398 protein-coding genes, 3 tRNA genes, 1 other RNA gene and 1 pseudogene (2 of these 403 cut by a window edge) are annotated in these 461,373 nt (G+C 42.4%); 183 read left to right on the forward strand and 220 right to left on the reverse strand.

Annotation, left to right across the window (positions count from 1 at the left end; translation table 11 throughout):
* Positions 1–111, reverse strand: the 5' end (the start) of a protein-coding gene (kduI, locus tag G6N79_RS13140) for a 5-dehydro-4-deoxy-D-glucuronate isomerase (RefSeq protein WP_103905298.1). 735 nt of this gene lie to the left of the window's left edge; the window shows 111 of its 846 coding nt (coding positions 1–111); its start codon is at positions 109–111; its stop codon lies off the left edge, out of view.
* A gap of 232 nt (positions 112–343) precedes the next feature.
* On the opposite strand from kduI, the gene G6N79_RS13145 reads away from it, so the two are divergent.
* Positions 344–1,921: an MFS transporter gene (locus tag G6N79_RS13145; RefSeq protein ID WP_103905297.1), complete on the forward strand. Its 1,578-nt coding sequence runs from the start codon at positions 344–346 to the stop codon at positions 1,919–1,921.
* Here G6N79_RS13145 and G6N79_RS13150 read toward each other — a convergent pair.
* Together G6N79_RS13150 and G6N79_RS13155 are read right to left on the reverse strand one after the other, a co-directional pair.
* Positions 1,902–2,927, reverse strand: coding sequence for a LacI family DNA-binding transcriptional regulator (locus G6N79_RS13150; protein WP_103905296.1), 1,026 nt, complete (start codon positions 2,925–2,927; stop codon positions 1,902–1,904). The two genes, G6N79_RS13145 and G6N79_RS13150, sit on opposite strands and share 20 nt — an antisense overlap.
* Positions 2,928–3,021: 94 nt before the next feature.
* Positions 3,022–3,555 (reverse strand): thioredoxin family protein, encoded by a 534-nt coding sequence (locus G6N79_RS13155; protein ID WP_103905295.1) that lies wholly within the window; start codon positions 3,553–3,555, stop codon positions 3,022–3,024.
* A gap of 73 nt (positions 3,556–3,628) precedes the next feature.
* On the opposite strand from G6N79_RS13155, the gene G6N79_RS13160 reads away from it, so the two are divergent.
* Positions 3,629–4,084, forward strand: coding sequence for a hypothetical protein (locus G6N79_RS13160; protein ID WP_103905294.1), 456 nt, complete (start codon positions 3,629–3,631; stop codon positions 4,082–4,084).
* A gap of 206 nt (positions 4,085–4,290) precedes the next feature.
* Here the strand turns inward: G6N79_RS13160 and G6N79_RS13165 are convergent, their stop codons facing one another.
* The 6 genes from G6N79_RS13165 to G6N79_RS13190 form a co-directional block, all read right to left on the reverse strand.
* On the reverse strand, positions 4,291–4,722 hold the full coding sequence (locus tag G6N79_RS13165) for a hypothetical protein (protein WP_103905293.1): 432 nt from the start codon (positions 4,720–4,722) through the stop codon (positions 4,291–4,293).
* 543 nt (positions 4,723–5,265) lie between these two features.
* On the reverse strand, positions 5,266–5,697 hold the full coding sequence (locus tag G6N79_RS13170) for a hypothetical protein (RefSeq protein ID WP_146060570.1): 432 nt from the start codon (positions 5,695–5,697) through the stop codon (positions 5,266–5,268).
* Positions 5,698–5,701: 4 nt separating this feature from the next.
* Positions 5,702–7,324, reverse strand: a complete 1,623-nt coding sequence (locus tag G6N79_RS13175; RefSeq protein WP_103905291.1) for a hypothetical protein — start codon at positions 7,322–7,324, stop codon at positions 5,702–5,704.
* Positions 7,325–7,630: 306 nt separating this feature from the next.
* The gene (locus G6N79_RS13180) at positions 7,631–9,094 is read right to left on the reverse strand and encodes an efflux transporter outer membrane subunit (protein WP_103905290.1); all 1,464 of its coding nucleotides are present in this window, start codon (positions 9,092–9,094) and stop codon (positions 7,631–7,633) included.
* 7 nt (positions 9,095–9,101) lie between these two features.
* On the reverse strand, positions 9,102–12,257 hold the full coding sequence (locus tag G6N79_RS13185; RefSeq protein WP_103905289.1) for an efflux RND transporter permease subunit: 3,156 nt from the start codon (positions 12,255–12,257) through the stop codon (positions 9,102–9,104).
* A gap of 86 nt (positions 12,258–12,343) precedes the next feature.
* Positions 12,344–13,510 carry an efflux RND transporter periplasmic adaptor subunit gene (locus tag G6N79_RS13190; protein ID WP_234993155.1) on the reverse strand — a complete coding sequence of 389 codons (1,167 nt, stop codon included), beginning with the start codon at positions 13,508–13,510 and terminating at the stop codon, positions 12,344–12,346.
* A gap of 905 nt (positions 13,511–14,415) precedes the next feature.
* Here G6N79_RS13190 and mnmE point away from each other — a divergent pair.
* Positions 14,416–15,795: a tRNA uridine-5-carboxymethylaminomethyl(34) synthesis GTPase MnmE gene (gene mnmE, locus G6N79_RS13195; RefSeq protein ID WP_103905287.1), complete on the forward strand. Its 1,380-nt coding sequence runs from the start codon at positions 14,416–14,418 to the stop codon at positions 15,793–15,795.
* Positions 15,796–16,011: 216 nt separating this feature from the next.
* Here the strand turns inward: mnmE and G6N79_RS13200 are convergent, their stop codons facing one another.
* Entirely contained in the window at positions 16,012–16,983 is a 972-nt protein-coding gene (locus G6N79_RS13200; protein WP_103905286.1) for an HNH endonuclease, read from the reverse strand.
* A complete protein-coding gene (locus tag G6N79_RS13205) occupies positions 16,980–19,679 on the reverse strand; it encodes an AAA family ATPase (RefSeq protein ID WP_103905285.1) in 2,700 nt (899 codons plus the stop codon). Before G6N79_RS13205 ends, G6N79_RS13200 begins: the two co-directional genes overlap by 4 nt.
* Before the next feature lie 646 nt (positions 19,680–20,325).
* On the opposite strand from G6N79_RS13205, the gene G6N79_RS13210 reads away from it, so the two are divergent.
* The 7 genes and pseudogenes from G6N79_RS13210 to G6N79_RS13235 all read left to right on the forward strand — a co-directional run bounded on the left by G6N79_RS13210 (position 20,326) and on the right by G6N79_RS13235 (position 29,551).
* On the forward strand, positions 20,326–21,903 hold the full coding sequence (locus G6N79_RS13210) for a glycoside hydrolase family 30 protein (RefSeq protein WP_103905284.1): 1,578 nt from the start codon (positions 20,326–20,328) through the stop codon (positions 21,901–21,903).
* Positions 21,904–22,235: 332 nt separating this feature from the next.
* Positions 22,236–22,343 (forward strand): annotated as a pseudogene (locus G6N79_RS17765) (hypothetical protein); the annotation flags it as partial.
* 328 nt (positions 22,344–22,671) lie between these two features.
* Positions 22,672–23,022 (forward strand): hypothetical protein, encoded by a 351-nt coding sequence (locus G6N79_RS17645; RefSeq protein ID WP_234993154.1) that lies wholly within the window; start codon positions 22,672–22,674, stop codon positions 23,020–23,022.
* Between the two features lie 258 nt (positions 23,023–23,280).
* Complete coding sequence (locus tag G6N79_RS13220; RefSeq protein ID WP_103905282.1) at positions 23,281–23,502, forward strand: helix-turn-helix transcriptional regulator; 222 nt, start codon at positions 23,281–23,283, stop codon at positions 23,500–23,502.
* 49 nt (positions 23,503–23,551) lie between these two features.
* On the forward strand, positions 23,552–25,537 hold the full coding sequence (locus tag G6N79_RS13225; RefSeq protein ID WP_103905281.1) for a DNA methyltransferase: 1,986 nt from the start codon (positions 23,552–23,554) through the stop codon (positions 25,535–25,537).
* A gap of 4 nt (positions 25,538–25,541) precedes the next feature.
* Positions 25,542–28,094, forward strand: coding sequence for a DEAD/DEAH box helicase family protein (locus G6N79_RS13230; protein WP_103905280.1), 2,553 nt, complete (start codon positions 25,542–25,544; stop codon positions 28,092–28,094).
* Positions 28,095–28,261: 167 nt separating this feature from the next.
* Complete coding sequence (locus tag G6N79_RS13235; protein WP_160003630.1) at positions 28,262–29,551, forward strand: putative phage abortive infection protein; 1,290 nt, start codon at positions 28,262–28,264, stop codon at positions 29,549–29,551.
* Between the two features lie 172 nt (positions 29,552–29,723).
* Here the strand turns inward: G6N79_RS13235 and G6N79_RS13240 are convergent, their stop codons facing one another.
* Positions 29,724–30,425 (reverse strand): hypothetical protein, encoded by a 702-nt coding sequence (locus tag G6N79_RS13240; RefSeq protein WP_103905278.1) that lies wholly within the window; start codon positions 30,423–30,425, stop codon positions 29,724–29,726.
* Between the two features lie 206 nt (positions 30,426–30,631).
* Between G6N79_RS13240 and G6N79_RS17715 the strand changes: the two genes are divergently transcribed.
* The gene (locus G6N79_RS17715; protein ID WP_262508091.1) at positions 30,632–30,763 is read left to right on the forward strand and encodes a hypothetical protein; all 132 of its coding nucleotides are present in this window, start codon (positions 30,632–30,634) and stop codon (positions 30,761–30,763) included.
* A gap of 45 nt (positions 30,764–30,808) precedes the next feature.
* On the opposite strand, the gene G6N79_RS13245 is transcribed toward G6N79_RS17715, so the two are convergent.
* Entirely contained in the window at positions 30,809–31,279 is a 471-nt protein-coding gene (locus G6N79_RS13245; RefSeq protein WP_103905277.1) for a DinB family protein, read from the reverse strand.
* Between the two features lie 562 nt (positions 31,280–31,841).
* Here G6N79_RS13245 and G6N79_RS13250 point away from each other — a divergent pair.
* From G6N79_RS13250 to G6N79_RS13260, 3 genes are all read left to right on the forward strand, one after another.
* Positions 31,842–32,891 (forward strand): M48 family metalloprotease, encoded by a 1,050-nt coding sequence (locus tag G6N79_RS13250; protein WP_103905276.1) that lies wholly within the window; start codon positions 31,842–31,844, stop codon positions 32,889–32,891.
* 1,334 nt (positions 32,892–34,225) lie between these two features.
* Positions 34,226–34,423 (forward strand): hypothetical protein, encoded by a 198-nt coding sequence (locus G6N79_RS13255; RefSeq protein ID WP_103905274.1) that lies wholly within the window; start codon positions 34,226–34,228, stop codon positions 34,421–34,423.
* A 24-nt stretch (positions 34,424–34,447) separates the two neighbouring features.
* A complete protein-coding gene (locus G6N79_RS13260) occupies positions 34,448–36,163 on the forward strand; it encodes an FISUMP domain-containing protein (protein ID WP_103905273.1) in 1,716 nt (571 codons plus the stop codon).
* Between the two features lie 111 nt (positions 36,164–36,274).
* Here the strand turns inward: G6N79_RS13260 and G6N79_RS13265 are convergent, their stop codons facing one another.
* Complete coding sequence (locus tag G6N79_RS13265) at positions 36,275–37,549, reverse strand: DEAD/DEAH box helicase (protein ID WP_103905272.1); 1,275 nt, start codon at positions 37,547–37,549, stop codon at positions 36,275–36,277.
* 555 nt (positions 37,550–38,104) lie between these two features.
* On the opposite strand from G6N79_RS13265, the gene G6N79_RS13270 reads away from it, so the two are divergent.
* Both G6N79_RS13270 and G6N79_RS13275 read left to right on the forward strand, forming a co-directional pair.
* Complete coding sequence (locus G6N79_RS13270; RefSeq protein ID WP_103905270.1) at positions 38,105–38,623, forward strand: RNA polymerase sigma factor; 519 nt, start codon at positions 38,105–38,107, stop codon at positions 38,621–38,623.
* A 94-nt stretch (positions 38,624–38,717) separates the two neighbouring features.
* Positions 38,718–39,089, forward strand: a complete 372-nt coding sequence (locus G6N79_RS13275; protein ID WP_103905269.1) for a nuclear transport factor 2 family protein — start codon at positions 38,718–38,720, stop codon at positions 39,087–39,089.
* 578 nt (positions 39,090–39,667) lie between these two features.
* Here the strand turns inward: G6N79_RS13275 and G6N79_RS13280 are convergent.
* Entirely contained in the window at positions 39,668–40,210 is a 543-nt protein-coding gene (locus G6N79_RS13280) for a lipocalin family protein (RefSeq protein WP_103905268.1), read from the reverse strand.
* A gap of 191 nt (positions 40,211–40,401) precedes the next feature.
* Here G6N79_RS13280 and G6N79_RS13285 point away from each other — a divergent pair, with 191 nt between their 5' ends.
* On the forward strand, positions 40,402–42,582 hold the full coding sequence (locus tag G6N79_RS13285) for a GAF domain-containing sensor histidine kinase (RefSeq protein WP_103905267.1): 2,181 nt from the start codon (positions 40,402–40,404) through the stop codon (positions 42,580–42,582).
* A 128-nt stretch (positions 42,583–42,710) separates the two neighbouring features.
* Here the strand turns inward: G6N79_RS13285 and G6N79_RS13290 are convergent, their stop codons facing one another.
* From G6N79_RS13290 to G6N79_RS13315, 6 genes are all read right to left on the reverse strand, one after another.
* Positions 42,711–43,769: a hypothetical protein gene (locus G6N79_RS13290; protein WP_146060569.1), complete on the reverse strand. Its 1,059-nt coding sequence runs from the start codon at positions 43,767–43,769 to the stop codon at positions 42,711–42,713.
* A 982-nt stretch (positions 43,770–44,751) separates the two neighbouring features.
* Positions 44,752–45,144 (reverse strand): DUF1398 domain-containing protein, encoded by a 393-nt coding sequence (locus G6N79_RS13295; protein WP_103905265.1) that lies wholly within the window; start codon positions 45,142–45,144, stop codon positions 44,752–44,754.
* Positions 45,145–45,168: 24 nt separating this feature from the next.
* Positions 45,169–45,426: a hypothetical protein gene (locus G6N79_RS13300; protein WP_103905264.1), complete on the reverse strand. Its 258-nt coding sequence runs from the start codon at positions 45,424–45,426 to the stop codon at positions 45,169–45,171.
* Between the two features lie 51 nt (positions 45,427–45,477).
* Entirely contained in the window at positions 45,478–46,740 is a 1,263-nt protein-coding gene (icd, locus tag G6N79_RS13305) for an NADP-dependent isocitrate dehydrogenase (RefSeq protein WP_103905263.1), read from the reverse strand.
* A gap of 16 nt (positions 46,741–46,756) precedes the next feature.
* The gene (locus G6N79_RS13310) at positions 46,757–48,892 is read right to left on the reverse strand and encodes a cation:proton antiporter (protein ID WP_103905262.1); all 2,136 of its coding nucleotides are present in this window, start codon (positions 48,890–48,892) and stop codon (positions 46,757–46,759) included.
* Between the two features lie 105 nt (positions 48,893–48,997).
* The gene (locus G6N79_RS13315; RefSeq protein ID WP_103905261.1) at positions 48,998–50,215 is read right to left on the reverse strand and encodes an ABC transporter permease; all 1,218 of its coding nucleotides are present in this window, start codon (positions 50,213–50,215) and stop codon (positions 48,998–49,000) included.
* Between the two features lie 92 nt (positions 50,216–50,307).
* Here G6N79_RS13315 and fmt point away from each other — a divergent pair, with 92 nt between their 5' ends.
* Positions 50,308–51,240 (forward strand): methionyl-tRNA formyltransferase, encoded by a 933-nt coding sequence (fmt, locus tag G6N79_RS13320; protein WP_103905260.1) that lies wholly within the window; start codon positions 50,308–50,310, stop codon positions 51,238–51,240.
* On the opposite strand, the gene G6N79_RS13325 is transcribed toward fmt, so the two are convergent.
* A complete protein-coding gene (locus tag G6N79_RS13325; RefSeq protein ID WP_103905259.1) occupies positions 51,237–51,443 on the reverse strand; it encodes a helix-turn-helix domain-containing protein in 207 nt (68 codons plus the stop codon). The two genes, fmt and G6N79_RS13325, sit on opposite strands and share 4 nt — an antisense overlap.
* Positions 51,444–51,747: 304 nt before the next feature.
* Here G6N79_RS13325 and G6N79_RS13330 point away from each other — a divergent pair, with 304 nt between their 5' ends.
* The gene (locus G6N79_RS13330; protein ID WP_093096797.1) at positions 51,748–52,608 is read left to right on the forward strand and encodes a sigma-70 family RNA polymerase sigma factor; all 861 of its coding nucleotides are present in this window, start codon (positions 51,748–51,750) and stop codon (positions 52,606–52,608) included.
* Between the two features lie 131 nt (positions 52,609–52,739).
* Here the strand turns inward: G6N79_RS13330 and G6N79_RS13335 are convergent, their stop codons facing one another.
* The 6 genes from G6N79_RS13335 to G6N79_RS13360 form a co-directional block, all read right to left on the reverse strand.
* Entirely contained in the window at positions 52,740–53,069 is a 330-nt protein-coding gene (locus tag G6N79_RS13335; protein ID WP_093096800.1) for a helix-turn-helix domain-containing protein, read from the reverse strand.
* A 106-nt stretch (positions 53,070–53,175) separates the two neighbouring features.
* A complete protein-coding gene (locus G6N79_RS13340; RefSeq protein WP_103905258.1) occupies positions 53,176–54,546 on the reverse strand; it encodes a UDP-N-acetylmuramate--L-alanine ligase in 1,371 nt (456 codons plus the stop codon).
* Positions 54,546–55,388: a 50S ribosomal protein L11 methyltransferase gene (gene prmA / locus G6N79_RS13345; RefSeq protein ID WP_103905257.1), complete on the reverse strand. Its 843-nt coding sequence runs from the start codon at positions 55,386–55,388 to the stop codon at positions 54,546–54,548. Before prmA ends, G6N79_RS13340 begins: the two co-directional genes overlap by 1 nt.
* A gap of 3 nt (positions 55,389–55,391) precedes the next feature.
* Positions 55,392–56,159: a triose-phosphate isomerase gene (gene tpiA / locus G6N79_RS13350; protein ID WP_103905256.1), complete on the reverse strand. Its 768-nt coding sequence runs from the start codon at positions 56,157–56,159 to the stop codon at positions 55,392–55,394.
* Positions 56,160–56,178: 19 nt separating this feature from the next.
* A complete protein-coding gene (locus G6N79_RS13355; RefSeq protein WP_103905255.1) occupies positions 56,179–57,381 on the reverse strand; it encodes a putative sugar nucleotidyl transferase in 1,203 nt (400 codons plus the stop codon).
* A gap of 73 nt (positions 57,382–57,454) precedes the next feature.
* Positions 57,455–57,703, reverse strand: coding sequence for a type B 50S ribosomal protein L31 (locus tag G6N79_RS13360; protein ID WP_093096812.1), 249 nt, complete (start codon positions 57,701–57,703; stop codon positions 57,455–57,457).
* A 270-nt stretch (positions 57,704–57,973) separates the two neighbouring features.
* Here G6N79_RS13360 and lysS point away from each other — a divergent pair, with 270 nt between their 5' ends.
* Complete coding sequence (gene lysS, locus G6N79_RS13365) at positions 57,974–59,692, forward strand: lysine--tRNA ligase (protein ID WP_103905254.1); 1,719 nt, start codon at positions 57,974–57,976, stop codon at positions 59,690–59,692.
* 71 nt (positions 59,693–59,763) lie between these two features.
* Here the strand turns inward: lysS and G6N79_RS13370 are convergent, their stop codons facing one another.
* Positions 59,764–60,744, reverse strand: coding sequence for a hypothetical protein (locus G6N79_RS13370; protein WP_103905253.1), 981 nt, complete (start codon positions 60,742–60,744; stop codon positions 59,764–59,766).
* A 190-nt stretch (positions 60,745–60,934) separates the two neighbouring features.
* Here G6N79_RS13370 and G6N79_RS13375 point away from each other — a divergent pair, with 190 nt between their 5' ends.
* Entirely contained in the window at positions 60,935–61,333 is a 399-nt protein-coding gene (locus tag G6N79_RS13375; RefSeq protein WP_103905252.1) for a hypothetical protein, read from the forward strand.
* A 51-nt stretch (positions 61,334–61,384) separates the two neighbouring features.
* Here G6N79_RS13375 and G6N79_RS13380 read toward each other — a convergent pair whose 3' ends face one another.
* On the reverse strand, positions 61,385–64,276 hold the full coding sequence (locus G6N79_RS13380; protein ID WP_103905251.1) for a M16 family metallopeptidase: 2,892 nt from the start codon (positions 64,274–64,276) through the stop codon (positions 61,385–61,387).
* Positions 64,277–64,397: 121 nt separating this feature from the next.
* Between G6N79_RS13380 and xerD the strand changes: the two genes are divergently transcribed.
* A complete protein-coding gene (gene xerD / locus G6N79_RS13385) occupies positions 64,398–65,291 on the forward strand; it encodes a site-specific tyrosine recombinase XerD (protein ID WP_103905250.1) in 894 nt (297 codons plus the stop codon).
* A 99-nt stretch (positions 65,292–65,390) separates the two neighbouring features.
* Here xerD and G6N79_RS17785 read toward each other — a convergent pair whose 3' ends face one another.
* Positions 65,391–65,546 (reverse strand): hypothetical protein, encoded by a 156-nt coding sequence (locus tag G6N79_RS17785; RefSeq protein WP_160003628.1) that lies wholly within the window; start codon positions 65,544–65,546, stop codon positions 65,391–65,393.
* A 196-nt stretch (positions 65,547–65,742) separates the two neighbouring features.
* On the opposite strand from G6N79_RS17785, the gene G6N79_RS13395 reads away from it, so the two are divergent.
* The 3 genes from G6N79_RS13395 (at position 65,743) to G6N79_RS13405 (ending at position 68,858) form a co-directional block, all read left to right on the forward strand.
* A complete protein-coding gene (locus G6N79_RS13395; protein ID WP_103905249.1) occupies positions 65,743–68,049 on the forward strand; it encodes a TonB-dependent receptor in 2,307 nt (768 codons plus the stop codon).
* A 12-nt stretch (positions 68,050–68,061) separates the two neighbouring features.
* Complete coding sequence (locus G6N79_RS13400; RefSeq protein WP_103905248.1) at positions 68,062–68,700, forward strand: hypothetical protein; 639 nt, start codon at positions 68,062–68,064, stop codon at positions 68,698–68,700.
* A gap of 86 nt (positions 68,701–68,786) precedes the next feature.
* Positions 68,787–68,858 (forward strand) — tRNA-Arg (locus G6N79_RS13405).
* Positions 68,859–69,650: 792 nt separating this feature from the next.
* Here the strand turns inward: G6N79_RS13405 and rpsU are convergent.
* Both rpsU and G6N79_RS13415 read right to left on the reverse strand, forming a co-directional pair.
* Positions 69,651–69,842, reverse strand: coding sequence for a 30S ribosomal protein S21 (gene rpsU, locus G6N79_RS13410; protein ID WP_103905387.1), 192 nt, complete (start codon positions 69,840–69,842; stop codon positions 69,651–69,653).
* Between the two features lie 81 nt (positions 69,843–69,923).
* Complete coding sequence (locus G6N79_RS13415) at positions 69,924–70,556, reverse strand: HAD family hydrolase (protein ID WP_103905247.1); 633 nt, start codon at positions 70,554–70,556, stop codon at positions 69,924–69,926.
* Positions 70,557–70,641: 85 nt separating this feature from the next.
* On the opposite strand from G6N79_RS13415, the gene G6N79_RS13420 reads away from it, so the two are divergent.
* Positions 70,642–70,715 (forward strand) — tRNA-Ile (locus tag G6N79_RS13420).
* Between the two features lie 120 nt (positions 70,716–70,835).
* Here the strand turns inward: G6N79_RS13420 and G6N79_RS13425 are convergent.
* From G6N79_RS13425 to G6N79_RS13465, 9 genes are all read right to left on the reverse strand, one after another.
* Entirely contained in the window at positions 70,836–71,294 is a 459-nt protein-coding gene (locus G6N79_RS13425) for a DinB family protein (RefSeq protein ID WP_103905246.1), read from the reverse strand.
* A gap of 4 nt (positions 71,295–71,298) precedes the next feature.
* Positions 71,299–71,814: a GNAT family N-acetyltransferase gene (locus G6N79_RS13430; RefSeq protein ID WP_103905245.1), complete on the reverse strand. Its 516-nt coding sequence runs from the start codon at positions 71,812–71,814 to the stop codon at positions 71,299–71,301.
* Positions 71,811–72,596: an MBL fold metallo-hydrolase gene (locus tag G6N79_RS13435; RefSeq protein ID WP_103905244.1), complete on the reverse strand. Its 786-nt coding sequence runs from the start codon at positions 72,594–72,596 to the stop codon at positions 71,811–71,813. The genes G6N79_RS13430 and G6N79_RS13435 overlap by 4 nt, the downstream gene beginning before the upstream one ends.
* Before the next feature lie 465 nt (positions 72,597–73,061).
* Positions 73,062–75,599 carry a tetratricopeptide repeat protein gene (locus tag G6N79_RS13440; RefSeq protein WP_103905243.1) on the reverse strand — a complete coding sequence of 846 codons (2,538 nt, stop codon included), beginning with the start codon at positions 75,597–75,599 and terminating at the stop codon, positions 73,062–73,064.
* A 413-nt stretch (positions 75,600–76,012) separates the two neighbouring features.
* Positions 76,013–76,858, reverse strand: coding sequence for a mechanosensitive ion channel family protein (locus G6N79_RS13445; RefSeq protein WP_103905242.1), 846 nt, complete (start codon positions 76,856–76,858; stop codon positions 76,013–76,015).
* An 11-nt stretch (positions 76,859–76,869) separates the two neighbouring features.
* Complete coding sequence (gene ggpS, locus G6N79_RS13450) at positions 76,870–79,122, reverse strand: glucosylglycerol-phosphate synthase (RefSeq protein WP_234993153.1); 2,253 nt, start codon at positions 79,120–79,122, stop codon at positions 76,870–76,872.
* The gene (locus tag G6N79_RS13455; protein WP_103905240.1) at positions 79,119–80,108 is read right to left on the reverse strand and encodes an NAD(P)H-dependent glycerol-3-phosphate dehydrogenase; all 990 of its coding nucleotides are present in this window, start codon (positions 80,106–80,108) and stop codon (positions 79,119–79,121) included. Before G6N79_RS13455 ends, ggpS begins: the two co-directional genes overlap by 4 nt.
* Before the next feature lie 704 nt (positions 80,109–80,812).
* Positions 80,813–81,583: a TIGR03915 family putative DNA repair protein gene (locus G6N79_RS13460; RefSeq protein WP_103905239.1), complete on the reverse strand. Its 771-nt coding sequence runs from the start codon at positions 81,581–81,583 to the stop codon at positions 80,813–80,815.
* Positions 81,583–82,836, reverse strand: coding sequence for a putative DNA modification/repair radical SAM protein (locus tag G6N79_RS13465; RefSeq protein WP_103905238.1), 1,254 nt, complete (start codon positions 82,834–82,836; stop codon positions 81,583–81,585). Before G6N79_RS13465 ends, G6N79_RS13460 begins: the two co-directional genes overlap by 1 nt.
* A 477-nt stretch (positions 82,837–83,313) precedes the next feature.
* On the opposite strand from G6N79_RS13465, the gene G6N79_RS13470 reads away from it, so the two are divergent.
* The 3 genes from G6N79_RS13470 to G6N79_RS13480 all read left to right on the forward strand — a co-directional run bounded on the left by G6N79_RS13470 (position 83,314) and on the right by G6N79_RS13480 (position 86,616).
* Positions 83,314–84,318 (forward strand): ligase-associated DNA damage response exonuclease, encoded by a 1,005-nt coding sequence (locus tag G6N79_RS13470; RefSeq protein ID WP_103905237.1) that lies wholly within the window; start codon positions 83,314–83,316, stop codon positions 84,316–84,318.
* Between the two features lie 3 nt (positions 84,319–84,321).
* Positions 84,322–85,902 carry an ATP-dependent DNA ligase gene (locus G6N79_RS13475; protein WP_103905236.1) on the forward strand — a complete coding sequence of 527 codons (1,581 nt, stop codon included), beginning with the start codon at positions 84,322–84,324 and terminating at the stop codon, positions 85,900–85,902.
* A 165-nt stretch (positions 85,903–86,067) separates the two neighbouring features.
* The gene (locus G6N79_RS13480) at positions 86,068–86,616 is read left to right on the forward strand and encodes a hypothetical protein (protein WP_103905235.1); all 549 of its coding nucleotides are present in this window, start codon (positions 86,068–86,070) and stop codon (positions 86,614–86,616) included.
* A 137-nt stretch (positions 86,617–86,753) separates the two neighbouring features.
* Here G6N79_RS13480 and G6N79_RS13485 read toward each other — a convergent pair whose 3' ends face one another.
* Complete coding sequence (locus G6N79_RS13485) at positions 86,754–88,544, reverse strand: chloride channel protein (RefSeq protein WP_103905234.1); 1,791 nt, start codon at positions 88,542–88,544, stop codon at positions 86,754–86,756.
* A gap of 264 nt (positions 88,545–88,808) precedes the next feature.
* Between G6N79_RS13485 and G6N79_RS13490 the strand changes: the two genes are divergently transcribed.
* Positions 88,809–90,944: a S46 family peptidase gene (locus G6N79_RS13490; protein WP_394341696.1), complete on the forward strand. Its 2,136-nt coding sequence runs from the start codon at positions 88,809–88,811 to the stop codon at positions 90,942–90,944.
* Between the two features lie 92 nt (positions 90,945–91,036).
* Here G6N79_RS13490 and G6N79_RS17575 read toward each other — a convergent pair whose 3' ends face one another.
* From G6N79_RS17575 to pckA, 3 genes are read right to left on the reverse strand one after another with little or no spacing between them, the layout of a single operon-like run.
* Positions 91,037–91,900 carry a DUF6265 family protein gene (locus tag G6N79_RS17575; RefSeq protein WP_200818756.1) on the reverse strand — a complete coding sequence of 288 codons (864 nt, stop codon included), beginning with the start codon at positions 91,898–91,900 and terminating at the stop codon, positions 91,037–91,039.
* Positions 91,901–91,932: 32 nt separating this feature from the next.
* Positions 91,933–92,958, reverse strand: coding sequence for a class 1 fructose-bisphosphatase (gene fbp, locus G6N79_RS13500; RefSeq protein ID WP_103905231.1), 1,026 nt, complete (start codon positions 92,956–92,958; stop codon positions 91,933–91,935).
* Between the two features lie 10 nt (positions 92,959–92,968).
* Positions 92,969–94,543, reverse strand: coding sequence for a phosphoenolpyruvate carboxykinase (ATP) (pckA, locus tag G6N79_RS13505; protein ID WP_103905230.1), 1,575 nt, complete (start codon positions 94,541–94,543; stop codon positions 92,969–92,971).
* Positions 94,544–95,071: 528 nt separating this feature from the next.
* Between pckA and G6N79_RS13510 the strand changes: the two genes are divergently transcribed.
* From G6N79_RS13510 to G6N79_RS13540, 7 genes are all read left to right on the forward strand, one after another.
* Positions 95,072–96,073 (forward strand): LLM class flavin-dependent oxidoreductase, encoded by a 1,002-nt coding sequence (locus tag G6N79_RS13510; protein ID WP_103905229.1) that lies wholly within the window; start codon positions 95,072–95,074, stop codon positions 96,071–96,073.
* A 317-nt stretch (positions 96,074–96,390) separates the two neighbouring features.
* Entirely contained in the window at positions 96,391–98,211 is a 1,821-nt protein-coding gene (locus G6N79_RS13515; protein ID WP_103905228.1) for an FAD/NAD(P)-binding protein, read from the forward strand.
* Positions 98,212–98,992: 781 nt separating this feature from the next.
* Complete coding sequence (locus G6N79_RS13520) at positions 98,993–102,496, forward strand: SusC/RagA family TonB-linked outer membrane protein (protein ID WP_103905227.1); 3,504 nt, start codon at positions 98,993–98,995, stop codon at positions 102,494–102,496.
* A gap of 11 nt (positions 102,497–102,507) precedes the next feature.
* Positions 102,508–103,983: a RagB/SusD family nutrient uptake outer membrane protein gene (locus tag G6N79_RS13525; protein ID WP_160003626.1), complete on the forward strand. Its 1,476-nt coding sequence runs from the start codon at positions 102,508–102,510 to the stop codon at positions 103,981–103,983.
* 15 nt (positions 103,984–103,998) lie between these two features.
* Positions 103,999–104,847 carry a substrate import-associated zinc metallohydrolase lipoprotein gene (locus G6N79_RS13530; protein ID WP_103905225.1) on the forward strand — a complete coding sequence of 283 codons (849 nt, stop codon included), beginning with the start codon at positions 103,999–104,001 and terminating at the stop codon, positions 104,845–104,847.
* Positions 104,848–104,854: 7 nt separating this feature from the next.
* Positions 104,855–106,129: a DUF4302 domain-containing protein gene (locus G6N79_RS13535; RefSeq protein ID WP_103905224.1), complete on the forward strand. Its 1,275-nt coding sequence runs from the start codon at positions 104,855–104,857 to the stop codon at positions 106,127–106,129.
* 12 nt (positions 106,130–106,141) lie between these two features.
* Positions 106,142–107,416 carry a DUF4302 domain-containing protein gene (locus G6N79_RS13540; protein ID WP_103905223.1) on the forward strand — a complete coding sequence of 425 codons (1,275 nt, stop codon included), beginning with the start codon at positions 106,142–106,144 and terminating at the stop codon, positions 107,414–107,416.
* A 116-nt stretch (positions 107,417–107,532) separates the two neighbouring features.
* Here G6N79_RS13540 and G6N79_RS13545 read toward each other — a convergent pair whose 3' ends face one another.
* The 3 genes from G6N79_RS13545 to G6N79_RS13555 all read right to left on the reverse strand — a co-directional run bounded on the left by G6N79_RS13545 (position 107,533) and on the right by G6N79_RS13555 (position 110,887).
* Entirely contained in the window at positions 107,533–108,609 is a 1,077-nt protein-coding gene (locus G6N79_RS13545; protein WP_103905222.1) for an acyl-CoA dehydrogenase family protein, read from the reverse strand.
* On the reverse strand, positions 108,606–109,220 hold the full coding sequence (pnuC, locus tag G6N79_RS13550) for a nicotinamide riboside transporter PnuC (RefSeq protein ID WP_103905221.1): 615 nt from the start codon (positions 109,218–109,220) through the stop codon (positions 108,606–108,608). Before pnuC ends, G6N79_RS13545 begins: the two co-directional genes overlap by 4 nt.
* A 170-nt stretch (positions 109,221–109,390) precedes the next feature.
* On the reverse strand, positions 109,391–110,887 hold the full coding sequence (locus tag G6N79_RS13555) for a malate:quinone oxidoreductase (protein ID WP_103905220.1): 1,497 nt from the start codon (positions 110,885–110,887) through the stop codon (positions 109,391–109,393).
* Positions 110,888–111,122: 235 nt separating this feature from the next.
* Here G6N79_RS13555 and fabG point away from each other — a divergent pair, with 235 nt between their 5' ends.
* Together fabG and G6N79_RS13565 are read left to right on the forward strand one after the other, a co-directional pair.
* Positions 111,123–111,866 carry a 3-oxoacyl-[acyl-carrier-protein] reductase gene (gene fabG / locus G6N79_RS13560; RefSeq protein ID WP_103905219.1) on the forward strand — a complete coding sequence of 248 codons (744 nt, stop codon included), beginning with the start codon at positions 111,123–111,125 and terminating at the stop codon, positions 111,864–111,866.
* A 290-nt stretch (positions 111,867–112,156) separates the two neighbouring features.
* Positions 112,157–113,137: an acyl transferase gene (locus tag G6N79_RS13565; protein WP_103905218.1), complete on the forward strand. Its 981-nt coding sequence runs from the start codon at positions 112,157–112,159 to the stop codon at positions 113,135–113,137.
* Positions 113,138–113,145: 8 nt separating this feature from the next.
* On the opposite strand, the gene ypfJ is transcribed toward G6N79_RS13565, so the two are convergent.
* Complete coding sequence (gene ypfJ, locus G6N79_RS13570) at positions 113,146–114,009, reverse strand: KPN_02809 family neutral zinc metallopeptidase (protein WP_103905217.1); 864 nt, start codon at positions 114,007–114,009, stop codon at positions 113,146–113,148.
* A 137-nt stretch (positions 114,010–114,146) separates the two neighbouring features.
* On the opposite strand from ypfJ, the gene G6N79_RS13575 reads away from it, so the two are divergent.
* From G6N79_RS13575 to G6N79_RS13585, 3 genes are read left to right on the forward strand one after another with little or no spacing between them, the layout of a single operon-like run.
* Positions 114,147–114,722: a PhnA domain-containing protein gene (locus G6N79_RS13575; protein ID WP_103905216.1), complete on the forward strand. Its 576-nt coding sequence runs from the start codon at positions 114,147–114,149 to the stop codon at positions 114,720–114,722.
* A 31-nt stretch (positions 114,723–114,753) separates the two neighbouring features.
* A complete protein-coding gene (locus G6N79_RS13580; protein WP_103905215.1) occupies positions 114,754–115,455 on the forward strand; it encodes a thioredoxin domain-containing protein in 702 nt (233 codons plus the stop codon).
* Positions 115,456–115,475: 20 nt separating this feature from the next.
* A complete protein-coding gene (locus G6N79_RS13585) occupies positions 115,476–115,853 on the forward strand; it encodes a DUF423 domain-containing protein (RefSeq protein WP_103905214.1) in 378 nt (125 codons plus the stop codon).
* Positions 115,854–115,987: 134 nt separating this feature from the next.
* On the opposite strand, the gene G6N79_RS13590 is transcribed toward G6N79_RS13585, so the two are convergent.
* The 5 genes from G6N79_RS13590 to G6N79_RS13610 form a co-directional block, all read right to left on the reverse strand.
* Positions 115,988–116,713 carry a menaquinone biosynthetic enzyme MqnA/MqnD family protein gene (locus G6N79_RS13590; RefSeq protein WP_103905213.1) on the reverse strand — a complete coding sequence of 242 codons (726 nt, stop codon included), beginning with the start codon at positions 116,711–116,713 and terminating at the stop codon, positions 115,988–115,990.
* The gene (locus tag G6N79_RS13595) at positions 116,706–117,332 is read right to left on the reverse strand and encodes a histidine phosphatase family protein (protein WP_103905212.1); all 627 of its coding nucleotides are present in this window, start codon (positions 117,330–117,332) and stop codon (positions 116,706–116,708) included. The genes G6N79_RS13590 and G6N79_RS13595 overlap by 8 nt, the downstream gene beginning before the upstream one ends.
* Before the next feature lie 12 nt (positions 117,333–117,344).
* Entirely contained in the window at positions 117,345–118,544 is a 1,200-nt protein-coding gene (gene mqnE / locus G6N79_RS13600) for an aminofutalosine synthase MqnE (protein WP_103905211.1), read from the reverse strand.
* Between the two features lie 60 nt (positions 118,545–118,604).
* Positions 118,605–120,425 (reverse strand): ABC transporter ATP-binding protein, encoded by a 1,821-nt coding sequence (locus G6N79_RS13605; RefSeq protein ID WP_103905210.1) that lies wholly within the window; start codon positions 120,423–120,425, stop codon positions 118,605–118,607.
* A 160-nt stretch (positions 120,426–120,585) separates the two neighbouring features.
* A complete protein-coding gene (locus tag G6N79_RS13610; RefSeq protein ID WP_103905209.1) occupies positions 120,586–121,641 on the reverse strand; it encodes a LacI family DNA-binding transcriptional regulator in 1,056 nt (351 codons plus the stop codon).
* Between the two features lie 553 nt (positions 121,642–122,194).
* Between G6N79_RS13610 and G6N79_RS13615 the strand changes: the two genes are divergently transcribed.
* The 3 genes from G6N79_RS13615 (at position 122,195) to G6N79_RS13625 (ending at position 124,739) form a co-directional block, all read left to right on the forward strand.
* The gene (locus tag G6N79_RS13615; RefSeq protein WP_103905208.1) at positions 122,195–123,358 is read left to right on the forward strand and encodes a pyridoxal phosphate-dependent aminotransferase; all 1,164 of its coding nucleotides are present in this window, start codon (positions 122,195–122,197) and stop codon (positions 123,356–123,358) included.
* A 39-nt stretch (positions 123,359–123,397) separates the two neighbouring features.
* Positions 123,398–124,237 carry a prephenate dehydrogenase gene (locus G6N79_RS13620; protein ID WP_103905207.1) on the forward strand — a complete coding sequence of 280 codons (840 nt, stop codon included), beginning with the start codon at positions 123,398–123,400 and terminating at the stop codon, positions 124,235–124,237.
* Between the two features lie 79 nt (positions 124,238–124,316).
* Positions 124,317–124,739 carry a GNAT family N-acetyltransferase gene (locus G6N79_RS13625; protein ID WP_103905206.1) on the forward strand — a complete coding sequence of 141 codons (423 nt, stop codon included), beginning with the start codon at positions 124,317–124,319 and terminating at the stop codon, positions 124,737–124,739.
* Between the two features lie 50 nt (positions 124,740–124,789).
* On the opposite strand, the gene G6N79_RS13630 is transcribed toward G6N79_RS13625, so the two are convergent.
* The gene (locus G6N79_RS13630; protein WP_103905205.1) at positions 124,790–125,383 is read right to left on the reverse strand and encodes an LURP-one-related/scramblase family protein; all 594 of its coding nucleotides are present in this window, start codon (positions 125,381–125,383) and stop codon (positions 124,790–124,792) included.
* A gap of 209 nt (positions 125,384–125,592) precedes the next feature.
* On the opposite strand from G6N79_RS13630, the gene G6N79_RS13635 reads away from it, so the two are divergent.
* Positions 125,593–127,476 (forward strand): alkaline phosphatase, encoded by a 1,884-nt coding sequence (locus G6N79_RS13635; protein WP_103905204.1) that lies wholly within the window; start codon positions 125,593–125,595, stop codon positions 127,474–127,476.
* Between the two features lie 64 nt (positions 127,477–127,540).
* On the opposite strand, the gene G6N79_RS13640 is transcribed toward G6N79_RS13635, so the two are convergent.
* The 11 genes from G6N79_RS13640 to G6N79_RS13690 all read right to left on the reverse strand — a co-directional run bounded on the left by G6N79_RS13640 (position 127,541) and on the right by G6N79_RS13690 (position 142,124).
* Complete coding sequence (locus tag G6N79_RS13640) at positions 127,541–128,065, reverse strand: hypothetical protein (protein ID WP_234993152.1); 525 nt, start codon at positions 128,063–128,065, stop codon at positions 127,541–127,543.
* Between the two features lie 73 nt (positions 128,066–128,138).
* The gene (locus tag G6N79_RS13645; RefSeq protein WP_103905202.1) at positions 128,139–131,231 is read right to left on the reverse strand and encodes an efflux RND transporter permease subunit; all 3,093 of its coding nucleotides are present in this window, start codon (positions 131,229–131,231) and stop codon (positions 128,139–128,141) included.
* 5 nt (positions 131,232–131,236) lie between these two features.
* Positions 131,237–132,337 carry an efflux RND transporter periplasmic adaptor subunit gene (locus G6N79_RS13650; RefSeq protein ID WP_103905201.1) on the reverse strand — a complete coding sequence of 367 codons (1,101 nt, stop codon included), beginning with the start codon at positions 132,335–132,337 and terminating at the stop codon, positions 131,237–131,239.
* The gene (locus G6N79_RS13655) at positions 132,334–133,590 is read right to left on the reverse strand and encodes a TolC family protein (RefSeq protein ID WP_103905200.1); all 1,257 of its coding nucleotides are present in this window, start codon (positions 133,588–133,590) and stop codon (positions 132,334–132,336) included. The genes G6N79_RS13650 and G6N79_RS13655 overlap by 4 nt, the downstream gene beginning before the upstream one ends.
* Positions 133,591–133,658: 68 nt before the next feature.
* On the reverse strand, positions 133,659–134,993 hold the full coding sequence (locus G6N79_RS13660; RefSeq protein WP_200818755.1) for a sensor histidine kinase: 1,335 nt from the start codon (positions 134,991–134,993) through the stop codon (positions 133,659–133,661).
* Entirely contained in the window at positions 134,993–135,679 is a 687-nt protein-coding gene (locus tag G6N79_RS13665) for a response regulator transcription factor (protein WP_103905199.1), read from the reverse strand. Before G6N79_RS13665 ends, G6N79_RS13660 begins: the two co-directional genes overlap by 1 nt.
* A 135-nt stretch (positions 135,680–135,814) precedes the next feature.
* Positions 135,815–137,374: a ribonuclease Y gene (rny, locus tag G6N79_RS13670; RefSeq protein WP_103905198.1), complete on the reverse strand. Its 1,560-nt coding sequence runs from the start codon at positions 137,372–137,374 to the stop codon at positions 135,815–135,817.
* Between the two features lie 268 nt (positions 137,375–137,642).
* Positions 137,643–137,933 (reverse strand): cell division protein ZapA, encoded by a 291-nt coding sequence (locus tag G6N79_RS13675; RefSeq protein ID WP_103905197.1) that lies wholly within the window; start codon positions 137,931–137,933, stop codon positions 137,643–137,645.
* 49 nt (positions 137,934–137,982) lie between these two features.
* Positions 137,983–138,291, reverse strand: a complete 309-nt coding sequence (locus G6N79_RS13680) for a hypothetical protein (protein ID WP_103905196.1) — start codon at positions 138,289–138,291, stop codon at positions 137,983–137,985.
* A gap of 27 nt (positions 138,292–138,318) precedes the next feature.
* Positions 138,319–140,712, reverse strand: a complete 2,394-nt coding sequence (gene pheT, locus G6N79_RS13685; protein WP_103905195.1) for a phenylalanine--tRNA ligase subunit beta — start codon at positions 140,710–140,712, stop codon at positions 138,319–138,321.
* Between the two features lie 224 nt (positions 140,713–140,936).
* Positions 140,937–142,124, reverse strand: coding sequence for a class I SAM-dependent methyltransferase (locus G6N79_RS13690; RefSeq protein ID WP_103905194.1), 1,188 nt, complete (start codon positions 142,122–142,124; stop codon positions 140,937–140,939).
* 133 nt (positions 142,125–142,257) lie between these two features.
* On the opposite strand from G6N79_RS13690, the gene G6N79_RS13695 reads away from it, so the two are divergent.
* Together G6N79_RS13695 and G6N79_RS13700 are read left to right on the forward strand one after the other, a co-directional pair.
* Complete coding sequence (locus G6N79_RS13695) at positions 142,258–143,046, forward strand: Cof-type HAD-IIB family hydrolase (RefSeq protein ID WP_103905193.1); 789 nt, start codon at positions 142,258–142,260, stop codon at positions 143,044–143,046.
* A gap of 104 nt (positions 143,047–143,150) precedes the next feature.
* Positions 143,151–143,885, forward strand: coding sequence for a DUF3575 domain-containing protein (locus G6N79_RS13700; protein ID WP_103905192.1), 735 nt, complete (start codon positions 143,151–143,153; stop codon positions 143,883–143,885).
* Positions 143,886–144,040: 155 nt separating this feature from the next.
* Here the strand turns inward: G6N79_RS13700 and trxB are convergent, their stop codons facing one another.
* From trxB to pyrE, 4 genes are all read right to left on the reverse strand, one after another.
* Positions 144,041–145,009, reverse strand: a complete 969-nt coding sequence (gene trxB / locus G6N79_RS13705) for a thioredoxin-disulfide reductase (RefSeq protein WP_103905191.1) — start codon at positions 145,007–145,009, stop codon at positions 144,041–144,043.
* A 17-nt stretch (positions 145,010–145,026) separates the two neighbouring features.
* The gene (locus G6N79_RS13710; protein WP_103905190.1) at positions 145,027–145,971 is read right to left on the reverse strand and encodes a 3'-5' exonuclease; all 945 of its coding nucleotides are present in this window, start codon (positions 145,969–145,971) and stop codon (positions 145,027–145,029) included.
* Positions 145,972–146,655: 684 nt separating this feature from the next.
* Complete coding sequence (locus G6N79_RS13715; protein ID WP_103905189.1) at positions 146,656–147,054, reverse strand: SRPBCC family protein; 399 nt, start codon at positions 147,052–147,054, stop codon at positions 146,656–146,658.
* A 4-nt stretch (positions 147,055–147,058) separates the two neighbouring features.
* Entirely contained in the window at positions 147,059–147,706 is a 648-nt protein-coding gene (gene pyrE, locus G6N79_RS13720) for an orotate phosphoribosyltransferase (RefSeq protein ID WP_103905188.1), read from the reverse strand.
* Positions 147,707–147,770: 64 nt separating this feature from the next.
* Here pyrE and G6N79_RS13725 point away from each other — a divergent pair, with 64 nt between their 5' ends.
* On the forward strand, positions 147,771–148,316 hold the full coding sequence (locus G6N79_RS13725; protein ID WP_234993151.1) for an NUDIX hydrolase: 546 nt from the start codon (positions 147,771–147,773) through the stop codon (positions 148,314–148,316).
* 61 nt (positions 148,317–148,377) lie between these two features.
* Here the strand turns inward: G6N79_RS13725 and G6N79_RS13730 are convergent, their stop codons facing one another.
* Both G6N79_RS13730 and G6N79_RS13735 read right to left on the reverse strand, forming a co-directional pair.
* Entirely contained in the window at positions 148,378–149,706 is a 1,329-nt protein-coding gene (locus G6N79_RS13730; RefSeq protein WP_103905186.1) for a Na+/H+ antiporter NhaC family protein, read from the reverse strand.
* A 348-nt stretch (positions 149,707–150,054) separates the two neighbouring features.
* Positions 150,055–151,503 carry an alanine/glycine:cation symporter family protein gene (locus G6N79_RS13735; RefSeq protein ID WP_103905185.1) on the reverse strand — a complete coding sequence of 483 codons (1,449 nt, stop codon included), beginning with the start codon at positions 151,501–151,503 and terminating at the stop codon, positions 150,055–150,057.
* A 215-nt stretch (positions 151,504–151,718) separates the two neighbouring features.
* On the opposite strand from G6N79_RS13735, the gene G6N79_RS13740 reads away from it, so the two are divergent.
* Together G6N79_RS13740 and G6N79_RS13745 are read left to right on the forward strand one after the other, a co-directional pair.
* On the forward strand, positions 151,719–152,675 hold the full coding sequence (locus G6N79_RS13740; RefSeq protein ID WP_103905184.1) for a hypothetical protein: 957 nt from the start codon (positions 151,719–151,721) through the stop codon (positions 152,673–152,675).
* A gap of 336 nt (positions 152,676–153,011) precedes the next feature.
* The gene (locus G6N79_RS13745) at positions 153,012–154,637 is read left to right on the forward strand and encodes an ABC-F family ATP-binding cassette domain-containing protein (protein WP_103905183.1); all 1,626 of its coding nucleotides are present in this window, start codon (positions 153,012–153,014) and stop codon (positions 154,635–154,637) included.
* 74 nt (positions 154,638–154,711) lie between these two features.
* Here G6N79_RS13745 and G6N79_RS13750 read toward each other — a convergent pair whose 3' ends face one another.
* The 4 genes from G6N79_RS13750 to G6N79_RS13765 form a co-directional block, all read right to left on the reverse strand.
* Positions 154,712–155,428, reverse strand: a complete 717-nt coding sequence (locus tag G6N79_RS13750; protein WP_103905182.1) for an AAA family ATPase — start codon at positions 155,426–155,428, stop codon at positions 154,712–154,714.
* Between the two features lie 32 nt (positions 155,429–155,460).
* On the reverse strand, positions 155,461–155,886 hold the full coding sequence (locus G6N79_RS13755; RefSeq protein WP_103905181.1) for a GNAT family N-acetyltransferase: 426 nt from the start codon (positions 155,884–155,886) through the stop codon (positions 155,461–155,463).
* A 67-nt stretch (positions 155,887–155,953) separates the two neighbouring features.
* Positions 155,954–159,601, reverse strand: a complete 3,648-nt coding sequence (locus tag G6N79_RS13760) for an ABC transporter permease/M1 family aminopeptidase (RefSeq protein ID WP_103905180.1) — start codon at positions 159,599–159,601, stop codon at positions 155,954–155,956.
* Positions 159,594–160,481, reverse strand: a complete 888-nt coding sequence (locus G6N79_RS13765; protein ID WP_103905179.1) for an ABC transporter ATP-binding protein — start codon at positions 160,479–160,481, stop codon at positions 159,594–159,596. The genes G6N79_RS13760 and G6N79_RS13765 overlap by 8 nt, the downstream gene beginning before the upstream one ends.
* Positions 160,482–160,783: 302 nt before the next feature.
* Between G6N79_RS13765 and G6N79_RS13770 the strand changes: the two genes are divergently transcribed.
* Positions 160,784–161,404, forward strand: a complete 621-nt coding sequence (locus G6N79_RS13770) for a hypothetical protein (RefSeq protein WP_103905178.1) — start codon at positions 160,784–160,786, stop codon at positions 161,402–161,404.
* Positions 161,405–161,500: 96 nt separating this feature from the next.
* On the opposite strand, the gene G6N79_RS13775 is transcribed toward G6N79_RS13770, so the two are convergent.
* The 4 genes from G6N79_RS13775 to G6N79_RS13790 form a co-directional block, all read right to left on the reverse strand.
* Positions 161,501–162,301 carry a M48 family metallopeptidase gene (locus G6N79_RS13775; protein WP_103905177.1) on the reverse strand — a complete coding sequence of 267 codons (801 nt, stop codon included), beginning with the start codon at positions 162,299–162,301 and terminating at the stop codon, positions 161,501–161,503.
* Positions 162,302–162,372: 71 nt separating this feature from the next.
* Positions 162,373–163,023, reverse strand: coding sequence for a glycerol-3-phosphate 1-O-acyltransferase PlsY (gene plsY / locus G6N79_RS13780; protein WP_103905176.1), 651 nt, complete (start codon positions 163,021–163,023; stop codon positions 162,373–162,375).
* 13 nt (positions 163,024–163,036) lie between these two features.
* Complete coding sequence (nadC, locus tag G6N79_RS13785; protein WP_103905175.1) at positions 163,037–163,894, reverse strand: carboxylating nicotinate-nucleotide diphosphorylase; 858 nt, start codon at positions 163,892–163,894, stop codon at positions 163,037–163,039.
* 75 nt (positions 163,895–163,969) lie between these two features.
* Complete coding sequence (locus tag G6N79_RS13790; RefSeq protein ID WP_103905174.1) at positions 163,970–164,383, reverse strand: DUF4783 domain-containing protein; 414 nt, start codon at positions 164,381–164,383, stop codon at positions 163,970–163,972.
* Between the two features lie 191 nt (positions 164,384–164,574).
* Here G6N79_RS13790 and gpmI point away from each other — a divergent pair, with 191 nt between their 5' ends.
* Entirely contained in the window at positions 164,575–166,110 is a 1,536-nt protein-coding gene (gpmI, locus tag G6N79_RS13795; RefSeq protein WP_103905173.1) for a 2,3-bisphosphoglycerate-independent phosphoglycerate mutase, read from the forward strand.
* Positions 166,094–166,657 carry a hypothetical protein gene (locus G6N79_RS13800; RefSeq protein ID WP_103905172.1) on the forward strand — a complete coding sequence of 188 codons (564 nt, stop codon included), beginning with the start codon at positions 166,094–166,096 and terminating at the stop codon, positions 166,655–166,657. The genes gpmI and G6N79_RS13800 overlap by 17 nt, the downstream gene beginning before the upstream one ends.
* A gap of 94 nt (positions 166,658–166,751) precedes the next feature.
* On the opposite strand, the gene G6N79_RS13805 is transcribed toward G6N79_RS13800, so the two are convergent.
* Both G6N79_RS13805 and G6N79_RS13810 read right to left on the reverse strand, forming a co-directional pair.
* Positions 166,752–167,282: an adenine phosphoribosyltransferase gene (locus G6N79_RS13805; RefSeq protein ID WP_103905171.1), complete on the reverse strand. Its 531-nt coding sequence runs from the start codon at positions 167,280–167,282 to the stop codon at positions 166,752–166,754.
* A gap of 1 nt (position 167,283) precedes the next feature.
* Entirely contained in the window at positions 167,284–168,195 is a 912-nt protein-coding gene (locus G6N79_RS13810; RefSeq protein WP_103905170.1) for a ComEA family DNA-binding protein, read from the reverse strand.
* Positions 168,196–168,265: 70 nt separating this feature from the next.
* Between G6N79_RS13810 and G6N79_RS13815 the strand changes: the two genes are divergently transcribed.
* The gene (locus tag G6N79_RS13815) at positions 168,266–168,874 is read left to right on the forward strand and encodes a polysaccharide deacetylase family protein (RefSeq protein WP_103905169.1); all 609 of its coding nucleotides are present in this window, start codon (positions 168,266–168,268) and stop codon (positions 168,872–168,874) included.
* Here the strand turns inward: G6N79_RS13815 and G6N79_RS13820 are convergent.
* From G6N79_RS13820 to G6N79_RS13845, 6 genes are all read right to left on the reverse strand, one after another.
* Positions 168,839–169,666, reverse strand: coding sequence for a DUF4249 domain-containing protein (locus G6N79_RS13820; protein WP_103905168.1), 828 nt, complete (start codon positions 169,664–169,666; stop codon positions 168,839–168,841). The two genes, G6N79_RS13815 and G6N79_RS13820, sit on opposite strands and share 36 nt — an antisense overlap.
* A 3-nt stretch (positions 169,667–169,669) precedes the next feature.
* A complete protein-coding gene (locus G6N79_RS13825) occupies positions 169,670–172,024 on the reverse strand; it encodes a TonB-dependent receptor (RefSeq protein WP_234993150.1) in 2,355 nt (784 codons plus the stop codon).
* A gap of 111 nt (positions 172,025–172,135) precedes the next feature.
* Positions 172,136–172,954 carry an alpha/beta hydrolase gene (locus G6N79_RS13830; protein ID WP_103905167.1) on the reverse strand — a complete coding sequence of 273 codons (819 nt, stop codon included), beginning with the start codon at positions 172,952–172,954 and terminating at the stop codon, positions 172,136–172,138.
* Between the two features lie 7 nt (positions 172,955–172,961).
* On the reverse strand, positions 172,962–173,837 hold the full coding sequence (locus G6N79_RS13835) for a hypothetical protein (RefSeq protein ID WP_103905166.1): 876 nt from the start codon (positions 173,835–173,837) through the stop codon (positions 172,962–172,964).
* A gap of 61 nt (positions 173,838–173,898) precedes the next feature.
* The gene (locus tag G6N79_RS13840; RefSeq protein ID WP_103905165.1) at positions 173,899–174,546 is read right to left on the reverse strand and encodes a hypothetical protein; all 648 of its coding nucleotides are present in this window, start codon (positions 174,544–174,546) and stop codon (positions 173,899–173,901) included.
* A 46-nt stretch (positions 174,547–174,592) separates the two neighbouring features.
* The gene (locus G6N79_RS13845) at positions 174,593–177,517 is read right to left on the reverse strand and encodes an FAD-binding and (Fe-S)-binding domain-containing protein (protein ID WP_234993149.1); all 2,925 of its coding nucleotides are present in this window, start codon (positions 177,515–177,517) and stop codon (positions 174,593–174,595) included.
* 225 nt (positions 177,518–177,742) lie between these two features.
* On the opposite strand from G6N79_RS13845, the gene G6N79_RS13850 reads away from it, so the two are divergent.
* Together G6N79_RS13850 and G6N79_RS13855 are read left to right on the forward strand one after the other, a co-directional pair.
* Positions 177,743–178,222 (forward strand): Lrp/AsnC family transcriptional regulator, encoded by a 480-nt coding sequence (locus G6N79_RS13850; protein WP_103905163.1) that lies wholly within the window; start codon positions 177,743–177,745, stop codon positions 178,220–178,222.
* A gap of 5 nt (positions 178,223–178,227) precedes the next feature.
* A complete protein-coding gene (locus G6N79_RS13855; protein ID WP_103905162.1) occupies positions 178,228–179,358 on the forward strand; it encodes an EamA family transporter in 1,131 nt (376 codons plus the stop codon).
* 50 nt (positions 179,359–179,408) lie between these two features.
* On the opposite strand, the gene G6N79_RS13860 is transcribed toward G6N79_RS13855, so the two are convergent.
* Positions 179,409–179,852 carry a carboxymuconolactone decarboxylase family protein gene (locus tag G6N79_RS13860; protein ID WP_103905161.1) on the reverse strand — a complete coding sequence of 148 codons (444 nt, stop codon included), beginning with the start codon at positions 179,850–179,852 and terminating at the stop codon, positions 179,409–179,411.
* 241 nt (positions 179,853–180,093) lie between these two features.
* Here G6N79_RS13860 and G6N79_RS13865 point away from each other — a divergent pair, with 241 nt between their 5' ends.
* Positions 180,094–182,664 (forward strand): DUF5686 and carboxypeptidase-like regulatory domain-containing protein, encoded by a 2,571-nt coding sequence (locus G6N79_RS13865; RefSeq protein WP_103905160.1) that lies wholly within the window; start codon positions 180,094–180,096, stop codon positions 182,662–182,664.
* A gap of 1,043 nt (positions 182,665–183,707) precedes the next feature.
* On the opposite strand, the gene G6N79_RS13870 is transcribed toward G6N79_RS13865, so the two are convergent.
* Positions 183,708–184,016, reverse strand: coding sequence for a hypothetical protein (locus G6N79_RS13870; RefSeq protein ID WP_103905159.1), 309 nt, complete (start codon positions 184,014–184,016; stop codon positions 183,708–183,710).
* 317 nt (positions 184,017–184,333) lie between these two features.
* On the opposite strand from G6N79_RS13870, the gene hisG reads away from it, so the two are divergent.
* Complete coding sequence (gene hisG / locus G6N79_RS13875; RefSeq protein ID WP_103905158.1) at positions 184,334–185,185, forward strand: ATP phosphoribosyltransferase; 852 nt, start codon at positions 184,334–184,336, stop codon at positions 185,183–185,185.
* Entirely contained in the window at positions 185,185–186,477 is a 1,293-nt protein-coding gene (hisD, locus tag G6N79_RS13880; RefSeq protein ID WP_103905157.1) for a histidinol dehydrogenase, read from the forward strand. The genes hisG and hisD overlap by 1 nt, the downstream gene beginning before the upstream one ends.
* Before the next feature lie 740 nt (positions 186,478–187,217).
* Here hisD and G6N79_RS13885 read toward each other — a convergent pair.
* Positions 187,218–188,210: a hypothetical protein gene (locus G6N79_RS13885; RefSeq protein ID WP_103905156.1), complete on the reverse strand. Its 993-nt coding sequence runs from the start codon at positions 188,208–188,210 to the stop codon at positions 187,218–187,220.
* Positions 188,211–188,508: 298 nt separating this feature from the next.
* On the opposite strand from G6N79_RS13885, the gene ssrA reads away from it, so the two are divergent.
* Positions 188,509–188,876: a transfer-messenger RNA gene (gene ssrA, locus G6N79_RS13890) on the forward strand.
* Positions 188,877–188,952: 76 nt separating this feature from the next.
* On the opposite strand, the gene G6N79_RS13895 is transcribed toward ssrA, so the two are convergent.
* The 5 genes from G6N79_RS13895 to G6N79_RS13915 all read right to left on the reverse strand — a co-directional run bounded on the left by G6N79_RS13895 (position 188,953) and on the right by G6N79_RS13915 (position 196,868).
* Positions 188,953–190,659, reverse strand: a complete 1,707-nt coding sequence (locus G6N79_RS13895) for a hypothetical protein (protein ID WP_103905155.1) — start codon at positions 190,657–190,659, stop codon at positions 188,953–188,955.
* 26 nt (positions 190,660–190,685) lie between these two features.
* A complete protein-coding gene (locus tag G6N79_RS13900) occupies positions 190,686–194,741 on the reverse strand; it encodes a hypothetical protein (protein WP_103905154.1) in 4,056 nt (1,351 codons plus the stop codon).
* Positions 194,742–194,941: 200 nt separating this feature from the next.
* Entirely contained in the window at positions 194,942–195,217 is a 276-nt protein-coding gene (locus tag G6N79_RS13905) for a JAB domain-containing protein (protein ID WP_234993148.1), read from the reverse strand.
* Positions 195,190–195,399, reverse strand: coding sequence for a hypothetical protein (locus tag G6N79_RS13910; RefSeq protein WP_103905152.1), 210 nt, complete (start codon positions 195,397–195,399; stop codon positions 195,190–195,192). The genes G6N79_RS13905 and G6N79_RS13910 overlap by 28 nt, the downstream gene beginning before the upstream one ends.
* Positions 195,400–195,968: 569 nt before the next feature.
* A complete protein-coding gene (locus G6N79_RS13915; protein ID WP_103905151.1) occupies positions 195,969–196,868 on the reverse strand; it encodes a helix-turn-helix domain-containing protein in 900 nt (299 codons plus the stop codon).
* 216 nt (positions 196,869–197,084) lie between these two features.
* On the opposite strand from G6N79_RS13915, the gene G6N79_RS13920 reads away from it, so the two are divergent.
* The 7 genes from G6N79_RS13920 (at position 197,085) to G6N79_RS13950 (ending at position 202,847) form a co-directional block, all read left to right on the forward strand.
* Positions 197,085–198,068, forward strand: coding sequence for an aldo/keto reductase (locus G6N79_RS13920; RefSeq protein WP_103905150.1), 984 nt, complete (start codon positions 197,085–197,087; stop codon positions 198,066–198,068).
* A 10-nt stretch (positions 198,069–198,078) separates the two neighbouring features.
* Positions 198,079–199,167 carry an alpha/beta hydrolase gene (locus tag G6N79_RS13925; RefSeq protein ID WP_103905149.1) on the forward strand — a complete coding sequence of 363 codons (1,089 nt, stop codon included), beginning with the start codon at positions 198,079–198,081 and terminating at the stop codon, positions 199,165–199,167.
* Positions 199,168–199,271: 104 nt separating this feature from the next.
* The gene (locus G6N79_RS13930) at positions 199,272–199,901 is read left to right on the forward strand and encodes a flavodoxin (protein ID WP_234993146.1); all 630 of its coding nucleotides are present in this window, start codon (positions 199,272–199,274) and stop codon (positions 199,899–199,901) included.
* 17 nt (positions 199,902–199,918) lie between these two features.
* Positions 199,919–200,968 (forward strand): alpha/beta hydrolase, encoded by a 1,050-nt coding sequence (locus G6N79_RS13935; protein ID WP_103905147.1) that lies wholly within the window; start codon positions 199,919–199,921, stop codon positions 200,966–200,968.
* A 21-nt stretch (positions 200,969–200,989) separates the two neighbouring features.
* On the forward strand, positions 200,990–201,430 hold the full coding sequence (locus tag G6N79_RS13940) for a nuclear transport factor 2 family protein (RefSeq protein ID WP_103905146.1): 441 nt from the start codon (positions 200,990–200,992) through the stop codon (positions 201,428–201,430).
* A gap of 96 nt (positions 201,431–201,526) precedes the next feature.
* Entirely contained in the window at positions 201,527–202,258 is a 732-nt protein-coding gene (locus G6N79_RS13945) for a carboxymuconolactone decarboxylase family protein (protein ID WP_234993145.1), read from the forward strand.
* A 97-nt stretch (positions 202,259–202,355) separates the two neighbouring features.
* Positions 202,356–202,847: a cupin domain-containing protein gene (locus tag G6N79_RS13950; RefSeq protein WP_103905145.1), complete on the forward strand. Its 492-nt coding sequence runs from the start codon at positions 202,356–202,358 to the stop codon at positions 202,845–202,847.
* Positions 202,848–203,656: 809 nt separating this feature from the next.
* Here G6N79_RS13950 and G6N79_RS13955 read toward each other — a convergent pair.
* The 3 genes from G6N79_RS13955 to G6N79_RS13965 form a co-directional block, all read right to left on the reverse strand.
* Complete coding sequence (locus tag G6N79_RS13955) at positions 203,657–204,175, reverse strand: hypothetical protein (protein ID WP_103905143.1); 519 nt, start codon at positions 204,173–204,175, stop codon at positions 203,657–203,659.
* 466 nt (positions 204,176–204,641) lie between these two features.
* A complete protein-coding gene (locus tag G6N79_RS13960) occupies positions 204,642–205,223 on the reverse strand; it encodes a hypothetical protein (protein WP_103905142.1) in 582 nt (193 codons plus the stop codon).
* Between the two features lie 322 nt (positions 205,224–205,545).
* Positions 205,546–205,884, reverse strand: a complete 339-nt coding sequence (locus G6N79_RS13965) for a hypothetical protein (RefSeq protein ID WP_103905141.1) — start codon at positions 205,882–205,884, stop codon at positions 205,546–205,548.
* A gap of 732 nt (positions 205,885–206,616) precedes the next feature.
* On the opposite strand from G6N79_RS13965, the gene G6N79_RS13970 reads away from it, so the two are divergent.
* The 5 genes from G6N79_RS13970 to G6N79_RS13990 are packed head-to-tail and all read left to right on the forward strand — an operon-like array spanning position 206,617 to position 213,082.
* Positions 206,617–207,480, forward strand: a complete 864-nt coding sequence (locus G6N79_RS13970; RefSeq protein WP_103905140.1) for a DUF4007 family protein — start codon at positions 206,617–206,619, stop codon at positions 207,478–207,480.
* The gene (locus G6N79_RS13975; RefSeq protein ID WP_103905139.1) at positions 207,470–210,685 is read left to right on the forward strand and encodes a hypothetical protein; all 3,216 of its coding nucleotides are present in this window, start codon (positions 207,470–207,472) and stop codon (positions 210,683–210,685) included. Before G6N79_RS13970 ends, G6N79_RS13975 begins: the two co-directional genes overlap by 11 nt.
* 2 nt (positions 210,686–210,687) lie before the next feature.
* Positions 210,688–211,806, forward strand: a complete 1,119-nt coding sequence (locus G6N79_RS13980) for a phosphoadenosine phosphosulfate reductase family protein (protein WP_103905138.1) — start codon at positions 210,688–210,690, stop codon at positions 211,804–211,806.
* Positions 211,807–211,814: 8 nt separating this feature from the next.
* The gene (locus tag G6N79_RS13985) at positions 211,815–212,537 is read left to right on the forward strand and encodes a hypothetical protein (protein ID WP_103905137.1); all 723 of its coding nucleotides are present in this window, start codon (positions 211,815–211,817) and stop codon (positions 212,535–212,537) included.
* Positions 212,538–212,542: 5 nt separating this feature from the next.
* Positions 212,543–213,082, forward strand: a complete 540-nt coding sequence (locus G6N79_RS13990) for a 3'-5' exonuclease (protein WP_103905136.1) — start codon at positions 212,543–212,545, stop codon at positions 213,080–213,082.
* Between the two features lie 29 nt (positions 213,083–213,111).
* Here G6N79_RS13990 and G6N79_RS13995 read toward each other — a convergent pair whose 3' ends face one another.
* From G6N79_RS13995 to G6N79_RS14040, 10 genes are all read right to left on the reverse strand, one after another.
* Entirely contained in the window at positions 213,112–214,365 is a 1,254-nt protein-coding gene (locus G6N79_RS13995; protein ID WP_103905135.1) for a DNA sulfur modification protein DndB, read from the reverse strand.
* Positions 214,366–214,367: 2 nt separating this feature from the next.
* Complete coding sequence (locus G6N79_RS14000; RefSeq protein ID WP_103905134.1) at positions 214,368–214,892, reverse strand: GIY-YIG nuclease family protein; 525 nt, start codon at positions 214,890–214,892, stop codon at positions 214,368–214,370.
* A 3-nt stretch (positions 214,893–214,895) separates the two neighbouring features.
* On the reverse strand, positions 214,896–215,354 hold the full coding sequence (locus G6N79_RS14005; RefSeq protein WP_103905133.1) for a hypothetical protein: 459 nt from the start codon (positions 215,352–215,354) through the stop codon (positions 214,896–214,898).
* A complete protein-coding gene (locus tag G6N79_RS14010) occupies positions 215,354–217,480 on the reverse strand; it encodes a hypothetical protein (RefSeq protein ID WP_103905132.1) in 2,127 nt (708 codons plus the stop codon). The genes G6N79_RS14005 and G6N79_RS14010 overlap by 1 nt, the downstream gene beginning before the upstream one ends.
* The gene (locus G6N79_RS14015) at positions 217,470–217,694 is read right to left on the reverse strand and encodes a hypothetical protein (protein WP_103905131.1); all 225 of its coding nucleotides are present in this window, start codon (positions 217,692–217,694) and stop codon (positions 217,470–217,472) included. Before G6N79_RS14015 ends, G6N79_RS14010 begins: the two co-directional genes overlap by 11 nt.
* 1 nt (position 217,695) lies before the next feature.
* Positions 217,696–219,951: a DEAD/DEAH box helicase family protein gene (locus G6N79_RS14020; RefSeq protein WP_103905130.1), complete on the reverse strand. Its 2,256-nt coding sequence runs from the start codon at positions 219,949–219,951 to the stop codon at positions 217,696–217,698.
* Positions 219,944–221,071 carry a cysteine desulfurase family protein gene (locus G6N79_RS14025; protein ID WP_200818754.1) on the reverse strand — a complete coding sequence of 376 codons (1,128 nt, stop codon included), beginning with the start codon at positions 221,069–221,071 and terminating at the stop codon, positions 219,944–219,946. The genes G6N79_RS14020 and G6N79_RS14025 overlap by 8 nt, the downstream gene beginning before the upstream one ends.
* Positions 221,072–221,148: 77 nt before the next feature.
* Complete coding sequence (locus G6N79_RS14030; RefSeq protein ID WP_103905129.1) at positions 221,149–221,499, reverse strand: hypothetical protein; 351 nt, start codon at positions 221,497–221,499, stop codon at positions 221,149–221,151.
* 10 nt (positions 221,500–221,509) lie between these two features.
* On the reverse strand, positions 221,510–221,971 hold the full coding sequence (locus G6N79_RS14035; protein WP_103905128.1) for a hypothetical protein: 462 nt from the start codon (positions 221,969–221,971) through the stop codon (positions 221,510–221,512).
* A 358-nt stretch (positions 221,972–222,329) separates the two neighbouring features.
* Complete coding sequence (locus tag G6N79_RS14040; RefSeq protein WP_103905127.1) at positions 222,330–222,590, reverse strand: YciI family protein; 261 nt, start codon at positions 222,588–222,590, stop codon at positions 222,330–222,332.
* Between the two features lie 111 nt (positions 222,591–222,701).
* Between G6N79_RS14040 and G6N79_RS14045 the strand changes: the two genes are divergently transcribed.
* Positions 222,702–223,571: a S1 family peptidase gene (locus G6N79_RS14045; RefSeq protein WP_103905126.1), complete on the forward strand. Its 870-nt coding sequence runs from the start codon at positions 222,702–222,704 to the stop codon at positions 223,569–223,571.
* Positions 223,572–223,652: 81 nt separating this feature from the next.
* On the opposite strand, the gene G6N79_RS14050 is transcribed toward G6N79_RS14045, so the two are convergent.
* From G6N79_RS14050 to G6N79_RS14085, 8 genes are all read right to left on the reverse strand, one after another.
* Positions 223,653–224,792, reverse strand: coding sequence for a TlpA disulfide reductase family protein (locus tag G6N79_RS14050; protein ID WP_103905125.1), 1,140 nt, complete (start codon positions 224,790–224,792; stop codon positions 223,653–223,655).
* Positions 224,793–224,803: 11 nt separating this feature from the next.
* Complete coding sequence (locus G6N79_RS14055) at positions 224,804–226,324, reverse strand: PKD-like family lipoprotein (RefSeq protein WP_160003620.1); 1,521 nt, start codon at positions 226,322–226,324, stop codon at positions 224,804–224,806.
* 10 nt (positions 226,325–226,334) lie between these two features.
* Positions 226,335–227,135: a DUF4843 domain-containing protein gene (locus G6N79_RS14060; protein ID WP_103905123.1), complete on the reverse strand. Its 801-nt coding sequence runs from the start codon at positions 227,133–227,135 to the stop codon at positions 226,335–226,337.
* Complete coding sequence (locus G6N79_RS14065; RefSeq protein WP_160003618.1) at positions 227,113–228,543, reverse strand: RagB/SusD family nutrient uptake outer membrane protein; 1,431 nt, start codon at positions 228,541–228,543, stop codon at positions 227,113–227,115. The genes G6N79_RS14060 and G6N79_RS14065 overlap by 23 nt, the downstream gene beginning before the upstream one ends.
* A gap of 10 nt (positions 228,544–228,553) precedes the next feature.
* Positions 228,554–231,865, reverse strand: a complete 3,312-nt coding sequence (locus G6N79_RS14070) for a SusC/RagA family TonB-linked outer membrane protein (RefSeq protein ID WP_160003615.1) — start codon at positions 231,863–231,865, stop codon at positions 228,554–228,556.
* An 86-nt stretch (positions 231,866–231,951) separates the two neighbouring features.
* Positions 231,952–233,070, reverse strand: a complete 1,119-nt coding sequence (locus tag G6N79_RS14075) for a FecR family protein (protein ID WP_103905120.1) — start codon at positions 233,068–233,070, stop codon at positions 231,952–231,954.
* A 69-nt stretch (positions 233,071–233,139) separates the two neighbouring features.
* Positions 233,140–233,706, reverse strand: coding sequence for an RNA polymerase sigma factor (locus tag G6N79_RS14080; protein ID WP_103905119.1), 567 nt, complete (start codon positions 233,704–233,706; stop codon positions 233,140–233,142).
* 246 nt (positions 233,707–233,952) lie between these two features.
* Positions 233,953–234,522 (reverse strand): zeta toxin family protein, encoded by a 570-nt coding sequence (locus G6N79_RS14085; RefSeq protein ID WP_103905118.1) that lies wholly within the window; start codon positions 234,520–234,522, stop codon positions 233,953–233,955.
* Between the two features lie 292 nt (positions 234,523–234,814).
* Between G6N79_RS14085 and G6N79_RS14090 the strand changes: the two genes are divergently transcribed.
* Positions 234,815–235,393 (forward strand): hypothetical protein, encoded by a 579-nt coding sequence (locus tag G6N79_RS14090; RefSeq protein WP_103905116.1) that lies wholly within the window; start codon positions 234,815–234,817, stop codon positions 235,391–235,393.
* A gap of 75 nt (positions 235,394–235,468) precedes the next feature.
* Here G6N79_RS14090 and G6N79_RS14095 read toward each other — a convergent pair whose 3' ends face one another.
* Positions 235,469–236,023 carry a YciE/YciF ferroxidase family protein gene (locus tag G6N79_RS14095; protein ID WP_103905382.1) on the reverse strand — a complete coding sequence of 185 codons (555 nt, stop codon included), beginning with the start codon at positions 236,021–236,023 and terminating at the stop codon, positions 235,469–235,471.
* Positions 236,024–236,289: 266 nt separating this feature from the next.
* Complete coding sequence (locus tag G6N79_RS14100) at positions 236,290–237,090, reverse strand: hypothetical protein (protein WP_146060568.1); 801 nt, start codon at positions 237,088–237,090, stop codon at positions 236,290–236,292.
* A gap of 176 nt (positions 237,091–237,266) precedes the next feature.
* On the opposite strand from G6N79_RS14100, the gene G6N79_RS14105 reads away from it, so the two are divergent.
* Both G6N79_RS14105 and G6N79_RS14110 read left to right on the forward strand, forming a co-directional pair.
* On the forward strand, positions 237,267–238,031 hold the full coding sequence (locus tag G6N79_RS14105; protein ID WP_103905114.1) for a DUF3667 domain-containing protein: 765 nt from the start codon (positions 237,267–237,269) through the stop codon (positions 238,029–238,031).
* A gap of 26 nt (positions 238,032–238,057) precedes the next feature.
* Complete coding sequence (locus tag G6N79_RS14110) at positions 238,058–239,113, forward strand: alpha/beta fold hydrolase (RefSeq protein ID WP_103905113.1); 1,056 nt, start codon at positions 238,058–238,060, stop codon at positions 239,111–239,113.
* Between the two features lie 13 nt (positions 239,114–239,126).
* Here the strand turns inward: G6N79_RS14110 and G6N79_RS14115 are convergent, their stop codons facing one another.
* Together G6N79_RS14115 and G6N79_RS14120 are read right to left on the reverse strand one after the other, a co-directional pair.
* The gene (locus tag G6N79_RS14115; protein ID WP_103905112.1) at positions 239,127–240,341 is read right to left on the reverse strand and encodes an MFS transporter; all 1,215 of its coding nucleotides are present in this window, start codon (positions 240,339–240,341) and stop codon (positions 239,127–239,129) included.
* A gap of 24 nt (positions 240,342–240,365) precedes the next feature.
* Positions 240,366–241,499: an NAD(P)-binding domain-containing protein gene (locus G6N79_RS14120; RefSeq protein WP_103905381.1), complete on the reverse strand. Its 1,134-nt coding sequence runs from the start codon at positions 241,497–241,499 to the stop codon at positions 240,366–240,368.
* A gap of 775 nt (positions 241,500–242,274) precedes the next feature.
* On the opposite strand from G6N79_RS14120, the gene G6N79_RS14125 reads away from it, so the two are divergent.
* The 6 genes from G6N79_RS14125 (at position 242,275) to G6N79_RS14150 (ending at position 248,561) form a co-directional block, all read left to right on the forward strand.
* Positions 242,275–243,120, forward strand: a complete 846-nt coding sequence (locus G6N79_RS14125) for an RteC domain-containing protein (RefSeq protein ID WP_103905111.1) — start codon at positions 242,275–242,277, stop codon at positions 243,118–243,120.
* Positions 243,121–243,369: 249 nt separating this feature from the next.
* Positions 243,370–243,723: a helix-turn-helix domain-containing protein gene (locus tag G6N79_RS14130; protein WP_013632656.1), complete on the forward strand. Its 354-nt coding sequence runs from the start codon at positions 243,370–243,372 to the stop codon at positions 243,721–243,723.
* Between the two features lie 12 nt (positions 243,724–243,735).
* Entirely contained in the window at positions 243,736–244,044 is a 309-nt protein-coding gene (locus tag G6N79_RS14135) for a helix-turn-helix domain-containing protein (RefSeq protein ID WP_002978404.1), read from the forward strand.
* Positions 244,045–244,129: 85 nt separating this feature from the next.
* A complete protein-coding gene (locus G6N79_RS14140; protein ID WP_103905110.1) occupies positions 244,130–245,590 on the forward strand; it encodes a DUF3945 domain-containing protein in 1,461 nt (486 codons plus the stop codon).
* A gap of 6 nt (positions 245,591–245,596) precedes the next feature.
* Positions 245,597–247,690 (forward strand): type IA DNA topoisomerase, encoded by a 2,094-nt coding sequence (locus tag G6N79_RS14145; protein ID WP_103905109.1) that lies wholly within the window; start codon positions 245,597–245,599, stop codon positions 247,688–247,690.
* A complete protein-coding gene (locus tag G6N79_RS14150) occupies positions 247,680–248,561 on the forward strand; it encodes an ORF6N domain-containing protein (protein ID WP_024566641.1) in 882 nt (293 codons plus the stop codon). Before G6N79_RS14145 ends, G6N79_RS14150 begins: the two co-directional genes overlap by 11 nt.
* 77 nt (positions 248,562–248,638) lie before the next feature.
* Here G6N79_RS14150 and arsB read toward each other — a convergent pair whose 3' ends face one another.
* Genes arsB through G6N79_RS14170 form a run of 4 tightly spaced genes read right to left on the reverse strand, consistent with a single transcriptional unit; the run spans position 248,639 to position 251,157 of the window.
* Complete coding sequence (gene arsB, locus G6N79_RS14155; protein ID WP_024566640.1) at positions 248,639–249,667, reverse strand: ACR3 family arsenite efflux transporter; 1,029 nt, start codon at positions 249,665–249,667, stop codon at positions 248,639–248,641.
* A 6-nt stretch (positions 249,668–249,673) separates the two neighbouring features.
* Positions 249,674–250,288, reverse strand: coding sequence for a low molecular weight phosphatase family protein (locus G6N79_RS14160; protein ID WP_455430868.1), 615 nt, complete (start codon positions 250,286–250,288; stop codon positions 249,674–249,676).
* Between the two features lie 15 nt (positions 250,289–250,303).
* Positions 250,304–250,768, reverse strand: a complete 465-nt coding sequence (locus G6N79_RS14165) for a DUF6428 family protein (RefSeq protein ID WP_103905107.1) — start codon at positions 250,766–250,768, stop codon at positions 250,304–250,306.
* 59 nt (positions 250,769–250,827) lie between these two features.
* Positions 250,828–251,157 (reverse strand): ArsR/SmtB family transcription factor, encoded by a 330-nt coding sequence (locus G6N79_RS14170; RefSeq protein ID WP_103905106.1) that lies wholly within the window; start codon positions 251,155–251,157, stop codon positions 250,828–250,830.
* Between the two features lie 226 nt (positions 251,158–251,383).
* On the opposite strand from G6N79_RS14170, the gene G6N79_RS14175 reads away from it, so the two are divergent.
* The gene (locus G6N79_RS14175) at positions 251,384–251,821 is read left to right on the forward strand and encodes a DUF1896 domain-containing protein (protein WP_048499054.1); all 438 of its coding nucleotides are present in this window, start codon (positions 251,384–251,386) and stop codon (positions 251,819–251,821) included.
* A complete protein-coding gene (locus G6N79_RS14180) occupies positions 251,808–257,246 on the forward strand; it encodes an N-6 DNA methylase (RefSeq protein WP_103905105.1) in 5,439 nt (1,812 codons plus the stop codon). The genes G6N79_RS14175 and G6N79_RS14180 overlap by 14 nt, the downstream gene beginning before the upstream one ends.
* Before the next feature lie 6 nt (positions 257,247–257,252).
* Here G6N79_RS14180 and G6N79_RS14185 read toward each other — a convergent pair whose 3' ends face one another.
* From G6N79_RS14185 to mobA, 26 genes are all read right to left on the reverse strand, one after another.
* On the reverse strand, positions 257,253–258,074 hold the full coding sequence (locus tag G6N79_RS14185; RefSeq protein ID WP_091098934.1) for an RteC domain-containing protein: 822 nt from the start codon (positions 258,072–258,074) through the stop codon (positions 257,253–257,255).
* A gap of 261 nt (positions 258,075–258,335) precedes the next feature.
* Positions 258,336–260,609, reverse strand: coding sequence for a multicopper oxidase family protein (locus G6N79_RS14190; protein ID WP_091098863.1), 2,274 nt, complete (start codon positions 260,607–260,609; stop codon positions 258,336–258,338).
* Positions 260,610–260,622: 13 nt separating this feature from the next.
* Positions 260,623–261,078, reverse strand: a complete 456-nt coding sequence (locus G6N79_RS14195; protein ID WP_072885944.1) for a heme-binding domain-containing protein — start codon at positions 261,076–261,078, stop codon at positions 260,623–260,625.
* A gap of 32 nt (positions 261,079–261,110) precedes the next feature.
* Positions 261,111–261,527, reverse strand: a complete 417-nt coding sequence (locus G6N79_RS14200) for a hypothetical protein (protein ID WP_078797523.1) — start codon at positions 261,525–261,527, stop codon at positions 261,111–261,113.
* Between the two features lie 24 nt (positions 261,528–261,551).
* Entirely contained in the window at positions 261,552–262,067 is a 516-nt protein-coding gene (locus G6N79_RS14205) for a DUF305 domain-containing protein (RefSeq protein WP_234993142.1), read from the reverse strand.
* Positions 262,068–262,086: 19 nt separating this feature from the next.
* Positions 262,087–262,752, reverse strand: a complete 666-nt coding sequence (locus G6N79_RS14210; RefSeq protein WP_002993266.1) for a DUF3347 domain-containing protein — start codon at positions 262,750–262,752, stop codon at positions 262,087–262,089.
* A 6-nt stretch (positions 262,753–262,758) separates the two neighbouring features.
* Positions 262,759–264,879, reverse strand: coding sequence for a heavy metal translocating P-type ATPase (locus tag G6N79_RS14215; RefSeq protein ID WP_091098859.1), 2,121 nt, complete (start codon positions 264,877–264,879; stop codon positions 262,759–262,761).
* Between the two features lie 14 nt (positions 264,880–264,893).
* Positions 264,894–265,424, reverse strand: coding sequence for an AAA family ATPase (locus G6N79_RS14220; protein WP_091098856.1), 531 nt, complete (start codon positions 265,422–265,424; stop codon positions 264,894–264,896).
* 18 nt (positions 265,425–265,442) lie between these two features.
* Positions 265,443–265,748, reverse strand: a complete 306-nt coding sequence (locus tag G6N79_RS14225; protein WP_072885940.1) for a phosphoribosylpyrophosphate synthetase — start codon at positions 265,746–265,748, stop codon at positions 265,443–265,445.
* 14 nt (positions 265,749–265,762) lie between these two features.
* Complete coding sequence (locus tag G6N79_RS14230; protein ID WP_034735069.1) at positions 265,763–266,638, reverse strand: DUF3347 domain-containing protein; 876 nt, start codon at positions 266,636–266,638, stop codon at positions 265,763–265,765.
* 268 nt (positions 266,639–266,906) lie between these two features.
* A complete protein-coding gene (locus G6N79_RS14235) occupies positions 266,907–267,086 on the reverse strand; it encodes a hypothetical protein (RefSeq protein WP_034735070.1) in 180 nt (59 codons plus the stop codon).
* A gap of 263 nt (positions 267,087–267,349) precedes the next feature.
* Entirely contained in the window at positions 267,350–267,571 is a 222-nt protein-coding gene (locus tag G6N79_RS14240) for a heavy-metal-associated domain-containing protein (protein ID WP_002981097.1), read from the reverse strand.
* A 99-nt stretch (positions 267,572–267,670) separates the two neighbouring features.
* The gene (locus G6N79_RS14245) at positions 267,671–270,088 is read right to left on the reverse strand and encodes a heavy metal translocating P-type ATPase (protein ID WP_103905104.1); all 2,418 of its coding nucleotides are present in this window, start codon (positions 270,086–270,088) and stop codon (positions 267,671–267,673) included.
* Positions 270,089–270,176: 88 nt separating this feature from the next.
* A complete protein-coding gene (locus G6N79_RS14250; RefSeq protein WP_068599326.1) occupies positions 270,177–270,740 on the reverse strand; it encodes a helix-turn-helix domain-containing protein in 564 nt (187 codons plus the stop codon).
* 70 nt (positions 270,741–270,810) lie between these two features.
* Entirely contained in the window at positions 270,811–272,865 is a 2,055-nt protein-coding gene (locus G6N79_RS14255) for a heavy metal translocating P-type ATPase (protein WP_103905103.1), read from the reverse strand.
* A 22-nt stretch (positions 272,866–272,887) separates the two neighbouring features.
* Complete coding sequence (locus G6N79_RS14260) at positions 272,888–273,592, reverse strand: transglutaminase-like domain-containing protein (RefSeq protein ID WP_003010388.1); 705 nt, start codon at positions 273,590–273,592, stop codon at positions 272,888–272,890.
* Between the two features lie 47 nt (positions 273,593–273,639).
* Positions 273,640–274,062, reverse strand: a complete 423-nt coding sequence (locus tag G6N79_RS14265; protein WP_013597180.1) for a Fur family transcriptional regulator — start codon at positions 274,060–274,062, stop codon at positions 273,640–273,642.
* Positions 274,063–274,075: 13 nt separating this feature from the next.
* On the reverse strand, positions 274,076–275,347 hold the full coding sequence (locus G6N79_RS14270) for an efflux RND transporter periplasmic adaptor subunit (protein ID WP_103905102.1): 1,272 nt from the start codon (positions 275,345–275,347) through the stop codon (positions 274,076–274,078).
* An 8-nt stretch (positions 275,348–275,355) separates the two neighbouring features.
* A complete protein-coding gene (locus G6N79_RS14275) occupies positions 275,356–279,756 on the reverse strand; it encodes a CusA/CzcA family heavy metal efflux RND transporter (RefSeq protein WP_255539831.1) in 4,401 nt (1,466 codons plus the stop codon).
* A 90-nt stretch (positions 279,757–279,846) separates the two neighbouring features.
* Positions 279,847–280,230, reverse strand: a complete 384-nt coding sequence (locus G6N79_RS17775; RefSeq protein WP_032132266.1) for a DUF6660 family protein — start codon at positions 280,228–280,230, stop codon at positions 279,847–279,849.
* A 143-nt stretch (positions 280,231–280,373) separates the two neighbouring features.
* Positions 280,374–282,377: a conjugal transfer protein MobC gene (gene mobC / locus G6N79_RS14280; protein WP_091098840.1), complete on the reverse strand. Its 2,004-nt coding sequence runs from the start codon at positions 282,375–282,377 to the stop codon at positions 280,374–280,376.
* Positions 282,378–282,574: 197 nt separating this feature from the next.
* On the reverse strand, positions 282,575–282,781 hold the full coding sequence (locus G6N79_RS17720; RefSeq protein ID WP_103905100.1) for a GDCCVxC domain-containing (seleno)protein: 207 nt from the start codon (positions 282,779–282,781) through the stop codon (positions 282,575–282,577).
* Position 282,782: 1 nt separating this feature from the next.
* Positions 282,783–283,382 (reverse strand): mercuric transport protein MerTP, encoded by a 600-nt coding sequence (merTP, locus tag G6N79_RS14290; RefSeq protein WP_101726688.1) that lies wholly within the window; start codon positions 283,380–283,382, stop codon positions 282,783–282,785.
* Positions 283,379–283,753 carry an ArsR/SmtB family transcription factor gene (locus tag G6N79_RS14295; RefSeq protein ID WP_002978466.1) on the reverse strand — a complete coding sequence of 125 codons (375 nt, stop codon included), beginning with the start codon at positions 283,751–283,753 and terminating at the stop codon, positions 283,379–283,381. Before G6N79_RS14295 ends, merTP begins: the two co-directional genes overlap by 4 nt.
* Before the next feature lie 128 nt (positions 283,754–283,881).
* Positions 283,882–285,162, reverse strand: a complete 1,281-nt coding sequence (mobB, locus tag G6N79_RS14300) for a conjugal transfer protein MobB (protein WP_065719249.1) — start codon at positions 285,160–285,162, stop codon at positions 283,882–283,884.
* Positions 285,159–285,602: a conjugal transfer protein MobA gene (gene mobA, locus G6N79_RS14305; protein WP_103905099.1), complete on the reverse strand. Its 444-nt coding sequence runs from the start codon at positions 285,600–285,602 to the stop codon at positions 285,159–285,161. Before mobA ends, mobB begins: the two co-directional genes overlap by 4 nt.
* A gap of 358 nt (positions 285,603–285,960) precedes the next feature.
* Between mobA and G6N79_RS14310 the strand changes: the two genes are divergently transcribed.
* The 4 genes from G6N79_RS14310 to G6N79_RS14325 are packed head-to-tail and all read left to right on the forward strand — an operon-like array spanning position 285,961 to position 288,238.
* Positions 285,961–286,335: a hypothetical protein gene (locus G6N79_RS14310; RefSeq protein ID WP_041537010.1), complete on the forward strand. Its 375-nt coding sequence runs from the start codon at positions 285,961–285,963 to the stop codon at positions 286,333–286,335.
* A gap of 34 nt (positions 286,336–286,369) precedes the next feature.
* Positions 286,370–287,137 carry a ParA family protein gene (locus tag G6N79_RS14315; protein WP_013632629.1) on the forward strand — a complete coding sequence of 256 codons (768 nt, stop codon included), beginning with the start codon at positions 286,370–286,372 and terminating at the stop codon, positions 287,135–287,137.
* Between the two features lie 4 nt (positions 287,138–287,141).
* Entirely contained in the window at positions 287,142–287,591 is a 450-nt protein-coding gene (locus tag G6N79_RS14320) for a DUF3408 domain-containing protein (RefSeq protein ID WP_013632628.1), read from the forward strand.
* An 11-nt stretch (positions 287,592–287,602) separates the two neighbouring features.
* Positions 287,603–288,238, forward strand: a complete 636-nt coding sequence (locus tag G6N79_RS14325; RefSeq protein ID WP_091520351.1) for a conjugal transfer protein TraD — start codon at positions 287,603–287,605, stop codon at positions 288,236–288,238.
* Between the two features lie 26 nt (positions 288,239–288,264).
* On the opposite strand, the gene G6N79_RS14330 is transcribed toward G6N79_RS14325, so the two are convergent.
* The 7 genes from G6N79_RS14330 to G6N79_RS14360 are packed head-to-tail and all read right to left on the reverse strand — an operon-like array spanning position 288,265 to position 296,396.
* Positions 288,265–290,085: a UvrD-helicase domain-containing protein gene (locus G6N79_RS14330; protein ID WP_091520349.1), complete on the reverse strand. Its 1,821-nt coding sequence runs from the start codon at positions 290,083–290,085 to the stop codon at positions 288,265–288,267.
* Between the two features lie 3 nt (positions 290,086–290,088).
* Positions 290,089–292,230 (reverse strand): ATP-dependent nuclease, encoded by a 2,142-nt coding sequence (locus tag G6N79_RS14335; RefSeq protein ID WP_103905098.1) that lies wholly within the window; start codon positions 292,228–292,230, stop codon positions 290,089–290,091.
* Positions 292,231–292,270: 40 nt separating this feature from the next.
* Positions 292,271–293,083, reverse strand: coding sequence for an endonuclease (locus tag G6N79_RS14340; protein WP_091520343.1), 813 nt, complete (start codon positions 293,081–293,083; stop codon positions 292,271–292,273).
* Positions 293,084–294,859, reverse strand: a complete 1,776-nt coding sequence (locus G6N79_RS14345; RefSeq protein ID WP_013632623.1) for a DUF2326 domain-containing protein — start codon at positions 294,857–294,859, stop codon at positions 293,084–293,086.
* Entirely contained in the window at positions 294,849–295,139 is a 291-nt protein-coding gene (locus tag G6N79_RS14350; RefSeq protein WP_013632622.1) for a hypothetical protein, read from the reverse strand. Before G6N79_RS14350 ends, G6N79_RS14345 begins: the two co-directional genes overlap by 11 nt.
* Positions 295,136–296,032: a hypothetical protein gene (locus G6N79_RS14355; RefSeq protein ID WP_052305778.1), complete on the reverse strand. Its 897-nt coding sequence runs from the start codon at positions 296,030–296,032 to the stop codon at positions 295,136–295,138. Before G6N79_RS14355 ends, G6N79_RS14350 begins: the two co-directional genes overlap by 4 nt.
* A 7-nt stretch (positions 296,033–296,039) precedes the next feature.
* The gene (locus G6N79_RS14360; RefSeq protein WP_233878986.1) at positions 296,040–296,396 is read right to left on the reverse strand and encodes a helix-turn-helix domain-containing protein; all 357 of its coding nucleotides are present in this window, start codon (positions 296,394–296,396) and stop codon (positions 296,040–296,042) included.
* A 116-nt stretch (positions 296,397–296,512) separates the two neighbouring features.
* On the opposite strand from G6N79_RS14360, the gene G6N79_RS14365 reads away from it, so the two are divergent.
* From G6N79_RS14365 to G6N79_RS14460, 20 genes are all read left to right on the forward strand, one after another.
* Positions 296,513–296,818 carry a DUF4134 domain-containing protein gene (locus tag G6N79_RS14365; protein ID WP_103905097.1) on the forward strand — a complete coding sequence of 102 codons (306 nt, stop codon included), beginning with the start codon at positions 296,513–296,515 and terminating at the stop codon, positions 296,816–296,818.
* A gap of 11 nt (positions 296,819–296,829) precedes the next feature.
* The gene (locus G6N79_RS14370; protein ID WP_103905096.1) at positions 296,830–297,159 is read left to right on the forward strand and encodes a DUF4133 domain-containing protein; all 330 of its coding nucleotides are present in this window, start codon (positions 296,830–296,832) and stop codon (positions 297,157–297,159) included.
* Positions 297,156–299,660 (forward strand): TraG family conjugative transposon ATPase, encoded by a 2,505-nt coding sequence (locus tag G6N79_RS14375; RefSeq protein ID WP_103905095.1) that lies wholly within the window; start codon positions 297,156–297,158, stop codon positions 299,658–299,660. Before G6N79_RS14370 ends, G6N79_RS14375 begins: the two co-directional genes overlap by 4 nt.
* Before the next feature lie 28 nt (positions 299,661–299,688).
* Positions 299,689–300,321 (forward strand): DUF4141 domain-containing protein, encoded by a 633-nt coding sequence (locus G6N79_RS14380; protein WP_048499037.1) that lies wholly within the window; start codon positions 299,689–299,691, stop codon positions 300,319–300,321.
* A 3-nt stretch (positions 300,322–300,324) separates the two neighbouring features.
* Positions 300,325–301,320 (forward strand): conjugative transposon protein TraJ, encoded by a 996-nt coding sequence (gene traJ, locus G6N79_RS14385; protein ID WP_024566595.1) that lies wholly within the window; start codon positions 300,325–300,327, stop codon positions 301,318–301,320.
* 19 nt (positions 301,321–301,339) lie between these two features.
* Entirely contained in the window at positions 301,340–301,963 is a 624-nt protein-coding gene (gene traK / locus G6N79_RS14390) for a conjugative transposon protein TraK (protein ID WP_037440337.1), read from the forward strand.
* Positions 301,964–301,974: 11 nt separating this feature from the next.
* On the forward strand, positions 301,975–302,403 hold the full coding sequence (locus tag G6N79_RS14395) for a hypothetical protein (protein ID WP_091520329.1): 429 nt from the start codon (positions 301,975–301,977) through the stop codon (positions 302,401–302,403).
* Positions 302,404–302,421: 18 nt separating this feature from the next.
* On the forward strand, positions 302,422–302,706 hold the full coding sequence (locus G6N79_RS14400; RefSeq protein WP_024566592.1) for a hypothetical protein: 285 nt from the start codon (positions 302,422–302,424) through the stop codon (positions 302,704–302,706).
* Complete coding sequence (gene traM / locus G6N79_RS14405) at positions 302,693–304,033, forward strand: conjugative transposon protein TraM (protein WP_084019013.1); 1,341 nt, start codon at positions 302,693–302,695, stop codon at positions 304,031–304,033. Before G6N79_RS14400 ends, traM begins: the two co-directional genes overlap by 14 nt.
* Positions 304,034–304,057: 24 nt before the next feature.
* Positions 304,058–304,951 (forward strand): conjugative transposon protein TraN, encoded by an 894-nt coding sequence (traN, locus tag G6N79_RS14410; protein ID WP_066436433.1) that lies wholly within the window; start codon positions 304,058–304,060, stop codon positions 304,949–304,951.
* A 20-nt stretch (positions 304,952–304,971) separates the two neighbouring features.
* Entirely contained in the window at positions 304,972–305,532 is a 561-nt protein-coding gene (locus G6N79_RS14415; RefSeq protein WP_013632611.1) for a conjugal transfer protein TraO, read from the forward strand.
* A 12-nt stretch (positions 305,533–305,544) separates the two neighbouring features.
* On the forward strand, positions 305,545–305,994 hold the full coding sequence (locus G6N79_RS14420) for a DUF3872 domain-containing protein (protein ID WP_013632610.1): 450 nt from the start codon (positions 305,545–305,547) through the stop codon (positions 305,992–305,994).
* A gap of 259 nt (positions 305,995–306,253) precedes the next feature.
* On the forward strand, positions 306,254–306,526 hold the full coding sequence (locus tag G6N79_RS14425; protein WP_066436434.1) for a molybdenum ABC transporter permease: 273 nt from the start codon (positions 306,254–306,256) through the stop codon (positions 306,524–306,526).
* Positions 306,527–306,596: 70 nt separating this feature from the next.
* Positions 306,597–306,911, forward strand: a complete 315-nt coding sequence (locus G6N79_RS14430; protein ID WP_013632608.1) for a hypothetical protein — start codon at positions 306,597–306,599, stop codon at positions 306,909–306,911.
* A gap of 88 nt (positions 306,912–306,999) precedes the next feature.
* Positions 307,000–309,171, forward strand: a complete 2,172-nt coding sequence (locus G6N79_RS14435) for a TonB-dependent receptor (RefSeq protein WP_103905094.1) — start codon at positions 307,000–307,002, stop codon at positions 309,169–309,171.
* Positions 309,172–309,175: 4 nt separating this feature from the next.
* On the forward strand, positions 309,176–309,970 hold the full coding sequence (locus G6N79_RS14440; protein ID WP_013632606.1) for a cation efflux transmembrane domain-containing protein: 795 nt from the start codon (positions 309,176–309,178) through the stop codon (positions 309,968–309,970).
* Between the two features lie 158 nt (positions 309,971–310,128).
* Positions 310,129–310,440: a helix-turn-helix domain-containing protein gene (locus G6N79_RS14445; RefSeq protein WP_066436440.1), complete on the forward strand. Its 312-nt coding sequence runs from the start codon at positions 310,129–310,131 to the stop codon at positions 310,438–310,440.
* Complete coding sequence (locus tag G6N79_RS14450) at positions 310,421–310,708, forward strand: helix-turn-helix domain-containing protein (protein ID WP_066436443.1); 288 nt, start codon at positions 310,421–310,423, stop codon at positions 310,706–310,708. Before G6N79_RS14445 ends, G6N79_RS14450 begins: the two co-directional genes overlap by 20 nt.
* 278 nt (positions 310,709–310,986) lie before the next feature.
* Positions 310,987–311,274 (forward strand): hypothetical protein, encoded by a 288-nt coding sequence (locus tag G6N79_RS14455; RefSeq protein WP_091520313.1) that lies wholly within the window; start codon positions 310,987–310,989, stop codon positions 311,272–311,274.
* Positions 311,256–311,705 carry a response regulator gene (locus G6N79_RS14460; protein ID WP_103905093.1) on the forward strand — a complete coding sequence of 150 codons (450 nt, stop codon included), beginning with the start codon at positions 311,256–311,258 and terminating at the stop codon, positions 311,703–311,705. The genes G6N79_RS14455 and G6N79_RS14460 overlap by 19 nt, the downstream gene beginning before the upstream one ends.
* A gap of 240 nt (positions 311,706–311,945) precedes the next feature.
* Here the strand turns inward: G6N79_RS14460 and G6N79_RS14465 are convergent, their stop codons facing one another.
* From G6N79_RS14465 to G6N79_RS14490, 6 genes are all read right to left on the reverse strand, one after another.
* Positions 311,946–312,278: a penicillin-binding protein gene (locus tag G6N79_RS14465; protein ID WP_066436448.1), complete on the reverse strand. Its 333-nt coding sequence runs from the start codon at positions 312,276–312,278 to the stop codon at positions 311,946–311,948.
* A gap of 23 nt (positions 312,279–312,301) precedes the next feature.
* Positions 312,302–312,733, reverse strand: a complete 432-nt coding sequence (locus G6N79_RS14470; protein ID WP_066436453.1) for a hypothetical protein — start codon at positions 312,731–312,733, stop codon at positions 312,302–312,304.
* A gap of 4 nt (positions 312,734–312,737) precedes the next feature.
* On the reverse strand, positions 312,738–313,232 hold the full coding sequence (locus tag G6N79_RS14475; protein ID WP_103905092.1) for a DUF1281 family ferredoxin-like fold protein: 495 nt from the start codon (positions 313,230–313,232) through the stop codon (positions 312,738–312,740).
* A gap of 106 nt (positions 313,233–313,338) precedes the next feature.
* Positions 313,339–313,641 (reverse strand): hypothetical protein, encoded by a 303-nt coding sequence (locus G6N79_RS14480; protein ID WP_234993141.1) that lies wholly within the window; start codon positions 313,639–313,641, stop codon positions 313,339–313,341.
* Between the two features lie 51 nt (positions 313,642–313,692).
* Complete coding sequence (locus G6N79_RS14485) at positions 313,693–314,766, reverse strand: DUF932 domain-containing protein (protein WP_103905091.1); 1,074 nt, start codon at positions 314,764–314,766, stop codon at positions 313,693–313,695.
* A 576-nt stretch (positions 314,767–315,342) separates the two neighbouring features.
* Positions 315,343–316,593: a site-specific integrase gene (locus G6N79_RS14490; RefSeq protein ID WP_103905090.1), complete on the reverse strand. Its 1,251-nt coding sequence runs from the start codon at positions 316,591–316,593 to the stop codon at positions 315,343–315,345.
* Positions 316,594–317,076: 483 nt separating this feature from the next.
* Here G6N79_RS14490 and G6N79_RS14495 point away from each other — a divergent pair, with 483 nt between their 5' ends.
* The 3 genes from G6N79_RS14495 to G6N79_RS14505 all read left to right on the forward strand — a co-directional run bounded on the left by G6N79_RS14495 (position 317,077) and on the right by G6N79_RS14505 (position 319,894).
* Positions 317,077–317,706, forward strand: coding sequence for a helix-turn-helix transcriptional regulator (locus G6N79_RS14495; protein ID WP_146060567.1), 630 nt, complete (start codon positions 317,077–317,079; stop codon positions 317,704–317,706).
* 204 nt (positions 317,707–317,910) lie between these two features.
* Positions 317,911–318,090 (forward strand): hypothetical protein, encoded by a 180-nt coding sequence (locus G6N79_RS14500; RefSeq protein ID WP_103905088.1) that lies wholly within the window; start codon positions 317,911–317,913, stop codon positions 318,088–318,090.
* 10 nt (positions 318,091–318,100) lie between these two features.
* The gene (locus tag G6N79_RS14505; RefSeq protein ID WP_146060566.1) at positions 318,101–319,894 is read left to right on the forward strand and encodes a fimbrillin family protein; all 1,794 of its coding nucleotides are present in this window, start codon (positions 318,101–318,103) and stop codon (positions 319,892–319,894) included.
* A gap of 242 nt (positions 319,895–320,136) precedes the next feature.
* On the opposite strand, the gene G6N79_RS14510 is transcribed toward G6N79_RS14505, so the two are convergent.
* Positions 320,137–321,639: an acyl-CoA dehydrogenase family protein gene (locus tag G6N79_RS14510; RefSeq protein WP_103905086.1), complete on the reverse strand. Its 1,503-nt coding sequence runs from the start codon at positions 321,637–321,639 to the stop codon at positions 320,137–320,139.
* Between the two features lie 347 nt (positions 321,640–321,986).
* The gene (locus tag G6N79_RS14515; RefSeq protein WP_103905085.1) at positions 321,987–322,859 is read right to left on the reverse strand and encodes a helix-turn-helix domain-containing protein; all 873 of its coding nucleotides are present in this window, start codon (positions 322,857–322,859) and stop codon (positions 321,987–321,989) included.
* A gap of 178 nt (positions 322,860–323,037) precedes the next feature.
* Here G6N79_RS14515 and G6N79_RS17580 point away from each other — a divergent pair, with 178 nt between their 5' ends.
* Together G6N79_RS17580 and G6N79_RS14525 are read left to right on the forward strand one after the other, a co-directional pair.
* Positions 323,038–323,571: a transposase gene (locus G6N79_RS17580; RefSeq protein WP_146060690.1), complete on the forward strand. Its 534-nt coding sequence runs from the start codon at positions 323,038–323,040 to the stop codon at positions 323,569–323,571.
* 23 nt (positions 323,572–323,594) lie between these two features.
* Positions 323,595–324,476: an IS3 family transposase gene (locus tag G6N79_RS14525; protein ID WP_103908025.1), complete on the forward strand. Its 882-nt coding sequence runs from the start codon at positions 323,595–323,597 to the stop codon at positions 324,474–324,476.
* A 353-nt stretch (positions 324,477–324,829) separates the two neighbouring features.
* Here G6N79_RS14525 and G6N79_RS14530 read toward each other — a convergent pair whose 3' ends face one another.
* Entirely contained in the window at positions 324,830–325,990 is a 1,161-nt protein-coding gene (locus tag G6N79_RS14530) for an MFS transporter (RefSeq protein WP_234993181.1), read from the reverse strand.
* Between the two features lie 282 nt (positions 325,991–326,272).
* Here G6N79_RS14530 and G6N79_RS14535 point away from each other — a divergent pair, with 282 nt between their 5' ends.
* The 8 genes from G6N79_RS14535 to G6N79_RS14565 all read left to right on the forward strand — a co-directional run bounded on the left by G6N79_RS14535 (position 326,273) and on the right by G6N79_RS14565 (position 336,385).
* A complete protein-coding gene (locus G6N79_RS14535) occupies positions 326,273–326,608 on the forward strand; it encodes a DUF6660 family protein (protein ID WP_146060602.1) in 336 nt (111 codons plus the stop codon).
* A gap of 102 nt (positions 326,609–326,710) precedes the next feature.
* On the forward strand, positions 326,711–330,814 hold the full coding sequence (locus G6N79_RS14540) for a CusA/CzcA family heavy metal efflux RND transporter (protein WP_478403548.1): 4,104 nt from the start codon (positions 326,711–326,713) through the stop codon (positions 330,812–330,814).
* Between the two features lie 18 nt (positions 330,815–330,832).
* Positions 330,833–331,066: a hypothetical protein gene (locus G6N79_RS17790; protein WP_478403549.1), complete on the forward strand. Its 234-nt coding sequence runs from the start codon at positions 330,833–330,835 to the stop codon at positions 331,064–331,066.
* A 4-nt stretch (positions 331,067–331,070) separates the two neighbouring features.
* Entirely contained in the window at positions 331,071–332,378 is a 1,308-nt protein-coding gene (locus G6N79_RS14545; protein ID WP_103906174.1) for an efflux RND transporter periplasmic adaptor subunit, read from the forward strand.
* A 154-nt stretch (positions 332,379–332,532) separates the two neighbouring features.
* Positions 332,533–333,150 carry a hypothetical protein gene (locus tag G6N79_RS14550; RefSeq protein WP_103906175.1) on the forward strand — a complete coding sequence of 206 codons (618 nt, stop codon included), beginning with the start codon at positions 332,533–332,535 and terminating at the stop codon, positions 333,148–333,150.
* A gap of 17 nt (positions 333,151–333,167) precedes the next feature.
* Positions 333,168–334,190, forward strand: coding sequence for a DNA topoisomerase IB (locus G6N79_RS14555; protein ID WP_103905936.1), 1,023 nt, complete (start codon positions 333,168–333,170; stop codon positions 334,188–334,190).
* Positions 334,191–334,298: 108 nt separating this feature from the next.
* Entirely contained in the window at positions 334,299–334,754 is a 456-nt protein-coding gene (locus G6N79_RS14560) for a ferritin-like domain-containing protein (protein WP_160003692.1), read from the forward strand.
* Positions 334,755–335,287: 533 nt separating this feature from the next.
* Complete coding sequence (locus G6N79_RS14565) at positions 335,288–336,385, forward strand: sensor histidine kinase (protein WP_103905938.1); 1,098 nt, start codon at positions 335,288–335,290, stop codon at positions 336,383–336,385.
* Here the strand turns inward: G6N79_RS14565 and G6N79_RS14570 are convergent.
* Positions 336,382–337,065 (reverse strand): DUF421 domain-containing protein, encoded by a 684-nt coding sequence (locus G6N79_RS14570; protein WP_234993182.1) that lies wholly within the window; start codon positions 337,063–337,065, stop codon positions 336,382–336,384. The genes G6N79_RS14565 and G6N79_RS14570 overlap by 4 nt on opposite strands.
* A gap of 133 nt (positions 337,066–337,198) precedes the next feature.
* Here G6N79_RS14570 and G6N79_RS14575 point away from each other — a divergent pair, with 133 nt between their 5' ends.
* Complete coding sequence (locus tag G6N79_RS14575) at positions 337,199–338,089, forward strand: SDR family oxidoreductase (RefSeq protein WP_200818772.1); 891 nt, start codon at positions 337,199–337,201, stop codon at positions 338,087–338,089.
* On the opposite strand, the gene G6N79_RS14580 is transcribed toward G6N79_RS14575, so the two are convergent.
* Genes G6N79_RS14580 through G6N79_RS14590 form a run of 3 tightly spaced genes read right to left on the reverse strand, consistent with a single transcriptional unit; the run spans position 338,086 to position 340,342 of the window.
* Entirely contained in the window at positions 338,086–338,559 is a 474-nt protein-coding gene (locus tag G6N79_RS14580) for a CinA family protein (RefSeq protein ID WP_160003694.1), read from the reverse strand. The genes G6N79_RS14575 and G6N79_RS14580 overlap by 4 nt on opposite strands.
* A 42-nt stretch (positions 338,560–338,601) precedes the next feature.
* Positions 338,602–339,261: a response regulator transcription factor gene (locus tag G6N79_RS14585; protein ID WP_103905940.1), complete on the reverse strand. Its 660-nt coding sequence runs from the start codon at positions 339,259–339,261 to the stop codon at positions 338,602–338,604.
* Between the two features lie 4 nt (positions 339,262–339,265).
* Positions 339,266–340,342, reverse strand: coding sequence for a sensor histidine kinase (locus G6N79_RS14590; RefSeq protein ID WP_103905941.1), 1,077 nt, complete (start codon positions 340,340–340,342; stop codon positions 339,266–339,268).
* 754 nt (positions 340,343–341,096) lie between these two features.
* Here G6N79_RS14590 and G6N79_RS14595 point away from each other — a divergent pair.
* On the forward strand, positions 341,097–341,594 hold the full coding sequence (locus tag G6N79_RS14595; protein ID WP_103905942.1) for an RNA polymerase sigma factor: 498 nt from the start codon (positions 341,097–341,099) through the stop codon (positions 341,592–341,594).
* 66 nt (positions 341,595–341,660) lie between these two features.
* Here G6N79_RS14595 and G6N79_RS14600 read toward each other — a convergent pair whose 3' ends face one another.
* The 3 genes from G6N79_RS14600 to G6N79_RS14610 all read right to left on the reverse strand — a co-directional run bounded on the left by G6N79_RS14600 (position 341,661) and on the right by G6N79_RS14610 (position 344,808).
* Positions 341,661–342,170: a DUF892 family protein gene (locus tag G6N79_RS14600; RefSeq protein ID WP_160003696.1), complete on the reverse strand. Its 510-nt coding sequence runs from the start codon at positions 342,168–342,170 to the stop codon at positions 341,661–341,663.
* A gap of 169 nt (positions 342,171–342,339) precedes the next feature.
* Positions 342,340–342,558 carry a hypothetical protein gene (locus G6N79_RS14605; RefSeq protein WP_103905944.1) on the reverse strand — a complete coding sequence of 73 codons (219 nt, stop codon included), beginning with the start codon at positions 342,556–342,558 and terminating at the stop codon, positions 342,340–342,342.
* A gap of 246 nt (positions 342,559–342,804) precedes the next feature.
* Entirely contained in the window at positions 342,805–344,808 is a 2,004-nt protein-coding gene (locus G6N79_RS14610) for a BCCT family transporter (RefSeq protein ID WP_103905945.1), read from the reverse strand.
* 109 nt (positions 344,809–344,917) lie between these two features.
* Between G6N79_RS14610 and G6N79_RS14615 the strand changes: the two genes are divergently transcribed.
* From G6N79_RS14615 to G6N79_RS14625, 3 genes are all read left to right on the forward strand, one after another.
* A complete protein-coding gene (locus G6N79_RS14615) occupies positions 344,918–345,640 on the forward strand; it encodes a metallophosphoesterase family protein (protein ID WP_103905946.1) in 723 nt (240 codons plus the stop codon).
* A 78-nt stretch (positions 345,641–345,718) separates the two neighbouring features.
* A complete protein-coding gene (locus G6N79_RS14620) occupies positions 345,719–346,171 on the forward strand; it encodes a GNAT family N-acetyltransferase (protein WP_103905947.1) in 453 nt (150 codons plus the stop codon).
* 9 nt (positions 346,172–346,180) lie between these two features.
* The gene (locus tag G6N79_RS14625; protein ID WP_103905948.1) at positions 346,181–346,939 is read left to right on the forward strand and encodes an ankyrin repeat domain-containing protein; all 759 of its coding nucleotides are present in this window, start codon (positions 346,181–346,183) and stop codon (positions 346,937–346,939) included.
* Between the two features lie 123 nt (positions 346,940–347,062).
* Here G6N79_RS14625 and G6N79_RS14630 read toward each other — a convergent pair whose 3' ends face one another.
* The gene (locus G6N79_RS14630) at positions 347,063–347,548 is read right to left on the reverse strand and encodes a hypothetical protein (protein WP_103905949.1); all 486 of its coding nucleotides are present in this window, start codon (positions 347,546–347,548) and stop codon (positions 347,063–347,065) included.
* A 96-nt stretch (positions 347,549–347,644) separates the two neighbouring features.
* Positions 347,645–348,520 carry a DUF808 domain-containing protein gene (locus tag G6N79_RS14635; protein ID WP_103905950.1) on the reverse strand — a complete coding sequence of 292 codons (876 nt, stop codon included), beginning with the start codon at positions 348,518–348,520 and terminating at the stop codon, positions 347,645–347,647.
* 518 nt (positions 348,521–349,038) lie between these two features.
* On the opposite strand from G6N79_RS14635, the gene G6N79_RS14640 reads away from it, so the two are divergent.
* From G6N79_RS14640 to G6N79_RS14680, 9 genes are all read left to right on the forward strand, one after another.
* The gene (locus tag G6N79_RS14640; RefSeq protein ID WP_103905951.1) at positions 349,039–350,424 is read left to right on the forward strand and encodes an NAD(P)-binding domain-containing protein; all 1,386 of its coding nucleotides are present in this window, start codon (positions 349,039–349,041) and stop codon (positions 350,422–350,424) included.
* Positions 350,425–350,740: 316 nt separating this feature from the next.
* Positions 350,741–353,971, forward strand: a complete 3,231-nt coding sequence (locus tag G6N79_RS14645) for a SusC/RagA family TonB-linked outer membrane protein (RefSeq protein ID WP_103905952.1) — start codon at positions 350,741–350,743, stop codon at positions 353,969–353,971.
* Between the two features lie 9 nt (positions 353,972–353,980).
* A complete protein-coding gene (locus G6N79_RS14650; RefSeq protein ID WP_103906178.1) occupies positions 353,981–355,744 on the forward strand; it encodes a RagB/SusD family nutrient uptake outer membrane protein in 1,764 nt (587 codons plus the stop codon).
* Positions 355,745–356,606: 862 nt separating this feature from the next.
* Positions 356,607–357,545, forward strand: a complete 939-nt coding sequence (locus G6N79_RS14655) for a Dyp-type peroxidase (RefSeq protein ID WP_103905953.1) — start codon at positions 356,607–356,609, stop codon at positions 357,543–357,545.
* A 122-nt stretch (positions 357,546–357,667) separates the two neighbouring features.
* A complete protein-coding gene (locus G6N79_RS14660; protein ID WP_103905954.1) occupies positions 357,668–359,353 on the forward strand; it encodes an amino acid permease in 1,686 nt (561 codons plus the stop codon).
* A 98-nt stretch (positions 359,354–359,451) separates the two neighbouring features.
* Positions 359,452–360,813, forward strand: coding sequence for a WG repeat-containing protein (locus tag G6N79_RS14665; protein ID WP_103905955.1), 1,362 nt, complete (start codon positions 359,452–359,454; stop codon positions 360,811–360,813).
* Between the two features lie 94 nt (positions 360,814–360,907).
* Positions 360,908–363,139, forward strand: coding sequence for an ATP-binding protein (locus G6N79_RS14670; protein WP_103905956.1), 2,232 nt, complete (start codon positions 360,908–360,910; stop codon positions 363,137–363,139).
* Positions 363,136–363,759 (forward strand): response regulator, encoded by a 624-nt coding sequence (locus tag G6N79_RS14675; RefSeq protein WP_103905957.1) that lies wholly within the window; start codon positions 363,136–363,138, stop codon positions 363,757–363,759. Before G6N79_RS14670 ends, G6N79_RS14675 begins: the two co-directional genes overlap by 4 nt.
* Before the next feature lie 82 nt (positions 363,760–363,841).
* A complete protein-coding gene (locus G6N79_RS14680) occupies positions 363,842–364,033 on the forward strand; it encodes a hypothetical protein (RefSeq protein WP_103905958.1) in 192 nt (63 codons plus the stop codon).
* Positions 364,034–364,124: 91 nt separating this feature from the next.
* On the opposite strand, the gene G6N79_RS14685 is transcribed toward G6N79_RS14680, so the two are convergent.
* Genes G6N79_RS14685 through G6N79_RS14700 form a run of 4 tightly spaced genes read right to left on the reverse strand, consistent with a single transcriptional unit; the run spans position 364,125 to position 371,223 of the window.
* Positions 364,125–365,396 carry a glucose-1-phosphate adenylyltransferase gene (locus G6N79_RS14685; protein WP_103905959.1) on the reverse strand — a complete coding sequence of 424 codons (1,272 nt, stop codon included), beginning with the start codon at positions 365,394–365,396 and terminating at the stop codon, positions 364,125–364,127.
* A complete protein-coding gene (locus tag G6N79_RS14690; protein WP_103905960.1) occupies positions 365,386–366,813 on the reverse strand; it encodes a glycogen synthase in 1,428 nt (475 codons plus the stop codon). Before G6N79_RS14690 ends, G6N79_RS14685 begins: the two co-directional genes overlap by 11 nt.
* A gap of 4 nt (positions 366,814–366,817) precedes the next feature.
* Entirely contained in the window at positions 366,818–368,728 is a 1,911-nt protein-coding gene (gene glgB / locus G6N79_RS14695) for a 1,4-alpha-glucan branching protein GlgB (protein ID WP_103905961.1), read from the reverse strand.
* 35 nt (positions 368,729–368,763) lie between these two features.
* Complete coding sequence (locus G6N79_RS14700) at positions 368,764–371,223, reverse strand: glycoside hydrolase family 31 protein (protein ID WP_103905962.1); 2,460 nt, start codon at positions 371,221–371,223, stop codon at positions 368,764–368,766.
* 272 nt (positions 371,224–371,495) lie between these two features.
* Here G6N79_RS14700 and queA point away from each other — a divergent pair, with 272 nt between their 5' ends.
* Both queA and ispD read left to right on the forward strand, forming a co-directional pair.
* Positions 371,496–372,545 (forward strand): tRNA preQ1(34) S-adenosylmethionine ribosyltransferase-isomerase QueA, encoded by a 1,050-nt coding sequence (gene queA, locus G6N79_RS14705; RefSeq protein WP_103905963.1) that lies wholly within the window; start codon positions 371,496–371,498, stop codon positions 372,543–372,545.
* 147 nt (positions 372,546–372,692) lie between these two features.
* Positions 372,693–373,391, forward strand: coding sequence for a 2-C-methyl-D-erythritol 4-phosphate cytidylyltransferase (ispD, locus tag G6N79_RS14710; protein ID WP_103905964.1), 699 nt, complete (start codon positions 372,693–372,695; stop codon positions 373,389–373,391).
* A gap of 2 nt (positions 373,392–373,393) precedes the next feature.
* Here the strand turns inward: ispD and G6N79_RS14715 are convergent, their stop codons facing one another.
* From G6N79_RS14715 to G6N79_RS14755, 9 genes are all read right to left on the reverse strand, one after another.
* A complete protein-coding gene (locus G6N79_RS14715; protein ID WP_103905965.1) occupies positions 373,394–373,546 on the reverse strand; it encodes a lmo0937 family membrane protein in 153 nt (50 codons plus the stop codon).
* Between the two features lie 104 nt (positions 373,547–373,650).
* Positions 373,651–374,415 (reverse strand): MBL fold metallo-hydrolase, encoded by a 765-nt coding sequence (locus tag G6N79_RS14720; RefSeq protein WP_103905966.1) that lies wholly within the window; start codon positions 374,413–374,415, stop codon positions 373,651–373,653.
* Entirely contained in the window at positions 374,412–374,684 is a 273-nt protein-coding gene (locus G6N79_RS14725; RefSeq protein ID WP_103905967.1) for a hypothetical protein, read from the reverse strand. Before G6N79_RS14725 ends, G6N79_RS14720 begins: the two co-directional genes overlap by 4 nt.
* A gap of 45 nt (positions 374,685–374,729) precedes the next feature.
* Positions 374,730–375,737: a glycosyltransferase family 2 protein gene (locus G6N79_RS14730; RefSeq protein WP_103905968.1), complete on the reverse strand. Its 1,008-nt coding sequence runs from the start codon at positions 375,735–375,737 to the stop codon at positions 374,730–374,732.
* A gap of 1 nt (position 375,738) precedes the next feature.
* Positions 375,739–376,689, reverse strand: coding sequence for a glycosyltransferase family 2 protein (locus tag G6N79_RS14735; protein WP_103905969.1), 951 nt, complete (start codon positions 376,687–376,689; stop codon positions 375,739–375,741).
* Between the two features lie 66 nt (positions 376,690–376,755).
* The gene (locus G6N79_RS14740) at positions 376,756–377,379 is read right to left on the reverse strand and encodes a DUF4199 domain-containing protein (protein WP_103905970.1); all 624 of its coding nucleotides are present in this window, start codon (positions 377,377–377,379) and stop codon (positions 376,756–376,758) included.
* Between the two features lie 2 nt (positions 377,380–377,381).
* Entirely contained in the window at positions 377,382–378,050 is a 669-nt protein-coding gene (locus G6N79_RS14745) for a hypothetical protein (RefSeq protein ID WP_103905971.1), read from the reverse strand.
* Positions 378,051–378,055: 5 nt separating this feature from the next.
* Positions 378,056–379,321 carry a dihydroorotase gene (locus G6N79_RS14750; protein WP_103905972.1) on the reverse strand — a complete coding sequence of 422 codons (1,266 nt, stop codon included), beginning with the start codon at positions 379,319–379,321 and terminating at the stop codon, positions 378,056–378,058.
* Between the two features lie 210 nt (positions 379,322–379,531).
* Positions 379,532–380,095 (reverse strand): UbiX family flavin prenyltransferase, encoded by a 564-nt coding sequence (locus G6N79_RS14755; RefSeq protein WP_103905973.1) that lies wholly within the window; start codon positions 380,093–380,095, stop codon positions 379,532–379,534.
* 596 nt (positions 380,096–380,691) lie between these two features.
* On the opposite strand from G6N79_RS14755, the gene G6N79_RS14760 reads away from it, so the two are divergent.
* Positions 380,692–381,348, forward strand: coding sequence for an ankyrin repeat domain-containing protein (locus G6N79_RS14760; RefSeq protein WP_103905974.1), 657 nt, complete (start codon positions 380,692–380,694; stop codon positions 381,346–381,348).
* Between the two features lie 67 nt (positions 381,349–381,415).
* Here the strand turns inward: G6N79_RS14760 and G6N79_RS14765 are convergent, their stop codons facing one another.
* From G6N79_RS14765 to G6N79_RS14775, 3 genes are all read right to left on the reverse strand, one after another.
* A complete protein-coding gene (locus tag G6N79_RS14765; RefSeq protein WP_103905975.1) occupies positions 381,416–382,717 on the reverse strand; it encodes a DUF2851 family protein in 1,302 nt (433 codons plus the stop codon).
* A gap of 41 nt (positions 382,718–382,758) precedes the next feature.
* Positions 382,759–383,811, reverse strand: a complete 1,053-nt coding sequence (ribD, locus tag G6N79_RS14770) for a bifunctional diaminohydroxyphosphoribosylaminopyrimidine deaminase/5-amino-6-(5-phosphoribosylamino)uracil reductase RibD (protein ID WP_103905976.1) — start codon at positions 383,809–383,811, stop codon at positions 382,759–382,761.
* A gap of 151 nt (positions 383,812–383,962) precedes the next feature.
* Positions 383,963–384,469, reverse strand: coding sequence for a hypothetical protein (locus G6N79_RS14775; RefSeq protein WP_146060603.1), 507 nt, complete (start codon positions 384,467–384,469; stop codon positions 383,963–383,965).
* Between the two features lie 86 nt (positions 384,470–384,555).
* On the opposite strand from G6N79_RS14775, the gene G6N79_RS14780 reads away from it, so the two are divergent.
* The gene (locus G6N79_RS14780; protein ID WP_103905978.1) at positions 384,556–385,098 is read left to right on the forward strand and encodes a hypothetical protein; all 543 of its coding nucleotides are present in this window, start codon (positions 384,556–384,558) and stop codon (positions 385,096–385,098) included.
* A 110-nt stretch (positions 385,099–385,208) separates the two neighbouring features.
* Here G6N79_RS14780 and G6N79_RS14785 read toward each other — a convergent pair whose 3' ends face one another.
* The 6 genes from G6N79_RS14785 to G6N79_RS14810 form a co-directional block, all read right to left on the reverse strand.
* Positions 385,209–386,120 carry an NADP-dependent oxidoreductase gene (locus G6N79_RS14785; RefSeq protein ID WP_103905979.1) on the reverse strand — a complete coding sequence of 304 codons (912 nt, stop codon included), beginning with the start codon at positions 386,118–386,120 and terminating at the stop codon, positions 385,209–385,211.
* A 211-nt stretch (positions 386,121–386,331) separates the two neighbouring features.
* Complete coding sequence (locus G6N79_RS14790; protein WP_200818773.1) at positions 386,332–387,048, reverse strand: superoxide dismutase; 717 nt, start codon at positions 387,046–387,048, stop codon at positions 386,332–386,334.
* 449 nt (positions 387,049–387,497) lie between these two features.
* Positions 387,498–388,112 (reverse strand): arsenate-mycothiol transferase ArsC, encoded by a 615-nt coding sequence (locus G6N79_RS14795; protein WP_103905980.1) that lies wholly within the window; start codon positions 388,110–388,112, stop codon positions 387,498–387,500.
* Between the two features lie 18 nt (positions 388,113–388,130).
* On the reverse strand, positions 388,131–388,595 hold the full coding sequence (locus tag G6N79_RS14800) for a DUF6428 family protein (RefSeq protein ID WP_103905981.1): 465 nt from the start codon (positions 388,593–388,595) through the stop codon (positions 388,131–388,133).
* A gap of 105 nt (positions 388,596–388,700) precedes the next feature.
* A complete protein-coding gene (locus tag G6N79_RS14805; protein ID WP_103905982.1) occupies positions 388,701–389,033 on the reverse strand; it encodes an ArsR/SmtB family transcription factor in 333 nt (110 codons plus the stop codon).
* 156 nt (positions 389,034–389,189) lie between these two features.
* The gene (locus tag G6N79_RS14810; RefSeq protein ID WP_103905983.1) at positions 389,190–390,620 is read right to left on the reverse strand and encodes a bifunctional metallophosphatase/5'-nucleotidase; all 1,431 of its coding nucleotides are present in this window, start codon (positions 390,618–390,620) and stop codon (positions 389,190–389,192) included.
* Between the two features lie 131 nt (positions 390,621–390,751).
* On the opposite strand from G6N79_RS14810, the gene G6N79_RS14815 reads away from it, so the two are divergent.
* A complete protein-coding gene (locus G6N79_RS14815) occupies positions 390,752–391,276 on the forward strand; it encodes a DinB family protein (protein ID WP_103905984.1) in 525 nt (174 codons plus the stop codon).
* 175 nt (positions 391,277–391,451) lie between these two features.
* Positions 391,452–393,494: a polyphosphate kinase 1 gene (gene ppk1 / locus G6N79_RS14820; protein ID WP_103905985.1), complete on the forward strand. Its 2,043-nt coding sequence runs from the start codon at positions 391,452–391,454 to the stop codon at positions 393,492–393,494.
* A gap of 141 nt (positions 393,495–393,635) precedes the next feature.
* Here the strand turns inward: ppk1 and tmk are convergent, their stop codons facing one another.
* Positions 393,636–394,271, reverse strand: coding sequence for a dTMP kinase (tmk, locus tag G6N79_RS14825; RefSeq protein ID WP_103905986.1), 636 nt, complete (start codon positions 394,269–394,271; stop codon positions 393,636–393,638).
* A gap of 266 nt (positions 394,272–394,537) precedes the next feature.
* Here tmk and G6N79_RS14830 point away from each other — a divergent pair, with 266 nt between their 5' ends.
* From G6N79_RS14830 to G6N79_RS14840, 3 genes are all read left to right on the forward strand, one after another.
* Complete coding sequence (locus G6N79_RS14830) at positions 394,538–395,812, forward strand: hypothetical protein (protein WP_146060604.1); 1,275 nt, start codon at positions 394,538–394,540, stop codon at positions 395,810–395,812.
* 840 nt (positions 395,813–396,652) lie between these two features.
* Positions 396,653–396,826: a hypothetical protein gene (locus G6N79_RS14835; RefSeq protein WP_160003698.1), complete on the forward strand. Its 174-nt coding sequence runs from the start codon at positions 396,653–396,655 to the stop codon at positions 396,824–396,826.
* A gap of 4 nt (positions 396,827–396,830) precedes the next feature.
* On the forward strand, positions 396,831–398,657 hold the full coding sequence (locus tag G6N79_RS14840; RefSeq protein WP_103905988.1) for a hypothetical protein: 1,827 nt from the start codon (positions 396,831–396,833) through the stop codon (positions 398,655–398,657).
* 79 nt (positions 398,658–398,736) lie between these two features.
* Here G6N79_RS14840 and G6N79_RS14845 read toward each other — a convergent pair whose 3' ends face one another.
* Positions 398,737–399,279, reverse strand: coding sequence for a DoxX family protein (locus G6N79_RS14845; RefSeq protein WP_103905989.1), 543 nt, complete (start codon positions 399,277–399,279; stop codon positions 398,737–398,739).
* A 94-nt stretch (positions 399,280–399,373) separates the two neighbouring features.
* On the opposite strand from G6N79_RS14845, the gene G6N79_RS14850 reads away from it, so the two are divergent.
* The 5 genes from G6N79_RS14850 to G6N79_RS14870 all read left to right on the forward strand — a co-directional run bounded on the left by G6N79_RS14850 (position 399,374) and on the right by G6N79_RS14870 (position 401,803).
* Complete coding sequence (locus G6N79_RS14850; protein WP_103905990.1) at positions 399,374–399,721, forward strand: winged helix-turn-helix transcriptional regulator; 348 nt, start codon at positions 399,374–399,376, stop codon at positions 399,719–399,721.
* Positions 399,722–399,907: 186 nt separating this feature from the next.
* Positions 399,908–400,498, forward strand: coding sequence for a TetR/AcrR family transcriptional regulator (locus G6N79_RS14855; RefSeq protein WP_103905991.1), 591 nt, complete (start codon positions 399,908–399,910; stop codon positions 400,496–400,498).
* Positions 400,499–400,565: 67 nt separating this feature from the next.
* Positions 400,566–401,024 carry a hypothetical protein gene (locus tag G6N79_RS14860; RefSeq protein WP_103905992.1) on the forward strand — a complete coding sequence of 153 codons (459 nt, stop codon included), beginning with the start codon at positions 400,566–400,568 and terminating at the stop codon, positions 401,022–401,024.
* Between the two features lie 4 nt (positions 401,025–401,028).
* The gene (locus G6N79_RS14865) at positions 401,029–401,337 is read left to right on the forward strand and encodes a DUF3817 domain-containing protein (protein WP_103905993.1); all 309 of its coding nucleotides are present in this window, start codon (positions 401,029–401,031) and stop codon (positions 401,335–401,337) included.
* Position 401,338: 1 nt separating this feature from the next.
* Positions 401,339–401,803, forward strand: coding sequence for a hypothetical protein (locus G6N79_RS14870; protein ID WP_103905994.1), 465 nt, complete (start codon positions 401,339–401,341; stop codon positions 401,801–401,803).
* 130 nt (positions 401,804–401,933) lie between these two features.
* On the opposite strand, the gene G6N79_RS14875 is transcribed toward G6N79_RS14870, so the two are convergent.
* The 8 genes from G6N79_RS14875 to G6N79_RS14910 form a co-directional block, all read right to left on the reverse strand.
* On the reverse strand, positions 401,934–402,815 hold the full coding sequence (locus G6N79_RS14875) for a carboxymuconolactone decarboxylase family protein (protein ID WP_200818774.1): 882 nt from the start codon (positions 402,813–402,815) through the stop codon (positions 401,934–401,936).
* 39 nt (positions 402,816–402,854) lie between these two features.
* The gene (locus G6N79_RS14880) at positions 402,855–403,646 is read right to left on the reverse strand and encodes a helix-turn-helix domain-containing protein (RefSeq protein ID WP_103905995.1); all 792 of its coding nucleotides are present in this window, start codon (positions 403,644–403,646) and stop codon (positions 402,855–402,857) included.
* A gap of 452 nt (positions 403,647–404,098) precedes the next feature.
* Complete coding sequence (locus G6N79_RS14885) at positions 404,099–404,923, reverse strand: hypothetical protein (RefSeq protein WP_103905996.1); 825 nt, start codon at positions 404,921–404,923, stop codon at positions 404,099–404,101.
* 114 nt (positions 404,924–405,037) lie between these two features.
* On the reverse strand, positions 405,038–406,429 hold the full coding sequence (locus G6N79_RS14890) for a hypothetical protein (protein ID WP_146060605.1): 1,392 nt from the start codon (positions 406,427–406,429) through the stop codon (positions 405,038–405,040).
* A gap of 279 nt (positions 406,430–406,708) precedes the next feature.
* A complete protein-coding gene (locus G6N79_RS14895; protein ID WP_103905998.1) occupies positions 406,709–410,074 on the reverse strand; it encodes a TonB-dependent receptor in 3,366 nt (1,121 codons plus the stop codon).
* 125 nt (positions 410,075–410,199) lie between these two features.
* Positions 410,200–411,189 (reverse strand): FecR family protein, encoded by a 990-nt coding sequence (locus tag G6N79_RS14900; RefSeq protein WP_103905999.1) that lies wholly within the window; start codon positions 411,187–411,189, stop codon positions 410,200–410,202.
* A 665-nt stretch (positions 411,190–411,854) separates the two neighbouring features.
* Complete coding sequence (locus tag G6N79_RS14905; protein WP_103906000.1) at positions 411,855–412,385, reverse strand: RNA polymerase sigma factor; 531 nt, start codon at positions 412,383–412,385, stop codon at positions 411,855–411,857.
* An 84-nt stretch (positions 412,386–412,469) separates the two neighbouring features.
* On the reverse strand, positions 412,470–413,825 hold the full coding sequence (locus G6N79_RS14910) for a S41 family peptidase (RefSeq protein ID WP_103906001.1): 1,356 nt from the start codon (positions 413,823–413,825) through the stop codon (positions 412,470–412,472).
* A gap of 709 nt (positions 413,826–414,534) precedes the next feature.
* On the opposite strand from G6N79_RS14910, the gene G6N79_RS14915 reads away from it, so the two are divergent.
* Positions 414,535–415,854 (forward strand): serine hydrolase domain-containing protein, encoded by a 1,320-nt coding sequence (locus G6N79_RS14915; protein WP_103906002.1) that lies wholly within the window; start codon positions 414,535–414,537, stop codon positions 415,852–415,854.
* Between the two features lie 675 nt (positions 415,855–416,529).
* Here G6N79_RS14915 and G6N79_RS14920 read toward each other — a convergent pair.
* Both G6N79_RS14920 and prmC read right to left on the reverse strand, forming a co-directional pair.
* Positions 416,530–416,602: transfer RNA gene (locus tag G6N79_RS14920), tRNA-Lys, on the reverse strand.
* Positions 416,603–416,825: 223 nt separating this feature from the next.
* Complete coding sequence (gene prmC, locus G6N79_RS14925) at positions 416,826–417,683, reverse strand: peptide chain release factor N(5)-glutamine methyltransferase (protein ID WP_103906003.1); 858 nt, start codon at positions 417,681–417,683, stop codon at positions 416,826–416,828.
* Between the two features lie 125 nt (positions 417,684–417,808).
* Here prmC and G6N79_RS14930 point away from each other — a divergent pair, with 125 nt between their 5' ends.
* From G6N79_RS14930 to G6N79_RS14990, 13 genes are all read left to right on the forward strand, one after another.
* Complete coding sequence (locus G6N79_RS14930) at positions 417,809–418,480, forward strand: DUF6624 domain-containing protein (protein ID WP_103906004.1); 672 nt, start codon at positions 417,809–417,811, stop codon at positions 418,478–418,480.
* Positions 418,481–418,743: 263 nt separating this feature from the next.
* Positions 418,744–419,319 carry an RNA polymerase sigma factor gene (locus G6N79_RS14935; protein WP_164527217.1) on the forward strand — a complete coding sequence of 192 codons (576 nt, stop codon included), beginning with the start codon at positions 418,744–418,746 and terminating at the stop codon, positions 419,317–419,319.
* A 78-nt stretch (positions 419,320–419,397) separates the two neighbouring features.
* Positions 419,398–420,633 carry a FecR family protein gene (locus G6N79_RS14940; RefSeq protein WP_103906006.1) on the forward strand — a complete coding sequence of 412 codons (1,236 nt, stop codon included), beginning with the start codon at positions 419,398–419,400 and terminating at the stop codon, positions 420,631–420,633.
* A gap of 143 nt (positions 420,634–420,776) precedes the next feature.
* The gene (locus G6N79_RS14945) at positions 420,777–424,451 is read left to right on the forward strand and encodes a SusC/RagA family TonB-linked outer membrane protein (protein WP_103906007.1); all 3,675 of its coding nucleotides are present in this window, start codon (positions 420,777–420,779) and stop codon (positions 424,449–424,451) included.
* A gap of 12 nt (positions 424,452–424,463) precedes the next feature.
* Complete coding sequence (locus tag G6N79_RS14950) at positions 424,464–425,927, forward strand: RagB/SusD family nutrient uptake outer membrane protein (RefSeq protein WP_103906008.1); 1,464 nt, start codon at positions 424,464–424,466, stop codon at positions 425,925–425,927.
* Positions 425,928–425,941: 14 nt separating this feature from the next.
* Positions 425,942–426,841: a substrate import-associated zinc metallohydrolase lipoprotein gene (locus G6N79_RS14955; protein WP_103906009.1), complete on the forward strand. Its 900-nt coding sequence runs from the start codon at positions 425,942–425,944 to the stop codon at positions 426,839–426,841.
* A gap of 11 nt (positions 426,842–426,852) precedes the next feature.
* Entirely contained in the window at positions 426,853–428,310 is a 1,458-nt protein-coding gene (locus tag G6N79_RS14960; RefSeq protein WP_103906010.1) for a DUF4302 domain-containing protein, read from the forward strand.
* Positions 428,311–428,330: 20 nt separating this feature from the next.
* The gene (locus G6N79_RS14965) at positions 428,331–429,887 is read left to right on the forward strand and encodes a hypothetical protein (RefSeq protein ID WP_146060606.1); all 1,557 of its coding nucleotides are present in this window, start codon (positions 428,331–428,333) and stop codon (positions 429,885–429,887) included.
* A gap of 207 nt (positions 429,888–430,094) precedes the next feature.
* Complete coding sequence (locus G6N79_RS14970; protein WP_103906012.1) at positions 430,095–430,631, forward strand: hypothetical protein; 537 nt, start codon at positions 430,095–430,097, stop codon at positions 430,629–430,631.
* Between the two features lie 210 nt (positions 430,632–430,841).
* The gene (locus G6N79_RS14975) at positions 430,842–431,441 is read left to right on the forward strand and encodes an RNA polymerase sigma factor (RefSeq protein ID WP_103906013.1); all 600 of its coding nucleotides are present in this window, start codon (positions 430,842–430,844) and stop codon (positions 431,439–431,441) included.
* A gap of 91 nt (positions 431,442–431,532) precedes the next feature.
* The gene (locus G6N79_RS14980) at positions 431,533–432,756 is read left to right on the forward strand and encodes a FecR family protein (protein WP_103906014.1); all 1,224 of its coding nucleotides are present in this window, start codon (positions 431,533–431,535) and stop codon (positions 432,754–432,756) included.
* A gap of 63 nt (positions 432,757–432,819) precedes the next feature.
* On the forward strand, positions 432,820–436,308 hold the full coding sequence (locus tag G6N79_RS14985) for a TonB-dependent receptor (protein ID WP_103906015.1): 3,489 nt from the start codon (positions 432,820–432,822) through the stop codon (positions 436,306–436,308).
* Between the two features lie 20 nt (positions 436,309–436,328).
* The gene (locus G6N79_RS14990) at positions 436,329–437,837 is read left to right on the forward strand and encodes a RagB/SusD family nutrient uptake outer membrane protein (RefSeq protein WP_103906016.1); all 1,509 of its coding nucleotides are present in this window, start codon (positions 436,329–436,331) and stop codon (positions 437,835–437,837) included.
* Between the two features lie 133 nt (positions 437,838–437,970).
* Here G6N79_RS14990 and G6N79_RS14995 read toward each other — a convergent pair whose 3' ends face one another.
* The 4 genes from G6N79_RS14995 to G6N79_RS15010 are packed head-to-tail and all read right to left on the reverse strand — an operon-like array spanning position 437,971 to position 440,585.
* Positions 437,971–438,477 carry a GNAT family N-acetyltransferase gene (locus G6N79_RS14995; RefSeq protein WP_103906017.1) on the reverse strand — a complete coding sequence of 169 codons (507 nt, stop codon included), beginning with the start codon at positions 438,475–438,477 and terminating at the stop codon, positions 437,971–437,973.
* A 43-nt stretch (positions 438,478–438,520) separates the two neighbouring features.
* Positions 438,521–439,192 (reverse strand): hypothetical protein, encoded by a 672-nt coding sequence (locus G6N79_RS15000; protein WP_103906018.1) that lies wholly within the window; start codon positions 439,190–439,192, stop codon positions 438,521–438,523.
* Positions 439,173–439,982: a metallophosphoesterase family protein gene (locus G6N79_RS15005; RefSeq protein ID WP_103906019.1), complete on the reverse strand. Its 810-nt coding sequence runs from the start codon at positions 439,980–439,982 to the stop codon at positions 439,173–439,175. Before G6N79_RS15005 ends, G6N79_RS15000 begins: the two co-directional genes overlap by 20 nt.
* Positions 439,983–440,018: 36 nt before the next feature.
* Entirely contained in the window at positions 440,019–440,585 is a 567-nt protein-coding gene (locus G6N79_RS15010; protein WP_103906020.1) for an outer membrane beta-barrel protein, read from the reverse strand.
* Between the two features lie 207 nt (positions 440,586–440,792).
* Here G6N79_RS15010 and G6N79_RS17650 point away from each other — a divergent pair, with 207 nt between their 5' ends.
* Together G6N79_RS17650 and G6N79_RS15015 are read left to right on the forward strand one after the other, a co-directional pair.
* Positions 440,793–440,924 carry a GyrI-like domain-containing protein gene (locus G6N79_RS17650; protein WP_234993183.1) on the forward strand — a complete coding sequence of 44 codons (132 nt, stop codon included), beginning with the start codon at positions 440,793–440,795 and terminating at the stop codon, positions 440,922–440,924.
* 12 nt (positions 440,925–440,936) lie between these two features.
* Positions 440,937–441,254 (forward strand): GyrI-like domain-containing protein, encoded by a 318-nt coding sequence (locus G6N79_RS15015; RefSeq protein ID WP_200818775.1) that lies wholly within the window; start codon positions 440,937–440,939, stop codon positions 441,252–441,254.
* A gap of 143 nt (positions 441,255–441,397) precedes the next feature.
* Here the strand turns inward: G6N79_RS15015 and G6N79_RS15020 are convergent, their stop codons facing one another.
* Together G6N79_RS15020 and G6N79_RS15025 are read right to left on the reverse strand one after the other, a co-directional pair.
* Positions 441,398–442,720, reverse strand: a complete 1,323-nt coding sequence (locus G6N79_RS15020) for a MutS-related protein (RefSeq protein WP_103906021.1) — start codon at positions 442,718–442,720, stop codon at positions 441,398–441,400.
* 232 nt (positions 442,721–442,952) lie between these two features.
* Positions 442,953–443,699: an NYN domain-containing protein gene (locus tag G6N79_RS15025; RefSeq protein WP_103906022.1), complete on the reverse strand. Its 747-nt coding sequence runs from the start codon at positions 443,697–443,699 to the stop codon at positions 442,953–442,955.
* A 296-nt stretch (positions 443,700–443,995) separates the two neighbouring features.
* Between G6N79_RS15025 and G6N79_RS15030 the strand changes: the two genes are divergently transcribed.
* Positions 443,996–444,877: a mechanosensitive ion channel family protein gene (locus G6N79_RS15030; protein ID WP_103906023.1), complete on the forward strand. Its 882-nt coding sequence runs from the start codon at positions 443,996–443,998 to the stop codon at positions 444,875–444,877.
* A 63-nt stretch (positions 444,878–444,940) separates the two neighbouring features.
* On the opposite strand, the gene G6N79_RS15035 is transcribed toward G6N79_RS15030, so the two are convergent.
* Positions 444,941–445,840, reverse strand: coding sequence for a helix-turn-helix domain-containing protein (locus G6N79_RS15035; RefSeq protein WP_103906024.1), 900 nt, complete (start codon positions 445,838–445,840; stop codon positions 444,941–444,943).
* Between the two features lie 137 nt (positions 445,841–445,977).
* Between G6N79_RS15035 and G6N79_RS15040 the strand changes: the two genes are divergently transcribed.
* The 3 genes from G6N79_RS15040 to G6N79_RS15050 all read left to right on the forward strand — a co-directional run bounded on the left by G6N79_RS15040 (position 445,978) and on the right by G6N79_RS15050 (position 448,753).
* A complete protein-coding gene (locus G6N79_RS15040) occupies positions 445,978–446,379 on the forward strand; it encodes a GlcG/HbpS family heme-binding protein (RefSeq protein WP_103906181.1) in 402 nt (133 codons plus the stop codon).
* Positions 446,380–446,417: 38 nt separating this feature from the next.
* Positions 446,418–447,611 (forward strand): formaldehyde dehydrogenase, glutathione-independent, encoded by a 1,194-nt coding sequence (gene fdhA, locus G6N79_RS15045; RefSeq protein WP_103906025.1) that lies wholly within the window; start codon positions 446,418–446,420, stop codon positions 447,609–447,611.
* 299 nt (positions 447,612–447,910) lie between these two features.
* Entirely contained in the window at positions 447,911–448,753 is an 843-nt protein-coding gene (locus G6N79_RS15050; protein ID WP_103906026.1) for a GLPGLI family protein, read from the forward strand.
* A gap of 20 nt (positions 448,754–448,773) precedes the next feature.
* On the opposite strand, the gene G6N79_RS15055 is transcribed toward G6N79_RS15050, so the two are convergent.
* Both G6N79_RS15055 and G6N79_RS15060 read right to left on the reverse strand, forming a co-directional pair.
* Positions 448,774–449,367, reverse strand: coding sequence for a hypothetical protein (locus tag G6N79_RS15055; RefSeq protein WP_146060607.1), 594 nt, complete (start codon positions 449,365–449,367; stop codon positions 448,774–448,776).
* Between the two features lie 44 nt (positions 449,368–449,411).
* Positions 449,412–450,647, reverse strand: a complete 1,236-nt coding sequence (locus G6N79_RS15060) for an NAD(P)/FAD-dependent oxidoreductase (protein ID WP_103906028.1) — start codon at positions 450,645–450,647, stop codon at positions 449,412–449,414.
* Positions 450,648–450,748: 101 nt separating this feature from the next.
* Between G6N79_RS15060 and flxA the strand changes: the two genes are divergently transcribed.
* From flxA to G6N79_RS15125, 13 genes are all read left to right on the forward strand, one after another.
* Positions 450,749–452,269 carry a flexirubin biosynthesis tyrosine ammonia-lyase FlxA gene (gene flxA, locus G6N79_RS15065; protein ID WP_103906029.1) on the forward strand — a complete coding sequence of 507 codons (1,521 nt, stop codon included), beginning with the start codon at positions 450,749–450,751 and terminating at the stop codon, positions 452,267–452,269.
* Positions 452,269–453,387, forward strand: coding sequence for a WG repeat-containing protein (locus G6N79_RS15070; RefSeq protein ID WP_103906030.1), 1,119 nt, complete (start codon positions 452,269–452,271; stop codon positions 453,385–453,387). The genes flxA and G6N79_RS15070 overlap by 1 nt, the downstream gene beginning before the upstream one ends.
* Before the next feature lies 1 nt (position 453,388).
* Entirely contained in the window at positions 453,389–454,132 is a 744-nt protein-coding gene (flxB, locus tag G6N79_RS15075; RefSeq protein ID WP_103906031.1) for a flexirubin biosynthesis SDR family reductase FlxB, read from the forward strand.
* A 3-nt stretch (positions 454,133–454,135) separates the two neighbouring features.
* Entirely contained in the window at positions 454,136–455,362 is a 1,227-nt protein-coding gene (locus tag G6N79_RS15080; protein ID WP_103906032.1) for a beta-ketoacyl-[acyl-carrier-protein] synthase family protein, read from the forward strand.
* 5 nt (positions 455,363–455,367) lie between these two features.
* Complete coding sequence (locus G6N79_RS15085; protein WP_200818776.1) at positions 455,368–455,628, forward strand: acyl carrier protein; 261 nt, start codon at positions 455,368–455,370, stop codon at positions 455,626–455,628.
* A 2-nt stretch (positions 455,629–455,630) separates the two neighbouring features.
* Positions 455,631–456,530 carry an LpxL/LpxP family acyltransferase gene (locus G6N79_RS15090; RefSeq protein ID WP_103906033.1) on the forward strand — a complete coding sequence of 300 codons (900 nt, stop codon included), beginning with the start codon at positions 455,631–455,633 and terminating at the stop codon, positions 456,528–456,530.
* Between the two features lie 140 nt (positions 456,531–456,670).
* Entirely contained in the window at positions 456,671–457,111 is a 441-nt protein-coding gene (locus tag G6N79_RS15095) for a hotdog family protein (RefSeq protein WP_103906034.1), read from the forward strand.
* 72 nt (positions 457,112–457,183) lie between these two features.
* On the forward strand, positions 457,184–457,630 hold the full coding sequence (locus G6N79_RS15100; RefSeq protein ID WP_103906035.1) for an acyl-CoA thioesterase: 447 nt from the start codon (positions 457,184–457,186) through the stop codon (positions 457,628–457,630).
* Positions 457,627–458,733: a beta-ketoacyl synthase N-terminal-like domain-containing protein gene (locus G6N79_RS15105; protein WP_103906036.1), complete on the forward strand. Its 1,107-nt coding sequence runs from the start codon at positions 457,627–457,629 to the stop codon at positions 458,731–458,733. Before G6N79_RS15100 ends, G6N79_RS15105 begins: the two co-directional genes overlap by 4 nt.
* Position 458,734: 1 nt before the next feature.
* Positions 458,735–459,334, forward strand: coding sequence for a 3-oxoacyl-ACP synthase (locus tag G6N79_RS15110; RefSeq protein ID WP_103906037.1), 600 nt, complete (start codon positions 458,735–458,737; stop codon positions 459,332–459,334).
* Positions 459,334–459,591 (forward strand): phosphopantetheine-binding protein, encoded by a 258-nt coding sequence (locus G6N79_RS15115; RefSeq protein ID WP_103906038.1) that lies wholly within the window; start codon positions 459,334–459,336, stop codon positions 459,589–459,591. The genes G6N79_RS15110 and G6N79_RS15115 overlap by 1 nt, the downstream gene beginning before the upstream one ends.
* A 4-nt stretch (positions 459,592–459,595) precedes the next feature.
* Positions 459,596–460,789: a beta-ketoacyl-[acyl-carrier-protein] synthase family protein gene (locus G6N79_RS15120; protein ID WP_103906039.1), complete on the forward strand. Its 1,194-nt coding sequence runs from the start codon at positions 459,596–459,598 to the stop codon at positions 460,787–460,789.
* A protein-coding gene (locus G6N79_RS15125; protein ID WP_103906040.1) for a beta-ketoacyl synthase chain length factor crosses the window boundary here: on the forward strand, positions 460,789–461,373 show its 5' portion. The gene runs 465 nt beyond the window's last position; the window shows 585 of its 1,050 coding nt (coding positions 1–585); the start codon lies at positions 460,789–460,791; the stop codon falls past the right edge of the window. The genes G6N79_RS15120 and G6N79_RS15125 overlap by 1 nt, the downstream gene beginning before the upstream one ends.

Raw genomic sequence — 461,373 nt, forward strand, 5'->3', positions numbered from 1 at the left:
ATCATCCTTGAATAGCCCATCGATTAGGAAAGTCTTTCTTAGGTTTTCCGTGTCCATCTGCTTTGATTCATTTGGACCAATAGCAAATCTAGTTTCAAATGTAGGTTTCATATCCCTAAATATACCCTAGAATTCCGCAATAAGCCCATGATATGTACGAAAACGATTGCGACCGTTATGTCAATGGTTTTTTACGAAATCGATTCCGTAAGAAAAGCAGGGATTTCCATTCAAGTATTGATAACATTGGTTAATTATAAACCACAAGAACGCATACCAAATAGTTTCGCCCTGTATAACGGAAAGAACTTGGTTGCATTCCTAGCAGAGACTATACCAACACATGATGAAGAATAGCATTAGCCAGATGAGCAATTATAGATGGAAAATCTGTGCCCTATTATTCGTGGCCACCACGATCAATTATTTGGATAGACAGGTCTTGTCCTTAACCTGGAAAGACTTTATCGCACTGGAATACCACTGGACAAACAACGACTATGGGAATATTGCTGCATTATTCTCCATTTTCTATGCAGTTTCCATGTTATTCGCAGGGCGTTTCATCGATATATTGGGCACGAAGAAGGGGTTCATGTGGGCTATCGGCATCTGGTCGGTGGGTGCTATCCTTCATGCATTTTCCGGGATGTACACTTCGGGGATGCTCACTGGACAATGGTTGGTCGGTTTTTCCGAAGCCGCAGAGATCATCGGTAAAGTAAGCGATATTGCTGCCGTGGGAAGTGTGAGTGTTTCCTTCTTTATTTTTGCCCGTTTTGTTCTGGCACTCGGGGAAGCCGGAAATTTCCCTGCTGCCATTAAAGTGACGGCGGAATACTTTCCAAAGAAAGACCGTGCCTTTGCCACGTCCATATTCAATGCCGGAGCTACGATAGGAGCATTGGTCGCCCCTTTGGTCATTCCGGTTATCGCAAAACATTGGGGGTGGGAATCTTCATTCATTATCATTGGTGGGCTGGGTTTTGTTTGGATGGGATTCTGGCAGTTTATGTACGAGAAGCCTGACGCCCACCCAAAAGTGAATCGCGAAGAATTAGCGTATATCCTGCAGGATGAAGAAGTTGAAGAAAATACCGCAGCAACGGTTGAGGTAAAAAAACCTAAGGTTTCCATATTCAGCTGCTTAAAGCATAAACAGACCTGGGCATTTATTGTTGGCAAATTCATGACAGACGGTGTATGGTGGTTCTATCTGTTCTGGATGCCGGCATACCTCAGCTCGGTATATGGCATAAAATCATCCGATTTTACCGGTCAGATTGCCTTATTCGTGCTATACGCCATTACTTTATTATCGATCATTGGAGGATGGCTTCCAACCTATTTCGTCGATAAAAAAGGTATGGAACCGTATGCCGGTCGGATGCGCGCCATGCTTATATTCGCGGTCTTTGCTTTATTCGTCCTCTTAGCACAGCCATTTGGCTATATATCTTTCTGGGTACCTGTGGTGCTGATAGGCATCGGCGGGGCAGCGCATCAATCTTGGTCCGCGAATCTATTTTCGACCATTGGAGACATGTTCCCAAAATATGCTGTGGCAACTGTGACAGGCATTGGCGGGCTGGCAGGTGGAATCGGCTCCTTTCTCATCAACAAAGGCTCGGGTTCCCTATTTGATTTTGCAGAAAAGAATTGGACAACGATCAACGGAAAACCACTCTTGGAATTATTCCCGCAATTCGCTCAAGCTGATACGGCTGCTGGATTCCTGAAAAGCAACAATGTATCGACCTTGGAAGAATTTCTAAAACTACAGACTACACAAGGGCAATTGGTAGACAACGGATTGGATACCGGGTATATGATTATCTTTACCATATGTGCCCTAGCCTACCTGATTGCTTGGGTAGTGATGAAAATGTTGGTTCCTAAGATTAAGCCGGTGAAGTTCTAGTCGAATTCCGGGGGATAATGATAGGATCCATAATAACTGTTTCCTCTTTCATATCCCCTTCACGTTCCATCAGGTCAATTAGCCGGGAAACACTCTCATATCCCATTTCTACGGCAGGTTGAAATACCGTCGACAGCGATGGGTTCATGCAATCAGCATATTCGGTATTGGCAAAGCCTATGAGGCTAACCGTATCCGGGACTTGCACACCCAATTTCGCAAGAATGCCGAGGGTATGGATCGTCAAAGTATCTGTTGTACAGAGTATACCTATCGGTTCGGTATAGGTCTTCAATCGTTTGTCCAGCAGATGAGTTAGGTTCGTAATTAAATCCTCAGCAGTCTGTCCATATTCGACATACACCACATTTTCAGGCCTATTGGGCAGATAATTGGCCATCAATGCTTTCTTGTAACCCAACAATCGCTTTTGGTTGATGCCGAGATTTTTACCGGTGACCACAAGGATCTCCGTCCTTCCCGCATCGATCAAGTGCTGTGTAGCTTCGAAAGCGCCCTTCTCTGAATTGACTCCTATCTTTGGGGTTTTAATATCAAAGTCTATACGATCGACTAGAATGATAGGACATTTGCCATGGATAGCCTGTAGAAAACGCTCGTTGCTATTTGCACTGGGTGAGATTACAATTCCGCCGACCTGCTGTTGCAACAGTGCATTCAAGGCCTCTTCTTCCATTTTCGCATCTTCCCTGCTCTGCATGAATACAAGGTTATAATGCCGATCCAAGGCGGCCTGCTGTGCCCCTTCCAATATCTGGGATTGAAAAGGATTGGTGATGTACGGGATCACCAAACCAATGGTATTGCTACGACCTGTTTTAAGGCTCTTGGCCATGAGGTTGGGTCGGTACTGCAGCTCTTCAGCCAAAGCCTGAACCTTCACCTTGGTGTCCTCACTGATTTCATGACTGTCATTCAAAGCCTTGGAAACGGTGGAAACGGAAAGGTTCAGCTTCTGCGCGAGCTGTTTTAATGTGATCGACATGGAATAATACTGAAATTTAAGCTAATGGATAGACCTGAATAGCAAAAGGCACCTTACAGATATGACGATTGCCAAGCAAGGTTTTTAAACCATGCTATTTTGAATTCACCGCCTTGGCGCTGCTTTCTTTCAAAAAAGTCATCACCTTAGTCTCGTCATAACTTTTCCCATCTTCCAGATTGCCACTTTCACGCGTGGAAAGTACCTTTCCCTCGCTATCCAACACGATAAAGAAAGGATAGCCATATTCTTTACCCTTGTCTTTGGCATACCGATCAAAAACAGCTTCGTTTTTATTTTCTGGAGACCAGTTTACATGGTAATACAGGAAATTATCCTTGATATAGGCATTCACTGTTTTGTTTTCCTGAATGAATTTATTGAACCTTAGGCACCAGATACACCAATTTCCGCCAGCTTGAAGGATGATATGTTTCTTTTCCTTACCGGCAAGGACTACTAAACTGTCGATGTCCTTTTGGGCATCCGCCTCCGGATGGTAAGGTTTTTCCAAACTCGCCAATTCCGGATTCACAGGCTTGGTCTGCGCAGATGCGCCAACACCAAAACACAGTAAACCTCCCAGCAGCAATCCCGATACGACCCAATTCTTGATTCCGTTCTTCATATTTTTACGTGATAAACACACTAATTTAAAGATTCATCCTTAATTTTAGCCGTTTTACATAAAAAAGATACAATTGTACCACTATTACCTTCTTTTCCATTCCTATTTCCGTTGGGCGGCCATACTTGCCCTATTGTTTCACCTAATCTGGATTGGGTGGAATGCATTGCAGAAGAAAACATTTACAAAGCAGGATTACAACCTGATGCTGGTACTGGTGATAATCTATGATATCCAGCTGGTTCTTGGATGGTTGCTGTTCTTTGAGTCACCAATGGTTTCTGCTTTCTGGAATGATGTAGGTACGCAGGTAAAAAACCGGCAATTGCGTTTCTTTGGCCTAGAACATATGTCCATGATGACCCTTGGCATAATGCTGATCAATTTCTATTCCTTCAAGGCGATCAATATGATTGGGACGACAGCTTTCGGCTACCTATGGAAAAGATTTGTATGGATCGGACTTATTATGCTGGCCTCTATTCCATGGTCCTTCTCCCCACTTACGAGCAGACCGAATTGGCGGTAAAATGGGTAAGAAAGTAATGAATCGGACATTCTTGAATGTTGAGCTAGACATTCAAATTCATATGAAAATTTATAATATAAAGCTGCCCCACCCCTTATTATAATGAATCAGGCAATGGGATAGCTATTAGTCGATTTCATCAATTCGCTAAATAGCATTGGAAAATGAGAATCATATTTTAAAAACTACATTATATTTCAAGAATATCATTGCGCTAATTTTTGCAGTCCATCATCAAATTGATACCTTCTCCATATATTGATTTTCAATTCATGGACTTGTTCCTCACGCACATTTGAAAAATTCCCACGGTGAAATATATTATAAGTACCCCATTTTTGTTTTTCATCCCTACTCTTCATCCGTACTTTTTTCTGATCGGGGAAAATAAAATCAGCAGAATCCAGAATTGAATAATTCAAACCATTGCAATTTTTTGCACCTGAGTACCCTGTCAATTTCAGGGTATCATTGGCATTTAACTTATTTTCAGAAACATCACATCCTCGATGATATAATTTAATAATTACCTCATTATTGCTCTTATTCACTAAATAAAAAAATTCGTCATACTCTGCTAAATGATAGTCAATTATACAACTTGAGAAAAGTAATGGTAGCAAAAATAGCTTTTTCATGTTTCACAAATTTTAACTAAATATTTTAACTAAAAGTAATATTTATTATGATTTTATCACGCTGAAATTAATTTGATAACATTTGCTTAACCCAAAACTTTCCATCATTAAATAGTTTTTAATTTAAGTTTTTCTAAGATGCTCAATATTATTGTTCCTTAGAACCGCTACACCCTTCCTTTGAATCTAGCCTACAACAAAAAAAAATTCCGAGCCTATTGCTAGGCCCGACAGCTTTCGGCTACCTATGGAAAAGGTTTTTATGGATCGGACTTATTATGCTGGCCTACATTCCATGACCTTTCTCCCCACTTACCAACAGACCAAATTGGCGGTAGAGTGGGTATGGGAATAATGAATCAGATATTCTTGAATGTTCAGCTAGACATTCAAATCCATATGAAAATTTATAATATAAAGCTATCCCACCCCATCATAATGAATCAGGCAATGGGATAACTAATAGTTGATTTACATCAATTCGCTAACTAGCACTGGAAAAAGTAAATCATATTTTAAAAACTACATTATATTTCAAGGATATCATTGCGCTAATTTTTGCAATCCATCATCAAATTGATATCTACTCCATATATTGATTTTCAATTCATGAACTTGTTCCTCACGTACATCTAAAAAATTCCTACGGTTAAATATATTATAAGTACCCCACTTTTGTTTTTCATCCGTACTCTTCATCCGTACTTTTTTCTGATCGGAGAAAATAAAATCAGCAGAATCCAGTATTGTAAAATTCAAACCCTTGCAATTTTTCACACCGTCATACCCTGCCAATTTCAGGGTATCATTTGCGTTGATCTTATTCTCATAAATATCACACCCTCGATGATATAATTTAATAATTACCTCATTGTTGCTCTTATTCACTAAATAATAAAATTGGTCATACTCTGTTAAATGATAGTCAATTATACAGCTTGAGAAAAGGAATGGCAAAAAAAATAGCTTTTTCATATTCTTATAATTTACCCTGTACAGCCTCTTCATATTTTAAGAAAAGGGTATCTATTTGCAAATCAGTTACGTGGCTCGGTTTATGACTTTTAACTTCTTTTTTTAAATGTCTTAAATTTCTAACGTCCATTAAAATATTATTTAAATCGCCAATTGTATATCCATTCACCGTATCATTAGGGTATTTCTGATTTCTATCAGATTGATTATAATCATCAATTAAATCAATAAATATAGGTGAGTAAGAGAAGTTCTTAACATGAGGTGTCCAATCTTGCTTATTTAATAAATCTTTATCTTTTAAACTATAGTTTAATCGATCATATTCTTTACTGACTAAATACCATGCTACTGCACTAGCCCAACTTTCGGCAATCATCTTGCTAGTTAGTATAGCATTTCCTCGGCCTACATGAACTGCATGCGCGGAGTGAGCTAACTCATGAATCGAAGTACCGAATAGACCCCAAGTAAAATATGAGGATCCTTCATCTTTGCGTCGATATATTTGTATTTGAGAAAACAAGTCTGTACTAAGCCATGTTGCCCATGGTCTATGCAACCCATTATAAGAATTATTTGTTTTATTATAGAAACTAATTTTTTTCTTTAAAAATCCAGGTGCATAAGGTCTTTTTAAACCATCAATATCCTTAAAAAAATAGTTTACACAAGCTCGATGTATTGTCCCATAGTAAACAGATTTCCCTCCATTGATTTCTAAATGCCAGTGATTCCGCATTTTTGGGCCATTATAATATGCTTGATTAATATGTCCATCTCTAATATCCCATTTATTCTGTTCCCACACTACAGTATAATTTACTGCCTTTCTGAAACTTGGAAGGCGAACATAGCCATCTGCATTAGTATAACCAGTTCTCCATCGAACAAAATGCCTAACCCGAACTTTTGCTAATTCTATTGGAACATATGCCTTAATAGTTTCATCATAAACTTTAATTGTGGCACTTGGAGTCCACCTTCTATTAGACCTTCTCCTTCCTTGCACTAAATCATCATCATGTCCGGTAATTCGAAGTGATTCGTCCAAGATATCATCGAAATTAATGGTTAAAGTCGGAGAATGTTGAATTTCCAAATCATTTTGATCCCAGTTTTCTGCTAAGTCGGTAGGTATATATAAATCTTCAATAAATTCGGCATCCTTTAAAAGTGGATTATTTGATGATTTTTCAACTTTCGTATATAACCATCGCATTCCGTTTGCATTACCTGGAGCAACCCGAACTTCTTCTCCCTCACTAATATCTACATCAAGCGGATAATCAAAAAAGTCCATCGTAGTATCTGCCAATAGCTCTTCATAATGAAGTGAATCTTTCGGAAGAATTCGAATATAACTATGAGTTGCAGCAAGTAACATAGAATCTTTAGAAAGGTTCAATGCATTTCCTTTTTCCATGCCTACCATTCGCTCATCTTTTTCCTGTAATAAATTCAAATATGCCCTATTCATATTTTTTAGGGAATAGGGATTTTCCATTTTTTGATTGGAAATTACTGAGCTTTGTGCAATTGATTGCCTAGAATCTATTGATGTCAACAATTCTTTTTTACAGCCAAATAGACCAAAAACAAAGATTAATAATATAAATTTTTTCATATAGAATAAATATTTTAATCAAAAATAATATTTAATTTAAAATTATTCTTATTTAATTAATTTGATAATATTTATTTAATTTATAGATACAGTTATTTAATGAATTATGATTAATATGATATTATGTACTAATAATTTAATCATAATAAGTTAGTAGTTTCACTAAAAAACAATCGCTACACCCTTCCATTGAATCTAGGGTACAGCAAAAAAAATTCCGAGCCTATTTTTAGGCCCGGAATGATGGAAATGTATCTTACGATACTGTGAAGTTTGTTTGTTGTGTTATATAAATATTTTCAAATCTTATCTCCAGCCGCCTCCCAATGAACGGTACAGATCCACATAGGATTCCAGGTGTGCTTGGCGCAATTCCACGAGGTCAAGATCGGAGTTCAGGGCATTCCCCTGAGCAGTGATGACCTCCAGATACGTGGCATAACCACCTTTGAACAGCAAATTGGCATTGCGCACGGCTTTATCGGAGTTCTCTACCCGCTGGCGGGCAAAATCCAGCTGCTCACGCAATTTCTCGACCGTAACGACAGCATCGGACACTTCCGACACCGCTTCCAACACCGTCTGTTGGAAGGCGATTTCTGCCTTATCACGTTCCAACTTAGCCACTTCCCACTGGATCTTTAATTTTTTATTCTTCAAAATTGGCGCTGTCAGGTTTCCACCGATACCGCCCAATAAAGCTCCCGGAATGGAGAACCAATTTTTGGGCAACATGGAATTCACCCCGAACACCCCTTCTAGGGATAGCGAAGGATAGCGCATAGCCTGTTGGATATTGGCATTGGCATTCGCCGCAACCAAGCTCCATTCCGCACCGCGCACATCCGGTCTGTTCCGAACGATCTCCACCGGCGACCCCAATGAAATATCCTTATTCTCTGCAAACAGGTGCTCAGAACTAGTTCCGCGCTTGATCTCACCCGGCATCTGCCCGATCAAAATCCGCAACGCGTTTTCCTGCAATACAATATCTTTTTCCAATTCCGGAACAAGCGAAGCCGCCAATAAGCGCTGCGACTCCGTTTGCTGGATGGCCAATGCCGTAATTTCGCCGGCAGCATATTGCAGTTTGATCATCTGCAGCGTACTGTCGTTCAATTGGAGGTTTCGCTTCGCTACCTCAATCTTCGCATCCAACATCAGCAGGTTGAAATACCCCTTCGCCACGCTGGCGATCAGGTTAGTCTGAATGGCATTGCGCGCCTCCTGGGTGTTCAAGTATTCCGCGGTCAATTGATCCTTGGCATTGCTGATCTTGCCCCAGATATCGATCTCCCAACTGAAGCCGATCTCCGTTCCGAATTGCGAGGTATAAGTAAACATATTCTCCGGTGCCTTGGTTCCCTTACGGTCGTACCAGCGCGTCGATGGCCCTGAACCGAACTCCTTGGACCGGTATTGCTTGTTCACGCCGGCAATGGTCGCATCTACTTCAGGCAGGTAGTTGAAGCGATTCTGGCGCATCCATTTATTGGCAATGTCGATGTTCTTCATCGCCGTGCGCATGTCGTAGTTATAGGTTAACGCCGAATCGATCAGATCCTTCAGCGTAGGGTCATGGAAGAATTCCTTCCACGAGATCCGACTGATGCTGGAGGTATCCCCGAAATAGGCCAGGGTATCACCACGGAATTTCTCCGGTAAATTCAAGTCAGGCTGTTGGTACTTCTCTCCTACCTTACACCCCTGTATCAACAGGAAAGCTGCGAAAAGTCCCACTATGGCCTTGATATATGCTAATCTTTTCATGTAATTCTTATTCTTCTTCCGTCTTAATTTTATTTCTCACCTTTTCATCCAATGTCTTGAACACCACGAATAGCATCGGGATAATAAAGATACCGAACGCTACCCCGAACAGCATCCCTCCTGCTGCACTGAAGGAGATGGAATGGTTACCGATTGCTGAAGGACCAACGGTCCACATCAATGGAATCAAACCGGCCACAAAGGCTAGGGAGGTCATCAGGATCGGACGCAAGCGCAATCGGGCACCGTTGATGGCCGCATCTACAATGCTCAAGCCCTTATCGCGCTCCTGCACCGCAAACTCCACGATCAGGATCGCATTCTTGGCCAATAGACCGATCAACATGATCAACCCGACCTGCACATAAATGTTATTCTGCAGGCCTACCAAGCCAATCGTTGCGTAAACCCCGATCAAGCCGACAGGGATGGAAAGCAATACCGCCCAAGGCAGGATGTAACTTTCGTATTGTGCCGCCAATAGGAAGTAAACGAAGAGGATACTCAGCGCAAAGATCAATACGGTCTGTGAACCCGATTGGCTTTCCTCGAAACTCATACCCGTCCACTCGTAACCGATGTTGCCAGGCAGATGCTCATCGGCATAGGCCGCAATGGCATCCATAGCATCACCCGTACTGTATCCCGGTGCCGGTTCGGCATTCACGACAATCGCATTGAACAGGTTATACCGCGTAATGGTCTCCGGTCCGATGATCTTCTCCAAGGTAATGATCGTATTGATCGGTACCATCTCCCCATTGTTGTTCTTCACGAAGATGGAGTTGAAGGATTCCGGATCCGTACGGAAGTCAAAATCCGACTGCACATAGACACGGTACTGGCGACCGAATCGGCTAAAATCCGATGCCTGCACACGGGCAAAGTATAAACGGATGGTCGACATCAGGCTATTGATGCTGACACCCAAAGATTTTGCCTTTACCACATCGATATTCACTTCGTATTGTGGGAAGGTCGATTTAAAGGACGTATAGGCATTACCGATTTCCGGCAATTCATTCAGTTTGTTGATAAAGCTATCCGCCAGCACATCGAAGTCACGGATATCACCACCCAGACGATCCTGCAGGACCATCTCGATCCCGGCGAAATCACCGAAACCCTGAACGGTAGGTCTTGGGAATACCGTAAAGTTCGCCTCGTGCAACTGCGCTAGATCCGCACGGATGGTATCCATAAATTCCGTGATGTGCTTGATCTTCTCCCGCTCGGCATGTGGCTTCAGGTTGATATACCCCGCCGCAAATGCCGGGCTGGAACTCGCATCCAGGGCGTTGTAACCCGATACGGATGTCATCCCCTTAATATCTTCATGTCTTCTCAGGATGCTGTCCGCTTTCCGAAGGACTTCCGTCGTCCGCGCAAGGGATGCACCTGGAGGCATGGCAATGTTATAGGTAATGAAACCATCATCCTCTGTTGGGATAAATGATTTCGGCGATTTCATCATTAAAAATGCACCCAAGGCCGTGATAACGATCAATCCCAACCAAGCAACCTTCTTGTTGCTGATCAATTTCTTCACCCCAACGATATAGCGGTTGGTGAAATTATCAAAGGCTGTATTGAAGGCCGTAAAGAAACGGTCCTTATAGGTGTTGAATTTATTCTTCGGCTTGCCAGTTTCCTTTTCATCCTCCGGTGCTTTCAGGAGCAGGGCACACAGGGCCGGACTGAGTGTCAATGCATTCAGTGCGGAGATCAGGATGGCCGTGGCCAAGGTATAGGCAAACTGCCGATAGAAGATACCTGCAGGACCTTCCATAAAACCTACCGGAAGGAATACCGCTGCCATGACCATCGTAATGGAAAGGATGGCACCCGTAATTTCCGACATGGTGGAAAGGGTGGCCTGCCGAGGCTTCTGCCCAGTGGCATGCATCTTATGGTGAATGGCCTCGACGACGACGATCGCATCATCCACCACAATACCGATCGCGAGCACCAGGGCGAACATCGTCAGTACGTTCAGCGAGAAGCCGAACAGCTGCAGGAAGAAGAACGTACCGACCAAGGAAACCGGAATCGCAATCGCCGGGATCAACGTCGAACGGAAATCCTGCAAGAAGATGAACACAATGATAAATACGAGGATAAAGGCCTCAAATAAGGTATGTTTTACCTGCGAGATGGACTCATCGATCTGATCCCGTACGGAATACGTAATCTCATAGTCGATCCCTTTCGGGAAGTATTTCTTCTGTTCTTCCAAAACCTTCCTTACGGCCACATCGATATCATGGGCATTGGATCCGGAAGTCTGGGTCAGGTTCAGCGTAAGGCCCGGATTACCGTCGACCTTATTGTCCGAGTTCAGGTTGGTTGCACCGAACTCCACGCGCGCCACGTCCTTCAGATAGAGCACTGAACCATCGGTATTGGTTTTAATAACGATGTTCTGGAATTCCTCCGGTTGGCTGAAACGCCCTTTGTGCTTAATCACTGTTTCAAAGGCCTCATCCGAGGTCTCACCGAACTTACCCGGTGCGATCTCAAAGTTCTGATCCTTGATCGCATCGGAAATATCCTTCGGCACCAGGTTATAGAGCGCCAATTTCTCTGGATTCAACCACACCCGCATCGCGTAGTCACGCGCCCCCAATCGGGAAACCTGCGCAACACCATCCACCCGCAATAAGGGGCGCATCAGGTTAATCTGCGCAAATGCCTGCAGGAACGTTTCATCATAGACCGTGTCTTGGTGATTCGAGAAGATGTTGATCGTCATGATCACACCACTCTGCCGCGGCATGGTCGTTATACCCGCCTCATTTACCTCCGCCGGGATCGAACTGATCGCCTTGGAAATACGGGTCTGCACATTGACGGATGCCACATCGGGATTGGTACCCGTCTTAAAATAAACCGTCACACTACCCGAACCGGAGTTCGAAGCGGTGGACTTGATATAGGTCATGTTCTCCACCCCGTTAATGGCCTCCTCTATGGGAAGCAATACGGAGCTCGCTACAGTCTCGGCAGTCGCACCTGGGTAACTCAGGGAAACCACCACACTCGGCGGTGCAATTTCCGGAAAACGGGTCACTGGAAGGAGCTTCAATCCTACCAAACCCAAGATTACCAAGATGATCGAGACAACGGTAGCTAGAACGGGACGACTTACGAAGGTCTTAAGCATATATGATAGTTAGGGTTGGACCATACGCTTCCTTGCTCTTTGCTCAGCAGAGCAAGGAAGTAATGGCCAATGATTTAATTAGACAATTATTTTGCTTGTGGGATAGGTGTGATGGGTGAACCATCGGTCAATTTGTCGAAACCGCTCAGGATAACACGGTCACCAACCTGTAGACCTTCCGAGACAATGTACTTATCCTTGCTCGTTCCGGCCAATTTAATGTTGCGGCGCTGTGCCTGGTTGTTCTTGTCAACAACATACACGAACGTCTTGTCCTGCAATTCGCTGGTCGCGACCTGCGGAATCTGCAGCACGTTGCTCTTCACCTCTGAAATCTTCAGTGTACCCGTACTTCCGGAACGCAGGATATTGTTCGGATTCGGGAAAGTGGCACGAAGGGAAATGGAACCCGTTGTACGGTCAACTTGACCATTCACGGCATCCACGATACCTTTAGATGAGTATTCCTCACCATCTGCCATCATCAACGTCACTTCTGGGAAAGTTAGACGTTTCAACTTATCGTACTTGCGGCCTTCGATACTGTCCTTTTTCGCCTGTGCTTTCGAGAAGTACAGGAAGTCAGATTCGTTCATCGCAAAGTAGATATACACTTCCTGGATATCGGAAAGATTGGTCAATGGCTCCTTGTCACCCTTGCTGATCAGGTTACCGATACGCTTTGGAATACGACCGATATAGCCGCTCACTGGGGCAGTGATTACCGTAAAGTCACGGCTCAACTGTGCCGAACGCACTTCCGCAGCGGCCTGATCCAAGCCTGCTTTCGCCACTTGGTAATCGGACTCTGCAGCCGCCAATCGCACATCGGAAATAACGTCATTCTCCACCAACGGACGTAGACGGTCAACTTCCAACTTCGCATTCTTCAACTTGGCTTTCGCCACGCGCTCGTTGGCCACCATGTTATTTACGTCTTCCTGATAGAAGGAAGGGTCAATCTTAAACAGCTTCTGCCCTTTCTGTACGTAGGAACCCTCATCCACATAGATCTCTTGAAGTAAGCCTTCAACCTGCGGACGGACTTCTACGTTAACTTTACCTTCTATAGTACCCAAGTAATCTTTCACCGTGACAGCTTCCGATTTCTCAACAGTATATACAGGTAAGGCCAGTGCTTTTGTGTTGTTTTCTTTTTCTTTTGATTTGCTCTCTGAACAGCTTGCCATGATACTCACTGTCCCTAGCAATAAAAATGTTGCTTTAAATAATGATAATCTTGTTTTCTTCACAGTTTTGATACGATTATGTGTTCTCCAATAGTGTAATATTCTTATTACATTTCCATCTAATTAACGTATTATTCAACAATTATTGCCTCGTTTAACATTTGTTAACATGTTATTTTTTAGTTAATAAATCGTTAGGTCTTCACTTCCTATGTGTTAAAACACTGATTATCAACAAAAACGCCTAAAATGTAACACGATTGTTATACAAATACGTCGCACTATTTAAGGAAATATCATGCCAAAGATGCCTTCTTGGCCTAAAAAAAGGATATTCAAAATGGTTTAATGTGTTTATAACTTATTTATCAAAGCCGGGATAACAAGCTGCATGGCAACAGATTACCATAACTAATAATTAATAAATGGCGAAGAAAAATAAATGGGATTACGGGGATGTTAGACGTGACAGCTAATATTACGGAAAAGGAAAAATTTGGATGAATTGTTGGGTAAAATGGGCATTGGAAGAAAAATTGGTGGGGTTAGGATTTGTACTGAGGCACAAGAGAGCCATCGCACAGGCCAACCACACAACTCTTGCGCCAGCGTTGGGCACTTGAAATAAGAGAGAGATTTTGGGAGGGAATGGGCGCGCTCTGCGCGCCCATTCCCTCCCAAAATCTCTCCTAACCGCGTCAAATCGCAGGCTGGCGCAAGTCTTTCGATGGGGGCAGCGGGGTGGCGGACTTGTGCCTAAAAACATGCCGTAGGCACAAAATAAACAGCCTCAAAGACCTTCCGCACAACTTGTGCCTGCGTAATAGGCCGAAGGCACAAGAGAGCCACCACACATCCCCTCCGCACAACTCTTGCGCCAGCTTGTTGGGCCTTCCGCACAACTCTTGCGCCCACTTCCCACCGAAATCCGCCTTAAATATATCATTCCGAAGCCCTATCTTTGCATTATGTCTACAGCATCCCTAATTTCTCAAGATACCATTGTCGCACTGGCCACTTCGCCGGGTGCCAACGGTGCCATTGCCGTTATCCGTCTTTCCGGTGCAAAAGCCATTGCCATCACCAACGCCATCTTTAAAGGCAAGGACCTCAGCAAGCAGGCTTCGCATACCGTGCATTTCGGAACGATACGCGATGGGGAACATATTATCGACGAGGTATTGGTCACGCTATTTGTGGGTCCGAATAGTTATACCAAGGAAGATGTTGTGGAGATCTCTACCCATAATTCAGCGTATATCATCGAGCGATTGATTACACTGCTGATCAAGAAAGGTGCGCGGGCAGCGCGTGCTGGGGAATTTACCCTGCGTGCTTTCCTCAACGGTGGAATGGACCTCTCCCAGGCCGAAGCTGTAGCCGATCTGATCGCGTCCAATTCCGCAGCGTCCCACCAGGTCGCCATGCAGCAGATGCGCGGTGTATTCTCCAACCAATTGAAGAAATTGCGCGAGGACCTTGTCCACTTCGCTTCCCTGATCGAACTGGAACTGGACTTTGCCGAAGAGGATGTCGAATTTGCCAACCGCGACCAGCTGAAGGCCCTGATCGAACAGATCCACCAGGTCATCAGCAAGCTTATCCGCTCCTTCGAACAGGGCAATGTGCTGAAGAACGGTGTACCCGTGGTTATCGCCGGGAAACCCAATGTCGGCAAGTCTACCCTACTCAATGCGCTCCTGAATGAGGAACGCGCCATTGTCTCGGATATCGCTGGCACAACACGCGACACCATCGAAGATGAAATCAATATACATGGTGTCACCTTCCGCTTTATCGATACGGCTGGGATCCGCCATACCGAGGATGTCGTCGAAGCCATCGGCGTTGAACGCACGCGCGAGAAAATGAAACAGGCTCGCCTGATCATCTACCTCTTCGACCCTACCCAGGATGAAATTACCGCCGTGCAGGAACAGATCGAGGAAGTGCAGTCCCTACAGATTCCTTTCGTCACGATCATCAATAAGGCCGATCTCCTCACCGAAGAACAACGTGCGGCTTATGCCGTCCTCAACCCGCTCTATATTTCCGCCAAACAGCAGACCGGTATCGAGGAACTGAAAGATGAACTGCTCAACCAGGTCAACCTGTCCAACATCAATACCGATGATGTCATGGTCACCAATATCCGCCATGTCGAAGCCCTGCAGCTGACCCAACAATCGCTGGAGAAAGTGCTGTACGGAATCGACAATCCGATAACCTCGGATTTTCTAGCCATGGATATCCGGCAGGCGCTGCATCACCTCGGCGAGATTACAGGAACTGTGACTACCGATGATCTGCTGGAGAATATATTTAGTAAATTCTGTATTGGGAAGTAAATAATAATAAAAGATAATAAACGGTAATTACTAATGATTATAAACCGCTTAAAATAAAATGAGAATTTCAAAAAAGATTTCAAATACATTTTGAATAATTCAAAATTTTTGATTGGCTATGGAGTATTTCTGCTGTTGCTGTTCGCTATTGTGTTATATATAGTTTGGTACGCGCCACTTTCAGTTTCAGCAAATGATGTACTTTTTGCATGATAACTATTTTTTCTTAATTAAACCTACTTGTTTAGCTATATCCATTGTAAATTTAGCCATGGGGCGTTTATGATGGTCTTCGTCTGTAGAATAATTACCTATTAATAATCTATTGAATATGCCCTCATTTGTGAACAATTTAGGGAATTGTTTTTTTAAGTTTTTTTTGTATTCCTCAGTATATACTTCCGCTTTTAAAATCAGTTCTTCAGCAATGTCCTTTTGTGTTTCGTAGATTTCTTGAATTTTGAATACTTCTTGGAATGTTTTATTGGGAGCTATTACTTTAGGTTCCGAAAAAGTGTATTGTATATCTTCAAGGTCTCGGCTAGTTAAATATTTTGCAATAGAGCCATTTGCTAAAGTAAATTCAAATACACTTGGTGTAATACTACGCTCATCTAAGTAAAGATTAAAATCCACCGTATCCTTAGATTTTGCTAAATTGCAATTGGCACATACTGGATATAGATTATAAAGCGATACACTAAAGCAGGGGTATTCGGATTTTGGAAGAAAATGATCGACTTGAAATTTAGCAGTATAGTCAATCCTAATTTTTCTCTTCAATTTCACTTGTTCCTCAATGACAACAGTTAAATGTGCATTACAGTAGACACATGATTTTATGCCAATTTTATGGAAGTATTTAGGATAAAAATCAGATCTTCTATTTTCGTATTCAAGCGCAGTTAAAATTTTTTTAATAAAGCTTTTATATGACTTGCTATTTTTAATTGCAGATTTTGTAATACCATCAAATTCTTTTTTTAGTCTTTTTATCTCATCAGGTTTAGCAACTAAGATGATATCTATATTTGATTTAATACATTGAATATATAACACTTTATATTTTGTGTTTTTCCCTGCCAAAAGCTGGTTTAGGTTTACAATAATTTTGTTTTTCCTTTTCGCAAGAATAGTATTAAAATCTTTAATTACAGAATCTACAGTTTGATAGGATATTGGTCTCATTTTGTTATCCTTTCTTTTAATTTTTTCAATCGTTTTATTTCTTCATCTATTTCAGATAGGGAGAACTCTGACTCGTGTAAACCAATCTTTTCGTGATACAGGTCTAGGAGGCTATCTTTTATTAGAGGTTCACCAATTATCTGTATAAACTGATAAATTTCTCCTTTTTCATTTATTTTAGTTTTATTGTCGTCTTTTTTCCATTTATTAAGAGTATCAATCACCTGTTTTATCTTATTATTAACAAATTCACCCATATACCCTTTTTCAAGAAAAAAATCATTCGCTAATAAATCATGAATATTTGCCCCAAATGTTTCCTCTGAATTTTTGGTTTTAAAAGGTTTGCCAGATTCTAGTCTTAAAATATTGTTAGAAGGTATATCTGATAGTATAAATGGAGAATGTGTGATAAACAGAATATTGATATTATTCACATATTCTAATTGCATCTTCCTTATTTGATAAAGTAGATTCTTTATATATGTTCGTTGCATCTCTGGATGAAAATAGAGCTCTATTTCATCAAAAATAATATTTACGTTTCCATATTTAAGAGTTCCTTCCTCTTGTAAGACAGAATCTATGTTATAAATGTGATAAATAATTGTATTAATTGATAGAATTTGCTGTTTCTCTCCAGAGCTTAATTCTGTTATTTTGCCTCCGTGATCAAAATTGATTTTGACATTTAAAAATGATGGCGGGATTAATTCAATTGTTTTTAGGCTGAATTTTTCTTTTACATTGTCAATATTACTGATAACATTGAGTAAAGGAAGTGATATTTCTAAATCATATATATGATATATCAGAATATTAATTGCTTGCTTAAGTTTATTTTCTATATGACTATTTCCATTAACTAATCGATCTAAATACTCTGTTAGCTTTTTGTTATCAGTTAGCCCCCAGCTAGGCAAGTCCTTATATTTCTTCTTATAATATTTCTCAGATATATTGATTACTTTAAAGAAGATATAATTTTTTGCTTCTTTTTGTACAGAACATTGAGGATCGATTTTAAGAACAAGATATTTTATTATTTTGTTAAATAGTTTTCTGTCAATTTTTCCGTATTTGTCTTTATACTCTTTTTCTTTTTTTATGATTTTACTATTATCCAAAGTAAGTATAATGGAATTAGGAGTAGATCTTGGGACTAGTTCTGGTATTATTTTTCTATTAAAGTCTATATGGTGAGGTTCAAGTATATTTGCAAGTAATCTTGAAGTTCCTAAGTATTCTTCTCTATTTACATCTATATTCCCCTCGATTCTCATTGGGTTTAGTACTAGTGGGATCTGATAGCCATCATTTTTCCAAAAGAGAGGATTAACCCATTTTCCAGTAATATTTGAGTTTAAAGCATACAAAGAATAGTTGACAGATATAGTATAAAATAAATTTTCTAAATCAAAATCTGCAATATTAATAGCCTCTTTGTCGATCTGGTAGGTGTTGTTTTGTAGTAATTTGTACCTAAAAATTTCAATACTTTGACTAACAGATATTTTATAAATCGTGTCAAGATGAACAAATAAATCAACAAAAACTTCTTCATGGATGAGTTTTTGTTCGGGATTCAACTTTTTATGAAAAGCTATTTTATTGATGATTAAGTAAAGAATATCGGCTATTGTACTTTTTCCACTCCCATTCATACCTACAATAGCAGAAATAGATATATTTAAATTCTCATTAACACTGTATAAATCTAGGTCATTCGTTTTGTTGTAAAGGATTATTGCATCATCATCTTGAATTGTATATAAATTATAGAATTGATACAATTCTCCTTCTTTCAAATTTTTAAGATGCTTCTGTTTCTTAAAAGAATCGTTGGATAGTGGCCGAAGCGCTATTATTTTAAACCCATTAAGTCTTTCTTTTCTTATCTGTTCAACCGTAACAAATTTTTCAATATGGGAAGGAGTGTATTTATCTAATATTGTAACTGTATTCTCAGTTAAATTATATGAATCTTGTTCGAAATTAAATACTTTATATGAATCTATGACTAAATCTCTGTAAACTGTCTTTTTTAAATCATTACTATAAACCGAATCTTTAATTTCTTTACACAAATCGATATACACACCGTAGCGTTTAGGTATGTGGTCAATAACAGAAATAGATTTTAAAAAATTTACAGTATTCCTATCAACAGGCAAAAATTCCTCAGAATTAATCCAAAATAAAAACATAGTAAATGATGCGATATCAATACCTCTCCATCTTTTAATTTTCTGGAAGTGTAGAGCCTTCAAGTTTCGCATACCATCATTAGCTAACTCTCGAAATACACTCCATATTTCATTTTGTTGATTGAAACCTCTATATTGTGCTATCTGCGTAATAATGGGTGAGGGAATACCTTCGAATGATATATAGTTAACACTCTTCTCTGATCCTAGTTCAAATAATAGCGAATTTATTAATTCAATTCTTCTATTGGGGTCGATTTTAGTATAATTGAATGTTGCATATATCTGAATAGGATCAAGCCCCCATTCATCGGTTCTTGTAAGACTATCTCTAAATAACCTACCACGATTTAAGTGTGCAAACTTTGAATATTTTAGATCATTGTAAAGATCCTTTGCAGGATTATCACGATTTCCATATTTGGATATAAGTAATTTTGCAATTAATCTATATGCTTCATACCAATCGCTAATAATATTTTCATTCATATAATCTAGGTATTATTCGAGTTGTGTTTCGTGGTATAAAATCCTTATAATAACCAAATTCAATCTTATAAATCTCAATTAATAAAAGATTTATGCAAAGATGGAATTAATTATTTTTTATAAGAATAATGAATTTATATTTATTAATTCAAATAAAAAATCATCATTTCTAATTTTTAACTAATTTCTATTTTTTTTCTAAATATTGACGTTTTGTTATAAAATAATTAGTCGATTTATAGTGAGACCTTAAATAACCTCATTAATTTGAATTTTATTTATATTTATTTTTAAATAACACGTTGGTAATCAGATTTTAATATTTTTTGTATCGGGAAGTAACCCTATGACCAGAATTAACAAAACTGTATTAACTCTTAAAGAAATCACTTGATTTATTGCTTCTTCTTGGTTGTTGGGTATTAGTAGGAAATAGAAATAACCCAAAGTACACGAATAAAACCCTCATTAATTTTGCTACGTCTTAAAACCCTCGAATTGTGCTTTTGATTAAGAATAGTAAGTTTTTATGATATCTTTTTAATAAAAAGCAGCATTTGGTTATGTAACTATTTTTTTACATGCCAAATATTGTTATTTTTACACTAAGTATCACACTATTATAAACCAACTTAAACAATAAACCATGAGAACTTTAAAAGTGATTTTGCCATTGCTATTGGTAATAGCAGGGTGTAGTAGAAATGATTTAGATCAAACCAATGAAAATCTAAATGACCTCCCCAAAAAAGCCCGTGTAAATGTCCAAGCATTCGAGCAATACGGGATCTGGACCACAAATGTATCTGAAAACAGGAAATTAGAAAGAACCTTCAATGGTGATCTTTCGTTCAATTCTTCACCAAATGGCAATCCAATCATAGAGGTAGACTCTAGAGCTGGGAATAGGAGTCAATATATTGATGGATTTGGATATACCCTCACCGGAGGAAGTGCTGAACTTATTGATAATATGTCCGAAGGATCAAAAAGTGCATTGCTAAATAATCTATTTGGCTATACGCAAGCGGGGCAAAATAAAATTAACGTGATCCGTATAGCTATTGGATCAGAAGATCTAACTAGAAATGCCTATACCTTAAATGATAATCCTCCTGGCGGTATAGATCTTCCGCAAAATCATTTCAGTTTAGCGAAAGATGAGAGAAAAATTAGGGTATTGAAAAGAATCTTACAAATTAATCCGAATATCAAAATAATTGCGACCCCATGGTCTGCACCGGCATGGATGAAGGACAATACGAACCTGAAGGGTGGCCGTTTAAAAACGGATTCAAATAATGGTAACCAGATTTATTATGAATCCTATGCCACCTATTTCAGGAAATATGTGCAAGCCATGAAAGAACAACATGGGATCGAAATTTGGGCTGTTACACCCCAAAATGAACCGCAGAGTGGCAATCATTTACCTAGTATGATCATGCTTTATTATGAGCACAACAACTTTATTCAATACCATTTATACAATAAGCTAAGTTCTCTACCGAACAGACCCCATATCATAGCCTATGACCACAACCCTGGATTCGAATCTACCACAGGAATGACAGGTGTAGATTATGTGCGCAACTTACTAAACAATAACGATTTAATCAATAAAATCGAAGGGGTCGCATGGCATTTGTACACGGGTAATATCAATGATTTATCAACGATTCACAATGAATTCAAAGATAGACGGAACCCTCCTATCGGTACATTTTTTACGGAACAATGGTTAGAAAGAAAAAGTTATTTTGACAATGTAGATTTCATGTGGCACATAAACACTATAATGATTGATGCACTTAATAATTTTAGCCGAACCGCGCTGGAGTGGAATCTAGCAAGTAATCCGAACACAGATATTCGTACATCAGATTCAGCTAAAGATGCTTGTCAAATCTGTATGGGTGCTGTCACCATAAACGGCTCAAATTATTCGTTTAATGTCTCCTATTACACAATTGCGCACCTATCAAGATTTCTTGGTGATGGTGCCCAAAGATTATTCCCCAAACCGCATGGCGTAGGAAATATCAAATACGCAGCTTTTGTCAATGATAAATCTCCATATGCTCGAATTATGTTGATAGCCAATGATAATGATCAAGCAAAGAATCTAAATTTAAAATATATTGATTATGATGGGAATGTAAAGTATGCAGCTATTACTGTACCAGCTAAATCAGCTCAAACTTACGTTTGGAAACAAAATTAAAATAAGTTGAATGAAATAATATCCCAGTGAAAATTGGGATATTATTTTTTTGGAAATTTTAAATAGAGTTTAATATTGTATTACCTATTATTGAATTACAATAGAAAAATTAATCGATAGCGTCATATTCTAAAATGCTAATCATGTTTCTAGCTATTGGTGGAATGCAGGTTCTGAAATCTCTGAAAAATCAATAAATATCTTCATTATGCATCTTATTGAAAGTTTGCAACCTGTTCATGAAAAGTATACAAAGGATCTAATCAATTCTGCTTACGCTTAGAATATCACGGAAGTTTATCATATAGGCAAACCAGAAATTATATGTACACATCCATCTTCTATTGACGCGTATAGGATTTAAAGAGGGAAAGGCTTACGTCGTTTCTGATTCCAACAATTACAAGCGCAGCGAGGCGCTGTGTAGGCGGCTTGAACAAAAATACGGATTGACTGCTGTACGGTCATCCGATGAAACTCAGGAGCGTGCGCCTAACAAGGATGAATTGGAGATGGTGCAACGAACAGGAAAGCCTTCGGACAGGATGCTGATACAAGAGCGTGTAAAGTTTGCCATGACCAAATCCAACTCAATAGAAAGTTTTATAAAAAACTGTCAGGAGCAAGGAGTTTACTTGCTTTTTAACCAATCAAAAACAACAGGAAGGGTCTCCGGAATCACCTACGTTTCAGAAAACGGTTTCCTAGCGAAGGGGCAGAAGCTTGGGAATATGTATAAATGGAAAAACGTACAAAATATATTAGGATATGAACAAAGCGCAAATAGCAAAGCAATTAGCGAAGCAAACGTTAGAACAAGAGCACGATTTGCGGGCATCCTTCTTAAAGGAGACGAGCGCCATCAAGAAAGGAATAGTGACAGTGGGACAGACCCAAAATGTCATTATACAGAATCAACAAGTCATTCACGAGGCGATCAAGGCACTGGTAGAGGTGGGAACGAACCTGAATCAAGCGGAGATCCTTCAGGAACTTTCAGAAACGAAGAAAGAGTATCAGAAAATGAAAAGGCTGATCGTGATCTGTTTTCTATCGGTGTTGGTGCCACTATTAGCAGTATTAGCGGCTCTATTGGTGGTGCATCTGCTAACGACTTAGACGATGACGAACTAAAGAGAAAAAGACGACGGCGGAAGCGGTAGTTCTTAAATTTTATGCCATACCCAATATGCATCCACGACTATACAAATACATAAAAATATAATTGTATAATTATATAAATGTATATAACAGAGGGTTTTAATTTGGAGGTGTATGCCGGGCTGTTGTGATTGCGCCAAGGTCTTTACTATTCCCGGGTTTAAGTAGGCTTCCAAGAAGATAAAATACTGAATTTAGTTACTATATTTACACCAAATGCAGATTATTATCCCTAAAAAGTCGATAAATAAAATAAAGGTCGCACTTGTAGAGCAAGGAAAGACGAACAAATGGCTCGCTGAGCAACTTCATAAAAACGAGACGACTGTTTCACGTTGGTGTACGAATGAAGTTCAGCCAAGCCTCGAAACCCTCGTACAAATATCTGATTTATTGAATGTCGACGTAAGGGAACTATTGACTTCGACGCGAAAATAGTAAAATGCATTATAAGAAGATATATCGTTAATTGATTGCAGAACTATAAATGAAACTATACACAACCTTAGAACAGCAGCTAAAAAAAGAGCCCAACTTCGTGACAGATAGCGGTGAACTAAAGAAATGGGTGGTGCTGAACAAAGCTCAAAATTTCGATGAAGAACTGATCGGGCTGTTGCTTGACGACGACGAACTGAAAGAGAAATTTTTTCTAGACCTGAAAGGTGCTTTGGTTTTTAAACAAAATTTCTTTATGCAGTTTTTAGAACAGAAGAACTATCTGAATGAGAGTTATACTGTGTATAAAAACAAGGTGGGACTAAGCATTGATGGGAGATATCTGAAGCAACGAAATGAAGTTTCTTTGGTTTGGCCCTTTAAAGACTGTATCCTAGAGGGTGGGCAAAGCCGTGAAGAAGACAAAAGGGAAGAAATTTTCTTTAATGAAATTCTAGCACAAGACGAGATTACTCAGCTGTTGGAGCCAAAGGTGTTGACCAACTGTAAATATATTGATAAAAATGGCGTAAAACGTTTTGACGGATTTAGTAGAAACGAAAATGCCATAATAACCGACAACCTTCTTATTAAAGGTAACAACTTATTGGCATTGCACTCTTTAAAAGAGGAGTTCAAGGGAAAAGTTAAGCTTATCTATATAGATCCACCTTATAATACAGGGAACGACAGCTTTCAATATAACGACACCTTTAATCACTCGACTTGGCTTACGTTTATGAAAAACCGCCTTGAAGTAGCATATGAGCTTCTTAGTACTGACGGGTCAATATTTATATCAATCGACGAGGGTGAATTAGGGTATCTACAAATATTATTAAACGAAGTTTTCGGAGAGGAGAACCAAGTCAATCTTATCACTATTAAAAGGGGTTCCGTGACAGGGCACAAGGCAATTAATCCTGGTGTAGTAAATATTACAGAGTATGTCATTGTATTCTGTAAGAATAGAGCAAGCTGGAAGCCGAATAGAGTGCATCAAAAACGGGAAAGAAATGAACGATATAATACGTTCATTCTAAATAGAGATCAAGAGATAAGTGCATGGAAATTTTGTTCCCTCTTAGATGCCTTTTCCGATTACAAGGAGATTCCAAAAACTAAACTGAAACGGCAATTAGGCAACACCTTTGAAAAGGAGATATATGATTTCGTTAAGAAAAATGCTGACGCAGTTGTCCAAATAGCATATCCTGATGCTGATAAAGTGAGCAAAGAAGTCCAAGAGCTTATTAAAGAGTCAAAGAAGTCTCCCAAGCAGGTATTTCACCACCAGAGGGTGTATGAATCAGATATTTATTTAATTAATGGCCAACGTTTACTATTCTATTCAGATAGGCTAATGGAGATCGATGGTGAATTAGTTACAGGTGAGCCTTTAGGCGATTATTGGGGAGACGTACTGCCAAATGATCTTCATAATGAAGGTGGAGTGAAATTGAAGAAGGGAAAGAAGCCAGAAAAGCTTATCAAGCGAATCTTAGAAATCGGGTCGAATGAAAATGATGTGGTTTTGGACTTTCATTTAGGTAGTGGTACCACTTCTGCGGTTGCACTTAAAATGAACCGTCAGTTTATAGGTATTGAGCAGCTTGATTATGGAGAGAATGACTCTTTTAACCGACTGGTGAACACTATCAATGGCGAAAAGTCTGGCATAAGCAAAGCCGTGAATTGGAAGGGTGGCGGCTCATTTGTTTATTTTGAACTTAAGAAATATAATGAAACCTTCATTGAGCAAATTCAAGCAGCCGAAGATTCTGAGACGCTTCTGAAAATTTGGGAGCAAATGAAATCCAAAAGTTTCCTCAATTATAACGTAGATATTAAAAAAAGTGATCAACATCTTGATGAGTTCAAATCCTTAACCTTTATCGATCAGCAAAGTCATCTTTGCGAACTGCTGGACAAGAACCAGCTGTATGTTAATATCTCGTCGCTAAGCGATTCCGAATTTTCTTGCACCGAAGAGGATAAGAAAGTAACCGTAGATTTCTACCAACTAAATAAATAGACATATGGCGTTTTTATATGATACGTTATTACAGGAATTTGGTAAAAGAGCTATTGCGCAAGTTACCGTTCCTAGCCATGTCACCGACAATCTCATGTCTGGATTTGCTCAAAGGCCTTATCAAATCGAGGCTTTTCAGCGTTTTATTCTTTGCGAGTCAGAAGATTTTGAGGGTAAGCCAAAAAGACCTGTCCACCTTCTTTATAATATGGCAACAGGAAGCGGGAAGACCTTGATAATGGCAGGTCTGATGTTACACCTTTACTCTAAAGGTTATCGAAATTTTCTATTTTTCGTAAATAGTAACAATATCATCCAGAAGACGCGAGACAATTTTCTGAATCCAAATGCTTCGAAATATTTGTTCAATAGTAAAATTGTAATTGGTGCAAAACACGTTTTAATTAAAGAGGTTGATAATTTCGATGAAGCGGATGATCGAAATATAAACGTCAAGTTTACCACCATTCAACAGCTTCATATAGACTTGAGCAATACGAAAGAGAACAGTGTAACCTTTGAAGATTTTGAGGAAAAAAAGTTGGTTTTACTTGCCGACGAAGCTCATCATTTGGTAGCAGGAACTAAATCTGGGAAGTTGTTTGGAAGTTGGGAAGATACAGTGAAGAAAATACACGATGCCAATCTGGAAAATATCTTATTAGAGTTTACCGCAACAATTGATACCAATACCGCAACCTTGGTAAATCATTACCAAGACAAGGTACTTTTTAAATACAACCTTGCCGAGTTTCGTAATGACAAATATTCTAAAGAAATCAACCTTATCCGTTCTCTTTTTGATGAACAGGACAGGACAATCCAAGCACTGATTTTAAATCTTTATCGTCAGGAACTCGCAACTCTTAACAATATCAATTTGAAACCCGTAATTCTCTTCAAAGCGAAAGCAACTATCAAGGAATCGGAACGGAATAAAGAGAATTTTCACAAATTGATCGATAATTTTTCGGCTGGGTTAGTTGAAAAAGTTCGGAAGACTTCTACCGTTCCAGTTGTTCAGAAAGCTTTCCGATTTTTTGAAGCAAACGAAATATCAGCTGATGTTATTGCGAAACGCATTCAGGCGAACTTCAAATTTGAAAATTGCTTAAGTGCCAACAATGATGCAGAAGCGGAGCAGAATCAGATATTGTTAAACACGTTGGAAGATGAAAATAACCCAATTCGGGCGGTATTCGCCGTGCAAAAATTGAATGAAGGTTGGGATGTTTTGAACTTGTTCGATATTGTTCGCCTTTATGAGGGCAGAGACGGTAAAGAAGGTAAGCCAGGAAAAGCTACTCTTGCTGAAGCGCAGTTAATTGGTCGAGGTGCAAGGTACTATCCGTTTTCTTTAGATGAAGGACAGGATAGGTTTACCCGAAAATTTGATGAAGATATTTCAAACGACTTGAAAGTCTTGGAAGAATTGTATTATCACACTAAAGAAGACAGTCGGTACATTTCAGAATTGAAGAAAGCCCTGGTTGATTCTGGTATTTATGAGGATGATGAAAATTTGGTATCCAAGCAACTTACATTGAAACTAGACTTTAAGGCTACTGGTTTTTATCGTGATGGACAAGTTTTCTTCAATAAGAAAGTTCCTAAAAGTTTTGACAACATAAAATCATTTGCAGATTTGGGTGTCAAGAAAACGAACTACTTACATGTATTGTCTTCAGGAGTAGGAAGGATGTCCAGTGCATTTTTTGAAATGGAACTGACTCGGTCTAATGATGAGATAATCAAAACTAGGGACGTGAAACTGACGGAAATCCCGAGCAATATAATTCGTTTTGCTTTAAGCCAAAACCCGTTTTTTTATTTTGACAGTCTGACTCGTTATTTTCCAGGCATTAGTTCGCTTGGGACATTTGTTGAAAGCACCAATTACTTAGGAGCTTTGCAAATAACGTTTAGTGGAACAGCCAGTCGCCTAGAAGAGATTAATCATCTTGACTATCTTCAAGCTATGAATGCACTTTTGCAAAGCATTGAATCTGATATAAAGAGCAATTCTACGGAATATGAAGGTTCGGACTTTATTAAGAAGCCAGTCCATGAAGTTTTCAGGGACAAAGAAATTAAGGTATACAAAGGTAGCGAACGAGCTGACGGGCAGGAGGCCTTAGTAGCTCAAGAGCCTTGGTATGTTTACAATGCGAATTATGGAACAAGTGAAGAAAAAAAATTTGTTGAACTATTCTCCAGACGCTTTAACAGTCTCAATCAAAAGTTTGAAAATATTTACTTAATAAGAAACGAGAGAGAAGTGAAAATTTTCGACAAACTCGGCCGAGCTTTCGAGCCTGACTTTCTGCTGTTCTGCAAACAACGTAAAAAAGAACATATTACTTTCCAAGTTTTTATTGAGCCCAAAGGAACTCATCTGGTAGGCCACGATAAATGGAAGGAAGACTTTTTGAGAGAGGTGAGTGAGGAAAAGAAGACTATCAAAATCAATATGGACACTTATTTAATAACCGCTGTTCCATTCTACAACTACAGCAACGAAAATGTTTTTAGTACATCCCTGGACGACGTATTATAAAGTTGATTAGTTTGCAGTAAAAACGTTAGCGACGATTTTTAGTCGAAATTTTCCAATGATGGAGGTGCGTTTTACCGCTATACATGGAGTATAAAGAGTCAATGAGGAAATCGTATTTTAACTGATAGATACGTTCCCATGCAAAAAGAGTAATGATATATAATCCGATGGAAAAGAACCTTAAAAGATCGTTGGTATACCTTGTTTTTTTAACACTAATTGTAACAGTTGTATTTGTAATCATCGTTTGTATTAATTTTTCAATATTCGAGAAAATAGATTGGGCAGCGACTGGCCAAGTAGGTGATTTTTTTGGCGGTGTAATCGGGACGTTAGTGGGTGCAATCGGTTTTATACTTATCTATTTGAGTTTCGTTTCTCAAACCAATTCTCAAAAAGAGCAGGAGAAACAATTTCTGAAATCGCAGATTGAGAGCAGATTTTTTGAGTTAATTAAGCTGCATAAGGAGAACGTAAACGATATTATTTATAGTCCAAAAAAAACAACGGAAATACGGGGCAGGAAGGCAGTTGATTTTATTTATCAGCAAATAGAGCAGTGTTACGGTGAAATAGGTGTGTTTTTTGAGTTCGAGACTCCTGAAAGAATTTATACCAGCAAGTATTTGGAAAAAATTCGATGTTATCAAAAAGAAAGGTCAGGTATCTGTTTGTTGAACTTAGCTCAAATTGATATTGCATATTCTATTGTGTTTTTCGGTACCTCCCATACGGATTTGCAAGCGTTATACAGGCTGTTGTCAAGATATTATGATGAAGCGTTTATAAAGTTAATCTGTAGATATGTTAGATTAAAGCCCCTTTCCGAAGATTTAATGGCAAAATGGCGAATTATAGAAGAAAGAAATCTAACTGTTTTAGAGATTAAAGATGCGTTTGAAAAGCTAGACGAGAGAACTGCAAAAGAATCGTTGACTCTAGAAGAAATATCGGGTTATGAAGACCATTATATAGTTGCATTTAGAGATTTGGCGAAAATTGAAAAGCTCAATAAATACTATGGCGGACATCAATATAAATTGGGGCACTATTTTCGACACCTATTTCAAACAGTAAAATACATTGACGAGAAAACAATACTGAAATACGGCGAAAAATATGATTACATAAAAACCCTTAGAGCACAATTATCAACAATAGAGCAGTATATAGTTTTTTTTAATAGCCTTTCGTTTATGGGTAGAGCTTGGGAGTTTGATAATATTGTAGATAATACTTCTAATAAGCATAGAAATAAGTGGTTAATTACTAAATATAATTTTTTAAAGAATATCCCAGATTTGTATCCATTTGAAGGTGTTTTAGAAATAAATAAATATTATCCCGATGTGCATTTTGAATTTGGCGACAAACCAAGTACTAGAGCTAGTTTAGAAGAAGTATTTACTGCGACAGATAACTTACAAGATCAATACTGCTGTAGAGAAAAGGAATAGATTGGTATTCATTTAAAGATTGTATCTTATTTGTACCTCTCGTATTATAACAGTCTGTAAATAAGCTTAAATCATTTTTTGTATCGTAAAGCAACTACATTAAAAATATCCCACAAAAAAGCCCAACAAAACGTCAGGCTTTATTTAAATCAATAATTTATCCCACTCTCCCCTATCTCAAACTAATTTGTCCTACATCCAGCAAATTAACCTTATTATAATTCATGCTTTTAAATTCAAACTGCGGTTGAAAAGGTGAAATATGGTCATCATCCTTATAGATCCGGGATGTATTCTTAGGCATCATGATATTATCTCCATCATCGCCAAACTTATCCGTTAACACGAAACCGTATTGAAAATCCACAATACCGTCATTTGAGATTTCGCCGGTCACAACGGAAACGGTTTTGTAATCGACACCTGAACTAGTCCCTGATAACTCTGCATATAGCGTGAATTTATTGTCTGTTCCGGAAAGAAATGTAGCCAAACCTTTTGCGCTATCGGCACCCGATGATTTAAAGTCCATTTTAGCCTTATTTCCCTTTTGGTCATAGACATTGAACAAATAATCGCTTACGACTTGTCCCATCTCATACGGATCATTCTCACCAAATCTGCTGGTCAATTTCATCGGTGTTACTAAAAAAATCTTATTGAGCATAGGCGGGTTATTTCCCCTATTGATTTTCATTCCTCTTTTTTCCAGATCCAGCAGCAAATCATTGGAGATGATCTTCGTAATTTCCGGATCCAAGTAATCTTTATCGGTTTCCGAATCCCCATCCTTACTACAGGAGGTAAAGGAAACAAATGAAATTAAGGACAGGACCAAGATTAGCAGTACGTGTGTATTTTTAAGTTTCACCATGTTTATTGTAATTTTTAATAGTTTGTGAAATACAAAGTACCTGATTCATTTTCAGAATTATAATACCCGAAAACAGGTCTTTTCACTTCCTATACGCGTAATGGTGACCTTAAAAATTGTTTTCCAGTGGAATCCGCTTTGTTTTTTTTGGATGAATTGCTGAAAAATTCATAAATTGTATCAACAATCCATTAAAACCAATTACCATGGACAAAGCAATGGCATTCATCCTTCAGAACAAAACGCTGGTCATCGCGATTTTGATGATCCTTTCTGTTTTTGCGATTTACCAGTTCGGCTATATCGTTGGCAAGTTTGTCTACCTCATCACCCATTAGATTCTATTTCATTCCCAATCTACCCTATCCAATCACCGGATCTCCCTATTTCTGCAGTAGTTTCAGGTAACTGAATATGATTCCACTATGTTCCGCTTCATGAAAGATGGCGGCCTGCAGTGCCTGTAAATGGTTGCTGATATGGATTCCGATCGGCAGGCTGAAAGGTTTGTATCGAACAAATACCCCAGATTTCAGATCTTCGCGAAGCTGCTCCACGGTGAAGAGCAATGCATGTTTCACTTCATGCACATCGGGGCGGGTTATCCAGGAGCCTGGGGAAGTTCCGATTTTGAATGTTTCCATAAATTCCTGGGATATGTGCATGGGCAAACCACTGCGCATGTACATGTGCCGCTGCTGGGAGGTGATGCAATGGCCAATTTGCCAGATGATATTGTTGTTGAAATTTTCCGGAATGGTAAACAGGAGTTCATGGTTGACGGTATCAATCAATTGGGATAACCGGAGTCGGCTAGCGCGCAGAATTTCTACTTCAAACAGGTCGTGATTCATAGCAAGCACGTTTTAATTGGTTTAGTAAAGGTATTTATCCGTAGGGAGATCAGCAATAGTTCCGCATACTTTCGTACAGGAAAAAGCCACCTCAATCCTACTCCATATTGACTTGGAATAGCACCTGAACTATCGTTTTACCTACAATTTCGCCAGGTTACAAAAAATAAAATACCCGATAATTGCCGCCATAATGAATACGATTATGAGGCATATGGCTACTATCCTATTTTCCTTTTGCATCCCCTGAATTTAATAAACTTCGGTTAAACATCCAATTTTCGGTCCCCTCACCCATTGGCTTGATTCCCTCATTAAACCGTATGTTCCACTAATTCTCGATGAATCCTTCTCCGTTCCTGCCCATCTTTACGAATCACAAAAACTAACATCATGGCAAAGACACAGCAGACCATATCGGAGAAGACAGTCTCCTCCGGCATGCAAAAAATCAGGGGCAGATGTAGTCTATCTATACGGTTTCCCGTTAAAAACCTCCAAAATATCTTATATCTTCGTATTAAATTATAGAAACAAACCAAACTTCAATCTATTAACTACTATGAAATTAAACAGAAAGATTACTTTCAGTATCATCCTCTTTGCAACCACAACGCTAAATTCCTGTCAAACCAGCAATGGAAATAGTGGAGACAATACAGTAACACAAACAGAAGTTGAGACTACAAGCAATTTATTGAAAGGTTGTGGGTTCAATTCATTTGTTGAAGTGGAGAATAGTTTTCTGCCTGCAGAAGAATATGTTCAACAGATTGTCCGAAATATTGTTAAATTCGCTGGTTTACCCTCCAATTTCAGTGTTTACCAAAGTGAAAATATGAACAATGCGTTCGCGGCATTTGATGGTGTGAACCGATTAATTGTTTATGATCCAAAGTTATTTCGAAACGTTGAAGTTGGTTCTTCAACCTATTGGTCATCTGTATCAATAATTGCACATGAGATCGGTCATCATTTAAGTGGTCACACCTTTGAACAGGTTGGTGACAATCATGGAGTGGAATTACAGGCAGACAAATTTTCAGGGCACATCTTATATAAAATGGGTGCTTCAGTAGAACAGGCCATAGCAGCAATTAAATTCTTAGGATCGGTTCATGATTCTCAATCACACCCTAATAAGGATCGACGCATAAAAGCTATTATGGAAGGTTGGAATGAGGCACAGTCCCAACGCTATAATGGGGCTATTCCTGCCACTCCATCAGATAATTATTTTATTAATGAAGTGTATACGCAAAATATGTTATTAAATTCTGAACATTTTGAATATGTTGAATACCGGGAATATGGTGAAAACGATCCTTTTGAATTCGGAGTAATTACTGAGGTTGATAATGATTATTCTGAATTTAAAATTCGATTATTAAAGGATAACACGTCCTTCTATGAAGAAGATTTGACAGTATTTGTAGATGCGAATGATGGGTCAGAAATGTGCAATGCTTGTTGGCGCAATTTTCAATCGCTCTTAGTACCTGGCAGACGATTAAAATTAAAAGTTTTAGAAGGTTTACCAGGTGGAGGAACTTCAGGAATTGGCATGTTTTATTTAATTCATGCTGAACAGGTTAAAAATCCAACATTTTAAGTATAACAAATACAGCCATCCAGGCATTTAACAACCATGCAACCCCAGCGGGGTGTCACTATTTTAGCTCATGTTGCCGGGATACGAATTAACCCCAGAGGGGTGTAACTATTAGTTTATGCCTTAGGCACAAGAGATTCCCCCACGAGCCAACCGCACAACTCTTGCGCCAGCAGGTTTTGGCTTGGAGAAATGGGTGATAAAGGGGGAGAAAATGGAAGCGCTTCGCGCTTCCATTTTCTCCCCCTTTATCACTTAAACGCCCCTAAGCGCATGCTAGCGCAAGAGTTGTGCGAGGGGATTGTGCGGTGGATCTCTTGTGCTAAAAACATGCGTCAGCACCCCAAATCGTATTTGCATTTCATACAGCTGTCCAGGAATTTAATACGCCATGCAACCCCGAAGGAGTGCAAATATTTCAACAACACTGCTATACATCGTCAAGCCCCAACGCCCACATTTATGGTTTTGCTAAAGCAAACCATAAATGTGGGCGTTGGGGCTCTTTTAATCTTCGTGGCGTGAGCTAAAATAGTGACACCCCTGACGGGGTTGCAAAGTCGGCTAACCGGCAAGATGGCAAAATATGCCTTAGGCACAAGAGATCCCCCCACGAACCAACCGCACAACTCTTGCGCCAGCGGGTTTTGGCTTGAGAAATGGGTGATATAGGGGGGGAGAAAAGGGAAGCGCTTCGCGCTTCCCTTTTCTCCCCCCTATATCACTTAAACGCCATAAAAAGCACGCTAGCGCAAGAGTTGTGTGTGGGAATTGTGCGGTGGATCTCTTGTGCTAAAACATGCGTCAGCACCCCAAATCATATTTGCATTTCAAACAACCATCCAGGAATTTAATTCCCATGCAACCCCAGAGGAGTGCAAATATTTCAACAACACTGCTATACATCGTCAAGCCCCAACGCCCACATTTATGGTTTTGCTAAAGCAAACCATAAATGTGGGCGTTGGGGCTCTTTTAATCTTCGTGGCGTGAGCTAAAATAGTGACACCCCTGACGGGGTTGCAAAGTCGGCTAACCTGCAAGATGGCTAAACATGCCTTGGGCACAAGAGATCCCCCCACGAACCAACCGCACAACTCTTGCGCCAGCTTATCCCCTCTGTTACATTCTCCAACCCACACCACCTCAAAAATTACCCTTAAACCATTTTAATTACATATTAAATAATATTTATAACATTTGATTTATTTTACCCCTTAAACATGCCTATATTTGCCGAAAATTCAATGGCAAACCCATTATTAATTCGATTTGGTTAATTTTTTAATGATCTAAAAAAATTAACCAATCACCATAAAAAAGCACAATTCTCCATGAACGATAACATAGCCATCCGGTCTCAATCCGAACGTAAAAAGAAATACATTCCACCCTTGCTCCGTATGATTATCCTGGAGCTTGAAGATGGTATTGCTGCTGGATCGGCGCTGGTGCGTCCTGGTTATGAAAGCAGCATCATCGAGGAGGAATGGGAAACGGGAAATGATATCGAAGGGGAATTCGCTTGGTAGTCAGTACATCAAATCCAAACCATTATGTTACGTTTCAGCAACCTCAGTCCAACTTTCTACTCCCTTATTATTGTCCTATTTTGCTGTTCGGTTATTTCGTGTAAGGACACCGGACGCGAAGGAACAAAAAAAGGCGAAGCCTTGGTGATGGTTCGCCTGTCGGAGGCCGTCTATGCCGATGAAGGCATGCTGGGTCAGCGGTCGAGTTCACCGATCGACCCCGGTGCAGCGCGGCAGACCATTACACTCAATTCGGATTACCTTTTGCAGGCATCGCTGATTCCCATTGGGTCTATTGCCTCCAAGGGACAACCCATCAGCGCCGGCAATCCCCTGCGTGCTGCCGTGGTCAAGACGCCATTGACGCCCAATATCCGCTACAAACTGGTCGTATTCAAAAGCAATGGCGAATATGTGGCTGAACGGGATTATGTGTACACGCAAGAATCGCATACGCCGGAACTGCTCTTGGATGGTGGCACGGCCTATACCTTTATCGCCTATTCCATCAACAGCACCACGGCACTGCCGAATCTTTCCTATCGGGATGGGACCAAAAGAACGCTGGACGAGGCCATCGTTTCAACCGCTGGGTCCGAATTGGAACTGATGTACTTCCGGAAAGACATGACCGTTACGGGGAATAACCCGAACCACTTGGCGATCATCCTCCGGCACAGGGTCAGCGAGATCACCACGACCATCGATGCACAGCAGACGGGCTACAACATCACGACGCTTTTGGCCAGCCTGACGCCCCATTATCCGACGGCAAGCATGAACCTTGCCGATGGCACGATCGTGCACTCGGGCACTCCCGAAGAGCTGGACCTGACCTTCAGTGGGCTGCCGGCCATGGTTGCCACTGCGGCGCCAGTGCTTTTCAATACGGATGGCAGCAGTGCCAGCCTCACCTTGGGCAGCATCGACATCACCCACATCGCCATGAGCAATGTGAAGGCGCTGTCCGGTATGCATGTGCTCCCCGGGTTTCGGTACAACCTGAAATTGACGATCGTGCCGAACGATGGCTACCTCTCTCATGCGGATCTGCCGGCCGTGCGCATTGGCGGACAGATCTGGATGCGCCATAATGTGGGCGCGATTGCGGAAAATCCTGAACAAATCCCCATTACTTCCGAACAACATGGCAATTACCACCAATGGGGCCGGATGGTTTCCTTTGGTGATGGCACCTCGAATATTCCGGCGCGCAGTCTACGCATCCAGCCACCGCCTCCCAACTGGTCGGGCATCGCCTTCAATGTCAAGAATGCGTGGAATACAGGTACGGATACCGAACCGGAGAAGAATACCGACAATGACCCTTGCCCGACGGGCTATCGTGTCCCTACAAAAATTGAAATGAAGGAGTTATTGACCAATGTGCTGATCACCAATACCGGAACTTGGACGGAAGGTGCCTCCAATTACGACAGTGGCAAGGTGTTCACGAGCAAGCGCAAGAGCAGTGTCACCATGGTCTTTCCGGCGCAAGGGATGTACAATTCCGGCGGTACTACTACCGATGGTACCAACGCCATGAATGCCTATATCTTTGCGGGCCTGTCCAGCCGAGGATCAAACGGCCTCTATTGGCTCAGCAATTTCCGCAGCTCCAATACGGTCTCTCGCCTGAGCTTGGTCCGGGATGGAAATTTCATCGTCGATAAGGTGCCCAATAATTCCAATACCACCATCAGCTATGTCGTTCGCTGCATCGCCGAGAATCAACCTTAAAATCACCTGACATATTTGTCCCTACTTACCCTGAAAAATAAAAGGCCTAACCGATACGGTTAGGCCTTGATATCCTATAGTCTTTAAGATCGCTATTCGATGAATGCCTTGTTACTTCTTCTTGTTGCGCATGGTCATGCGTGCCTTTTCGCCACTGCCATAGTTATACGTTTTGCTGTTGCTGGCTTTCTTTTCATGGAATGCACCACCACGGCTCTTATCCTCTTCCACCTTTTCGCGCGTAATTTCCGATGGCTTATAGATATGCAGATCATCCGGTAAAGGCATAATCGGCATTTTCTTGCCCAGCTTCTGCTCGATCTTCTTCACTTCGGGAAGCTCCAGATCTGTCGCGAATGTGATGGCAATCGCCTCTGTATCGTCGGTCTTCAGGACATGCTTGATAAACTCATCCGTTGACTCAGGAATCTCAAAATGGAATATAAAAGGAATGCCCTGCAGGTCCAATTCGCCTGCGCCCTCGTTAGCTACGATCAGTAAACGTGTATTGGATGTTTGTCTGAACACCTGCACATCTTCATAGCCTTCATCTTCAAAGAACATTGGGTTTAGAATCGCCGCCTCGCCTTTCTTCAGGTGCAGTCTATTCAATAGGTTATGTGCGGTCTGTTTGCTGTTCACAAAGAGGACCACCTTATCAAACACCTCTTCATCGCGCATCAGATCGTTCAGCAGATTGATCTTGGTCGTGAAGTTCGGCACCTGGTACAGCATCAATTCATGCGTCTCGGCCACCTCTTCTGCAAGTTCCTCTACTTCGAATACCGGTGCAAAGGCCATGAAGTCGTCGATCATCAAGTGTAGTTTCTCATGTTCAACGGTACTGAACGCGAGGTATTGCACCTTGCCGCAGCTCTGCGCCAGTTCACGGACATTGGTCTGCATCCCCTGTTTTACTATTTCTTCCGCATCATCAATGATAAAGGTCTGTATGCGGTTCAGGTTGAGCCCCAGTTTCAGGTAGACCGCGCGGGCCCGCGCTGGCGTCGCCACAACGATATCCACCCCACGGACAAGGTCTTCGATTTCCTCTTCCATGCCGCCACTGGTCTTCAATCCCATAATATGCAGGTCCTTATTCTTACTGATGGTATAGAAACGGTCCACGATCTCATTGATGCGCTCCTCATTGGGAGCCAGGATCAAGAACTTCGGTGCTTCATCCTGCGTGTATTTTAGGCGCATCAAGACACCAAGCACATAGGAAGTCGTCTTGCCGGCCCCTTCCGGCGCAATACCGATCAGGCTATGCCCACCGATGATGCGCGAAATGGTTTTCAATTGGAATTCCTTCGCCGCAAAATAACCCAAGGCATTCATGTTGGCCTGTAGCCGCTTACTAAGTTTCAATTTATCTATGGACACTGCTGAATATTTAAAAGATTGTTCAGCTGCAAAGTTAGCTAAAATATGTTTACCAATAACAGCGCTTTATACCCTACAAAAAGTTAGATATGAGATTTTTTACCCAATGTTAAATATTTTGATTAAATTCAACCATAACCAATTAAATAAACAAATGAAAGGCATCTTTATTCTTGTAATAACCCTATTTACACTTTTTTTATACATTTTATCTGTTGTATCAGGTGATGAAAGGGGAAGCATTATCTCAATTTTTTTCTATACCCTTAGTTCGCTGCAATTCCTGAAAAGAAATGAAGTAATCAATTTGGACCTCTGACTTCCTCAAATGTTAAGGAAATGTTAAAATTCAATTTTTCTGTCACGTAAATTGTCCAATAATGTGAACAGAAATCGATTTATAAAGGATATATATGTTTTAAACATATAAATCAAAACGGTCTTAACGGGCTAAATTTGAACCATTTAACGATTTATTTTCTTTCAATAAAATTATATTGTTTTTCAGCATGCTTGTTGTCTATATAGGGTACACACGATTTAATTACTAACTATATGAGCAAGTTCAATTTTAACAGAGATGTAATGCAGCAGTCCAATGTATTATTAGAGTACGCGAAAAACTTCACGAAGGATCATAATGATGCAGAGGATTTATTGCAGGACACCCTGATCAAGGTCTATCGCTATATAGATAACTTTAAAGAGGGTACCAATTTGACCGGATGGATCTACACGATCATGCGCAATACGTTCATTAACAATTACCGCAAGAAATCCATCGTGAATTCCGTAGTGACTCAAAAGGAGGAATTTACACCTTCCGATCTGATCAAGTCTTCGGTAAAGAACAATGTAGAGAATGCATTCCTGAATGATGACATCCAGTATGCGCTCCAGAAACTGCCGGAAATGTACTACCGCCCGTTCGTGATGCACTTCGAAGGCTACAAATACTATGAGATTGCAGAATACCTGCAGATTCCAGATGGCACCGTTAAGACACGCATCCATATGGCGCGCAAAATGTTGCAGGGAATCCTGAAAGAATACAAGGTTTCCAGATCCGCATAACCAAATCCACCGGATTTCAGCGATCCTAATTCGAAATTCGGCAAACTGTTCTTCATCTATTCTGTTTTTAGGGTATACACCAAGAACATTCACGATGAAGAACGAAATCTTAACAATCGAACGCAAATATTGGGAGGCCATGGCCAACCACGATTTTGAAACAGTCAAGGAACTGACTTTTTTCCCATGTATCGTTGCCAGTAATCAAGGTATACGGAACATGGACGAGGATAGCTTTGCCCAAAATTTTGCCCAGGCGAAGGATATGCAGATGAACATTATCGATATCAGCCAGGAAGAGGTATCGGTGATTTCGGATGATTACGTTGTGCTGGGCTATGTCATCGAGCTGGAACATACCATGGATGGCCAAATGAAGCGATCCAAATGTGCCTGCACTTCCGCTTGGGCGCGTGTCAATGGCAGTTGGCAGTGTCCGCTGCATACCGAAACTGAATTGAGCTAAGAAAGAATTTCCCAACAACAATTAAAAATAAAGCCGATTAGCATTTCGCTAACCGGCTTTTTCAACATTAGTACTACACTATAGGTTCGTTATGGATGTTACCAAATTTTATAATTAAGAGCTCCGAAGGATCAGATTGCCGAAAAACAAAATAATCCAACAATTTCTTCCATACTATCCATTTATTGCTTACCTTGGGACCAACAAGCAACTCGCTGACCATCAATCTCTTACAAATCACATCCTTTTTAACAACTTGTTAAGGAATCCTTGATTTTATTTCGAAAAACAAACCGTTGACACGCTGTCGCATGTTGACATTTTCAATTATTTATGATAGAACTTGCAATTTTTGCAAGCCGAATTGGCAACAGAAATGCCCTTTTTGCTAGTATAGACCTTGTTCGAGGTGCTAGCGTACTGCATCCGCGGTGCTACCGAGGTGAGAGCGTGCCTATAGACACGCTCTCACCTCGCTCTCAGTACGCTCTCACCACGCTCTCACCTCAGACAAGGTCCGGAAACAACACTGGAAATCAATGCGTTACACCTAACTTATTTATCCGAAGTTTTCGAGCTTATTGTTTGGTCCAAACCAGTCTATTGAGGTCATAACCAGCATCTTTCGCCATTTTCATGAATTTATTTTTCACGGCATCCGGCATGGTTTTATTACGGGACAGGAACCAGATATAATCGGTGCTTTCACCAAATACCAGTACATTTTCATAGGCAGGATCCATAGCTACCACATTATAGCCCGAATAGAAAGGTCCGAAAAAGGAAACCTTTAGGGCACCTCTATTCGTATCTCCTACAAATTTCGCCTTACCTTCCGATTCTTTCCACTCCTGTTTTACTGTGTCAAAACCTTTGTTCAGGACATTGACGCTGCCATCTTCATTCAGGGTATATTCAGCAGTCACCTGATCCATATCCTTTTCGTGTTTAAAATCAAAGCGTGCGATTTCGTACCATTTTCCTGAATAGGATTTAATATCGAAATTCTCCACTACCTTGACGCCAGGAGGTACCTTTACGGATTTACAGGCAGCGAATATAAATGGACTCAGCAGCAATGCTGAACCTAGCGCAATTTTTAAATATTTTGAACATTTCATAGCTTGATGTTTCTTAAAGAACAAGAATTATTTAAAATAGTTAGTTATAAAGATTTATAAATTGAAATATTAATGTTACCACTTCGTATTAATACGGATTAATTAAAATATTCTACCTACCTTGCACCCGTTCCTTATTCGTGTTGGGCACGACATATCGAATAGCTTGGCATTACATTACTAACTATTTCATGGAAAAAATCAATTGTGAGGATGAACGTATTCAATTCTTAGGCCAGGTACAAGCTATCGGTTTTTTGTTGGTTACGGATTCATCCGGAAAAATATTGGCTGTAAGTGATAATTTTGACCAATTTGTCCAAGGCATTGATTTGTCAACGATAATTGACCGCAATATAGCGGAGTTGAATCTATTGGATCTCCATGGAAAAATTATTTCGGAATTTATCCATTCTACCGTCACAGAACGAAAGTCTGCACAGTTGGTTGAAGTTGCTGACCAGTCCATGCATTTCACACTCAGTCAGCTGAACGATTTGTATTACTTTGAATTTGAGCGCTGTACCAGGAAAGAAAAACTTCCCCTCTCGGTTTTCAATAACCGAATGATGGAACTGCAGTACGAAAAAGAACATGTATGGCAGTTATTGAGTAAGGTTATCTCCGAAAACTTACTGGTCGATCGGGTTATGGTCTACCAGTTCAATGAAGATAGTAGTGGTGTTGTTGTTGCTGAAACCCTGTTGTCTCCGGAATTGGACTCCTACTTGGGATTGAATTATCCTGAATTTGACATTCCGAAACAGGCTAGGGAACTCTATAAACGAAAACATGTGCGCTTTATTGCTGACGTGAACCAAACGCCGGCACGACTTATTTCCAATGCGCAGCACGATATAGATCTGTCGACGATTTCCATCCGAAGCCTCTCACCTATCCATTTGCAATACATCCGCAATGCGGGTTTCGAATCCAGCATCAGTTTTTCGATTATGATCAATGGAAAGCTTTGGGGGTTGATTTGCTGCCAGCATCGGACACCCCTGCACATCGATCGGGAGAGCAGGACGTTCGCTTTGATGCTGACCAATTTTGCGGCAAATCGTTTTCAGCAACTGAAGGATAAGAAACGCATCCAATATCTACAGGAGGTCCAGGAATTGGTACTGCTCCTAAAGGAGAAAGTCCTATTGAAGAGCAATTTCTTTCCTGAACTGAAACAATATGCCTCACATCTGCAGGAGATGCTTGGCGCAGATGGCATCGCCATTGGCTTTGACGATGGCATCCACTTGGAAGGGACAACGATCGACAAAGAAGTGTTACGTTCGGTATTGCCCCTACTACGCGAGCAAGCGAAGGATGGCTTATTTACGGACAATTCGTTAAGCAATCACCATCCGGCCATCTCTGCCGTCATCGGTAGCCAATTTCAAGGGATTGCTTTTTCCGAGATCGACGAGAACAGATCCTTTTTCATTATCTGGTTCCGGAAGGAAATTCTTCTGGATCGCAATTGGGCCGGTAAACCGGAGAAATTCTATGAATTGGATAAGGAAATCAATAAACTGAAGCCATCGCCACGCACCTCGTTCAACAGCTGGCGCGAACAGGTCAGCGGCACATCGCCGAAATGGACCAACCGCCAATTGCTGTTCATCGAACGCATCAAGCATGTCCTGCGAGAGGGTTTGATCAATAAGGCCACGGAGATCGATAACCTCAATAAGCAACTTATCGAACGGAACAACGCGCTGGATACCTATGCCTATACCATCAGTCATGACCTGAAGAATCCGTTATCGGCGATTAAGCTTTCGACGGAATTCCTACAGTTCAAGCGGGAGGTGAAGCCGGAGGCCATGGCCAAGATGACCAAGAATATTCTGGATTCCGTGGATATCATCCTGAACATGCTCGATAAGATTCATCAATTCTCCAAGGCTAGCGCATTCAATTTCGATGTGGAGACCGTTGAAACGGAGAATTTTATCCAAGAGATTGTCGATATGAGCAAGCACCGGTTCCAGGCACTACATGTTGATGTGCAATTGGGTGACTTGGTGCCTGTGAAAGGGGAAAGAACGTTGATCTATCAGCTCTTCCTGAATCTGGTTGGCAATGCGATTAAATACTCGTCAAAATCGCCAAATCCAGTCGTCCAGGTATCTTCCGCAAAAACGAACAACGGCACCATCTATACGATTCAGGATAACGGAATCGGTATGGCTGAAGAGGAACTGGAAACGGTTTTTGAGATCTTTAAGCGCATGTCCAACTCAACGAACTTTGATGGTTCCGGTGTTGGTATGGCCATCGTAAAACGGATCACCGATAAATTGGGAATCGATATCAGTATCAAGAGTAAACTGGGCGAAGGCACGACGATCCGCTTGATGTTTCAAGACTAAATTTGCCTGCATCCCTAACCGGGTTAACGGCGAGCAAATAGCTATAATACAACAAAGGCCCTGATGGATTTGAGATTCCTTAAGGGCCTTTTGCTTTACGTACTGGGTTTAAAATAGTTAGTGCATTCTTATTTTATGACAAAATCATGCAGATAGATTTTCTTGCTTTCGGCAAATAATACCTTAGGCTTTCCATTCGTCCAAAGTACACCGGTGGATTTTTGTCCGTTCTGGTAATTGCCAAGGACATAGACCTTTCCTGCGACCACCTGAATAGCAGTTGCTTCTAGATTCTGTGTATGGGAAAGTTGGTAGAGCTTGGTTTTATTTTTGTACACCACGGCGATGCGCTTCCCATTCTTCTGGATATTCGCGACAAAGTAATAGTCTTTTCCGGCCATGGTACCCAACACGTCTGTTGCAAAATCACCAAAAGGCAACCTGAATACTTCCTTGTCGTTCTTCCAGACCATGGCTGCATCGGACGATGCGCTGACTGTTTCCTTGCCCAGGACATAGATATCCGTGCCGATGGCATGGATGTAATCTGCATAGGTATTGGGACCTGCCAATGCGATGCCCATTCCGTTGACAAACATAAAGGCATTGCTCGCAAAACGGCCCGCAACCACAGGTTTACCATTCGATTCCGAAATGGAATTCAAACCGGACTGTACCAAGCAGCACCCCTTACGGGAAGCAACGCCATTGGTCCAGAGCACCAGTTTATAGGCATTCAACGTATCAACCCTACCGCCGATGTACACCTTACTACCCACCACATGGATTGCACTCCCTGTATTGTCTTTACTGGCCCCGGAAAGGTATTGGATCTTATTGTTTTTCCAATAAACTGCACGCTTGGTCCCTGCTGCAGTGACCTGATAGCCGGTCAGGTGGGCTTCTTTCGAATTGACAGCCGATATGGCAACGGCATCGGACCGCATATTCGGCGACAGCCTAACGACAGAGTCGTTGATACTGAGAATGGCCCTGCGATCGGCAGCTTTGTAATCCGTCCCGTATGAATACCCCGCAAAGAAAAAGGTAAGCGGTTTTGGTGTCGGTGGTTTCGTCGGTTCCTCAGGTTCCGGTTCAACAACTTCGATCTCTTTCTTATCACATGCGGACAGTGCCAGCATCAAGCCGAACATAACGGCTAACGTTCTAAAATTTAATCTTTTCATAATCGTGTTCTCCAGATAAAGGTGAACAAAAAAGAATCCACGAAAAGGCTTAATTATCGAGTGTAAATGATTGGTGAATAAAATAGGCTAAAATAGTATACAGAAAGGCGTTTTTGGGCGTATATACAAATTATCTACGGGTTTGGTTCGTTACGGAATTGGGGAATTTTAGGGGGAAAGATGGTGAATATGCTTTAGGCTGTACGCTGGCGCACGTCTTTTGTTGTGGGCGGTGTGGTGGCGGACTTGTGCCTATACGTGCCCCGGGCAGTGATCCCTGCACAGGCTTTCCGCACAACACTTGCGCCAGCGGGTTTTGGCTTGGAAAAATTGGTGATATGGGGGGGGGAGAAAATGGAAGCGCGAAGCGCTTCCATTTTCTCCCCCCTATATCACTTAAACGCCCTAACCGCATGCTAGCGCAAGAGTTGTGCGTGGGAATTGTGCGGTGGATCTCTTGTGCTCAAAACATGCCGTAGGCACCCCAAATCAATTTACATTTCATACAACCATCCAGGAATTTAATACCCATGCAACCCCGTAAAGGTAAAATTGCCCCAGCACCCCGTTTTTTGGTTTGCTAAAGCAAACCAAAAAACGGGGTGCTGGGGCTTTGGGATATGTATGGCGCTTGCTAAAATAGTTCAACCCCTCTGGGGTTGCGTGGCGCATAGAAATTCAATGATCGGTCGGTGAAAAAAATGCCCCTGGCACAAGTGATCCACTGGACAGTCCTCCTGCACAACACTTGCGCCAGCGGGTAAAATGCTTTAGCCTGTACGCTGGCGCACGTCATTTGTTGTGGGCGGTGCGGTGGAGGACTTGTGCCCATAATGTGCCCCGGGCACAAGTGATCCACTGCGCAGGCCTCCCGCACAACACTTGCGCCAGCGGGTAAAACAAACCACCCCCACAACACTTGCGCCAGCGGGTAACACCGGCCGCCCGTGGGGAACACTGATCGCCAGCGGGTGACAACCCTCTACCCTCTTACTTCCTCTTCCAGAATCTCCTCGCCTTTGCCATCAAAATACGTGCAGGTACCTTTCTGCAGGTCCACATGCCAATAATGGACACCCGTATTGGCACAATCCACCAGAAACTGCGGGAAATCTGTCTTTCCTTCTTGATGGTCCACCAATGCCTTGGCGAACGTCGGTAGGTCCACTTCTTCTGCTATGTCCACTGGCGGGTATTTCGCATGCGAATATACTTCATAGCCTCCTTCGCCGATATACTTTTCATTCCCGTCCTTAACGTGGAACTCAAATCCCGTGACTCCAAGCTCACGAATCTCTTGGATATACGCCGGGAAATCTGCAACGGTTTTCACCTTCGCATGGGCTTCTTCAATCTGTCTGTAGGTAAATGACATATAATATGTTGTGTGATTTTAAAATTAGAGCAAGGCCATTTTCCAGGCCTTTTCCAGCTCGCCATGCGCAAGGTATTCCTTCGCCTTCAGCAGCTGATGGGTTCTACGTGTTGTTTCATCGCCGATGAAAGCATTCAATAGTTCCTGCACCTCAGGTTCGAATTGAAAGGCATCAATTTCCTGATCCGTGGGAACCCGATCAATGCGCGCCAATTGCTCCAGGTCTTCCTGACTGAAGATACCCGCATGGATGATAAAATGTGGAATTTCTGTTATCTGCATAAAAAAAGCTGAACCTTAAAGTTCAGCTTTTTTACGTTATTTACAAAAGCATTATAGCTTTTCAATGATCTTATCTGCAAATTCCGATGTTTTCAATAGGGTTGCGCCTTCCATCAGGTTGTAGAAATCGACCGTTACAGTCTTATCCTTAATGGTCTGTGCCAAGGCTGCTACAATGGCATCGGCAGCTTCGGTCCAGCCCATATATTCCAGCATCATCACACCCGATAGGATTACTGATGAAGGATTCATCGTGTCGGTATTGGCGAAACGCGGAGCGGTTCCGTGCGTTGCTTCGAAAATGGCATGTCCGGTTTTGAAATTGATATTGGCACCAGGCGCAATACCGATTCCACCGACCATGGCCGCCAAAGCATCGGAAATATAATCACCATTCAGGTTCAACGTTGCCACGACATCATAATCATGCGGTGCGAGCAAGATCTGCTGCAGGAAATTGTCCGCGATAATATCCTTTACAATTAATCTACCTGCTTCTTCTGCTGCCTTTTGCTCGGCATTTGCAGCGTCCTGTCCGTCGCGAACTTTCGTTTGTTCCCATTGGTTCCAGGTATATACGCGATCGCCAAACTCCTTCTCCGCCACTTCATAGCCCCAGTTCTTAAAGGCACCTTCCGTATATTTCATGATGTTCCCCTTATGGACCAAGGTTACCGATTTGCGTCCCTCCGTGAGGGCAAATTCCAATGCCGCACGGATCAGGCGCTTGGATCCTTCCTCCGACACGAACTTCAGGCCTACCCCAGTCGTATTCGTGAAATTGTAATCCACATCCAGGTCCTCCTTCAGGAAGTCCTGCAATTGCTTCGCTTCAGCGGTTCCCGCTGCGAACTCAATCCCTGCGTAAATGTCTTCCGTATTCTCGCGGAAGATGACCATATCCACCTTTTCCGGATGCTTCACGGGCGAAGGCACGCCTTCATACCACTTGGTCGGCCGCTGGCACACATACAGGTCCAGTTCCTTGCGCAGGGCAACATTCAAAGAACGTATACCTCCACCGATCGGTGTGGTCAACGGACCCTTGATGCCTACTAAATATTCCTTGAAGGTTGCCAATGTTTCATCCGGCAACCAACTTCCAGTTTCGTTAAATGCTTTCTCTCCAGCCAATACTTCCTTCCAAGTAATCTTCCGCTTTCCACCGTAGCATTTCTCTACTGCGGAATCAAAAACGCGAACCGAAGCCCGCCAAATATCCGGTCCGATACCATCACCGATAATGAACGGAATGGTTACCTGATCTGGAACCTGCAACTTACCTGATTGATCGATACTTACCTTATCTGACATATAGTTTTAATTTATATTATTTTTCCTTACTGAACATATTTCCAATTTCGCGGCTGATGCGGCGGAAAATTGGTGCGGCTTGTACATCTTCATATTCGTCGATATGCTGATCTTCCAAGCGTGAAGGGAAAATTAATATTAAATTTTGATTCTTATAGTACTTCCCGACACGTTTCGCTAATCCATCTAGGGAATCGCGATAAGAAACATCGCCATACCTTGCGGATACGAAGACCAAAAGTGAATCGGCATTACTGAATGTGGAGAGTCCGTAGATATTATCCCAGTCTTCATACTGCTCAAAAACAATCGGCACACTGGATTTCAATTCTTCCATCATGTGTTCCACTGCCCTTCTGGATCGGCTGTTGCAGACAAAGGTGATCGGCAGCGACAGCTCCTGGGCAAGCTTGGTCATTTTCTCCATCCAATAATGGAACCCAACTTCAGATTCCGCTAATGGTGGAACAAAAATAATGATGGACTTGTTTGTAATAAATGGTTTTTCGATGCGGCACATCATCAGATTCGCATCGGTCCTGTTCAGGATGCTCTCGGTCTTCTCACCAACGATCTTCTCCACAAAACTGGTCGCACTCGGCCAACCCAGGATCAGACAGTCTGCGAAAGCCTCTTTCGACGCTCTGGAGATACCGTTGGCAATGTTGTAATCGACCATGGTCACCAGATCAACCTCCGTTTCGGATCCGGAAGCATATTTCGCCATCTTGTCCAGATTCTGGCGCGCCTGAGCAAGGTTTCGATCCGCCTGCTCATCATTCGGTACGACCGAGAGGATGTTCAACGGGTGTGGGGATTTCTTGGATTTAACAAGCGTTGCAAAATCCAGGATAGCCTCCATATTGTTCAGGTTGGCAATCGGGATGAGGATCTGCTCTTCATGTTCTTCCACATGCTCCATGTGTTCCTCGTGCTGCCTACCTTCCAATACGATCTTCTTGGAGGCATTTTCTGTGACAATGGAGGCAATGATACAGCTCACCAGAATCAAGAGAATGGTGCCGTTCAGGACGTGCTCATCGATAATGTTACTGTTGTAACCGACCATAATGATGGCCAGTGTAGCTGCTGCATGGGCGTTGCTCAATCCAAAGATCAGGTTTCGCTCGTTCTTGGAATATTTGAAGGCCAATTGCGTAGCCGTAGCTGCCAAGAATTTACCGACGATACCCACCAAGGTCAAGGCGCCAGCCACATAGAATACCGTTAATCCTTCACTATTGGTAAATACACCCACATCCACGATCATACCCACAGAAATCAGGAAGAACGGGATAAAGATGGCATTCCCGATGAACTCAATGCGGTTCATGAGGGCAGACGAATGGGGGATCAATTTATTCAATGCCAAACCGGCAACGAAAGCTCCGATAATAGGTTCCAGATTCGCCATTTCCGCAAGGAATGCAGCAAAGAACACCACCGTCAATACGAAGATATAGTGTCCTGTTTTTTCACTTTCCACTTTCTCGAAGAACCATTTGGCAATCTTCGGGATGATACCGAACATGATGAACAGGAAAATGGCAAAGGATACGCCGAGGGTAACCCAGAATTCGCCGTTGATATCGCCAGCCGATGCACCCTTGATCACCGCAAGGATAATCAGTACTGCTGTATCCGTCAGGATTGTACCTCCAATGGTGATGGCCACGGCCTCATTCTTGGAAATACCATAGCGATTGACTATCGGATAGGAAACAAGGGTATGCGTCGCGAACATACTGGCAATCAATATACTCGACAACAGACTATAATCCAGGATATAATAACATACAGGAAAACCGATTGAAATCGGGATGATGAAGGTAAAGAAACCAAAGAGGAAACTTTTGTGCTTGGTCTTCTTAAATTCGTTCATATCCAGCTCTAAACCAGCGATAAACATAATGTAAAGCAAACCAATGGTCGAGAACAGATCGACGGCTGCATTTTTCTCCAGCCAATTCAGTCCATGCGGACCGATGATCATCCCTGAAATAATCAAACCGATGATCCCCGGCACCTTTATGGGGCGGAGCAGAATCGGCGAGAGCAGTATAATAAAGAGTACGAGTGAAAAAATGAGTACGGGGTTCGTTAGAGGCGCCTCGAATGCATGAATTAAGTGATCAAGTATTTTATCGCTCATATAGTCAGTTTATGTTTAAATGCGTAAAATAACGCTCCGTTATTTCATGCGTAAGATAAGAAAAATAAAGAATTTAAGACAGAAACAATTAATTTCAGCCTAAGTTTACTTGAACTGAATTGTTTTAATTGGGGAGATTCTGGAGATCAACATGGAGGGGATAAAGAGGGTGATCAGGGCGATGCCAACCAACACCACATTCAACCAAAGGACTGTAAGCCAAGAGATTTCCATGGGCACGAAAGAAACGTAATAAATGCTCGGATCCAATTTGAAGAAATGGGTAGTCGTCTGGAAAAAGTAAAGCAACAATGCGATTACATTTCCCAAGATCAGCCCATACCCGATCAGATAAAGTGAATTATAGAGGAAGACGGTACGGATTTTCGTGTTGCGCATGCCCAATGCTTTCAACATCCCGATCATCGGCGACCGTTCGAGAATGGAAATCAACAGCGCAGAGATCATGTTGATCACCGCGACGATCACCATCAGAACGAAGATGATGTTGTCGTTCATATCGAGCATATTCAACCAATTGAAGATATCCTGCATCTGCATCACCACATTCGTGGCATACAGTTCTACCGGCATATTTTCGTTCAGCTGTTCTGTAGTCTCAAAAAGTTTATTGAAGTCATGGACACGAATCTCATAGCCACCCGCTTGCTGTTCTTCCAGATTGTTCAATCGGCGGATCAGCGGTAGAGAACCAATGACGTACATCTTATCCAATTCCTCGGAGTTGGTGCTGAAAATCCCTTTCACCGTAAATTTCCGCTTGCGGACAGGTTCCTGGATAAAGTACATAATGAAACTTTCACCCACTTTGAGGTTCAGTCGGTTGGCTAGGACGGAAGAGATCAGTAATTGGTTATCGGCATTTTCAGCCTTGAAATCGATGGGCTCACCCTCGAGGATGGTTTTTGCCAGAAAATCCTGATCGTAGTTTTCATCGATGCCCTTCAACAGCACACCTTCCACCTCCCCTTTCACATTCATGATCCCGGCTTTGGTTGCGAAGGGATAAACATCGGCCACATTGGGATTCTGCTTGAGTTGCGCAATCTGTTCGTTGGAAAGTTGAATGGGCGTATTAACGTAGGAGTCGTTGTGGTCATTCTTCAGCAGGATAATATCGCCAAAGAAGCCACGCTGCTTTTCGGTAATTTCACCTTTGAACCCATTCAAAATGGCCACTGCCATGATGATGGCCATAATTGCCAATGCCAGCGCACCAATGGTCACCCGTACGATCAGTTTAGAGAACGTCCGTTGTCCATTGAGGGTAATTCGCTTCGCAAGGAAATATGGAAAATTCAAGCTAAAATTAAATTTGTAACTTCGCAAAGTTAATAAAATTTGTCATCCAACAATGGCTGAGCAGGTATGCTCGGCATAAATAATAGATTTTTATGCGTATCGTATTTATGGGAACCCCAGACTTCGCTGTAGCCTCCCTACAGGCATTGCTTGAAGCTGGTGAAAATGTAGTAGCTGTGGTCACCACGCCGGATAAACCGGCAGGTAGAGGTCAGAAAATGCACTCCTCTGCCGTCAAGCAATTTGCCGAGGCGCAAGGGTTGCCCGTGCTGCAACCCACGAAACTGAAAGACCCCGAATTCATAGCGGAATTGCAATCCTACCAAGCGGATCTGCAGGTCGTCGTTGCGTTTCGGATGTTGCCGGAAATTGTATGGAATATGCCGCCCAAGGGAACCATCAATGTACATGCTTCCCTATTACCGAACTTCCGTGGCGCTGCTCCTATCAACCACGCCATTATTCAGGGTGAACGGAAATCGGGAGTGACCACCTTTTTACTGCAACATGAGATCGATACGGGAAATATCCTATTCGCCACGGAGGTAGAAATTACCGAGGAGAATACGGCCGGAGATCTGCACGACAAGTTGATGGTTGCCGGAGCTGAGCTATTGATCAAAACCGTTGAAGCGCTGAAATCGGGAAATGTAAACCCTATTCCTCAGGAATCCGTAGAAAACGCGGGCGCCTTGAAGCATGCACCAAAAATATTCAAGGAAGACTGTGAAATCGATTGGCATCAGAATACCGAGGCGATCTACAATAAAATCCGAGGCCTGAGCCCCTATCCGACCGCATTTACGCAATTGGATGGCAAAAGCTTGAAAGTATTCAAGGCGACGAAAGAAATTGTCGCGCAGACCGAAATCGCTGTTGGCGATTATTGGAGCGACGGTAAGAATGAGTTGAAATTTGCCACGTCAGACGGGTTTATCAAACTGTTGGATATCCAGATCGAAGGTAAGAAACGGATGTCCGTTCGGGATTTTCTACGTGGCTATAAACTAGAAAACAAGGGTTAATCCTCGACAAATTCAAACAGTTCGCCAGGTTGGCATTCCAGGGCCTTACATAGGGATTCCATGGTGCTCAACCGAATAGCTTTGGCTTTTTGATTCTTGATGATGGAAAGGTTCGAGAGGGTAATCCCTACGCGAGCACTCAATTCGTTGAGTGAAACTTTCTTTTTAGACATGATTTCATCCAGGTGAACAACTATAGGCATAGCTTTGTGATTAACATTTTTACGAATAACTAATTTCTTGACTAAAAAACAATTCCTATATCGAATTGTTTGATTAACTAGGAAAATGAAATAAAAATCTGCGTCACGGCGTTAAACAGTGTTAAATACGTGACAGTTGCGGATTTATCGTAAAATTGGAATGATTTTTGATGTTAGAAACACATCAGCTCAGCGCGCATAACTTACTCATAATGAGCTAATAATTTACAATTAGATTAGAATAATTTGAGATAAATTTGTTATGTTTGCACACATTTCAGAAAAGAAAGGTTTATTTATTTAGATGAGACAGCTCAAAATTACACAATCCATCACGAATCGTGAATCGCAATCACTTGATAAGTACTTACATGAAATCGGCAAGGTTGACTTAATTTCCGCGGAAGAGGAAGTTATCTTGGCTCAGCGGATCCGTGAGGGTGATCAGGTTGCATTGGAGAAATTAACGAAAACCAATCTACGCTTTGTTGTATCGGTAGCAAAACAATATCAGAATCAAGGATTGACCTTAGGGGACTTGATTAACGAAGGCAACTTAGGCTTAATAAAAGCAGCAAAACGTTTTGATGAAACCAAAGGTTTTAAGTTTATTTCGTACGCGGTTTGGTGGATCCGTCAATCTATTCTACAGGCAATTGCCGAGCAGTCTCGTATCGTTCGTTTACCATTGAACCAAGTAGGGTCATTAAGCAAAATCAGCAAGGCCTTCTCTAAATTGGAACAGGAATATGAGCGTGAACCATCACCAGAGGAATTAGCGGACATCTTGGAGACCACGGTCGACAAAGTGTCAGATACCTTGAGTAACTCTGGTCGTCACGTATCCATGGATGCTCCATTCGTGCAGGGCGAAGAGAATACCCTATTGGATGTATTGGAAAATAGCGATCCAGATACAGATAGCTCCCTAATTGATGAATCCCTTTCCGAAGAGATCAAACGTTCTTTAGCAACGCTTACCGAGCGTGAGCGCGAGATCATCGTTTTGTTCTTCGGTCTAGGTTCTAACCATCAATTGTCTTTGGAAGAGATCGGTGAGAAATTCAGCTTAACGAGAGAGCGTGTCCGCCAGATCAAGGACAAGGCGCTACAGCGCTTGAGACACACCTCCAGAAGCAAGATCCTAAAATCGTATTTAGGTTAAATCGAAATCTTCAGGAAGAAAATAGCGATGCGCAAAGTAACCTTTGCGCATTTTTTATTGCTTTTAGCGAACGAAATGAAAAACAAAAAGCCCCACCTTAAGGTAGGGCTTCAATTTCGCTAGCTTTACACTTATTTTTTGTGCAATTGTTCGTAAAGGTCGATAACTTTCTTCTGTAAGTCAATAACCTCTACTTCGCGTGCTTGTAAACGCTTCTGAAGTTCATTAACTTCATTCTGAATCTGTTTATCTTCCTCTGGGTCCGATGTTGATAACAGTTGGACCAACGACAAACCAAATAACTTGGAGATTTGATTCAATCTAGACAAATTGACATCAGTAATCCCTGTTTCAATTTTAGAAAACGCTGGAATAGAGATATCTAGCCTTTTAGCGACATCTTCTTGACTCCACCCCTTCTGGTGTCTAAGTAATCTAATTTTCTTTCCTAATGCATTCATGGGTAAAATGTAAAATATTTATTTATTAAGTAATTATCAAATTTAAACAAATAAAGTAAAATTCAAAATCTGTATATTAAAAAATTAAAAATAAATTGAAAGAATCTTAAAAATTTCTCAAAAATTTATCTGCAAAACTTGCCATATTTACTCCATTGTAGTTATTTGAACTCATAAAGAGTAAATTGTAGCCATTAGACTTAAATGATTCTAAAAAACCCTCTAAATCAGCCATTTGCGTGATAACGTGAAAAGATTGGTGATTGAAACCTTCGGTTAATCTCCAGATTAAATTGTCTAAAGCAATATTTTTTTCCTTGATTTGAGAGGTATTAACAAAAACGACAGCAAAATCTGATTCGTTCATGCTGTCCCGATACTCGGAAATCAAATCGGTGTCCAAGCTGTCGTAAGCATTCAGCTCAATGATGGTCACCAAGGCTTTATTCGGGAATTGTTCCTTTACCGCATGGATGCTGGAGCGCAACTTGCTCGGTGTATGGGCAAAATCCTGATACACCACGCTGCCGTTCTGGCTGGCCACAAATTCCAGATACCGAATCGAGCTCTTGAAATCCTGGATGGCGTGGTAGAATTCCTCACGCTTTACGCCCAACCACTCACATACCGTATAGGCACCGGCAATATTCGATAGGTTATGCTTGCCAAAGACCTTCAATGGAATCTGCTCATCACCGACCTGCAGATAGGTCACACCCTTGTTGATCGTATATTCAGGCATTTTATAACCATGTCTATTGATCTTGATGTCCATGGTGCGTTCTACGACCTCCTGCGTGTTCTTGTCGTCTTTATTGTATATAAGGGCACCCTTCGGCACGATCGTGCGAATAAAGTCCTCAAACTGCTTAAAATAGTCTTCTTTGGAGATCACCGTTTTGAAATGATCCCACTCTACCCCACTGATGAGGGCAATGTTCGGTTTATAGAGCAGGAATTTGGACTGTTTGTCCAACGGAGAGGCAAAATATTCATCACCTTCGATGATCATCAGGTTGTTCTCGGGATTCAACTGCAGGAGCTTGTCAAAGCCCTCCAGCTGCGCACCGACCAGGTAGTCGAAATTCTTACCCAATTTCTTGAGCACATGCATTACCATACTCGTGATGGTGGTCTTACCGTATGTTCCGGCGATAACCACACGCACCTTATCGGCACTCTGCTCATAAACGAATTCAGGGAATGAATAAATCTTCAGCCCCAGTTCCTTCGCCTTCTGCAATTCGGGATTGTCATCCGTGGCATGCATACCCAGGATGACGGCATCGATGTCTTCAGTGATCCGATCGGCAAACCAGCCCATTTCCTTCGGCAAGAGTCCGGCCTCGGCCAGATGTGACTTGGAAGGCTCAACGATCTGATCGTCGGAACCAGTTACCTGATGGCCCTGTTCGGCCAGATTAATGGCCAAATTATGCATGATGCTGCCCCCTATGGCAATAAAATGAATCCGCATTAGTTTGCTTTATTAAATTTTGCCGCGCACCAGTTGTCCAGTACTTTCTTTTCTACAAATTCAAACCCGAGCCTTCCTGCCTTTTCCGTCAGGATGTCCAGGTCCTCCCCGTCGTAAAATCCGGAGATGTACAGCTCCCCACCTTGTGGCAGGTCGGTAGCATAGGTTTCAAATTGATCCAACAGGATATTCCTGTTGATATTCGCTAGGATAGTCTGGAATGTACGACCTTCGATCGCTTCCTTCGATCCCAATTTCGCTTCGATGTTGGAAACGGAATTCAGGACCTTGTTTTCTTCCACGCTTTCCACGCAGATCGGATCGAAATCCACCGCCAGGATATCTTTAGCGCCACGTTTGGAAGCCAGAATGGCTAAAATTCCCGTACCACAGCCCATGTCCAATACTTCTTTTCCAGAAAAATTATTTTCAAGAATAAAAGACAGCATCATGGAGGTGGTTTGATGATGGCCAGTACCAAATGACATTTTCGGATCGATAATGATCTGATACGGGTATTCCGGGCGGTCCTCATGGAAGGTCGCCCGCACATAGCATTGGTCATCGACCAGAATAGGACTGAAATTGCTCTCCCACTCCTGGTTCCAGTTCTTGTTTTCCAATTCCTCTACCTCGTAAGCGATATCATAGTCGATTACCTCTGTTGCCAAAACCGTTTCCAGTGCTTGAATATCCAGATTCGAAGATGGGATATAAGCAATGAAACCTTGGTTCCGATCTTCAAACGTATCGAAACCAAGGTTTGCCAATTCAGCAATAAGCAAATCCTTTTGCCACTCCTCCATTGCTGAGGAGGTAAAAGCAACTGCTGTATACTTCATATATTAAGCGTTAAATACATTAATAATTTGCAAGAAATCTCTCGACTTCAGGGATGCACCGCCGATCAATCCGCCATCGATATCTGGCTGGGAGAATAGGCTCTGTGCATTGGATGGGTTGGCACTACCGCCATAAAGAATACTCGTGTTGTCTGCAACTTCAGCACCATACTGATCTGCCAAGGTCTGGCGGATAAAAGCATGTACCTCTTGCGCTTGCTCCGGTGAAGCTGTCAAGCCTGTACCAATTGCCCAAACTGGCTCATAAGCCAAGACAATATTTCCGAAAGCAGCAGCATCCAGGTGGAATAACCCTTTGCTGAGCTGCGTTTTGATCACATCAAAATAAGAACCGGATTCGCGCTCATCTTTGGTCTCGCCGATACAGAAGATCGGTTTCAAGCCATTCTTTAAGGCCACATCCACTTTGGTCGCCAACAGCTCATCCGTTTCACCGTAATAGGCACGGCGTTCCGAGTGGCCAAGGATAACATAGGCAGCACCGGTGGATTTCACCTGAGCGGCAGAAATTTCGCCGGTATAGGCTCCAGATTCGTGGTCATTGATGTTCTGTGCACCGATATGCACATTGCTAACGCCAGCGCTTAATTTAGATATAGCGGCTAAATGAATGAATGGACTACATACCACGACCTCTTGCTTCCCGATCACTTCATCTTTTACCATATTGACGATTTCGGAGAACAAGCTTACGCCCTGTTCGTATTCCATGTTCATTTTCCAGTTTCCTGCTACAATGTTTTTACGCATGTGATTATATTTTATATGTTTAATGTTGATTCGCTGTTCTCAAAAAAGCCGATTCTTCGAATATCTCCCAAAATACACCGATCATGTGATCTGCCGGTCGCATTCCGCTTGCCGAAGCTCGCCTGTCCAACATGGATTCAAATTTATCGAAATCATACACCACGCTGTCGGCATCGGTATTCCAAGTGAAATCAGGCACAAATTTGGGAATAAATTTTGACATTGCAACCTGTGCAGCAACGCCAATTACCGTACCTGTATTAAATGATGAATTAATCGCCGCCATGGCGTAATCCCCCATGAAAAGCCCACACTTCAGTACATCGGTCTCCCGGAACGTAAGTCCCTCATAGTCAAATAACCGTACAGGACTCCAATTGTTTTTTAAATTTGAATTGGAACTGCCGGCACCGATATTACAGCCCTCACCCAAAACCGAACAGCCCAGATACCCTTCATGGCCCTTGGCCGAATTCCCCCAGATAACCGTATTGTTTATCTCTCCCGCCACCGTACTTCCCGGACCGATCGTCGTGTTGGGATACAGCTTCGCGCCGATCTTTACACGTGATCCTGCACATACGGACACATATCCCCGCAGGAAAGTTCCCTCTTCGATGACCGCATTTTTACCGATATAAATCGGCCCCTCCAAACTATTGAGACTGGCCCCTTCCACCTGAGCCCCTTCTTCCACAAAAATCCATCCTCCATAAACGGTATTGCTGGAAGATAAAGGCTGGGATTGGCGGCCTTGGGTCAAAAGGTTGTAATCAAAAAGTAGTTGGGATCGGTTTTGCAGGAAGATATCCTCCAGAAAATTAAGATTGGCGATTTCCGCCGAACTGCGAAATGGCCGCAGCTGCGGGATCATTTCATCGATATTTTCTACCGGAGTGGACACCTTAAAAGCAACCCATTGATTGGCATCGAGCAATACATCGCCGACCTTTAGGTTTTGGAGCTCCTTTAACAGAGCTTCTGTCGGTAACACATTTGCCCGAATGTACAGGTATTCTTGGCTGTCGCCTTCCGGAAAGGGATAGGCTGCCTGTAAATAAGGTACCGTGGAATAGCCCACATCACAACCAAATACCTTGGACCATTTCTCCTGCAACGTCAATATTCCCACCCGAAGATGACCTACGGGTCTGCTTGAAGCAAAAGGAAAAAGACGCTTACGCCAATGGGCGTTATCGGATAATACAATGGTTAGCGACATGAACTAAAATTACATAAAAAATCCCGACAAAATAAATTTTATCGGGACCTGTACAGTGTTTTTAAGGCAAGAATTACTTCTTGTTGTAACGGCTACGGAACTTATCAATACGTCCTGCTGTATCAACCAATTTCATTTTACCAGTATAGAATGGGTGTGAAGTATGAGAAATCTCTAACTTAACCAATGGGTACTCATTACCATCTTCCCAAGTAATAGTCTCTTTAGTATCAACACAAGATTTTGTAACGAAAGCGTAGTCATTAGACATATCTTTAAATACAACTAATCTGTAGTTTGATGGATGCAAATCTTTTTTCATTTTATCTTATGATTACTATATAATTCAACAATTGAGGTGCAAAGATAATTTATTTTTCATTCAAATACAAAAAACAAATTATATTTTCCTTTCCACACCTGTTAATAAATTCCAGTTGCGATATACGGATCATTTGACCTATCCGTGTTCGCCTGCCAGAAGGACCACAAACATAAACAAATCCGCACAAATAAGCGCTTTTTTATTGTATTCTACCTTTAAATAGTTCTAATTTCATACTTTTGCAACACATTACAAGTTCTACGAAATATGAGTATCGGATTATCTGAACAAGAACAACAACGAAGGCTGAACCTAAAAGCCCTAATTGACCTAGGTATCGACCCTTTTCCGGCAGAGGAATTTAAGGTGAATGCGACTGCTGAAGACATTTTAGAAAACTACGAACGCGATAAGATCAACTATAAGAACATTACATTTGCTGGCCGTATCATGAGCCGCCGTGTGATGGGAAGTGCCTCCTTTATGGAGCTGCAAGATTCAACTGGACGGATTCAGGCGTATGTAAAGCGTGATGATATCTGTCCCGGCGAAGACAAGACCTTATATAATACGGTATTCAAGAAATTATTGGACATCGGCGATATCGTGGGCATCACGGGCTTTGTTTTCACCACACAGACTGGTGAGATCAGTATCCACGTGGAGACCCTAAAGGTATTGACGAAATCCCTTCGTCCACTACCCGTTGTGAAGGAAGCTGAAGGCAAGACATTCGATGCCTTTACAGATCCGGAACAACGCTATCGCATGCGCTATGTGGACCTGATCGTCAATGCACAGAACAGGGACATCTTTGTAAAGCGCACTAAGTTGTTCAACGCCATGCGTGAATACTTCAATAATGCAGGGTACATGGAAGTGGAAACCCCTATCCTACAGGCTATCCCTGGAGGAGCAGCGGCACGTCCATTTACTACGCACCACAATGCACTTGATATCCCGTTATACCTGCGTATTGCCAATGAATTATACCTGAAACGCCTGATCGTAGGTGGATTTGACGGTGTATATGAATTCTCCAAAAACTTCAGAAATGAAGGTATGGACCGTACGCACAACCCGGAATTTACAGCAATGGAAATCTATGTAGCCTATAAAGACTACAACTGGATGATGGAATTTACGGAGAACCTATTGGAACACTGTGCCATTGCAGTTAATGGAACAACAAAGGCACAATTTGTAGACCATGAAGTGGACTTCAAAGCACCTTATCCACGTGTCAGCATGACCGAAGCCATCAAGCAGTTCACAGGGTTTGACATCACCGGTAAAACCGAAGATGAAATCCGTGCAGCGGCAAAAGGCATGGGCATCGAGGTGAATGACACCATGGGTAAAGGGAAATTGATCGATGAGATCTTCGGTGAGAAATGTGAAGGCAACTTCATTCAGCCGACCTTTATTACGGACTACCCGATCGAGATGTCGCCATTGACCAAGAAACACCGCGACAACCCGGAATTGACCGAACGGTTTGAGCTGATGGTCTGCGGTAAGGAAATTGCCAATGCCTATTCCGAGCTGAACGACCCGATTGACCAACGCGAGCGTTTTGAGCAGCAGTTGAAACTTTCCGAGAAGGGTGATGATGAAGCCATGTTCATTGACCAGGATTTCTTACGTGCCCTGGAATACGGTATGCCGCCTACCTCTGGATTGGGTATCGGTATGGACCGTCTGATTATGTTCCTGACCAACAACCCGTCGATTCAGGAAGTATTGTTCTTCCCGCAGATGCGTCCGGAGAAAGTGGCCAAGGCAGCATCAGTTGCTGATTACGTAGCTTTGGGCATTCCTGAAGGTTGGGTGCCTGTATTGCAGAAAATGGGTTTCAATACCATTGAATCCCTAAAAGAAGCTAACCCGAACAAGGTATTCAACGACCTTGGCGGTATGCGCAAGAAAATGAAATTGGATATCGCTATGCCAACAAAAGACGACGTCTTGGCGTGGTTTGAATAACGAAAATCATCTATAGAAAATCCCCTAGAAGACCTTTCTCCTAGGGGATTTTTTTATTATCCGATAAAATCCTATTCTTCTATAACATCATATTCATAGTCGAAAGAGGTATAGAATCCCGAAAAGTCACTCAATTTGCGCAAATGATAGGAAATTGGGTAAATGTGATTCGCATACTTTTGATCTAAGAATTCAACTGTCTTATTGTAGAGCGCCAAAATCTTGTTCTTCCCCGATGCCTTTTCCATCAAAGCATCTTTCTGTGCACTCGTACGCGCATAGACGGCCAGTGAGGTCACATCCAACAGCTTGCCTTCTGCAGCACTTAGGCTCTCCCGATCAGCCAATTTTTTCAAAACTGCCCGTAACTCTTTTTCCTCCGCCTCCGATTGTACCAACATGACAGATCTTCTTCCATAATACGCCGCAGATACATAGCAGAGGTTTTCATCGTTCGCTTTCCGGATGTCCTCTTCAGAAATCAATGCATCTTTATCGGGGAGATCCATCGTGAAGTCGAAATTTTTCACCTCATTCGTGGTAGCCATGGTTGTCTTTACCGTCTTATAATCTGCCAGTAGCTTAAAAAACCGAGACCGCTCTTGTTTATCCGTAAAATACCAACTGAGGGCATGGTGATCCAACATGGCATTCCAGCCACTGAACGAAGCGGACGCATCCCCATCAAACCGCGTATTATTCAATAGGTATGTTTCAATCTTCATGAAATCGGGAATATCCTTGTAGCTCGGCTTGTCCTGGATCTTTAAAGCCGAAGAGATAATCACTGGAAGTTTTTTATAGTCGTTAAAATCTATTTTCTGGATTTCGTCACCTTCGCCTTGCATCTTCACTATTTTACCCGGATACAGCTGATCGGCATCCCGATCTACAACGGCAAAAGAAGTGATTTTATATTCAGACTTTACTTTTTTTACATTTTGTTCCGGCTCAGGCTTTGTTTTGGGAATATCGATCTTGTTTTCAGATTTGGAACAGCCAAACACACATAGGGAGAAGGCAAGAAATACATACGGAAGATATCTGGTCATGACTGTTTACATTTAGCTAGATACGTAAAATTACTACTCTAAAGTTAACAAATTATTAAATTTTAAAAAGAATTACCGAAATAATTTAAACCTATAATCAACACCAATTTATCACTTTGACTTATAAATGAGGCAGAATGGTTCCTTGGACTAATATTTGCTCCTCTTTTCGCAACCAAAAACATCCCATATGAAAAAGCTACTAGGCCTATCCCCTATACTTCTCCTGTTTGCTTGTGCAAGCACGCAGACCAATACGGATAAAGCACCAAAGATTGAGGGCAACTGGCGTTGGATCGAGACCACGGGCGGCTTTGCGGGCATCACGAAAACACCGGAGAACAGCAGCGATATCAAACACCTTCAGATCACAAAGGACAGTGTGTTCGCCTATGATCGCGGTGAATTGCAGTATGCACAAGCCTATAAATTAACCCTGGCCCAATCCCAGTTGAGCAATAAAACCGAATGGTTGCTGCATGAAGATCCCATGCGGACATTTATTTCCCGACAGGACAGTGTACTTGTATTAAAAGAAGATTGTTTTGACTGCTTTACCCATAAGTATGTTAAGATGCGTGAGAAATAAAAAAACGCCCTGAAATTCAGGGCGTTTAATTTTATCTCGAAATAATTCATCTTATTTCTTTGCTGCCGCAGCCGCTTCTGCTTTTTGCTCTGCTGCATCCGGCAATAGGATAAATTTGAATACATTATCCGTATTGAGGTACTTGTTCGCAACAGCCTTAACTGCCGCTGGAGTCACCGATTCCACATCCTTCAAATAACGTGTTACATAGGTTGGATCGGTCTGGTTCTGCCCAGCACTCACCAAACGGCTTGACCAGAAGTTGTTCTCTTTCAACTGAACTTCCAATTGACGTTTCTCTTCAATCACGAATTTATCCAGATCCACTTGTGATGGACCATCTTTTTTCAATTTGTTGATCTCATCGATTGCCGAATTGATAAGCGACTGGTATTTATCCATGCTCGTTCCAAAACCGATCATAAAGGAGAATCTTCCCGTAGGGAATTTGCTATAGTTGAAGCGAGCTCCAGTACCATAGACACCGCTCTCCTCTTCGCGCAAGCGTTCAATCAATTTGTTGGATAGGATTGTCTCCAAGGCATCAACAGCCACGTTTTCCTTTTCACTGTAGTCGTAATCACCATAAATGCTCAAACGTACCATGGCTTTCGCCTCTTTACCTTTGCGCGTGATGTTTTCTACCGCTTTTTTAGGCTCTAGAATCTTCAGATCCTTCGCTTCTTCCTTACGTCCTGTCGACGGTAAAGCCGCTAGGTAATTCTCTAGGTAAGGCTTAATCTCGTCTTCCGTAAAGGAACCAGTGATAACAAAGGTGAAGTCAGAAGCATCAGCAAAACGATCTTTATAGATTTCCAATGCTCTCGCTTGGTTCACTTGCCCTAACTCTTCCACATTATAAGGTACGCGACGGATGTTATCTCCGTACAAAGCACGTTGCATTTCATTGCTGTACACAAAGTTTGGATCATTGTGGCGGTTCGCCAACATATCTTTTTGCTTACTGATCGTTCCTTGGAAGATATCGTCCTCAATACGTGGTGCAGTGAAATAACCGTAGATCATTTCGAAAGCTGTTTTCAAACTTTCCTTATCTGTACTACCGTAGATTCCCTCCCAACGTTCAGAAATGTAAGGACTGATGTTCACTTGTTTTCCGGTCAGGTATTTCTGCAATTCGATCGTGTTCAATTGACCGATACCCGATCCGTTCACCAAGTTACCCGCGAAGTTAGCGGACATGTAGTCAGCATCCGAATACAAGGATGTACCACCCGGGCTGTACGCGGAGATCAAGATCTGATCGTTCTTGAATTTCGTTGGTTTCAACACGACTTTCACGCCATTGCTCAACACCAAATCCTTGGTTTCGATTGTCGCATTCGCTGATTCCGATTTGATGGATCCTTTCACAGGTTCTTTCGCCAACATCGGTAAGTCAGACACCTTATCATCATAAGCCTGCAACTCTTCCTTGTCGATATCCGCAAACCATGTGTTCACAGTCGCTTCGTTCGGCAGTTTATCTTTTTCACCTTCAGGTGCCAAGATGATCACATCTCTGTTTTTATCTACATAGAATTCCTTACCAACCGCTTCCACTTCTTTCAAGGTCAAAGTTGGCAATAACTGTTTTGTAATCTGATAGCGATCCTCATTGCTCAACGCTGGATTTTCTTCCAGGAAGTGCGCAAGGTACGTATTCACATAACTGTCAGACTTGCGTTTATCACGCTCGATATACGATGTTTCGTTGTTCTTTGCAATCTGGCTAACCGCACGTTTGAATTCCGTTTCGGTAAATCCAAATTTCTGGAAACGATCCAACTCACGAACAACTGCTTTGAAACCTTCCTCAAAAGCACCTGGTTTGGACACGAAGAAAGCGCCCAAGTTATCTAAGCCACCCAAGAATCCGGAAATATCCACTCCACCCTGGATGTATGGCGGGTTTGCTGATTGGCTAAGTTCGCTCAGACGAGAGTTGATCATGCTGTTGAACACATCCTTCAACAGATCGCGACGGTAATCACCGACAGTAACGATCTTTTCTTCCGGATGCTTGATCATGATCTGACCGATGGTATAGGTCATCTCTGGATCTGTTACAGCGACGAACTGGTTTTTCTCCAATAAGTCCACTTTATATTTTGTACGCGGTTGCGGCGTTTTAGGCACACGCATATCCGAGAACAGGCGTTTGATCTCATTTTCCATCTGCACTGGATCGATGTCTCCGACAACGATTAACGATTGCAGATCCGGACGGTACCACTGTGCATGGAAATTACGGATCACCTCAGGGTCAAATTTCATGACTACTTCCTCCGTACCGATCGGCAGACGATCAGCATAACGGGATCCGTTTAACATCACTTTGAAGTATTGGTCGCGCATACGTTGCATAGCACCACGGCCGCCACGCATCTCTTCCATAATAACACCACGTTCCTTATCAATTTCTTCTGTCGTCAACAAGGCATCCTGTGCCCAGTCACGCATCACCTGAAGTCCGTTTTTCAAAATCTCCGGATCATCAGATGGAATAGGTAATTGATAAACGGTTTCATCAAAGCCTGTATAGGCATTCAGATCCGATCCGAAGCGAACACCTACACGTTGCAGGTAATCCACTAGATCATTCTTCGGGAAATGCTTCAAGCCGTTGAAGTTCATGTGCTCCAGGAAGTGCGCCAAACCCAATTCCTTTTCCGTTTCTAGGATGGAACCAACCTTCACCGCTAAATACATCGTCACCCGTTTCTCAGGCTCGGTGTTCTTACGGATATAGTATTGGAATCCATTGGCCAACTTACCGGTTTTCACTTCGTTGTCAAACGGTAACTTCGCATCAAGTTTCAAGGAGTCTGTCGCGAGGATGATCTTCGCTTCAGGGGTAATACCGGTTGGTACATAAGCACTGGCTACTTCTGTCCCAAATGGCAACAAAAACGCTAGGGCTAGCGGTTTTAGAATTTTCATAATCTCAAAAAATATTTACTTGAATGGTTATTAATTTAAATTTGAGAGCCAATCTACGATAAATTATTTTATCATTAAAACAGATTGTTAAATCTTGGGATCTTTTAAATATATTTAACAAATGGATTGGGAGCTACTCAAAAAGGATTTTAAACGCTATTTATTACTGGAACGCGGCCTCAGTGACAACAGTATATTGGCCTACCTCAACGATGTACAGAAACTACAGAGTTTTGCTGAATCTCAACAAATTGCTTTAAAACAGATGCATACGAAGGATATCCAGGAATTTCTGCGTTGGGTCAATCAGTTTCCCATTTCCGAGTTCACCCAAGCACGTCTACTCTCCGGCATCAAAACTTTCTTCAATTTCTTGCAGGTTGAAAATCTATTGCCCAATAATCCTGCTGAATTGATAGAGACCCCACGGCTGGCGCGAAAGATTCCGGCGGTGCTGTCCATCCAAGAAATCGACGAGCTCATCGGAGCGATAGACCTATCGACTGCGGAAGGGATGCGCAACAAGGCTATCCTGGAAACGCTGTATGGCTGCGGCCTACGCGTTTCCGAACTCTGCAACCTCAAGATCTCCAACCTTTTTCTGGATGTGGAGTTCATCAAGGTGGAAGGCAAGGGCAATAAGGAACGTCTGATCCCCATCGGCCAGCAGGCCATAAAATACATCAAGATCTACATGGAGGAAGTTCGGGTGCATCAAACCATCAAGCATGGGCAGGAAGATTTTCTATTCCTCAACAGGCGCGGCGCACCCCTATCGCGCGTCATGATTTTCCTTATCATAAAGGACTTGGCTAGCAAGATCGGTCTGGAGAAGGAAATCAGCCCCCATACCTTTCGCCACAGCTTTGCCTCGCATTTGGTCGAAGGTGGCGCAGATTTACGGGCTATCCAGGATATGTTGGGCCATGAAAGCATCACCACTACGGAAATCTATACCCATATCGACAAAGAATATCTGCAAAGTGTCATAACACAGTACCATCCGCGATCATAAATGCAACAATGTTTACTTTAATTTGCAACGACATTGCATTTGAAGTATATTTGCACCGTGATAAGGAGTTTAAGGCCGTTTAAAAATAGTATCGTTAGTCTATGGATCAGCATTCTGGTGCTTTCCATGGGGCTTATCGTGGCTCATGACCACCATCACGAAGACCATGGCCCATCGTGCCACACCACTGAAGAATCGCATGATCAGCATGACCATCATGCCGATTGTCAATACTGCTTCTTGTATTTCCAGCAAGGCATTTCTTTACAAAATGCCTTCCATTGGGATGCAACTCCCGTGGAATTGGAAATTAAGGTCACCCTTTCGGAAGATTACAAATCACACCCCTACTTAAAACCTTTTTATTCTAAAGGCCTCCGGGCGCCGCCCATCTTACTTATACCCACACAAGCGTAATAAAAGCATTGTATACGTATAATTAAAGACATCCATGTTGAAATACATTTGGGCGCTTGCATTGGTTATATTGATGGCCAATTCCCAAGCCCAATCCACCTCCGCACCATACATTAAAGGTATTGTATTGGATGAGGAGCAAAAACCCATTTTCGGAGCGAGCATCACTGTAGTAGGCAGCAAGTCCAGTACGGTCAGCGACAGCCAAGGTCATTTCCGCATCCATAAGGATGATGGACACGAACATATGGTCCTACGGGTATCGGCATTAGGCTATGAAACCTTTGAGTACCCTATTCATGCACATGATGGGGAATTGCTGAAAGTTACCCTACGGACGTACGCGGAAAAGATCGAAGCGGTTGCTGTCCAGGGCACAAGAGAAGAGCAGAAATCAGCCATCCGATCCAGTCTTTCAAAAGAGACGATCGAAGCCAGCAAGGGCAAGTTGGCTGCTGAGGTATTTGCCAATCTTTCCGGTGTTTCCCTGCTCAATACGGGCCATTCCGTAGCAAAACCTGTTATTCACGGGCTGCACAGCAACCGCGTGCTCTTATTGAACCACGGCGTGAAACAGGAAGGACAGCAATGGGGAATGGAACATGCGCCAGAGATGGACCCTTTCACCGCGGATGAATTCGAAGTGATCAAAGGGGCGCAGGCAGTGCGCTATGGCGCCGATGCCCTGGGTGGTGTCCTGATTGCGAGATCTGAAAATATCGACCCTAATGCATTCAAAGGACGTGCAGATCTAATCGGACAATCCAATGGCAGAGGTGGCACAGCCAATCTGCAATTCTCCGGAGGCATCAACAGGATCCCACAGCTTGCTTGGAAGGCCCAAGTATCGGGCAAAAAGCTCGGTGATATCCGTACTGCAGATTATAATCTGGGAAACACCGGCGTTCAGGAGCTCAACTTTTCAGGACAGCTTCAATACCGCCGGAACAACAGTTTCATGGAAGCCTATTACAGCCGCTTCGCTACCGAATTGGGGGTATTCTATGGTGCCCATATCGGCAGCGTGGAAGACATCTATGCACGGATCGAACATGGCGAACCTTTTGAGAAATACGACTTCAGTTATGCGATCAATGCACCGAAACAACGTGTGGACCATCAACTCGGAAAACTGAAATACCAACAGCAGTTCGATTCTGGGCTGGCGTTGGAAGCGCAGTATGCCTGGCAGCAGAACCACCGCAAGGAATTCGACATGCGCCGCGCCGTTTCCGATGATGTCCCGATGTCGGACATGGTACTGACCAGTCAAGCGTTGGACCTGATCCTACGTTATAAAAACCACAGTGTAGGCCTTAATGCCGGTACACAGGTGAACAACAATGTGACCGGAACGGGCACAACGCCGATAATTCCGAATTTTGACAGCTATAATCTGGGCCTTTTCGGCATCCACCAATTCCAATGGAATACGCTGACCCTGGAAGCGGGATGGCGCTACGATTTCAAATACTTTGATGCCGCCGGATACCGCTATCGCTTCAATAAGGAGGAGGATGTGCCGGAACAATACCTGCTGGAAGACACCCGGCAGTTCCACAACTTTTCCGGATCCTTAGGTGTGGTCTATCCGATCTCCGAAAAATGGCAGTATAAATCCAGTATCGGACTCGCATGGCGAGCACCTACGGCCAACGAATTGTATAGCGATGGTGTTCACCACGCAGCAGCAATCTATGAAATCGGAAACTTGGACCTGAAGGCCGAACAGGGCGTCAAATGGGTAAATTCGATCAGTCACCGAGCAGAGACGTGGTCCCTGACAGCGGATGTCTACGGTCAGCTTATCCACAACTACATCTATGCAGCGCCCAATCCGGATTCCATTCGGCAGACCATCCGAGGTACTTTCCCCGTATTCAGCTATGCACAGGTCAATGCGCTTTTCTACGGTGCTGATCTGCAATTCGACTGGAAGGTTATTCCGTCGATCAAGTATAGCCTACAGGCATCGCTGGTGCGCGCAAAGGACCAATCTGCGGATACGTATCTGCCCTACATCCCTTCGGATAGATTGCAGCATGCAATCCAGTGGTATTTCGGAAAAACGGATGCCGCATACCTAAAGTTTGGTCATGAGTTCGTGGCCGAGCAAAAGCGCTTCGAAGCTGGGACGGACTACACCTCTCCGCCCCCGGCCTATCACCTGTTCAATGCTTTCATTACGCAGCCTCTTGCCGTGGGCAAGCAGCAATTACATATTTCCCTAGCGGTGGAAAACCTGTTCAACACCTCTTACAAAGACTATATGGACAGATTCCACTACTACGCGCACCGCCCGGGAAGAAACTTTATTCTATCCTTAAACTTTAAATTTTAACACCAAAAAATCATGAAAAAGTACATTTTAACCTTATCTATAATTGCTTCAGCATTCGCATTCCAATCTTGTTCCAAAGACGATCCGACACCGGAAATCGATCAGGAAGAAGTAGGTTCCGCAACGTTGGTATTCACGGAAGTGGAAGCGGAAGCGCATGACGACCATTTCCATTACAACGATATTGCCAATGCGGAAAAGGACAGCATCAAATTCTCCGGTGAGAAATTCCTGCCACCAGTAGGTGCACACATGCACCTGGAAGTTGGTAAGGCTTACCGCTTCGAGCTGAAGGTTACAGATTTTGCCGGCCGTCCGAGTCAATCTACATTTGTCGAGCGTGCCGACCAGCACTTTGCCTTCCTATTGAATATTCCAAAAGATGCATTGGCGGTTTCCTATGCCGATGTAAACAAAGCGGGTGATAAAGTGAAAGTCGGTGTTACAGGTTACATCCGTGTATTGAAACAAACAGAGAGCTTTAATTTCCGTTACGTTATGCGCCACCTCAACCCAGGTGTTAAAGAGAGCATCAATACCACGACGGATATCTTCAATGCCGATTTCAATAAATTCGGTGGAGCGAACGATTTAGACCTTAAATTCGAACTTCACCTGGTAGAAGGTGAACACGATGGTCATGACCATTAATTCATAGCATTCAAAATCAATAGCTTGCCGAAATATGCAAGCTATTGTTGCAGAATACCCAAAATAAATATTATTTTTGGCCTGCCGCCTCCGTAGTTCAATGGATAGAATGTCAGATTCCGGTTCTGATGATGTAGGTTCGATTCCCACCGGAGGTACTTGAAAAGCTCGTCGTAGACGAGCTTTTGTATTTAGTAGTAAGTAGTAAGTATTTAGACCTAGGGCGGGTTGCCAGACCTCTTTAGCCTTGATTAGCATTAAATTTATTGATCTTTAGACTGTGGCTGGTTCAGTGGGAACACCTCGTCGTAAACGAGCTTTTGTATTTAGTAGTAAGTAGTAAGTATTTTGACTTATGGCGGGTTGCCAGGCCTCTTTAGCCTTGATTAGCATTAAATTTATTGATCTTTAGACTATGGCTGGCATGGCTATTAGGAGCCTAGCGAAAAATGGGATTTGTCTTTCACGCTGGTGCGGAATTTTGGTGGGGCCTGGAAGGAATATGATAGATGGACCATTATAGTTATACGCTAGGCAACCCCGTCATTGTGTAACTATTTTAGCAGCTATGGTAAAAACCCACGCAACCCCGCTAGGGGTGTAACTATTTTAGCAACCATGGTAAAAACCCAGGCAACCCCGCTAGGGGTGTAACTATTTTAGCACCCATGGTAAAAACACATGCAACCCCGCTAGGGGTGAAACTATTTTAGCAACCATGGTAAAAACCCAGGCAACCCCGTCAGGGGTGTAACTATTTTAGCAGCCATGGTAAAAACCCAGGCAACCCCGCTAGGGGTGTAACTATTTTAGCAACCATGGTAAAAACCCAGGCAACCCCGTCAGGGGTGTAACTATTTTAAAAAAAATTTACAACCCGGAAATTCCCCTGGTCTATAACTTTTCCAAACGTATATATACAAAAAATGGCGCCTTGAGGCGCCATTGTATTATCCGTTATCTTGATTTAAAGATTGTTTATAAATCGCTTTCTTAACTTGGATACGACGAGCAACGGATTTTTTCTCGTAAGCTTGACGTGAACGTAATTCTCTTAAAACGCCAGTCTTCTCGAATTTCTTCTTGAAACGTTTTAATGCTCTATCTAAAGATTCTCCTTCTTTTACATTTACAATAATCATAGCTTTTTGTATACCTCCTTCCGTCGTAAAATTCTTGGTGTGCAAAGATAGCTAAACAAGAAGGATTTGGCAAGAAAAAACTTAGATTAAATTCAGCTCCTTCACCAGGACCTCCAACGGGCGCTCTTTCGTACATAATGCAGTCTGGATCCCCAGTTTTGCAGCGCCTTCCAAATGTTGGGGGCTATCATCGATAAACAGCGTTTCCTCCGCAATGAGTCCATTTTCCTGAAGCAAACGCTCAAAAATAGTTGTATCCGGTTTCCGTAGACCCTCGAGGTGGGAATAATAGGTGCGCTCAAAGAATTGCTCATTATCCGGAATACCGTACTGCTCCTGTAAACTGTTCATGCAATAGGCATAGTGCAGTTCGTTGTTATTGCTGCAGAGGAAAGTCCGATAGTTCTTCTTTAATTCCTCCAAAATTTCATGTTTCCCTTCCGGAACACCCAGCAAAAGGGAATTCCAAGCGTCATCGATCTGCTGATCGGTCAGGTCGGGTCTTTCCGCTTTCGCACGGACCCCATCGCGAAATTCAGCAACGGTGATCTCCCCCCTATCAAACGCATCAAAAAGGCTATCCTGACCGTGATGTGCGAAAAAATCATCTACGTTCTTGATACCCAAATCCATAAACGCCTGACGAACCCGAGGAAAGTCAATCATAAAAATTACATTCCCATAATCAAGAATTATATTTTTAACTTTTTGCATACAAAATTTTGTTTTCTCGTCTCAAATATCGATAATTGCATCGTCAAAAAGGCACAAATTTGCCCCTTTTTCAGACAATAAAACCGCGCCTATAGCTCAGTCGGTTAGAGTAGAAGACTCATAATCTTTTGGTCCCTGGTTCGAGCCCAGGTGGGCGCACTGGAAAAACCGTTTCAGAAGAAATTTTGAAACGGTTTTTTTATTTTGAACTGATTAAATGGCAGGACTATCACCTAGCAACATCCCTAAAATTGAAAGAATAATGTAATGCAATCACGTTTATGACATCGTGACCAATCTTCTGTGATAGTTGATCTGTCCTAAATGATAATTAAGGTGAGTTGCCAAATGAATCAAAAAAAATGAAACAGTTGTCTTTCGGTCAAATACTTCGATCGGATATTCTTTCTCTAAGTCTTTATCGGTTAAATTCTCAAGAGAACTTATCACAATTTCTTTAGTCTTTTTGATTTCGCGGAGCAGTTCAGAAACAGGGATATTTTTTAATGAAAACTCCAATGGACGGTTTCGGATATATCCCGACTTTCCAATTTCAGCCCCAATATAGGTGTTCAGGTTGCCTAAAAGATGTAAACATAAGTTTCCAGCAGAGTTTGCTATTCCTTTTTCAACACGCCAAATCGTTCGCTCATCTTGGTAAGACTCTATTTCAACTTTGAGCTTGTTAAGATCTCGCTCAAATAGTGTTTTCAACGTTATAATCAAGGATGTTGCCATATTATCATTTCAATCTTATTTCAAACAAACTGACGGTTGCATTATCATAGTGTGCTGGAAGACCTTCTGAATTTCTGAGCTTCAGCTGTCCAAGATATTCGAATCCGCATTTTCCATAATAAGCAATCAATTTTGTATTATCTCCCACGGTATCCATTCTTATAAACCTCTTGCCGTTATTAGCTGCATAGTCCTTGGCCCAATTTACAATTTCAGCCACTAGATTTTGTCCTCTGAAATCAGGATTCGTCGCTATCCGGTGAATGTAAACGGAAGGATCTGAATTCCGTTCTTCCCATATCTGCGGATCATCGAACGTCGTCGCCCATACACAAGCAATCCTGCCATCAATCTCCAGTTTCCATTGTCGTTTCTCGTTGATTTCGTTTTCCACCAACTCAAGCTCGAACTCCGGCCAGTGGACCGTAAACCTGGTTTTTTGAAAGTCTGTTGCTATCTTATAAAGCCTGAAAATCTCCTTAATATCAGCTTTTGTACTATTATTTATCCGCATCATCATCTTTTTATGTTATTGCTTTCGGTTACTTTGAATCGTTCGAATTCTCTAATGTCATGGTATCCGAAAATTTCGATTTCCGGATGGGCTTGCATCAGCTCACGGATTTTCTCCAGGGTATCGATGCGCATCTTATTATCGTCTGCCCTCATCTCCGCCAGTTCATGAACTGGATGATCAATATTAGACAATTCCTCCCGTAGATAATAAGCATCTGCTACATAAAATAGCCATCCGTCACCGTTTTTTATAGCAACCCCGCAATGGCCCAATGTATGTCCGGGAAGCGGTATCAACAATATTTCTGTGTCCAATGCAGTAATTACTTCTCTGGCTTCGAAACCGAACCACAGCTTATCTGATTTCCCATAAGTTTTAATGGTCGGATTATGTTGCAACGGAATTTTTAGGTATCTCGGATTGCCTGACATATAATTTTCATATTCCTCTTTGCCGACATGCACCGTTACATGGGGGAAATCGGGAAGTCCACCGATATGATCGTTGTCCAGATGAGAAATGATGCAATCGGTTATCTGTTCGGAGTTTAATCCAAGACCTTCAATTTGCCTAACAGCGGTTTGATTTTCATCAAATCGATATCCTGTTATTTTAATAAGTTCGTGCCCTATCCTTTCCTCGGGCTGCTGGCTATCAAGAACACCGATGCCGGTATCGATCAGTGCCATCCGATCATTTTGCTTCAAAAGCAGACAATGTCCGCAAACATTGTCAGCATACGGAGAGACGATCTTGACGCAGTTTAAGTGATAAATTTCTGTCATAACTATTCATTTTGCTATTGGATCAAAGCTACTCAGTTCATGCGTTCTTATCTCCGAGAGGTAAAATTATGAGTTTTTATGTAAAATTAGAACAATTGTTCTAATTTTACAAAATAAAGACCAGCGATAAGATATTGGCCACAGCGAAAAGCCTTTTAAGTGAAAACGTAATCCGAAATACGACAAAGAAATATATAGCCAGTTCGATGTCAATCCGTCTAGTTAATCTTTTAAAACTTCAAACATATCAAAGATATAGTGATTGCGCTTTTCCTGGAACTTACGGACTGGTATGACAGGATTATCGAATGACAACGGGAATGTGTTTCCACGATGCCCTCTGTTACCAATGAAAATCACTAAATAAAAAGCCCTCCCCACAAAAAAAGTCGCTCCGGACTTCCGGAACGACTTTTTATTTCCAAGCAATTGCACCTATGCAATCCCCCTACCCAATCTCAACAATTACTTTGCCTTCTTCAGTTTCTGCAGACGATCTTTAGCTTCTGTCAGTACATCATCATCGCCTTCATAATTCTCGATGATACTCTCCAGGGTACTTTTTGCCTGCACGGTATTTCCTTTGCGGGCATAGGTATCTGCCAACAGGATAAAACTCTTGGCAACCCAATAATCGTTGGCATCCATATTTTCGATCACATCAAAAGCGGACTTCTCGGCCTGATCGTACTGTTTATTTTTGTATTGCTGCAGGGCAACCATATAGCGCGCCTCGGCACTGGCTGCGGACTTGCTCTTCAGCGCGGCAAGGTTCAGCTCTTTCGTTGCTGAGGCTTTATCACCCTGCTTTTCGTAGGCCTTCGCAGCATACATGTGGGCGGTTGCAATTTCCTCATCCGTTGCTCCCGCATAATTCTTGAGAATTTTTATGTATCTGTTCATCTGCTCGTAATCACCGATCTCGTAATAGCAGATGATCAGATTCTTCACGGCATAGCCGTAGTTATCCTTGTAATCGGAGTTAAGCTCCAATTTCTTTAAGTGCACGATTGCCTCATTGTATTCCTTCAGGCTCAGGTAAAGCGCAGCCACCGTCAATAAGGTATTCTCGGTATACTGGCTTGTCCAGTCGTTCAGAATGATATTCAGGTCGTGCAGCGCTTCTTCCGGATGTCCAGTGTGGTATAAGCTTACGCCGCGGATATAACGGGCATGTTTCTCCTGTCTCGGTTTCGGGAATTTATCAAAGTAGGCATTGATAGCTTCCACTGCCGGTCCGTATTGTTTTCGGTCGAACAACCGACGGCTGGCCTGAAAGGCCAGGTTATCCTGCTCCCCTTCACTCAGGTTGGTCACACTTGAATTGGTCGCATATTGGATATAACTTGTCGCATCACCCTGATCCAGGTAAATATTTTCTATGGATAGCAATGCTTGCGCTGCTTCCCCAGTTTTGGAGTAATCCTTCACTACTTTCTGGAAGGTGGCCATAGCTGCTTCTGAATCATTTTTATTGTACTGTACCAGACCGATGGTCATCAATGCCCGAGGCACGTAACTACTGCGCGGGTACTGTTTGATCATCTTCTGTAATCCGGCAATCGCAACATCGTAATCCCCTTCGGTAAATGCGATGTAGGGAATCTCGAATGCAACATCATCCGCATAATTTGATTGTGGAAATTTCTCGACCACCGACCGCAGCGTATTGAGCTTCGCAGCATTATCACCCTGCAGTCCTTGGAGGATACCGCGCTGGAACAGGGCATAATCTTGGTTAGGCGCTTTGCTGTTGATCAACTGATCGTAGTAATCGCTGGCACGCCCGTAATTGCGCATGGATAGGTACGAGTCGCCCAAACGTGCGATGACATCATAGCGTACATTTTTATCCAAGGAACTCCCCTCAGCTGCCAGATAGCGCTCAAAATAGTCCGCCGCTACGCTATACCTGTTGATACGGAAAGCCGCATACGCCAGGGCATAATTCGCATAATTGTACACACTCGTTGTGCGTGCTTCAGGTAGACGAAGGAAACGCGAGAAGTTATCCACGGCCTCGCCATACTTGCGCACCTCATACATGGCCTCCGCTTTCCAATAGGTCGCCAGAGCGGCCATTTCCTTATCGTACGGGAATTTCTCCGAACGCATGAACATGGAAATACTGTTCTCGAAAGCACGTTCATTATAAAATTCCAATCCGCGGAAATACGTAATTTTCTGTAAGATCCGTTCCGCTTTTTCATCCCTGTTCGTGAAAGATTCCAACAGGTATACAGCTGACTGGAAATTGCTTGTTCCCTTCAGGATCTGCGCCATGCGCGACTCCGTGGTCTCCGATTTGTCCGTCTCCGGGCTAAGGTCCGGATATTTCATGGAAATATATTCTTTCAGCGGTTGCAGGGCAGCCTGTGCGGAGTCCAATTCATTCAGAATTTTCGCATAATTGTACAGACCGTCGGCCTTCAGATCCGGGTCGTGGTCCATTTGAGAGGCCTTGTAAAAAGCTTCCCGAGCCTTCACCTTATCCCCCGATTCTAGCGCGATATGCCCTAGACCGAGAATCGAACTCTGATAAAAAGCATCGTTCGGTTTTACCTTGCTCAGAATGGAAGCTGCTCTTTCATACTCCTTACCTCGATACGCCAGGATACCGATCCGGTTGTTGTCGATATTATCGCGTGAAGCGTTGGGATACTTCTGGTTCAATGGGCTGTGATATGGTTCACGGTATTTATTCTGCTGGAAATACATACCTGCCGCAATCAAGCGCAACTCATTCTCGAGCGACTCCCGATTGATATTCATATCCGGACTCCGGCGGATCTTGACCGCATCGGCCAGCATCGGACGGTAATCCCGAACAATCTCTATGGAATCCATAACGCGGGGCCGTGTGTCTACGCCCTCCACTGTGGATTCTCCATTCTCTTGTTGTTTTTTATCTTCTTGCGCATAACCTGCCGCAAGCAAAACGGAAAGAACACCAGTCAGCACTGGTTTCAGGTAAATATTGCCGTTCCTTTGTTTCATTATCATGTTAATCCCTATTTCTAAGCTTTACAAAACTTCCATTGCTGTGTGGGCAACAGCGTATGGCTATCAATAGCATATGTGTACTGCCCAAAACTAAACAAATCCACTATTTTTTCATTGCATTAGCAGCAAATTGTCAGCAACCATACACGACCCCTCAAATTAAAGACCAATTATCAAATATTTTGAAATATCTCCTATCCTTGTCAGCTTTTTTACACTTTATGCATAGCCAAATATCCGGCAAATAAAATCACGGATTAGGACATATCCCACGCCCCACTTCTCGGGCTACGAAAACGATCTACTATCCGGAAATGCAAAAAGTCGCCCCGAATAAACGGTGCGACTTATTTTGTTGCAGAAGACTGGTATTCATCCAGCCTGCATTACATCCGATAAACTGCGCCAGCGTATTAGTTACGCTTGATGTGAATATCCGTTTGTGGGAAAGGTATTTCGATGCCCGCCGCATCCAACGCTTCCTTACAACTGATGATCAGTTGCTCCTGCATGGTCCAGAAATGTTCATTGTTGGTGGTCACACGTACGGAAAGGTTGATGGCGCTGTCGCCAAGGCTTGTCACCACCACATCCGGAGCCGGATCTTTAAAGGCATATTCATTCTTCTGGACACAGTCCAACAGAATTTCCTTCGCTTGGCGGAGGTCCGCATCATAGGCTACACCGATATCGAACCAGGTTCTTCGTGTCCCCAATTCCGTGTAGTTTGTAATGTTGCTGTTGGATAATTCCCCATTGGGAATGACGACCAGCTGATTCTGTGGCGTCACCAATTTGGTATTGAAAATATCAATTACCTTAACCGTTCCATCCACCCCCGTCGACGACGAAATATAGTCGCCCACTCGAAAAGGCTTGAACAACAGGATCAATACCCCACCTGCAAAATTCGATAGCGACCCCTGCAGGGACATACCGATTGCCAAACCTGCAGCACCGATTACAGCGATAAATGTCGAAGTCTGCACACCCAGTTGACTGACAACAACAATAAAGAGCATGACCTTCAAAATCCAGTTGATCAAATTCCCCAAGAAAGTCCTGATACTCGGGTCGATATCCCTTTTCACGAAAATCCGGTCCACCAACTTCCGCACCATGCGGATCAGCCAGAGCCCCAGGACAAGGATCAGTCCTGCCGAGATAATGGAGCTGATCAAAATCGGGGCATACGCAATAGCGCTATCCACGAATTTCTCTATTTTTCCTTCTACGTTTTCCAATTGTTCTACTTGCATTGTCTATAGTTTTATTGTTCGATAGTTTGATTGCTATGTTCTAGTTCTTCGACAAAATCCTGCCCCCAATAATGAATATCATAGTGCTTGATCTGCTGAAAGGACCTTTTGATACGGATACTTGCTTCCTCCTCTTCCATGACCAAAGCCTGGTAGAGCGATTCGGTCATGCTCCGTCGGTCATAGGGATTTGTCGGGACACAGTATGGCAGTTCTACAGATGCGCCAGCAAATTCAGAGAGGACAAGAACACCAGCTTGATTCAGGATGCCCTGCGTGGCCACAAACTCCTTTGATACGAGGTTCAAACCATCGCGGAGTGGTGTAATCCAAGCCACATCCGCCAGCGCATATTGAACCAGGACCTCCTCAAAAGGAAGGGCCTGAAAGAAGTACTGTATGGGCGTCCAATCCAGCGTAGCATATTTTCCATTTATTTCACCAACCGCTTGATTCACCTGGTCGCGTATCTTATCGTAAATCCGCATGCCCTTGGATGGTGGTGTACAGACATTGATCAGTTCGACTTTGCCCTGAAATTCAGGGTGCTCTTTCAGAAACTCGCCGAATGCGAGTACCTTTTCCAGCGGTCCCTTCACATAATCCATCCGTTCAATGGACACGATGCGCTTTTTACCATCACCAGCAGCCGCCTTGAAATTTTCTATGCGCTTGGCTACCGAATCTTTTTTGAGCAAGCGATCGATCAATTCAAAATTTACCCCCACGGGTTGGGCGCCCAAGCGAATCTGACGCCCCTCAACCGAGATGACCTTGGTCATATGCTCCACACCCAATGCCATGCTGTAGGTCAGAAACTGATTGGATACATTTACCGTTTTGAGTTTCTTGAACGGTGTATGGCTGCGAAGGACATCGATGAAATTCTCGACATACCTAGGGATATGGAAACTGATAAAATCGCACATCAATAGGCTACCGATAATTTCTCGTCGCCAAGGAATGGTATTGAAGATATCAGCGGCCGGAAATGCTGTATGGTGAAAGAACCCGATCTTCAGATCTGGGCGCAGCATCCTGAGGAAGGAAGGCACCATCCAGAGGTTATATTCATGGATCCAGACCAGCGCTTCGGGATCTGCCTCCCGGGCGATGCGTTCCGCAAATAACTGATTTATTTTGAGGTAATGCTTCCAGTCCTTATGGTTGAATTTGGCCTTGTCCACAAAGGAGAATATCGTTGGCCAGAATGCCTCCTTGGAAAATACGCGGTAGAATTGGTCGATATCCTTTTGGGATAGCGAGATCGCAGATACATCCAGGTTGGGATAACGTGCGGGATCCACCTGTTGCCGTTCCTCTGCCGGCCCGTCTTCCATCGCAACCTCTTCCCCTATCCACACGCCAGGTCGTCCCTGTTCGAATAAGCCAAGCAACGACGGGATTATCCCATTGGGACTCTGAGGCGGTACCTGCTGTAACTTTCCGTCCACCATTTTGCGCTCATACGGCAAGCGGTGGTAAACCATAATCAATTGGCGCTCGTCCGATGCATTGAGCGCAAGAGGCGGGGCTATAGTACTTTGCACATAATCGCTGAAGCGTTCATGCCGTTCCATACTTTCTAAAATCCCGCCGGCACCGGCCTGCTTTGCGTGGTAAACGTTGGGAAGAGCTGCCGTAGCCTCCAAAAGGGCTCCTTCAGCTTCCCCGACGGCCACACCCTCAAATCCGGTTTCGAATAGGGAAAGATCATTGAGCGTATCGCCAGCAACGAGCACGCGATCTGTGGGAACATCCAAATGAGCGACCAATTTTTTCAGGGTACTTCCCTTGTTCACCCCTTTCGGTAGGATATCCAGATATTTATCCAAGGATGTAATCACGTCACAACCTTTTTCCGCTGCAATCTGACGTACCTGCGCCAAATCGGTACTGGCATCGTAAAAGTAAGAACAACGGCGCTGTTGTGGCACGCGCTGATAAACCAGTCCGGGAATATTCGCATAGGCTTCCTGCAATTCGTACACAGAAGGCCAATTGTCCTCTATTTCGTGCTGGATGGCATCGATAGCCGCTAAGGAATGACCATCACTGACGGTCCCCCCAACATCTGCGATGACATAGTCTGGCCGAGGTATGGTTGGGTCATTCAACAATGGAATGACGGATTCAATCCCCCTACCGGTAACAAAAACCAATTGTATATGTTTATTTTCCTTGATGAGCTGATAGAGCCGTAACCGATCCTCCATCTTGCCCCCCAGGAATGTTCCATCTAAATCTGTAGCTAATAGCATCATATTAAATTTTCCTCTAAAGTTTTAAACTCAGCATCCACTGAGCGATTCGTATATAGTATGTGATAGACTGTGGACAGGATAGGCAGATGCAGTTCATTTGCCTGCGCATAGGCATACAATCCTGCCGCAGCTCGATGCCCCTCGGCCACCATGCCCAGTCTTTCAATAGCTTGATCGGCAGAATCACCTTGGGCAATTAACCTCCCGAACTGGCGGTTCCGGCTTTTATCCGAATAGCCCGTCACCAATAGGTCGCCGGTGTAGGTTGAATTCAACATGGATGTTTCTTCTCCAGCCATACTGTTCAAGAGCTTATCCATTTCCTTCATCGCATTGCTGACCAATACCGCCAGGAAATTATCACCATATCCCAGGCCATCCGCCATACCACTGGCTATGCCCAATACATTCTTGTAAATTGCAGCATACCCGACTCCTGTTGGGTCACTGTTCGTGCGTACGTGGACATAGGGGCGGCGAAAAATTGGCCAAAGCATGTCTGCCAATTTATCATTGGTGCTGGATAGGGTAAGGTAAGTTGTCTTATCTGCTGCAATCTCTTCCGCATGGCAGGGCCCTGCGATGCAGGCCATTCGAGAATTTGGTATCTGAAAGAATTTTTTCAGATAAGCAGCCGCACTCCCCAAACCTTCGCCAACTGTCCCTTTCACTGCGGAAAGGACGATTTTATCCGCTAAGGCAGTCGCATCTAATTCGGCTGCCACAAGGGGAAGCGCAGCACTGGGAACGGCAAATATGATGATCTGGGATTTTGACACGACCTCTTGTAGGTCGCTGCTCGGATGGACGAATCGTGTGTCCAATTTGGTTTGTGCGAGATAATCAGGGTTGATGCCCTTTTCGCGTATTTCCTTGACCTGGTCTTTTCGTCTCAGGTACCAATGTGTTGGGTTCTCATTTTCAGTTAATATCTTTACAATAGCAGTAGCCCAACTTCCACCACCAACTACACTTACTTCAATCAATCTTTTGGGATTTTTATCGCAGAATATCGGTTTAGATTCTGCAGTTCAAGAATTAATGAGTTACAAATATAGGCAAAATTAAACTATTAAGCAAATAAATACCCCTAAAACTCTAGAATTCCCCAATCCAGAGAAGCACATAAGAAAAGCAGCACCCTATACGCGCAATATTAACACAAAAGCACCTTTTGATCCATTTTGGTTATTGGGTATCAATTTTGTCTTGCATGCCGTCAACATCCATCCTAAACGCATAAAAAAGGAAGTTTTAGGTACTGAATTTATTGCTTTTGTCCAAAAAATGGGTTTTACTAGGGTTGGACCTTGTTCGACATGAGAGCGTGGTGAGAGCGTACTGAGACCGTGGTGAGAGCGTGCCTATAGACACGTACGCAGGGCGGTTGGACCACGCTCGCACCTCGGACGCACCTCAGACAAGGTCCAGGCCATCGCCAAGCAGGATTTACCAGAATTACTGCATTACGAAATGAATACTATATTTACGAAAAGTATAAAAAGATGATAACGCCAGAGCGTGTTGGCGTTGATGAAATACGATGAAAAAGGGATTAATTTTAGGTTTTTCCTAAAATCTGTGAAATGAGGAAATTAACCTTTAAATTTGACTTAACACGCTAAATATAAGTTTTTTAACTGGAATATCAGCTAAGATTTTTCTTTTAAATCCAAAAATAATTCCATTGCTAGACAGATGCGCTCCTTTTCTCCACCAGGTATTTCCAATATCTTTTCGGCACATGCCGCAGATGGAGCTTAATGTTCTTTCGTGCTTCGATATTTGTACTCTTAAAATAGGTTTGCCACAGGTGCTGGAATTCCAATTCCCGAGGGTCCAAGTCTACCTCAAAGGCATAGGGATCCTGCACATCGCCTTCGATAGCATTGGTGACCTCAATAACCGATTTCCGATCGTAGAAAAATCCATAATTCCTGCGCAGGTCATAGATCAGCCAGGATTGATCGGCAAATCGATCCTTAAAGAACCGCGTGACCAAAGGGAGCACATTGAAATCTGGGTCAACTAATGCGGTATAGATCTGATCTGCTGATTTCACGAATCGCACGAAAGCCTTCATGCGGTGTCTTTCCCGACTGACCTTCTTAATGGTTTGGTGCATCAGCAGGACTTTTGGATCCCCATAATTCCGAACTTCCACATTTTGCTGTTGGAATAGTGCAACCAAGAGCTGGAAACCATTCAGCCAAGCTGCGGCATCATCTGCGAGGAAATTGTGGTAGAACAACGCAATATCCTTTTTACCAATTTTCTTTTCCAGCGCCTGCAGGATGCGATCGGCCTTCTGGTTGTCCGTGGCAATTTCCCTGCTCGAATAGAAGATACTGGGCCGCTGCATAGCCGACGTAATGGGTTCCGCATCAAATTCTTTTCGTTCAAAGGATTCAAACACACAGCATAAATAGCCATGAAAGCTGCCATCAAATAGGTAATACATCAGAATAAGGTTAATTGTGAAACAGAAGCGACCAACTGCGGTTTTGGATTGGGATCGACCAAAGCCTTGCGGATGTTCTCGGGATACATAAATCCGGGATTCACGAGACTGTCCTGACAGATCATAAAATATTTGGCGCGGTTGAAGGCAATCCCCAACTTGCGCAACTGAAATTCCTTAAGCCGCCCGTATTTCCGTGCTGCAATAATCTTGCGTGCCGACTGCCGACCAACTCCAGGTATGCGGATGATCCATTGGTAATCGGCCGTATTGATGTCAATGGGGAAATACTGTGGATTGCGCAATGCCCACGACAACTTTGGATCTATTTCGAGTTCCAGATGCTGATGGTTGGTATTCAAGATCTCGTGGAGCGAGAAACCATAGAACCGCAATAGCCAATCGGTTTGATAGAGTCTGTTCTCACGCACCAATGGTGGTGCCGTCCCAACCTGCGGAAGGGTACTGTCTTGGGCATTGATGGGAATATACCCCGAATAATAAACCCGTTTCAGGTTAAAGTTCTTGTAATAGTCATTCGCTGTTTCCATAATCTGCAGATCGTTCTCCGGCGTTGCGCCAATAACCATTTGCGTACTCTGTCCGGCGGGCACAAACAGCGGAACTTTTTTGAACAGCTTTTTATCACGCTGGACAGCCTTGATCTCATTCTTCACAATCGCCAACGGTTCGCGCACAGATTGATGATCCTTTTCCGGAGCCACCAATTTCAAGCCTTCCTCGGTGGGTATCTCCAAGTTGACACTCATCCGGTCCACATACAATCCGGCCTCCTTCAACAGCCCCTCGCTAGCGCCAGGAATAGCTTTGAGATGGATATACCCATTGAAGCGCTCCTCCATCCGTAATTTCTTCACCACCTGCATCAACCGCTCCATCGTATAATCTGCAGATTTAAAAATACCCGAACTCAAGAACAACCCTTCGATATAGTTTCTGCGGTAGAAATTCATCGTCAGATCCACGACCTCCTTAACAGAAAATGCAGCACGTTGCACATCATTGCTCCGTCGGCTCACACAGAAAGAGCAATCATAGATGCAATAATTTGTCATCAGGATCTTTAACAGGGAAACACATCGACCATCTTCGGTATAGGTGTGGCAGATACCACTCGCCGAAGAATCCCCTATTCCATTGGTATTCTTCCGCTTTCCCCCACTGGAGCTGCAGCTGACATCGTATTTTGCAGCATCCGCTAAAATCTTCAACTTATCATCAAATCCAAACATCTGCTCAATATTTTAGTGTGATATAGCAAAGTTACTAATTTTTTTAGTAATGAGATGTGAGATATGAGATTTGTGATAGAAAGGGGGAATTGAGGGGGATATTGGAGGGAATAAGGCGTTTGGACAATTTGTGGCACATTTGCGGAGGGTCAATTGCTGGCGCAAGAGTTGTGCAGCGGGTGGCCAATCGCTGGCGCAAGAGTTGTGCGGTGGGGTATGTGAAGTGGATCTCTTGTGCCCAAGGGCTGTACCTTGACCACCCCTAGCGCACGTGTTTTGCAGAATTGCTGGCGCAAGAGTTGTGCGGCGGGGTATGTGAAGTGGATCTCTTGTGCCCAAGGGCTGTACCCTGACCACTCCTAACGCACGTGTTTTGCAACAGGCCGCCAATCGCTGATAAAATATTTCGCACCAGCCCTCCACTCCTTCCCAACGAACTAATTCCAATTCTAGCTGTTATGTTCTTAAACGACGCCCATGCTGGAATTTAGACGTGAAGGAATATATTGCCCTCAGGGAAACTTCTACATTGACCCCTGGCTGCCTGTGGATTATGCGATTATCACGCATGCCCACTCGGATCATGCGCGGGTCGGCATGAAGAAGTACCTGTGCCAGAAACTGACTGAGCCCATTCTGCGGTTGCGGTTGGGATCGGATATTCAGGTTCAGGCGATTGAATACAACCAACCGATAACCATCAACAACGTGAAAGTTTCCTTACATCCGGCGGGCCATATTCTGGGCTCAGCACAGGTCCGCATGGAATATAAGGGTCGAATTGCAGTGGCGTCCGGTGACTATAAAATTCAGGATGATGGGCTCTGCACCCCTTTTGAACCTGTGCGCTGCCATGAGTTTATCTCCGAAAGTACGTTTGGGCTGCCCGTTTACAATTGGCTCCCTGTCTCGCAGATCAATGCCAATATGGCGAACTGGGTGCAGGATAACAAAGCGAATGGCATCACGTCCATCCTGATCGGCTATGCCTTGGGAAAAGCCCAGCGTATCATGAAGGCCTTGGAAGGTGTGGGCGATCTGTACGTGCATTACGCCATTGACCGGGTAAACCGTGCATTCACCGATTCGGGAATCCAACTCCCATCCTACCAGACTCTGGATTTCAGCAATAAACCCAAAGGCTTGGAAGGGGAAATCATTATTGTGCCGCCATCGCTATTCGGTTCCAACATGCTGAAGGGTATCCCTCGTGCCTATACAGCGATCTGTTCGGGTTGGATGCAGGTTCGCGGCGCACGGCGATGGCGTTCGGCCGATGCGGGGTTTGCTATCAGTGACCATGCCGATTGGCAGGGGCTGCTAACCGCCGTGAAGGCTTGCGAAGCAGAAAAAGTGTATGTCACGCATGGATTTAAATCGGAATTTTCCAGATATCTCAATGAATCGGGAGTTGAAGCGGAGGAAATAACCACCGCATTTGGTTCAGAGGAAGAGTTGGACGAAACCTTACCTAAAGAATAACTGATGAAAGTTTTAGCGGAATTAATCAACGCGTTGGATAGTACCAACAAGACGGGCAGCAAGATCCTGGCGATCGAACGGTTCCTGGAGGATTCGTCAGAACTTGATAAATATTGGTTCCTCCGTCTGTTTACCGGAAAGCGACCCCGTCGAACCGTGAAAACCGCACTGATGCGGCAATGGGCCATGGAGATGAGCGGTGTGCCCGACTGGCTTTTCCAGGAAAGCTATCTAGCCGTCGGTGATCTGGCCGAAACCATAGCCCTGATCATTCCGCCAGCAGACCAATCCATCGACAAAAGTCTGGATCAATGGATGCGGGAGATCATTGCCCTTCAGGAAAAATCGGAAGCCGAAACAAAAGAATTCATTGTGCATGCCTGGCAGCATCTCGGACAAACCGAGCGCTTCGTTTTCAACAAACTGCTCGGCAGTAGCTTCCGCATAGGTGTGTCTTCCAAAACATTGATCAATGCCTTTTCGAAATATTACGACCGCGATGCCAATTTGGTCGCCCATAGCCTCATGTCGGATTGGGAACCCGAGGACAGCAGCTTTGCAGACTTCGTGCGTGGAGTACACATCAACGTCAGCCTATCCAGTCCCTACCCCTTTTGCTTAGCGAATCCACTTAACCAGGATCTCGATAGTCTTGGTGACCCGGATAATTGGCAAGTAGAATATAAATGGGATGGTATCCGCGGACAGATCATCGTTCGGGATGGGGAAATCTTTATCTGGTCGCGCGGTGAGGAAATGGTGAACGAGCAGTTCCCCGAACTGCTGGAGAGTTTGGCCAATGTACGTCGGGATGTGGTCATCGATGGAGAAATTGTGCCCTATGACGGTACTGGCGTCATGAATTTCAACCAGTTGCAGCGCAGGTTGAACAGGAAGAACATCAGCAAGAAAATGATGGTCGAGGTTCCCATCCGGTTTATTGCCTTTGACCTGCTGGAGCTGGATCGCGAAGATATTCGGCACCTTCCCCTCGTCGAACGTAGGGCCATGCTCGAACGTACACTTTCGGATATCCAAGATGATCGCTTGATGCTTTCTGAAAAGATTATCTTTACCGATTGGAAGGAGCTGGTCGATACCCGCCTGAACTCCGGAGACATCAATGCCGAAGGATTGATGCTGAAGGATAAAACTTCGGCCTATCAGGTGGGCCGGAAGAAAGGATTTTGGTGGAAATGGAAAGTGGATCCCATGACCATAGATGCCGTGTTGATTTACGCACAGCGCGGGAGTGGCCGACGGAGCGGACATTATACGGATTACACTTTCGCCGTCCGGGATGGCGAACAATTGGTGACCATCGCCAAAGCCTATTCCGGATTGAACAATACAGAAATAGCCGAGGTGAGCAAGTTTGTGCGCGCCAATTCGCTGGAGAAATTCGGCCCCGTGCGCACCGTAAAACCAGAGCTGGTCTTTGAACTCGCCTTTGAGGGTATAGCGTTGAGCAATCGGCACAAATCCGGCGTCGCCCTTCGATTTCCCAGGATACTGCGCTGGCGAAGAGACAAATTACCCCATGAAATCGATTCGATAGCAGACGTCAAGAAACTGATCAAATAACCTAAAGAAATCGTTAGCAACAAGCATCCGAGACAGCCTTAAATTTTTCCATATGTTAAAATTATTAAATTTTAACACCAATACGTTAAAAGTGTTAATTAACTAAATTTACAACAACGATCGTTTTACTTTTACTGCTGAATACAATCAGTTAATTAATCGATCATGAAAATTTTTACATCCGGCATTTTATTGCTTCTCCTCGGCTCCAGTCTGACAGCTTCGGCGCAGTCCTTAGTTCCTGAGAAAAGGTCTTCCTTTGGCATTGGTCCTTCCATTGGCTATGATTATAAATTGCAGGGCTTTAGCTATGGTGCCAATATGATGTACGAATTTAGAATCAACTCTCACTGGGCAGCCTTTGCAGCACTGAATTATGAGCAAACCTTTAAAAATATCAACCACGCAGCTTATTTTAACACCGTAGGCGGCCAATGGTATCACCATGTAGCTTCCGCCAATTTGGGGATGCGGTATTACTTTGATAAATTTTACATGTCCGGCTCACTGGGTTTGGGTTATGACAATAAAAAGATCACCCTAGATGATGGTTGGAAAGTCAACGATGTTAACGGTTTTGGTCTGCATCGATCCTTTGGCTTTGGGTATCAATTCGACTTGATAAACCAAGATGCATTGGAAGTTGAGGTTGGAGTTTCCGGCACAAATGCCTCCATGAAATCCATGGCTACCTTTCGGTATCTATTCCGATAGGCTTACTGATTTACGAACTGACAATCCTTGCTGTGTGCAAAGAGGTAAATACACGTTTCCCGAAAGGCCATAAAAAATGTCACCTAAAGCAGTTCGCTATGAGATGACATTTGTATGCTGTGCGCTCTAATTTTTGATTATTCAAGATATTGCCCTTGCCGTATCAATAAGCTCCTATACTTATTGAACACCGATGATTTGGAAATAAATCCAAGGTAATGGTCATCCCCATTCACTACGGGAAGGATCCACACATCTTCCTTGTTCATTTTTGACATGACAACATCCATGTGTTCATTTTCCAGAATAATGTCATTTGGTTTCTGTGCCAACACCGCAAATGTTTTATCCCGGCCATCCTCCTCGCCCAACAAGATGGAAAATAACCGTTCGCTATAAATGATACCGACCAATTTGCCCTTCTCATCAACGATCGGAAAAATATTCCGCTTGGAATGGATGATATCCGATTGCCGATCCAATGGTGTTTCCGTAGGTCTAAGGACCACGAAATTGGTCTCCAGAACATAACGCAGCTTCATCATGCTCAAAACGGTCCGGTCCTTATCTTCATACGAGATCAAGTCGCCCGATTCGGCAAGTACCTTGGTATAGATGGAGTGTTTCATGACCCCGCGGTTAATCAGATAGGATATCGAGGACACCAGCATCAAAGGCACCATCAAGGTATATCCGCCAGTTATCTCGGCTATCAGGAAAATACTGGTCAATGGGGCGTGCATAATTCCCGCCAGAGCGCCGGCCATGCCTGCCATCACAAAATTGGGAACATTCAATTGGATAAAACCGGTCTGATTTACCCCGAAGGCAAAAGCAAAACCGATCAGACCGCCCATCACCAGACTGGGACCGAATACCCCACCGTTTCCACCACCATTGATGGTGAAAAGCGAAGCGAAGGATTTCGCGAACAGCGTAAGAACGGTATAGCACACCACCACCCAGGCGAGTTCGCGATATTCCGCAAAGAGCGAATTTTTAACGATCGCATTGAAGTGGCCATCCAACATCTGTTGGATCGTAATATATCCTTCCCCATACAATGCCGGAAAAAGAAAAATCATAATTCCCAGCGAAATACCGCTGAACCACACTTTATTATATGGATTCTTGATATTGGCGAACCAATTTTTCACCACATTACTGATCTTGGAAAAATAAACCGAATATAATCCGACCAAACCAGCCAGCAGGATATAGAAAAATATAGACTTCACCTCCCAGTCCGTTGCTGCCGTATGGAAAAGTGGTTCCGAATACAGGATCCGTGAAATTACAGCTGCCAAAGCAGAAGATATCAACAAAGGGATAAAAGCTGGAATGGAAAATTCGGTCAGCAGGATTTCAATAGCGAAGATCATGCCCGCGATGGGGCTATTGAAAGCTCCTGAGATACCCGCAGCTGCACCACAGGCGAGCAGCATGGTGACTTCCTTATAGCTCAAGCCGAACAGACGCCCGATATTTGATCCGATGGCCGATCCGCTGAACGCAATGGGTGCCTCCAGACCTGATGAACCACCCGAACCTACCGTGATGGCAGCAGTGATGATCTGCGAATAGATATTCTTGGGGCTGATGCGGCTCGATTTCCGGGAAATGGCATAGATAATGGGTGTAATACCATGTTCCATCTTTTTTCCGGGCATAAACTTACGCACATATAGTACGCTCAGGAAGATACCCACCAGTGGGAAAATAAGGTAGAGGGAATATTTAAAATGCCACTCGATGTCATCCTGAAGCAGGGCTGCAATAAAATGGGTCATGCCTTTCAAAAGTGCCGCCGCCAAACCTCCCACGATCCCCACAAGAAACGCGCAGACGATTAAAAAATTTCGATTGGAAATCTTCTGCATCCGCCACTTGTTGATCTGCTCAAGCTTTTGAATTAAACGTTCTCTCATCTTTCGTTTGCTCGGGAATTCACCTCAGAAGACCGGAAATTATCCTTTTCCAATCCTCATTTCCACAAGGAAATAATCCCCTATAAAATTGATTAATCTGTGTAACACCAAATATTGATGCAAATATAGGAAGCATTTATCAGAACGCTAAATAATTCGGCAGAAGACCTTCTGCACCGAAATTCCCCATTCCCCATAACATTTCTTATTTTTGGGGTTGAAATCAAATCTATTGTTATGATAAATCTATTGAAAGTTGGTATAATGGCTGCTTTCCTGACGACAGGAACGGTTATCATTCCAAATGCCATTCCTGATGAGGGAATGTTTCCCTTAAGTGAATTAAGTAAGGCGGGATTAAAGAAAGCAGGATTAAAAATTTCGGAGAAGGATATCTATAACCCGGGCAGCATCGGTTTAGTGGATGCATTGGTGCAGGTGAGTGGCTGTTCCGGATCCTTTGTATCTCCGAATGGACTTATTATCACCAACCACCACTGTGCATTCTCGGCCGTTCAGCTGGCCTCGACGCCGGAGCACAATTACCTGGAAAATGGATTTGTGGCAAACTCCCACGAGCAGGAGATCGAAGCCAAAGGTCTTAGTATTCGGATTACGGATTCCTATGAGGATGTTTCCAAGCAGGTCCTGGATGCTGCCGCGAACCTGACCGACCCTGCGCAGCGGATCGATGCCATCAACGCAAAGCGAATTGCCCTTGCGAAAGAAGCTGAAGCAAAAGATCCAACCATCAAGGCGGAAGTATCGGAGATGTTCATCGGTAAGACCTATGTCCTATTCAAATACAAAACCATCGAAGATGTGCGATTGGTCTATATTCCAAGACAGAACATCGGCGAATTTGGCGGAGAAACGGACAACTGGGTATGGCCTCGCCATACGGGTGACTTCTCGTTCCTGCGCGCTTATGTAGCTCCTGATGGCAAGTCTGCAAAATATGCGAAAGAGAATGTGCCCTATAAACCAAAGAAACACCTTAAGGTAAATCCGAATGGCGTCAATGAGAACGATTTTGTGTTTATTTTGGGTTATCCAGGTAGGACCTTCCGTCACCGCCCGGCACAATATATCGAGTACCAACAGAAATACCTCCTTCCCTACACCTCCGAACTGTATGATTTCCAAAATCAACAGATGGAATTGGCAGGCAAGGACGATAAAGCGATGGAGTTGGCCTTGGCCACGCGTATCAAACGCAATGCAAACGTCCTGAAAAATTACCGCGGTAAATTGAAAGGGCTTCGCAACATTGACCTGGTAAATACCAAGATCAAGGAAGATCAGGAATTGGCGCAGTTTATCGAAAAGGATGCTGCCCTAAAAGCACAGTACGGAACGTTGATGTCCGATATCGACAAGCATTATGAGCAAGTGTTCGCAGATGCCGAAAAAGAATTGTGGTACAATAACATCTACTCCGGTATCCGCAGCTTACAGTTCGCCAGTTTAACAAACAGTTTCAAAGATGCACTCTTGGCAGAGAAGAGCCCGGCAAAGCGCAAACAGCTGTTCGATGCCAACGTTGAGAACTACAAGAAACAACTTTTAGGCTTACATGAAAGTTATAATTTGGCGGTGGACAAACAGATTGCAGCGCATATGTTCGGACAGGCGGTGAATCTTCCGGCAAACAACCAATTGCCGTTGCTAAAGAAACATCAACTGTCAACTGCAGAGGCAGCAGCTGCCTATAGCAATAAGGTATTGTCGTCTTCCAAATTAACCGATTTCCCGACTTTTGCGGCCAATCAGTTGAAAGATGCATCGACTTTCCTAGCCTACAACGATGAGCTGATGGATCTTCAGAAAGAACTGGCGCAAGAAATGACCCCATTCTTGGCGACACAAAAAAGCAGAGAGGGAAACCTGAATAAGTTAATGGCCGACTATGTGGCGGTTAAGGAAAAATTCCAATCCAAAAGCTTTATTCCAGATGCCAATTCGACCTTGAGGTTAACCTTTGGAAATATCAAGGGATATAGCCCTGTTGATGCAAGCTACATGGCTCCTTTCACTACGGTAAAAGGTATCATTGAAAAAGGCAACTCCGGGCTACCGGAATTTACCTACCCGGAGTCCATCAAGCAAAATTGGCTGGACAAGAATTTTGGGAACTACCTGAAGAAAGATTTGAACGATGTGCCTGTGAACATATTGTACAATATGGATACCACAGGGGGTAACTCGGGCTCTCCTATCATGAATGCGCATGGGGAATTGATCGGGGTCAATTTTGACCGTGCCTACGATGCAACGATTAATGACTTTGCATGGAATGAAAGCTATAGCCGCTCCATTGGTGTCGATATCCGTTATGTATTATGGATTGCGGATAAAATTGACAATGCACAATTCATCATTAAGGAAATGGGTATTTAATCGATACCTATCCACATAAATAAAGGGGCTGATTCACATCGGCCCCTTTTTTATTCAACCCAATGATTGAATGGTAGAAATAAAAATTAGTATTAGAATTTGGATTTGGACACTTTTGCAGCGTTCGGAAGATACGTTGGTAAAGCAGCCGATCCATACCATTTATAAATGCTATATGACAAAATACCCGCATGAATGGCCGGATCGGACTCCAATACTTCTTTAACTTCTTCAACTGTATGCAGGTTATTCAAAATAAATAACCCTCTGTAATTATCTTCATTCTTTTGGAAAGGACCTGCAACGATCAGCTTTCCTTCTTCGACCAACCGTTTGATGTTTGCCATATGGCCCTTGAACTTTTCATTGATAATGGTCTTGTCCTGCTCCTTACTATCGCCCGTTTTCAGAACGACAAAGAAATAAGATTTCATACCATACTCATCAGCGCCAAGTTCCTTGGCCAAGGCTTCATCGTATGTGGTTAGTGCAGGGTCCAACGCTCTTGCTTGCGCAAGAGTGTTAGACCTATTATACACTAAATTATGGGCTTTCTGTTCATTCGCAATGCGCACGCGCATTTGCTTTTCGTTCAGTTGTTCATAGGCAATTTCTTTCGGGAAATCATGCTGCTCATTCCTGAACACCAATGTTTGCCCCTCCATCGCCCCAACAAACTCCACAATCTGGTTTTTATTCTGCCCGAGCACTTGCGCGGACAGCACCAACTTGCCATCTTTAAGAGCTATCTGCAGGTATTCTTGAACCTGCATCTGCCCATTGGCATCCTGTTGGTATGTAAAGCCTTTCAGCTCATTCGTATTGATATAGTCCCAGTGTTCCGTATTCTTGGATTGCTCCTGTTGCCAGTCGCCGACCAAGAACTCGGGAATTTTCACTTGCGCCGTCAGGGCATTCGCCAGACAAATCGCCACAGCGCTCAACATTAATTTCATGATCTTTATTTTTTACCAAAATAAAGAAAATGTTAAGCAAATGTTGGTTCCGCTTTTGAAAATTCACGGATATACTGCTCTACCAACTCCACCATGTTCTTGCTCCCGATGATCAGGGGCACACGCTGGTGCAATTCGGTCGGCATCACATCCAATATCGGCATGGTACCGGTTGACGCACGACCACCGGCCTGCTCAGCGATAAATGCCAACGGATTGCACTCGTACATCAAACGCAGCTTCCCATTCGGATAACTGTAGGTATCCGGATATAGGAATAACCCGCCCTGAATCATGTTCCTATGAAAATCAGCTACCAAAGATCCGATATACCGTGAGGAATATGGACGCTTCGTTTTCGGATCGATTTCTTTGCAGAACTGCAAATAGTTTTTGATCGCTTGTGAAAACTGATTGTAATTGCTTTCGTTCACGGAATACGTACGGCCATCTTCAGGGATCTGCAATTGCGGATGCGATAAGCAGAACTCACCAATGGATGGATCCAATGTAAAACCATTGACTCCTTTTCCCGTGCTGTACACCAGCATGGTAGATGACCCATAAATCACATAACCGGCCGCCACCTGGCTTCTTCCGCTCTGTTCAAAATCACGATCTTCCATCCCATCAGCAGTACTTACACGTCTGTATATGGAGAAGATAGTTCCAACCGATACATTGGAATCGATATTGGACGAACCGTCCAATGGATCGAAATAAACCATGTACTTGCCAACAGCATATTGTTTCTGTTGCGTCAGGTCCTTTCCTTCTTCATGTTCTTCAGATGCCAAGTAACAGCACTCTCCTACCTTACGGAGTGCATCCATAAAGTGGTTATCGGCAAAAACATCCAATTTTTGCTGTTCTTCTCCTTGGACATTGGTTTCTCCCTGTTTACCAAGGATATCTGCCAAGCCCGCTTTATTGACCTCGCGGTGAACGATCTTTGCGGCCAAGGAAATGGCCTGCAGCAATCGGGTAAAATCACCTTTTGCCTGCGGAAATTGCATCTGTTGAGCAGAAATAAACTGCTCTAGGGTTTGAATGCTCATCTGTATAGAATTAACCTACAACTTTTTCCAATTCAGCAACCGAATATTGCGCATAGTTCTCCTCGAACATTGCTTTCAATTTGTTCGCCATCTCTTCGTATGCTTCGGTATTTTCCCACATTTTGCGCGGGCTTAAAATATTGCTTGGTACATCCGGGCATTCGCGTGGCATCTGCAAGTCAAAAACAAGGTGTTTTTCGAAACCTGCTTCCGATAGGTGACCATCCATTGCGGAACGGATCAACTGACGGGTATAGGACAGCTGAATACGACGTCCTACGCCGTATGGACCTGCAACCCAACCTGTGTTCACCAACCATACCTGGATATTTGGATTCTGCTCCAATTTACGCTTCAACATTTCTGCGTAGCGCATTGGGTGCAAAGGCATGAAGGCAGCGCCGAAACATGCAGAGAAAGTCGCTGTAGGCGTTTTTACCCCCATCTCCGTACCGGCAACCTTAGCTGTATACCCATTGATGAAGTAGAACATGGCTTGCTCTGGAGTCAATTTGGAAATCGGAGGAAGTACACCGAACGCATCTGCACTAAGGAAGAAAATGTGTTCCGGAGAATCTCCATAACCTTTTGGATTGACATTCTCCAAAAACTCGATCGGATAAGAAGCGCGCATGTTTTCGGTAATGCTATTATCGTTATAATCTACTTCGCGCGTACCTGGTTTAAAATTCACGTTCTCCAATAGCGCACCGAAACGGATTGCATTGAAAATCTGTGGTTCATGCTGTTGCGTCAAACCAATTGTTTTTGCATAACATCCACCTTCGAAGTTAAATACTTCATTTTCTGTCCATGCGTGCTCATCATCGCCGATCAGTAAGCGTCCGTGGTCAGATGATAGCGTTGTTTTCCCTGTTCCTGATAGGCCAAAGAACAAGGCTGTATCCTTATCCTTGCCCACATTTGCGGAACAGTGCATGGTTAATACATTATGTTTGGTCGGTAAGTAATAGTTTAATGCCGAGAATATACTCTTTTTGATCTCACCGGTATAGGCTGTACCCATAATCAAGACAATATGTCTAGTTAGGTCCAAAACCACACAGTGGGAAGTCGGAAGGCCTAGGGCTTCATGATCTTCCAATTTCAATTGCGATGCCGCAAGGACGGTCCAATCGACAGACTCCTGGGTGTTGACATCGATATTGATGAACATGTTGTTCACGAAAATATCCTGACATGGATTTTCCGTTACGGTAAGAACGTTCTGCGCATAATCTTTATGATTACAAGCTTGAACTGAACGTACATACACAGGAATGTTAGACAGGTATTGGCTAACACGGGTCAATAATTGGTCAAACAATTCTGGGCTTACCGGTTTATTCACCTTCCCCCAGTTGATTTGCTCTGCAGTTTCCGCATCTTTTACCAAAAAACGGGACTCTGGTGAGCGACCGGTAAAAATACCGGTTTTAAAACATAAAGCGCCGGTCTCACTCAGCTCAGCATCTTTATTGTTGATTGCATGTTCTACCAATTCGGGAACGGGTAGCTGGAAATAAACGGGGCCTACCGGTCTTATACCTAAGGCCTCCAATTGAACACTGATTAATTTTGTCATATATAGGCTTTATTTTGCTTGCAAAGCTATATATATTTTTAGCAATAAAAAAAGAATATTTAGCATATTGTAAAATATACACAATTATAACAAATTGATTTATAGTGATTTAAATTTTAAAATTAAAATTATCATAATTTAGCAAAGAAATTAGTCATTTTGGGATTTATCAAGCAATCTGCGTTTAAATGATTTAAAGCTGGTTTTTAGCTTTTTAACACCTTAAAAGGACAATTTTTGGCGTAATGCAAAATTTTCAATCGGAAAATTCGGTTAGAATTTTAGCCTGCTAAAATTAATTACCAATATGTATTTATAAATTGACAATATATGTTTAGTTATTCAAATAAAATGTTAGGATATGCACCCTACCTTTATTTATCGAATAACATAAAATTTAGCAAGCGCATCAAATCGAATGAAAAAAGCGGATAAAAAGTGATCCCGCAAAAGTGTTCTGACAATGGAACCATAATTCCCTACATTCAGATTACAATCCTAAAGCGATTTAGGATGTATCTTTACCGAATGAATAAAATCAATTACTCTGCCTTAGAATTAGCAACCATCACCAAGAATAAAACCGCTGGCGACGCCATTGCACGCGCTACAGTTGGTGCACAATATATCGATGAATTAGGTTTCACGCGGATGTGGCTTGCCGAACATCACAATATGGAGCATATTGCGAGCTCAGCAACCTCAGTACTCATTGGCCATATCGCCGGGCATACAAAAAATATCCGCGTCGGCTCGGGTGGCATTATGCTGCCAAACCACGCCCCTTTGGTCATCGCCGAACAATTCGGAACACTCGAGGCCATCTACCCAGGTCGGATTGATTTGGGTTTGGGACGGGCACCTGGAACAGATCAGATTACTGCCATGGCTTTGCGCCGCAACAACCTGAATACCGCTTTTTACTTTAAGGACGACGTTCTTGCCCTGCAGCAGTTTTTCAGTAAGAACAATTACACGTCCAAGGTGCGTGCTTTCCCAGGCGAAGGACAGGATGTGCCGATCTGGATTTTGGGTTCCAGCACCGATAGTGCATTTTTGGCTGCAGAATTAGGCTTGCCTTACGCTTTTGCGGCACATTTTGCACCGCGCATGCTGGAAACTGCCGCTGAAATCTATCATGCACATTTCAAACCTTCGGAGCAATTGCAAGAGCCCTACTTTATGGCCTGCGTCAATATTGTCGCCGCAGATACCGATGAAGAAGCACAGCACCTGGCCACCAGTCTGTTCAATCTTTTTTCCGGAATAGTAACCAATCGCAGGATGCCGTTGGCACCGCCAACAGAAAGACCTATCTATGAAGGTATTCAAGAAATTGAACAGGCCGTTGACAACATGATGGATAGCACCCTTATCGGAACTCCGCAGACCATTGCCGAGGGATTAAAAGTGCTTATCAAGAATACAAAGGCCCAAGAAATTATGTTTACCAATTACATTTATGATGATGAGAAAAGATTGAGGGGCTTTAAATTGGCGACTGAAGCTTTTGAAATCATTAATGGATAATCGCAGTTAATTTTACCAGATCAGCGCATTTGCGCCAGGATCCCTGGTGATGAGCCATAAAATTTATCAGCTTATATAAAACAATATCCAGTTTTATTCCTTTTAAAAAATATAAGTTATTCTTTACCAAAGAATAACTTATATCACACTTACTATGTAATGTATATCACATTTATACATGTGGTATTTTTATAGCTTTGGTTAATAAATTAAGGGTCATGTATTGAACTTTGTCATCTGACGAGTTTTTTACATAATTTATGTTCCCAATGCATAAACTAGATAATAGAGTACACATTTACAGTTAATAAAATCCAATGATTTGGAATTCATCCCATATTGACCCATCTGAAGTGGACTTATGGTTAAATCATAACATCCTAGAACCTGCGGATATTTACGTGGCCGATCTTCCTATGCACTACATTGGCCTCGTTGGTGCTGGACCTAAAGGTTTATTTGCACTGATTAAGTTTGTTGAGGCTTATATGATGGCTGATTCCATTGAACATGTTGAACTTCACTGGTTCAATACCGACAAAACTTTCGGAACGGGCCCCTACTTTAGCAAAGATATTCCAACTCTATTTACCTTACATGATTGTATTGGAAACATCTCCTGCTATAGCAAAGAGACTTCCGAGCGTGGCATGTTAAAAACTGTATCCCTATTCGATTGGCTTAGCGAACATAGCCGTTCGGAAGATATGCCCAAGAGATCAGATTTTTGTTCACGCGAGTTATTTGGCCACTATCTAAAGGACCAACTCCATGCGATTATCCAACAGTGCCCCCCTAGCCTCCATATCAAGATGCTGCAGGCTACTGTGGATGATGTAGATCGTCGTGGAGATAATTTCACCCTATCAACGAACAAAGGTGCTATGCCCTTTACCTACGAATCGGTGTTGATCGCCAGCGGACATTCATTTTCCAGGGATTCCTACCGCGATGCTCAGTCCAATGGGTCCATCATCATGGAACCCTACCCATTGGAAAAATTGGATTTTATACCGGCCAGACAGGAAGTGGCCGTCCAGGGAATCGGCTTATCCTTTTCGGATGTAGCACTATATCTTACGGAAGGACGAGGTGGCATATTCTATAAACAGGACAATGAATACAAATACCTGCCTTCAGGTTTTGAGCCCAAATTATATCCATTTTCTAAGCGGAGCCTTCCGACCCTGCCGCGCGGGATCTTTTGGGAGGGCCACCAATTTGTACCCAAGATCATGGATGAGGTTTGGATGGACAGGTTACGGCAATTGGGGCGGCATTTAAATTTTAAAGAAGATATCCTGCAGGATTGGAACCTGGAATGTCAAATTGCCTTTTATGAACAGTTTCCCGATACAAACCATTTTTCGGATGTGGAGATTCTCCATCTCATCGAAAACTATGACAGGGAACAGATCTTTTCCATCAACGCGCTGATTGATCCATTGGCGTATTCCAAAGTTCCACCGGACTCCCATTACCAAGAGTTTATCGTGGATCTTTCCATGTATTGCCTACAGCATTCAAAGGGCGGCGAACTGAAAAGTCCCATGGGTGCAGCGATTGGTGCATTTAGGGAAGGCTTTTACAAAATTATCCAACTCCATGAGGAAATCGGATTTGATGAGGAATCACAGATTTTATTCCTAACGGAATGGATGAATTATTTTGGACACATTAGCTTCGGATCGACAAGAGATGTCAATGAAAAACTCTTTTGTCTAGTGAAGGACGGCTATATAAATTTCCTATTTTCTGACACGCCAAATGTGGAAATGGCTGATGACCAATTTATCATTAGCAATGACTATATCAGCAAAACATTTGATTACCTGATCGATAGTCGCCTAACAAAAGGTGACCTGAACAAGAACAACAATACCCTGCTGTCGAACCTATGTTCCAAAGGAATGATCTCCGAGCTTCGACTGAACAATTGTGCAACCGGCAAAATTGACCTGGAGAACGGGAAAGCAAGGAACGCTTATCCAAATTCGATACTTTACTTCTACGGTATTCCTGCAAATGGCAGATCACTTTTCAATGAGCACCTATCCCCAAATCTTTATGATTATGCGCGCAATTGGGCTCAAGAGTCCGTAGCAAGAATCAGCAAAAAGAAATACGTAAATGCCTGAACCCTATACAGGTGCATTTAAAAGGACTATTCAACATGTTTACAAAAACTTAACACCGATTTAATGAATCAATTAAATCCCGCTGGTATATTTGATAAACAAAAAAGATAAATGTTATGATTAAAGATGAAGAACTAACACAAGAATTGAATTCCTTTTTTAATGAATTCTTATTTGATGGTGATGATTTTAACTCAGAAGAGGATTAAAATCCACCATCAATTACCCTTCTCTCTCCACTTCACCAACTACCTTTCTTTCTACTTCCATTTGCTTTATTTGAAATTGCTTTTGAGATTTTCTCGCCAGTGCGCTATTTCTAAATGTTCTGTTTAACAGGCTTGGAATTCCTTCCCCAAAAAACCTTCTTGATTATGTTTTTGTTACCAAACTTTTGGTAAAACTTACAACACGAAAGAAAAAAATTATTATTCGGAAATTTCGTCGGTAACCTGCAAAATATACCAAAAACAACACACTAAACCTATACATCATTCAGACAATCAACACATTAACAGAATTATTGTCATATTTTTTTATCAGATTTTAATTTTAGTTCCCTAATTTTAATTTATTGTTAACAATTAGAAATGTTTGAATTAACAAATATTTCTATGAATCAACAATAAAACCAATTAAAACCATTCCCATTAGACTTATTAGGGGATTAAAACCAGTATTGATGAAACCACCGTAGACGTTATCAAGAGTTGACCATGCACCAAAATGTGCTTTACAAGAAATTAAATTAACCAATTTATCAACTTAATTATGATCATTTATGTATTTCTACCTTAACCTAAAGAGATATATGCAGCTATTGGGCCGTTTGAACCAAGAGGCGCCAAAGTCCTTAAAATGGATCTTGATTTTATTTCTGCTCCTATTGTATAGCGCGCTCTTGCAAGCAAAAAGCAAATCGCACCATAAATTCCGAACGGATGAACATCACGATCCACACACGCGTCACGGATCTGTATCGGACAGTACAAGAACGGCAACTACGCCCGTTCAACTGATCGTTAAAGGCCATGTCAAAAACAGTTCTGGGCAGCCCTTATCGGCAGCAACTGTTGTCGTCAAGGGCACACCCCGGAGTGTCTCTACCGACCGGAATGGGAATTTCGAAATTCAAGCCAGTGGAACAGAAACGCTAATCATCCGCTTTGTGGGCTTCAGGACGCAAGAGATACCCATCGGAGGGCGTTCTGAAATTACCGTAATCATGGCGCTGGAAGACAAAGCCATTGAAGCGGTAGATGTCGTAGCCACAGGATTCCAAAATATAGACAGGCGAATTTTTACGGGTGCAGCCACGCAAGTGAAAGCAGAGGATGCACAGCGATTTGGTGTACCTGACGTTTCTCGGATGCTCGAAGGTCAGGTGGCTGGGGTTTCCATGCAGAACGTATCGGGAACCTTTGGCGCTGCACCCAAAATTCGTGTGCGTGGGGCAACCTCCATCACCGGGGACAACAAACCCCTATGGGTAATCGATGGTATTATCATCGAAGATGTGGTCAATATCTCAAACGACCAATTATCAACTGGGGATGCGAACACCCTCCTCGGATCGTCCGTAGCAGGGATAAATCCAGACGACATTGAGAGCTTTGAAATCCTGAAAGATGCAGCCGCAACATCTCTATACGGTGCGAGGGCCATGAATGGGGTCATAATCATCACCACCAAGAAAGGAAAGGCCGGCACACAATCGGTTTCTTACCTAAACAACATGACCAGTTACCTTCGGCCAAGCTATACGCAATTTGATATCCTCAATTCCTATGACCAGATGTCCATCTATGCAGAGCTGGCACGGAAAGGAGCCATTGACTATGCCCTGATCCGTAACAACATGAACTCCGGAATTTTCGGCAACCTTTCCCGGGCATTAACTACTTGGCGGGAAGATGGAACACCACTCGTGCAAAATACCCATGAAGGCCGAGAGGAATTTTTGAGTCGGTATGTCCGCCAGAATACGGATTGGTTCAATACGCTTTTTAACAATTCCCTGATGCAGGAGCACTCCCTGAGTTTCTCGAACGGTACGGATAAGGTCCAAACGTATTATTCCACTTCCTTCCTGCAGGACAATGGATGGGCGAAATCCAATGGCGTCAGAAGGTACACCGCAAATATCCGAGGCAATTACAACATTTCCGATAAACTGACCTTAGGCTTATTGACGACCGGATCCATCCGTGACCAACGAGCACCGGGAACATTGGGACAGGATAGCAACCCCATCACAGGCGTTGTGTCTCGGGATTTTGACATCAACCCCTTTTCATACGCCATGAATACCTCCAGAGTCATTGCACCATACGATGAAAATGGCAACCATGAGTTCGTCACCATGAACTACGCCCCATTTAATATCCTCCATGAATTGGAAAGGAATTACATGGACCTGAAGATGTTGGACCTAAAAGTGCAGGGAGAGATCAACTATAAACTTCCAAAAAATATCCGATACAACTTCATTGGTGCCTATCGCTATGCCAGTACGGGAAATGAACATAAGATTTATGAGAATTCCAATTTGGCGAATGCCTATCGTGCCGGTACCAATTATGATGTCACGGGCAATGAAAGTGCTGTCATTGCGGATGCGAATCGATTTCTCTATCGCAACCTTAATAATCTTGAAGCACGCCCGACCACAGCCCTGCCGTATGGTGGCTTCTATATCACAAGCGAAAATGGTTTGAAGAGTTTTTACCTCCGGAACAGCTTGAATTGGGACCTCCATACCGACAAGCATTATTTTACAGCTTTTGGCATTCAGGAAATCAGGTACCTGGACCGCATGTCCAAAGAATCCATAGGCTATGGTTACCAATTTGAAAAAGGCGGGGTTCCGTTTATCGACCCCAGGATGTTTACGAGGAATGTAGAAAGCAACTTTCCTTACTTTAAAATGAACGTCTTTCAAGATCGTTTTGTGGCCTTCGCCTCGAACCTCACCTATTCCTACGACGGCCGGTATCAATTCAGCGGAACATACCGCTATGATGGATCCAATCAATTGGGACGAAGCCGAGTGGCGCGCTGGTTACCGACATGGAATCTTTCCGGTTCCTGGAACATCGATCAAGAAGCCTTCATGAAAGATCAGCAATTCTTCAACAGCTTGGCGCTCCGTGGTACCTATGGATTAACGGCCAGTATGGGACCGGCCACCAATGCGAGTTTGGTCTTGCGATCCAACTCCGTCAATCGACCTCGGTTAACCGACCAAGAGCCTGTGATCCGATTGGAATACCTCGAGAATAAAGACCTCACCTGGGAAAAGCAATATGAAACCAATATTGGTTTGGATGCGACCTTTCTCAATCGCCGCTACCAGGTGGTCCTGGATTTCTACAACCGGGAGGCCTTCGATCTAATCGGCCCACTCTTTATCTCCGGAATTGGCGGGGAGCACATGAAATTTGCCAATTATGCCAATATGCGGACCCGTGGGCTGGAAGTGCTCTTGAAAGCCTCCATCTTCGATTCGGAAAACTGGAAATGGAAGGTTCAATTGACCAATGCATTCAACAGGACCCGGATCACGGACTTAAGGAACGAACCGAATATTTGGAACTTGGTGAACTCGGTCGGTGCAGCTAAAGAAGGTTTCCCACACCGCAGCCTATTCTCCATCGATTTTGTCCGCTTGAATGATGAATTGGGCACACCATTATACGTGAATCAGAGTGGCGATGTTTCCGACAACATCTTTCTGCAGAGCATACAGACCGATTACTTGAATTATGAAGGGCCTGTAGATCCGACTATTAATGGTGGTTTCTTTAACAATTTTACCTATAAAAATTTACAGCTCGGTGTTCTGGTAACCTATAGCGCCGGTAACAAGGTCCGACTGAACCCCATCTATAGGAATTATTATTCCGAACTGGATGCCATGTCCCATGATTTCATCAATCGGTTTACCCTACCCTATGAGGCACTATCACCATCCATCCCTACAGCGAGGACCAATTCCAGGCTAACAGGCGACCAAGTGTACAATGCATACAATTACACGTCAGAACGGATTGCCGATGGTGGTTTTATCCGCATGAAACAGATTACGTTGGGTTATAACCTTCCTACAAAATTCCTACAGGGTACAGGGCTAAAGAATATATCCTTGAATCTCGTGGCCAACAACCTGTTTTTGATCTATGCGGATCCACGACTGAATGGACAGGATCCCGAATTCTATAGCTCAGGAGGGGTTGCCCTACCTATGCCACGACAATTTACATTCTCACTTAAGGTTGGACTCTAATTATGAAACTCATGAAAAGAATAACATGGTTACTATTGATGGCCATTAGCATTGGCCTCTCAGGCTGTTCCAAATTTTTAGACACGCCTCCCGATCAACGAACCGAACTAGATGCTGTTGACAAGATTGCTGAACTGTTGACTTCAGCCTACCCAGCGGCCAATTACATTCCATTTTTCGAGGCTGCATCCGATAATGCGGGCGATAAGGGGACCGGGCGAACGGAAGGCGATATCATGAATTACAACCCTTGGATCTATCGCGATGTGGATAGCCGTGACATGGATAGCCCTTCACATTATTGGTATGGTGCCTATAAAGCCATCAGCGTTGCCAATCATGCGCTCCGGGCCATCGAAAAGATGAATAAACCCAAGGAAACTGCCTCGCTCAAAGGCGAAGCCCTAGTGGCAAGAGCTTATGCGCACCACATGCTCTGCATTGCTTTTGCGGCAAACTATGACCCTAACACCGCAGCTACTACACCAGGAATACCCTATGTTACGGAGCCGGAAGATGAGGTCCTTAAAAAATACGATCGCAAGACCCTGCAATATGCATACGATCAGATTGAAAAAGATCTGCTGGAAGGGTTGCCCTTATTAGACAACAGCAGGTACAAAGCTCCAAAGTTCCATTTCACGAATACCTCTGCTCATGCTTTTGCCACCCGTTTCTTTTTATTCAAGAAAGATTACAAACGGGCAGCGGAGCATGCTGAAGCTGCGTTGGGCAGAGATATTGCCAACTATATACGCCCTATAAATAGCCCGGCCTACCGTACTATGGAATACAACACCAGGCAGCAATGGTATTCTTCCTCTGAACATCCGTTTAATTTATTGCTGGCGGAATCGCCCAGCACGTGGGGGCGAAATTATCCATTCAATCGTTTCGGGCTTACCTATCCCATCTATTATGAATTGGTTTTGCGGGGGAATATCTCCACTGGACAGATGACCTATGGCTTCTTCGGTGGCAATGCGCTGGTGATTCATATCCCGAAATTCAGGGAACAGTTTGTAACCGCGAATGTCAATGCTTCATTTGGAATTCCTTACAACCAGATCCCACTATTTACAGGAGATGAGCTCCTCCTCAATTGGGTGGAAGCACTGGCCAGGCTGCAACAATTTGATTCTGCCATAGAACTACTCAATACCTTCATCAGCAAAAAGGTGATCTACAACACGGAGGTTCGGGAATATGTACCCGCTGTCCATAACCTGAATGTCACCAAGATCAACAATTATTACGGCAACCAAAACCTGGAGGAAAACATCATTCGTACCGCGCTGCATTTCAAACGCGTTGAATTCTTATTTGAAGGCTTGCGTTGGATGGATATCCTGCGCCACAGAATTACAGTACGACATATGCTATATGATGGATCGGAAGAATATATCCTTGGCCCGAACAGTAATCTACGCATGTTCCAGATCCCTGATGAAGCAGTTATGTCAGGTGTAGAACGGAATCCACGGTAATTAAATTAGCAAACAATGAAAACAAAAACATTATTTCTGTTGCTCCTGTGCATTCTTTTAGGCTCCTGCGCCAAAGAACCTGCACTATCAGAGAAGCCTTTATTTGAACTCGGCGGTGAGCGCTGGGAACGAACGGAACTTGACAAGCTCATTTTCAATGAGTTTACAAAACCGTATAACATCGAAATTAAGTACAAATGGAACCCTTATGAGGTAAACCATAACAGAACTTTGGTACCACCTGTGGAAAATCAAATTTACCCTGTTTTAACCGCACTTAAAGAAGTATGGATGAAACCTTATGAGAAAGCTGGCGGGTCTGAATTTTTGCGCCGGTTTCCACTGACGAAATTCGTATTGGTGGGTAGCCCTGAATTTGAAAGCGATGGTTCAGAAATTATTGGTCGGGCAGAAGGTGGAACAAAAATAGTATTGTACAACGTCAATGACTTTTTGATTGACAATATCGGTTCACTGGAAGACATGTTCCGCACCATCCACCACGAGTATGCACATATTCTTCATCAAAACATCCACTATCCAGAGGAATGGCGCGGAATCAGCACCGAACATTATACCCCAACTTGGTATAACACCAATTCGGAAACAGCCAATTCTCAAGGGTTGGTCACGCCCTATGCCAAAGCTTCAGAAGCCGAGGATTTCGTGGAAACGATCGCCTATCTATTGATTGAAGGTCAAGGTAGCTACAACTGGGTAGCGGAATATTATGAAGAAGTCACCCATATATTTCGCTTAAAAGAAAGTTTGATCGTTAAATATTTCAAGGATTCCTTCAATATTGATTTTCGGGAATTGCAACGTGAAGTTCAGGATGCCATTTGGCGCTTAGCCTATAATTAATCAGCTCATGAAAAAGAATATATTATATTATCTATTTATAGTGGTCTTATTTTCCTCTTGTACAAAAGAGGAGATTAAAACTGAAAGACCCGATGAAAAGTTGTTCCGCGTACATGAAGAATATATGGATATGTTGACGGAGGCCGAAAGTGGTTGGGTTGGCTATCTATTTCCACGAGGTGGGCGTGGATTCACCTTTCGCTTTGTATTTACCGAAAACAACAGGGTAAGGACCTCGGCCAACTTAGACGAACGGTATACGGTTGAAGAAATGGAAAGCTCCTTTCGCGTGGTTGCGGATCAGACCCCATCCCTGAGCTTTGACACCTATTCCTACCTTCATTTACTTTCCGATCCGGATGAATTTGTATTTGGTGGTGCCCGGGGACAAGGGCATTATTCGGATTTTGAATTTTCTTTTATGAAGGTTTCAAAAGACACCATCCAGCTCAAAGGCAATCACAATGGCAGTACGCTGTTGCTGATCCGCGCCTCTTTGGGGCAGGATGTCAATTTCATCAGAAATAGTTATGCACTCAACAGGAAGATGGCAGAAATCAATGATTTCCCCAAATACCATAAAAAAGTAACGATCAATAATACGGATTTTACATTTACCATTTCACCCCATATCAATTCCATAGCTTTCTATCACCAAGAAGGTGGAACCTTCAAGCAGACCATGGGAATTTATACGGCAAATGATTATGGTATCCGCTTCAAGGAACCTGTTGAATTGGCTGGAGAGGTCTTCAATGAAATCACGGATTTCAAAGTCGATGCCCGAAATAATCAGGGAAGCTTTGTCATCAATAACAAGGAAATAAAAATTACTGCTCTCGATGCGCCGTTATACATCGATCGCTTGGCGCCCACCCGATTCCGTGAAATACCTAAGCAATTCCATTCCAGGCATATGTTTACCATCGATGGCGTCCATGATGCCATAGGTCTTCGTGGCTTGGAAGATTTTATCGGTGGATTCTACCTGTCCAATGTTAACCAGACTCGACATGATGCCATGTACCTGGTCTATAGGACCGGGAGTAGATATGTTGGTCCTTTGTTTTTCACCCATATTGAAGAACAAACAGGCATCATGAAACACATCAAGGATATCGAAGCATATGGCTATAATCCTGGTCCTGAAGGCATCATCATTGTGCGCAGATTCAATGACCAGTGGTTTGATGAGGCGGGATTTTATGTATTTCAGACTGGACCGACAGATTATGACCTGGTCAATGCCAAAAACGGAAATATCTGGGTTAGATTCAATTAAATCAATTGCATTATGAAAAATTTACTTATTAGTCTTCTGCTGATTTTTTGTCTGAGCAACTGTAATAAGAATGCTTTTACCGAACATGAGGTTGAAAAGGTATGGGTTCCAGCAGAGGAACAATTAGAAACCTACCAAACCCTTCTCACCGCTCACCAATCCGGTTGGGAATTTATCATGGAACGCCCGAATGACCATGGTGTCTATTATGGGTTGATTAATTTTAAAAATGAAAATGAAATCGACTTCCTGGTAGATTATGCCATCAGGTATACCAAGTACCAACCTGGAAAAATAAACTTCGCCGTTCACAACGGCAGCCCTTCTTTCAGTTTCCCAAAGTATTCCCCGTTTGCCAACTTCATAGATCATGCTGGGGGACTGGACAGCTTGTACACGTTTAATAAGATCGTGAATGACACCCTATTCCTGGATGGAAATGGTGTCGGTGTTAAACTAAAACTGTACAAATGTCCTCCGGAAAAGAATCAAGCACTTCGAAACAACAGCATGGCGAAAAACAAAGATGACCTCTTCAAGATATTTTCGATGAAAAGATTCTTCTTCTATCTCAATAAGGGCGGACAGAGTTTTGATATTGCTTTAGACACCCTGCGAAAGGAATTTGTGATCAACTATGGAACAAATGAAGATTTTAAAGCATTTACTTCAAAATATTATTTTGATCAGGACGGTATTGTCCTGCAGAAACCATTCTCCGATAGTGGTGTTGAATTTCGAAAGCTGAAACCACAATCGCAATCGGAATTTACAGCAATCTTCGATGAGGGGATTACCATCACCAATGAACCTAAGCCTAAGCGTTATAATCTGAAAATCGTCAGTGACTTCAAAGGGCATGATGCACATTTTGGCTGGGGCTCCTATGCTGGGCTCAGCACCCGAGACCAATTGGATATTGCCAATATGCGGGCGATTAATGAGGTTGAATTCTTCTCCATCTTTCCGACGTTCATCATTGAGGATGAGCCACCGGTCATCCATGGTTTAGCCGCATTTATTATGAAAAGTGGAGATATTGCTCTCGGAATGGACCGACAATTGACCAAATTTACGGATGATGGTCGCGTCTATTTTGAACGCTATATTGTAGAAGAGCATCCATCCAGTGAGGAGATAAATGCCGCCAAAGCCAAAATTACTCCATATTTCTATAATGAAAGGGGGTTTTACATCATAGGAGACAACAATGGGCTCTATTTGGTGGATGCCCGGGATGGACTGACCTGGGCACACTTCCGGTCATTGACCCGGATGCCACAATAATAGTAAAGCAGCGAAGAACACGATACCAAACTATACACTATAGCAGAAAGGGGCATCTGGTTAACAACCAGCGCCCCTTTTATTTTTTGACACGTAGATTTAAGAAACGGAACCCCTTACCGTAATAAGCTATGTTGACTAGCCGTGAACAAATTGCGAAAGACAATATTTAATTCGGATGTCCTTTGGGCTGCCCTAATCCCCAGAAAAGGAAAGAGTGCTGTTGTATCGTTTCTGATTTCTGAGACAATAGCTCTTGATTTCTGAGCGATCTCGTTGAGCAACGAGGAATCTATTGCTGGTTCCGATGCTTTCGCTTGGGTCCATAGCAACTCGGCTAACTGCAAAATATCCTTACGCGAAGCGGCATGCTTCACCTGGATTTCATCCAATTCTTTGAACCTGGATTTACTGTGTAAATCTGCCCATTTCCGATCTGTAGATTTCTCAAAATAATATTTCTCCACCAAGTCCGTAAACCTTCTGAACATGCCTATATAATTCACCAAAAGGGTCAATTCCGCAAATGGCATAAATGGTATCTGGAACAATGCGGATGTAGATTGCTTGTGCGAAGGATCCAATTGGAAGGCATATGATGCTGGAACCCACACCTGATCCAGGGAAAAAGAATGACTTGCCGTACACTCCAGCCCGAATGTATCCCAATCATAATGAACTAGAACCTGATCTCGGGGTACAAAAAACGATCGTATCAAGGGTTCACCATCTGGCTGGAAAACCTGCTGCCCGGCATCGTAAATTTCCGCATTCAATGTAAAATGGGTTAGATGGGGTGCTCCAGTGGCATAACTCCACATCCCCGATATTTCATACCCATCCCCTTTACGGACTGCCTTGCCCCCTACTTGCCCACTCCCGCCTAAACATACCTTAGGATCAGTCCAAACCTGCTTGGCCAATTCAGGATCAATAAATCCGGCAAACATATTTGCACCAGAACACAGGGTCACGGTCCAGCCAAGACCACCATCCCAATAGGCCAACTCTTCCAGTACTGCCAATCCCTGGGGAAATGACGTTTCCAGCCCATGCAAATCTTGCGGTACCCACAGGTTGAACCAATTGTTCGTATAAATCATATCCAGTTGCGCTTGGGTCAATGCTTTGTGTTGTATACCCGCCGCTTGCAACTCGCGAATTTGGATAATCTGTTCGTTCGTTAAGGTCATATTCCTTTCAATTCTTGTGATTTCATAATACGTTTCCAGTTAAAGAACCCAAAGATGGCCACGATGAACAGAAAGGTTGTCAACGCAGCAAATAAATAAAGATCTTTATGGATTAATAAAGGTATTGCAAATAGATTACTGATATTCAGGAGTATCCAATTTTCAATTTTCCGCTTGGCAAGCAGCCACATACCTGCCCAGGCTGTTGAGGTGACCCACGCATCCCAGATCGGAACATCCGAATCCGTCAATTTATTCAACAGTAAATAGAACAGCAGGAAACCTCCGAAAACAATGGAAAGGACAATCGTCCATTCCCGCCGGTTGGATGTACTGATGGGCTGTTGTGCAGCCTCTTTATTGCTGAGCCAGAAGTACCAACCATATATGCTCATGATCAAGTAATAGATGTTCAGCACGATTTCCGCATACAGGCCGGCCGAAAAGAGAACAAGCATACCACTGAGAATACTTAAGATGCCAAAGAAATAGGTGGATACTTTATTATTCTTGGAGAGCAGCACCTGAATAATTCCGCATACGACCGAAAATCGCTCCAACCAGGAGGTCTGCAGAAAACCATGCACAATATTATCGATAATTTCTTCCATAAATAGGATAGTAAACTTATGGAAGTACAGGAGGGTAATAAATCATTCCTACGCCAGCATTACCTGGATCAGGTTCCTTCCGCTCGATGCAGAATTGGGTATAATCTCAGCCTAAAAATATGTCCTGCCGTTGGGCAGGACATATCAGCACCCCATAAGTAAGGTATATATTATTTATTCAACTGCAATATTTCAGTTGTACGCGTCCGTGTGCTTTCGCACAATTCCGCATCATCGTTCAATTTTTTGCCCCAGGTCGGGATCATCTCACGTAATTTCTTACGGTAAGCTTCTGATTTGGCGCGCTCAGGGAAACATCTTTTCAAGAGGTTGATCATGATGGCCACCGAGGTTGATGCACCAGGCGAAGCGCCCAACAGTGCTGCAATGGAACCGTCGGCACTGGATACTACCTCTGTTCCGAATTCCAAAATACCACCGTGTTTCGGATCTTTTTTGATCACCTGAACACGTTGGCCTGCTTTCTCGATTTCCCAATCTTCCATTTTTGCAGTCGGCATGAATTGTTTCAGGGCATCCAATTTATCCTGAGGTTTTTTCATGACTTCCGTGATCAAGTATTTTGTCAACGGAAGGTTATCCAATCCTGCAGAAAGCATCGGGCGGATATTCGACAATTTAATGGATGCAGGCAAATCAAAATAAGAGCCTTTTTTCAGGAACTTCGTCGAGAATCCGGCGTAAGGTCCGAACAATAAAGCTTGTTTTCCATCAATATAACGGGTATCCAGGTGCGGAACGGACATTGGTGGAGCACCAACAGAAGCCTTTCCATACACTTTGGCATGATGCTGTTTGATGATTTCCTCGTTGGTACAACGTAGCCATTGCCCGCCTACCGGGAAACCACCATAACCCTTTGCCTCCGGGATTCCGGATTTTTCCAATAACAATAAGGAGTGACCACCAGCACCGATGAAAACAAACTTCGCTAGGATCTCCCGCTTCTCTCCTGTTTTCAGGTCCTTCACTTCCACTTCCCAACGGCCGTCATCTTCACGGTCGATATCTTTGACCTCTTGGTTCAGCGACAGTTTGATATTGTCCTTGCCATCCAAGTAGTTGATCAAGTCTCTGGTTAAAGCGCCAAAATTAACATCTGTACCGATATCCATTTTGGTTGCAGCAACCGCTTCATTGCCGTCACGGCCTTCCATCATCAATGGAACCCATTCCGCCAATATCGACTTGTCCTCAGTATATTCCATGCCCTTGAAAAGATTTTCCTTGGTCATGGTCTCGTATCTTGTTTTTAAGAATTTTACATCCTTCTCACCAAAAACTCCGGACATGTGGGGAACACGACGGATAAAGTGACTTGGATTTTTAATGATATTTTTCTCTACCAGGTAAGACCAGAACTGCTTTGAGATTTCATATTGCTCTGCAATATTGATTGCCTTGTCGATCTTTACACTCCCATCAGGTTGTTCAGGTGTGTAATTCAACTCACAAAGGGCTGAGTGACCCGTTCCGGCATTGTTCCAAGCATCTGAACTCTCTGCGGCAACTACATCCAAACGTTCGATTATCTCTATGTTTATGTCTGGACTTAACTCATTGATCAACGTCCCTAGCGTTGCACTCATGATACCGCCACCGATCAGAACAACGTCTACTTCCGTTTTTTTTGTTTTCTTACCCATGGTTTTTAAATGAAATACAAAATTAATATTCAGTTTATATTATAGCGAATAAATTTGTCAGAAACGTTTCAAATATTTGTGATTTTATCAATAACAGCATATTCCCTTATTCGATTCTACCAATTTTAGACTTTTTAGCCCGTTGAAAGTCCCGAATCCGCCAGTTTTTTTGTATTATGCAGTTTATTTTCCACTTTTGTGGACGCAGAATTCGTGAACATAATTAAAATACTATATGAAATTACTAGCCGGAAAAACAGCTTTAATCACTGGGGCATCAAAAGGTATAGGTCGCAAAATTGCAGAAGTCTTTGCTGAGCAAGGTGCTAATGTAGCTTTCACCTACCTTTCATCCGTTGAGAAAGGACAGGCTCTAGAAAAAGACCTTGAACAATTCGGAACAAAGGTAAAAGGTTACCGTTCAGACGCTTCCAAATTCAATGAAGCTGAACAACTTATTAATGATATTGTTGCTGATTTTGGCACTTTAGATATTGTCGTGAACAACGCCGGAATCACCAAGGACGGTCTGTTGATGCGCATGACCGAAGAGAACTGGGACGATGTGATCAATGTGAATCTGAAATCCATTTTCAATGTATCCAAAGCGGCAGCTAAGGTGATGATGAAAAACCGTAAGGGTAGCATCATCAATATGAGTTCAGTTGTGGGTGTTCAAGGAAATGCAGGCCAGGCAAATTATGCCGCATCAAAAGCAGGAATTATCGGTTTCTCAAAATCCTTAGCGAAGGAGTTGGGTTCTCGTAATATCCGTACTAACGTCGTGGCACCAGGATTTATCCGAACCGAAATGACCGATGTACTGGATCCTAAAGTCGTGGAAGGCTGGGAAGCAAATATCCCATTGAAACGCGCAGGAGAACCGGAAGACGTCGCCAATGCATGTCTATTCCTGGCATCCGACTTATCGGCCTATGTCACCGGACAGGTACTACCGGTTTGTGGCGGAATGCTCTAGCAAAAAAAATCTCCATGATATGAAATCATGGAGATTTTTTTTGCGTAGTTAGTAGGTAGTATTAAGTATTTAGACCTATGGGGGATATTGGGTGGGAAGTGGTTGTTTTTTACTTAAGAACCTTGATTATTATTTGATGAATCTCCATGATATGAAATCATGGAGATTTTTTTTTGCGTAGTAAGACCTATGGGGGATATTAGCTGGGAGGAAATAGGTGGTCGATTACTATTCGTAATCTGGTTAAAAGCGGTATCGAATTCTGAATTACAACCCCTATATTTGCAGCAATGGAAATCGCTGATCGCATCTTTACTATTCAGAACGAAGAGGAATTTAATGAAATTGCATTGCAGATCTTTCAGCAGCAGGTTCAACGGGTGCCTGTGTACAAAATGTATGTGGAGTTACTGAATATATTGCCTGAATCAGTTAAGCACTATCGTGATATTCCATTTTTACCCATCCAGTTTTTCAAGACGCAGGAAATCATTACGGAAAGTTCCTCACCAGAGGTAATCTTCACTTCTTCGGGAACTACGGGCATGGTGACCAGTCAGCACTTGGTTGCTGATAAGGCGCTCTATGAACAAAGTTTCCGGAAAGCTTTTGAACAGTTTTATGGATCGGTTGCTGACATTGCTGTGTTAGCTCTGCTACCTTCCTATTTGGAGCGTTCTGGCTCTTCCCTGATCTACATGGTCGATGATCTGATCAAGCATTCCAAACAAGCTGAAAGTGGGTATTTTCTGTACAACCATGATGAGCTCTATCATGCCCTACTCCACTTAAAAGCGAAAGGTACAAAAACGATATTGTTTGGAGTTACCTATGCCCTGTTGGATATGATCGAGAACTATCAGATTGATTTTCCGGAGTTGATCGTAATGGAGACTGGAGGCATGAAGGGCAAACGAAAGGAAATGGTCCGTGAAGAACTCCACGATCTATTGTGCAAAGGCTTTAATGTACCTGCCATCCATTCTGAATACGGAATGACGGAATTGCTATCTCAGGGTTATTCCTATGGAGAAGGGCTATTCCATACCCCAAAATGGATGAAGATATTGATCCGCGACACCAATGATCCATTGACGCTGCTGGACAACAAAAAAACAGGAGCAATAAATGTCATTGATTTAGCCAATTATCACTCCTGTTCATTTATAGCGACCCAAGATTTGGGAAAATATCATCCCGATGGGTCTTTTGAAATTCTTGGTCGATTCGACAATTCCGATATACGGGGTTGCAATCTACTCGTCCAATAGCCTGTTTCTTATTGCAAGCTCGGATCCTCGAAGGTATTTCCTTGGTTGATGTCTCCCGTTTCGTATCCTTTCTTGAACCAGTACATACGTTGTTCGGATGTACCATGGGTGAAAGATTCCGGATTGGACTGTCCGTAAGCCTGCTCTTGGATATGGTCATCCCCTACCGCTGCGGCTGCACGCATCCCTTCAACAATATCATCGTAGGTAATTTCCACATCAGTCATCGCATTCAAGTGATGTGCCCATACGCCAGCGTAGAAATCGGCCTGTAGTTCAGTCATGACCGAGATTTTGTTGTAATCACGCTCGCTCATTTTTGAACGCATGGCATTGGTCTGCGATAGCACGCCAAAGATATTTTGGATGTGATGGCCAACCTCATGGGCAATAACATACGCCAAGGCAAATTCGCCTTTAGCACCGTATTTCTGCGACAATTCCCTATTGAAACTTAGATCCAGATATACCTTTTGGTCGCCTGGACAATAGAATGGTCCGAATGCGGATTGCCCCATACCACAACCGCCAGTTTCTGTTCCCTGGGTATACACCACTAGAGCTGGCTTTGGATAGGATTTTCCATTCTGTTGGAAAATGTTGCTCCATACATCATCCGTACTAGCCAACACCACATCGGCAAAATGCATCAATTTGTCCTCTTCAGGCGTGGATTGATATTCCCCTTGTTCATTGACAGTGGCTTGCTGACCGCCCATCTGATTCAGCAATTCTCCAGGGTCTCCACCCATAAAATAACTGATCAGCAGTACGATTACACCACCAATTCCACCTAACGTTAGTTTCTGACCTCCGGACATGCCCCTGCGGTCCTCGATATTGCCGCCACGGCGGCCTCCTTGCCATTTCATAAATATATTTCTATTTTAATTTAGTTTGCTTCGGTTCTACTACAAATTCTTTGCCACAAGAATTTGTTTACGAATCTACAATACATTCCCCTCATTTAAAATCATTATCTTTGGGAACAGTAAATATTTCCAAACGTATGTTATTAGACGATTTAAAAAGTAGAAGTGAAAATCAATGTGAACTATGCCGTTCCACAGAAAATCTCGACATCTACGAAGTACCCCCAACATCAACCCCTACCTTAGACAACAGTATTTTGATCTGTTCTGTTTGCAAAGGACAGCTAGAAAAAACGGAACAGATTGATCCTGAGCACTGGAAAGTGTTAAGTGACACCATGTGGTCCGAATTTCCTGCCGTTCAGGTTGTCGCTTGGCGTATGTTAAGCCGTTTGCGCAATGAAGCTTGGGCTGCCAATAACCTGGACATCCTCTACCTTGATGATGAAACCCTGGCATGGGCCAAGAAAACCGGTGACCATGAATCTGAAGCAACGGTTGAATTCCATCAAGATAGTAATGGAACCCGCCTTTTTGAAGGTGATACAGTAGTTCTGATTAAAACCTTGGATGTAAAAGGCTCCAGTATATCCGCTAAATTAGGAACTGTTGTTAAGAATATTCGACTCGTTCCTGACAATACAGAGCAGATTGAGGGCAAGATTGAAGGGCAAACCATCGTTATATTAACGAAATACCTACGCAAGGGATAACCCTTGTACTGAAAAACTAAAGAAAGAAAACATGAAAAAATTATTCTTTACAGCCTTGATCACTGCCGCATGCTTCAATGTGCAGGCGCAGGAAAAGATCGATGCCAAGAAAATGGAGGAAATGATTGCCAAACCGCAAACGCAGATCCTTGATGTTCGAACTGCTGAAGAATACCAGGGCGGACATATCCCAAATTCCACAAATATCGATTGGAAGGAAAAAGAGGCATTTGCAAAAGCAATCGAATCCTTGGATAAGGAACAACCTGTTTATGTTTATTGCCTAGGTGGCGGACGCAGCAAACAAGCGGCCCAATACCTTACACAGCAAGGTTTTCAAGTCTTCGATTATTCCGGAGGAATGATGGATTGGCGCAATGCGGAAAAGCCGGAAATCAAACCCAATGGCGGTAAGGAAGCGGCAGGCATGAGCACAGAGGATTTTGACAAGGCGATCAACGCTGCAGATGTGGTATTGGTCAACTTTTCGGCAGCTTGGTGTGTCCCATGTCAGGAACTCAAACCCACCATTGAAAAAATAGAAAAAGAACAGGCTGCAAAGGTTAAGGTCCTCAAATTAGACGCCGACCAAAATAAGGAATTGATGAAGGTTCTGAATGTCCGCGGCATTCCGCAATTAACCCTGTACAGAAAGGGAGAAATTGCCTGGTCAAAAGCTGGCGTACCGACAGAAGCTGAAATCATGGCCGAAGTGGATAAAGCAACAAAATAATTCATCAATACATATCGCTAGTGAATCAAGCAGCATTAATTTCAGGCGCCATTTTTGGCATTTTATCCATTGTTTTAGGTGCATTCGGTGCACATGCTTTAAAGAAGGTCCTATCTGAGGAACGATTGGCATCCTTTGAAGTAGGCGTCCGTTATCAGATGTATGCAGCCATTACCTTACTAATAATTGGCTATCACGCGGATTTCAGCACAAGCTATGGAAAATGGGCTTATTATGGTCTCTTCTGGGGGACTATCCTTTTTTCGGGAAGTATTTACTTTTTGAGCCTGAAAGATGTGCTCAAAGTTAATCTTCGCTTCCTGGGTCCAATTACACCACTGGGCGGATTGCTGATGATCGTAGGATGGTTGATGTTACTGCTTTCTTATATGCAGTAAGGAAGAGCAAAAAACTTCATAAAAATAAAAGGCATCCTTTGGGATGCCTTTATGTTTTTATCAGACCAATATTCAGAAAAACACCTCTAGTTTAATTGGAAATAGTATTTGCTATGATTTTGAATACAAGCTAATTATTGCTCCAATTCGGCATACCAAGCTAGGTACTTTTCTATTGCTTGCCTTTTCTCATTCGTAAGGTGAAAATTCAAATTTTCATTTAAATATTTATGATAATCGAAATTGGGAAATACGGGAAGTCCGGGGATCACATCATCCGGTCGGGATACCCCTTCCGCTAGGGCAGCATTGAATTTTTCCTCAAAGGCATCAGGTAGTTTTTTATTGGATACCCAAACGGCAAAGGCAAAAGGCAAACCTGTCAATTCCCGCCAATAATGCCCAAGGTCATAAACGTACGGCACTTCTTCTTTCTTACCGAAGGTGCGATCTCCGATCAATACGTAGGCATCTGCCTCGCCTTCCGTAAGCACCTGCACATCTCTTTTCCAATAGTGCTTCAGTAAAATTCGAGCAAGACCATTGGATGTGCGGGATTGCTTATCCAATAAGAGAGTATCTATTTCCGAAATCGGTTTGTTGGAAAAGATAAAAACCGAATCCACATAGTCTTCTGTTCCTATGCAATAATCTCCGATAATATGGTATTCTTCGAGTTTCGTCAAAGCAGCTACGGGAATAACGCCCATATCCACTTCATCCTCGATTACTTTCCGCGCGCATTCGCTGGGATAGTCAACCGATAGCTCAATATCATTAATCACATCTGAAGCCCGTATTCCCTGTAGAAAAGGCAGGGTGTTGGTATAGGAGACAGCAGATACCTTAATTTTATTCATTCACTAAACTTTCTAGATGTTTGATGTTGTAATGATCGACAATGGAGAAGCGGCCATCTTCATATTCCAATTTGTATAGCGCCGTATTGGTATGCGGAAAATCATCCATTTTGCAAACCGGCACTTCGGTAATATGACAGAGTAAGATGCGCAGTGCACGGCCGTGCATACACACCAGAACTGTTTCCTCTCCCGGTTGATTGATCATGTAGTCAATGGCTTCCCGTTGCCGGCTGACCAACTGATTGGGTGATTCCCCCTCTTCTATGGCCAGATCCAGATCATTATTGCGCCAGGAATTGACTACCTTTTCAAAGCCTGTCAGGATATTTTCGTTCTGTTCCTGCCCTTCATAGATTCCCCAGGAAATCTCATCCAGACCAACCAATTGCTCCATCGGCACGCCATCCTTCAGAAAGGGTGCTACGGTTTGGTGGGTCCGCAACAGTGTCGAGGTGTAGATCTTATCAAATGGAACCGATTTATACGCTTCATAAAATGCTTGAGCCTGTTTGATTCCATTTTCATTCAATGGGCTGTTCACACCCCTGCCCTGCACAATACCTTTCAGATTGAGATCTGTTTGCCCATGGCGTATAAAATAAAATGTCTTCTTCACGTGTTCTCCTGCTTATGAATTCACTACCGGTAGTTTATAGTATTGTTTCTTGGGATTGGCATCCTCAAAAACTACATCTTTATAATCCGTCACCACATGGTACAACGTATCGCGTTCAATCGGGTGGCGGCCTACGTTTCTGATCAGCTCGACCAACTCCTGCGTTGTCATGGCCGGATTCTGCTCTTCGGCACCTGCCATACTGTATATTTTCGTTGTATCGTCCAATGTACCGTCGATGTCATCCACGCCAAAGCTTAGGGACATCTGTGCAGTATTCCTGGAAATCATCGCCCAGTAGGCTTTGATATGCGGGAAGTTGTCCATGTAAATCCGCGCAATGGCGTAGTTCCTTAAATCTTCAATAACCGATACTTCAGGCACATCGTGCATCTGGTTGTCTTTATTTCTGAATTTTAAGGGGATAAACGTCTGGAATCCACCCGTTTTATCCTGCAATTGGCGCAAACGCTCCATATGGTCCACGCGATGCCAAAACTCCTCAATATGCCCATATAACATGGTCGCATTGGTATGCATGCCCAATTTATGCGCTTGTTCATGGATATCCAGCCACTGATCGGCCGTACATTTATCATGCGCGATCTTCTCCCGAACTTCCGGATGGAAAATCTCTGCACCGCCTCCAGGCATGGAGTCCAAGCCACAGGATTGCAGGTATTTCATACCCTCATAATGGCTAAGCTTTGCTTTCTTGAAAATGTAATAATATTCTACTGGGGTTAGCCCCTTGATATGCAGATCTGGTTGGTGTGCCTTGCAACGCTTAAAGAATTCCGCATAGAACTCCAAATTTTGCTTTGGAACAACACCGCCTGTGATATGGACTTCCGTTACGGGTTCACCGTCATATTTCTTCACGATATCCATCATGCCATCCACATCCATCTCCCAACCTTCGTCACGCTGTTTGATCATCCGTGAATACGAACAGAATTTACAGTCGTACACACATACGTTGGTGGGTTCTATATGAAAGTTCCTGTTGAAATAAGTGATGTCACCATGTTTTCTCTCGCGGATATAGTTTGCTAGCACACCCAAATATCCCAATTCTCCATGTTCATAAAGGTAAACGCCTTCATCAAACGTAATCCTTTCAGCATCAAGCACCTTCTGTGCAATACGCTTTAACTCTGGAGATAATTTCTCATCGTTTAATAAAAACGTTAATTTTTCTGTTGATTCCATTTCTCACTCCTTACCTACAAATGTATAAAAATCAACCCACAATTGCTATAGGAAACGGTTTTACGCTTCCACAAATTGTTGCATGTCGATCAGGCGTTTATATAACCCATTCTTACCGATCAATTCGAAATGCGAGCCTGTTTCCACGATGCGTCCACCCTCCAAAACGACAATCTTATCCGCATTCTGAATGGTACTTAAACGGTGGGCAATAACAACAGTGGTCCGATTTTCCATTAGCTTATACAGCGAATCCTGAACAAGTCTTTCGGATTCCGTATCCAAGGCTGATGTTGCTTCATCCAACAGCATGATCGGTGGATTTTTCAATACGGCGCGCGCAATACAGATCCGCTGGCGCTGACCTCCGGAGAGTTTCGAACCACGGTCACCGATGTTGGTTTGGTAACCATGCTCGGTCCCCAAGATGAATTCATGGGCATTAGCAATTTTCGCGGCACGTATCACCTCTTCCTCAGTAGCAGAGGTATTCGCAAATGCGATGTTGTTGAAGATCGTATCGTTGAATAATATAGATTCTTGATTGACGACGCCAATTAGCTGCCGCAGGGATTCCTGTTGCAAATCGCGGACGTCCGTTCCGTCCATCGAAACCGACCCTGAAGTCACGTCCATAAAACGAGGGATCAGGTCTACCAACGTTGATTTACCGCCTCCAGAAGGTCCAACGAGTGCGACAGTCTGGCCCTTCTCGATCGAAAGGTCAATATCCTTTAGGACATCGGTGTCCTCATAAGCAAAATTGACATCCTTGAATGTGATAGCATCCGTAAAATCGGTCACTGGTTTCGCATCCGGTTTATCAGCCACTTCATTCTGCTCATCGATCAGTTGCAGTACACGCTCACCTGCGGCAATACCGTTATGGATGTTGCTGAATGCATCGGTCAGTGCCTTTGCAGGTCGCATGACCTGAGAAAAGATGGCGATATACGCGATAAAAGCAGAAGCTTCCAAATCACCCTGTCCACTCAACACCAAACTACCACCGTACAGCAGGATTACAGCGACCATCACTACACCGAGAAGCTCGGAAACAGGAGACCCCATTTGCTGACGGCGCACCATTCGGCGGTTAATGGTTGCATAATTGTCATTCTCTTGATCGAAACGACCTTTGATGAAATTCGCCGCATTGAAGGATTTTATAATTTTAATCCCCGATAAAGCTTCCTCGATCAGGGTGATCATATTCGCATAGATCTTTTGCCCTTCCTGCGCCTGCTGCTTGAGGGTCTTAACGATCTTGGAAATGAAGAACGCCGAAACAGGAATGACCAAAAGGGAAAATAATGTCAATTTGGTAGAGATGACAAACAACATAACCATATAGGCGATCAATTGCAATGGCTCTTTAAAGGCTACCTGCAAGGTTCCAGTAACGGAAAACTGCACCACCTGAACATCCGATGCGATCTTGGAGATAATATCCCCTTTCCGTTGATTGGAAAAATAGCCCAGATGCAGGTTCATAACATTGTTAAAAACCGATTTTCGTAGGTTCAATAGCGTATGGATCCGTAAGTTTTCCATAATCCGCTGAGACAGGTAGCGGAAAAGGTTACTGATGAATACGGAGGCGACAATGACGATACAGATATACTGCAGGGCTTTATATGGCCCCAAGCGGTCATTTAAATCATAGGCGAAATAGTTGAAATAATCCATTAGGTCAAAACCTTCCGGTTTCGCAACGGGCTCAACGGCACCTTCAGCATTAAATAGGGTGTGTAATAAGGGTGCCAACAAGGCTAGGTTCAGTGTACTGAACACGACCATAATCAATGTACAGATGATGTATGGTATAGCATATTTCTCAATAGGCTTTGCAAATGAAAGCAGTCTAAAGTATGTCCTCATGAAGATTACTAAGACTACAAATGTAGCAAAAAATGTATGTAAAGGTTTTTTTCACCTTTGCATGTATAAAATTGTTGCAAATCAATGTCAATAAAAGAAGGCGGATGAAGCATGTTTATATGCCTATTTCATCCCGCCTCTTTCTCTTTATTACCTGCATTTAATTCTCGTAATATTTATAATTTTCTTTAGTGACAATATCAATCGGCGTATATTGGGTTCGCTCCACCTTTCTTTTGGCAATAAAATGCTCATATAGGGCCAAGAAAGCTTTGTACCCTTGCTCCAACGGCTTCTGACAGATCAGGAAATCAATGTAGCCATTCTTCAGGTAGTTCAGGTTTTTGTCATGGTATCCATTACCGACCAATCGGATATGTTTAAATCCCCTATCTTCAAGGTATTTAGCAACCATATACGCCCTGGAGTTGGTCACATAGATCAATTTCACGGAATTTTCTGACAGGTAATGGTCCAGGAAGCTTGAAATTTCATCCATGCCCTTGGCATCGACATCCAATGAATCGACTTTACAATGGACATCCGATTCACTCAGGAAAGCTTCAAAACCCATTAATTTTTCCTGCAGACTTTCCTGTATATCCGGCGCTTTGGAAATATTGAGCACCAACACATCATCTCCGGGACGGAGCAGGTATTGGCACAGGTTTCCTACCACCCTACCCGCTTGGTAATAATCCTGCCCGATATAACTTAAAGGCGAAATCTGCGGAATTTCAGATTCAATAAACACAAATTGGACGCGGCGTTCCGAGCAGCGCATGGCAAAGTCTCGGGTCTCATCGATAAAAACAGGCACCACGATCACCCCATCCAACTGCATCTTCAACATGGTTTCGGTTTGGCTTTTAAAGCTATCCCGATCTTTTTTATCAAAGAAGTGGTAACTGATCTCAACGCCAAAATCCCCAAATTCTGATAGGGCTTCCTTAATTCCCGAAACAGGACCATTCCAATACTCCGCCTCCGAACATTCTTGAGGAATCAGGATACCAAACTTATAGATACGTTTGGATGCCAGACGCTTGGCCAGAATGTTGGGCTTGTAATCCATGTCCTTAATGATGGAAAGAATCTTCTCCTTGGTCTTTTGAGCAACTCCAGTACGATTATGTAGCACACGATCCACTGTAGCTATTGAAACATTAGCTCTTCGAGCAATCTCCTTTACACCTGATAATTCTACAATCTTCATAAATCTAAAACTGAATGATAAATATTAAATACGATGTTAATTTATTAGTCAAATACGATATTGTTGTTTTGAATCTAAAATTAATATTTTCCTTTGAATTAATATTAATAATTTTCAGATAGATTAATAAATTTAAATGTCAATACGGTAAAAATTAAATGTCTTAATAGAACAATTTAGAGAAAAAAGGAAATTTAAGGATAGCTAATTTCATCATAACTAGTTGAATACAATGCCATACAAGCGGAAATAGAATAGGTTGATGAATAATAAAATTCAAGGATATTTTTCTTAAAATAAATTTATTTTAGTTTTTCTTAATAGTTATTTAAACGAATAATTACACTGCGGTTCGTAACAAAGTCCGCAGCATATCCTCCCCTTGACGATCGAACAAAAACACGAAAACCAAGCTACACCCCCTAGGCTTTCATCAAACTTGGGCTATTAAAAAAGTATAAATCGATTAAATATTCAATTAGATAGTTTATTGTTTGAGAGAATTGGAATAAAACGAGGAACTTTTTATAATTTTATCGACAAATTAAAAACAATGGATATAGAAGTAGCGAAAAGGCTTCAACAGACTGAAGAATATTACTTTTCGAAGAAATTGCGTGAGATCGATGAGATGAACAGGAACGGGTCTGCAGTGATCAACCTGGGCATCGGCAGTCCGGATCTGCCACCGCATCCTGAAGTTATCCAAGTACTCCAGGAGCAGGCAGCATTAGGCACTACCCATGGTTATCAAAGCTATAAGGGCGCTCCTGCCCTTCGCCAAGCTATGGCGGATTGGTACGATCGATATTATCACGTTGCTTTAAATCCAAACACGGAAATCCTTCCATTGATCGGCTCCAAGGAGGGTATTGTGCATATCTGCATGACCTACCTTCAGGAAGGCGATGAGGCGTTGATTCCTAATCCGGGCTATCCGGCTTATTCCAGTGCGGTAACCATTACGGGTGCCACACCGGTGAGCTATGCATTGACTGCAGAAAACAATTGGCTGCCGGATTTTGAGGAGCTGGAGAAAATGGATCTTTCCCGAGTGAAGCTGATGTGGATCAATTATCCGCATATGCCGACTGGAGCTTTAGCAACGCGAGCACTATTTGAAGAAATTATCGCATTCGGATTGAGACACAACATCTTAATCTGTCACGACAATCCATATAGTTTCATTTTAAACGATAACCCGCAGAGCATCATGGAGGTTCCTGGTGCCATGGAGGTTGCCATTGAGCTGAACTCACTGAGCAAGTCGTCCAATATGGCAGGCTGGCGGATCGGTATGCTCGTTGCAAAGGAAAGCCGAATTGCGCAGATTATGCGCTTCAAAAGCAACATGGATTCAGGCATGTTCCTGCCACTGCAACTGGCAGCAGCGAAAGCATTGAGCTTAGATTCCTCTTGGTATAGCGAGCTGAATGCCGAATACAAAGAGCGTAGGGAAAAGGTGTTTGCCATTATGGATCTACTGGAATGTACCTATGACCGGAATCAAGTCGGGCTCTTCGTCTGGGCAAAAATTCCATCTTCCTACCAGGATGCTTATCAGATCTGTGATGATGTACTCTATAAGGCACATGTTTTCATCACACCGGGTGCTATCTTCGGAACGGCGGGCAGCCAATACATCCGGATCAGCCTCTGTGCAAAGCCAGCAGTTTATGAAACAGCCATCGAACGTATCAAGCAAGCCTTGAAATAAAATGTAGATGGTAATTTTTACAGTTTAGCGAATAATAAAATGAATATAGCAATTGTCGGAATTGGTTTAATCGGTGGTTCCATCGGTATCCGACTAAAAGAAACAAAATTTTGTGAGCAGGTCATCGGTGTTGAGAAAAGTGAGATCAACCAGAAGAAAGCTTTACAATTAGGCCTGGTGGATCAAATCCAGACATTGGATGAGGCGATCCAATCCTGCAAGGCCATCATCCTGACGATTCCCGTAGATAGCATCATGGTGTTGTTGCCGGAGATATTGGACAAGGTGACCGACCAGGTCATTATCGATATGGGTTCGACCAAATCAAATATCCTGAACCTTATTCAAGACCATCCCAACCGTGGCCGTTATGTAGCTGCTCACCCGATGGCCGGAACGGAATATTCTGGTCCTGAAGCTGCTATCCCTAATCTCTTTAAGGAAAAGATGATGGTGTATGTAGAAGCATTCCGTTCGGATGAAGATGCTTTTGAAGTGGCAGATGCCATTACGGAACAATTGGAAATGCAGACTTCCTTCATGACTGCCGAAGAGCACGATATGCACACCGCGTATGTCTCTCATATTTCACACCTCACATCCTTCGCCCTAGCACTTACCGTATTGGAGAAGGAAAAATCACAGGGTCGGATTTTTGAACTTGCAGGATCTGGTTTTCAATCGACCGTGCGTTTAGCGAAATCATCACCGGACATGTGGACACCTATTTTCAAACAGAACCGGACCAATGTACTTGAGGTGTTGGAGGAACATATCAAGCAGCTGCAGCATATCTATGAGAAGATCGAGCAAGAAGATTACGATGCCGTGCATAAATGGATTAAAAAATCCAATAAGATCAAACGTATAATTAAGTAAGCTATGTTGGAACGAAAAGAACTGAGCAATGACCTGGTGAAGCTTATTCCGATGGTCAAGGAAGACTACGAATGGGTCTATGCAGCAGCCGCAGATCCGGGCACAGCACCCTGATAAGATGCGCTATACACCACTGGGATTCACCAAGTATTTCCAGAAGTTAATGTCCGGAAATATTGCTTACCTGATTCTGGATGCCAAAACAGAAATGGTCATTGGTGCCACAAGCTTCTATAACTTCAATGCAACAGAAAACTCCGTAGCCATCGGTTACAGTTTTTTAAAGAAGGAATATTGGGGTGGTGAATATAACAAATCCATCAAAAAACTGATGATGGACTTTGCATTTGAGCAAGTCGATCAGGTGATTTACCATGTCGCTTCCGACAACCTTCGTTCTCAGGGGGCACTGAAAAAAATTGGGGCTGTCAAATTCCACGAGGAAGAACAAAACGGACAGTTGAAGTACTTTTATGTCATCAAGAAAGAAGACTACAAATAGCTTGAGATAAGCCTAAGAAATCCGTCCTTTTTTGAAAGGACGGATTTTTTTTATCCATTGCTGCGTTCCATAATGACCATGAGCATCAAACTCAATACAAAACGCTCATCATCTATCTCGCGCGTCGTGATTTTATGCACCGTAAATTTCCGACCGAAAAAGGAAGGTTCTTTCTTGATTTCGAACATCTCCTCGCCTACGTCATTTCGAAGTATGTAGGAAGGGTTAAAAACATATCCCGAAAGCATCCCAATTAATGGTAATTCACCGAAAAGGCCGTCAAAAAATTTCGTCCACGGATTTTTCTCCTTGATGGAGTGATCCAAGCGATCTTCCGGATCCATTAGATTAAAAGTAGAGCGCCACAGTGAGCGAATGGTTTTCCGTCTTACCTTCCCCACGACCCGCTGTTCCGCATCGTAAATCGTAAAGGTCTGTTGAAAGTCGATTAGTTTATTCGACACCAACTCATACAGCAATTCCGTTTTCTGCTGATCACGATAGACCATAATCCGGTCCCGAAAAGTGAAAATTTTCTCGCGCACGTAATAAATAGTATTTCCAGCTGCATCGACAGCGGTGAAGTCATTCGCAAAACTCGTAACCTTAAACCTGAAATGTAAAGGGTATTGAAGATCTTTCATAGTTAATAATTGATGGCACTAAAATATAAATTGAATCATCTATTTAGGTGGTGCGGAACAAAAATATGTTTATTTTTTTAACCAGCAACTAACAGCAAAGAAATATTAGGTTAACAGTTCAGATGTACATTTGCATACGGGAAAAGAGGTATACAAAGAATATTCGTTAATTTAGAGTATCCTCAACCCACAATCTAAACATTTCAGACATGATCCAAAAGTACCTAATTTACGCGGCCTTCGGTATGATGAGTGCAATCGGCGTGGTTGCAGAAGCACAGGTAAAACCTATCGCGTTTCTTCCCAATGCACATTCACACAATGATTATACCCGAAACAGCCCTTTTGACCAAGCCTATGGGCTGGGATTCGGATCTATTGAAGTCGATCTGTTCCTGAAAGATGGGGAGCTTTACGTAGCACACGACCCTCATGAGATAACGCCTGAGCGCACGTTCAAGAAATTATACCTGGAACCCATCCTGAAGGCCTTTCAGCATACCAAGGATGGTTATCTCTATCCGGAACACGGCCAACTGCAATTGCTGATCGACCCTAAAACTGCAGGCGGTCCCATATTGGAAGTCCTTACACAACAATTAAAACCCTATCGTGAACTTTTTGATAGCAAGAACAACCCGAAAGGCGTCAAATTAGTCATCAGCGGCAATCGGCCCGACGCAAAGGATTTCGCCAAATACGATGAAATATTCTTCTTCGACGGAAACCTCAAGGAAAAGTACTCTGAAAAGGAATTGGAACGAATCGGGTTGATCAGTGAATCCTTTCGATCCTTTACTAAATGGAACGGATTGGGGCGATTGACGGACGTTGATTTAAAGCGCATCCAGACGAAAGTTGATTCCGTACATACCATCGGTAAGAAAATTCGATTCTGGGCAGCACCAGACACGAAAACAACCTGGTATGAATGGCAGAAAATTGGTATAGACTACATCAATACCGACAAACCTTTTGAATTGAGTGAATTCCTCCGGAATAACCACGGTAATTATCATCAGGAAGTTGCGCCTTATCAACCTGTAACTATCCAAACCACGTTCAAGACAGGCCTAAAACCAAAAAACATCATCCTGCTGATCAGTGATGGTGCGGGACTTTCCCAGTTGTGGGCATCGGCAATGGCCAACCGCGGCAAGCTAAATGTACTACAAATGCCTTACACCGGCTATTTGATTACCCAACCGACCGACAACTACCATACCGACTCAGCTGCGGGTGGAAGCGCTATAGCAACAGGATATAAGACGAAAAACAGACACATCGGCGTAGATAGTTTAGGCAATCCTGTACAGAACATTCCTGATCGATTATCGGCTATCGGCATGCGGACTGGCATTGTTTCAAACGACGAGATCACCGGGGCAACCCCATCTGCATTTTACACGCATGTTGCCGAACGTGATCTTTCCGACCAAATTGCCAATGACATCCTGAAATCAAAACTCAATCTGCTTATAGGTGCTCCCTCACCTGTATTTGAAGATCCAGATTCGACGCTGATCAAACACTTGCAATCCCAACAATTCGCAATCCGTACATCCGTGGATGGTTTGGAAAACGTTGAAGCCAAACAGGTACTGATACTCACGGAAGATAGCGTGGACCATAAATGGAATAAATTGGACAGTGACCAGTCGGAGATCAAAACTTCCTACCGACTTATTGAACACGCATTGCAACCGGCAATTTCTTTCCTGGGAAAAGGGAAGAAAGGATTTTTCCTTATGGTGGAAGGTGCCAAAATCGATGGCGGTGGTCACAGCAACTCCCTATCCTTTTCTATTTCGGAGTATTTGAGCTTTGATCGTATGGTAGGTCAGGCGTTGACCTTCGCTGCGCAGGATAAGGAAACATTGGTCCTGGTCACCTCGGATCATGAAACCGGAGGTTTGGTCGTCCTGGATGCCGGAATGAAGGAAGGTACTGTTTTGGGGAACTTTGCAACCACCGATCATACAGGCATCCCGGTGCCGCTATTGGCCTATGGCCCAGGAGCTGAGCATTTTCAGGGATTCTTGGACAATACCGACATTGCAAAAATCATCTATAAGCTGCTGCAAGTCAAATAAAACGCTATATAACAAGAAAGAGATGCTTTCGCAGCATCTCTTTCCTTTTATCGTATATAGAAACTTAATATTTCCACTTCAACCGATCAAATACTTTCGACCACAACCACACCGGTCCAATAGTCAACAGTTTTCCGAACATACCGTTGGAAGGATTGACTTTCTTTGTGCTCAGGTACAGTCCAACCAATCCAATCAGCGCCAGAATACTACAAACCAAGATCACCGTAGGTCCGCCATCGCGCTCCACATATTCCAGTTGAACGATGAAGTAACTCATGATACCGATACAGAAAAGTACAGCATAGGATAAGGTTGGTGCTAATTTAAGGTAGCAGTAAACAACTATAGCAATAAAAAAGGAACCCCAATTCAGGAAAGTATGGGCGTTCATTTTCACGAGGAAGTCCAATTGTGGAAAAGGGATCATCCAAATGAGTCCCATAATCCCAAAAAAGGCTAAGGCAAGGAAAATCGCATACGCGGTCAGGTTTCCTGCGCCATAGGCTTGGTCAAGCTCATAAAAATGTCGTTCTACAGGCCTAGCAAACTCAGGCTTTTTGGCACTTTTAACTTCCTTTTTCTTCATGAGTGCAAAGGTAATGATTATTGCCAGCATTTAGCTCCATCAGCGTCAAATCCCGGCAATAATAATACGTCCGCTAAGCCTGCTGTTCCTTGCGATACGCGTAATAGAACAGGACTGGCAGTACCGCAAACGAGAGCACAAGGCAGATCAATAGTCCACCTACAATCATGATGGCCAACGGTTTCTGGATTTCGGAACCCATTCCGCTAGACAATGCTGCCGGCAACAGCCCCATCGAACCCATGAGGGCAATCATCACAATGGAACGAATCCTGCTTTTCACGCCCAAATCAATGGCATCTTTCAACTTCCGTTTTTTGAGTTGCTCTTTCATCACCGCGATCAGGATAATACCATTGATGGTATTGACCCCAAAGAGGATGATCAAACCGATGCCGGCGGAGATACCGAAAATGGTCCCTGTCGCCCATAGCGAAATGAAGCCACCTATAAACGCAAAAGGAATGGTAAGCGCAGCGAGCATGGTATCCTTCATATTGCCAAAATTGCTATACAGTAGAATCAAGATCAGGCATAGGGATATTGGAATAACGGTCATCAATTGTTTGCTTGCACGTTCCTTGCTCTCAAACTCCCCGGCCCATTCCATATAATTTTCCTTGGGCAGTTTCACATCTTTGGCCACCACTTCCTTTGCTTCTGCAATGGTGCTGCCCAGGTCCCGGCCGTCTATACTAAACCCAACACCAATGTATCGGCTATTTCCTTCCCTATAGATAAATGCCGGACCTGTCACATAGCCAATGGTAGCAATCTCTTTCAAAGGGATATGCTGTCCGGAAGAAGTTTGCACAAGGATATTCCCGATCTTCTCGGCGGAGTTCCGGTAATCTTCCTTAAACCGGAGGACGACGTCAAACTGCCGGTCCTTTTCATAAAATTTACTTGCTGCCTGTCCACCAATGGTCATGGCAATGACTGCCTGTACATCGGCTGTGAACAGCCCGTACTTCGCCATTTTGGAATCGTGCAGCTGAATCCGCAACTCCGGTAACCCAATATTTTTATAGACATTGATATCTGTGATCCCTTCCACCTTGCCAATGGATCGGGATACTTGGTCGGCATAATCCTCCAATTGGTAGAGGTCATCACCAAAGATCTTGATCACCAAGGAGCTCTTTACCCCAGCCACATATTCCTCCACGTTATCCTGGATCGGCTGGCTGAAGCCGAAATTTATGCCTGGATAAGCCCCGAGCCTATCCCTGAGATCCTGAATGATATCCTCCTTACTGATGGACCGCTCCCATTCCTTTTCGTCCTTCAGCTGGACATTGAATTCGATATTGAAGAACCCCGTAGGATCGGTTCCATCGTTTGGACGACCGGTCTGGGTCAAAATGAAATCGATCTCCGGACAGCTTGCCTGCATCATCGCTTTCATTTCCTTGGTCAATTTGGTGGATTCATCCAAATTGATGCTGTTGGGAAGCGTTGCACGGATGTATATCGCCCCTTCATTTAATTGCGGGAGAAATTCCGATCCGTAGTGCATAAATTTCACGGCACATAGGGTGAGTAATCCGATAAATACGGCTAGAGTTGCCCGCTTATAGCGCATAGAAATGCTGTACAGGCCATAAATACTTGTATTGAAAAACCTGGTAACGACATTTTCCTTCTCCTCGATGGCTTTCGTGAATAGGAGTTTGCACATCGCAGGAACATACGTCAGGCTGAGAATAAGGGACCCCAAAAGGGCATACCCCAAGGTAAATGCCAATGGTGTGAACATCTTCCCCTCTACTTTCTGAAAAGAGAAAATAGGCAATAAGGCCACGATCAGAATCATGAGCGCATAGAAGATATAGGATGCCACGCTACCTGCACTTTTCTTGATCACCCCCAGCTTACTCATCTTGGCAAACTTTTCGGGTCCTACCCGGTGGGAAAGGGTTGCCAGCGACACAAAAACGGTCTCCACAATGACTAAGGTACCTTCAAGCAATAAGCCAAAGTCCAGGGACCCCATCGAAATTAAATTCGCGGGCAATCCCTGAAACTTCAACATGATAATTGCAAAAAGAAATGACAAGGGTATAACGGACGCAACGATAAAGGTGGACTTCCAATTGTACAGAAAAACAAAGACAATTAAGGACACCAATAATACGCCTTCCACAATATTTTTAGATACCGTTTGCACGGTATTATTGACTAATAGCGTTCGATCAACTACAGTTTCGATCTGGATATTTTCAGGCAGGGTCCGACTGTTCAACTCTTCGATCTTGTCCTTCAGGCGTTCGATGACTTCCGAAGGGTTCTCCCCACGAAGCATAACCACGATCCCTTCCACAACATCGTCGGCATCATTTAGCCCGACCTGCCCCAACCGAGGTTTAGCGGAAACCTCAACCTCCGCCAGGTTCTTGATCAAGATCGGCGTAGAACCGTTCAACTTGACGGTAATATTGCCGATATCATCGATTTTATCTAATAAACCAACCCCACGAACCACATAAGCTTGGTCGCCTTGCTGGATGACATCGCCGCCTACGTTGATGTTCGATTTGGAAACTGCCTCATACACATCCAATGGTGTAAGGTTAAAGTTCTTCAGCTCCGTCGGGTTGATTTTTATTTCGTAGATCTTCTCCTCGCCACCAAAACTGATCACATTGGCCACCCCAGGCACGCCCAAGAGCTCACGTTCGATGACCCAATCCTGAACCGCTGACACCTCCTTTAGGGGAAGATCACTGCGCAACACATACCTGAAGATCTCGCCGGTAGCTCCTGAGGGCGGCTCAATGGAACTGTCCGTCCCTTCCGGCAGGTCAACACCGCCCAGCTTGTTGGATACATACTGTTGCGCATAGAAGTCGTCCACATCGTCCTCAAACTGAACCGTGACGACCGATAAGCCAAACAACGAAATGGATCGGATATTCGATTTCCTGGGAATACTGTTCATCTCCTTGGAAATCGGCAGGGTCACCAGTTTTTCTACCTCTTCTGCGGAACGCCCGGGCCATTGGGTAATGATCCGTGCCCGGGTATTGGTTACATCCGGAAAGGCCTCGATAGCGGTATGGCGCAACGCATAAACTCCTCCAAATAATAAAGCTATCGTCGCAAAAAGGATAAACGTACTGTTCCGCAGGGAAAAGGTAACTATATGCTGCACTAATTTCTTCATGCCTATTAATCTCTCAACTGTTCAAATACCAAAAGCGCGTTGCTGCCCATAACTTTCTCCTGAGCATCCAAACGCTCAGCGATGTAGGTATGCTCCTCATTACTGGCCAGAATGGTCACCTTGCGTACCTGCATATGGCAATCATCCCGATATACGACGATATAGTGTTCGTTATTACTGAAAATTAGCGACTGATTGGGCACACGGGTACCTTCGGTGGAAGACTGTGCTTTGTCGATAATAATGTCTGCCATCAATCCGGGCATAAGACGGAGATTTGGATTTTCCAAGATGACTCGGGCTTTCATAACGTGTTCGTTCGGATCGAAAACATTGTACATCTTATCGATCTTCCCCGAATAGACCTGATCCGGATAGGCAATGGTCCTGACCTTTACCTGATCTCCGACGTGCACATATTTCAGGTTACTTGCATAGACATTCACCATCACCCACACCTCCTGCAAATTGGAGATGGAGAACAACGGCTCACTATCCTGTGTAATAATCTGTCCGGGACTTAAATCTTTTTGAATGATATAGCCATTTTTGGGAGCCAGGATCTGGAAATACCCATCTCCCGTTGCGTGGTACAATTGCAAGGATTGATTGATCCGTTCCAATTCAATGCGTGCTGTTTCCAGGTCATGCTGTACCTCCAACATCTCCGGTTCGGATATCATCCCATCCTTGAGCAAGTCCCGCTTGGTATGCAATAGCTTCTCAAGGAGACTGATCTGGTTCTGTTGGGACTTCCGTTGCTGAAAGAGCCCTTGAATTTCTGTAGATTTTATTTTCGCCAATACCTGTCCCTTTTTCACTTGATCGCCAAGCTCAAAGGCCACCTGTTCCACCACGCCAAACAACAGACTACGGAAACTGACCAAGTCATTCTCATTGTACTCGACCTTGCCGGAGAGTGTAAGTTGTTCAACAACCGGAGCTACGGGAGCATCCAAAAGGCTACTGGATGTTTTCAGCGCCTCTGACAGGCAATAGGTCTTCGCTTGTGCATCATCAGTTTTCTGCTGTTGATGGCTGCCATTGCAGCCATAACAACAGATTAATAGTGGTAAAACTATGGGTATGATTGGGATATTCTTCATTTCAGATCTTTTCCAATGAGGTATTGAACGGTTTCAAATGCGTTGAGGTATTTTTCCTGCAGGTCCAGATAGGCTTTTTGTGCTTCCAGGTAAGCCTGTGAAAAGTCGATAAACTCCAACAAGGTCACCTGTTGCTCCTGGAGGTATTTGCTATAGTTTTCCAGCACCTGGACCTGCCGTCCGTCCTCCTGTCCTTTCCATTCCTGCAGTTGCGTTCCATAGCGTTCCAGCTCACGCATATGAAGAGAAAGGGCTTCTGTGACTTCATGCTCTTCGGCACGAAGGCGTTGATCCTGTTCGGTAAGATGCAATCGAGCAGCAGTGATATTGCCCTGGTTCCTGTTGAAAACCGGAATATCCAGCTTGACTCCAATACCGACGAAATTCCGCATCACATTCCCTCCTCTTTCGTAATTCATCACCATGCTGAGATCAGGAATTCGATTGGCAACTTCCAAGCGGACCTGTTGCTGGGCCAAATCGATCTCGTTCCGAAGCTGCATAAGTTTCGGGTGTGCCTCCAAACTCCAAGATTCCAATTCCTCGGACGATGCCGATAAAGCCGGAAGTTCCATGTTATCCAGTTGCAGATCGGCAATGGTCAGTGCTGGCAAAGCCGTCAATACACGCAGGTGTTTCATTTTATCAAGCCTTTCCGCGGTCAGATCCAGTACTTCCCGTTGTATGCCGATTAACTCGGTATGCACCCGGTAATAGTTGACCTGTGATATATGCTGTTTTTCAGCCTGTACTTTATATTGTGCATGCAGTCTTTCGAAGAGTTGCAGGACACGCAACAATTGGTGCTCTTCCTGCTTAATGCGCAGCAGACTATAATAAGTGGACCGAAGGTCTAATTTCATTTCTCGAAGGATGGCATCAAATTCAAGCTGATTGGCCTTACTTTCCAATTCCCGAAGGACAACTCTTTTCTTGCGCTTGCCTGACGTTTCTATCAATTGCTCCAACTCGGCTCCAAACTGTTGTTTTGCACCAAAAGATCCAAAAAGGGGTTCCATGGTTTCAAAGGTGGAGTTCGCCCACAGATTCACATTATCTACAGTAAGGGATGGATTGGGCCACAAGCGTTCCTGCCGGATCAACGCCTCCGCCTGCCCGATTTGATATTTCTGGGCAATCAGCTGCAGATTGTTCCTGAGAAAAGCGGTCTCCAGATCCAATAGGCTTAGCTGCTGCCCAAAGATGGCTTCCGTACTGATAAGGAATACGAGGGTTAAGAGTTGTTTCTTCACGTATAAATGTTTGATGCAAAACTAGCACCCCTACATTAAAGTGAATTTCGAAGTAAATTAGAAAATAATTAGAATGTGAGAATCACCTGGGTACCATGCTGATCGCTCTGCAGATCCAGTTCTATTTTGTGCAGGTTAAAGATGATGTTGGCCATGGATAGACCTATTCCTTTCCCATTGTAATTTTGCGTATTCTGCCCCCTGAAGAAGTTCTGCTTTACATTTTTCATATCCTGGGATGAAATACCGATTCCCTCATCACTAATGATGGCAAGAAGCTTTCCTTGGTCTTCTTTCAATTGAACCTTTACGGGTTTGTTATTGGAATATTTGATGGCATTTTCGATGATGTTATTGAAAGCGAGGGCAAGGAGCTTATCATTGCCATGCCACTTGAGCAGATTCATATTTTCAACCTCGATCATGACATTGACGTTGGCCTGGTAGTAGAGAATGGCATTCTCGATGACCTGCCAAACGATCTCATCAATGCGGAGGGACTTAAATTCAAAGTTTGTTTTGGCACCCGATAAGAGCATCATGTGTTCCAAAGTTTCCTGCAGGTCATTGGTATACTGCTTCAGCTGCCCCATAACGGCCTCATATTCTTCCACGGTCCGATCCCTTTGATTGGTCACCTCCAATGTACCCAACAGCGCTGTAATAGGCGTCCTCAGCTCATGGGAGACATAATCGATAAAGTTTTTCTGCACATTGAATGTCTGCGCAATACGGTCCACAAAGATATTATAGGTGTTGACCAGGTCCTGGATCTCAGCATACGATCGGGTCAGATGGATCGGTTTTTCAAAATTGGTGCTATTCCGCTCATTGATCTGGTCGATGATTTTCATGATCGGTTGATAGGCAATATAGCCGAGATACCTGGAAAATAAATAAATAACCACCAACCCCAGGAGGAAAGAGCCCACCAAAATCTGCAACAGGGAGGACATCTGGCCGTTGAACTCATCCTTAGCCGCGCGCGTCACGACGACGAAATCACCTTCATTATCTTCATAAAAGATTCCGTTATAGAAAAAGTGATCGGTTTTAAAATAATTATGCTTGGCTGCCCTGACGGAATTCAGGAACTCAACACTGATATCCTCCGTGTCGGCCATGTCACCCGCCTTGCGGACATCATGCGCGTCATAGACAACAATATTCCTGCGCGATAAGGTCTTGAACAATTGACGCTGTACGGCCTCATGTTCCATACTGCTCAATTCATCCTTATCCAAGTAGTAAATAGCGGCTAACACCGATTTACTTTCCAGACCCAAGCGCTCCGCTTTCTCCATCTGATAGTAGTAGGAAAAATAGATCAACACCGATATGATCAACGTGATGACGCTGAATATCAAAATAGAATATAAGGAAAGCCTGTGTCTTAGTTTCATTATTGTTCTTTGAACATATAGCCCACACCTTTTACTGTATAAATATACTTCGCACCTTCCAACTCGATCTTATTGCGGAGGTAGGAAATATACACATCCACAACATTGCTGTGGTTATCAAAAGTAATTCCCCAAACAGCATTGAGGATCTGCATCCGGCTAACGGTTTTATTTTTGTTAACGATCAGGTAGGCCAAGAGCTTATATTCCCGGGGCGATAGCTCCAGTTCTTTATCCTTGAAAAATACCTGGTACTGATCGGTGTCCACGCGGAGATTCCCAAAGGTCAGTTGCGGAACGCGAACGGGCTCCTGAAGGTGATATTGGCGGCGACGCGTCAGCGCATTGATCCTGGACAGCAATTCATCGAAATGGAAAGGCTTGGTCAGGAAATCATCTGCACCATGGTCCAGACTGGTTACCTTATCCTGCACGGAGTTCAATGCACTTAGCATTAGAATGGGCGAAAAAACTTGCTTATAGCGTAAGGTCTGCAGCAATTGAATGCCATCGATACCGGGAAGCATGATGTCTATAATGATCACATCCCACGGAACTTTCAGGAAGTCTTCCTGGAGCGCTTCTTCAGCACGCTTGCATAAAGTCACCAAAATTCCGTTCTCTTCTAGACCTTTGATCAGAAAGGAACTTATACGGTGATCATCTTCTACAACAAGAATCTGCATAATTAAATAAATATCAAAGTTAGACAATAACTACTGATAATAAGGAATATTATAAATTTCTAATCAAATTCTAATGTTCTTTTCCAAAAGAAAAGGCCCGCGAATGCGAGCCTTTTACTATATTAATCAAATTTTTTATTTTGCGTAGGAAACAGATCGTGTTTCGCGAATAACGGTCACCTTGATCTGTCCAGGATAGGTCATCTCCGTTTGGATACGGTTGGAAATATCTGCTGCAAGGATCTCTGCTTGCGCATCCGATACTTTCTCGCTTTCTACCACAACGCGAAGTTCACGTCCGGCCTGAATAGCAAATGTTTTCTCCACACCTGGATACGATAGGGCTAGGTTTTCTAGCTCTTTCAAGCGTTTGATATACGATTCAACCACTTCACGACGAGCACCCGGACGGGCACCTGAAATGGCATCACAAGCCTGTACAACAGGAGAAATCATGGACGTCATTTCGATCTCATCGTGGTGAGCACCAATGGCGTTGCACACATCTGGGTGCTCTTTGTATTTTTCAGCCAATTGCATACCCAAGATTGCGTGTGGCAATTCAGGGTTATCATCAGGCACTTTACCGATATCGTGCAATAGTCCGGCACGTTTCGCATGCTTCACGTTCAGCCCCAATTCAGCAGCCATCGTTGCGGCAAAGTTTGCCACCTCACGGGAGTGCTGCAAGAGGTTCTGACCGTATGAAGAACGATAACGCATTCTGCCGACCATACGGATCAATTCAGGATGCAGACCGTGGATACCCAAGTCGATCACGGTACGCTCACCGATCTCAACGATCTCATCTTCGATTTGATTACGCGTTTTGGAAACCACCTCCTCGATACGAGCAGGGTGGATACGGCCATCCGTTACCAAACGGTGTAGGGAAAGGCGAGCAATCTCCCGACGAACCGGATCGAATCCCGATAGGATAATTGCTTCTGGCGTATCATCAACGATGATCTCTACACCGGTTGCTGCTTCCAGGGCACGGATATTACGACCTTCACGACCAATGATACGACCTTTGATCTCGTCATTCTCGATATTGAAGATCGATACGGTATTCTCGATTGCCGCTTCTGTAGCCGTACGCTGAATGGTCTGGATAACCACTTTCTTTGCTTCTTTTGAAGCGGTCAATTTCGCTTCGTCCACGATATCCTTGATCTGGATGATCGCTTGTGAGCGTGCTTCCTCACGTAGGGAATTCACCAATTGCTCTTTCGCTTCATCTGCGGATAAACCAGCGATGCTTTCCAATTGCTTAATATGTTGCCCTTTCAACTGCTCCACTTCTTCCTTCTTCTTCTCGTTCACTTCGATCATCTGATCCAATTTCTTGGATTTGTTGTCGATATCCTGTTTGTCGCGGTTCAGGTTCTCCATTTTCTGATTCAGGGACTGCTCCTTCTGACGGATGCTGTTCTCCTTTTGGGAAATGGTGTTGTTCTTCTGGTTCACTTCTTTCTCATGCTCGGCCTTCAGCTGAAGGAATTTTTCCTTCGCTTCCAATTGGCGTTGCTTCTTCACATGCTCTGCCTGTTGTTCTGCATCTTTGATGATCTGTGCAGCTTTATCATTCGCTGACTGTTCTTGTTTCTTGAACAACATCTGCAATAGATATCGACCAATAAAAACACCAACAACCAGGGAAATTATTATTGATATAGTAGTTGATAACTCCATTTGTTATGTATTTATTTTTATATGTTAATGTAATGCTCTAAAATTTCTCAAAAAAAAACCGCAATTAAATTAATCAGGGTACCAAGTATTATTAAACTTCGATTACACATGATTTGAGCGTATGATCATGACCTAGATGGCTTTCGCAAAATGGCCTTCATCTTTGTATTGCTCGTGATATTGAAGCGTTAAGTTTAAAATAGTGACAACCCGAATTTAATTGCGGCAAATTCGTCGTTACAAGCTCTAAATTCTAAGAACGTAAACGTTATTTCTTGAAGAACTCCGTCAATAGATTATCCAACTCGTGAATCGTATCATCCAAGCCGGAATCCCGGTTTTGGCTGTTGCGTTCGGCTTTGATCATCCCCGTAGCATACTGCAGTACACACATGGACAACAAATCCTGTTTATCACGAACCGCATAATTGTCTTGCAGTTCCTTTATCTTTTCGTTTATTAGCTTCGCGGCGTATCGTATAACCTCTTCCTCCTCCGTTTCTACACGTAATGGATACACACGATCAGCGATATTTATTTTTATGGAAATTTCTCCCATTTTCTTGAGCTTAATAACGTAATAAGTCTAAACCTTTTCTCTAATCCAACTATTTCAATAGACTTATACATTTGTCTATTTCTCGCACAAAATCGTTAATTTTTCGTTTTGTGTCAAGTACTTTCTCATTTATGGCCTCCCTATCGGATTCCGTACCTTCAAAAGTCTTGGCAACGGCAAGTGCATTCAGCTTCTCATCCAATACCTTAACTTTCTCCGAACTCGTCTCAAACGCCACTTGAAGGGATTGAACTTCCAACTTCAATAAGTCATTCTCCTCCTGCAAGGCTTCACACAATTGAATTAGATTTTTCGTTTTCTCAACGATAACATTCATTTGGGAAGTTAAAGACGCCATAGTTTCTCGCAATTAATTTATGTTCTATTAGCGCACGTTAGCGCCTACTTCTTTCTCAAAGTTAATAATTAATTTTTGAATTATGCTATCAATTTGTTTGTCCGTAAGCGTTTTTTCTTCGTCCTGAAGGATAAAGCTCAGGGCATAAGACTTTTTGCCCTCCGGCAACTTATCGCCTTTGTATACATCAAAGATCTGCACATCCTTCAATAACTTCTTCTCGGTACGGGTTGCTATCAAGCGCAACTGGTCAAATGTAATCGCATCATCCAGCAATAAAGCCAAATCACGACGAACTGCAGGGAATTTAGAAACTTCCTTATACGTGATCTTGTTCTTCTTGATCACCTTGATCAACAAGTCCCAGTCAAGCTGTGCGAAGAATACAGGTCCATCAACATCGGCTTTGGCCAGATTCTTTTTCGAAACCGCACCAAAAGATACCAAGACCTTCTCCCCTTTTTTGTACGACAATCCGTAATCAAAATAGGTTCCTGCATATTCTTCCACGCGGATTCCCTCAACTTTCAGACGTGCAATCAGGGCATCAACAACCGCCTTAATGTCGTAGAAATTGACCGAACGATCCTGATTGTTCCATTGCTCACGGTCCTTTTTGCCGGCCAGTGTGATACCGAAAAGCTGACGCTCCACATATTGCTCGTTTTCCAGGTTATAGGATCTGCCATATTCGAACAGACGCAGGTCACCATTTTTACGTTTCTGGTTATAACCCACTGCAACCAATGCCGAGAACAATAAATTCTGACGCATCACATCCAAATCGCTGCTCAACGGATTCAAGATCTTTACCGCAGTATCCGGATTCTCCAGATAGTCGTCCTTCGTCAGGGAATTGGAAAGGATTTCGCGGTATCCATTACCGATAAGCATATCGGCAACCTGGTTCAGGATAACTTCACGATCCGGTTTCTCGGATGTATTGAGGGACGCTTTGATCTGCGTCTTTAATTCAATATTGTTGTAACCATAAATACGAAGCACCTCTTCGACCACGTCGATTTCGCGGGTTACATCTACTTTATACGGTGGCACCAGGACATCGAATCCTGCTGCTGTTTCATTTTTAACTTCAATGCCGAGTGCCAAGATGATATCCTTGATCGTTTCGGCTGGGATGTCCTTACCGATGACACGTTGCACATATGCATAGCTTACCGGAAACTCGAAAGGCTGAATGGCTTCTGGATAGTTGTCCACGATCGATGAGGAAACTTCACCTCCGGAAACCTCAGCAATAAGGAGAGCCGCTTTTTTAAGTGCTTCAACAGTGATATCCGGATTCGTACCGCGTTCGAAACGGAAAGAAGAATCCGTTTTTAAGGAATGACGTTTTGCTGTCTTGCGTACGGATACCGGATTGAAATAGGCAGATTCCAAGAAAATGGAGGTAGTTTCTGCAGTCACTCCTGAATTTGCTCCGCCAAATACGCCGGCGATGCACATCGGTTTTTCAGCATCCGCAATAACCAGATCTTCATCAGAAAGTGTTCGCTCAACGCCATCCAAGGTAATGAATGGTTCACCTGCTTTTGCTTTACGGACAACCACCTTATTACCAGCAATTTTATCCGCATCGAATGCATGTAATGGTTGACCTAAATCATGCAAGATATAATTCGTCACATCCACGATGTTATTGATGGACCGCACGCCGATTGCTGCCAATCTATTGCGCAACCAATCCGGCGATTCACCAACCTTGATGTTCTTGATATTGATTCCTGAATAACGTGGTGCATCTGCAGGAGATTCCACAACTACTGCAGTTCCCGCAGTCGATGTTTCCTTAAATGCAGATACATCAATAGGATGCGTCTGTTTTCTGAAATAGGCCGCTAAGTCACGTGCTACGCCTAAGTGTGATGCTGCATCCGCACGGTTCGGCGTCAACCCGATCTCATAGCAGTAGTCATCCTCCATATTGTAGTAGGATTTGACCAAGGAACCGATTTCTGCCTGTGGATCCAGCTCAACAATACCTGCATGTGAAGTCCCCAAACCAATCTCATCCTCACCACATAACATGCCTTCGGATACTTCCCCACGGATTTTAGATTTTGTGATTTTAAATGGCTCACCAGTGGTCGGGTGACAGGTTGTACCAACCTGAGCGACGATTACCTTTAACCCTTGGCGTACATTTGGTGCTCCGCATACGATATGCAGCAATTCCGGTTGCCCAACATTTACAGTCGTGACTTTTAATTTATCGGCATTGGGATGCTGCTCACAGGTGATCACCTCACCTACTACAAGCCCCGCTAACCCGCCGGGTATACTTTGTTCAACCTCCAAAGATTCCACTTCCAAACCGATATCGGTCAGGATAAGGGAAAGCTCCTCGGGAGTTTTATCTATATCAATAAAATTCTTTAACCAATTGTAAGAAATTCTCATTATATCGTTTTTTTCAAAACACAAAGATAGGACTTTGTCATGAAATGCACAGCCTTTTTTGGAGGTTTATAAGCATTTCCGAAACCGTACGAAACAACCTCGTCCACACATGGAATAAATCCCTGAATAACAAACCTATAAATGCAGAACAACCCGCAATAAATTGCGGGTTGCTCTGCGTTTATTTAAATTGAAGTAAATCACAAGATAAATTCCGTAAAAAACTATTTATCAAGACCACATAGCCTTTCCAAGTGTTGATAACCGACACCGAAATACGATTTCAACGACTGGAGTTTCGCCAATATTTCCGCCTGCTTATTTGGCTGTACATTTCGTTTGCTCGCAACTATCATGACGTTCTTTGGTGTATGCTGGTCGGCAATGAACTGCATGACTTTGGTTTCATAGCCATAATATTCCATGATTAATGCACGGATGCTATCAGTCAGCATCTCTGCATGTCTTTCGAGAAAGATGCCATGCTTTGTCATGAAGTCCAGATCATTCTTGGCTTTCACGGCTTCAAGCTCGCGTCGCACTTGTTTATGGCAGCACGGTGCCACCACGATAAGCGAGGCTTCCTGCTGGATACCCTGATAAATGGCATCATCCGTAGCGGTATCACAGGCATGCAGTGCAATCAGGACATCCATCCCTTGATCGGCCTTGAAGTCAGCTATGGTGCCTTCCACAAAATGCAATCCCGAAAAGGATGCTTTTTCTGCTACTTGATTGCAGAAGTCGACTAAATCCTTCCTGAATTCAACGCCGATTACCGAGGCATTTCTCTGGAGTACGTGCTGCAGGTAATCATAAAGCGCAAAGGTCAAATACCCCTTTCCTGCCCCCATGTCCACCACGTTCAGCTGCTCTTGCTGAGGAAGTCCTTCCAAAGCACCGCTCAACAACTCAATGTAATGGTTGATCTGTTTCCACTTATCCTGTGCATTCTTAAAGACCTGACCTTCCGCGTCGGTAAGCTTCAGATCCTGCAGATAAGATTGCTTGGAGCTCGTCAATCGACGTTCCTTTTTATGGTCATGCGTCAAGTCAGCCTGATCACGGCCGGACACCTGGGATTTGTCCAATCGCCACTCGCCTTTCTTGTTCATCTGCATAATCCAATCCGCTTCCAAAAGTTGTGCGTGCATCCTGCGGAAACCTTTGAATTGGGTTAAATCATCCAGTTCCGAAATGGCATCCTCCAGGCTATAATTCTTTGTTATATCTTTTGTAGCATAGCGATATACGAACGATAACTTAAGTTCCTGTTTAAGTAAAACAGGCTTGATATATACATTTTTCAATGTTTTATCTAACCCTTTATAATTCCCAAGAGATAGTTTGACGAGGCGCTGACTAAGAATAGCTTCCTGTAGGTCCTTAAGAAAATCCGTATATACCGACATGTCTTTCAAAATTTACGACAAAGATACGCATACCTGCTCAAGATCGATGCACACCGTGGCAAAAACCCCACCCTTAACGCACGAAATGCCTGTTTTCTTAGGGAAAGTCAGGTGATAACCTTACCTTTATCCCATGCAAAATCCTCAAATTAAGGCCGTTTTTTTTGATATCGACGGCACACTACTTAGTTTCAAGACACATGAAGTTCCGGCTTCCACGATCGAAGCCATCAATCAACTCCAACAGAAAGGCATAAAAACCATCCTTTCGACGGGAAGATCCATAAATAGCATTGATCACATTAAATTCCTTGATTTCGATGGGTTCATCACCTTCAACGGTGGATATTGCTTGACCAAGGACCTGGAAATTCTCCACAAGCAGACCATTGACAAACGCGACATCGAATCTGTATTAGACTATGCGAAGAAACAACCGCTAAGCTTTTCGTTCATGTCAGAGCAGGAGATTACCATTCACGATGTGACACCGGAAATTGCAGGGATGTATGCTCACCTTAACCTACCCGTTCCCAAATTGGTGGATATGGAAACCGTGGACACCTCCAGCATTCTACAAACCAACATCTTCTTGGGCCCTGACCAGGAAGCACAATTCATGGCGGAAGTCATGCCAAACTCCCTCGCTTCCCGTTGGACACCCCTATTTGCCGATGTAAACCCAATGGGATTGAGCAAGAAGGTAGGTATCGATATCTTCTGCAAACATTTTGGCATCGACCTGGAAAATACCATGGCCTTCGGCGATGGCGGAAACGATATCACCATGTTGAAGCACGTGCATCTTGGGGTAGCTATGGGCAATGCGAATCCGGAAGTCAAAGCGATTGCGGACTATGTTACAGATGATGTGGACAATGACGGAATCTGGAATGCCCTGAAGCAATTTCAAGTCCTTTAGCACGCTATTTTTATTGAATTTCGGATAAAATACCAAACCTTAGGTATTTAGAAACATGATGGCACAGTCTAATTTTGGTCTAACAAACCAATCAATTACACATCATGAAAACGATAGAAATTCAACAACATGGCAAGTTCATCCTTGTATTGCTCTTGGCAATTCTAGTAATGCCGGTATGGGCACAGAAAAATACGGTAAAATTCAATCTTTTACCGCTTGTCTCAAAAACATTTGCCTTCGAATATGAGCGTGAGGTGGCACCGAAGATGTCTGTCAATGTTGCGATGGGCTTCCGTGGCAAATCCAACCTCCCCTTCAAGAAATATTGGGAGGACGCCATTGAGGATGCCGACTTCCTCAATAAGGCCACTTTAGGACATTTCACGTTCACCCCTGAGTTCAGGTTTTACCTGAACAAGAATAAAGGCACACGTGGCTTCTATATCGGTCCATTTATTAAGTATGGCAAGTACAATCTCGAAACAGAGTATCCATTGGAAATGGAAGAAGGCGATGTAAAGGATATCCTGATCAAAGGAGGTATTTCCACCTGGAGTGCAGGATTTGCCATTGGCAGCCAATTCAAGCTTTCTAAATCCGTTTTCATGGATTTCAGAATCCTAGGTCCACATTATGGAACCACGAACGGTAACCTGAAAGGCATGACCCAATTGACAGCCGACGAGCAGGCGGAGCTACGGGATCAACTATCAGAGTTGGAAGATGTTGATTTCATCAAGGTCACAACTGAAGTGACGGGTGAAGGTGCAACGGTAAAGGCAAAAGGTCCTTGGGCAGGGATTCGCGCCGGCTTGTCCATTGGGTACCGTTTCTAGCGGCAGTATTGGCGTTATGCCGAACGCCTAGCCAACTCGCGCTACTCAAGATGGTATACCCAATGCGAAATCACCAACACGTAAAAAGGCCTCTGGTTTTGAAACCAGAGGCCTTTACGTATCAATATATTTTTTGAATGGTTTTCAGCAAGCGCTTACACCATAACATCTTCTTTCGCCATCAAGTAGCGTTCAGCTTCCAAAGCGGACATACAACCTGTTCCTGCAGCCGTAATTGCCTGACGGAATACGTGATCCTGAACGTCTCCACACGCGAAAACACCAGGAATGTTGGTGGCCGTGCTATCTGCTTTGGTAATCAAATAACCGGTTTCATCCATATCCAAAATGCCTTGGAACAATTCTGTATTTGGCTTGTGCCCAATTGCCACGAAGAATCCCGTTACCGCAAGGTCCTGAAGTTCTTGTGATTGGTTGTTGATTACACGCACTGCATTCACAACCTGTCCGTCCCCTAGAATTTCTACGGCTTCCGTATTGTAAAGCACCTCGATGTTCTCGGTATTCTCTACGCGGTGAACCATCGCTTTGGAAGCGCGAAACTCATCACGGCGAACAAGCATATACACTTTTCTACACAATTTGGCAAGGTAGGTCGCTTCTTCGGCAGCTGTATCTCCGGCTCCAACGATCGCAACATCCTGACCTTTATAGAAAAATCCGTCGCACACTGCACATGCAGAAACGCCGAATCCATTGTATTTCTCTTCCGAATCCAATCCCAACCATTTCGCCGTAGCGCCGGTAGCAATAATGACCGTCTCCGCTTCTACAGTTTTGATCCCATCGATCTCCACTTTATGGATCCCGCCATCAACGGAAAAATCCACTTTTGTGGCATAGCCAAAGCGAACATCTGTTCCGAAGCGCTCCGCTTGTGCACGCAGGTCTTCCATCATCACCGGACCAGTGATCCCTTTCGGATAGCCCGGAAAGTTATCCACCTCGGTTGTCTGCGTCAATTGTCCACCCGGTACCATACCAGTATACATTACAGGCTTCATATCCGCGCGTGCAGCATAGATCGCTGCCGTATATCCCGCCGGACCTGACCCAATGATCAAACAGGTCACACGTTCGATTTCTTGTTCTTTATTTATCATGTTATTCTTGGTTCTTTTTACTTTTTAAATTTATCCTGAAGGCCTTGCAGCATGGCATCCGTAATTGGCTTTCCAGGCTCCGACTTCTTCTGCGGTCTATTGGCCTGCTGTACAGGTTTAGACGGTTGAGCAGGCTGATTTGTCCTTGATTCTTTCTTTTTATTCTTGAAATCATTCCAAAGACCCTCCAAAACCTTCTTGGTGTACAATGGAAAATCTCCATTCTGCATCCACGCATAGTAGCTTGGTTCGATTTCAAAGACATCCACTACCTTCCGGCCTTTGTGCTTCCCGAAATTGATGGTCGCATCGCCATCCTCGTCATACACCATCCGCCCAGCAAAATCAACAGGCTTGCTCAGGTTGGTGAACTGGTGCAGCGCTTCCACATCGTTGACAACAGGTTTGGTGATCACCCCCTGTTTATCCTCAAATTCCACATCGGCATACTTGGCAAGCTGTGCCTTCAATACGTCATACGTTGCGCGAACATCGGCCTCGGCATTGTGGGCATTATCCAAATTGCCATCGCAGTAGAACCGGTATGCTGCCTTTAGCGTCCGTTGTTCCATTTGGTGGAAGATATTCTGTACATCCACAAATGAACGTCCATCCAAGGAGAAATCAACACCAGCACGCAGGAATTCTTCCATCAGCATCGGCACGTCGAATTTATTGGAATTGTAACCCGCCAAATCAGCATCGCCGATAAAATCGGCAACTTCTTTGGCACGCTCCTTAAAAGTCGCCAGGTCCTTTACATCCTCATCATAGATCCCATGGAAAAACGAGGATTCCGCCGGAATAGGCCGCTCCGGGTTGACACGGAAGGTCAAAGACTCCTCCTTCCCTCCCGGGCTAACTTTTAAAATTGATAATTCAACGATCTTATCCGTCGAAATATTGACACCTGTTGTCTCTAAATCAAAAAATGCCAACGGGCGCTTAAGGTTTAACTCCATTATTGCTAAATTAATAGGTTTCTGCAAATGCTACAAAAATAAGAAAACTATCCGTCACATCGTTGTATTAATCCGCTGAATAACTGTTTTGGATGTAAAATTTTTCAAATCCAAAACAATCTCCAGAATGGTGACCTGAAAGCACGATGAACGCAAATATCTAGCGGACAGATGAGCTCGAGCGCCAAAATTTACCCTACGCTACCTGAACCACCCGAAATGTATCCTATATCTTCCTGAATTAATCGTTGAAACCTTGGTCTATTTCCCAAAAGTAGATTCATATTCTTTTCCTTCCATGGGCATGGACCTTGTCTGAGGTGCGTCCGTGGTGCGTGCGGGGTTCTACCGAGGTGGAAGCGTGTCTATAGACACGCTCTCACCACGCTCTCAGTACGCTCTCACCACGCTCTCACCTCGGACAAGGTCCCGGCATGATTTTATGAAGAAACAGGTGAATATTCCTATAAAAAATTGACAATCAATTGGTTAGGTCATTTTAGGATTTATGCGTAAAAAACCTGATTACGTATGCTACATTGCAAAGTCTGAGAAAAGCGCCCAAAATGCGTATAAAGCTTTCTTTTACCAGGAAAAGTTGGTAATGAAAGTGAACGAAAAATGAAAAAATAAGCACAAAAAAAGCAGCCTAAAAAGGCTGCTCATATCTTCGGTCAGGATGGCTTATCCTAATGTTTCTTTTAGTTTATTAACTTGGAAATCAACCAATTTCTGAAGTGGGCCAGATGCCATCATCTTCATCATCATGTTCAATCCAGCTTCGATAACGAAAGTTGCTTTTGTCGACTGCTCGGAAACAGCTTCCAATTTCCAACGAAGGGTCAATGGGAAAGGTGCTTCTTCGATCGGCACGCTCACCAACTCTTGGTTTTCAAGACGCTCGCTGATCCGTAGGGATAACTTCGCCATGTTCTGGATGGTAAAACGCGCTTCATCAGCCGTTGATGTCCAGTTATAGATATTCTCTGGCATCAATTGCTCGTGGTTGTTCATATCGGCCAAGAAGGCATATACCTCCCCAACGGGTTTGTTGATTTCTATTGAATTCTGAATGACTGTCATAATGTTAAGATTCTGGTGACCAATTTGCAGGATCCTGTTTCCATTTCTCCAATAGTTCAATATCGGATTCCAAGATATAGCTGTTTGAAGCAGCAACATGGATCAATGCGTCGTAATTACATAAACTGTGGAAGGTGCATTTTGCTTCTTCAAAGTTCTGACGTGCGATTTCCAATCCATACGTAAAGATAGAAACCAAGCCAACAACATTACATCCCGCTTCACGAAGTGCCTTAACAGCCTGCAAGCTACTTTTGCCCGTGGACACAAGATCCTCGATAACAACTACACGCTGGCCACTGATTACTTCGCCCTCGATCATGTTCTGACGGCCATGATCTTTAGCACTGCTGCGAACATACGAAAATGGGAGACCCAAATCCTGGGCAACCAATACACCTTGAGGTATTCCTGCTGTTGCAACGCCGGAGATCATATCCACCGAACCAAACTCCTCTTGGATCAATTGCGCTAATTTCTGACGGATATACGTACGAATCGCAGGATGCGAAAGCGCTACCCTATTATCACAATAAATTGGCGACTTCCAACCAGAAGCCCATGTAAAAGGGTTTTTAGGTTGTAATTTTATTGCTTTAATTTGCAATAAGGATTCAGCAACTTTTTGTTCAACCTCATTTAAATAATTCATGGCACAAATTTATAAAATTTATATGAACCAATCTCTGTTAATTTTAGCAGATTTTGCCCCTCGTATGAAAGAAAACATTCAAACAATTGGTTTACAAGACATTGATTTGGAAAAACTTTTTACCGATTCTAATCAATCCACTGATCGGATCGTTTACCTTTACATACACCCAGATATCAGAAAAGTTTTCAAAAAAATCCTCTCCACCACAAAAATCATTAAAGCCGCTGGTGGACTCGTAAAAAATGGCAATGGCGAATACCTCTTTATCCACCGCTTGGGCAAATGGGACCTCCCGAAAGGAAAGGTCGAAGAGGGTGAAAAAATGAAGGAAGCAGCACTCCGAGAAGTCGAAGAAGAATGTGGAATCAAAATCGACTACCTCGGCAAAAAATTGGCAGCCACCTACCACACCTATTACATGCGCAACAGGTTTGTGCTCAAGCAAACAAAATGGTATGAAATGGGCGTAAACAAAATCCCTAAATTGACCCCGCAATTGGAGGAAGACATTGATAAAGCCGAGTGGCTCAAAGCTTCGGAACTGAAAAAAGTAAAGGATAATACCTATCCGCTGATCCTGGAAATTGTCAACGAAATCAAAAAATAAACGACATAAAAAAGCCCACTGGATGTGGGCTTTTTTATGTCGTTTTAAATAAATTCAAGACTTACAATTGCACCTCTGCGGAGTTCTTATGCTTTCTGAAAAGGATGAACAAGAAGGTCACGATTCCCATCAAGAAGGGATAATATAGGTATTGCATGATATCAATCGGGGACATCAGTTCCCTCCCCTGTTCGGAAAGAAGCATATTTGCCGCCGCCAGCGCCGCAAGAATCTGCGCCCCATAAGGCACCATGCCCTGGATAAAACAGGAAACCGTATCCAGAATACTTGCAACACGGCTGCCTTCCAGACCATTTTCATCGGAAATATCCTTCGCCAATGGACCTACGATAACGATGGTAATCGTATTGTTTGCGATGGCCATATTGACCAAGCTCACCAAGAAAGCGATACTCAGCTCCGCCTTTCTTTTGGAATTGATCCGTTTGGTCACCATTTCCAACAGGTAGTCGATTCCACCGTTATAACGGATGATCCCAACCACACCACCAATGATCAAACATAGAATGCTCAATTCGAACATCCCAGCAAACCCATCATTTATGGATTTAAGAATAGATAAGAAATCAATAGACCCCGTAAACAGACCGATACCGGCTGCACACAGGATCCCAATTCCCAATGTCCAGACCACACTTAAGCCGGATAATGCCAACCCGAAGACAATAACATAGGGCAATATTTTGATAAGATCGTAATCGCCAACCTGCAGATCGTGACTTCCGGAAAGCATGCTGTTCCCCAAGATCGCATAGATGAGCATCACCACGATGGCCACAGGAAGGACCATTTTAAAGTTCACCTTGAATTTGGCTTTCATTTCCACATGTTGCGTTCGGGTAGCAGCAATGGTCGTATCCGAAATAAACGACAGGTTATCCCCGAACATGGATCCACCGATCACCGCAGCAAGGGCAACAGCCATAATTCCGGGAATATTATCTTCCAGACCGACTGCAATTGGAGCCAGGGCTACGATCGTACCGACCGAGGTACCCAAAGACGTGGAGATAAAACAGGCGACCAGGAACAGGCCTGCGACCACAAATTGCGCCGGAACGTACGTCAGCGCGAAGTTAATGGTTGAGGATATGGCGCCAATATTTTTGGAGAGTTCCCCGAATGCACCTGCTAGGAGGAATATCAGGATCATCACCAGGATGTTCTCGTCACCGGAACCCTTCGCGAAGGCTGCCAACTTCTCCTGGAAAGGTTTCTTGGGGTATTGCAACAGCGCCACAAATAAGGCCAACACAAACACAACAAGAACAGGAAGTGCATAGAAATCGCCCAGTGCATAGGATCCCGCGAAATACACAATCACAAAAAACAGAAGTGGAAACAATGCCCAAAAGGTACCTTTACGCATATGATGAGTTAAATTTTAAAAATTAGGCAAAAGTAAGATATTCTTCACAAAATCAACTTGTTCCAACGGCTATTATAACACAATTAGCCTAAAAACTTTAACAAGAAAACCATTAAAAACTGATATACAAAGTTTTATTGTGATAATAGTTAATATATTTATGTAACTTTAATCACATTACCAAAAACAAACAATAAACGGACTGCCAATGAAAAGAACGCCTTTGACGACCTTAATTCTATTATTGTGTGTGGCTGCAATATTGCTATTTGCGACCACTTGTTTTGGGATTAGGTAAACATTAAAAAGGGGACAAATCTAGTTTTGTCCCCTTTTTAATGTGCTGCGTTAATTTTTATCGGTCCAATAATCGGCGTTTTTGATGCCAATTTCTTCGGGATTGAAATCGGGGTCTTCAATACCCTGTTTCCGTTTCTGCTTATAGTCTTTCCATACCTTCATGGCGGTCTTGCTCAGCAACAAGATCGCGATAATATTCACCCAGGCCATCAAACCCACGCCAATATCGCCGATTGCCCACGCCATATCCGCAGTGCGCACCGTCCCAAAATAAACCGTGCTCAAGAATACAATCTTAAATATGAACCCGATTATTTTCTTTGCCTTGCCATCCTTGATTAGATAGGAAATATTGGTATCTGCATAATAGAAATAAGCCATGATGGTCGTGAAGGCGAAAAAGAAGAGCGCAATGGCAATAAATTCATTTCCGAAACCTGGGAAATGGTGCGATACGGCTGCCTGTGTAAATCCGTTATAGTCCACCCCTGGTAGGTTCTCGACAATAGCCGTTGCTGGTTTGCCCGCTGCATCAACATCCGTTACATTGTACATGCCCGTAAATAGGATCATCAATGCTGTTGCCGTACAGACAAACAGCGTGTCCACATAAACCGAGAATGCCTGAACGAGTCCTTGCTGTGCCGGATGGTTTACCTCAGCCGCTGCAGCAGCGTGAGGCGCAGTACCCTGCCCTGCTTCATTGGAATAGATCCCTCGCTTCACCCCCCAGGCAATCGCCATACCGATAATACCACCAAAAGTAGCATTCAGACTGAATGCACTACTGAAGATCAATCCGAAAACCTCAGGAATTTGCTGAAAGTTCATCCCTATGATGATCAACGTCATCAGGATATAGCCGCCTGCCATAAATGGAACGACAAATTCAGCGACCGATCCCAGGCGCTTGACACCACCAAAAATGATCAGGATCAGCAAGAGTACGACAGCAATACCCGTATAATGCGTTGGAAGGTCGAATGCATTAGCGGCAGAAGAGGCAATGGCATTGCTCTGCACGCCTGGCAAAAGAAAACCTGCACTTATAATGGTCAATACGGCAAATAACACCGCATACCATTTAACGCCCAATCCCTTTTCAATATAGTATGCCGGACCTCCGCGGAATTCCGTTCCCTCTTTCTTTTTGTACAACTGTCCCAAGGTCGCTTCCACGAAAGCCGATGAGGAGCCGAGGAAGGCAATGATCCACATCCAGAATACAGCGCCGGGGCCACCGTAGAATATGGCCGTAGCCACACCAATGATATTCCCCGTCCCTACTCGACCGGAAATCGCTAAGGCAAAAGCCTGAAAGGAAGATATCCCCTCATCTGTTTTCTTCTTAGCGAACAACAGACGCAGCATATCCTTCAAATAGGTAACCTGTAAAAATCCAGTGCGAATGGAGAAATATAACCCCGTGCACAAGCAGAGGTAAATGAAAACATCTGACCACACCAGGGTGGACACCGTTGAGATAATTTTATCCATTAATTTGGTTTAAATAGTTATATTTCATTTTTATGATGACGTAAAATAAATATATTTTTTTCAATATTTCATATTAATGTCATCTGCACAGGACCAAATGTTTTGCTACACAGGAATAAATATTTTCAAAACCGACACATTTCCTTTAAATTATGACAAACACAAACCCTAGATTTGCTATTTACCCTATACACGAATTATTAACGAAACATGTCATGAGAAAATTGCTGCTGCTCTGTTCGATTGTCCTTTTGGCGTTGGGGATGACGTCCTGCCGATCGGTAAAGAACCTTGAAATCCGGGATCTGTTGCATCACAGCAACTGCAACCAGCAGAATGTGTACAGTTATACCATCGATAGCTTACCAATTCCCCTGCATGACCGGCAAATCTCACCCCTGGTACAGAACAAGCTCAGTTACAACAACCTGAACATGGCCAATGCCATTGGCATCTTGGATCTGGTGACCCGCTTTGTGGAACTCCGTCAGCATCCGAAGCCAGCAGATGATCTGGCTTATCGGCTGGAAATCCTGGAGCTAAAACAGGCGATAGACCACAAGATCAACATGTCTTCCTTAGAGATCTCAGCAATATCTTCCGAAATGGACTGTGAGGAAGAACGCACGTCCCAAGTTGCGAATTACCTGGTTGGGAAAATCCGAGCGAAGGAATCCAAATTGACGGTTGCCGCGATTGTGGTGGGTGCGTTGGGGGCTATCCTAACGGAAGGTGTAATTAAGGATGAAGGTGCAAGCCATGTTGTGGGTATCTCTACGGGTGTCGCGGAGGCCACCTTCGGTGTCATGATGCTGATGAATGACCAATCCACCGATTTCTACCATAAACGCAATGCCTTACGCGATGTATGGTACGGCTCGCCAACATCTTTGAACTTCCCTGCTGCTGTCTGGTATTACCTTAATTATGCCGATCCACAAAACGGTATCGATCAGTCTCTTCGGGAGCAGATCGTTAAAAAATGGACGAGCTTCGGACAGATAACCAAAGAATCTGAAGAGGAAATGGTGGCCTTGTACTTTGGCGAAGGCGGAAGGTACAGCAGTGAACAGCTGGAGAACCGTGCCGATATGTACGACCAGCTCGAGTCGAACATCAATCTGATGAAACAAGACCTCAAGGCGCTATCCCTAGAACTGGAGAAATTATAAATAAGCCCTGCTAAACAACCAGAAGGAACAAGGAGTCTAATTAACAGGGCTAGAAAACAGAAAACTAAATTAGAGAACGTAGAATAAAGGGAGCGAATGGTGTTGAATGATCTAAATACCCAAAAGCGACCTGTAACTAATATATACCCTAAATATCATGAACTAAGATTACCTTTCTTTTAAGGCAACATTATTTCTAAAACAACTCGGTGTTATATTCGGTAAGAACAATTCTCGGATACCTAGCCATTTAGGTCTGCAACAGGTAACGAAATAGGCCTAATTTTTAGCAAAGGCAGTGGTTTACAATCCAATTAATTACCGTATCTTTGCGGCATGATTAACGTATCGAATTTATCTCTTCGTTTTGGGAAACGCGTCCTATTCGAAGATGTCAACTTAAAATTTACTTCTGGAAACTGTTACGGTATTATTGGTGCGAATGGAGCTGGGAAATCCACATTTCTAAAGATCATCTCTGGAGAGGTTGATCCCACGACGGGTTCCGTAGCCTTCACTCCGGGAGAGCGTATGTCTGTACTGAACCAGAACCACTATGAGTTCGATGAATACCCTGTGATTGAAACTGTCATGATGGGCAACCAGGACCTATATAAGGTCATGAAAGAAAAGGATGCCATCTATTTGAAAGACCCTTTCACTGATGCCGATGGAGAACGTGCTGGTGAGCTGGAAAGCTTATTTGCGGAAATGGACGGCTGGAATGCCGAAAGCAATGCCGCTACCCTATTGAGCAACTTAGGTATCAAGGAAGATCTTCACTATAAATTGGTAAAAGAACTGGATGGTAACGAGAAAGTACGTGTCCTCTTGGCACAGGCACTTTTCGGAAAACCGGATATCTTGATTCTCGATGAGCCTACCAACGACTTGGACATCAATACGATTGCCTGGTTGGAGGATTTCTTGGCGAGTTACGAAGCTATTGTACTGGTTGTATCCCACGACCGTCACTTCTTGGATGCCGTATGTACCCATATCGTGGATATCGACTTCGGTAAAATGTCCATCTATACCGGTAACTACAGCTTCTGGTACGAGTCTTCACAATTGGCATTGAAACAGCGTGCAGATCAGAACAAGAAAATGGAAGACAAAGTGAAGGAATTGCAGGAATTTATCCGCCGTTTCTCCGCCAACGCTTCCAAATCCAAACAGGCAACTTCTCGTAAGAAAGCCTTGGATAAGATCAATATTGACGAGATCAAACCGTCCAACAGAAAATATCCGGCAATCATGTTCAACATGATGGATAGAGAACCTGGCGATCAGATCTTGACCGTCGAGAACTTGGGCAAGACCATGAATGGCGAAGTGTACTTCAAGGACATCAACTTTATGATCAATAAAGGGGATAAGATTGCCGTACTTTCCGAGAACAACTTGGTGACTTCTGCATTCTACGATATCCTGACCGGACGCGATAAAGATTATGTTGGTGAGTTCAAATGGGGGATTACCATTACGCCTGCCGATATGCCGATCGACAACGCTGCCTTCTTCGATGGCAAGGATGAGAACCTGGTAGACTGGTTGCGCGATTATACCACAAAACCAGATGCCGATGAACAATTTATCCGTGGTTTCCTAGGGAAGATGCTATTCTCTGGTGAAGAGGTCTTGAAAAAATGCAGTGTCCTTTCCGGAGGGGAAAAAATGCGTTGTATGTTCTCCAGAATGATGTTACAGGGTGCAAACTTCCTGATCTTTGATGAACCGACCAACCACTTGGACTTGGAATCCATCACCGCATTGAACAACGGTATGACTGATTTCCGTGGATCTATGCTGTTCACATCCCGTGACCACGAGTTGACACAGACAGTTGCGAACCGTATCATTGAATTGACACCGAAAGGCATCATCGACAAATTGATGAGCTACGATGAATACATCAATTCCGAAGCTGTAAAAGCACAGCGCGAAGAGATGTACAAATAAGATCCATCGAACTATACGAAAAGAGGTTGTTAGCATGAGCTAACAACCTCTTTTTCTTTATGGGTCATATGACCTTATAGCATACGGCCCTTCATGTCCAATTTCTTGATCAGGTTGGATTTGACAACGGCAAAGAGGTTATCCTTGGCTTCGGCAAATGACAATCCGTAAACCCGTTGCTGCGGGTGAAGTTCTTCCGGGAATCTGGCCAGTAAAGTATCGTAGTAAGCATCGAGCGCTTGTTGATCCGGCATGGCGTAGTGAATCCGAACCTGGAATCTGCGCATCAAGGCATGGTCAATGATCTCGACATGGTTGGTGGCACAGATCAGCAGGACATCATCAGGAAGGTAATCGATCTGTTGGATAATGGAGTTTACTAGCCTGCGCATCTCTCCAACGTCATTATCATCCTCTCCCCTTGCTTTTCCCAATTGATCGAATTCGTCCAGAAAAAGTACGGCTTTATCGCGTGCCGCCCGATCGAATACCTGCTTCACGTTCTGTGAGGTCTCCCCGATCTTGGAATTGATAACATTGCTCAGGTTGAGAATGATCAGGTTTTTATCCAGGGTATTGGCAATGGCTTTGGCCGTTGTTGTCTTTCCGCATCCGGAACTTCCGAATAGGATCACTTTATTGGTTACCGGCAAACCGTATTCCTTCAACTCGCTGACATACCGATGCTCTTTGATCAATTGTTCTATTTTCGCCCTATTCTCTTCCGACAGGAAAACATCCTGAATTGCGATCTGCTCTTTATCCTTAATGATCAGGTCCTGAATATTCATATTTCTTGTGACAACCTTTCTGTTCTAATACGCTACAAAGATAACTGTAAAATGGGATAATCCTTACCTGCGCCGTCCTTTTCCAACCGTCCGACCTGCCGAAATCCATACTTTCTGTAAAACCCCACGGCCTGCTCATTCTGTTCATTGACATCCACCTCCTGAATGCCAAGTTCGGCGATCGCAAATTGCAGGAGCTTTCCTCCATATCCCTTACCTCGGACATCTGCATGGACGAACAACATTTCCAGCGCCGTGCCTGAGACAGCAGCAAAAGCCTTGATCCCTGCATCCTCCAGGATATATATAGCCAAATTCGGCAGGTATTCATTCGGGATTGCAGCTTGGAAGAAGTTGAAGTCCTCCGGTTTTAAGAAATCATGCGTAGCGCGGACCGCGGATTCCCACACCTCCATTAACGGGGTATAATCGGTACTTACATATTGTTTTATCTCCATAGGCCTACGAAGTACGGACAATAAGTCCACAAATCAAAGAAGCCGCTCCAGTTGGAGCGGCTTCCGTTTAAATTTTAAAACGATTATCATTGGAATCGGTATCGACAAGCTTGTTGTTTGGGTCAATGCCGACCTCAACCGGCTTCTCATCAACCACCACCTTAACCTTGTTGTTGATCTTGTCAACCTTGATCCGTTTGGCATAAATAGGATGATCGATCTTGAAACCGTCTTTTTCCTTTTGTTCGCCATAGATTCCCAAATCTATATAATCCTGTAAAGGCAGGGATTGCACCGTTGATTTTCCGTTTTTGAAAGCCAATGCTGTTCCTTTGGCATCTTCATAGCTTTTCTTACCCGTTGGGTCAGTTCTGTACTTGGATACCAAGAATTCCATCTCGACTTCATATTTACCATTCGCTAAAGGCTTCACCTTTGCGGTCTTCACACTGTTATCGTATATGGTGACCGTTTCAAAAAGGTCCTTCACCAGATATTGAAGGCTATCCGGCACGCGAGGGCGCAGCATATCCACGAACTCAATCGATGTGGTATATGGTGGCTGTTGGAAAGCAACTTTCGCGGTATAATCCTTCAGGAAGGTATTGAACGCCTTCTCACCCAGGTAATCGCTCATGGCATACATCACCAACGATCCCTTGTTATAATGAATGTAAGGCTGATTCTCATTGTACATCAACGGATTTTCCCGAATAAACTCAGTAGATCTGCCCATCAGGTATTGATCCAATGCATCTTTCAAAAAGCGGCGCATTTGTCCCTTTCCATAGGTCTGCTCCAGCACTTTCAAGGAACTGTATTCCGCCAATGATTCGGACATCATGGTGGATCCCTTGGCAAAAGCACCGATCACCTGATGTGCCCACCATTGGTGCGCAAATTCATGCGAAACCACAGAGTACGGATAATCTACGGCATTCGGGTCCTTATCATCCACCTGGGCGATAAATCCGATACCTTCCGAGAATGGAACCGTATTGGCAAAGGCCTGTGCGAATGTACCATGGGTCTGCGGGAATTCGATCACGCGCATCTGGTTGAACTGATACGGACTGAAATTGGCTTCGTAATAATCCAAGGATTTCTTCATCGACGCCATCATCCGGTCCAGATTGAACTCATGTCCCTTGTGGTAATAGATTTCCAGGTTCTTGCCTTTATATTTCTCTTTCTTCACTTCGAATTTGGCAGAAATAAAGGCAAAGAAATTCAAAATCGGTGCATCCATTTTGTAATGGAAGTAGCGCTTGCCATCCTTTTCCCATTCCTTCTGCAGGTATCCCGGTGCGATCGCAATCTGATCGGTACTTGTGCTGACAATGGCTTCGAAATTGATCCAATCCGCATCCTTGGAAATGTAATTGTTCCCCAGTTTGCTGCTATCGCGAGGATCCGGCATCCGGTCTTTTTCTGGCAAGCCGTATTTCTTACGCACGCGGTTATCCTGAAGTTCACCCTGCTCCGAATAACTCAGCACCGGAATGATCATATTGTTCATGAATGTTCCGTTCCGCAACACGGGCGATCGGTCATTCAGAAACCCATTGGGTTTATTCTCTAAGGTGTAATTGATGTTTAAGGTTTCTCCCGGCATGAGCGGCTGCTCCAGCTTGTAAAGGTTCACGAAAATTTTCTTATCCTCATGGACCAATTTTGCCTTTTTACCGAAATCAGCTTTCGTAATGATATCCGGCGTGAGGTTCATGAAAATGGTATCGATTGGACGATCGGTTTTATTTTGATACGTATAATCCGCTTTCATGACAAACGTACGCTGGTCGGGATCAATATCCATCGTGACCTTGGCGTCCGTCAGGCGTGGAATAGGATTGTTCAAGAACCGGCCATATTGTTTTTCATATTCTACCGACATCTCCTCCTGCTCCAGCGAGGAGTAATGCTTGTCCTTGATGTTCGTTTCATGATAGATAGCATACCCCAACCCCAAGAATGCAACCAGGAACAATGCCAAAGGTACCAATGTCGCTGCATTGTAGCGGTGGGCCATTAAAGCCAACTTATCTTTCACTCCAGCGATTATCCCACGTCTCCATAACAATAAGGTGAGCGTGAATAGGAATAGACCGAACAGGATCCAATAAAAACGATAAGCAAAGAAGCTTTTCATATCGCCATACCCATTCATATCCGAATAGCTGAATCCAGGTCCGGCATTCGGTTTGAAAATCTGTTGCTCAACACCGATCTGCGACAAGAAAGGTACGCCGATCACAACGATTAGACATACGATAAATCCGACAAAATAGTTCTTGAAAAGATTCTGTATGAACAGAGCAAAGAAAATAAGGTAAGTATATTTCAACGTATTCAGCACAAACAGTTCATAGATGTAGTGGCCGAATTCAAAGTTGTAATATCCGCGATAGACCTGATATACGACACCATTCAATAGCGTAACTAAGCTGACGGTCCATACCATGAGGAATAAGGCAATAACCTTGGAAAATGCCAGCACCCAATTCGGAACGGCTGTTGCCTCGATCAATAGGAACATATTGGTCTGTCTGGAACGCTGCACCAACATCCCCGAAAACAACAGGATCATAATCATCAGAAAGAACCCATAGATCCCGTTCATAGAAAGCAATACCTGCCAGGTAACCGGATAGGTAATGGTGCCAAACAATTCACTGGATACCGATATAACGACCAGGACAAACAGAAACGCAATGATCAGCAGAATGATGAAGCTCCAATTCCGCAAGAGGTATTTAAAATCCACCCAGGCCAATCGTCCTGCAAGCTTGATATTCTCCAGGAAGCCATAGTTGATATCCACTTTCGGCAGCGCAATACGAATGATACTGCCAAAGTTGTTCTTGGTTGCCCGCTCACCTGATTTTGCCTTCTTGAAGGAAATACCGAGCTGTGAGAAGCTGAATTTATAATATACCAGCCCAAGGACAACGGCAGCAAGCCCCAACCAGATCAACCGGTTATAGAGCAAGACACCCGATAAAGGCAGATTATTGACGTTCTGTTCATCCACCGACCAATAGCGTGTAAAGTATAGGATCGGTTGGAATCCGAACGGATCAAACAAGGCAACCAAGTATCTGTTATCCACGTTCTGGGTTGCACTATCCAATAAGGTCTGCAATAAGAACAGAACCAGGACGAACACAAAGCCCACATAAATATTCCGGCTGAAGGTAACGAGCGCAAAGATGATACTTCCGAATAGAATGAAATTGGGAACGACCGTAATAAAAAATCCGTTCACATACGCCATCAGATTATTCGGCCCTAGCAGATCCTTGTTGATACCTGGATAGAATTGTCCCAGATAAAAGGCCAACAAGCACATGAGTGCAATAAAGGTTACGACGGTGAGGGCGCTCAGAAATTTAGCGGCCAAATAGTCCAATTTCCGTAAGGGGTATGAAAATAACAGGGTATGCACATTATACAGGTAATCTCTATACACTGCCGCGCCTATGATGGTCGGCAACAGGAAGTACAATAACGTAGAGAAACTGTTCATGAAACCCGCAATACTGATTGGGGAATTGATGTATACCGGATTGGAAGTCGTGGCCGTAATGCCATCAAAAGCACCTAAACTCGAAATGGTCGTAAAGAAGGCCAATATAAAATAGATCGCACAATACACATAGAACACCGGCTGCTTCAGCCAGCGTTTTATCTCAAAGTTGAAAATCGTACTAAACATGAACGCTATCCGACTTTAGGGTTACAAAATAGACATCTTCCAGGATAGGCGTGGCTGGTCCAAAGGATTCATGTGGCTGCTGATCCTGATAAACCCGGATATTTAGGCTATTGTCTTGATTGTAGTTCGATGAAATGATATTGTATTGTGCATTATGTGCCTCAAATTCTTCACGGCTGATTTTCTTCTTCCAAATCTTACCTTCCAGTGCGTCCGTACCGGCCTGCGATGTGCCGCGGAACAGCACCTTACCCCCGTTCAAAATCGCCAATTCATGGCAGAGCTCACGAACGTCATCCACGATGTGCGTGGAGAAGATCACGGTATGTTGTGCACCAATTTCACGGAGTACGTTCAAGAAACGATGACGCTCTGCCGGGTCCAATCCCGCTGTGGGTTCATCGACAATAATCAATTTCGGATTGTTCAATAACATCTGGGCGATCCCAAAACGTTGTTTCATCCCTCCGGAATAGCCACTCACGCTTTTATTGCGGAAATCATACAGATTGGTGATTTCCAGAACCTCCTGAACAATTTTATTGCGGTCAGACTTTTTGCTGATCCCCTTTAGATCGGCAAAATAGTGCAACAGGTCCTCGGCAGACAGATTGGGATACACGCCAAACTCCTGAGGAAGATAACCCAATACGCGGCGCAAAGCATTGTTATCCTGAAGAACATCGATGTCTCCGAATTGAATGCTGCCCGAATCTGGGCGTTGCAAGGTGGCTATCGTGCGCATCAGCGAGGATTTTCCAGCACCGTTTGGCCCAAGAAGACCAAACATGCCCGGACCAATCTCTAAATTCACGTTATCTAGCGCTTTAACGCCATTGTTATAGGTTTTAGTCAGGTTACTAATTTTAAGCTCCGTCATAGTTTATTGTATTGTTTAGTTAATGTATAAGTCGCATGCATTGGTTTTTTGTAACAAAAAATAACAAAAATTTTCCCAACAAATCCAAAAGCGACTGGAATTTAAGCATTTAAGTGTAAATTCCAGGCATCTTCTGAAGGCAAGATTTACAGGTCGAACTAGTGATCTAATTATCAGCCACAATTTTGACCAAGGCCATTTACAATAAAAACTATTTATTATATTTCGTTAAATATTCCAGGGGTAAATAATTAAAATTATTCCTTTAAGGAAAAAAACAGACCAATAATTAGATCCCGAGCATGGTTAAGAAAAGTGTATTACAGAAACTATCCGATCAGGAGTTGTTTCGTTATCTCTCGCCCACGAACAGATCCGTTCCGGAAGCCGTTCGGTATGCCTATGACATTCTTCGCGAAAGAGGCCATGGATTTACGACGGAAGAGCACGACCGCATTGAGGGCATTATTAAGGGAAAGATTGAGGCGGAACAATATGAAGCATTGCAAAGGCACAAAAATTTCGATGAAAATCTCACGTTTGATGAAGATGCCGTTGAGTTGTATCCGAATTGGGGGATCTTGGTATTCAGTATTGTATTCGGCCCCTTTTTAGCATCTTTCCTTCAGTTTTATAATTTCCTGAAAATCAAAAAGACATGGCCTGCAATCTTTTCCTTAGGTTTTGGCGCATTTTACCTGTTACCGAAACTATTGACTCCTGAATTGCTGTCCAAAATACCTTTAGTGATTAACCTGGGTGCAAGCATTATCTTTTTACCTTTTTTTGGCTTAGGTTTCATAGGGTTAATGCTGATCAATAGGGAGTTTATGCCCAAAGACATCAAGTACCGACCTAAGCCCTTGGTTTTCCCCCTATTACTCTATATCGTGATCACCATAGTAAAGCTTTATTATTTATAAGGACCGAAAACTGGACAAGCGAAAAATTTCAGCATTAAAAAAAGGTGGCCATATCATAGCCACCTTCTTCAAATGTATCTTACAAAGGTCTAAACCTTATTTTTTGTAGTATTTCATTGCTTCTGGAATCAACGCCTGCAATTGGCTGATACGACGCGCATCACTAGGGTGGGTGCTCAACCATTCAGGGTTTTTACCCGATTTACCAGCGGCCATTCTTTCCCAGAACTTCACCGACTCACGTGGATCATATCCTGCCATAGCCATTAAGATCAATCCTGCTTTATCCGCAGCAAGCTCATCTTTTCTAGAGAAACTCAATGAACCCACTTGGTAACCGATACCATACAACTGGTTGAACAGACCGGTATATTTACTGTTGCTGATCGCGCCTGCAGCACCGATCACTTGAGCGCCAAACTGTGCGGCCATTGCATTGGAATATTGTGCAACAGAGTGCTCTTCAATAGCGTGGGCAATCTCATGACCCATTACCGTAGCCAGACCTGCATCATTCTGCGCAACAGGAAGAATACCTGTATATACAGCTACCTTTCCACCTGGCATACACCATGCATTCACTTGGTCACTGTTGATCAAATTAAATTCCCAGTTGAAGTTATATTGATCCGCAACCCCCAATTGTTTTAAATATTGATTGGCAGCCATGGCAATATTGTTACCTACGCGTTTTACCTGCGTTGCTGCAGATGTACCGGTAACAACCTTGGAACCGTTCTTACTCAAGAAATCTTTATATGCTAATGAAGCCTGATCGTTGATTGTTTGTGAATCCACCAATTTCAGGTACTTGCGACCCGTAATCGCTGAGGTGGCACATCCGAATAGGGTGGCTCCCAGCAACACCATGGATGTATATTTAAAAATTCGTTTCATAAGTCTTGATTTAGTTTATCTAATACGTTTATACTATTTAAAAGTATTAAACAAAACTTGTACCCAAAAGTTTAAACTTGCGTTTTTTTCTTGAACAAATATATCTTGGACTCCTTGCCTTTCAGCAAGCGTTCGATATTTTTCTGATGGGTAACCAGAATTAGGGCACAAATGGCAATTCCGTAGAGTAGTATGGAAGGAACCGTTGTTTTAAAGATAAAGGCGATGCTAAAAGGAAAGGTAAAACCGGCCATGATGGAACTCAGGGATACATAATGGGTAATGAACAACACCAATAGAAATACCGATACGCACATCAGTGCAGCAGGCCAATGGATGGCGAGCACCATACCAAATAGCGTTGCTACCCCCTTCCCCCCTCGGAATCCCGCAAAAATGGGAAATAAATGTCCCAGTACCGCGATTACGCCCAGTGCAAGCTGCACATTGACGAACTGCGGACCATCATGCGTCCCGACGATGGAACTGTCCAGCAGATAAGGGAGATTTGTCGCTGTCCATCCTTTCAAAATATCGACGAACATCACTATAGATCCCGCTTTTTTCCCTAAAACCCGAAACGTATTGGTTGCGCCCGCGTTCCCACTTCCATACTCCCGCACGTCCACTCCATAAAACGCCTGACCAAACCAAACCGCTGTGGGGATAGATCCAAAAAGGTATGCTAAGATGACTATTCCGACCAGATATATTGATACCATTTACAGCAATTTTCTATATAAGTTTAGCTTTCAAACTCAAATCCAAGCTCTTAACGGTATGCGTTAGGGCACCAACGGAAATGTAATCTACACCTGCTTTCGCATAATCCGCAATGGTTTCCAACTTAATACCGCCCGAAGCCTCCGTTACCAATCGACCATCCACCATCGCTACAGCTTCCTGTACCTGCGCTGGCGTAAAGTTGTCAAACATGACGCGGTCGACCGTTGGCAAGGCCAACACTTCTTGAAGCTCTTCAAAATTACGTACTTCTACTTCAATCTGTATACCTAAATCATTTAGTTTTTTGTAGGCGAATGCCGCTTTTACCGCTTCAGAGATACCGCCTGCATAATCCACATGGTTATCCTTGATCAGGATCATGTCGTACAGTCCGAAGCGATGGTTTACACCACCTCCGATCTCAACGGCTTTCTTTTCCAGGAAACGCAGCAATGGTGTGGTCTTACGCGTGTCCAGCACCTTGGCTTTGGTACCAGCAACGGCAAGAACATATTTCGATGTTTGGGTGGCAATGCCGGACATACGTTGCATAATGTTGAGCACCAGGCGCTCCCCTTTTAAGATCGTATGGATATTGCCCTTTAAACGAAAAGCGATGTCGCCAGGGCGTACCGCGGAACCGTCCGAAATAAGTTGCTCGAATTCCATGTCGCTATCCAGCTGATGGAAAATCTCAGCAGCGACATCAACACCGGCTAGAATGCCAAGTTCTTTAACCAACAATTGTGCTTGTCCTAATTGGTCTTCTTTTATGGTAGATAAGGAAGTATAATCCCCTGCCCCTACATCCTCTACAAGTGCTTCTTGTACAAAATGTACTAGTTTATCTTTGAACTCTTTCTCCATTTATCGACTTAAAATTAAGCGAAGATGAATAAAAATATATTTATTTGAAAACTTAAGATAAGAAAAAATAACAGATTATTCGATACGAAGCTCTGTAATTAGTGCATCCCCACCAACTTGTGTAAATTTAACGAACACACGATAGCTGCCCTGTCCTGTGGCCATTTGGTAGACAATATAAAAGTTTGAGCTGTTCTTGCCTGTTCGTTGAACTTGCTTTACGTCGGTTGCTTTGGTGGTTCTGAAAAAGTCACCGAGAATCACTTCCGCTTGGAATTTGGAATAATATCCCGATTCATTCTTGATGGAAAGTGAAACGTTCTGGCCGAAGAAATTACCTACATTTTTGGAATTGTTGGATTTTAGGGCCGTAAGGAGCTGTGACCCTACATCGCCTTGCCAATTGGCAAAAGCAACCATAGGGAAGAGCATCACCATGATGGCGATCTGCGCAATTATTACCTTAAAACCTTTTACCTGTTGTAGCATTATTGATTCGGCTTTAGCAGTACCTGAATGAGCGTTTGCCTCTTTTCCAGGTTACTTTTTCTCTCCGCTCTTTTGCATACCAAAACTATGCCAATTTAACTTTGTAATTAACATGTTTCATTATAGTTCAAGTGCAAAACCTTACGGGGTACTTATTGTACTTTTTACAGAATATAAAGTATATTTGTGTAATGAGTTCTGAACAAAATAAAGTAGCCCTATTGATCCTGGACGGACTAGGCTACGGTAAAAAAGATAATTCAAACGCTGTTTTAGCTGCAGATACCCCATTTTTAGATGAACTGCTTGCAACCTATCCTAACTCCAAACTTGAAGCATCCGGTGAAGCTGTCGGTCTGCCTGAAGGGCAAATGGGCAACTCCGAGGTTGGCCATATGAACCTGGGCGCAGGTCGTATCGTCTATCAAGAATTGGGTCGAATCAATAAGGCTGCTCGCGATGGTGTCTTCAATGAGGATGCAACGATACAGAGCGCTTTTGACTACGCAAAAGCCAATGGTAAGAAAGTACATTTCATCGGTTTATTATCCGATGGTGGTGTCCATGCACATATCAATCACCTGAAGTCACTTTGTGATGCAGCTAAGCACGCCAACCTGACTGACGAACAAGTTTTTATACATGCCTTCCTGGACGGCCGTGATACCGATCCGAATGGTGGTGTAGGTTATGTCCAAGCGCTTGAAGAGCACCTCACCCATTCCGTAGGAACCATTGCATCGGCCATCGGCCGGTATTATGCCATGGACCGTGATAATCGTTGGGAGCGCGTGAAAGAAGCGTATGATCTCTTGACGAAAGGAATCGGTACGGCATCAAATAACCTGTTAGCTTCCATCGAACAATCCTATGCTGATGGCGTAACGGATGAATTCGTTAAACCTATTGTAATGGTAGATGCGGACGGCAAGCCAAAAGCAAAAATTGAGGATGGCGATGTGGTCATCTGTTTCAATTTCCGGACAGACCGAGGTCGTGAAATCACCTTGGCACTTACACAACAGGCTTTCCCAGATTATGATATGTACCCCTTATCGTTGTATTATGTGACGATGACGGCCTATGACGATACCTTCCAGAACATTAAAGTGATCTTCCATAAGGACAATCTTTCCCAAACTTTGGGCGAAACTCTTTCCGAACAAGGAAAATCACAGGTGCGTATTGCTGAGACAGAGAAATATCCACATGTTACCTTTTTCTTCTCCGGTGGCCGCGAAGAGCAATTCCCTGGTGAGAGAAGACTGCTGGTACCATCTCCTAAAGTGGCGACGTATGACCTGCAACCCGAAATGAGTGCATATACCATCGCAGATACCATCTGTAAAGATATGGTGGAAAATGGACCGGATTTTATCTGTTTGAACTTTGCCAATCCGGATATGGTTGGACATACGGGTGTTTTTGAGGCCGTTGTAAAAGCTGTCGAAACTGTAGATGCTTGCACAAGACGCGTGGTGGAAACGGGTATCCAAAATGGTTACTCCTTTATTATCCTTGCCGACCATGGTAATTCCGAATTTATGTTGAATGATGACGGTTCGGTCAATACCGCTCATACGACCAACTTGGTGCCGTGTATCTTGATCGACAAGGACTTCAAACACATCAAGGATGGAAAATTAGGCGATATCGCACCGACAGTATTGCAAATGCTCCATCTTCCGATCCCAACCGAAATGACAGGCAATGTATTGGTCTATTAGTCTTAAAAATATAATCCAAGGGGCAGCAGCAGTTCTTATTGCTGCTGTTTTTTCGGGTTGCCAATCAGCAGATAAGGCAAATACCGAAAAAAAGGAACATGCCCGTTATTTTGACCTGCCCTCCTATTTCCAACAGGAAATTGATTCCCTGGCTAAAGCGAATCCGAAGATCAATAAAACAGTAATGAAGGACGATAAGGAAGAAACCAAGCAGGTGCATATCAAGGATTGGACCACAGAGCTATCAAGCTTTCAATCCATCGACCTGAATAAACCCGCTTATGAAGGCCATATCAAAACCGATACTATAGATCAGGTTATTCAGTACAGTTTTACCGATCCAGAACTGGACCTCTCCTGCGTCCGCATCAAAATGGATCCTTCAGGAAAGCCCTTATTGATCTCCATTGAGAAGCACGTGAAGAACACCTTATATGGAACGACAGAATTCTTGGTGTATGAAAAAGATAGCTTCTATTTGGTGGAAAAGAATCAGGCTGTACGCGTGATGGGTGATAATTATTATAAAGTGCAGGGGGAGTTTTAACATTACCCCTTGATGAACGAGAAATTAAGCAATCCAGAAGATAGCAATAAAAAATCCCAGCATGGCTGGGATTTTTTATTGATGTATCTTTTTCCTAATCGTAATGGATCAGCGAAATGATCTTATCGGAGAATCGCGTCAATCGGCCTGCGCTCTGCAGAAAATCCAAACTGATCACAAAGGAATAGGCAGCAATTTCACCACCCAACTTCTCCACGAGCTTACTTGCCGCTACGACGGTTCCACCGGTAGCCAAGAGGTCATCGTGCATCAGTACTTTGGTACCTTCTTGGATGGCATCTTCGTGCATCTCGATGGTCGCCTGTCCATATTCCAATTTATAGGATTCCGAAATGGTATGGAAAGGAAGCTTTCCCTGCTTACGGATCGGCACAAAAGGCTTGTTCATGGCCTGCGCCAAAAGAAATCCGAACAGAAAGCCGCGACTTTCAATACCTGCGATCACATCGATCTCCACACCTTCCAATTTCTTCACGAATTCTGCCACTGCCAATTTCACCAGCTCCGGTTGCTGCAATAAGGGGGTGATATCCTTAAATACAATCCCTGGTTGTGGGAAATCCGGAATATCGCGGATGAATTTCTTTAATTGTTCCTCTATCATATCAGTTTTCAAAATCCAAATAAAGTTCAATTTTACGAAAAAATGCCGCATCCAACGAAAGAATCTTCTGTAAATCGGTCATGGACTGAAAGGGTCCGTGGTGCTGTCTGTAATTCACGATGGTCTTCGCATCCTTCAGGCGTACGTATGGGTGTTTCGCCAACTCCATGGCTGATAGTTCATTAATTTTCAGCTGTTGGATATTTTCCTCAGTTAGCATCAATTGTGGTCGGATCTGTTCCAGCGTCTCGGGTGGCAAGCCATAAACTTCCGCCAACTGATCCACAGCAACAAAACCGCCGAGTTGGCCCCTGTATTTGACGATCCTGCGCGAAAAACCAGGCCCTATCCCGCGCAACATCATCCATTCGCTAGTATCTGCTCGATTGATATCGATGATAACCTTTGTGTCTTTCTTAGGATAGGATGGAAACGATGGCTTGGTGAAGCCTTCCGGACTCGGAGGTAAATCATTGGATTTGGCGATGTCGATATAGGGCAACATGGCTTGAAAGTTTTCCGGACTGATGGTATACATTTTCGCCAGATCCTCCGGTCTGTTGAACTTGCCGCCCCGCTCCCTGTATTTAATCACCGCAGCGGCTTGCCTTTCCGATAGCCCCATCGCCACCCAGCCGGCTAACGGCAATGTATTGGGATCGAACTTGACATATTGCGGCGCCTTACGGGTCTTGGCGTTGCTTTTAAGGCCATAAGATGTAGTCTCCTTCAATTTTGCCACACTATCGACTTCATTGGCAAGCTGTACAATCTGGTAAGACATCGGTTTCGGAGGACGCAAGATCGGAAAGAGCAGATTCAGCAGAATGGAGATGCACATCAGGAACAACAAAACCATTACCCCCAACTGTTCCTTCCTATTCATTGAAAAATATGCAAACAGCTTTTTCATCTGTTATCTTGTATTGGTGGCCTATTCTTAAATTTTAATTAAATTTGTAAAAATATCTGAGGCCTGCAATATGCATTTTGTCCGACCGATTTTCTTTCTGCCCTATGTCTATAATAAGTCGATTTGGCGGAAAGAAAAGAAAAAAAATAATATATACTTAACATTCGATGATGGCCCCATTCCGGAGCTTACGCCTTGGGTATTGGATATATTGAAGGAACGAAACATAAAAGCGACCTTTTTCTGCGTGGGCGAAAATATCGTCCAGCACCCAGAAATCTTCGAACGGATCAAAAATGAAGGTCATGCCGTGGGAAACCACACCCACAACCACCTAAAAGGTTGGACGACCAGCGATGAAGCCTATCTCCAGAATGTACAAGCGTGCCAAGAGCTGACCCAGACGGATCTTTTCAGACCGCCATATGGACGCGCTGCGCAATCGCAGTTGCGAAAGCTGGCAAAAACGTACCGCATTATTATGTGGGATGTCCTGACTGGTGATTATGACTCGACCATATCACCGGACCAGGTGTACAGAAATGCTGTTGATTACGTCCGCAACGGGAGCATCATCGTTTTCCATGACAATATCAAAGCCAAGGAAAACCTTCAGTATGCCCTACCGAAAAGTCTGGATGAACTATTGGCTCGCGGATTCCGATTCGATCTCTTCTGATACCGTTTCGTCCTGGATGTCGATGGAATAATCCCGGACATTCGCTACGGAGAAATAACCCAATGCCCCATTGCTGATATTGGAAGTTGGATTGCCCGGAGCGGCACTTCCCGGATTCGTCATCATGTATTCGGACCAATAGGTGTACACCGGCTTGGTGATCGCTTGTCGGCGGACAACCAGTTTATCCCCCAATTGGATCTCATCATTGCCGCCACTACCAATTTGATGGGTGACCAACTTTCCATCATTGAACTTATCGGATGTGGCCGAATCAAACTTAAACTTCTCCTCATTCACCGATACCGTATATTTAAAATAGTTGGCCTGTCCCGGTGGGTCCTGGAACTTCAAGTTCACGAAATAATAGGTCTCGTTGAATATATTCTCTTTCGTTACGCCAATGGAATCAACCTCTACATATTCCGGCATGCTCGTTTCTGACTTATATTCCTCGCCATCTACGGTCACCGAAAGGCTATAGGTCTCTGCGATGCCCAGTTGCATATTGGTGTTCACATAGCGGCCATCACCTTGATGCAGGAACACATACACCTGCCCCGCTCCCGAACGTACCTGAACAGCGGCATTTTCCACAGGATCGCTTGGTCGATCCACGTCAAAGTTTACCGTGCGGCTTACGAAGACTTCATGCACATTTCCGGAATTATTGATATCGGCTACAATAACAATCTTCGGATCTGCACTGTTCAGATCCACATCGATCAACTCTTCACAACTGCTGAAACTGAAAACAACAGCGCATAATAGTATGATTTTGAATAATCTCATCTGCTAAAATTTAAAATTCCAGGTTACGGAAGGGATAATACCAAAAAGCGCAATCTTATAGGCTTCCGTAATGTTTGGATTCTGTTCATTCTCCCGGAAGTCTATGATATAGGCATTCTTCCTGTTGTAGGCATTGTAAATTCCAAACGCCCAGCTGGATTGAAAACGTTTCTTTTCCTTATGTGGTTCATACGTTGCGGACAGGTCCAATCGGTGGTAATCCGGCATGCGGTATCCATTGCGTTCGGTATAATAGAACATGGTTTCTCCATCCACCTGATATTTTCCGCTTGGGAAGGTAATCGCATTTCCCGTATTGTAAACGAATGTAGCGCCCAAGGCCCATTTCTTCGTCAACTGATACACACCTACAACCGATACATCGTGCGTGCGGTCCTGTCGAGCGGAGAACCAATCTCCATTGTTGATCTGGTCAAATTGGCGTTCACTGCGCGCCAAGGTATACCCCACCCATCCCGTCAGTTTACCTTTATTCTTCCGAACAAGGAATTCCACACCGTAGGAACGTCCGATTCCGTACAGGAGATCCCCTTCCAGGTACTTGTTGGCTTGTAGATCGGCCCCATTCCGGAAGTCGATCTGGTTATCCATATACTTGTAGTACGTCTCAACGGCGAGCTCATAGGTATTGTTCTGAAAATTGCGGAAATAACCCAAGGCCACTTGATCGGCAATCTGTGGCTTGATGTTCAAGCTGCTCACAACGTATTGATCCGTCGGCAGACTTGCCGTGGTGTTGGTCAGCTGGTGCAGGTTCTGCGCAATGCGGTTATAACTTGCCTTGATGCTGTTGTTATCGTTCAGGAGATAGGATAAGGAAAGTCGAGGCTCCAGGTTGAAATAATGCTTGGCCACCACGGAACCGTAATAACTCTCTTTGGTCGGTTCGCCATCCTGATCGAATTCATAGAAGGTGCCCGGCCCCATGACCATAAAGTCATTCAGGCGCAAGCCATAGATCATGGAAAGCCTTTCAAACGGTTTCCACTCATGAGAGACATAAGCAGCCGCTTCGATGCCTTGCCGGTCATCAACCGCAATGGAATTGACTTCCGATCCTTCGATTGCGTCCAAGCTGGCCGGCTTGATCTGCTGGTGCAATAGGTTCACCCCGAAACGGATCGTGCTGTTGTTGTTCGCGTAATACGAAAAATCCTGTTTTAAATTCCAATTCTGAATTTTCGACGCTATCGTAAAAGCCGAATTATCATTGTCCACATTTACATTATACGTGAAATCACTGTAGATCAACGATGTATTACTGAACAGTTTCGAATTGATCACTGAATTCCAACGCACAGTAGCGGTTGCATTTCCCCAATCAAAACTAAACAGGTCGCCATAGCCCAGGTCATCTTTCCCAAAATAGCCGGAAAGGTAAATGGTATTGCGGTCGTTCAGCTTATAGTTCATCTTCATGTTCAGATCGTAGAAATAGAGCTTACTCTTTTTTGCCGTTTCGTCATTGGAAAACTTCAGGAACATATCTGCATAGGTCCGTCTACCGCTGACCATAAAGGAACTTCTATCCTTCACGATCGGTCCTTCCAATTTCAAGCGTGAGGCAATCAATCCGATCCCGCCTTCCATCGAGAACTGCTTGCTGTTCCCATCCAACATACTGATATCCATGACGGAGGATATACGACCGCCATACTGGGCAGGAATACCACCTTTGTACAAACTGGCATCTTTGATGGCATCGGAATTAAAAGTGGAGAAAAATCCCAAGAGATGGGATGCATTATAGACAGTTGCTTCATCCAAGAGGATCAGGTTCTGGTCGCCGGCACCGCCACGGACAAAGAAACTGGAACTCCCCTCGCCTCCCGAAGCCACCCCAGGCAGCAACTGGATCGTCTTCAGCACATCCTTTTCCCCGAAGATCACCGGTATGTTCTTCATCTCCTCCATACTGAACTTGAGGTTGCCCATCTGCGCCGAACTCACGTTACCATTTTCTTTCTTTCCCGAAACCACGATCTCCTCAATGCTGTTCTCATTCGAAAGAAGCTCAAAATTCTTTCGGGTGTTCTCCGAGAGGGTCATTTCCTCGACTGCCGTACGGTATCCTTGATAGGAAACCTCTAGCTGGTAGGTTCCTGCTAGAATGGAGATGGAATAAAACCCATAATTGTTCGAGTAGGTGCTTAAATTCTGATCCTTTATGCGAAGGACCGCACCGATCAGGTTTTCTCCCGTACCGGCATCCTTGATGTACCCACTAATGGTCAGGCGTTCCTGCGCATGGGCAGGTAAAACCTGCATGGCAAGGAAGCAAGCCAAGGCAAATAAATAGCGCGAAACGGAAAAATACGCAGAAATGGAAAAGTTCATAGACAAAAATATAAAAGGACCATGCTATTCACAATGGCTTATGCTGTTTCGTAAAGATTTAATAATACACGCAATCAACAGCTCCCTGCAAACCACGGTTCCAGTACCCTGCTATGCTGCTTTGCTGGAATTGAAAAAATCATTGAAAAAAGTCAATTGATAGAGAATGGATTTCTTCCAATAGTCCCAATTATGCGCTCCAGGCATGGATAAAAACCGATGTGGAATATTCATGTAGTCCAATTTCTCGTGCAATTTACAGTTGACGTCGTAGAAGAAGTCTTCGGTTCCGCAGTCGATAAACAGCGTTAATGACTTCGGTTTGATCAAGTGGGTCATCTCCATGACGGTATGGGTATTCCAAAGGTCCGCATGTTCAGCGTATTCACCCAATCTTTTGGACATGTCCCAATTGTTGGGAAAAGGACGGATATCCACACCACCAGCGGTACTTCCCGCTGCTCCGAAAATATCCTGGTGCCGAATTGCCAAATACAGCGCTCCATGCCCACCCATGCTCAAACCTGTAATGCCGCGTTTGTTGCGATCATTGGCCACAGGATAGTTCTTGTTCACATAGGACACCAATTCCTTGGCCACAAAAGTTTCATATTGAAAGTTCTTATCATTCGGCGAATCCCAGTACCAGCTGCCAAAACCACCGTCCGGGCAAACGATCACCATCTGCATCTGGTCGGCCAAGGTCTTAACTGCAGGCACATTATTCACCCAATTGCTATAATTACCGGAATAGCCATGCAATAGGTATAAGGTAGGCAGCTCTTTAGCGGAACCTCCCTCAGGTTGAATAATCACTGTCTTTATGGACTTGCCCATTGCCGCACTGGGAATGGCCAGGGTATCGACTTTTGCCGCATGGACAAAGCTGAAAAATAAGCTTAAAAGAAAAGCACTTACGGTCGTTTTCATCAATTTCTTAAGGTTTAGTATGATAATGGTAAAGATAGGAATCCAATCCGAATGGACGCTCACTGATGGTGAAAAAACCTTCGCCTTCTCGTGAAAAGGTAATGGCCTCACCCTGCGGTTCCGGATCGTACTGGAGAGTAACACTTGGCTTCGCCAAGGCTTTAATCAAAGGTTCCTGATCACCTATCGGCCAATAAAATATAGTCGTCAGATTTTTCATGAGGACTGCCCTTCGATCCATAGCCATGTCAGCTGCCGTAATGAAGGTAAAGGGAAATTTCAGTACCTCCCGCAATTGGTAACTGGATCTTTCCTGACCAAAGATATCTGCAGTATACAAGGCGGATTGAAATTCCCGTTTGCTGACCATGTATAACTTATTGTCCAAAGGATCCACGAATAATGCCTCGGAATCCCGCGCTTTTCCGGGATACTGCAAAACCTTCGTTTCTATAGCTGCAGCACGGATGGTATCTACGGTTTTAGATTCCGCCAGCTTAGGCTCTTTGACAAGGTATAATCGGATGTCCTGGCGTCTCCCTAGGTTATCGCCGATATCGGCAAGGATAAGATAGTTTACCCCATTCCGTTGTACCCATGCGATGTCCTCCATATCGATGGCCTGTATGCCCTCGAGGTAGAAGGTCCGTTGCAACTGCGCCGTGGAGTCAATGAGAAAGAATCGAGCCTTGTCGCCGCTGTCGTTATGTACCCAAAAGGATCCGGGATTATTCATCGAAGCGACAATCCCCGAGAGTTCATCCAGTTCGGGCGCCTGAATCTTTCCATGGCTGGTCCGTGTAGTGGGCATTGGATTCTGCGCAGCAGCACCAAAACTCAGCAGAAGGGCAATAAACAGTACTAAAAAATGTGTTCTCTGCATCTAAAAAAATGAAAAAGGATCAGTACATTACTGACCCTCTAAAATACACTAAATTAAGATCTTATTTTCCTTCAAATGAAGAAATGATATTGATTCGATACGTAGAGTCCTTTTCACTCAATTCAAACGATTTCTTATAGGTATCCAATACGCCGAACATCTCCGCCTCGCGACCAGTACCGTTACGGAAGAAATATTTAAAACTATAAGTTCCCTGTGTACTTAAATCAACCGGTTTATTGTTCGAGGAAAATATCAACGGCAAAAGCGTCTTGCTGCTCATCTTTCCATCCGTAGGCAGGTTAAAGATGGTACCCAAGCTCTTTACAAAATTGTCCGAAGGAACCCCAATGGAAGAGAATTTCACGCCACCTTCCACAAAACCTTTCTCACCGTCAGGTCGCCCATCTCCGGCTACACCTGCGGGGATATTTTTCATGACTTCCACCTGAAAGCCAACGGTATCGGAATTGTATAGTGAATGTGCCGTATAAAGCACGGAAGAATCGGTCTGCCCAACCTCATTGAGATCAAAGAAGAATTTGTTGATGTCACCACTTGCGCTATTCACCAAGGGTGGCAATCCAGCAGATGTAACGGCCGTACCGGTTGAATCCGCTGTGGATGTATTGGATTGATTCGAATTTCCGCATGCACTCATCCACACCAGTGCAGATGCCAAAAGGGTATATGTTGTAATTTTTTTCATAATTATCTATTTATATTGTAAAACAATAAGATACAGAAAATGTTTGTTACTTTTTCAATAATGCCGCATAGATGATTTCTACCGGATGAAACGATTTCCGCTGCAAACCATCCTTGATCTGGTGCCTGCAGGAGGTACCCGCAGCCGCAACAAGATATTCTGGGCCTGTCTTTCTCAATGTTGGGAAAAGCACCAGCTCTGCCACCTTTTGAGAAACTTCAAAGTGTTCTTTTTCATAGCCAAAGGATCCTGCCATACCACAACAACCGGAAGGGATCACCTCCACTTCGTAATTGGAAGGGAACGAAAGCAACCGTTTGGTATAATCCACCAATTTGAATGCCTTCTGGTAGCAATGTCCATGCAACTTAATCTTCTGAGGTTCGGAAGTGAACTGCTCCGGATGGATTCTTCCCGCTTCGATTTCGCGAACCAGAAACTCATCGATCATCAAGGCATGCTGCCCCAGCTGAATGGCCTTTTCTCGTTTTGGCGCATCCACCAAGTCGGGATATTCATCCCGGAAAGTAATGATTGCCGACGGCTCAATACCCAACAATGGCGTCTCGGCGGAAATCTGATCGGCAACCAGATCCACATTTTTATTCGCCAATTCTTTTGCTTTCTTCACGAAGCCCTTCGAAAGGTACGTCCGCCCACTTTCCGACAGCTTCGGCACGTGTACTTCATACCCCAAAGCCGTCAATAATTTATATGCAGTGATCCCGATTTCTGTATCGTTATAATTGGTAAACTCATCCGAAAACAGGTAGACCTTACGTTTTTTCTGTTCAACTTTTTGTTTATTTACCCATTGTGAAAACGTTGTACCTGATACTTTTGGCAACGAACGACCCGGCGCAAAACCAACCACGCTCTTAATGACACTGGAGGTCAGTCCATTGGTGGCAAAGAAATTATAGATTGGCGCCACCATGGCCCCAAGCTTTTGGGATTGCGTAAAATTGGCAATGACCTTCGCACGGAATGGACTCCCGTTCGCATCGTAGTAATGCTGCAGAAATTCCGCTTTCATTTTCGCAATATCCACACTGGAAGGACATTCGGTTTTACAGCCCTTACAGCTCAAGCACAGATCCATCACCTCCTTGATTTCATCGTGATCAAAGCGATTGGTCTTGGTGGAGTTGGTCAGGAATTGGCGGAGCATATTGGCACGTGCTCTTGTCGTATCCTTTTCATCGCGGGTGGCCATAAAGGAAGGACACATCGTACCGCCTGTAATTTCCGTTTTCCGACAGTCGCCAGAACCCGAACATTTCTCCGCCAAACGGAGGATGCTCTCCTGTTTTGTAAAATCAAAATACGTCCCGATCTTCTTGCCATCATAGACCTGATCATACCGGAGATGCGTATCCATCGCCGGTGTATTGACAATCTTTCTCGCATTGAATACCTGATTGGGATCGAAGATATCCTTTACTTCAAGTAAGAGTTGATAAACCTTATCTCCCAACACCTTACCGATAAATTCGCCACGCAATCGTCCATCTCCATGTTCCCCACTCAGCGATCCGTTGTATTTCAATACCAGATCCGTTGTGCGTTCCAAGATCGTTCGGAACTGCTTTCTTCCAGCCTCTGTCTTCAGGTTGATAAAGGGTTCAATATGCAGCTCGCCGGCACCGGCATGTGCATAGTAGGAAGCATGCACCCCCTGCTCGGACAGCAATTGTTGCACATCGTAGACATAGGCCGGTAAATCCTCAGGGGATACGGCACAATCCTCGATCAGGTTCACGGGCTGCGAATCGCCAGGAAGATTCCTGATCAATCCCAATCCAGCTTTGCGTACATCCCAAACCAAGTTTGTCTGTTCGGTACCCGTAATCACCGGATAGGCATAGCCCAAGCCAAGTGCTTTTAATTCAGCGATCAATCCTTCGGCCTGCCGCATAATATCCGCCAGGTCATCTGCGCGGAATTCCACGATCAATAAGGCTTCCGGATCTCCTTCGATAAAGAAACGGTTGTATTGGTAGGTCGGATGGCCGACCGTAAAATCAAGAATATATTTGTCCACAAGCTCAGATGCTTCCGGACGATGTTTGAGGGCAATGACATTGCCGCGCATGCACTCCACCATATCGCTGAAATGTATGCAGACCAAACCGATCTCTTTCGGCGGTAAGGGCATCAGTTTTATTTTTGCTGAAGTCACAATACCAATGGTCCCTTCCGAACCAGCCAATAAGTTGCACATATTGAACGGATTATCGGTGTTTGACAGAAGGTCTAATGCATATCCTGTATTGCGTCGTGTAATATCCGATTTCGGGAATCCGGCATGGATGGCTTCCTGATTTTCCTTGTTCGCCAACAGGGTATTGATTCCGCGGTATATCTCGCCTTCTCTACCCGATGCTGTCAGTTTGGAAAAATAAGCCGCTTCATCCAGCGCCTCAAAGGTTACTTCCGACTCATCATCCAACAGCACTTGTGCAGCTATCAGGTTCTGGCGTGTATCGCCCCATACGATGGAATGAAGACCGGAAGAGTTATTACCGATCATACCGCCGATCATCGCTCGGGAAGCCGTGGAAGTTTCCGGACCGAACATCAATCCGTACGGTCTTAAATAAGCATTCAGATCATCGCGAATCACGCCAGGCTGTACAATTGCCCAGCCCTCTTCCGCATTGACCTCCAGGATCTGGTTGAAGGCTCGGGACACATCTACTACAATGCCATCACCTACCACCTGCCCCGCAAGGGAGGTTCCAGCCGTCCGCGGAATTAAGGTGACTCCATTCTCCCGGGCAAAACGGATCAAGATTTTCAGGTCTTCAACATTGTGCGGAATACACACTGCCAAGGGGATCTCTTGGTAAACCGATGCATCGGTGGCATACGCCATCCGCATGGTTTGATGTGACACTTGATGCTCATCGAAAAATAAATCTCCGGATAGAGATTCAGCTAAGGCTACTAATTTAATTTGTACTGACACGACTAGATAGATTGATGAACAAAATTAATCATTGTTTCATAAAAAACGCCTTTTAAACATTTATTTCGGTAATTCCCACATCCTTTGTATATTACATTACCAAACGGGATACATTCTTCCCGAAAATCAACACAACGTCGGAATAACAAAAACTTAACTGAATTTTATTCATTTTTTTACACTAAATTTTGAATATCGTTCGGAATTTACGATATTTGCCGCACTATGGCAAAATTAGAGATTTCACTCGATCAGATTGACCTTCAAATCATTAGGATCATGCAGGACAATGCCCGCACCAACAACGCGGACATTGCTCGTGAACTGGGCATGGCGCCTTCCGCTATCTTGGAACGTGTCAAGAAATTGGAACAGAAGGAAGTGATCCTGCAATACAATGCACGGATCAACCCAGCGGCGTTGGATCAGAAGATGCTTTCCTTTATTTTCATCAAGACCCAGGATATCATCGGGGTGCAGAAGGTAGGGCTGTTGCTTGCGGAGATTCCCGAAGTATTGGAAGTGCATGACATCGCAGGCGAAGACGGATACCTGATCAAGGTGAGAACCAATGATTCTGCCGGCTTGGTCGATCTGATGCGCAACTCCCTGAGTAAAATCGAGGGCATTATCTCCACGCGGACGACCATCGTATTGGAGACGGTTAAAGAAGACAATAAATTAGTAATTCCGAATAAGGACTAGCATACATGGTTAAATCAGCAAATCCAGCAGCAAGCACGGTTATTTTTGCTTACCTGGTGGTGTATATTGTTTGGGGATCCACCTTTTTCTTTATCGAGAAAGCATTGCACGCTTTCCCTCCCTTTGTCCTGGGCTCCATCCGCTTTATCATTGCCGGAACCCTGCTCATGGGCTATTGCTGGTTGAAAGGGTATAAGTTGTACATCAAGAAACCAGTACGCGATGCTGCAACAGTGGGTTTCCTCCTCCTGTTTGTGGACATGGCGGCGATTATCTGGTCTGAACAATATATTTCCAGTGCCATTGTTTCCATCCTGTCGGCTGCAACGGCCATTTGGTTCATTATCCTCGATAAACCCAAATGGAAGGAAAACTTCTCCAGCATTCCGACTTTGTTGGGATTGATCCTCGGATTCCTGGGTGTGGTCATGTTATTTGCCGAGCAGATCTTCGGAGCTGAAGCTGCAGGTGCAAATAGCGACAAAAAGTTGACCGCCATGATCGTCATGACTTTGGGTACCATTGGCTGGACAGTCGGTTCCCTGATTTCCAAATACAGCAAAAACTCGGACAAGAAAAAAGCTGAGGAAGAAACAGCCCAGCCTAAAGAAGAGGAAGACCTGAATGTGATGGTAAAGACTGCTTGGCAGATGGTTGTAGCAGGTACTACCTTTACCTTGGTGGCCCTATTGAACGGAGAATACAAAACCTTCGATTTCCAGGCAGTACCTACGGAATATTGGGGCGCCATGATCTACCTGGCATTGATGGGTTCCATCTTGGCCTTCAGTTGTTACATTTACCTGCTGCAGGTGCGGCCAGCAACAGAGGTCAGTACCTACGCTTATGTGAATCCGATCGTGGCCCTGATCTTGGTCCACTTCTTTACGGATCACATTGTGAGCCGCATGCAGATCATCGGACTGGCCGTAGTCCTGTTCTCGGTTCTCTTGATGAACTGGAATCTCTACCGCAATTCCGATCTGGTGAAAAACTACAAACGTCGCCGCAAGATCAAGAAATTGCGCGATATGGCTCCAAAATCCAGTATTCCGCGGATCGTGGAGGTTGCTGAATTTGGCAAGAAAAAAGAAAAGAAATCGAAAGAGGATAAAAATCCGGAGACGGAACAATAAATACAACAAGCGGCGATATGATCTACATATCGCCGCTTCTGTTTTTTGTATTATACGTGCTTATGTTGCATTCGGGTGGTAACCGCAATGCGATTCCAGAAATTGATCTGCCCGATGGCTACGATTAGCTGTGCCACCTGATTATCCGAGAAATATTTCTTTACCGACTGAAAGGTCTCCTCACGAACGCCTTCCTGGGAAATATGCGTCACTTCTTCCGTAAACTTGAGCACCGCCCGTTCCTCATCGCTAAACAACGGGCTCTCCTCCCATGCCGATAAGGCATAGATACGTTGCTCCGTTTCCCCCGCTTTCCGCGCATCCTTGGTATGCATCTCGAGGCAATATGCACATTTATTGATCTGCGAAACCCGGATCTTGATCAGCTCCCGCAAGGCATAGCTCACGTCCGTATTCGCTAAATAACGCTCCATGGCAAATAGGACTTCATACGCCTTGGGCTCCAGTTCCTGTACATTCATTCTTGTCGACATAAAAAATAGTTTAATGTGTTTTCAAATGTAGGGAGTTTGCCGCAACAATTCGGTCAAAAATAAACTCAAATTTTTAACGAATAAGGATAAAAATCAATTCATTGTCATAACAACTATCAAGAACTGACCATTTATCATCAAAAAGTCAAAACGTTAAATATTTACTTCCATAAATCATTATTTATATGGTTATTTGCAATACTTTTTGAATTAAACTTAGAAAAAGTCAGAAAGTCATAGTATGAAAACACCATTATTACACTGGATTTTTACGCTTGGATTGCTGTTAATCTTCCAATCATCTTACGCACAACAATACATCACCATAAAGGGGCGGGTGATCAACGCCGATAACAGCGAACCCATCCCCTATGCTTCGATCAAAGTGGTCGGTGCAGCGAAGGAAATTGGGGCAAGTTCCAACGATAAAGGAGAATATACCCTGAGCATCCCTTCCACGTACCAGAAGATCCGCATCAGCTCAGTGGGGTTTGACTCGGAAGAATACCCCGTGAGCACCGAGAAGGAACAATATATTCGTGTCATGCTCTTTCCAGCAAACAGCATCGAGGAGGTGGTGGTCAAAGCACCGAAACGCGTCAAATACTCCAACAAGAACAATCCTGCGGTGGAATTGATCCGTAAGGTAGTCGAACACCGCGACCAGAACCGACTGACAGGGCAAAAATATGCTGAATTTGATCAGTATGAAAAGATCAGCCTGGGATTGAGCAACCTGAACGATAAATTCAAGAACAGAAAAGTATTCAAAAAATATCAGTTCCTTTTCGAAGAGGCCGATTCGGTGAAAGAAGGTGGAAACTATGTGCTACCTGCTTATATGGAGGAAAAATTTTCCAAAGTGTATTACCGCAAGGATCCCAATGCCAAGAAACAGTACATCCTGGCCGAACGTAAAGCGGAATTCGATCCGAAGTTCGTCGATAACGATGGACTGAGCACGTATTTCAACCGGTTGTACGATGAAGTGGAGATCTACGATAACAACATCAATATCCTGACCAACCAGTTCTTGAGTCCGATTGCCAACTCCGCACCGACCTTCTACCGTTTCTACATTACCGATACGGTGAAGAATAAGGACGAGACATTGGTCGAATTGAGTTTCTTTCCACGGAACAAAAACGATCTTCTTTTCAAAGGGAAATTATATGTGACCCTAGACGGTAACTATGCGGTCAAAGCGGCTGAGATGACGGTTGCCGACGAGATCAACCTGAATTTCGTGCGCGACCTGGATATCCAGTTGGGATTCAGCAAGACCAATGACAACAAATATTACCTTACGAAATCGAGCTTGGGCATTGATTTTGCGCTGACCGGAAAAGGGAAAGGAATCAAGGGCAAGCGTGTCGTATTGATCGACAAATACCAGAATGGTATGGAGCGCCCGGACAGTATTTACAATGTTCCCGACCAATTTGTGGTCATCCCGGAGGAAGCACCGGAGCAGAAAGAAGAAAGCTACTGGGCAACCCTACGTCCGGAACCGCTGAGCAGATCGGAAGCCATTATCTACAACAATATCGATAGTTTGCAGAAGATGCCGTCTTTCCGCACATTCATGGATCTATCCGCTTTGATTTTATCCGGCTATAAACAGGCTGGCCCTGTAGAAATCGGTCCGGTAAATACGTTCTATTCCTACAACCCCATCGAAGGATTCCGCCTACGTGTGGGTGGCCGGACCACGGAACAGCTCAGCAAGCGTTTCTATGTGGAAGGCTATGGTGCCTACGGCTTTGAGGATAAGAAATGGAAGTATTTTGCGGCAGCAACCTATTCGCTGAACAACAAATCCATCTATAAATTCCCGCAGCATTACCTGCGTGTTTCGGCGTCGTATGACACCAAGATTCCGGGACAGAACTTGGAATTTGTACAGGAAGACAACGTCCTGTTATCTTTCAAACGTGGCGAAAACAAAAGTTACCTGTACAATGAGGTCTATCGAGTAGATTACAAGGTGGAATTCAGCAATAACCTATCCATGAATGCCGGATTAGGTATGTGGAAACAGACACCTGCCGGTGTATTGCAGTTTGCACTTCCGCAGGATGACGGTAGCTTGGTGCCTATCAACAACCTGAACAGCACGGAATTCAACGTTGGTATCCGCTATGCGCCACATGAGGAATTCTATCAGGGAAAATTATACCGGACACCAATCTTCAACAAATACCCGATCCTGAATTTCAATTATACAGCCGGGATCAAGGATCTATTTGGTGGGGAGCATAATTACCATAACTTCAGTTTGGGCGTGTTCAAGCGATTCTACCTCTCCCAACTGGGCTATGCGGATGTCAATGTGGACGGAACGTACATCGCGGGTAGCAACCTGCCCTTCCCTGTCCTCAATATCCACAGAGCGAATCAGACCTACGCCTATCAGTTGCAGTCGTACAACCTGATGAACTTTATGGAATTCATCTCCGATCACCATGCCTCCATCAATGTGCAATACTATATGAACGGATTTATCTTCAATAAGATTCCGTTATTGAATAAATTGAAGCTCCGTGAAGTTTTCAGCTTCAAGGGTGTCTATGGTGGGTTGCGGGATGAAAACAACCCGAGCTACAATCCTGATGTGTATGCTTGGCAGACGAACGGCGATGGCGACCGGATGTCCTTTACCTTCGGCAGCGAACCGTACATGGAAGCCAGTGCCGGCGTAGCCAATATCTTCAAGGTATTGCGCGTGGATGTGGTAAAGCGATTGAATTATTTGGATAACCCAAATGCGCCGGAATGGGGAATTCGTGCACGGATTAAATTTGATTTTTAATAGTTTTAGTTTTGGGAAAGGCGCATGAAAATGCGCTTTTTTTTGGGGGGGGGGCAGGTGAGCATTGATTAAAAATGTATTTCGCCTAATTGTTTCAATCTGCTTGAAATTCATTGTATTACCCATGCCAACCCCGAAGGGGTGTAACTATTTTAGAAACACCGCTAAAAACCATCATAGCCAGAACGCCCAAGATTTCGTTTGCTTTAGCAAATCGAAATCTTGGGCGTTCTGGCTATTTTTTATATGGAAATTATAGTTACACCCCTCTGGGGTTCCATGCGGACAGCGATGGCTTGCTAAAATAGTTACACCTCTAACGAGGTTGTATAGTACGTAAAATAATTAATTCACATAGCGTTTGGTTACGACATTGGGTACCAAGAACTGATGGAAAATCTCGTGACTCGGTCTAAGGCACAAAAAACATCTTACGATTCCTTTTATCACATTTCGGCAACAAGAAGAATGGGATGTAATACCACACCAAGCCAACCCCGAAGGGGTGTAACTATTTTAGAAACACCGCTAAAAACCATCAAAGCCAGAACGCCCAAGATTTCGTTTGCTTTAGCAAATCGAAATCTTGGGCGTTCTGGCAATTTTTTATATGGCGTTCATAGTTACACCCCTCTGGGGTTGCATACGGACAGCGATGGCTTGCTAAAATAGTTACACTCTAACGAGGTTGTATGGTGGATAAAATAATTAATCACCTAGCTTTTGGTTACGACATAGGGTACCAAGAACTGATGGTAAATCCCGGGACTCGATCTAAGGCACAAGAGATCCACCGCACAACCCTGCCGCACAACTCTTGCGCCAGCGGGCGTTAATAAAATGCCAAAGGCACAAGAGACCCAACCCACAGGCCCAACCGCACAACTCTTGCGCCAGCCTAAATAAACCCTACCGCTCAATCCATACTCCAGCGGGCGTTAATAAAATGCCAAAGGCACAAGAGACCCAAACCACAACCCTGCCTCACAATTCTTGCGCCAGCGTAAACTAATCCTAGCGCCCGACCCACACCCCAGCACACCTTACAGCAAACCCCACGCAAACAGATGCACCAACAGGATCTGGATGACCAGCCATATCTTTGGCCATACTCCTTTTGCACGGGCAAAATAGATGCAGGAAAAAATACCTAGGAAAATAGCGATAAATGCGAGTACGTAATAATCGAAAGGCCAAAGTTTATAGAAAGCCATTTGTGCGTCTTCGTTCTTTTCATTAGTGTAGGCAAATGGCAAACAGGAACCGATTAAAGCTAGATTTAACGCTAGTGAACCGTAAGCTACGATGGGCTTAACAATCCCCCACAGCTCGTTTTTAGATGAGTTGTTCATAATAAAAGTTCAAAAATTCTAGCGGTTACCTAAATATAGGCATAAATTTTTGATTCTTGCGAAATTAAAAAATTGGGTAAACCTCATCCCGGAAGAAACAATTTCGTAAAAAAAATGCAATTTTAGTCTTGCATCACTAAGCTATATCCCTTACTTTTGTTGCATTATTGATATGAAGATCACTTGTACACACCTTTACGTTATGCATCATCGCCATTGTGGCGATCGATACTAGTATTGGCTCTACGTGAACCAAGTTTTCCCCGGATTCTTTTTTATTAATAATTTTTTACAATCAACTTTATAAACTCCTCATTTTGAAAAATCTAAAGATTGCTATCCAAAAATCGGGTAGATTGAACGAAAAATCCGTACTCCTACTGAAAAACTGTGGTTTGGATTTTGAAAACTATAAAAGCTCCCTCATAACAACCGTCTCGAACTTTAACCTGGAAATCCTATTCCTTCGCGATGATGATATCCCTGGGTATGTGGAAGAGGGCATCGCGGACTTGGGAATCGTCGGTGAGAACGTAATCGATGAAACACAGGCGAAGGTGCAGTACCTGCAACGTTTGGGATTTGGAAGATGTACGCTGAAACTAGCAATCCCCAAAGACTCCAGCATCGACAGACTCGAAGACCTCAACGGCAAATCCATCGCCACCTCCTACCCCAACATCCTCCAGAATTTCTTGACGGAATACAAGATCAACGCCGATATCCAAACGATCTCCGGATCCGTGGAGATCGCACCGGGACTTGGCCTGAGCGATGCCATCTGTGATATTGTATCCACCGGCGGAACCTTAAAGAGCAATGGCCTGAAGCCATTCTGCGATGTGCGGAACTCCGAGGCTATCCTGATCGGTCGTGAAGGATTGGAAGAGAACCCGATCATCTGCGAATTGCTGCAGCGGATCCAATCGGTGCTACGCGCGAAGGAAACAAAGTATGTGGTGCTGAACGTGGAGAAGAAAAACCTGACCCAGATTACAGAACTATTGCACGGCGTGAAGAGCCCAACCGTGGTTCCCTTGGCTGAAGAAGGCTGGGTAGCGGTGCATACGGTCATTTCCGAAGATGATTTCTGGGATAAAATCAATAAATTGAAGGCGGCAGGCGCACAGGGTATCGTGGTCATGCCGATCGAAAAAATTATCATGTAATGTTGAACACCTATATATACGCCGATCTGACGCCGGAAAAGATGGCGGATCTGCTCGACAGAAATACAGATCCCAACCATGCCATCCAAGATACGGTACTTTCCATTATCGAGGATGTGAAGCAGCACGGCGATGCGGCGCTGAAATCCTATGCGAAGCAATTCGACAAGGTGGAGCTGGAGAAGCTGTACCTGGATAGTGACGATATCGACAACCTGGCGATGACCATCTCGCGCGATCAGATGCGCGCGCTGGAAATCGCCTTCCAGAACATCCATAAATTTCACCAGACGCAGCTGAAGCGTGAGCGTACCGTGGAGACCATGCCGGGCGTAAAGTGCTGGCGTGAAGTTCGACCAATCGAAAAGGTCGGACTCTACATCCCTGGTGGATCGGCGGTCCTGCCGAGTACCTTATTGATGCTGGGCGTACCTGCACGCATTGCCGGCTGTAAGGAAATTGTGGTCTGTTCCCCACCGCAGAACAATGGCAAGATCAATGGATTTGTGGCGTACTGCCTCAAATTGCTGAAGATCGATAAAATATACCTTGTTGGCGGCGCACAAGCCGTTGCCGCGATGGCTTTCGGTACGCAAAGCATTCCCAAGGTCAACAAGATCTTCGGCCCCGGCAATCAGTTTGTCACCAAGGCCAAAGGGATTATCCAAGGGATGACCGATGTGAGCATCGATATGCCTGCTGGCCCGTCCGAAGTCCTGGTGATTGCGGATGAAACAGCAAACCCTGCCTATGTCGCAGCGGATCTGTTGGCTCAGGCCGAACACGGCATTGACAGTCAAGCGGTATTGGTAACGACAAGTTCGCAATTGGCGGATCAAGTGAACCAAGAGCTGAAAGCCCAATTGGACGTCCTACCCCGTAAGGAATTGGCCGCGAAAGCCATCGAAAATTCATACACCGTGATTACCGAAAACATCCAGGAAGCGATGGATTTTTCCAACCGCTATGCGCCGGAACACCTGATCATCGAAAGCGACGATTGGAAACCGCTGATCAATAAGGTACAGAATGCCGGATCGGTATTCCTGGGGCATCTTACTCCGGAGAGTGCCGGCGATTACGCCTCAGGCACGAACCACACCCTACCGACTTCTGGATATGCACGATCGTATTCCGGTGTATCCGTGGACTCCTTCGTCAAAAAGATCACCTTCCAGCATATTACGGAACAGGGACTCGAACAGATCGGGTCAACCGTAGAGATCCTCGCCGAATTGGAAGGCTTACAGGCACACAAAAATGCGGTCAGCATCCGCAAAAAGAAACAATAGATAAAGCGCCCGGTTCCCCTGGGCGTTTTTATGTATTTCCCAGCAGTCTTTCCAAATCCCTTTGGAGAATATTGATTTAGGCATTGGGTATTTGCTGGCACGCACCTCAATTTCTGCACCCTAAAACTTTAACACTTTCGCCATTGACTATCCAACATAAACACCTTATATTTAACCTGTTAACCAAAACAACTTGCCTCATTTAATTTCCGGCATTTTTGTAAAATCGATACGTATTCATCCATATTTATGGAAATTACGTACCGCCAACACGCTCTCGCATTATGGATTTTTCAGTGATGCCCACAATTCCCTAACATTATCATTTTATTGAATCCCAGAAAAAGCTGCTTTAGGACGGGGTTAGACCTTGTTCGAGGTGCTCCCGAGATGCGTCCGAAGTGCAATCGAGGTGAGAGCGTGCTATAGACACGCTCTCACCTCGCTCTCAGTACGCTCTCACCACGCTCTCATGTCGGACAAGGTCCAAGCCCAAATAACGTTCGGGTTGAATAAAAAACAAAAGTCTTGAGGAGTTAAAACAGCGCTCAAAGGTATTTAAACCTAGTTTTTAACCTGCATGGAGCTGATTTTTCAATGTAAGAGTAAACTGCGCTATAAGCGTTTATTGCATAAAAAAACCTTTTGGATAAATTAGGGCATTTATCGCCACTAACCCATCCAAGAGGTTCTTGCAGACAGCGTTTGATCAGTCTTAAATTACTGATTTTTACCTATCCTTATTTTTTTCTTTTCTTTTTATCCTTATCGTCGCCGACAATCTTATTGTAGATTTCCGTAAAGGCATTCTTTAGCTTCTTCATGACCTTACTGTCTTTCTTTGCGCTCTTCTTGGCTGCTTTCGTATCCTTCACCTTCGCAACGACCTTTTTGTCATTTTTACGATCTGCTTTTCTTGCTTTTTCCTTATCCTTCTTCACTTCAGATTTGGCCTCAACAACTTTCTTTTTCGCATTTGCTTTTTTGTCGGACTTCTTGTTCTCCTTCACCGCCTTCTTATCTTCCTTCACTTTCTTCTTGGTTGGCACTTCCTCTTTGTAGGAAGCCTCTTTTTTCAATTTACTTTCTGGAGTGGATGTATTTTCCACCGATGCAGGCGCAGTCGTTTTCTGCTCCGGAGCAGTGGTTGCCTCCTGTTTAGATGCAGGTTTTGCGGCAGGCTTTGCAGCCGGTCGCGCCGCAGTCTTCGCTGCCGGTTTGCTCGCTGTCTTGGCTGCCGTTGCTGAAGGCGATTTCGTTGCCGTGGAAGCTGCCGGTTTGGCCGATGTTGATCCAGCAGTTTGTGCTCCTGTGGATGCAGTTGACTTTACCGCGGGCTTCTGCGCCGATGCTGTCGATTTATTTGCCGATGCAGCAGTGGTTGATTTCGCTGCCGTTCCGGATTTTGTTGCCGTGCTCGCCGTTCTGGCCGGAGCTTTCGCTGCCGTTGTTTTCGCTGCAGGAGTTTTCGCCGCAGCAGTTCCCGATGCTGGGGTTGATTTTGCCGTACCTGCTGCCGTCTTCGCAGCGGTACCGCTTGGGCTTGCTGACTTGCGTGCGCGAACTGGGCTCGCCGCAGCCTCTACATTGCTATCCGATCCGCTTGCTTTCGCCGCGGTAGTAGTTCGTGTTCCGGTCGCTGGCTTCTTCGCTGCAGCGGTAGTTTTGGGCGTACTGTTATCCGTTTGGTCAGTACCTGTCGTTGGTGTAGTGGATTTTGTTTCTTCAGCCATCTTTTTTATTGAATTAGAATCACTGTAATCTGTTCGTTGGTATCGTGAATTGTCGGATATAAGGGATTGATAACGCGAATAATCCGCTCGGAATGAGTAAAAGCATCCCAATCAATGGTTTAGCGTTCGCAGGACTCCTCCCATCTATCCAATTCTTCGATCAAATAGGTCATAATTTTAACCTATCTTCTTTTAAAACAGTAATATACCAATTTTGTTTATAAAATCATATCCTAATTAAACTATTTCCGGTTTTCCAAGTCATAGATTATCACTACCTTTGTAGTTCTACATAACTGGGGTCGACTGGAATTGACAGGATAGCGATGGTTATGTAAGCATGCAGTGCATTGTTAGTCTAGCACTTAAATCTGAACTTTCAACTTTATAACTGGCGAAGAAAACTACGCCTTAGCTGCTTAAGTTAGACTTAACATAGCTATTTGTCCCGTTAGATCCTGTTCTTTGGTCTAACACCCGGGGCATCGAACAATAGAACTGGTCCTTGCGAGGTTACTAAGTAAGGACGAGACACAGTAACTACGGAGAACGGTACAGGTTCGCGACTCACCTTCCCTCTCCCGACAACTAAAGAGAAGCTAAGCATGTAGAAAGCGTAAATCATACTATGTTTGGACGAGGGTTCGATTCCCTCCGGCTCCACAAAACAACCTGTAAATCAATTATTTATAGGTTTTACACCCAAAATTACACCCGATAATTTTGGGTGTTTTTTGTTATATCAATAAAACATAAATTTCCCACTTTGTTTTTCGTACAAATACTTTTCGTTTTTAAATCCCATTGTTTTACGATATTGCTCATCAAAAATATCTGCCAAATCTGGAGTAGTTGCGATTGTATCAGCATAATTTATCTGTTTTTGATTTAGCTTCTTATTCAAGAATGCTCCACAAACTTCCAATTCATCTGTACAAATTAGTTTACCGTGTAAAAGTTCTCTCATTAATAAGAACTCCACCAATTTTTCAGGTTTCTGTTTACGAGCCATCAATGTTAAAAGAAATACTTCGAGGTCATCAAGTCGAACAACCCAAGGAAAAATATCATCATCCTTTTCTAATTGAATTAGAGCAGATAAATCACATTGGATTTGACCAAATGTTTTAAGGTTCACTATAATTGAGAAGTCTTCTTCAATTTGTGTTGTATCAATTTCTTCAATAAGATTACCATTTTTATCAGTAATTTTTAGAGGTTCTTGATTAATAAATTTCTCTTCAACTCTGCGAGTTTGTTTGTAACCATAACCAATACAAGCATCAAAATCATCTTTTATCCGGACAAATGCTTTTTCAGGATTTCTAAAGGGTTCTCGAAGTGAATAACCTTTTGCCTCTATTATGAAAGCATATTTTTTCCACAGAAACAGAATGTCTTGTTCGCAACCGTCCACATAATAACCTTGATATAATTTGAAGTCAGCGCCAAAGAAATTAGAAAAGAGTTCTACTATATTTTTTTCCAATAATTTACCTTTAACATCGACATATTTGGTTTTATTTTCCGTTGTAGTAGTCGTTACTTTTTCAAGTAATATCTCAATTGCGTGTATAACTTGTTTTACCTCAAAAACTTGATACATTTTTTCATCAATTGATACTATAGGCTTTTCGTAAAGTGGATTGCCAGGTTTAGTTTCGGTATAGTATAAGAAATCTTTTTCTTCTCGTTTTGTAGATAATAAATGTAGAATCTTTTGAACTTTCTCAATGGTTAGAGTTTCAGAAACAAGTTCTTCTGGGTAAAATCTATCCATTATACCGTGGTCAGCCATAAAAGTATAAAGATGCATATCCTTTTCTCCCATTTCCCTTATAAAGTCGGGCACTCCATCAATTACTCCAACTTCTACTTTTGTATATTCTTTCCAATTAGGTCTTAATAATGCTTTATTAGTTGAGAATGCTTGAAAGTTTCGTTGATTTAGTTGGTCAATATTTTCATAAAATTGAATAAAATCTTGTGTTATTAATCCTGTATCATTTTGGAGAATATCATCCATTGGAAAAAATAGATCTTTAATCCAATTTACTACCTGTTCTTCAAAGTTTAATGGACCTTGATTAAAATAAGAAAGAAAAGATGGCATTGCAACCTGCCTCATCCTTTTCCATTCTTCGGTAATTTCTTCAGGATTTTCTGTAAAGAACAGTTTATGATATTCTGCTTCAATCTCATTTAATAAGGCAACTATCTGTTCCCATTTTTCAGGGTCATATTGAATATCAGTGCCGTTTGCAGGATTTGAACTTACATTTAAACCTGCAAGATAATATAATTGCCTAAGTGGAGATGATAATTTTCCTAATTGGTCTTGAGCCCGACCTATATTCTTCATTAAAAAAGAAATATCGCCAAGAAACCATTCTGTATTATATGTTGATACTATCTCTTTTAAAGCCTTTGATTTTGTTTCTAAACTCATAATTTAACTTTATTATCATTATATATTTATCTTGCAGAACTATCAATGCTATTAAATTTATCAATATATTTCCCATAAAGCAAGAGTATAAATATACCCCAACTCTCTGTACATATTTTTAATCGCTCAACCCATTTAGATACTATTTCCATATTCATTATCAATTGATAATCTTCTTCATCTCCTTTTGGTTCAGGAAAAATATGATCCTTAATATTTATCATTGCTTTAAAATATTCCTGCTCTTCATCGCTATTTACATAGCTGTCTTCGTCAAATGGAAACATATTTATCCATTCAACTAATGAGTCTAATACTGCTTGAAAAGATTGCTGAAGCTCTAGACCTATTCTCTGTATGTATTGCTTTAATTTCTCTTGGTCAGATTCCATGAGTTCAATTTCATCAAACAACCTCAAATCATAAAAGTGATCTGCTAACAGAAGTAATTTTCCATAAGCTTCCGTAGCTTTAGTTATATCATTAAACTCTGGATATAAATTTGACCATCCCTCTATATTCAGATTTTCAATAATTTTTACTTCAATCGGTTGTGAAATCGAATTAATGAAAGATAATTCTTCAAACAACTTATCTTTTATGTTGTATAATCTTACTTCATTCCATTGATTGTTTAGGCTTTTATTTTGAATGGTTTGGATGAAATAAAAATTCGAAAACCAAAATTGTAGCATCAAATATTTCAAACTTGTATATTCTGGATTATCTATAGTCTGTTGTATAATTTGATAAGCTTCTTTATAGCCCATCAACATCCAAAAAGGACTTACTCCATCAATTATAATAATAGGTTTATCATTCGTTGTCTTATTATTTATATACCTGATTGAAAAGGAGTTGGCTTTTGAAACCTGCTTAAAGTCTTTTATTATTTTATTTTCGAAATCTGATTTAAGCTTAAAAATCCGTTTTGCTGAACGTTCTCCCTTACTGTTATCATTCAGAAAATCTTTCCATATTGAAGCTGTAGTAAATAAGGTATTCGTTTCGATTTTTGAATGATGTTTAATATCAATATTCCCTAAGATATTATTGTATTGACTATTATAAATTTGAAGCTTTTCAATTGCATTGTAAAGATTGATTTGAGATAAACGCTCGGTATTCTCATCGTGTGTATGTGCTTCATCAGTTTTTAATTTAGCTTTTGAATATAATGTACCACCTGACTGCTGGATAAAACTTTCTATATCTCCCTTAAAATCAGAAACACTTTTAAAGAACAACTCATATTTTGATTGCAATTTTTTGTTGCGTTGCTCTCTTTCATTTTCATTGATTGTTCCTCTTTTCTTACCACCATAAATACCTAATGGCTCTGTAATAGATTTAGGTTCTTTGATACTTTCCGACCTTTCAAAAAGCATATTCTGCATAATAGGAACTACAGGCATATAGTTTACACTACCTTTAAACAATTGCTCAAACGAGATATTAAACTCGTTTATTTTTTCTTTGATGATTCCTTCCCACTGGTTTAGCTGATTTCTATATTCATTCCAATCTTCTGGTCTTAGTTGGTATTCATATAGTTTGATAATTGTGGAATTGATATTTACCCATTCTTCTAAGGGTATATTTTCAATAGGCATTGTTTTATGCGTATCATCATAATCTACTGCTAAAGTTTGTAAACGATGACCATATCCTTGGGAATTAAATTGTTTTTTGTCTGGAAGAGCTGTCCTGATAATATCTAAAACACCTACAATGAAATCATTGGTTGACCTTTCAACATCATTTTTTAAAATATCAATGATGTAATGTACATTCACTTCGTTTTCATCTACAGATAAATGGATAACATCAAATTCCTTTTTTATTTGTTCAATGAAAATATCAACATACTTTTTTCTTATTGCATCTAATTCTACTGAATAAGAATACATGCCTAACATCAATTTAGATAAGCTTTTGCTGTCCATATTTCTGAAGGCAGATTCAAATTTACTATCGTCAATTAGTGATAATTTTTCTTTTCTATTGGGTATATTTTTAAGCCAAAACAAGGCTTCGCCAAAAGATTTCCACCCAAATACAGTTGAAGGTGCTTCCTTTGGAAAGTCAATTTGATTGATAGCTTCAGTTGCTAAATTGAAAACATTTTGATTTGGTAATAATCTACGATTGATATCATTTATTTTCTCTCTCCGATCATCATCTACTTTGAGTAAATCAAGCATTCCATTTCTATCATAATTGCTTCCAAACATAAAATCCGTAAACATTGTCCATGCTCCGCCACAAATAGTTCTACATTCATCTATAACTTTACGGTTATTTTCAACATAGCTTTTACTACCCAGCCATATAAAAGACTTTAAGATCGAAGCATATGCAGACCAATTCCTTATAATAACTTTACTGTTTAAATCAGCAATAAATTGATCAGGACTCAGTATTTCAAGATGGAACATTTGTAATAAGAACAAGTACAAATTTTTCTCGTCTATCAGCGAAATACATTTATAGGCATATTCCTCTTTGTAAGTTGTAAACTCATCAAATAGTATTTCTACCAACTTCTGAGAACGAATTAGATGTAACCCCTGAATGTACTTTCTATCTAATGATTTCTTAACCAGGTATTCATTTTCTAACTTTTCGATTATAAATTGATAGTCGACATTAGAATCCAATTTTGATACATCAATCTTAGCTCCTAAAGAGTCGGCAAGGCTCACAATTCTTAAAAACTCAATCTGGGGATTACAACCTTGATCGCTTTCATTACGCAATTGCTGAATCTGTTGTTTCAGTTTATTTTGTAACGAGTTTCCCTGAGTAATAGAATATACGAATTCTAACAACGGAGCATCATCACCAATTTGAATCCAAGCCTGTTCAAAGTCTGTAAACTGTATGATTTTATTCCGTTCATTTAATTTAGTGTAAATGATTTTTGCTTCTTCCTGTGACAATGATAAGTCTATTTCTTTATGCTCAAATTCCACACCGACTGCTGATGCCTTATACCAATCCTCATTCCTAATAGCTACTAAAAACCTAATATGATTTAAATGGGCAGACTCTTTTATTATTTGCAGCCAATCTGTTGAATTGGGATTTACATTGATCACAAATATGGTTGGAACTTCCAGTTTTTTACTTATAGAAGCAATAGCTTGAATTGATTGTTGGGTTGTAACAGGATCTTGCTGTATATTCAATTCGTAGGAAAGCCAGTCATTGACATAATTATGAACATAACTATATAGCAAAGTTGTCTTTCCCTGCCCAGATGCTCCTTTCAATATGATGGTATTATTTTCTTTTAACTCATCATTTATTGTTTCGAGATGTTTTTCTCTATTAACATCAAGACCCAACAAAATGTGTTCATACCTCGTTAAAGTCGCATTGTAGAATTCTTTTTCTAAAAGCATTTGATCAGTATTCTCTGTAGAAACCTTATGTAATGGTTTTAAAACTACTCCATATTGATTGTAAATAGCAACTCGCTCCGTTATATATATCGCAAAATCCTGAATCTTGCTATAAAAATCTTTAGTAGTTATAGGCTGTTGTTTCTCTGCAATAAATTGCAACCAATTCAATAAAAATCCTATTGTAGGAATGGGATCAACTTCAGGGAAATTACTTTTAATTAGTTTTTCTATTTCGTCTGCGATCTTTTCCTCATTAATCTCGATAAATTGAGTTTTGCTTTTAACTAATTTCCATTCATCTGCCGTTATCTTATATTTTTTCAGCGTTTTTTTCTCTTTTTCGGAAATAGTATCTTTATGCTTTTCCCAATTCTTTAATTCTTGGCTTATATCACCATAAGAAACCAGTATAGGAATTGCTTCAGAATATTTAGCTAAAAACCTCTTAATAAATGAAGTCTTATGGTCTGATAGAATACCAGATAATGTAATTGGTTGTCCTAAATTCTTTAACTGTATTGAATATAAAAGTTGACCATTTTCATCCAATATATCTAAATCTTCTTCTCCTTCTAATCTAAAAATTAGATCGTTTGACAGTGAGGACAGTATATAATGTAATGAATATAAAAATTGGGTTCTGTAGCCTCGTAAGGCTGCTATTACTGACATTGGCTTTTTGGTAATAATATTGTTTATGAATATACGAAGAATCTATAAGTACTTCATTTGTCTATAGTATTTTCTTTTGGGTATAATTAGTGTTAATTATCCTGTGGTCGAAATGCATTAGAAAGGTTTAGCAATTATTGTTTAAATTAATATTCATTGGAGTGGTAATTCAGGATTTAACTAATGATTATATGGAGAGTTTAAAACTCTCCTTCATCTCTGAACGAATAGTAACTATTAGTAGTCATCACGATATGATCTAATAGCTGAATATCTAGCACTTTTCCTGCTTCAATGATTTTATTGGTTAAGGATCTATCAGAAGCACTAGGTCTCATCGTACCCGAAGGATGATTGTGCGCAACTGCAATCCTTGTTGCATTACATAATAGAACGGAGGACATTATTAAACGGATATCAACCATTACAGTATCTAATCCGCCATCGGCTATTTTACGGTATCCGATAACGTCCAATTTGTATTGAAATATAAAGCATAGAAACTTTCTCTAATTTCAAATTCTTCTAAATCCCAAATCATTCTAAAAATACGATCCATCAATTTAGAGTTGTTGATACATTTAAAATCATCGATAGATAATTTTTGATTTCTGTGGTAGCTTAGTTTCAACTCATTAGCGATAAAGTTCTTTTTCATAACGTATTATAAATTTAAGGTGAATAAAAATTGAATTAACGCTAGATGGATTACGAGTCTAGGACTGACTAAGCAAAAGAAAATAGGAGAAAAATGGCGGAGCGAAGGAGGTTCTGTTCAGTAGGAACGGATACCCATTTTTTGAACTATTTTATTGGGTGGGATTGGGGGTGAAGTGGAGAGTGTCTTACAGACTAAGTAATCTTTGCGGATAATTAATGGTTAGGAAGAAGGGCCAAAGGTTCGATTCTAATTAATTTTGAAAAACTGTTCTTTTATTACTATTGACTTTAATTTCAAAATAGATTATATGATTTCATTTCTACACTCACTCCCTGAAAAATTAGTCACAAATATATATGAATCAAATTGTTATCATCAACCCCTCTAACGTTAGAAATATTAAATAAAATTATTGGATCTTAGGTTCCCATTTAAGCGAAAAAAAAACTTTTCGGTAACAGTCTTTACCCTCATTTTTTGAGTTAAATTTCTCTTGGTGAATTACCGACTTGACATCAGTAGAACAAAGGCATTTGCTAAGTGTTTTACTATTGACCTCCTCTATTCTAATTCAAATTAACATTGCGGTACTCATTTGGGGTATACCCTACCCTGTTTTTAAATAATCGGCTAAAATGCTGCGGATACTTAAATCCAAGTTCAAATGCAATTTCATTAATGGTCTTATTCGAATCGTAGATTTTCTCCTTAGCAATTTCGATTAACTTATTCTGAATATATTCCTGGGCGGTTTTTCCGGTTTCTTTCTTCACCAGGTCACCAAAATAGTTGGCAGAAAGGAACAGTTGATCGGCAAAGTAAGCTACCGTTGGTAGTCCGTTTTGCTGAGGTTCCTCTGACTGAAAATAAGTGTTCAAGATCTCCTCGAATTTTTCCAGAATTCCCTTATTGACATTTTCGCGCGTTATAAATTGGCGGTCATAAAACCTCTGGCAATAATCCAGAAACAGTTCGATATTGGAAACAATCAGCTTTTTGGTATGCTTGTCGATACTATGGACCAGTTCATGTTTTATCTTGTTTAAACAATCCATAATGACCTTTCTTTCCTGTTCGGAAAGATGGAGTGCCTCACTGGCCGAATAAGAAAAGAATGTATAGTTGGCAATCTCCCTGGCCAGTGAAGTGCCATAAAGCAGCTCTGGATGAAAAACCAAAGCCGTTCCCTGCGGTTGGTAGAATTCGGTGCCATTCTCGCCAATGACCTGACCTGGAGCTAAAAAGATCAATGTCCCCTCTTCATAGTCGTAGTTTTTGAGGCCATAGCGGAGATCACCGCATTTTATCTCTTTAAAAAACACCGTATAGAACTCATATCTTAGTTTTGACAGTTTTCGAGGATCTGCTTTGCTCAAATCGACAACACTGACAAGCGGATGCAAAGTTTCGTTGTTATTGAAATTATTGTATTCCCGAATACTTTTAAAATTGATGATCTCTTCCATTTCTCTACAAGCTTTGAACAAATTTACAAAACTGGAATCCAATAATTTATAGCATCAGTAATATTGGTAGAACTATCCGTAATCCATCTACCAATAAGATGAACCGCAACACCGAACTTTGTTATCGTTGAATTGTATGCTACCTAACTGACATTCACTATGCATAAATCGCTGAATGAAATAAAATTTGATATAAAACGATAAATTGACACTAAAATGGAAAATAGAATATTAGGAAATAGCGGACTGGAAGTGTCCGCACTTGGATTGGGCTGTATGGGTTTGAGTTTTGGTTATGGCCCTGCTACGGACCAAAAAGAAGCGATTAAATTGATCCGCACTGCTTTTGAATCTGGAATTAGCTTTTTTGATACGGCTGAATGTTATGGCCCTTTCACAAATGAAACCTTACTGGGCGAGGCGTTAGAACCATTCAGAAATGAGGTGGTGATCGCGACTAAGTTTGGTTTCGAGGATGGAGATTCAAAAAAAGGCTTGGACAGCAGTCCCTCGAGAATCAGAAAAGTTGCCGAATCTTCTCTTCAACGCCTGCGTACGGACCGAATCGATCTGTTCTATCAGCACCGTACTGATCCCAACATTCCTATTGAGGAGGTGGCCGGAACCATCCGCGATTTGATTGCTGAAGGAAAAATAAAACACTGGGGACTCTCCGAAGCGGGAACTGAAACTATCCGGCGCGCACATGCAGAGCAGCCCTTGGCAGCATTGCAGAGCGAATACTCACTGTTTTGCCGTGAACCTGAAAAAGAGATTATCCCCACACTGGAAGAGCTCGGGATCGGATTTGTGCCCTTTAGCCCCTTGGGAAAAGGTTTTCTAACGGGAGCAATCAACGAGACCACAAAATTTGACCCGACAGATTTCCGGAACATCGTACCACGCTTCTCGGAAGAGAACCGGAAAGCGAATCAAGCACTGGTAGATCTCCTGAAAACAATAGCAAGTGAAAAAGAGGGCACTCCAGCGCAGGTCGCCCTAGCGTGGCTATTGGCACAGAAACCATGGATCGCTCCCATCCCTGGAACGACCAAACTACATCGACTCAAAGAAAATATTGGCGCGATCACCATTGAACTGGATGCAAAGGATTTACAGCAGATCAACCTGGCTGCTTCAGCGATCACCATCCACGGCGAAAGATATCCTGCTGCCTTACAGAACAGAGTCGGAAAATAAATAACAAACTATGCGATTGAACAAATTAACACAATATATTACAGCCACTGCTGCACTATTTATTTTATCGGAAACGGTGCAGGCCCAGAAAAAACAAGAACCTTTGCTTATCACAGAACAAGGTAGCTTTGCCGTTGGTGGTACAGTCAAGACTGAAGCGGGTCGATTTGAGGTAAATGATGCCCTTAATCCTCAGGGCCAAACTTTCCATGGCGATCATGCCTATGTTTTCTATCAGGTACCCGTAAAAGCACGCAAATATCCGTTGGTATTTCTGCATGGGGCGGGTCAATCAAAAAAAACATGGGAAACAACAGCGGATGGCAGAGAAGGCTTTCAGAACATTTTCCTCCGTCGGAAATTTCCGGTGTACCTGATCGACCAGCCACGACGAGGCGAAGCAGGAAAAAGTATGGTGGAAGCAAGCGTCAAGCCTACGGCTGATGAGCAGTTCTGGTTTACACAGTTTCGTTTGGGCAATTACCCCGACTATTTCACGAATGTTCAGTTTCCCAAGGACAGTATAGCATTAGAACAGTTTTATAGACAGATGACCCCCAATACGGGTGCTTTCGATGCAGTTGTGGTTACAGCAGCGGTATCCAGTCTCTTTGATAAGATAGGTGCCGGAATCTTGGTCACCCATTCCCAAGGCGGGGGTCCGGGCTGGCTGACCGCGATTAAAACGAATAAAGTGAAGGCAGTGGTCGCATACGAACCGTACAGTGGATTTGTATTTCCGGAAGGTGAACTTCCCGCGCCCGTAAAATCTTCGGGGCTGTTTGGGGAACTCAAAGGGAGCACCATCCCCCTATCCGAATTTAAAAAGCTGACCCAGATTCCCATTGTCATCTACTATGGTGATAATATTGCCAAAGAACCGACCACCATATGGAACAAAGACCACTGGCGTTCAGGACTTGAAATGGCCAGACTCTGGGCAGCAACAATCAATAAACATGGCGGAGATGCAACGGTCGTACATCTCCCCGAAGCTGGAATAATGGGAAATACCCATTTTCCTTTTTCGGACCTCAACAATTTGCAAGTTGCAGATGAATTGTCCAAATGGTTAAAGCAGAAAGGCCTGGATAAGTAATATTGGTAGTAATATCCGTAATCAGTCTACTAATAAAGAAGTCTTTATTGCGGAACCTTGTATAAATCAAAACGATACAAATGAAAATTAAATCTATATGCTGTTTGCTATCTAGCCTACTGTTCGCTATAATGTCCTGTTCTGGTGCAGTGGAAACTACATGGAGAGACAGTGATACCCCGAATACAGCTACTGACTCATTAAAGGATCAGGAAATTTTGATCGTTTACCATTCTCGGACAAAAAACACACAGGCTGTCGCAGAGATCATCCATCGGCAGGTAGGCGGTGACCTCGTTGGTCTTGAACTCGAGAAGCCTTATCCTGCCCACTATCAAACCACGGTGGACCAGGTTGCCGAAGAAAATAGAACAGGGTATCTGCCGCCGCTGAAAACGAAAATAGACAGCATGGAAAAATACGACATCGTCTTTGTGGGTTTTCCAACCTGGGGGATGCAGCTTCCTCCACCGATGAAGAGTTTTCTGAAACAGTATGATCTGGAGGGAAAGACGGTTATCCCGTTTAATACAAATGCTGGATATGGCGTAGGGAGCGGTTTTGAAACCATAAACCAATTATGTTCCAAGAGCAAAATTTTGGAGGGATATACAACTAAAGCTGGTATAGAACGAGACGGAATCCACTTTGTGATTTCAGGTGAAAAAGAAGAACAAGTAACGGCACAAGTTGACGAATTGCTCGCAAAACTTGGCTTTAATAAACAACAATAAATAGGAAACTGTAAAACATGAAACAGATAAAGTACATCATCGTCGCCATGTTTATGGCAACGGGATTCATCGCTGAGGCACAGGACAAAACGAAAAATCAATTTGGACTTGTATACGGTGATGCGATAAAGGAAAATTTAAAGGGAAAAGTGAACATTCATCCGGTTAGCTATAAATTAAACGGAATTGATATTGCAGCAAACGTATACACACCGGCTAACTATGATCCTTCAAAAAAATATCCAGCCGTAATTGTAGCGCATCCCAATGGCGGGATCAAAGAACAGACTGCCGGTCTATATGCACAGCTGCTGGCTGAAGCGGGCTACATTACGATTGCAGCAGATGCCGCCTATCAGGGAGCCAGCGGTGGTGAACCCCGCCATACTGATAAACCCCAGTTCAGAACGGAGGATATCCATGGTATGGCAGATTATATCACCGGTTACGCAGGAGTCGATCTTACCCGTGTCGGTGCACTGGGTATCTGTGGTGGCGGTGGATATACCCTCAAAGCAGCGCAGTCCGATAAACGGCTTAAAGCTGTCGCTACGTTAAGCATGTTCAATTCTGGAGAGGTGAGACGAAACGGCTTTCAAAATTCACAGTTGAATACCATTGAACAACGCTTGAAACAGGCTTCAGATGCTCGGGCACAGGAAGCTTCAGGCGGTGAAATAAAGTATTCTGGTGTAGCCAGCATAACCGATGAAGAGATAGCCAAAACTACTACTGATCTCTATCGGGAAGGGTATGAATATTACTATCGGACACACGCCCATCCGAATTCAACATTTTTATATACCACCAGCAGCTTGATGGATCTAATGACATGGGATGCGACTGATGGCATTGAACTAATCGATCAATCTTTGCTGATGTTGGCAGGAAGTAAAGCAGATACCAAATACATGACCGACGAGGCTTTTCCAAAGGCAAAAAACGCAAAAAACAAAGAGCTCTTTTTGATCGATGGTGCTACGCACATTGAAACTTACTGGAAAAAGGATTACGTGGCAAAAGCTGTAGAGAAATTGGCTGCATTTTATCAAAAGAATCTTCATTAATAAATTCAATATACTTATACTATGAAAAAATTAGTGTTCGGACTATTTTTGGTCCTATCGGGAATTCAGATCTCAGTTGCACAATCGGCAACTGACAAGGAAATCATCCAACTATCAAAAGATAAATGGCAATGGATGGCCGACAAAAATGTCGGGCTATTGGACAGTCTTTTCCATGAAAAATCCATGTTCGTGCACATGGGCGGCTCTTGGGGAAAACAAAGGGAACTGGACGTCATAAAAAGTGGAGGTATTTGGTATAAAAAGGCGGATGTCCATGAAGTGTCCGTCAATATCATGGACAACACCGCCATCCTACTCAACAGGATCGACCTACTCGCTGTCGTTGGAGGCAACGAGGTAACCAACCCCTTTATGGTGACGGAAGTCTACGTCAAGGAAAATGGCACTTGGAAACTCGGTTCACTGTCATTCACTAAACTGCTTACTCCCGGAAATTAAAAAGCTTGGCCATCGGTGATATCTTCATAAAAAAAAGGCTAACACTGATTCTCCTGCTCAAAAAGGAGAAAAAAGAAACGATTACTAAATAATATAATGATGAAGAAACAACAATTTATAATAACATTTCTACTGATCTTATTTTGCTGCTCCAACAGTTTATACGCACGCCATGCGCCTACTGGAGATTCGTTAAGTAAAAAAGAAAGCGGTCTTGTAACTATTGCGGCTACTGCCGGCATTGGTGACCTGACAAAACTAAAAGATGCAATAAACAAGGGGCTTGATGCCGGATTGACAAGTAATCAGATCAAGGAAAGCCTTATACACCTGTATGCCTATGCCGGATTTCCCCGCAGTATCCGCGGATTGCAGACCATAATGTCCGTACTTGAGGAACGAAAGGCAAAAGGCATCAATGACCCAACAGGCGCCGATGCTTCTCCTATTCAAAATGAAAAGCCCAAATATGAACGCGGCAAGGCTATTCTGGAGCAGCTTACTGGTGTACCCGAAAAGGAGCCAAAGACTGGTTATGCGGCTTTTGCGCCGACTATCGAGATATTTTTAAAAGAACATCTATTTGCGGATATTTTTGAGCGCGATATCCTCACCTACGCTGAAAGAGAACTGGTAACCATTTCGATATTGGCCAGCATTGGTGGCGTGGAACCGATGTTGAAATCGCATTTGACGATTTGCTTGAATATTGGCCTATCGGAAGAGCAATTACAGCAGTTCATAAGCACCATTGAATCTGCAGTGGGCAAAACACAAGCTGTAGAGGCACAAAAGATACTAGATGAGGTATTAGCGAATAGAAAATAATATGATTTTTGTAATCATTCAAACGACGGTAACCATAGCATAAAATCCCTGCAGTATAATTCTATGGCAATACAAATTATGTAAAAAATTTAAAAACATGAATTTAAGAAATACAGCACTACTAATTTTGACAGGCATGTTGGCTGTCTCATGTAATCAGCATACCAAACAGGAAAAGTTAGCTGCAGAACCGACGTACGATGTAGTTTTTGCTAAAGGCGAAAGGGTTACAAATGACAATTTCACAGGAAGGGTTTGGTTAAATAATCTGGTTAATGCAGACTCTGTCAATCAGAATGCTGTAGGCAGTGTAACCTTTGAACCTGGAGCGAGAACCAAATGGCATTCCCATCCGGCAGGACAGATCATCTTGGCTCTGGACGGCGTTGGATATTATCAGGAAGAAGGCAAAGAAAAAGTAATTGTTCGAAAAGGAGAAGTGGTAAAATGCCCTATTGATGTCCCCCACTGGCATGGTGCGAGTGCTGATTCTGCTTTTGTGCAAGTCGCCATTACTGGTCGGGAAAATGGAGAAACGGTATGGCTGAAACCTGTTACAGATGAGGAATATAACCAGGGGCCTAAATAAGGCTAGGTTTATGAATCAAAGCATACAATATTGGTTGAAGGAAAGGGAAAAGATAAATGGAATTATATAGGAAATCCTGTAATAATAAATGCCATTTCCAGTACAGTCCAAAGGATTGAGATTAATGCTGCTGTGGAATAATGAACGTGCGTTTAAATGGTGAATTACTTCCTTCAAAAGTCAGCCTAACCAACATTTAGTTGAAGGTATTTCTTTATCAGAAATTTCCTTCACAAGAAGTCGAATCTGACCGAAATAATCTATTCCATGGAATGATTGCAAGGAGTAATAGAAATGAGAAAAAGAATAGCCTAAAAGAGTCCTTCCTTAAACCATCTGGCTGATAGAAGTAATCATACCTATCGTTATACACTAAATATATCATTGACCCCTTAGGATACTTCAAACATTCTTGATTGGCCATTCTGACATCATAAACTTTCCCGTTATAATTGATTTGAACCAATGAACTCCCCTTAGAATATCTACAATATTGTTCAATTACAACATGTGATACTGTGTTCTCCTTTTCCAATCTGCTATTTTGGAAAAAGAAGTAAACATTATAAATTACACCTAACACCAGAAACCCAATAATAAAAGGCCGAACTTTCGAATAACTCAAATAACTCATTTTTTATAATTGTTGGTGTTCATATTTCTATAATTGGTTTTGGGTCTTGGAGAATTTCCAAATATTACTAAAAACAGATTACCCGCAACACTTCCACATGCTAACATCCGATATCTGCATCATAGCACCTTGCTCCGTCATAAGTGAAGATATTGACAGAACTACCGATTCTTTTCTAAAACCATGATTCTTCAATAAATTTAAGTCTTCCTTTCTTCTCCAGGTAGTACCTGTACAAAAAGGGTTCGTAAAATATCGAGTATGCTGAATCTTGTACCCCAAAGTCAATAGTTTGCTTCATATTCTTTTCGTTGAACAAACCGATCTCGTCAAATACAAATAATAATCGTTCCTTATTTCTGATAAATCCCTTTCTTTTAATATTATTAGTTTCTTCTAAAAAGAAACCCAAATATTCGCTATACATGGTTGAAAAATCAAAAAAAACACTATCGTGTAAATTTCTAACGTACAATATATTAATACCAGATTTGTCTACTACAGCACTAAAACTGTAATCACTATCCAGTTGGCTCAAAACCTGGTTTAAAGCAAGGCTATCGGGATATGACAACTCGGGTAGTTGAAGTTTTAATTCTGCCTTCCTTTCAGTAGCTTGATTACTATCTCTGTTTGATAGGCAACTCGATATGATACAAGGTAGGAAACATAAAATAATAATTTTAAAATTCATTGTAATGGCTTTTGATCGCAGCAAGATAGATTCTAAAATACCTAATTCGATAAAGTTTGGCTGATTAAAGTAGACCCATAAGCAGTTATTTGAAAGATTTTATTTGTTGGATAATAAGCAGAATCAAGCCAATCAATAAGGACAACAGTACTATAAATCCTACAGAATAAAAAGCCCAGGATGTATCCCAGATCTTCTCCCTAGTCAAAAAATAGAGCAGCAAATAATAATATGACAATAGAAATGAATATAAAAGAAAAGTGGTAGTATATGTCATACGTAATCTTCGCTTTACCACTACGAATAGTATAAAGCCGATTAGAGCCGGTATCAAATATGTTGCTATATTATACGACATGAAATGAATAGTTTAAAATTATTTTACATGATTTGTTAAAGCCCCCCAAATTAACCTAAGTGTTATACGTATTCTTCGCTTTACCAAAAAAAAAACGAATATTTCTATCTACTTCCATTCATTACTAAAAACAGATATCATTTCACGATTCAAATAGATTAACGATTTATTATCAAATCTGTAAAATAAAGAATAAGGATCACTATGAGTAGGAAAATTGATCAGTCCCTGTTTCTTAGCCAATCTCATTCTATTCCTTTCAATTCGTTTAGAATAGTCCTTAAAATCAATAACTTTTATATACGCATTTGTACTTTCTAGAAATTCTTCTGAGTCACCCAAAAAACCAAAGGTTTTTCCCTTGACCATTGATACACCAATCACAATGTTCCTATATAAAAATATATTTTCACAAAATTCGAATTGATCCATAAGGGCTATTTTGAATTGTTTTTTTACCCCATTATAGTTTAAAACTATATAATCCTTATTATCTTCTTTTTTGAATCGTTGTATTTCCTGAAGAACGAGGTTTGACATCAAACTTTCCTTGAATACATATTTTTTTAAACTAACATCACTTTCTTGGGCATTTGCCTTTGATAAAATGAAGCATCCGCTGAAAAATAGTAATATCGAAAAAAGAATACCTCCTATTAATTTTAACTTAATGCATTTTATTGCCATCATACCCTAGGAATTTTTATGTTCGAACTTGATTTACTTTAAAAATAGCAAAGGAAAAACAAATCTTTCAACAGCTTTTAAAAATGCAACAATTCATGATTCAGCAATTTCATTTTTGCTATTTCGGTTGCTTCCAAAAACACTCTCAAATCAACCGTTGTTTTGACTACAATATAAAATTTTATTGCTAAACTTTCCAGCCCTGATTTATCTCAATGATCAACGTTTCTTTATTCCGTTTTTCGACAATTTATGGATTGTTTGCCATATAGATACTCCGATAAAGATGGGGCGATGCTGTTTAAGTAGAGCTTTAATGTTACTCCTAATACGATGATATGTCGGAATAATCATTCCAGCCCAAATGTGAAAAAACAGATTCTACTGTACCGATTTTTGAAAATACCTGGTTAAGTATTCCATCACTTAATAGTTTCTTGATTACATTAGATATACTCTCCTGAGACAAATCATTCAGAATGAGCATATCTGTCGACCAAAAATATATTCCACTGTCACTTTCCATAATATCCTTGATATTTTGCAAGGTAAAAAGTGTTCCAAAATAAACTTCACCGTTCTCTAAAACAATATTTATATCAACGTTATCATTATAGATATCTCGCACTTGATATGGTACTGGAAACATTATTTTAAATTGCATTTTTACTTTCTTAAACTATTTTCAACCAAATAATCCTAGCCTATTGTTTTACTTAATAGCAAATCCTACTATTTATTCAATACCAATACTTCTTTTCTTAAAATAAAGAATAATGTTTCAACCGATTAGGCTTATTAATAATACAAAACTGAACTTTCAACTTTATTATTGAAGCAACCTCGTCTTAATTGCCTAAGTTACAATTAAAACAGCTATTTGTCCCGTTAGATCCTGTCCTTAGGTCTAACACCCGGGGCATCGAACAATAGAATTGATCCTTGCGAGATTACTAAGTAAGGACGAGACACAGTAACTACGGAGAACGGTATAGGTTAGCGAATCCCCTTTCCTCTCCCGACAATTAAAGAAAAGCTAAGCATGTAGAAAGTGAAAATTCATACTATGTTTGATCGAGGTTTGGACACCATCAGTAAACACAAGGTAACGAACTGCTTTTCAGCCTATTAAAGAATAAAAACACAAAATACACCACCTTTTAGATGGTGCATTTTTTTGTGATATATTTATTATTTTTGGCAAGTACACTGACTACTTATATAATTAAATTTCAGCTGACAAATTACCTGATTTAAATATCAATTATTTCAATAAATAATATTTTCAACATATTATGAGAAATGGATGAAATGCTCCATTTATTTCATATCTTCGTTTAATTTATCAATGGAGACATTTATCCATTGATAATTAATCTACTATTTTATAAAAAAAATGAGCTTACGATTTTCAGGACATGATACTTTTCATTGCAAGCAGCAGTGGTTATTGAAAGGAATTAGACTAATCGAAGAAGAAGGAAATACAGCTTTTAATAATACTTCAGATGCAATTAAAACCTTAGGAGTAGGTAAAAATATGGTTTCTTCTGTTAAATATTGGCTTGAGTCATTTAATATCACTAACAATCATAAAATATCGCAAATAGGAAAATTACTTTTAAGTCAAAATGGTTTTGACCCGTATCTAGAAGATGAAGGCACACTTTGGCTTTTACAATTTCATTTATGCCATTCTAAATATGCTAGTATTTTCAATCTTATTTTCTGCAAATACTTCAACGACAAAGTGAATTACGATTTTACAGAAGAAAAAATTTTAAACTTCTTGAAAAGGCACCTAGAAGACAACAATATTAAAGCAATGAGTTCCAATACGTTATCTAATGACTTTAAAGTTTTCACAAGATCGTATGTGTCGTCTGTTAGAGAAAGTAAAACATTAGAAGACGATTTCAATTCTCCGCTTTTAGAGCTAAATCTAATTGAGAAATCGGATAATAATACATTTAAAATAAACAAAACAAACAGGATTATTCCTCCTAATATTTTTGCGTATTCAGTATTACTGATATGTGAAAGTGAAAACTCTAGGAGTTTAAGTTTTAGATTAATACAGGAAACCATAGGAAATTATTTCTGCTTGAGTAATGATAGTCTAGAAGAACACATCCATCAACTGAATTTCATTTCCCCGCTATTTGTTTATAACGAAGATGCTGGAACAGCTAATATTCAGATTAAGGATTATGATGAAAATGATAAAGTAAACTTATTAAGAAGACATTATGAAAACTAGCAATATATCTACAAACATTTTAAGAGACGAAGATAAAGAACTCAACTATATCGTTACCAAGAATGCTGTGGAGATTTTTAATAGCATTTTTCATTCTAAAAATAAATCTTCAAAATCATTTACAATCATTGGAAATTATGGCACTGGTAAATCTACTTTCCTTTGGGCAACCGAAAAAAATCTTCGTGCTGAAAAGCCCTTTTTCTCTCCGGATATTGAAAATAAAAATGGCTATGATTTCGTAAAATTAATTGGCGAAAACACTCCTATTAGTAAAAGCTTTTCTAAGCTACTTGATACTGAAAATACGCATCAGTCCATCATTGATGCTTTGGAAGAAATATATGCTAAATCTCAAAAAAAGAACAAAAATTTAGTTTTAATCATTGATGAATTCGGCAAATTTCTTGAATATATAAATAAAACAGGAAATTCAGAAGACTTGTATCTTATTCAATTAATTGCTGAATGGGCTAATGATGAAGCAAAGAAAATCAATTTCATAATTACATTACACCAAGATTTTTCTGAGTATAGCACCAACTTAAGTAACCTTGAAAAAAGAGAATGGGAGAAAGTAAAAGGAAGATTCAAAGAACTTTTATTTAACGAACCTATTGAACAACTTATTTATTTTGCTAGTAAAACATTAGGTGAGTTAAATTTTAAAAAGCTTAGCACTAAAAATCATTCAGATTTAAGTTCTTTATTAAAAACAACAAAATTATTTTCAGTTAATAACGACATCTTTGATGATTTAGTTGATTCCATATATCCTTTAGATTGGCTATCCATCAACGTTTTAGTTAATAGTTTACAACGCTATGGTCAAAACGAAAGATCCTTATTCTCTTTCTTGTCTGATTTAGAGGGCAATGGTTTAATAGCTGAAAAAAATTATTCCGTTGACCAGGTTTTCGATTATATCGTAAAAAATCTCTCAAGCGAAATCAACAACTACAAAAACCCACATCGTGTCCAATGGCAAATTACTTTTAGGGCATTTGATCGTGCCGAATTAATTTTCGATGATAAAGAAAAGTATACAATAGCTTCAAAAGTCATCAAATGTATCTGTTTACTAACTATTTTTGGAAAACCAGATTCTGTTCTAGATGAAAAACTTTTAAGTCAATATCTAAGTCTAACCTACCATTACTCAATTAAAGACATTAGTAATGTAATTGAACAGTTATCGAGTGCAGGTATTATTCGTTTTTACAGGCACAGCCAGAAATTAAATTTTCTAGAAGGAACCGATTTAGATATTGATCAAGAATTAGCTAATGTTTCTAAGGAAATCAATTTAGATTTTAGTATTGAGGAAGAAGTTAATAAATTGATAAAATTCCCTATCCTCTCTGCAAAAAGGTATTCTTACGAAAAAGGAACCCCTAGATATTTCGAGTTTAGAATCCTAAACGAGATAAATGACATTAGAACAGCTACAAGCTCTATCGATGGATATATTAATTTGATCTTTGATGAAAAAATAAACGCCCAAAAAACCAAGCTCGTTTCCAAAAATACTGGAGCTAACTTATTTGTTCTTTATAAGAATACACACAATATTCATCAAACGATATTCAACATTCATAAATTAAAACACATATTTGAGACAAGAAAAGATGATGAAGTGGCTAAGAAAATTATCGACAATGAAATTAAGTATTATGAAAGGCAATTAGAACATTATATTCTGCATGATTTATTTATTGAGAACAATGAAAATCAGTGGATTTTCAATGGGGAGGAAATAGAAATTTGTTCTAAAAAGCAGTTAAATGTGCAGTTATCTCATGTATGCGAAATTATATATAAAAACGAACCTACTTATAAAAATGAGTTGGTAAATAGAGAATTTATTAGCTCTCAAATTTCCACTGCTCGGAAAAGATTATTTACACAGCTTTTACACCACAATTCAGAAGCCAGTCTAGGTTTTGAAAATGACAAATTTCCGCCAGAAAAAGCAATTTATATTTCCCTATTTGAGGATAAGGGAATACATCGATACAATGAAAAATTAGGATATTATGAATTTGGAGCCCCTAAAGAAGCAACTTGGCTACCATTATGGAATGAATGTGAGGAATTTTTAAATAGCTCTGTTTCTTCAAAAAGAAAACTCTCAGAATTATATACGATCTTAGGAGAAGCTCCATATAAACTTAAGAAAGGGTTTTTAGATCTTTGGGTGTTAGCATATTTAATCATAAAAAAGGAAGATTATGCATTATTCCATGAAGTAAATGGCTTCATTCCTTATATTGATGAAGATGTTTTGGATTTAATCTATAAAAATCCAAATCATTATTCAATAAAAAGCTACAGAATCGAAGGTTTAAAACTCAATCTTTTAGAGAGTTACAAAGAGCTTGTTCAAGTAAATAACGAACCTTTAGGATTAAAATCCTCTTTCTTGACAGTTTATGGAAACTTCTTACGTTTTTATAATTCGCTAAATGAATATAGCAAAAAAACGAAATCTATTAGTGGTAAATCAATAAACTTTAGAGAGGCAATTCAAACTGCTAAGGATCCTGAAGATGCTTTATTCATCTTGTTTCCAAATGCATTAGGATTCAATAATATTGACATAAAACAAAACGAAGACGATTTTAATACTTACATATTTCACATCCAAGATGCTATTAGAGAAATCAGAACAGCTTACGATCAACTTTTAATTCGCATTGAAGACCAAATCTTAAATAGTCTTGAATGTGAGAACACAGAATTTAAATTATACAAATTAGAAATAGTCGAGAGATTACATTCTATTAAACCGGAACTATTAGCTAAAGAAAATGCTATCTTTTATAGAAGATTAATATCCCCTATTGATGACAGGGATTCTTGGTTAAAATCTGTTGCAGATATTGCATTGGGAAGACCCATCGATAAAATGCTAGATAGTGAAGAAATTATCCTTATGAATAATGTCTCAACATATTCCAGGAAACTATTTGAAGTTTCCGAACTCCATGAATTCAAATCCGATTTAAATCGAAAAATGGTTTCATTAACTTATCTTGACATCAATGGTGAGCAGAAAGAAAATAAGATCATTTTAGATGACACATTGGATAATGAAATATTTAAACCCAAAAATGAGGTGTTAAATATCATTACTAAATTAGAAGGAAAACAACGCAAACAATTGTTATTTCAATTGCTTAATGAAGAATTAATAAACAATTAGAGATGTCAGAAGTAAAACATGTTTTAGGAATTTCTGGAGGGAAAGATAGCGCAGCTTTGGCAATCTATATGAGCCAAAAACATCCTGAAATTAGCATAGACTATTATACTTGTGATACAGGAAAAGAGCTTACTGAAACCTATGATTTAATCAGTAAGTTAAATTCTGTTTTGGGAAAGGACATTAGTCTATATAAATCAATAGATGAACTAAATTCACCAATGAAAAACCCATTTGATCATTTTTTAGCAACGTATGGTGGGTATTTGCCTTCGGCTACTGCAAGGTGGTGCACTAACAAGATGAAGTTGGAACCTTTTGAACAACATATTGGCGATGATCCTACAATTTCGTATGTAGGTATTAGAGGTGATGAAAATCGTGATGGCTACATTTCAAAACGCGAGAATATCCAAACTATTTTTCCATTTAGAAAAAACATCTGGAGTGAGGATGTAATAAAAAAATTTCTAAATAACGCTAACATTGATTTTATCAAGAAAGAATATTCAAAATTGAATCCCCAAAATTTAGATTTAATCTTGAACTATGTTGATCAACCAATCTCAATGAGATATACACAAAAGCAAAAGCACAATGCCTTATTAGATTCTAACGTAAAGTTATTTAATAAAGTTGTTTTTGAATGGTTGAAAGGAACAGATTATCCTGTAGGAAAATTAGAATCTTTTTCTCTAATAGATAATGATGACAATCTTGTTATTGATGATATCTTTCAATTGCTTGAAGATTCTGGTGTTGGAATCCCTGCTTATTACAAACCAATTGAATACAGTGTAGAAATTGATGGTGAGATTAAGAAAGGAACCTATTCTCGTAGTCGTTCAGGATGTTTTTTTTGCTTCTATCAGCAAAAAATTGAATGGGTTTGGTTACTTGAACAACATCCAGAGCTTTTTGAAGAAGCTGTAGCTTACGAAAAGGAAGGCTATACTTGGATGGAAGAGAAATTGGTAGATTTACGAAAACCAGAGCGTGTAAATATGATTAAAAAAGATCATTACCTCAAAACACATCGTCAAAAGGAAAAAGCAGGATTATCTTGGCAAGACCAAATTATGCAAGCTGAAGGTGAAGGGTGTGCTAGTTGTTTTATATAATAATTCATATGGATAATATAATTCAATCACTAAAAGAATTTATTTGGGAAATAGTAGGCTTTTTAGTTCCTGGATTATTTTTAATAATCTTATCTAATTTTTTAATTTCAACAGAAAACCAAATTAAAAACAACTTTCTTTTTGATTGGGATGCATTTGAACACTCGTTAATAATAATCCAAGGGTACATTTTTGGATATATAATTTATAGTTTAACAAAATACAAAGTGTACATACAAGATAAAATTATCGATTACTTATTTTATATAGCAAAGTCTAATAAGAATATGATTAATGATTATGTCAATAAAAAAATTATTAAGTTTATTTATCGCTTTTTGTATATAAGACATAGTAGTTATTGGCATAAAGATTTTCAGAAATCAGAATTGTATAAAGCTGTATTACAAAAATATAGAAGTGAAATTTCCAATATTGATTCTATGAATGTTAATGAAGTACGGAATATATTAATGACAAAAAATGATAAGCAAAGTCAAGTTATATATACATTTATTTTTAGATCATCAATGTTTGATCATATATCCACAGTCTTTATATTAATAATAGTAACATTATTTGTTCAAGGAATATTTAATATTAGCTTACTAAAGGTGGGTAAGCCTTATAATTATATATATTTTATAATGATTATTTTAATTCCCTTATTGGGTAATTCTAAAAGATTTTTTTTTCCTAAAGCAATCAGAGTTCCATTTTCAAATATTTGATTAATATGATTTGCTTTATAGACTTCGAGACAACTGGAATAGATGTGTTTAAAGATCGTCCCATTGAAATAGGTGCCATACTTATTAATGAAGATTTAGAAATAACGAACACTTTTCATTCATTAATTAATCCAAATTTTAAAAGAAAATTCAAAGCAAGTGCCAAAAAGATTCATGGTATTGAAAATTTTAATTATTTAAATAGGGAACCTTTGGAAGATGAAGTCTTAAATCTGTTTTTCAATAAAATGGGAACTAACTATAGTTTTTGTAGTTGGAATATATCATTTGACGTCACTTTTTTTAGACGAATGTGCCACAGAAACAGGCGAATGAGAGATTTTAATAAAATAAATTACCGTCACTTAGACCTTCAATCTATAATGAAATATTTTAATGATATAAATAATGTAGTAATTGAAGAGAATTCATTGGACAATAATTTAAATATTTTGAATCTAAAAAGACCTAGTATTCATTCAGCTTTAGAAGATGCAGAATTTTTACTCGAAATTTATAAATTTATATATAAAAGATGTTATTAATAAGTTCATAACTCTTATTGCCAATTGTATTAAATATAATCCAAAACCTTATCTACCTCTTCATTTTCTAAATTAAGAACAGTTATATACTTTTTTTTAATTTTTTCAATTTCACTACTTTTCAATAGATTCTGGTCATATTTATAAATAAGTACCAATTCTATAATATTTTTGTTGCCCATAATCATTGTTTTACTTACGTCATCCCAAATTAAATTTTTCCACGGTTTCGTATTTAAGGTAAAACTTTGTTCCTCAAATTTCTTTATAACATCTTCAATAGGAGTTTTTGTGGTGTGAGTTATTCTATTTACAGCTTTAACAAAGGGTAAAAGACCAATTGGTCGAAATAATAGATTTCCACCAGTTCTTTGATTTCTATATTCAGCAGCTGAATTATCCTCTTCAATTTCCTTTTTAACAAATTCATTAATATTTTCATAATTATTCACCAATGAATTCCAAAAATCAAATGTAAAAGTTTTGAATTGAGCCAATTCTTCATCGGTTGGTCGATACTTTAAATAATCCTGTAATCTCACTTTATCTCTTACTGAAGGATTCTTAAATTTTAAAATTAACCTAAAGGACCTTAGAATTTCTCTATTGCATTCATACAAAGATATAATTGATGTAAATGCATGTCTATCTTCAGGAGGTATTGCTTTATTATGTGTTTTACTAATTCTATTTCCTGCAAACAAACTGTGATTTTCTATTAAATCTCTAGTGACGATAGCTATAGAATCATCTTCATCAAGTGCAATTATATCATCCATTAAAACAGGTTTTGCATATCTGTTTAATGTAGAAAACAATCTTCTAGTTCTTTTTAAGCCTTCTTCATCATTTCTATGACCGACAAAAATAGTTGGAATTTGCATATTCTTTAATTCTGGTTTAGCGATTATTGCAGCCTTAATTCCTTCTACACGATGCTGACCATCGATTGGAAAAATTTTATGTTTATCCGGAAAATCTAGTAATCCAACATTATATGTTTCATTGTTATCATAACTTAATTCCACTTCAATCCAATCAGGGTAAGAATCATAAGCAGCTAAAACTAATGCATTAAAAAAGACTTCCGGTTGATTTAAAATATATTCTTTAATACCTTTAAAGTTATTAGTAATACTTCGCTGAATTAATTCATTTAAATTTTTTGCATTATGTAACTCATTATCTACTCTTGATACGTATTGACTAACTTGTTCAAAAGTTAAATTTGTTGTATAGTAAACCCAATCTCCTATATATCCTCTAATTGCAGGTATCTTCATTTTCAAAATGCTTTTTTAGCCACTCTTATTTCTTGATCCGGAATGACATCATTCATTGGTAATAATAAAGAGTTTATTATTTTTTTCTCTATACTCCTAATATCCTCATTTTCTTCTATTACATAATAAGCTATATTTAAATCTTCAGCCCAATATTTAAACATTTTGGTGATTTTGGGACGTTCATTACTTTTAATAAATTTTTGGAAATACTCCTTGATTCTTTTTCTCAAATTTTGATTTTCTGTAAATTGGGCACGACCTATATAAAGTGGCATTTCTGTTATACCAATTATTGTTTGACAGTTTAAATAAAATAAATAAAGTCCCCCTTTATTATCAGGTATATTGTTTATATTATCGTTTAAATCATTATTTAAAACATTTAAATACTTAGTTTTCTGCCAATTGGCAAAATTTAAATCAAAATCTTCAATATCCCACTTTTTCCAAAGTTCATTTGATAAATTAAATGACAGCTTTCTTAATTCCAAACGTTCGCTTAAGTCAAATGCCGAATCTAACATAAATTACCTTTTTATTACCTCAACCAAATAATCGTCCGGACTATCAAATTTCCTCTCCAATCCAGGAGTTTGTCTAATTTCTAAAATATGCTTTGCTCCTCCTTCTGCATACTCACTAATAATAGTCAATAATTTACGCGAGTTTAAGATATCCTTAGCTTCTTTGGCTTGAATTTTTCCGATGGCCATAAGTAATAATGTATTCGCTACCGAATCAGATCCATTTGTAATCATTTGATATTGGAAAGAAGATTGATGAGGTAAATCTGCTCCTTCTTCTCTTTTATCGTTGACAAACCCAATTATTGCAGCCCAAGCATAAACTTGCCAATACTTTGAAAAGAATTTATCATCTTGCTTTCTCAAAGATTCTTGCTTTCTAGCAAACATGTCTCTAATTTGCTCTACGTAATTTCCGTAATGCACATTACGTTTATTAATTTCAGTAAATATCTTTTCCATTACTTTACTGTGTTTATATAGGTTTTTTTATTGGTTCTAGAATCAACACCGGATTTATCTATTAAATCATTATTCAATTCGTAATATTTACTAATATTTGCTTTTTTAATGAATTGTTCTCTTTCTGTTCCTTTTAACTTATTATAATCCTTCGACATAATAAGAATTTGATCAAAAGAGTTTGAGAGATTTTCAGTTAAGGATAACGTATTATCATCATCAAATTGAGAAGTTGGAGCATCGGCTAATAATGGAAACGAACGGTTCATTTTCTTGGCACTTAAAGATAAAAAAGCATTTGCGACTGCTAACTTTTGAGCAGTCAATTCCGCAGTATTTAAGTTTGACAATGCTCTTTCAGTTATTTTATCAATGATACGAACTCCCCTATCAATCTCAATTTCTCCCTGCGTTTTACCTCCTAAATACTTCGTATAAAGGCTATTACTTTCTATCTTAATTTCATTAATCAGATTATCTAAGGCTTCTGATTTCAACTCACTTAACGCCTTATGAATAACGGTTATATACTTTTGTGCTTCTACTTCCGAAATACTCTCTCCATCTTGCACTGATATAAAGGTTGATTTTTTATTCTCTAAATCAGCAAGTTCTCGTTCCACAAATGCATAATCCGAATCATAACCTTGAATTCGACGTTCAATACTTTCTTTACTATTTTGAAGACTACGAATTTTATTTAATATCTTTTCCGCATTTTCCGAACCCAAAGTTATTTCTGTAGCATTTGTTATTCCTGACTCTGTATATAAATTATCCCTTAAGGTAAGTGCTTTCTTTCTTTGAGCGATTAATTTACTCATATCAGCATCATATTTAGTAACCTCATCTGCTATTTCAGGTAATTCATTCAATAAATTACGCTTTGCCTTATTAAGTTCGGTTACATTGTCTGAAAGTATTTTTTGTAGTTGGTTATTTCTAAAATCCTCCATACGACTTTGCAATGCAACAAAAGCAGGAGAATTTTCTTCAACCTCTCTTTCGCAGATATAACAAATGTGATCATCTAACATTTTCTGGACATATTCTGGTCCTGGTAATGTTATAGGTACAGGATTCTCTGTTTTTTGCTGTTTCTTAACTTCTGATGCTAACAAATCTAAATTATTTTTAGAAGCTTTAACGAGTAAGTCACATTTGTTTAACATCCATTTAGAAATAAAAGCTTCTTTCCCAAAATGATTTAAACTTTCTATTTTATCATTTATGCTACGAATTTCATACTCATATTTAGTAAGTTTAGTTTTCAATTCAGAGTACTTCCCTACCCCTTTAATTTTCTCTTCTTCTTTATAAATTGATTCTTTTATATTTTCTAACTCATGAAAAGCATCACTTTTTTTATCTTTTAAAGAGTTGAGTTTATTCTTCGAATATTCTATTGATCGAAGTATTTTCTCTTGATCCTCAGATAATTTTTTAGTCTTTTTTACTTCTTTATCGATTTTATCACTAATACTTCCCACCGATTTTTTAGTAACATTGACCAAATTTTCATAAATTGGAAAGTACGATATTTCATTTATAGCATATTTCAATGTAGCAGGGTTACTGAAATCATATAATTCATCAACTGTCTCACCTTGAAACCACATGAACTTCCGAATACTAACAGGAAAAATCTTATCTATAAACCATTTATGTTCTCCTTTATCTAGGAAAAATGTTTCACCATCCTTAACATACCAAATTGATAATTCGGGGGATGATATCATCATTATTTCACTATCTACTTTCTTGTAAAAAACCTCTTTATCAAAATGATATTCAACCAAATCATTTTTTGCCTCTTCATTTTCATGAAACTCGGCAGTAAGTGTTATTTTTACGCTAGCTCTAATAGATGTGTCATTTTCGGACGTTTGCACAACATAATCTGGCAAAACATTTGTTTTAGATGCGTTTTTCCACTCTTTTTTAGTTGTATCAAACTCTTTGTCAACATAAATATTGTTAAAAAAAGTCCAGTGAAAGGCATTGAACAAATGTGATTTTCCTCCAGAATTTTTAGCTGATATAATATTTAAGCCTTTATCAAACTCAAATACATTTTCTCCTACATAACAAAAGAAATTATTAATTTCTACTCTATTAATTATCATTCTTCTGAGATTTAAAATAGTTAATCAAATAATTTTCAAACTCTGTTCTTGACTTATCAACCATATCAACATCGGATTTATATTTCAACAATATATCAAAAGCTTTTTTTAAGACATTTACATCTAAGGATTTTTCATCAATCACTTTTCTATACTCATCCCTTTGAAGAATTTCACTGAATTCATCTCGTAAAGAATCATTTAATGATTTCATATTATTTATAATTATTTAGTTCATTATTGGCTAATTCATATATATCTATGTCCAAATCATAACAAAGACTTTCAAGCCCTTTCAAGGATTCATCTTTATTTTCACTTAACACAGCAAAGTTTACTAATCTTCTTAATTCTGAAAGAAATATATTCTTCTCCATTCTTAATAATGATTCGTCAGTATTGGTATGGTCAATAGTTGGTTTTACAATTAAATCATAAATTATTGCAAATTGCTTATCTTTATGCATTCTTAATACACGACCTCTACGTTGTATATATTGTCGAGGATTTCCAGTGGATGAACAAAAAATAGCAAACTTCGTTTGTGGAACATCGACACCTTCATCTAAACACTTCATAGCTAAAAGTGCATCCAATTTACCTTCCTTAAACTGCGTTAAAATTTGGTCTCTATTTTTTGTTTCCCCTGTAAACTTGGCCATTTTCAACTGAAAATGATTGTATAACTCCGTAATATAATTATCAATTAACTTACTTGTTTCATTTTCTTCATCATCAGAAATTCTATCATCTTTTAAAGCATCAATTTCTACACCCTCTGGAACATAAATAAATGCTTTGGTAAAGTTTTCTCTACCTATTTCATTTACAACTAACAATAAAGAGTTTAACTTATTAGATGCTTTATGAATAATATTCTTTCTTTTAATCAAAAGATTGTTTACATAATCTGACTCTCTATATTTACCTGTTTCTGGGTCAATATACTTAACTAATTCTTTTGATATTTTCAGATAACGTTCTTGTTCTTCAAGCTCTAGATTTACAATTATTGGATGGTAATAATATCTACAAAGAATTCCATTTTCTATTGCAGTTTTCATATTATACTCAAATGTATAAACATCATCAGAACATGAAAAATACTCATTTAATGTTTTATTTCCAATTTCATCAAATTGTCTCTCTGGAGTTGCAGAAAGTCCTATCCTTCTAGAAATAAAGTTGGGAATAACTTTTAAAAATCCGGCAGAACCAAAATTATGAGCTTCATCTGCAACTAAAGTAATAATATCAAAATCATTGTTAAAATACTCTTTCAACATGTTTTGAAATTTATTGCCTTTAAAAGTAGCATAAGTTGTAATAATCCCATAATTTGTAGACCGACCAAAAACTAGACTTTTGCCTACTTGAAACAAATCATCCTCCCATCTAGAATTTTCACTACAACATAAAACTATATTTTGGTAATTGAATTTTATACTAGCTTCTTCCACCCATTGTTTAGCTAATGCAGTAGTAGGTACAAGTATTAGAAATTTATAAAAATTATTTATTCTATATTCTTGAAGTATACAATTTAAAGAAGTTAAAGTTTTCCCTGTACCTGTTGCCATCGCAAAAAGACCTTTGTAATCATTTCCGACCCAATTTTCATAGGCTTGCATTTGATAATCTCTTGGGCCTTCTTTAAATGGAAATCTTGGTGCTGATTCTAATTCCTCTATTTGTTCATCTAATTTCTCATCCAATTCTTGATAAATAGGTAGACCGGAGATTTTTTCGACTTTAGTTAATAGCTTTTTTTCATTCACTAAAAGTTCATCCATTTCCTTATCTCCAAAATTTGAAGTAATCTCCGTTTTTATTTCTTCTATACTTAAATAATTCAAAACGTCTTGTCGTTTGCCTTCTATAGTAGCTGAAATTCGTTTTGCTTTCTCTGAAACTCTATCATCATTCCCCTCAATCCAACTTGGAAAACATTCTAATGATTCTAAGTTTTCAGTCAGTCCATAGGCTGTAAAATTTTGTGAACCTGAAAATGCAATTTTATCAACTCCATCTGAATAAACTCCTTCTTTATAATGAGATATTCCATTTCCTTCTTTTGGTGTTATTATTACAAATTCAATTCTATTATTAGAAATTAACCATGCTAGACATTCAAAAAAATGAGTATTATATTCAGAGAATTTAGCTTTAAGTTCTTTTAAATTTGTTACGTCAATCAAATCAATTGGGAGATTTTTCTCAAGTCCCTTCTCAAAAACATCTCTATCATTTTTTGATAAAATAATATTGATAGCTAACCTAATCTTGCCATTTCTATGAATAAAAGATGCAAAGCCGATAGATAATAATCTAATTGCACCTGAGCTAAAATAGCCTAATAGAAGATCTAAAGACTTAGAATTCATTAAACACTCTAAATGAAATCTGAAAGGGTCAAATTCATCTTTAGAGGTATAAGTATATGATTTAGGTATATTTAGGTCTTTAAGCATTTATAACTTTTTTCAAAAATTCATCTATTTCAATTATAGTGTTTGATGTATTAAAAGATAACCTTATACATTCATTACAATCTTTGTCTGATAAACCCATTGCTTTTAATACGTGTGAGCCTTCTATAATTCTTGATGTGCAAGCAGATCCGTTACTTACAGCAAAATCATCTGATGATTCTACAAAGATAGATGCGTCAAATTCTTTGATCTTAAGATTGATAATGTTAAACAGTCTAGAATCCCCATCTCCAATTAACTTAATATTATCCATTTCATCGATTGAATCCATTATATGATTGAATAATGTTTTATAATAACTTTGGTATTCAAGAAGATTATTTTTTGCTATTTCGCAAGCTTTAGCTAAGCCAACAATCAATGGTATATTATATGTACCCGCCCTATTATTATTTTCTTGTGCCCCTCCATGAATTAATGGTGTTAAATTTATTCCATTTTTCACATACAAAAAACCGATCCCTTTAGGCCCATCAATTTTATGAGCGCTCATACAAAGCATGTCTATTCCTAACTTATTAACATCTATGGCAACTTTACCGATAGCTTGAGTGGCATCGCAAAAAAACTTAATATTGTATTTATGAGCAATATCTCCTATAGCTTTAATATCTTGAATCACTCCTGTTTCATTATTTGCAAACATTATTGCAATCAATGCTGTTTCAGACTTAATAGCACGTTCTAATTCTTTTAAATCAATTAATCCATTAGAATTAACGTCCAAATACGATACTTCAACTCCTTTCGTTTCTAAATATTCGCATGTTTTGAGGACAGCTGTGTGTTCGGTTTTACATGTAATGATATGATTACCCTTTTCGAAATTTTCTTCTAGATATCCCTTTAAAACGTAGTTGATACTCTCTGTCGAACCAGAGGTGAAAATTATTTCATCTCTTGAAGCATTTATCAAATCGGCACATACCCCTCTAGAATCATCTAAGGCAGCCTTAGCCCGCCTGCCCCCTCTATGATTACTTGATGCATTAAAGTAAAATTCATTAAAAAAAGGAATCATTTCTTTTAAAACTTCTTCACGAATTTTAGTCGTAGAAGCATTATCCAAATATTTCCATGGCCTAATATTATTCTTCACTTTTAATTAAAAAAAATATAAAAAATTAATAACTTTTATAAGTTAGTATTCACTTATAAAGTTACTAAGATTCTGTGCTATTCTATAATTTGTAAAAATTTTAAAATAGCGAAACTTGGAGACCGCTTTTTATATATTGGACCAGAAATATAATTTTTAATACTACTCGTTGAAAAGCAAGATTGTGTTTGTAATACATCTAATAAGGAGATAAAGTCCTTTTTAAAAACAATTTCCTCTTCTTGTCCATTTCTATCATTACCCAAAAAACCAATACTTTGTTCATTAGCAGTAACTACCTCATATATCTTTTTTCCTGAAATAGAGGGGATTTGATTAGGTTTTAAAGTTTTCAATAAAACAATAATTTGGCCCCAAATCTCATTTGAATTCTTTCTTGCAAATTCTTCGTTAAATCGATATTTCATATTTAAATTTTTATATAACAATACAATCTCTTAAAATGTATTTTAATTGTTTCCTAGATTTAAGTTCACTCTTTTTCAAACGACTAACAATTACTATCCCACCATAGAACGTAAAGCTTTTCTCACTTTCATAATTAACCTCCCAAAGTTTTGAAGAATCTGGGTTAGAACAAATAGCACCTTCTAAAACTCTAATGTATTCAATCCGTCGTGTTAAAATTTCGTCCTCAAATAATAAAATACTATCCGAAAAAGATTTTATAAAAAGGAATAAATCTTTTGGACTTGCAAATGTTGGAGCTAAAATTAAGTTATCTTGCAATTCGGATTTCAATTGTTTCAATATTTGCTCTTTCTCATCTAATAGTCCCTCACTGATCACAAAAGGATAATATCTTTTAGATTTTCCTTCAAGTTCCTGTTTTAAAAAATTATACTTTTCTTGTAATGTAATAGTTATGTGACCGCTCATTTAATATCAATTTTAACAAAACTCATTATCTATTATTTTCAATTCGATAGCTCCAAGCATATCAAGAAAATGAATAAATTCCATAAAATTATTTAATATCTTAAGTTCATTTTTACGGTTATCCGTAAAAATTAGCTCATTAATAATCTGATAACAATATAATTCCTCACCATAGGATTAACTATCAATTTCATTGTCAATTAGTCATGCTCTCATCCTAATCCTAACACATTTACCCCCCAATTCCCCAACCTTAATTAAACCTAAAAAAGCCCATCACTTTATGAGCTTCTATATATCCTCCATTACTTCCCTTCTCCCCTAACCTCATTGCTTCTCTAACTTCCACGCTTGCCCCCTAGCCATTCAAAATAGGACATTCTTTAGCAATTTCTGCATCGTCCTCTTTATTTGCAGCACTGGCAACTATAAATCCATTTACAGACTCCTTATTCACCGTATACGGGTTATCTTCAACCACATTATCGGGTCTCAGAACTTTTCCTTCGTTCATAATATGCAAACCGCCATCGGCTAGTTGACCTTTTTTGGAAATACTATTGATCCATTTCATCCAGTCCTGCATGTAGCGATCCATTTGTTCTTTTGTAGGTTTCATTTCGGGAGATACTATATCAACCTTCCCCCAACCCTTCCTTAAAAACCTGCTTTTTCACCTTATTTCGGGACAAATTACCCCTTTAACCGTCTTCCTTATAAAACATGCCGTATGAAAAAAATCTTCCCGTTATTGACTTTGGTGCTTGGGCTCCAGGCTGTGCAGGCTCAGGAGTTTGTTGACGAGGATGCTTTATTCATGAAGATTGTCCGTCAGGTAAACGCCCAGGATTTTGATATCCAATCATTGGAAGGTTTCACCAAGACAGCTTATATCAACAGGGAAAATAAAACCATTAGTATTCAGACAAAACCAGCGGAGACGAAGGTCTTGACCCCTGCTGAGCTGTACAAAAAGAACAAGCCGCACGTGTACCGTTTTATCCGGCTGTTTAAGAATGAAGGCATTGATAGGCTGATGGTGGAAAATGTCGCTACGGCATTTCCCATTTCCGAGGATGGTTATTTCGTGATGAACTACCACATGGTGGAATTGGTGAACGCGGGTTCTGGTGATCCGGAAACGGCAGTAAAAGATAAACAATATATACTGGCAGATTACGATGGAAATATCCTGGCCATGGATTCCATTGTCAGTTACAACGAGCTTGCCGATGTGGCCATCGTGAAAGCGAATACAAAAGGTAAAAAGATCTATGCATTCCCTTTGGGTAAGGATTTGGAGACGGGTGATAACGTACATGTTATTGCCCATCCCAAAGCCTATTTGTACAATTACTCTACCGGTGTCGTGACGCGTATGACGCAGCACAACAACGACATCTACTCCCGCAAAATGGAGATCTCCGCAGATTATGCTGCCGGATCGAGTGGCGGGCCAATCTTTGACGACGCCGGAAACATCGTCGGCATTGTCTCCCTCACGCAATCCTTCTATTACAACCAAAAGGAACAGCGCAGTTTACAGATGGTGATCAAGCAATCTGTACCCGTATCCGTAATCAAAGCCTTTATTAAATAGTAGTTAGTGAAAATCAAAAGCCTTACGAAATTAATCATAAGGCTTTTTTTTTTAAACTAAAAAACTAACAACAAGCATTTCTTATTCTAGGATTTCCGCGAGCTTTTTCTCGAGGTCCTCTCCTCTTAGATTGACACCGATAATCTTACCCTCTGGATCGACCAGGAAATTGGACGGTACGGCTTTGATACCGTAATCCATGGATACTTCATTTTTCCATCCTTTCAGGTCCGACACGTTTATCCACTCCAATTTATCATCTGCAATGGCCTTAATCCAACTTTCACGTTGAGTATCGAGGGAAATCCCTACGATCTCAAAATTCTTATCCTTATACTTATGGTACGCTTTGACCACATTCGGATTTTCCTTTCTGCAGGGCACACACCAGGAGGCCCAGAAATCGATCAGCACATACTTACCTTTTATGGACGAGAACTGGAATGGTTTGCCATCAACATCCTCTTGGGTAAAATCAGGCGCTATTCCGCCCTCCTTTACAGCTTCACTTTCGATCAGTTTAGCGATCTCCAATCCCTTTGGTGTATTGCGGATTTCAGCAGACAGCGCCTCATACAAGGCTTTCCATTTCGCATAATCTGGGCGCTCCTTATCCAAGTAGCCTTTGAGGAATTGCAGACTCAGGGTGTTATCCGGATTGTTTTGGATAAATTCATATTCCGCATCTTCATAAATGCTTTCATTGGTTCCATATTGTTCCTTCAATCCCTCTTCCAACGCCACCAATTGATCCCTCAATTCTTCAATCTTCTTAACCTCGGCTTCATATTCTGGAGTCTTTAAAACCGATTTCTTTTCTTCGATATCCTTCTTGAAATCGATATATTTCTGTGCCGGTGCATCTCCGGCTACCAACATTGCCTTTTTTCCCTGTGTGGCATCAATGGTGTTGCGCCCGGGGTTGAGGTAAAACCAAAACTCGTCGGCACCTTTTGTTCCAGCACTATCGCCAAAGAAATAAAGCCCTGCATAGGAAGCACCGGTGATATTCCCTTTCAGTGCAAAAGCCCCATTTCGTACAGCGGTCGAGTCCTCCACCATTTCATCTGTGTCGAAATCATAGTACATCAACTTAATGGTTTTTGTGGTGCTTGGCACTTTCCCATCTATGGTGAATGGCCTTGCCGTCTGGGCTATTGCTCCCTGCAAAAGGCCGAATAAACCGAGCCCTCCCAGGGTTATTATTTTTGTGAACTTCATATCCTATATTTTTATTGGACAGCTACCCCAAGGGAAACTGCTTTATCAATCTTGTATAAATCCTTTGAGGTCAGGCTTGGCCTTGTGCCTTCTCCCTCGTTGATCAGCGAATAATGGTACAATGAACCCTTCTTCGCCTGTGAACTTGCCCCATTATAGGTTGCAATTCCAATATTTTTTAACGTTCTGTGGGCATCGTCATCAAAATTCCAGCTTACGATATCTCCGGTCCCATCATCAGGAAGGGTAATAAATTCGCGGGCAATAATCGACGTCGGTGTCATTCTGTAGATTGTTCTACCGACTGCAAAATAGAATGCACTGGTCCAGCGGTGATATTTCGGTTGAACAGCCTTATCGATATTTGCAATGGTACCACCTGCAACCAACTCCACTTTCTGTGGATAGTAACGGTTGTCCTCATAATTCAGTACTGCGGAAGTCTGGTAACAGGATACGGCGGATCCATTGCGCACAAGCATATAGAATGTGTAATCATTCGACCCCGAAACCATATTTCCGCCTGATGTCACGTAGGAATACCCAGGCAGCTCATCGGTTGCCAGATCAAGGTTCGGTTTTAAAAACTGATTGCGAATGCGACCATTGTAAGATAATACCATAATCCGTTTGGACAAGTGATCAAATCCCATCAATAGGGTTCCTCTAGAATTATTGTAATCTGCTGCGACGTAATCCTCTTTTCCAAAATCATATTTGAAAGTCGGATCGCTCACTGCATTTTCTTTCACGAAACCTTGATTGAGATGGCGTACCTGTCCTTTTTCGGTTATGAAGGCCTCTCCTGTTTCTGAATTCCAGAACGGTTTAACGGATGTAATGACTAAATTGCCACCATCCAAACCATTTCCAGCGCCAGCAAGCGAACGAACTGGTGAAAGCGTATTCAAATTGAATTGGTAGAATACATTTTCACCCTGTGCAGTATAGGTATACAGCCCGGAATATTTACGGTTAACATAGATCGGTTTGAGCTCAATGGGATGACTGCCCAAGGTGATCTCCTGGTCAATACCAAAGTGCTCCACGAGGTTAGGCTCCGACTGCGGATTCAATGAGGAGCGGAAATAGGTCTTTGTATTGTTCGCAGCATCAGCCGTTAGTATAAAGAATCCCTTGGATATGGAAGCAGACAGGTTGATCTTAAACGCTGTCATATAATCCAATCCGTTGGTTGGGTCTTTGGCATACAGGATAATCTGATTCTCCCCAGACCGTAGGTTATCTGCATTGAATTTGGCAGCACCGCCCTTGGCGATGGTGTCCTCATTCAAAATCCAGTTGTACTGCACCTGTTTGGGGTCGAATGTTGGTAGTGTTCCAGTTGCTTTCATTTCCAGCGTTAGGGTTTCACCATACATCAAATCGTAATTCTTGGCACTGATAGACTCCCCTGCTGTATCCGTAACGGTCATCAGGTTCACGTCCGTATATTCATAGTTACCGGTATCTTTCGAGCAGGAGCTGAAACAGAGCAGTGCAAATATAAAGGGAATGATATATTGTTTCATTGGTTCTTCTTTATGGTAATAAAATTCTAGGTTTACTTGAATCGCCATTCGGGTAGACCACATTTTCCTGGAAGTATTTCTTCAACTTCAGGATGTGGTGGTACAAGATTGGATAGTCCTCAGGAAGGTTCGGAATATAGGTTGGCATATTCCCCCAATAGAGGTACGGTTTATTGGTTACTGGACTCAGTGTTGGATCCGCTCCTTCCACGTAGGTATAGATCCATTGCTGGTATACTTCCGGGTAATACGGCCCCATATAATCCGTATAGCGTGACCACCAACTCGGTTCGCTCAACATATTGCTTACGGTCAGCTGAAAGGATGTTGCCTTGTTATGGCCAACCTTAAAATTCTCATTCTCCACAATATCCAAGACCAAAATAAATTTCTTGGTTTTCATGGCTTCAATTTTCTTCACCTGTACGAATACGGAATCCTTGACACGGCCTTTCCGGTAGATAAAAGGGTCAAATGTATAGGCATCCTTGGGTAAGGTCGTCAATTCCTGGTTGACCGCAACGGTATAGTTGAGGTCCTGTTCCGGCATTTTACCGGCCATGGCAATCGGGATGCCCACTTTCTTTACGTTCGTTTCCTGTTCCTCTAACGCAAAGGAATATTCCGATGTGCCAAGATAATTGATATCATAGGTCAGCGCAGTGGTATCGGTTTGTGAAAAATTCAAGTACCGCTGGTTCAGATCAAAAGTCGTGATGTCCTGATTTTCCTTACAGCTCGTGAAGAGTGCCAACAGAAGGCATATATAGAATGAATTTCGCATGGTCTTATCGATTATAAATTTGTTCATTTCTAGGAATAGGCAATTTGAAAATATCCAGACTTGGCGGAACGACCTTTCCTATCTTATAAATTTCATGGAATCTCCGTTTGTAATGCGAGAATAGAAATCCTTCGCCAATGTATTCCCTACGGATTTCATCCATGAATGCATTTGCAATTTCCCGTGGACTTTCCAATTCCAAAGCGCCCATTTCTCTGCGGAGTCTGACTTCATTCAAGAGTTCCAGGGCTTCGGTCGGGTTCGACTGGAGCTTGGACTCCATCGCGATGAAATACATCTCAGGCAGCGCGATCAATTGGATCTCAAAGACGTTGTAGTTTTGATTTTCTACATCGCTCTGTGCAACTTTAAACTTGGAGAAAGTATCGGAGTATTCATCGATACCCCAATTGATGCGGATATCGTATTCATCACCTGTACCGTTGTAGTATAATGGATAAAGGAAGTTATCCAACTGCATGACATAGTCGTAACTTAGAAAGTTCCTGTTGTATTTGCTCAAGGCATCGTTATCATATACCGCAAAGATGTTCTCACTGGAGAAGCGGTAATCAGGAGTCGATTCCCAGAACGTATAGGGATCCACAAACTTTACCGCCTTGGTTTCATTGAGTTCCTTGATTACCTCCATGGCTCGATCATAAGCCTTGTTATTATCACCTTCCCACTGCGATTTACGTGCTAGCAGGGCTTTTACAGCGTAGTAATTCATACGGATACCACGTCTGTCAAACAACGCGTAGTATTCACCAAGAGGCGAATCTTCCTTGCTTCCGGCGCGCCCTACCACTTGGATGGGATCCTCTTTCAATAGGGAAAGTGCCTTTTGCAGATCTTCTTCAATAAACGCTAAGGCCTCTTTAGCCGTGCTGAACTTCTGTGCTTCCTTTCCCGCTGTTCTGTATACGGGAATAGCTGTTTTATCCAGCCCCTCCTGCTTGATCACGGGACCAAAAAGTTTGAGGACTTCCAAATGGAGGAATGCACGCAGGCCATAAGCCTCGCCGGCAATGATATTGTAATTTGCCTGATTCTCCAGGGTTGGCAGGTTCTTGATAATAAGATTTGTCTGGTGGATGGCATTGTACAAACCGGACCACAGGGCATTGATATCCTGCTCAACACCGATAACGGAATAATTGAAATTATCGATCGCTCGGGCATTGACATCATTTCCGGACAATTGCCAATAGCCTACCAATTTATCCATCAGTCCATATTTCAATTCTTCGCCGTACAATGTAGACTCCGTCAGATCTTTATATACCGCATTCAGGGCTTTGGTAAACCCATTTTCAGTTTTGAAGATTTCTTCTTCGTAGGTATTCTCATCAGGGCGAACATCCAAGAATTTATTACAGCCAGCACATAGCAACAACAACAGTACCGGGATGATTATCGTGATTTTTTTCATTTCTTTAGGTTTAATAGACAACGGAAATTCCAAAGTTGAAGGTTCGCGCGTATGGATAATCTGTACCTCTTTCCATGCGAATGGTGCTGAATCGGAACAGATCATTCATGGAGAAATTCAGGCGAGCGCGCTGCAGCTTTAACTTGGATACGAAATCCTGATTCACTTCATAATTTAAATTCAGGGCCGCTAACCTGAAGGTATTTTCCTTCTGGATAAAGCGGCTGCTCAATTGCGTCAGGCGCTGATCGTCAATCGCCTTGAACATCGCTTCATCCCCCGGCTGCTTCCAACGGTCTGTCAGGACCCTGCGATCCGCATTGAACGCCGGATTGCTGTTCTCGACCTTATCGATCAACGTTTGGTTGTATTGGTTCTGACCCAATACATAATGCATCTGCGCCTGTAGGGAAAGTCCTTTGTAATTGATAATCGTTCCAATCATACCTTCCAGTTTCGGATCTGTATTTGCCAGCACCTGAATCTCACTGGTAGACCAATCGTAAGTAACCTGTCCATTTCTGGTCATGTACAATTCCCGTCCCGACATCGGGTCGATACCCAGGGAAACCATACCCTTGATGTTGTTCAGCGATTGTCCTTCTTCATAATAAGGGGTCTGTGGAATATACCCGAAACCGTAATCGTTATTGTTCTGATCGTTCAGTTTTTTCAATGCATCGGACACTTTGGTCAGCTTATTGAAATTGCGTACGCCACTGGCATTGATATACCAAGAAAAGCCACTGTTTGGATTGGAATAGGCTTGTACATTCACATACCCTTCATAACCTGTATTATGTACTTCCCCCAAGTTTTCAAAGTAAGAATCCTGTTCCAGACCAACGGATGGAGCAATGGTAATTTCCGATACCATATCCGTTGTTTTCTTGTTGTAATGATTAAAGCGGAAGTTCAATCTGTCACCCCACAAGGTACCTTCCACCCCCAAACTCAAAGAATAGATTTTTGGCCACTTCAGGAAGGCATTTCCTTCGGATAAATAATTAATCCCCGGCAATTTGAAATACAGACCTGCTGTTCTTGTTTCATAAGCAGTCGCCGTCATGCGTGGGCTGAATGAATCCGCACCGCTCAGTCCGTAGTTACCAAAAACACGAAGCATGCTGACCACGGAATTCTCCAGGAATTTCTCTTTATGTAGATTGTATGCAGCACCCGCACTCCAGAATCCGGTATAGCGGTTTTCGCGTCCAAAGGTGGATGAACCATCCACACGGTAATTCCCCTCAAGGACCAATCGATCATCGTAAATATAGGTTCCGGACAATAGCGCTCCGAATAGCCTATTTACTGTAGATGCATATGATGGACGGGTATCAGCAGCGTATTTGTTCGCCATATTCGGTGTGATGATCTCATCATCCACAAATCCTGTGGCAATGTAGGAGGTGGATGATCCACTGATCGCTTTGACTTCGGTATTCCCCAATAGATTGATGACATGCTTGCCAAAGGTTTTCCCATAATTCAACCGCAATGCACCAAAATATTCCATGGCATCTCCACTGGAGAAAGTATACCGTCCTTTGTTCTCAATCAAAGGAGTGGTATAAAAGGAACTGTGGCGCGGAGAAAGGAAGCTCTCCCCTTTTTCAAAGGTCTTTGAAATTACCCCGGTTGCATTGATTCGGAATGTAGGCGTAATAAACACTTCAACATTCAGGTTGTTGCTGATATTGGTGGTATTCGCATAATCCTTGAATGGAAGGCTGGCATCGAACAGTGGGTTGTAGCGTAGGTAATTGTTATCATTCAATTCTGTAGCAAAATCCTCGTTGTACACGCGGATTAGATTCCCACTCGCGTCATGAATTCTGAAATAAGGGTTCATCCCCGCATAGGTCGACAGACTACCATAAGGAGAACCGTTCGCGCGGGAATTGATCAGATTGGCTACGTTTCTGAAAGTAATTTTATCTGCCAGACGATAGAAGAGCGTGAAACCGGCACCGGCACGGGTTCTTCCCGATTCTTTTATTGCCCCTTTGGTATCACCGTAATTTCCATCGATACTGTAGCGGACCTGCTCGTTTCCACCTTCCACACGCAGGGCATGGGTAAACGAGGTGGTCGTCTGTACGGGCTGATACAACCAGTCCGTATTCACACCGGATGCAACATCCAGGTATTTTTCGGAATAGAATTTACGCAACTTTTCCTGCTCCGGAATATAACTTGCATTATAGACGCCGGCTAAAAGTTCGTATTCCAACTTCTCTGCGGCATTCATTAAGTTATAATCGGAAAGATCAACAACCGTAGTGGAAGGCTGCAAGGAATACGATATGGTGAACTTCCCTTGTTTGGGAAGGCGCGTTTCGATGACGAGGACCCCATTCGCACCGCGGGAACCGTATAAGGCCGTAGCGGCAGCATCCTTCAATAAAGTGATGGATTCGATACGGTTCACGTCCAAATCATACAGCCTTTGTAGATCGACTTGAAAACCATCCATCAGGATCAAAGGAGAGTTCAAGGCATACTTTGCGCGGACATCCACATCGGATCCTGAAACCATATTCTGTCCGCGGACCTTGATGTCCGGCAGCACATTGGGATTGGACCCTTGGTTGTTGTTCTCTGCAATCTTAAAGGCTGGATCAATGGTCTGAATAATGGAGAATATATTTCTGTTGTTGTATTTTTCCAAATCCTTGCGGGTTATGGTTGTAGACGCACCGGTGAAAGATTCCTTTTTACGGGAACCATAACCTGTGACTACGGTTTCCTCGATCCGATTCTCGATCCGACGCAGCTGCAAATTCAGGTGGTTCTTACCGAACAACATTTCTGAACGCGGTTCGAATCCGATCATGGTCACTTGGATTTCACTATCCGGGAAAACCTCCAGGGAATAAGATCCATCCTCCGCCGTTACGCTGGCGAGGTTATTGGAGCGTTTTACACGGATAGTCGCTCCTTCCAAGGGCTTTCCCTCGTCATCCGTAATATTACCGACCAAGGTATAGCGAGATTGCTGTTGCCTGTCAGAGGTTCGCTGTGCCGGTGTGCGGCGACCTGCCTTCGGACGGATCAGGATGGTTTTGTCCGATAGGATAAGGTCAAATTCCTGACTCTCGGAAATCTTCTTCAGCACATCCTCAAGGGGTGCATTCTGCAGGTTGATGGTCACAGGCTTAGCCTTTTTGATCAAATCCATATCCCACAGGTAATCATAGCCCGTCTGCTTTTTGATCTTTTCGATGACCTGTTGCAAAGGTGTACCATTTTCACGGACAGTTAGCGTCTGAGCCGATAGGGACATGCTGCACATCATCACAAAACACAAGATTAGCACGTGTTTGACGGAAAATTTAAGCAAAAGCCTCCCTATGGAACAAAAACCTGTCCCACTGATGCGTTCTAAATTCATTTAAATAATTTTTAAGGTTGTATGGTATCTATATAAATTCGGTTCTCTTCAATAGTGTAATTTATTTTCAAAACTTGACCGATCAAGTTCAATACTTGCTTTATACTTTTCTGTCTGGATATGCGCCCAAAGAGCCGCCTTTTCTTCAGCCCCTCCTCTATCGAAAAGGAAACATCATACCATTCGGATAATTTTGCACAGGTTTCTTCCAGGTTCATCGACGAGAAATCAAAGTAGCCATCTTTCCAATCGACAATTTGTTCTGGATTATCGAAACTAAAAACATTCCCATTAAAACCCTGTCCAGGTTGTAATTGGATCGGAAATTTCATCTTTTGCTTCTCCCCAAGTTCAGAAGAAAATTCGCCGATGGCGACGCGTCCTTCCAACAATGAGGTTACTGTACGTTTAGTTTTCGCATTGACATTAAACTTCGTTCCCAATACGGCGATGGTCTGCCCATTTGAGCGAACGTAGAATGGGCGTTTGCTATCCTTTTCAATTTCAAAATATGCTTCCCCTTCCATACGTACTTCCCGTTGATCAGCAGCAAAAGCGATAGGATACCGGATTTCCGATTTTGAGTTTATCCAGATATGCGAACCATCCGCGAGCACCACATTGGCAGTTCCCGCTCCTTTGGTCCGAATGGTATTGTAAATCGGTGCATTGCCCGCTTGGTCGGTGATATAAATAATTTCACCCGATGTATTTTTACTGATCAAATAGCCATTCGCCTTCAGCGTATCTCCCTCCTTGATTTTGGACAATTCCACTTCGGAATTATCTTCCAATACAATAACGGCATTGGCTCCAGATGGTGGTAGGATATCCTGATCTACAGGAGTATCTTGTTTATCCAATTTATAAATGGTAAAAAATCCGACAAGTAATAGTATGGACGCAGCAGCGGTAAGATACCAGGTATTGAATCGCCTTACTTTCGGCTCCTCCAACTGTTTCAGGATCTTTTCATCCAATTTGGATACGACCTCGTCCACCTCTTCCTGTTTGGTTTTGGCGTTGGTTTCCTTCGTATAATAGTCAAACCAGGCATCGATCAGTTCATTTTCTGATGCTGAGGTCTGCCCGTGCAGATACCGGTTCCATATGTCTTTATTTATTTTCAACTGGCTATTTTAATGAAGGCACAAAATTGGATTACTAATTAGAAGACGGCTAAGTCCGGAAATTGTCCCCTAAAAAAAGAAAATTGCTGAGAGCACCTTGATCTTCCCCTGTAAATCCTTGATTATTAAACTGTACTTATTTCGCACGGTTTTCTCTGAAAGGTGCAAAATATCCGCAATTTCCTGGTTGCTGTATCCATCCATTCTCAATTTTAGGATTTCTTTTTCATTGGGATTGTATTTTTCGATCAAGCGGTTCAATTCGTTGAGGAACTGCTTCTCACGGATACTGTAATCGGTCTGCTCAAAGATATGTTCGCCAAAGAAGGCTAGGGAATCCAAATATTTCTTTTCATTCACCTGGTGGGCAATGAAATCAACGATCCTATTTCGAAGCGATTTATAGATATATGATTTGAATAGGGTATTGATCTTAATTTCAGACCGATTCACCCAAAGTTTTGTGAACAGATCGTGAATGATATCTTCAACCTCTTCAGCATCTAATTTGTTCAAGGCAAAATCAACAAGGGGTCGTTTATACCGATTATATAGCGTGACAAAGGCCTGTTCGTTATTTTGTATTACAAAATCGAATAATTCTTCATCTGAATATATAAGATAATTAGTCGGCATGTTATTGATTCATCTGCAAAATAGGAAACTTTATCGTAAGAAGTATTTTTGCATGAAACATTATCCCCTTTTAAAGTTATTCGCAAATAAAAAGAAAAAATGGATGATTTCAGCTATGGAATTGCAAAACCAATTGCTACAATTAACTTTTCTTTGAAAATAGCATAGCCCTCTTGCTTTGGGGTTAATGGAAGAAGATAGCAGACCAAAAGTTAAGGATATAAGTTTATGACATCTGCACCGATGCTAAGCAAGCAAGGCAGTTTTGAACTGCTGGACTAAGGGAAGTGTCCATGCTTGTGTGTTTGTATTTTCATAAATCACGGACTGCCCTGTGGTGTGTAATAGTTCTTGCTGCATATATATGGAATTGGCAATTAGTCGAACCTCATCAAAATGTATCGCATTATTTATTGCATTCGCTAGCCCTACGGTAAAGTTCAGTTCTCGTGTGTAATCATCCACAAAATGACCGCCTTTACTCCTTCTTGCATGTACACGCAATTCGCTTTCCTTTAGAGAAGAAAGCACAAAATAAAATAGATGAATAGCAAATCCCGCATTTTTAAACTCCAAGAAGGAATCGATTTCATCTTCAAATAAAAAATTCGTTTCAATTAGAATGGATTTCTTTTTCGCCATGGCATCTGCTTTTAACTGACCAATGCGTTCATTGGCGATATAGGAATTGCCAGCTTGTTGCGCAATCAGATCTGGATTGATGATGACGGTATCCGCTGGTGTAAGATCTGCTGAAAAAGTACTCTTGCCAGCACCATTGCCACCAGCAAATACATAAAGGATAGGCTTTTTCATCAGTTTAATTTTAGGGCATCCTCAATTTTTATGACAGTTTCCTCACCCTGCCAAATCCGAACCAATTCATTGATACTGCAACGTTTCGGATCGTAATAAAAATTCAATGTGCCGTTCTCAATCGTCTCTTGAAGAAGTTCCGCAGTTCTCTCCCTCAGTATTGCGTCAATAGATTTATCCATATGCTTAAGTTATGGATTTAGGATTCAAACAACAACATTATGCCATAAAATAAGCAGCTATTTTTTTAATTTTAAGCTATCAAAATCCACATTTTAGGAAGAAACGCTTTATGGAGGCAGACCATTTACCAAATATTGAACTGAAGACCTCTGGACAGGTAGGTCGGGCATTCCTGAATTTAGGTTTAACGACTTACCATGAAGCTTGTAGGTTTATTCAGTATTTGCCATACAGAAGGCCAGTTGATCAAACTACACCTATCGCTATACTTCATGAGCATTGCGGCACCTGCAGTTCAAAACATGCTGTTCTGAAACTTTTAGCTGATGAACTTGCTGTAGAGGAAATACGGCTTTACATCGGGGTCTTTAAAATGGATGGGGTCAATACACCCAAAATAAAGGAAAGACTCCGTGAATATGGATTAGCATATCTACCTGAGGCGCATACCTACCTACGCTATATGGATAAAATTTTTGATTTTACAAATCCTAAATCTTCTCCGGAAGATTTTGAAAACGATCTGCTCGTTGAAAGGGAAATCCAACCCGGCGATATTTATAGGGAAAAAGTAAAATTCCATCAAGAATTTCTAAGCAACTGGTTAGCGACGAATCCAGATGGGGGCTACTCATTGGAAGAGCTCTGGACCATAAGAGAAAAATGCATTGCCGATCTTTCAAAGTAAATTTCACAGACGAACAGTTCACATGAACAGAAAGAGCGAAGTTTTCACTTCGCCCTTTCTTCAGTTTTTTTCTTTTTATTCTGCCTTTGAATTTAAATTGGTATCCGCAATGGATGTCAATTTTTCATCGCAGGCCTTTTCTTCATCGAGTGTTTTTAAGAGGATCTTCAACGCATCTTTATGTCCGAGAACTTTAGCAAACGCGGCCAAGGTGCCGTATGTAGCAATTTCATAATGTTCCACCTTTTGTGCTGCTGCAATAATGCCTGCATCGCGCACTGCTCCTGCCTCGGTTTCTTCAATAATGCCGTCCCCTTCTTCCAATAAACCCGCCATTGCATCACATTTTTCAGCCTTTGCCTTTTCTCCAATGGCTTCAAAAACTTGTTCCAGACGAGCAACATGCTCTTCCGTTTCCTTCAGATGTGAGGTAATTGCAGATTTCAGTTCTTTTGAGGTTGCATTTTTCTCCATTTTTGGCAAAGCCTTCACCAAAGCTTTCTCTGCCCAATAGATGTCTTTCAATCCATCCTCAAATAACTCCTGCAAATCTTTTGCAGCTCCAGATTTTGCAGCTACTTTGGTTCCCTTTGTCATTTCCTTAGTCGTTTCTTTTTTTGTGTTTTCCATGATAATGCTTTTTAATTGAAGTTCACCTACTGAACACCCAATAATCAACTTCGTTGGAAATTTCTTTTGATCATCTATCTTGCGCCAAATTTTCCTAACCAAGTGTCCTATTTCTGCACAATACTGGCCCAGAAATGAGAGCGACTATTAGCAAGTGGGCGATGGGAATAAAAAGCAATTGGTACAACCTAAAACAGAGACTAAAAAGTCTCTGTTCTTTAGGCATCCGCTGTTCTGCATGCCATGTGGATTATTTCATTGTTCCTTTAGAAGGCGATCGTCTTATCCAGCTTCAAAGCATTCGCATCTACCAATGCGAACTTGACCTTGCCTGCTTCCAGCACAAAAAACACATGTTCATTGTACTTCGTGGTCTTACCTCCTACGGTGACTGTTCCGCGCTCATTTATCGGGATATCGATGAGTGAGATTCCAGCACCATCGGTTTTATTCATATATTTCTGAACCGGTTTGCCATTCAATGCAACTTGCTGTTCGATATTTTTGATGATGGCCTCTGACCATAATTGGGAGGTTCCATAATAATACACCGATCGGTCAGCCACGGCAGAAGTTCCCTTTCTAACCCGTAGTACGAGTTTGGCAACATCGGGCGTATAAGTACCATTTGCTGGTTCAGAATTGATAATTCCAATTTGATAATTTGGTTTCCCTTCTGTGATTTGAACTTTTAAAGAGCTAATGGACTGCTTATCCAAAGTTGGTGTGATACTGTAATAATCATCAGACAGTAACTTCTTACGCAGGGTAACAACATATAAGGTTTTGCCCACATATTCGCTCACATTAAATACCAGGGAATCCTTTTGCGTACGATCAGCCTTTAAGTTCAGCGATTTCAACGGAGAAAATTTAGACCACGTACTGAACGGTGTCTCGCTGATAAAAACTTTAGAATCCGTAAATCGGAATAGGTTAATCCCAAAATTGTAAACGGCTAATTTATGGGACGCATTTTTAAGGTCTTCACCATCTCCATCCTTTGAACATGAAGCAAAGAGGGTTACCATCCCCAGGAGGAACAGCATAAAAGAGTACTTTTTCATAAATATTATCAATAGTTAATTTTTCACTTGGCTAACGACAAATTAAGTGCCAATAAAAACAATTTAACCATAAACAAATTAGATGTTTAAACAGGTAAAATTTATCTTTAATTTACAGCTGGAAAAATCACCTTTCTTCCCTGATTTTTATATATTTATTCATCTAAATAAACCGTATGCCACATCTACAGGAAACCGCCGAATGCCTAAATTGCGAATTCAATTTCAAAGGGAATTATTGCCCCAATTGTGGACAATCTTCCCATGAACACCGAATTGATGCGCATTATTTTCTACATGATATCCCCCACTCCGTTTTCCATGTCGATAAAGGATTTTTCTACACCTTGAAGTGTCTCTTCACAAAACCGGGCGTAATGATTAAGGATTACCTAGATGGCAAACGGGTACCCTATTTCCGTCCCTTTGCCTTTGTTCTGATCATGACAACCATCTGTTCCTTGATCATCAAAGGAATACACTTATGGATCGATAAAATCCAACCTGCTGCACATGCCGATCAACTGATCGGACACGGATTCCTCGGAAAATATTTCAGTGTATTCATCTTTCTTATGATTCCGATTACAAGCTTGATTACCTGGCTAACGTTTTATAGGAATAAGTATAACTTCTGGGAGCATTTTCTAGCCAACACGTACATCGCAGCACAACTGAATATCATTCTGCTATTGGTGAATGTGTTGAACCTACTTATCGTAGCTTTCCAGATCCACTTTTCTAAAGACGGGGTCAACCTATTCCTGACACTTTTTATGGTTCCATTTTTATTTCTTTTCGGTAGCATTTTTGGCTTTTTAATGATGCAGGAAAAACGGTCCAGATTGTGGGTGGTGATTTCCAAGATCATTGCCATGAATTTTGTGCTGGCATCCCTTTACATTTCCCTGATGAATGCTTTTGATATCATCAACCTATAGAATATTAGACCGATTAAAAACCAGCAATGCCTATACTCATCTCCATTTTCAGCATATTGTTTCTGTCCATCATCTTGATCTTTCTGTATTTGGATCACAATGCCAATGCTGAAGAAAGGGCAAAACGGAAGCTCTTCAAAAAAGGGTTTGTTGAAAAACAGATTCGGTTAAGCAATGGCACCGTGATAAATTATGGTGAAGGCCCCAATAATGGACCAGCTTTACTGCTCATCCACGGGCAGGGTGTAGATTGGAAAAATTACTATACCGTCCTTCCGGAACTATCCAAGACTTTCCACATATATGCCATAGACTGTCATGGACATGGTAAATCTTCTCACAATCCGGATCGCTATTCGGGTAAAAAAATGGGCGAGGACATTATACGTTTTATAACTACCACAATCAAAGAGGAGGTCTATGTTTCTGGTCACTCATCCGGCGGTTTATTAACGGCATGGCTTGCTGCTCACTGTTCGAAAGTTCGCGCAATTGTACTCGAAGATCCGCCATTTTTTTCAACGGAGAAATCCCGAACGCAATCTACCTTCGCCTGGCAGGACAGTTTCCGATTGATCCATGATTTCCTGCAACAGGATACAGAGCAAGATTATTTATTGTATTACCTCCCCCGCAGCTATTGGAAGGATAAATTTGGTAAGTTATGGTCCATTATCCAACGACAGGCGATTAAGTTCCGTGCAAATGAACCAGACAAAATATTTAGGGTTCCATTTTTACCCCCTTCGTTAAATCGCATCTGGGAAGTCCCTTCCAATACAGCCTATGACAAGCGGTTTGGGGAAGCGTTTTATGATAACAGTTGGTTCGAAGATTTTGATCAGGAGGAACTTTTGGCTCAAGTTCGCTGCCCGTCTACATTGATTTTCGCGAAGAGCAGCAAATGGAAGAGCCATGATGAGAACGGGATATTAATGGCTGCCATGTCTACGGATGATGCCCAACGTGCGCATGAACTACTACCCAATAACGAACTCATCACTGTAGATTCGGGACATGGAGTCCACAATGAAAAACCAGTAGAGTTTATTGGGATCGTACGGACTGCATTTTTGAAATAATATCCTTTCTAACCTATTTATTCCGTTTTGCTTCTACTATTTTATTGACCCGATACATCAGGACGATACACAGCAATATACTGGCTAAGGTTACATAGCCCAAGACTTCAAAATTCTGAAAGCCCAATCCATCGGGATCATCAATCAGGATCACCCCTCCTAAAATGGATGCAATCCCTCCGCTGGACTGTTGGATGGCTGAATTGACATTCATAAAGGCTCCACGCTCTGCAGGCTCGGGGATTGCCGTAATCATGGCCGTTGCGCTGATAATGCGTGAGGAGACAAAAAGCATCATACAGCCAAAGGATACTGCCACCATAAATAAATTTCCGGAAGGCAGATTCACGAACCACAGCATTGCTACACCGGTTAGTAAACTCCCAAGGACAAACAGTTTATACTTGCCCCATGAGTCCGATAACCTTCCCCAAATTGGCGAACCGATCAAGGTTGCAATCCCTGCTGCCAAAAAGATAAACGGAAGTTTAGCTTCCTCATAATGCAGATCAAACACAAGATGGGGTGTAATATAGGGTTGGAGTATAAATCCACCGGTAGCTAGAAAAAAGGTAGTTGAAAATGCAATCAAATACGTTCTATTGGTGAAAATTCTTTTAATGACCTGGAAATAACTGCTCCGGATCTCCGGATTGGATTGCGATGGAATGGGTTGCATATAGCGCACCAGCAACATGATATTGATCAGTCCCAGCACGACGATAAAATAAAAGGGCACATGCCAGCTCCATAAATGGGCAAGGTACAAGCCAAGTGGAATACCCATAATTTGACTTACGGAAAAGGCCATCTGGATAAATCCCATCACCCTGCCTCGCTGTTCATAGCGGAAATAATCCGTCACGATGGCGAACGTTATTCCCGACATGACGCCACCAAAAATGCCGGCAACCACCCGTGCTCCCAAAAGAAAATAGTAGTTCGGTGCCACGGCACAGCAAAGGGTTCCCACAATAAAACCAACGTACATGAAAAGCAGGATCTGTTTTCTGTCATACCGGTCAATAAATCCCGCCAAGAGAAATCCAGATGCACCTGCACTTAACGCATAAGCCGATACCAGGATGGCAAACTGATGCGTTGAAATATCGAGTGCTGTAATCATTTCGGCTCCCAAGGGTGCCATTACAGCAAAGTCGAGCACCACTGTAAACTGAACTATGGCCAGTAAGGCCACTAATAATTTTTCATAGCTGGAAAAGGTCATATCCGGAGGTTCAAGTTCGCTGAATTATTTGAGTTGGAGAAAATCAATTAGTTCTCTGGCAGCTGCCCGACCTGCCCTATTGGCGCCAATTGTTGAAGCTGAAGGGCCATAGCCCGTCAGGTGAATTCGAGGATCCTTAGCTACCTGCGTGGCCAATTGACCTGCCATCACCACTCCGCCATCCTCCGTGACCAGATTCAGGTGCGCCAAATGGTCCAAGGAATGTCTGAAGCCTGTATTCCAAAAAATCACATCTGCATCCATGGTTGTTCCATCGTTCCATCGGACGCCATTTTCGGTAATTTCATCGAACATGGGCAAGCGGTCCAATTTTCCGGAATTCAGCATTTCTTCGATTGCCGGTGTAATGGGAAGCCCAGTCACGGAAACCACGGATTTAGGAGGCAATCCCTGGCGAACGCGTTCTTCGACCATAGCCACAGCTTCACGGCCAAGCTCCGGATTGAACTCATAATGGCGGAAATCCGGTGAACGACGGGTTACCCAGGTCGTACTTGTGACCTTGCTGATCTCTCCCAGTAACTGGACTGCCGAGATACCTGCCCCAACAATGATCACATGCTTTCCCCGAAACTCTTCGGGGCCATGGTATTCACCTGTGTGCAATTGTCGCCCTTTGAATTTTTCCCAACCAGGATATTTAGGACAATTCGGCGTTTTCCAGGTACCTGTCGCATTGATTATTCCACGCGCACTGAACTGAACACCATTGGTGTGGATCAGAAATCTTCCCTTACGCTCTATGACCTCGGTTACCCGAATTGGCCGAATTACAGGGAGGTCAAAAGTTTTTTCGTACTGTTCATAATATTTGGGAAGCGCCACATTGGCCTGTAAGCCTTTATCATCCTTATCAACCACTGCGTCGAAGGCTAAGCCAGGCAGATCATTGATACCATTCACATTACTTAGGGTCAATGTATCCCATCGGTGCTGCCACGCACCCCCAGACCCAAATTCATCATCCAGCACTACAAACCCCTTACCCGGTTCAATCCCCTCTCTTTTCAGGTGGTAAGCTGCGGAAAGGCCTGCTTGGCCCGCACCTATGACAACAATATCAACTTTATAAAAAATATCAGGTTTTGCGCCCTGACTTTGATCGGTCTTCTCGTTACTTTTATTTTCTGCATCCATATGCATATTTCCAATTTAAAGGTATACTCCATCAACAATCAAATGCTTCGATTGTTGGCAAAATCAAGTATACAAAGAATAACTTTTATTCAATTTATGCTACCCAATAATTAGAAATAGATGACAATGCAATACCTAGTGTCTTCTCATTAAATTTAGCGCTCGCGCGCTACTCATTTTATCCACTTCAAAAATCTCTTCCAAGCTCGGGTCGGCAAACTATTCGAACCTTCAAGAAAGTATCCATAATCTGTCTTTCTGTACCATCTAAACTTGGTGGAATCGTCAAATTTAGGTTCCCATAACTAGCTGAAACAGATAAAAACAAGTTGAATACTGGTAAATATGTAACAGCTAAGGATTGAATATTAACCTAGGATAAGTCAAAATGTCTTTGATACAATCGGCTACAGAAAAAATAAATACTTACTTTTTTTATAAAAAAGATTAATATAGCCCAAAGTGGCTAATAAAGAAGAGTTTACAAGAACCGAAAGTGCTATCGGTAACGATTTAGTAATGGTGCTTACTGCACTCGCTTTCATCTGATTACCTTGTAAATCATTACTGCAAATTTAATAAAAAAAGGGTTAAGTCGTAGCGTACTTAACCCTTTTTCTGCTTTTTCCAATATACATCATAAAGCGTAATGAAAATAAATCTTCCCCAAGTTGGGGCAATCTGTGATATTGGTTCCGATATTATTTCCAAGTTTTGACAAATAAACAAAATGCAAATCCGAAACGTATGGTGTTAATCTCTAAAAGTCTAAGCTATGGAAATCGTGTTGAACAAAATATTATCGGAAATTCAGCGTCAGGAAGAAAAGCTATCTTCTCAAATGATGCAAACTGCGGATGAGGCATATCAAATGACCTTGTACCTAAAAGAAATGCTCTTTAGCATAAAGACCAAAGTCTTGCAAACCGGATTTAAAAACGAACAGCAGGAGATTGATTTTTTCAAGAACATCAAACCGCAAATTTTAGGGAAACTCATTTACTACAATAAAGTTTTCCGGATTGAAACTACCTGTCCTGTAAGCAACGGCAGAATACACCAAAGCTATTTTGAAAACCAATTGAAAATCCTCAAATCCGAATATAAGGAAAGCATATCCAATGAGGATTTTTACAGGTATTACCGTGCTGGCAGAACCGACCGTGACCCTAATTATTTCAGGCTCGGGAAAATCAATTACCACGATGGTTTAAAGAGTGCGGTATTTGAAATTGACCTTAGCTTTTCAACTTATTACGATAACAAAGTCGCCCATATCATAGCCAATGAATTACTTTATACTTTTTTGCTTACCAAAATAAACCCTGAAAAAAATCCCGATAACATCTTAATAAACGGGGATGGAAACAAAGACATTTCTTGGACTAACTCGCAAAATGCACTGATAGAATTGATTTACGCTTTGTATGCTTCCAAATCTATTGCACACGGTAAAATGGGTATTAGAAAATTGGCATTGATTTTTCAAATTTTATTCCGAACGCCGTTGAACGATATACATCATTCTTTCCATCGGATGAAAACAAGGGCAGGCTCCCGGACAGTGTTTTTAGACCAACTCAAAATTTCCCTCGAAGAGTATATGGATAAAGACCTTTAGCAATATCTGCACAGGTATTGGAAAGCAGTACACAAAATGTACTGCTTTTTCTTTGCCCATATATGCCAATTGGCAAATATGGGCAAAGGGTTCCCGCAAAATATCCCAACCCCGCTAAAACCCTTATTAAACAAGGGTTTTCCTCATTACAAAAATTTTCAAAAAAGTGCCAAACCAATGGGTAAGCATTGGCAGACAAACACTACCACACTTCTGAATTTTGCCCTGTGAACATTAAACAACAGCACAATGAATATTATAACAGTTGACGAAGAAGTGTGGAAGCACCTCAACGAACGGTTGAAAGCCATTAGCGAATATATCCTCAAACTGGAAGATACAAGCTACGATAGCTTGTGGCTCAACAATCACGAAGTCTGCCAGTATCTACACATCAGCGAAAAAACATTGTGGCGTATGCGTACCAATGGGCAGATAGCTTTTTCAAAAATGTACGGGCAATATTACTATACGATTGGTGCTATCAAAGAAATGCTAAACGCTAACGCTGTGCAAACTACCGATGAATATGTAGAGCAGCTTATGGCGAAAGGTAAAAGCTATATCGAAAAAGGCAGAAAGCTGAAATCAGGTAATCATTAAAAGCGTACACGTATGAATATTGACAAAATGGAATTTGTGGCGTGGATGGAACGCATAATGGATAGGCTTGACATTCTCGGCAACCACATAGACGATTTACAAAAGAAGCGTAACAGCATAGACGGTGAGGAATTACTCGATAATCAGGATTTATTGCAAATGCTGAAAATAAGTAATCGTTCCCTGCAACGGTATCGCTCCATAGGCAAGCTCCCATATTATACCATTAGCGGAAAATTGTATTACAAGCTGTCCGATGTGCATCAGTTCATCAGGGAAAGTTTTAACCCACCCTTGCCCAAACTGGATGCCAATAAGTGACAAACACTGCCTTTGAGTGCCACATAGTGCAAATCAGTGAAGGCTTCCTTTACATTCGACCGTGAATTTTTAAAATTTTCAGACTATGAGTGAAGAAACAACAAATAAACAGGAAATGCCCGAACAGCTTTCGGACATATTACTCGTACTGGATAAAGAAAAAATGAAAATCCAGGCAGTAAAAAGTATCGACGAAAACGGAAAAATGGAAACCGTTGACCCCACGAAAAAAAATCAAAACCAGTTTATGCGTGTGGATAAAAGCGGCGATTTCTTTTCCAACTTCTTTTCCAATTTTTTCAGCCAGTTAAAGAACCCTACAAACTTTACTTTCTTCAAAGTGCCTGCCCCGGTTGCTGCTGAAAAAGCAGAGGAATTACAAAAGCACGTAGATAAGCCCACTCCACAAGGCGAAAAAGTGCTTAAAGAACACGAAGTGAAAGCAGAACCCCAACCCGATAAAAAACAAGAAAATCAAAATAATATGGCAACAGCACAAACAACAACGGAAGCAAGCGAATACCGCTACAAGCCGGAGCAGATTGATTGGGACACAATGAAAAACCTCGGATTAAGCAAAGAGTATCTTGAAAAAAGAAACCTGCTCGACCCTTTGTTACGAGGTTACAAAACCAATGAACTTTTACCGATAGGTATTAACCTCGGTGGCTCTATCCTCCGCACAGATGCCCGCCTGTCTTTACAGCAAGGCGAAGACGGCAATGTTATCGTGGCAATACACGGTATCAAAAGAGAACCTAACCTCCACTTTGAGTTTTTCGGTCACAAGTTTACGGACGAAGACAAGAAAAACCTGCTCGAAACGGGCAATATGGGGCGTGTGGTCAATCTCGTAAATTCCAAAACAGGCGAACTAATGCCGTCCATTATCAGTATCGACAGGCTGACCAATGATGTAGTTGCACTGCGCACGGAGTTTATCAAAATTCCCGATGAAATTAAGGGCGTAAAGCTGAATGACGAACAAAAGCAAACGCTGATGGAGGGCAAACCACTCTATTTAGAGGGTATGATTTCCACGAAAGGAACGGAATTTTCGGCAACGGTACAATTCAATGCGGACAAACGATACGTTGAGTTCCTGTTTGACAGAAGCAACAACAATCAGCAAGCGCAAACGAACCAACAGAATACTCAACAAAGCAATCAGCAAAGCCAACCGCAGGAAGCTCCAAGAACTTTCAGGGGTAAAGAATTGGATGATGAGCAGTACAACAAATTCAAAGCCGGACAAACCATATACGTTGAACTGAAAGACAAAAAAGACCAACCGTATAAGGGTTATATCACTTTCGACAAAGACACCGGAAAAACCAGTTTTGAGTTTCCCGGTCAGTATAAAGCACGAGTAGAACCTGCTGAAACCCATAAGACGCAGACTGCCGTTAATTCGGAGGGCAAAACCAACGAAGCGACCAAGAACGTCCAAGAGCCTTTGAAGTCCGGGCAGCAAAGACCGAAAAACGAAAAGCAGCAGGAACAACAGGACAACAAGCCTGCAAAATCCAAAGGCAGAAAAATGTAGTGTGATATGAAAACAATTATTGCAGAAAAACCAAGCGTAGCAAGGGAGATAGCCGGCTTGTTGGGAGCATCCGATAAAAAGGACGGCTACCTGACAGGTAACGGCTATTTTGTTACGTGGGCATTCGGTCATTTAATAGGACTGGGAATGCCCGAAGATTACGGCATTTCGGGATTTGACAAAGCATCCCTGCCGATATTGCCCAACCCCTTTTTATTGACCGTCCGCAAGGTCAAAAAAGACAAAGGGTACACCGCCGATACTGGCGCATTAAAGCAACTGAAAGTTATTGAGCAGCTTTTTAAGCAAAGCAACAGCATCATCGTTGCTACCGATGCAGGTCGTGAGGGCGAACTCATTTTCAGGTACATTTATGAATACCTGAAATGCAGCAAGCCTTTTGAACGCCTTTGGATAAGTTCGCTTACCGAAAAGGCAATAAAGCAAGGCTTTGACAACCTGAAAGACGGGGCAGCATTTGACGGACTGTATCAGGCAGCACAAGGCAGAAGCCGTGCCGACTGGCTTGTGGGCATCAATGCTACGCAGGCATTGAGCATTGCCGCAGGCAACGGTATCTATTCGCTCGGACGGGTACAAACGCCTACACTGGCTTTAATATGCAAACGCTACCTCGACAATAAGAATTTCACGGTAAAGAAATATTGGCAGATACAACTAACGCACAATAAAGCCCAGGTTGATTTCAAAAGTATTTCCGCAACCAAATGGGACGAAAAGCAACTTGCCGATGATACCCTTAAAGCTATTCAGCGTGGCGCAAAGGCAAACGTTACCTCGGCAGAAACCAAAAGCGTTACGGAACAACCGCCCTTGCTTTTTGACCTGACAGGCTTACAAAAAGAAGCCAATAAAAGGCTGAAATTATCTGCTGAAGCGACGCTCAATATTGCCCAAAGCCTGTACGAAAAGAAGTTTATCACTTATCCACGCACCGGAAGCAAATACATCCCTGAAGATATGTGGGCTGAAATTCCAAACCTTGTGCGGGCATTGCAGAACCGTGAGGATTGCAAGCAAGCCCTTACCAAAATCAAGTGGGGTCGGTTCAACAAACGTATCGTGAATGACCTCCGTGTAACGGACCATCACGGTTTGTTGATTACGGATAAAGTGCCGTCGGTACTCAATGCAGACGAAAACAAGATTTACAATATGATTGCGCTTCGACTGCTCGAAGCCATATCGCAAGCCTGTGTTAAGGAAATAACCGATGTATCATTACAGGTATTGCATTACGATTTTACGGCAAAAGGCTGTAAAATTCAGGAAGCGGGTTGGCGTTCCATAAAAGGAAGTTTTACCGATGACGGCGAAGAGCCAGTGCAGGAATTACCTGAACTGCGTAAAGGCGACGAACTTGCCATAAAGGAAGCTGCCGTTTTGGAAAAGCAGACCAAACCGCCAGTGCTTTACACCGAAGCCGGGCTTTTGTCGGCTATGGAAACCGCAGGGAAAGAAATTGAGAACGAAGAAGAGCGGAAAGCCCTCAAAAATATCGGTATCGGTACGCCTGCAACAAGAGCCGCTATTATCGAAACCCTGTTTACCCGTAATTATATCCAACGGGATAAACGTTCTTTAATCCCTACCGAAAAAGGATTACAGGTGTATGGGCTTGTCAAAGACCGGAAAATTGCAGACGTGGCAATGACTGCCGAATGGGAATTGGCGTTACAGAAAATCGAGAACAACGAAGCGGATGCGGGAACGTTCCAAAAGGAAATGGAAACCTATGCCAAATCCATTACCGATGAATTGCTGCAAACTTCTATTGCAAGCACCAACCAACCCAAACTGAACTGCCCGAAATGCAAAAGTCAGCAACTCATCATCCGTGATAAGATTGTGAAATGCCCTGATGAGGCTTGTAACTGGGTACAGTTCCGCACCGTCTGCGGTGTACAAATCAGTATTGAAAATGTAACAAGCCTTGTCAATAAAGGCAAAACTTCTTTAATCAAAGGGATGACGAGCAAAGCCGGAAAGAAATTCGATGCTTACATCGTACTGAAAGAAAATGCCGAAAGTTCCTTTGAGTTTGAGAAAAACAAAAGCAGTAAACGCAATGGAAAATAAACCGTCAATCGTACCCAAAGAAATCAGGAACCTGATTTATACTATCCGGGGCAAACAGGTAATGTTGGATAGCGACCTCGCTGCCTTATATCAGGTGGAAACAAAGAACCTGAACAAAGCCGTTAAACGGAATATTGAGCGTTTTCCTGTATCATTCTGCTTTCAACTGACCGAAGAGGAAGTTGAAAACTTGAGGTTCCAAATTGGAACCTCAAGTTTAAATTACGGCGGCAGGCGTTATTTGCCCTATGTTTTTACCGAACAGGGCGTTGCAATGGCATCTGCCATACTCCGGTCTGATATAGCCGTTAAAATGAGTGTTGAAATAATGGAAGCCTTTGTAGAAATGCGGCGTATGCTCATTAGCAACGCTTCTTTGTTTCATCGTTTGGATAATATCGAGTTAAAGCAACTGGAAGCCGACCAAAAATTTGAAGAAATTTTTAAGGCTTTGGAAAGCGACAAGCTGCACAGCGAAAAAGGTATTTTCTACAACGGGCAGGTATTTGATGCCTATGCCTTTGTTTCCGATATTATCCGAAGTGCCAAAATCTCTATTATCCTGCTTGATAATTACGTGGATGATACGGTGCTTACTTTGTTGGGTAAACGTAAAAACAATGTAACTGCTACAATCCTTACCAAAAGCATCAGCAATCAGCTACGGTTAGATTTACAACGCTACAATAGCCAATATCCTCCCGTAGATATTGAGGTTTTCTCCGATGCCCACGACCGATTTTTGATTATTGATAATGCAGAACTCTACCATATAGGGGCATCACTCAAAGACCTGGGCAAAAAATGGTTTGCCTTTTCGAGAATGGATATTGAAGTCGGCAGGATGCTTCAAATATTGAACAAGCCATAAAAGAAGCCCTCCGAAAATTCGGAGGGCTTCTTTGCTATTTTGACACTTAAAATACCCTTATCGTTTTTAAATTAGCTTTAGTAGTATTTCTTCTTTAGCCATAAACTTGCTCTTACTAATAATATCAGAACCGGAACTTCTACCAACGGTCCTATAACGCCTACAAACGCCTGTGGGGAATGAATACCGAAAACCGCTATTGCTACTGCTATTGCCAATTCAAAGTTGTTTCCTGTGGCTGTAAATGCGATTGAGGCGTTTTTGTCGTAAGGAACTTTTAGGGATTTATTGATAAAGAAGCTGACGAAAAACATCAGTACAAAATAGATGATTAACGGTATGGCTACTTTTACTACATCCATTGGCAACTCTAATATTTTATCTCCTTTTAAACTGAACATTAATACTATCGTAAACAGTAAAGCATATAATGTAATGGGCGATATTCGGGGTACAAATTTCCGGTTATACCATTCTATGCCTTTTGATTTTATCAATGCGTAACGGCTTATAAAACCTGCTAAGAAAGGAATACCTAAATATATCAATACGCTTTCGGCTACGTCTTTCATTGATACGCTTACATTGAAATTGGCTAATCCTAATTTGCTTGGTAATACGTTGATGAATAGCCAAACTAAGAAGCTATAAGAAAGTACCTGAAAGATACTGTTCAATGCAACCAACATAGCGGTATATTCTCTGTTTGCTTTAGCCAAATCGCTCCATACGATTACCATTGCGATACATCTTGCCAAACCTATCAGTATCAAGCCTGTCATATAATCGGGTTCATTGCGTAAAAACAAAAGGGCTAATCCGAACATCAGCACTGTACCGATAACCCAATTGAGCAATAAGGATATGCCGATTACTTTTTTATCCTTAAACGCTTGGGGCAATAATGAATAATCCACTTTTGCCAATGGTGGGTACATCATCAATATCAGACCTATTGCCAAAGGAACGTTTGTAGTGCCTACGGATAAAGCATTTGTAATTTTTGATATTCCCGGAAAGAAATATCCCAAACCTATACCTACTGCCATTGCAAGGAATATCCATAAGGTAAGGTAACGGTCAAGAAATTTTAGTTTTGGTTGCATTGGTTATTAACTGATTTTTGAAAAAACATAGAACATTTCCGTTGCTATCTGCAAACTTCTTTCTGCATATACCTTTGATTGCTCCGGTGTATTGTCCGATATTTTAGGGTCTTCAAATGTGACAGGTATTCTTTTTTCCGCACCTGCTATAAACGGACAGCCACCGTCTGCCTGCGAACAGGTCATAATGGCTGTGAATGCTGACACAGGATTGAAAGGGTTATCGTATTTTTTTGAAAATCCGATTATCGGCAAAGCATTATCGCTGTACTTTATGGCATATACAGGGTTATTGGTATCTGCTATTTTGAAAATTTTAAATCCCTGTTCGGTCAATGTTTCTGCGACTTTGGGGAATAGTGCCGTTTCTTCTGTACCACCCGAATAACAATGTACGTTTGGAATATTAAAATGTGCGGACGCTACCTGTGCCCAAACCTGTGATAAATGGCTTCTTCGGGAATTGTGGGTACAAATGAAATTGATGTTAATATCGTGCCTGTCGTTTACTTTTTGCTGTACAAAATCTACTAACGGCTGTAATATCGTTTTACGTTCTTCGCTGATACTGTGAACGCCAATTTTGTTGTTAATGATTTCGATTAGTTTCTGATACATCATATTTTGTTTTAGTAATTAGCAACATCCCGAATTAGGTGTACAGCAAGCATTATTCAGGTCTGATAATTTTACTTTCTGTTTTTCGGCAGGAATACCGCAAGCATCTTGAGCTAAACAGGCGGTTTGTTTATTCTTCAGTATAAAATGATTTCCGTTAAAATCCAAATCAAATTTACCAATCGTTTCACTTTGGTATTCTACTTCTATTTCGGCATCTTCAATACCCAACTTTTCTTCGGATAGCTTAATGATGTTTAATAGCTTTGTTGGCTTTAATCGGTGTTCAAAATCGTTGGCATTCCATAATTGGAAATTGACAACTTTTTCGTTTCTAATTGTTCCGCCACAATCAATAAAATGTTTTGTAATAACACCTATCTCGGTAACGTGAAAGTGTTCGGGTACAAATATTCCGTTCTCTAATTGAAATTCAACATTATCCAATGCTGGTAAGATTTCTTTGATGTTTGATAGTTTCATTGTTTTTTTATTTAATTGTTATATTGCTTTATTGCGATTAATATGCTTAAAAAAAATGCTTAACAGCATTTATCAACCCCTACATTATCTATAAAGAAAGCATTGAGTTCCTTTTTAATCTGCTGCCAAACATTTTCATCAATACAGTAGCACACACTTGTCCCCTCTATATTGCCTTTGATGATACCAATGTTTTTAAGCTCTTTTAAATGTTGTGAAATCGTAGCCTGCGCCAATCCTAATTCTTCCACTAAGTCATTACAAATGCAAGCTTTCTGCTTGATGATGTATTGCAGGATAGCTATACGGGCAGGATGAGCCAGTGCCTTTAAAGTGGTTGCCAAGCTGTTTTGCTGTTCTGTAAATATTTCTGTTTTTGTTACGCCCATCTTATTTGTAATAATATATCGCAATATTACGATAAATATTTAAACCACAAAAGTAGTTTGTGAAAAAACATATAGCCAAGCACCAATTCTGTATAAATAATTAGTTCAATCTTCTATTGTAAATAGCCAAATCCTGCCTTTCAAAGCCAAACCCTACAACATTATCAGAGGCATTTGCTCCTGCTTATAATTTTAGGATTTAAGTAAAATTCTAAATAAAATAAGTATGGATGTACAGCAAAAAGACCTGTCGTATTTCAGATTACGACTACAAGAATTATTAAACAGCAGCTTTCCCGAAAAGGCACACGACCAAAAATTTATTGACCAACGGTCTTCGTGGGCTGCCAATGCTTATGAGGGTGCTTTCCGTTCGGGAAACGCCGTTGAGCAATGCGACGAAATAGCCAACTACATACTTTTTGAGGGCTTGCACTTCTCCAAGTTCGACACGGTTTTCAAAGTGGTATGCAATGAATTTGATACCATAATGGCAGACGAGGAACTGCGACCGTTCGCCCTGAAAATGTTCCCCGTTTGTGAGCCTGTTTTCGCAGGATATGAATTAACCGATGATTTCGCCAACGGAAATGAGTTTGATGTACTCTACACCGAACTGACCGGAACCATCTCAATATGGATTGAGGAAAATGGGCTTCAGTAAAAAGCAACATCTCCAACTGAATATTGATGCCCTGCGAATTGCTTTTAAACTGGAAAAGGAGAAACGCCAAGCCACCGTAGGCGAAAGACTGCTAATGATGCGATACAGCGGATTTGGCGGTCTTAAATTCGTTCTGAACCCCGTAGAAAACGAAATAGACATCAATCATTGGAGAAAAACAGAACACGACCTTTTTCCATTAACGCAGGAACTCCACCAATTACTCAAAGAAAATTCCGAAGACGATAAGCAGTACCGCAGGTATGTGGACAGTATGAAAAGTTCCGTACTGACGGCTTTTTATACCCCGCCAAAGGTTATAGATGCCATTTCATCCGCCTTGCGGGATAAGGGTCTGCATATTGATAAATTCCTCGAACCCTCCGCAGGTATCGGCTCATTCATCCAATCCTTTTCGGAAAATCAGAAAGCCAGTGTTACCGCCTATGAAAAAGACTTGCTCACAGGTAAGATTTTAAAGCAGCTTTATCCTGAAAGCAATATCCGTATCAACGGTTTTGAGGAAATTCCCGAAAGGGAACAAAACAACTATGATATAATCGCCAGTAATATACCGTTCGGCGATACTTCTGTATTTGACCTTTCTTATTCACGCAGCAGAAACAGCGCAAAGGAACAGGCTGCCCGAAGCATACACAATTACTTTTTTCTGAAAGGTGCTGATATGCTCCGTGAGGGTGGTTTGTTGGCTTACATCACTTCGCAGGGCATTCTGAATAGCCCTAAGAACGAACCCATACGCAGGGCGTTGATGCAGGATAATAATTTGGTTTCGGTTGTAAGACTGCCCAACAATCTGTTTACCGAATATGCAGGTACGGAAGTGGGCAGCGACCTGATTATCCTGCAAAAAAATACGGCAAAACAAAATCTGACCGACAGGGAAGATCTGTTTTGCCAAAGCAAGCCAACCGAATACAATACGCCGGGCAATGCGCTCTTTCAGGACGGTACAAGAATTATCCATACCGACCAAAAATTAGATACCGACCCATACGGTCAACCTGCCTTAATCTATACGCATAAAGACGGTGTTGAGGGTATTGCCAAAGATTTAAAACAAATGCTTTCCGAAGATTTTGGGAACCATCTGAATTTGAATTTATACAAAGGCGAACGCAATGATGAGCCTATGATACAAATTCCGATTGAACCAAAGGTTACACCTCCGGTCATAGACCCTGCAATCGTTCAGCAAAAACCGCAGCTTATAACCACTCCGGTAGTCCATCAGGAAAGCCCACAGGAACTAAAACAACTAAGCATTTTTGACCTGTTTGAAAGTGCGGGTGAGCCTGTAATGGTGCTTGCTCCACCTAAAAGAACTACCCAAAACAAAAGGCAAAGTAGTAATAAAAGAAGAGGCACAATAGGTCGTCAACCCGACCTGTTCAGCAGTGCCCGGCAGCAACCTTATACACCGCTAAAATCCAATGGTGCTACCAATGGAAAAAGCCAAGTAAACAGCAAAAAACAGGAAGCCATCGGCGACCTGTTTTCACAAATAAACGGCAATGGCCAGTCTGATAAGACTGCCATTCCCGTTACCGATATTAACACCGTTCCTGAACCTGCTCCGTATAGCGGCGAACTGCAATTATTCCACCGGAATGATTGCCTTGTGGTGGATAACGGTTGGGTCGGCTATTTGCAAGAGGTGGATAAGGAAGACAAAAAAGCTATCTTTCATCCATTGCAATTGCCGTCGGCACAGAAAGCAAGAGCCGAAGCCTACATAGCCGTAAGGGACAGTTATATCAACCTGTACCAAAAAGAAGCTGAAAAACAGACCGAACACAGGGAAGAACGGGAAACCCTGAACCTGCTGTACGATGCCTTTACCAAAAAATACGGCAATCTCAATACTGCCGACAATGCCAAGCTGATAAAAACAGACAGTGCAGGTAAAGAAATCCCCTATCTGGAGCGTGTCATTGGCGGCATAATCCATAAAGCGGATATTTTCAGCCGTCCGGTCAGTTTCTCTACTACCACGTTAGCAACCGACAATCCCGAAGAGGCTTTAGCTGCCTCCCTGAACAAATACGGAAATGTGGATTTGGACTTTATGTCCGAAATCAGCAGCCTGCCTGCCGATACCCTGAAAGAAGCCCTGCACGGGCGGTTGTTCTACAATCCGCTACAACAGGAATATGAAATAGCCGAACGTTGGATTGCAGGCAACGTGGTGGAGAAAGCAGATGAAGTAAGAGCCTATCTCGAAAACTATCCCGATGATACCGAAGCCAAAGAAAGCCTTACCGCTTTAGAGGAAGCCCGACCAAAACGTATCGAATTTGAGGAACTGGATTTTAACCTCGGCGAACGGTGGATACCTACCGGAATTTATGCCCGTTTCGCTTCGCATTTGTTCGATGCGGATGTACTGGTTCATTACTCCGAAAGCTCCGACGACTTTTCCGTAAAGTGTCATCAGGGCAATATGCACATTTGGGAAAAATATGCGGTCAAAGCGGAAAGCCGCACGTTTGACGGTATTGCCCTGCTTAAACACGCCCTTGTCAATACCACGCCTGATATTACCAAAAAAGTAATGGTTGGCGACCAAGAGGTTAAAGTACGGGATATGGAAGCCATACAAATGGCGAACACCAAGATTGACGAAATCCGTACCGCCTTTACCGACTGGCTACACGCACAGAACGATGAGTTTAAAAACAGGCTGACCGACCAGTACAACGATACCTTTAATTGTTTCGTTCGCCCAAACTATGACGGAAGCCATCAGGAATTTCCGGGATTAGACCGCAAGGGAGCAGGCATTGAAGACCTGTATTCAAGTCAAAAGGACACCGTTTGGATGATAAAGCTGAACAACGGTGCTATCTGCGACCACGAAGTAGGCGCAGGAAAAACGCTGATAATGTGTACCGCAGCGCAGGAAATGAAGCGTTTGGGATTAGCCCATAAGCCGATGATTATCGGGCTGAAAGCAAATATACCTGCCATTGCCGAAGACTACCGTAAAGCCTATCCACACGCCAAAATCCTTTATCCGGGTATTGATGATTTTACGCCGAAAAAACGCCTGCGGATTTTCGGGGATATTAAAAATAATGATTGGGATTGCGTGATACTTACGCACGACCAGTTCGGAATGATACCGCAATCGCCCGAAATACAAAAGGAAATCCTCGAAATAGAACTGGACAGCGTAGAGCGCAATCTCGATGCCCTGAAATCGCAGGGCAAGGAAGTGACAAGGGGAATGCTCGCCGGGGTAATCAAGCGGAAAGAAAATCTTGAAGTAAAGCTGAAAACGCTGCAACACGATATTGAAAACCGTAAGGATGATATTGTGGACTTTAAGATGATGGGCATAGACCATTTGTTTGTGGACGAAAGCCACCAGTTCAAAAACCTGATGTTCAACACCCGTCATACACGGGTTGCCGGATTGGGTAACGTGGACGGCAGCCAAAAGGCACTGAACCTGCTTTTTGCAATCCGCACCATTCAGGAGCGTACCAATGCGGATATGGGCGCAACCTTTCTTTCGGGTACGACCATCAGCAATTCATTAACGGAGCTGTACCTACTGTTCAAATATCTGCGTCCCCGTGCATTGGAAAAACAGGGCATTCATTCTTTTGATGCGTGGGCAGCTATCTATGCAAGGAAAACGACCGATTATGAATTTTCGGTAGCTAACAATATTGTAGCAAAAGAGCGTTTCCGCTACTTTATCAAAGTGCCGGAACTTGCGCAGTTCTATTCTGAAATCACGGATTACAGAACGGCAAAGGATATTGGTATTGACCGACCCAACAAGAACGAGGTATTATACAATATACCGCCAACGCCCGACCAAGAAGCCTTTATCCAAAGCCTGATGGCTTTTGCCAAAACGGGCGATGCTACTTTGCTCGGAAGAGAACCATTATCGCAAAGGGAAGAAAAAGCAAAGATGCTCATTGCGACGGACTATGCCCGTAAGATGTCGCTCGATATGCGTATGGTAAGTGGTATATACGACGACCATCCCGACAACAAGGCTTCGCATTGTGCGGTAAATATCGCCAAGTTTTACAACCAGTTCAACGCACAGAAAGGAACGCAGTTCGTTTTCTCCGATTTGGGAACCTACAAGCCCGGCGAATGGAACGTGTACTCCGAAATAAAACGCAAACTCGTGGAGGACCACGGCATACCTGCGCACGAAGTAAGGTTTATTCAGGAAGCGAAAAATGATAAGCAACGTAAGGAACTTATCAACGGAATGAACGAGGGCAAAATCCGTGTACTGTTCGGTTCTACAAGTATGCTCGGAACTGGCGTAAACGCACAGAAAAGAGCTGTTGCCGTTCATCATTTAGATACACCGTGGCGACCGTCTGACCTTGCCCAAAGGGACGGGCGGGCAATCAGAAAAGGCAATGAGATTGCCAAATTCTTTGCCGATAATAAAGTTGCTGTGATTATCTATGCAGTTGAAAAATCGTTGGACAGTTACAAATTCAACCTGCTGTATAATAAGCAGCTTTTCATCGACCAGTTAAAGACTAACAACCTGACTAAAAGAACGATTGACGAGGGAAGTATGGACGAAAAATCGGGAATGAACTTTTCGGAATATGTGGCAATCCTGTCAGGAAATACAGACCTGTTGGATAAAGCCAAACTGGAAAAACAGATTGCCGGACTGGAAAGCGAAAAGCAGGCGTTCAACCGCTCTAAATCCAGTGCCAAATTTAAGGTACAGGATTATATGGAAATGTTGCAAAGCACTCAATCCCGTTTGAGCCGGATGAGTACCGACTGGGAAAACTTACAGCAACGCCTGCAAAAGCGTTCGGACGGTACAATCGAAAACCCTGTGCTGTTAGATGGCTTGCCGCCCAATGCAAATCCGAAACAAATAGGCGCAAAACTGAACGAGATTGCGAACAAAGCCCGCACGGCAGGCGACTATCGTGAAATAGGCAACCTCTACGGGTTTCAATTATTGGTTAAAACAGAACTTCCAAAGGATAATTCAACACTCGAAAGGGTCAATAGATTTTTTATAACTGGCGAGGGCAATATCAAGTACACCTACAATAACGGTCTGATGGCAAAAGACCCCGAAACCGCCGCAATGAATTTTTTAAGGGCTTTGGAAAAACTGCCGGGCTTTGTGAAGCAGGAGCAGGAGAAAATCGCTGAAATACAAAAAGACCTGCCGATGCTTCAGGAAGTGGTTAACGGTACTTGGGCTAAGGAAAGTCGATTGAGTGAGCTTAAAACGGAACTGGCTGCCGTAGAAAGAAAGATACAGCTATCTATTACGCCGGAAACCAAACAAGATGCTTCGGAGCAGGCAGAAAAGCAGAATGAAGCCCCAAAGGTGCAGGAAAGCATTATACGGACAAAAGGCGTTCATTCACCTCGTGGCGTATTATAATAGTCGTTACTTTTCGTCCTTTTCGTCCATTTTTTTTATTAGGGCTTCACACAGGCTGTCAAGGAATTTGGTTCGGTTTATCTTACGGGCTTTCAGTTCCATAAACGTGTGGTAAAAATCGCCTAACTCAATATTAAAGGCTTCTTCAAAAGTTTTAGCTATCAATTTTATGTCTGTATTCCCATTGTTAAATACACCGTGGGAGTACAGTGCATATATGAGTTCCGTCAGTGCCGTTTTACTTGCCGTCCATTTCAATGAATTGTCCGACCCCCTTTTCACATTGATGTTATTGAGCCTGTCTTCCAAATAAACTTGTATCAGGTCATTGGCAATAATCTTGGCAACCTTATAATCGTGTGAAGTAGAAAAACGATGGTCTGCTTCAAAATAAAATGTGTCTAACCACAGCCTTATATCGTGCTTGCCACGCACAAAGAATTTTTCGTCAACGAAAGAATTATTGCTGCGGTAATACTTGTAAAAATCAAGGTTGTTTTCAAAGAACCTTTTTAGCTTTTTCAGTTCTTTGGTAAAATATTTCTTGGTACGCTTGTTCCCGTAGGGTCTTCTTGTTTCGATTTTATAGATGGCATTGTAGTAGATGAGCTTTGAAACAATAACAGGTTTCTGATACTTGAAAAAATGGATTTCTTCTTCCATATTCTTAAAGTCATTTTTCAGTACAAAGTCCTTTAAGTCGGCAAGGCTTTGTATGATATGGTGTATAACGGCTTCAATTCTTTTTATGGGGCAGTCGGTTTCAATCTCCAGTTCCTGGATTGCAGTTTCCAATTTAAGATATGTTTCATTGTAAAATTTATCCATTCGCTTCATTTTGATGTAATATATTATTGGTTAATACAGAAAAGCTAACACTGTTCGTATTAGCTTATGATGCAATTACTGCTTAAAAAAATTCAACCTCTACCGTATTGATGATGGAACGATAGATAGATTTTTGTTGCATACTTTAAAGGGTTGTAGTATGATGCAGGTTAGTCTTTGCGAATTACACCTGCATCACCTCCTTTTTTTTACCGATATTTTTTTACGGTTATGCAGTTTACAACCCTTAGTTATTTAATTTTAATAAGTCAATGCCAGCCCCACACCAAAGCCCATATCGCTATCATAGTGGGTACGTATACCTATATTCTTATTAATGATATACCTAAGTTCTCCCATATACTCTAAGTCGGTATTCACCATAAAACCACCTCTTAGTCTTTTTGAAATTGGTATATCTTCACGCATTAACTGCAATCTCACAATACCGTCGTGATATACTTCTGCCTGAAAATTGACCAGCATAGGCAATGTATACATAAACCCTAAACTGAACGCCCTGCGGGTGTCTTTCTTGTTGGTTTGTCCAAATATGTTCTTTTCGTGTTCATCTTCTCCCATTTTACGGTAGCGGTAATCAAAACCTACAAAGGGCATGAACCATTGCATTTTTCCAATGTATCTACCTAAATGGGTTTCTACTTCATAACCGTGCATACTATTATAGCCTAAACGCCATTCTGTACCTAATGACCATCTTGCATTTTGCAACATCGCTCCACCGTCATTTCCATTCGTTGCAAAGTCGTTTTCAATCATAAAGTGAGGCATATTGCTTTCCCTTTGCAGTTCTTTATAGGCTTTTGCTTTATCGGGTAAATAGGGATTTTTGTAATCTCCAACTTCAAACACCCTGTTCATTCCTGCCATCATATGATAAAGAATATGGCAATGGAAAAACCAATCACCTTCCTCATTTGCTAAAAACTCTATTGTATCCGTTTCCATCGGCATAATGTCCAATACATTTTTCAAAGGCGATTTTTCTCCCTTACCGTTAATAACCCTAAAATCAAATCCGTGGAGGTGCATGGGATGACGCATCATGGAATTGTTATAGATGGTAATCCGTAATATTTCTCCTTTTTTTACAGGTATTTTGTCAGTTTCCGAAAGTATTTTATTATCCATGCTCCATACATAGCGGTTCATGTTGCCAGTAAGTGTGAATTTCAACTCTTTTACAGGCGCATCATTTGGAAGAGAGGTGTTATAAGGCGATTGCAACATAGCATAATTTAATGTTTTGATGTCCCCCAAGGCATTAGCGTTGTAACGGTTAGCGTCGTTATCCATGTCCATACCCTCATGCTTACTGTGGTCTGCTTTTTTTGTTGCATCTCCGGTAATTTCGGGATACATCACTACATTCATGTCCATTTGGTTAAGGCTCATCTTCATGCCCATATCGTCCAAATCGCCATTCATTTTCATCATATCGTTCATCATCTTCATCCCCTCGAAATACTTCAATCGTGGGAGCGGGGAAATAAGCTGTTTGACCCCATCACCTATAAATAAACTCGCAGATTGTGTCCTGTCTTCGGTTGTTGCTAAGAACTCGTAAGCCAAACCATCTTGAGGGATAGTCACTACAATATCGTAAGTTTCAGAAACGGCAATGATTAACCTGTCCACCTCTACAGGCTCAACATCATTCCCATCACTCGCTACTACTGTAATTTTTCCTCCAGCATACCTTAGCCAGAAATATGAAGACGCCCCTCCATTGGAAACACGCAATCTTACTTTGTCGCCTGCTTTTAGCTTTTTACCATCAATTGTTTTCAAATCGGTGCTATGGCTACCATTTATTAGGACTTTATCATAGTAAACATCACTAACATCCATTGCCAGCATTCGCTTCCATTCATTCTTTACTTTCACTCCAAATTTCCCTTCTTTAATCGCTTCAACGTATGATTGTGTAGCCTCTTTTTTGATAGCAGCCCAATCGTTGGCATTATGCAGCATCCTGTTAATGTTGTCGGGGTTAAGATTTGTCCACTCACTTAATATAATTGGAACGGTCGGCAAATCGTCAATTCCTTGTCTGAATGTCTTATCATCGCTTCTTTTCTTCATGATAAAACTTCCGTACATGCCAATCTGCTCCTGCAATCCTGAGTGGGAATGGTACCAGTGCGTACCATGCTGGATAATCGGAAAACGGTAGGTGTAGGTTGTGCCCGGTGCGATGGGTTTTTGTGTAAGCCAGGGCACACCGTCTTCTTTATTGGGCAGGAACACACCATGCCAGTGAAGTGATGTGCTTTCTTTCAATTGGTTGTGCACCACTATTTCGGCAGTGTCGCCCTCGGTAAAGGTAAGGGTGGGCATGGGGATTTGCCCGTTTACGGCAATGGCTCTTTTTTCTTTCCCGGCATAGTTTACCAATGTGTCTTTTACATACAATTCGTAACGCACTACTTTCTGTGCGAATAATGTTTGTGTGCAAAGCAGTATCAGCACTGTTTGCAAAATTCTTATAGGTATTTTATTATATCTGTTCATGATTTGAAAAATTTTATTTAATGCTGTCTTCCATTGTGCTAAACCACGCTATCAAAACCTGCTTATCCTCCGGTGACAATACTGCATTGCGATGAATTAGTGTGTATGATGACAACGGCATTTCCCCGTCCTTAACCTGCCCGGCCATAGCCCTGAACTTGTTTCGCTGCCTGCGGACAGAATAGTCGCCAAATTCGCTAAAGTTGAGTTCCTCTTTCCCCTTTTTTATATGCTCTGCCATGTACCATGCGCCGGGCTGGATACGGCTGTACCACGGATAATGGGTATTGTTGCTATGGCAGTCATAACAGGACTGAACAAGGATAGCCTTTACATTTTGGGGTACGGTGTACACCCTTTCGATATGGGTGGCTGGCACTTCAACCGCCTGGTTCCGTAAGGGCTGAAAGAACTGTATGGCAATCAGGACGACAGCCAGCCCCAATATGATTTTCTTCTTTATGGTCATAATTATTTTATTGTGGCTTCATCTTTTTGTGTCTACTGTTTTTTCACATACTTGGCATAATTCTCCTTGTTTTCAAAATAAGAAACTTCACCGTTATTTCCTGTCACAGCAATCACCGCATTAGCTTTGTCTACCTGCTTATGGGAATAGGGGTCTATCGCCATCCGCACGGTCGCATCTTTTGGAATACGTTCCTTACACATTTCGCAACATCCGTAATAGGTTTTACCATCAAATTTTACGTCAAACTGCCTTTTGCCCATATAGGCATCGTTGACCATGCAGACTTCATCCGATGGAACCAATTCACCTATTTGGTTACTATGCCCGTGGCTTTCCGGAGTTGCCTGCGAATGCTGTGTCGCTTCATCCTTATTTGACCCTACCTGTCCGCAAGCGGTGAATAGCAGGGCTGATAAGGAAATAAAGCCGATTATTATTTTGCTCATGTCGAAACTGTTTTTTAAATTTTATTATTTACTTTCTTCAAACTCTTTTAGCTTGCGCTTCATCAGTTCAATTTCTTCCGCTTGGGTTTTAAGTATGTTTTTTTGCAGCTCTATCAGTTCCGGGTCGGTCAGGTGTGCCTTTTCGGACATCAATATGGCTGCTGCGTGATGGGGTATCATACCCTTTGCAAACTGCTTGTCCCCGACATTGATTTGTTCCCTGATACCAAACCATGAAAAGATGCCAACGGCAACCGAGATGATGGCTATCGCCCAATTCATCTTCCTGTTGGGGTACATCACTTTCATTATCGCTAATTCGATAAGCAGCATTGCCGAGGTCATCAGCAGGGTCATGTACAGGTTATTGATATTGGGTATCAGGTTCTGCCACTCGTCAATCATGGCGTACATGATAAAATACATCACTGCGAACATGGCGACAGCCATCACCGCAAAGCGTTTGTACATGCCCGAAGCATGTTTTGGATTGTGCGTGCCATGCTCCGAGGCATGACCCGCATTGTGATTGTTTTGCATATTTTCCATAACCCGAAATTTATTTGCTGTTAATTGTTTTTTCCACCTTACCGCAGGTCAGCATTTTAGAACCGTAGTAAGGGTTTTTGATTTCCTTGTTTTCGCTGAACCAAACAGCACCCTTACCGTCATTGAACATCGGGCAATGGTCCTGATACAATGTTTGCGATGTACCGAACAAATCAATCAGGTCTTTCAAATCTTCGCCAAGCGAGGCCAAATGTTCCCGCTGGTGGTGGATGTTGCCGACATTTTCCCCGATATGTTCTGCGTGTTCTTTAGCATCGTCCGCTATGTCCATGTACTTTTTGTGCTTATCGGCAGGAACGGCTTTCATGTCCACTTTATTCAGGGTAGCTAACAGCTTTTTCCCTGAACTGGCGGCAGCTTTGTCATCGTCCGAAACAAGGGCGTTCTTTAAGGACAGATAATCGGTAACTATGGGCGCAATAGAAAAGTTTTTTGCTTCTTCTTTTCCTGTTGCTTTTGCTTCCTGACCGCTCGGAGTTTCACTCACAACGGGCGCAGCTACCGTATCATCCTCTTTTGGTTGGGAAGCTGACTGTTCTTGTGATACAACAGCAGTATCACTTGAAGACTGCTCGTTTTTGTTGGATGCCTGATTGCATGATACTGTTACAAATGCCATGATAACAGCAATGATTGATAATGTTAGATTTTTCATTTTTATTTATTTTTTGATTTTTAAAAAACTTGCGTTAATAGCCACTACAATGGTGCTTACACTCATCAGCACAGCACCCATAGCGGGACTTAAAACAAAATTCGGATAGAGTACGCCTGCCGCAAGCGGTATTGCCACCACGTTGTAGCCAACCGCCCATATCAGGTTCTGTACCATCTTTTTGTAGGTAAGTTTGCCGAAGTCAATCAGTTTGACCACATCCCTCGGGTCGCTGTCTACCAATATGATATCCGCTGTTTCGGCAGCCACGTCCGTACCGGAACCCACGGCAATGCCCACATCTGCCTGTGCCAGTGCAGGTGCATCATTTACACCATCACCAGTCATTGCTACGATTTCGCCTTTTGCCTGAAACTCCTTTACTTTCTCCTGCTTGTTGTGCGGAAGCACATTAGCCAAATACCCGTCCATACCCAATTTTCCGGCTACGGCAGCAGCAATCCTGTCGTTGTCCCCGGTGAGCAGAAAGGACTTGATGCCCATTTTTTTGAGTTCCTCAATCGCCTGTGCCGAACCCTCACGGATGCTGTCTGCCAAAGTAATGATGCCGATTACCCGGTCATCAATGAGGACAAAGTTGACCGTTTCGGCTTCCTGATTGATTTCGCTTGGTATTTCCGGCAGGGAAAGGTGGTTTTCGGTGAAATAATTCGGGCCGCCAGCTACGACATTTTTCCCGTTCACAACACCTTTAACACCTATGCCCTGCATATAGCTGAAGTTTTCAGACTTCCATAAGGCAAGGCTCTTTTCTTTCAATGTAGCCATAATGCCTTTGGCGATATGGTGTTCCGAATTTTGCTGTACTGCGGCAGCATACTGGATAACCTCATCGGCATTATATTCGTCTGTTAACGGTATAACCTTTTCTACGGCATGGGAACCTTTGGTGAGCGTTCCGGTCTTATCAAAAATGACGGTGGAAAGTTTTCGGGTGGTTTCAAATGCCGTACGGTTGCGGATGAGCAGGCCATTGGTCGCCGAAAGCGTTGTGGAAATGGCGACCACCAACGGGATAGCCACGCCCAATGCGTGCGGGCAGGCCGTTACCATTACCGTCACCATTCTTTCAAGCGCAAAGGCAATATCTCCACTGCTTGCATACCAATAGGCAAATGTGCCTATGCCCACGGCAATGGCAATAAAGGTGAGCCATTTGGCAACTTTGTCCGCAAGGTTCTGTGTATTAGACTTAGTAGCCTGCGCTTCCTGCACAAGATTGATAACCCTGTTCAGGTAGCTGTCTTTTCCCACGGCTGTTACCTTAACTTTCAGCGCACCATCGCCATTGATAGAGCCTGCGATGACCTTTCCGTCCTTTTCCTTTTTTACGGGAACACTTTCCCCGGTAAGCATACTCTCGTTGATATACGAAAGCCCCTCCAGTACCAATCCATCGGCTGGAATTTTTTCTCCCGGTTTTATGATAGCCGTTTCACCGCTTTGCAGGTCTTCGAGCTTTATCTTTACAGCTTCTCCGCCACGTTCCACGGTAACATCGTTGGGCAGCAAAGCCACCAATGACTGTAATGCCCGTGAAGCAGCCATTTGGGAACGCATTTCCAGCCAATGCCCTAACAGCATGATGTCAATTAGGGTTGCCAGTTCCCAAAAGAAGTCCATACCCTGCAAGCCAAATACAACGGCTACGGAATAAACATAGGCTACGGATATGGCAATGGCAACAAGTGTCATCATCCCTATGGCTTTGGCTTTCACCTCGCCAATCATTCCCTTTAGGAACGGTAAGCCTCCATAGCAATAAATCACCGTACCCAATGCCAGCAGCACATATTTATCGCCATTGAAAGCAAGGGAGAAACCCAACCATTGCTGTATCATGTGTGACAGGAGCAGGATAGGGATTGTAATGACAAGGCTTATCCAAAAACGTGTGAGGAAATCGCCTGTATGATGCCCCTCATGTTTATTAAAGTTTTCGTCAGCATGGCCATGTTGAGAATGCCCGGAATGCCCATGTCCTGATGTGTGTTCATGAGAAGCTGACGCACCGCCAACGGGAACCAATGCCATGCCACAGAGCGGGCATTTTCCCGGTTCGTCTTTTAGCACCTGTGGGTGCATAGGACACGTGTATTTATTCATAATCGCATTAAATATTATAGATTGTTAAGAATGAACTGAACCCTTTCTTCCGGTGGCAGCACAGGCACGTGTACAATCGGAAAAGACAGGGATTTATAAACTTCGATTATAAGAGAATGTATATGGCGTTGTTCACTTTCATTTTCGGTTCTCGCATAATCCTTTACAAGCGGGAGCCTGTCAAGTATAAATACTTTCTTATAATCAACATGCGCTAAAGCAGCATTCAGCAGGGCATCCGGTTCAAGCCTTAAAAAACGATAGTAGGCAAGGGCATCGGGTATAGCCCTATCCAAAAATACCGCTTCCTCCGGGTCGAGCTTTGCTTCCTGTTCAATCTGCATTTTCAGTACGCCTTGTTGAAATTCCAGCTTATTTTCCCTGATTTCCGCTACGGTCTTTCCGCCGATGCTCATCGTTTCTATGTAATGCCGGGCATGTTCTATGGCTGTATTATATCCTTTTTCAGCCAAGAGGTTCACAACCGTAGTTTTACCTGTTGATGGGCCTCCCGTAATGACATACCAATTTGTCCTGTTCTTCATAACAAGGGGTTTTAAAAGTTATGTTGCACTTAATTTTTTTGCCATCTCATGGGTCATTTCTTCGGCATAAGCACCATAGGCATCAACAAGTACGCCTTTATTCTTACCATCATTGGACGATATGGCATAAATCACGGCATTGTTATCAGGACTGCTGTCGAGGCTTTCAAACCTATGGGTTTCCGTAACCGTAAAATCCTCCGGTTTTAGTTTCAGGCTCCTTGACGCACAGAACAGGCAGTCCGGCAACAGACTAAAGTCCATACTGTATCCACGCTGTCTTAGGTCTTTAAGCGCCTGCACCATGTCATTGTACTGTACCATAGCTTTCAGACCTGTTATTTAATGGTTTCGACCGTACTGCCGCAGGTAAGCATCTGTGAGCCGTAATATGGGTTTTTAACAGCATTCTCTTTACTTAGCCAATTGGCTCCCTTACCTCCGTTGTACATAGGGCAGTGCTGGTAATAAACGGGAGTATCCTGTTTAGACACTTTGGCCAGTGTGTAGATGCTTCCCGAAAGTGCCGCAAAAGCACTTCTTTGTTTTGCAACATCTTTTGATTTTGAAATGCTTTCCGCATTGGCCGTCAAGTCCTGCATCACTTTCATCCAAGCCGTATGTTCCTCTGCCGATAGCTTATTCATATCGACTGCTTTAAGGGATGCAGCCAATTCAGCGGCTTTGGCAGATGCGGTCGCCGCATCGGTTTTTATCAAAGCATCTTTCACTGAAAAGTAGTTGTCAAATACAGCCTTTAGCTGTGATTGGTTTTGGGCTGCATCTTTGTTAGCTGCCATTTGACTATGGTCGTGATTGCCATGTCCGGCATTCATGTCCATTCCCGCCTCCTTGTTTTTGGCAACCGTCTTCACTGGTCTATCATACTGGCAGCAACCAGCCAGTTTAGCATATACGTCATCCGGCGCACGGAACTTCTCACTGTCATAACCAGCCAAAGCGATACGTTTCAGGATTTCATCCTGATTTGTTTTGTCGCCGTCATAGGTGAGCGTAGCCATCTTGGTATCTTTGTTCCAGTCCACACTGGCTACCTTTTTTACGTTACCTGCCTTTTCGATGGTGGTTTTGCATATACCACAATTGCCGTAAATCTTTACGGTTTCTGTTTTCGCATTCTTGATTTGTGCGAAGCCGTTTATTGATGATAGTAATACGGCGATTACCATCACTATTTTTGATAATGATTTCATAATAATTACATTTTGAGAAACGGGGGATTGATAAACCCATTTCTGTTTTAAATTTTAAATAAATGATACAAATAGGGGATTTGCAAAAGCCGGAACAGCTTCTGACAGGACATACCTATGGCTATCAGGCCATAGTTTTAGCTTATTTTAGGCGGTAGCCAAATGGAGAAAAAGCCCGAAGAATAGTAGGCTTCTTTGAAACCGAATTTTTGCTTTTTAGCTGCTGCTAAGTGATTTTTTGCCTTTAATTCGATTACGGTTGGGACATTTAGGGAAGTGGTTGAAGCACCGCACCTGCAAGAGCTGTGGGAACAACCGCCCCCGCATTTGTCACTTTTGCATTTTTTACAGGATTTGCTCTTGCAACCTTTTTTATGTTCTGATTTTTTGGATTTCTCCTTTGAGCAGAAAGACTGCTCGGTCTTTGTTGAATTTTTGGAACAGGCATAGCTCTGACTTGGCATCATAAAGAAAACCAAACAGAACAATGTCAAAATGCCTATATGTATTCTATAATTTTTCAACGCAACAAAGTTACAAATTAGATTGGTTTTTTTTATATCGTTTTACGTTTTTTTTGCTATATGGAAAAATAATGCCATATACGCAATAACCTATCGCCTTTTTTCAGAATTGATAAAATGCCCTTTTTCATCAACCCAACCTCATGGAAATTCGGTCGGAAAAAGGGCATTTCAAAAAGGTGCTGGCTTAGGCATCCAAAGGTTCTATTTTGAAGCCTGCCTTTTGCACGGTCGATATTACTTCCTGCTCGGTAATGCCCTCGGACTTCACGGTAAGTACCTTGTCCTTGTTGGCCGTGTCCACTTCCCAATGGCAGATGCCCTCTGCCTTGTCCAAGTGCGGCTTTACAGATGCGATACAACCGCCGCAATTGATGTTCGTCTTGAATTGAAATTGTTTATTTTCCATTGTTTACAAATTTTAGAGTTATCTGATAATGCAAATTTCCGTACTATTCAGTTAGTTATTGTTGTGTAATTTCTTGTTTGATTTGTGAGATTTACTGTTTTATTTCTTCCACTTCAACCGCAGGCTGTTACTGACCACGCTCACGCTGCTCAATGCCATTGCCGCACCCGCAATCATCGGGTTGAGCAGGAAGCCGTTAACAGGGTAAAGGATGCCTGCCGCTACCGGAATGCCGATTACGTTGTAGATAAACGCCCAGAACAGGTTTTGCTTGATGGTGGCTACGGTCTGTTTGGACAAGCGTATTGCCTGCGGTATCTTGGTCAGGTCGGACGAAATGATGGTCATTTTGGCGACGTCCATTGCAATGTCCGAACCTTTGCCCATTGCTATACTCACATCGGCTGTTGCCAAAGCGGTACTGTCATTGATACCGTCCCCAACCATTGCCACTACTTTACCTTTACTTTGTAACTCTTTTACAAAATCGGCTTTGTGCTGTGGCAATACTTCTGCTTTGTAATGCTTAATGCCTGTTTGCTCTGCAATGGCTTTGGCAGTAGCTTCATTATCTCCGGTTAGCATATACAGGTCGATGCCCATATCCTGCATTTCTTTGATAGCCTGTACAGATGTTTCTTTAATCTTGTCTGATATGGCTAATACGGAAAGTGCCTGTTTGCTGTCGGCAAACCAAATAACAGTTTTCGATTGTTTGCCCCATTCATCAGTTTGATTTTGTAATTGTTCCGCAATACTGATGTTGTTTTCTCTCAATAGTTTTTTATTGCCTACAAAATAGGTTTCGTTATTATGATTGGCTTTTGCTCCTTTACCTGTGATACTGTCAAATTGTGTTAAAGTTGTGGTTGTTGCTCCATCCAAGTGTTTTACCACCGCTTCTGCCAATGGGTGTTCGGATTGCTTTTCAATGTTTAATAAAATGTCTTTGGTCGCATCATCATTATTCAGCCATTGAACGCCTGTTACCTCTGGTCTTCCCTCGGTAATTGTTCCTGTTTTATCTAAAATAATGGCATCAACTTTTTTCGCTAATTCCAAACTTTCGGCATCTTTTATCAAAATACCGTTTTCAGCACCTTTACCAACTCCAACCATTATAGCCGTAGGTGTCGCCAATCCCAAAGCACAAGGACAGGCAATAACCAATACCGTAACTGCTGCCAATAGACCCTGAACAACCCCATTATCGCCACCCAAGATGAACCATAATATAAATGTAAGGATAGCGATACCTATCACAACCGGAACAAAAATACCAGCAATCTTATCTACCAACTTTTGTACGGGAGCCTTGCTTCCCTGTGCGTCCTGCACCATTTTGATGATATGAGCAAGCATTGTTTCTTTGCCTACCTTAACGGCTTTAAATTGGAAACTTCCTTTTTGGTTAATCGTTCCTGCAAATACTTTTTCGTTTTCGTTTTTCAATACAGGTACAGGTTCTCCGCTCAACATACTTTCATCCACGTAAGAATTGCCTGAAGTTACCATACCGTCCACCGCAATTTTTTCGCCCGGCTTTACAAGAATAACATCGCCTGCGTTTACATCCTCAATAGCGGTCTGTTTTTCCGTTCCGTCCGTTTGTATCACGATGACGGTTTTCGGCTGCAACCCCATTAACTTTTTAATAGCTGAAGATGTATTGCCTTTGGCTTTTTCTTCCAACAGCTTCCCTAACAGAATGAATGCAATAATAACAGCCGCTGCTTCAAAATATACGTGGGCGTGTAATCCTCTTTGATGCCAAAAGTCGGCAAACAACATATTGAATACACTGAACAGATAGGCGATACCTGTACTCAATGCTACCAATGTATCCATATTGGCTGAACGATGTTTTGTCTGCTTCCAGGCATTGATAAAAAAATCCCTGCCCAACCACAATACAACAGGTGTAGAAAATACCCACATAATTTGATTGGCATAAGGTATATCCATAAATAACATACCTATCACTACTACCGGAAGAGAAAGTATAACCGCCCAAATGGTTTTAGTTTTTAGTTTTTGAAACTTTTGAGTGTGGATGGCTTCTAATGTTTCCTGCTGATTAGTTTCATCTTCAATCAACAAATCGTAACCGATGGACTGTATCGCCTTTTGCAATTTTGAAGCATCAGTTATATTGGGCAGGTACTCAACGGTAAGATTTCCCGTGGCAAAGTTTACAGAAGCGTTTACTACACCTGGTTCGTATTTAACGATGCTTTCAGCACTGCCCGCACAAGAAGCACAGGTCATACCCAAAACAGGAAAGGTGTTTTTTACAGTAGAAACGCCATAACCCAAATCTTTAATTACTTTTACCGCTTCGCCTACAACTTCTGTATTATTTACTGTAATGGCTGCCCTGCGGTTATTCAGTTCTACTTTGTGGGTTTCTATGCCTTTTACCTGTGCCAATCCTTTTTCAACGATTAATGCACAATGCTCGCTTTCTACATCTTCCAACGGAAGATAGATGATTTCTTTATTTTTATTTGTTGCCATTTTCGCTTGCTTTAATTAACAATACAAAATTGGCGATAATATGGATGGGAATTATTGTGGAATTATGGAATGGATTTGTAAGATTTACTTAGACCTTATCCAAAGGTTTTCTTTTATCATCCCGTATTTGCTTGAAATAGCTCGGTGTCAGTCCTGTTACTTTTTTGAATTGGTTGCTTAAATAAGCTACACTCGAATAGTTCAGACGAAAAGCAATTTCACTCAAAGACAGTTCATCATATACCAATAGCTCTTTTACCTTTTCTATTTTTTGGGCTATAAAGTATTTTTCAATGGTAGTACCCTCTATCTCCGAAAACAGGTTGGATAAATAATTATAATCGTGGTGTAATTGACTACTTAACACATCTGAAAGATTGGTTTTGGCATCGTTGTTTTGATGATGAACCAACTCAATAATTATATTCTTTATTTTTTCGATAATTCTACTTTTCTTATCATCAATGAGTTCAAACCCTAATAAAACTAAGGCTTTATCCAATTTATTTTTTTCTTCGGCTGTAGGTTCTTTGCTAAGTACTACTTCTCCAAGTTTTATGTTCTTTACGTTTAAACCCAACTTGTCCAATTCATTTTGTACCACCATAATACAGCGGTTGCAAACCATATTTTTTATAAAGAGTATATTCATTCCTTACTCACATTTATATTCATATCAAACTAATGCACAAATTTACGATTTAAGTTGAACTGAACGTTGTTTAAAACTTCATTCGTTGTATTCTTACTGCATTCAATATAGCCAATAATGCCACACCTACATCAGCAAATACGGCTTCCCACATTGTGGCTAATCCACCTGCACCAAGTATCAATACAATGGCTTTCACTCCAAATGCTAAAGCGATATTTTGCCAAACTATTTTCTTTGTCTGTTTACCGATATTGATTGCCATTGGTATTTTACTCGGCTTATCGTCTTGTATTACTACATCGGCGGTTTCAATAGTAGCATCGCTTCCCAAACCACCCATTGCAATACCCACATCACTTAATGCTACAACAGGTGCATCATTCACACCGTCCCCGACAAAGGCAACGCTTTCATTTTTGGCTTTTATCTCTTTGACTTTGTTTACTTTGTCTTCGGGCAATAAATCTCCAAAAGCATTGTCTATCCCTAACTGCTCCGCCACATATTTTACAACGGTACTTTTATCTCCGCTAAGCATCGTTGCATTAACATTGAGCTTATGCAGTAGGGTTATGGTTTCCTGTGCATCTTCTTTGATACTGTCGGCAATCGTGATGTAACCGACAAATTTGCTGTCGTAAGCAACGGCGATAGTTGTATAAACGATGCTGTTCGGGTCTAAGTCGTATGGTATGCCGAACTTATCCATCAGTTTGAAATTCCCGACCAATAAATCCTTACCGTTTACAGTTGATTTCAAACCGTGTCCGGCGATTTCCTCCGTATTTTCCAATTGGATTTCATTATTCGGTTTCCCCACGTATTCGTGAATAGCGGTCGCTACGGGATGTGTGCTATTGCTTTCCAAAATGTTAACTAATTCCAGAATTTCGGCTTTATCAAATTCAGGATTGAAATTGACTTCCTGAACCTTAAAAACGCCCTCTGTCATTGTGCCTGTCTTATCCATCACTACGTTTTGGATATCGGAAAGAGCATCTAAAAAGTTACTCCCTTTAAACAGTATTCCGTTTTTGCTTGCAGCACCAATACCACCGAAATAACCTAACGGAATGGAAATAACCAACGCACAAGGACAAGAAATAACCAGAAATACCAAAGCCCTGTACAGCCAATCTCTAAACTCATAATTTTCTACAAAGAAATAAGGCAGTAGGCAAATAGCTATGGCTAACAGCACTACAATAGGCGTATAGATTTTTGCAAATTTCCGGATAAATAATTCCGTTGGTGCTTTTTGTGTAGTGGCATTTTGTACCAATTCCAAAATCTTGCTCAACTTACTGTCGGTGTATGCGGTCGTAACTTTTACCTGCGATACGGTGTTGAGATTAATCATCCCTGCCAAAACGGTTTCGCCTTTGTTTTTTGTATCTGGTTTGCTTTCGCCTGTTAAAGCCGATGTATTGAAAGATGCCGTTTCGGACAACAGTTCTCCGTCTAAGCCTAATTTTTCTCCCGGTTTAAGCTGTATAATTTCGCCAACGGCAACAGTTTCTGCCTTTACGGTTTGCGGTTCATTGTTTTTTAAAACGGTTACTTCATCGGGTCTTTGGTCAAGCAAAGATTTGATGTTTGATTTTGCCCTCGAAACAGCCATTGTCTGAAAAACTTCGCCAACGGCATAGAACAACATTACCGCAACGCCCTCGGGATATTCGCCAATGGCAAATGCCCCGATAGTTGCAATGCCCATCAAAAAGAACTCCGAGAAAATCTCGCCTTTGCGAATACTCTCAACGGCTTCTTTGAGTACGGGCAGTCCAACAGGAGCATAAGCCACCACGTACCAAATAATCCGTACCCAATCGGTAAACCACGTCTGCGGAAACCAATTATCCATTGCAATACCTGCAAGCAACAGCGCAAGGGAAATAATGGCGGGAAGAAACATCTTGAAAACATTGTCAGTATCTCCTGAATGCGAATGGTCGTGTCCGTCATCATCACTGTGGTCGTGATTATGCCCGTCATTTTTGTGATGCCCTTTTACCAATTCCTTAGCACCTGCTTTGGTGTAGATTTTTTCTTCCTGTGTGCAACAAGTCATTTTGCCTTGTGCATCGTAAGTATGCTTGTGATTTTTGTCTGTATTTATCATAGCCTTTAATTTTTTAGGTTCGTTACACTTTTTTATTTCTTATTCTTTCTACATTATTATTCATTATATGCCTCACGATATGCTGAAAAATAAACTTCTTGAAAGCGTTCAGTTCTTGTTGATGTTTTGCATAAAACGCATCGGGTGTATCAAAAACGCCAAAGTCCCGATTGATGCCTTTATCCTGAATAAATGTATTATTGAGGTTCCATTCAATCGGCGGGTTCTCAAAATTATCGGTATAAACCCCGAAACCGCAAAAAGTGGTCTTGCAATCACTGTTCTGTTCCTGTAATTTAGTGAGGTACGGTTTATCCAAAATCACGCCCTCCAAAAAATACCATTGCTCGTTTACCCAAACTTCAACCCAGCTATGCAAGATATTCTTAGGCGATAGTCTGTACCAAATACCTGTAATAGCTCCTTTCTGCAATGCCTTGTCAATGGTAAAGCCGTGAATACGGTTAGGTACATCTGTTGCTCTTAACAAAGCCATTAATAAAGTGGCTTTTGTGTTGCATTGTCCGTACCCGTCATTCAGCACCTGCGATGCGGAAATATAATCAGAAACATTATAGCCAAACTTTATTTCGTCCCGTACAAAATTGTAAATGGCTTGAACTTTGGCAACGGTGTCCAAGTTTTCCCACCCTCTCTGCTCCAATAGCTTTTGTATGGAAGCATTGGAGTAGTCAAGGATTTTTGTTTCTTTAAGATAGGTGTCCATAACACATTTATATTTATAACAAAGTTACACAGGGAGAGCCTGCAATGCTATTGCAAACTCTCCTTTAAACAGTTTTCACAAATTCCCTTACCAAATAATTTTAGTTCGTCGATACGGTAATTCTGACTTCCATTCTGCGGTATTATAAAATCCTCCTTACAGGTTGTCTGCTTACAAATCTTACAATAGAAATGTAAGTGCCAATCCTTGTGTGTATTTTCATCACACCCATCGTGGCACAGAATATACTTGACCGTAGTGTTCTCCTGAATACTGTGTACAATGCCTTTTTCTTCAAAAGTTTTCAAAGTCCTGTAAATCGTAACCCTGTCTGCTTTATAAAAATGGCTCTCAATTTCAGATAAGGACATTGCTGTCTGCTGTTGCTCCAAGAAGTCGTACACCAATATCCGCATACTGGTCGGATTGGTGTTCTTTGACAACAGCTTCTGTTCAATGTTTTTTTTCATTATCCAATGTTTTTTAGTGAGCGTGGGCGTGTTCTCCCGAATCATCCATTTTTGCATTCACAAAAAACGCGCCTTTTACCACGATATGCGCACCGTGCGGAATTTCACTTACAGGTGTAATTGCCGTATAACCCAATTGCGTAGCACCTTTAACGACTTCCATTCTTACAAATTGAGTTCCTTTTTCAGAACCGTGGTTATGGTCGTGAGCTTCGCCCTCTTTATGGTCGTGAGCTTCTTCTTCCCGCTCCTTGACCAAAAAGATGTAATACTTTCCGTCTGCATTGACAATAGCATCGTTGGGTACAGCCGTACTTAATACATCATCTAAACTTACCATTCCGGTTATACTCATTCCGTCAATCAATCCTGCTTTATCTCCTGTAATCTTGCTGTGAACAGCAATAGTTTTACTCTCTCCGCTAAAGGATGAGCCGATACTATAAACTTCGGCAGAATAAGTCTTATTGGGATTGTTGGTTACGACAAAATCTATTTTCTGACCTATTTTGATTAAAGGAATATCCTTTTCATACACCTGTAAGTCCAAGTGCAGGGCTGTGTTTTCTATGATTTCAGCAATAGGCGATGACACATCTACATAGCTTCCGATTTTGGCGAAAACATTGCTCACAGTACCGCTTATCGGACTTGTAACGACCAACGAGGATTTAAGATTGGAATTTGACAGGGAAGCCGGATTAATGCCCATCATTTGGATTTGTTGTTGTAACGATGCTTTTCGTGTTCTCAACGTGTTCAATTCGGTAGTGGCACTTTGCAGGTTTTTCTTTGCACCTGCATTTCCCTCGTTCAGCTCTCTTTGTCTTGCCACTTCCTGCTCTGCAAATTCTATCCGGCTATTGATGCTTAGGTATTCTTCCTGCAATTGTATGAATTGCGGATTGGAAATAGTAGCGATAACCTGACCTTTCCTTACGAAATCGCCTATCTCCACATTAAGGGATTTGATAACACCACCAAACAACGAGGTTGCATTCGCCTTGTTGCTGTTGGGAACTCTCAATGCACCATTGGCTTTCAACGTTGCGGATAATTGCTTCTGTTCAATTGAACCGATTTCAATACCTACGGCTTTCATCTGCTCATCGGTCAGTACGGCAACGTCTTCTTCTTCGTGTTCATCTGTTTCCGGCTTTGCTTCTGCTTCCGTTCCGTGGTTATGTCCGTCGCCCTCTTTATGATTATTCGTACAAGCGTTAAAAGCAAAGAATGTTACGAGGACAAGAACGCTAAAAACTATCTTATTTATGGTACGTTTCATATATTGTATTATTTACTGATTAATGAATGGATAAGCGTTACAGCCTCATTGATTTGCTGAATGCTATTTAAATAATTAAGCTGAATGTCTGCTGTTGTCTGCAAGGCAAATAGGTACTCCACATAAGAAATATCTCCGGTACTGTACCCCAGCTTTGCAGCATTGATAATCTCATCAGCATTGGGAAGTGCCTGCTCCTTGAAATAGGTAAACTGCGCTACATATTGTTCGTATTGTTTCAAGGCGTTTGCCAATTCCGTTTTAAGCTGTTGTTCCTGCCATTGCGCATTTAATTCCAATGATTGTTTCTTGTAATCAAGCGAGCGAATTTTTGCTTTGGTGGTTGTAAAAATGGGGATTGTAATACCTACATCAACAAAACTAAACCGCTGTCCTCTGCCATAAAATTGCTCTACACCATTTTTACTGTGCATTCCTATCAGCGATATGTTATTATAGCCGAACGTAAAATCAGGCAGGCTGTTTGCCCGTTCCAATTTCTTGTTCTGTTCGGCAATTTTCGCCTCTTGGTACAATAGCTGGATGCTCGGATGATTTGCAACAGCCGAACTGTCAATGAAAGAACTTAACAGCAATGGTGTATAATCCGGTTGCGGTTCTATTAAGAAGTCTTCCTGTGTCTGCATCAGATTTTTAAGGCTTTGATAGGCGTTCTGCCTTAAAACCTCGTTTTGCTGGAGCAATAAATTGATTTCCCCCTGTTTGGTAACAGCAGTACTGACTTCAATCCGCCCTATATCTCCGGTTTTATAACGCAGTTCCGCCACACGGATAAAGTCTGAATAAATACTATCAAGATACTTTAAAACCGAAGCGTTATGCTCCAAATATTCCAACTGATAATAATAGGTTCTTACCTGCTTTTTCAGTTCATTTTCTGTAAGTGCCTTCGCCCACTGCTGACCTTTGACCTGCTCTTTGACAAGGTTCTTCTTTACCCCAAAAAGTGTTGGAAAGGGTATGGTCTGCGAAATTTGGAAACCGTCATTGTACTCAAAGCCCTCGTTATTCCCATATTGGAAATTTGCATTGGTCTTCGGCAGTTCAAATGCTGTCTTGCTTAGGCTTTGGGCAGATTGAATATCCAAATTTTTGGAACGGAGCTGAGGGTTATTTTCCATAGCTATCTCAATAGCTCTATCTACATTTACCGGATTTTGTGCATTACTGTTTTGAGAAAAACCTAAGAACACAAACAGCAACAATACAGGTGTTATGGCTTTCATTTTATTATTTTTCGTAGGCTTATGATTTCTCATAAATACGAGGTACAGTAAAGGCAGTACGAACAACGTCAATGCCGTTGCTGAAATCAATCCGCCGATAACCACCGTTGCCAACGGTTTTTGTACTTCTGCACCTGCACTTGTACTTAATGCCATTGGTAAAAAGCCTAAACTTGCCACTGATGCTGTCATCAATACAGGCCTAAGCCTTGTTTTAGCTCCCTCGATAATTCTCGGAACAATCTCGTTCCAACCCTCTTTCTCCAGTCTATTGAACGTGGCAATCAGTACAATCCCGTTCAGAACAGCAACACCGAACAGAGCAATAAATCCGACACCTGCCGATATGCTGAATGGCATATCCCGCAATAAAAGGGCAAATACGCCTCCAATGGCACTCATCGGGATAGCCGTATAGACCAAAACGGCTTCCTTGAACGAATGGAACGTGAAGTATAGCAGGATAAAAATCAAAAGCAGGGCGATAGGTACTGCAATCAGTAATCTGTCAGTAGCTTTTTGGAGGTTCTCAAACTGACCGCCATAGGTAAAATAATATCCTGTCGGTAGCTTAACCTGTTCAGCCAACTTATCCTGAATTTCTTCTACAACACTTGCTACATCCCGCCCTTGTACATTAAATCCGATATATATCCTTCGTTTTCCTCCTTCACGACTGATTTGTGCAGGACCTAATTTATAGTCAATGTTGGCAACCTGCGAAAGTGGAACCTGCTCTCCGTTTGGAAGTGGAATAAACAAATTGCTCACATCCTCAATGGAACTGCGGTGTTCTTCATCAAGCCTTACCACCAAATCAAATCTTCGTTCGTTTTCATAAATAACACCTGCTGATTTACCTGCGAACGCAGTGCTGACAATATCATTTATCTCCTGTACATTCAAGCCATAGTTGGCTATTCGGGTACGGTCGTATTCGATATTGATTTGGGGAAGACCTGCTACCCGCTCTACCTGCGGAGCGGTCGCACCTTCTACTGTTTGAATAATAGCATTCGCTTTATTCGCATAAACCAACAAACTGTCGAGGTCTTCTCCGAATATCTTAACGGCTACATCTTGCCTGATACCTGTCATCAACTCATTAAAACGCATCTGTATCGGCTGATTGGCTTCAAAGAATACACCGGGAATAACTTTAAGTTTCTCCATCATTTCATTGGAAAGCTCGTCATAGGATTTTTTTGTTTTCCATTCGTCCTGCGGTTTTAGGATAATCATCAGGTCAGTGGCTTCGGGAGGCATCGGGTCTGTCGGTACTTCGGCAGCACCAGTCTTGCCTACGACCATTCTCACTTCGTCAAATTCCTTGATTATCCTTGATGCCTGCATAGAGGTTTCCAGACTTTGGCTAAGCGATGTTCCTTGTGGCAGGATACAGTGGAAAGCAAAATCGCCCTCGCCCAATTTTGGCAGGAACTCTCCGCCCATCCGTGAAAATAGAAATATACTTATGGTAAACAGCCCAACGGCAACCGCAATAATCACATATTTTATCCGAATGGCTTTTTCTAACAAAGGCTTATAAACCCCTTGAAGATAGTCCATCATTTTGTCTGAAAAATTCCTTTTGGTAATCGGTTTTTTAGACAGACACAAGGCACTCATCATCGGGATATAGGTAAAGGACAAAATCAAAGCTCCCAAAATGGCGAAACTTACAGTCTGTGCCATTGGCGTAAACATTTTACCCTCTATACCCACCAAAGTAAGGATAGGGATATAGACAATGAGGATGATAACTTCGCCAAATGCGGCACTCGTACGAATTTTCCGTGCAGATTCATATACCTCTTCATCCATTTCTGCCTGCGTAAGTCTTTGTGTGGATTTCCGCAAGCCCAAATGATGCATTGTCGCTTCAACAACAATCAGGGAACCATCTATTACCAATCCGAAATCAATAGCCCCCATACTCATCAGGTTGGCACTTACACCAAACAGCCGCATCATTCCCAACGCAAAAAGCATAGATAGCGGTATGGCTGAGGCTACAATCAGTCCTGCTCTGAAATTCCCCAGGAATAGAATTAACACAAAAATAACAATCAGTGCGCCCTCAATGAGGTTCTTTTGAACCGTACTTATCGCTCTATCAACCAAATCCATTCTGTCTAAAAATGGTTCTATGACCACGTCTTCGGGTAGAGATTGTTGGATAACCGGTATTTTTTCTTTGATACTTTTTACAACTTCAGAGGTGTTTTCTCCCTTCAACATCATTACAATCCCACCCACAGCATCTACTTCGCCATTATAGGTCAATGCTCCGTACCGGGTTGCGTGACCAAATTGTACTTCTGCCACATCTTTGATAAATACCGGAACGCTACCTGTATTTTTAACGACGATATTTCCTACATCTTCCAATGAAGTAACCAGACCAATCCCGCGAATAAAGTAAGCATTGGGCTTCTTATCGATATATGCACCTCCGGTATTTTGGTTGTTGTTTTCGAGGGCGGTAAAAATATCGGAAATACTAACGTCCATTGCCTTGATGCGGTTTGGGTCGATAGAAACTTCGTACTGTTTAAGCAAACCACCGAAACTATTGACTTCTGCAATTCCCGGAGTACCGTAAAGTTGTCTGGCAACAATCCAGTCCTGCATTGTCCGCAAATCCATTGCGGAATATTTGTCTTCACTGCCTTCTTTGGGATGAAGAATATATTGGTACACTTCGCCAAGACCTGTACTGACAGGAGCAAGTTCAGGTGTTCCAATCCCGTCAGGTATCTGGTCTTGTGCTTCTTTCAGCTGTTGGCTTACTAACTGTCGTGCAAAATAAATATCGACATTATCTTGAAAGACAACGGTTACAACAGATAATCCAAATCTTGAAACACTTCTTATCTCTTCTACTTTTGGAAGATTAACGATACTTTGCTCTACGGGAAATGTTACTAATTGTTCTACTTCTTGTCCTGCCAATGTAGGCGACAGGGTAATAATCTGAACCTGATTGTTTGTAATGTCAGGTTGGGCATCAATGGGGATTTGCTTGGCACTCCATACCCCCCAAATGATGAGAAACAAGGTCATCAATCCTATAATGAACTTATTCTTTATAGAGAATTTTATAATACTATTTAACACTTCTATTGTGATTAATGATGAATAATTAATGATAAATTGCAATGATTATGAATACGAGAAATACGAAGTATGACCCAAAACATTCAGCTTGTTGCTGTACGCAAAAAGCTATAATCATTAAAACATTAAAAATTATGCATTAATCTTTGGCGGTTGCCAAATTCCCCCCAGATAGTGGGATATAAAGGTACATTTATAATAAACTTTAGGCTTAGAAAGGTCAAAAGTCTTCGCCTTAACTAAGCTGTATACATTCCATTGAAGCACTATACCTGAAACTATTCCACAACAACCGCATAAACAAAATGGACTGCACATATCAGTTGTTTCCTGATGGTCGTGGCTTCCTTGATGGGTTAATTCTTCCGAATGGTTATGGTTTTGAAAGTTGTCCTTTTCATACATATCGGTACACGGCATTAAAAATACCGTCATCATATAAATTGCCAATATGGAGTAAAAGACTTTCATATTCTTTTGCAAAGTTAGTAAAAAAGTAATGCAATGGCATTGCATTGTTTTGAAAAATTACTATTTTATAATCATCATTTTTCATTCCGAATATTTGTTTTATAAACTGTTCAAAAAAATGTTGGCGACACTCCATCTAAATTCAAGAAGAAGCACCACCAACATTCTTAGTCCTTTATTTAATGCGTTTATTGTTCTTGCTGTATCAAATGCTGTAAGTTCGGGTCGTTCTTGATACGCTCTATTTCACTTTCAACAATGTGTACAATGTCGGATTTTATCTGGCGGTAGTTGCTTTCAATCTCTTGCTTCATATTATCGTTGCCGTTTTTATCAGCAAAAGATAAAATCTGCGGTATCTTCTGATACGCTTTGGTTTCTGCGGAAACTTTATCATTATCGACCACTATTTCTGCGTGAAATATCTTTTGCTCGATACGCTCGTCAAAGTTGTCGGATATAGCACCAACAAACATACCCTGTGTCAAAGTTGAAATTTTAGAAGCAGGAATAAGGCTGTCTAATTGCGTAGAAATCGAAGTTGATTTATCATTTCGGTTGATGGTCATACTCTGACGTTTCTGCAATACTTTTCCGAACCGTTCTGACAAGCTCTTTGCGGTTTCGCCCACAACCTGCCCACTGAATACATTACCTACGGTATTTTGGATAACTTTTGCCTCTTTATCTCCGTAATCCCGTATTAACTGCGAAAAATCCTGAAAGCCCAAACACACAGCTACCTTATTACTTCTCGCAGTTGCGATGAGATTGTCCAGTCCCCTAAAATAAATTGTGGGCAACTCATCTATGATTACTGAACTCTTTAATTGCCCTTTTTTGTTGATGAGCTTAACAATTCTCGAATTGTACAATCCCAAAGCTGCGGAGTAGATATTTTGACGGTCGGGATTGTTACCTACACACAAAATTTTAGGTTCTTTCGGATTGTTGATGTCAAGCGTAAAATCATCCCCGGTCATTACCCAATACAATTGCGGGCTAATCATTCTTGACAAAGGAATTTTTGCCGATGCAATCTGCCCCTGCAATTGGTCTTGTGCGCCACCTTGCCAGGCATCCATAAACGGAGAAAGATAGTTTTCCAAATCGGAATATGAGGTCAGAATGGTAAATACGTCCGAATACTTTTTATTCAGCAATTCAATGGCGTGTGGGAATGTACAATACTTACCGTTCTCATAGATTTTCAGATACCAAATAATGGCAGCCAATAGGATAATTGGGCTTTCCACGAAAAAATCTCCTTGCTTCTGTATCCAACTTCGATTGAGGTTCAGCATTATGGTATAAGCCGCTTCGTAAGCATCAGAAATGTCCGTCATAAAATCGGGATTTAACGGGTTACAACGGTGGCTCTTGCGTGGGTCATCAAAGTTGATGACATAGAATTTGGGTTGAACTTTGTACTTATCCCGATGCTTCAATAAATGATTGTAGGCAATGGTAGAAAGGTCGTCAAACTTAAAATCGTAAATGTACATACTAAAGCCTTTCTCAATCTGTTGCTTGATGTAATTGTTTACGATGGCATACGATTTTCCTGAACCCGGAGTACCCAACACGATTGATGCTCTGAAAGGATTTACAATGTTTATCCAACCGTTGTTCCATTTGCCTTTGTAGTAAAATTTGGTAGGAAGATTGACAGAATACTCGTTTTCCATCAGCTTTGTTTCCTGCTGAAAGCTCTCGTTCTCGTTATTGAAAACATCGTCCATCAGATTAGTACGAAGCAAACGGCTCATCCACACGCCAGCCATCAGCAAAGCGATATAACCTAACGAGATAGTAAGGATATACAGAAATGTGCCTATTACCGGAGATAGCTTTAACAACGGCGTGTTCAGAAAGAACAGCACAAAACCAACGCCCAAAGCCACGTAGATTTTAGCCCAGGTTATCTTCTCATTCTTTACGCCTTTCGTTCCCAAACAACTCAAAGCAAGCAAAACCAAAGCGAACGCCTTGGTATAAAGGGTATGTGAAAACAAGCCCGCCGTCCGGTCGAAATTGCCTAATATCTTGTTGATTATTTCCAACGTCCAACCACGTTCTAAAAAGAACCCGTAGCAGAACCAATAAAGGTGCATCAGCACCAAAAGAATACTGACTGCCCGCATAAAAGCCATTATTTTGGCTAAACCTCTTAAATCGTCTTCTCCCTGCATTCTTTTTTAGTTTTAATGTTCGGGCGTGAATTTAAAGGCTCTACACAGCGGCTATAAGAATGTGGCAGTCAATGGCGGTGCGTGGCAGTGTTTGGCGAAGTGATAAGAGTTGTAGCTTCTATGATCCTTTTGTATCGTAACATTTATGAAGCATCCAAATAAAAAATACTTTTAGTTGCTCTTCTGTTTTCTGTCCGTCAGCAACATTTTTTGTCCTGCAGAATTGGTGGACAAGCAACACTTCCGTAACTACAATAAACACAGCAGTCGCCTTGTTTTGGTTTTAGAACTTGTTTGCATTTTTCACATTCGTAAAAATATTGACAAGCGTCTGTCGGCATTGTTTCTTCTTTCTTGTGTCCGCAGTTGGGACAAGTGATTGTTGATTGTAATTTGATTTCCATTTTAATTTTCTTTTTTGTCGGTTACAGAATATCCTGTTGAGTTTATTGCTTTTTCGATTTCAGAAATATTTGTTTTTGAGTTGTCAAATTCTACGATTGCATTTCCATTTTCATAAGAAGCGTTTGAACTTATTATTCCTGTCAATTTATTTACTTCGTGATTTACGTGTTCGCCACAACTTGCACAAGTCATTCCGCTAATCGTAAATTCTACTTTTTGAATATTGGATTTGTCCACTACTATGATTTGCTTTTCTGTCTTTGGGTAGAAAATGCTTGAGTAGTATGGAAAGGCAAGCATTACGATTGCAAATGCTGTTACTATTCCTAAAAACATTTTTGACTGAATGAATTTTGGTTTTTCTTCTGTTTCACAATTGCAATCTATCTGCTTTTTGGGTTTCAACTTTTGATACCAAGCAAAACCAAGAACCAAAATTGTCAACCCGATAAAATAGGGTCGAAAAGGTTCAAGCCAAGAAAAAGTGGAAGCAAGACCGCTTGTTCCTGCAATAAGAGCCAATACTGGTGTGATGCAACAAAGAGAAGCTGCAATTGTAGTCAAAAGTCCTGCACCAATTAATTTTTTGTCAGTTTTCATATTGTTTCTAATATTTTGTTTTCGTCAAGTATTTTGAAAAATGGTTTCAGCATTTTTTCATACTCTTTAGTCAGTGAGTGAAAAATAGTTTGAGCTTCTCGTTCGGTTTCAATAAGTTTTCTGTCTTTGAGTTTCCGCAAGTGTTGTGAAACCGCTGAAATTGTCATACCAAGAATATCACTTATATCACAAACACAAAGTCGTTTTTCTTCATAAAGTAGAAAGAGTATTTTCAGTCTTACATTGTTTCCCGCTAATTCAAGTCCGTTCGATAAATAGTCAAAAGAACCGTTGAGTTCTGAAACTCGGTCTTTACAGCGGTTTATTTGTTTAATGTCTGCTTGTTGTCGTATGCAAGAATTATTGTCCATAGCACAAAGATAGTCAATTTGTTTATTTAAGCAATTACTTAAATACAACTCAAATTCTTTCAGAATTATAAAGTGACAGCTCAATAAATCTTTTTAAAAACAGATTTTTAATTCCAAAATCTGACCTCTTACAGTCTTCTTTTTTTTTTCTTCTTCATTTTGTTAGCAAAATCCTGTTCCTCGTAATCATCGCCCTGTGCTTCGGGTAACAAACCGCCAAATGCCTCAATCAAACCGTCTTCGTGTTTTTCAGTAGTATTCAGGAAGTCGAACAAGTGATGAGGTTCTTCCGCAGGAAGATCTGCATCATTTGATGTGGATGTTTTTGGAAGTTGTACGACAGGTTCTTTAATCTCCGGTTTGATATTATTGTTCCAATAATCATTAAAGGTATTGGCAGAAAGTTCCTTTGCTAAGCGTGAACCGTTCCAAACCGCCTTTGAATTGTGGTCTATGAAAGTGATACCATAAATACGACCTGTATCGTTCCGGCGGACCACTACATTAATGCCCTGTTCACTCAACTGCTTTTTAAAAGCCTGCTCATCATTTGTGGATTTCAGAGCAATAGAAATTGCAGCTTTTAGGGTCTGCTTACTTGGGTGGTCTTTTAAATCCTCTTTGCATTTTGCAAAATGCAGTTCCAAAGCCGGAAGCCCTGCATTTTTACCAAACAACGAAGCCTTGAACGGATGCCCGGCTCTTTCGCCTTTCTCGTTTAAAGGAATATATAATAAGCCTTGCCGCATTTTTCCCTGCAATTCGCCCTCCACTTTTTCGGTGGTAACATTAAACAGGGAAAGCAAGGCATTGTATTCGCCCAAAGTCTGAAACTTATAATAATTCGGTAGGTGGCGGACAACCGAAGCGATTTGGCTTTTCACATCGCCTGCCCGATAATCTACCGGACGGAAAATCTTGTCGTTCTGCTTGTGTTCTTTATCGGTTGCGGGTATCAAGCCGTGTTGTCTTTCCAGTTCACGGCACACATTCATAGACCGCATTTTCTCGAATTTGTCCGAAATCTTTTTGCCCTGCTCGTCCACGCAAACCGATACAATGTGTATATGGCTGCGGTCGATATCGGTATGTTTGAATACCACAAAAGGCTGTTCGCCGTAGCCCATTTCCCGCATATATTCTTCCGCCATTTGCCGAAACCTGTCATCGCTAACCTTATCTTTCGGGTCGGGATTGAGCGAAATATGCAACGTATGCTTTTCCGTATTGCGGTTGGCAATCAGGTAAGGTGCAAAAGATTGTGCTAATTGTGCAACAGTATATGCTCCAGTTGGCGTTTCGATTATCTTATTTGCGAACAGAATTTTCCCGTTTTCATTCTCTACTTTGAGCTGATTGTACGCCAATGCACCGTATAAATTCCCGCTTCTGCCAATCTTTGCTATCATCTGTACTGCTTTTTTTTCAGGTTCTTTGCTTCAAATTCTTCGGTTATCTGAATGATTTTTTGGCATAGCATCGCCATTTCAGCCGTTTGTTTTTCCAATTTGTACAGGAACGCTGCGGCTTTTTTCTCCGAAAAATTCTTGTACAACAGCTTTACAATCTGGTTATAGTTTACACCTATGGAGCGGAACTGGCTGTGAAAAGAGGTCAGCCGCATATAAAAATCAACCGTTCCCTTGTCAATCTGAATGGTTTTTATGGTCTTGTCAAAGATGCAGGACGTTATGAAATGAGCCTTTACCTGCATACCTGATTTATCAAACAGGGCAAGAAAATGGGCGTGTTCCTGCTCGTTAAAGGAAATCGTATAGCGGATGGTCGCCGGGTCTTCTTTGGGGCGACGTCCGGTCTTTTTCAATTGCTTTTTGTTGTTATCGTTCATCACTAATCCATTTTAAAATCCATACAAAACCCTGACTTTGGAAGGTGTTTTCTGCCCCCTGCAAAGGGCAAGTTGTTTTGAGCATCGGAAATCATTCCGAGATGCTCAAAACACAACTTGCCGTGTTCCGGTGAACACAAAAATCCGCCCTGCGGGACGGATTGAATGTAACAGGGAAAAACGGCTCGTTGCCGTTCCCGTTACCCCCTGATATGTCAAAAGACTTTGCATAAATCCGTTAATAAAAATCACAATACAAAGTAAAGCCCTGTTTACGATAGCGTTGCACTGTGACACAGTGCCAAATGCTGCCTCTGAACGCCAAACACTGCCACCGCTATACAACCGATTGAATTTGATGAGTTCTTTGCCCCTGAATGTTGACAGGCAGGCAGGCAGGCAGCCCGTGCTTCAGGACGAGCAGACGGCATACATTCAAGATGGCAGGTTATCCTGCCTGCAAGATTGCAGGAATGCAAGAAACCAAGAGCGCAGGAATGACGGAAAGCGTGACAGCCTGCTATCAGACAATCAAGCCTGCGTGATGGATAGAATGACGGACGGAACGAATGCAAGAACGCAATCACGCCTGATAGGATGCCTGAATGAAAGCATTGCTGCTGTACAGCAGGAAAGCAGGCAATCAGCAATTCCCGCAGGCAAGCCTGATAGCTATCCTGCAAGAAAGACAGCACGAAATCAGGACTGCACGGCTGAAAGCCTGCAAGACTGAAAACAGTAAGATGTAAACTTTAAATTTTAAAAATATGGACACAAGAAAGAAACCTCTGTTTGTCGCTTTTTCTTCTCAAAAAGGCGGTGTTGGCAAAAGCACATTTACCACGCTTGTCGCCAGTACGATGCACTATCGGTTGGGCTACAACGTAGCTGTTTTTGATGCGGATTTTCCGCAGCACAGCCTGATGAAAATGAAAACCCGTGATTTGGCAATGGTAATGGAAAATGAGGCGTTGAAAAAACTGGCATATAAGCAGTTTACCACCATCAATAAAAAAGCCTATCCCATTATGCAGCACAAAGCGGATAGCGTACTCGATGCGGCGCACGAATTTGTAAACACTTCCCCTGTTCCGCTTGATGTGCTGTTCTTCGACCTGCCCGGAACCGTGAACACGCCCGGAATTCTGAAAGCATTGGCAGGTATGCACCACATTTTCACGCCCATCACGGCAGACCGTGTGGTAATGGAAAGTACGCTCATCTTCACACAGCTTTTACAGGATGTAATTATGAAAAAAGGCGAAACTTCCATACAAAGCATTAACCTGTTTTGGAACCAGGTGGACGGCAGGGAAAGCACGCCCTTATATGACGTGTATAATCAGCTTATCGGGCAACTGGGGTTAAGCCTGATGCAAAGCCAAATCAAGAACAGCACCCGTTTTCGCAAGGAAAGTGAAGTGGACAGCAAAACAGTTTTCCGTTCTACGATAATGCCACCCGATGAGCGTTTGATGAAAGCCTGCCAGTTAGACCTGTTCATCAGCGAATTTTTAAACATCATTCAATCGTAGTGCTATGGAAAAAGATAATAAACGTAAAGTTACGCCGGACATTAACGAAGAGCTGATGATGAACCTGATGGTAGACGGCGTTAAAAAGGACGGTTTGCAGCTACCGCCTGAACCTGCCGAAGAGCAGGAAAAGGAAGAAATACAAAACGAGGTAAGGCAGGATGAATTACCACAAAGCAAACCTGTACAAAGGGAAAGAAACCGTACCAAGAAGAGCCTTGACGGAAGCTACGGCGAACACTTTTTGAAAACCCATTCGATGACAAAGCGGGGCGATAAAAGTATCTATATCCGGCAGGAATACCACGAACGGCTATCCCGTATTGTACAGGTAATCGGTAAAGATGCTATACCCCTGTATGCCTATCTCGATAACATACTGGAACATCATTTTGAAATGTTTGAAAAAGCCATTACCGATGATTTCAACGAAAAGTTTAAACCCATTTTTTAAAGCATCTGATTATGGAAATAGTAATTGTGATTTGCCTGCTGATAGTCATTGTCCTGCTTTTGCAGGATAAGATTGTAATTCATAAAAGGTCGGAGCAAAAGTCCAAACAGGAAAAAGTTAACCCGAACCTGCCCGATATTATGGGGCAACCCAAGCCAGTAAGAAGCCTTTCAGTGCCAAACACTGCCAATGACAGCCAAATAACGGAACCGGAGATAAACCCTGATAATTTAGACATCGAATACGACGAAAACGAAAACGTCAGCATTCAAATTCCGCAGGAAGAACTGGACGAAGTTTTCAGCAATATGCCTGATTTGGAAGAAGAGGAAGAAGAATGGAACAGGTACGGAATATCCGGTGGCGATAACGGTTTTGCCCAAGGGGTTACCTATGACGAACTAAGCTCCGTAGGGGCATTGCTCCAAAAAGAGAATTTGGAACAGGCTCAAAAGGAAACAGCGGTAGCCATAGTTCAGAAATTACAGGGAACCGAATTATTCAGCTTACTGGAAAATTCCATTGAGGGTGCTTCCCGAAAAATTGCCGAGCTTTTGGATAGCACACTTTCATCTGAAAGCGACGACAGTTCTTCCACCTTGCGGAAAAGTAATTTGGGTGATTTTGACATTGGGGAGTTTGTCTGAAAAGACGGCTTCCTTTTGTTATTTATTCAATCGGAATTGTCAAGAGCAACAATCGAATATTCATAATTATATTCGAGCAAATGAGGTGTAGGGCTTTTCCCTTCAGGATTGTAATAATTTATCCCTCTTGACGTTTCAGAGATTAAGTGTAAATTTTTTCTTGCTCTTGAAGCTAAAACGTAAAGTAATTTTTTAGAATTTTCGTAACCGTTTGTATCGTTGAAGTGTGGGACATAATCATTAAGAAGAGCAAAACCTATTACTGTATCATATTCCTCTCCCTTTACGCCGTGAATAGTTGAAACGGTTATACCATCTCTTTGCCTGAAAACTTTTCTAAAATTTTCAATCTCTCCAATAAATGGATTTCCCTCGTCAATAAGCCTTTGTATTCTATTTTCAGAACTTGCAAAAAATGATGTGTGATGTTCTTCAAGTAACGGGAAATTCTGAATTTGTATTTTCAGGCTTTCACAAATTCTTTCAAAGAAAGAACGTAAGTAGGTTAAACCATCATTTTCATTCACTTCAATTGAATTGCAGATTTTCAAAAACTCTTTGTTTGATAAGTTTGATACATCTACTCCCGCAGCATCAAGTTCGTTCAAAACTTCTTTACTCCAACGTAAACGACGAACGTACATATAGGGCGATGGTTCTGTCAAAACAATTCTTGCAACTTTAAACCAAAAATTCTCAATGTCCCGTGAAAACGGAGCCATACCGGGTCCGTCAAAACTAAAATCCGGAAGTCTAATCATTAGCTTCCTTGTAATACTTGCAATCTGAACCCATTGAGGTGCTGCAATACAAATTTCATTAGGGCTAATTCCGGCTTCACGGACATTAAACAAAATCAATTTTGCAATTTCTTCTATCAAATTATCTAACGAAACCGATAAGTTATATGTGATTAAACTATTATAATCTTTTTCGTTTCCGAATGCTATAATAGGGGTAGCAAATGTTTTATAATAATCGAAGTAATTTATTATGGTTTCAGATGACCTGTAATTTTTGTCTAAACTCAACTGTATCAAGTTAAACCCCAAAAGTTTTTCCAAATCATCCTTTGGCATCGGATAACCACCTAAAGAATGATAAATAGATTGGTTAGGGTCGCCAACAATTAATGTTTTTGAACACCCTTTGTTTGCACTTAATATTTTTGATATTATATGGTATTGTATCTCTTTAGTATCTTGATATTCATCAATCAAAATAAATGGAAATAATTTGCATAAGACGGTACAAATGATTGGCTTTGATTTCAATAATTCATAAGCATAAAAAAGTATCTGCTCAAAATCCAATTGATTATTCTCTTTTAATATTCCGAAATATTCTTGAAGAATAGCTTTGATATGCTTATTCTGATTACTATTTTTTGATGTAAACTTATATGTACCATTTATGGTAGCATAATATTGAAAATCATAAAAAGTAACTTTTGGATTGCTATATTTTTTGCATAATTCGGTTAGGAGCTTTTCAGTATCAAAGGAATTACAAACTTTAAACCCGTTTTTCAACCTTTCAGAATACAGATGGTAAGGCTTTAATATCCATTCCATACAGAATGAGTGAATTGTACCAATCCATAATTGTGTAGTATCAACCCCCAATAATTCAACCCGTTCTTTAATTTCATCAGCAGCGTTATTCGTGTATGTAATTGCAATAACGAACTCTTTATTGGAATTTAGCCTGCTTAATTCGTAAGCGATTTTGTATGTAAGCGTTCTCGTTTTTCCACTACCAGGACAGGCAATCAAGAGTACACTATCTTTCTCCAAGATTGCAACTTCTTGCTCATCATTCAAACTTCCTTTTTCCCAAATGAACATAGCCTATTTCAATTTATCTATGAATGTTAATAGCTGGTCATCTGGTATTACCAAGTCCAAGTCAAAAGCAAGGTCATCTAAAGTTGCTTCTTCGGCTCTATACTTCGTTAGGCTCTCCCGACAAGATGAAAAATCCAAAGCATCATCATCATAAAAATGTTTGTTCATCCTATATTCAATGATGTCGGCAATAATATTGTTGGAGTATGTTTCTTTGGCGAAAAGAATGGCATCAACTATATAGTTTGGAATTTCCGTCTTAAAAGAAATATGCTTGCCTAACATTATAGCAAACCAACCTTTACCTTCCTGTTTAGCCATTGTAAGCACTCGCTTTCCATAAACCGCAACACCATCATCTTCAATATCAGTTTTAGCTTGTACTCTTGTTGGTTGGTCTGTATATACTTGGTCAATTATAGCTATTACTTCCTCCTCGTTGCCTTCGGTTATAAAATCAACTTCAAAAGTATAGTCAGCATAAAATGCCTTTATCCAATCATTCTCTGCTTCAAAGACATCTAATTTAGCTTTACGTTCTAATCCCTTTTGTTTAGATGCCTCAACTTTTCTCTTGTATTTTTTTAATCGGTCGCTATCATCGTCATTAATAGTTGTATCACAAATCGCATCATCTAAATCTGTTAGAATTGCACATTTTCTTCTTATACGGCTATCGTGGAAAAGTTGGGCTACATTCTCAAAGCCTGTACTTCGTATATTGATGAGGCTAATTCCAAGTTCGTCAAGACTTACACCAAATACTTTTTTGACCATTATTGGTATTAAAATCTCTTCTGCATCGCCCTCAACTAATATTACTCCTTTTGCAAATAACAGGTTGGTTCTTACAGCATCCAAATAACGCTGTATTTGATTGATGCTTTCAGGTGTTAAACCAGTTGATGGTTGATATACTTCCGCAAAATTTAATTTCTTTGCAAGGATGTTTATATTCTCAACATTACTTACTTCGGAAATTTGTGTAGAATGAGTAGAATAGATAATTTGAGTATCTCCATAATCCAATTTGTCAAATAAGGTCTTTTGAATATGGTTATGTATATGGGCTTCCGGTTCCTCAATAATAAGGAAGTTGGCAAATGTATCTTTTGATTTTCTATACTTAAACTCAAGTAATTTCAGGGTTAAAAATATTAGATTAGCACCTCCCAAACTTAATTCGTGAATACCGCCCTCATATTCCTCGCCTGGTTCTCCGATAAAAAGTTTCAATGATTGTAACAATTTTTCGGCTTCATTGGGAACACTTGATTTAATGGATAATGAAGATGGCGAATAGGTAAGACCGACGGCATCCTGAATGGTTGATTTTATATCTGACCTTATATTTTGTACATCGGGCAAATCTTCAATGCTTTCATTTAATTGCTCAACCAAATCGCTGATAGGTTGGTAATCTTCCTCTTTGATTTCTCCACTTTTGTTTTTCAATAGAGTAAGTAAAGGATTAGTTCTATTGTTATGAAAGTCACTTACTACATCTCTCAAGGCTTGGATGAATGTAAAAGAGATTTCTTTGGAAACAGATAATTGATGCGGAATTTTAGAGCCAAATTTAGAAGCATCAATCGTAGATGGGAAAACCACATTTTCAAAATCGCCTACAAGTTCCTTATATACATTAGGGTCATTAAAATCAGCAGTGCTTTTTCCAGTAAAGAAAGTTTCGTAATTATCCTGAATTGTGATGCTATTGAGTATCGTTTGTAATCCAACTGCATCTCCTTCAGCTAATTCGGAAAGTTTTTGTCTGATGTCAGCTTTAGGACGAAAGAAAAGGTTGTAAGTAGCTTTTTTTACATAATCTTCTGCGGCAACTCCAACACCGTGAATGAACAAGGATTGTATTGCCTCTTCATCGTTAAGCTCATCAAATTCAACACTGATAATAATCCAATGACCTTTCCATTTTCCCTTATCCAAAGACCTGTTAAAATCTCCTTCCGTCAGTTTATAAGCATATTGCAAGGAGGCATCTTCTAATAACAGCCTTATTGCCCTAAAAACATTTGTTTTTCCAGAACCGTTTTCTCCGATTATGGTATTTATTCCCTTGTTGAATTGAAAACTTGCATTTGCAAAATTCCTATAATTGACCAGGCTGACTTTAGAGATATACATTAGAAAATAAGGTTTTTAAGTTTGAAATCTACCAATATTTTTAGATTTCAGTTTCCGAGAACTCTTCAAACACAGAATAGTTTTTTATTCCTTTAGACTTGTTCACTTTTCCCATTATTGTACCATCAATTCGGCTTTTTAGATACGATGCTAAATCATCAAAGTGTCGAACATCAATATAATTAATCCCTGATGCTTTATATCTTTTAGACAATGAAATAGTGAATGCAGCCCAATTAAATTTTTCCCCTTTTTTGTTTAATTCAACTTGTTTCCAATCGCCATATCGCTTTTTTAAATAATCAATATAGTTCTTCTTGGAAAGCTCTTTGCCTAACGCTCCGTCTGGTAATTCAATTTTTGGCTTTATAGGCTTGGATTTTTTTACAAACTTTGGAAAATACTTATGTAATAAAGCCTCTGATTGTTCAATATGTTTTGTTATGGTATCCCATCCCCAATAATATAAATGAAATGGTAGTTCCTGTTCTTTTTTAATTTGATTTAGGTATTCCTGTATTTGAGCATCGTCACGAAATGTAGAAACAAAAACAAATTTGTCGAAATCAATCGCTAAATCCCTTGCTTTTTCTAAATCAGTATTTATATCCTGAATTAGAATTTTCCTTATAGTTTCATCTTTTCTTCCAATACTTTTCAATTTGCACTGTATAACCGTTTTTGTTTTAGAAGAAAAGACATCAATACCTTTCTGATTTTGTCCTTTCACACCAAACGTCTGAAAATCTGTATTCTCATATGACGAGGTATTCTCTACAAAATTGAATAAATCACAAGTGAGTTCCTCAAATAACCTTTCATCTTTTAAAGGAGGTAATTGATAGTTTGCCATTTAAAAAAATCGTTTAAAAATTGTTTCCTGTTCGGTATCTGAGAATTCAGCAATCACTTGTTTAGACCAATCAAAATCGAACTTGCCAAACTTATTTTCATCCCCGTTTAAATCAATTTCGTCTTCATTGAAAGTAAGGATATACTGAAAGTTATGCAGCTCGTTTGATTTGTGGTACATATAGTTCAGGACATTGGATATTGTTTTGTATGATATGGCGTGAAATACACCATCGTGTACAAGAAAATCCGGAATATTACGCTTGTCAATCCTGCTCTTTAAAAAGACCATTAAATCATACGCTACGATTTTCAAACGCTCTTGTCCTAACGCATCAGCTTTAGGGATTTCCAAACTTATTTTAAAAGGCAATTGGTTTCTCGGCGAAGTAGAGTTTAATGTGATATTAAAATAAGAGTTGTCAAATTCTTCATCTAAATAAATTGCATTTTCAAGAATTTGCTGAAATAACAATCTCAACTCATCAAGGTATGATTGCTGCTTATTTAGCTCGCTGACAATATCTCTTTTTAATTCTGCGATAACAATATTGGAGTTTCCCAATATCTCTTCTATTTCGTCAATTTCTCGTACAATTGAGGTATTCCGTTCTAAAAGTGTTTTTTCATTGACTAATCTTTCATAAGTGCTTTCAATCCTATCCAATGCACCTCTCTCTTTTAGCAATGAAAATAATTGGCTCCTGTTCTTTTCTAATTTTTCAAGCTGCGTTAAACTCTGGTCGATTGATGATTGTAATTTCTTTTCTTCTTCCAACAAATATTTATTCCTATTCGTCAGTAGTTGTTTTTTAAAGTCTATAACTTCATCCAAACTCCTTTTTACAAAGTTGCCGAATGTTGCTACGGTTTCATTGTAGAGCTTACGAATTTTGTCCAGGTCGATAGAAGACACATCATTGTAAGAGGATTTTAGTTTTTCTAATTTCCGGTTTGTATTATGATAGATGACAGATTGCTCGTTAATTTCAGATATAACCTGATTTAATTTTTGTTCTATTTCTTTGTGATTAGCAAGAAAATTGTATTCCTTCAGGCTGCCTTCGAGTGCAGCAATGTCTTTTTCAATCTTTAACCGCTCTGTTCTAAATTCCTGAATATCTTTACCTGTATCTGCTTTAACCTTTTCTGAAAGGGATTTTACCGTATTATTATACCTTTCGTATTCAGAAGATACTTCGTTATATTTTAAAAGTGTTTTTGTCGGGAGATTTAGCAAATAAAAATTATACAATGCCTTTTCTCTTGCATTGGCATTGTAAGAAACAAAATTTAAAGGGTCAACTCTTTGCTGACTTTGCAAGTCGTCCTTAACAAAAAATTCCATCAACGTTCCATATCTTTTTCCTTCAAAGAATACTTCGTTGTTCTCTGTCGGAAAAAATATCCCTTCCAGCAATTTCGGCATTTCAGATTTTTCATATTCATCAAGAGCATCCGGTCGCTTCCCGAAAAATATTTTTTTTGTATCGGCAAAGCCCCTCTTGATAAAATATTTTTGTTCCTGTACTTCAATTTCTAAAGTAATCGTGTGTTCATCATCACGTAAAAAGTCATACTTTTTTTGAGCAAATCTTTTTTCTGCTTTACCGCTTAATAAGGTAAAATCAACAAGCCTGACCAACGTAGATTTGCCAATACCATTAATCCCTCGTGCTTCTTTATCCCCAGAGTATTTGCCCAATATGATGTTTATTCCATTGTGAAATGGAACAGCATCTATAAGGTTGGTTTCTGAATATATTCTAATTAACATTGTCGAATAAACTTGTTTGATTTTCTTCTTGGTTTTCTTTCTTTACCAATTTAATTTTATATCCTTTTTTCTCAATGCTGCCAATCGTATGCAAGAAGGTCAAGGCATACAGAAAAAGGTCGGGTGTCCTATCTTTATCCCTGTTTAAAAACTTATTCATTATATCATCCACGATAACGTATTTGTTTTTGAAAGGGGAATTACCCATAATACTTATAATATCTGCTCCCAATACCATAAGGTTGGTTTTAAGATTGCTTTCAGGCTGCGGTAATATCATAGTTCATTTTCTGTTTTTCTGCCTATTAAACACTGTTCAAACATATACAGCAATATAGATTTTACGCATTTTACATATTCATCATCTTTAATGTTTCCATATGTCGTTGTATATTGGTCGGTCAGATTATATAATCTCTCCTTGAAATTTCCTGAAAGTTTATTGTAATCATTTATAACCCTTCTTTTCAGGGTATTAATCTCATCATCATTATATCCCGAAAGTATATTGGTAATCGTATTAAACTCCGCCATAACCAATACCATTTCCGAGTTCATCCCATCCCAATCTTCCTGTTCAAAGTTGAGTTCGATTTTCTTTTGGGGAGGGACTAATGTTTTCCTGTCGAAATGCAGAGCTTTATCTTCTTCGTTTGAGGCATTCAGTAGGTCATTAATGATTTCCTGAATGTAGTCCTGTATAAAAAAGTTTTCAATGCCTAAGTAGGCTGCAAGTTTCCTTTTTTTACTTGATACAAGTTCATCAACAATAGAAAGAATTTGGTCTATCCCCTTAATCGAAGTATCGCCATCTAAACCCTGAATTAGTGTAAATTGTTCCGGTGACACTTCGTGGTTAACATACATTTCCCAATTTGGAAATTTGTCTTTCCAGTTTTTTTGGTATTTTTCAAAATCTCCTTCTTTATTTGCTGCACCTAAAACTTTTGTTTCAAAATCAGTTTTGCTATATTTTCTTGGCGCATAACAAGCCAATATCTTTTGTTCGGGCAAAATAGTACCGTCATTGCCTTTATCCTTATTCCTCCTGATGGGCGTATAGTTATCAACGCCATATTTCAAAAGAAACAGTTCATCAATAAATTCTTCGAACTCAAATCCTTCTTTGGATTGAATTTGCATTTTAAAAGCGTTCTTCAATAATTTATCCATATACAAATCAGAGTTCCAAATTAATTTTAACCGTACCGTCAAATCCCTTTTCTACTATCTCTTTAAGGGTTTGAAGTTTGATATTATTGCCATAATCAGTTTCGACCTTAGAAATGTAACTCCTTTTCTTACCCACTTTTTGGGCTAATTGTTCTTGAGTTAGCTGTCTTTGTTCTCTGGCTTCCTTCAGCATTTCTCCAATATGTCTGCCTGATATTTTCATCTCAAAAAGGATTAAAATTGACTTTATTATGAATGTACAAATGTAATTTAAAAGTTGCATTGAACCAACTGTAAATTGCAATAAAAGCCTCCCATCATTTGTACTTCCGTTCTGGAAGTCCCCACCAACAAAGCCACTCACAGCCAAACACTTCCTTTGACTGCCACTTTCTTATAACGCCTCTTTTTCCACAAGACATTTGTCCCGAAAGCTCGCAAGGTGCGGGATAAACAGTAACAAATTAATGTGTTTCAATTATGGAAAAACAGAGAAAAAAAGTTTTGCTGGCAGTCGTGGCAATGCTGTCAGGAATTGGTGCGTTCGCACAGGGAAACGGCTCGGCAGGTATCAACGAGGCTACCCAAATGGTAACAAGTTATTTCGACCCCGCAACGCAGTTAATCTACGCCATCGGTGCGGTAGTCGGGTTAATCGGGGGCGTTAAGGTTTACAACAAATTCAGTTCCGGCGACCCCGACACGAGCAAGACCGCAGCTTCGTGGTTCGGTGCGTGTATCTTCTTGATTGTTGCCGCTACCATCCTGCGTTCATTCTTCCTTTAATCCTTTGCCTTATGAATTACAATATCAACAAAGGCATCGGCAGGACGGTGGAATTTAAAGGGCTGAAAGCGCAATACCTGTTCATTTTCGCAGGTGGGCTGCTCGGTACGCTTATCCTCGTGATGATACTGTATATGGCAGGCGTAAACTCCTACATCTGCCTGTTCCTCGGAGCAGGCGGTGCTTCGCTCATTATATGGCAGACCTTTTCGCTCAACAGGAAGTACGGCGAACACGGGCTGATGAAAATTGCAGGCAATAAAAGGCATCCCCGCTACATCATCTGCCGCAAGCCTGTACACCGCTATTTAAAATTCACACCTAAACAGAATGCCGTATGAGAAATGTAGCAAAGACCACCACACTGGAAAACAAATTTCCGTTGCTGGCAGTAGAGAACAACTGCATCTTATCCAAAGATGCGGACATTACCGCCTGCTTTGAAGTGCGTTTGCCGGAACTGTTCACAGTCGCTTCTGCGGAATACGAAGCCATACATTCCACCTGGCACAAAGCGATTAAAACCCTGCCTGATTTTACGGTCATTCACAAACAGGATTGGTACATCAAGGAAAGCTATGCGCCCGATTTGGCACAGGAAGACCAGAGCTTTTTATCAAAGTCTTATCAACGCCATTTCAACGAGCGACCGTTCCTGAACCATTATTGCTACCTGTTCCTTACGAAGACCACTAAGGAAAGAATGCGGATGCAAAGCAACTTCAGTTCGCTTTGCAAAGGTACGCTGATACCAAAGGAAATCAGGAACAAGGAAACGATACACCGCTTTATGGAGGCGGTGGCACAGTTTGAGCGTATCGTGAACGATAGCGGTTTTGTAAGCCTGCGACGTTTGACCGAAGAGGACATTATCGGAACGGACAATACACAGGGATTACTGGAACAGTACCTCACGTTATCGAGGGGAGCCGCAACACCAATGCAGGACATCGCACTCGGAAACGAAGAGGTACGCATCGGCAACAAAAGGTTAAGCCTGCACACGCTTTCCGATACGGACGACCTGCCCGGAACAGTATCAGCAGATACCCGTTTTGAAAAGCTATCAACCGACCGTAGCGACTGCCGCCTGTCATTCGCTGCACCTGTGGGTTTGCTGTTAAGCTGCAACCACATCTACAACCAGTACATTTTTTTGGATAACAGCGAAGACAACCTGCAAAAGTTTGAGAAGTCCGCACGGAATATGCACTCACTGGCAAGGTACAGCCGTGCCAATCAAATCAACAAAGAGTGGATAGAAAAGTACCTGAACGAAGCCCACAGCTTCGGGCTATCCTCCATCCGTGCGCACTTCAACATTATGGCGTGGTCGGAAGACCCTGCGGAACTGAAACAGCTAAAGAACGATTGCGGTAGTGCATTGGCATTGATGGAGTGTAAGCCTCGGCACAACACTACGGACGTAGCCACTTTGTATTGGGCAGGTATGCCCGGCAATGCGGGCGACTTCCCCAGTGAGGAAAGTTTTTACACTTTTATTGAGCCTGCATTGTGCTTCTTCACGGAAGAAACCAACTACCACAATTCGCCCTCGCCGTTCGGTATCAAGATGGCTGACAGGCTTACAGGAAAACCTATCCATTTGGATATTTCCGACCTGCCTATGAAGCGTGGTATCATTACGAACCGGAACAAGTTTATACTTGGTCCATCGGGAAGTGGTAAATCGTTCTTCACTAACCATATGGTACGGCAGTATTATGAACAGGGCGCACACGTACTGTTGGTAGATACGGGTAACTCTTATCAGGGCTTGTGCGAACTCATCAAAGGAAAGACCAAAGGCGAAGACGGTGTTTACTTCACTTATACCGAAGATAACCCCATTGCCTTTAACCCTTTCTATACCGATGATGGCGTGTTCGACATTGAGAAGCGGGAAAGTATCAAGACTTTGATACTGACCTTATGGAAACGTGACGATGAGCCGCCAACCCGTTCTGAAGAAGTTGCCCTTTCCAATGCGGTAAGCGGTTATATCGAACGTATCAAAACGGAAGACGTTTACCCGTCATTCAACGGTTTCTATGAGTATGTAAAAGGCGACTACCGCAAGGTACTGGAAGAAAAGCAGGTCAGGGAAAAGGACTTTGACATTGCCAACTTCCTGAACGTACTCGAACCCTATTACAAGGGTGGCGAATATGATTACCTGCTGAACTCCAACAAGCAGTTAGACCTGCTTTCCAAACGCTTTATCGTGTTTGAGATTGATGCGATTAAAGACCACAAAATCCTCTTTCCCATTGTGACCATCATCATTATGGAGGTGTTCATCAACAAGATGCGCCGATTGAAAGGTATTCGTAAGCTCATCCTGATTGAAGAGGCTTGGAAAGCGATAGCCAAAGAAGGAATGGCAGAATACATCAAGTATTTGTTTAAGACCGTCCGCAAATTTTTCGGAGAAGCGATTGTCGTAACGCAAGAGGTCGATGATATTATCCAGTCGCCCATTGTCAAGGAAAGTATCATCAATAACTCCGACTGTAAAATCCTGCTTGACCAACGCAAGTATATGAACAAGTTTGATGATATACAGGCGATGTTGGGGCTTACGGACAAAGAGAAAGGGCAGGTACTTTCCATCAATATGAACAACGATGCAAGCCGACTTTACAAAGAGGTTTGGATTGGCTTAGGTGGTACGCACTCGGCAGTCTATGCCACCGAAGTTAGTTTGGAGGAATACCTCGCCTACACGACAGAAGAAACCGAAAAAATGGAAGTAATGCAGCTTGCTTCCGAACTGGATGGTAATGTAGAACTCGCCATTAAGCATATCGCAATGCAAAGGCGGGACAATTCAAATCAATAGTCATTAACAATTTAAAAATTCAGAAACAATGAAAAAAGTATTGTATCTGGTGTGTACGGCACTGATGCTCGCCGTAGCACCGTCAGCAAAAGCCCAGTGGGTTGTAACCGACCCGGCTAATTTGGCTTCGGGCATTATCAACTCTGCAAACGAAATCGTGCAGACTTCTTCCACCGTAAGCAACGTGATAAAGAACTTCAACGAAGTGAAAAAAGTTTACGACCAGGGCAAGGAATATTACGACAAGCTGAAAGCTATCAACAACCTTGTGAAAGATGCCCGTAAAGTGCAACAAACGGTATTGTTGGTAGGCGATGTTTCCGAAATGTACGTGAACAACTTCGGCAAGATGATGAACGACCCAAATTTCACACCGCAGGAACTGACCGCTATCGGCAACGGTTATTCGGCACTGCTCAATGAAAGTACCGAACTGCTGAAAGAACTGAAGCAGATTATAACCTCATCAAGCCTTTCGCTCAATGACAAAGAGCGTATGGATGTGATTGACCGTGTGTACAAAGAGGTAAAGGATTACCACAGCCTTGTACGCTACTACACCAACAAGAACATTTCTGTAAGCTACCTAAGAGCGAAAAAGAAAAACGATGCCCAAAGAGTGCTTGAACTCTACGGAACTGCTAACCAAAAATACTGGTAAACTATGGAATGGGATAATCTTCACGAACTCCTGCGGTCGCTTTATGATGATATGATGCCACTTGCAGGCGATATGGCGGCAGTCGCTAAGGGTTTGGCGGGATTGGGAGCATTGTTCTATGTGGCATTAAAGGTTTGGCAGGCTTTAAGCCGTGCCGAACCTATTGATATGTTCCCTTTGCTGCGCCCGTTCGCTTTGGGGCTTTGCATAATGTTCTTTCCAACCATTGTTTTGGGAACCATCAATGCGGTATTAAGCCCCGTGGTAGTAGGAACCCACCAAATACTCGAAGACCAGGTGCTTGACCTGAACAAGCTGCAACAGCAGAAAGACCAGTTGGAATACGAGGCAATGGTAAGGAACCCCGAAACTGCCTATATGGTATCAGACGAAGAGTTTGATAAAAAACTGGATGAACTGGGATGGTCGCCCTCCGACATTGGAACAATGGCGGGTATGTATATGGACAGGCAAGCCTACAAGATTGAGAAAGCCATAAAGGATTGGTTTCGCAATCTACTGGAAATACTCTTTCAGGCAGCGGCTTTGGTCATTGATACCATACGAACGTTTTTCCTGATAGTCCTCTCCATACTCGGACCAATAGCCTTTGCTATTTCCGTATGGGACGGCTTTCAGTCCACGCTCACGCAATGGCTCACGAGGTACGTCAGCGTTTACCTGTGGCTTCCTGTTTCGGATTTGTTCAGCTCAATGTTGGCAAGAATACAATCCCTCATTTTGGAAAGGGATATAGCAATGCTTGCCGACCCCACCTATATACCTGATACGAGCAATACCGTGTACATCATCTTTATGATAATCGGCATCATCGGGTACTTCACTATCCCGACCGTAACAGGTTGGGTAATCCAAGCCGGAGGCGCAGGAAACTTTACCCGCAATGTAAACTCCACAGCAATGAAAGCCGGAAACATCGCCGGAGCAGGCGCAGGCTCAACAGTTGGAAACATCGGCGGTAAACTGATGAATAAATAATCATTAATCATTCTAAAAAATGGAATTTAAAACGCTAAGAAATATCGAAAACAGCTTTAGGCAGATAAGATTATATGCCATTGTGTTTGCGGTTCTCTGCATTAGCGTGGTAGGTTACGCCGTATGGCGTTCCTACCGCTTTGCAGAAGAACAACGCCAAAAAATCTATGTACTGGATAACGGCAAATCCCTGATGCTTGCCTTATCGCAGGATGCGAGCATCAACCGCCCGGTTGAAGCAAGGGAACACGTTAGGAGATTTCACGAACTGTTCTTTACGCTTGCTCCCGACAAGAACGCTATTGAAAGCAATATGAGCAGGGCATTTAACCTTGCCGATAAAAGTGCTTTTGATTACTACAAAGACTTGTCGGAAAAGGGCTATTACAGCCGTATCATTTCGGGGAACGTGCAGCAACGCATCGAGGTGGATAGTGTCGTGTGCAATTTCGACAACTACCCGTATGCAGTGCGCACCTATGCCAAACAGTTCATTATCCGGTCAAGCAATGTAACCAGGCGAAACCTGATTACTTCCTGCTATCTCGTCAACTCCGTTCGTTCCGACAATAATCCGCAGGGCTTCAATATTGAAAAATTTGCAGTCGTGGAAAATAAGGATATAGAGGTCATCGAACGCTAAAAAACAATCTTATGGAAGCATTATCAGATTTAAGCACGTTCGCAAAAATCCTTACCGACAAAGGATATAACGGGTATTTCCATACGCAGGGTGCGTATGCCGGAAAGCTGAAAGACAGCATCAGCGAATACCTCGAAAGCTGCCAAAAAGGTGCAGATACTTTGCCTAAGCAGGACTTACTGCTGACAGGCTACCTGCAATGGTCGGGCGATGACAAGCCCCGTGTAGAATGCAGTATGTGGGTAAAGTACCTGAATGGCAAATTCTCATTGAGCCGTATGGAGGTAGCCAAGAAAGACGGCTTTGGGCAATTACTCAAAAAATCGGAACTGGCAAACCTGTCCGTAATGTCCGCACCCAAATTAACGGAGGCGGTCGCACTGGTCAACGATGCGCCGAAACAACAGGCGGGTAAAAGTCCTAAGCGTTTCAAGCTATAACACAGAAATAGTAAGGCTATGAAAAAATTAAGAGCAAATATGGACAGGTACTTTGACAAGTTGGACGAACGTTGGCGGGCGTTGCCCTTGCGCAAACAGCACCAATATACGCTGTACTTCTTTGTGGGTTACCTGCTGCTTACCGTAGCGGTCATTGGCAAAGTAATGTACGATACCTCAAAGTCCGGTAACGGTATGGTCATAGAGCATATCGAAAACCCTGTCCTTAAAAGTAAAAATCCTGCAAGGTTGCAGGATAGTGTATCAACAATTTTAAAAAATCAGATTTATGAAAGAAAATGAAAAAAGGGTCAGCTTTCTCGTTGAGGGAGAAGACCAAAACGGAGCATCAAATCTGCCGGATAATAAAAAGAGCAATAAGGATAAGCTCAAAAAGCCAATCATATTCCTTTTGATGGGCGTGGTATTTCTCGGCTGTATGTACCTCATATTTAAACCGTCGAAAGATAAAAAGGCGGTCGAAAATATCGGGCTGAACGATGCCGTACCGCAGGCTACCGGAGCAGGGATGCCCGATGATAAAAGCAAGGCGTATGAGCAGGAAATGCTCGAACGCAAAGAGCAGGAAAAGCGCAATGCACTGACCACGCTTTCTGATTATTGGAATACTGAAGATACTGCATCTGCTGACAATGAAGAAAGTTTACCTGAAGAAGACGAAGAAAGCAACGGCTTTGGGGGTGGTGGCAGAAAATCGGGACGAAACGGAAATTCTGCATTGAATAGTTACCGTAATGCACAAAGCACACTGGGTTCATTCTATCAGGACAACAATTCGGAAACAATGGAATTGCGTAAGCAAGTGGACGAACTAAAAGCAAAGTTGTCGGAAAAAGATGTGCCACCTGTGGCCACCGTTGACGACCAACTCAAATTAATGGAGAAATCCTATGAAATGGCAGCAAAGTATCTTCCCCAAAATGCCAATACCGGAAACGCTGCTCCTGCCATCGGTGCAACTCCTGCTGCTGCGGGTGCTAACCAAAAAGAGCAATTTGTATCGTTCACACCAACAAGAAAGAACATTGTATCAGCCTTGTACCGTGAACCGTCGGACAGTGCCTTTGCAGCCGATTGGAGCCAAACAAAAAACAGGGGGTTCTATACCGCAGGTTCTACTGAAGAGGTGGTACAGCCTAAAAACAGTATCAAAGCCTGTGTACACGAAGCCCAAACGGTAGTTGGCGAAACGGGTGTGCGTTTACGCCTGTTAGAGCCTGCCAAAACCCCGCAACGTACCATCCCCAAAGGAACAATTGTAACGGCTAATGCCAAATTTCAGAATGGCAGGTTACAATTAAAAGTTACTTCGGTAGAACTGGAGGGCAATATCATCCCGGTAGATATTACTATTTATGATTTGGACGGACAGCAAGGTTTATATGTTCCGTATTCGCCTGAAAGAAATGCGGTTACGGACATTGTAGCCAATATGGGCAATGCCACAGGTTCGAGCTTCAGTATGAGTTCTACTCCTGGACAGCAAATTACTTCTGACCTAAGTAAAAGTGCAGTGCAAGGTATTTCGGGCTATTTCGCTAAGAAAGTAAGAACGCCAAAGGTTGCACTCAAAGCAGGCTATCAGGTCTTTCTTGTATCTAAAAAATAATGTTGAACTCAAATAAATAAAACAATGAAAAATCATTTAAAAACCTTTTGGGCTATTGCCCTTATACTCGGCTTTGCTGCACAATCTAATGCACAGGACAGCATCAGAACACCACTTGCATTGGGCAAGATAGAGCCGTACCGTATGGAAGTTACCTACGATAAAACCTCGCACCTGATTTTCCCGACTGCCATTCGTTACGTGGATTTGGGCAGCGAATACCTTATTGCAGGGAAAGCCGAAGATGCGGAAAACGTGTTGCGTGTAAAAGCATCTGTAAGGGACTTTGAGCCGGAAACGAATTTTTCCGTTATTACGAATGACGGACGTTTTTATAGTTTCAACGTGTATTACAGTTCCTACCCGGAGGCAATGAGCTATGACCTGCTCACGATGCAAAAAGCGGTGGATAAAGCCAAAGGTAACGATGTGCTTTTTGAAGAACTGGGCAACAATTCGCCGTCACTGGCAGGCTTGCTTTTGGAAACCATTTACAAGAAAGACAAACGCATTGTAAAGCATATCGGTGCTAAGAGTTTCGGCATTCAGTTTATCCTAAAAGGGATTTACATACATAACGGCAAATACTATTTCCATACTGAATTGAGAAACCGTGCCAATGTTCCTTTCGAGATTGATTTCATCAATTTCAAAGTAGTGGATAAAAAGGTAGCTAAACGCACCGTAGTCCAGGAACGCCCTTTAACTCCTTTGAGAACTTACAAGCCATTGGACGGTATTTCCGGAAAATCGACCGAACAAAATGTGTTCCTGTTAGACCAGTTTACCATTGCCGATGATAAGGTACTGCTGATTGAGATTTTCGAGAAAAACGGTGGCAGGCATCAAACATTGCACGTCGAAAATTCCGATTTAATCAAAGCCCGTTTGATTGACGATATGCACCTGAAATTTTAATAACCCTTTAAAGCAAGAATATGAAAAAGTATATCTATACCGTGCTGTTTGTCCTGATAGGCATCACGGCTGCACAGGCGCAAAGAATGCTGCCGAAGCAGAAAGGATTGGAAATAAGTGCAGGTGTATTGTCCGATGATAAGATTGGCAATGATTACTACATCAGCGCAGCAATGACGGTAAACGGTAAGAATGGTAACTATCAGCTTTGGGCGTTGGAATATACCCACCAGTACCACGGGTATAAAGACCTCCGCATACCGCAGGAAACCTATTCCGCAGAGGGCGGTTACAGCTTCTTTTTGTTGGGCGATGCCCGTAAGAACATCACGCTGAATTTCGCCGTAACAGGTGTGGTCGGTTACGAAACCATCAACCGGGGCGAAACAATGTTGTACGACGGTGCGAAGATATTGAGCGAAGATAATTTTATCTACGGTGCAGGCGGTCGCCTCACTTTTGAAACGTACCTGTCCGACCGTTTTGTATTAGTCCTGCAAGGGCGTACAAAAATCCTTTGGGGTACGGATTTACAACAGTTCCGACCGTCAGCAGGTGTGGGATTAAGGTTTAACTTTTAAAACGTAAAAACGATGATAGCAATATTCAATAAATTCAGAACGGGGCTACTGCCACTATATGTATTCCTGACAATCCTCACAGCTTCGGTTACGTTGGTATCTTGCAGCAAAGATGATGACCTCGAAATACAGAACAATTTTCCTTTCGAGGTCAATGTAATGCCAGTGCCTAAAGATGTTGCAAACGGGCAGACCGTAGAAATACGCATTACCATACAGCGTACAGGCAATTACAGCAATACGCAGTATTTCCTCCGTTACTTTCAATTTGACGGGCAGGGAACATTGCAATACTACAACGAACCGCCGTATCAGCCCAATGACCTGTACCAATTACCAACGGAGCAGTTCAGGCTGTACTACACTTCAACGTCTGCCGTTTCACAGTCTTTTGACGTTTGGATTTCGGACAGCTTCGGGAATGAAAAGCAGATAACTTTTCAGTTTAACAGCAGCGATTAAGAGCAGTATTTCAATTCAAAAAAAAACGGCTTATCTGATTGGTAAGCCGTTTTTAATTTTCAGCCGGGCAGTGTATTTCAAAAGAAATAATTTCTTATCCTTGTAATCTATTTCAGTGTTGAGTAAGGTTTTATTTCCATAAACAATGAAAGAGGCTTGCCTTTTGGGGTAAGCCTCTTTCGCATTTAATTCACATCGTTTACAGGCTGAAACAAATATTTTTCGTAAATTCAAACAGTGGAAATAAAGTGTTTTTGTTATGGTCGCATCATTGGTTATAGGTATCATATTTTTGGTTGCAGGCTTGGGACTTCGTTACTGGATTAACCGCAGGAAGTTTTACAGGCGCAGCCCTATGGGAGCAGAGGGTTTCTCATCTTATGAAAGTTCGGTTTTCATTAAATTGATTGAAAGGGTTGGTAAATGGATAGCTTACGCACTGATTATTTTCGGTCTGTTGTCACTGTGGGTTTATTCCCGTGAGAAAAAGGAAAAACAGCAGCCTGAAGTAAAAACCGAACAATCTCGATAAAAAAACTATTCGCTTTAACTACCTCCACAAGATTTGTGAGCTAACGCAATTAATTTTTATTTAACTTTGTATGGTGAAGTTTATATCTTTAATATTAGCCGCCTATGTATTGCTTTTATCAGCAGTACCGACTTTTATTGAGGATAAATGTATGCAGAAGCATACTACCGAACAAGGACAAAACGGACAGGATGACCAAGATTGTAATAAGGGATGTTGCTCGCCTTTTTTTAGTTGCAACACCTGTACAGGATTTGTTTTAACTACTTTTCATTTCTCTATTGTCCATTCAGTAAAAGAACCGCAACGGAAGTTAGGAAATATGCTGACCCCACCTGTTTCTGATTTTCCATTTTCCATTTGGCGTCCCCCGCAACTTGCTTAATGTATAATGCTTTCAGCACAAATTAATTAAAAAGCGATGTCTTTGCATCGTCATAGCTTATTTATATACATTAAGTATCATTTTTACAATGAAAAAAATACTCATTGTGTCATTTTTTATGGCACTCAACCTTTGTGTATATGCACAAAATACATTAAACATTGTTGTAAAAAACAGTGAAACAAAAGAACCCTTGATTGGTGTAACAACATCTATAAAAGGCACCTCAATTGGAGGAACCTCGAACGAAAAAGGACAGATTATATTATCGAATATTCCTGATGGAATACAGGAGATACATTTTAGCTACGTAGGCTTTGAAGAGTTTATTGAAAAAATAGAATTTCCACTAAAGGATACCAATGTTATTGAAATTCTGCTCAAAGAAAATTCAGAGGAATTAGAGGGTGTTGTAATTACATCTACCCGAAGTACAAGAAGCATACAAAATATTCCTACACGTATTGAGTTTATTGGAAGTGAGGAGTTGGGAGAAAAAGGGAATATGAAACCGGGAGATATTCGTATGCTTTTGGCAGAAAGTACAGGTATTCACGTACAAACTACGTCGCCCACAAGTGCCAATGCGAGTATCCGTATTCAGGGACTTGACGGACGATATACACAAATCCTTAAAGACGGTTTTCCGATTTATTCGGGAGCTTCAAGTGGTTTGGGCTTATTACAAATTCCGCCACTTGATTTAAAGCAGGTTGAAGTTATCAAAGGCTCAACTTCTACACTTTACGGAGGTGGAGCAATAGCAGGATTAGTCAACTTGATTTCCAAAACGCCAACTGATGAAAGAAATTTGCGCTTTCATATCAACGGAACATCAGGGAGAGGTTTAGACATTAATGGTTTTTATGGGCAAAAATTCAATAAAATTGGAACAACTATTTTCGCTTCGCACAACAGAAACGGAGCTTATGACCCTGCAAAAATTGGTTTTTCCGCCATTCCAAAGTTTGAACGCTTCGTATTGAACCCTAAATTATTTGTTTACTTCAATGATAAAACGAAACTGAATTTTGGCATCAATACAACCATAGAGAACCGTTTGGGCGGCGATATACTTTACATCAAGGGCAAAGGGGATAATACGCATCAATATTTTGAAGAAAACAAAACACAACGCTATTCCACACAATTTGTTTTTGACCATTTAATTAATGAAAACAGTTCTTTTCAAATCAAAAACAGTGTAAGTTATTTTAACCGCAATACGGCTATTCCCACTTACGAGTTTGAGGGAACGCAAACAGCCACTTTTACGGAAGCTAATTATACTTACAGCAAAGAAAAGTCAGAATGGGTAACAGGCGTTAATATTTGGACGGACAATTTTAAAGAAAAGCAGATTACAGTATTTCCGTTAAGAGATTATAGCCAAACCACATTTGGGGCTTTCGTCCAAAATAATTTTAAAGCTACGGATTGGCTTCAATTGGAAGCAGGTTTAAGAACGGATTATGTTATAGATTATGGGGCTGTATTCTTGCCAAGAGTATCGGCGCTATTCCATATTGCAAACGGATTAACATCAAGGATTGGCGGCGGATTTGGATATAAAACACCCACTATCTTTACCGAAGAAAGCGAACGCTTACAATATCAAAACGTAATGCCAATTAACAATAAAACCAATAAACTGGAAAAAAGTTATGGTGGAAATGCAGATATAAATTACCGCACTAATATTGGCGATGGTTGGTCATTCAGTATCAATCAATTATTCTTTTATACCTATTTGAATAATCCTCTATTACTTGAAAATCCATCAGCTAATCTCTATCAATTTGTAAACTCTACTGGTTACATCCATACAAAAGGAACAGAAACCAATATCAAAATCGGTTACGATGATGTGAAATTATTTTTAGGGTACACTTATACAGATGCACAGTTACACCAAAATGCAACAACTACCGAAAGCCCGTTAACCCCAAAACACCGTATTAACTCGGTTTTAATGTATGAAATCGAAGACAAATGGAAAGTTGGTTTAGAAGCCTACTATTTCAGCCCGCAAAAGCTGAACGATGGAACAACAGGAAAAGACTATTGGACTTGTGGATTTATGGCTGAAAAGATTTGGGAAAGGTTTTCGTTATATGTCAATTTTGAAAATTTCCTTGATACAAGGCAGACACGTTTTGGCAACATTTATACAGGTACAATTAGTAATCCTATATTTAAAGACATTTATGCACCATTGGACGGATTTGTCATTAATGGCGGAATAAAATTTAGACTTTAAGAAGATGAATAAAACCATATTCAATATAACTAAAATGGATTGCCCAAGTGAGGAGCAATTAATCCGTATGAAATTGCAGGATTTCGATATGGTAAAGTCATTGGAATTTGATATTCCCAGTAGAAAACTAAATGTTTACCATAGTGGAAAACCAGAGCCGATTTTTTCGGCTTTGGAAACATTAAACCTGAATACGTCATTGATTTCAACTGAAGAAAGCAATGCAGTTCTTGAAACAGATACAAGCAATGACCAACGGAAACTACTTTGGACTGTACTGATTATCAATTTCGTTTTCTTTGGATTGGAAATGTTGTTCGGTATTTTTTCCAATTCAATGGGATTGATAGCAGACAGCTTGGATATGCTTGCAGACAGTATTGTTTACGCTTTGGCATTGTTTGCTGTTGGGGGTACGATTGCAAGAAAAAACAATATCGCCAAATTTGCAGGTTACTTTCAAATTCTGTTAGCCGTTATCGGTTTTGTTGAAGTTATCAGACGTTTTATCGGAATAGAAGCGATGCCTGATTTCAAAACAATGATTGTTGTTTCTGTTTTGGCGTTGATTGCAAACGTACTTTGTCTTTATCTATTACAAAAGAACAAAAGCAAAGAAGCCCATATGCAGGCTTCGATGATTTTCACTTCCAACGATGTTATAATCAATTCGGGTGTTATCATTGCGGGATTATTGGTCAATTGGCTCAATTCGAGTTATCCGGATTTGATTATTGGGGCAATTGTATTCGTGATTGTGGCAAGAGGTGCATATAGAATACTGAAGTTGGCAAAATAAAATAGCAGCAAATCATAGCCCCGAAATTCGGGGCTTTTTTTGTACCAAATCTTACTACTAACGCCAAACGCTGCCTTTCAAAGCCAAATCCTGCAACATTCTCCAACGCTGCAATAAGCCTTTATAAATTCGACTTCCACAGCAAAATTGAGCAAACTATGGAAGTAATCACAATACAAAAGTCCGTACTGGAGGGAATGAAAAATGAGCTGAAAGCACTTTTGGAACTGACCGAAAATGCTACGAAAAAATACACGCCAATTTTCAAAGAAGAAAAATGGCTCGATAACCAGGAAGTGTGTCTGATGATGAACATTACCAAGCGGACTTTGCAGACGTATAAGGACAAAGGACTATTGCCCTATTCCCGACTGAACCGTAAGAATTATTATAAACGCTCGGATGTACAGGCTTTGCTCGAAGCCGGACAGCCGTACAATACCGTTGAAAATGGATTTATTCGAGAATGACGAAATCATTGCCCATCAGGAAATGATAACGCTGCTAAGAACCCGTATCGAAAGTATATTGAAAAATTACCGTCCTGTAATGAACGGGGAAATATACCTGTCGGGCGAAGATGTGTGTAAGCTGCTCCATATCAGCAAACGAACTTTACAGCAATACCGTGATGACAATATCCTGCCGTATATACAGATAGGCGGTAAGATTATTTATAAGGAAAGCGATATTCTGACAATACTTGAACAGAATTATATTTCACAAAAAACAGTTTGACTGTAATCTTTTTTGTACTATATGCAGTCAAAAAGGCACGAGTTTAGTATCTTTGTTGTCGAAAATATAGAAAATACTTAAAGTGTTTTTGCTTTAAGTCCCACATTGAAAACTGGTAATTTTTAGACAACGGGACAGATAAGTAAGAACGCTCACGTCAAAAGGCGTGGGCGCTCGCTTATTCGTTGTCGGGCATACCAGTGCCTCAATGTGCGGTAAGTGTAGTTGCCTGCGCTCTTTTTTTGTGCCAGGCATCCACAACCTAAAACATTAAGGCTATGGAGAATGAGCATATTTTTTACCCCGAATTTGACTATCCTGCATCCCATCTATCTGCATTCACTCTCTGCATTGATGTTTTTATCGTATCTCTTAAAAACGGGGAAATTGTTCGTTTCAAGCCTCACGAAATAGCACACTTTAAAGAATGGCTTAATCATTTTAAGGTCAGGGACATTACGGTTAATAATGGCTTACCTCACGTTGACAGAACATCTGATTTATCTAAGTCTAAATACGGATTTTTCAATTTTATCAAAAGAAGAAAATGGGTAAAGAAAAAATAATTAAGATAGGAATGATAGACGACCACGACTTACTTAGGAAAGGTATCTGCGATTTTATACGGGACGACGATAATTTTGAAATCGTATTTGAAGCGGAAAACGGCAAATTAGCACTGAAAAAAATGGAGCAAATGGAAGTTATTCCCGATATAATGGTTGTTGATATAAATATGCCTGTAATGAATGGTTTTGAAACTGCTAAAGCATTGCTTGAAAAATATCCGCAAACCAAAATCTTGGCTTTTAGTATTAACGATGATGTGCAGGATGTGGTTAAAATGCTTAATAGCGGGGCAAAAGGGTATATCCTGAAAGGCGCAGACCCCGAAGAACTCAAAAAAGCCATCACGGTACTAAACGACGGAGGGCGTTATTTCAGTGCAGGTGTAGCTGAAGTAGCAAAAGAATATTACAAACAGTTTCCGCAATAGCAGGTTTCTTTGTTACTTTCTTTTCCGCTGAACTCACGAAAGAAAGTAATCACTCTAATCTAATTATGGGATAACGAATATCCCACGCAATAACGCTGCAACCTGTTTGGTAAAATGAAAAGGATTTGTAAGGGTGCATTTTGCTAAAGGGGATTGCACCAATTTAAAGCAAAAAGACTGCCCGACCATCGGGAGGATCTGTCTTTTTGCCGCCCGACTTTTCGGGTCAGGCGGCTTGTATTAGTTAATCGTTTTTAAATACTCGTAGTATCTTTCCGTTATATCCTTTCCTTTCCTGAAAGTGTCATTGGTATAACTGTAATGCTCTTCAAAAAACTTAACTTCTTTAGTGGTAAGGTCTATTAAATAGCGGTAATATGCGTTTATCCGCCTTTCATCCATCGTGCAATACTCTTTAAGCATTAAGAGTTCTTGCTCGCTGTTATCAAGGGATAACAAGGGCAAAAAAAGCCTTTCAACGATATAGCCCTGTTCGGGTGCGCTGCTGCTGTCGGCAACGCATACAAGGGATTTACCGTTACTCAATTTGATGTGAAGATTTGAACGTGTCATAATTTGAAATTTGATTTTTCTGATTAAGCAATTAATTGGGTTAATAAAAATTCTTCCGTCCAAAATTCTTCGCTCGTATGCTTCCCGTATGCTGTATAGTAGCCTGTACCGTTTGCCCTTAATACAAGCCTGTAACAGTCCAGTCGGTTTTCAGGTACGGTAAACGTTTCCTGCTCTTGCTCGTCAAGCTCCACAAATATCCATTCATTACCGTTTAGCAATTCTTCAATATTCGGGTTGTCGTTTTCGCCTGTCCTATAAAAATCTACTGCTGTATCATAGTAATTCATTGAGCAGAAATAGTGATTGCCCTCTAACGGCTTAACTAATGCAAGCCGTTTTGCCTGTTCTGTTTTCCATTCTTCGGATAGGTGGATAATTGCAAACTCGCAATTATCCCATTCGCTGTTGGCTTTAACCAAAATATGTGCTGTCGCTTTATCTGATAGTTTCATCGTTCTAAATTTTAATGGTGTTTAATTGATTTTCGCTTTTACGCTCTAACAAAGTGTCGAGTATTTCCCATTCGCTGTCGTACTCTGTTCCCTCAAAATGGTAGGTGTCCGTTTCCTCGTCTAATTCATAGCTGTCAAAGTCCTGGCTATCTAAACAGGTATCCGTTAGTATTCCTTCTTCAAATATTGCCTGACCATATACTAAGCATCCTAATTCCTCATAGTCCTGTGTGAAATTCACTTTGAAATGTTCGGCTATCTGCTTAACGGCATCCGTATTTGGCGACCATTTTGTTTCATACTGGAATACACCCGCACTTTCATTGTCCTGACTGATATTGTAGAAATAATCTCCGTGCGTGTCCTGTACGAAATCGGGTAATTGCCCGCAGTCGTCTTTCTGTTCCTGTTCAGCCATTGATTTGAATAGCTTTGTTATCTGTTCTATTGCTTCGGCTGTTCCCTCAAAAACAACCCAATTGTTGCACCAATTAGCCATAATTATTTATCGTTTAAGGTTATCTGTAAAAATTTGTCACTCCCGAAAAGCAGGTGTATCGCCTGTTTTAATTGCGGGTTGCATTGTGCATCCTCTGTATATTCAATCAGGCAATGAATAGCGAAAATTGAATTGTGTCCGTCAAAAAAATGGTCTGTAAACCAGTGCGGGCGTTTCCAAAGTCGTTCATTTTGTCTATCCCTTTTTGTGCATTCTGCACAAGCCTGTACCAAAATTCAGCAGTAAAAAATCCCTTTTGATACCAACCCTCACGAAAGGCGGTTTCATTTTGCAGGAAGTAGTCGCATTGCTTTTTTATAGCGTTTTGCAGGTTCTCCAGTTCTGCGGGAAACAGTTTGCATAATAAGCCCGCTTTATCGAGGTTATCCATTTTATCTAATGCTTTCATATCTTTTGTTTTTAGTAGGCGACCACCTTTGCAGGCAGTCGCCTTTGATGATTAATTGAAGTTGAAAATCTCTGCTCCTGAATAGGCAAAGTCTGTACACAGTTCAAAGGCTTTTTGGGTCTTTAGCTGTGCTGTACCACCCATAACAATGGATTGTAGTTTGGCTTCGCCATCCCTGTAATTGCGTACATTCTGAAAGTAGCCTGTAACGGCATTGTAAGCCCCGAATAATGTGCCTTTGGTAGTTGCCATTTGTTGGGTATCGCTTATCATAGCGTATTCAAAGGCATCATCTACGGTGTTTTTGAATACGGTGGAAACTTCATCTTCCGCACCTTTTTTAAGCAGGTTAAGCGTTTCTTTGTTCGGGCAAAGTGCCAACTGGATTAGCTTTCTTACTTCTCGGTCTGTTACCCTTACTTTAGCCCAGTCGTTAAAAATGTTCTCTAATTGTGTGCTTAGGGTGTTGGCAAGCCCCATAACCTTGTGAGCATTTTCAAGGCGTTGTTTTGCTCCTGACGTGTGTTTGATACGCACTACGTTGGTCATACTCCGCAATGATGCGTTCAGGGTGTTTTGGCATACGATACGGATAGGAGTAAACGCTGCGGTAATACTTCCGCTACCGTCGTGGCTTGTGGTTAAGAAGATGTACTTTTCGGTAACATCGTCGCCGTTACCTACTCGGATATAGTCGGGCAGCTTGGCAGTGATAAAAATGCGTTCCCCGTTGCCCAATGCTCCTGCGGTTTCGTACAATATCCCATCGCCTGCGCCTACAATAGCATCAAAGAAATTGAACGCCTCACGGTTTTGTACGATATGGTAGTCTTTGCCTACTACGCCCAACGGTGTATTGGTGTCGGTGCGGAGTGTGGCGAAACTGTTAGGTACTAAGATGTCATTGGCTTCAATCAGTTCTCCGCTGCCGCCTATGCTCATTGTTCTGCCCTGTGTAAATAGTGGGGATTTGATAACCTCGTAATCTAAACCTGCGTGTACTATTGCTTCCTCGCTTGTTGGGTACTGCTCTACGATTTGCCCCAAACCGTGCCACGCTTTTTGTTGAACGCTGAAAAATGAATGACGTCCTGTTTGCTCGTTGAAATTGATGTTGTGTGCCATAATGCTAAATTTTTGATGTTGAAAAAATGTTATTTACTCACTCGCTTTTCTCGTTTCCCGCTTCCCGTTGTGGTTTGCTCCGCTTCGCTTCGCATAAATTTTTCCAAAAGAAAAACCGGAAAAAAGAAAGCAGATAATCCAAGCGGGCTAAGCGGGAAAACCAAAAGGAAACGGAATAAGTCCCGGAGGGTGGCAAGGCAACACACAGCAACTCGGCAAAGCCGTCATTTTGCCTTGCCATTATGCCGTAGTCTTTTGGTTGGGCGTGTGCGGTGGCTGCCCGCTATAACTTAGCTGCCTTTTTACCGGTTGATTGTGGAAATTTTCTGTTCTAAAATTTTATGGCATTAATGACCAGGCTATCATAGCCTGTAATAGAGATTTGAAAAACGGAATAGCAGGGGGCGTTAGATAAGGGCTTCGTTTTTCAATTTTCTATTTAGCAAGTAGGTAATAAGCTCTTTTACAGCGTTGGACTGGGTAGAGGAAAGTAAATGTGCTTTACCTACATAAAAGTATGGGCATAAAAAAAGCAGAACCGTTAAGTTCTGCTCATTGTGATTAAATAAAAGCTGATTAGATTGCCATCATAAATGCTTCTTCCATAGCTTTGAATTTAGGGGTAACCAAATCCATATCCTTACTGATTTTTTGGCTTGTGATTTTAGCGTAAATCTGTGTGGTGGAAATGTTTTTATGCCCCATCATTTTGCTAAGGCTTTCAAGCGGTACACCCTCGGTCAAAAACATTGTTCCGAAAGTATGCCTTGCCGTGTGAAAGGTTACTTTTTGCTCCGTAATAATCTCTGCCTTTTCAACCAGTTTACCTATGTGCGTATTGCAGGTTGCATTGGTCGGAACCGGAAAGATAAATTCATTCCTTGTCGTACCCTGATACTTCTCAATGATACGCTTAGGGATTTCCATTAACCGAACATTTGAAGCAATATCTGATTTCTTTCTCCTGCTGATAATCCATTGATGACCGTCAAAGAATGATTGAATATTGTTCCTTGTCAGTTTTTTAATATCCGCATAAGCAAGTCCGGTAAAACAACTAAAAATAAACAGGTCTTTTACCAGTTTATACCGTGGGTGCGGTGGTACGCACATCATCAGCTTTTCAACATCTTCTTTAAGGATATAACCCCGGTCGGTTTCTTCCATATTGATTTCGTAATCCTGAAAAGGATTATCACGTATCAAGCCTTTTTTAATAGCCAGTTCCACAAGGGCTAATACAGGCATCGTGTACACCCAAACTGTATTGTGGGAAGACTGCAAATCATACCGGAGGTAAAAATCAAACTCCCGGATAAAATCGGAAGTCAATTCCCGAAAAGCCATATCATCACGATGATAGCGTTCCTTTATAAATGTGGTAAGATGATTGTAAACTGTGATATACTTGTTGTAGGTGCTTTGTGAGCGTTCTTCCTTTTCGACCAATTTTTTAAAATCCTCATTTTGGTTGTTGAAAACTTTTAGGATAGCATCATCCATTACGCCGACACCCAAAAATGATAGCTTTACTTTTTGGGCGGTCGCAAAGCCCTCGTGCTTCAGCATATCTTCATAAATCTTGTCGATACGCCCACGTATATTATCCAGTTTTTTATTGATGCTTAATGCCTGCGCACTTTTGCCCTGAACTCTTCCGTGTTTCAAATCCCAATTATTGGGGTCAATTTCTAACTTTGTTCCGAAAGTCTTAGGGGTTCCGTCAATGGTAATACGTCCCATAATCGGGGCATTACCGTTCTTTTTCAGTTCGTTCTTTTTCAAATAGAAAAGCAGTTTGAACGTCGATTTTTTTGCCTGTTCCATAACTCAAATGTTTAACGTTTAAAATTAAATTACATTGAGTTACAAGGGAATGTAGAAAAGGGTGCAAAAGACTGAAATATAATCAGTTAAGCTATGCTGTTGCCTTTGTCAATCGGTAACGAATTAGTAACCTAACCTTGTCAATTTAAGCCCCAAACCTATCAGACACCGACTTCCGAACTAAGACTACTCTTTTTATAAAGCCTTGTATAGCAAAGGTTTTAACCGTTTTGCTTATTTTTGCTTTTTACTAATCTTTTTTCTAAAAAAAAATTAATCCCTAAAATCTGGAGAATAATTAAATCGCACCATTTTAGCCGTATCAATCCGATTGTATTTTTTATCGTATTTTAATATTTTGACTCCTTTGTAAATCTTATTCAAAACCTGTAAAACAAAGATATAACTGCTTGATTAGCAGCCTTTGAATTATAAAATAATTGTATATAATTTAATATTCATTAACCAATTACATGCAATAAGATGAGCACTTTAATGACAGCCTTTCCAGACTTGGTCACCACATCATCACCCCTTGTGCTGCGGCAAATGGATTTACAATTCCTTCCATCCAATACTGCTTTTACCTTCTTATTGCAAATCCCGAATAATCAACTGGAAAATTCCTTCCGAACCTATTTTTCAAAAATTGAATGGCTCAGCAATTGGTGTCTCTTTCCATGTGGCGTATCCATTGTCCTCCTCATGATCACCTTATTCATATTTATCAGGCAATACAAAAAGATAATTTCGAAATATAAGGACAACAAGCAATTGTTAAACAAGCAAGAACAGGAGGCTAAGGTATTATTGGTGAAGGTAAATGATGCGTTTGAGGAAGTAATCCAATTAGCACGATCCAACCACCCTAACTTTTATGTTCGCTTTCAGGAATGCTATCCGCAATTTGAGCCTAAGCTCCTCCAATTAAATCCCAATCTACAAAATTCAGAATTAACGCTGTTAGCTTATATCTATTTGAATTTCCAAACGAAAGAAATTGCAGATTATACGTTCAAATCTGTGAAAACAATCCAGAACAGGAAACACCTGCTGCGAAAAAAATTGAATATTCAACCTTCTGTAGATCTATATGTGTGGTTGAGGTCATGAGACGTTATCCCCATTATCAATAGATGACTATTGCTTTTAAGTAAAGACAAAATTCAGCCACTCCGCGAAGTACTTAATATCATCTTAATTAAGAAATATTTAGATGGATTGGGTACCACATAGGTATGTCAATATTCTGCTTTCATGCGCTTATTCTCTTTCTTTGCGAGCTTCTAAAAAAGTCTCCATGAATATTAATTAAGCATGAATAACAAAACAAATAATTATCATCCACCACAGATCAAAGTTTATCCAATCCAATTCGAACACGATATTGCTATCGGTTCTGCTGAAGTATTTTCAGGAAGTGAAAATTCGGAAACAACCCCGGAGATTTTTGAATGGCAAGACAAAGGCAGTGAACAAATCCTTTTAGAAATTTAGGCACAACCACATGATGAAGTATAGAAAAGCAGGTTTTTGCTACCTAATGAGTAGCGTAATAATCTTATTCATTTTAAGTTCCTGTAAAAAAGGGGCAGATATAGATTATGAAAATGGGGAAGCACTATTAACGCTAAATGCGTCGATTAAAGAGAATGGAAATATTCAATTGAAAAGAAGTAAATCCACTTTCTCAAAAAACCACGCGAAATTATCACAGAATACCATTGCTCGAAGAACTTTACAGAGCGATTTTGAGGTCCAGGTTTCTTCGGAAGATTTCTATGGATTTAGTCGAGACAGTGGCTTAAAAGCAGGAACAACACCTAGCAAAGGTGTTATGAAAAATGAAAGAACAGAAAAGTTAAAATCAGGTGTTTCCTATATCTTGAAAATCTTTCGAGATAACCAGGGAATCCGGGGCAATCAAATTGGCGAAGACCATATCCTGAGTTCGGGGGAAGAACATCCTAAACAGATAAAATTGGATGGTGGTCAGCGGTATCACTGGATTGCTATATCCAACAATGAAAACAACCCGCCAACGGTTAATAATAACGAGATTTCCCAAAAGGACGCGCTCAATAAAGACATCTTGTATGCTTCAGGAAGCTTTACAGCGGTTCAAGGTAAAAATCTTTTGAACATCCAGTTCGAGCACAAAACTTCACGCATAGAAATCAGTATTGATAGCCGAGGTATGTCTATGCCTTTTTCAGAAGGTAGTAATGGAAAGATTTCCATGGGAAGTGGTAAAGATGCTTCCTTCTTGGGAATGATAAAAAGTAAAACTTTTAATATTCTCACCGGGGAATTTATCGGAGAAGCAGCCTTCGTTCCTGATATTCCTTTTGTCCTTACAGATTCGGAAAGAACCATTTCAAAATCCGTTATTTTCCACAGTGCTGAGCCTGTAACCCTCGTAGAAAATCAAATGTCCATTAGGGTTGGCGACATTAGCTTTTGGGCGTGGTTCCTGAATAATAAAATTTCCTTTACTGAATCTAAATATCTAGCGGCTAAAAATTCTGCAGTAGTTGTCAATCCGGGCGAAAAATATGCTATTGCATTGGATTTCATCCAATCTCCAGCTGAGATCAATGGCATTAAATGGTCACGAGAGAGCCTTGCATTCCATCCAGACACCCCTTATGGAATGCCACAATTGCGGTTTATGGGTGTATTCGGTCATCAAGCATTTCACCATATAAACCCCAACGTAAATTATTTCCGTTGGAATGCGCTTCACCCACTGGATGCTACAAACACGGGGAGCTATGATTCAACAAAGGATCCATGCTTACAAGTCTATCCAAAAGGTATTTGGCGAATGCCAACAGCTGATGAGGCTGAGAGCCTAGTAACATTGCCAGCAGAAAATATTCAGGTCAGTTGGCAGGATAACGCTGTTCTGCGGCATAATGTTGGTATTCGGATAGCGCATGTTCCTTCCGGACCGGCAGCTAAAGAATACATATTCCCTCAGCGGTATATGGCTATTTTTTTCCAAGGATATCGATCACATCCATACGATGAAAACGAACCTATTCCTTATTTAAACAGCATAAGAGATTATTATAGCGAAGTATATAAAGAAGGCAGGCAAATCTATTCGAATCCTGTCAGTGCCATGTTCTGGACAAGCAATGTTGGTTCAACACCAGGAACGGCAAAAGCCTATGTAAGGCAGGCTACCTATACTCGGATCAATGAAAAAGAAATCCGTGTAGATTTTGGAGAAGCAACAATTCAAGATGTGGATCGGAACCTTGGCTTACAAATCCGATGCATCCGCACAAAATAACAGCACTTTCCCAATAAAATCCAAACCTAATGCATGGGTTTGGGTGTTATTTTTTATTAGTTGAAATCCCGGTAAGGAAAGCGAATGCAATCCCCATCCGGGATTTTTTATGCTTTTATCCCATCTGCTCTTTCCTAAAGCATTGAAAGATAATATTACGGGAAATTACCAAGGGATACCAGAAACAAAAAAAAGCCTATCGACTCACGTCGACAGGCTAATATAAATAATAATGAAAGTGATTAGCTTAAGAAAGATGTCCAATCGGAATCCACTTCATAATCCTGAATTGGATTAGCGTGGTTTTTGCTGTTCAACTGACCAGCAAACATCATTAGATCCATTTGGATATGTTGTCTTGTGATTTCAACCAATTGCGCATTGAACCCTTGTAGTTTCAAGACAAATTGGAAGCTGATCACCCGTGCGATCATACGGCCGATCGTCACCAAATCACGCTGGTTAAAGCCACCATCGACACTGAAATTCAATTGCTCTTTAAAGTAAGGCGCACTGATATTGGCAGTCGGATATCCTGTTAAAAAGGTATATAAATTCGTTTCTTTGGCTTTACGCATCAATTTCAAGAGCGCTTCAGCAATCTGACCATACAGCATTTCATTGGAACCTTCAAAAATCTGGAATGGTCTGCTGTCCACCACCGAACGGCCAGCGATGTGATCCAATCGGTATCCATTCGCTCCAGCCAGTTGCAAGCTGATCTGTGCCGATTCTTGCATCAGGTCAGTGATCAACGCTTTCAATGTATTGGCTTCAATGCTTAATGTAGCAAGGTCATTTTCAATACCACTGGTTTCCACGCTGTATGCACACATTCCTGAATTTAGCGTATAAGCCGCCTGAATTCGTGAAATCTGGTATTTTACGGAATCCAAATTGGATAAAGGCGCCCCGCCCACCATGCGGGTATTGCAATGCTGTAGTGTTTCATCCAACAGGCGTTTGATAAAACCCATCCCCATTCCTGGGAATTGCAATCTACTGCGATGCAACATATCCAACATCAACTTAATCCCAGTACTTTCCGGATTTAATTTTTGATCAGCAGGAACCGTTACGTCAATCGGATTGATTCCATAAGGAATCGCATATAATCCCAGATTATTATAACGTTCCACCATTGGAATGTGTTGATTTGGATTCTTATTTTCCGTAACAAAGAAATCAATATCCCTGGTCAATTCGCCATTTTCATTGGCTTTACGTGCAGTGACCAACCAATAGTCGGCTGCACCGCTCAAACCTTGCCAGTGTTTTTCGCCCTGTATTTTATAATCATCGCCAATAGCCTGATAGTTCGTTTTCATATTCAACGCATCGCTACCATATGCTTTTTCCGTGATCATCAAACCACCCATGGCGTTATTCTCTAAGAAATCCTTAAAAACACGTTCTTGCACCGTGTAATTACCATATTTGGCCAAAGGCTCCAAGAATAAGGCAATATTGATCCCGAACATCAGCGATAATGCCAATGATTCGTAAGATGCTGCTGCGAGAACACTTAAACATTCTTTTACCTGCACCCCACGACCGCCGAAATGCGAAGGGATAGCAACCGCCAAAGGTTGTTTCTTCATGATCTCTGCTAGAAATTCAGCAGGAAAATCGCGCTTTAAACTGATGGCGCTGTAATCAAATTCTTCTCTAAATAAATGGTATAAATGCTTTTTGAATGACTTAATGTAGCTATCGAAATCTACTTGTCCTATTACCTCGTTCATTTTCTAATCCTATAAATTATGCTTTACAATCTTATTCATCTTCGATGTCTCCATATGAAGGAAACATCAATTTGCATGCTTTGCGCAACTCTCCTAGCGCATTGCTATTGCTTTATGTAAAATTAAGGCGATATCCGGGCATTGACTATGAAGAACGCGACAATAAATAGGACAAATCGTGCACACTTACCAAATCATTCTTTTATGGCCATCAATATAATTAATTGAAATCTTGATTGTTAACTTAGAATAAAATTTTTAAAAACAGAAAGCAGGATTTTTTCATACTCCACACTTTGGTTCTTTCTTGAATTTTTGGATTTTCGGGGTTTCCTTAAATTTCAATCTTATTTACCCAGGGATCGGCGATAATCTGAAGGTGATATGCCCACTATTTTCTTAAATAAACGGGTAAAATAAGAGGGGTCGGCAAAGTCCAGTTCATAGGCTATAGTCGCGATACTCTTATTGGTTTCAAGAAGCATTAATTGGCTATTGATGATCGCAACTTCAAGGATCAATTCTTTGGATGACTTTTTAAATACAGTAGATACACAGCGATTCAGATAGTTCACCGATACCGCTAATTTATCAGCATAGAAATTCACTGATTTTTCATTGTTAAAATGGAGATGTACCAATTGCTTAAAAGCAATAGCAATTTCCTGCCGACGTGCCAGGGTTTTATTGGCATTGGATACCTTGATGATTTTCAGGATAACCGATTTAAATAAGCTTTCGTAGAATTCGGTATACGGGTTTTTGCCATAGATCTCCTTATACAACAGATCCAGCAACGCCGTAAAATCCTGACTATCATCCGGATGCAGGTTCAACAATGGAGCAATGGTAAAGATATTCAGGATCTCCTGTTCGCGAAAAAGCGAGGTCATGGACTGTTCTTTTATCAGCACGCAATATCCCTGTGCCGATTTATCGACGGAGTGGATAGCGGAAATATTCCCATAGTTACTGATCAAAATCGCCGGTGCCTGCACCATAAAAGTCGTCGATTCAATCTGTTGTTTGAAATGACCAGCTGTCAGATGTATCAAAAGATTATACCCCAAAAAGATAGGTGGAATGGGGGTTTTCAGGTACGGAGCAATATCCTTTAATGGAAATATTTTTATTGGGGTCTGGATATAAGTTAAATGCTTAAGGCTGGGCACCATAAACTTGGCAACAAACTCATCTGCATTAATCTTATCTTTTTTCATTTCCGTGCTATTGATACGAATAACGTAAAATAAGGGAAATAATGCAAATCCACAATCTGAATATATCTAGGGGTCTACGTACGAAATGACACATTCTACTGGCCGGGTACATTTCCCACAGGAATTGAATTCCATGGACTGTCCAATCCTAAAAAAGCTATACACAAAAACAAAGTGTATGGAAACAATAGAAAGAGAGTTTGAGTTCGCTGAGCGGACCAGTAAGAAGCAGCCATTCGACAAGCGTTTGATCCTCCACATGCTGGATCAGATCGAACTTGGGGTCCCCCGCCGGGACCTGATGGAACAGTACGGTGTCTCCGAAGTGAGCCTGATCCGCTGGATGAAGAAGTTCGGGCGACAGCCCATTGGGGCAAAGCGGTATACCACCGAGCTGAAGCGTTCAGTGATCAGGGCGGTCCAGGACGGGATGAGCGCCTACCGGGCGGGGAACACCTTTGATATCTCCTGCGGTACGGTCTCCAGATGGGTCAGGGAATATAAGGGGAAAAATACCGAACTTAGTTCCCCAGAACCCGATGATATGGCCAACAAGAAACCCGTAGACCCCAAAGAGGCAGAGATCCTGGCCCTGAAGAAGGCCCTGGAATATGCAAACCTGAAGATCAGGGCATTGGATACCATGATCGATATTGCCGAGGAACAGCTCAAGATCGACATCAGAAAAAAGTCTGGTGCCAAGCGGTCGTAAAGATCAAACAGGAATCCCCAGCAATGGGGATCCGTTTGATCTGCGGACTGTTTGGCAAAACAAGGCATGCGTACTATGACCGCCAGTGGCGGGTGCAGGATGTCGGACTGAAGGACGAGATCATCCTGCAGCACGTGCTGCGGATACGCAGCGAACAGAAGAGGATCGGTACCCGGAAGCTGCTCCATATGCTCGCCGGCCCCCTGCAGGAACATGGGATCAGGATCGGCCGCGACTATCTCTTCGCCCTGATGAGGGAGCATTCCCTACAGATCAGGGTCAGGAAGAGGAAGGCGGTCACCACCGATTCGCGGCACTGGATGAAGAAGTACAGAAACCTGATAAAGGAACTTGCGGTCGAGCGCCCCGAGCAGGTCTGGGTAAGCGACATCACCTATGTACAGCTCAACCGGCGCTGGGGATATCTGAGCCTGGTCACCGATGCCTATTCCAGAAAGATAGTGGGCTGGGCGTTCAGGGGCGACCTCTCGGCACAGGGATGTATCGATGCCCTGCAGATGGCACTGCAGCAGAGGCAGTATCCGGGAAAGGGACTCATACACCACTCCGATCGGGGTTCGCAGTACTGTAGCAAAGGCTATGTGGATATCCTACGCACCAACGGGATCGGGGTCAGCATGACCGAGAACGGGGATCCCTATGAGAATGCGATAGCCGAACGGGTGAACGGCATACTGAAGGCGGAGTTTGACCTCTACGCATCACAGAGTGGCCTGAGGGAGACCACAAGAAAGATCAGGGAGAACATCAGGGTATACAACAACCTAAGGCCCCACGCGAGCTGTGATTACCTCACACCTGAACAGGCACATATGAGGTCAGGTGCGCTGAGAAAGAGATGGAGACCGAAAAAATATCCAATAGTGCAGAAAGAGTTTGTATAGTACATATAGTATTACCAAATTTGCCTGTATAATCAATTCAGAATTAATCCAATAATTTGTATAGCTATATAAGGACAAGACAGACCTTGTTCGAGGTGAGAGCGTGGTGAGAGCGTACTGAGAGCGAGGTGAGAGCGTGTCTATAGGCACGCTCTCACCTCGGTAGAACCCCGCACGCACCTCGGACGCACCTCAGACAAGGTCTCCTAAGGTCTTAGTGTGGTCGTGATCACAGTCTACCGTGCTATCAGTCTGTGTTCAATACCTTAAACAGGGCGCTTCTGCTTTCCTTGTTAAATCTTGGCAGAATGAATAGCCGTAAAAAAAATGCGTTTTTTATACCAATCCAATGATTATTCAACAATACCCTTACGTTGCCTTTGAATAAATACAAGCGTAAAGACAACACCTACACAGGCCATGGCTGCACCTACGAGAACCGGTGAATTATACCCCAAACCTGCGACCAAAGGAAGACCACCAAAAAAGGCTCCCAAAGAATTGCCGATATTAAATGCTGCCTGGATCAGGGATGCGCCCAGCATCTCTGCACTTTTTGCCGTTTGGATCATCAACAATTGAATCGGTGATGCTAGGGAGAGTGAAAGTGCGCCCGCCAAAAATGTCAAAATAAGGGAGATGATCTGATTTTCTGATAAGAAATAGATCCCAATTAGCACCAAAACCATGGAGATCAATAAGGCGAGACAAACCTTGGAAGCGGAAAATCGATCGGTCAATTTAGCCCCTACAATATTCCCGACAAACATCCCAAAGCCAACCAGGACCATGATCATGGACATGTGATCGGGCTTGAATTTGGATATTTCCGTCATTAAAGGCGCGATATAACTGATCCAGGCAAACAGTCCGCCTGTTCCAATACTAACGATAATAATGATCAACCATACCTGTAGGCTCTTGAATATGCCCATTTCGGATTTCAGGTCGCCCTGTTCTCCAAGTTCAACATTCGGCAAAAGCCATTTCAATGAAAAAATCGTGACCAGACCGATAAAACCTACGATGCCAAAGGTGTACCGCCAGGAAAACTCATGCCCTACCCATGTCCCCACAGGAACAAGTGCAAGATTCGCCAAGGTGAGTCCCGCGAACATGACCGCAATGGCACTGGCCTGTTTGCCCTCGTCGGCAATCCGACTGGCCACAACAGCACCAATCCCGAAGAATGCTCCATGGGGAAGCCCCGAAAAGAACCGCGAAATCAGCAGTAAATGGTATGAACTGGCCACTGCTGAAATTAAATTGAATAACGTAAAGGCGATCATGAGCATGATCAACATTTGCTTTGGTCTGAACTTCCGACCTAAGCTAACCAATAACGGTGCTCCCACCACAACACCCAATGCATAGCTGGAAATCAAATGACCTGCAGTCGGGATATCGATTGTTAAATCCTTGGCAATATCCGGCAACATGCCCATCATGACAAATTCTGTTGTCCCAATGCCCAAGCCTCCCAGCAACAACGGCAATAACTTTTTGTTAATCATGTATTTTCGAAAAATAAATTAAAATATGGGCCTCAATAATGAATTCGAACGAGATGCCCAAGAAATTCGGTTGATTTAAAATCAAATGCGTTGGGTCAGAGCAACCCAAGCCCGGCTTAGAAATCAGGCCCAAATTTCAGCATTGTATCATGGAGTTACAAGATTAATTTCATAAAGTTTTTCTATCGCTTATGGATAGAAACTATAGTGTCCAATTTCCTAAAATTAGTTTCGATATCAGGTAAATAAGGGCTAATTTTAAAAATACTTTTGTAGGTTTGTATGGTAATGAAAGTTATCTCGGCGATATTGACCCTGTACATTCTGGTATTGACATTTATACCATGCAGTGATCATTTTGCCGAAACGGATTGCTTCGGACACGATCATACCGAAGAACACCACCGGCCAAAAGAGCATTCTCATGATCACTCCAAGGACAGTTGTACCCCATTCTGTACATGCTCCTGTTGTGGCATTTCGCTGACAGCTGCCGAGGAAATCAATTTCCCAATCATTGAACCTTTCGAAACCCATTATTCGATCGACCGATCCGACAAAGAGTACTCCCTAATCAATAAATACAACGTCAATATCTGGCAACCACCCCAAGTATAATGCCCACTTTTCATCCCGCATAGCACAGCTTTGTGGATTTTTTGAGTTTGCACCATCCTAAGATAAGTTGGTGTTCGCATTGTTGTATTTAATCGTTGACTTGTGTTAGATAAAATCATAAGATTCAGTATTAAGAACAAGATCATTATTGGCATAATGACGCTGGTTCTCATTATCTGGGGCACTTGGAGTGCCACCAAATTACCAATCGATGCCGTCCCTGACATCACGAACAATCAGGTTCAGATTTTTACCTCCTGCCCGACCTTGGCTGGTCAGGAAGTGGAACGTTTAGTTACCTTTCCCATAGAACAGTCCATCGCCAATGTACCGGATATAGAGGAAATCCGCAGTATTTCCCGTTTTGGACTATCGGTCATAACCGTTGTGTTCAAAGAAGAAATAGATATCTATTTCGCCCGACAGCTGATCAATGAGCGACTTGGTGAAGCCATGGAAGACATCCCACCTGGTATCGGGACACCGGAAATGGCGCCCGTGAGTACCGGTCTCGGGGAAGTTTACCAATACATCATCCACCCGAAAAAAGGCAGTGAATCGAAATACAATGCCAAGGACCTGCGCGAAATGCAGGATTGGATTGTTGCTCGGCAGCTCTACGGTACCCCGGGCATTGCCGAGATCAACAGCTTCGGTGGTGAATTGAAACAATATGAGGTTGCCATCAATCCGGAACGGCTACGGTCCATGGGCGTCAGTATTCCAGAAGTCTTTACCGCTTTGGAAGACAACAACCAGAATACTGGTGGGGCTTATATTGACAAGAAACCGAATGCCTATTTCATCCGGGGCATCGGGTTAGTGACATCTCTGGAAGATGTCGGCAATATCCCCGTAAAGACTGACGGCATGGTGCCGATCTATGTGAAGGATGTGGCCGATGTCCGGTTGGGTTCCGCGGTGCGCTATGGTGCGCTGACTTATAACGGAGAAGTGGATGCTGTAGGTGGCGTTGTTATGATGCTGAAAGGCGAAAACAGCAATGAAGTGGTCAAAAGGGTGAAGGAAAAGCTACCAACGATACAGGCATCCCTACCTGATGATGTGACGATCGAAGCCTACCTGGATCGGACGGATCTGGTGGATCGTGCCATAAGTACCGTTCAAAAGAACCTTATTGAAGGTGCCTTGATCGTCATATTTGTTTTGGTGCTCTTTTTGGGAAATTTACGAGCAGGCTTGATCGTAGCTTCAGCCATTCCCCTATCCTTATTGTTTGCCTTAGGCATGATGAATGTATTCGGTGTCAGTGCCAACTTGATGAGCTTGGGGGCCATAGATTTTGGGTTGATCGTGGATGGTGCCGTCATTGTGGTCGAAGCGACCCTTCATCACCTGGGTCTCCGCAAGACTACCCATAAGCTCAGCCAGCAGGAAATGGATCAGGAAGTCTTTGATTCCGCGTCGAAGATCCGGACACAAGCTGCCTTTGGGGAAATCATTATTCTCATCGTTTATATCCCTATTCTTACCTTGGTCGGTGTAGAAGGGAAAATGTTCACCCCCATGGCAAAAACCGTAGGTTTTGCCATCCTTGGGGCATTGATTCTCTCGTTGACCTATATTCCGATGATGTGTGCTTTATTCCTTCCGAAGAAACCGCACAACAAACGCACCTTTAGTGACAAAATGGTAGATAAATTGCACGATTGGTATGCTCCGATCCTGGATAAAGCCATCCGTTTAAAATACATCATCGTAACGGCCGCGATCGGTTTATTTTTATTTTCCATCTTTCTGTTCAGCCGGATGGGTGGAGAATTTATCCCGCAGCTGCAGGAAGGTGATTATGCATTCCATTGTATCCTTCCTCCGGGCACTTCCTTAAGCCAGAGTCTGGAAACATCCATGCAGGCATCACGGATCATCAAGGGATTTGATGAAGTGAAGATGGTCGTTGGAAAAACAGGTGCTGCGGAAGTACCTACGGATCCCATGCCCCCTGAAGCAACCGACATCATGGTGATCCTACATCCACAAAAAGAGTGGACCTCCGGCCGTTCATATACTGAACTCGGCGAAGCCATCATGGAAAAATTGCAGGTTATTCCAGGTGTATTCTTTGAAAAGAACCAACCTATTCAAATGCGTTTCAACGAATTGATGACCGGAATCCGACAGGATGTGGCCGTTAAGATATTTGGCGAAAACATGGACACGCTGGCGAATTATGCCAACCGCGTAAATAGCATTATCCAAACCGTCCAAGGTGCAACGGCACCTCAGGTGGAACAGGTTTCCGGATTGCCACAGATTAATATCACCTACGATCGCGTCAGAATGGCAAATTATGGGTTATCTGTTAAAGATGTCAATGATATTGTCAGCACCGCTTTTGCCGGAAAAAGCACCGGTAAAGTCTATGAAAATGAGCGCCGTTTTGACTTGGTCGTTCGATTGGATAGTACGCATCGGAAGAACATGGATAATGTAGCCAATTTGTTGATTCCGACAAAGAATAACATCCAGGTACCCCTATCCCAGGTGGCCTCCATTGACTTTACTGTTGGTCCGGCACAAATCAGCCGTGAAGCTGGAAAAAGGAGGATTGTCATCGGCTTCAATGTATCAGGCCGGGATGTGCAGTCCGTCGTTGAAGAGATTCAGGATAAACTTCAACAACAGGTGAACTTGCCTTCTGGCTATTATTTCACCTATGGTGGTCAATTTGAAAATCTGCAAAAAGCAAGTGCCCGATTAATGATCGCCGTACCTATTTCACTGGCCTTAATTTTCTTGCTTCTGTATTTCACTTTCCATTCCTTCAAGCAGGCTACATTGATCTTTACAGCGATTCCAATGAGTGCTATCGGTGGGGTGTTCGCCTTACTTTTGCGTGATATGCCATTCAGCATTAGTGCGGGCGTAGGGTTTATAGCCTTATTCGGCGTAGCTGTTCTCAATGGCATTGTCCTGATCGGCAAATTCAACCAACTCGAAAAGGAAGGCATGACCGATATCATCCAACGGGTGAAAGAAGGAACACAGATTCGGCTTCGCCCAGTACTGATGACTGCAGCAGTTGCCTCATTAGGATTTTTACCAATGGCGATTAGCACAAGTGCCGGTGCGGAAGTACAGAAACCATTGGCAACCGTCGTTATTGGTGGACTTGTCACAGCAACCATCCTTACCCTATTTGTATTACCGCTGTTGTACATCATCTTCAACACAAAATTTAATTTTAAAGGAACCAGAACAATGAAAACATGGGTAATTGGATTTATACTTTTCGGCAGCACCCTATCATTTGCACATGCGCAGGAGCGCTTAACAATAGATCAGGCGATTGAAACGGCCGTAAAAAACAATAAAGACATACAGGCCAAAGGAAGGTATGTGGAGGCGACGCAAAGTTTATTGAAAACGAGTGGGGAATTGCCAAAAACAGCATTGAATTTCCAATATGGACAAAACGACGGCTTTGAAAAGAACGACGCCATTTCCATCGCACAGAACATCCCCTTCCCGACGCTGTTCAAATCAAGGAAAGCCTTGGTCACTGAGCAGATCAAGGAAAAGCAAGTGGATCGCTTGTGGTCCATCAATCAGATCAAGCAATTGGTCAGGACCTATTTTTACCAGATTGATTACCTCGAACACAATGCCAAGGAGTTGCATACGCTGGATAGCATCTATCAGGATTTTATCCGGATAGCACATGTACGCTACAATGCTGGCGATACGAAAAAGGTCGATATCAGCACGGCAGAAGCCAAACGCGGAGAGATCAGCTTACTTTATCAACAGAATCAGGTGCTATTAACCAACGCTTATGCCAGTTTAAGTAATGTCATGCAAACAGAAGCTGACTTTCGCATTGTGACATCGACGGATTATCAGCCGCTGATGATTACAGATGCCATTGATACGGTCAACCTGGACCAGCATCCCCAAGTGCAGGCACTATACCAACAGGCAAGGATAGCAGAGGCGAATAAATCCGTAGAACGATCCACAGGCCTTCCCGATTTCACTATCGGATACACCAATGCGTCCATCATTGGATTACATGAAAGAAATGGTGTAGAGAAATTTTACGGCCGCGGACAGCGATTCCACGCGTTTGAGATTGGGGTTGGAATTCCTTTAACTTTCGGCTCGACCAAGGCTAAGATGAAGTCCCTGGATTATCAAAGGCAAGCAATGGAGTTGGAAGCCAACTGGCAGAAATCACAACTTTAACAGGAATTACAGAACGGAATGAACCAGTACCAGCAGCATCTAGCGCAATACCAGTATTTCAAAAATAGTGCATTGCCGAATGCTAAGGAAATCATTTCGGCAGCCAAGCTCGGCTATTCCGCTGGTGACATTTCCTATGTGGAATATTTGTTTGCCTTGCAGACATCCACCGACATCCATTTAAATTATCTCAAAAGTATCCAACAGATTAATGAATCCGTCATCACAATTTATGGCCTTATCAACCAATAACATCATGAACATAAAATCACCTATATATTTTAGCCTCCTGGCAATCGGCCTGCTCGTATCCCTAGGCTCATGTGGGGCAAAAGAAGGCAAGGAATCTGCCGAAAAAGAAGAAGCACATGGACATGAACATGGTGCAAGTGAACCCACCACCGTAGCTTCGCTTACCCAAGAACAGATCAAGGAAGTGGGCATTGCCTTTGGTTCGATAGAGCAGAAAGCATTGACCGCAACAATTAAGGCCAATGGTATCCTGCGGGTTCCTAATAATAACCGATCGAACGTTACCCCGCTCTATGGCGGCTCCATCCGCACGTTAAATGTGCAACTTGGGGATCAGGTTCGCAAAGGACAGGTCATAGCAACCATTGTCAATCCGCAGTTTATCCAATTGCAAGAAGACTACCTCAACACGGTCAATGAAATTCTGCTGGCGGAACAAGAACTCCAGCGACAACAGGAGCTGAATGCCGGAAATGCGGGAATCAAACGGAATCTGCAAAGTGCGAGTAGCAATCTCAATATCTTGAAAACAAAACGAGCCTCCTTGGCTCAACAGCTCAATGTGTTGGGCATTTCTGCTGCCAAAATAAGCGCAGGGAATCTACGATCTGTAATCGCTGTGGTTAGTCCCATTAACGGAGTTGTCAGCAATGTTTTCCTGAAATTGGGGTCGTATGTGGATGTTTCTTCGCCGATCGTAGAGATCGTTGATAACTCGATGATCCATCTTGACTTGCAAGTTTTTGAAAAGGATTTGCCTCATTTAAAAATCGGACAGGATATATCCTTTACAACCGTGAATAACCCTGACCAAACCTATGTTGCCAAAATTTCTAAATTGGGTGCTTCCTTTGAGAACGATAGCAAATCCATAGCTGTGCATTGTGTTGTTACCGGAGATAAGACCGATTTGATCGATGGCATGAACACGACGGGGATCATCAGCATGAGCGATGTGACGACCCCTGCCGTGCCCGATGATGCCATTGTCGAAGCAAATGGCAAATATTATATCTTTATTGAAACCGATAAAAAGGCTGAAGAGAATGGCGAGCATGAGCATGCCCATGAAAACGAGCAAGGACATGACCACGATGAGAATGAGGCTGAACACGACCATTCCAAAGGAGAGACGCATGACCATGAACATGGCATCACATTCGAAAAAATTGAGGTCATCAAAGGCGTTTCCAACATGGGTTATACGGGAATTACACCAGTACAAGAGTTATCACCAAATGTGAAGGTGGTAATCAAGGGTGCATTTTTTATCAATGCCAAAATGAGTGGGGCCGTTGGCCATAGCCACTAATCTGTTTCATCTGTCCAAAATACAACAAACGGCAACCCATTTAAAACTGGGTTGCCGTTTTTATTGGAAGCTGGTTATCACTTTATACAACCCTATGGACAGACTTTCCCTCAACCAATTTATGGTTCATCTGTTCATAAAGAAAAAGACAGTCATGAAGCACGCAATTCCAAAACAAGAAGAAGGTAAAAAGTTGGACATTACGGAATCCAAAACATGCAATACCAAAGAAGAAGCCATGGATTTTTATTCCACTACTAGGATTAAATTGTTGAGCATTAATTATTGGTATGAAATTGCAAGTTTACCGGCTTCTACTTTTACCTTATTGGATACATTGGGAACAAAAAAGGAAGGCCTCGCAGAAGAAGGTGATTATATTCAAATTGATATCCCCGGTCCAGGACTTTGGAGTACGGGTGGGTATGATTATGTACGTGTCGAACAGATCGATGAAAGTCGGGAAGATAACACAGAGATCCTCACCATGCGCTTAAGGCCCTCCACCCTACCCAATCCGGAAGATGACCTGGAAACAAAGCATTTCTTCAATAACATGTCCAGCTCAACCTTCCAGATTAAACGGATCGGAAATATAGTTGAAGCTTCCTATTTCGGAAGGAACGAATTAATGAATCTGGAATTGGATTCCCTTGCTGATAAAATCAGGAATATAGTCGTTGCCTTGGGTGCAAAACTAGGAGCTTCCTTTCCGCAATGGAAAGCCCTGATCCATGGCTTATTGGATTTGGATGAAGAGGAAAAAAAATAATCCGCATATACGACCATATGGCCACAAAGCAAAAAACACCTACCAATAAGGAAGCTGATTATTCAACCTTGGGGATAAAGCGAATGAAGAAAGGCCGAGGATTTGCCTACTATTCTTCAAACGGTCAATTGATTCGATCCGAGGAAATCCTAGCACGAATCAAAGGATTGGTTATTCCTCCAATCTGGTCAGATGTATGGATTTCTGCTTCACCTAAGGATCACCTCCAAGCTGTCGGCCTTGACATCAAGGGACGCCGGCAATATATTTATTCAACTTCATGGGTGGAGAAAAGAAACAAGGAGAAATTCGAACACCTTGCCGATTTCGGAAAAATTCTTCCTGACATCCGAAAACAGATCCGGAAAGATCTCAAGCGCGAAAATCTAGACCAACGTAAAGTTTCGGCAATAGCACTATCCGTCCTGGATCAGACCGCCATACGTGTAGGGAATGAACAATACAGCAAAGTGTATGGATCCTACGGGTTGACGACCCTCCAGAAAAAACACATCCATAAAGACAATAAGAAAATAACCATAAAATATATTGGTAAGAAAGCAGTTCCTCAAGAGAAAATCGTGGAAAGCAAAAAATTGATCCATTATCTCGAAGAACTAATGGAGAGTCGTGGAAAACACCTGTTCGTTTATGAGAACCAAGGTAATAAAAAGGCAAAGCTACATGCTGCCGATCTGAACAGTTACCTCCAAGAATGCGCTTCGACAGCTATCACCTGCAAGACTTTCCGAACCTGGCATGCCTCTTTAAAATATTTATTTCTCTTGCTTCAATCTGGAAACGAAAAAACGGAAAAGGAACGCATTAAACGATCTATGGATGTTGAAGAAACAGTAGCAAAATACTTAGGTAATTCGAGATCAGTAACCAATAAGCATTACATCTTCCCCGTATTGCGAGAGATTTATGTACAAGGTTCCCTAGAAAATTGGATAAAACGAAACAAAGGATTAAACAAACCAAAGAAACTAAAACTTGCAGAAAAAAAATTAAGGCAACTTGCAACGAAGGGTAATTAATCGCAAGTCTTTGGTATAAATACGAATAACCGAATAAAAATACCCGAAATCAAATTCGTACCAACGAATCCAGTCCGATGAATGTTCAAAATTAAAAATCACACCATCATGGACAATACACAAAAGAAAATAGATATTGTAAACCAGGCAATCGAAATCAACAATGACCGTATTGCCGGTTATGAAAAAGCATCTGAAATTGTTTCTGGCGATGACATTCATGAATTACAAAATTTGTTCGATCAATATCGGCAGCAATCGGAACAGTTCAATACGGAACTTCGACCGTTTGTGGAACAATTTGGAGCAGAAGCAGACGAAGGAACGCGTATGAGCGGAAAATTATTCCGTATTTGGATGGACATCAAATCAATCGTTGCACCTTCCACTTCACAGGCTGTTTTAGAAAACTGTGAGAAAGGGGAAGATGAATGGAAAGAAGCCTACCGAAAACTCTTGAATGATAGTGTTGAACATTATCCAGAGCTTACCAATGTCCTTCAAGACCAAATGGCAACGCAAATTTCTGCGCACGACCATATTAAAAGTTTAAGGGACAGATAGACATTTCTCCAAAAATCCAATATCCATATACCAGGTAGCGGATACTCCCAATTTGAACCTACCTGGTTTTTATTTATTGCGATCGATGGAGCGGAATATATAATTTAACATGGTTTTTTTAACTATTTTTCTTGGCGCCATTGCGGTTTTCTTCTTAATCTATGCGGTGTATAACATACGAGCAAATAGAAAAAGAGGGCAAGATTAATAGGGGTAAAATTTTAAACATACAATTCCTAAAAGTTAATTACAACCCTCAGTAAGAATCTTCATCTCTCCCAAAGGTGAAGATTCTTCATTAGGATAGCACCTTAGCCAACAATGACAGCATGACATCACAACGGATAACCAGCACTCATACAGAATTATAACACATCATTACCAAACACGTGGCGCTCTTAGCGCGCTAAAAAGCAAAAGAATTCACGCTGAAGCGCCATCTCAACCCAGTAGGGTGGCATGGTTTGTGTAAACTTTTAGCTACAAAATCACACCAACTGATTATTACAACAAAAAAAAAGGAAGTACAATTTATGACAGAAAATAATGCTGAATTCATTCTCAACATATTAAATAAATCTCACTTATCAACTGCAATTTATCAAGGAGAAGATCTTCGTATTATATATGCCAACCAAGCCATGATGACCCTATGGTGCGCAAATCAGACCGTTATCGGCAAACCCTTGACCGTTGCTTTTCCACACTTCCAAGAAGAGGGATTCGTCAGAATCCTGCAGAACGTATGGAAGACGGGCACGCCCTATATTGCTAGTAATACCGTCGCCCATATCGTGGATGGACCACTGGTCTACAAGCGGTATTTTGATTTTGAATATAAACCCATTTGCAATGATCAAGAAGAGGTTATTGCGATTTTGAATACTGCTGTAGATGTCACCAGACAAAAGGACGCCATTAAAACGATTGAAGAGCAAAAACTAAAATTATCCTTCAATAATGAATTGGAAATCATTACGCATACTTTAGCACACGATGCCAAAAACCCAATTTCCATCGCCCGTTTGGCTGTCTCCCATCTGCAACAGATGCAGGATTTGGAAAATGAAAACCTCAAAAAATGGTATGGTTTGATTGATGATGCGATTTCTTCCCTGAATAGCATCATTGACAAAACGGTACAACTCAGTAAGGCAAAATCATACGAGATCGCACAGAACACCATCAATATGGAGGTCCTTCTCCGGAAATGGATTGATGAGGCTTCCATTTTGTACAACAAACCCCCGGAAACTGTGGTCATGGGCCAATTTCTACCACTAAAGGGAGACGTTGGGGCAATCTATCTCATATTTTCCAATATTATCGGGAATGCTTTTAAGTATACTCCGAAAGATAGCACGGCAAGGATTGAGATTTATAGCGAAACGACCAGTAAGGGTGTTGTCTATTATGTAAAGGATAACGGAATCGGTATTCCTACGCAAGAGGTCAATAGCATTTTCTTAAATTTCCATCGCGCTTCCAATTCGCAGGACCATTATGGAAAAGGTAATGGACTATATATCGTTAAAAAAATCCTAGACAGCATCAACGGAAACATCAATATCATGAGTAAATTGGATAATGGCACGAAAGTGCGCCTGTTTTTCCCTTATCCGACCAATTAATGGTATTCAGTACGGATGGCGTGGGTCCACCGACAGCGTCCGCAGGTTGGACATTTGAAATTGGGTCGAATGACTGTTTCGATCCGACCACATAACATACATGCAAAATGCCCCGTTACCTGTTCGGTCAGTTGAATTTCTTTATAATCATCAGGGAAAAGTGGAAGGCCATACCGCAGCTCTTTCGGAGCATAGCGAATGATGCTGATGGAACCATCGATTTCCAAAACTGCGGTCCGCAGCTGCCCGAGATGCTCAACGGATTCATTCCGTAATTCAGCGAAGAACTCCATCTTAGAAAAATTATCGACGTTATCCTCCGTCACCGCAAAGGTGCCATTCCGTACGATAACCAATGGGTCGCCTTCCATAAGTTTATTGACGAAAGCGGATTTAGCGGATAACCAGGTAATGCCCTTGTACAATAAGATTACGGTTAGAAAAACCAGTATGGCATGTACAATAGGTAAATCTTCCTGAAACATAGGGTCTCCAGCCGCGGATCCAAGACCCAAGATAATGGCCACTTCAAATAAGGTCAATTGGCGAACACCCCTACGCCCTGAGATGCGTAGCATCACGAGGATCAACAGAAACATAACGAGGGAACGAAGAATGATCTCAAGCAGAAAATCCCATTCTCCATCGAAAAACATTCCAAAGATAAAAGTCAACGCCATATTCAAAATTCTTAAGGTGAAGCACCATTTGCTTTTAAATTGAACGATTAAGGGTGCAAATTGTTTAATAAATAGTCCGAATTGCTACGATTTGGAAAAATGCATCAAAGTAACACGAAATAAATAAACGAATATGGAAACTAACACTGGCGGAAATCCTAAAAAACTGTACCCTATCCCACCATTTAAAAAGCAAGACCAAGATCCTCCCGGCGAGACAAAACTGATGGATCCCAAACCAGACCACGGCGAGCTGACCTACAAAGGTAGTCAACTCCTGAAGGGAAAAGTGGCCATTATTACAGGGGGCGACTCTGGAATCGGGAAGGCAACGGCCATAGCCATGGCCCGTGAAGGTGCAGATATTGTGATATCCTATTTAGATGAAATCGAAAATGAAGATGCATATGATACTGCAGAATGGGTTAAACAAGCCGGACAGAAAGCTTTACTTTTTAAAGGTGATATCAGTAAGGAAGATGTCTGTAAAGATTTAATTGAGACCACCGTGTCCGAGTTTAAGGTGATTGATATCCTTGTGAACAATGCTGCCTACCAGATGAGCTATCAGGAAATTGAAGACATTACCGCTGAGGAATGGAACAAAACTTTTGAAACGAATCTCAGTGCGATGTTTTATTTGGTAAAATATGCAAAGAAGCATATACGTCCAGGTGGAAGTATTATCAATACCACTTCTGTTAATGCGTATGATCCGAACCCTACACTTTTGCCGTATGCGGCAAGCAAGGCGGCCATTCAAAATTTCTCCGCGAATCTGGCGCAGAAATTTCTCGAAGATGGTTTAGGGATTCGTGTAAATGCTGTGGCTCCAGGACCGATTTGGACTCCGCTTATCCCAAGTACAATACCCGATCATGAAAACTTCGGAAAGAATACACCGATGGGGCGACCTGGACAACCTGCGGAAATCGCTCCAGTATTTGTGTTCTTAGCTTCCGATGCGGCATCCTATGTCTCAGGCGCAACCATTCCTGCAACCGGAGGACGGATTACCATTTAATCAGATGCGGCCAAGACATCCGCAAGCAATACGAGCGAGCTATTGAATGCCTGAATAAAGATGTCAGCGGCCAGGTCGTCGCCATAACTAAAGGAACGGCTGGTTTGTTTGCCCTGAAATCCAATACTGATGAAAACATCCCCAACTTTTGCTCGCTCTTGGGGATCATCACATCCATAGGCCAATCCGGTAATGGCAAGCTGAATAGCTGAGGGAATGAGGTATTGCAAGCCTTTGGCCATGGCCTCCGTAACAGGTATGGATTCCGCAGAAAATTCCTTGATTAATGCCTTATCCACTTTAAGAATATCTTCTTTCACCTCATTGGCGAAAGCAATTATGCTACCCTTGAAAAAATCACCCGAATAGACCTGCATACTCCAAATTGCAGAAAAATAACCCGCCGACATACTTTCCGCTAAAGCCAGGGTAAGCTTATTTTCCTTTATCCGTAAAGATAAGTCATTCAATAATTCGAGATTGATTTCACACATCACCTACCTCCCTGCTAATTACCGTAACAATCCGTTGAGGACAGCAAATTTAATCAAAGCTGGCGTGTTCTTGGATCCCGTTTTGTCAATCAGATTCTGGCGGTGCCCTTCAACGGTACGCTTGCTGAGGAAAAGTTTCTTCGAAATCTCCAAATTAGTCAATCCCTCGCCCAATAATTCTAAGATTTCCAACTCGCGGGAAGTCAGTTCAAGCGCTTGTGGGTCCAATAGATTTGGCGTATAATGGTTTCTATCGATGGATTTCTGCACATAGTTCATGCTCAGTTCCTCACATAGATAGCGTCCTCCCTTGGCCACATGGTTAATGCAGAAGACGAGCTCATCGGCGGCGACATTTTTCACCAAGTAACCTTTTGCCCCGTTTTCAAAAGACTTTGAAACATGTTGTTCGCAGTCCATCATCGACAGCACAATAACCTTGATGTCCGGGAATTCAGAGCTAACCTGTTCGATGAGTAACATGCCATCGAATTCTTTCATATTGAGATCTGTAAGGACAATATCCGGCTTTAGTCCATCCTTAAGCATTTCCAGTGCTTCACTACCATTATTAACATCCGCCACCACGGAAAAATTCGGCTGGGCCTCCAACAATAATTTCATACCATTTCGAACGACCAAATGGTCTTCTACCAATAAAATATGAACTTCACTCATGTAATTAAATCGTTAATGTGGTATAAATACCGGCCCCAATTTCCCTATCCATAATTTTAATTTCGCCGTTGTATAGATCTACTCTATTTTTGATAGCACGTAGGCCTGTACCCTTTTTCTGGAGTTCGGTAAGGCTTTCTCCAAATCCCTTTCCATTGTCCGTGACGGAAATGTTAACTGTATGATCTTCACAAATTACCGTTATAGCAACAGTTGTCGCCATCGAATGTTTAATGGCATTGTTTAATAGTTCTTGAATAATACGGAATACGGCCAATTTGAGATTGTTATCAAAATCCTCACAAAATTCTGGGACTTTCACTTCAATTTTAAAATCAGCAGTGGAAATGCGGTTTGCCATGGCATGAATAGCCTGCACTAAGCCGAAATCCTGAAGTACGGAAGGCACTAGGTCGACAGAAAGATTTCTCACTTGTACAATAGCTTCATTTAGGAGTTCCTTCATCGATTTTATGTCATCGGATTGATACTCCCTATCGCCCAGAACATGCTGCATTTTTAAGCGAATAGCATATAATAGCTGTGCAACACTATCATGCAACATCCGCCCGATCCGAATACGCTCTTTTTCTTGTGTATCGACAATGGTCTTGAATATTTCTTGTTTAAAACTATGGATAGAATTATCTGGTTGAAAATGTTTGTCAAACAATAAAAGGCAATATTGCCGCTCACCGAACGTATTCTCATACGCCTTGACATACGCATCTACCAGTTGGGAATCATGTCCATCAAACTGAAAAGTTAACGGTATAATGAGTGCTTCCTTGGCCAGCTCCTTGTCAGCTAAAACCTGCTTTAAATTTTTACTATCCGAATCACTCAGGAAATCAAAAATGCTGCTCCCTAAGCCCTGCCCCTCTTCCTTACCAAAAAATTGCTCAAACCGACCATTTATCTTTGAAAGCTGATAATACTTGTCGAGAATGAGTATAGAAAAAATACTATCGTGGAATAGAAGATCGAAACATAAAAAATCCCCACTTGATTCCTCATCAAATAGCGAATACTGTCCTTTCACCTTCCGTTCTTCTAATGACTCGTTTCTTGAACTCGACATTTTAAATTGCTCCTCCAGCTCTAATGGCTAATAATAGTAGTACAAATAATTCCAATCGTCTCCGTGGTAGAAATTCCCCAAAAATCCTTTCCAAACTATTAAAATTAGTCATTTTTATGCTTTCTAATAATGTTTCCTCGGTACAACGTGTATATTTCAGTATTTAATAAACTATTTCAGGTATTTTCCGCACAAACCTTGTAGCCAAAATTTAGTTTTAAAGTAATTTTTACTGTTAAATACCTGCTTAATTATAACTACGCCCATATTTCCAAAAGTGGTTTCTAGAAAAATTTAGCTAAATCATGGAACATTTATTAGAGAATACTTATAAAATAATTTTATCAAAATAGTTAAATTTGGAATTTATTTTCCCTCCGCTGTTTTCTGTAACAAATGAATTCAATTTGTTTTCTATACTCCTTTCCTTCCACAGTGAATCTACAACTAATCTATAACACCTTGTTCAATAGGATGTTATTTAAAATAAAATCAAACAATTTATTTTATATCGGAAAACACAAAGGTTTTCCATTTTGCTGGACAGCATTTAATTTCATATAATATTCGTCGTTATTTCAATTGGCCGTTTTTTGGCAGAGCGGATTATGTGTAAATCCTGAAATGTTCCCAAATCGAAGTTTTCAAGATTAATACCCCCTCTTCGTATTAATACCCCTTTTTACACCTTCATTGCTAAACGTGAAACATACTCATTCTCAAAGCGTTGTAATATAACATAACAACCACTAAAATGAAAAGTCAAATAAACGCCTCCATTGAAGAAAACACGGTAATCCTAAAACGGCTTGCCAACAACTTCACCACTGATCCTGTTGAAAAGGAAGATTTAGTACAGGAAACTTTTATCCGTTCCCTGAAATCTTTTGAGAAATTCATTAATCATCCAAAATTAGTTTCATGGCTCTACGTAATCATGAAAAACATTTACTTGAATCGATACCGACGGTTAAACATTCACCGAACCGCGGAAAAAGAAATTACCTATCGGCAATCCCTAAATTCGGCAACCAATAATAAGGCAGAAACGAATTTTGTACTGAAGGATATAGAGGACTCTATGAAAGCTTTATCGAAAGAGAACTATGAAATCTTCAGCATGTACCTGGAAGGATTTAAATACCATGAAATTGCAACACAGATGTCCATTAAAGAAGGGACTATAAAAACGAGAATCCATACCATTAAAAAGGTGCTACAGAAAAAACTGAATGTCTATGCACGCAATTAGGTTCATTTAATCCTCATCGGTTACAGAAACTAACAATAACCAATGAGGATTAACAACCACGTTTTCTTATTTTCTATTGGCAAAATTCAATGCTAAAGCTGTAAGCTGTTGATCCGCGGATTTTTCAGCACATAATATTTCATTAAAAAGAGCCGCAGCGTTATCCATGTCCATCATCTGCGCATACGCATGCATGGTTCCATAGGCCGCAATTTCATAATGTTTGATTTTCTGGACCAGCGCAATAAGGGCGGCATCCAGCATTGCATTGCCTGCAAAATTGGCAATCCTATCTTCGGCTTCTAGGAGCAATCCCTCCATAGTCTTACACTTTTTGCCAAAAGCAGGAAGATCCATGTTACTGAATACCATCTTCAGTTTTTCAATCTGCAATGCTCCATCATCGGCGTATCCTAAAAATGTCGATTGGATTTGGGGTGAGATGGCTTCTTCAGCAAACTTCTTCATGCCAAGAATAAGCTGCTTTTCAGCACTGTACACTTCTTTTAACTCTTCTTGCAACAGTTGTTTAAGGTGTATCCTGTTGTTACCGGTGTTACTCCAATTCGTAACCATATTCATCCTTTCTTCCTGTATAACCTTCTGCTCATATTACTACGAACACACAACACCTCAACTTCGTATTTCATATTTCAAATTAGGGTATTTATACGGGATTTTAGGTCATAAAAAAGCACTGATTTCCCACCAGTGCTGTTGTTTTCGAATTTATGAAGAATACCGTTTATTCTTCATACAAACGCTCAGCGGAAACGCCTGCCGATGAGATGGATTGCAAGATATTGGTGCAAACAATATTGATTCCTTTAATGGAAACCAAATAACCATCAATGTAAGGTGCAATCTGCCACTCACTGATATTGTTCGTTTCACTCAATACTTCTTTTACTCGAAGGAGCTGATTCTTTGTCGCTGCTGAAATTTCAAATTTTAAACTTTCCATTATACGGTCCTCCTTTACTTATAGTGATTAATGATGCGTGTCTCATGAAGTTTGGATGTGATGCTGCACGCTGAAACGCATACAAGCTATTATCTCACAACAAGTTACAAAAACTAGTGCATTGAACCAAATGGTATTTTCAAAAATTTAGCGTAATAGTAAAAAACTATAACCTAACCCAACAAAATAAAACATTGAGCGAAACTGTGCCGTCAAATTTAATAATTTCTTAATATGTACCGAGCCTTATTCACCATCTTGTAAATTCGCATCCCGACTGATAAACATGCTGTTTCGATCTTCCGATACAACCTCTAAGAACCGTTCGTAGTGCTTCAATACATCTGAAATCAATTCATTTTTTGTAAAATACTGAATGTCATAACCTTCCCTGGAGTCCCCAAAATAGGCTCTAGGGAAATAGGTTCGCTCATTTTCAATATCTGGAAGGTTTTCATCCATTAGAATATACTCCGACAATACCTTGGAATAGGTCTTTACACCGTAGAGGAAGTTATTGACCACATCATGCTCGACTTCAATCTCCAGACGTTCAGGTTGCTGATAGGTATTTATTTTGGCCGTGATCCCGTTCGAAGCAAATTCCGCCTGCAGTTCAACAAATGCTGCCTTGACGTTTGTCGCAATGAACCGATCAACGGTTGCTTTATCACGGAAGGTGACAATCTGTTTCAGGCGCTGTTTCCAGATTTCTCCCGACCAAGGTATGGCTGAAGCGGAGAATTCTCGACGGTAATAGCTTCGATCGATGCGCAGCCCCTTGATCAAACTGACAATGAACAATAACATGATGATCGAAAATGGCAAAGCAGTAATCAGCGTCATGCTCTGCAACGCGTCCAGACCACCGGCATTCAATAGCAATAAGGAAAGTATCGCCAGCAAAGCCCCCCACAAAATAATCTGCCATTTCGGAGATTTCGTAGCACTTTGAGTGGCAATATTATTCATGACAAAGATTCCGGAGTCTGCGGAAGTAACAAAGAATATTATAATGATCAAGATCGTTACGAAGCTCGAGATCTGGGATAAGGGTAAGTAATCCAAAAAACGGAACATCAACGCATCTGGATTTGTTGCCAGACCACTCAGCACACCATCTGCTACATTGACGTCCAGCCAGATTGCACTGTTACCAAAAACGGTCATCCAAATAAAATTGAACAATGTAGGCAGGATCAACACCGCAGCAACGAACTCCCGGATGGTTCGCCCTCTGGAAATCTTTGCGATAAACAGACCGACATAAGGCGACCAGGAAATCCACCACGCCCAATAAAGAATGGTCCAATCGTAGAACCACGGCAGCGTCTCTTCCTCATACACATGGGTATCGAACGTGAGCGCAAAGAAATTGTTGACATAATTCCCCAGCCCTTCCGTGAAGCTTCCGATGAGGTATACGGTAGGTCCTAAAACCAAAACAAAAAGCAACAAGCATACAACGGCTATAATATTGATATTGCTCAAGATCTTAATCCCTTTATCTACCCCCGTCACCGCCGAGAGAATGGAAAGGGAGACCAAAACAAGAACGATAAAAACTTGATAGACAAATCCTGTTCCCCCTACAATGCCCAGGGTTTCCAACCCTGAATTCACCTGTACCACACCAAAGCCTAACGTTGTCGTAATACCGAAGAACGTACTGCAAAGCGCGAAAACATCGATTGCATTGCCCCATTTGCCATTGATCCGATCTTTCAGCAACGGATAGAAGCAACTGCGCAAGGATAAGGGTAATTTATACCGGTACGCGAAATACGATAGGGAAAGTCCTACAATGGCATAAATTGCCCATGCATGGATGCCCCAATGGAAAAAGGTGTACAATTGGGCATTCTTCGCCCGATTAATCTCCGTTTTGGAGGCAAAAACTTCCGAAGAGAAGTGCTGCATCGGTTCCGCTACGCCAAAATACATCAAGCCTATCCCCATTCCTGCAGCGAACAACATCGCCATCCAGGAAAAAAAACCATACTCCGGTTTGCTATCATTGGCACCTAGGCGAATCTTCCCGAAATCACTGAAGATAAGATAGATCAAAAAGATAACAAATATGGTTACCGCCCATACGTAAACCCAATTTAGGTTGACAAAAATAAATGTCTTGACCGCACTGAGGACATTTTCCGCAATGGAAGGGAAAAAGACAGAAACCAAAGAGATGATCGAAATAAAGATAATACTGGGGATAAAAATTCCCTTTTTCAGGGTTGATGAATTCATATATAAAAAAGCTATGGATGGACATTTTAATTAACACGTAAAATTATGCAATGTTTTAGAAAAAATGCCTTCGTTAAATCTTTCCTAACTTTGGATAAAAGACTCAACCATGCAAATTGCCATCGTTTCAGACATCCACGGAAACCTCCCAGCATGGGAAGCTATTCTTGCTGACATCCGATCCAGAAATATCGGGCAGGTCTATTGCCTTGGCGACCTGGTAGACTTTGCCCCTTGGGATCGTGAAGTCATTGCCTCGGTGCGCAAATTGGGGATTCCCTGCATCTTGGGCAATCATGACGAACGCGTCGGAAGAAACCTTCCTGTGATCCCTAAAACCAAGCACAGCGCCAGAGAACAGGCTGCCCGCGAAGACGCCATAAACTATACCAAAAACGTCCTGGATGAACAGGAAAAAGCATACCTCGCCGAATTGCCCTTCTCCCTGACCCTGACCTATAAATTCCCCACAAAGACCTGGCGCATCTTGCTTGTCCATGCCCATCCGAACAGCAATGAACGCTATATATTTGCAGATGAACCCCTGGATAACCTCAGGGAAATATTCCAAGAGCAGGCGTGTGATGTCCTCTGCGTTGGCCATACCCATTATTCATATATCCGGCCTGTGGACGGAAATTGGGTAATCAACCCAGGATCTGTCGGTCGGTCAAAAGAGTATAACCGCTTGGCGTCCTATGCCATTTTGGATATCTCAGAAACTGCTATTAGGTCAGAAATTATCCAGGTGCCATTTGATAGACAAGCTGTCATCCATGGTATCGAGCAGAGCCCCATACCAAATTTCTATGCTGAATTCTGGAAACAATAATTCCTATTCTTTCCGGGGAACCCCTTTTCTTTTCTCGTTAAAGGTCTTATATTTAAAGCAACCAATAAGCTTTTAGATATGAACATACGAATTGCGGAGCGTAAGGATCTGGACCGTATCATTGAATTGTTGGCCGATGATAAATTGGGACAGATGCGGGAAGCTTTCCGTCAGCCCCTACCGGCAGAATATATCACGGCATTTAAAAAGATTACGGCAGATCCCAATCAGGAACTAATCGTTGTGGAAAATACCGACGGTAAAGTTATCGGCTGCATGCAACTTACCTTTATCCAATACCTTACATACCGCGGTGGCATTCGGGCACAGATCGAAGGCGTCCGCATCGCCAAAGAAGAACAGCAGAAAGGACTTGGAAAACGAATGTTCAAATGGGCAATTGAAAGAGCCAAGGAACGCGGAGTGCATCTGGTTCAACTGACCAGTGATAAGGTACGCCCCGAAGCATTGCAATTCTATCATAAACTTGGCTTTCGGGATAGCCATGAGGGGTTAAAACTGCATCTATAACCTAGATCAATGAAGAAGGTATCCATCATATTTGGCATGTTATTGCTCGGAAGTTTCCTTAACTTCACCGCAAAGGCACAGGATTGGAGGCAAATAGATGCGTTTTATGAAGCGATCTTTTCAGGAGACACCCTCTCCGTCAACCAACTATTGGCAAATAAGATCATACCGCCGAATTTTAAAACCAAGAACAAAATTGACCCATTGGAGGCGAGTATTCGCTCGAAAAACCCAGCGGTATATTTCGTTCTATTGGCCAATGGATTCACGCTGGGAGCAAATAAGAATGAATTGCTGGTGGATGCCGCAGAATACGGAAGATTATCCATACTTAAAGATTTGCTGAACAAAGGTGCTTCCCGAGAAACCGGTGCCTTTAACAAGGCTGGTTTTCATGCTCATTATGCCTGTGGAAGATATTTGCTCATGCAGGGCGCCAATCAGGAAATAGGTGATATCCGGGGTAAATATTGGATGTTTTTCGAAGCGGTCAAGCGGTCTGATTATGACGTACTCGATAGGCTGCAGATGAACCAGGCCGATTGGGACTATAACGATTGTGATGGACAGACAGCAATCATTCTCAGTATCAAGAAACAGGATGCCACCCTCCTGCGGTACCTCTTGGAAAAGGGGGCAAACCGAGAAAAACCCGAAACATTCGATTGTGGCGATGAAATCTATTTGGGCAAAACGCCCATGGCCATAGCCAAGCATTTGAAAAACAAAGAAATCATCAATCTATTAAAAAATAGATGTGGAAAGTGATGGGCATGATGGGAAGGAGAAATCTTTCCGGACCGAAAATATATAACCAAAAAAAGGAGATAGTCGCGGATGCGCTATCTCCTAAATAATCTTTTATCGAAATAATTCCAGTGGATGCAATACCTATTGCTCCGTTTCGGTTGAATCAGTAGGTATTTCCGGAATTTCCGGTTCATCGATGTCAGCAGGTAATTTTCGGTACCTTTCTGATCCGGCAGGATCAGAAGTGAACCCTAAGGTCATGGAAGAATCCTGAATGGAAACCTGCATACCGCCTCCACACGCTGCAAACTTAATCATCTTATAACTTCCGGAATTTTCCGTTGATGTTTCATTATAATACTCACAGGTCGATTCGGCGGTCTTGGTGTCAGTCTTGAAATTACAGAAGTTTCCGTTGATCACTTTCACCGTTCCTCCATCCTGAAATTGCAGTTGTTTCAAGGTGGATATATCCACACTGTCCATATCAATGGAATCCACAATTTTCACCCAATTCCCCACAAGCTCACTCTTATCGATCTCACTTCGGTTGAATTCATCTTTATTACAAGAAGCAGTAGCTAGAATAAACCCGAAAACAGCAATTATATTGAATATCTTTTTCATAGTTTAACAAATATGCCCCACCTTAGGTAGGATTGAAGGACGCAAATTTGCAAAAAATAAAGCAAGCGTCCCCTCGTGTAATTAAAATGCTACGAATTAATGTGCCTTCTTTTTACCCAGTCCAAACACGAGCTTTACCCCTTCCACCAAAAGGAACACGACTAGCCCGACAACTACACCGATACCGAATTCCTTCAGCATTGCTGGAACCTGTGGCAATAGGTGGTGGAAGAAATCCAAATTATGCGCAAAGATACCGCCGGCCACCAATAAGAGCGCGATGGTTCCGATGAAACCGAGTGCCTTGATAACGATCGGCAACAGTTTTACCAATAGGTGTCCCAGTTTGGCGCGGAATCCAGTATCATTGGATCGTTTGATTAAACTGTGACCTGCATCATCCATGCGTACGATTAAGGCAACAATGCCGTAAACACCCACCGTAGCCAAGATAGCCACAACGGATACAGTCAAGATCTGAACTGTTAAAGAGCGGTCCAATACAGTTCCCAGAGCGATAATTACAATCTCTACGGAAAGAATAAAATCTGTGGTCACTGCCGATTTAATCTTGGCCTTCTCCGCAGCTTCACCTTCCAGAGCCTGCTCTTGGATAACCTCAGCGCCCTTTTTGGGTTTATGGAAAATATAGTGAATGATCTTCTCGGCACCTTCATAAGCCAAATAGGCTCCACCCACCAATAGGATGTATTTGATGATGACCGGAAAAAAAGCATTCAGCAATAATGCCAGTGGAACGATGATCAGTTTATTGATAAAGGAACCCTTCGTGATTGCCCACAACACGGGAATCTCCCGAGAAGCCAAAAATCCGGTCGCCTTCTCGGCGTTCACGGCCAAGTCATCTCCTAAAATACCTGCGGTCTTGCGGGTAGCAATCTTACTTGCTACTGCCACGTCGTCCATTAAAGCTGCGATATCGTCTAAAACCGCAAAAATTCCTGATGCCATATAGTCTTTAAAAAATTTAAGCTAAAAATAGTGAGATTTTGCATTTCCTGCCTAAAAAATAAGCCCAGATATATTGGAAAATGCCTAAATCACCAAGTCAAAGCAAATGATATACCAATAATACAAGTTTTTCATATAGATTGTTTAGGTATCCATATGTTTACACTTTACTTTAATGAATATACAAGTTCTAAGTTATACAAACGCTAATTGAATATTAATAGTCAATTTTAGAAAACTATTCATTAATATTTTTAATTATTCTTTATTTTTCCTATATTTGTGACTATTGAAGGAAAATTAGCGGCAATTTGCCATAAGACGATCATTCAGTATCACCATTATTACACAAATCCTTTAATTAATAGCAAGAATTGCAGTCAGAACGCGGCTGTTACTGGACTTTTGCTATTTCCAGCCCCATTTTCGGGACATCTGCGGATCAATTTGATCCGAATCGTATGAAAAACTAATCTCAAACAATGTTTTGGGAGTGATCTAAAATTAAATAATAAAATATGACAAATTTTAAAGTTGGAATTATTGGTGCTGGCCCCAGTGGCTTAGCAATGTTAAGAGCATTTGAATCGGAACAGAAAAAAGGTAATCCCATCCCAGAAATTAAATGTTATGAAAAACAAGATAATTGGGGCGGCATGTGGAATTACACCTGGAGAACGGGTGTGGGGAAATATGGCGAACCGCTACATGGCAGCATGTACAAATACTTATGGTCCAATGGTCCAAAGGAGTGTCTGGAATTTGCAGACTATACCTTCACCGAGCATTTCGGGCAGCCAATCTCCTCCTACCCTCCAAGAGAGGTACTATTCGATTATATTCAGGGTAGGATCAAGAAGAGCAATGCCCGTGATTTCATAAAATTCAATACTGTTGCACGCTGGGTCGATTACCTGGAAGATAAGCAACAGTTCCGCGTTGTCTTTGACGACCTGCAGAAAAATGAAACATTCGAGGAATATTTTGATTACTTGGTTGTCGGGACCGGTCATTTTTCGACACCGAACATGCCCTACTTCAAAGGTATCGACAATTTTCCGGGAGCAGTGATGCATGCACATGATTTCCGCGGTGCAGACCAATTCGTCAACCAGAAACTCTTGCTGATCGGGAGTTCCTACTCGGCGGAAGATATTGGCGTGCAATGTTTCAAGCATGGCAGCGATTCTGTAACCATCTCCTACCGCAGCAACCCGATCGGGACCAAATGGCCGGAAGGCATTAAGGAAAAGCCGTTGGTGACCCACCTTGAAGGCAATACCGCATTCTTTAAGGACGGTACAACAGAAGATTTTGATGCCGTTATCCTCTGTACAGGATATCAGCACAAATTCCCTTTCCTACCGGATAATCTGCGCCTAAAAACTAAGAACAGGCTCTATCCGGACAACCTCTACAAGGGTGTCGTCTTCAATGAAAATGAAAGACTCCTCTTCCTAGGGATGCAGGATCAATATTATACCTTTAACATGTTCGATACGCAGGCATGGTTTGCCCGCGATTATATGTTGGGCAGGATCCAGATCCCTGAGAAATCACTGCGCGATCTCGATATTCAGAAATGGATGACCTATGAAGATTCCACCATCACAGGGCCAGATCATGTCGATTTCCAAACAGATTATATCAAAGATCTGATCAGTTATACGGACTACCCATCCTTCAATCTCGATAAAGTTGCGGACATGTTCAAAAGCTGGTTGAATGATAAAGAGATCAACATCTTGAATTATAGGGACCAGGTCTACACTTCTGTTATGGACGGCACACAAGCAGAAACGCACCATACCCCTTGGATGAAGGAAATGGATGATAGTCTCGAACGCTATCTGACCGAAGAACCCATTGATGAAAAAGAACTCGATAAAGTGAACTATTATTAAGCACATGGGGTTCTAAAGGATAATTGTGCTATCGCAATTTTTGTAAATTTTCCATTATAGCAATCAGACCGACAGGTTTGGTTGCTTTTTTTTGCGCTTTTTCCATTCCTCTATAAAAATGTTACGATTTTCGTCTCCAAAAATCGAACAATTATCAACTTATATTGGTTAAATTCATGTTAACTAATACCTAGATCAAACAACCAGATAACATGAGAAGCGGAATCGTTTAGTAACGATTCCTTAACATTATATTATCAACTAACTAACACCACGTGCCTAATTTTACGTGATTTTAATCTAAACACTCAATACCATGAAAGCTAAATCGTCAAAGCTCCTCTGGCTTTTGCTGTCTCTAAGTATTTCCTCAACCCCGATTTGCGCGCATAGTGCAACAGGAATTGAGGTTAGCACCCCTATTCAGGAAGAGATCACAGGGACTGTGCAGGATGAACAAGGCGCACCAATTGTCGGTGCAACCGTTGTCAACCTCGCAAACCAAAGCAAAGGTCAGACAGATGAATCCGGAAAATTTGTAATCTCCGGAAAAAATGGAGACCAATTATCCATTTCCTACATTGGCTTCCAAGCCAAGCGTATAACCATTTCCAACCTCAAGGATAACCTCATTATCCTGGCAGGAGATAACGAAGCCTTGGATGAGGTTGTCGTAGTCGGATACGGTACACAGAAAAAAGCAAACCTGACAGGCGCCGTCGATCAGGTGGGTTCCGAAGTATTCGAAGGACGTATGGCCCCAAATGCGACACAGATGCTGCAGGGGGCAGTGCCGAACCTGAACCTGAACATTGCGGACGGTAAGCCTACGCGGTCTGCAGCCTACAACATCCGCGGGGTAACCTCCATCGGTCAGGGCGGAAGTGCACTGGTACTCATCGATGGTGTTGAAGGCGATCCACGAACCTTGAACCCGAACGACATTGAAAATGTATCGGTACTGAAAGACGCGTCATCATCGGCTATTTACGGATCCCGTGGTACGTTCGGTGTCGTTTTGATTACAACGAAGCGCGCCAAGGAAGGCACCACATCCATCAGCTATTCCAGCAACTATGCTTCACAGGCACCTACAAACCTGCCGGATTTCATAACGGATGGGTACACTTACGCGTCCCATTTCTATACTGCTTACAACTCCTGGAACAATTATTCCTCCATTCCGAGCAAGCTGAACAAGACCCAATTGTTCTCCTTGGACTGGTTAGAGGAGTTCAAGCGCCGAAAAGAGGCGGGCATCAATGAACCGACTACGGTCGACAAAGATGGCAAATACGTCTATTATGCCAATGAAGATTACTACGGTACGCTACTGAAGAAGAACCTGTTTTCTATGGAGCAGAATCTCTCCGTATCCGGGCGTTCCGACAAATTAGATTACTATGTTTCTGGTCGTTACTACGATTATGGGGGATTGTACAAATTCAATACGGACAAGTTCAAAAGCATGAACGTTCGCGCCAATGGCGGTGTTCAGGTAACGGATTGGCTCCGCATCTATAACAACTTTGATTATGCCAACATGACCTACCACAACCCGATCACGGTCGGCGAAGGTGGAAATATCTGGCGTAACATTGCGGATGAAGGCCACCCAACATCCTCTATTTTCAATCCCGATGGCTCCCTCTCCTTTTCTGCAGCTTATTCCATCGGTGATTTTATCTATGGCAAGAACGGGTCGGATTCCGATGAGAGAAACCTGAGAAATACCAGTGGATTCGAGACTAAATTCTTCAACAACACCTTCCGTATCAAGGGGGATTTGACCTTCAGGAACAAAGATCTTTTGACTACCCGCAAGCGTGTACCGATTCCTTATTCCGTAGATGAAGGAAAAATCGTGCAACTGGCGACGCAGTACAATGATATCTATGAAGCTTCCCAACGCGACAAATACCTCTTCACCAACTTGTATGGAGAGTATGAGAACACCTTTGCGGAAAAACACTATTACAAAGGTTTATTGGGTTATAACTACGAACAGAAGACCTATGAATCCATCTATACCACGAAGAATGGTCTGTTGAATCCGGATATCGACAACATCAACCTGGCATTGGGGGACAATGTCACTGCCACTGGAGGATATGAAAAATACCGCATCGCGGGTCTGTTCTTCCGTTTCAATTACATTTTCAATAACCGCTACCTTTTCGAAGTAAATGGTCGCTATGATGGATCCTCGAAGTTCCCGATCGGCGAGCAGTGGGCCTTCTTCCCGTCTGCATCTGCGGGATGGCGCGTATCCCAAGAACCATTCTGGAATGTCAGTGAAAACGTGATATCCGATCTGAAGTTCCGGGCATCCTACGGTTCCCTTGGTAATGGAAATATCAGCTCCTATGCCTTTATGGAAAACTACGAGATCGGCACGATGGATTACATCATCAATGGCAAGAAATACAGATATACTTCCGTTCCTAAGGTATTGCCGAACAACCTGACCTGGGAAACGGCGACAACATCCAACTTTGGTGCTGACGTGTCCTTCCTGAATGGAAAGCTGAACTTGGTAGCCGATTATTACGTCCGTAAAACGACGAATATGTTTACCCAAAGTAAGACACTCCCAGACATCTTTGGAGCGGACTCTCCGAAGGGGAACTATTCGGACATGACGACCAAGGGATATGAGCTAACACTCTCCTACCGCAATGGTTTTGAGGCAGCAGGAAAACCTTTCAATTACAACATCAAGGCAACCTTTGCGGATTACAAATCCGTTATCGACCGGTATAATTCCGACGGCTTACTGTCCGATTATTATGAAGGTAAGGTGATCGGTGAAATCTGGGGTTATGAGACGATGGGTCTCTTCCAGAACCAAGCGGAAATCGATGCGGCACCGAAGCAGCCATTGATCAAATCTTCCAGCTCCGGACAGATTTATCCGGGCGATTTGCGCTTCGCCGATTTAGATGGCAATGGTGTGATCGATTACGGTAAGGACCGGATCGATGACCATGGCGACAAGCGTATCATCGGTAATGCCGAACCTCGCTACATCTACAGTTTCAACCTGGGTGCGGACTGGAGCAATATCTTTATCTCTGCATTCTTCCAGGGTGTCGGTAAACAGCAATGGTACCCGCACGGGGAAACTATCTTCTGGGGACAATACAACCGTCCGTACAACAACTTGCCGGCTTGGCACTTGGACAACTACTGGACGGAAGAAAATCCGAACGGCTATTTCCCGCGCTATGCAGGATACAACCAATCCATCAAGGAAACCAAACAGACCCGCTACCTGCAGAATGTGGCGTATGTACGCTTAAAGAACTTACAGATCGGGTACAGCCTACCTCGCAGCGTTGTGGACAGGATGCATTTAAAGAGCCTACGGATCAATGCTTCTGCGGAGAACCTTTGGACCTGGTCGCCGTTGTACAAACGTACTCGTGACATCGATGTAGCGAACATCGGAAAATCCGATCCGGATATCTCCGATTCAAACAGTGGAGATGGCTTCAACTACCCAACCATGCGGAGTTACAGTCTTGGTGTTTCACTAACCTTTTAATTGAAGATCATGAAAAAATTATTCTATATCCTATTGGGTGTTTCGCTGAGCATTACAAGCTGTGAACTGACCGAAACCCCGGAAGCAACACTGACGGAAGACATGGCATTTGGATCCGAAAGTGGACTTAAAGTATATTCCTATTCCTTTTACCGCGAATTGCCCAATGCGACTGAAGCGTACAAACTGGATGAGATGGCGGACTATGGGGCCGTCAATAACCTCAATCAGTTTATCCGTCCGGGTGCTTATTCCCCAGAGAACAGTTCCGGTTGGGATTGGCGCGAATTGCGCAACATCAACCAATTCTTGGAGAAGAATGTCAATGAAGCCGTACCGGAAGATGTGCGGAACCATTACAGTGGCATCGCTCGTTTCTTCCGCGCGTATCTCTATTTCAATCGCGTCGTTCGTTTTGGCGATGTGCCCTGGGTAGACAAACCGTTGGCGGTAGAGGATAACGATATCCTGTTTGCCAAGCGCGATTCCAGAACCTTGGTCATGGATAAGATCATTGAGGACCTGGATTTTGCGGCAACACATATCAAAACAACAGGTGGTGATGGAACGGAAATCACCAAATGGGCGGCCTTGGGTCTGAAGACGCGCGTTGCCTTATTCGAGGCCTCATTCCGCAAATACCATACGGAACTCAATTTGCAAGGGACGGCGAACAAATTCTATCAACACGTTTTGGATGCCTCCAAGATCCTGATGGAACAGAGCCCATATAGTCTGCACATGGGGGCAAGTCCGGAGACTGCCCAACGTGAACTCTTCATCAGCCAGAAACCGATTGCCACAGAGGTGATGATGGCAGTCACCATGGATGAAAGTCTGGGTGTACTGGGTTCTGCCAACTGGTGGTGGACATCGCCGACCTATGGTCCGCGCTACAGTCTCGTGCGCCCGTTCATCAATACCTTCCTGTCCATTGATGGAACGCCCTACACCGATAAGGCGACTTATATGACGGATGATTTCTATACGGAGACTCAAAACCGGGATAAGCGCTTGCAGCAACTGATCCGTACCCCCGGCTATAAGCGCGATGGCAAGGATGCAGCACCGAACTTCAATGGCTACTCCTATACCGGTTACCAACCGATCAAGTATACGTTGGATGCCAGCAGTTTCGATAATGGCGCCCTGAATAACAATGCGATCCCGTTGATGCGTTGGGCAGAGATATTGCTGAACTATGCAGAGGCGAAAGCCGAATTGGGAGGCTTCACAACAGAAGACTGGACCAAGACCATTGGTGCACTGCGCAAGCGTGCAGGAATCACTGGAGGAATCGATCAATTGCCAACAACAGTGGACCCTTACATGAAACGCGTATTCTACAAGGATGTCAGCAGCCCGGTGATCATGGAAATCCGCAGGGAGCGTGCGATCGAATTGGCATTGGAAGGAACGCGGTTCCGCGACCTACTGCGTTGGAAAGAAGGTGAATTGATGGCGACAATGCCTTGGACGGGTATGTACGTTCCGGCATTGAACACCCTGATGGATCTGGATAGAAATGGTGTGCCGGATGTGGTGTTCTACGACGGAAATACCAACGGTCCGACGATTACCGTACCGCAGGGCGTTGCCCGAATAGCGATCGGTGGAAAGGCAACCAACCGCCAGACCATGACCGCGGACAACCACCTAGAGTGGTTCAAGGCAGAAACCCGAGAGTTTGAGGACCGAAATTATTATTACCCCATCCCAGCGAACTCTATCGTGAAGAATGAAAATCTGGAACAGAACCCAGGTTGGGAGTAAGATTGGGAAATGTGAAAATAAATGAGGAGAAGGTGTCTAGATGGCACCTTCTCCTTTTTTATGTCTTACATAATCACACCTATTGCAGGGTTATATGGGTAATAAATATTTGGCGTTGGGGTCAGTAATTTTATGGTTTTTATAGTGACACCCCTCTGGGGTTGTAGGGTATGGTTCAACTAGTTCTAAAATAGTTACACCCCTAGCGGGGTTGCATGGTGGGTATTTATTAGGTCTGTAATTATATTTTGTAGATTGACATTTTTATGGCGGACATGTGCTAAACATGCTTTAGGCACAAGAAATCCACAGCTTGTGCCAGCGTTGTGGTTCCATCCTGGGCACAAGAGATCCAGCACACAGACCAACCGCACAACTCTTGCGCCAGCGTTGTGTTCTTGAAATAAATACTTTTTTTTTGCGCCACGCAACCCCGGAGGGGTGTAACTATTTTAGCTTATTTGCAGGAGTGAGAGATAACCCCAGAGGGGTGTAACTATAAATTTTAGCCTAAGGCACAAGAGATCCACCGCACTGGCCTGCCGCACAACTCTTGCGCCAGCGGTTTGGTTCCATCCAAGGCACAAGAGATCCACCGCACTAGCCAGCCGCACAACTCTTGCGCCAGCGGTTTGGTTCCATCCAAGGCACAAGAGATCCACCGCACTAGCCAGCCGCACAACTCTTGCGCCAGCGGTGCCAATCCTAATCTATCTCTTCCCTCTCAGCCTGTCCAATAATCTATCCCTATTCCAAATAGCAAAAAATAGAAACAAGGCTCCAAAAAAACTGTTATTTTCATGGATTCGTTGGAGGATATAACACTTCCCAGAAGCGTAATTACACACTATACTTTAAAAATATGACCGCACTATCGCAGAATGTCACGGATTACCCGAATAATAACACGATTTTTTCCGTTTGGAAATTTAAGGAGGGCGCGGATATCAAACCGGTTTTTGAGCGCTTATGCGCCTTGGTTTCTAATCTGAACCATTCTTTTGTGGTGCGCATTCCCGAGGGCCGGACCAGTTGCATCATGGGTATCGGTCATGATGCCTGGGAAAAGTTGGGATTACCGACGCCCCTACCCAAAGAGCTGGTCAATTTTGAACCCATTTCGGGGGAAAAGCATATGGCGATTTCCACGCCTGGAGATATACATTTTCATCTGCGGGCGATGAATGCTGGAATCTGTTATGAAATGGGAAAAGATGTGTACGATATCATCAGCCCGGTGGCAGACTGCCTGGAAGAGGTCCATGGATTTCGCTATTGGGATGGCCGATCGATTTTGGGATTCGTAGATGGCACAGAAAATCCGATTGGGCATGAAAGGGCGAAGTTCGCCATGGTAGGTGATGAAGATCCAGAGTACAAAGGTGGCAGTTACCTTTTTGTCCAGAAATACATCCACGATCTGAAAGCTTGGGAAAACCTCCCTACCGCTGAACAGGAAAAGGTATTCGGCAGGTACAAGCAATCGGATATCGAGATGACAGATGAAGTGAAGCCTACCAATTCCCATTCCGCACTGGCAGGTATTACGGATGCGGAAGGTAATGACCTGAAAATCGTCAGGGATAACCTTCCTTTTTCCAACCCATCCCGCGGGGAATTCGGTACCTATTTCATCTGCTATGCCAATACCTTTTCGACCACCAAACGGATGCTGGAGAATATGTTCCTAGGCAATCCCATCGGCAATTACGATCGGATCTTGGATTTCAGCACGGCTAAGACGGGCACGCTTTTTTTCGTGCCGACAATGGATATGTTGGACAACTACAGCGCTACATAGCACAGAATTAGCGCATACGTTAACAAATTTTTTAACCCCAAGTGGAATTTTGGAAAGATTCAATTTGGGGTTTCATATTTATCCCTACTTTTGTTGCTACCACAAATCAATAGCCACAAACAATGAAGAACAAACTTTTCAGAAGGAAGAGTCTAGAGATTATCAATAGGGACCGGGATGAATCCGCCAGCATGAACAAGATCTTGGGCGTGAAGGATCTGGTCTCATTAGGGATTGCGGCCATTGTCGGCGCTGGGATTTTCAGCACGATTGGTCTAGCCAGTTTCGAGGGTGGTCCTGCAATATCGCTTTTATTTGTTTTTGTGGCCTTTGCCTGTGTGTTCACGGCGCTATCCTATGCTCAATTTGCCAGTACCATTCCCGTTTCCGGCTCGGCCTATACTTACGCGTATGTTGCCTTCGGTGAATTGTTCGCCTGGATAATCGGATGGGCGTTGGTGTTGGAATATGCGGTTTCCAATATCGTGGTATCCATTTCCTGGTCGCAATACTTCGTGACCATGCTGGAGGGCTTTGGCATACATATTCCGGCGTGGCTTTCCATGGCACCTCAGTACGCCCTGGAGGCGGATCAGAAGTTATTGGAACAGGGCGCAGCATCCTTGAATGTTGCTGATAAGTTAGGTTTGGAAGCTTTCCAGACAGCACCCCGCATTGGAGATGTCCCTATTATATTTGACCTTCCGTCAGGCGTGATTATCACCCTGATTACCTGGCTGGTATACATCGGTATTAAAGAATCCCGTAAAGCGAGCAACATCATGGTCATGGTAAAGATTGGGGTGATTCTGGCCATTATCGTTGGTGGCGCATTCTTTGTTAATCCTGAAAATTGGGTACCCTTTGCACCGAATGGTATGCAGGGTGTTCTTGGTTCGGTGGCGGCAGTATTCTTCGCTTTCATCGGTTTTGATTCCATATCTACGACGGCTGAAGAATGCAAGAACCCACAGCGGGATCTGCCACGTGCCATGATTATCACGTTGCTGATCTGCACGGTCCTGTATGTTGCCATTACATTGGTTCTTACAGGTATGGTCAATTATACCGAGCTGAATGTTAAAGATCCATTGGCTTTTGTCTTCAAATACATTGGCGTGGATTACCTAGCTGGTATCATTTCTGTCACCTCGGTGATTGCCATCACCAGTGCGCTCCTGGTTTATCAGTTGGCACAACCACGGATTTGGATGACCATGAGCCGGGACGGATTGCTGTGGAAGAAATTTGCAACCATCCATCCTAAGTATAAAACCCCATCATTCGCGACCATTGTCACGGGATTCGTCGTTGCTATCCCTTCCATGTTCTTCAAGATGGATTTCTTTGTGGACCTGACTTCCGTAGGGACCTTTTTCGCCTTTATTCTGGTCTGCGCCGGAGTATTGTATATGGACTATTCCGGGCTTTCCAAACAGTCCAAATTCAGAGTTCCCTATATCAACGGAAAATACCTGATCGGCATAGGTTTTCTCATTGCTTGGATGGTAATTTGGCGATTCAACTGGGATGCTGTCACCGCTTGGCAAGATCTTGACGCCTTGTATATCTTGGAACATAAATCCTTGATCATCATCTTCTGGCTTGTTTGGATCATTCTCGCCTACATGGGTTATCGGTACAACTTCTCGTTGCTACCTGTTATTGGAATCCTGATCAACCTGTACCTGATGACTGAATTGGGCACGAGCAATTGGCTCATTTTCCTCATTTGGCTGGGAATCGGGCTCTTGGTGTATTTCTTTTATGGATACAAGCATTCCAAATTGAATAATCCAACGGCATAATCTATTCTTTCTTTTCTGTAAAAACTGAAAAACGGCTGGTTTCAGGGATATAATTTCCTGTAATTTGTAGCCATATTTGTGTATAACTATTTATCAATATGAAAAAAATCATCATTGGCGTATGCGCTGTTATCTGCAGTATTTCTGTCGGTATTGCCCAGGTTCAAAAAGCATTTCAAATCGATTATTCTGGGTTGATCGATGGAAAAAAAGTAGAAACAACCCCAGAGGGCACCGTTTATCTCCGGGCTTTTGTCAATGCCAATTATGTTAAAGTAGGTCCAGTGGATACAGACTTATACTTTTTCCTCAGCAATAAAAAATCAGGAGAAACCTACATTGTAGTTCCGACTGATGAACAATATACCCTCCATATGAGGGATAGTTACGGAGACGATATTCAGGTTGAGTTCATTCCAGGAAAGACCAAAACCATAGCTGGTAAAACCTGTAAACTTGCTCAATTCAAGGTTCCCTACAGCTCGGAAGAAGGTGAAAAAGATATCATCGAGCTGTGGTATACCGAAGAGATCCCTTCCCTGTACTGGCCAGAATTCGGTTTCCTAAAACAATTGCCTGGAGCAATGCTGGAGCTATCCAACAATGGAAACGGCCTTACCGCTCATGAAATCAGCGTAAAAGAATTGGATAAGCAAGTTTTTGAGATTCCGGATGGCTATAGCGAGGTAAATATGGAAGAAGCAACTGCAGAAGAAGGTGAAGAAGATTCCATTGCCACGGAAGTCGATGAAGACCGCTATCTGTATAAAGATGAAAATACGCAACTAGTGGGTTTGATGGATGAAGAAGGCAACATCATATCGCCAGCAGAATTTTCTCATATCGAATATTTTAGGGGTGGTATCTCTCCAGCCATTAAATCGGAAGGAAAGTATGGCGCTATCGACAAACAGGGAAAAACCATATTGCCTTTCAAATACGATTACCTTTCCTACGATCAGGAATATGATCAATATCTCTATGGCGAAGGAGAAAAATATGGATTTCTCAATGGAAAAGGAGAGGTTTTGGTACCGGCAAAATACGATATGGTGAACCATATGATCGACGGTTATGGGGTCGTTTATCTAAACGAGAAATCGGGAATTATCGATCGCACAGGTAAATTAGTTGTACCAATTACCCATGAAGCCATCTTGGAAACCAATGGAAGGAATTTTGTAACTTCTGAAGGTGATCAATATGTACTTTATGCCATCAATGGCAATAAAATGATTACCAAAGGTTATGATCTCATTTCGCTATCGACAGATTCCAAATTGATCTTGGTTCAAAAAGATGAAAAATATGGCTATATCGATGAAACGGGGAAAGTAGTCATTCCATTGAAATATACTTCTGCAACTGCTTTCAATGAAGGCGTAGCTATCGTTATGGAAAATGACGATGCAGAATCCGTATACTACATCAATGAAAAAGGGGAACGTATAGAGCAATAAGCTTTTTTTCCACCATGTGATTGGCAAATTGGAATAGCCATTCACATGGTGTCTTTACCTTTGTCCCAACAATCCAGGTCCGCTGTTTCTATCCATGGTAAAAAAACTATTTATATTTTTCTTCAGTCTTTGCAGTCTCTACCCTATTGCTCATGGGCAGGATATGCTTCAGAAACTGCAATCGGAATATCAAGGAAGTAAATTACAGGATCCGGAACGCTTCTACCGGAGTGGTCGGTATGCGCAGGCGCTATTTTTCAATCAACAGGAAGATATGGCCTTCCATATCCTGAAACAGGAGGTACAGCGAGCCAGCACGCTTTCGGAATCAAAATATGCCGCATACCTGAACACAGTACTCGCCATCAATAAAATGATTGCGGAAGAGCCAGCAGTCGCCAAGCAGTATATCACCAAGGCGCGGAATTTGGCTAATCGTACGAGCGATCTCGAAATAAAGGGCTATGTAGCTTACGGTCACGGTTGGTTACTGGCCAGACAGCAGCAGGAAGGTGAGGCTGTCAAGTCGTTGCTGGAAGCCTTAGGCCATCTTGACAAAGCGCCGAAATCAAAAACGTTAGGGGGCAGAAAATCAGCCGTATATAAAGAACTGACAGCAATCTACGCCAATTGGAATGAATTTGCGCTGCAGGAAAAATACAGCAAGCTCTCTTTGGATCTGGCACGCGAGCAACAGGACCCGATGGCCATTTTTGATGGATATATGCTACTGGGCTATCTCTATGAACAGCAATATCTTACGCAGACCACGGAACTTTCTTATCGGAACTCCGCGGAAACATACTACCTCAAGGCGCTTGACACCTATCTCCAAAATGAGGGGGAGATGCCCATTCCATCCAACCTGTCCTTTGTGGCAAACAACTTAGCCCATCTCTATTTTAAACATTTCCCACGCACCTACCGCGAAAAAGCAATATCCTTTGCGGAGTTGGCCCGCCAAAAGGGAGAAGAGACCAAACAATACAATCTGGTAGCATCCTCCTATGGCATTATGGCGGAAATGGAACTGCAGGATGGAAACGCCGCCAAAGCGAAGGAGTACCTGTTGGCATCGCTTATTGCCATGAACAAAAGTACGGTACAGGATCAACAGATTCTCATGAGTATCTATGAAAGTCTGGCCAAGGCCAGCGAAGAGGAAGGGGATTATAAGGAAGCCATCCAATATTACAAACGGTATGTAGAAACCTTCTCGGCTTTCTATGATCAGGAAAAGCTCAACCTGAGTAAACGCTTGGAGGCGCAATACGAAAAAGATAAGCAGGAACAGCAGATGGCGACGCTCACCTTGGAGTCGGAGAAAAAAGAACAGCAGATCCGGTTGATGGAAGCGCTGGGTTTGCAGCAGCGGCAAGAACTGGAGAACATGACCCTGATCCGGGCCAATCAATCGAAGGAATTGGAGCTCTCTAAACTCCACACGGAAAGACAGGCTCAGGAAATTCAGCTCAATAAATTAGAAGCCAAGAATAAAGAGCAGCAAATCGATCTATTTCAAAAAGAGCTCAACCTGAAGGATAAATTAAACACCTATTACATCGCTTTGCTATTGGCTTTCCTCCTACTGCTGGGACTGGTATTGTACGCTTACCGGCAACGGTCGAAACACCTCAGGCAGCAGATCGATTTAAAGAACTTAGAGCTGGCTCAGGAACGTCAGGATGTAAAGATTGCGACCCTGACCGCGCTCTTGGATGGACAGGAACAGGAACGTGCCAGGATAGCCCGGGATTTGCACGATGGTTTGGGCGGATTGCTTTCCGGAACAAAGCTACACCTCTCCCAACTCAATGAACAACTGCTCCAGCAGAATAAAATGAAAATGGAGAAAGGGATCACACAACTGGATATGGCCGTCGATGAGCTTCGCCGCGTAGCCCATAACCTGACACCTGACCTCCTGCAGAAATTTGGTTTGTTCGAAGCCTTGCAGGAATACGCCAGGAGGATGAGTAATGAAACTCTCGAGATCGACGTTCAATTCCTCTACTTCAAGACACCACTTCCAGCAGAAAGTGAACTCCTCCTCTACCGCATCATCCAGGAGTTAGTGAATAATGCGATCAAGCACGCCAATCCCACCCAGGTGATTATCCAATTGGTGGAGGAAGACAACGCCTACCTTGTAACGGTAGAAGACGATGGTACCGGATTCGATTACCTCCGACAACAGGGTAACTCTGCAGGTTTACTCAACATTCAGTCACGGGTGGAGTTTCTGAAAGGCGTGCTGCATGTACAATCCGATCCCGGAAAGGGATCTAGTTTCGAAATCACATTTCCAAAATCTACAACGATATGATCAATATAGCCATTGCCGATGACCACCCGCTTCTCCTTGAGGGGTTAAAGAATATCCTGGCACAGGAGGATGATCTGGATATCATTGGTTGTTATCCGGACGCGGAGACCATGCATACTGCCCTTACACAGGATAAAATCGATATCCTATTATTGGACATTAACCTTACTGAAGTGAATGGCCTCGAGCTTATCAAGCCACTTTTGAAGCAATACCCCGATCTGAAAATCATTATGTTGAGTGTGCACAATGAATTCGCGGTGATTAACAGTGCATTTGCTGAAGGGGCTCACGGCTATATACAGAAGAACGCTTCCATCCAAGAGATATTAACGGGTATCCAGGAGATCCGGTTGGGGAATAGATTTCTGTGCAAACAGACGCAACAGATAGTCGACCGCAAAAACAACCATGAGCTAAAAAATGTGCCCAAGCTGACGCGTAGAGAAAAAGAAGTGCTTGCGGAAGCATCGCTTGGATTGACGACCGGGCAGATTGCCGAAAAACTATTCATCAGTCCTCATACCGTAGAAAGTCACCGGAAGAATCTCATTGAAAAATTCAAGGCCAACAATTTAAGTTCTGCCATCAAAATGGCCTATGAATATGGACTTATCTGATTGCATTCATACTTTTCACGGGTGCCGAACTGAACATTTTCCATACTTTATTGTTATTAATTGTGAACAAGTATAGACTATTATGGAAAATAATCAAAAAGGCGAAAAGATCAATAATGCAGAGGAAGTTGATTCAACGAAAGTTCCAGAAATCGTAACCAAGGAGGGCGATGACGAACCTGCAGGAAGAAACATTAGGAAGACCATCATCATTTGCGTGGTTATCCTAGCGATCATATATTTAGTTTATGAATTGATGATGAAGGGTAATTAAGGCGAAGGCTCCCTATATTGAAAGCAAAGAGCCCAATATTCGATATTGGGCTCTTTGTTATTTCATGCTGATTAATCCGTGAGTGCAAGATTTAAAAACCAATGGTCTGTCCGTGATGCAGCACCGCATTCTTCTTGATCACCACGATTCCGTCGCAAATGGTATATTCCGGAAAATCCCCATCTTTAAGATGCGTACCGCCCTTGATCCGGACGTCGTTGCCGATTCGGCAATTTTTATCCAATATCGCATTTTCAATATAACAGCGCTCACCGACACCTATTGGCGGTGGCGTCTGGGAGGTCGACAGCTCAATCACTTCATTTAAATCTTCATAATAATCCGATCCCATCATATAGGTCATCTTGATCACCGTCCCGACCCCTACACGCGACCGCACACCGATGACCGAACGTTGAATCTTATCGGCAAGGATAATGCAGCCATCGGCAATAATGGTATTGTTGAGCGTTGTGCCGGACACTTTCGAAGGCGGCAACATCCGCGCGCGTGTGTAGACCGTTTCGCCGAATAAATTAAAAGAAGGTATATCATCCGTCAAGCCGATATTCGCTTCAAAGAACGATGCTATTGTTCCGATATCGGTCCAATAATCATCAAAAGGATAACTTAACACTCGGGAATTGCCAATGGCATCAGGTATGATCTCCTTTCCGAAATCCATTCCTTTATTCTCTTCCAACATCTTGCGCATGACCCCTTTGGAGAAGATATAAATCCCCATGGACGCCAGGTAATTTCGACCTTGCTTTTCGAGATCTTCCGAGACCTCGGAGGTCCAATCTGCAAGCAGATCTTTGGTCGGTTTCTCAATGAATGAAATCACCTCATTGTTTTCATTTGATTTCAGGATTCCGAAGCCAGGTGCATCTTTGGCCGTTACAGGAATCGTACCGATGGTAATCTCTCCTCCGTTCTGCACATGGAAATCTACCATGGCCGAATAATCCATCTGATAGAGTTGGTCACCCGATAGGATCAGTACATAATCGTAATCCACATTGACCAAATTTTTCTGGGTTCTCCGCACTGCATCTGCCGTACCTTCAAACCATCGATCCCCCTCATTGGTCTGCTCGGCAGCCAAGATATCCACGAAACCCTTGCTGAACACCGAGAAATTGTAGGAATTCTTGATGTGTTTGTTCAGGGAAGCTGAATTGTACTGCGTCAATACGAAAATCTTATTATAGCCAGAATTAAGACAGTTCGAAATTGGAATATCAACCAACCTGTATTTTCCTGCAATTGGCACTGCAGGCTTTGACCGCTGATCCGTTAACGGGTATAAGCGAGTCCCTCGCCCTCCTCCTAATACGATTGAAACTACTTTATGCACCATGTCCTTTAAGTAATTGGTTATATAATTCTTTATATTTCTTTGCTGATTTGTTCCATGAAAAGTCCAACGCCATCGCTTTATCGCGGACCTTTTGCAATTGGTCATTGCCCGATAGGTATTGGATGGCCCGACCGATGGTTTCTGCCCCTTGATCGGCATCAACCTCGTCGAACAGGAATCCATATCCACCTTCGCGTACATCGACGACCGTATCCTTCAATCCACCGATTTTACGGACAACAGGTACCGTCCCATATTTCAGGGCGTACAATTGATTCAACCCACAGGGTTCAACCCGCGAAGGCATGATCAATAGATCGGAGGAAGCATACACCTGATGCGCCAATTGTTCATTATATCCGAAAAACACCGATACATCTCGCGGATATTGGTCCGCCAGCTGCTGAATCCCCGCTTGAATCCCTGCATCTCCGGAACCCAAGATAAATACATTGACCTGTTGTGCATTCTGTTTCAGCACCTGCTCGAATAGCCGTGGTAAGATATCAGCCCCTTTCTCGGTCGCAAAGCGGCCAATATAACTGACCAACGGAAGGGCTGGATTGAGACCATACGCGCTACAGAAGGCAATCTTATTTTCCGCTTTCCCATGGGTGACGGTCAATTGGGAATAATTCTCATCGATTAGGTTATCGATTTCCGGATTCCAATAGGCGGTATCAATGCCATTGACGATGCCATGTGCTTTTCCACGTTCATCGTAGAATAGGTGTTGCAAGCCATTGGCTTCTTGGTACAGTTCCTCGAGATATCCCTCGGAAACGGTTGTATAGGCATCACAACATTTTATCGCGGTTGCCAATGGATTAATCAGGTTGTCCCAATCCAAGAGTCCCCATTTCCAGGTATCAAATGCTGGCAGGATGATGCCCTTGGTCCAGGGCATCCAACCTTGGTATTGACCATTATGGACCGTGAAAACGGTTCGGATAGATGCCAAATCTTTGTAATCCGTTGAATTTCTCGTTAAAAAGGGCATCAAGCCTACATGGTGGTCGTGGCAATGCAAAACATCAACTTCCACTTCATGATTTTTCAGGTAATGGAGTACGGCATGCTGAAAAGCGATCCATTGGTCTGCTTCATCCGCATAACAATAAATCTCCTCCCGATCCAGAAGGTTCGGAATTTTGACCATATATAAGGGAAAGCCCAACGCATCGGTGCTCTCCTTGATGATTTCATAAGTTAACAAGGTAGATCCCTGGTTGAACTCCCCGGTGGCAACAGTTTCAAAAGTATGTTCCTGAACGAATTTCCGATTGAAATAGGGCATAATAACGGATGCATCAATCCCGAGTTCACGCTGATATTTGGGCAACGCACCGACCACATCGGCCAAGCCCCCAACTTTAGCAACAGGAAAACATTCGACACTTAAATGAATGACTTTCATACAATTAACCTCTTTTTAATATAATTCCACTTAATGGTGGCAAATCCAAGCTGATGGATTGCTCTTGGTTCATCCAGAAGATCTTTTCCGCGGTGATTTCTTTTTTCACCCCGACCCCCGATCCATTATAGATCATATCGTCGGAATTGAGGACCATTTTCCATTTCCCCAGATGCGGAACACCGACACGGAATCCTTTTCGGACAACCGGTGTCAGGTTTAAGATCACAACGATATCATTTTCCAGATCGTGGCCCCGTCTGCAGTAGACAAAAACGGAATTTGCCCGATCTTCATGCTCGATCCAGAAGAAACCTTCCGGACTGAATGCCTTTTCGTAGAGCGCCGGATGGCTGCAATACACAGCATTCAATTTAGCGACAAATTTCTTCATGCCCGCATGCGGTTTGAATTGCAACAGGTGCCAGTCCAAGGATTGGTTCACATTCCATTCTGAAGTCTGGCCGAACTCCCCGCCCATGAATAACAATTTAGTCCCCAAGAAAGTGTACATGAAAAGATAGAGCGCACGTAGGTTCGCGAACTTCTGCCACTCATCGCCCGGCATTTTATAGACCAGCGATTGCTTTCCATACACCACTTCATCGTGTGATAGAGGCAGCATAAAATTCTCGGTAAAGCCGTAGACTGTGGCAAAGGTGAGCTTATCCTGATGGTACGACCGATTGATGGGGTCTTCTTTAAAATAGGACAGCGTATCGTGCATCCAACCCATCATCCATTTCATACCGAAGCCCAGGCCACCATGAAATGTTGCACGGCTGACACCTGTCCAAGAAGTAGATTCCTCCGCGATGGTCTGCACCTGCGGAAAATATTTCGATATGGCTTCGTTGAATTCCTTCAGGAAAGCCACAGCTTCCAGGTTTTCATTACCACCGAGTTCATTTGGTTCCCATTCGCCCATTTTCCGGGAGTAGTCCAGATACAGCATGGAAGCCACCGCGTCCACACGAAGTCCATCCACATGGTACCTATCCAGCCAAAAAAAGGCATTACTGATCAGGAAGGATTTCACCTCACTACGTCCATAGTTGAAAATATAGGATTGCCAATCGGGATGGAATCCCTTTCGCGGATCGGCATGTTCATAGAGGTGCGTTCCGTCAAAATTATATAACCCCTGTGCATCGCCAGGAAAATGCGAAGGCACCCAATCGAGGATAACGCCAATGTTGGATTGGTGCAGCGATTCTATCAGGTACATCAGGTCCTGTGGACCGCCATAGCGTGAAGATGCTGCAAAATACCCCGTAATTTGGTATCCCCAGCTTGGGTAATACGGGTGCTCCATAACGGGCATAAACTCGACATGGGTATATCCCATCTCTTGCATATAAGGAACCAACCGATCCGCAATCTCCCTATAGGAAAGAAAGCGTTCCGGTTCTTTCGGATCCCGCATCCAGGATCCTAAGTGCATTTCATAAACGGACATCGGCCGATCCAGGGCATTGTGCTCCCGGCGGTTGAACATCCATTCCGAGTCGATCCAATCGTAATAGGTGGTCGCCACAATGGACGCTGACCGCGGAGGAATCTCCGCATGCAGCGCAAAGGGATCCGCCTTTTCCAAACGCTCACCCGTATTGGCGTGGATATGATATTTATATACCTCTCCATTGGCAAGACCTGGAATGAAACCTTCCCAAATCCCACTACTGTCCCACCGGCCATTCAACAAATGCGAATGTGGATTCCATCCATTGAAATTCCCAATTACGGAGACAGTCTGTGCATTTGGTGCCCAAACCGCAAAATAAACTCCCTTTACCCCATTTACCATCAGCTCGCGCGAACCGAATTTTTCATAAAGCTTATAATGTCGACCAGCTTTAAAGAGGTTCACATCGAATTCAGACAGTAAACTATGTACTTCCACAGGATTAGGCATATATGTTGTTTCTTTGATACAATTGAATATTGTGACTATTGAATATTTATTTTTCTGAAATCTTGTACGACTTTAACGAAGGTTTTACCTTCCTCATCTTGTTGTAAGGCGACTTTGGCGCCATCAACGACTACTTGCTTCGGCACAAATGGGAATCCATGTAGGTAAAGGTTATAATCCGTATAATATGGCGAATACATGCCTTCTTCCCCCTGAATGATGCTGACCTGTTGCGCTTCTCCATTGACGATAAAATGCTTCTCGACATATACCCCCTGCTCATAGGCGAAGGTTTCGCCATGATCCGAATAGAGGTTGGATTCCGTCTGACCTTCCGCATAGTATAGGTTCAGTTTCAATACTTCAACTTTCTGTTCACCAGTAAATTGCATAACTGGATATTCAGGAATAATGGATCCGCCACGGATGAAGAATGGCATCTCATCCAACGGAGTATCGATGGTAATTTCACTTCCACCCGGATAGACCGTGTCATCAAAGTAATAGTACCACGTACCTTCAGGTAGGTAGACAATCTTGTTCTGTTGGCCAGGGTGTAGAACCGGTGACACCAGGATATTCGGTCCAAAGGCAAATTCCTCTTCCCTTTGCAAATTCTTCTGAATATGCTGTTCCATCATGGCAACAGGTCTGAGTATCGGTTCGCCATACTTATGCTGCAGCCAATAGGTGCTGTAGATGTAAGGCAAAAGCTTATACCGCAACTCAATGAATTTCTTACAGATTGCTTCCCATTCCGGTCCAAAACTCCATGGCTCCCGATCTCTTGTATCGCCGGCCGAATGGACGCGCATAAACGGCGAGAACACACCGAACTGCATCCATCTGGTATACAGCTCGCCATCCGGTTCCCCTGTAAATCCGCCGATATCCGTTCCGCAGAACGACAACCCTGAAACCGACAAGCGTTGCAGTTGCAACGTCCCGATACGCAGGTGCTCCCATGTCGCGATATTATCCCCAGTCCAAACCGAGGAATAGCGCTGCGTGCCGGCATAGGCCGCCCGTGTAATCGTAAAAGGTCGCTTATTTTTGTATAATTTTTTCAAGCCATCATAAGTAGCACGGACCATCTGCATCCCATAGATATTATGGGCCTTCCTATGCGATCCGCGATGCCCTTCGAACTGATGGCGTACATCATCGGGAAAGGTACCTCTACCAAAGACCGCAGGCTCGTTCATATCATTCCAGAACCCAGCGACTCCATCTTCAACCAGACCTTTGTACAGGGTACCCCACCAAGTACGGACTTCGGGATTGGTAAAATCCGGAAACTGACAGCGCCCTGGCCATACGAATCCCTCCATGAAATAATCATCCCCCCGTCTACAGAAGTAATTGTTCTCTTTACCTTGCTTAAATACCCAGTAGCTATCGTCAACCTTAATGCCCGGGTCGATCATGACCACCGTCTTAAAGCCGTTTGCATTAAGGTCAGCGATCATCTTCTTCGGATCCGGGAAATAGCGCTTGTTCCAGGTGAAGCATCGATATCCATCCATGTAGTCGATATCCAGGTAAATGGCATCACATGGGATCTCCCGCTTACGGAATTCATAAGCCACTTCGCGGACTTTATTTTCCGGGTAGTAACTCCAGCGACACTGGTGGTAACCCAAGGCCCACATCGCCGGCATATAATGTGTACCGGTCAGCTTGTGATAGCGCTTGATGACATCCATCATTTTGGGACCGTGGATATAATAGTATTGTAGTTCTCCTCCCTCCGACCAGAAACTGGTCTGGTTCTGGTGTTCACCGGCAAAATCAAAGAAAGTCTTGAACGTATTGTCGAAGAAAATCCCATAGGCCTTATTCTCCGTAACGCCGATATAGAAAGGAACAGTTTTGTACAGCGGATCTTGGTTGAACGCATAAGAATAGGTATCTGAATTCCAATTCTTTACCCGCTTTCCGCGCAAGTTCAGGTTCGTTGCCTTATCGCCCAATCCGTAAAAGGCCTCATCGGCTTTTGCTTCCTTGGTACAGTAGACATAGTAGCCACCATAATCGGGATTTTCTTCCCAGTGCATGGCTGCAAAATCGGTGTTTACAATGGCGTTCTCTTCATCGGAGAAGGAGATAAAGAAATTATCCTTCCTGATATTACAGGACACGGAATTGGTCCGTACCTGGTAGTAAGTATCGTTTTCCAGGAGATCAAAACTGACGAATTGATCTTCCTTAAAGCTTGTTGCATAGGAAAAGTCCGCCAGAAAAGATCCTTCAGGAGCCAAGCGGACACGTATGATCTCTTCGGAGAATACTTTAACCTCTACTTTTGAGCGTCCATCGGTAAAATAAAAGGCATTCCCTTCTTGAGAATAGCCTTTTACATCTGCTAAATATTGTTTTTCGATCCTCGGTAAATCGAGGACGGGGTTATTGACGTGGTGCATGCCATCCTCTATCGCTTCGGGATTGGGTAATAGGTCTTTTGCGAAGTCTTCTTTTCTGGTTGTATCAGCCATAAATCTCGTTTCAAGGTTTTAATATAGACAGTGTAAATTGTCATTTTAAATTACAATATATTTTATAGAATCCAATGTTAATTCTAAAATTCGTTAACTGATGTGGTGCATGGAGACTTCTGTTTTGCGCATTTGGGCAAAACTTTATCACAGGTATGTTGTATTACCAGAAACATAACCTGTAATTGTTTAAAAATGCTTACTTTTGTAAGTCTTTTTAAAATCTAGCCCCAGTAAGGCTAGAGGGCATAAAAAAACAGCAGTAGAATAGCATGAAATTATCACAATTCAACTTCAATCTTCCTGAGTCATTACTAGCATCTGAGCCTTCAGAACAAAGAGATGAATCTCGTTTAATGGTTTTACACCGTGATAGCGGAAAAATCGAACACAAGATTTTCAAAGATGTTCTGAATTATTTCGACGATAAGGATGTGATGATTCTGAATAACACCAAGGTATTTCCTGCCCGTATGTACGGAAACAAGGAAAAAACCGGTGCAACGATCGAAGTGTTTTTGTTAAGAGAACTGAACAAAGAATTGCGCCTATGGGATGTGTTGGTTGATCCGGCACGTAAGATCCGCGTAGGTAATAAATTATATTTTGGTGATGACGATCTATTGGTAGCTGAGGTTGTGGATAACACCACATCCCGTGGCCGTACCATCCGTTTCCTATTCGACGGTACGGATGAGGAATTCCGCAAGAACATAGAGATCTTGGGTGAGACACCACTTCCAAAATACATCAAGCGTAAAGCGACACCAGAGGATAAATTCAGATACCAAACGATTTATGCAAAGAATGAAGGTGCGGTTGCTGCTCCTACAGCAGGGCTTCACTTCTCACGTGAATTGATGAAACGCCTGGAATTGAAAGGTGTTGAATTTGCTGAGGTTACCTTGCACGTCGGTCTGGGAACTTTCCGCCAAGTTGAGGTCGAAGACTTAACAAAACATAAGATGGATTCGGAGCAATTTATCATCTCCGAAGAGGCGGCTCGTCTCGTAAACAAGGGTATTGACGACAAGCGCAAGATCTGTGCTGTCGGTACGACTTCCATGCGTGCTATCGAGTCTTCCGTATCCGCAGACCACCATCTGAAAGCGGCGAACGATTGGACCAGCAAATTCATCTATCCGCCTTATGATTTCAGTATCGCGAATTCCATGATCACCAACTTCCATACACCACAGTCTACGCTGTTGGTTATGATCGCTGCATTTGCAGGATATGAAAATGTGATGAATGCATACGAAGTTGCCGTTAAGGAAAAATACCGCTTCTACAGCTACGGAGATGCGATGTTAATCATCTAATTCTTCCGAACAGCAAAAAATATCGACCCGTCCTACTTCAAGGACGGGTTATTTTTTTTTAATAATTCGAGCCCAGGAGCTTTCCGTATTTGTTCCTCCGTATAATTTTCAGTTATTTTGAAGCTCAGCGCTTAAATTAGGTCCACTATGTCCAACAATTTTGTCATCATCGTCGCAGCAGGCACAGGTACTCGCATGAACGGTAAACTTCCGAAGCAATTCATCCCTTTGGATGGGAAACCAATCCTGATGCATACCATGGACAAATTCCGCGCTTCTTCCACCAATCCAACCATCATATTAGTCCTTTCTGAAGGCATGCAATCCTTCTGGGAAGAAAGTTGTCAAGCCCATCAGTACCAAAATACGCCACATTTCTGTGTGGGCGGATCCAGCCGGTTTCAGAGTGTCAAAAATGGCATTGAGTACATTCAGGAAAATTTTAGACAGGAAAAAATTGGGAAAATAGCCGTACACGATGCGGCAAGACCACTGTTGAGCAGTAAGCTGATCGATGAACTCTATGAACAATGTTCGGAAGGAAGACAGGCGGTTATTCCGGCGGTACAAAGCAGCAACTCTGTTCGCGTTGGCACACAAGAGTCGAATGCTGCCGTAGATAGGCAACAGGTCTGGTTGGTCCAGACGCCTCAGGTATTCATTGGGAAGCTGATCATCAAAGCATATGAACAGGAAGAATCCCCGCTATTTACCGATGACGCTTCAGTAATAGAACAAATGAGCAACAGCATCTACCTTCATCCCGGCGAGCAACAGAACCTGAAGATCACCTTTGCCGAAGATTTAGCCATTGCTCATCTCCTATTAAATAAATCTAGTACCTAAAATTAGGCGTTTCCTCGTATAACACGTAAAAGAATTACAATGATGGCGATAACAAGCAAGATGTGGATAATACCACCTGTTGCGTAGCCTCCGAAGAAACTAATAGCCCAAATAATTACTAGAATAACTGCGATTAAATACAAAAGATTTCCCATAGCTTCAAAATTTGTTTTTTATAAATAGTTTAACCTGTGAATTGTTTTTTCATAGAGTAAACATCTTAAAAGAACAAATTGTTTTGAACAGACAGTTTTTTTTATCAAAAATCAATAATTAACTGATCGTGAGCGATATAAAATCGCTCTGGAAGCGTAGCTTGGATCTCTTCATGACGTCCAAACCGGTGACTGATATGGGTTAGATACGTTTTTTGGGGACCAATTTTATTGGAAACATCGATGGCTTCCTCCAAAGTAAGGTGCGAGATATGCGGTTCGCGTTGCAGTGCATTCAGGACAAGGATCTCCACTCCTTCCAACAAGCGGAAACTTTCTTCAGAAATTGTTTTTGCATCGGTGATGTAAGCAAAGTTGTCTATCCGGAAACCCAAGACGGGCATTTTGTAGTGCATGACCTCAACGGGCATGATATCCTTGCCGTATAATTCGAAAGCCTGCCCAGCAAATATCTCCTCCAGTTCCAATTGCGGAACCCCGGGATATTTGAAATCCGAGAATGCATAATAGAACTCGTTCCGAAGTGCATCGTGGGTTGCCTTATTGGAATAGATGGGTATCGACTGCTGTTGCTGATAGTTGAACGCACGGACATCATCCAATCCGGCGATGTGGTCTTTATGGGAATGGGTCATGAGCACCGCATCTAGTCGGCGTACATCTTGACGTAACATTTGGTAGCGGAAGTCCGGCCCTGTGTCCACAACGATACTGCGATCGTTGTAATCGATCAGGATGGAAGAACGCAAGCGCTTGTCCCGTTTGTCAGTAGATTGACACACCGCACACTGGCAAGCAATAACGGGAACTCCCTGCGACGTCCCTGTACCTAAAAATGTTACTCTCAAACCGTGCTCTTTATTTTCTTAATATTCTGGTAAAACGTCTTTAATTTATCCTGAATAAGGTTATCATCCACCTCAATGGTCTGCAGGATCTGCAAAAGGGACAACACCTTCATATCAACGGTGGAGAATTTGTTGATCACAACGACCTTTGCATTCTGCAACATACAGGCTCCAGTACGAAAAGACCCCTTCTCCAGTCGCAATTTATAACCAAGATCGTTAAATAGCGACTCTAATTTATCTAAACTACTTTGTGTTAATGGAATCATGTTTTTCTACGCTCACAATTTAAGAAAGGCTACCGAATAATGCAATTATTCACCCACCTTTTTGTTCGTGATGAACTTATGTGCATATTGGCTCAAGAAGCCCGAACCGTAGGCAATCAATTGGGTAAAAGCGGCCACTACGGACAGTAGGGCGACCTTTAAGCTCTTGGTGGTCACCAGCGCATGCAGGAACAAGAGCACCGTATAGAGGATCAGGAAAGTATTACCCAGCAAGCCCAGGATATGCAGAAAATAAATGGCATCCATGGTCAGTAGATTGATGACATTGATCATCAATAAGACGCTCAATCCCACGACGAAAACCGCTGGCAACGCATGGACCGGCTTCAGTTCCTTCGGATATAGGCAATAGATATCGATCCTGCCCTTTCCAAAGTTATGGGTCTGTTTATAGAATTGCTGAAAACTTGTCCTGCGTTTATGGTAGACATAAGCTTCCGGAATCAGGCCGACCTTAAAACCCGCATTGATCATCCGGATACTGAACTCAATATCCTCGGAACGTCTGGAGAGCTTGAAGCCGCCGGTTTTTTCCCACACCGCCCTGGAAATTCCCAGGTTGAAACTACGCGGATGGAATTGGCCCACGTGCTTTTTGTTTCCTCGGATCCCTCCGGTCGTGAAGGGGCTGGTCATGCTGTAGCTGATGGCCTTCTGAATGGCCGTAAAAGAAGGATGCGCCGCATCCGGGCCGCCAAAGGCATCCAGACCATCACGCTCCAAACCCGCTAAAACCTGATCGAAGTAATCTGCAGGCACGATGATATCCGAATCGAAAACGATAAAGAAATCACCCTTGGCGCGTTCAAAACCATAGTTTCGCGCAAAGCCTTGGCCTTCATTCTCTTTGAAAAAGTAGGAAACATCCAATCGATCCTTGAATTTCTCGACAATCTGATCCGCCTTTTTCGTCGAACCATCCTCCACCACGATCACCTCAAAATGCGGATAGCGCTGGTCGAGCAGGGAATTCAGCATTTCCTTGATTTCGACAGGACGGTTGTATAATGGAACGATGATCGAGAAGAACATACTAGATGACCTGGTCAATATGGTATTTATTACGGTCCGAACCGTTTCTGGAAACCAATTCGGCAACAAATCCTGTTAAGAACAACTGCGAACCGATCAAGATGGCTACCAGGGAAAGGTAGAACAACGGTTGGTCAGTTACATTTCGGTACTCCGTACCATTGGCGATGCTCATCAATTTCTCGCAGATCAACCAGATGGTGATAAAGATCCCCAACAAGAAGCTGATTACTCCCAACGGACCGAAAAAGTGCATCGGACGCTTAGCGAATTTACCCACGAAAAAGATGGACATCAAATCCAGGAAACCTTTGACAAAGCGGCCAGGGCCAAATTTCGTTGTCCCGTATTTCCGCGGATAATGCTGTACAACCTGCTCCTGAATATTATTGAATCCAGCCCACTTGGCAAGAACCGGGATATAGCGGTGCATTTCACCGTACACTTCGATACTCTTTACGACGTCTTTCTTATAGGCTTTCAAGCCACAGTTGAAGTCGTGCAGGTTATCGATTCCCGACATGCTGCGTGTTGCGGAATTGAAAAGTTTGGTCGGAATGGTCTTGGTCAATGGATCGTAGCGTTTTTTCTTCCATCCGGATACCAGGTCGGCACCTTGGTTTTTGATACGATCGTAGAGCTCGGGGATCTCATCCGGGCTATCCTGTAGGTCGGCATCCATGGTAATGACCACATCACCCTGAGCGGCAGCAAAACCGACATTCAGGGCGGCCGATTTTCCATAGTTCCTGCGGAACCGTACGCCCGAGACATGTTCGTTCTCACGCTTCAGCGCCTGAACAACTTCCCAAGAGCGATCCTTGCTCCCATCGTCCACCATGATAATTTCATAACTGAAATTGTTGGCATCCATGACACGTTTGATCCAAGCCGCTAATTCAGGAAGCGACTCCTCTTCATTATATAAAGGTATTACTACTGAAATGTCCATATGTGTGAAAGAACAAAGGTATCATTTTTCAATGATACCTTTAGCATATAAACTTTTAGGGTTTAATTAAACGTTGTTGTTATTCTGCCAAGGATGCGCTTCATCGGAAGGTGCTGCTGGCGTACGGAACAATGGCTTCTCTTTTTTGAAGATGGCCGCTAATATCAAGGCCAAGACAAAGTATAGTACCAAAGAGATCGCCAATCCTTTCAGGTTCTGTCCGATGGACATGTTGGCCAAGGATTCCTTTTGCTGATCCAAGTTTTCCAACATGGTGTCGATCTGATCGTCGGCCATATTGTTGGCTTCCATCATTTCAATGGTCAGGTTTTGCGTGTTCTCGATTGCTTCGATCTGCACGTTCGGATTCACCATATTGAAGATCCCGATCCCTACCGTACCGATCACCGCTGCTATCGCCAACATGATGAAGATATTTTTCAGAGCTGTGGAGAAACTCCAATAGCCACCGATTGCTTTACGCAATTGGATGGTGAACAGAATGGCTACGGCCAGGAATATAATGTAATTGACAAAGAAATTGATGACACTTGAAGTCATCAATGAAGTTGCCGATTTCAGGATATACAGCGAAATAATTGATAGAACCAGCGAAATAATGCCTAAGATAACACCATTGATAATGGCTTTTTTCTTTACATCGGGAGTAGTGGGATTGATTGCATCCATAATTATATGTTAAAATTAGTAATTAGTTGTAACAGCGCGACATCCAGGGATTTGTTCGGTGCATGCTCCGCATATTCCGCCAACTGGCCCCCATCTGGTTTTTGTTCACTGAAGAACGACACCAACGGATAGAATAGCTCCGCTAATTCCTCATCATCCTCCAGGCTTTGGCTCACCTTGGCAATTTCCGAATAGTCACTTTCCACAAGGATCTGGTTCGCAATTACCTTTTCGTAAATGTTATATTCATCCTGGAATTCATCTTCCTCCACCAATAGGAACTCCTTCAGGAAATCGTCCAAGCTAGGTTCGATCTCATCATCCGCACATTCCTTCAGGTACAGTAGGATATTCAACAACTCGGAACCGCGATCGATGGTTTCTTCCTCAATGGCTTCCCATTCTGCAGATTCCAAGTAATCTTCCTCCAGTTTCTGTACGTCCTCCGCAAAGAAATTGATCATCAACAGATCAAAACTATACTCACGAAGCTCGTCGAAACGCATATTATCATCGAATACGCTATCCATTGCGGATACCTTTTCCATAAACGGGGCTTCCAATTCAAATGCTGTTTCCAATCCTTGAAGAACAGCTTTTCCATCTATCCCTTCCGCTTCAGCGTAGCTATTTACTGCCGCTGTCAATGCTTGCTTTACTTTGATATCCATAGCGATTAGTTAATATGAACTTTATTGTTATTGATTACTGCTAGAACCTGTCCGGTCAGTTCCTGTCCATAGAGTGGACTGTTCGCTGACTTGGATTGATTTGTTCTATCATCAAATATCCATTTTTTGGACGGGTTAAACAACACTAAATTTGCTTCCAACCCTTCTTTTATTTCCGGTAATGGTAACCCTAGCACGCGGCGCGGACCTACGGCCAACTTCTCCACAATCTGCTCAGGGGTAAATCCCGCCTTAACCAAAAGCGGCAATACCGTCTGGCTCGCGATGATACCATTTTTCGCGATCTGAAACTCCACATCCTTAAACTCAATCTCCTGAGGCGTATGTTGAGACACAACAGCGTCAATTACACCATCCTTAAGCCCCTTCAACAAGGCTTTCAGGTCTTTCTTGGTCCGTAATGGCGGACTTACCTTGAAATTACTGTCAAAGCTCTTCACGTCCTCATCGGTAAAAACCAAGTTATGTGCAGCAACGTCACAGGTCACCTGAATTCCCTTCGCTTTCGCCTTCTTGATCAGATCCACACCCTCTTCAGTTGAGATGGTGCTGAAATGGATCGGTGCATCGTTGTATTCGGCTAGGAACAGATCCCTCGAAATCATAACCGATTCCGCAAGATTCGGGATCCCTTTCATTCCGAGGTAGGTACTCACCTCTCCTTCGTTCATTTTATTTCCGCCGGCGATGGAATCATCCTCAGGAAAGGTCATGATCAAGCCGCCAAAACCTTTTCCGTATAAAAGTGCACGGCCCATCAATCCTGCTTGCTGAATACTGTGGGTTCCATCACTGAAAGCCACAGCACCCGTAATTTTCATATCGTACAGTTCGGCCAATTCATTGCCTTCGCGCTTCTTGCTAACTGTTCCAACCGGCAATACATCCACCAGGTTTCCTTTGGCAGAGTTGACGATCAGGGAAATTTCGGAACGGCTGTGCAGCGGTGGATTGGTATTTGGATGCACGGCAACACCCGTAAAGCCCCCGGCTGCCGCAGCAGCGGTACCTGTCTGTATATCCTCCTTGGTCTCGTAGCCCGGTTCACCAAAATTCACGTTCAAATCGAAGAATCCCGCGGAAAGGAATGCTCCCGCCCCATCAATCACCTGTGCCTTCTTGTCTTCATTTTTAATGGATTTACCGATCTTCTCGATCTTTCCGCCCTTCACCAGAACGTCTACCGTGGACAGATGCAAGGGGTGCCCTGCTGAAACCAATGTCGCAGATTGAATTATTAATGTTGCCATGAATGAATTTGATTACCAATAAATTGTACTGATTGCTTGTTGTTTAAGTCGGGAAACAAAGCTATAGATCGAAAGGTTCTTTTCCAATGAGCATTTTCAAAAACCTTCTCCGCATACGAATACTCGAGATTCGAAGATATTAACAGCTGTTTCATTAAAAAACAAAAGTACAAAATTCGGCGGAATACCGTGATAAAAAACCCAAAAAAGCTATTTCCCCCAACGGAAGGTATCCAGATCGAACCCGGCAATATCGAGTGCCCGATCGATGACCGTTGCGGCTAGCTCCTCAAAGCTTTGCGGTCGGCTGTAAAAGGATGGAGAAGCCGGGCAGATAATCCCGCCAGCTTGGGTGATCAACTGCATGTTCTGGATGTGGATCGCACTCAATGGGGTCTCGCGCGTGATCAGAATCAATTTTCGACGCTCCTTCAGGATAACGTCTGCAGCCCGGGTAGTCAGGTCGGAAGAAATGCCATGTGCAATACGCGCCATTGTGCCCATGGAACAGGGAACCACGAACATGGTATCGTATTTTGCAGAACCCGAGGCAAAGGGCGCCATAAAGTCATTCTTCTGATAGGTTGGGAAATCGTACGAGTTGAAGCCATCGTTATCCAATTCAAACTTCCAGACATCCTTCGCATTATCGGACATCACCAAGCCGACAGCTTCGATCTGATCGGATAAGGCCTGCAATTTATCCAGCAACACCTTTGCGTAAATGGATCCCGAAGCACCTGTAATGGCAACAATAACTTTTTTCTTTCCCATAGCACAAAACTAACAATCCTACGGGATTCCTCCCAATTCCCGCACATTAATGACTGCAATTCCACAAAATCACCCCCATAATGCACTATCCAGAAAATACCGCTGAAAAATTGACATAACTACTTAAAATTGACGGCAAAACACTACATTTCCGAAATTAACCCTTACGCATAATTTTAACCGTATTTCCCTGAAAAACAAGAGGTGTAAGGGGATGAAGCAAAAAAATTACGGATCACTTTGGTGGTATTTTAGGTAAAACGGCTTTAACGACAGGCCTCGGCATAGTTTTTGAAACAAAAAAGGGTCGAATTATTGAAATTCGACCCTACATCTACCTATGAAAAACATGCCCTTGGGGAGGGCATTACAAAAGTAAAAAAATCATCCGAATTGTTAAACAGCATGTAGTAACAAATATCTATTTGTAGACATACAGCTACAAAAATTAAATAGTGTTCGTTAACGTTCAAAAATATTTCTATAGATTATTTTTATTCTCGTTGAGATTCGACCTCAAATTTTGAATAATTTTATCCAGAAGGCAACCTTTAATTAACTTTTTTTTATTTATTTCGTAACACAAAAGATGAATTATGAGTTTAACCGTACTGGAAGAATATATTGAAACCGGCAATCACCAAGACCTGGACCTCCTTTTGAATCAAAATCCGGAATTACTTCGCGAAAATACCAGCCATGATATTTCTCCTTTATTGTTAGCCTGCTATTACCATAAGCCGCAGATCATTCAGGTAATGTTGAAATATTTGAAGAACATCACGATCCATGAAGCATGCGCAGCGGGTTTGACGCAACAGGTGCAATTTATGGTGGAGCAGAAACCTGAAGTAATCAATGAACTTTCCAGCCACGGATTTTACCCATTGGGCATTGCGGCACACTTCGGCAAAGAGGACATCGTCCGCATTCTGCTGCGCAATCACGCCAATCCCAATTCTTCATCTCAAAACGGCTTCCAGGTTTTTCCTTTGCACGCTGCCCTGGGCAACCAACAGGATACCATCGCCAAGATGCTGATCGAAGCCGGCGCTGAAGTCAATGTCGTGCAATCCTCACGCATTACACCCTTGCATATCGCCGCGCAATATGGCAATATCGATATGATCATTATCCTGCTGGAAAACGGCGCCAATATCGCCATACAAACAGATCAGGGTCAAACTGCTTCCGATTTGGCTGCAGACCGTGGTTTTAAGGAAATCGCCGAGATTCTGCGTGTAGAGCAGTAAGACTCCATTCCCGTGTACAGAGCAATTGGATCAGGTTCCAGCCCACATGTGGCAAACAATTCATAGGCTATACCTTTCCACATAGATCACCCCTGATGACTTCAAGAGCGATCCCACACGACAAGCAGCGCCTTGTATTGCAATAGCGATTGCGGAGATGCAGGAGCGCTTGGCTCTCGAGTGCATTGCTAGACTCAAGTCCATATTCCTGATACCGCCGAACAATCGAATTATCTTCCTTTTTCAAATTCTCCAACCAGCTTATCGCCCGATCCATCATTTCCGCATTATCGATATGCTTACCATAGCCAAACAAGAGCTGTACAAAGGCATTGATGGCCAACAAATGAAAGAAGGGCAAGGATATGGCCGTCGAATGCTGCTGTGTTTCCTGTTCGAAATGGAAGTGTCGCTCCCAGTAATCAGGCACCTTTATTTCCTGACACAGGTTATGCAATTCCGTAAGATTTTGGGCATGCACGATGTTGGAAAACCAGGATGGATAGGCTGTATACATGGCCGCAAGTTGTGCCAATTTGAAGGTCGGAAAGTTAAAGGGCCGCATGCGCAGGAATTTCCATTGATGGGGCGACAATTCCTGAAGCTGATGGGCATGTTTGAGGTATCGGTATTCGACTTGCAAAGTCTCCATATACTGATCTGGTGCGCGTTGTCCAGTCAGGAAACCCGCCTGCCCGAAGAACAGGGCCTGGATGGCGAGCGCCCTCCCCTTCAGTTTTTTCAACAAACGTAGGGATAGGATATCGCTATAATCTATAAAGGCATCCTTATTGACTTTCATGCCGAAGGCCGCCGACAGTAGACAGAAACTGACCCGCTCCCAATCTCCCTTGAACTTTGCCAACAGGTCCATCACACCGGTATACCGTTCCTCTAATCGAGCAACGCCCATCCGCTGCAGCACCTGCAATTTCTGGAAAATCGGTACTTCCTCCAAGGCATAATGGCAAGGCAACCAATGTAGATTGCCAAGGAGTCTTTCCGCACGTTCCAAAAGGTCTGCGGGGATGAAATCCCGAAGCTGCAAACAGGGCAGCAGTGTGCCGTCGGCAAGAAAGCACGGCGTATTCCCCTCCCACACCACATGCAATATCACGGCATTGTAAGCAACATCCTGATGGTGGCCGTGCAACTTCCATCCCGAGGAAAGAACATGAATCTCGATATGCCCATGCCACTCCCGGCCACCAATCCGCAAGCGCGCGAACAGAAAATCTGGTCCTGCATCCCGGTTATATTGACCGGGGTGCAGGACCTCGATCCGATCGCCGGAAAGACTGTACAGTGGATAAGGTTGGAATAGGCGAAAGCGCCAAATAAAATGGAGGATATCTTCAGGAATGTGCATGCCTAAAGATATTTATTTAATTATTGATTACAATATTAAACTTAAACTCTACTCAGTATACGAAGTTTATCGGATCCCACAGCGGTTTGCTGGAGCAGTTTGCCCGTGATACGCGGAGAGGGTACACCATCTCCCCACTCCATATCGCCTACAAAAATGCGTGCTTCATCCCACAATCCTGCCTTTATGAACAAGTCCAATGTCTTCTTCCCTCCCTCAATGATCAGGGATTGAACATCCATAAGATATAGTTGATACAGGATCTGCTGGGGAAGGTACATCTCGAAATTTTCCAGGGCAATGAATTTCAGGTGGCCCTGCCAATCAGTGCGTATGGCATTGAAAATGATGGTTTCTGCCGATGCATCAAACAGTGGGGTATCCAAGTCGAGGGTCAGGTCCTTGTCGATAACCACACGGATCGGGTTCTTCCCTTCCCATTCCCGCACGGTCAGGCTTGGCGCATCGATGGCTGCTGTGGCTGCACCGACCAAAATGGCATCTTCTTCAGCTCGCCATTTGTGAACCAGTTGTTTGCTTGCCCCATTGCTGATCCAACGTTGCTGCGCATCACTAGGCGCAAAAAAACCATCGGTTGTTTCTGCCCACTTCAGGATAACGTATGGACGAAATTCTTTCAGTTTGGTGAAAAAACGGCGATTCAGCCATTTGGCTTCTTCCTCCAGCACACCCACCTCGGTAGCTATCCCGGCATCCTGTAGTTTCTTTAGGCCCAATCCATTGACTTTTGCAAAAGGATCCAAGCATGCAATAACGGCTTTTCGGAAACCTTTGCTGACAATGAGGTCTGCACAGGGCGGTGTCTTTCCAAAATGGGCACAGGGTTCCAAGCTGACGTAAATCGTGCTCTCCGGAAAAAGTCGTTCCGCCTCCGCCTCTCCAAAACGCGCGATGACCTGCTGAATGGCATTGACTTCCGCATGCGGTCCGCCATACGGGGAAGTATAGCCCTCACCGATGATCGTATCTCCGTGGACAATGACCGAACCGACCATAGGGTTCGGACTTGTTGTACCTGCCCCCAGAACGGCAAGGTCCAGACAGCGTTGCATGTAAAGCTCCTGTTGATTCATGGGCTTAAAATTAGGAAATTCAACACAGATTGCCACGCCACAACTAGATTATGATGCTAAAAAGACCGATGGTAGCGACAGAAAGAAAAAATACAAGCATCCTGGACCTCATTTCAGGACAGCGGAACCAGAAAGAAGGGTTACCGTAAGGTTACAGGGCTTCGTGACTGCGCACGTTAATATCCCCTTGGTATTGTTTGTCAACGATCAACACTGCAGCCGGGCGGATGGAATAGCTTTGCTTCTCACCAACCGTCTCCTTATAGTCCAACAACAAATTTGTCCCATCCTGTTTGAGGGTAATCTGGTCGATCTGCGGATTCAAATCTGATGTCTTGGAAATGATCGCAATGACATATTCCTTCGAGAAATCAATGGCTGTCGGCATTCCATTATCGCCCATCGTAGCAGCTGGTGCAAAGATTGCATCAAAGTCTGCCTGATTTTCGATCTTATGGACACCATTCTTATCGTCGGAAACATTATTCTTGATGAAATAATTATTCGCAACAGCAAATGGAACCTGTTGATCCAAAGGCGTTTCAACAACCACGGAACTGTCTATCGTATCAATTTTTTCCTTCTTTTCATTCGCTGGATTACCGCAAGCCAGGAAGAGCATGGTAGCGGCGGAGAGTGTTAGCCCAAAATTCTTCATTTCTTAAAGTATGCGTTAAATTTCAATTAAAGATAACATTTATCACCTAGAATTACCTATCTTATGGAAGAAAGGAAAATAAACCTATGGAAAACGGAAGAATTGAAGAAAAAGATTTACGTGCATTAATCAGCTCGTTACAACTGCCTCCAGTGATCTTGGAAATATATGACGAAAACATAAAGGATCCGCAGGTAGCCGAATATTTTGAAGAAACTTATTTCAAACCGGAATCCATCTTAACGCTGAGTGCTGAAGAACAGAAGATCTATCAGACGGATCGATTCGTGCCCCTATTGCAAATTGACAACTCATTAATAATCGCCTATGATACTGAGCGCAAGGGCTATATCGATTATTACTTGGAAAGCGACCCGATGGATTCCCCATTGTACACGTGGGATGGGGTTTTCCTAGAACAAGTTACTCTATGGTTCGAAGACGAAATGGAGGAGGACGAAATACTTCACTTGGGAAAAACGCTGCATCTAAAACATGTTCCAGAAATCTTGGAGAGCCTGATGGAGGCTGAGGAAGATGGCGAATTGGATACTTTTGAAGGCAAAGACCAGTGGATGACCACCGAGCTGAAGAAATGGAAGATGGTTTTGGCAGAGAAAACGCAATAAGATACTATACCGAATTTTTTCTTGGCGATCATACATTCTGATAAATTATAAAAACGACACCATCCAGGTTTCCTCAACTTGGATGGTGTCGTTTTTTATTCACGTATAGCTTAAAAAACCAAAGCTATTTTACCACGTGTATGTCCTTTCAGGATTTTCTCGTATGCTTCCGCTGCATTTTCAAATGGAAAAACACTGTCTACCTCCCAATTGAACTTCCCGGATGCCACACCATCCACTACGTACTGAAGGTTTTTCGGATTTCTCTTTACCCAGATCGGCACAACCCGATTGGACGATGTCGGTTTACCGGCAATGGTCGCAATTACCCCATCCGATTTCACCGTCGCCAAGGACGCCTGGATGGCTTCCTCCGTCCCCACCATATCCACAGCGATATCAAAAGGCTCGGGATGGACCTCCTGTAATCTGCCCTGAAGGCCTTCACCATATTCTACGGCTGTGGCACCCAAACCTTCGAGGTACGCCAGATTCCGGGAAGAGGCTGTCCCGACCACGTCCATTCCGCGCTCCTTCGCCAACTGCACCGTGATGGATCCTACCCCGCCTGACGCCCCATGGATCAAAAGAGATTTTCCAGGTCCTATTTCATCCAAGATGGTCATTGCCGTCTGCGCAACACCCGCCAATGTTCCGGCAACCTCCCAAGAGATGGATTCCGGTTTGCGAACCAGGTTGGCAATGGGCACATCGATGACCGTTGCGTGGGTAAAGGCGCCACCTGAACCTAAAACGGCATCACCAACGGTGAATCCCTGCGGATTGGCAGCGACGTCAATAATTTCACCGCTATATTCCGTTCCGAATGTTTGCGGCAGCGCAGCATGTTTAAACTCCCCGGTCATGCGTCTGGCATCAATGGGATTGATCCCCGCAGCCTTTACCCGGATGCGTGCAAAGCCTGCCGGCAGTTCACCCAATTCATAATCCTGAAATTCAAGAACCTCAGCAGGTCCGTATGCATTCGCTAAAAGTATCTTTGTGTTTTTACTATTTTCCATGTTTTCTGATTTTGTAAGACAAACTTAGGGATACCAAATGGAACACAAGGCATGACTTACCTCTTGGTAAGCGGTTACGTGGGAGTAACCGGAATGAATGACGGTGCAGGGTTGTGGGACCGCTGACTTTATATGATGAATCAGGCTTCCGCTACAAACTATAACAAAAAAAACTGCCTCCTTCCGGAAGCAGTACTTTCATATATTATACTTATTTCTGATCGTAATATTTTTGAACCTGATCCCAATTTACGATAGACCAAAAGTTACCAATGTAATCCGGGCGTTTATTTTGGTATTTCAAGTAATAGGCATGCTCCCAAACATCAAGGCCCAAAATAGGTCTTCCCTGCAATTTTACACCTTTCATCAATGGGTTATCCTGATTTGGCGTGCCACCGACCTTCAGTTTGCCATCGGCAACCACAAGCCATGCCCAACCCGATCCAAATTGTGTAGTTGCAGCCTTAGCAAATTCTTCCTTGAATTTTTCAAAGCTTCCAAAATCTTTATTGATTGCTGCCAAAAGTGAACCGGTAGGTCTGTTGTCGGTCTTCGGCGCACGCAAAAGCGTCCAGAACATCGCGTGGTTGAAAGCACCACCACCATTATTGCGAAGCTTTGCACTGTATTTATCCATATTGGCGAAGATTTCCTTGGCGTCCTTTACTTGGACTTTCTCCTCAGTTAAGGCATCGTTTGCATTCTTCACATAGGCGCCATAATGTTTTTCATAGTGGATCTGCATGGTTTGCGCATCGATAGCACCCTCAAGGGCATTGTATGCATAACCCAGAGGCTGTTGCTCAAATTTGAATGCATCTTGCTCCATGCCTAAAAATCCTTCCGCTGCACCAGCACTTTTTGCCAATAGAACACCAGCTGCCAATCCAACGCTATTCTTGATGAAATTTCTTCTGTTTGCCATTTTTTAGTTTTTAGTTTTAATGTGAATTGATTTCAGTCCTAAAGATAGTTGTTCAGCCATGTATTCCTATGTTAATTTTATGTGAATTCGTCAGCGCAACGTCAGAAGAAAGAAATTTAACCGGAAATCCCTCGGGATTTGCCTGATTTTTTCACATCCTACAGCTTACCCCTTCAAACGATCCACCAGAAACAGAATTGCCAGATCCCAATAAGGCGAGAATAATGAGCATCATAGCGCACAGTGTGTATGGATTGGGACTGTACAGAAGTGCCATACTCATACATGCATTAACGAGTAAATTTTAATACAACACTTCCTGCCCGATCCGTTATCTATGAAGTATAAAGTTGGTTAGCTAAAAAGGACTCTACAGAAACAGCTAAAAAATTCGATAAACCAGTTTTCTTCCTCAGTTATCATTTCCTTCCCAGCATTCTATTTCTCAGCTACCTTTTAATCTTAGAAAAAACATACATCATCTCCATTGCAATTTCATCACTTCTCTTTTCATATACGGCACTTTGCTCTTTCGTTCCATCTGCAATCTTGGGATCTTCAAAAGGGATTGATAATCTTGCCTCCGCTCCGGCGATAAATGGGCATCCTTCATCCGCATGGGAACACGTCATAACTGCACCAAATTGGGACTGTGGATTGAATCCGTGATTAAATACTTTGGAAAAAGCAATAATTGCCGGAAGATTTCCATCAAATTTTATTGCAAAAATTGGATTGTTTCCGTCGGAGATTTTATGCACATCACATCCGCTCCTGACCAAGGTTTCTAGTACCTGCGGATGAACCGCCGTTTCTTCCGTTCCTCCAGAGGAACAGAAAACATGATCAATACGATAATAGGATGCAGAAACCTGTGCCCAGACCTGTGCGAAATGACTTCTGCGCGAGTTGTGCGTACAGATAAAATTGAGGTTAACCGGTTGATTTTTGTCTACCCGTTCCTGAATGTAATCTATTAACCCCTGCAAAACAACCTTTCTTCCAGCAGGAATGGCGTTTAAATTTTGAAGATTGGTTAGGGTTTCTTTGAGTAAAGAATACATAGCAAATCTATTTATGGCCTAACAACATCCTGAATTGGGTGCGCATGAGGCTATTGGTTTTTCACCAATTTTTATTTTCTGTTTTTCTACAGGAATACCACATGCATCCGTTGCTAAACAGGCGGTCTGCTTGTTCATCAGGAGAAAATGAGTTCCAGTAAACGCTAAATCATATTTCCCAATTGTTTCCTGCTGAAACTCAACTTCGATTTCCCCATCCAAGATCCCCAATTTTTCCTCAGAAAGTTTGATAATGGACAATAATTTGCTGGGCGCCAACCGATGGTCTAAATCGTTCGCATGCCAAAGCTGGAAATTGATGATTTTTTCATTTCTGATCGTTCCACCACAATCGATAAAATGTTTAGTTAGTATCCCTACTTCCGTTATGTGAAAATGTTTTGGCACAATGGTCCCATTTTCCAATTGAAATTCAACATGATCTAATCCTGTTAATATTTCCTTAATCTGTGATAGTTTCATGATAGCTATTTATGTTGTTTTCATTCGAATAAACTTCCCTACAATCTTCATAGGTACACATATTGTATTATAGCAATATTACGATACGTATAATTAAAAAAAAGCCTACTTGCAGCAAGCCTGTACTTTAACCTCTTGGGAAAAGAAAATCATTAATTCCTTTTCCATACCTTTCCAGATTTCCTCGTTAATACAATAGCACACGGTTTTACCTTCAATGGTACCCTGGATAATACCAATACTTTTTAATTCTTTTAAATGTTGGGAAATCGTAGCTTGAGCCAGACCGAGTTCTTCTACCAAATCATTGCAGATACACGCTTTTTGATTAATTATATGCTGTAAAATGGCGATACGCGCTGGATGCGCTAACCCCTTGAATAGCATGGCTAATTTATTCTGTTCATCTGTAAAAATCTCACTTTTCGTAATTCCCACATCGCAATATTACGATATGTAATCCATAAACTAAAATTTTGAACACGATATTTTCTAATTTCAATTTCCATATGCACTTACCATCGCCCAGGACATCACCTCTTGGGGAATGATGCACCGTGAAAAAATAAAAGAAGAAATTCGAAAGGATCCTGCTTAATCTTTTTCGATGATCGTGATGCGTTTTGAAAGGACAGGACGTATCACCTGGTGTTTTTGTACATAGCGTTTCAGCACGTCGAAATCTTCCAGCGCGCTGGGGCTCTCCGCTCCCACCAGCACGTCGACCGGCACGTCCAGCTTGCCAAAATTATAATCGTTCATGGCCACCGTATACTGTTCTTCATCCGAAAGTGTTGGGAATAAAACCTGATTATTCCGCTTATCCCATTGATAGCGCATGCCCGCGACCTGCATGACCTTGGGCTTCGCCGCCAGCAGTTGGCTGCTGATAAATGCTTTCAGGTCTTTACCTGCCATCCGCACCACGACAATCTTATTCCCGAATGGGAGAAGTTGCCGGGCCTTTTCCAAGGTAAAGTCTCCACTATCCACGGCGTTTCGAATGCCATTGCCATCAATCAGCGCAATATCCGTTTTGTAAAAAGACTGCATGGCATCCGTAATGAGGTTACCAGCGAGCGATTCTCCGGTCCGGCCCTGGTCAACAGCCAAGGCTACCTGTAGATGCCCCAGTCTTTCCCCGAGCAGCGCATCCACTGCGGCACGTTCTTCGGTTTCCCACCGCAGCATCTGTGGATCCTGCCTTATCGTGCTATCCAGGGCAATGATCGCAATGCTTGGTCTGCCCGCATCCGAAAAGGTAATTGCTGCAACGGAACTCATATTACCGGCGGTAGCCACGATAGGGACCTGCCCCACATAGTCTATCTGTGTGTCATATTCATGCAGTTCCTCGGTAAGGACCAAGGTGATCTGCGGAAATCTACGGACCAGCTCCCGATTTTTTTGCAGATCCATTTGGGAAAGGACAATGACCTGATCGAAAGCCTTATCGGCCTGTTGCCGGAAGAACGATTCCACGGCTACATGTATATCTTCGGCCTGTATTCGCGGGTCCTGTTTGGTGGTGTTCATTTGATCGGTCAGGCCAATGAACAGGAACTGTTGACCTTGAATTTCCTTGACCAATGATTTGGGCAGACCAAAAATTGGGGTGCCATCGGGCTGGATCAGGTTGCTGGTGAAGAACTGCCCCTTGGCTGCCGTAATTAAGCTCTGGAGATGGTCCACACCGTAATCAAACTCATGCTGACCGAAGTTGAAGATATCCACAGGTATGCGGTTCAGCGCCTGCACCATGTGCTTTCCTTTAGACAGCCCGCCATACAGCACCCCGCCGACAAAGTCCCCACCATGGATCGTCAGCAGCTGGGGGTTATCCTGCCGGTACCGGTCCACGATATATTTCAACCGGGCGACACCGCCCCGACCGCCAGGGACATCGTCCAAGGCATACAATTGATGGGCATCCGTAAAATAAAGGAGCTGTGGCTGTTGCGGCAGCGCAACATGCGCCGTCAGCAAGGCCAAAAGAAGGAGGATTGCTCGCCAGATGGAGTTCATACACAAAAATAAGTAGACCAGAACGCCCTACCAATAAAAATGAAAATTAAGCATTTGTGATAACTTGTCCTATGGCAAGTTGTCCAGCATCGATATGGCTTAACTTTGATAGACACATAAACACGAAAATCATGAAAAATCCAAAATCAACTCAACTGGACATCGTCATCCCTGCGTACCGCATGCACACGCAAACTTTTCTGAATGTTTTGGCGGGCATCAGCGAAGCGGATGCACAAAAACGAATTGCCGATAAGACCAACCACCTCATCTGGATGGCGGGCAATTATGTCAATGTCCGCTACAATGTGGGAGCCATCCTGGGTTTACCGGTCGAGGACCCACATCAGGATCTTTTTTACATGGGCAAGGCTTTGGATACTTCGAAAACCTATCCCACCTTGGAGGAACTTCTGGCCAACTTTCACGATATCTCCCCAAAAGTTTACCAGGCGCTATTGGACGTGAACGACGATACACTGGCTGAACCCTTTCCCATCGACATGGGCATCCCTTTCGTCAAGGAAGATAAATTGAATTTCATCGGCATGTGCATCGGTCGGGAGGATTACCTCTGCGGTCAGATGGCGTTGGTTCGCCGAATACTGGATTACCCTGCCATGAGCTACGATGTCGATCCGAAAATCGACTATTAAGCAGGCATAAAAAGTAAGCTAGATCATATTTCTTCCACTTCAACGGGAGCAGGACATACATGATATCATATTTGTGTTAATTTCCTTAATCTTCATATCGGTTGAGGCTACAATGTTCAGAAATTACAATTATCTTGTTATCTGGAACAAATATGCATTATAGCAGAAACTACATATGGCAAAGGACAAGCAGTTACAGAACCCTACATTTTTAGATCGAGATATCAGTTGGTTATTCTTCAACCAACGGGTGCTGGATGAGGCCAGTAAATCCAAGACCCCACTGCTGGAGCGGTTGAAATTTCTGGCGATTTTTTCCAGCAACCTGGATGAGTTTTACCGTGTTCGTATTCCGATGTTGAACGGCATGTGGAAGCTGCACAAAAAGGAACTGGTGGAACATCCCATTACAAATCCGAAGGAAAGCATCTATAAACAGGCAAAAAAGATAATCCGCAAGCAGCAGAAACAATTTGGCAAGATATTGGTCAAGGAGATCCTCCCTGGACTTGCTGCTGAAGGCATCATCTTGAATTATGGTCAACCCTTGCCCGATTTTGCCTTGGAGGAGTTGCGCCGGTATTACTACGTACACATCGCAGGATATATCCAGATCATCGATCTGCAGCAGGTGAAAGATTTCTTTCCCCTGAACAATGAAATCTATTTTTACTGTACTACTATAGATGAGCAAGCTTACATCGTCCATATCCCAAGTGGTCGGATACCGCGATTCAAGGTCATAGAGGAGGAAGGCAAGACCTATGTCTTCTTTATCGACGATATTATCAAGCAGTTCATCACGGAAACCGAGACGTTCCATAAGCTGGATAAGATCTATAGCTTTAAGGTGACACGGGATGCGGAGCTGAACGTGAAGGAGGAAGCCGGTCGGGACCTGAGTAAGGACCTGGTGAAAGAGTTGAAAAAACGTGACTTCGGGTTGGCCACGCGCTTGTTGTACCCGTATGATCTGCCGCAACAGGAACTGCAGTATGCACTGGATTATCTGAACCTGAAGAAATCCAATACCATGACCGGCGGAAAGTACCACAACATGAAGGACTTCTTTGCCTTCCCCATTGCCAAGCCGCATCTGAGCTATCCAAAATTTGAAACAGCCACCTTGAAAACGGGCAACATCGAAGATAGCGCCAGTATCTTTTCCCTGCTTGATCAAGGGGACCAGTTGCTGCATACCCCCTATCAGGATTACGACATGGTGCTCCGCTTCTTCAATGAGGCCGCCCTGGATCCGCAGGTTACCCATATCTACACAACGGTTTACCGATTGGCCAAGGATTCCAAAATCGGCAATGCCCTGCTTTCAGCCGCACGCAACGGAAAGCACGTTTTCGTATTCGTGGAACTGAAAGCCCGATTTGATGAGGACAACAACATCCTTTGGGCAAAACGCCTGGAAAAAGAAGGCGTGCATATCTCCTATGGCATTCCGAAGATCAAGGTGCATGCGAAAATCGCCCTGGCGAAACGCAAGGAACGCTACTATGGTTTGCTCTCCACGGGTAACCTCAATGAGAATACCGCGAAGCAGTACACCGATCATTCCCTGCTCACTGCCGACCAGGACATGCTGCAGGAGCTGCAAACCCTTTTCACTTTCCTGAAAGAAAAGCGACACAAGAATCCCGAGGATGACATCACATTCAAACATCTTTTGGTTGCGCAATTTAATCTCTACCAGAGGTATCTGGACCTCTTGGATTTCGAAATCAATGAGGCCAAAGCCGGCCGAAAGGCCCATGTCCGGATTAAGTTGAATAACCTGGAAGAAGAATCGATGATCAGCAAGCTCTATGCCGCTTCGCAGGCCGGTGTACAGGTGGAATTGATTGTCCGCGGCATCTGCAGGCTTGTCCCACAACAAAAAGGCTTGAGTGAAAACATCACCGTCAAGCGCATTGTTGGGCGATTCCTGGAGCATTCCCGCATCTTCCACTTTCACCATGCCGGTGAGGACCGTATCTTTTTAGGGTCTTCAGATTGGATGTACCGCAATATATTCAACAGGATTGAGGTCTGCTTTCCGGTCACATCGGACAGGCTGAAAGGTCAGCTGTTACATTACATCGACCTGCAATTGGCCGATGACAGCAGCGCAACCTGGATCGATCAGCAGGGCAATAACATTTCGGTAGAAAAGGGAAAAGGGGTCAATGCCCAAGAGCAGATCAGAAACTACCTGGCTGAAATGTAAGTGACAGTAAAGAGAAATAAAGACCATTAATCACAATTAAAAAGGGGCACGTTACATAGTGCCCCTTCAATTTTTTCATTCCGAATCCGGAAGGATCTTTCCTATCGTTAGTTCACTAAGACCTTCGGCTTAGTGAAGCGGTTACTCTTGGTTGTTTTGCAGCGCAGAAACGATGTCAAAAATGGCGTTGCTGATCTCCTCGACCGATTGGTTACCATCAACAAAGGCAATGTTTTCCTTATCTTCCAACAAGCGGAATGCTTCTTGGTATCGGCTCCGAACTTTCTGCAGGTTGCTGAGGTTCTCGAAAATCTCCAGCGAGCTTCTGTCCTTATTCAAGCGTTCCATACTGATCTCCGGATCGATATCGATGTAGATGTTCACATCCGGTTTCAATAGATTCTGACTGATGGAGTTCGCTTCAATCAGCCAGTTTAAACTGACCTCTTCCGATTGGTAGGCATAGGAGGAAAAATAATAACGATCACAAATAACGGTGTATCCCTCTTCCAATTTTTTGATGATGCCGTTCACGGGGTTCAATAAATGATCGAGGCGATCAGCAACGAACAGCGCTGCAATCGCTCTATTATCCGTAACGACACGTCTGTTAAAAATATTCCGGATTAGGGATCCAATTGGACTATCCGTAGGCTCAAAGGTTGTGTATAGCTTATGACCAGCTTTTGCCAGCTTCTCTTTCAATAATTTTGTCTGGGTGCTCTTCCCGCTCCCATCAATACCTTCAAGAACTATGAATAGATTTTTTTTAGCCATTATTTTGATTTTAGTCAACAAATATAGGGTAAAATAATGCTTTATTTACAGCTATCCAAAAGATTTCGGGCTGCAGGTGGCAATTCTTCCAATACCGTATGGAAACGGTGGAATACCTTTATGTTCCGCTTACTTTCCCTATTTACGCTTGATGATTATCACTATTTACGGTGATGCCAATCAGCGTTGGAACACATTATTCTGGATAATTTTGTCTTGAACAGGACATGGTGATTTCCACATGCATTCCTACACGTAATATCCTCATGATAAAGGCCATCCAATATATGCATGCGCGCAACTGGATTATACTTTCCGTATTGAACTTGCTTATTGTGGGTATATATGGCTTTGTCATGCGCCTAAAATTTTTATTTCCGCTCCCCTTTCTGGATCAGAAGAACCTATTGCATGCGCATTCGCATTTTGCGTTTTCCGGATGGGTGACGCAGGCCATCATGATCTTCATGATCCTGATGGTTTCCGGCATTCGGATCACGGAGCCTATCCCCAGGAAGTATCAAGCAATCCTATTGGCCAATTTGGTGGGCTCCATCGGCATGCTCATCACGTTCACCTGGACAGGATACGCCTTTCTATCCATTGCCTTCTCCTTTTGCACGGTGCTGGTTTCCTATTGGTTTGCCTTTGTGCTGTGGAAGGACCTGAACAGGACCAATCTGCCGCGGGCAATCGGCCTGTTATTCAAGGCCGCACTACTGTACAGTGTATGTAGTTCATTCGGCACCTACGCTTTGGTCGTACTGAAAGTGACTCACCAAATGGACCCCCTGAAACAATTGGCATCGATTTATTTTTATCTGCACTTTCAATACAATGGTTGGTTTCTTTTGGCCTGCCTAGGTCTGGCCAGCTATTGGGTTTTCCTGAAAACAGGCAAAATTTGGCTGTCCGAAAGATTTGCCTGGACCTATGCATTGACGGTCCTGCCGACGTATTTTCTATCCGTCATCTGGTGGAAGAATTTCCCAGAATGGCTCTACGGTTTATTGCTAGCAGCGGTCATACTGCAGATTGGGCTTTGGATCATATTCCTAGTCCGAACGGTACGCACCATCAACGGGAAAAAAGACATTCACTTGCCACATCTGGTAAAAGTGCTCTGGCTGTGCGTTGCCATGGCCATGTGTTTAAAAGTGCTTTTCCAGTTGATATCCATGCATCCTGCCTTGAGCCAATTGGTCTTTGGCTTTCGGCCTTTTGTCGTTGCCTACCTCCATTTGGTCCTTTTGGTCATCATTACCCTGTTCCTCCTTGGCTATGGATGGGTATGCGATGAATTATCCAGGAATCGAACCGTCCGTATGGCCACCTATGGCCTCATAGCGGGTGTCGTGGTAAATGAATTACTGCTGGGCATCCAGGGACTCGCAGGTATTGGCCACTTGGCCATCCCCTATACCCATGAAGGTCTTGCTATCGCGGCATGCTCGATAGTGATCAGCCTAACAGTGATTTTGTACCAACAAAGAAAAAATGCCAGCAAACAGGAAAATAAACCAAAAGTTTTGACAAAATAAATGTAAAAAAGGAGGAATTATCCCCTTTAATTCCCTACTTTTAGTACACAGAAAGTCTATTACCTATCCATTTTACAAGTTTCTTCCCATTTTAATATTTTGTTAATCTTTTTCCACTTTTATTAGCAAAAAAACAAAGCTAACACGCTCTCGCATTATCAATTTTTTACATTAAAAGATTATTCAATAAAGAATTTATATTTCCAATACCATTAAATACATCAATTATATAGCCTGACCTTGTCTGAGGTGCGTTCGAGGTGTGACCGTGATGCATGCGGGGTGAGAGCGTGCCTATAGACACGCTCTCACCCCGCTCTCAGTACGCTCTCACCACGCTCTCACCTCAGACAAGGTCCAGCCTATGATTTGTGAACTTTTTGGCCTGAAAATAGCATAACAACTTATATATCAATATATTAACATTTTAAATTCAACATTTGACAGGGGTACAATTAAGCGTTTAAAAGCAGGTTTAGGTTAGTTGATCTTCACTACCAAACAATTTATTGGTGTTCAACCTGATGTTTGGCTTTCAGCTAAGTTAAATCGTATCCATTATTTATCGGAAAACCTTTTTTTTATCGGATTTTGGTTAGAATATCCTGCTTTTCAATATAAAAATATACGTGTTACACTAATTCACTAAACTTAAATTCACAAATTGTCAATTTTGAACAATTTCAACTCATGAAATTTAACATATACATCAATTGATTAAAAGTACTGTCAATTTTTGACTACAACTTTAATTCTAAACCTAATAAACATGCTTTTCAGATTAAATTTTCCCCTACTTTCACAACAATTTAAGTACACAGGGGTAAAAATCACACAATTATGAAGAATAAATACACGGTCCCGAAAGTGACCATTCACCAGCTCAATCTGGAAAGTGGCATTGCCACTGGTTCCGCCTATATCAATGTCGGCCAGAATCCAGATTATCGACCGGAGGTCGAAGAGTGGAATGACGCGAATCCTGACACCGAAACTTACGGAACTAACTTGTAGCACGATGAAACCAATTTTTAACAAAACCATTCCGTTCGCAATCGTTCTATTCGTCAGCAGTATATTCATGGCTTGCAATAAAGAAAATGGCGACTCATCATCGGGCACCACCCAATTGGTCGTTGAATTAGCGGGTATCACCGATGGTCCAGACAACAATGCCAGTGCAGAAATCAACCCTATTCGCAGCAACCGGATCAAAGCTTCAGCTTCGGGCTCCAGATCAGGCACCTCCAATGGCATTGCCATCGGACAGTTGGCATTGGGCCAGGGTGACGATTTAAGTTATATCAGCGGCTCGAAAACCGTTGGCTACAACAGCCCGGCCACGGCAGAATCCGTATTCGATGAGCAACCGCGCGAGCTGAAAAGCGCAGTAAAAAAAGCGGCTACGACACCAATGGGCACGGACATAAAATACAGGGTGCTTTTCTTCAAAGGAACAGATACCACCCCATTCGCGATCGTAGATGGCGCTGCAGGTGTCAACAGGAATACTGTGGACATCACTCCGGGGAAAATCCCAGGGGTCAATACAGGCACAAATATCCGCTGGGTAGCTTATTCGTATAACTCCAAAAATGCACTCCCACCCTATACGACAACGACTGCGACAAACAATGCGGTCCTCATGAACCCTGTCAGTAGCACCATGCCTGACCTGTTGTACAAATCGGGAACCATAGTAGCAAAATTGGGTGAGAACCGAATCAACCTGACCCTGAGCAGGGTGATGGCCAAAATGCGGATCTCCATTAACCTCAGCGGGGCCGGACGGACGATCGAATCTGCGACAGCCAATATTGCAGCAGGCTCCAGAAACCAAGGCTATTTCAATTTAAATACCGGAAAATTCGAACGGGTGACCAACGCAACATCCGGCCTCAACCTACAGGTGACTTCCACCACCACAGATAAAAAAATCATCACGTTCACCGATTTCTATACCGTGCCGACAGGATACAATGCCATCTATTTCAACTTGACCACATTAACCGTCAAAGGAACGTCGGGCATCATCCAGACCAACCAGAATCCGAAAACCTATACTTTCGATCCGTTGAACAAGCAGCCGAAAGCAGGAAGGACACTCCTAACGGAAATCGCATTCACGGAAAGTCCGTTGGTGCGGTTTGGTCTTGAATATTCCAGGGGATACCTGTATTACGATAAGCATGCAACTACCTACAAGTACAATATGCTGGAAAGCGAGGCAGTGATTTCTGATTATACCACTCCTGAGGGGATGTTGAAATATTATTTCCGGAACAGGAAATTGCTCCCCGTACCGGAAGGAACAGATGATCCGGAGGGCGACCCCTGCCAGAAGGTTAATCCATTGAATTTCTGGATGACGCCGATCAGCTTACGTGCACCGTTCGCCAATGGTGAACCTGTACACGTAGGTCCTTATCCAACGAACAATGGCGACCTGGGTGCCAATACCATGACCGGGGCTGGCGGAAAGCGTTACTGGTACCTTGCTGCCCGCGATGAAAGCGAAATACCAGCCGATCCAGGTCTTTATTCCTACCCTGAGGTTCGACTTTTGGCATTGGGCTACCGCGCGAGCCACACCGCAACAGCACCGTCCGACTTTAAGTCGCCAAGCGACTCACCGGCAGCTCCGGCAGGGCTATACCTGCTGGGCAGGAATGTAGCCATGCAATATAAGATCCTGAAAACAGGATGGAATGGAGACGCATATTTCAACTGGACATCCCTGAATACCCGAAATACCCCATATTCAACACAAGGTTTTCCATTGCGCTGTTCACGGAATTATGATTTTCCGGCAGCACCGCAAAGCCCATTCAACTGGCCAAATTAAGGTTGGGTTCGGAAAATTGTAGATTTTAGTTTTTTTTAGAAAACCCTATTTCTATAGGGTTTTCTTTTTTAGGTAACCTTTAGGTTTTGCTGGTTACTTTCTGGAGGTATCCGGCAATTGTATGGTCAATAGCATACTTACCGCCGCCTGTGAAAACCAAACATAGGGCAATAACCAGAAATAGGATGGCAAGCTCAGCTGAGCCCGTCCCGAAAACACTCCGTCCGCCTGCCAGAACAAACCATTTTGGGAAAAACAGGTAATTGGCTCCCGAACCCTCGTTTAAACTAGAAACAGTCAACCTAATGAGCGGATCATTTTGCATGAGGTGTCCAAAAATAGTAGCGAAGACCATTGTGATCACGATGCCGGCTGAAAAAAGAGGAACTAAAAATCCAACGATTAAAGCTAACCCACCAATGACCTCAAAGAATACAGCCAATACCTGCAGAATTCCGGGGAAGGCATCTCCCATCCATGAGGTTGGATTTCCTAATTTTGGCAGACCATGCAATAAGAGGAACAGACCGGGAACAACTCTCAAAAATAATAGTCCAATGGAAAGCTGAACATTGTACGCAGGGTGTTGATTCCCTGAGATAATCTCGATTAAATCTTTCATATAATTTTTTCAACAAAATAAATGAGTACATTCGTTTCAGACAAGTACATACGAAATTGTAGGGTACTAACAAAAAAGTAAAAAATGAGTTAAAATGAGAAAATCCAATTCAACAAACTCTATAAATAAAGCACAATTGGAAGAAGACTGCGGAATGGCTTATACTATTTCTGTATTAAGTGGCAGATGGAAGCTGAGCATCTTGGCCTATCTGACCAGGACTGAGCGAATGCGGTATAGCGAATTAAAAAAAACCATAACAGGTATTTCCGAACGCATGCTGATAAATCAATTAAGGGAACTAGCCGAAGATGGATTGATTGACAGAATATCTTTCCCCGAAGTGCCGCCAAGGGTGGAATATAAACTTTCCTCCAAAGGGAAATCCTTAACGTACATTCTCAATGAAATGTCGAAATGGGGTAAAAACAACCAAGAATAAGTATAGAATTCCAGTGTCTCAGTTCTGGAACTACAATGAGAAAACCAGAATTAATTCTTCTTGGTCTTTCGGTATTTGGAATCATAGGAACACAAATGACACTGGCATGAGATTTATCGCGAATTTTATTTTTCAAACTAACTAAAATACATTTCCTTTGTAAAAAAATACCAATTGGTATGTAAAATGAAGAAAGCAGAAATTACTCGACTGACTATTTTAGAACATGCATTTGAGCTCATCTATACACAGGGTTATCAAACAACGAGTATCGATGATATCCTGGCACGAACAAAGGTGACCAAAGGTGCATTTTATTACCATTTCAAAAATAAAGATGAAATGGGCATCGCTATTATCCATGAATTGATAAAGCCCAATTTTGAGCATTATTTCATAAAACCATTGGTTCAGGAAAAGGATCCGATGGAGGCACTCTACCAGATGATGCATGATGCTTTATTGAAGAATAAATTCCTGAAAGTGGAATTTGGCTGTCCTGCATCGAATTTAACCATAGAAATGGCTCCTTGGAATGCAAATTTCACCAAAGCTTTGAACGAATTGGCACTCAAATGGAAAATGTGCATGGAAATATGTCTGCAAAAAGGAATCGAACAGCACGTATTTCGAAAAGATATAGATCCGGAACAGGTGGCCATTTTTATCATGTCCGGATATTGGGGCATTCGAAACCTGGGCAAACTCGTAAACTCCACCAAGGTCTATAAAGATTTCCTGAAACAGTTTGAAGCCTATCTGAAATCCTTAAAATAATTTTTTTACCCTAAAACATACCACTTAGTATGTTTTTAAGTTACACCATCAAAACACAATATGCATTATGTATCATTACTTATTAATCGCGCATACCTACATGCGCTGGCTCGTCCTCTTCAGCTTGCTTTTTACCTTGACAAGATTTACCATTCGATCCTTGCAGCGAAAGCCATTCACCAACCTGGATAATCTTGCCAGGCATGGCACAGCCACCATAATTCATCTCCAGTTGATCATTGGCATTGGACTGTTCACCCAGACGCCTTTGAACAAAGTTTTCTGGAATTCAGATCCCCTACCGTTTGAAAACATGGAACTGACCTTCTACAACATTTTCCATCCACTGGTGATGCTATTGGCTACGGTAATCATAAGTATCGGATCAGCGCTGGCCAAGCGAAAGCAAAACGAAGCGGATAAATACAAGACGACGCTCCTTTTCTTCGGCCTGGGACTGTTGCTTATTTTTCTAGCCATTCCCTGGCCATTTTCTCCATTTGCTAATAGACCATTTATACGATAATCATATGCGCATCTCACTAAAATCAACTGTCGGAAGACTTAGACTGCTGGCCATTTTGGAAGGTATCTCCCTCTTGCTCCTTGTCTTTGTCGCTGTGCCCCTCAAGTATCTTTTCCATTACCCGGATTTCGTCAAGGCCCTCGGCCCGATCCATGGAATTCTATTCGTGCTTTTTATTTTCAGCACCATCAACGTAGGCATAGCGCAAAGGTGGTCGTTCAGATCTACCACCTGGAAAGTATTGGTCGCTTGCCTGATCCCTTTTGGAACCTTTTACATCGATCACAGAATATTAAGTAAAATAGCGGAATGATATGCAATGTTTAATCATAGGAAATGACGAAAAAGGAGTGAAATTAAGCCTCGAAGCTGCTGACTACCTATGGAATTCGGGCTGTAAAATCTATTTGAGATCCTATTCCGACCCCATCCATAGCGTAGAAGAAGAAAAGGAGCTGTTAAAAAACACCGATGTTATACTCATTTTTGAAGTCGATAAACCAACTGAAAATAGGCCAGACAATTACCTCGCTAATCTTTCCAAGTTAAAAGAATCCGAAGGTTTAGGCACGTTTTTAAGGGATCTGGAACATCATGTTCAGGGTGATGCTGATTGGCCATTACATCCAAAGCATAAAAAGATTTTCCTATTCGGCAGTGCAGGTGTCCTGGTCAACTTTTCCATAGGGAATAGAAAAATATGCCACCAACCTGTTGTCGATTGGGACTCTTTCCAAAATTTTATCGATAGGTTCAAAATTATCGGACAGCTATGCTAAGCGCAATTGATCGGGAAAAGATGGCTTTTGATTGATCAAATACCTTTTCCCATAGGTTGCCTTTTTTCAAAAGTTTCTCTTTCTATCTTGTACCAATTGGATGGACTTCCGTTGTAATCAAAGGTTTCCGTTAATTCAGGTGGGGTTCTTCTTCCCTCTCATCCATCACCTCTTTCAACGCATTTGTACCGTTTATTGCCGCTGGAAAACCAGCATAAATGGTCATGAGCAACATAATTTCTTTTATTTCTTCTGTAGTAATTCCAATGTTCAATGCTGCATGGATATGGAATTTCAATTGTGGCTTTGCGGTTCCCATTGCGGTTAAAGCGGAGATCGTCGCAATCTGGCGGTACTTTTTACTTAAATTATCCCTTGAAAAAATATCTCCATAACCATATTCCAGGGTAAACTGCACCAATTCGGGGGAGAAATTAGCATACGCATTTTTCAGTCTTTCAACCTGCAAGCTGTCCAATGCCGATAAGGCCTGTGTGCCTTTGGTTAGTCGGTCAGCATTATCGGTTTCGGAGGGTGGATTCCCAATTTCATCCTGAATTCCACGGTGCCGCCTTTCCTCCAGAACCTCCTTGAGTGTATTCATCCCGTTGATGGTACTCGGAAAGCCTGAATAAACAGACATCTGTAAAATCACCTCCTTCACTTCGCTGATCGTGCTCCCCGTATTCAGCGCACCGTTGATATGTACTTTCAATTGTGGCTGGGCGGTACCCATAGCGGTCAATATTGCCACTACAGCGATTTCCTTTGTTTTCAGATCCAGTGTTTCCCTGGTATAGATATCGCCAAATGCGTATGCGACAATAAACTTTCCTAGATCAGGCGAAATATCCGCTAAACTTAGGATGACCTGTTCACCTGCTTCGCCATCAATCTCCTTGAGTTTTTCCCACCCCCTTTTATACCGTTGTGATTCCATGTTTTCTGGATTTGTTTGCGCGCCTGCAGGTAAACTACAGGCAATGAACGCAATAAGGACAGGTAATTTCATTTTTTATGAACAAAATTACTTGGTGGAAACGCGAGATGGTTAGGACTTAATTGAATTTTTTAGGTACTTTTCCCGAAATGCAGAGGGCGAAATCTTGGCTTTATTTTTAAAAATCCGGGAGAAATAGGAAGTATCCGCAAACCCTAACCGAAAGGCAATTTCTGAGGTATTCATAGCAGTGTATAACATCAACCTTTTTGCTTCCGTAATTCTCATGTCCAATTCCAGTTGTTTTGGCGATAAACCCGTTTCATCTTTACAGATTTGGTTCAACATTCGGGAGTCAATTCCCAATTCCGCTGCATATTGGTGGATGGCCAGATTTTTATCAAGATTTTCAGCTATTAACCGCTTAATTTCTGAAAGGGTAGGATTCGAATTATTGACAGGTCCTGCATCAGTTTTGAGCAAGGACAGCAGGTAGGAAATTGCCTGCAACTGGTTATTCCCATTGACCATACGCTTGAAAACCTCTTCGATGAATAGCGTATCTTCCACTTTCAAATCAATGAATGGTGTTGAAAAATCGACATGGAATTGTTTGGCATCTGGAGCATCGATAAGTAGAAAATATCCGCAACTGTCAATGGAATAATGCCAGTTATGGATTTGATTCGGATTTATGGTGAAAATCCTGTTTGGCGTAATTTCATGTTCATCAAAGTCGATTACATTTATTCCCTCTCCTTTCGTGAACCAGACCAGGGAATAAAAATCGTGCCTATGGGGCCATGCAATGGTAGGATCAGGTGTATCCTCAAATACACCGGTAAAATAACCGACAGTTCGATCAGTGTTTGGAATAATATCGTCTATGGAATAATTTTTCATTCAACTATGCCCCCCTTAAAACATGATGCAATTCCAATTTTACATACCCCAATGTACCAATTAGTTTTTATCAATAAAGGATACTTTTAGTTATTACGCTGAAATTGTGGTTATGCGGTTGGGTAAGGGCAGCAAGAATAAAAGAGGAAATGGGATACACCTTTGTGCTCTTTGAGCAATATTTCATGTAATTGGAATCAGCATCTTTTCCTGTTGGAAATACTGCGGAACATACTGACAAATTTTGGTTTTCAATTTTCAAAAATAAAAAACGCTGAGTCCATAATTAATGTCCAAATGAATTGACTTAATTACAAAGAGGGTATTATTCGCACCATATTAGGGATTTTGATTCTATTTTTTAAAATATTAGGTGCCCCGACAGAATGGGGTCAGTTTAGTTTTGTCGGATGCACCTGATAAAGTCTTTAAAATATTAAATGATCGGGACTTTATAAATCATTATAGAGAAGTATAGGATTTATCGAATAGTAGATATCATCCTTTTGTAAAAAGGAATTGGCACTATAACCCGTTTCAAAAAGCGATAAATATATAGTATAAACATGTTTAGCATTAAAAGGAAGATGATTTCCCAAACCTAAACTACTAAAATAGGGCGTGTTTACCACATTCATTAATTGTTCGTTTGTATTAGAATCATAAAAACTAAGATAATAAATCTCAGCAGTTACGGGGGGCTCAATTTCCGCTCTTTTTACAATATTGAATTCTTCTTCTCCAATATTACGACCAACGTTTCTTATCGTGTCCACAGGAATATAAATATATCTACGACCTTGTTGGTAGCGTAAATTCATTACTATATTTATTTTCTCCTGAGGAAGAAACTCTTTGAGATAGTTGGCAATTTTAATTTTCATAAAGCCCTCGGGAGCTGCCTCTTCATCATCTTGTCCATTCGGATCTAATATAGCAATTGGATCATCTACGGTAGGTTGAAATAAGGTGAATTTTTCAACATTTGCCGTATCGATATTTATTGTTTTTTCTAATAACACTTTCCCACTTCGGTTGTCATAAAACTCAAATCTACTTTCACCCTGTGGTACTCGAACACGTCCAGCAATACCTTGATGGAAATCAATAGTATTTCCATTGTATTTTACCTTTAAATAGTCAGATATGGCTGTTTTACTTATGTCAAAGTGTACCTCTCCAAATGGAGTGATATTATCTTCGTAATCTAGCTTTTTACAGGAAAACATTGTTGTAAAAAGTGTAAGGATTAATATATAATTGATAAATCTTATCATTGTTTCCAAAATAGCTTCTTTGTATTAATTTAAAGAAGAGTTTTAAGAAAACTGATCTCACTTTTCTTAAAACTCTTCAATTCAATCTAATGTTAATTGTTTTTTTGGATCTAATTATTTACAACAAAAACCTGGTGCAAAATTAGTCCAGCCATAGGTCCAGAACGAAGATGGTGTGGAGGGGTCAACTACGTTAGGATCAAAAGCTCCTTTATAAGTTGCTGATGTGCCATCAGCAGGAGAATCCAACTCTGGGATTAAGCCCGCTACATTATAAGTAGTTCCACAACTTAGGAATGGTGTTACTCCACCACCTAATTGCAAATAACTGTTTGTAGTTGCATTTACACCTGTAACATTTCCTGCAGGAGTAGCTCCAAGAAAGATTGAAGCAGGTGTAAATCCGTGTACAACATTATTCGTAAAACCTGATGCTGCTGCGATTGTAGCAGGACTCTCAAATAATGCAGCACTATTAGGGAATCCCCCAATAATAGATTTTTGGATATTTACGCCCGAACCTCTTCTCCAACGACTACCGTTTCTCAATTTCGGTGAACTAGTGTTATAGCCCAACAAAGTAAAGTTTCGGAGAACAGGGGCTGTTAGTGGAGTAGTACCTGTTCCTGTTCCATCATTATCCGATTCGATGCCATTAGAATCTGAGTTACCACTACTTGTACTGTTCGTAGTGCCTGGATCTTTCAAACCAATAGCATAATTAATAGTACCTGTGTATCCAAAGTCAAAATCGAAATCATCATCATCAGTACCGATAGCCACCAAGTGATCCGCATTTACCGTACCGCCAAAGAACTCAAATGCGTCATCAGCAGAGTAGGATACCTGAATATGGGATAATGTGGTACCACTACCTACACCGCCTAAAGTAAGTCCATTGATTTCATTGTCTGGTGCCAATTTATAGCCAGGAAATTCGATACGAACGTACTTTAGACTTCCGGAATTGTCGTTAGCGATATTGTTTCCTGAACCTCCGAAGGTAATATCCGTACCTGTTGGTTTAGGAATACCTTCGATACGAACGGCGGACTCACGATTTGTTGGAGCTTTACCCAAAAGTACAATACCACCGAAAGCACCTGCATTGCTACAACCAGTACCGCAGCCTCCTGCACTAGGCGAAGTAAAAACAATTGGTGCAGTCGCTGTACCATTAGCAATCAACTTCCCACCTTTGGCTACGACCAATACACCAGCTAAATTCTGCGGACCGTAGGTGGGATCATTATAGGATTTGGTTCTACCCGTAATGATTGTTGTACCTGCCTCAATGGTCAACGTCTGACCTTCTTTCACGTAACCGACCCCGTTCAACTTCCACAGTTTATTCTTGGTCAACGTGGTAGCTGTGATGATGCCGTTTGCATCGACCGGAATAGAAACAGTATCTGCACAGGTTAATGTTGCCAAGGTACCAGCTGAAGTGGCTTGTTCGTAGTTGGCTACTTCGACCGATTTCTTTTCACAACTCGTAACTCCCATTACAAGTCCAGAACCTATTAGACCCGCAGCCATTACAAACTTTGCTTGTTGTAATTTTCTTGCTGCCCAATTTTTTGCGCGACTTACTTTTTGTCGCACTACTGTTACGAAATTATTTTTTTTATCCATAACTTTGTCAATTAAAATGTTGTAAATTTTTTTTTCATATAGGGTGTTGAACATGTAATGTTCACGCCCTTTTTCATTCGGGTTAATTTGCCAGCACTATCTGTTTTGATCCTCCTTTCTTTTGATTGAACACTAACTAAAAATTTCTTATTAAAAATTATAGGTGAATGATAATGTCATGTTTTTCCCCGTTTTTGCCCGATAGATTGCACGGTCTCCTTTTTCCGGTTCATAAGCTGTACTGTGGTTCGCTTTCAGTTTCCAACCTATGTGCTGCCCACTCTCACTTTTTATACTCTCGTATGCATCTGTATTTCTATAGAAGATGCTATACTCATCCAACAAGTTTCTGGCATTGAATTTAATCTCTGCTTTTCGCTTCCAGACGCGTGCACTTAATTGGATATCCAGCATATTTCGACCGTTCTCATATTCTATTAGCATCGGAGCTAAATTGATGGTGTTGCTCCGAGGACCGGACCGGTTGTAGGTCGCCGTGACACCAAAGATGGCATCCTGATAGGCCATACCTGCGTTTACAATCCACGGGGCCTGCCCGTACAGCGGCCGGTCAAGATTCGGCTCACGTTTTTGTTCAAAGTTATCCCCGGGCAGGGGTTGGGTTTGTGCTTCCACCATTGATTTCAATATTGTTCCGTTACCGAATAGTGTCAGATTGTGCAGCCAAGGCTTATCGGCGATAAAACCTAGGGATTTGCGGATCTCTATTTCGACACCATAGTTTTTTGCCGCGTATTGGTTCTGGAAACGATAATAACCATCCTGGGCGAACACCAATTCAATCGGATCTTTCATTTTCTTATAAAATCCTGATACAGAAATAATTTCCCCGGCTGTTGGATAAAACTCAAACCGCAGATCAAAGTTGTCAACGATGGTGGACACCAACTGGCGACCTGATATATTGGCGTCCAGTTCATAATCATAGAAACCAAAGTAAGCTGTTTCCCTGAAATCGGGGCGAATGGCAGTTTTACTGTATGCCGCGCGTAAATTCATTTTTGAGGTTAGGCTATAGGTCAAGTTGACCGATGGCAGCAATCGCCAATCTTTCTCCCCGGTTGTGGAAAATTCAGCCCAGTTGTCATCAATCTCGCCGAAATTACGTTTAATATATTCCTCCTGCCTGTTCGCTAAATTGTAATGTTCTGCTCTTACGCCATAGACAAGACGCAGCTTTTCAAAGAAACGCTGGTCGAGCATAATATAGGGCGCATGTGTCCGCATGGTACCATCAAACGTGGGACCATTGATATCTTCTGCCCAATAATAAGCCTGCCCTCGCCCTGCACCAACACGATCAGCAGATAGTAAATCGGCATACCGTCCCTCGATCGGGTTGTTGTTATCTGAGAAACTGGTATAGGGAATCACTTTGGTTATGCGCAGGGTACGGTGTTTGTCCCACCCGCTATAGCCGATCTTGGCCGTATTTTTTATCGAGGTTCCCAACATAAAATCCTTGGTGAAAAACACGCCCCAATTATAATCGGTCTCTTTCACATCCGTCCACATCCGGTAATCATAATTATCACCCAGCTCAGCCGGAGTATAAATATTTGGTCTCTGGAAATAGTCCACCCCTCCAATTGAAGCTGAAAGCATGTATTTTAACCGGCGCTGATCCTGCACCTGCTGCCCGATACGGGTCAGCCCTAAGGTGTAGCCCATCTTGATACCACCTTGGCCCAACAGGTTTTCCCCTTCCAGTTTGTGCTGCAACACCCACGTTACCTGGGGGTCCTGAAATTGTTCACGGAATTTGATTGGATTGCTTGTGCCGTAAGCGATGCGGATTGCTTCATTGAAATTATCATCCAAGATACGGGAGTACATGTTTTTCAGGGCAACCTTAAAAGTTCTACCCTGTAATCCTAAATTCAATGCCGCGCCAATGGTGCTATTGAAACGATACGATAGACCTGGACCATTTTCGGTACTGTCCATGTAATTCACCGTAGTTTCGGCGTAGGCTCCCCTTACATTATTGAATTTGACAATCGACTGTTGATTACGGTATATCGCTCCTCCGGAGAAACCAAAACGGAGTTCGTTATTAAGATCGTAAACTCTCCCTAGCGCAAAACGGCCGTTTTGAAATGGTACTGCTTTATATCGGCTCACGATGAGGCCGTTAGGATCAATCCTTTTGCTTTGTGCAATGGCATCAAAGCTGGTGTAGGCCACGCCCGACCCCGGAATAAGTTCCAGATCTTGTGGCATATTTGCTGGATAATCACCATTTGGACCAAGTGGAGGGGTATTTACACCGGTACGCCAGTACCAGGATTGCAAGCCCTCAGGCTCCTTACGTTTCGAATTGTTCAGCGCAAAGTAGTCTCCTCCTACCCGTTCGCCGAGCATCAAAAAGTCTTTACCTGTACTCTGTGTATTCAAACCCGACCCGATGGAGATCATCGTAAAGTTTTCCGCCGGTATATCCATCGTATTGACTGAAACCTGTCCGCCACTGAACTCCGCCGGCATATCCGGTGTTGCGGTCTTGTTGACCACGACATTGCTCACCAGCTCCTGGGGAATCACATCAAAGGAAAAATTACGGCGGTTCATGTTTGTACTCGGAAGCGTTACGCCATCGATCATCGCTTGATTGTATCGATCGCTCAATCCGCGAACCACCACATATTTGTTATTTACGGTGGTCACGCCGCTTACCCTTTTCAATACCTGCCCCAAGTTATTGTCGGGTGTACGGGCAATCTGCTCGGAAGAGATACCGTCCGTCACCGATGCTGCATTTTTCTGTTGGACATATAATCCTGCAGTACTTTCCTTTTTGAAGCTTCCCGTCACGACCACCTGCTCCAGGGCGCTGGTTTTCGGATTCATGACGATATTGAGCGATGTCAACTGTCCGGATTTGACTTCGACCTGCGTCACGCGCTTGGTCTGGTAGGCCAGGTAGCTGACCTCTACCGTATAGCTACCCGGCATGAGGGTCAAGCTATAGGATCCGTCCACACTGCTCTGCATCGCCTGATTGTTCTGGATTATTTTTACTGTGGCGCCGATCAGGACCTCGCCGCGGTCATCAATGATCTTGCCACCGATACGTCCCGGTTGCTGACGCGCTGCAACCGCCGTTTTTACGGATGCCTGTTTCTGTTCTCTAGGTTTAGCGTACTTCACTGCTACATTTTTACCCTTGACAGTGAAGTCGAAGCCTTTGCGGTCCAAGGCTGCAAGAACCTCACCCAATGTTTTCTTTTCGTAACGGATGTCTTCCACGATGACCTGTCCGATGGAAGTACCATAATAGAATTCATAACCTGTTTGTTTGTTCAGTTCTCCGAACAGCGATGCGGCATTGACCTTCGTACGGACGATGTTGACCGGCGACCCTAACTTACTGTATGCCTGCGCGTAGAGGGTTGAGGAGGCCAGCAAGAGCAGCACGTACATGATGCTTGGCTTAAATAGGTTTTGGACAGTATTTTTTAATATACCCGTTAGGATAAGTACATAGAATTGCATATTTTCGTAAGGTTTTTACAAATTTTTGTTTTTAAAAATCAAGATTTATCAATGCGGTCCATCCGCTTTTTTAGAGTGCCGTTTTTGCCGAACGGCACTTTTCTGTTGTAAGCTATCGTTGTTTTTTATCTATTGCTCTGCATAATTTTATAAGTTAAACTGTCTGTTTTGGTAAATTTTAGATCATAAGTATTGGAAAGGATAAAGAATATGTCCTCGATCTTCTTATCCTTGAAATTTCCGTTGATATTTTCCAATTCGGTGTTTTTTCGGTCCGTTAAAATGGAGATCCCATACCATACACCGATCCTGTACAAGGCTTCTTCGAACGGTACGTCCTTGAAGTCCAACCCCTTTGCAATTGGATTTCCGTAATCATGGTTAAAGTCACTCAAAATCACCTTGCCAGCCACAAATTCAAAGGCCTTGCCCGGCGTCAGTTTTACAGGCGCTAGGTTTGTCCCTTCATTTACAGATGCTACGGCTACTTGTCCGGTGTAGAGGTTCACCTTTTCACGCTTCAGGAACGGATCATACTGAACCGTAAAAGAAGTCCCCAATGCGGTGGTCTGTAATTCACCGGACACCACCCGGAATGGATGCTGCGGATCCTTCACCACCTCAAAGAACGCTTCCCCTTTGTCCAGAAATATCTTGCGTTCCTCTTTAGCATATGCTTCTGGGTAGCGCAGTACAGTTCCCGGAGAAAGCGTTGCAATTGAACTGTCTGGTAGGACTAAGGTCTTTACTTCCCCTTGAGCCGCCTCAATGGTGACATAGGTAGCATCGTCGGTAAAGAAAAGACGTGTGCTCGATTTGCTGAAGCCAAAATACACCAGGAAGATGGCGGCCATGGAAGCTGCGACGAGGTACATTGTGCGGATCTGCTTCTTGTAGCTTATTCTCCCGTTAAATGATTTTTTATAACGTGCCAGCGATGCTTCCATTTCAGGAGTTGTCTCCACATCTTCGGACATATCCAGTTCAGAAGCACGGTCATCAGCATATTCCGTCTCCCCCTGTTCGTTCATGCGCCATAGCTCCATCTTTTCCGCTTGGGAAAGGGATCCGTTTTCAAATTTATTTAGCAGTTCTTTTCTTCTATTATTGTCCATCTTCAATTTCTAATTCGTAGCCCCGATACGTGTTTGACTTTCGTTGTGGGCTTCTATTTATATAGACTGAAAAAACGAGGGTCAAGGTCTGCTTGAAATGTCATGCCTTTTTTAGGGATGGCATTTTTTTAGAAAAAAATGGAAATGGAGAGGAATGGGAGTTTAGCAAATTTTATTTTTATCGAACTGATATTCAATGATTTGATTATTAAAAAACACATTTTAAGTCCTTAATTTTTGGGTAAAATCTGCTATATTAACTTTCTGTAAAACATGTTAAGTTTTCATGAACTCGTATTTTTCTAATGATTTTCGCTCGGTCCAACTATCTTCCGTCAGGTCGTTCAGTCTCCTTTTTTAGCCAATGCATCTTCCATACCTTACGGAAGAAGTGACCCTTCTGCTACCCTTGCGATTGCTTACCTTCAGATACTTCACGAATTGCTAAATCTGTTTATAGGATACTTGGGTAACATCGCACCCCAGCTACACGCCATGTGCAGAAAGACCTTGTTGCCTAGTTGTAAAAAGTTCTGTAGGAAAACCGATATTTATAGGTAATGGGGCGATTGGGGAAATCACCGGTTGTTATCGGAGCATGTTAGGCGGAGGACGGTCATTTTTTGATGCCCTACCTCTATAGCCAATGGGTATATGGAGATTCCTTACATCTCAGCTATTTTTTTCTTTGCTTTGACCAGGTGGTCCTTTACCGTCGCTTTACTGATGGACAGCGCCTTGGCGATCTCATCGTAACTCATGCCATGCATGCGTGACATCAGGAATACCTGGCAACGTTTTTTTGGGAGTACATGGGCCAACTTATTCACCAGGTAAGCCATATCCAGCTGTGCGTTGAGTGCATCCTGACCGCCCGTCTGTTCTTCGCTCTGTCGGTATTCTGACAGATACTCGGCCATTTGCCTACGTTCTTTTTCGGTCTCCCGCTGCCAGTCCAGAAAAATAGAATAGGAAATCTGGCGGAGGTAAGCGGCCAGGTCGGTATCGATCCTGTCCCGGTATTTCCACAATCGATCAAAGGCATCGTTCGTCAGTTCATCGGCAATCTCATGACGGTCGGTCTTCTTTTTAAAATATAGCCAGATATTCTTGTAATACCTGTCGACAACGCGATTGAACGCTCTTACATCTCCTCTACTGAGTTCTTCCGCCGTGTAAATATCTATGCTTTCCATATTTTAGTTTTAGGTTGTATTAGCTATACCTTTTGAGTTTGGTCCGTTTACATTCGATTAACACTGTTTCTTATACTGATGATCTTATGGTTTGACAATCATGTTGGCTTTTTGGTCTGCAGCTTCCCGTGAATCGTACAAGATGCGCGGAATTTCCTCTAGGGTTGCCTTCCTGCTACTTGCTCTATTTGATTGTCCGGAGATTCTTGTGCGTGCTTCGCTGATCAGCGGGTCGTTTGGATCGCCAAGAGGCATTAAAGGCGCACGGAGCTCCTGCCTGATGACATCCGGCACCAGGCCATGCGGATAGTCGCCCTCCCCACGGCCATTGTAGAGCTTGAACACCATAGGCTCGATGCTCCATGCATTGTTCTTGCCGGTATTGTTGTCCTTTATGCTGAATGACGCCATGTCCTTGCCCAGCGTTGTTTCTCCGATCTGTACAACATCCGTCCACGGACGGAGGGCTTTGATCAGAAATTCGGCTGACGAACCGGTATGCCTGCCGGTCAGCATAAAGACCCGATCTAACGATAGACGCATCTGCTCGATCTCCGAAAAAGTGAACGGTGTCCCGCTGTAGGTTTTGGCTATCGTTCGGGCAAACGTCTCCTTGCGTGTGCCAGCTCGGCTATTGCCCCGGTATTCCAGGAATACATCCGTTTCTTTCACTTTCGACAGCACGGCAGCTAGCGCCGCACATACCCCGACATCACCCCCAGCATTGTAGCGGAGGTCAAGGATCAATTCAGTGGCTCCAGCCTGTTTGAATGCCATGAACGCCTGTTGCAGATGCTGCCGATATCGGCCATCAAAGGAATTGTAGAACAGATAGGCCGTCGGTTTCGATTCACCCTCAAATATCTTGTACACGTATACCGAATTTTCGGACATGGTCATCGCAGGGATTATGACCGTACCCAGGTCTTCGATGTCAAGCGTGATGCTCCGCTGGGCGACCGATGTACGGATGAGTGCCTGCACATTGCTTTCGTTCGGTATGGTGCCGTTTATCTTGGTGATGGTCTGCCCACGCTGCAACCCGCTGCCCGCTGCAACGGAGTTGGGAACAACCAGTGCGACCGTCGCCTGTGCACCGGAATCTGAACGCTCGTAGAGGATCAGCTCAAAGCCAAACTGCTGTACCGGCGAAGGATAATAACTCGTGGGAATCGAAGGATTGTAAATCCTCGAAAACCGGTCCTGCGGATTTTTGAGCGTGGCAAAAAATTCCAACGGCGGTTTGGAAAGGTCGGGATTTTTGGGAAGGCCGCTGTTCCAATAGTAATAGACCTGCATGCTGTCCAGTAGCCAATCATTGATATATTCATCCGAACCCGCCGGATAATCAGGCTCCGGTCCGTCCTTTTTACAGGCAGAAAAGAGCAGAAGAGTTAGCCAAACGGTGTATTTTAGGTGAAATCTACAACCGAAGTCCATGGATGTAAAATAATTTCATACACAAAGCTAATGATGTAAGGTAAACTGAATGTTAAATTTATTTTTCCTCTGGATTTCGCTTTGGATTTTTTTTGGCGTGGGTTTCGTGGAAATGAAATGGGTATTGTTTCTGTAGAGATACAGAATTAAGCTGTTTTCGGGACCGGTTTGAATAATGAAGGTATGCTTGTTAGCAGATTTCATGGTTGGTTTTATCTGGTGCTAAAATAGTTACACCCCGCTGGGGTTGCATGGGTTGGTTTTACCTGACGCTAAAATAGTTAAACCCCGTTGCGGTTGCAGGGGCTGGTTTTATCTGGCGCTAAAATAGTTACACCCCGCTGGGGTTGCATGGGTTGGTTTTCCTGATGGTAAGATAGTTTCACTAAAACTTCTGAACATGATCCATGATTCCCACCCTTCCTGGCCACCATAGGTCTAAGTACTAAATACTAACTACTAAATACAAAAAAGCAACTCTTTTGGAGTTGCTTTTTTCTGTAGTACCATTAGTTCAAAACAAGCGTCGTTTACTTGAAAATTTCCTGAGCCCTTTAATTATACTTTCATTTTTGATGGAGATCAGTCACTATCGGAAGTTGTTAATTTTGTGTTAAACTCAAATATGTTAAAGCAAAATAGTTGCGACTATGGTGAAAAGGTTGGTATATTCGAGTTAATAAACCGTATAAAAATAGTTAACTCATAAATGAAATCATTATTAATTCTTGCATTATCATACATTTTAGGTTGTTCTACAGTTTTTTCACAAAAAATTGAACTACAAAAAATAGATAGTTTTGTTAATTATATTGAACAAAACAATAGAGGCATTGGTAGCATTTCAATTTTTAATGATGGAAGAGAAATTTATAACAGAAGTTTTGGACAATCAAAACTATTAGATATTCAATATAACGCTGATACAAAATATCAAATAGGTTCAATAACTAAACTTGTTACTGCAACGTTAATATTCAAGCTTATTGAAGATGGGAAGCTAAGATTAGACGATCCCATATCAAAATTTTATCCTAATATCCCAAATTCTAATGATATTAAAATTAAAAATCTGATGAATCATTCTAGCGGATTGGGTGACTTTTTAGAAAAAAAGGATAATACGAGTTGGCTAACTGAAAAAGTAAGTCAGGATGAAATTTTTGATGAAATAGTCAGTCAGGGTGTTTTATTTCAACCTAATGAAAAAACTGAATATTCAAATACTGGATATTTTCTTTTAGCACGAATCGTAGAAAAACTATATGATGATGATTATGCTACAATAGTAGCAGAAAAGATTGCCAATCCATTAAATCTTAAAAATTTTGCTTCTTTAACACCTTCAACATCAAACATATTTCCTTCTTATGAGTATACTGACAAATGGGAAAAAGTAAAAGATCTGGAGTTTTCAAATGTTATCGGAATTGGTGATATTGTTTCTACGGCAAAAGATTTAAATACATTTCTTTACAATTTAAGTCATTATAAGATTTTGCAAAAGGAAAGTATTGAAAAAATGAAGCCAAATTTGGAGAGGGATGAAGAATTTGGAATGGGGCTGATGGCCATTCCTTTTTATGAACATGTATCATTTGGACACGTAGGTGATACTTACGGCACGCATTCCATAGTGTCTTATAATGAAAACGATCATTTGGGGTTTAGCTTTGCTTATAATGGAGAACGCGTCCCTCATAACGATATCTTAATTGGAATCTTGAGTATCATTTACGGCAAAAATTACAAATATCCAGATTTTAATACCATTATCACAGAATCTGAAGAATTAGATAAATTTGTTGGGACTTATTCAAGTCCAGACTTGCCCTTAAAATTCATTATAAGAAAAGAGGGTAATGAATTATTTGGTCAAGCTACAGGGCAATCGTCATTTCCCTTGGAGTGTTACGATGAAAATAAATTTAAGAATGACCAAGCGGAATTGAAGCTTATATTCAAACCAATGGAAAATAAAATGATATTAAATCAGGATGGAGAGAAAATAGAGATGAAGAGAGAATAAATGAATTGGATCGTTTTAAAAACTATATTAAAAGTTAGGATATTTTGCCCAACCCTTTTCTAGGTCGTTAATAATTCTATTGCTTTAATTTTTTATACTATTAATTGCTACCATTTATTAGACTATAGTCGCTTCACATAGGTCCGACGAAATACCATTTTGAATGATTTAGATGCATCCGTCCTTCGCTCTTAAGTCTGTTGAATTCTTGAATTTATGATAGAGATCTTTAGGATTTATATGGTTTATGGACCATATACTGTGCAATGTATGTTTCAACCTTTGGAACAGATTAAAAATTCAATTTGATCTTTCCTACATAAATCGAACCCTTCCCGACCCTGCTGTTCGACCCTAAAGGACACAAAAAAAGCAACTCTTGTGGAGTTGCTTTATTCTGTGATCCCGCTGGGATTGGATCAGCCCCGCGAGTCCCGCACGCTATCCCTGAGCCTTCTCCGAATCGAACCCTTCCCGACCCTGCTGTTCGACCCTAAAGGGCACAAAAAAAGCAACTCTTTTGGAGTTGCTTATTTCTGTGATCCCGCTGGGATTGGCTCAGCCCCGCGAGTCCCGCACGCTATCCCTGAGCCTTCTCCGAATCGAACCCCCGACCCTGCTGTTCGACCCTAAAGGGCACAAAAAAAGCAACTCTTTTGGAGTTGCTTTTCTCTGTGATCCCGCTGGGATTCGAACCCAGGACCCATACATTAAAAGTGTATTGCTCTACCAGCTGAGCTACGGAATCGTTGTTCTTGTTTTCACTCGAACCCTTCGTTGTTTGAAGTGATGCAAAGGTAGAAAAAACACCGATACACACCAAATATTTTCTACTTAAATATCCCTATAACCAAATAACCCCCTGTTTTTCAGTTTAAAAAAATTCACTTAAAAACCCCGACGAGGTTATAAACAAGGCGTATTTTTGGCTGGATAGGAACTTTTACTCCTATTACCAATTTATACCCGTCTTAAAACTTTGCTTTGATCATCCGCGGCACAGCATTGATGTCGTTCAGGATCTGAACATCGGCAAAACCTTTCTTGAGCAAAAGGTCTTTGGTTTCCTCAGCCAGGTACTGATTGATCTCAAAATAGAGGACACCATCCTTTTCGAGATGCTGCTCTGCAAAGGAGGCAATATAATCGTAAAATAAAAGCGGTGCGGCATCTTCCACAAACAGGGCGGTGTGTGGCTCAAATTGCAGGACATTGCGGTGCATCGCCCCTTTTTCCTCCTGTGTGATGTATGGTGGATTACTTACGATGATGTCAAACCGCTGCTGATCGTCAAAGGTCAGCTCCCATTCCAGGATATCCAAACACTTAAAATCTATGTTCACCTGATGCTGGCGTGCATTTTCCTGCGCGACGTGAATCGCTGCAGCTGAAATATCCACGGCTTCCACCCGTGCATCCTGAAGGTGCTTGGCCAGACTGATCGCTATACATCCTGATCCGGTCCCGATATCGATTAGGCGTAATCCAGATTTATCCTGGGTATCTTTAATGATCAAATCCACCAATTCCTCTGTTTCCGGTCTGGGGATCAATGTATCTTCCGTTACGAAAAATTCCATCCCATAGAACGGCGCCTTGCCGAGGATATGTTGAATGGGTTTCCCCGATATAAGTTGCTCTAGGATAAGGTTGAACTGCTGCAGCTCCTCCCCTGTCAACGCCTCCTGCATCCGCAACGTGAGCTGCATCCGCTTCAGGTTCAGGATATGTTCGCAGGTAATATGGAACAGGTTCGTGATTTCTTCCCGATCGTAAATCGGAGAAAGCGAAGTTTCAAACTGCTGTCGTATGGAAAGAAGATTGCTCATGAGCCAAAGGTAATCATTACAGCTTCTTTTTGGCACCAGATTTATTTAACAAATTTTATGGTTCATTCCCTTCACATTCCCTGCGATTAATATGTACCTTTAACCATTATCAAGCACTATAAACCATGAAAATCACACTTTTACTCGTTGTTTTAGCCCTCTTTTGCGGAACCAGCTCTGCTCAAGTCACTTCCTATACCTTTGACCCCAACAATTTAAATAAAAGATTGGTTGCCCAACTGGATTCGATTTATAAGGAAGACCAGGACACGCGCATGCAGATCGTTCAGGCGCAGCAAGCGGGCGTTTCTCGGGACTCGTTATTGGCCATGGTGGAAGTTGCAAAAAAGAAGGACCTATCGAATATTGATTTTATGGTAAAATTCATCGATAAACACGGGTGGTTGGGTCCGGAAGTGGTGGGTATTCAAGGTGTGCAGAGTATGTTTCTGGTTATTCAACATGCGGATCTTTCCATCCAAAAGAAATATTATCCACTCATTCTGAAAGCGGAACAGGAAGGGAAAATGCTCTCCAGCAATGTCGCCATTCTGGAAGATCGCATGGCTATTCGTGAGGGCAGACCACAGCAATATGGCAGTCAATTCAGAACGGATGAAGCTAGTGGAAAAAACATCCTCTATCCCGTTGAGGACGTTGATCAGCTGGATGACTTCCGGAAATCCCGAGGTTTGCCCCCTATGAAGGACTACCTACCAAATTGGACAATCGCAGATTACCGTGCCGATTTAGCAAAATCAGAGGCCTTTTTAAAATCAATCAGTTCGAGGAAATAATAGCATATTCTAGAAGAAAAAAATATTACATTCCGTCAGTTCAGAAGGAAAATTTACCTGAGAATCGTTACATAAATATTTATTGTCATTCATGCTATTTTACCGTAATTGCATTAATATTTCAATCATCTACAAAAGTTTTTCTGAGAAAACACTACTTTTTTTTCATTTTTAGGCAAATTCCCACGTAAACCCATGAAAATATTTCTATTTTTAAAGCAATATTAAGCCCAACTATTATTAAAATGCCGTCAGACTTGTCCATGTTGAATACTCAAATTTTGGGTTTGATCAATGGGGATGTACGTGCTTTTGAGCAAGTGTACAAGCACTTCTCAAAACCATTGCTTCGCCATATCCATTCGATCACCAAAGATGAGGAGCAATCATTTGATATCCTTCAGATGACATTCATCAAAATTTGGCACAACAGACAGGAAATTGACCAAGAAAAATCATTTCAAGCTTTTCTATACCAGATTGCGAATAACCTTTCGATCGATTATCTGCGAAAGGTAGCGAAGGATTTGAAGAAGCAAGAGGAACTATGGAACAATAGTATTATCCACAGCCTATCCGTGGAAGAGGAATATATTATTAAAGAGAAAAAGAAAATCATTGAAGCAGTAATCGACCAATTACCGCAGCAACAACAGCGCGTTTTTCGCCTGATAAAAATGGAAGGGCACAGCTATGCCGAAGCAGCGGAAATCCTGCAGCTATCCCCTGCCACAGTTTCCAACCATTTAACTGCCGCCGTGAAGTCGGTTCGCGAAATTCTTACGAACAACAGCAACCAACTGTTTTTTATCCTATTCATTATCAATGGTTTAATTTAGTTTTTGATTTTTTTTCATTTTAGACTAGTGTGTTTTATATCTGGCTAACGTAATAGAAGAAATAACCAAAACTAGATTATGTCACAGAAAGCTGTATTTACAGAGTTATTGCACAAGTATGTTCAGAATACCATCAGCAAGAATGAATTCCAAGAATTCTTTTTGCTCATGAACCAGCTTTCAGCGAAAGACCTTGATGAGGCTTTTCAGCAAATTCAAGGCACTACCCCTACTAACGCACAAGATCTAACGCCATCCTTTCCTTCCGGAGCGGACCATGAAGCGAAACTTAACCAGATATGGAATCGCCTGGAACAGGAGGCAATTGCCAATAATGGCACCCCTATTATACCGCTAAAAAGAGAAAATCGTTTTTTTAATTATGGGAAGTGGGCAGCGATAGCAGCCGTGTTCATTTTGGTATTCGGTATAGGTTTTCATTTCTATAACCGCGAAACAGCGCAACCTGAAGCATTGGCCCAGGAGGAAATCCTTCCTGCGCAAGATGAATCGGTCATCACGCTTCCGAATGGCAAGGAAATTATCATCAAGGACCATATCGATGGCGTGCTATTTGCCGACGAGAATTTCAAGGTGGTCAAGAATGCCAACGATGAACTGAAAATTGAAGCCGTAAAGGCCAATGAATCGATTTCTGAAGTGTTACAATACAGTACTGTTCAGACCTCAACAGGTGGATTCAGCTCCTTCGTACTTCCTGATGGCTCCAAGGTATTCCTGAGCAGCCGCTCCTCCCTGAAGTTCCCAACAAAATTTGCGGCTACCGCAAGAGAGGTGAATTTAACAGGCGAAGGCTACTTTGAGGTGGAGAAAAATCCTAAGGCTCCTTTTCGGGTAGTGACGGAGAATCAGGTTGTTGAAGTTTTGGGGACCCACTTCAATGTTCGGGTGTATCCGGATGAAAAAGAGCAGTTGACCACCCTGGTGGAAGGGAAAGTGAAAGTGAGTGACAAGCGTTCAACTGATCCGAATGAATTCGTGATCCTGAACCCAGGAGAGCAGGCCACCTTTAGCAACAACAACTTGAACAAACGCTCCGTAGAAACGGATGTGGTTACGGGATGGAAAACCAACAGGTTCATTTACCGCAATAGCCACCTTTATACGGTCCTGAAGGATATCGAGCGCTGGTACGGTGTATCCTTCACCTTCAGCACAACTGAACTTCCGCAACAATACATTTTCGGAAATGTTTCCCGCGATGTGCCTTTAGACCAATTGTTGAAAGTTATTTCCTCCAATACAGGCTTGAAATTTACAACGAAGGAAAGGAGGATTTATGTGAATCCTTAATCCACCTTCAAATTATGAACAATACCTTGTCTATACCATTTGGATATAGATAACCAAAATAACCAGAACTACTAACTTTTAAGGCTTAACCATTCGGATCCAACCAAACCGGATTTTGAGCATTTGAACCAAATTTTTAAATTATGATAGCCAAGAAAATTGATGCTGATCAATTTGCATGTCAGGGAATTGGCAAACCGCGAAAGAAAAGGTTTGTCAGATTGCTTCGTTTGAAGTTTTTCTTTCTGACCTTTTTATGTGTTAACCTACAGTCTTTTGCGGCCATCTTTGGGCAGGAGATTACCCTATCGGTGCGGAATGCGAGCCTAAAATCTGTTTTGAACGAAATCCAGAAACAGTCGGAGTGCAATATTCTGGCAAATGAATCGTATTTCAGGAATGCAAAGGCCGTAACGGTAGACCTGCGAAATGCCACCCTTTCAAAAGCTTTGGAAGAGGTTTTCAAAAACCAGCCGATTACCTATACGATCCAGAATAACATCATCACCTTGGTACCTGCAAGATCAAATTCCGGGTCTACAGCGCCAGCTGCCGCACAGACCGTGGCAACGGGTACTGTACGTGGGAACAACGGTCCCTTGGAAGGGGTAACTGTCCGCGAGAAAGGGACCAACAACCGGGCCGCGACAAACGGCAGCGGACAGTTCAGCTTGCGCGTATCATCGGCTCAACCTGTGTTGCAGTTCACCAATGTGGGCTATCAAACCCGGGAGGTGACCTATCGGGGAACACCATTGAACGTCACACTATCGTCTTCCGATGAGAACATCGATGAGGTAGTTATCACTGGTTACCAGACCATCCGTAAACGGACATTTACAGGTGCATCCACCACGTTGAAGGCTGAGGATATCCGCAGGGATGGTGTTGCCGATGTCAGTAGAATGTTGGAAGGTCAAGTGGCCGGGGTAACCGTGCAGAACGTATCGGGAACATTCGGTGCGGCACCTAAGATCCGTGTCCGTGGTGCTACGTCCATCACAGGGGAAAATAAACCTTTATGGGTAGTGGATGGTATCGTATTGGAAGATGTGGTCAACATCTCCAACGAGCAGCTTTCCACGGGTGACCCGAGTACCCTATTGGGGTCCGCTGTTGCCGGTATCAACCCGGATGACATCGAAACCTTCGAGATCCTTAAAGATGCGGCGGCAACTTCACTTTACGGTGCGCGTGCGATGAACGGTGTGGTGGTAATCACCACCAAAAAGGGTAAAGCCGGTAAATTGGTTACTTCATACACCGGAAACTTTACAACTTCCCTGAAACCAAGTTACAACTCGTTCGATATCCTGGATTCCTACAACCAGATGAAAATCTTCAATGAGATGGATATGAAAGGTTGGCTGACCTATACAAACGTGCTGTTGCAACCTCGCTATGGTGTCTATGGAACCATGGCAAAAGAATTGGGTTACAACGAAGACACTGGAGGTTTCAATCTGACCAATGATCCGGATGCAAAGGCTAAATACTTGGACCGCTTTGCACGCATCAACACGAATTGGTTCGATGCCTTATTCAACAACTCTTTGCGTCATGAACACGCCCTATCCCTAAGTGGTGGTAGCGAGAAAATCCAAACTTATGCTTCGGCGAGTATCCTGGAAGATGCAGGTTGGGCAAAAGGAAACGAAGCAAGAAGGCTTACAGCCAACTTAAGAACAACATTCAAACCGAATGATAAATTAACGTATGGATTTTTGGCGAATGCCTATATCCGCGACCAGAATGCGCCAGGTACATTGCAGCGCTCAACCAAAGAGCAAGGTGGTTTCAACCGTGAATTTGATATCAACCCATTCACCTATGCCTTGAACACCAGCCGTACAACGCCAATTTATAACGAAGATGGAAGCTACTTCTACGTACGCAACAACTTTGCACCGTTCAATATCCTTGAAGAATTGGACAACAACTACATGGACATCAAGTCCACGGATTTTAAATTGCAGGGAGAATTACGCTACAAGATCCTACCATCCTTAACGTATTCCTTAGATGCTGCTTACCGCTATGTGAAAACATCGCAGGATCACATGATCATGGAGAACTCCAATATGCCAAGAGCATATCGCGCCGGAACGATTTATGATCCAGCGGGCGAGAACTCGACCATCGCGGCCATCAACCCGTATTTATTCCGCATCTATAACAATGCGGAAGCTCAACCGATTTCCGTTCTACCGTATGGTGGATTCCGGAACCGGAACACCGTTGATATGGACAACTACACCTTCCGTAATTCCCTGAATTACAACAGTAAGTTTGGTGATGACCACCGTTTGGATCTATTCGCATTCCAGGAATTACGCTATGTGGAGCGGACAAACTCGGAATACCGCGGTGTTGGTTATCAATATGAACGTGGTGGTGTTCCGAATATCGATCCGACCATTTTTGAATATTTCGCTTCCCGTGGGGAGACCTATTACGATGTACAACCGACCAGAGAACGCTATCTAGCATTCGCAGGAACGGGTACCTATTCCTACAAGGATAAGATCAACGTGGGCGGTACGGTACGTTATGATGGTACCAATGCGATGGGTAAGAGCAAGATTGGCCGTTGGTTACCGACCTGGAACGTGTCAGCATCCTGGAACGTGGATGGCGAGCCATGGTTCGACAATCAGGATGTTCTTTCCAGCTTAAAGCTACGTACAAGCTACGGTTTGGTAGCAAGTATCGGTATTGCGAAAAACTCCGGATTGGTATTGCGTAATTCATTGGCTCCACGCCCATACATTACCGAAAACGAACCGATCATGAACATCGAGCGCCTGGCGAACACTGAATTGACTTGGGAGAAAATGTACAAATGGAATATCGGTACGGACATGTCCTTTTTAAATGGCCGATACACTTTGACCGTTGACTATTACGACCACAAGAGTTTCGACCTGATCGGTGAGTTGAGAACATCATCCATCGGTGGTGAGACCATCAAGACAGCAAACTACGCCAACTTAACGGCGAAAGGTCTTGAGGTTACCGTTGGTGCAACCGTAGTGAAGAATGACGATTGGAGATACCACACTTCCCTGAATTTCGGATACAACGTATCGAACATTGAGGACCTACGCGGTAACCCAACGATCAATACCCTATCCTCTCCGAATGGTGGCCCATTACAAGGTTACCCACAACGTGGATTGTTCTCGGTGAAATACATCGGCCTAAATCCAGTGAACGGAGCACCAGTATTTGTTAATCAAGATGGCGTCATTGGCAATAATGTCTACATGAACTCTCCTTTTATTAGCAACCTGGTATATGATGGACCGATAGATCCTACCCTCTCGGGAGGCTTTAACCATATTGTTTCCTACAAGAACCTTCAGCTAAATTTGTTAATTACGGGATCTATGGGTAATAAAATCAGAATGAACCCAGCGTTTTTCGACAACTACACTGATCTTAATGCGCTATCATGGGATTTCGTAAACCGTTGGGTTCTAAATTCTGATAATGAAGTGCCATCCATCCTAGGAAAACGAGAAGCACAATTGTTAGCGGGTCAATACCCGAACAGTGCTTACAACTTTTCGGATCCCCGTGTTGCCGATGGAGGTTTCATTCGCTTGAAGCAGGTTCGCCTGAGCTATAACTTACCAAGCAAATGGGTTCAGGGCATCAAGTTCCAGAATGCTTCTGTCAGTTTAGTGGGGAACAACATCTGGTTAATCTATGCCGATGACCGCTTGAATGGCCAAGATCCTGAATTCTTTGCGTCCGGTGGTGTGGCTTTACCACTTTCCCGTGACTATACCTTTTCATTAAAATTAGGCTTCTAACCAATTGAAATCATGAAATTTAAACATATATATAAAGTAGGCATCCTTTCCCTGTTTGTATTAACGGGATGTAACAAATACCTGGAGGTGGATCCAGATAACCGTGCGGAGTTGAATTCGGCGAATGCGGCACGTGAGCTTCTTGCTACGGCCTATCCGCAGGCATCGTATGTAATGATCTCGGAGAGTATGAGCGACAACTTCTCCGACAAGGGACCATTCGGTGGATCCTTGGTTAACCCGGTCAACCGTGATGTGTATTTATTCCAAGAGAATATCCTGAGCAACGGCCCGGATTCACCGGACTTCTATTGGGCAGCATGTTATAAGGCGATTGCTGCTGCAAATCAGACCTTAGCCTACATCGAAAATGCAGGGAACACACGGGACCTATTACCCTATAAAGGTGAAGCCCTATTGTGTCGGGCATATGCACATTTCATGCTGAGTGTGTTCTTCGCAAGACCGTATGGCGATGTGAGCCCGGAGACAAATCCTGGAATCCCCTATGTTAAGGAAGTAGAAGACGTGGTATTGAAAAAATATAGCCGCGGAACGGTGAAGTCCATGTACGATAATATCCAAGCGGATCTTGAAGAGGGTCTAGCATTGATCGGTGATCAATCCGGAGCCAATTCCGACGCTTCCGCCTACCACTTCAACAAACGTTCGGCCTATGCCTTCGCAACTCGTTTTTACCTTTTCAAAAAAGATTATGCAAACGTAATCAAGTATTCGAAATTGGTATTTCCGAACGATGTATTGATTACATCAAGTATCCGTGATGTGGTATCCTACAGACCACTACCCTACCTGGTTCTGGCAGAGACTTGGTCTTCACGTACGCAACCTACGAATTTCCTGATGGCGACTGCGCCTTCACAAATCCACACCTACCCATCGTTCAGATACGGTGCTAACGGTGCTTTTGCAACAGCATTTATGTGGAAGACTCCGCCCGTTACGGCAGCAGACTATGCCTGGAACCTGTATGGCCAGGAGAATTTTTACAACATTCCGAAATTCAGGGAATACATCTATCAGGAGCAAATCTATAACATTGCTATCCTGCTGACTGCGGATGAAGTGCTCTTCAATTACGCCGAAGCGTGCATTGAGACGGGTGATTTCGCCAGAGCTTTTGAGCTGTTCAAACTTTACCTGAGCAAGAAATTGGTGCATGACCGGCCAAACGCTCCTGCAGATCTATATGAATGGAACCTGGAAGCGCAGTTCAAGACGTTAACAAATTCCAGCAAGCGGGATTACTACATTAACGCCCTATTGGACTTCAAACGTCGTGAATTTGCCTTTGAAGGCATGCGCTGGTTGGACATGATCAGGCACCGTATTCCTGTTCACCACAATGTGGTTGAAAATGCACAGGGAATCACCGTGGGAGCAAATGATCCACGTCGGATTCTTCAGATTCCTTTGGAAGTGCAAATGAGTGGTATAGAGCAAAATCCAAGATAACCTTAAGACCTTGAATGATGAAAAAGAAACATAATTACATAGCAACAAATCTGCAGGTCATGAAAACAGTGGCATGTGTCATGCTTGCCTTCATGGTGCTGAGTGGCTGTACGAAGGAAGACGCCATCCCTTCCGAGCCAATCCCAAACTTGGGTGGATATAAACCTGCAGGGAATCCAACGATTGACAGCTGGATTAAGAAAAATTTGACAGATCCATTTAATGTGACGGTGAAATATCAATATGATCCCTTTGAGGTCGATTTTATGAAGAACACGACTCCTGCAAAGGAAGAGTTCGTCATTCCGACCATGGAATTGGTAAAACAATGCATGATCGAACCGTACATCAAAAACAGCGATAGCGCCTTTGTGAAGAAGATCGTTCCGAAGCTATGGGTGCTTGTGGGCAGTGGACAATATAATGATGACGGGACGGTGGTTTTGGGTCAGGCAGAAGGTGCGAACAAGATTACCCTGATGGATGTGAACAAATATGCCAAGACTAAATTGTTCGTTCAATCCTCGAACCATACGGTTCAGCACGAAACCGCGCATATCTTGCACCAGACGCGTGTCTATGCGCCAGCTTTCAAGTATGTTAACCCGGAATATTATACGACCACTTGGCACAACTATACCGACAAGCAGGCCTATAATCTAGGCTTTGTACGGAATTACGCCATGGCATCTGCGGATGAGGACTTTGTGGAAACGATATCCTATCTGTTGGTCTACGGGCAAACCGCTTACGACAACCTGGTTAAAGGGTCATCGGAAGCTGGAAAGAACAGACTTCGCGTGAAGGAGCAGTTGGTTATCGAATATTTCAAGGAAAAATGGAATATGGATTTCCGTCAACTGCAAGCGGATGTGCAAGCGAGCATATACAACTACATTGAAAACCAGGGATAAAACCAGGAATTATGAAAACGAAATCACTAATTAACACTATATATGTTGCTGCAGCTGCCCTCCTATTTTTGGGGAGTTGTGAGAAGGAGTCCGGGGATCTGAGAAATTATGCTACCGAGAAGATCGATGCCAATTTCCAGAAGTATGACTCCCTTCTCACCAGCAGCAAGGCAGGTTGGAAATTCCTCGCCTACCCTAATATTGCTGAGTTCCCTTCCAACAAGGGAGGCTTCTCCTTTATGATGAAATTTGCGGAGAAGGATCAGCGCGTGACCATGGTCAGCGACTTTGATAGCGAGATGGGCGGAAAGGTAAGCGAGAGCAAATACACCATCAAATTCACCTCGTTATCTACCCTATCTTTTTCGACATACTCTTACATCCACCATATCGCGGATCCGAATTCCATGGTCAATGGTGGTGAGAAATTAGGCTGGGGAAACCGTTTGGATTTTGAGTATTCCATCTTAAAGACCAGCGCCAACCAAGATACGATTTACCTGAAAGGGAATTTACAGGCAACAGATGCGATTATGATCCGTGCCTCCGAACAGGAAAGCAATGCTTTGCTCAACCAGTTCCAATACGAGGATATCAAAGCTAAGTTTGCAAAAGCCGTTGATGGTAAAGTTGGTTTGCACGTTAAGACTGGAAATAACCTAAGCGTAATGACCCTATCACTGGACCAAAGACAGATAGTGTTTGCAAAAGACGTCAGTGAAGATTCGGTTTACATCCACCGAACGGGAATTGCCTACAATGGCACGAACAGCATTCTGTTGAACAAGCCGTTTAATTCGGATGGCATCATGGTTTCGGAAATTTTCCTGGAGAATGGTAAGCTAGTAGCCAAGGATACCAAAGGAACGATCGTGCCAGTTGAAGAAAGGGAGTTTCCAATAATCCCAGCCTTCAAAATGTACAGAACAGGCGCCTACTCCACCATCCGTATTCCTTATGACAATACGCGTTGGATTACAGGCTATAAAGCGGAAACCTTGGATTGGCCACACCGGACACAGGTTCAATATTTCCTTGGAGAAACCGCTGGTGCCGATTTGGGGATTATCCTTGGTGTTATTTCTGCACAGATCCGCTTTTACGATGTCACTGTTCAATTTAAGGCCGCACAACGGAGGTTCTTGCTGAACATTAACTTCGGATTCTATGATCCCGATCGTCCGAATGCTCCGGGCGCATCTTACAGGACATCGGATGATTTCTATGACCGCTTCACATTCCCGTACCAGTACCGCTACACCTATAACCAGGATGAAGTATTTACCATGTACTACGAAGGTCCACAGTTTGTGTATGCGGCACAGTTACCGAATCTGAAAAATGCGTTCAAGAACTCGCTGATTGACGGGCAATACTCCTTAAAATACACCAAGACCAATAAGGAACTCTTGATTGCCTTCTATGACAAGCGAACTGGAAATGTGTTGTTTGAAGGGCAACCATATTAATGATAAATAAGGAAATTAAGATGAAACAACTTATAGCTATAGCCCTGTTAACCCTATCGGTACTAACGGGCTGCAATAAAAACGAGTTCGAAAACTTTGAAATCGAAAAAAGTCACACCGTAACGGACAGCTTGCTGCAGGCCAAGTATATTGACCCCCTCTTAAAAGCGGAAGTGATTGAATTGACCCTGCGCCCAATACATAATGAAGCCGTTTCAAAATTTTACCTGATCAACAAGGGCGGTAAGTTTTCGATGTTGGGAAAATCCCGTCAGTTTGCCAATCCTGCAGCGCTGAATGTTTCCTTCGGGACATCGCCAGTAACAGCAACGGTAGACTTTACTGAAGCGTCGCTCTTTGGGGCCATCATCAGCGACTTGGGCCAAGAACTGACGCGTGGTGCAGACCACTCCTACGCCTTTGTCACCGCTTCGGAAGGATCCTTTGAGTTGGAAGGCATCCAATATGGCGATCGATTGACCGCAAGGATCCTTGACCCGAAAAGTCCCAGTGCGCAACATATCTTGAATAATGGTATTGTAAAGGATTACGATGATCAGGAAAAAGTATATCATGAAACACCTTTTATTGCATTTGATTACAAGGGTAAACCAGTACAGATGGTGGTGGATCCATTCAACTCCAGTGTTTGGGTGTTCTATTCCAATTCAACGGACTTCATGGATTACATTGTCGGCGTCGATGGCTATGAACCTCCCGTTCATGCAGGAATTACTTATTCGACATCGGATCTTGGAGACACCCTGCAATTCAACAACAATGTGAACCTCACACCTGAATTGGTATTGAAAGGTTTGGTATGGAATTCCGATAGAACAGCCTATACCGCTTGGTTGCAACAAGGCACATCATCCCAATCCATGGCTACAAAATCAGGAAAGCTTCCATTCTACTCCTTTACAGAAATGGCAACCTTCTTAAATTCACAATATCTGACAAGACAGTACTATCTGGAATCAGCAGGGAATAAACAGAAAATTATCTATGAAATTCTTCAGAAATTATCGATCGTTAAAGATTTCAAGGTCGATCTGAATAAAGTGAATACAGACCCTAACTATACGAAAGATTGGTCACCGGCAATGAAAACCAATCTATTGAAATTGGTTGCTAAAATCAACAGTGTCAATGCACCGATGAAGGTGACTTCATTCGAGGTCAATACACCGTCCAGCTTTTATGATCTGGGCGTATTCGTACTTGATTACCATATTGGTATTGCTCCAACTTTCCACTTTAAGCTTTCGGATGGGAGGCGGACGGATTCCATCACCTATGCTAATAATTTGGTTGGTGTTGCTTATCCACATGGTTCAAAGACCTATTACGAATACTTTGGTTTTGACAATCCGAAATCCTTTAAGATGGTAGAACCAACGACACAGAACCTGGTCGACGTATGGCCAGAATTCTATGAATTCATTAAACCATTCGATGAAGCTGTAGTGCATATCGATTATCAACCAAAATCAGCAGATGATGTTCTTCCTCGGATAAGAATGCACAGCCAGAAAACCGGCGATGTATTTTTTGGGGAAAGTTTCCTAAAGAAGTAAAGTAAGTTTCATTTTGTTTTTAGTAATTCCAATCCGGAGGAATTTTCCTCCGGATTTTTTATTGCTGTGTAGCATTTTTTATTTATTCATCGTACTTAAATTAAATGAATTAAATTTAAGTGCAAAAACAAGTTAATTCAGTTAAAAATCAGATATTCGCTAACTTATTGCAATAAATAATCATCCATTATTAACTAATTATTTTATATGAAATTAAAATTTCTACTCGCATTATCCGGATTGCTATTCACCTTTGGCGGGCATGCCCAAAAGAACGACTCCTTGGAACCCCAGAAAAGAGGTCAAGCATTCTATTTTGAAGGTTTAGGTTCCGGCCTGATTATGTCCTTTAACTACGATACCCGGTTCAACAAAAGAAATGATGGAATCGGCGGACGAATCGGCGCAAGTTACTTTGCCCTGGACCATGACGGAATCTTTACCTTGCCAGTTAATATTAATTACCTGCTTGGTAATAACGGTCACTATTTTGAATTGGGTGCTGGTGCTACCTTTCTATCCATTAAAAATGAAAGAAGTAGACATGCTGACGATTACGATGAAACGAATGAGGTGCTTGTCTACAGGGGAAAAAGCCAAAATGTTCTCGGTAATCTAACTTTTGGCTACCGTAGGCAACCCATTAACAGTGGTTTTTCCTTTCGAGCGGGATTTAGCCCTGTCTTTTTCACAGGCAATTTCATCCCCTACTGGCCACATGTCAGTTTCGGTTATAAGTTTTAACGGAAAACAAGACACTTAGGCTGAAGCGCCATATTCTTTTCCAGAATATGGCGTTTTTGCTTTTACCGTCATATCTAGCTAATATTTACCTAAAATCTAGCAAAACTTTCCCTAAAGACAGAATATTATCCCTAATTTGCACAAAGAAAAGTATCATACATATAACTATAATATATTTTGTTATAAGCACTCCGCCTAGTGCATTTAAGCATGAGAAATATTGAGGTACCGGAACTGTTGTTGGCCATACAAAATGGCGACGAAAAAGCTTTTGCTGAGTTGTATCGCAGATACCACGCTAAGCTTTACCGTTTCCTGTCACGCTTCAATTCCACAAACAAGGCCAATCCGTCCGATATACTGCAAGAGGCATTTTTAAGGGTGTGGTTAAACCGCGACCGATTGGGAGAAATCCAAGATTTTGAATCCTGGTTGTTCAAAGTTGTCAGTACCGAGAGCCTGACACTCCTGCGTAAAGAAGCACACCAAAAAGTGAAAGTTGACCGATTGAAATCCCGTTACGACCAGGAACTACTGCCGACCATGGAACAGCCTCGTTTTATGGAGCTGTTTGAAATCAAGAAAATCGTGAATGAAGCGATCCAGAACATGCCGGAGAAAAGACGTACGATATACCTCCTGAGCCGTGAAGAGGGCCTGACAGCATCTGAAATTGCTTCTAAGCTCCATATTTCCACAAACACAGTCTATAATACGCTGACATCTGCACTGAAAGATATCCGCAAATCCCTCGCGGACCAAAATTTCCAAACCTCGATCATGATTTTGATCATTCTCAAATTATTTTAAAAAAAATTGCACCGGCAATAGTAGTCCTCTACAAAAGTATATTCTATATCATGGAGGGCACACTAACCAGTGCTTTCATTGATTGTAAACCATGTACGAAAACCGAGCGTATTACTTAATTAAGCAATATTATACCCAAAGTTTATCCGATCAAGAATGGATAGAACTGGAAGCGCTATTCCATACTGAAGACCCGAAGATTCTTGATGCGGCTTTCATCCGCCTCATGAAGGAAGAGATAAACCATGACGTCGGTGAAGTCGATGAAGCACACCTTCAACAGCGCATTTCTGAAATTTTACAGGTCGATGTGCAAGAACAACCCCGCTCCTCTGATCAACCAATACGATTGCAGCGAATGAGCAAGTTAACCCGCAGCATGTGGTTTTCCATCGCCGCCATACTTGTATTGGTAGGGTTTCTTGCCGTGCTATTCTATCCCAAAAATCCCAATGAAACCTTATCCACCGCAGCTGTGGATACAGTTGTTACTGATTTGCTCCCTGGGCAGGACGGCGGTATCCTGAGTTTTGAAAATGGAAAAACCATCGACCTCAGCAATCTCCCGGAAGGAAAAACAACGCTGAGATCCTACGATAATATTGCCATTGAGGTCGAACGCACCAATGCGACCTATGCTCTCATCCAGGACAAACCAACAGCAAGCCTAATCTACCAGGAAATCGAAACTCCCAAAGGTCGCCGGTTTAGGGTTAACCTGAGCGATGGCAGCCGTATTTGGTTGAATGCAGGCAGTAAACTGCGGTTCCCTATTCAATTTGACTCCGAAAAAAGGGAGGTTTATCTTTCCGGCGAAGCCTACTTTGAGGTCGCCCACCAAGCAGATCGACCCTTCCGTGTGAAATTTAAAAACATGGATTCCTCTGTGGAGGTCTTGGGAACGAAATTCAACATCAACAACTATCCTGAAAACCAAGAAATTACCACAACACTGATTGAAGGAAAAGTGCAGATTATCAATCAGCACAATACCAGGATGCTTGCTCCTGGCGATGTAGCCGTGGCAACCTCAGATGGCAGCATTCGCCACTTCACAAATTCTTCGGCCTCCAATTCCCTCGCCTGGAAAGACAATTATTTTCAGTTTAACGAAGCTGATATAAAAACCGTGATGACGGAATTAGGGCGTTGGTACAACTTTGAGGTGGACTACGCCGGTAAACTCCCAGCAGAAAAATATTCTGGAAAAATAGGAAAAGACTTGACCCTAAACCAAGTTATGGAAATACTGGCCGGAACGAACATCCGCTACAAGGTAATCAACAAAAACCGGATTAGAATCTATGCCGATTAATGAACCATAAAACCAAAACATAGCGAATTACTAAAAATTGAATTATAAATCATAATAACTAAAATGACCAAATTATCCTTCAGAAAATGTGCTTCCAATGGTAGGTCCCATGACTTTTGGAAACGCAAGTCTAATCTCCTCGTTGCCCTTCAATGCTCTTTTATCATTGCAGGTGTATCTATTCAGGAGACCTACGCCGATGTCCACACGCAGACAACCGTACATGCTCCACAATCCATTGAATTGGATAAAATGCTGAAGACCATTGAGAAAAAGACAGGCTATGTATTTTTCTACAAATCAGCGGAGATCAAAGATGTCTTTGTTAAGCAGGTAGACATGGACAATAAATCTGTTACGGAAACCTTGAACGATCTGTTTGCTCAAACGGCCTTTAACTACACCATTAAAGGGAAAACCATTTCCATCAAGAGAAATGCGCGGGCACAGCAGACCGTTACTGGAACGGTGAAAGACGCTACGGGCAAAACCCTATCTGGTGCTACGGTAACCGTAAAAGGAACGAACAAGGCAACCTCGACGGATGTGAATGGCCAATTCTCTATTGACGCGACGCCTACGGACATGCTGACGATTTCATCGATCGGATTTGAGACCGTGGAGGTTTCTGCAGGCGCAGGGGCTGCCCTCCAGAACATTGTCCTTTCGGAATCTTCAGAATCCATGGAGGAACTGGTTGTGATCGGGTATGGCGCCGTAAACCGGAAGAACGTATCTGGTGCCGTATCAACGGTAAAAGGTTCCGACCTAGCTGCTGTTTCTACGACGTCAAACTTTGCACAAGGTCTTCAAGGTAAAGCTGCCGGTGTGCAGGTGATGCAGCCTACAGGTCAACCCGGTGCAAGTGCAACAGTTAAAATCCGGAATAACCCGTCGAACGCCAGTGCTGGTGTTCTTTACGTAGTCGATGGCGTTCCAATCAACGGTGGTGCAACCGTTCCGGGCACACCGGTTTCCACCCAAGGGAACCAAGATGTCAGTCCTTTAAACTTCATCAACTCCAATGACATTGAGTCCATTGAGCTATTGAAAGATGCTGCTTCCGCTTCCATTTATGGTGCGCGTGCCGGTGCCGGTGTGGTACTGATCACCACAAAACGCGGTAAAGCGGGTGCTCCTAAAATCGAATATACGGGAACTTATGGATTCCAAAAAGCCGATAAAATGTACGAAGTCCTGGATACCAGAACGTACATGGAACAGGTTAACAAAATAGGTCTGGAACGTTGGATGCAGAACAATAAGATTGGTCCATTCTACGGCAATGTCGATGCTTCCACAGTAACGCCATTTAAACCGCGCTATACCGCCGATCAGATTGCCAACACCCCAATGATGCCGAATGCGATGGAAGCAGTTCACCGCGATGGCTATACTACCCAGCACAACATCTCCCTATCGGGCGGTAGTGATAAAACAAGATACTTTGTCTCCGGAAATTATTACGATCAAAAAGGGGTGCTCTTGGCATCCGGTATGAAGCGCTACAACTTCAGAGCTAATTTTGATCAGAACATTACCGATAAAATCAAGACCGGAATCAGTGCAACCCTTTCCGATGGTAAGATCAACACCACCGGAACAGGTGGTTCCAATGAGCTGGGCGGGATCTTGACGTCTGCGTTGTACCATCCAGCAAATTTGCCATTGCGAAATCCTGACGGTACCTATCCAATAAATCCGCAATACCCGAATATTCCGAGTCCCCTTTCCTACCAGGATGTAACCAATGACCTGAACAGCTTCCGATTATTGACGAATGCGTACTTATCTTGGGAAATCATCGATGGCCTTACAGCCAAAGGGATGTACAGTTATGACCGTTCCACCAGCGGCCGGAATCTATACCTACCGAGAACTTACCTTCTTGGGGAAAGAACGAACGGATTCGCTCATATTTCCAAAAATGAGGCAGGTATAAAATTATTGGAATACACATTGGCCTACAACAAACGCTTCGGCACGGACCATTCCATCAATGGTGTATTGGGTTACTCGTATAATCAATTTAAAACGAATGCACTCAGCGCAGGAAACCAAAATTTCCCTACCGATGCATTCTTGTTCTATAACCTAGGTGCCGGTCAAAGTCCAAAACCATCCGTTGGATCGGGATCTTCGGAAAAAACAATTGCATCGTATTTCCTTCGCGGTATCTATACCTACAAGGATAGATATACACTACAGGCATCCTTACGCCGTGATGGTGCTTCGAATTTTGCGGAAAACAAAAAATGGGGATATTTCCCAGGGGTAGCTTTCAACTGGGTGATCTCGGAAGAAGGTTTTATCAAAGATGCCGAAGGACCGGTTAGTTTCTTGAAACTACGCCTATCTTACGGAGAAACAGGAAACAGCGATATCGCAAGTGCTGCTCAGGGTGCATATTCAACAAGCACCACCGGAATTTACTACGATTATCTTTTCGGTGATGGTACCACTCCCGCAACCGGCTTCGGAATAAACCGTTTGGCAAACCCGAACCTAAGTTGGGAAACAGCGAGGGAAATCAATGCCGGTTTAGACTTCGGTTTTTTCAATGACCGACTAACGGGTTCCGTAGATGTATATACCAAAACAATCGATGGACTCCTCTTCAATGTCGTAACGCCGGAACCTTATCAGGTGAAGGAACAGACCGTGAATGCGGGTAAAACACGTACCGATGGTTTTGATATCGCCATTCAAACCAGAAACATCGTGGACAATTCCGGAAACAACGGGTTTACATGGTCGACGAACATTAATTTTTCGCATTATTTAAGTTACTGGACCGAGCGTGCTCCTCAGACACTAGCCACGCTTGCACGCTATATACCAGCAACAGGTAAGGATGCACTTCACAGAGGTGCATATGGCTATATTTCCAATGGGATCTATAGAGGTGATGGCAATGTACCGGCACACATGCCTAATTTATTACCGGGTAGTTTGATTCTCGAAGACAGAGGCAGTTACGATAGCCAAGGTAATTTAGCTGGTCCGGATGGATTGATCAGTTCGGCCGATCAGACTTTACTGGCAAATCTGGATCCGAAATTCAATTTTGGTTTTGGAAACACATTTACCTACAAAAACTTCGACCTGAATATATTCTTCTCCGGTGCAGTAATGAAAGCTTGGAGTCCATACGGTCCGAATCAATTGTTCCGTATTGCCACCTTAGCAGCGAGCATGGGCAGTTTCGACTGGAATACCATGCCTATCAGTTTGGATAGATGGTCATACGATAATACGGAAGCCAATTTCCCAACAGGCTTGTCGGATCCAAGGTATGCAAACTTCCAGAACAACTCAGACTATTGGATGTTGAATGCCAGCTTCTTGAGATTGAGAAATGTAACCTTGGGCTATCAGGTCCCTGCAACATGGCTACAGGGGCAGAAGGTCATCAAGGGCGCGCGTTTATCATTCGATGTACAGAATCCATGGACCATTACAAATTATCCGGGATTGGATCCTGAGTTGAACCAGAATAATTACTACCCGCTAACATCAAGCTATGTAATGGGTATTAACCTTAGTTTTTAACCGTAGAAGAGTAGATTACAATGAAAAGAAAATATATAGTAAAAAGCTGGATGAAATACGGTGTATTGCTACTAGCGCTATCGCCGGTTTTCACATCCTGTGAAAAGAACTTAACCTATGTGAACCAACAGGAATTAAATCCTGAGAATTTCCCGAAAACGGAAAGCGATGCCGTTGCGGCACTAAACGCCATGTATTCGGGCATTATGCAGGGAAGCAGCTGGAGCGGCTATGGAGCAGCACAGCAGTCCATAACCACACAGGCCAGCCAAACAACGGATGAGGCAATCTGTAACTGGGATGATGCTGGTCGATGGAAAAAACTCAACATGTTGAATTTCGATCCAGATTTCACCTCGTTGACACAGCATTATTCAGACCTTATGCGTTATGTTTCGCGCATTACGGGCTTGATCCCACAGATCGAGGCCATTGACATGAACGAAGATAAAAAGAAACAGTCCGTTGCCGAGCTCAAAGCATTGCGTGGATTCTTCATGCAGATCATGTACCTCTATTACGGACCGGTGCCTGTGGTCCTGGATCCTGCGATTTTGAACACACCAGAATCGGCAGCTCAGCCTAGACCGACCAAGGAAGCGATGATTGGTTATATCGAGAAGGATTTCAAAGAGGCTATCGCGGTATTACCGGACAAGTTCACGGGTAAGGACCTGGGTCGTTTTTCCAAAGCAGCAGCACTGACGGCACTGATGAAATTGTACATGCAGGAGAAGCGGTGGGCAGATGCCATTGAAATGGGAAAACAAATCAAGGCTATTGGCTTCAGCCTGACACCAAAATATGAGGATAACTTCAACATCAATGCTAAGGGAGGAAACAATGAGATTATCCTTCCTGTTGTTGCCAATGCGACATCCTCGACTACAGCAAATGGCTACCGTCCGCATTACCTGCCAACAGACTATTACGATGTTACTGTGGGAGGTGGTGATGCGCCATGGGGCGGATACCGTATGCCTTGGAAAACGTACGATAAGTTTGACCAAGCTGATTATAGGTTGAAACTGCTGTTGCAGAAATACCCGACCATGAAGGACGGAAAAATTGTTTACCGCGATGCTAGAGCCGGTGGTGACATCGGTGCGGTGATGGATAAATATGGTCCAGATCCAGCAAAAGTATCTTCCACGTCAACTTCCATCAACATGGTGGTCTTCCGTTATGCGGATGTGGCACTATTGCATGCAGAAGCTTTAAATGAAGTGAATGGACCGACAGCGGAAGCTTATGCCCTGCTCAACGAAGTGCGTACCGTGCATGGGAAATTGGCACCTCACGCTGGGTTGACCAAGGATACCTTCCGGAAGGCCGTGCAAGATGAACGCTTATTTGAACTTTGGGCAGAAGGTGTTCGTCGAGACGATCTTATTCGTTGGGGACAATACGTACAACGTGCAAAAGATGATGGTTACACGCCTGGAGATCATGTGGTACTATACCCACTTCCACGGGCAGCTGTAAACCAATCCAATGGGGTTATCAAACAAAACCCTGGATATAATTAACAGTATCAATTTAGCAACCAAAGAAGTATTCGTACTACTTGAGAAATCCCTGTACTCTTTCAGGGATTTTCTTTTTTTAGGACCACAGCATTCCTATTACCAAGAAGTATGATTGGAATTTATTCGTGAAGTACTAAACCAACCGCTTGCCCAAAATCTTTAGGCCATACTCCTGTCCATCCATTTCAGCAATATTGGGAAGGTTTGCCCATTCTTCAAATCCAAAGCCCTGAAAAAGGCGAATGCTGGGTTCGTTGTGGGCAAAGATAAAACCCAACATGGTTTTGACTCCAAAAGTCGGTGCGCTCGCTAAGGCATGGGCCAACACAGCCTTGCCAAGTCCCCTGCCCCTTTGTTCAGGATTTAAGTAAATGCTGACCTCAACGGTCGCATCATACGCTGGTCGACCATAGAACGATTGAAAGCTGACCCAACCGAGGGTATGCCCATCCTGTTCTACGATCCACAATGGCCGCCGATCGGCGCTATGCTCCCTGAACCAATTCATTCGACTTTCCACCGTTACTGGTGCTGTATCCGCAGTCACCATTCGTGATGAAACCGTACTGTTATAAATCGCAACGATCGTCGGTAGGTCGGCCTCAGTGGCGTCCCTAAACTGCAAGAATTCCTTTTCCATTTTCCGGTAGCATTAATGGGGGCTAATTTAGGAATTGACAGCCTTATTTTCTACGAATTTGCAACTTTACACCCAACGAAAGTCCTAAATAATCCCGTAGACTCAAGTATCTGTTCTGAATGCGACTGATTAGATAAAGATCATTGGTATGCAGGTCGTAGTAGAATTTGACTCCTTCAAAATAAGAAGTTCCTGATGGAAAGGAGTATGTGAAATCCTGACCGACAAATGCATTGAACCGTAGTTTTGTAGAAAAGGTATAATAATCCGAAGGGTATTTATCCGGTGCGCTGAACCAGAATTGCTTCCCCACGGTGGTGCTGACATATAGACCGGTCCGCAAGGGATGGTAATCGATTTGCTCATTTACTTTCACCTGGAAAGGCGTATAGGTTTGGCGTAGCGTCAATGTTGTTTTTATACGGTCAGTATCATATTTTGGCACAAACCCCACCAAAAAGTCCGTTGACCATTGGTCCTTACGACCATAATCCCATCCAATACCTAATGCCACGACCCCAATACTACCGGCATGTTGGACCATATAGTTGGAGGGTATAAACGATAGACCGGATTGCTTCAGGCTCTTTTCCTTTTTGGGAACTCCATTGACCGCAATTGTCGTATCGGCAACATGGGATTTCGCAGAATAGGGCAATGCCAACCCCAAAAACAGCAGGAAAACCGGCAAGGCATTAAAATGAAACAAGTTCATGGGTATATGAATTCGGGGTAATGGTAAAAATTAGAAATTGGCGCTTCCCGATATTGGGCGTGCCGTAATAGCGAATGCCATCATCAAACAGGTCGAGCACTTCATACCGGTGGTCATGTCCATGATTGGCATAAAGTAAATTGGGAAACCGCGTAATGCTGTAATGGAACACATCCTTAACATTGTTATTGAACTGCTCTGACGTCGGCTTGGCATGCATCACAACAACTGTTTTATCGTATTCCCCGACTCGCTTGGTTTCCTCATCCCGCAGAAAAGCAAAATCAGGAATCGGCACCGAATAGTTAGCTTCCAGCGCATTGGTATTCATGCAGATGAATTTGGTCTTCCCTGCGATGAAACTGAAGTTCAGTGCTCCGAAGACATTGGAAAAGATTTCTTCCCCATTACCCAATCCATCATGGTTACCGATCAAAGCGACATAGGGAATTTTCAGTTTCTCCAGAATATCACGTTGCCAGATAAATTCCTTGGTGATGCCAAAATCGGTGAGATCCCCACCATGAATCACAAAATCCAGATCATTACGTTTATTGGTGGATTTCACAAAATCTTCCAACTCATCATGCCAACGCTGGGAATCACTGATAAAAGCATAACGGATGGTATCCTTTTTTGCCGATTGCCGCTCTATGCGTGCAATATTACGGTTATTGATCTGTTTTGCTCCTTTAATATCCCCATCATAGGGATGGATATCGAACATATCGCAGGCCTGCAAAACAAGCAGGCACATCAATCCAATTACGGCCTTCGGCACATTACTCATAGCTCAAATTCAATTATTTTTCCTCGAAAATTTATGTTAAAAAAGTCTCCATTTGACACCAAGTTGGTACTGTTGGAGGTCAGAATGGTGGGAAGACAAGTGGTCGATATCTCCGATATGGCGATACCTGAAATAAAATCGGCTAATTTCAAAGCCTAGGGTGTACCCTATTTTACTGCCATCGCGGAATGCATCGCCTCTATTTCTCATCGTATAGCTATTTCCATTCAGCAATTTGTTGTATTCTGCTCCAGCAAATACCGACAATTGGGGTATGAGCTCAAACTTCAAGAGGACAGGCACACTGAAATATTGCAAGCTTTTATTGCCATGCTCGATACTGTTCCCAATATCCGCTCCCGCATCTAACGTATGGACGCGAGCAATGCTGAATTGTGGTTCCGGTTGGATGCTCAGCCGGTTCGTGATCGGAAAATTAAGATAGCCGCCAACCTGCAAACCCAACTTATGCTGTGAGCGATAATACGGACCATCCCCTTTCGAAAGGTTACCTCCGAGGAGAAGACCTGCGCCAATTTGTGCATCAGCATGTCGGACAGAAAGAAAAAGAACACTTACAATAAGCAATACAATTCGGCACATAAAATGGGGTACTACGCTGTTAAATAATCTATATACGGCCTAAAGGTATTATTTTATTTTACTTATTGACCAATGAGAAAAATAAGTCAACATTATTATGACACATTTAACCGAAACAAACAATTAGTTGTCCAGAATCGTTCAAGCGGAAAATCTGCTGACAAATAGATGTCACCAGCAAAGGCTAGATTCGAAAAAAAAATAATTATGAAACACCAAATCATTGAATCATTCCATGTAATCGGAATCTCCACACGTACAACTAACGTGAATGGCCAATCGGCTAAGGACATCGAGGCACTCTGGGTTAAATTTTGGACCGAGAAAATTCAAGAATAGATCCCGAATCAAATGAGTTCTGATTTTTATGCCGTTTATACAGATTATGAATCCGACCATACAGGTTATTATACCACCATCATCGGATCGGCTGTCGCCCAATTGGATGAGATACCGGAAGGATTTGTGGGGGTAACCATTCCTCGGACAACCTACAAAAAGATCATTTCCAAAGGAAAGATGCCAGAGGCCATAGGAAAGACATGGATGGAAATTTGGCAGGACACCACAATAAAGCGAACCTATAAAGCTGATTTTACGGTACATGGGGAGAAATATTTCCATGGCGAAGAAGCTGAGGTTGAGACGTTCCTGTCTGTAGAGGAGTAACAAAACTTGGTCATGATATCCGAATTGCTCCTTGAGAATGACCAAGATTAATTCTTGATGTTTTTTAGGAGCAATATGGAAAATCTTATCGTCGAATTATGTTCAAATTTCCACTGATAATTGGCGGCTGCATGCTGATAGGCTTACTTTTTCAATTTATCAATAGCTTCAAAGGCACCGCTCTTTTTTAATAGCCACATGCCCAATTTTTCCTGAGCAATCCCATGTATGATCTTGTAGGTAAAGATGGGATGCCCATCTTCGTCATTTGCAATATTCATCTTAAAGAAATCCACTAAAGGAAAGTGCTTCAGTTCCTCCGACAATTCGGTAATGTGTGAAGAGATGATCACATAAGGTCCGTCGGCCTCAGCCAAGTTTTCTACTACCTTCAAAATGGCATGTGAAGCGTCGCTATGGTTGGTTCCCTTAAAAAGCTCATCAAGGATGATCAAGGCGTTGGAATCAGGCCCTAGATGGTCTACAATGGTCTTCAAACGCATCGCTTCCACGTAGAAATGGCTGTACCCCAACTCCAGGTTGTCCTGCAGATTGATACTGGTGAACAGTCCATCCAAGAGATCCATCTTCACGGAAGTAGCCGGAACGGGAAAACCGATCTGTGTCAGATACACTGCCGTAGAAATCGATTTGATGATCGATGACTTACCCGCCATATTCGCTCCGGTCAAAAACCAGATTTTCTTTTCCTGATGGAGGTGGATATCATTTGCTACGGGTTCACGGAGGAAAATATGATACACCCCTTCCATATGGATGGCCCGGGTTTCATTCTTCTCGAACACCTCCGGATAGCAGAATCCCTTTGCGGCACTGACCCGAGCAACAGAAAAATAGGCATCGATTTCATAAAAGAATTCAATCGCCCGTCGGATCTTTGTTACGAGATCCCGCCGCAACAAGCCATCATATTTCTCAATATTGAAAATATTCAGCTTCAGTTTTTCCGTATCGTATTTCTTATTCTTGAAGATCGCGGAGAGGCATTCCTCAATACTGTCGATCATTTCGGCGATATCCTCATAATGCTGCACCGCATTTACCTTCTTATAGAACTCCTGAGACTTGATCAGAAAATCGGAAATCTCCATAATGGACCTTTTCTTATAATAGAAGAATGGAGACTTTACACCGAAAATATCCATTAAACCCACGGAAGACTTAATTCCTGTATACATGGATTTAATGTATTTCTCAATATCCGTTAAGATTACCCTGTAGAATTCAAATGGTTCATTGGCAACCGGTTCCAGCCGACGGATGTTCAGCTGTCTAGCCCGGACTTCCTTCACATCCAAACTAGGGCTGTAGAAAAGTTCCCTCAATAGTTCCTGCCCACCGTCGGTCACCGTCCGATCAAAATAATTGAACACGGAGAAGTTCCGAAGGTCGCGAAGTTGAATATCGCGAAGGGTCTGATCGTCTATTAAAAACTTTTCTGCCATAGTATAGTTTCTGCTAAAAATGGGTAAATAAGGTTATCAATCGCACAGTATATATTAAATATACACTTTCCAATGCATGAAAAATTGATTCTCTTTTGAAATTCGATGCTGTAGAACCGCTTTTATTACACTATGATGAATTTTTTAAATGAATTGCACAAAATAACCTTAACTTTTAAGCATAACGAACCGACACCTTGTCGAATTCGTTTATTGACCAAGAATTTGCCAATTATTTCTTCCGAAGGTAAATGTGTTTAGCCTGCTTGAATCCGCCAGAATCACGCTCATCGATTTCAAAACGATTGATGTATTTTATCAATTCGTATAATTTATTGAAACCATAGTTACGCGGGTCGAAGTCTGGTTTCTTTTTATTGAGCAAGCTCCCTAGCGAACCCAAAAAGGTCCATCCGCTATCGTCTGCTAAATCATCCACGCTATTGACGATAAAGTTTACGGTTTTACGGTCTACCTTATCGATGGCTTTATCTTTCTTGCGGACGACAGGTACATTCACATCTTTTGTTTCAGGCTCCTCACTATCCGAATCCAGAATTTCCAGATAGATGAACTTGTTGCAGGCAGCAATAAAGGGTTTAGGCGTTTTCTTTTCACCAATACCGATAACCAACTTCCCCTCTTCCCGAATACGGGTTGCCAAACGAGTAAAATCGCTATCGCTAGACACAATACAGAATCCCGACACCTTTTCAGAATAGAGGATATCCATGGCGTCGATAATCATCGCGGAATCCGAACTGTTTTTACCGACCGTGTAGCTATATTGCTGAATGGGTGTAATGGCATTTTCCAAAAGAACGGTTTTCCAGCCCGCTAAATTTGGTTTTGTCCAATCTCCATAAATTCGTTTTACGGTAGGTGTTCCGGTTTTCGAAATTTCCTCCAACATTTCCTTAACATGCTTAAAAGGAACATTGTCGGCATCAATCAATACAGCGAGCGTAAGGTCTTGCATAGTCTTTGGTTATTTTTAGCTTCTCAAGTAAATATAAGTTTTTCTAGCAACAATCATGGTGCGGATTGATTGATCTCAATTGATAATGTTCTCCAATACAAACATCATTCAACCAAATAACCAGCAAGCAGATACAATCAAAATCAATCTTACTTCCCTGAAAAATTGATTAATCACTAGCATTACTTACCGCTTTTATATTATATTTTCTATAAGATTAATATTTTGTAAGAACACAGCTACAAAACCTTAATTATTGGCATTATTTTTCCTATTAGATAATTAAAACAATAATTATGAAATTACTACAGATTAACACGGATTTACCCAACACAGCGGAACTGTTCGACCAGAGCAGTATCTGGATGACCAAGATCAAGGATATGGCTTTAAGCTATGCCCCAAAAATTATTGGCGCTATCCTGGTTTATATTATCGGACTTTGGATCATTGGCCGTATAGGTAAATTGGTGATGAACATGCTTGCCAACAAAAAGTTTGATGTTTCCCTTCAGAAATTCCTGGTTTCCATTATTAAGGTCAGCCTTACGGTTTTGATGTTCTTAGCCATAATCGGCATGTTAGGGGTGAACATTACAAGCTTTGCAGCACTGCTAGCAGGTGCTGGTCTAGCGATTGGTGCAGCATTGAACGGATCCCTTGGGAATTTGGCGGGCGGCGTCATGTTAATGGTCTTCAAGCCTTTTAAAGTTGGCGATATGATCGAAGCGCAGGGATCAATCGGATTGGTTACCGAAGTGGGCATCTTCAATACGACCCTTCTTTCCCCAGAAAATAAAACCATAATCCTACCGAATGGTGCGCTTTCAACAGGCGTCATCATGAATTACAATTCCCACGGGAATCTTCGTGTTGATCTCAAGATGGCTGTTGCCCTCGATCAACCAATTGAAAAGGCGCGACAGATCGCCATTGAAGCCATGCAGCAAAATCCACATGTCCTAACCTCCCCTAGCCCGGAAGTCAGTGTCCTGGAAGTGGGAAATGGCATGACCACCCTAGCGATCAGACCCTACACTACCCAAGATAATTATTGGAATGTTTACTTCGAGGTGCAGGAATTGGTAAAGAATGCCTTCGATAAAAACGGTATTGCCGCACCAATTCCGCATACCGTAATCATAAACAAACAACAACATGGTGCGAACCATCAATAAGAAATTACTAATTTTTACTCCTTTCTAACCGAAGCCCCAATACCGATTGGGGCTTCACTATTTCTATTTACCAAACTTGCGCACAAAGTCCCCAGGTGTACAGTTATGGAAGGCCTTAAATTGCTTCACAAAATAACTGAGGGAGCTGAATCCAGTTTTATAGGCCACGTCCGAAACATTGGAATCGGCCCGCAACAAGAGGTTGCGCGCATTCAGCATACGTTCCTGGAGAATATAAGAACCAGGGGTTTTCCCGCAATAGGTTTCAAAAAGTCGGTGCAGCGTACTCTTGCTGCAATTCCCGATCCGCATTAACACCTCGGTATTCAATGTCTGGCCAATATTTTCACGGATATACTTTTTAATGACCAATAGCTGGCTGTTCATTTGCAACGTTTTATTTTCCTGCACATGTTGTATTTGCGCATCGATCAACCTGATCAGAAAGGACTTGAGCAGCAGGTCTGCCAAAGGAATATTGGGTTCTTCTTGAATAGCCACCTGCAGCAACTCGTTGAATGCCCGCACCAAAGCAGAATTGTTATTGAAGTGAAAGTTGTCATAATCCAACGCCCATTTCCTCTGCTCTGGATAGTGCTCGTTCAGATAGTCCAATTGCTGCTCCATGGACTCTTTCGGGATCAAAATCGTGGCACATTGAACCGGATTATTGGGGTCCGCTTCTGGGAAATCCGCATAAATTGTTTCCCCTTCCGGCAGGATCAGCGATGTTCCAGGCAGGAACTTAAATGTATTTCCCTGCTTATTAAATACCGTTTTATATCCCCGGATCATACTGGAGATCGATAGCCCGGCATAACTAATGCGTACTTTGGTGGAGGATTGGAAGGTTTCAAAAACATTCACCTCAAAACTGCCACAATCAAATCGTGTTTGATACTCATGACCTGTCCGGAGATGTTCTGGTGTCTGAATGGAAAGTAGATCTATTAAATGGTTCATAGGCAATTGATTTCCTTGACCTAAGATACAAATTCTGATGTAGGAAACTATCGTTATACTTAATGAAACTATACTTACACCCCCTCGTTTTCATTAACGATAACTTTATATACAATAAAACTTAAAAATCAATGATTATGAGTAACATCACATTAGAACAGGCGCGCAAAGTTGTGGACGCCGCTATTAAGAAATCCGAAGAATTGGGTGTCAAAATGAACATTGCCGTAGTCGATGCAGGCACCAATTTAGTAGCCTTCAACAAGATGGATGATGCCTGGTTGGGCTCGATCGATATTTCGCAGAAAAAAGCCCGCACGGCACGTTATTTCAACATGGATACCGGAGAAATCGGCAAACTATCCCAGCCTGGAGGGGCACTGTACAACATTGAGCACTCCAACAACGGACTTATTACCTTTCCTGGCGGAGTTGTCATCAAGGATGGCAATGGGCAGATCATCGGTGCGGTCGGTGTTTCCGGCAGCACGGTGGAAGATGACCATGCCGTTGCCGCAGCAGGGGCCGCAGCAGTCTAAAAAAATTAACACAGTATACACCTCAAAATGAAAAGATTATGTGTCAAAATCATGGCGTAGTATATATGGGGCCCGGCGAGGTTCAGGTCCAGGAAATTGATTATCCGAAATTAGCATTGGGAGACCGCAAATGCGAACATGGGGTAATCCTGAAGATTGTTTCAACCAACATTTGCGGATCTGACCAGCACATGGTCCGTGGCCGGACTACAGCATCGGCGGGTCTTGTCCTTGGGCATGAGATAACCGGGCAGGTTATTGAAGTGGGTCGCGATGTGGAATTCATCAAGGTTGGTGACATTGTCTCCGTTCCATTCAATATTGCCTGCGGACGTTGTCGCAATTGCAAGGAAGGAAAGACCGGGATTTGTTTGAACGTCAATCCCTCCCGTCCTGGCGCAGCTTATGGCTACGTAGATATGGGCGGATGGGTCGGTGGCCAGGCAGAATATGTGATGGTTCCGTATGCAGATTTCAATCTCCTTAAATTCCCGGACAACGAACAGGCGCTGGCCTATATCCGTGATTTGACCATGCTCTCCGATATTTTTCCAACAGGTTTTCATGGTGCAGTTTCTGCGGGTGTTGGCCCCGGGTCCATTGTCTATGTCGCTGGCGCCGGTCCGGTAGGTTTGGCCTGTGCAGCCAGCTGCCACCTGCTGGGTGCCGCTGTGGTCATTGTGGGAGATCTGAATGAAGAACGCCTTGAGCAAGCCCGAAGTTTTGGCTGTGAAACGGTTAACCTCAATACCGATACACCCCTCGCCGATCAGATTGCTGACTTAATCGGTGTCCCAGAGGTCGACTGCTTCGTGGATTGTGTCGGATTTGAGGCACGTGCGCACGCCAATGGTGGCAGTTCGGAAGAACAGCCTGCCGTCGTGCTCAATCAGGCTATGGATATTACACGTGCAGGGGGTGCCATCGGCATACCGGGATTGTATGTTACCGAAGACCCCGGCGCAAGTGACGGTGCCGCAAAGCAGGGAAACCTGAAAATTAGATTTGGTTTGGGCTGGGCAAAATCCCATTGTTTCTATACGGGACAATGCCCAGTTATGAAATACCATAGGCAATTGATGAATGCCATATTATACGATAAAATTAAAATTGCTGATGCCGTAAATGTCCAGGTAATCACCCTAAGTGATGCTCCGCAAGGGTATGCCGATTTTGACAAAGGTGCAGCTAGAAAGTATGTCATCGATCCGCATGGCATGATCTCGGCATAGATCTAGACCATTTGCACGCCTATGGGAAGCGCTGTAGTTAAGGTAATCTTAATTGCAGCGCTATTTTTTTGATATCGTCAATGAATCGAGCAACTTATGTGGCTTTTCATGGGTGTAATCGGCTTAATTGCCCTAAAAAACATCAAAACCTACCAACTGGATAAAAAAAAGACCGTTGAAATAAAAAAGAAGGAAATGATCAGTATATAAGAGAAAGTTTTTCCAATACATTCGTAATACAGGTTCATTTTCTTTATATTTAATTAGCAATTGTAAACTATTACTAAAATAAATTCAAGATGAACCTTCGTACCATCCTTCAAGTATCCCTATTATTTTCTTTTTTAACGGCAGTGGTCATGATGACCAACGCACAGGAAAACGAATTTGTATTCAACAAAAAAGTGAATTATCAAGTTACCTTCCTCTCCGACTCAACGGATGAAAACTCAAGGCAGACCATGCCAGCCGAGCTGCTACTGAACGACACCAACTCCCTTTTCTGGTTTTTGAATAAATCCATAAAAGACGAGGAATTGGCCAAACCAAATGCTTTTCCATCCCCTTCCATCGGCTTTGCACCAGGCTTGGTCAATAATGAAAACTATGTGATCTTAAAGAATAAGGATGGAGAAATAACGGTCTATGATGAGTATTCGGGTAGTGACCTCAGGAAATTAATGCAGATCAACGTGTACAAGGAACGGATCAACCCAGAAGATTGGCAATTGACAGAAGAAACAGATACAGTAATGGGCTTAGCTGTGCAGAAGGCCGTGCTGCAATTTGGCGGACGTACATGGGAGGCCTTTTTTGCGCCAGAACTTCCCATTGCTGACGGACCTTATAAATTTAATGGACTGCCGGGTTTGATTCTACGAATACAGGATCGAACGAAATCTTGGGTGTTTGAAGCTAAGGATATTAAGGAAGTGGACCAAAAGGTGGTTGTTAACAATAAAAAGGATTTAAAGGTTGTACCGATCGAAAAGAAAGAACTGTATTCCCAACGTCGGAAATTCCAACAGGATCAGGCTTTTGCGCGACAAGGTGAAGGCGATGGTGGTATTGAAAGTGCTGAAAACAGAAAACAGGCGGAGGAAAGAATCAAAAAGGACAACAATTGGATTGAGCTAAATTAACGCAATCCAATTGGTATATTTTATTCAGGAAGATTGACCATGCTGTTCTGGAAATTAAGTTTCTTATACTTTTTTTGCAGGGCAGCATCGGTTTCTTCTTTCTCGTCTATAAAAGAAACAATTCCAGATTCGAAATTCCATGTTCCCAAATAATTCAAGGTATTTGCTTCCACTTTAAATAGAAAAAATTCAAGATCTTCATCTTGGATTTCTCCTGATTTCCGTTTTTTATTGAAATTATCGCGTGCATCAATCCCTTTAAGAATAGGTTCCGAATATGTCGTGTAGCCTTTGGTCCATTCATAACGGTTAATGGCGTACAAGCCAGGATCCAGCGCAATACAGAATGCATTTTCTTTTTTTATAGAAAAATGGGGTTTCACAGTAAAAAAAACACCTTTCTCCGTGTCTGTATTTATAATTCTGATGGTTTGCGTAGCCCCCCACCCCGCTAACTTAACGCTCTGTAAAAAATCTCCATAAACAAGGGCCTTCCCTTTCGGAATATCTTCAAAATAACTGTGGGTATTTGCTTTTCTAAAGGAAATTCTCTTCTTCTTTTGCTGCGCACTTAAGACCACAACTTGACAGCAGCAGATCAATAACAGCAGCAACCGGATATGTATTATTTTCATATTGAGGATAAGTTATACCCTATTTAATCTTGTTGTTTGATTAGGTAGGCCATATTTTTGATGATGTTGCGATGTTTGCTGACAAAGGTGTTATCCTTATTCCAAACATATCCGGCCAATACAGCACATATCTTTTCCTTAACCTCAGGGTTTTCCGGACGGTGATAGAAAAGCTCCTGTAAGTTACCCGTATACCATTCCTTCACATACGTGCTGAACACATCAATGCCAAACTTCATGTAATCGGCATATTCCTTTTCCCAATCGATGACCTCGCCTGCCAACTGACGTTTGGCAAGCTTGGCAGCCAAGATTCCCGATTCCGTAGCAAAACAAACCCCGGAAGAAAATACAGGATCTAAAAATTCTGTACTATTTCCGGTCAATGCATATCCATCGCCATAAAACTGCGAAACCGAAACCGAATAGTTGGTTAAACGGATAGGATCGAATGCATATGGAAGACCTTGGAATCTGTTGACATAAAGATCCGAAAGACCTATGGCATTCTGAATCGCTTCGTCATTATCCAGGGTAGCCGATAGATTTTCAATATATGCTGTGGGGCCAACAATGCCCACGCTGGTAGATCCATTGGAAAATGGAATGACCCACAACCACACTTCTGTTTCAATAATATCAAAAGAAATCTGTGTACCTTCAATACCTTCAGGTCTGCGGACATCCTGAATATGAGTAAAAATTGCCGAATGCGGATCTAACTTGGAAGGTGCTTCCAGTCCGAGCTTGCGTGGCAATACCCTTCCATAACCGCTGCAATCAATAAGGAACTTCGCATGAATGGCATATTCCTGCCCTTCCTTGTTTTTAACGACCGTTGTGGATTCCGTACCCTTAAATTCAACATCGATCACTTCGGTTTCGAATTGGATATCTACCCCTTTCCGGATCAGCTCATCCGCCATGGCTTGATCAAAATCAGCCCGCGGAATTTGCCAGGTCCAATCCCACCCTTGCCCAAATTTCTCCGAAAAATCGAAAACGCACTGCTCCGCACCTCGGATAAACCGAGCACCCAATTTCTTTTCAAAACCGTAGGAGTTGAGGGCATCCAACAAGCCCGCTTCCTCAAAATGATCCATCACCCGGGGGATCAAACTCTCCCCAACGACCACTCGCGGGAACTTTTGTTTTTCCACCACTTTGATATGTAGTCCCTGTTGCTGAAGATAGCCGGCTGCTACTGAGCCTGATGGACCAGCACCGATAATGAGCACATCAACATTTTCGATTTGCATAGGTATTAATAATATTTATATTCTATTTTTGTGGAACAAAAATTTGTTCCAAAATTACATAGATTTAGAACATTTAAAAGAGAAGAAACTAATTATTATTAATGAAAACGATCAACAGCTACTTAACGATTAAAGATTTTAATGATGTGTTGTTTAACAATAAACCTATCGAAATCAGTCAGTCGTTAATTGATCGCGTCAATGGATGTTATGAGTTCTTGAAAACCTTCTCGAAAAACAAGGTGATCTATGGCGTCAATACAGGGTTTGGGCCGATGGCACAGTACCGTATCCAAGAGGGTGATCAACTGCAGTTGCAGTACAATTTAATCCGCAGTCACGCCTCGGGAACGGGCGAACCCCTATCCCCAGAGCATGTGAAAGCAGCCATACTCGCACGTCTGAATACCTTATCCTTGGGGAAATCAGGGGTCCATATATCTGTCATCACCTTGATGCAGCAGTTGATCAACCATGATATTACGCCACTAATTTTCGCCCATGGCGGAGTTGGTGCAAGTGGGGATCTCGTTCAACTCGCCCACTTGGCTTTGGTTTTGATTGGTGAAGGGGAAGTATTTTACCAGGGAAACCGTCGTCCAACCGCTGAGGTTTTTAAAGAACTCGGATTGAAACCTATCGAGGTCAAAATTCGGGAGGGTCTTGCTTTGATCAATGGGACATCCGTTATGACGGGGATCGGCATCGTGAATGCGCATAAGGCACAGCGTTTATTGGATTGGTCTATTCAGGCTTCTTGCATGATCAACGAATTGGTGCAAGCATATGACGATCATTTTTCCGTGGAGCTCAATCAGGCAAAACTACATCAAGGACAGGAAGCCGTTGCCAAGCAGATGCGGGATCACCTTATGGATAGCCAATTGGTAAGACGTAGGCATGAACATCTGTACAATGGTACTAACCAAGAAGATATTTTCAAGGACAAAGTGCAGGAGTACTATTCCCTACGCTGTGTCCCGCAGATATTAGGCCCTATATATGACACCATTGCTGGGGTGGAGTCCGTACTCGAAAAAGAGATCAACTCGGCCAACGACAATCCGATTGTGGATGTGGACACCCAGCAGGTCTACCATGGCGGTAATTTTCATGGAGATTATGTTTCCTTGGAAATGGATCGCCTCAAATTGGCCATCACCAAGCTGTCCATGCTTGCCGAACGGCAATTGAATTACCTGTTGAACGCGAAGATCAACGAAATCCTCCCACCGTTTGTCAATTTGGGCAAACTCGGGTTCAATTTCGGCATGCAGGGTGTGCAGTTTACGGCAACTTCCACGACTGCAGAAAATCAGGCCTTATCAACTTCCATGTATATCCACAGCATACCGAACAATAACGATAACCAAGATATTGTCAGCATGGGCACCAATGCTGCGATGCTGTGCAGTAAGGTAATTGAGAACACATTCGAGGTTTTGGCCATAGAGTTCATCACGATTGTACAAGCTGTAGAATCTTTACAGCTCGAAAATAAACTAAGTACGAAATCGAAAGTCAAATATGCGGAGTTACGCAAACTAATTCCCGTATTCAAGACCGATATCGTCATGTACCCAATTGTTCAACAAGTAAAAGATTATTTAAAGAATTCATAATGAAATTGCGAAGCCCCCTTACTGTGCTGGCCCTGCTGGTTAGCCCCTATTTATTTGCGCAGGAACTAGCGCAAGTTAGTTCCCAAAAGAGAACTGGATTTATGAACAGTGCCGGCGAGGAGATTATTTCCTTACAATATGATAAGGCTGGCGATTTTCATGATGCGTTGGCTCCTATCCTTGTGAATAAAAAGTGGGGATTCATCAATAGCAAGGGCGAAACGGTGATCGCTCCGCAGTTCGATCGGGTCAAGGCTTTTGATAGCGGTCGGGCGCTGGCGTCCAATGGGGATGCCTGGTTTTACATCGACAAAAATGGGGAACGGTTAAATCTGATCTCAACCGATCAATTCTTCAGTTTCGAAAATGGCGTGGCTTTCTTCAAACAGAACAATAAGATTGGACTAATCGATCCAGAAGGTTCTGTAATCATGGAGCCAAAGTATGACCTTATTCGCTCGTTTGACGGTGATTATGCACGCTTCAAGAATTTCGAACGCTGGGGAATCCTTGATAAAACCGGAAAAGAGGTTATTCCTGCGGACTATGATGAGATCGGCAATTACTTTTCGGGGTCGGCGTATGCGAAAAAAGGAAGTCTCTTTGGCATGGTCATCAACGGAGAATTTAAAGGTTTGGAAGGGGTAGAAAAAATTTGGGACTTCTCTACTGATGGCCTAGCATATGCCCGTAAGGATAAAAAAATGGGGTTCTTGGACACGAATGGCAACTGGGCGATCGAACCACAGTTTGATAAAGCCAGAGCCTTTGTGAACGGATTGGCGCCGGTATACAACGGCAAACGTTGGGGATACATTGATACAACCGGCCAGCTGGTAACCGATTATCAATTTGAGGATGCCGAGGTATTCAGCATGGACGGTCTTGCTCCAGTGAAAATTGGGAGAGACTGGGGATTTATCGATAAAAGCGGTAAATTAGTTATTCCAGCCCAATACGGCATCACGGCTTTCGGCGCAGATATGTTTGCGCCAAAGACAAAGGGCTTCATCAATGGGTTGGCGAGGGTGAAACACAAAAAATCATGGGGTTTTATTGACACCTCGGGCAACGTTGTTGGCCGGTGGTACGATAATGCCGAACTATTTAGCAAATAGCATGGCAGAGAAAAAGAAATACGCTTTAATCACTGGAGGGTCTCGGGGAATTGGGAGAGCCATATGCAAAAAATTGGCGGAAGATACCGACTACCACATCCTGATCAACTTTCAGGCAAACAAAGCGGCAGCCGAAGCTACCCTTGTGGAAGTGAAGGCTGTCGGTGGACAAGGAGAAATCATCCAATTCGACGTGAGCAATGCGGAGGAAGTTACTTCGGCACTTGGCCGTTGGGAAGAAAATAATCCTGAAGCCATTGTTGAAGTAATCGTCAATAATGCGGGTATCACCAAGGATGGCCTATTTATGTGGATGTCTCCAGGGGATTGGCATTCGGTCATCCAGACCAGTTTGGGCGGTTTCTATAACGTGACGAATTATTTCATCAAGAAACTATTGCACAACCGCTATGGACGGATCATCAATATGGTTTCTGTTTCTGGCGTAAAAGGTACGGCTGGACAAACCAACTATTCTGCGGCAAAAGCTGCCATCATAGGCGCAACGAAAGCATTGGCGCAGGAGATTGGTAAACGGAATATTACGGTGAATGCAGTTGCACCGGGATTTATCAATAGCGATATGACTGCAGACATGGATGAGAAAGAATTGAAGAAGATGATCCCCGTCAATAGATTTGGCGAGCCCGAGGAAGTAGCGGATTTGGTATCCTTCCTGGCATCAAAAAAATCTGCTTACATTACGGGTGAGGTCATCAATATAAATGGAGGAATTTATTCCTAAACTATGGGTAAACGGGTTGTAATTACAGGAATGGGGATCTATAGCTGCATCGGGACGAACCTCGATGAGGTTAAGGAATCCTTATATGCGGGAAAATCAGGGATAGTATTCGATCCTGAACGAAAGGAATATGGATTTCGGTCCGCCTTAACGGGTAAGGTACCTCAGCCGGATCTGAAAGCTGCACTCCACCGTCGCCAACGGGTGACGATGGGTGAAGAAACGGAATTCGCCTACCTGGCCACCATAGAAGCACTTCGGGAGGCACATATTCCCATTGAGGCTTTCCATGAGCGCGAAATTGGATTGATTTATGGCAACGACAGTGTTTCCAAGGCCATTATCGACGCAACGGATATCGTTCGGGAGAAAAAAGATACCGCATTGATCGGTTCCGGAGCGATCTTCAAGTCCATGAATTCAACAGTTACCATGAATCTATCCACGATTTTCAATATCCGTGGGGTGAACATGACCATCAGTGCTGCCTGTGCATCGGGATCCCATGCCATTGGCCTTGGCCACATGATGATTCAGAACGGGTTGCAGGATATGGTCATCTGTGGTGGGGCGCAGGAAATCAACAAATATGCGATGGCCAGCTTTGATGGTCTTGGCGTGTTCTCCAGCCACGAGGGTGATCCGGCGCGTGCTTGTCGGCCATTTGATGCCAACCGGGACGGCCTAGTGCCTAGTGGTGGTGCGGCAACCCTAATTTTGGAGAGTCTCGAAAGTGCATTGGAAAGAAACGCGCCAATCTTTGCGGAAGTGGTGGGTTATGGTTTCTCCTCCAATGGTGGCCACATCTCGACACCCAATGTGGAAGGTCCAGCTTCGGCCATGCGAAAAGCATTGGAACAAGCGAATATGGATGCGTCGGAAGTACAATACATCAACGCCCATGCAACCTCTACCCCTGTTGGTGATGCCAATGAAGCACAGGCGATCGATGAGGTCTTTGGCAAGAGCCGACCTTATGTGAGCTCTACCAAATCCATGACAGGACACGAATGTTGGATGGCGGGAGCCAGTGAAATCGTCTATTCCACCATCATGATGAACCATGGCTTCATAGCACCAAATATTAACTTTGAGCATGCCGATGAGCATTCTTCCAAATTGAATATCGTAACGGAAACGAAAAATCAAGATTTTGATGTATATTTGTCGAACTCTTTTGGGTTTGGTGGCACCAATTCAGCCATGATCGTCAAAAGGTTCAAAAAGTAGTGGAAATGAATATTGAATTAGAAGGTATAGTGAGTAAAATAAACGAGATCCTGGTGGAGGAGTTCGAGGTAGATGCCGATGTTATTGCATCCGATAAAAACCTGAAGGACACACTCGACTTGGACAGCTTGGATTATGTGGACTTGGTGGTGATCATCGAATCCAATTTCGGGGTTAAGCTCGTGGAAACTGACTTTGCTGATGTGGAAACTTTCCAAGATTTTTACAACCTGATTGAAAGAAAAATCTTGTCAAAACAAGATTAACCATGAGCCAGTGGGACGGTAAATCAAAAGGTACCCTATTGGGGTATCGCATTTTCGTCACGATAATCAAAAAACTTGGTGTCCGAGCTGCATACGGCCTTTTGGTGCCGGTAGCTTTCTATTATGTCGTTGCCTACCCACGGACAACGCAGGCCATGTTTTCCTATTACCGCGAACGCCAAGGTTTTGGTTTTTGGCGGTCTCTGACTTTCCTCTACCGGATCTATTATGTTTTTGGTCAAGTGTTGATCGATAAATTTGCCATTTTCGCAGGACTCCGCGATCGGTTCACCTTTGACTTTGATGGTATCGATGTGCTGCAACAGATGTTGGCCGAAAAAAAGGGCGGCATCCTCATCAGCGGACACATCGGGAACTTTGAAATCGCCGATCGGTTCTTTGCCGATATCGACCTGCAACAGCAGATTCATATCGTGGCAGCCGATCAGGAACGATCCGTAATCAAGGAATACCTCGGCAGTATCGCCCAGGATAGCACCAACATTCATTTTATCTACATCAAAGAGGATATGTCGCATATCTTCGAAATTTCGGCGGCACTTTCACGCAATGAATTGATCTGCTTGACCGGTGATCGGTACTTTACGAACAGTAAAACGATGCAGGCTCCCCTTTTAGGCGAAGACGCCCTCTTCCCTGCCGGTACTTTTATGATCGCCTCCCGATTGCAGGCACCGGTGGCCTTTGTCTATGTCATGAAAGAGCCGAACATCCACTACCACCTCTACACACGCCGAGCACCCGCTTTCAAGCACCGCGATGCACAGGCAGTCTTGGAAGCCTACACCGAGAGTATGGAGCAAATGCTGAAGAAATACCCCCATCAATGGTTCAATTTCTTTGACTTCTGGAAAAAAGAAGAACCAAATTCGAAAGATTAGCGCCCGCTTTCAAACCTTTCCATTTCAATAATGTCTAATAAAGAAATAAGGAATAGCCCTTTACGGGCAATTCACATCTTATTCAGGCAAATAGTAAGTATTTGTTATTTTTGCTCGTTCAAACACATTATGGTCATTGCATGAAGAGTCAGTTATTTTTTCCGATCCTCGATATAGACACCATTTGCCGGTGCATTCCCCAACGTCCCCCGATGCTCATGGTTGATGGCTTGTTGGCCTATGCCGAGGAAGGTGTGACTTCATCCTTTCGGATAAAGGAGGATAACATCTTCGTTCAGGACGGCTTTCTCCAAGATGTGGGTTTGATCGAGCACATGGCGCAATCGGTGGCCCTGCATACCGGTTTCGGCTATTTCCTCCGCCAAGAAGAGGCCCCTATCGGTTACATCGGTAGTATCAATAACCTGGATATACATGAACTGCCTAGCGTTGGCGAGGAAGTGAACAGCTCCGTACAGATCATTCAGGAATTCTCCGGTGTCACGCTCGTGGAAATTGAAACCAAAATCCAGGATAAAGTAATCGCCAAAGGTCAGATGAAAACGGTAATCGCTAAATAACGATCACAATTTTCATAACCTAAAATGTTATGTTACATTTGTAGGAAATAGTTAATAGGCCTAGCAAAAGGGATGAATAGACGAAAAGAGCGATTTAAGACCGATCAAACTTTACAACATACTGAACATTTCAAAGTTAAGTTTAATGAAACGGACGCGTTGGGTATTGTCTGGCATGGAAACTATATCGGTTATTTTGAGGACGGTCGGGAAGCCTTCGGTCGTCATTTCGGCATCTCTTATCAGGATATCCAAAAGAATGGCTGCGCTACACCAATCGTTAGCGTGGTCAGTGAACATAGGAAACCCCTTCGCTACGCCGACGACGCCTATATCGTCACGACCTATGTGGATTGTGCCGCGGCAAAGATGATCTTTCACTTCGAAATTTTCAATGATCGCGATGAATTGGTCTGCACGGGCAAAACCATTCAGGTATTCACAGATTTCGACGGAAATCTATTGTTAACAATCCCCCCATTTCTGGAAACTTGGAAAAAGAAAGTAGGCCTATCATGAGTAAGGTCTATTTACAAGAATCCTCGATCATCAGCCCCTTAGGTTTTGATGTCGAAAGCAATTTCCAACAGGTTTCCACCGGAAAATCCGCTTTAGAGCAACATCCTGATTTTGACCAGCAGTACGTTGGGAAAATCGACGACGACATATTGGCTGCCTATGTGGAGGATTTTCAAATCCCTAATAAAGGTTCTCGAATTCAAAAAATAGCTTTAGCAGCGCTATTACCTTTAATACGAAATAGAAAGCCCCAAAATGACTCGCTATTGATCATTTCCACCACAAAGGGAAATGTTGCCGCTTTGGCCGATCAGCAGATCGAAGCTGCGCTGCTATCGAAACTAGGAAACGAAATTGCCGCCTCAGCTGGATTCACGACAGCGCCTTTGCTAATTTCAAACGCTTGTGTTTCTGGGCTGATGGCCCTATCTGTGGCAAAAAGGTTCATGCAGATGGGAAAATATCGAGATGCGTACGTGCTGGCGTTTGATGAGGTATCCCCTTTCATTCAATCAGGGTTCCAATCCTTCCAGGCCGTGAGCCCCGAACGCTGCAAACCTTACGATGCGAAACGCCAAGGCGTGAACTTAGGGGAGGCTGCAGTTGCCAGTTATCTATCCAAAGAGAAAACCACCAATGGTATCCACCTGGCAGGCGATGCCAATATAAACGATGCCAACCATATTTCAGGTCCTTCACGAACCGGTGAAGGCTTATTTCAGAGCATCCAACGAGCAATGCAGGAGGCCGATTTGCAACCGAATGATATCGACTATATTGTTGGGCACGGCACTGCGACGATATACAACGATGAAATGGAGGCCATTGCCTTTAACCGTGCCAACTTGATGGAAAAGCCAGTTGCCGGTTTCAAGGGCAATTATGGTCATACCCTAGGGGCCTCCGGTTTATTGGAAGCTGTATTGGCCGCCGAATGCCTGCGCAAAAATTACATGCTCCCAAGTTTGGGATTTGAAAGCTTAGGTACTTCCCTGCCCATCCATGTATTGGAACAAGGCACTGCAGCGAACATTCACCATGTGCTGAAAACTGCCTCAGGATTTGCAGGAACAAACACGGCACTCCTATTAAGCAAAGATTGACATGGCAAAGATCAGTACACATATCGAAATCTTTGACGGTCAGGTCCTATTGGATGACAAGCCGTATTTCACCAGTGAAAATCAAGACTTTAAGGCTTTTTCAAAGGTCTTGTATCAGCAATTGGACATCAGCTATCCGAAGTTCTACAAAATGGATAATTTATGTAAATTAGCTTTCTTGGCTTCGGAAATCATCCTGCAGCAAACACAGGAAAAGGATATCGCCCTTATTTTTGGCAATAAAGAAGGAAGTTTGGACAGTGATCTCCAGCATCAGGCCTTGATTCAGGATCCGGAGAATTACTACCCGAGTCCGGCAGTATTTGTGTATACACTGCCCAATATCTGCATCGGCGAAGTCAGCATCCGCCATCAATTGCTTACGGAAAGCATGTTTCTCGTTGCAGATGAATACCCAATTGGCGATATTGCCGATTATACAGCGTATCTTTTGGAACAGCAGAAAGCAAAAATGGTGCTCTGTGGTTGGCTGAAGATGCACGACAATTCGTATTCAGCTAGTTTTTACCTGGTTTCAACATCGGGGAGCCTAGCGCATAATGAAAAGAATATTCACGACATAGTACATAAAAAAGCATAATGGAGGATTTAAAGCAACAATTAAAGGAACAGATTATAGAGGTGTTGAATCTTGAAGACATCAATGTGGCAGATATCAGTGATGCTGAGCCCTTATTTGGCGACGGACTGGGTTTGGATTCCATTGATGCCCTGGAATTAATCGTCCTTTTAGATAAAACCTATGGCATTAAGATTGCCGATCCAAAACAGGGAAAGGAAATCTTTACGTCGATTCAGACATTAGCTGAATTTGTAGCACAAAACCGTACAAAATAAGAAAATGCCAAAAGGAGTTGCCATAACAGGAATGGGGATAATTTCTTCGATCGGGAAAACTGTCGAGGAAAATTATCAATCCCTGATTACCGGCACTTCCGGAATTTCTACCCTTGAACTGATGGATAGCAAGCTTAAAAATCAGGTAAAAGTGGGAGAAATCAAGATCAGCAATGGAGCACTTGCGGAGGCACTGGAATTACCATCGGACCATACGTTTACCCGAACTGGGCTTTTAGGGGCTTATGCTGCATGGCAGGCCATCCACAATGCCGGAATATCGGATATCAATGCCGTTCGGACAGGTTTCATCTCAGCGACCAGCATGGGCGGAATGGACATGACCGAACGCTATTTCAAGGAATACGATTCGCAGGAAACCCATCGTAAATACATCAATAGCCACCATGCCGGCGACCACAGTAACAAGATCGCCAGCTATCTGGGGATCAGGGGCATGGTAAGCTGCATCTCCACGGCCTGTTCATCGGCGGCAAATGCCATGATGATGGGCGCCCGCTTGATCGCACAGGGAAAATTGGACCGCGTTATTGTGGGTGGATGTGATGCCCTGAGCAAATTTACCCTCAATGGTTTCAATACGCTGATGATCCTTTCTGATGCAGATAATACGCCATTCGATCAAAACCGAAAGGGGCTGAACCTGGGCGAAGCTGCAGCCTATCTCGTTCTCGAATCCGAAGCGGAGATTAACCGAACCTCAAAACCTGTCTTGGGTTACCTGAGCGGGTATGGCAATGCCAACGATGCCTTCCACCAAACTGCTTCATCCGAAGATGGTGAAGGTGCTTACCTGGCTATTCAGAAAGCACTTCAACAAGCGGGTCTCAAACCCGAACATATCGATTACATCAATGTCCATGGAACAGCAACGGGAAACAACGACCTCTCCGAAGGTAGGGCATTATTACGTGCCTTTCAGGAAGTACCGCCATTCAGTTCCACCAAATCCTTTACAGGTCATACCTTAGCCGCTGCAGGTGCGATAGAGGCTGTATACAGTATGCTGGCGATCCAGCACAATTGCATCTTCCCTACCCTGAATTTCCGCAACCAAATGGAAGAGTTTGATTTAATTCCGGTGACAGCATTACAGAAAAAAGAGATCAACCATGTCCTTTCCAACTCCTTTGGTTTTGGAGGCAATTGTTCCACCCTTATATTTTCCAAAAACTGATGGACAAGTGCTATATCAACGGTATCGGCTCGGTCAGTATCCAAGCATTGGACTTTACTATATATGAAGGGACCCCTACTGTCCTCCAGCACAGGAATACGGCCGTCCACCCTGACTATAAGGCATTTATTCCCGCAGGCATGCTCCGTCGGATGGCATCCGGTGTAAAGATGGGCATTTTTGCTGCTAGGCAGGCCATGCAGGACGCGGACCAGCAAAACCTGGATGCAATTATTACAGGCACCAGCCTTGGCTGCCTCCAGGATTCGGAGAAATTTCTGGATGCCATGATCGAAAATCAGGAAGAATATCTGACGCCCACATCGTTTATTCAATCCACACACAATACCGTGGCTGCGCAAATCGCATTGCAATTGCCAAGTAAGGCCTATAATTTTACGTATGTCAATGGAGGAAACTCCTTTGAAGCTGCGCTATTTGATGGATTGCAGCAAATACATACCGAAGAAGCCCAAAACATCTTAGTTGGCGGCCTGGATGAAACAGCACCCCAATTTGATCACTTGTTTCAATTGGCCGGAAATTATAAAACCCCAGATGCAGCAATCGACTTCCAAAAGCCA

This window comes from Sphingobacterium lactis, assembly GCF_011046555.1.
Classification (GTDB): Bacteria; Bacteroidota; Bacteroidia; order Sphingobacteriales; family Sphingobacteriaceae; genus Sphingobacterium; species Sphingobacterium lactis.

What these genes read in the sequence shown, in the direction of transcription:
- G6N79_RS13145 (WP_103905297.1), top strand. Translation starts at nt 344, where the DNA reads ATGATGAAGAATAGCATTAGCCAGATGAGCAATTATAGATGGAAAATC.
- G6N79_RS13150 (WP_103905296.1), bottom strand. Translation starts at nt 2,927, where the DNA reads ATGTCGATCACATTAAAACAGCTCGCGCAGAAGCTGAACCTTTCCGTT.
- G6N79_RS13155 (WP_103905295.1), bottom strand. Translation starts at nt 3,555, where the DNA reads ATGAAGAACGGAATCAAGAATTGGGTCGTATCGGGATTGCTGCTGGGA.
- G6N79_RS13165 (WP_103905293.1), bottom strand. Translation starts at nt 4,722, where the DNA reads ATGAAAAAGCTATTTTTGCTACCATTACTTTTCTCAAGTTGTATAATT.
- G6N79_RS13170 (WP_146060570.1), bottom strand. Translation starts at nt 5,697, where the DNA reads ATGAAAAAGCTATTTTTTTTGCCATTCCTTTTCTCAAGCTGTATAATT.
- G6N79_RS13175 (WP_103905291.1), bottom strand. Translation starts at nt 7,324, where the DNA reads ATGAAAAAATTTATATTATTAATCTTTGTTTTTGGTCTATTTGGCTGT.
- G6N79_RS13180 (WP_103905290.1), bottom strand. Translation starts at nt 9,094, where the DNA reads ATGAAAAGATTAGCATATATCAAGGCCATAGTGGGACTTTTCGCAGCT.
- G6N79_RS13185 (WP_103905289.1), bottom strand. Translation starts at nt 12,257, where the DNA reads ATGCTTAAGACCTTCGTAAGTCGTCCCGTTCTAGCTACCGTTGTCTCG.
- mnmE (WP_103905287.1), top strand. Translation starts at nt 14,416, where the DNA reads ATGTCTACAGCATCCCTAATTTCTCAAGATACCATTGTCGCACTGGCC.
- G6N79_RS13200 (WP_103905286.1), bottom strand. Translation starts at nt 16,983, where the DNA reads ATGAGACCAATATCCTATCAAACTGTAGATTCTGTAATTAAAGATTTT.
- G6N79_RS13205 (WP_103905285.1), bottom strand. Translation starts at nt 19,679, where the DNA reads ATGAATGAAAATATTATTAGCGATTGGTATGAAGCATATAGATTAATT.
- G6N79_RS13210 (WP_103905284.1), top strand. Translation starts at nt 20,326, where the DNA reads ATGAGAACTTTAAAAGTGATTTTGCCATTGCTATTGGTAATAGCAGGG.
- G6N79_RS17645 (WP_234993154.1), top strand. Translation starts at nt 22,672, where the DNA reads ATGAACAAAGCGCAAATAGCAAAGCAATTAGCGAAGCAAACGTTAGAA.
- G6N79_RS13220 (WP_103905282.1), top strand. Translation starts at nt 23,281, where the DNA reads ATGCAGATTATTATCCCTAAAAAGTCGATAAATAAAATAAAGGTCGCA.
- G6N79_RS13225 (WP_103905281.1), top strand. Translation starts at nt 23,552, where the DNA reads ATGAAACTATACACAACCTTAGAACAGCAGCTAAAAAAAGAGCCCAAC.
- G6N79_RS13230 (WP_103905280.1), top strand. Translation starts at nt 25,542, where the DNA reads ATGGCGTTTTTATATGATACGTTATTACAGGAATTTGGTAAAAGAGCT.
- G6N79_RS13235 (WP_160003630.1), top strand. Translation starts at nt 28,262, where the DNA reads ATGGAAAAGAACCTTAAAAGATCGTTGGTATACCTTGTTTTTTTAACA.
- G6N79_RS13240 (WP_103905278.1), bottom strand. Translation starts at nt 30,425, where the DNA reads ATGGTGAAACTTAAAAATACACACGTACTGCTAATCTTGGTCCTGTCC.
- G6N79_RS17715 (WP_262508091.1), top strand. Translation starts at nt 30,632, where the DNA reads ATGGACAAAGCAATGGCATTCATCCTTCAGAACAAAACGCTGGTCATC.
- G6N79_RS13245 (WP_103905277.1), bottom strand. Translation starts at nt 31,279, where the DNA reads ATGAATCACGACCTGTTTGAAGTAGAAATTCTGCGCGCTAGCCGACTC.
- G6N79_RS13250 (WP_103905276.1), top strand. Translation starts at nt 31,842, where the DNA reads ATGAAATTAAACAGAAAGATTACTTTCAGTATCATCCTCTTTGCAACC.
- G6N79_RS13255 (WP_103905274.1), top strand. Translation starts at nt 34,226, where the DNA reads ATGAACGATAACATAGCCATCCGGTCTCAATCCGAACGTAAAAAGAAA.
- G6N79_RS13260 (WP_103905273.1), top strand. Translation starts at nt 34,448, where the DNA reads ATGTTACGTTTCAGCAACCTCAGTCCAACTTTCTACTCCCTTATTATT.
- G6N79_RS13270 (WP_103905270.1), top strand. Translation starts at nt 38,105, where the DNA reads ATGAGCAAGTTCAATTTTAACAGAGATGTAATGCAGCAGTCCAATGTA.
- G6N79_RS13275 (WP_103905269.1), top strand. Translation starts at nt 38,718, where the DNA reads ATGAAGAACGAAATCTTAACAATCGAACGCAAATATTGGGAGGCCATG.
- G6N79_RS13280 (WP_103905268.1), bottom strand. Translation starts at nt 40,210, where the DNA reads ATGAAATGTTCAAAATATTTAAAAATTGCGCTAGGTTCAGCATTGCTG.
- G6N79_RS13285 (WP_103905267.1), top strand. Translation starts at nt 40,402, where the DNA reads ATGGAAAAAATCAATTGTGAGGATGAACGTATTCAATTCTTAGGCCAG.
- G6N79_RS13290 (WP_146060569.1), bottom strand. Translation starts at nt 43,769, where the DNA reads ATGAAAAGATTAAATTTTAGAACGTTAGCCGTTATGTTCGGCTTGATG.
- G6N79_RS13295 (WP_103905265.1), bottom strand. Translation starts at nt 45,144, where the DNA reads ATGTCATTTACCTACAGACAGATTGAAGAAGCCCATGCGAAGGTGAAA.
- G6N79_RS13300 (WP_103905264.1), bottom strand. Translation starts at nt 45,426, where the DNA reads ATGCAGATAACAGAAATTCCACATTTTATCATCCATGCGGGTATCTTC.
- icd (WP_103905263.1), bottom strand. Translation starts at nt 46,740, where the DNA reads ATGTCAGATAAGGTAAGTATCGATCAATCAGGTAAGTTGCAGGTTCCA.
- G6N79_RS13310 (WP_103905262.1), bottom strand. Translation starts at nt 48,892, where the DNA reads ATGAGCGATAAAATACTTGATCACTTAATTCATGCATTCGAGGCGCCT.
- fmt (WP_103905260.1), top strand. Translation starts at nt 50,308, where the DNA reads ATGCGTATCGTATTTATGGGAACCCCAGACTTCGCTGTAGCCTCCCTA.
- G6N79_RS13325 (WP_103905259.1), bottom strand. Translation starts at nt 51,443, where the DNA reads ATGCCTATAGTTGTTCACCTGGATGAAATCATGTCTAAAAAGAAAGTT.
- G6N79_RS13330 (WP_093096797.1), top strand. Translation starts at nt 51,748, where the DNA reads ATGAGACAGCTCAAAATTACACAATCCATCACGAATCGTGAATCGCAA.
- G6N79_RS13335 (WP_093096800.1), bottom strand. Translation starts at nt 53,069, where the DNA reads ATGAATGCATTAGGAAAGAAAATTAGATTACTTAGACACCAGAAGGGG.
- G6N79_RS13340 (WP_103905258.1), bottom strand. Translation starts at nt 54,546, where the DNA reads ATGCGGATTCATTTTATTGCCATAGGGGGCAGCATCATGCATAATTTG.
- prmA (WP_103905257.1), bottom strand. Translation starts at nt 55,388, where the DNA reads ATGAAGTATACAGCAGTTGCTTTTACCTCCTCAGCAATGGAGGAGTGG.
- tpiA (WP_103905256.1), bottom strand. Translation starts at nt 56,159, where the DNA reads ATGCGTAAAAACATTGTAGCAGGAAACTGGAAAATGAACATGGAATAC.
- G6N79_RS13355 (WP_103905255.1), bottom strand. Translation starts at nt 57,381, where the DNA reads ATGTCGCTAACCATTGTATTATCCGATAACGCCCATTGGCGTAAGCGT.
- G6N79_RS13360 (WP_093096812.1), bottom strand. Translation starts at nt 57,703, where the DNA reads ATGAAAAAAGATTTGCATCCATCAAACTACAGATTAGTTGTATTTAAA.
- lysS (WP_103905254.1), top strand. Translation starts at nt 57,974, where the DNA reads ATGAGTATCGGATTATCTGAACAAGAACAACAACGAAGGCTGAACCTA.
- G6N79_RS13370 (WP_103905253.1), bottom strand. Translation starts at nt 60,744, where the DNA reads ATGACCAGATATCTTCCGTATGTATTTCTTGCCTTCTCCCTATGTGTG.
- G6N79_RS13375 (WP_103905252.1), top strand. Translation starts at nt 60,935, where the DNA reads ATGAAAAAGCTACTAGGCCTATCCCCTATACTTCTCCTGTTTGCTTGT.
- G6N79_RS13380 (WP_103905251.1), bottom strand. Translation starts at nt 64,276, where the DNA reads ATGAAAATTCTAAAACCGCTAGCCCTAGCGTTTTTGTTGCCATTTGGG.
- xerD (WP_103905250.1), top strand. Translation starts at nt 64,398, where the DNA reads ATGGATTGGGAGCTACTCAAAAAGGATTTTAAACGCTATTTATTACTG.
- G6N79_RS13395 (WP_103905249.1), top strand. Translation starts at nt 65,743, where the DNA reads ATGTTGAAATACATTTGGGCGCTTGCATTGGTTATATTGATGGCCAAT.
- G6N79_RS13400 (WP_103905248.1), top strand. Translation starts at nt 68,062, where the DNA reads ATGAAAAAGTACATTTTAACCTTATCTATAATTGCTTCAGCATTCGCA.
- rpsU (WP_103905387.1), bottom strand. Translation starts at nt 69,842, where the DNA reads ATGATTATTGTAAATGTAAAAGAAGGAGAATCTTTAGATAGAGCATTA.
- G6N79_RS13415 (WP_103905247.1), bottom strand. Translation starts at nt 70,556, where the DNA reads ATGCAAAAAGTTAAAAATATAATTCTTGATTATGGGAATGTAATTTTT.
- G6N79_RS13425 (WP_103905246.1), bottom strand. Translation starts at nt 71,294, where the DNA reads ATGGCAACATCCTTGATTATAACGTTGAAAACACTATTTGAGCGAGAT.
- G6N79_RS13430 (WP_103905245.1), bottom strand. Translation starts at nt 71,814, where the DNA reads ATGATGATGCGGATAAATAATAGTACAAAAGCTGATATTAAGGAGATT.
- G6N79_RS13435 (WP_103905244.1), bottom strand. Translation starts at nt 72,596, where the DNA reads ATGACAGAAATTTATCACTTAAACTGCGTCAAGATCGTCTCTCCGTAT.
- G6N79_RS13440 (WP_103905243.1), bottom strand. Translation starts at nt 75,599, where the DNA reads ATGATAATGAAACAAAGGAACGGCAATATTTACCTGAAACCAGTGCTG.
- G6N79_RS13445 (WP_103905242.1), bottom strand. Translation starts at nt 76,858, where the DNA reads ATGCAAGTAGAACAATTGGAAAACGTAGAAGGAAAAATAGAGAAATTC.
- ggpS (WP_234993153.1), bottom strand. Translation starts at nt 79,122, where the DNA reads ATGATGCTATTAGCTACAGATTTAGATGGAACATTCCTGGGGGGCAAG.
- G6N79_RS13460 (WP_103905239.1), bottom strand. Translation starts at nt 81,583, where the DNA reads ATGTATTACCTATTTGATGGCAGCTTTCATGGCTATTTATGCTGTGTG.
- G6N79_RS13465 (WP_103905238.1), bottom strand. Translation starts at nt 82,836, where the DNA reads ATGTTTGGATTTGATGATAAGTTGAAGATTTTAGCGGATGCTGCAAAA.
- G6N79_RS13470 (WP_103905237.1), top strand. Translation starts at nt 83,314, where the DNA reads ATGCTGGAATTTAGACGTGAAGGAATATATTGCCCTCAGGGAAACTTC.
- G6N79_RS13475 (WP_103905236.1), top strand. Translation starts at nt 84,322, where the DNA reads ATGAAAGTTTTAGCGGAATTAATCAACGCGTTGGATAGTACCAACAAG.
- G6N79_RS13480 (WP_103905235.1), top strand. Translation starts at nt 86,068, where the DNA reads ATGAAAATTTTTACATCCGGCATTTTATTGCTTCTCCTCGGCTCCAGT.
- G6N79_RS13485 (WP_103905234.1), bottom strand. Translation starts at nt 88,544, where the DNA reads ATGAGAGAACGTTTAATTCAAAAGCTTGAGCAGATCAACAAGTGGCGG.
- G6N79_RS13490 (WP_394341696.1), top strand. Translation starts at nt 88,809, where the DNA reads ATGGCTGCTTTCCTGACGACAGGAACGGTTATCATTCCAAATGCCATT.
- G6N79_RS17575 (WP_200818756.1), bottom strand. Translation starts at nt 91,900, where the DNA reads ATGAAATTAATGTTGAGCGCTGTGGCGATTTGTCTGGCGAATGCCCTG.
- fbp (WP_103905231.1), bottom strand. Translation starts at nt 92,958, where the DNA reads ATGAGCATTCAAACCCTAGAGCAGTTTATTTCTGCTCAACAGATGCAA.
- pckA (WP_103905230.1), bottom strand. Translation starts at nt 94,543, where the DNA reads ATGACAAAATTAATCAGTGTTCAATTGGAGGCCTTAGGTATAAGACCG.
- G6N79_RS13510 (WP_103905229.1), top strand. Translation starts at nt 95,072, where the DNA reads ATGAATAAAATCAATTACTCTGCCTTAGAATTAGCAACCATCACCAAG.
- G6N79_RS13515 (WP_103905228.1), top strand. Translation starts at nt 96,391, where the DNA reads ATGATTTGGAATTCATCCCATATTGACCCATCTGAAGTGGACTTATGG.
- G6N79_RS13520 (WP_103905227.1), top strand. Translation starts at nt 98,993, where the DNA reads ATGTATTTCTACCTTAACCTAAAGAGATATATGCAGCTATTGGGCCGT.
- G6N79_RS13525 (WP_160003626.1), top strand. Translation starts at nt 102,508, where the DNA reads ATGAAAAGAATAACATGGTTACTATTGATGGCCATTAGCATTGGCCTC.
- G6N79_RS13530 (WP_103905225.1), top strand. Translation starts at nt 103,999, where the DNA reads ATGAAAACAAAAACATTATTTCTGTTGCTCCTGTGCATTCTTTTAGGC.
- G6N79_RS13535 (WP_103905224.1), top strand. Translation starts at nt 104,855, where the DNA reads ATGAAAAAGAATATATTATATTATCTATTTATAGTGGTCTTATTTTCC.
- G6N79_RS13540 (WP_103905223.1), top strand. Translation starts at nt 106,142, where the DNA reads ATGAAAAATTTACTTATTAGTCTTCTGCTGATTTTTTGTCTGAGCAAC.
- G6N79_RS13545 (WP_103905222.1), bottom strand. Translation starts at nt 108,609, where the DNA reads ATGACCTTAACGAACGAACAGATTATCCAAATTCGCGAGTTGCAAGCG.
- pnuC (WP_103905221.1), bottom strand. Translation starts at nt 109,220, where the DNA reads ATGGAAGAAATTATCGATAATATTGTGCATGGTTTTCTGCAGACCTCC.
- G6N79_RS13555 (WP_103905220.1), bottom strand. Translation starts at nt 110,887, where the DNA reads ATGGGTAAGAAAACAAAAAAAACGGAAGTAGACGTTGTTCTGATCGGT.
- fabG (WP_103905219.1), top strand. Translation starts at nt 111,123, where the DNA reads ATGAAATTACTAGCCGGAAAAACAGCTTTAATCACTGGGGCATCAAAA.
- G6N79_RS13565 (WP_103905218.1), top strand. Translation starts at nt 112,157, where the DNA reads ATGGAAATCGCTGATCGCATCTTTACTATTCAGAACGAAGAGGAATTT.
- ypfJ (WP_103905217.1), bottom strand. Translation starts at nt 114,009, where the DNA reads ATGAAATGGCAAGGAGGCCGCCGTGGCGGCAATATCGAGGACCGCAGG.
- G6N79_RS13575 (WP_103905216.1), top strand. Translation starts at nt 114,147, where the DNA reads ATGTTATTAGACGATTTAAAAAGTAGAAGTGAAAATCAATGTGAACTA.
- G6N79_RS13580 (WP_103905215.1), top strand. Translation starts at nt 114,754, where the DNA reads ATGAAAAAATTATTCTTTACAGCCTTGATCACTGCCGCATGCTTCAAT.
- G6N79_RS13590 (WP_103905213.1), bottom strand. Translation starts at nt 116,713, where the DNA reads ATGAATAAAATTAAGGTATCTGCTGTCTCCTATACCAACACCCTGCCT.
- mqnE (WP_103905211.1), bottom strand. Translation starts at nt 118,544, where the DNA reads ATGGAATCAACAGAAAAATTAACGTTTTTATTAAACGATGAGAAATTA.
- G6N79_RS13605 (WP_103905210.1), bottom strand. Translation starts at nt 120,425, where the DNA reads ATGAGGACATACTTTAGACTGCTTTCATTTGCAAAGCCTATTGAGAAA.
- G6N79_RS13610 (WP_103905209.1), bottom strand. Translation starts at nt 121,641, where the DNA reads ATGAAGATTGTAGAATTATCAGGTGTAAAGGAGATTGCTCGAAGAGCT.
- G6N79_RS13615 (WP_103905208.1), top strand. Translation starts at nt 122,195, where the DNA reads ATGGATATAGAAGTAGCGAAAAGGCTTCAACAGACTGAAGAATATTAC.
- G6N79_RS13620 (WP_103905207.1), top strand. Translation starts at nt 123,398, where the DNA reads ATGAATATAGCAATTGTCGGAATTGGTTTAATCGGTGGTTCCATCGGT.
- G6N79_RS13625 (WP_103905206.1), top strand. Translation starts at nt 124,317, where the DNA reads ATGCAGCAGCCGCAGATCCGGGCACAGCACCCTGATAAGATGCGCTAT.
- G6N79_RS13630 (WP_103905205.1), bottom strand. Translation starts at nt 125,383, where the DNA reads ATGAAAGATCTTCAATACCCTTTACATTTCAGGTTTAAGGTTACGAGT.
- G6N79_RS13635 (WP_103905204.1), top strand. Translation starts at nt 125,593, where the DNA reads ATGATCCAAAAGTACCTAATTTACGCGGCCTTCGGTATGATGAGTGCA.
- G6N79_RS13640 (WP_234993152.1), bottom strand. Translation starts at nt 128,065, where the DNA reads ATGAAGAAAAAGGAAGTTAAAAGTGCCAAAAAGCCTGAGTTTGCTAGG.
- G6N79_RS13645 (WP_103905202.1), bottom strand. Translation starts at nt 131,231, where the DNA reads ATGAAGAAATTAGTGCAGCATATAGTTACCTTTTCCCTGCGGAACAGT.
- G6N79_RS13650 (WP_103905201.1), bottom strand. Translation starts at nt 132,337, where the DNA reads ATGAAGAATATCCCAATCATACCCATAGTTTTACCACTATTAATCTGT.
- G6N79_RS13660 (WP_200818755.1), bottom strand. Translation starts at nt 134,993, where the DNA reads ATGAAACTAAGACACAGGCTTTCCTTATATTCTATTTTGATATTCAGC.
- G6N79_RS13665 (WP_103905199.1), bottom strand. Translation starts at nt 135,679, where the DNA reads ATGCAGATTCTTGTTGTAGAAGATGATCACCGTATAAGTTCCTTTCTG.
- rny (WP_103905198.1), bottom strand. Translation starts at nt 137,374, where the DNA reads ATGGAGTTATCAACTACTATATCAATAATAATTTCCCTGGTTGTTGGT.
- G6N79_RS13675 (WP_103905197.1), bottom strand. Translation starts at nt 137,933, where the DNA reads ATGGGAGAAATTTCCATAAAAATAAATATCGCTGATCGTGTGTATCCA.
- G6N79_RS13680 (WP_103905196.1), bottom strand. Translation starts at nt 138,291, where the DNA reads ATGGCGTCTTTAACTTCCCAAATGAATGTTATCGTTGAGAAAACGAAA.
- pheT (WP_103905195.1), bottom strand. Translation starts at nt 140,712, where the DNA reads ATGAGAATTTCTTACAATTGGTTAAAGAATTTTATTGATATAGATAAA.
- G6N79_RS13690 (WP_103905194.1), bottom strand. Translation starts at nt 142,124, where the DNA reads ATGTCGGTATATACGGATTTTCTTAAGGACCTACAGGAAGCTATTCTT.
- G6N79_RS13695 (WP_103905193.1), top strand. Translation starts at nt 142,258, where the DNA reads ATGCAAAATCCTCAAATTAAGGCCGTTTTTTTTGATATCGACGGCACA.
- G6N79_RS13700 (WP_103905192.1), top strand. Translation starts at nt 143,151, where the DNA reads ATGAAAACGATAGAAATTCAACAACATGGCAAGTTCATCCTTGTATTG.
- trxB (WP_103905191.1), bottom strand. Translation starts at nt 145,009, where the DNA reads ATGATAAATAAAGAACAAGAAATCGAACGTGTGACCTGTTTGATCATT.
- G6N79_RS13710 (WP_103905190.1), bottom strand. Translation starts at nt 145,971, where the DNA reads ATGGAGTTAAACCTTAAGCGCCCGTTGGCATTTTTTGATTTAGAGACA.
- G6N79_RS13715 (WP_103905189.1), bottom strand. Translation starts at nt 147,054, where the DNA reads ATGACAGTCATTCAGAATTCAATAGAAATCAACAAACCCGTTGGGGAG.
- pyrE (WP_103905188.1), bottom strand. Translation starts at nt 147,706, where the DNA reads ATGAATTATTTAAATGAGGTTGAACAAAAAGTTGCTGAATCCTTATTG.
- G6N79_RS13725 (WP_234993151.1), top strand. Translation starts at nt 147,771, where the DNA reads ATGAAAGAAAACATTCAAACAATTGGTTTACAAGACATTGATTTGGAA.
- G6N79_RS13730 (WP_103905186.1), bottom strand. Translation starts at nt 149,706, where the DNA reads ATGCGTAAAGGTACCTTTTGGGCATTGTTTCCACTTCTGTTTTTTGTG.
- G6N79_RS13735 (WP_103905185.1), bottom strand. Translation starts at nt 151,503, where the DNA reads ATGGATAAAATTATCTCAACGGTGTCCACCCTGGTGTGGTCAGATGTT.
- G6N79_RS13740 (WP_103905184.1), top strand. Translation starts at nt 151,719, where the DNA reads ATGAGAAAATTGCTGCTGCTCTGTTCGATTGTCCTTTTGGCGTTGGGG.
- G6N79_RS13745 (WP_103905183.1), top strand. Translation starts at nt 153,012, where the DNA reads ATGATTAACGTATCGAATTTATCTCTTCGTTTTGGGAAACGCGTCCTA.
- G6N79_RS13750 (WP_103905182.1), bottom strand. Translation starts at nt 155,428, where the DNA reads ATGAATATTCAGGACCTGATCATTAAGGATAAAGAGCAGATCGCAATT.
- G6N79_RS13755 (WP_103905181.1), bottom strand. Translation starts at nt 155,886, where the DNA reads ATGGAGATAAAACAATATGTAAGTACCGATTATACCCCGTTAATGGAG.
- G6N79_RS13760 (WP_103905180.1), bottom strand. Translation starts at nt 159,601, where the DNA reads ATGTTTAGTACGATTTTCAACTTTGAGATAAAACGCTGGCTGAAGCAG.
- G6N79_RS13765 (WP_103905179.1), bottom strand. Translation starts at nt 160,481, where the DNA reads ATGACGGAGCTTAAAATTAGTAACCTGACTAAAACCTATAACAATGGC.
- G6N79_RS13770 (WP_103905178.1), top strand. Translation starts at nt 160,784, where the DNA reads ATGGTTAAGAAAAGTGTATTACAGAAACTATCCGATCAGGAGTTGTTT.
- G6N79_RS13775 (WP_103905177.1), bottom strand. Translation starts at nt 162,301, where the DNA reads ATGAAACGAATTTTTAAATATACATCCATGGTGTTGCTGGGAGCCACC.
- plsY (WP_103905176.1), bottom strand. Translation starts at nt 163,023, where the DNA reads ATGGTATCAATATATCTGGTCGGAATAGTCATCTTAGCATACCTTTTT.
- nadC (WP_103905175.1), bottom strand. Translation starts at nt 163,894, where the DNA reads ATGGAGAAAGAGTTCAAAGATAAACTAGTACATTTTGTACAAGAAGCA.
- G6N79_RS13790 (WP_103905174.1), bottom strand. Translation starts at nt 164,383, where the DNA reads ATGCTACAACAGGTAAAAGGTTTTAAGGTAATAATTGCGCAGATCGCC.
- gpmI (WP_103905173.1), top strand. Translation starts at nt 164,575, where the DNA reads ATGAGTTCTGAACAAAATAAAGTAGCCCTATTGATCCTGGACGGACTA.
- G6N79_RS13800 (WP_103905172.1), top strand. Translation starts at nt 166,094, where the DNA reads ATGTATTGGTCTATTAGTCTTAAAAATATAATCCAAGGGGCAGCAGCA.
- G6N79_RS13805 (WP_103905171.1), bottom strand. Translation starts at nt 167,282, where the DNA reads ATGATAGAGGAACAATTAAAGAAATTCATCCGCGATATTCCGGATTTC.
- G6N79_RS13810 (WP_103905170.1), bottom strand. Translation starts at nt 168,195, where the DNA reads ATGAAAAAGCTGTTTGCATATTTTTCAATGAATAGGAAGGAACAGTTG.
- G6N79_RS13815 (WP_103905169.1), top strand. Translation starts at nt 168,266, where the DNA reads ATGCATTTTGTCCGACCGATTTTCTTTCTGCCCTATGTCTATAATAAG.
- G6N79_RS13820 (WP_103905168.1), bottom strand. Translation starts at nt 169,666, where the DNA reads ATGAGATTATTCAAAATCATACTATTATGCGCTGTTGTTTTCAGTTTC.
- G6N79_RS13825 (WP_234993150.1), bottom strand. Translation starts at nt 172,024, where the DNA reads ATGAACTTTTCCATTTCTGCGTATTTTTCCGTTTCGCGCTATTTATTT.
- G6N79_RS13830 (WP_103905167.1), bottom strand. Translation starts at nt 172,954, where the DNA reads ATGAAAACGACCGTAAGTGCTTTTCTTTTAAGCTTATTTTTCAGCTTT.
- G6N79_RS13835 (WP_103905166.1), bottom strand. Translation starts at nt 173,837, where the DNA reads ATGCAGAGAACACATTTTTTAGTACTGTTTATTGCCCTTCTGCTGAGT.
- G6N79_RS13840 (WP_103905165.1), bottom strand. Translation starts at nt 174,546, where the DNA reads ATGAAAAAAATTACAACATATACCCTTTTGGCATCTGCACTGGTGTGG.
- G6N79_RS13850 (WP_103905163.1), top strand. Translation starts at nt 177,743, where the DNA reads ATGGCAAAATTAGAGATTTCACTCGATCAGATTGACCTTCAAATCATT.
- G6N79_RS13855 (WP_103905162.1), top strand. Translation starts at nt 178,228, where the DNA reads ATGGTTAAATCAGCAAATCCAGCAGCAAGCACGGTTATTTTTGCTTAC.
- G6N79_RS13860 (WP_103905161.1), bottom strand. Translation starts at nt 179,852, where the DNA reads ATGTCGACAAGAATGAATGTACAGGAACTGGAGCCCAAGGCGTATGAA.
- G6N79_RS13865 (WP_103905160.1), top strand. Translation starts at nt 180,094, where the DNA reads ATGAAAACACCATTATTACACTGGATTTTTACGCTTGGATTGCTGTTA.
- G6N79_RS13870 (WP_103905159.1), bottom strand. Translation starts at nt 184,016, where the DNA reads ATGAACAACTCATCTAAAAACGAGCTGTGGGGGATTGTTAAGCCCATC.
- hisD (WP_103905157.1), top strand. Translation starts at nt 185,185, where the DNA reads ATGTTGAACACCTATATATACGCCGATCTGACGCCGGAAAAGATGGCG.
- G6N79_RS13885 (WP_103905156.1), bottom strand. Translation starts at nt 188,210, where the DNA reads ATGGCTGAAGAAACAAAATCCACTACACCAACGACAGGTACTGACCAA.
- G6N79_RS13895 (WP_103905155.1), bottom strand. Translation starts at nt 190,659, where the DNA reads ATGAGTTTAGAAACAAAATCAAAGGCTTTAAAAGAGATAGTATCAACA.
- G6N79_RS13900 (WP_103905154.1), bottom strand. Translation starts at nt 194,741, where the DNA reads ATGTCAGTAATAGCAGCCTTACGAGGCTACAGAACCCAATTTTTATAT.
- G6N79_RS13910 (WP_103905152.1), bottom strand. Translation starts at nt 195,399, where the DNA reads ATGAAAAAGAACTTTATCGCTAATGAGTTGAAACTAAGCTACCACAGA.
- G6N79_RS13915 (WP_103905151.1), bottom strand. Translation starts at nt 196,868, where the DNA reads ATGGAAGAGATCATCAATTTTAAAAGTATTCGGGAATACAATAATTTC.
- G6N79_RS13920 (WP_103905150.1), top strand. Translation starts at nt 197,085, where the DNA reads ATGGAAAATAGAATATTAGGAAATAGCGGACTGGAAGTGTCCGCACTT.
- G6N79_RS13925 (WP_103905149.1), top strand. Translation starts at nt 198,079, where the DNA reads ATGCGATTGAACAAATTAACACAATATATTACAGCCACTGCTGCACTA.
- G6N79_RS13935 (WP_103905147.1), top strand. Translation starts at nt 199,919, where the DNA reads ATGAAACAGATAAAGTACATCATCGTCGCCATGTTTATGGCAACGGGA.
- G6N79_RS13940 (WP_103905146.1), top strand. Translation starts at nt 200,990, where the DNA reads ATGAAAAAATTAGTGTTCGGACTATTTTTGGTCCTATCGGGAATTCAG.
- G6N79_RS13945 (WP_234993145.1), top strand. Translation starts at nt 201,527, where the DNA reads ATGATGAAGAAACAACAATTTATAATAACATTTCTACTGATCTTATTT.
- G6N79_RS13950 (WP_103905145.1), top strand. Translation starts at nt 202,356, where the DNA reads ATGAATTTAAGAAATACAGCACTACTAATTTTGACAGGCATGTTGGCT.
- G6N79_RS13955 (WP_103905143.1), bottom strand. Translation starts at nt 204,175, where the DNA reads ATGAATTTTAAAATTATTATTTTATGTTTCCTACCTTGTATCATATCG.
- G6N79_RS13960 (WP_103905142.1), bottom strand. Translation starts at nt 205,223, where the DNA reads ATGATGGCAATAAAATGCATTAAGTTAAAATTAATAGGAGGTATTCTT.
- G6N79_RS13965 (WP_103905141.1), bottom strand. Translation starts at nt 205,884, where the DNA reads ATGCAATTTAAAATAATGTTTCCAGTACCATATCAAGTGCGAGATATC.
- G6N79_RS13970 (WP_103905140.1), top strand. Translation starts at nt 206,617, where the DNA reads ATGAGCTTACGATTTTCAGGACATGATACTTTTCATTGCAAGCAGCAG.
- G6N79_RS13975 (WP_103905139.1), top strand. Translation starts at nt 207,470, where the DNA reads ATGAAAACTAGCAATATATCTACAAACATTTTAAGAGACGAAGATAAA.
- G6N79_RS13980 (WP_103905138.1), top strand. Translation starts at nt 210,688, where the DNA reads ATGTCAGAAGTAAAACATGTTTTAGGAATTTCTGGAGGGAAAGATAGC.
- G6N79_RS13985 (WP_103905137.1), top strand. Translation starts at nt 211,815, where the DNA reads ATGGATAATATAATTCAATCACTAAAAGAATTTATTTGGGAAATAGTA.
- G6N79_RS13990 (WP_103905136.1), top strand. Translation starts at nt 212,543, where the DNA reads ATGATTTGCTTTATAGACTTCGAGACAACTGGAATAGATGTGTTTAAA.
- G6N79_RS13995 (WP_103905135.1), bottom strand. Translation starts at nt 214,365, where the DNA reads ATGAAGATACCTGCAATTAGAGGATATATAGGAGATTGGGTTTACTAT.
- G6N79_RS14000 (WP_103905134.1), bottom strand. Translation starts at nt 214,892, where the DNA reads ATGTTAGATTCGGCATTTGACTTAAGCGAACGTTTGGAATTAAGAAAG.
- G6N79_RS14005 (WP_103905133.1), bottom strand. Translation starts at nt 215,354, where the DNA reads ATGGAAAAGATATTTACTGAAATTAATAAACGTAATGTGCATTACGGA.
- G6N79_RS14010 (WP_103905132.1), bottom strand. Translation starts at nt 217,480, where the DNA reads ATGATAATTAATAGAGTAGAAATTAATAATTTCTTTTGTTATGTAGGA.
- G6N79_RS14015 (WP_103905131.1), bottom strand. Translation starts at nt 217,694, where the DNA reads ATGAAATCATTAAATGATTCTTTACGAGATGAATTCAGTGAAATTCTT.
- G6N79_RS14020 (WP_103905130.1), bottom strand. Translation starts at nt 219,951, where the DNA reads ATGCTTAAAGACCTAAATATACCTAAATCATATACTTATACCTCTAAA.
- G6N79_RS14030 (WP_103905129.1), bottom strand. Translation starts at nt 221,499, where the DNA reads ATGAAATATCGATTTAACGAAGAATTTGCAAGAAAGAATTCAAATGAG.
- G6N79_RS14035 (WP_103905128.1), bottom strand. Translation starts at nt 221,971, where the DNA reads ATGAGCGGTCACATAACTATTACATTACAAGAAAAGTATAATTTTTTA.
- G6N79_RS14040 (WP_103905127.1), bottom strand. Translation starts at nt 222,590, where the DNA reads ATGAAACCTACAAAAGAACAAATGGATCGCTACATGCAGGACTGGATG.
- G6N79_RS14045 (WP_103905126.1), top strand. Translation starts at nt 222,702, where the DNA reads ATGAAAAAAATCTTCCCGTTATTGACTTTGGTGCTTGGGCTCCAGGCT.
- G6N79_RS14050 (WP_103905125.1), bottom strand. Translation starts at nt 224,792, where the DNA reads ATGAAGTTCACAAAAATAATAACCCTGGGAGGGCTCGGTTTATTCGGC.
- G6N79_RS14055 (WP_160003620.1), bottom strand. Translation starts at nt 226,324, where the DNA reads ATGAAACAATATATCATTCCCTTTATATTTGCACTGCTCTGTTTCAGC.
- G6N79_RS14060 (WP_103905123.1), bottom strand. Translation starts at nt 227,135, where the DNA reads ATGAACAAATTTATAATCGATAAGACCATGCGAAATTCATTCTATATA.
- G6N79_RS14065 (WP_160003618.1), bottom strand. Translation starts at nt 228,543, where the DNA reads ATGAAAAAAATCACGATAATCATCCCGGTACTGTTGTTGTTGCTATGT.
- G6N79_RS14080 (WP_103905119.1), bottom strand. Translation starts at nt 233,706, where the DNA reads ATGCCGACTAATTATCTTATATATTCAGATGAAGAATTATTCGATTTT.
- G6N79_RS14085 (WP_103905118.1), bottom strand. Translation starts at nt 234,522, where the DNA reads ATGAAAAAGCCTATCCTTTATGTATTTGCTGGTGGCAATGGTGCTGGC.
- G6N79_RS14090 (WP_103905116.1), top strand. Translation starts at nt 234,815, where the DNA reads ATGGAGGCAGACCATTTACCAAATATTGAACTGAAGACCTCTGGACAG.
- G6N79_RS14095 (WP_103905382.1), bottom strand. Translation starts at nt 236,023, where the DNA reads ATGGAAAACACAAAAAAAGAAACGACTAAGGAAATGACAAAGGGAACC.
- G6N79_RS14100 (WP_146060568.1), bottom strand. Translation starts at nt 237,090, where the DNA reads ATGAAAAAGTACTCTTTTATGCTGTTCCTCCTGGGGATGGTAACCCTC.
- G6N79_RS14105 (WP_103905114.1), top strand. Translation starts at nt 237,267, where the DNA reads ATGCCACATCTACAGGAAACCGCCGAATGCCTAAATTGCGAATTCAAT.
- G6N79_RS14110 (WP_103905113.1), top strand. Translation starts at nt 238,058, where the DNA reads ATGCCTATACTCATCTCCATTTTCAGCATATTGTTTCTGTCCATCATC.
- G6N79_RS14115 (WP_103905112.1), bottom strand. Translation starts at nt 240,341, where the DNA reads ATGACCTTTTCCAGCTATGAAAAATTATTAGTGGCCTTACTGGCCATA.
- G6N79_RS14120 (WP_103905381.1), bottom strand. Translation starts at nt 241,499, where the DNA reads ATGGATGCAGAAAATAAAAGTAACGAGAAGACCGATCAAAGTCAGGGC.
- G6N79_RS14125 (WP_103905111.1), top strand. Translation starts at nt 242,275, where the DNA reads ATGGAAATCGTGTTGAACAAAATATTATCGGAAATTCAGCGTCAGGAA.
- G6N79_RS14130 (WP_013632656.1), top strand. Translation starts at nt 243,370, where the DNA reads ATGAATATTATAACAGTTGACGAAGAAGTGTGGAAGCACCTCAACGAA.
- G6N79_RS14135 (WP_002978404.1), top strand. Translation starts at nt 243,736, where the DNA reads ATGAATATTGACAAAATGGAATTTGTGGCGTGGATGGAACGCATAATG.
- G6N79_RS14140 (WP_103905110.1), top strand. Translation starts at nt 244,130, where the DNA reads ATGAGTGAAGAAACAACAAATAAACAGGAAATGCCCGAACAGCTTTCG.
- G6N79_RS14145 (WP_103905109.1), top strand. Translation starts at nt 245,597, where the DNA reads ATGAAAACAATTATTGCAGAAAAACCAAGCGTAGCAAGGGAGATAGCC.
- G6N79_RS14150 (WP_024566641.1), top strand. Translation starts at nt 247,680, where the DNA reads ATGGAAAATAAACCGTCAATCGTACCCAAAGAAATCAGGAACCTGATT.
- arsB (WP_024566640.1), bottom strand. Translation starts at nt 249,667, where the DNA reads ATGCAACCAAAACTAAAATTTCTTGACCGTTACCTTACCTTATGGATA.
- G6N79_RS14160 (WP_455430868.1), bottom strand. Translation starts at nt 250,288, where the DNA reads ATGATGTATCAGAAACTAATCGAAATCATTAACAACAAAATTGGCGTT.
- G6N79_RS14165 (WP_103905107.1), bottom strand. Translation starts at nt 250,768, where the DNA reads ATGAAACTATCAAACATCAAAGAAATCTTACCAGCATTGGATAATGTT.
- G6N79_RS14170 (WP_103905106.1), bottom strand. Translation starts at nt 251,157, where the DNA reads ATGGGCGTAACAAAAACAGAAATATTTACAGAACAGCAAAACAGCTTG.
- G6N79_RS14175 (WP_048499054.1), top strand. Translation starts at nt 251,384, where the DNA reads ATGGATGTACAGCAAAAAGACCTGTCGTATTTCAGATTACGACTACAA.
- G6N79_RS14180 (WP_103905105.1), top strand. Translation starts at nt 251,808, where the DNA reads ATGGGCTTCAGTAAAAAGCAACATCTCCAACTGAATATTGATGCCCTG.
- G6N79_RS14185 (WP_091098934.1), bottom strand. Translation starts at nt 258,074, where the DNA reads ATGGATAAATTTTACAATGAAACATATCTTAAATTGGAAACTGCAATC.
- G6N79_RS14190 (WP_091098863.1), bottom strand. Translation starts at nt 260,609, where the DNA reads ATGAACAGATATAATAAAATACCTATAAGAATTTTGCAAACAGTGCTG.
- G6N79_RS14195 (WP_072885944.1), bottom strand. Translation starts at nt 261,078, where the DNA reads ATGACCATAAAGAAGAAAATCATATTGGGGCTGGCTGTCGTCCTGATT.
- G6N79_RS14200 (WP_078797523.1), bottom strand. Translation starts at nt 261,527, where the DNA reads ATGAGCAAAATAATAATCGGCTTTATTTCCTTATCAGCCCTGCTATTC.
- G6N79_RS14205 (WP_234993142.1), bottom strand. Translation starts at nt 262,067, where the DNA reads ATGCAAAACAATCACAATGCGGGTCATGCCTCGGAGCATGGCACGCAC.
- G6N79_RS14210 (WP_002993266.1), bottom strand. Translation starts at nt 262,752, where the DNA reads ATGAAAAATCTAACATTATCAATCATTGCTGTTATCATGGCATTTGTA.
- G6N79_RS14215 (WP_091098859.1), bottom strand. Translation starts at nt 264,879, where the DNA reads ATGAATAAATACACGTGTCCTATGCACCCACAGGTGCTAAAAGACGAA.
- G6N79_RS14220 (WP_091098856.1), bottom strand. Translation starts at nt 265,424, where the DNA reads ATGAAGAACAGGACAAATTGGTATGTCATTACGGGAGGCCCATCAACA.
- G6N79_RS14225 (WP_072885940.1), bottom strand. Translation starts at nt 265,748, where the DNA reads ATGGTACAGTACAATGACATGGTGCAGGCGCTTAAAGACCTAAGACAG.
- G6N79_RS14230 (WP_034735069.1), bottom strand. Translation starts at nt 266,638, where the DNA reads ATGAAATCATTATCAAAAATAGTGATGGTAATCGCCGTATTACTATCA.
- G6N79_RS14235 (WP_034735070.1), bottom strand. Translation starts at nt 267,086, where the DNA reads ATGCCTGTTCCAAAAATTCAACAAAGACCGAGCAGTCTTTCTGCTCAA.
- G6N79_RS14240 (WP_002981097.1), bottom strand. Translation starts at nt 267,571, where the DNA reads ATGGAAAATAAACAATTTCAATTCAAGACGAACATCAATTGCGGCGGT.
- G6N79_RS14245 (WP_103905104.1), bottom strand. Translation starts at nt 270,088, where the DNA reads ATGGCAACAAATAAAAATAAAGAAATCATCTATCTTCCGTTGGAAGAT.
- G6N79_RS14250 (WP_068599326.1), bottom strand. Translation starts at nt 270,740, where the DNA reads ATGAATATACTCTTTATAAAAAATATGGTTTGCAACCGCTGTATTATG.
- G6N79_RS14255 (WP_103905103.1), bottom strand. Translation starts at nt 272,865, where the DNA reads ATGATAAATACAGACAAAAATCACAAGCATACTTACGATGCACAAGGC.
- G6N79_RS14260 (WP_003010388.1), bottom strand. Translation starts at nt 273,592, where the DNA reads ATGGACACCTATCTTAAAGAAACAAAAATCCTTGACTACTCCAATGCT.
- G6N79_RS14265 (WP_013597180.1), bottom strand. Translation starts at nt 274,062, where the DNA reads ATGAAAAAAAACATTGAACAGAAGCTGTTGTCAAAGAACACCAATCCG.
- G6N79_RS14270 (WP_103905102.1), bottom strand. Translation starts at nt 275,347, where the DNA reads ATGAAACGTACCATAAATAAGATAGTTTTTAGCGTTCTTGTCCTCGTA.
- G6N79_RS17775 (WP_032132266.1), bottom strand. Translation starts at nt 280,230, where the DNA reads ATGCAATGCCATTGCATTACTTTTTTACTAACTTTGCAAAAGAATATG.
- mobC (WP_091098840.1), bottom strand. Translation starts at nt 282,377, where the DNA reads ATGCAGGGAGAAGACGATTTAAGAGGTTTAGCCAAAATAATGGCTTTT.
- G6N79_RS17720 (WP_103905100.1), bottom strand. Translation starts at nt 282,781, where the DNA reads ATGGAAATCAAATTACAATCAACAATCACTTGTCCCAACTGCGGACAC.
- merTP (WP_101726688.1), bottom strand. Translation starts at nt 283,382, where the DNA reads ATGAAAACTGACAAAAAATTAATTGGTGCAGGACTTTTGACTACAATT.
- G6N79_RS14295 (WP_002978466.1), bottom strand. Translation starts at nt 283,753, where the DNA reads ATGGACAATAATTCTTGCATACGACAACAAGCAGACATTAAACAAATA.
- mobB (WP_065719249.1), bottom strand. Translation starts at nt 285,162, where the DNA reads ATGATAGCAAAGATTGGCAGAAGCGGGAATTTATACGGTGCATTGGCG.
- mobA (WP_103905099.1), bottom strand. Translation starts at nt 285,602, where the DNA reads ATGAACGATAACAACAAAAAGCAATTGAAAAAGACCGGACGTCGCCCC.
- G6N79_RS14310 (WP_041537010.1), top strand. Translation starts at nt 285,961, where the DNA reads ATGAGTTCTTTGCCCCTGAATGTTGACAGGCAGGCAGGCAGGCAGCCC.
- G6N79_RS14315 (WP_013632629.1), top strand. Translation starts at nt 286,370, where the DNA reads ATGGACACAAGAAAGAAACCTCTGTTTGTCGCTTTTTCTTCTCAAAAA.
- G6N79_RS14320 (WP_013632628.1), top strand. Translation starts at nt 287,142, where the DNA reads ATGGAAAAAGATAATAAACGTAAAGTTACGCCGGACATTAACGAAGAG.
- G6N79_RS14325 (WP_091520351.1), top strand. Translation starts at nt 287,603, where the DNA reads ATGGAAATAGTAATTGTGATTTGCCTGCTGATAGTCATTGTCCTGCTT.
- G6N79_RS14330 (WP_091520349.1), bottom strand. Translation starts at nt 290,085, where the DNA reads ATGTTCATTTGGGAAAAAGGAAGTTTGAATGATGAGCAAGAAGTTGCA.
- G6N79_RS14335 (WP_103905098.1), bottom strand. Translation starts at nt 292,230, where the DNA reads ATGTATATCTCTAAAGTCAGCCTGGTCAATTATAGGAATTTTGCAAAT.
- G6N79_RS14340 (WP_091520343.1), bottom strand. Translation starts at nt 293,083, where the DNA reads ATGGCAAACTATCAATTACCTCCTTTAAAAGATGAAAGGTTATTTGAG.
- G6N79_RS14345 (WP_013632623.1), bottom strand. Translation starts at nt 294,859, where the DNA reads ATGTTAATTAGAATATATTCAGAAACCAACCTTATAGATGCTGTTCCA.
- G6N79_RS14350 (WP_013632622.1), bottom strand. Translation starts at nt 295,139, where the DNA reads ATGATATTACCGCAGCCTGAAAGCAATCTTAAAACCAACCTTATGGTA.
- G6N79_RS14355 (WP_052305778.1), bottom strand. Translation starts at nt 296,032, where the DNA reads ATGGATAAATTATTGAAGAACGCTTTTAAAATGCAAATTCAATCCAAA.
- G6N79_RS14365 (WP_103905097.1), top strand. Translation starts at nt 296,513, where the DNA reads ATGGAAAAACAGAGAAAAAAAGTTTTGCTGGCAGTCGTGGCAATGCTG.
- G6N79_RS14370 (WP_103905096.1), top strand. Translation starts at nt 296,830, where the DNA reads ATGAATTACAATATCAACAAAGGCATCGGCAGGACGGTGGAATTTAAA.
- G6N79_RS14375 (WP_103905095.1), top strand. Translation starts at nt 297,156, where the DNA reads ATGAGAAATGTAGCAAAGACCACCACACTGGAAAACAAATTTCCGTTG.
- G6N79_RS14380 (WP_048499037.1), top strand. Translation starts at nt 299,689, where the DNA reads ATGAAAAAAGTATTGTATCTGGTGTGTACGGCACTGATGCTCGCCGTA.
- traJ (WP_024566595.1), top strand. Translation starts at nt 300,325, where the DNA reads ATGGAATGGGATAATCTTCACGAACTCCTGCGGTCGCTTTATGATGAT.
- traK (WP_037440337.1), top strand. Translation starts at nt 301,340, where the DNA reads ATGGAATTTAAAACGCTAAGAAATATCGAAAACAGCTTTAGGCAGATA.
- G6N79_RS14395 (WP_091520329.1), top strand. Translation starts at nt 301,975, where the DNA reads ATGGAAGCATTATCAGATTTAAGCACGTTCGCAAAAATCCTTACCGAC.
- G6N79_RS14400 (WP_024566592.1), top strand. Translation starts at nt 302,422, where the DNA reads ATGAAAAAATTAAGAGCAAATATGGACAGGTACTTTGACAAGTTGGAC.
- traM (WP_084019013.1), top strand. Translation starts at nt 302,693, where the DNA reads ATGAAAGAAAATGAAAAAAGGGTCAGCTTTCTCGTTGAGGGAGAAGAC.
- traN (WP_066436433.1), top strand. Translation starts at nt 304,058, where the DNA reads ATGAAAAATCATTTAAAAACCTTTTGGGCTATTGCCCTTATACTCGGC.
- G6N79_RS14415 (WP_013632611.1), top strand. Translation starts at nt 304,972, where the DNA reads ATGAAAAAGTATATCTATACCGTGCTGTTTGTCCTGATAGGCATCACG.
- G6N79_RS14420 (WP_013632610.1), top strand. Translation starts at nt 305,545, where the DNA reads ATGATAGCAATATTCAATAAATTCAGAACGGGGCTACTGCCACTATAT.
- G6N79_RS14425 (WP_066436434.1), top strand. Translation starts at nt 306,254, where the DNA reads ATGGTCGCATCATTGGTTATAGGTATCATATTTTTGGTTGCAGGCTTG.
- G6N79_RS14430 (WP_013632608.1), top strand. Translation starts at nt 306,597, where the DNA reads ATGGTGAAGTTTATATCTTTAATATTAGCCGCCTATGTATTGCTTTTA.
- G6N79_RS14435 (WP_103905094.1), top strand. Translation starts at nt 307,000, where the DNA reads ATGAAAAAAATACTCATTGTGTCATTTTTTATGGCACTCAACCTTTGT.
- G6N79_RS14440 (WP_013632606.1), top strand. Translation starts at nt 309,176, where the DNA reads ATGAATAAAACCATATTCAATATAACTAAAATGGATTGCCCAAGTGAG.
- G6N79_RS14445 (WP_066436440.1), top strand. Translation starts at nt 310,129, where the DNA reads ATGGAAGTAATCACAATACAAAAGTCCGTACTGGAGGGAATGAAAAAT.
- G6N79_RS14450 (WP_066436443.1), top strand. Translation starts at nt 310,421, where the DNA reads ATGGATTTATTCGAGAATGACGAAATCATTGCCCATCAGGAAATGATA.
- G6N79_RS14455 (WP_091520313.1), top strand. Translation starts at nt 310,987, where the DNA reads ATGGAGAATGAGCATATTTTTTACCCCGAATTTGACTATCCTGCATCC.
- G6N79_RS14460 (WP_103905093.1), top strand. Translation starts at nt 311,256, where the DNA reads ATGGGTAAAGAAAAAATAATTAAGATAGGAATGATAGACGACCACGAC.
- G6N79_RS14465 (WP_066436448.1), bottom strand. Translation starts at nt 312,278, where the DNA reads ATGACACGTTCAAATCTTCACATCAAATTGAGTAACGGTAAATCCCTT.
- G6N79_RS14470 (WP_066436453.1), bottom strand. Translation starts at nt 312,733, where the DNA reads ATGAAACTATCAGATAAAGCGACAGCACATATTTTGGTTAAAGCCAAC.
- G6N79_RS14475 (WP_103905092.1), bottom strand. Translation starts at nt 313,232, where the DNA reads ATGGCTAATTGGTGCAACAATTGGGTTGTTTTTGAGGGAACAGCCGAA.
- G6N79_RS14480 (WP_234993141.1), bottom strand. Translation starts at nt 313,641, where the DNA reads ATGAAAGCATTAGATAAAATGGATAACCTCGATAAAGCGGGCTTATTA.
- G6N79_RS14485 (WP_103905091.1), bottom strand. Translation starts at nt 314,766, where the DNA reads ATGGCACACAACATCAATTTCAACGAGCAAACAGGACGTCATTCATTT.
- G6N79_RS14490 (WP_103905090.1), bottom strand. Translation starts at nt 316,593, where the DNA reads ATGGAACAGGCAAAAAAATCGACGTTCAAACTGCTTTTCTATTTGAAA.
- G6N79_RS14495 (WP_146060567.1), top strand. Translation starts at nt 317,077, where the DNA reads ATGAGCACTTTAATGACAGCCTTTCCAGACTTGGTCACCACATCATCA.
- G6N79_RS14500 (WP_103905088.1), top strand. Translation starts at nt 317,911, where the DNA reads ATGAATAACAAAACAAATAATTATCATCCACCACAGATCAAAGTTTAT.
- G6N79_RS14505 (WP_146060566.1), top strand. Translation starts at nt 318,101, where the DNA reads ATGATGAAGTATAGAAAAGCAGGTTTTTGCTACCTAATGAGTAGCGTA.
- G6N79_RS14510 (WP_103905086.1), bottom strand. Translation starts at nt 321,639, where the DNA reads ATGAACGAGGTAATAGGACAAGTAGATTTCGATAGCTACATTAAGTCA.
- G6N79_RS14515 (WP_103905085.1), bottom strand. Translation starts at nt 322,859, where the DNA reads ATGAAAAAAGATAAGATTAATGCAGATGAGTTTGTTGCCAAGTTTATG.
- G6N79_RS17580 (WP_146060690.1), top strand. Translation starts at nt 323,038, where the DNA reads ATGGAAACAATAGAAAGAGAGTTTGAGTTCGCTGAGCGGACCAGTAAG.
- G6N79_RS14525 (WP_103908025.1), top strand. Translation starts at nt 323,595, where the DNA reads ATGGGGATCCGTTTGATCTGCGGACTGTTTGGCAAAACAAGGCATGCG.
- G6N79_RS14530 (WP_234993181.1), bottom strand. Translation starts at nt 325,990, where the DNA reads ATGATTAACAAAAAGTTATTGCCGTTGTTGCTGGGAGGCTTGGGCATT.
- G6N79_RS14535 (WP_146060602.1), top strand. Translation starts at nt 326,273, where the DNA reads ATGGTAATGAAAGTTATCTCGGCGATATTGACCCTGTACATTCTGGTA.
- G6N79_RS17790 (WP_478403549.1), top strand. Translation starts at nt 330,833, where the DNA reads ATGAACCAGTACCAGCAGCATCTAGCGCAATACCAGTATTTCAAAAAT.
- G6N79_RS14545 (WP_103906174.1), top strand. Translation starts at nt 331,071, where the DNA reads ATGAACATAAAATCACCTATATATTTTAGCCTCCTGGCAATCGGCCTG.
- G6N79_RS14550 (WP_103906175.1), top strand. Translation starts at nt 332,533, where the DNA reads ATGAAGCACGCAATTCCAAAACAAGAAGAAGGTAAAAAGTTGGACATT.
- G6N79_RS14555 (WP_103905936.1), top strand. Translation starts at nt 333,168, where the DNA reads ATGGCCACAAAGCAAAAAACACCTACCAATAAGGAAGCTGATTATTCA.
- G6N79_RS14560 (WP_160003692.1), top strand. Translation starts at nt 334,299, where the DNA reads ATGGACAATACACAAAAGAAAATAGATATTGTAAACCAGGCAATCGAA.
- G6N79_RS14565 (WP_103905938.1), top strand. Translation starts at nt 335,288, where the DNA reads ATGACAGAAAATAATGCTGAATTCATTCTCAACATATTAAATAAATCT.
- G6N79_RS14570 (WP_234993182.1), bottom strand. Translation starts at nt 337,065, where the DNA reads ATGGCGTTGACTTTTATCTTTGGAATGTTTTTCGATGGAGAATGGGAT.
- G6N79_RS14575 (WP_200818772.1), top strand. Translation starts at nt 337,199, where the DNA reads ATGGAAACTAACACTGGCGGAAATCCTAAAAAACTGTACCCTATCCCA.
- G6N79_RS14585 (WP_103905940.1), bottom strand. Translation starts at nt 339,261, where the DNA reads ATGAGTGAAGTTCATATTTTATTGGTAGAAGACCATTTGGTCGTTCGA.
- G6N79_RS14590 (WP_103905941.1), bottom strand. Translation starts at nt 340,342, where the DNA reads ATGTCGAGTTCAAGAAACGAGTCATTAGAAGAACGGAAGGTGAAAGGA.
- G6N79_RS14595 (WP_103905942.1), top strand. Translation starts at nt 341,097, where the DNA reads ATGAAAAGTCAAATAAACGCCTCCATTGAAGAAAACACGGTAATCCTA.
- G6N79_RS14600 (WP_160003696.1), bottom strand. Translation starts at nt 342,170, where the DNA reads ATGGTTACGAATTGGAGTAACACCGGTAACAACAGGATACACCTTAAA.
- G6N79_RS14605 (WP_103905944.1), bottom strand. Translation starts at nt 342,558, where the DNA reads ATGGAAAGTTTAAAATTTGAAATTTCAGCAGCGACAAAGAATCAGCTC.
- G6N79_RS14610 (WP_103905945.1), bottom strand. Translation starts at nt 344,808, where the DNA reads ATGAATTCATCAACCCTGAAAAAGGGAATTTTTATCCCCAGTATTATC.
- G6N79_RS14615 (WP_103905946.1), top strand. Translation starts at nt 344,918, where the DNA reads ATGCAAATTGCCATCGTTTCAGACATCCACGGAAACCTCCCAGCATGG.
- G6N79_RS14620 (WP_103905947.1), top strand. Translation starts at nt 345,719, where the DNA reads ATGAACATACGAATTGCGGAGCGTAAGGATCTGGACCGTATCATTGAA.
- G6N79_RS14625 (WP_103905948.1), top strand. Translation starts at nt 346,181, where the DNA reads ATGAAGAAGGTATCCATCATATTTGGCATGTTATTGCTCGGAAGTTTC.
- G6N79_RS14630 (WP_103905949.1), bottom strand. Translation starts at nt 347,548, where the DNA reads ATGAAAAAGATATTCAATATAATTGCTGTTTTCGGGTTTATTCTAGCT.
- G6N79_RS14635 (WP_103905950.1), bottom strand. Translation starts at nt 348,520, where the DNA reads ATGGCATCAGGAATTTTTGCGGTTTTAGACGATATCGCAGCTTTAATG.
- G6N79_RS14640 (WP_103905951.1), top strand. Translation starts at nt 349,039, where the DNA reads ATGACAAATTTTAAAGTTGGAATTATTGGTGCTGGCCCCAGTGGCTTA.
- G6N79_RS14645 (WP_103905952.1), top strand. Translation starts at nt 350,741, where the DNA reads ATGAAAGCTAAATCGTCAAAGCTCCTCTGGCTTTTGCTGTCTCTAAGT.
- G6N79_RS14650 (WP_103906178.1), top strand. Translation starts at nt 353,981, where the DNA reads ATGAAAAAATTATTCTATATCCTATTGGGTGTTTCGCTGAGCATTACA.
- G6N79_RS14655 (WP_103905953.1), top strand. Translation starts at nt 356,607, where the DNA reads ATGACCGCACTATCGCAGAATGTCACGGATTACCCGAATAATAACACG.
- G6N79_RS14660 (WP_103905954.1), top strand. Translation starts at nt 357,668, where the DNA reads ATGAAGAACAAACTTTTCAGAAGGAAGAGTCTAGAGATTATCAATAGG.
- G6N79_RS14665 (WP_103905955.1), top strand. Translation starts at nt 359,452, where the DNA reads ATGAAAAAAATCATCATTGGCGTATGCGCTGTTATCTGCAGTATTTCT.
- G6N79_RS14670 (WP_103905956.1), top strand. Translation starts at nt 360,908, where the DNA reads ATGGTAAAAAAACTATTTATATTTTTCTTCAGTCTTTGCAGTCTCTAC.
- G6N79_RS14675 (WP_103905957.1), top strand. Translation starts at nt 363,136, where the DNA reads ATGATCAATATAGCCATTGCCGATGACCACCCGCTTCTCCTTGAGGGG.
- G6N79_RS14680 (WP_103905958.1), top strand. Translation starts at nt 363,842, where the DNA reads ATGGAAAATAATCAAAAAGGCGAAAAGATCAATAATGCAGAGGAAGTT.
- G6N79_RS14685 (WP_103905959.1), bottom strand. Translation starts at nt 365,396, where the DNA reads ATGGTGCATAAAGTAGTTTCAATCGTATTAGGAGGAGGGCGAGGGACT.
- G6N79_RS14690 (WP_103905960.1), bottom strand. Translation starts at nt 366,813, where the DNA reads ATGAAAGTCATTCATTTAAGTGTCGAATGTTTTCCTGTTGCTAAAGTT.
- glgB (WP_103905961.1), bottom strand. Translation starts at nt 368,728, where the DNA reads ATGCCTAATCCTGTGGAAGTACATAGTTTACTGTCTGAATTCGATGTG.
- G6N79_RS14700 (WP_103905962.1), bottom strand. Translation starts at nt 371,223, where the DNA reads ATGGCTGATACAACCAGAAAAGAAGACTTCGCAAAAGACCTATTACCC.
- queA (WP_103905963.1), top strand. Translation starts at nt 371,496, where the DNA reads ATGAAATTATCACAATTCAACTTCAATCTTCCTGAGTCATTACTAGCA.
- ispD (WP_103905964.1), top strand. Translation starts at nt 372,693, where the DNA reads ATGTCCAACAATTTTGTCATCATCGTCGCAGCAGGCACAGGTACTCGC.
- G6N79_RS14715 (WP_103905965.1), bottom strand. Translation starts at nt 373,546, where the DNA reads ATGGGAAATCTTTTGTATTTAATCGCAGTTATTCTAGTAATTATTTGG.
- G6N79_RS14725 (WP_103905967.1), bottom strand. Translation starts at nt 374,684, where the DNA reads ATGATTCCATTAACACAAAGTAGTTTAGATAAATTAGAGTCGCTATTT.
- G6N79_RS14730 (WP_103905968.1), bottom strand. Translation starts at nt 375,737, where the DNA reads ATGTTCTTCTCGATCATCGTTCCATTATACAACCGTCCTGTCGAAATC.
- G6N79_RS14735 (WP_103905969.1), bottom strand. Translation starts at nt 376,689, where the DNA reads ATGGACATTTCAGTAGTAATACCTTTATATAATGAAGAGGAGTCGCTT.
- G6N79_RS14740 (WP_103905970.1), bottom strand. Translation starts at nt 377,379, where the DNA reads ATGGATGCAATCAATCCCACTACTCCCGATGTAAAGAAAAAAGCCATT.
- G6N79_RS14745 (WP_103905971.1), bottom strand. Translation starts at nt 378,050, where the DNA reads ATGGATATCAAAGTAAAGCAAGCATTGACAGCGGCAGTAAATAGCTAC.
- G6N79_RS14750 (WP_103905972.1), bottom strand. Translation starts at nt 379,321, where the DNA reads ATGGCAACATTAATAATTCAATCTGCGACATTGGTTTCAGCAGGGCAC.
- G6N79_RS14755 (WP_103905973.1), bottom strand. Translation starts at nt 380,095, where the DNA reads ATGGGAAAGAAAAAAGTTATTGTTGCCATTACAGGTGCTTCGGGATCC.
- G6N79_RS14760 (WP_103905974.1), top strand. Translation starts at nt 380,692, where the DNA reads ATGAGTTTAACCGTACTGGAAGAATATATTGAAACCGGCAATCACCAA.
- G6N79_RS14765 (WP_103905975.1), bottom strand. Translation starts at nt 382,717, where the DNA reads ATGCACATTCCTGAAGATATCCTCCATTTTATTTGGCGCTTTCGCCTA.
- ribD (WP_103905976.1), bottom strand. Translation starts at nt 383,811, where the DNA reads ATGAATCAACAGGAGCTTTACATGCAACGCTGTCTGGACCTTGCCGTT.
- G6N79_RS14775 (WP_146060603.1), bottom strand. Translation starts at nt 384,469, where the DNA reads ATGAAGAATTTTGGGCTAACACTCTCCGCCGCTACCATGCTCTTCCTG.
- G6N79_RS14780 (WP_103905978.1), top strand. Translation starts at nt 384,556, where the DNA reads ATGGAAAACGGAAGAATTGAAGAAAAAGATTTACGTGCATTAATCAGC.
- G6N79_RS14785 (WP_103905979.1), bottom strand. Translation starts at nt 386,120, where the DNA reads ATGGAAAATAGTAAAAACACAAAGATACTTTTAGCGAATGCATACGGA.
- G6N79_RS14790 (WP_200818773.1), bottom strand. Translation starts at nt 387,048, where the DNA reads ATGGCAAACAGAAGAAATTTCATCAAGAATAGCGTTGGATTGGCAGCT.
- G6N79_RS14795 (WP_103905980.1), bottom strand. Translation starts at nt 388,112, where the DNA reads ATGTATTCTTTACTCAAAGAAACCCTAACCAATCTTCAAAATTTAAAC.
- G6N79_RS14800 (WP_103905981.1), bottom strand. Translation starts at nt 388,595, where the DNA reads ATGAAACTATCACAGATTAAGGAAATATTAACAGGATTAGATCATGTT.
- G6N79_RS14810 (WP_103905983.1), bottom strand. Translation starts at nt 390,620, where the DNA reads ATGAACTCCATCTGGCGAGCAATCCTCCTTCTTTTGGCCTTGCTGACG.
- G6N79_RS14815 (WP_103905984.1), top strand. Translation starts at nt 390,752, where the DNA reads ATGAAAAATCCAAAATCAACTCAACTGGACATCGTCATCCCTGCGTAC.
- ppk1 (WP_103905985.1), top strand. Translation starts at nt 391,452, where the DNA reads ATGGCAAAGGACAAGCAGTTACAGAACCCTACATTTTTAGATCGAGAT.
- tmk (WP_103905986.1), bottom strand. Translation starts at nt 394,271, where the DNA reads ATGGCTAAAAAAAATCTATTCATAGTTCTTGAAGGTATTGATGGGAGC.
- G6N79_RS14830 (WP_146060604.1), top strand. Translation starts at nt 394,538, where the DNA reads ATGATAAAGGCCATCCAATATATGCATGCGCGCAACTGGATTATACTT.
- G6N79_RS14835 (WP_160003698.1), top strand. Translation starts at nt 396,653, where the DNA reads ATGAAGAATAAATACACGGTCCCGAAAGTGACCATTCACCAGCTCAAT.
- G6N79_RS14840 (WP_103905988.1), top strand. Translation starts at nt 396,831, where the DNA reads ATGAAACCAATTTTTAACAAAACCATTCCGTTCGCAATCGTTCTATTC.
- G6N79_RS14845 (WP_103905989.1), bottom strand. Translation starts at nt 399,279, where the DNA reads ATGAAAGATTTAATCGAGATTATCTCAGGGAATCAACACCCTGCGTAC.
- G6N79_RS14850 (WP_103905990.1), top strand. Translation starts at nt 399,374, where the DNA reads ATGAGAAAATCCAATTCAACAAACTCTATAAATAAAGCACAATTGGAA.
- G6N79_RS14855 (WP_103905991.1), top strand. Translation starts at nt 399,908, where the DNA reads ATGAAGAAAGCAGAAATTACTCGACTGACTATTTTAGAACATGCATTT.
- G6N79_RS14860 (WP_103905992.1), top strand. Translation starts at nt 400,566, where the DNA reads ATGTATCATTACTTATTAATCGCGCATACCTACATGCGCTGGCTCGTC.
- G6N79_RS14865 (WP_103905993.1), top strand. Translation starts at nt 401,029, where the DNA reads ATGCGCATCTCACTAAAATCAACTGTCGGAAGACTTAGACTGCTGGCC.
- G6N79_RS14870 (WP_103905994.1), top strand. Translation starts at nt 401,339, where the DNA reads ATGCAATGTTTAATCATAGGAAATGACGAAAAAGGAGTGAAATTAAGC.
- G6N79_RS14875 (WP_200818774.1), bottom strand. Translation starts at nt 402,815, where the DNA reads ATGAAATTACCTGTCCTTATTGCGTTCATTGCCTGTAGTTTACCTGCA.
- G6N79_RS14880 (WP_103905995.1), bottom strand. Translation starts at nt 403,646, where the DNA reads ATGAAAAATTATTCCATAGACGATATTATTCCAAACACTGATCGAACT.
- G6N79_RS14885 (WP_103905996.1), bottom strand. Translation starts at nt 404,923, where the DNA reads ATGATAAGATTTATCAATTATATATTAATCCTTACACTTTTTACAACA.
- G6N79_RS14890 (WP_146060605.1), bottom strand. Translation starts at nt 406,429, where the DNA reads ATGGGAGTTACGAGTTGTGAAAAGAAATCGGTCGAAGTAGCCAACTAC.
- G6N79_RS14895 (WP_103905998.1), bottom strand. Translation starts at nt 410,074, where the DNA reads ATGCAATTCTATGTACTTATCCTAACGGGTATATTAAAAAATACTGTC.
- G6N79_RS14900 (WP_103905999.1), bottom strand. Translation starts at nt 411,189, where the DNA reads ATGGACAATAATAGAAGAAAAGAACTGCTAAATAAATTTGAAAACGGA.
- G6N79_RS14905 (WP_103906000.1), bottom strand. Translation starts at nt 412,385, where the DNA reads ATGGAAAGCATAGATATTTACACGGCGGAAGAACTCAGTAGAGGAGAT.
- G6N79_RS14910 (WP_103906001.1), bottom strand. Translation starts at nt 413,825, where the DNA reads ATGGACTTCGGTTGTAGATTTCACCTAAAATACACCGTTTGGCTAACT.
- G6N79_RS14915 (WP_103906002.1), top strand. Translation starts at nt 414,535, where the DNA reads ATGAAATCATTATTAATTCTTGCATTATCATACATTTTAGGTTGTTCT.
- prmC (WP_103906003.1), bottom strand. Translation starts at nt 417,683, where the DNA reads ATGAGCAATCTTCTTTCCATACGACAGCAGTTTGAAACTTCGCTTTCT.
- G6N79_RS14930 (WP_103906004.1), top strand. Translation starts at nt 417,809, where the DNA reads ATGAAAATCACACTTTTACTCGTTGTTTTAGCCCTCTTTTGCGGAACC.
- G6N79_RS14935 (WP_164527217.1), top strand. Translation starts at nt 418,744, where the DNA reads ATGTTGAATACTCAAATTTTGGGTTTGATCAATGGGGATGTACGTGCT.
- G6N79_RS14940 (WP_103906006.1), top strand. Translation starts at nt 419,398, where the DNA reads ATGTCACAGAAAGCTGTATTTACAGAGTTATTGCACAAGTATGTTCAG.
- G6N79_RS14945 (WP_103906007.1), top strand. Translation starts at nt 420,777, where the DNA reads ATGATAGCCAAGAAAATTGATGCTGATCAATTTGCATGTCAGGGAATT.
- G6N79_RS14950 (WP_103906008.1), top strand. Translation starts at nt 424,464, where the DNA reads ATGAAATTTAAACATATATATAAAGTAGGCATCCTTTCCCTGTTTGTA.
- G6N79_RS14955 (WP_103906009.1), top strand. Translation starts at nt 425,942, where the DNA reads ATGATGAAAAAGAAACATAATTACATAGCAACAAATCTGCAGGTCATG.
- G6N79_RS14960 (WP_103906010.1), top strand. Translation starts at nt 426,853, where the DNA reads ATGAAAACGAAATCACTAATTAACACTATATATGTTGCTGCAGCTGCC.
- G6N79_RS14965 (WP_146060606.1), top strand. Translation starts at nt 428,331, where the DNA reads ATGAAACAACTTATAGCTATAGCCCTGTTAACCCTATCGGTACTAACG.
- G6N79_RS14970 (WP_103906012.1), top strand. Translation starts at nt 430,095, where the DNA reads ATGAAATTAAAATTTCTACTCGCATTATCCGGATTGCTATTCACCTTT.
- G6N79_RS14975 (WP_103906013.1), top strand. Translation starts at nt 430,842, where the DNA reads ATGAGAAATATTGAGGTACCGGAACTGTTGTTGGCCATACAAAATGGC.
- G6N79_RS14980 (WP_103906014.1), top strand. Translation starts at nt 431,533, where the DNA reads ATGTACGAAAACCGAGCGTATTACTTAATTAAGCAATATTATACCCAA.
- G6N79_RS14985 (WP_103906015.1), top strand. Translation starts at nt 432,820, where the DNA reads ATGACCAAATTATCCTTCAGAAAATGTGCTTCCAATGGTAGGTCCCAT.
- G6N79_RS14990 (WP_103906016.1), top strand. Translation starts at nt 436,329, where the DNA reads ATGAAAAGAAAATATATAGTAAAAAGCTGGATGAAATACGGTGTATTG.
- G6N79_RS14995 (WP_103906017.1), bottom strand. Translation starts at nt 438,477, where the DNA reads ATGGAAAAGGAATTCTTGCAGTTTAGGGACGCCACTGAGGCCGACCTA.
- G6N79_RS15000 (WP_103906018.1), bottom strand. Translation starts at nt 439,192, where the DNA reads ATGAACTTGTTTCATTTTAATGCCTTGCCGGTTTTCCTGCTGTTTTTG.
- G6N79_RS15005 (WP_103906019.1), bottom strand. Translation starts at nt 439,982, where the DNA reads ATGAGTAATGTGCCGAAGGCCGTAATTGGATTGATGTGCCTGCTTGTT.
- G6N79_RS15010 (WP_103906020.1), bottom strand. Translation starts at nt 440,585, where the DNA reads ATGTGCCGAATTGTATTGCTTATTGTAAGTGTTCTTTTTCTTTCTGTC.
- G6N79_RS17650 (WP_234993183.1), top strand. Translation starts at nt 440,793, where the DNA reads ATGAAACACCAAATCATTGAATCATTCCATGTAATCGGAATCTCCACA.
- G6N79_RS15015 (WP_200818775.1), top strand. Translation starts at nt 440,937, where the DNA reads ATGAGTTCTGATTTTTATGCCGTTTATACAGATTATGAATCCGACCAT.
- G6N79_RS15020 (WP_103906021.1), bottom strand. Translation starts at nt 442,720, where the DNA reads ATGGCAGAAAAGTTTTTAATAGACGATCAGACCCTTCGCGATATTCAA.
- G6N79_RS15025 (WP_103906022.1), bottom strand. Translation starts at nt 443,699, where the DNA reads ATGCAAGACCTTACGCTCGCTGTATTGATTGATGCCGACAATGTTCCT.
- G6N79_RS15030 (WP_103906023.1), top strand. Translation starts at nt 443,996, where the DNA reads ATGAAATTACTACAGATTAACACGGATTTACCCAACACAGCGGAACTG.
- G6N79_RS15035 (WP_103906024.1), bottom strand. Translation starts at nt 445,840, where the DNA reads ATGAACCATTTAATAGATCTACTTTCCATTCAGACACCAGAACATCTC.
- G6N79_RS15040 (WP_103906181.1), top strand. Translation starts at nt 445,978, where the DNA reads ATGAGTAACATCACATTAGAACAGGCGCGCAAAGTTGTGGACGCCGCT.
- fdhA (WP_103906025.1), top strand. Translation starts at nt 446,418, where the DNA reads ATGTGTCAAAATCATGGCGTAGTATATATGGGGCCCGGCGAGGTTCAG.
- G6N79_RS15050 (WP_103906026.1), top strand. Translation starts at nt 447,911, where the DNA reads ATGAACCTTCGTACCATCCTTCAAGTATCCCTATTATTTTCTTTTTTA.
- G6N79_RS15060 (WP_103906028.1), bottom strand. Translation starts at nt 450,647, where the DNA reads ATGCAAATCGAAAATGTTGATGTGCTCATTATCGGTGCTGGTCCATCA.
- flxA (WP_103906029.1), top strand. Translation starts at nt 450,749, where the DNA reads ATGAAAACGATCAACAGCTACTTAACGATTAAAGATTTTAATGATGTG.
- G6N79_RS15070 (WP_103906030.1), top strand. Translation starts at nt 452,269, where the DNA reads ATGAAATTGCGAAGCCCCCTTACTGTGCTGGCCCTGCTGGTTAGCCCC.
- flxB (WP_103906031.1), top strand. Translation starts at nt 453,389, where the DNA reads ATGGCAGAGAAAAAGAAATACGCTTTAATCACTGGAGGGTCTCGGGGA.
- G6N79_RS15080 (WP_103906032.1), top strand. Translation starts at nt 454,136, where the DNA reads ATGGGTAAACGGGTTGTAATTACAGGAATGGGGATCTATAGCTGCATC.
- G6N79_RS15085 (WP_200818776.1), top strand. Translation starts at nt 455,368, where the DNA reads ATGAATATTGAATTAGAAGGTATAGTGAGTAAAATAAACGAGATCCTG.
- G6N79_RS15090 (WP_103906033.1), top strand. Translation starts at nt 455,631, where the DNA reads ATGAGCCAGTGGGACGGTAAATCAAAAGGTACCCTATTGGGGTATCGC.
- G6N79_RS15095 (WP_103906034.1), top strand. Translation starts at nt 456,671, where the DNA reads ATGAAGAGTCAGTTATTTTTTCCGATCCTCGATATAGACACCATTTGC.
- G6N79_RS15100 (WP_103906035.1), top strand. Translation starts at nt 457,184, where the DNA reads ATGAATAGACGAAAAGAGCGATTTAAGACCGATCAAACTTTACAACAT.
- G6N79_RS15105 (WP_103906036.1), top strand. Translation starts at nt 457,627, where the DNA reads ATGAGTAAGGTCTATTTACAAGAATCCTCGATCATCAGCCCCTTAGGT.
- G6N79_RS15110 (WP_103906037.1), top strand. Translation starts at nt 458,735, where the DNA reads ATGGCAAAGATCAGTACACATATCGAAATCTTTGACGGTCAGGTCCTA.
- G6N79_RS15115 (WP_103906038.1), top strand. Translation starts at nt 459,334, where the DNA reads ATGGAGGATTTAAAGCAACAATTAAAGGAACAGATTATAGAGGTGTTG.
- G6N79_RS15120 (WP_103906039.1), top strand. Translation starts at nt 459,596, where the DNA reads ATGCCAAAAGGAGTTGCCATAACAGGAATGGGGATAATTTCTTCGATC.